Source organism: Halorientalis pallida (assembly GCF_004118325.1).
Lineage (GTDB): Archaea > Halobacteriota > Halobacteria > Halobacteriales > Haloarculaceae > Halorientalis > Halorientalis pallida.
The window spans coordinates 297,642-672,272 of sequence record NZ_RDFA01000002.1 but is presented as its reverse complement, the minus strand read 5'-3'; the positions used below and the strand labels follow the sequence as shown (position 1 = coordinate 672,272).

Here is a 374,631-nt window from a genome sequence, read left to right as displayed (position 1 = left end):
CATCCACACCCTGATTCTCGGGGAGGATCTGACCGGGTTCGCAGCCTACGAGTGACGCGGTAGCGGGGCGAGTTCGGTGCGAACGCGGGCAGCGACCGGGTTCGCAGCCTACGAGTGACGCGGTAGCGGGGCGAGTTCGGTGCGAACGCGGGCAGCGACCGGGTTCGCAGCCTACGAGTGACGCGGTAGCGGGGCGAGTTCGGTGCGAACGCGGGCAGCGACCGGGTTCGCAGCCTACGAGTGACGCGGTAGCGGGGCGAGTTCGGTGCGAACGCGGGCAGCGACCGGGTTCGTACCAGGTGACCGCGCCGCGGCCGCGGATCGACGGCGGTCCACGGACCCACTCCGACCTGGTCGCCGGGACCGGTCACCTGCGAGTACGTGACAGGAAGAAGGCGTTAGCGGAGGGTCCAAATCGATTATGCGAATCGGCGGTGTAGCCCCGTGCGGTGGTTGTGATGGGTGAACAACACTCATAGCAAGCGAGCCTCGTGGACCGTCTGACGGGGACGAAGCTCGGAACGGGCGCGGGGTTGATGACGCTCGCCGGACTGGCCTTCGTCGGCTACGGGGTCGTGTTCTTCTTCCGGACGTTCTTCGGGTCGGGGTTCGAACTCGGGGTCGACACGCTCGGTGGTGTCACGGCGGGCGAACTGGCGGCCGCGAATCCGGCGATCGCCAGCTACATCGACCACCTCCACGTGGCCGTTTCGGGCCTCCTGATCGCCGCCGGCATCGGCGTCGCGGCACTCGCCTGGTACGGCGTCCGGAGCGGTCAGGTCTGGGCCTGGGCGACGGCGATCGTGATGCCGGTCGTGGCACTGGGTTTTGCGCTCCCGATGCACTACTTCGATCTGTTCGCGCACGACTGGGTGTCTCACCTCGGGCCGCTCTACCTCGCGACCGGCGTCTTCCTCGTCGGGGTCGTTCTCTCCGGGCTCGGCCTGCGGGCTCGGCGACCGAATGCCCAACCGCGCTCGTAGGGGAATTTGTCGGTCTCCGACGGGTAACACGGCCTTCCGGTCGTCGCCGAGGCACCGAGGGGCGCCAGCGATCCACCCGTCAGTCGAACCGGCCGGTCTCCGCGCCACACTCGGCACAGATCGTCAGAATAGCGTCGCGGTCGTCGGTGAGTTCGAGATCCTGTTCAGTCTGCCCATCACAGTCGGCACAGTGGCGGAGCATCTCTGTCTCGCCCATGTCCTGTGGCGCGCCCATGGCGAGCGCGACCACGCGCTCGTCGCCGTCGTTGGTCCCGAGTTGCCACTCGCCGGGGGCGAAGCGGACGGCCTCGCCCGCGGTCGCGGTGATTTCGCCGTCGTCCGTGTCGAAGGTGACGGTGCCCTCGGCGATGTAGAACACTTCTTCCTGGTCGCTGTGGCGGTGGTAGCCGAAGCCGAAGCTGTCGCCGGGTGCCAGTTCGTAGTAGTTCAGCGCCATGTCGGTCGTGCCGAGGGCGTCGCCGACTTTGCGCTTGGTTTCGGCCGGCCCCATCCGGTCGTCGAGGTCGTCGACGATTGCTCTGTCCATACGCGGGCTTCTCGGGGCAGGATCAAAAGTCTACGGAGCGTCGTCGGCCGGACGAACGGGCCGGAGGGCAGCGAGGTTGGTGGTCGGACTACCGGACGCTCTACTCGTGACCGTCGATGTCGAGTTCTTCTTCGAGGTTGGCGAGGGCGTCGCTGTCCGCGAGCGATTCCATCTGTTCGCGGAAGTGCGTCTCACACACGCCCACCTTGACGCCGTCTTTCTCGACCGCGATGTCCGCGTCGCGGTCGCAGTAGTGACACCGCATACTACCGTCTAGAACGGCCGCGGCTTTGAACCCTGCGAACTCGTCAGCCGGTCGTCTGACGGTCAGAGTGCGGCGAGCAATCGCTCGGTCGCCGCCCGGTCCAGCCCGGCTCGACCCAACTGCTCGTCGTGGGCGTCGCTCCCGCCGGTCGCGAACAGGTCGTGGGCCTCGATAGCCCGGTCGACCGGCGTCGGATCGGCGTCGTGGGCGTAGGGGTAGTGGCGCTCGACGGCGTCGAGATCGGCCGTCAGGTCGAGCGCAGCGTCGGGGTCCTCGTACCGGAGCGGGTGGGCCAGCCCGACCACGCCGCAGGCCTCGGTCAGAACCTCACGGCCGTGCTCGAAGGTCGGGATGTCCCTGGCGACGTAGCAGGGGCAGTCGTCGCCGATGAGGTGGTCGAACGCGTCCTGGTAGTCGTAGTCGGCGGGACTCTCCTCGACGGCGCGGGCGATGTGCGGGCGGCCCAGTCCCGGCCGCGGTTCCACGCCGAGTGCCACACCGAGTCGGTCCTCGACGCACTCGACGATGGCGCGGCCCCGCGCGGCGCGGTCACGCTGGATCGCTTCGACCAGTTCCGTGAGCGCGGGCGTCGGGTCGACGCCGTAGCCCAGCAGGTCGACCCGCAGGTCTCCCGCGTCGACCCGGAGTTCGATCCCGTGAACCACGGTGATCCCCTCTCGCTCGGTGACGGGCGCGTCGAGTGCGGGCTGCATCCGGTCGTGATCGGTCAGCGCCACGACTTCGACACCAGCCGAGCGGGCCGCCTCCGGCACCGCCTCGAGGGTCAGCGTCCCGTCCGAGCGCGTCGTGTGGACGTGTAAATCCGCGACGACCATGCCGGCGCTGAGTCCCCCGACCGCATCCCGCTTGTGGTCGTGGTCCTTAATGCCACTAGAAGACTCGATAGAGAACGTTTATGAACGACCCTGAAGGATTTGTGCATATGCGACTACTGAGTGGGCTGGACGACCGGATCGGTGCACACGCGTACCCGGCGACAACAGAGGAAGTCATCGAGGAGTACGGGGACATCGAGCTCGAACTGCCCAACGGCGACGAACAGCTGGGGGACGTGCTGGGGCGACTCGAAACGGAGACCTTCGAGACGGCCGAGGACCTGCGGCTGGCGACGCTGTCGGCCGTCAGCAGCAACGCCATCGGGCGGAAGGGATACAGCGACCGCGACCCGTCCTGTCTCGGCGAGGACGGCCACGACCAGGTCTCGTTCTGACACGTCGGGCGTCGTCGACGGCCGCTCTCGACGGTTCGTGAGTCGTCAGTCTCCGTAGCGTCCGAAGAGTCAAACGCCCCTTTGAGTCAACGATACAACCGTTATTTCGGCTACGGGAGTCGTCGGTATGGAACGGACCCGACTCCTCGGGGCGAGTCTCGCGGTCGTCGTCCTCGGCGCCGTCGTAATCGCCGGGGTGCTGGCGCTCGGCGGTGACACCACGCGCCCGCCGGCGGACGCGGTGAACGACAGCGACGACGCGAAGATAGTACAGTTCGAGAGTGAAGCGGCGGTCGCGGCGTACGTCCAGCGCGGCCAGCGGCTCGCGGCGGTGGAGGCACCGTTCCGGGCGCGACGCGTCCAGTTCACGGCCCAGCCGACTCCTGTCCGGGGAGAGCCAACCGTCGACCAGCCCATGCCGGCACGGACCGACGCCGCCGAGAGCGGTGCCGCCTCGGGCAGCGCTGGCGGCGAAAGCGCGCCCGAACGCGTCTCGCACACGAACGTTCAGGTGGCCGGCCTCCAGGAGCCGGACATACTGAAGACCGGCGGACGGCACGTCTACTACGCGCCACAGCCCCGGCGGTTCGAGCCGTGGGAGGAGTCGCGGCGACCGGCGCCTGGCGGTGCCGGGACGCACGTCCTCTCGGCGGATCGGCCCGGGGCACCCGAGGAGATCGGGTCGATCGACGCGAGCGGTCGACTGCTGCAGGTCAACGATACGCTCGTGGCGATCGCGGACGACACGGTGCGGGCCTACGACGTGAGCGATCCAGCCGAACCGACGCAGGTCTGGACCCGTCCGGTCGCGGACGAGGTCGTCACTGCGCGCGAACGCGACGGGCGGCTCTACCTCGTCACGCGATCGTCGGTGTCGGTCGACGATCCCTGTCCAGTGGAACCGCTGGGCAGCGAGGCGGCCATCGCCTGTGACGACATCTATCGCCCGACGCGACAGGTACCGGTCGACGCCACCTACTCGGCGCTCGCGCTCGACGCCGAGAGCGGCGCGGTCGGTGACGCGATCGGCTTCGTCGGCACGCAGGACAACACGGCGGTCTACATGTCCAACCAGTCGCTGTACGTGACCTACACCGAGCGCAGCGAGCGCGGGGCGCTCCGCGTCGACTTCCTCCTGGAGCGACAGTCCGGCCGACTCCCGGCGTGGGCGGTCGACCGGCTCGAAGAGATCGAGAGCTACAACATCTCCGCCACCTCGAAAGAGCGGGAGGCCAACCGCATCCTCGAACAGTACCTCGCCGCCCTCGACCGATCGGAGCGCGAGCGTGTGGCGAGCGAGATCCGCGACGACTACCGGTCGTACCTCGCGGACCACCAGCGCGACCTGCTCACGACGGGCATCGTCGAGGTCGGCGTCGGCGACGCCGACCTCACCGTCGAGACCGTCGGGACGGTGCCGGGTCGACCGCTGAACCAGTTCGCCCTCTCGGAACACGAGGGAACGCTCCGCATCACGACGACGGTGCCGGCCGCTGGCAGCGCGCAGTCGGCCAACGACCTCTACACGCTGGACGCCGACAGTCTGGAGCGACTCGGTGCCGCGAAAGGCATGGGCCTGAACGAGGAGGTGTTCGCCGTCCGGTACGTCGGTGACACCGCCTACGTCGTCACCTTCCGGCGGATCGACCCCTTCCACGTCGTCGACGTGTCGGACCCCAGCGATCCGGACGAGGTCGGCCAGCTGGAACTCCCGGGCTTCTCCTCGTATCTCCACCCGATCGACGAGAACCACGTCCTCGGCATCGGCCAGGAGGACGGCCAGGTCAAGGCCGTGCTGTTCGACGTGTCCGACCCCTCGGACCCGACCATCGACGACGACCAGCTGTTCGGCGCGGGCTGGTCGGCCGTCTCGGACACGCACCACGCGTTCCTGCTCGACCGCCGCCACGAGGTCTTCTTCCTGCCGACCGGACAGGGCGGCAAGGTCGTCGGCTACAGCGACGGCGAGCTCTCGCTGGAGACGACGGTCGACACCGACGGCGCGGCGCTGCGCGCGATGTACGTCGACGACTACATGTACGTCTTCGGCCGCGACGAACTGGTCGTGGTCGACCAAGAACGCTGGAACCGGACGCGAACCGTCGACCTCAACGGCTCGTAGCCGGCCCGAAGAGCCCGATCTCGCCGTTCGTGTCACTACTTCTATTATTGACCGTTACATTCATAGGCAGCTACCGCCTATCGTGGGTGTGAGTAACAATGTCTATGGGAGCCTACGACGAGGAAGAGCACGAGCGCCGTGAGCGGAAAAACAGCGAGGTAGACGCTGACTTCGACGACGAGCGGACGAACTACCACGGCAAGGTCGAGTACGACAGCGGCGAGTCCGCGGAGGACCTGCTCGACCAGTTCAAGGAGATGAACTCGGAGTAGCTGTTTCTGTCCGGACCCGTAAGAGGAGTATCGACGCGCCAGTCACGACGGTGACGGCGACGACGTGCCCGATGACGGCCGTCCGGAGGATGGGAGACGAGGCGAGAAACGGAACCAGCACCAGCTGGAGGATGCCAAAGCCCATGGTCTCTAGGTCGGCCCGCTGGAGCGCCTGGGCCGTTCCCGGGTCGAACCGGTAGCGCACCGAGCGCCACAGCCCCACGACGCTGGCCCACCAGCCGGTCCCGATGCGGTAACAGACGTCCCACAGCACCAGCAGGACCAGGTAGACCACGAGGATCGGCGGATCGGGGCCGAACAGCGTGGTCAACAGTGGCGTCCCGGAGCGTGGGTCGTACACGAACAGGTGCGTGATCAGCGCCACGTAGGCCAGCACCGAGAGGACGACCTCGACGCTGGACCCGAACAGCAGGCGGCGATAGCTCTCGGGGACGGCTTCACCGCGGACGAACCGGCTGATCCGGAGCATCTCGACGCTGCCGGCGCTCGCGACGACGACCGCGACGGTGCCCGCGGCGGCCGCCACCCAGAGGTCGTAGATCGCCGCCAGCACGAGGACTGCGACCTCGAAGACGAGAAACTGGATGACGACGGCCGCGCGCGTCGAGACGTCGATGCCCGGTAGTGCTCCGACGATGCTCTCGTACGTCCAGGTCTCCCCGTATTCGACGTCCATCAGCGCTCCCCCGCGGCGATCGACTTCGGTTCGGGGGTGGCGGCACCGTCGCCGACCGCCCGCCGCACCGCCGTCTCGAACGGTGTCAACTCGATGGGCAGGTACTGCCGGATGCTGTCGTCCTGCACGACGACGGCGTTTTTGAGCCCCAGAATCAACGGGTGGGCGACGGAGCGGGGCACGTCGGTAACGAGGGTCACCCAGTACGCCGAGAGTTTCGGCGTCAGCACTGGCACCGGAACGATCACGGGTCGCCGACCGGTGACGATCTCGGCCGTCCGGGCCATCACCTCCTTGTAGCTCATGACCGCCGGGCCACCGATCTCGACCGTCCGCCCGGCGAGTTCGGGCACGTCGAGGACCTCGACCAGATACGTCACCACGTCGTCGATGGCGATGGGTTGGCAGGGCGTGTCGACCCACTGCGGCGTGACCATCACCGGCAGGCGAACCGCCAACTGCCGGACCATCTCGAAACTGGCGCTCCCGTCGCCGACGATGATCGCCGCCCGCAGACTCGTCAGCGCGAAGTCCGCGTCCGCGAGGATGTGTTCGACTTCCCGCCGTGACTGGAGGTGTTCGGAGAGCCGGTCGCGTTCCTCGCCCAGTCCGCCGAGGTAGAGTACCCGTTCGACGCCGGCGTCGTCGGCCGCCGCGACGAAGTTCGTCGCCGCTCGCCGGTCCCGTTCGGCGTAGTCCGGCCCCGCCCGCATCGAGTGGACCAGGTAGTACGCCGCCTCGGCTCCCCCGAGCGCTTCGTCGAAACTCCCGGGTTCGAGCAGGTTCCCCTCGAAGACCGACAGCCCCTCGGGCTCGTCGTAGGCCTCACGATCCCGGACGAGCACCGACACGTCGTGGTCGGCCCACAGGAGCGAAGGCACGAGGTGGCCGCCGACGAAGCCCGTCACACCGGTCACCAGCACACGCATATCCCACTACCAGGGGTCGGGCGGTCTTAATGGGTCCGCCGAACTCGGCCACCCCTCACCGCTCGCTGGGCGCTTCCCGCCGCCCGGTCACGCTGTCGGCGTCGAGCCGGAAAAAGCGGAACTGTACCTCCTCCGGATCGCGCTCGAAGACGTCGACGAGGGGAATGTCGACACGCTGGAGCCCCTCGGCGGCCGCCGAGCCGATCTCCGGTTCCGTGATCTCTTCGAGCCGCCCCGTCACGACGACGCTGTGCCACTGCCCGCCCCGCTCGCCGTAGGTGACGAACGAGACCGGCGGCTCGTCCTCGACCAGTTCGGCCTTCCGCCCGTCGCCGACGAATCCCAGTCGGAAGTAGACGGTCCCGTCGGTCGCGTCGTAGCCGTACGACACCGGCACCGAGTAGGGCGCCCCCGTCTCGACCGCGAACGACAGCACACCGGTGCCACCGGTCCCCAGGAACTCGTCTCGAGCGTCACCCGCCAGTTCGACCGTGCGAATTGCACTCATGTATCGTCGGTCCACGTGACACCGCAAAAAGCCACCCCGACCCCCCAGATCGGCGACGTATCTACGACTCGCGGAGGTCAGTGACGTTGCTCATCGCCTCGTCCAGCGGTTCCTCGCCGCCGAGCCCCCGCGAGAGCGTCGCCGCGACGGCCTCCCGCGCCTCCGGAATCGGCTCGTGGGTCTCGACGTAGGCCGCCAGCGCGAACGCCTGTTCGCTCGCCCCCGCCAGTTCCATCGCCTCCGTCCGCGAGAGCCTCGCGTCCAACCAGTCACGGACGACCTCGCGACCGGTCGGCCCGAGCGGGGACACCTGCTCGCCGAGCAGGTGCAGCGTCTTCGCGGCCGTCGTCGGCGCCACCTCGGCGACGCTGGCCGCCGTATCGATGGAACGGCCCTCGGCGTACACCTCGACGACGGTCGCCGCCACGGACGGCTCACAGGGGAGTGTGTCGGCGTGATCGGCCAGGCGCTCTGGGAGGTCCGCGTCGGTCTCGTCGACGGTCGCCACGCCGCGGTCCCGCTGCTCCGTGGTCACCTCCACCCCCGCGGCGATGTCCGACAACCCCATAGGCGGTGGTTCTGCCATCTCCCCAATAAACGTTCGTGAAAATGAACGAGCGAGCCCCGTGACGCCGCCGCCTCCCGCCGCCGGCCCGACCAGAGCGTACCGGTTACCGGTACGTTCGTCCGGCCGGTCTCGGGCGGTTCCGGGCCGTTCGGACGTTCTTTAAATAGTGGTCGCGGGCCAACCTTCGACTGTAAGATGGCTACGTCAACGCAGTCCTGTCCGGAGTGTGACGGTCGACTCCGCGAGGGCGAGAGCGAAACGGTGTGTGGCGAATGTGGGCTCGTCGTCGCGGAGGAAACCATCGATCACGGGCCCGAGTGGCGGAGTTTCGCGGACGACGAGACCGAAAAAGAGCGGACCGGCGCGCCGCTGACGCGCTCGCGCCACGACCGTGGTCTCACCACGGAGATCGGCCGGTCGACTCGTCTCAAGGGGCGCAAGCGCCGTCGGTTCGCGCGGTTGCGCCGCCAGCACAACCGGTCCCGCATCAAGTCCAAGGCCGAGCGCAACCGCGTGTACGCCTTCGGCGAGATCCGCCGGCTCGTCAGCGCGCTCGACCTGACCGACCACGTCCGCGATCAGTCCTGCATCCTCTTCGAGTCCGCCCAGAGCGAAGACCTGCTCCGTGGCCGCTCCATCGAGGGATTCACTGCGGCCGTCGTCTACGCGACCTGCCGGACCACCTCGGTCTCGCGGACGCTCGACGAAGTGGTCGAGGCCGCCCGCGCCTCCGAATCCGAACTCACCGCGGCTTACGACGCACTCAATCGCGACCTCGGCCTCCCGACCGGCCCCATCGACCCCGCGGAGTACCTGCCCCGTTTCGCCAGCAGACTCGATCTCCCACAGGCCGTCGAACGCCGGGCCGACACGCTCGTCGACGCCGCCCGGGAGCGCGGGCTGATCTCGGGCCGTGACCCCTCGGGTGTCGCCGCCGGCTGTCTCTATCTCGCCGCGAGAGAACTCGAGTGTGACCTCACGCAGGCCCAGGCAGCCGAGACTGCAGGGGTCACGCCGGTGACGTTGCGGTCGACCTATCAGGACCTGCAGGAGTGACGGATCCGGTCGCAGGGACCCCGGTTACCCCTCGTCGCGCTCCGACCAGTCGTCGAGCGAGCGCTGGGCCGAGTCGGTCGGCGTGTCCCGCGACGTGGAGCCGAACTGCTCGAAGGAGACTTCGTACTCCCGGGGCAGACCGGAGACGTCGACGCGGGCGTAGATCACCGGCGTCTCGCGGGCGGCGTACTCGATCAGTTCCCGCTGGGATCGTTCGAGCGATCCACCCCCGGTCTCGATCTCACAGCGGTACCGCGCCACCGTCCGTCCGGCGATTTCGACCGACAGGGCACAGTCGGGTTGCCAACGCCCAGGCGTCCCGGGTTTCGTCACTGGCGGCGGGGACTCGTCCACGTCGATCGACAGCGACCGTTCCGGGTCGAGTTCCAGATCGTGGCGCACGTACAGCGCCAGCGGGCGGGTCGTCCCGTCGCCCGCCGTGAGCAGGGCTTCGCCCAGCGCGCGGTACTGGCTCGCGTCGACGCCGAACTGCCACCCGTCGTCGGGCGCGGCCGCCGGGATCGTCGCCCTGGTACGACTGCCGCCGACGAGATACGCGTCGGCGTCGGTGTCGTCCTGCGGTGCGACCGCCTGGATCCGGACCGAACTCTCCCCCTGTCGCGTCAGCTCGGCCGCCTGGGCGCGGGCGTCCCCCTCGCCGGCGTACGATAGCCACTCGCCCGCGGTGGCGACCAGCTCCGCGACCGCGGAGTTCCGGTCGATAGCAGAGGGCTTCACCTCGACCCGGAACTCGTCACCAGCCATGCCTGTGGCCGACACGGCCGTCCCGAATTAACCTCCCGGATTCGTCGCCGACCGAAGTGTCGTCCGTACCCCCTCGGCCAGTGCCTCGATACGCGCCGCTGCGGTGCTCTCCGGTGCGACTGCGAGGACCGACCGCCCCCGGTCCTGCGCGTCGGCCAGCGCCACCGATTCCGGGACCGTCGTCACCGGCGCGCCGAGTTCCCGGGCGAGCGCGTCGGCCGTCTCCTGATCGGTGGCCCGGTTCAGCACGATCCGGGCCAACCCGGCGTCCAGTTCCCGCGCGAGCGCCCGGGCCCGAACTGCGTCGGCGACCGCCGACTCGGCCGGCGTCGTCACCAGCACGCAGGCCTCGGCAGCGCAGAGCCCCAGTCCCACGTCCCCGCCAAGTCCCGCGGGACAGTCGACGACCACTCGCCCGTACTCGGCCGCGACCGACTCGACGGCCGCGACCAGCCGGGTCGGCTCGGTTGCCCGCGCGCCCGCCAGCGAGCGCCCGCACGGGAGGATGGCGACGGGTGTTCTCTCCCGGACTGCTTCGACCGGGTCTGCCCGCCCGGCGAGGACGTCGTGGAGGTCGGGGCCGCGAGCGGCCGGCAGGTCCGCCATCCCCAGATCCGCGTCGACGACCACGGCGTCCAGCGCCGCCGCCAGGTTGTACGCCACCGTCGACTTCCCGACGCCGCCCTTCCCGCCGGTGACCGCCAGGATCATCGGACCCGGTCCAGCCGCTCGACCGGCACCGTCGCCGCCTCGGCCCGCTCGGCCAGGTCCGACGCCCGGGTCGCTAGTCGCGACAGCCGCTCGGCGTCCCGGGAGAGCTGTGCCTCCAGGTCGCGAGCGCCGGCGATCCCACCGATATTCCGGAGTGCCTCGGTTGCCTCCGGGAGCCGCGTCGCCGTCGAGAGCCGTTCGGCGGTCTCGATGCGAACCGCGACGGCGTCCAGCGCCGCTCCGCCCGGCGCGTCCTCGGGTTTCGCGTCAGCCGTGTCGCGAGCCACTTTGGCCCCGTCGCCACCGTCGAGCTCCTCCGCGACCGGCGATAGCCCGGTGTCGCCGGACTCGCGCGGGTTCGGTTCGGCATCCCGGGACTCCGGCGATGTCCCACTGGCGGGCGTCGGCACCGCGTCCCGCGGCGGCCGGGGCGCACCGAGCGCCCGGACGACGCCGTCGGCCGTCGACTCGACGGTCGGGACTGCCACTCGCGGCTCGACGCCGCCGTCGTCGGGGTCGACTGGTTCTGTCTCCGCCACTGCCAGCGGCGGATCGGTCGGCGGTGCCGGACTCGCGAAACCCAGGGGCCGAACCTCCTCGGCCGCCAGGACGCACTCGAGCCCGTCCTCGTCCCACCCCTCGGCGGGCACGCCCTGACGACGCGGCGGATAGAGCGGGCCGTCGAGGCGACTCGTCAGTCGGACGCGGCGGGCGTCGCCGGAATTCTCGACGCGACCGGTCACGAGCGTCACGCCGTTCTCGCGCGACGCGGTGCAGGAGAGCGTCACCATGGGACGGACTGGTCCCGGCCTGGCACATAAACTACAGCCGAAGGACCGCGGCGTCCAGCCAATCGGCCGCCGTCGTCGGGTCGGCGAAGTGATCACAGGAGAGGACGACCGGCGCGCACAGGTCGGCGACCCGGGCCGCCGCCAGCGCCGCCGTCACGTCACCAGCCTCGAACGGGTCGGCCGGGGTCGCCCACGGCGCGGCCGCGACCGCGTCCCGGTACTCCTCGGCGATGGCGTCCGCGAGAGCTTCACGGGCCGCCCGCCGGAGGTTCGCCAGTCTGTCTTCCAGTTCCATCCGTCGCTCGCGGGCGTCCCGTGCCGCCCGGGCAGTCTCGGTCGCCGCGTCGTGGCGCTCGCGGGCGGCGATCAGTTCTGTCTGGGCCTCCGTGAGGTCCCGCATGGCCGCCGCCAGTTCGGCTTCCGCCTCGTCGGCCTCGGCGTCGCGCTCGCGGAGTGCCTGCACCCGCCCGCGCAACTCCGCCACCCGCTCGTCGAGGCGCTCGACGTCGTCCGCCCGGTCGGCCACGTCTGCCCGCGCCGGTCGCGTCGACGCCGCTGGGACCGTCACGTCGGCCAGTTCCGACTCGACTTCGGCGATCCGGTCGTCCTGTGGCACCGTGTGGCCCCGAGAACGCGCCGCCGCGGCGAGTACCCCCCGAATCGAGACGGACAGTGCCGGATGCACGTCACCGACCCGCTCGTGTGCGGGACCCGGCTCGGGACACTCGACGGTGACGCCCGCGGCGTCCCCCCGGATGGCCGCGACGACCTCGGTCCGCGACAGGTCCAAGTGGCGGGCGTCGACGACGCGGCCCGAGCGAACCGTCTCTCCGTCGTCGACCCTCATAGCTCGCGGTCTTTCATCGCCGCCGGCTCGGGATGGTCGTCGCCGGTCGCGAACTTCGCGTACGGCGTGCTGGCGTGTTCCCGGTCGGCGTAGGCCCGTGCGGCTTCGCGGACCTCGTCGGGGACCGTCTCGAACTCGTTGAGCGGTTCCGTCCGCTCGACCTGGACGTCGACACCGTACTCCGCCCGGAGCCGGACGGCGAGAAAGGCGCCGAACTCGGTCTCCTCGAACAGCGCCGCGCGGCCGAACCGGCGCACGACTGTCTCCTCGTGGGCCTCACACGCGTTCCGGAGCGTCTGCCGGGCCGCCCGGGAGTAGGTGACCACCAACAGCACAGACGAATCGCCAGCCCAACACGTCAAAAAAGTATCTGAATCGGCCGATGGGTTACCCGACGAGCTCGCGGGTCCGGACGCTAGCGGTTCCGTCCTCGTCGAGTCGCACTTCGGCGTCGAACAGCGAGAGGAGTGTGTCGACGGTCTGCTGATCGTGCGCGTTCGGGTCGATGTGGAAGTGCGACGTGGCACCGACCGAGTACAGCTGGCCGGTCAGCGCGTGGAGGAACTCGTAGGCAGTCTCCAGATCGACGTACTGCAACAGAGCGGTCAGCGAGTCGAAACAGACCGCGATCTGCTCGTCTCGTCCCGAGATGAACTCCCCGACCTTGATGCCGATGCCGGTGAGGTCGCTGGCGTTCGAGATCGTCTGGACGGCCTGCGGGTCGATGTCGGTGTTGCCACCGCCGACCGTCTCGCCGACGACGATCACGCCGAAGTCTGCCGGGTCCGTGTCGTGAGCCGACCGCCAGCGGTCGAGGCAGGCCGCTGCCGGCTTGGTGAACGACACCCACAGGACGCTCACCTCACCGGGCGCGTCCTGTGTGAGCAGGTCGACGCAGGTCCCGTCGGCCCCACTACTCATCGATGGCGCGCCGAACATGACCGTCGTGGCATCTCCGATTCGCTCGTTGATGTCTGACATCTCGGCTGTCACCGGCGCTCTATCACCCTATTTGCGAGACCCTGCTAAAATCCTTCGGGTGTTGTCTACTCGCGTGGCCGTCCGGCCTCGACGTCGGCAACGCGGTCGATACCGACCGTCCCGTCGGAGATCCCATCGAACAGCGACTGGACGCGCTCACGGGCGTCCCGCTCACCGGTCGCCATCACGACCGCGCCCGCTACGCGCTCGGGACTGCTGACCCGATAGGCCGCCAACTCGCCCTCGAACTCCGTCGCGTACGTCCGGAGAATGCCGCGGACGTCCTGCTCCAGCCCTTCCAGGTCCGTCTCACCGTCCTCGAACGACTCGAGGGCGTCTTCGAGGTTCCGTAGCGCCGAGATCCGGTCCATCTTAGGTCGTCCTGAGGTGGTCGTTGCGGGGCTCGTACACTTCGCCTTTCTGTTTGAGCTTGTCGATCTCGTGTTCGGCCTTCGACCGCTCCATCCCGGCTTCCTCGGCGCGTTCGAGCACCCGCTCGACCGGCGCACCCTCGTCGTACTCGTCCTCGATGTCGGCGATCAGCGTCTTCAGGTTCTTGATCCGGTCGCGCTGGCTCTTGGAGGTCCCCGTCTCGATCACGTCCGCGTCGAGTTCGCCCGTCTCCGGGTCCATCCCGATGTCCTCCAGGGTGCGCTGGACGATCTCGATCACCCGCTGGGCGTCGTGGACCTCGACCGTATCGGACAGGCGGATTCGGGCACTGGCCTCCGCCAGTCGCACCAGCGCCTCCAGTTTCCGGGCCGTCACCGGCACCGGCGCGTCCTCGTCGGTCCCCTGGGAGCGCAGGTCGACGTAGAACTCCCGGATCTCGGCTTTGGCCTCCTCCGTCATCGTCGGGAAGACGTTTCGCTTTGCGTAGGCCACGTACTTCCGAAGCAGTTCCGCGTCGATCTCCGGGGCGACCTCGTCGGTGACCCGCGACACTTCCTCCTCGGTGTAGTCCGAGGCACTCGTCTCCCGCCGATGGGTGTTCAACTCCCCCGCGTAGTTGGTCGTCAGGATGTGTTCCGCGAGGTTCCGGTCTTCCTCCTCGTCGGGCTTGTCCGTCACCGTAAAGATCAGGTCGAAGCGTGAGATGAGCGCGGGTTCGAGGTCGATCTGCTCGGCGATCGGCTCGTACTGGTCGAAGCGACCGTACTTCGGGTTGGCCGCACCGAGAAGTGAGCAGCGACTTTTCAGTGTGGCGTTAATTCCTGCCTTGCTGACACTAATGCTCTGCTGTTCGAGGGCTTCGTGCATAGCGGACCTGTCCTCTGAGTTGTGGACCACCATGCCATTGGCAACAAAGTTATGTGTCCCTTCAACAGTCAGGTCGTGCACTTTCGGTTCTCGATTGGTTTCTATGGTGTCGAGCAATTCGGTCGCTTCGTCGCGGGTTTGGGCGATTCGATCCTCGACAGTCTGGCGAACGTCATCGATACGATCCGTTTCAACGACCCCGTTGAACCAGCGAGAGATCGTCGATCCGGCGACACCGAGATCGCGTCCAATATCCTGATACGAAATTCCGTACGTGTCGAGTGCGGAATTCAGATCGTCCCACGTCTCGGTTGCCGGCTCGGCGGACAATAGCTGACGAGCGCGCTGTTCAGCTGTATCGGTGCCACAACCCAGTAGATTTGCGAGTTGCTGTTTCTGCAGACTGATCCGGTCCTCGTTAGCGTTCGTAGACGAAACTGTCTCGGTCGTCTGGACTTTTCGCCACTTCACGTCGCCGTAAACCAGGGATTGCAGTCCGCTCAAATCAGTCTCTGCGACGACAGTGACAAACTCCGAGAGGCGCTCGCGCACACATTCCCGAAGTGCCTCATTGCTCCCCCACAGTCGCGACACTTGCTGCTGGCTATATCGTGTTCCGTCTGCGATCTGCTGTTGGGAGACGTGGTACCGTTCTCGCAGCTCCGTTAGCTGCGACCAGTCGGCGTTTTCGATGCGGTGCCTGTCGGTCTGTGCCTGCTGCTTGCGCTCTCTGAACGATTCCAGAACCGACCGGGCCGCACGGAGGGAGATGTTGGCATCGCCGTTCTCGAAGTTGCAATAGGTCGAATCGACGAGACCACACTCCGACTGGTGGAGGCGGAGCGATTCTCGTATCTTCCCGAGCAGATCACCGATATCCGGGACCACATCGAGAATCGTCTGGTCCCCCGAAACGGTCTCGACCACCTCGTCAAGAGACCGTTGTTTCCTGTCGAGCGTGAAGCCGACGTACTGATCGTACGCGGCGAGCGACTCGGCGTCAGTGATCGCCAGCACGTAGAGGTCCCGGCGCCCGCCCCGTTCGCGTGTCTGAATCTGGCTGGAAATTCCGAACTCCATGAGGAGATGTTTCGTCCCCATGAGGAGTTCGTAACTGGCCGAGTAGATCTTCACGTTCCTGTCGTCGACCGTTCCCTCGCTATCGGCGAGCGCGCGGATGAATGCAGCTTTCGCAGGCCTCCCGGCCGTGGAAACGCCTTCGGGAAGACGTTTCCCCTCATACGTTTCGAGATTCATACCGGCGTCGAGTACCGCATCGGCGTACTCTTTTCCGGGCACTCGAACCGTCTCGACGCCGTCATCACGCTGCTCACTTACCGGTCGAACCGACTGCGTGTCGAAGGCGTCGCGACAGACTCGTTCGAAGTCTACCAGCAGTTCCTCTTCGGCGTTGGTAAACCGAATTCCGTAGACACCCTCATCCCGATTATAGTAGAGGTTTCCATCGCCGGAAAGGTAACCGAGAACGGCAGCAAGTGGCGGGGAAACTTGAGACTTCGTATCCATTGATGGGTCTGCAGCCGTCGCGACACCACCATCTGTCGTCGTTTCGGATAGCTGGCGTGGGACGTAGACCCAATCGTTCGGTTCGATGTCTCCCGCTGGCTTCTCGACTCGCGCCCCGTCCTCGAAGACGAAGAACGGATGATCCTCGGTCGCAGTCAGTCGCTCTCCGCTCTGGAGCGTCACTCGCGTCAGTTCTTCGGGCGCATCGTACTCGTGAATCGCCGTCACCGGTCGGCGGACCAATTGCCCGTCGTCGGTCATCGTCCACGCGTCGAGATCGGGATCTCTGATCGTTCGCCCGTTCGAGAGTTCCTCTATCTGACCGTCTTCGGACGCTTCGCTCGCCAGTTCGCCGATACGACAAATGCGCCCGTCACCGAGGTGAACCAGCGTGTCGCCGGTCACACAGCGCATCTTGTCGAGTTCGTCCACCGCCGCAATGCCCTGATCGGCGAGTACGAGTGCGCCAGCCTCCAGTGTCCACTGCTGACCGTCACCAAAGTCGTCGCGGACAGCCGCCGCCGTCAGACCTGCTGAGGACGACCCCTTACCTGACGTGTAAACGGAACGTGGCGCGATCTCTCGGATATATTGCAACATCTGACTCTTCCCCGTCCCGGGGTCCCCTATAAGTAGCATGTGTAGGTCGCCCCGAATCCGCGATTCGTCGGGGAGGTGCTTCGTGACGCCGGAAAAGAGCTGAAGGATCATCGCCAGTTTGGCCTGGCGGTAGCCGTAGATCGAGGGGGCGATGGAGTCGACCATCTGCTCGTAGATGTCGTCTTCCTCCGAGAGGGCGACGATCTCCTTCTTGTCCTCGTCGGTGATGTCCATGTCCTCGAACTGCTCGTCCTCGATCTCGACGGCCGAGCCGTCCATGTACACGTCGAACATGGGCGACTTCTCCTGCTGGTTGGTCCGCTGATCGAGGTTGAGTTCGCCGCTGACCCGGACGTGGTCGCCGGCGGTCACCCGGCCGGTGATGTCGTCTTCGATGTTCACGTCGATGCTCTGGGGCGTCTCGCCGCCCCGGAGCCCTTCGGGGCTCTCCTGGACGCGGAGTTTCTGGGCGTCGACGAACTCGGACTGGTCGTAGTTGATGCGGAACGGCCCCTGGCGTTCACAGCCCTGGCACTCGTGGGGTTCCTGGAAGTCGCCGGCGGACTGTGGGATGCGGGTGAGCGTGCCACAGCGCTGGCACTCGAAAGCGGCGTTCGTCACCTTCGGGCGCACGTCTGTGGCCTTGCGGACGATGCCGGTGACGGCGATGAGTTTCCCGCGGTGGTCGGCACGGATGTCCCGAATACCCGTCGTCTCGGGCAGGTTCGTGACGCGGACGTGTGCACCCCCGAGTTTCACGTCGACGGGCAGGTCGTACAGCCGCAGTGCCTCCTCGGCGTAGTCCTGTATCTGACCGGGCTTGTTGCGAAAGTCGTCGGCCAGATCCGGATCGAACCGGTAGAGGTCTTCCCAGTCGACGTACAGCGACTTCTGGTCGTTGGGGTACTTCTGGGCGAGTTCGCCGATCTCGTTGCGGTAGTAGTTGCGGTAGAACTCCTCGAAGAGATCGATGATTTCCGTGTCCTCCGCGCGCGCCATCTGTCGTCACCGGGTTGTGCCCACTCGCCTAAGAAGGTTCGCAACGCGGGGTGGAGGTGAACGCCGCCCGGACCGCCGGATCACCGGTCTGCCGCGGCCTGTGCGGCCGAATCGGTCGGATAGGTAGAGTTAACACGACGACCACACATCCCCGAAGTGATGCGCCGTCGTACCCTCCTCGCGACAGTCGGTGCCGGGTTCGCGGCCGGTTGTTCGGAGTCGATCCCGCTGCTCGGTCCCGAAGACACCCCGGCAGAGACCGAGACCGACGACACGCCCCGAGGTCCCGACGCACCGCCCAAATCGCCACCGACGACCGACGAGCCGACCGAGACCGAACCGACCGAGACCGAGCCGACCTAACCGACCGAGACGACGGACGAACCCACCCGGGCCGAACGCGAAGCCGCGGAACTGCTCTCGAAGGCGCGGACGAAACTCGGGAAGGCCCACGCGAACTACGTCGGCTTCGCCGGTCCCGCCGACGCGACCCTCGTCGACGTTACCGTCTCGGCCGACGTCAGCGTCTCTCAGATAACCGATCACGTCGGCGTGGCCCGGGATTCCCTCGGAGAGATGCCACGCCGCGCGGGCGGTGACCATATAACCGCCGCTCGGCGTCTCCGGCGAGTCGCGACGTTCCTCGAGCAGGGCGTGCGCTGTCAGAAAGCGCTCGGCGACGCCTCCGGCGAGTTCGAGTACGTCGTCGGCCGCCTCTTCGCCGACCAGACCGGTATCATCTCGGGCTCGCTCGGCACGATGCGCGAGAATCAGGCGTCGGCCGCCGACCACCTCGATGCCATCGAGAGCGAGACGACCGCCACGGACGCGGCCGCCCTCGACGAACTCGACGGCGAGACCTACTCGGCGAAAGTCGACCAGCTACGGCGAGCGGTCTCGGCCTTCGAGACGCTCCCCGACGCGCTCGCGAAGATCAAGCGCGGCTTCGACGCGTTCAGGCAGGGCGGCGACGCCTACCTCGGCGAACAGTACCTCGACGCCGAGCAGACCCTCGGGACCGTCGGCACCGAACTCGACCCCGCCAGCGAAACCCTGTCGTCGCTGACCGCACCGGCCCCGGTGGCCGACGCCATCGACGACCTGACCCGCGTCTCTGATACCATCTCGGTCGCCGCCGTCGACCTCGAAGCCGCCGCCGAGGCCGGCACCAGAGGCGCGCGGAGCGAGCGCCGGGCCGCGTTCACCGACGTACAGACCCACCTGGAGGATGCGACGGTCGCACCCGACCGCCTCGAAATCGTCCGCCGCCTCCTCCGGCGGTAATCAGGCCGTCTCGACGAACCCGACGAGGTCGTCCGCGCCCACGAACCCGTCCGCCTTCCGTGCAACCGGCTCACCGTCCTCGAACACGACCAGCACCGGGACGCTCTGCACCCGAAACCGGTCGACGAGTGGCGGATCGTCGCGGGGATTCACCACCCCGACCGGGATACCCGTCGCTCGCGCAACGTTACTCAGCACCGGCTCCATGCTCTGACAGATCGCACACCCCTCGGTGTAGAACTCTACCAGTGCACGGTCGTGGTCGGCCACGAACCCGTCCAGTTCGTCGGCATCGGCCAAGTGTACCGGCCGATTCTCCGTCTGTTCGCTCATGCTCTACCGAGGGGTTCGAGCCGTTTAGCCTCCGCGGCCTGCACCTGCCGGCAGTCCGCTCTTTGCTCACGCCGGCCGAGCCCGAGCTATGAGCCCCACCATCTCCGCCGTCGAAACCACCGACGACTTCGTCCACGTCCGCTACCGCGACCCCGACGCGTTCGACGCGATCCGGACCCCCGACTGGGCCGCAAAGGCCGCCAGTTCCGTTGCCGAGGGCAGTGAAGTCCGGACCGGCGACCGCGAGGGCGACGACGACTGGCTCGTCCAGAGCGTTCTGGTTCCCGTCGGCGTGGCCGCGAACGAGGCGAACGCCCGCGAGATCGCCGAGGAAATCGTCGCGAAGATCGAGGCGTGAGTGGTTCGGCGGCGTGGCGTCGGCCCGGTTCGGTGATGACCTCGACACCCCGTTCTCGGCAGGCCAGTGACGACCCCCACGTTGCTTCTGCCGGAGCGTCAACACTGCCAACAAGGGATGTCGCACCAGATCCGTGTCGAGGACCACGTCTACGAGCGACTCAAGGCGAACAAACGCGACGACGAGTCGTTCAGCGATGCGGTCGAGCGACTGATCGGTGGCCGGTCGCTCCGCGAACTCCGCGAGGTGTTCGACGACGAGCAGGTGGCGGAGATGCGCGAGGCCATCGACACGGCCGACGAGCAGGACCGAGACGAGGTTCGCGAGGTCGCGGAACGGTTCGAATGATCGTCGATACGAGTTTCGTGCTGGACGTCATCGACGGCCTCGACGCCGCAGTCTCGAAAGAGAAGAAACTGGAAGCGGCTGGCGTCCCGCTGGTCATCCCGGCGATGACGGTCCTGGAGTTGTACATCGGCGTCGGGAAGGTCGCCAGCACCCAGCAGGAACGACAGCAGGTCGAGGCCATCCTCGACTCCTACCCGCTCGTGGAGACGACCCCCAGCATCGCCCGTCGCGCCGGGCGACTACTCGGTGAACGACTCGCCGATGCAGCCGACGGCGAGGAGCCTGGCATCGGAAAGGGAGACGCGACCATCGCTGCGACTGCGATAGAGCGGGACGAACCCGTTCTCGCCGGTGACGCACACTTCGACACGATCCCCGGTGTCAGTGTCGAACGTATCGTTGATGCAGACTCGTCGTCGCGGGTTCTCGTGAATACGGCGGCGTAGTCAGTGGGGCACTGCAACCGATCTCATTCATATAGCCCAGCCGATTCTCCTGACCGACCGTCTCGGTTACCCCAGACAGTCGATCAAGTTCGGCCGAGTATGCACACGTCCCTCGCCGGCTCGTGTGCATATCGCGGATCGTCGGAATCTCGACGTGCGACCCCTTGGACTCGCACAGCATCCGATTCTTCGCATTTAAACAAGGTCCTCGATGGCGTCCAGAAACTTCTGAAAATCCTTTGCTTCGCATTGGTCTGCGATTTCACGTAGCGTTCCGGTCGCGACCTCGTCATGCATAGGGACGATGACCGTCCGTCTCTCTCCAGTATCCGGATGGATGTAGCGGAGTTTGACGTGACTACCGGACTGGTCCACACGTCTGTATCCCCACTCGTCCAGGGCTTTCACGATTTCTCTCCCGGAGTACGTCCGTCGCGACACAAATAGCGGAAAGAGGGGGCTCCCCAAGAAGGTTCGCAACGCGGGGTGGAAGTGAGCTACGCGAAAGGGTACGTACCGTCAGAAGACTTAATCGTCAAACCAGGGTGCGTCTGGTTCTTGGAAGTCCTCGTTGTCAGGAGCGGGGCGAGAATGAAGATCAAGCGCTTCTGCCAAGTTTGCTAAAGCCTCTGGTTTTGTATCTCCCTGGCTCGCTACTCCCGTTTCTTCATCTCGGGCAACGATGAGGCCGTCACTCTCGAACACAGTGACTGTCCCGCTTTCATCCGGAGCCCGAGGCGTCGTTCCCATGCGTGTACCCACACGACGAGAAAGGTTAGGACTTTCCCCTTGTCGACGTGGTCGACGTGGTCGCCATGGTCATCATGGTTGCTGGGGGAAACGATTTCAGTTATTCTGCCCGGTCTAAGCCTGGAAGTCCCTGTACCCTCACTTTTGCCACATTACTTAGACGTGCGACTGTCGTCTCACTGCCAACAGTCCCACGATGCAAGCCAAATTCGATCTCGACGACGTTGTAGTGAGCCCGCTGTTCGTGCTCTCGTCGGCTATCGCCACGGGACTCATCAGTTTCTAGTTCATGGGCCTCAACTTCGCCAGTACCGCACTCCAGTTCACCAGCGAGGGCTAGAAAGCTTCCAGCGCGGTGAGGAAGTAAGAAGGAACGGAATAGCGAGCGATTTCAGATGAGGTGGTCAACACGCGAAGCGAGTTCGTACTCCTCGGCCCAGTTGATCTGCGGGCGATTCTGCACGTCGTCATCGACACGGAGCGAAATCGACCTGTCGAATTCTTCCGAAGAGACGAGATAGCAGGTCTCGATCTCGGCAGCATAGACTACAAACCAGTCTATCCTTTCTCTGTCTGTGGAGTCGGGATCGAACGTCACACACCCATCTCTCAGCCAGCCAGGTGTCACAGTAATCCGCTGGAACTGGCCATCATCCGGTTCGACGAGTAAGTCGCACTCGTCGAGATTCAGCGAACGAGCGACCGAGAGTTCTTGTCCTTTCAGCTCGGCTGCGACAGTATCGACTATCTGGTCTCGCATTTTGTGGTTACAATCGTCCGGTTGCGGCGGCCAGCGCCCGTCGAATTCGTACTCCTCCGCCCAGTTGATCGTATGGTGAACCTGCTCTGGTTCCTCGACTCTGAGTTTCATCGAGGAATCGAACTCCCGCTCACCGACGACGTGGATCGTCTCCAGTTCCGGGGTGTAGACGAAGAAGTAGTCCACGTCACCTTCGTACTTCTCGTACGAATTGCCAGCCGAATTCGTGTGCTGTGATCGGGTGTGAAAGTCGATTTTGCCGTCGGTTAGCCGGCCAGTTTTGATCTGAACCCTGAGAATCCGGTTTTCCGGTGTTTCGACCAATATGTCGTATCGTTCGTTATCGCCAACCGGTTTGGAAACTGGAATTGCACGGCGTTTCAGTTCAGCAATGACTGTGGCTTCAGTCGCATCACCCCGTAGGTGTGTCTCCATTTGCTGTCCCCTCAGTAACTAATTGTTCGGCGTCTATTATAAAGTTGCGTAATGTTGCAACCATTCGGTCTATAACCATCCGAGAAAATCACTCAAAAAATGTCGCGTGCGTTACTGACTGAGACTGAGCGAAAACGCATCGCCGGCGATGTGGAGAACGAGCAGCGCCGTCACGAATCGATTTCACGAGTCCGACGGCGGATCAGAGAGGAGTTACCCAGAGATGTCGAAATTCTTCGGGAGAACCATCCAACTCTGTTCGCGGAACTGGAATCCGTCGTCTGTGACGAAGAGGACTAAAATCGGGGTTCGTCGGTTGAAAGCGCAGAAAATGGGACCGCCCGGATTTGAACCGGGGGTATGGCGTCCCAAACGCCAAAGGTTACCAAGCTACCCCACGGTCCCATACCCATCAATCGCCGACGCCCGGAGGTAAGCGTTTCGTTGCGGTACGGGCCTGAACGTTTTTGCTACTCGACACCAACCTACGGGACATGAATATCGGCGAGGGCGAGTCACTGGTGGAGTACGACGCGGGGGCGGCGCTGGAGGCGGCGACCGACCGCGCGGGGGACTCCCTGCTGGTCTGTGCGGAGTACACGCCGGAGGACTTTCGACTGGTGTACGTTTCGGACCGACTCCAGGCGGAGTACGACGAGTTGGACGACATCGTCGAGGCGGGGAAGTTGTTCCACCACTACGGCCAGCTGGATTTCGTCGGCGAGGACCAGTTCGCGGAGTTCTATCCGACGCTCTCGGAGACGCAGGCCTTCGTCACGTACACCGACTACGCCGTCATCGGCCGGGTCGTCGGGGCGAACGAGGGATTTTACTTTTCGGTCGAGGGCGGGACGGAGGTCACGCCGCTGGTCGACGCGGTGACCGACGTCGTTCGCTAGACGCCGAAGAAGAAGGCGATTCCGAGAGTGGTGGCGACGGCGAAGACGAGTTGGAGCGGTGCGCCGACGCGGATGTAGTCGGTAAAGCGATAGCCGCCAGGGCCGTAGACGAAGAGGTTGGTCTGGTAGCCGACGGGGGTCATGAACGCCGTCGAGGCGGCGAAGGTCACGGCGAGGACGAAGGAGAAGGCCGAGGCACCCAGTTCGATGGCGACGGTCACCGCGACGGGAACCATGAGCACGACGCTGGCGTTGTTGCTGATGACGTTCGTCAGCAGTGCGGTCACGACGTACAACAGGCCCAGCACGGCGACCGTTGGCAGCGAGGCGGCCGCGAGGACGACCAGATCGGCGATGAGGGCGGCCCCGCCGGTCTGTTCCATGGCGATGCCCAGCGGGATGACACCGGCCAGCAGGAAGATCACGTCCCACTGGACGGCCTCGTACACTTCGGGTGGGCGCAAACAGCCCGTCCCGACCATCGACAGAGAGCCCGCGAGCGCCGCCGTGACGATGGGCAAGAGGCCGATAGCGGCGAGGCCGACCACGGCGGCGACGATCCCCAGCGCGACGGGGATCTTGGACTCTCGGAAGTCGGGGCGTTCGATCTCGCCGACGACGATGAAGTTGCGGTCCCGGTCGAGTCGCTTCAGCGACTCCGGCGACCCCTGGACGAGCAGGGTGTCCCCGACTCGCAGCGGCACGTGGTCCATGCGCTTGCGGAACACATCGCCGCCGCGTCGGAGCGCGAGGACGGTCGCGTCGAACTGCTGTCGGAACTCAGACGTCGCCAGCGTCTCGCCGACCAGCTGGGCACCGGGGGCGACGACGACCTCGACGAGGTTCTGTCGCTCGTTTGCCGCCTCCAGTTCGGCCTCGTCCACGTCGACTTCGGGGAGCAGGTCGAGCCCCTCGGCGTCGCTGACTTCCACGAGGGTATCCCGGTCGGTCCGGATCGCGAACACGTCGCCGGCCCTGATCGTCTTCTGTCCGAGCGGTTCGAGGAAGACCTCGTCGTCGCGGATCAACTGGATCAGGTCCACGTCGAAGTCGAACTCCCCCATGGCCCCCCGGACCGTCCGGCCGACGACCGGTGAATCCTCCCGGACGACGACTTCGGTGAGGTACTCGCCCATCTCGAACTCCTCGGTGAGGTCCTCGTCGGGCTTGATCCGGGCGGGCGTGAGCCAGCGGCCGACGGTCATGAGGTAGGCCGTGCCGACGACAGTCAACACCAGGCCGAGTTCGGTGAACTCGAACATCGAGAACGAGTGCAGATCCAGCGTCGGGTACTGCTGGCCGAGTCGGCCGGCGATCTCGGAGGCCAGGATGTTCGTCGACGTGCCGATCAGCGTCAACATTCCCCCGAACATCGAGGCGTAGGACAGCGGGAGGAGTAGTTTCGAGGGCGAGGTGTTCCCTTCGTGAGCCAGATCGGTCACCATCGGCAACAGGATCGCGACCGCGGCGGTGTTGTTGATGAACCCCGAGATGGGGCTGACGAAGCCGATGGTGGCCCCGAGCTGGCGGGACTCACTGTCACGGGTGATCGCGGCGATCTTGCGGCCGGCGATCTGGATGATGCCCGTGCGCTGGACGCCCGCACTCAGAACGAACATCGCCAGCACGGTGATCGTCGCGGGGTTCGCGAAGCCGGAGATACCGCGTTCGACGGCAGAGATCCCCCGCTCGGGATCGCTGAGGACGATCAGCGGGTCGGCAAAGAGGCCGACGTCGGCGGCGACCACCGAGAGGGGTTCGACGAGCAAGAGCGCGACCATCACCCCGATGGCGGTGATGTCGATGGGCACCGGCTCCGTCGCGAACATGACCAGCGCGACGAAGATCAGCGCGAAGACGAACACCATGCCCGGCGTGATCGGCGCGAGTGCCACGCCCAACTCCTCTCGGGGGAAGTTTGAAAAACCAGAGGGTGTCGGCACGCGGCCGGACCCGGTCGAAGTATCCGTTTGCTGTAACGTATTCTGCCGGGCGCGTTTCGGGACGTGTTTCCGATCCCCGATTCTCTTCTTTTGGAGCGTCTCGCGGACACTGATATGGTTTTCGACGTAGCATACTTGACCGCAGAGCCCCTAGGCAAAACACGAGGAAACCTACGAATTATGACTACTATCACACCGGTCGAGACCGACGCGTCCGAACGCGAGCGCGGGGACTACGAGGAGGTCGCGGTTCCGGTGCTGGTGATCGGGGCCGGCGCGGCGGGCGCACGGACGGCCATCGCGCTGGCCGAGCACGGGATCGACTCGCTCGTGATCGGGAAGCGCGACCACGGTGACGCACACACGGTGTGGGCCGCCGGCGGCATCAACGCCGCGCTCGGGAGTCTCGACCCCGAAGACGACTGGGCGATCCACGCCGCCGACACAATCGACGAGGGCCACCACCTCAACGATCCGACCGCCGTCGAGACGGTGACGCGGGCGATGCCCGACCGCATCCGCGAACTCGACGCGTGGGGCACCGAGTTCGCCCGGACGCCCGACGGGACGATCGACCAGCGATACTTCGGGGCCCAGTCGTTCCGGCGGACCTGCTTCGTCGGCGACCGAACGGGCGAGGCCATCCTCGACACGCTGGTCGGGCGAGCGCAGGAACTGGAGATCCCCTACCGGGAGAACGTCATGGTCACGGAACTCCTGTCGGACGGCGAGCGCGTCTACGGCGCGGCCGCCTACGACATGGAGGACGGCCACGAGATCCTGTTCCGGGCGAGTCACGTCGTCCTCGCCGCAGGCGGGTTCTCGGCGCTGTGGTCGCGTCACTCCTCGCGCGAGGACGAGAACACGGGCGACGGCCCCGCGCTGGCACTGGAAGCGGGCGCGGACCTGCTGGACGTGGAGTTCGTCCAGTTCCACCCGACTGGGATGGTCGCCGACGACGAGTGGGACGACGACTGGAACGGCCGCCTCGTGACCGAAGCGGTCCGCGGCGAGGGTGGCCGCCTCTACAACGCAGACGGAGAGCGGTTCATGGAGCGGTACTCGCCGGACCAGATGGAACTGGACGCCCGCGACGTGGTGGCCCGCGCCATCCAGGCGGAGGTCGACGCTGGCCGCGGCACGGACAACGGCGGCGTCTACCTCGATATCAGCCACCGCGACAGGTCGTTCCTGAAAGAGCGCCTCCCCCGGATGTACGAGCGGTTCCAGTCGCTCGGCGTCGACCTGGCCGCGGAACCGGTCGAAATCGCGCCGACGGCACACTACACCATGGGCGGTGTCGACGTGGACTTCACGACCGGCGAGACGGGCGTCGACCGACTGTACGCGGTGGGCGAAACCACCGCAGGCGTCCACGGTGCCAACCGGCTCGGCGGCAACTCGCTGGCCGAGACCGTCGCGCTGGGGAAGATCGTCGGCGATCACATCGCGACCGCGTACGCACCGCAGCGTACCGACCCGCTCCCCGAGCGCATACGTGCAGCCGCCGAACACGAGTTCGACCGCCTGGCCGCGCTCGCGGCCGCCGACGGCGGCGAAAGTCCGCAGGAGCTGATCGAGGAACTGGGTGAGTTGCTCTGGGACCACGCCGGCATCCGCCGGGACGGCCCCTCGCTCGCCGACGGCCGGGCGGCGCTGGCCGACCTGCGCGAGCGCGCTCGCCACGTCGGCGTCGCGGGCGACCACACCGGCCGCCCCTTCGAGTTCGCCGTCGACCTGGGCTTCATGCTCACGCTCGCGGACGTGATCCTCCGGACCGCCGCCCGGCGGACGGAGTCACGGGGCGCTCACTACCGGACCGACTACCCCGAGCGCGACCCGGACTGGCGGCGGAACGTCCTCGTCACCCGGGACGGCGAGGACCTCCGCCTGTCGACCCGAACGCCGGGGACGCCAAGCGAGCGCGTCCAGCGGGCGCTCGACGAGGGTTACGAACTCGACTACCACCACCTGGAGTGAGGCCGTGATCGGCCCGCCTCACGCGCCCAGCCGATCCCGGATGGCCGCGTAGGTCGCCGCGAACGAGTCGTCGTCCCGGAAACACCCCGCAGCGACCCCGAGCGGGTCCAGCCGCGCGACGCCGTTTGCCCCCTCGACGACGAACTGCAGTCCCTCCTCGCTGTGCTGCCACTCCCCGCCGACGGTTCCCTCGATCACCAGCGCGAAGTAGCCGCCGGCCTCGGTCACGCGGTCGATCTGGAACTGCGAGTCCGGATCGTGGAGGTCGAAGTCCGCGAACGTCGCCGCGTCGTACTCCTGGGCGACGAGCCGGTCGAGACGGTCCAGCGAGTCCGGCGAGAAGTCCAGATCGTAGCCGGGGTAGGTCGCCGCGAACGCCTCGGCGTTCTCCTGTAGTTCCTCGGGCGTCGGCAGGGTCGGCCCCGACTCGGCCGGCCCGCTGTCGCTGATCTCCGCGGCGAGAGCCGCCCGTTCGGCGTCCTCGTCCGGGTCCGACTCGCTGGTCTCCGCATCGGGCGTCGCGTCCGCCGGGTCCCCGTCCTCGGGTCCCGCGTCGCCGTCGACTGGTCGTGCGTCGCCCGATTCGGTCGTCTCGGCGGCGTCGGGTTCGCCGTCGGAATCGGCCGCGGCGGCAGTGGTCTCCGCCGCATCCCCGTCCTCGTCGTCGCGGTCGACGAGTCCTGCGGCGACCGTCTCCGCGATCGCGGTTTCGAGCGGGGATTTTCCCTCCGGATCGACCGTCGGTTCGGTATCGGTCTCTTCGTAGGCGGCCTCGCCGTCTGTGGCTTCGTCGGCGGCGTCGTCGGACTCGGGGTCCGTCCGCTCGTCGGAACTGTTTGCTGTGGACGGGTCGTCGTCCGCCCCGGCGACCACCGACGCGGCCAGCGGATCGGTGTCGTCGTCTTCGTCAGGGTCGTCGCCGGTCGGCCCCGCGTCCGTCTCGGCAGTCTCGGTCACAACACCGCCGTCGACCGACTGCGCGTCGGCCTCAGCTATCCGAGCATTGTCGAGCGAGTCGTCGGTGGTCCCGGCATCCGTCGCGCTCGCCGGGGTGTCTGACTCGGTCCCAGCACCGGCCTCGTTCTCGCCGGTATCGTCGTCGGGTTGCACCGCGGTCAGGTCCTCGTCTTCCCGGTTCGTGGCGGCGGGTGTCTCCGTGCTGGGTGTCACACCGGCCGTCGTCGCCACCGCCGGGACTTCGAGGTTCGCCCGGTCGGTCAGTTCGTTGAATCGTGTGGCGAACACCGACGGCCCGGACAGCGAGTCCGCCGCCACCGAGAACACGGACACTGGGACCGGGGGCGCGCTGGTGTTACCCTCGACGGCTACGACGATGTCGTCGTCCCGGCGGGTCCACTCGGCGTCGAGGCTCCGGACCAGCGTCTCCCCGTAGTAGCTGCCGAGTTGCTTGACCAGTTCCGTGAACATCCCCGAGTCCATGTCCGACGCGCCGAGTTCGGCGTTTTCGAAGCGGCCGTCGTCCCACTCGCTGTCGGCGAGCTCGTCCAGTCGAGCGAGCGACCGCGGCGAGAAGTTCAGGTCGTAGCCGTCCCAGAACGCGGCGAGTTCTTCGGCGTGAGACGCCACGTCGCTCGTGTCGACGGGTTTCGGTTCCGGCTGGTCGGGTTCGTCGTCGTCCTCGGTGAACCGGTCCGCAACCTCGCCGAAGACCGGTTCCTCGGCGAAGGAGTGGCCCGCCAGTTCGAACACGTCGACGGTGGCGGGATCGCCCTCGTACTCGAGCGAGACCGCCCAGCGCTCGCCGTCTTCCACCCACTGGCCGTCACGCTGGCGGACGAGTACCTCACCGAGGTAGCTCCCGGCCTGGATCGTGTAGCGAGTGTGGAGGTCGGCGACGGTGTCGTCCCCCTCGTCGTGCATCACGTCGAGTTTCGCGCCCTGTTTCGCGGCGAAGTCGTCGAGTCTGGAGAGCGAGTCGAGCGAGTAGTCCAATTCGTGGGCGTCCCAGTCGGCGACGGCGTCGGCGGCTTTGTTCCGGAAGGTCGTCGGCGTCGGGTCCCGTCGCTCGGGCGCAGCCGCGTCGGCGTCGTCGGCCGGCTCGTCGTCCCCCGAGACGAGCCCGCGGACGGAGTCGAAAAGCCCCATACTCCGCTGTCCGGTCGCGGCGTGAATATGTGTTACGGGCACCGGACACGTCCGGCGGCTGACCCGTCACTCCTCGTCGCGCAACTCCAGGTCCGCGACGATCCGCGCCGGATCCTTGCCCTTCCTGATGCCGTCGAGCATCAGGAAGGCCTGATCGGGCGCGAGGAAGTGGCGGGTGACCGCCCGCCCCAGCGGCGTCGGTTCCAGCCCGTCGATGAACTCGTACTCCAGGAGTTTCCCCAGCGCGTGTTTGGTCGGCACTTCCCCGACCATCCGGTCGTTGAGCCGCTTGGCTCCCTTGCCGGCGACGGTGACGTTGGCCAGCGTCTCCTCGACGGCGGCGCTCTCGTCGTAGCGGGTGATGACGGGTTCCATCTCCCCCTTGAGGAGTTTGAACGCCACCTCGTCCTCGGTCATCTCCATGCTGTTGTGGTAGACGCCGTCGGGTTCGACCAGCATGTACACCGTCCCCTGGTCGTGGTAGTCAGGCCGCCCCGCCCGGCCGAGCATCTGCTCGAACTCCTGGACGGTGAGCCACTCGATCCCCATGGCCAGCGAGTCGAAGATCACCTGCGAGGCCGGGAAGTCGACACCCGCCGCCAGCGCCGCCGTCGTCACGACCGCCGCCAGGTCCTGGTCGGCGAACTGCGACTCGACTTTCTTGCGACGCTTGTAGTCCAGCCCCGCGTGGTACGGCGCGGAATCGTACCGCAACTTCCGGGAGATCTCGTGACACCGCCGCCGTGAGTTGGTGAAGATTATCGTCTGCCCGCGATAGCCCTTCGAGGACTCCTGGTCGAAGGCTCGCTTGACCAGCTTGTCTTCCACGTCGATCTTCTCCAGCCCGTCCGCGAAGGTAAGGTGGCGCTCGATAGGCACCGGTCGCTCCTCGAACTCGATCAACTGCGCCCGCAGTTTCTCGGCCAACTGGCCGGGGTTGCCGACCGTCGCCGAGAGATAGATGTACTGGGTGTCGGCGGCGGAGTTGTGCGCTTCAGTGTAGTGTTTCAGCCGCGAGACCAGTCCGTCCAGCCGATGGCCCCGCTCTTCCTCGCCGAGCGTGTGGACCTCGTCGATGACGACGGTGCCGATGTTCCCGAGGTCCTTTCCTGTGCGGAGCGCATGGTCGATGCCTTCGTAGGTACCGACGATGATGTCGGCATCCGGGGAGAAGCGGTTGCCGTCGTCGTTGATCCGGCTGGCACCCACCCGAATCGTCACGTCGGCGATATCGCCGTAGCGCTCCTCGAACGACTCGTGTTTCTGGTTGGCCAGTGCGACGAGGGGGACGAGAAACAGCATCTTTCCCTCGCCGTTGAGCACGCGGTCCAGCCCGGCCATCTCGCCGATCAGCGTCTTCCCCGTCGCCGTGGCGCTGACCACGAGTTGATCGCGCCCGTTCAGCACCTCGTTCTCGACGGCCAGGCTCTGGACCGGGAGCAGGTCGTCGAACCGGCCTTCGAGTTTCGACTGGATGCCCGGGTGCAGGGAAAGCGAATCGACGGGCACGGGCTCTACGTCGTCCAGCGTCGCGCTGATCTCGTCGAACTTCGTCAGGTCGGGGTCGAGTCGCCCCTCCAGCAGGTTGGTGATCCGGTCCAGATCCTGCACTTCCAGGAGGAGTTCTTCGAGGCGCTCGCGGGCGCTGGCGCTCATCGACCCCTGCATCGTCACCTGTCGGTCGAGTTCCTCCTTCGCGCAATCGGGACAGATCGACTCGTCGTCGGCCTCGATGGCCGTCTCGCTCGTGATCGGTGAGTAGCGGCCGTCGCGGGCGCAGAACCGACAGGTCCGGACGACCTTGGCGTCCAGTTGGTACCCGTCGAGCATCGCCAGCAATCGCTGGCGACCCGACTGGGAGGTCTGCTGTGAGATGCGGATGCGCGAGGCCCGGCGCGCGATGTCGACGAACTCGTCGGGACTGCGCGGTTCCTCGCTGGTCCCCTCCTTGATCCGGAACCGCCCGGGGCGCGGGCCCGCGTCGGTCTCCTTGAGTTCGAGGACGGCCTGGAACAGCCGCTTGTCGTCCCGTTCGACGACCACCCGGTAGTCGTCGCCGGACTCGTGGAGGAACAGGGTATCGACCTGCGCGACCTGCCGTGACACGCTCCAGTGTACTCGGGTGAGGTATTTCAGTCGCTCGGAAACCGAACAGGTCGCCGGGCCGGTCACTCCACCAGTTCGATCTCGTCGTCGCCGTTTGGTACCGCACAGACGAACGCCCCCTCCTCGTCGCCGTCGTTGCGGTACCAGTGGACGACGCCGGCGGGGATGAACAGCGAGTCACCGGCAGATACCTCGTACGCCTCGCCGTCGATCCCGACGGTGTACTGGCCCGCGAGGACGTGCTGTTCGTGTTCGACCGCGTTCGTGTGTTCTGGAATCTCGCCGCCCGGCGCGATGGTGAACCGCCGGATCGCGAAGTTCGGTGCGCCGTGGTCCTCGTTCAGCAGGACGCCCTTCTCGACGCCCTCGGCGGCGTCGACCGTCTCGTAGGCGATCTCTTCGGCCCGGCGGATCAGGGGAGCAGGGTCGGGGTCGGTATCGGTCACGATCGGGGACACGGCCCGAGCGCGCAAAGCGACGGCGGTGCCCGGGACCGGACGGCGAGTGACACCCGACCTGCAACAACAGTGAGGCCGGTGGGGAGCGAACCTGCCGGAGGAGGGTTCCCGGGATGACCGACACGGAGCGACACTGGCAGCGCCGACGGGACCTCGAAGGCGGGAAGGAACTCGGCGTCTGGCTCCTGACCGACGGGAGGAGCGTCGAGCGGGAGCTGTACGTCGAGTCCCACGAGTACCGCGGTGGTGCCATCGACCTGTACACGTACGCGGACGGCGACTGGATCCACGAAGGGGAGTTCGAGGCGGTCACCGACGCCTTCGCGGCCGCCCGGCGAGCGCTCGAGAAGAGCGACTACCCGCTCGTCGACGCCTGATCACTCGACGATGGGCTCGAAGTACTTCGGGAGCCGCTTGCGCAGGGCGGTGTAGACGCCGGCACCGGCGACGAGCGCCAGGGTCAGCCAGCGGATCGACCCGGAGAAGACGAGGACGACCGGCACCGCGAACGCGGCCGTGACGAGAAAGTCACGCGGCGCGCCGTCGTACGGGACGACGTACCGGGCGCGGAGCCACCGGCCGGCGACGTGGCAGTAGACGGCGTCGGGGTTCGTCCGCTCCCAGGGCCGCAGTTCCTCGCCGGCTCCCAAGGCATCGCTGGCGGAGTGGACGGCCGCCGCGAGAAAGCCCACCGCGACCGCGGCCGACAGCGGCGTCGGTGCGGCCAGCACGAAGCCGGCGGCCAGCGCCGCGGGGACGAACAGCAGTGCGGGGGCGTGGAGCGTCCGGCGGTGCTGGCCAACGAACAGGTCCACGTCGGGCGCGGCACCGCCGATCGCACCCCCGACCGCGGCCGCGGTCCCCAGCGTCGGCTCCACGGTCGCGACGGCGGCCCCGAGCGCGAGCCCGACCACGACGTGTGTCGGTGCCATCATGGCTGTGCGGTTCGGGCCGGGGGTTGGCACGGCGCGGTCATGACTGTTCCGCCGCTCGCGGCAGGTAGCCGGCCACGAGCAGGTAGTCCCGGGCGAACAGCGCCAGCGACGGGGCCAGCAGGACCGCCGCGAGGAGGCCGAGCGGGTCCCGCGGAACGAGCGGGACCAACGCGACGGTGACGAACACCATCTGCAGGCCCGACAGCTGCCGGCGGCGCTCACTCGGCGGCAGGTCGTGAACCGGCTGGCCGCGCCAGCGCCGGAGCCCCCGCCCGGCCTTGAACAGGTACCGGGCCGCCGACAACGACAGGTACCAGACCGGAAGCCGCCCCCAGACGACGGCGACGACCGGCGCGACGAGGAAACCCAGCGTGTCGAACGCCATGTCGAGGCGTTCGCCGAGCCGCGTCCCCCCGCCCGTCCGGCGGGCGATCCGGCCGTCGAGCCAGTCGAGGGCGACGCCGGTGCCGTAACAGAGGCCGGGGAGCCAGGCGATCAGCGCCGTCGGCGAAAGGACGGCGAACCCGGCGACGGCGGCGTAGAGCCACCCGCGGACCAGCGTGACGGCGTCGGCGACCCGCAACGCCGGCCCCGCGGTCGGCACCCGGCCGCGCCGGGAGTGGTAGAACCAGGCCTCGAAGGCGACGATGGGAGCCACGACGAGCGCCCAGGCGGTCGCTCCGGCCGGATCGACCAGCCGTGCCAGCGCGGCCGCGCCCAGCGTCGGCACCAGCACGGTCCCACAGCTGAGGAACAGCCACCGCCGCCGTCGCCGGGCCAGGCGCGTGCGTTCGGTCCCGCTCATCGTGAGAACCCCGGCGCTTCGAGGGTCGCGATCCGCTCGCGTGCCTCGGCGTCCAGCCGTTCGCCGGCCGCCGCGAGGTTCGCGACGAGGTGGGCCGCGTCGTTGCTCGACGGGATCGGCACGACCCCCTCGGTCACGTTCCACGCGAGGACGACCGTAGCGGGCGAGATCCCCCGTTCGGCGGCGATCTCGTCGAGGAGCGGTTCGTCGAGGAGCCCCGGGGCCGACAGCGGCGAGTGAGCGATCACACGGATGCCCCGCTCGTGGCAGAACTCGACGAGGTCCGTCCGGGGCTGGTAGGGATGGCGCTCGACCTGGACGACTGCGGGTTTCACCGATCCCGTCGAAAGCACCGTCTCGACCTGCTCGCGGGTGACGTTACAGAGCCCCAGCGTCCGCGCCCAGCCCCGGTCGTGGACCGCCTCCAGGTTGGCCCACGAGTCGACGAGTGAGCGGTCCACCGTCTCCATCTCGCCCGTCTCGTCTTCGGGGAAGGCGAGCGCCTCCTGCTCGGCGACCGGTCGCTCGGCGAGCCGTTCGAGCGGTCCCTGGTACGCCCACGAGTCGGGCCAGTGCAGGGCGTAGCAGTCGAACGTCTCGATCCCGAGCTCGGCGCGACTTCCGGCACACGCCTCGACGGCGTGGCCGTGGTTGGTGTTCCAGACCTTCCCGAACAGGAAGAGCGAATCCCGCTCCGGCGTCCCGGGTGCGGCCAGCAGGTCACCGATCCGGTGTTCGTTGCCGTACAGTTCCGCGGAGTCCAGCAGGCGGTAGCCGGCGTCCAGCGCCGTCGCGATGGACTCGACCCGGTCGACGTACTCGTCGCCGCCGCGGTAGCGCGAACAGCCGAAACCGATGGGCGGGAGCCGGAGCGACCGACTGGTCGGGTCGGCAGGCCCGTCACTCGCCTCTCCCGGCGGCCGGACGGTCGGTCGCGAGGGCCGGGTCGGCGTCACGCCCGGGTCGGTGACCGGACGGGTACCGTCGGTCGTTCCCGACGCGACGCGTTCGACGGCCTCGCAGACGGCGACGACGTGTGCGCCACGCCGGGCGGTGTCACGTGGTCGTCGCCCGTCGGCCACGGCGGCCGCGAGTCGCTCGACGCCGTCGAGGTAGCTTCCGGCGCGGGTCGGCCACTGTGGGGCCATCGGGGTGTACTCGCGGCCCTGGCGGCCGAAGGTGACGGCACCGGTCTCGGCGTCGAGCGCGCCAGCGTCCCGGAGCCGGAGGGAGCCGTCGTCGCCGTGGAGTTCGACGCCGTAGAACTCCCGGCTCCGGTGGGGCGCGTAGAAACTCGCGGTCAGGCGGACGACCGGCCCGGCGGCGAATTCGAGGATCCCCTCCACGTGTGTCGGTGCGTCGGGCGTCGCGGCCTCGCGAGCCGGCCACACGTCGAGCGCGTCGGCGGTGCGGACCCGCTCGACGGGGCCGAACAGCGCCACGAGGACGGTAAGTGGGTAGACCGCGCCGTCGTACAGCGGTCCGACCGACAGGAAGCCGTCGGGACTATCGTGCCACTCGGTGACCCGACCGACGTGCGCGTAGGCGTAGCCCAGCCCGACCCGGCCGAGTCGGCCGTCGGCGACGGCGCGGCCGGCGAGTCGCTGTGCTGGGCATCGGGGTGCGACCGGCGCACAGCCCAGCGCGCGGTCGCGGTCGGCGGCCAGCGCGAGCAGCTCCGTGGCGGTGTCGGCGTCGAGCGCGAGGGGTTTCTCGCTGTAGACGTGACGGTCGGCGGCCAGCGAGCGCCGCGTCACGGTCGCGTGTGCGCCGTGACTCGTGAGGTTCACGACCACTGGCGCGTCACAGGCGGCGAGTGCGTCCTCCAGATCGGCGAACGCGGCGGCGTCGTGGCGGGCGGCCAGTGCCTCGGCGCGGTCGGGCTCGGTGTCACAGACGCCCGCGAGGGTGAGCGGGCCGTCCGCGAGTCCGGCCGCGTACCGGTCGGCGACGGCCCCCGCACCCACGAACAGGCAGTTCACACCGCTAGACAGGGATTGAGCGTGATAAAATCACGGCCAGGGCGCGGCCAAAGTTGAAGCCACTCGCGCGCCCACTAGGATTATGACAGAGACGGCCACGGGCGGACTCGGGTTCGACACGGCATCGCTGTCGCCGTTGCACTGGATCGCGTTCGGACTCGCGGCGATCACGGGCGTCCTCCACCTCTGGCTCGGGGTGCAGTTCGTCACGTCGCCGGTAGGGATCAGTTTCCTGCTGGCCGGTGTCGGGTTCTTCGCGGGCGCAGCGCTGGTCGCGGTCGACTACCGCCGCCGGCTCGTCTACGCCGTCGGCGTCCCTTTCACCGCCGTCCAGATCGTCGCCTGGTACCTGGTGAACGCGCCGGACTTCTCGCCGCTGGGCTATCTCGACAAGGCGGTCCAGGTCGCGTTCATCGTCGTGCTGGTGGTACTGTACCGACGCGAGGGGTAGCCGGCCGATGCTCGTCGACGACGCGGGCCGCGGCCCGCTCCGGCGGTCGACCCTCCGGGCGATCCAGACGGTCGGTCGCCGGCTGGACTACGGCACACCCGTCTACGACCGCGAGTGGGACCTGCTGATCGTCCTCGACGGCTGTCGACCCGACACGCTAACGACCGTCGGCACGCCGTTCCCGTTCGTCGACGGGATCGACCGGTTCCGGTCGGTCGGCAGCTGCTCCTCAGAGTGGCTGACCCGGACGTTCGGCGCGGAGCGGGCCGACGCCGTCGCCGGGACGGCCATGGTGACTGGCAACACCTGGACCGACCGGTACCTCGACCCCGACGCCTTCGCCGCTCTCGACGAGGTCTGGAAGTACGCCTGGGACGACGGGCTCGGGACGGTGCCCGCCGGCGCGATCACCGATCGGGCGGTCGCGCTGGCCCGGGAGCGGGCCCCCGAGCGCCTGGTCGTCCACTACATGCAACCTCACCACCCGTTCGTCCCCGATCCGATCGCGGACGACGAGGGCATGGCCCGGACCGGCGCGCGGAGCAGTGACGCGAACCCCTGGGTCGCGCTCCGGCGCGGCGACGTGTCGGTCGGGCGCGTACGGCGAGCGTACGAGTCGAACCTCCGGTACGTTCTCGAATCAGTCGAGACCCTCCTCGAGAACGTCGCGGCCGACCGTGCGGTGATCACCGCCGATCACGCCAACCTCTTCGGGGAGTGGGGGCTGTACGGCCACCCGATGCATACTCCGGTGCCGGCGCTGGTGACCGTCCCGTGGGTCGAGACCGAGGGACGGGACGACGGCGCGTACGACCCGACGCTGTCCCCACCGGAGCCGCTGCCGGTTGGGCGAATCTACGGGACCGGGGACGCGGCCGATCGGCTGGCGGCGCTGGGCTACCGCTAGCCTTTCATACGCGCGACGAGGCGTCCGTGCTGGATTTCCGCCACACACAGCTTTTATCAGCTACAGCCCGTGGAAATGTCATGGCGATTCAGCCTCCGTCGACGTTCGGGACCGAGTTCGGGAATGGGATCGACGACCGCCGCTGCCCAATCCGGGCGTGATCGACCGTGGCTGCACGCTCGCTGTACTTCACCGGACCGCGTGAGGTGACGGTTCGCGAGCGGCCGGTCCCCGACCCCGGGCCGGACGAGGTCCGCGTCCGGACCGAGCGCTCGGCGATCAGTCCCGGGACGGAGCTGTTGCTCTACCGGGACGAGGCGCCGGCCGACGTCGAGATCGACGAGACCATCGACGCGCTCGACGGGACCCTCTCGTATCCGCTCCAGTACGGCTACGCGGCCGTCGGCCGCGTCGCCGCGACCGGCGCGAACGTCGACGCCGACTGGGAGGGGCGCCGCGTGTTCGCGTTCCACCCCCACGAGAGTCACTTCCTCGCGACCCCGTCGGAGCTGATCCCGATCGACCAGCCTGCCGAGCGGGCGACGCTGTTGGCCAACGCCGAGGCCGCCGTCAACTTCGTCATGGACGGCCGGCCACGTGTCGGTGACCGGGTCGCCGTCTTCGGCCAGGGGATCGTCGGCCTGCTGACGACCGCCGTCCTGTCGGAGTTCCCGCTTGGCGAACTGGTGACCGTCGACCCCTACGAGCGGCGACGAGAGCTCTCGGAGCGGCTCGGCGCGGACACGGCGGTAGCCGACGCGACAGCCCTGGAGGAGACGGTGGCGACCGACCACGTCGACGGGACAGACGTGACCTTCGAGCTCTCGGGCAACCCGGACGCCCTCGACGACGCCATCGACGCGACGGGCTACGCCGGGCAGGTGATCGTCGGCTCGTGGTACGGCAACAAGCCGGCGACGTTACACCTCGGCGGGGAGTTCCACCGCAGTCACGTCCGGGTCCAGAGCAGTCAGGTGAGCCGTATCGACCCGGACCACACCGGTCGCTGGGACAAGGAGCGACGGCTCTCGCTGGTCCGTGACCTGCTGTCCGAGGTCGAGGTGTCGGCGCTGTTCAGCCACGAGTTCCCAGTCGAGCGGGCCGACGACGCCTACCAACTGCTCGACGACGCGCCCGAGCGGACGCTGGGTGTCGTGTTGACATACGAGTAGCGGGGGACGCGAGCGGAGTGAGCGGCCCCGGACGTGCGAGCGGGCCAAAGGCCCGTGAGCCGCGGGGGACGCGAGCGGAGTGAGCGGCCCCGGACGTGCGAGCGGGCCAAAGGCCCGTGAGCCGCGGGGGACGCGAGCGGAGTGAGCGGCCCGCGAGACCTCACACCGGCGGCGGGAGACTTAGGTGGCGACGGGCCGTGGTACCCGTATGTACACAGTCACGGTGCTGGAGTCGTTCGTCGCACAGCACTTTCTCACTGTACCGGACGCGGGCCCGGAGGGGGAGCCACACTCCCATCACTACGAGGTCGAACTCACCTTCCGGGGACCGGAGCTGAACGAGTTCGACTACCTCGTCGACATCGACGACGTGGAGGCGGCGCTGGACGGGCTCCACGGTCGCTACGCCGACACGATGCTCAACGACCTGCCGGAGTTCGAGGGAACGAATCCGAGCGTCGAGCGGTTCGCCAAGGTGGTCTGGGAGCGGGTGACGGAGGAGGTGACCGACGACACGGTGACGGAGTTGGCGGTGACTATCTGGGAAGACGACCAGGCACACGCGGCGTACGAGGCGTCCGTTCCATGCGCGTCGGCCTGACACTGTACGGAAGTCTCGACGGCCAGTCGGGCGGGTTCCGGTACGACCGGCAACTCGTCGAGGGGCTCCGCGAGGCCGGCGACACCGTCGACGTGATCGAACTCCCGCGCCGCCGGTACGCCCGCGGCCTGCTCGACAACCTCTCGTCGTCCCTGCGCGACCGACTCGCCGTCGACGTGGACGTCATGCTCCAGGACGAACTCGCCCACCCGTCGCTGGTCCGGGCGAACCGCGACCTGCCCTATCCCGTCGTCAGCGTCGTCCACCACCTGCGGGCCAGCGAGGGCCGCCACCTCGCCGGCCTGTACCGGGCCGTCGAGCGTCGCTACCTCGACGGCGTCGACGCCGCCGTCTGCAACAGCACCGCGACCCGGGCCTCCGTAACCGGGACCGGCGGCCCCCCGGAAACTCGGACGGTCGTCGCCCCGCCGGCTGGCGACCGCTTCGATCCCGATATCGACGCTCGGACCATCGAATCGCGGGCCCACGAGGGCCCACTAAGAGTTGCCTTCGTGGGCAATATAGAGCCACGGAAGGGGCTGGACACGCTCGTCGACGGGCTGGCGGAGGTCGAGGAGCCCTGGGAGTTGACGGTCGTCGGGCGAGCGGAGAACCCGACGTACGTCCAGACGGTCGAGAACGGGATCGCTCGGAGCGGTGCGGCCGACCGTATCGACCTGCGCGGGCGGCTTCCGGACGACGACCTCGCGGCCGTCCTCCGGCGGAGTCACGTCCTGGCGATCCCCGCGCGCCACGAGGGGTTCGGCATCGCCTATCTCGAGGGAATGAGCTTCGGCCTGCCGGCGGTCGCGTCGGCCGCGGGCGGCGCGAGCGACCTCGTGACGCCGGGCGAGACCGGTGCGCTGGTCGAGCCCGATACGCCGGGGGGTGTGACGCGAGTGCTAGGTGCGCTCGCCCGTGACCGCGACCGCCTCGCGCGGATGGGCCAGGCGGCGCGGGGGCGATACGAGGCCCACCCCGGCTGGCCCGAGACGACCGCACGGGTCCGGGAGTTCCTCCGGACAGTCGCCGACGACGGGAGGGCCGCCGGATGACGGCCGACGACTTCCAGCAGTACCTGGCGGCGAAACGATCCGTCGACGACCGGAGTCTGGACCGGCGGCTCTGGCGACAGCTCCGGACGAACCTCGCGACGGCGGGCGACGACGAAGGGCCGTTCCGCGTGCTGGAGGTCGGTGCCGGCGTCGGGACGATGATCGAACGCGCCGTCGAGTGGGACCTCTTCCCCGGGGACCGGGACGTGGTCTACACGGCCGTCGATCAGGCGTCCGACAACACCGCGGCGATCCCCGACCGGCTCGCGGCGTGGGCCGCCGACCGACCCGTCGACGTCAGCGAACGCGACGACGGGATCGACCTCGTCTGTCCGGAGCGTACCGTCGCCGTCCGGCCCGTCACTGCCGAGGCCGAGGCCTTCGTCGCCGACACCGACCGGTCCTGGGACCTCTTGCTCGGCCTGGCCGTCCTCGACGTGATCGGCCTGGAGACACTGCCGACGCTCCTGTCGGGACTCGCACCCGAGGGATGCTGGTACTTCCCGATCACGTTCGACGGCGGGACGCGGTTCACGCCGGCCCACCCGGCCGACGACGCCGTCGAGCGCGCGTACCACGGCCACATGGACGCGAAGCCGGGGGGCGACAGCCGCGCGGGCCACCACGCGCTGGCGCGGCTCCGGGAACTGGACGGGGCGACGGTCTCGGGCGTCGCGGGGTCGGACTGGGTCGTCTACCCTGATGCAGGCGGGTATCCAGGAGACGAGGCGTCCTTCCTGCGGTACGTCCTGGAGACTGTCGAGGGGGCACTCGGCGAAGTCGACAGGGGCGAGGCCCTCGACGACGGGACGCTGGACGACTGGCTCCGGACGCGCCGCGAGCAGGTCGCGTCCGGGGACCTCGTCTACGTTACCCACCAGCTGGATCTGCTCGGTCAGTGGACTGGCGGCGAGTGAGGACGCGGCGCTGGGACCGCTCGGTCGAACTGACCGTCTTCCAAAGAACAATACTACTCTACCTCGTACAACGGGTGTCGTGACAAACACGCAGGTTACGCTGATCCAGATCGACAACTACGGACCCTGGACAGTCACGCCGACGCCGCGCCGGGAGGTCGACCTCCAGACGATGCAGTCGCGGCTGTACGCCGACGTGTCACAGCTCGTCGGCAACCGCCAGGGATACGCCTTCTTCGGGCGGTTCGACAACATGGTCGCCGTCACCAACGGGCTGGACGTCGACGACCTCGCGCTGGTCCAGGAGTCCATCGGCAACCGCTATCCGGTCACCGCGAGCGTGAGCGTCGCGGTCGATTCCTCGCCGGTCGACGCGCTGGGCCGCGCCTCGGACCGCCTCCAGGAAGCCGGCAGTGCACAGGACGAGACTCGCCGCGAGATTCTCCGCGGCGAGACGCTGGCCGAGGACGATCGCACGGACGACGACGTCCAGATCGCTCACTTCGACGTGAACGACGCGACCGAGAAGTACACCGACGAACTCAACGAGTTCGACACGTTCATCCGGATCGAACAGGGCTACGCCGAGTTGATGCGCTACATGCGCCAGGCCCACGACTCGCTGTCCTTTTTCGTGGGCGGTGACAACGTCATCGCGGTCTGTTCGGACCTCTCGACGGCGGATTACCGCGACGCCATCGAGCACGTCGACGAGGCCGTCGACGTGGAGCTCAAGGTCGGCGTCGGGCAGTCGGGTGTCGCTCAGGCCGCCGGGATGGCGGCGAAACACGCGCTGGAAGCGTGTCGCGAAGACGGGACGACAGTCGAGTTCGCGGAGCCACAGGCGGTCGCCGCCGACGACGATTAGTCGTCTTCGCTCGGCTCCGCGTCCGCGTCCACTTCCGCGGCCAGCCACGCGGTCGCGGCGTCGACCTGCTCGGGGTCGTCACCGGTCACTTTCAGGCGGTTGTGTCCCGCGTCCCGATCCGGGTAACAGCCGACGGTCACGTCGAACTGCGCGCCCGCGTCGGTCAGCGCGTCCACGAGGTTGGCCTCGGGTTTCTCCGTGTAGAGGAACTGCGACACCGCGTCACCCTCGAACTCGTCTTCGACGTCCTCGAACATCGTTTTCATCTCGTCGGGGATGCCGGGGAGGACGTAGACGTTCTCGATCACACACCCCGGGGCCAACCCGGCGCGGTTGATCAGGGGACGGCTCTCCGCCGGAATCGTCGCTTCGGCTCTCGCGTCGACTTCGAGGTCGGGATAGTCGCCGGCGATGGCTTCCAGAGTCTCCTCGACGTCGGCCAGCGCCAGTTCGTCCACCGCGAGGTCGCGGTCGAAGGCGTCGGCGACGGCCGCCATCGTCACGTCGTCCGGCGTCCCGCCGAGTCCGCCCGTGACGAGGACGGCGTCGTAGGCCTCGCTGTAGGCCCGCACGCGTTCGACGATCTCGTCGCGCTCGTCGGGGACGACGAGGACGCGCCGGACCGACACCCCACGCTCGGCGAGTCTGTCGGCCAGCCACGAGGCGTTCGTGTTCACCGTGTCCCCCGCGAGCAACTCGTCGCCGACCGTGACCAGTGCGACCTGCATTCACTGGAGCGTAGGACCCGTCCCCATTAGAGGTACCGGGGAGAGACAGTCAGACACACAGCCAGGACTAACACCGCCTTACCGGGGACCGGCGTCCGATGCCGGTCGGGGGCGACCGGACCGGCGCGAGCGAAGAGCCGGCGGAGCACTGACGATCCTACCGGCATCGCGGCTTCGGTGGGCGGTTCATAACTACGCGCGTCGGGGCCGTCAGTTCTCACATGGCATCAGAGGAGACAGAGACACAGCACCGCATGGGCGTCGACCGCGACACCTATCGGGAGTTCGTCGAATGGGTCGGCGAGGAACCCGAGGAGGCGAAAATGGAGTATCGCGCCCGCGGCGTCGGCGAGGACGTGATCGCCCGGACGACCGCGACAGTCGGCGAGTGGGAACTCGGCGGCGAGGAGATGGGACAGGACCGCCACCACGAACTGCACTACGGCGTCCCCGAAGAGATCGAAACGGCGGTAGGGAGCGCCGATCCGACGGATCGCATCGAGGCCGTCGAGACGGCGCTGTCCGCGCTGACGGCCTGTATCAACGGGACGGTCCAGTTCAACGCGCTCCGGGAAGGCATGGACGTCCACGAAGTCGAGACCAGCGTCTCCATCACGTTCGATCCGCAGGTCCTGTTCGGCCACGCGGACGCCGACCGAGCGACCGAGATGCTCGGCGATCCGGCGATCGAAGTGGAGATCCACGGTGACGACCTCGACGACGCCGACCGCGAGAAACTGGCGTCCTACTACCGGCGCTCGCCGGTGTTCGACATGTTGACCAGCCCGCACCCGACCGAACCGTCGGTGACCGTCCACGGGGACTGACCCTGGACGGGCCCGACCCGATTTTTCGACCATGGCAACCGAGACCCAGCACCGACCGGACGTACCGACCGACGAACAACGCAGGAGCCTGGCCCAGGCGGTTCGGGGCGACGTACTCACCGCCGACCACGAGCGCTACGACGACGCGCGGGCGGTCTGGAACGGCATGATCGACCGCTATCCGGCCGTGATCGTCCAGTGTACGGGCACCGCCGACGTGGTCGCCGCGCTCGACTTCGCCCGCGAGACCGAGCTCCCGGTCGCCGTCCGGAGCGGCGGCCACAACGTCGCCGGCCGCGCCGTCGTCGACGACGGGCTGGTGATCGACCTCACCCCGATGAGCGGTGTCGCCGTCGACCGGACCCACCGGACGGTGTCGGTCGGCGGCGGCGCGACGCTGGGCGACGTGGACCACGAGACCCAGCTGTTCGGCCTCGCGACCCCCCTCGGTGCGGTCTCCGAGACCGGCGTCGCGGGGCTGACGCTCAACGGCGGCTACGGCCACCTGACCCGCGAGTACGGCCTGGCCGCGGACAACCTCCGCTCGGTCGAGGTCGTCACCGTCGACGGCGAGGTTCACACCGCGAGCGCCGTGCGGAACCCCGACCTGTTCTGGGCGGTTCGGGGCGGTGGCGGCACCGTCGGCGTCGTCACCCGTTTCGAGTTCGACTGCCACGAGGTCGGCCCCGAGGTCGCGACCCTGTTCGTCTGGTTCCACGGCGACGACACCGCCGCAGTGTTCGAGCGGTTCCGCGAGTGGGCCACCGACGCCCCGCGCTCGGCCGGCGTTCTCCCCTTTACCGCGCACGTCCCCGAAGTTCACGAGTTTCCGGAGGCATACTGGGGCGAGCCCGCGGTGGCCCTGCTCGGTTCCGCCAGGGGTGACGCCGAGGCAGGACCTGCCGAGGCGGTGTTCGAGCCGTTGCTGGACGCCGCGACACCCATCGCCGACTTCAGCGGCCCCATGGCCTACGAAGACCTCCAGTCGATGCTCGACGAGGACTACCCCGACGGCCTGCGCTACTACTGGAAGTCGGTCTACCTCACCGATCTCACCGACGCAGTGATCGATCTGCTGGCCGAGTACACCGAGACCGCGCCGTCGCCCCTCTCGACCATCGACGTGTGGCAACTCGGGGGCGCGGTCGCAGACGTTCCGCGGGACGCGACGGCGTTCTGTCACCGCGACAAACCGTTCATGTGCAACTTCGAGGCCAACTGGGAGGACGCCGCCGACGACGACGCGAACGTCACCTGGGCGCGCGAGGGGTTCGCGGCCGTCGCAGCGCTCGAAGAGGCTGCCGGGCGCTACGGCAACTTCCCCGGATTCGACGAGGACCCGGCACGGTTGACGTACGGCGAGAACTACGACCGGCTGGCCCGGCTGAACGCGACCTACGATCCGGAGAACCGCCTCGGCGGACCAGTCTCACCCGTCTAGATCAGGATCCTCCCGACCAGCGGGACGAGCCCGTCGTTCACCAGCGACCCCTGTTTCTCGATGGCCGCCGCCGAGAGCCCGCCGGCCAGGCGGACCGACTGGGTGGCGGCGAACAGCGGGAGCGAGGCCAGCGACGCCGCCGGCACGTCGTTGCGAGCGTGCCCGAACGGCTGGTAGTGGGGGTTCACCCGGTCGAGCGACACCACCCACCGATCCCGGAACTCCCGGATCTGGAGGTGTTCGCCCGGACTGTCCTCGCGATAGACTCGCGTCGCGCCGGCGTGGATCGACCACGGGAAACTCGACGGTCGCAGGTCGACCGACTCGGGCAACTTCGGCTCGACCGCCTTGGAAACGACGACGCGGTGCTCGTGGCCCAGCTGGCGTGCGTGGGCCAGCGCCCCGTCCCACCCCGTCGCCTCGTAGGTCTCCACCATGTGAGAGGGTTGTCACGAATGCAGTAAAACGCTCCGACACTGCGCCGGACGTGCCCGGCAACCTCACAGGAGGGAGAGTTCGGGCTCGTCACCCGACCAGTCGCGCAACAACTGAAACTCCTGTTCGAAGATGTGGATCGTCGACCCGATGTGGGTCTCCGGTTCCATGTGGTAGTGGGCCAGCGCGCCAGCGTTGTGCATCGTCACGTTGAGCACGTGAACGAGTTTGAACACGGAGCGGTTCCCGAACTCGTGGATGACGTTGGAGAGGTTGTCGAAACAGACGGTAGCGTGTCGACACTCTTCGGCGAGTGTCGACGTGTTGTCGGCGATCTGTCGCCCCAGTTTCTCCAGTGAGGTACTCGACAGTTCCGTCACCTCGGCCGGTCCGTCGGTGATCACGGACCGATCGAACAGGTCATCGGGAACCGTCGCGGACGGCGGAACGAGCAACCGCAACCGCTGTGGCCAACCGTCGGCGTGTCGCCGCCACAGGTCGAGGCGCTCGGCAGGGGACTTCGTGATCCAGAGCGCCCCCGTGTTCGGCACGTCCCGCACGGTGAGGAGGTCGGTACACGCCGCCCCTTCGTCGGCCCGGTCGGGCGAATTGTAGACCAGAATGCCACCCCCACTTCTCACGAGGTGGGACTTCACCTGATCGATCAGTGTCCGCTTGTCCCCGGCACTGACGCTGTATTCACAGTGGCGACAACTCCAGTCGAACACACTACCGTAACGCAAGACGGCCATAAAATATATACCCTCGTATCCATCGACGCGCTCGAAACAGCCCACCACCCGGACCCGGACGGGCCGACGCGTCCACGTCGTGCCGGAACCGAGACCCGGCGGTCGGTGGTCACCCCACGCTCGACTCCGGCCGTCGCCGTGACGGGACGTCCACGTCGACCGCAGATCACGAACGCGACACGGCCTGACGGCCCAGAATAGTGTATAAACCTTGTGGCCAGTGTGCTGACTCAGAAACTCTCCGAGAGGGACATGTGGGTCCTGTGTATAGGCGGAAGCGAAACATGTCACCACCACTGCGGAGCGGACACCGGCGCCGCGTCGTACTCGGCGTCGTCGGTCTCGTGTTCGTGACGGCCGGCTGTCTCGGGGCGCCCGGGACGGAAGTCGACGACCCGGACGCCGTCGCGGAACAGGTCGAATCACGATACGAACGGCTGGACGGGTTCCAGGCGACGATGATCCAGCGGGTCGAAGTCGACGACGAGACCGAGACCACGCGAGCGAGCGTCGCCTTCGACAAAGGAGACTCGCTCCGGATCGCGTACGAAACCGGCCCGAAAGCCGGGACAGTCACCGTGATCGAGAACCCCTCGGCGAAGCTATTCGCCGGTGACGCCGAGACCGACGCCGAGGCGAGCGCGCACTTCGGCACGGTCGCCGCCGACCTCGTGCGCGAAAACGAGGTCGTCTTCGAGGGCACCGAGCGAGTCGACGGTCGCCCGACGGCGGTCTTCTCGATCACACCGCCGGAGGACGCCGCCACGACCCAGCCGGAACGCCGCGTCTGGGTCGACGCGAAACAGGTCGTCCCCCGACGGATCGAGTCGACCTGGACCGAAGACGGCCAGCGAGTGAACGAGACGATCCGCTTCGAGAACGTCTCGCTCGGGGTCCCCGCGACCGACGCCGGGACGACCCCGGGAGGTGCGACGGCATGAACCGCGATTCCGGCCCCCTCGACCGTATCGGGGGTCCGGTCGTCGTGTTCGGCGTCGTCGGCCTGCTCGTCGGTGCGGCCCTGGTCCCCTACGCCTGGGGCGCGTCGACGGGGCCCGACGGCACCGTCGCCGTCGTCGAAGTCCACGGGACGATCAACGGCGACACCGCCGCGGCGGCGATGGCCGACCTGCGTGAAGCCCGACAGAACGACTCCATCCAGGCCGTCGTGCTGGACGTCAACAGCCGTGGTGGGCTGGCGTCGGTCAGCGAACAGCTCTATCTGTCGGTGAAACAGACCAGCGAAGATATGCCGGTGATGGTCGCCGTCACCGGCTCGGCGCTGTCCGGCGGCTACTACACCAGCGCACCGGCCGACAGCATCTACGTGACGCCAGCCAGTACCGTCGGCAGCGTCGGCGTGCGAGCGGTCGTCCCGCCACGGGGCGCGCCCGACAACCAGATAACGACCGGCCCCGACAAGACGACGACCGCGACCCAGGCCGAAGCGCGCCGCCGCGTCGAGGCCCTCCGGCGCGCGTTCGTCGGGAGCGTCGTCGCGGAGCGCAACACCAGCCTCTCGGCGTCGGAACTCTCCTACGCCAAGGTGTACTCGGGCTCGCGAGGGACCGAACTCGGGCTGGCCGACGAGGTCGGCGGTCTCGACGCCGCGATCAGCGCGGCCGCCGACGAGGCAGGGCTCTCTGACTACGAGACCGTCCGGATGGAGTCACCGACGGCGAGCCCGCTGAGTCAGATCGGCCTGAACGCCTCCGGCGACGCGACCGTCGACGTCGACACCACCCAGTACTTCATGTTGCACGGACAGTTGGACGTCTCCGACTCTGCGGCCCAGATCGAGGTGACCGTCAATGGCACGAACTGATCTGTTGAAAGGCATCGGCGTGTTCGCGGTCGTCGTCGTGGTGATCGTGGCTGCTACGGTCGCCACCGGCACACTCCTGTCGAACCCGTCGACCGACGGCAGCGTCGACGCACCAGCCTACGACGACCAGTTGCTCCCGACAGCCGTCGACGACGACGGCAGCGTCGGCGCACCCGACGGCGACGGGACCAAGACCGTCGTCATCGACAAGAGCCACGGCAACGCACTCAGCGAGAGCGAGATGCAGCCGTTCGTCGACGCCCTGGTCCGGGACGGCCACGACGTGCGGTTCTACACCGGCGGCACCGGCGGCAGCGGCGGCTTCTCCGGCGGCCTCTCCAGTGGCTCGTCGGGCCTGAACGCCACGCTGCGCTCGGCCGACGCCTTCGTCGTCGCCAACCCCGCCAGCAGCTACACGACCGGCGAGATCAACGGGCTCGACGCCTTCGCCGAGGCCGGCGGCCGCGTCCTCCTGCTGGCCGATCCGGTCGACCCCTCGACCGGTGGCCAGTCCGTCTCGATCCCCAACCCCCTCGGCACGTCGACCGGCAGCACCGTCACGCCCGGCCAGCCGACGAACCTCGCCGCGAACTTCGGCGTCTCCTTCGGCGCGGGCTACCTGTTCGACATGACGGACAACGCCAACAACTTCCAGCGGCTCTACGCCCAGCCCAGCGGCGATAGCTCGCTCACCGAGGGCGTCGACCGCATCGTCCTCGACGACGCCACACCGCTGGCGACGAGCAGTGAGGGCACGGCGGTCGTCGAGAGCCAGGACGCACAGCTCTCCTCTACCCGCCGTGGCGGGACCTACACGGTCGCCGCACAGACCGGTAACGTCGTCACTATCGGCGACACGAACTTCCTCGAACCGGCCAGCGCGACCGTCGCCGACAACGAGGCCTTCCTCACCAACCTCGCCGAGTTCCTCGTCAACGGCGACAAGGAACCCGGCGCCCCGGAAGCCGCGGGCCCGTCGGCCGGCACCGGCACTGGCGGCTTCGGCGGCCCGACCCAGCCTGGCACCACACCGACCGTCCCGAGCAACGGCACCTCGTTCCCGACCGGCAACGGCACCAGTCCGTAACGAGCCCGGTCACTCGCCGGCCGTCTCGACACGAATCTCGGCCCGGTCGAGCAACGCATCGCTCAACCCACTCTTCCTATGTTCGATCAACAGGTGTCGGTACACGTCGGCTTCCGATCCCGCCCTGCCGTCACAGATCGGACACCGGAATCGTCGCTCGCTGTCCACGTCGGTCGACGCCGCGTCGGCCGGTTCGAGTCCCAGATCGAGCAGCTGTGTGCTCACGTACCCCGGCTACCGGACGCACCCTCAAGATCGCTTCTAGGAGGAGTCCTTTCTGCTCAGTGAAATATATAGCACGGGGGTCACCGCACCGTATTCTCGGGCCGCTGCGCCCGCCGACTCCCACTCTCGACGCGCCCCGCACCCTCCGGGAGGGCCACGTGCGGGCCGTACTTCGTCCCCGCCGGCACGTACGACAACAGCCGCGCCTTCGGTATGCTCCCGAAATCGGCCTTCCGGTGGCAATCGATACACAGCGACACGACGTTCTCTTTGTAGTGCGCGTCCGCTTTCGTGAACCCTCGCGCCGCCGCGAACACCCGCACCGGGACGATGTGATGCACGTCGGGATTCCGCCCGATCTCTTCCCTGGTCTTCCCGCAGTGCGTACACTCGTACCCGTCCCGCTCCAGTGCGTTCTTTCTGCTGCGGTTCCAGCCTTGCCCGTAGTTGCCGGTGTCGCCCCCTTCCCAGTTGGGGTGACCCTCGCCGGTGAACGCCTCGGAGAGCCATTTTCTGTGACAGTCTTTGTCACAGGCGACGATTTCACCGGTCACTCTGCCGGGATAGCGTTCGACTGTATCGCCACACACGTCGCATTCGTATTCCTGCTTGCCACCGTTCCACCGAGGATTGTCCACGCCGCTGAAATCCTGTTTCGGCCGCCAGTCTTCGGATTCGACGCAGGTCGGACAGTAGAGCCCCTTCTTTTCCGACGGATAGTATTCGAAGGTTCCGCCGCAGATCTCACACTCAGTTTCGGTCTTCCCACCGCTGTAGTTCGGATTGTTTTCTCCTTCGTTACTCCGGTTTTCGTACCGACAGGAGTCAGAACAGTACTTGCGTTCCCATTCACAGAAGAACCGGGAACCACACTCGTCACACTCTCGGTTCGGAAGCGATTCGCCGTGACTGGATTTGTGGTGAACACGTAATTTATGCAGAGAATAGAATTGTTCGTTGCACTCCGGACAGTTGTGCATATATCAGACTTGATCACCATTGCATAGATGTCTATGGAGCCGAATGAATAGAGCTGTACGTAAGAGAGTCAACCCTTCCGACAACCTAGTTAAGAAATTAGATATGTCAGTCCGGGCACGGGAATCGAACCCGTTTCCCAGCCACCACAAGGCTGGAGGATACCAGTACCCCAGCCCGGACACGCTCGACACGAGATTGTAGGCCGCCTGCTCCTGAAATACGTTACGACTCCCGGGACGCCCTGCAACGGGATGACAGGGCGCTCAGTTGTCGGGGCCGAGTTCGGGCGACTCGTCCATGGTGTCGGGGTTGGTGACGAACACGATCTGTTTCGCGGCCACATCGCTGACATTGTCACCGGGCATCACGCCGATTTCGGAGCCGTCGCCGGATTTGAAGGCCTTCTTGGCCTTGAGGAACGCCTCGGAGACGCGAATCTCGATCACGTCGTCGCTTTTGTCGACGGTGACGACGGGGCCGTCGAGGGCCACACCGCCGCGGGGCACGTTCAATTCGGGTTTCTCGGACCCGTCGTCGAGACAGCCGTCGACGCAGTCCACGTCGTCGGCCGCCGCTACGGGGCCGCTCGCGACGGCGAGCAGGGCGGCGACGGTAGCGATACTGAGCACAACTGTACGGATCGAGTGTCTCATCTCTGACGAAGAAGCTACCAGACGTATTAAACTAGTAGTATTCACGCGAGAGGGGTCGGAATAAGTGGCCCAACACGAAACTGAGTTCCCGGGCGCAGGTCACTCTGTATCGACGAACCGACCGTCGCGGAGCTTCGGCACGACGGAACTGGAGTCGAACGTACAGAGGTCCTCCACTTCGTTCTCGAAGCCCAGACCCTGCAGCCACTCGGCGGTGCCGCTCTCGCGGACCCGTGTGGCGAGGTCGTCGGGTGTGAAGTCGGCCGCCTCGTCGGTGTAGTGGCGGCGGATCAACTCGACGCCAGCGGAGTCCTCGGGCGTGCGGTCGCCCTGTCGGCCGGCGGCGACGAGCCACACGTCGTCCTCGCGCTCGCGCAGGTGGTCGGCCACGGACGCGGCGTTGACCGTGCTGCCGATCAGGACCTCGGCGTCGGCTCCGATGCGGTGGACGGCGCGGGTGCCGTTGGAGGTGAGGATGCCCACCGGGCGGTCCGTGAAGTCCCGCTCGGCGATCAGGGAGGGGAGCGGCGAGCAGTCGAAGCCGTCCACGGGCTGGCCGCCCTGCTCTCCGACGAGGACGGCGTCGTCGGTTTCGGTCTTGAACGCGCGGGCCGCGTCGGGGTCCGCGAAGGGGCGGACGTAGCGAGCGTCCCCTTCCAGCAGGCGGACGATGCTGGTCGAGGAGATGATCACGTCGACGACGACGAAGGTGGCGTCGGGCGCGGGGTCGGGCACGTCCTCCAGGCGGTCGACGGTGTGGACGGCCATCTACAGGGGGCGTTCGCCCTCGATGATCTCGACGGCGTGGTCGGCCATCGTCGGGACGCCGTCTTCCATCATCTGGTAGAGGGTGTTGTCGGAGTTGCCCATCAGGTAGCGGGCGAAGAACATCTCGCCCAGCGCGGCCATCTTGTACACCGCGAGGACACGGTAGAACCGCTGGTTCTCGACGGTGACGCCGGTCTGGTCCTCGTAGCGCTCGACCAGTTCGCCGCGGGTCAGGTAGTCCTCGTCGGCGGTGAAGGAAGGTGCCATCGTCTGCATCAGCGGCGAGAGGTCGTCTTCGGGGTCGGGCCAGAAGAAGAGCAGCCACCCCAGATCACAGAGCGGGTCGCCCAGCGTCGACATCTCCCAGTCGAGGACGCCGCCGATCTCGGGCGGGGTGCCCGGCGCGAAGATCACGTTGTCGAGTTTGTAGTCGCCGTGGACCAGCGCGTGGGCGGACTCGTCGGGGACGTTGTCGTCGAGCCAGTCGCCGATGCGGTGGATCGCCGGGACTTCCCGCTCGGCGGTCGTCTCCTCGAAGGCCCACTCGAACTGCTCGGTCCAGCGGTCGACCTGTCGCTGGGCGAACCCCTCGGGGGTGCCGAAGTCCTCGAGCCCGACCGATTCGACGTCGACGGTGTGGATGGCCGCGAGCGTGTCGACCATCTCCTCGCCCACCTGCCGGCGGGCGTCGGCGTCGGCGAAACGGTCGAGTTCGACGAAGCGAATCACGTCGCCCTCGAGTCGCTCCATGACGTAGAACGGACAGCCCATCACGTCGGTGTCCTCGCTCTCGGCGACGGTCGTCGGGACGGGCACGTCGGTGTCCTGCAGGGCGTGGACGACCTCGTACTCCCGGAGGACGTCGTGGGCGGTGTCGGCGGTCTCGCCCGGCGGCGGCCGGCGGATCACCAGGTCACGGTCGCCCCAGGTGACAAAGAGCGTCTCGTTGGAGAATCCCTGATCGTGTCGTTCCACGTCGAACTGCTCGGTCTCGCCCAGTCGCGCCGCGAGGAAGGTCCGCAGGCGGTCGCGGTCGACGAGATCGGCTTCGTCTGCCATTGCCACCGAGTAGCGTAGTCGGTAGTAAATGCGTTGTCATCCCCCTGGCACTATCGGAGGGGGTTAAATGAGCCTCGGTAGGGCGGCAGTAGTACTAACCCCCTCAGTTTCGCACTGGGAGGGTATGGATCTCACGTATCAGGATTCCGAGCGAGCGCGCGAGGTTGCCGAACGGACACGCGCGTTCGTCGACGAGGAAGTGCTGCCCAGAGAGCGGGAACTGCTAGGGCAACGGGACGCGGCGAGCGACGCCGACCGCCGAGATGAGGGGCGCGAACTGATGGACGACCTGCGGGAGATCGCCCGCGAACGGGACGTGTTCGGCCCGCAGATCCCCGAGGAGTACGGCGGCCTCGGCGTGGAGTTCGCGGACCTGCTCCCCGTCTTCGAGCAGGCCGGGCGCTCGATCTTCGCCATGGGCGCGATGCACGTCGCCGCGCCCGACGAGGGCAACATGGAGATTCTCGAACAGGCGGGCACCGAGGAACAGAAAGAAGAGTACCTCCGGCCGCTGGTGGACGGCGAGGTCTCCTCGGGTTTCTCGATGACCGAGCCGATGGACGGGGCCGGCTCCGACGCCAAGAACCTCAAGACGACCGCACAGAAAGAGGGCGACGAGTGGGTCATCGACGGTCACAAGTGGTGGACGAGTTTCGGGCACAGCCAACCGGACTTCCTGATCGTCGTCGCCCGGACCAACGAGGACGCCCACCCCTACGTCGGGACCTCGGCGTTCATCGTGGACGCGGACGCCGACGGCGTCGAGTACGTCCGTGACATCCCCCACATGGGCGAGTCCGGCATGGGCCACGCCGAGGTCGTCTACGACGGCGTGCGCGTGCACGAAGACCAGATGCTCGGCCCGAAAGACGGGGGGCTCGCCATCGCTCAGCAACGCCTCGGTAAGGCACGGCTGACCCACTGCATGCGCTTCATGGGGATGGCCGATCGATCGCTGGACATCGCCAAGGCCTACATGGACGAGCGCTCGGCCTACGGCGACACACTGAGCGAGAAGCAGGCGCTCCGGTTCGACATCGCCGACGCCGAGATGCGCCTCCACGCCGCCCGGACGATGGTGCGCCACGCCGCCCGGACCATCCAGGCGGACGGCCAGGCCGACACCGAAGTCTCGATGTCGAAGGTGTTCGCCGCCCGAACCGTACAGGACATCGTCGACACCTGCGTGCAGGTGTGTGGGGGCAACGGCATCGGCAAGGACCTCCCGCTGGCGGACTTCTACGAGAACGTCCGCTGTTTCCGCATCGTCGACGGCGCCGACGAGGCCCACATGCGCTCGATCGCCAAGGGTGCCTTCGACGACGACGAGATCGTGCCCGAAGAACTCGAGTACGTCACCCGCTTCGGGGAGCCACAGCGATGAGCGCGCTCGACGAGTTCCGACTCGACGACGAGGTCGTCCTCGTGACGGGGGCGGCGTCGGGCATCGGAAAGGCAATCTCTGAAGCCTGTGCCGACGCCGGCGCGTGGCTAGCGCTGGCCGACAAGGACGTCGAGGGGGTCGAGGCGGTCGCCGACGACCTCGACGCGGAGACGCTGGCGATTCCGGCGGACGTGTCCGACCACGACGAGGTCGTCGCGATGGTCGAGGAGACCGTCGAGGGGTTCGGCGGGCTGGACGTGGCCTTCGCCAACGCCGGCATCGGGCGGCTGGGTCAGACTGTCGACGAGTACGACGTCGACCAGTGGCACGAGGTGATGGACGTGAACCTCGACGGCGTGTTCTACACGATCCGGGAGGCCGCCGCAGTCATGGACGAGGGCGGCCGCATCGTCACCACGGCGTCGGTTCTCAGCCAGATCGCGTCGGATTTCCCCGGCGTCGCCGCGTACGTCGCCTCGAAGGGTGGGGTCGCCCAGTTGACGAAACAGGCCGCCGCGGATCTGGGTCCGCGGGGCATCCGGGTCAACGCTATCGCACCGGGCTGGGTCCACACCGACATCGGCGGCGGAGCCTTCCGGAAGGACTCGGGGATGGACCATCTGCACGAGCAGATGGAGGAGGAGACGATCGTGGGCCGGCTCGGTGAACCGGACGATCTGAAGGGTGTCGCGCTCTTTCTCGCCAGCGAGGCCTCCGCGTACTGCACGGGGAGCGTCCTGACGGTCGACGGCGGCTGGACGACGACCTAACCGACCCGGCTCGGGTCCTCCTCTTCGGCTGGCTCGTTCTGTTCGACCGCCTTCCCGAGGACGATCGGCGTGACGATGGCATCCAGTACGGCGATGCCGTACGCGACCAGCTGCACCGTTCCCTCCAGGAAGAAGTACGCCACGAAGACGACGACGAGCGCACCGCTCAGGCCGATGGCACCGCGGATTCGTCTGTCCGCGAGCGGATTCGTTTCGGACATGTGTACGTCGAGAGAACGGTAGTGTCGTCGACTTCACTCTTTCTCCCCGTTTCAGACCGGGAAGCTGGCCACACCGTTTTTTCGAGAGACTTTTGCGCGTCAGCGGTCAAGTGACGGCCACGCGTGGCCATCACGGACAAGATCTACGTGAAGAACCACCGGCAGATCGCCTCCCAGCTAGAGACGTCCATCCCGAAGGGGGCGTTCTCCGGGGCGACGCTGGACATCCTCTACCAGGGCGACGGGCTGGCCAAGCTCGACGACGCCACCCGCGACCGGGTGCTTGAGTTCGCCGAGGACTTTCTGGACTGTGACTGCGAGGCCAACCCCCACTGTGGCCACCCCGAAGAGAAGTTCGTCGACTACCTGCTGGAGTTGCGCGCTCAGGGACTGGGCCCCGACGCCATCGTCGACGTGATGGGCGACGACTACATGCTCTACGCCTATCCGGGCGACATCCTCTCCTTTCTCGACGACTCCGTGCGGACGCTGGAGGCCGTCGAGGCACTGGCTGACGTAGACGAGAACGGGGAGATGGCCGACCGGGCGCGGCGGCTCCGGCAGGACCTGGTGCGGTAGCTACTCCTCGTCGAGCAATCCGAGATCGTCGACCACCAGGTCCGCGAGGTGGTCGGCGATGTCGGGATCGACCTGTGCGACCTCCTCGCCGTCGTGGAGCTGGTCGTTGTGGCGCTCGATGGCCTCGCCCACGTCGTCCAGCGGCACCCGCGTCGTGGTGCCGCAGTCGTCACAGAAGACCGGAACGGACGGCTGTTCGTCTGACATCGGTGTGTAGTACTCGCCCAGCGGACGCTATAATGGGGTCGGTTCAGGCCTGTTCTGCGTCGCCGTCGTGAACGATCACGAGGCTCTCGTCTTCGAGACGGACGATACGGGCCTGGACGGCGACCGAATCGCCGTCTTTCCGGCGGGCGACGCACTCGCCGGTCCAGCGCCAGTCGTCGGCGACCGTCGGGAGGACCGACGTGGCGATCCGGTCGGCCTCGGTATCGGTGTAGCAGTCCTGCCACGGCCGTCCCTCGATCTCGCCGGGGTCGTAGCCCAGCCGCGTGGCGTAGACACGGTTGGCGAACTCGACGGCGCCGTCGGGGTCGACGATGGCGATGCCTTCCTGCGTGGCCTGTGCCGCCGCCAGGCCCCGCTGGGCCGCGGTCGTGGCGGCCTGGTGGGCCACGAGTCGGCGGAGGCGCTGGCCGAGCAGTTCCAGCGACCGGAGGCCGTTCTTCTCCAGATAGTCGGTCCAGAGCCCGTCGAACGTGGTCGCGGGCACGTCGCGGAGCGACTGGACGGTAAAGAGGACGAACGGAAGCGACGGGTACCGCTCCCGGACGGTCGCGAGCAGGTCGTCGCCGTCCGGCGTGGAGCCGTCGAGGTTGCTGACGACGCAGTCGGCGTCGTCGAGGTGTTCGAGTGCCGCCCCGACGGACCCCACCGTGACGACGTCGAACGTCTCGTCGGCTCCGAGTGTCGAGTCCACCAGCGAGGCGAACTCCGCGTTGTCGTCGGCGTAGAGGACGTCGATCGGTGTGGACGAACGGGATCGCGCCGGATCCGGGAGCCGACCGGGGGCGGGCCCCGCCGCCGTCTCCTCGTGCCAGTGCTCGCTCATTGTTCGACGGGACAGGTGACGTTCGACTGGATCCAGGCGTTCGCGTTCCGGTTGTCCGAGATCATGGCGACGGTAACCGAACCGAGCTCGTACTCCTCGTAGGTGTCGCCGACGCGCTGTCGGAAGTCGTCGTACATGGTATTAGACCTCGTAGACCGTTCCCTCGACGTCGATTCGATCGTCGCCGTGGACGGTCACAGTCGTTCCGTCGTACCTGAACGTGACCGCGAGATTACTGGCGTCGTCCGCACAGAGACGGTCCAACGCTTCGAGATCGACCTCCCAGTACAGCGGCACGTCGAGGTCGGTCGGGTCGACACCGCGCGCGTCCGCGATGGCTTCGATCACCCGCGTGCTCACCCGTTCGGCGGACTTCCGTCGAGAGTGTGCTTCCATACAGTCGGGAAGGTCGGCCGTCAGCATCCGTCTCTCCGACATATGCCGAACCACCGACCCGATCCGGACACTATGTGTATAGCCCCTCCGGACCGACGGCCCTGCTGTCGCTCGGTTCATCGGTGATCGGCCACCGATTGCAGCCGATTCGTCAGGTTCGGTCACTACCTCCGAGGGGTTGCTCTCCACCGGTTACCACTCACCGGCGAGTTCGTGCCATTTCTATTCAATAATCGTGTATATTTTTCAAGCTGCCATACGTAGGGGCACGGGTGCGCGCTCGCGTCCGCGATCGCCCGGTCGATCGGGAGCGACCGGGCCGAGGATGGCACTGGGTTCTGACGGTCACGCTCGTGGCCGTCGGGAGTGCGTGGCTGGCTGTCGCCGGGGGTGCGTGGCTCCGGGCGCTCGCCGGGATAGCCGGCGGTGAGGGTGTCGTTCCGGTACTGTTCGTGGGACTCGCGGTCGACCACGACGCCGATGGCGTCATCGATCACCTGATCGAGCAGGTGCGACGGCTCGAGGACGGCGAGTACGACCTCGACCTGCCGACCGACCGCGACGACAGCGTCGGCCAACTGGCGACCGAACTCGGCGAACTCGCGGAGCGGCTGGCACGCCGGACCGAGCGAGACCCGTCGTTCGACGACGCCCGGCGTGAGCTGTACACCATCACGTCCGATCCCGAACTCGACGACGCGGAGAAACTGTCGCGCGTGCTCGAACTCGGGTGTGATCGCCTCGACGTGGACTGCGGACTGGTCAGCGAGATCGATCCCGAGACGGATCGGTACGAGGTCGCGTGGGCCACCGGCGAGGACACTCTGGAAGTCGGGACGGCCACGGACCTCTCGACGACGTTCTGCCGGAAGACGATCACGTCCGACGGCATTCTCGGGATCTTCGACGCCACACGCGAGGGCTGGGACGACGATCCCGGGTGTCGGGAGCGGGGCGTCCACTGTTACATCGGCGGCAAGATCGAGGTGGGTGGGGAACTCCACGGCACGGTCTGTTTTTTCGATTCCGAGCCCCGTGCGGAGCCTTTTTCCGATGCCGAACGGACGGTCGTCGACCTCCTGGCCCGCTGGATCAGTTCGGCGTTCGAGCGCGACGAGTTCGACCGGCAACTCAGACGGAAGAACCGCGCCGTCGACGCCGCTCCAGTCGGGGTTACCATCGCCACCGTCGAAGATGACGAGACACGCATCGAGTACGTGAACCGGGCCTTCGAGGAGTTGACCGGCTACGAGGCCGATGAAATCCGCGGGCGCTCGTACCGGTTCCTGCGGGACGGGGACACCGCCCCGGAACACGTGGCCGAACTCCGGGCCGCGGTCGAGACCGGAGACTCGACCTCCGTCGAACTCCGGAACTACCGCGAAGACGGTGAGGCGTACTGGAATCGGGTCAGCATCGCACCGATCGACGGCGGCGACCCCGATACAACCCAGTTCGTCGGGTTCCACCAGGACATCACCGAGCGCAAAGAACGCGAACGGGAGCTCGAACGGTACCGCGAACTGGTGAACGCGATGCGTGACTCCGCCTGTATCTACGACGCGGACGGCCGGTTCGAGGTCGTCGGCCAGGCGCTCGCGAACTTCTACGGGACGACTCCCGAGGACCTCGAAGGCGAGCGGAGTCACCTCGTCGAACGGATCAGAGAGGACGCCGACGGCGACCCCTACCAGGAACTGATCGACGGGCAGCGAGACGAGCTTCGCGGGGAGTACGAATCCACGTATCCCGAGGCCGGCCACGCGGTCGTGGAGTACCGGATGACGCGCCTGACCGTCGACGGCGAGTTCGGCGGCGTCGTCGCGGTCGCACGCGACGTGACCGAACGCAAGGAACGCGAGCGTCAGTTCAGAGCGATCGTCGAGAACACGATCGACCCCATCTACATCAAGGACCGCGAGGGGAACTACCAATTCGTCAACGAAGCCAGCACCGAGTTCTTCGGGCTCGCACGGCAAGAGATCCTCGGCAAAGACGACGGGGACTTGTTCGACGCGGCGAGCGCAGCCTCGATCCGCGAGGACGACCGGACCGTCCTCGAGACCGGCGACTCGATCGTCACGGAGCGGTCCGTCGACGTCGACGGCCAGGAGGCCGTCTTCCTCGACAACAAGTACCCGTTCCGCGACGAGGACGGCGAGATCGTCGGCACCATCGGGATCAGCCGGGACATCACCGACCGGAAGGAGAACGAACGGGAACTCGAACGCTACAGGGAGTTCACCGACGGCATCCTCGACACGATCGACGACGTGTTCTACGTCCTCGATCGGGCGGGGAACCTGACACGGTGGAACGAGAGCCTCGCGGACGTGACCGGCTACGACGACGCGGAGATGGCCTCCATGCACGCCATCGACTTCTTCGCCGAGGCGGATCGACCCGATATCGAGGCAGCGATCGACGAGGTGTCCGAAACTGGACGGACGCGCGTGGACGTGGCCCTCCTGACCAGCGACGGGACGAAGATTCCCTACGAGTTCGTGGCGACGACGCTCCAGACGCCCGACGGTGAGCAGTCTATCGCGGGCATCGGCCGGGACGTTAGCGAGCGCGAGGAACGCGAAGCACAGCTCCGGGAGCGGGAACGCGAACTCTCGACGCTAATGGGCAACATCCCGGGGATGGTCTATCGCTGTGCGAACGACCCGAACTGGCCCTTCGAGTTCGTCAGCGAGGGCTGTCGGGCCGTCACGGGCTACGAGCCCGACGAGATCGAGGACGGGGAGGTGAACTGGGGCGAGGACGTCCTCGACGACGACAACGACGAGATCTGGGACGAAGTCCAGCGGGCCGTCGAGAACCGGGACCCCTTCCAGCTCACCTACCGGATCGAGGACGCCGACGGCGACCGACGCTGGCTCTGGGAACAGGGCCGCGGTGTGTTCGACGACGGCGGGACCCTCCAGGCCCTGGAGGGCGTCGTCATGGACGTCACCGACCAGAAACGCCGCGAACTGGCCCTGCAGTCGCTCCACGACGCGGCCCGCCGACTGCTTGGAACAGAGACCGAGCGCGACGTGACCGAACTGGTCCTCGAGGTGGCCGCCGAAGTGGTCGACACCCCAGCCGTCGGGATCTATCTGCTCGACAGCGGGACGAACACGCTCGAACCGACCGCGTTCACCGACTCCTTCGCCGACCTCTACGACGGGCCGCCCGCGGTCGCCGTCGGCGACGCCGACTCCCTGGTGTGGAACACCTTCGTCACCGAGACTCGCACCGTCGTCGAACACGGCGATGCGACCGACGGCACCGGGCTGTTCGACGACGGCGTCCGGAACGGCGTCCTCGTCCCCATCGGCGACCACGGCGTCTTCGTCGCCCTCTCGCAGGACGGCCGGATCGACGCCACCACCCGGCAACTCGTCGAGACGCTCGTGGCGACGACCGAGGCCGCGCTGGACCGCCTGGACAGCGAGGCGACCCTCCGGGAACGCGACGCCGAACTCGAAGCCCAGAACGAACGGCTCCGTCGACAGGTCGGGATCACCGAGATCATCCGCTCGATCGACCAGTCGCTGATCGGCGCGAGCACCCACGAAGAGATCGAGCGTGCCGTCTGCGAGCGACTGGTCACCGACGACACCATCGGCTTCGCCTGGATCGGGACGCTCGACCCAGACGGCGAGTCCGTCACTGCCCGCCAGTGGGCCGGCGAGGGCGAGAGCTACCTCGACGAGATCGCCGCCGGCAGCGCGTCCACCCCGGAACCGGCCTGGCAGGCCGCCCGAACCGAATCCCCCGTCGTCGTCGAGAACGTCGTCGACGATCTCCAGCGCGAAGGGTGGCGCAAGCCCGCACTCGCCCACGGCTTCCACTCTGCCGTCGCCGTCCCCCTCGTCTTCGACGAGTACTCCTACGGCGTCCTCGCCGTCTACGCCACCGAACCCGGCGCGTTCGGCGACCTCGAGCGCACCGTCTTCGCCGAACTCGGGGAGTCCATCGCCAACTCCATCACCGCCGCCAAGACCCGACAGGCGCTCCACGCCGAGACCCTGCTCGAACTCGAACTCCGGTTCGTGGACGCCGACGACCTGCTGGCCCGCATCGCCAGCGAGGCCGACTGTCGCGTCGCGTACGAGGGACTGGCCACCATCCCCGACGACGACGACCGGGTCTTCTTCGTCGCCCACGACACGGACCCCGACGCCGTCCGCGACGTGCTGGACGGCCTCGTCTCCGTGACCGACACGCGCCTGATCAGCGACGCCGACGGCTCCCTGTTCGAGGTGACGACCGCCGCCCCGCTGGTCGCCGCGAAACTCGTCAGCCACGGCGGCCGCCCCCAGTCCATCACCGCCGACCACACCGGCATGGACGTGGTCGTCGACCTCCCGACCGGCACCGACGTCCGCGCGTTCGTCGAGATGCTCCGGGAGGACCACCCAGGCGTCGAACTCGTCGCCCGCCGACACGTCGAGCGCAGTACACACACCAGACGGGAACTCGTCACGACCCTGTTCGAGACTCTCACCGACCGCCAGCGCGAAGTGCTGGAGACCGCCTACCTCGCGGGCTTTTTCGAGCAGCCCCGCGAGACGACCGGCGAGGAACTCGCCGCGATGCTCGGGGTCTCACAGCCCACCGTCAACCGCCACCTCAGACTCGCCCAGCAACGGCTCATGGAACAGCTGTTCTCGACCGAATCGGGAGAGATCGAGTAGAACGGCCGGAATCAGATCGACTCGTCGAAGCTGCTGCCGATGCGGTAGGACGGTTCGTCGTCCTCTTCCTCGTCGCCGTCCAGATCTTCGAGCTGGATGACCTCCTCGCCCTCCTCGTGGGCGTCGAGTTCCTGCCGGAGTTTCGTCACGTAGCGTTTGTGTTCCTCCAGCTGTTCACGGAGGTGTTCGGCCTCCAGTTCCAGCCGCTCGTGCTCGCGGACGAAACTCTTCGGCACCTCGACCTTCGGCGGGAAACTCGTCCCGCCCGTGTCGGTGCTGTCGGTCAACTCGTGTTCCGGGACGACCTCGACCTGGCCGTCGTGGGCAACGAGCAGGTCCACGTAGTCGCGGAAGACGGCCGAGAGCGAGAGATCACGCTCCTCGGCGATCTCGCGGAGCGTCTCGAATTTCTCCTGGCTCACGCGAAAGGAGATCGTCTTGTTCTTGTTGCCCATCGTACGCCCAACTCGTCACTACTCCTACTTGAAGGTTTGTCAGACGCTCGCACGTTCGTCATGGCGCGTGAAAGAAAGGCGAGCGCGTGACGGGGCCCGACGGCCAGTCAGGGCGAGGCTTCGACCTGTTCGTCGTCCGCTTCGAGGCTCTCCAGGGCCTCTGTGGCGGCCCTGCGGTAGTTCTCGACCGACAGGTCGTACTCCTCGCGAGCCATCCGGACGTACTCGTCGACGGCCGCGCCGTCTTCTGTCTCGGCGGCCTGGTACTCCTGGATCCGGTCGATGGTCCGCTCGGCGGTCTCGACGACCCAGCGGTCCCGGGTAGCCTCGCCCACGGTGGTAATGGACTCCGGCCGGACCGAGACGTTCACCTCGCCGTCGTCGGTCTCGTAAGTCCGGGGCTTGCCGACGACGGAGACGTAGGCCGGCGGTTCGAGTTCCCGGAGCATCGAGGCGGCGTCGGGCTGGTACTGCCCGGCGTACATGAAGAACGTGTCGCCGTTGGGGTCGACGACCCGTCCCTGCCAGTACTCGCTGTCCTCGCCCACGTCCTCGGTCTCGGTGAGCGTGCCGACCAGGAAGATTCGGTTGGCCCGCTCGCCCGTGGGGAGCAGCAGGTAGACCGGGGCGCGTTCGTCGTCCGACTCCTTGAACGTGTAGCTCGCGTCGTTGAACTCGCGGGCGAACACGCGCCGTGCGACCTCGCGGGATGGTACTGCTGCCATGTTAGATCGACCTCGCTTTGATCAGCGTCTCTTCTGCATCCACCGGCCCGTCCAGTTCCTCGACCTCGTCGGCCAGAACGTACCGGCTGAAGGTCGGCCCCGTCACCCGGTAGTACCGACCCAGCGTCTCCTTTCGCATCTTGTCGGCCACGACCGTCGTGTCGAGCGCGTCCATGGCCATCTCCTTTGCCTCTTCGAGCGTGATCCCGGTGAAGTCCTCCGTGGCCGCCTTGTCGAAGATCACTTCGTGCACGTCCTCGCCGTCGTCGAGGACCCCCTTGATACGGAGGTCGAACTCGCCTTCGGCCTCGCCGTGCTCGGAACACCGACCGTTCTGGAGGACGCGCGTACAGTCCTCCTCGGGACAGCGCTTGATCAGTCCGGAGCCGCTCTGGATGTCCACCAGCGCGCCCTCGACGGTCGTGTCGTCGTCGCCGACTTCGATCTCCTCGTCGGCGTCCTCGATGACCGTCGTCCGGTTGAGTTTGACCGAGAACCGACCCTGGTACTCGTCGGTCACGACGTTTCGCAGGTGGTAGACCTCGCCGTCTTCCAGTTCCGGCAGGTCCGATTTGGACCACTTCGTGAACTTGATCGTGCCCGTCTCGTCACCGAGCAGGCCGACCTGCGCGACGGCATCGCTGTTTGGCTCCCACAACTCGACGACCTTCGCCGTCAGGTCGACCCACTCCTCGGCCGCGTCCACGTCGCTGACCTGGACCTGCTCGTTGCCGCCACCACCCGACAGCTCCTCGCGGTCCATGCCCGCCTCGTCGAGGTACGTGCTGGTGACGCTGCGCCGGGCCTCGTCGACCGGAACCTTGTACTCCTCGACCAGCGTCTCCAGTCGCTCGTGGACGTCGTCGACCGAGATCTCTAGCTGATCTGAAAACTGCTCGTGTATCTCTTCCGCCTGGGTACGCAAATCTGTCATTGCTCTCACTGCCTCCGCGTCGTTTTCAATGGGAGGCATTCGACGGTTGGTCGGCTTCGTTGATAAAGGCTCGCCCCACCCGGAGTGAAAGTGTAATCGGGATACTGGAGACGGATCGACGAGTCGGAAGGACGGCCGCCGTGTCAGTCCCGGCCCGACCCGACAGATCTATATGAACAGTTGCTCAGATACTCAAGTATGGGACAAGCCGAGCGAATCGAGCGGCTCATCACCGAGGAGTCGGGGGAGTGCTGTGCGGCCGACGTGGCGGAACGACTGGACACGCTCCAGGAGTACCGCTCGTCGGTCGGTGACGACTACGAGACCGACCTCGGTGCGCTGAAGACGCTGGGTAACGACACACGCTACGAGATCGTGCGGCTCCTGGCGGCGGCCGGCCGGGAGCTGTGTGTCTGTGAGATCGATCCCGTGATCGACGTGAGCGACAGCGCGATCAGTCACGCGCTCTCTGACCTCCGGGAGGCCGGACTGGTCACCCGTCGGAAAGACGGGACCTGGCGGTACTACGAGGCGACCGATCGGGCCGAGGCACTGCTCGCCGCGCTGGACGACACGCGAGGTGACCGATGACCGTCCGCGTCGCGTTCGTCTGCGTCCAGAACGCCGGCCGCTCTCAGATGTCGGCAGCGTTCGCGGAACGGGAACGTGCGGAGCGTGGCCTGACCGACGAGGTCGAGATTCTGACTGGTGGGACCCATCCCGCCGACCACGTCCACGAGGAAGTCGTCGAAATCATGGACGAAGCGGGCTTCGACCTCTCGGACCGTGAGCCACGCGAGATTTCGACCGCGGAACTGAACGGATGTGACTACGTCGCGACGATGGGCTGTTCGACACTGGAACTGGACGCCGACGGGCCGGACGTACGCGACTGGGCACTCGACGATCCGGACGGCCAGGACCCCGACGCGGTGCGGGCGATCCGCGACGAGATCGAGGGACGGGTCGGTGACCTCTTCGAGGAGGTCGAGGAGGTGCTCGCCGATGCCTGAGACTGGCGACACGACAGGACTCGACGCGGAGACACAGCGCCAGGTCGTCCGTGAACGGTACGCCGACATCGCGACGGGCGACGGCGACGGCGGCTGCTGTACCGACGATAGCTGCTGTGACGACAGTTCTGTGTCGACCCCTGCGGACGAGACCGCACGGCAGTACGGCTACTCTGCCGACGAGATCGATCGTGTCGACGGGGACGCGAACCTCGGGCTCGGCTGTGGCAACCCCCAGGCGCTGGCCGCCCTCTCGCCGGGCGAGACGGTCCTCGATCTCGGTTCCGGCGCGGGCTTCGACTGTTTCCTCGCCGCCCGGGAAGTCGGCGAGACGGGAGACGTGATCGGCGTCGACATGACCCCCGAGATGGTCGAGAAGGCACGCGAGAACGCCCGCGAAAACGACGCCGGGAACGTCTCCGTCCGCCTCGGCGAGATCGAACACCTTCCCGTGGCCGACGAGCGCGTCGACGTGATCATCTCGAACTGCGTGGTGAATCTCTCGCCGAACAAGGCGCAGGTGTTCCACGAGGCCAATCGGGTTCTGCGTCCGGGTGGCCGCCTCGCCATCTCGGACGTGGTCCAGACGGCACCGATGCCCGAGGGCGTCGAAGCCGACCCGGACTCCGTCGCGTCCTGTGTCGCCGGGGCGTCACGGATCGACCGACTCGAACAGCTGCTCACCGACGCCGGCTTCGAGGCCGTCGAGAGCACGCCGAAATCGGACAGCGACCGCTTCGTCCGCGAGTGGGACGACGACCGCGACGTGAGCGAGTTCCTCGTCTCGGCGTCGATCACCGCCCGGAAACCGGAGGTGACCGATGAGTAACACCGCCCACGACCACGGCCCGGACTGTGAGTGTGAGAGCTGTGGGGACCCGCGGTCGATGGACTTCCTCGACAAGTACCTCACCGTCTGGATCTTCGGCGCGATGGCCGTCGGCGTCGGGCTGGGCTTCGTCGCGCCCTCTGTCACACGCCCGATTCAGGACTTCCACCTCGTCGAGATCGGGCTGGTCGCGATGATGTACCCGCCGCTGGCGAAGGCCGACTACTCCCAGTTGCGCGCGGTCTTCAGCAACTGGCGCGTGCTGAGCCTGAGCCTCGTCCAGAACTGGCTCATCGGCCCGACGCTGATGTTCGGACTGGCAGTCGTCTTCTTCAGCGGCATCGTCCCCGGCCTGCCCGCGCGGCCGGAGTACTTCCTCGGGCTCGTGTTCATCGGAATGGCCCGCTGTATCGCGATGGTGCTGGTCTGGAACGAACTCGCCGAGGGCTCGACCGAGTACGTCACCGGCCTCGTCGCGTTCAACAGCCTCTTTCAGATCGTCACCTACGGGGTCTACGTCTGGTTTTTCGGCCTGTTCCTCCCGCCGTTGCTGGGCATGGACGCGCTGGTCGCCGGCATCCAGACCTTCGACGTGACGCCGATGCAGGTGTTCCAGGCGATCGTGATCTTCCTCGGTATCCCCTTCGCCGGCGGCTTCCTCACCCGCTACGTCGGGACCCGGTGGAAGGGCCAGCAGTGGTACGACGACGAGTTCGTTCCGAAGATCGACCCCCTGACACTGATCGCACTTCTCTTTACGGTCATCGTGATGTTCGCCACGCAGGGCGAGAACATCGTCGCCGCGCCCGGTGACGTCCTCCTGATCGCCGTCCCGCTGACGATCTACTTCGTCCTGATGTTCCTCGTCAGCTTCGGCATGGGCAAAGGGATCGGCGCGGACTACTCGACGACGACGGCCATCGGCTTCACCGCCGCCTCGAACAACTTCGAGCTGGCCATCGCCGTCGCGGTCGCGGTGTTCGGCGTCGGCTCCGGTGTCGCCTTCGCCACCGTCGTCGGCCCGCTGATCGAAGTGCCGGTCCTGCTGGCACTCGTCAACGTCGCGCTGTACTTCCAGCGCCGGTTCGACTGGAGCGGTGCGACGACCGGCAGTCTCGACGCCGCCGCTTCGGAGCCGGCTCCGGAAGACGACTGACAGCGGTCGGGACTCGCCGGTCTTTTTGCCCGTTCCCGACAAGGCAGAGTATGGATTCCGCGAGAATTGTGACGAAGCGTCGGCTCCTGGTGATCGGGGCGATGCTCGGGCTCACGGCCGCGAGCCTCGTGGTTGGGGTCGCGGTCGTGTTACTCCTGAGCGCCACCGTCGTTCTGGGAGTCGGTCTCGAACTCTCCAACACGGGCGCGCTGATCCTCAGCCTGATCGGCATCCAGGGCATCGCGTTCCCGACCGTCGGGTACGTCTATCTCCGCTATCACGGCCGAGCGGTCCTCGAGTTCGTCCCGACGCGGGTCCCCAGCCTCAGAGACGTCGGTGTGATCGTCGGCGGGTGGATCGGTGCCCTCGGGGCGCTGTTGGTCGTCGCGAACCTGGTGCTTGCCGTCTCGGACACCGCACCCGCACAGAACCAGGCCGCACAGACCGTCGCCGAGAATCCCGAGTTCGTCCCCTTCCTGCTCCCCTTCGTCTTCCTGCTGAACGGCCCCGGCGAGGAGTTCCTCTATCGCGGCGTCATCCAGGGCCGGTTCCGCGAGGACTTCTCCGCGCCCGCCGCCATCGTCCTGGCCACGCTGATGTTCGCGCCGATCCACATCTTCTCGTTCGTCGAGGCCTCCCCGCAGGCCGCGCTGCTCACGATCAGCCTGCTCACCGTCCCGAGCCTCGTCTTCGGGGCCGTCTACGAGTACACGGACAACTTCGTCGTCCCGGCGCTGGTCCACGGCCTGTACAACGCGACGCTGTTCGGCGGCATCTACCTGAGCAACGTCGTCGGGTAGCCCGAGCGCCGTCCCTTAGTAGCCGGCCCCCCAACGCCAGGTATGGACGAGGACGGGCGACTGCACCGGTTCGTCGAGAACCTCCGGTCGGCCGGCGATCAGTTCGCCGCGGCGAAACGCGCCTACAGCGACGCCAAGCGGTCCGCGCTGGCCGACCTCCCGCAGGACGAGCGGGGCCGTGCGAAGATCGTCTGTCGCCGCTACGCCGAGAAACGCGCCGTCGCGCTCGACGGCGCCGGCCGCCCCGACTGTTTCGACCCCGACCACACCGACTGCCAGGGCTGTGTCGAGGACGTGCGCGAGGGCGTCGTCGAGACCTGGTAGGCTTTTTCCCCCGAGCGGCCGTCACGCCGGTATGGACCGTCCGCTCGTCGCCGTCGTCCTCGCCGGCGGCACCGGCACGCGGCTCTACCCCGCCAGTCGGAGCCACCGGCCCAAGCAGTTCCAGTCGTTCGGCCGCGAGCAATCACTCCTCGCCGACACCGTCGACCGCGCCGGCTTCGCCGACGAGGTGTACGTCCTCACCCGTCCCGAGTTCGCCGAGTCCGTCCGCGAACACGCGCCACAGGCCGCCGTCCTCACCGAACCTGCGCCGAAGGACACCGGTCCCGCGCTGGTGTACGCCGCCCACCGCATCCGCGACCAGTTGAGCGAGGCCGTCATGGTCACCGTCCCCAGCGACCACCGGATCGACGGCGACTTCGCGGGGACCGCCCGCACCGCCGCCGAGGTCGCCGACAGCACCGGCGGCCTCGTCACCGTCGGCGTCGAACCCACCCGCCCCGCGACGGGCTACGGGTACATCCAGCCCGGCGAAAGGCGGGAGGTCGACCATCGGGAGACCTCCGAACGGGCGAGCGGGGAGCAACGACCCGCGAACCGCGGCGGCTACCACACCGTCGCCTCCTTCACCGAGAAACCCGACCGCGATACCGCCGAGCGGTACGTCGACGACGGCTCCTACTGGAACGCCGGCATCTTCGCCTGGTCGCCCAACGCCTTCCTCGGCGAGGCCCGCAAGTCCTCGCTGGGTCCCCTCGTCGAGGCCATGGACAGCGGCGACCCCGACCGCGGCTTCGCGGCCGTCGACCCCGTCAGCGTCGACTACGCCGTCCTCGAACGCACCGACAAGGCCTACGTCGTCCCCGCGAGCTTCGAGTGGGACGACCTCGGATCCTGGGACGCCGTCGAACGCCTCTTCGAGGCCGACGACGCAGGGAACGTGGTGCTGGGCAACGCCCTGCTGGACGACGCCACGGACACCGTCGTCGCCACCGACGGCCACGTCAGCGCGGTCGGGGTCGCCGATCTGGTGATCGCGAGTTACGGCGACCGCACGCTGGTGATTCCGAAAGACCGCGCCCAGGAAGTGCGCGAAGTGGTCGCGCAGCTGCGCGAGGAGGACCTGTACTAGCTCCGCAGACTCCCGCCGTCGACCGGCACCGCCGCGCCCGTGACGTAGCTCGCCGCCTCGCTGGAGAGCCAGGCGACGGTCTCGCCCAGTTCCTCTGGGTCGCCGATCCGTTCGAGGGGGATCCCGTCCGACCAGTCCGCCAGTCCCTCGTCGTAGCTCCCGTACTCGCCGCGCTCGATGTTCTGCTCGATCAGGTCCTCGATCCGGCCGGTCTCGTGGGCCCCCGGCAGGACCGCGTTGACCCGCACGTCCGGCGCGAACTCGCGAGCCTGGGTCTTCATCAGGCCGATGACCGCCCGGCGGACCGAGTTCGAGAGCACGAGGCCGTCGATGACTTCCTGGACCGACCGGGAGGTGATGTTGACGACGGTCCCCGCGTCGCTGTCGTCTAGGTGCGGGTACGCTTCCCGGGTCGTCCGCACGACGCTCATCACCAGCAGGTCGTACGCCGCGTAGAAGTCCTCGTCGTCCATATCGAGGAAGGGACCGCTCGGCGGGCCGCCCGCGCTCGTGACGACGTGATCCAGCCCGCCGAAGGCCTCGACGGTCTCGCCGACGAACCGCTCGATATCGTCGGCGTCGGTGATGTCGGCTTCGACCGCGAGGACCTCGCCGTCGCCGAGTTCCTGCAGGGACTGCTCGGCCTCGTCGAGACGATCCGGCGACCGGCCACAGATCGCCACGTCCGCGCCTTCGCGGGCGAACGCCTCGGCGCTGGCCAGCCCGAGGCCGCTGCTAGCTGCCGTACACAGTACCGCGTTCCCGTCGAGTTCGAGATCCATGTCCGGGCCGACGAGCGCCGATGGCTAAAAGGCTCACTCCTCGGGGCGCTGGCGCACCCGCACCGCCCCGTCGCTGGTGACACCGACGAACAGCCGCCGCTCGACGTTGCGCCCGACGACCGCGTCGCCCGCCTCGTCGCTGATCCGCTTCATGAGTTCCGGGGCCGTGTGGTTCACTTTGACCCCGACCTCGTCACACTCCGCGAAGACCCGCGCCGGCACGTCGTAGAGGTCCGTCCCCTGCTCGACCGTGATCTGGACCGGCGCGCGCAACGTCTCCGCGAACGCGATCGTCTCCCGGGCCTTCGAGACGTTGTCACGGGCGCTCGACTCGACGCTGGAGACGTTCGCTCGCGACGTCCCCAACAGCTCGGCGATCTCGGCCTGGGCCAGTCCCCGTTCACGCAGTGCCAGTACCTCCGCCTGTCGCCGCGTCAGGACGTTCGCCGCGGGATCGAATCCCGCCCGGTCGAGGATCCCGTCGACGTCGATCTCGTCGTCAGTCATTCGTGTACTCCACGTGTCCGTTGCACAGCGTAACACCGCCCGCGCGAAAAACCCACCGTCCGAACGCCCGACGACGCCCCCGGACTGCGCGCCGGGGAGCTGGATTGTCCACAGTCCTGCCGGTCGCGACCCCCCGGCCCACTCTAGCTACCCCAGAAGTTGTCCCGACTCCCGAGGTGTGGCTTGTCGTCCTCGTCCGCCGCGTCCTCGACCTCGTCGGCCTCGTCGTCGGCTTCGGCTGCCGCCGCGTCGTCGTCCGTCTCCTCCTCGTCTTCGAGTGGGAGCCGCTCGACCTCCTCGGCCTTGGCGTGATTCGAGTGGACGCGCGTAATCTGGACGCGAGACCGTGCCTCCGGCAGGACGCCGTCGACCATCACGATGAACCCGTCCTCGGTGCGGCCGACGCCGGCCCCGCTCTCGTGGATGTCCTCGACCGTCACGACGACTTCCTCGCCCGGCTGAACCGGCTGTTCTTTCAGGTCACGGATCGGCTGGTTGTAGTGGCTGCACCACTCCGCGCCGCCGCGGTCCCCGTAGTGCTGGCACCCCATGCCTTCGATTCGTTCGCTAAAACTGGGGCAGTCGTCCGCCAGTGGACAATCCGGCATACTGAGGCGTACTCACAGCGGAGATTAAACGCTTACGACCCACCATTTTATTTCGTCGGGTGGCGGCACGGCCGCCACCCTCTCTGCTCACGGGCGGCGAAGCCGCCCGTTCGCACGGTATGCGGGAGCTTCGCTCCCGCACTACTCGCAAAAACGTGGGCGAAAAACGGGCGGAACGCGCGCTGACGGCGCTGGTTCCGGTGCTGAGCTGGTAATCCCCGCTACCGCACCGCCGCCGCGAACCGCCCGACTTCGGCGGCGACCTGCACCGGGTCCGAGAAGATCGCCGTGTGCCTCACACCCTCCATCTCGACCAGATCGGCGTCGGTCAGCCGGTCGTCGAGTTCCCACACCGCGTCCCGAAGGTGTGTCGGCCCCCGCTCGCCCGTCAGCAAGAGCGTCGGCTGTGGGAGCGTGAGGTCGTCGGCGAGTCGATACGCCTCGATGGCGTAGTTCTCGCGCACGACCGTCTCCGCGAGGTGGAAGTTGACCCCCTCGGGACAGAACGGGAGCCCCTCGGGATCCTCGACCTCGCCCGAGCCCCGGACGGTCTCCGCCATCGCCTCACGGCGCTCACCCTCCTGCAAGAGTGTGTCCATCCGTGCAGCCAGGTCGTCACCCCGATGCTCGCCAACCAGTATCGCCGGCTCGTAGATGATCGTCCCAGCGAGCCCGCCGTCTCTGACGACCTCCAGCGAGACCAGCTCGCCGAAGAAGTGCCCGAACAGGATCGGCTCGCCGTCGACCGCTTCGACGACCGCCCGCACGTCTGCGACCTCTCTGTCGAGGCTGTACTCGTCCGAATCGCCGCTCTCGCCCCGTCCCCGTCGGTCGGGCGCGACGACCGTGAACTCGTCCGTGAGATGAGGTCCCAGCGCGTCCCAGCTGTGACGTGTCCCGGACCCACCGTGGACCAGCACGAGCGACTGGCCGTCACCAGTTCGTTCGGCTGCGATCTCCGTACCGTCTTTCGATTCGACCGTGAACATGAGCGACTCCCCTCGTTGTGGCGTGGGAGAGAGAACCGCGTCTCTCACCACCTGGAGTGTTTCGGTTCCCTAGCCACTCACGCGAAGAAGTCCCGGATCGGATCGATCTGCTCGGGCGTGTTCAGCGCCGGTGCGTGCCCGCAGTCGATCTCGACCGTCTCGGCGTCGGGCTGAGTCTCGATCATTCGCTCGAACGGCTCTGCGGGAAGAATGTCCGAGTCCGTCCCTCGCAGAACGAGCAGCGGCGCGTCGATGGCTTCCCACACGTCCCACGGGTCGGGCGCCTCGGCGTCTTCGTCGTCCTCGCCCGCGAGGATCCGCGGGTCGTAGTGCGCCGTGACGCGACCGGCGTCGGTCCGCCGCGCCGACGTCACCGCCAGCCGGCGGTACTCGGCATCGGTCATCTCGCTGAACCGCCCCTCGTAGAGGTCCCGGAAGTACTCCTCCAGGGCCGTCACCGTCTCGACCGTCGGCGGTTCCGGGACGTACTCCATGATCCGCCCGAGGGCCTCCGGCGCCGAGTCGGTCTCCGGATTCGGCGGCATGTCGTTGATAACCAGCCGCTCGATCCGATCGGCGAGCGGCCCCCCAGCGAGCGCCATCCCCAGTCCGCCACCCATCGACGTGCCGACGTACCGGAGCGTGTCGAGTTCGAGCGTGTCACACAGGTCCACCAGCGTCTCGACCATCGCCCCGTTGCTGTAGCGCTCGGCGGGGTCGTCGGCCCACTGGCTCAACCCACGCCCCGGCATATCCGGACAGACCACGTGGTAGTCGTCTTCGAGCGCCCGCGCCAGCGGATCGAAGTCCCGGCCGTTCCGGGAGAGCCCGTGGACACACAGAACTGTGGGGTCGGCCCGGTCGCCCCACGCCGAGTAATGGATCTCGATCCCGTCGACGGTGACGAACTCGTCACTTCGTGCCATGACCCCGCTTGGTCGGGCCGGCTCAAAAGTCCCGGTGGCGTGGTGGGCAATCACATCCACGGCCGATGGAGACCGGGGTAGTTTTAGGCCGGGAGTCATCTCCATTGAATACAATGGGCTTTGGAAGCTACGACGAATCCGAGCAGAAGGATCAGAACGTCGAAACCGACGAAGACGAAGCGGTCAACGTCCACGAAGACCACGACACCGGCGACGTCGAGTTCCAGTCCGACAAGTCCACCGACGAACTGGTGGACCAACTGCAGCACATGAAAGACGACTAAATTGTTACTTCGTCGGGTCGCCTGTGGCGACCACTCTCTGCTCACGGGCGGCGAAGCCGCCCGTTCGCACGGAATGAGGCTGGTTCGAGAGAGCTTCGCTCCCTCGTCATCACGAGGGACTACGTCCCTCGAACGACTCTGGTCCCTCACTACTCGCAAAAATCTAGTGTAAAACTATCGTCACGCTCTGCTCTACGAGCCTCGCGTGAGATGGACCGCCTCGCTTCGCTCGGCGGAGACTAACTTCAAAGATCGTCGTGTGCAACGGCTGTTACAGTGGGTATGCGTACTGACCGCTGAAAGTTTTGGCAGCTTTCGTATATTTTCTGAAAGCTATGCAAGCTGCAATGCACATATGTTGCACAGTGTTTTGAGCAGGGGAGGTTATTATCCAGTACGCTGTGTCTCATCCCCAAAGTGTGCCAGGATCGCTTCCGAGGGCCGTTGTGACTGGGAGACCGTTGTAACTGTGTCCCGAATCGACCGCACACCGGCGTGCGGTCAATCCGGAGAGGCCTTACGATGGGCAGTATGAATGGCGGGGAGATTCTCTCCGTAGCGGTCCAGTGTTGCCGCGTTTTCGGTAACAGGATGGCCTGTCATGACTCTGGTTCCGGTTGGTTGTTCAGAATATCGACATCAGTAATTTCGAACCGCGCACCGCCAGCATCGCCCTCCGTGATGGTTACACCCCACCCGTGGGCATTGATAATTGTCCGAACGCTCGAGAGCCCGTACCCAGATCCGTCCTGGGATGTGGAGAAACCGTGGTTGAACACCTGCTTGCGTAGCTCATCAGAGATTCCGGGACCATCGTCCTCAACGTAGAACCCCGTGTTGAGTGGCCCCACGCTGACAGTCACCGTCGCACCGCTGTGTTCGAGGGCGTTCTGGAACAGGTTCTCGAAGAGTTGACCCAGTCTGTTGGAGTCTGCATACACCGACTCGAGTTCCGTCGTTTGCAACGTTGCTTCCGGTGATTGCTTCCCGGTAGCTTCCCATGCAGTTCGGATCACCTCCCCCATGTCGATCCGGTCCGGGTCCGCGACCGCGCTGCCGTGTTTTGCCACTGTAAGTAGGTCATCAACAAGCACTTCCATCCGGGCTGTCGTATCCGCAATCGTGTCAAGATGGGCTATCTCTCCGGTCTCGCGATATAGGCTGAGCCGGGCCTCGATCAGCTGAATCGGGTTGCGCAGGTCGTGAACGAGGATATCGGTGAACTCCTTGAGCCGGTCGTTTTGCCGTTTGAGCCGCTCGGTTTCTTGTCGCTGCGTGGTCGTATCATGACTCACGATAGCATACCCGTCGAACTCGTCGTTGTAGATGGGTGAGAGTGTCAGCGTCGCCCAAAACTCTGACCCATCCGCTCGACACTGGACGGCGGTCGCCTCGTGGGAACTGTTTTTTGCCTTTTGAAGAAGGTCTCCGCGGACACTGTCCGATTCCGTGTCGTCAGCAAAGAGCACGGCCACGGTCCGGCCAAGCATTTCCGAGGAGTCGTATCCATACAGTGCCTGGGCCGGGCCCGGCCATGTGATGATATCGCCCTCTGGGTCAAGCGTGAAGATGGCATGCGTCGAGAGACCCTCGATGAGACGCCGAGGGCCCCCATCGTCTCCTCCCCTTGGTTCATCTCGCTGGTTCTCATCAAGTCTCTCGGACACTGTTAGCAGATTGTTTATTTCAAGGTAGAAGGATACCAGTTACCCATGGTAAACCATGGTGAGTTATCACGTCCAACCTCGGACGGATGCCAAACTGGGCTAGTTTATATTGGGTATCAGCAAGCAGTGATTCGACGCGAGTATCGCTGAAGCCACGGGGCCCATCTCTCCGAGAGGGTGTATTCTGGTCTGATTTGTTTGCTAAACTCACCCTCTGTACCGAACAAGCATCCGGCGCGTTCCGCGCGCCGGTTCACCGGACGCGAGCAGCGCGAGCGTCCGGATAGTTTATCGCCCACCGTCACCGACCGCAGGTTTCGACCCTGTCACGTCTCGACTCCCCGGCTGGACCGTGAACTCCGACAGCAGCGACTGCAGATCCTCGGCCCGGGTCCGCAGCGTCGAGATGGCGGTGTCGACCTCCGAGATCGACGCCGACTGTTCCTGGGCGACCGACGACACCGTATCCGTCTCCTCGGCAGTCTCGCGGCTCAGATCCGTCACTTCGTCGATCATCGCGACTGCTTCCTCCGTGGACGCCGCCTGCTCGTCGACCGTGTCGCTGATCTCCTGGACGCCGCTGTCGGTTTCGGCGGCGTTCGCCGAGACGTCCTCGAACGCCGCCACGGCATCGTTGATCGCATCGATCCCCTCGAGGACGCTCGATTCGGCCTCCTGGGCCTTCTCGACCGCTTCCCGACTCTCCGCCCGGGTGCCCTCGATGAGCCCTTCGATGTCGCCCGCCGCCGATCGCGTCTCCTCCGCGAGGTTCTTCACTTCGTTCGCGACGACGGCGAAGCCCTCGCCGGCGTCCCCGCCGCCGTCCCCGGCGCGGGCCGCCTCGATGTTGGCGTTCAGCGCCAGCATGTTCGTCTGCTCGGCGATGTCGCCGATCAACTCGACGATCTCGCCGATCTCGTCCATCTGCTCGTCCAGCGACTCGACACGCTCGACGGTCGTCTCGATAGCCGCCCGAACGTTCTGGGCCTGCTCGCGAGCGCGGTGGGCAGTCTGCTCGCCCCGGTCCGCCACGTCGGCCGTCGACTGTGAACTCTCGGCGACGGTCTCGGCCGAGGCGGCCACCTCCTCGATGGTCGCCGACAGGTCGGTCATCTCGTCGGCCGTGGCTTCGAGTTTCTCGCGCTGCTGGTCGGTCGCCGTCGTGATCCGCTGGACGGACTCGGTGAGCGACTCCGAAGCGGTCCGTGCCTCGGCGGCCTCCGTGGAGACCTGGTCGCTCTCCGTCGCGACCTCGTCGGCGAACGTCTGGATCTCGTCGACGGTCGACTCGAGTTCGGTGAGCATCTCGTTGAACGCCGTCCCGATCTCGCCCATCGCCTCGTTCTCGTCGTCCACCTCGACGCGGACGCTCAGGTCGCCGTTCGCCGCCCGATCCATCTGACTCCGGTAGCGGTCGGCGACCCGTTCGAGCCGTTCGTTGCGCTCGCGAACCTCGGCCATCTTGTCTTCGGCCTCGGCCCGTGCCTGCTCGGCCTCCTCGCGCTTCCGTTCGATCTCGGCCTGCTTGGCCTCAAGATCGTCGATCTGCTGGGCGCGGTCCCGGGCCTGTGACAACTGTTCGCGCGCCTCCTCGCGGGATCGTTCGGTCGACACCCAGTTCGACAGCAGCGCGAGCGCCAGAAAGAGCACGAAGATCCCGTGGATGAGCCCCCAGACCCACGGGTTGTTGATCGCGGCCGTGTGGTTGTACACGCGGCTGGCCTCGATGGTCCCGAACACGCCATGGGTGAAGACGACGTACCCGAGTCCGAGCGCGAACGGGAGCCAGTCCTCGTAGACGGCGATGACGGCCATCGCGACGAAAAAGTGGAAATGCGCCTCGATGTACCCGCCGGAGAACTGCACGAGGACCGCCGACGAGGCGAGGAGTGCGGTGATCGACAGTGCGGTCCGGACGCGCCGCGAGAACGGGCCGGCCCAGGCCGCCGCCGCGAGCCCGAAGACGATCCCGATCTCCAGCAGAATCAACGGAAGCGGCGTCGCCGGAATGCGCGCCTCCGCGATCGGCGTCGTGCCGCTGTAGATGCCCAGCAGGAACCACAGCGGTAGCTGTAACAACGTCGCGGCGATCACGTTCCGGTGGCGCGCCCGCCACGTCTCCTTGGGAATCGTCGTCCCGTTCGGAATGTACGACACGAACGCCGCGAGCGCGTCCCGGAGACCCTCGTCACCCGACGCACTCGTCCCGGCTGTACCGGCTGCCCCTGACATACCTCTACCTGCACGAATGAGCGTTTGAACCTTTGGCCGGAGAACTCAGCGTTGATAACGATCGTTCAGGGACGCAAACACGATACCACGCTCCGTCCGCCGGTCGCTCGCGTCAGGCAACGGGCGTTCGCTCCACGACCTGCCCGTCGTAGCTCGGATACTGCTCGACGATCTCACCCTCGTCGAGGTCGCCGTCCGCGATCATCTCCTCCAGCAACCACCACGCCACCTCGACGTGGTCGGACTTGACCGTGTAGTACTCTTCGGGGACGCCCAGGGCCTCGAAGCGTTCGGGCTCGGCCCAGGTCTTCCCGTAGACGAGCGTGCCGTCGTCGGTCACCTCGTCGAACGGCCGGCGGATCGTGCGGGCCATCCGCTTGAGTCGCCGGCGGTGCTGGGCAGCGTCTTTGAACACGGAGGTACAGAAGTACACCTTCTCGTGGTCGCCCATGACCTCCAGGATCTCCTCGCGGGAGTTCTCGACGGCGCTCATGTGGCCCTCTTTTCGCTCGTAGCCTTTCTCCTGCATCCGGCGGTAGTTGCCGTCGGACATCTCGAACTCGTTGATGTTACAGAAGTCGGCCGCACCCTCCTCCAGGAAGTCGAGGAACTCCGTCTCGGGGCGGATACCAGGGATCTCGAACGCGGGCGTCAGGCCCTCCTCGCGGGCGATGTAGAGGATCTCTTCCCACTCGGTCCCGTGCAAATCGCCCCACTGCTCGAACGGCGGATGGAAACGAATCTCGTCGAGGCCGGCCTCGCTCAGGCGGCGCATGTTCTCCCGACCGCCCGTGATACCGGTGTAGAGGTGGGTGTGGAAGTCTTCGCCGTACTCGTCTTTCAGCAGGGAGAGATAGCGTGTGGTCCGCGCCATCGCTTCCTGGGGTTCGCCGCCGGTGATCGAGGCACCGAGCGCGTCCATTCGCTCGGCTTCCTCGATCACGTCCTGATCGTCCTCGACGAGCCGCTCGTTGGCGTACACGTCGGTGACGTTCTTGCGGTTCTCCCCCAGCGGGCAGTAGAAACAGTCGCGCTGGTCGCAGTAGCCGTAGACGAAGAGGACGAGCTTGCCGCCCTCGGCGCACTGTTCACAGCCCTTCGAGATCATCGGTTACCCATCTTTTCCCGTCGAAGGGGAAAAGCCGTGCGAAACGCGACGGGTCGACCGAAGACCGATTGTGACCGAGTCACTAACGATGGTATGAGCGAGGGCTCGGCAGAAGACGGGACCGGGGAGAACGGAGCGGCGGACGAGAGTAACCCACCGCGATCCTCGAGCGGGTTGTCCGAGCGGGTCGAGCGCACTGTCGTCTTCTCCGAGCAAGTGATGCAGTGGGTCGAACTCGTCGCCGGATTCGTCCTCGTCGTGCTGTTCGCCATCGGCGTGTTCGACCTCGGGTTGCAGATTTTCATGGAGATCCAGTCGGGCGACATCAGCGACCCGCTCGTCGTCATCGGGTTCATCGACACCGCGCTCCTGCTTTTCATCATCGTCGAGGTGTACAATACGGTGATCGCCTACGCGCGCTCGGACGAGACCGCACGCATCCTCCGGCTGGTCATCTTCACTGGCGTCATCGCGCTGGTCCGGAAGGCCATCGTCTACCGCGCCAGCGAGTACGGGAACAAGACCGACGCGTTGCTGGTCGCTGTCGCCTACGGCATCCTGACCGTCGCGCTGGCCCTCCTGCTGTACGTCAGTTACCAGTACGTCGGCGGCCGCCACGACGAGCCGGCCGAGTACTGATGCCCAAAAGCTGTTAAGCCACAGCGGCGAAGTGACGAGTGATGCTGCTGGTCCTGTGTGTGGACCTCGACGACGACCTCGGGCGCAAGACCGGGATGGACACCCCGGTGATCGGTCGGGACGCCGTCGAAGAGGCCGCCGTGGCGCTCGCGACCGCGGACCCCGAGGACTCCGACGTCAACGTCCTCTTCGAGGGCCTCCACATCCAGACGGAGATCGACGACGAGGACGTCGAGGTCGCCGCAGTGACCGGTGTCGACGGCAAGGACGTGGCGGCAAACCGCAAGGTGGGCGAGGAAGTCGACACGGTGCTGGCGAGCATCTCCGCCAGCGACGACGTGCGCGCCATCGTCGTCACCGACGGCGCACAGGACGAGAGCGTCGTCCCCGTCATCCGGTCGCGGGTCTACATCGACGGCGTCCAGCGCGTCGTCGTCCGCCAGGCACAGGACCTCGAATCGATGTACTACACCATCAAGCAGGTGCTGGACGACCCCGAGACCCGCGGGACCATCCTCGTCCCCCTCGGCATCCTGCTGTTGATCTATCCGCTGGCGATCATCGCCGACCAGCTGGGCCTGCCCGGCGCGGTGTTCGGCATCACGTCGGGCCTGCTCGGCCTCTACATCCTCGGCCGCGGTCTCGGCGTCGAGCGAGCGCTCGATTCCGCCATCGACCGCCTCCGGTCGGTGTTCTACGCCGGCCGCGTGACGCTCATCACCTCCGTAGTCGCCGCCGCACTCCTGCTCATCGGCGGCCTCGAGGGCGTCCAGTCGCTCGAAGCCGCCCAGACCAGCCGCGGGACGCTGGGCGCACTCGAAGTGCTGGCGGCGCTCGTGATCGGCGCCGTCCGCTGGTTCGCCGCCGCCGGCATCACCTCCAGTCTGGGCCGCGTCACCGACGAGTACCTCGCCGGCGAGTTCGAGTGGCACTACCTCAACGCCCCGTTCTACGTCGTCGCAATCTCCGCCGTCCTCTACGGCATGAGCGCCTACTTCCTCGATCTCGTCACCCTGTCCTTCCTCGCGGCGACGCTCACCGGCGGCACCATCCTCGGCCTCGTCAGTACACTCGCCTTCGCCGTCGTCGAGTCACGCGTCCGAAAGAACCGACCGCCAGCCTGAGCCGTCGCCCCGAAATCACCCGGCGGCGTGACCACGGTCGAGTTCGACAGAACGCTTATTCCACCTACGGTCGTAGGCCGTCGTATGTCTAGCCGGGAGATCCGTCTCATCGAAGAAGCCGACGGCCAGTGGTCCGCGGTCGACGTCGAAACCAGCGTCGCCACCCAGGGCGAAACCCGCCAGCAAGCCCTGGAAGTCCTCGACGAAGCCGTCGCCCTCTACACCGACGACGACGGCACGGCCATCGGCGACGAAGTCGCCTACCTCGAAGACCACGGAATCGACCCGGCCGACGTGACAGACCCCCGGGATCTCCCGGACTTCATGCAGTAGGGAGGGCGAGCAAAGCGGCCCCCGAAAAATCGAGCAGTGGAACCGCGAGCAGCGCGGCTCGACGGCAGGAGAGCCGCGGTTATCGGTCTCTCACTGCGTCGCGGCTCACTTCGTTCACCGCTCACGGACAACCACGAACTCCGCCAGATCCTCCAGATACGCCAGCGCCTCGGAGTCCTCGGCGTCGACCGTCGACAGCGACGCCAGCGCCTCGTCGGACATCTCGCGAGCGCGCTCGTTCGCCTCCTCGGGCGTGAGATCGGTCACCTGCACGAGCGACGGGCGGTCCATCTCCGCGTCGTGACCCGTCGGCTTCCCCAGGTCGTCGGCCTCGGCGGTCGCGTCCAGCACGTCGTCGCGCATCTGGAAGGCGATTCCGACACGCTCGGCGTACTGCCCGAACGCCTCGACCGTGTAGGCGTCGGCGTCGGCCGCGATAGCGCCCAACTCGGCGGCAGCGCGGAACAGCGCCCCCGTCTTCCGGCGAGCCAGCTCCATGTACTCGTCCTCGTTTTCCGGTTGGGCGACCAGTTCCGTCGCCTCCCCCTCGCCGAGTTCGACCATCGACTCCGAGACCGCCTGCATCGCCCGTTCGTCGCTGGAAAACAGGGCGAACGCCTCCCCGAGCAGGCCGTCCGAGGCGATGATCGCCGGGCCGAAGCCGAATTCGGACCACGCGCTCGGGACGCCCCGCCGGACCTCCGAGTCGTCGATGATGTCGTCGATCACCAGCGAGGCGTTGTGGACCAGTTCGATGCCCACGGCGAAATCGACCGCATCCGCCGGGTCACCGCCCAGCGTTTCACAGACAAGCACCGTCACCGTCGGGCGGACGCGCTTCCCGCCCGAGAGCGTGACGTGGCCCAACTCGTCGGCCAGCTCCGTCGGCTCGACACCGTCGAGGACCGCCTCCAGCCGCTCCTCGACGCGCGCCCGTCGGCGCTCCAGATACTCCATTACCGCCCGCTTAGGACCAGGGCCCAATGAGGCTGACGAACCGACGTGTCGGCGCCGCCCACCGATCGCTCCCAGTCGGCCTCGCCACGCCCGCTCAGAACGAGTCCACGACCGGAATCCCGTCCGTCTCGAAGTCCGTCATCGCCGCCAGCTTGTCCGAGACGGCTTCGAGTCCCACGGTCTCCGAGACCACCGCGCTCGGATCGATCTTGCCCGTCGCGACCATCCGGAAGATCTCGTCGTACCGCGACACCGGCATCCCGTAGGACCCGAGGAACTCGATCTCCTGCATCACCATCGCGTCTGTCGGCTGGGCGATCGACCCCCGCTCTTCCTCCGTCGTCAGCCCGATCTGGAGGTGCTGGCCCCGGTTCCCGAGACTCAGCACCGAGTTCCGGCTCGTCTCGGCCACGCCGAGGGCGTCGACGCTGACCGCCGCCCCGCCGTCGGTGAGCCCCTTGATCTCTTTGGGGACGCGTTCCGTCTCAGCCGCGTTGATCGTCTCGACCGCCCCCAGCTCTTCGGCCTGGCGTAGCTTGTCGTCTTTCAGGTCGACCGCGACCACGTTCGCCCCCAGCGCGTCCGCGATGTGGACCGCCGAGAGCCCCACGCCACCACAACCGTGGACGGCCACCCAGTCGCCCGCGCCCACGTCGGCGCGGTGAGCCAGCCCGTGGAACGAGGTCATGAACCGACAGCCCAGTCCCGCCATGTCGACCGACGTGACGCCGTCGGGCAACTGGACCGCGTTGAAGTCGGCGAAGGGGACGTGGACCTGCTCGGCGAACGCACCCTGGGCCTGCTCGACGAAGCCCAGCGGAATGCCGTTGTCGCAGGTGTTCGAGTGGCCCGACTGGCACTCCGGACAGGTGCCGTCGCCCAGGCTGAACGGGATCGCGATGTGATCGCCTTCCCGGACCTGTTCGACCCCCTCGCCGACCGCGATTACGGTGCCAGCCGGCTCGTGGCCGAGGATCTGTCCTGCACCGGCATCGATCCCCAGCCAGTCCCAGTCACCCTGCCAGACGTGCCAGTCGCTCCGACAGATCCCGCAGGCTTCCGTCTCGACGACGACCCCGTGGGGGTCCGGTTCCGGCGCGTCCACGTCTTCGATAGCCAGTGGCTCCCCGTGCTCCTCGATGACTGCTGCGCGCATATCGTTAGCATCGTCGAGCGGTCCGGGGATAAGTGTTGACGCCCACGTTTGTGCGCCTCGGGTGGCTCGCACTACTCGCAACCACTCGGCGCACAAACGTGGTCCCCGCGAGCGTAGCGAGCGGGGGCTCGAAGGACGCAACGCGGCTTCCGGTGGCGAAAAAGCGGTCGCTCACTCCGTTCGCGACCGTCAAAAACGAAGTGGACTTTCCGACTTACACGTCCGGTACTTCGCCGCCGAACTCCTCGATGAGGGCCGGCACGACCTCGAAGAGATCGTCTTCGATGCCGTAGTCGGCGAGGTCCCAGATGGGTGCGTTGGGGTCGGTGTTGATCGCGACGATGGTGTCTGCGCCCTTCATTCCGGCGACGTGCTGGACGGCCCCGGAGATCCCGATGGCGATGTACACGTCGGGCGTGACGACCTTCCCGGACTGGCCGACCTGCCGGTTGGCGGGCAGCCAGCCGTTGTCGACGATCGGACGGGACGACGAGAGGGTGGCGTCGGTCGCCTCGACCAGTGCCTCGATCAGCGGGATGTTCGCCTCCTCGTCGATCCCACGGCCGACGGAGATCAGGAAGTCCGCCTCGCTGATGTCGACGTCGCCGCCGGCGACTTCCTCGAAGCCGGTGACGGTGGACTGGATCTCGCTCTCGTCGATGTCGGCGTCGAACGCCTCGACGGCGGCGTCGCCGTCACCTTCGGCCTGAGGCCACTCGGCCGGCCGGATCGTCACGGCGGCGTGAGCTTCCTCGACGTCGATGGTCGTCTCGACCTTGCCACCGTACTGTTCACGAGTGACGGTGAGCCCGTCGTCTTCCGCGAGGTCGACGGCGTCGGTCACCAGGGGCAGACTGAGGCCCTCGGCGACGGCCGGAGCGTAGTCCATCCCGTTGACCGAGTTGGGGGCCAGCAGGTACTGCGGGTCGAGTTCTGCGTAGAGTTCCTCGATGGCCTGCGTGTAGACGTCGTGGTTGAACTCCTCACCGTACTCGACGGTGTGGATGGCGTCGACACCCTCGCGGTTGACCTGGGAAGCGTAGTCGTCGACGTCGCCGCTGATGACGGCCAGGTGCAGGTCGCCGCCGGTCTGGTCGGCCAGGTCGCGGCCGGCCGTGACCATCTCGAGGCTCACGTCGCGCAGTTCACCACGGCGGTGCTCGGTGATAGCGAGAACGTCGCTCATCCCTCGACCACCCCCTTGTCGCGGAGGAATTCGGCCAGCTGCCCGGCCGTCTCCTCGGCGTCACCGTTCCAGACCGTCGCGTCGCCCTCGGACTCGGGCTCGTACAGATCGGTCTGGGCCAGTGGGCTCTCGAGGACGTCGGCGTCGAGGCCGATGTCGTCCAGCGTCTGGACGTCGAGCGGCTTGCTCTGGGCCTGGCGGATGCCGCGCAGGCTCGCGTAGCGGGGCTCGTTGATCCCGGACTGGATCGTCAGCACGGCGGGGCTCTCGACCTCGGTGAGCTCCTCGACGCCGCCCTCCAGTTCGCGGTGGACGTTCGCGACGCCACCCTCGATGTCGAGGTCGAGCTGGTTGACGACCGCGGCCCACTCGAAGCCGATCTTTTCGGCCAGTGTGACGCCCGTCGCGCCGTTGGACTCGTCACCGGCCTGGACACCGGTCAGGACCAGATCGGGGTCTTCCTCTTCGACGACGGCGGCCAGCAGCTCGGCCTTGGCCTCGACGTCGAGGTAGCTCGCGGACTCGATGTCGTCGTCCCACACGCGGACCGCACGGTCGGCACCCTTCGCCAGCGCCATCCGGATGGTCTCCTCGGCGCGCTCCGGACCGATCGTCGCCGTGACGACTTCCACGTCTTCCGCTTCCTCGCTGATCTGGACGGCTTCCTCGACGGCGTAGTCGTCCCATTCGTTGAGGTCGTATTCGAGATACTGCTCGGCGATGTCGTCGCCGGAGATCTCGAACTCGTCCTCGACTTCCGCCACCTCCTTTACCGTTACGAGAATCTTCATGCTCACCCGAACCTGTGGATTACTCACCGTTAAACGTTTCCGAACGCCGGAACCGCGACAAACTGTTCATTCGTCAACCGGACCGCGGTGATCGCGAGAACTGGATCGGTCTATCGGCCGTTTTCCGGCTCCTCGCCGTTCGTGTCCGTGATATCCTCGTCGGGGAACGAGATGAGATTCTCCCGGCCGATCCGGAGTTTGTCGATACGACCCTCGTCGTCCATCGAGGATAGCAACTGGGACACCTTGGCGTTCGACCAGTCCGTCTCTTTTACGATGTTGGCCTGTTTCATGCGCCCGCCGTTCCGTTCGAGCAGGCGCTCGATCCGTTCCTCGTCGCTCAGCAGTTCCTCGTCGATCTCTTCGTCGTCGGCCTCTGCGGCCGTGGCCGCGGTCCCGCCGTCCGTCGTCGACGCAGTGGTCTCTGCCGTCGCCGCAGGCGGATCGTCACCGTCGCCGCCGTCGTCACCACCGCCGGTCGGGGAGGCCGGCGACGGCACGTCGACGCCCCGCGTCGCGAGTAGATACGCGATCACCCCGGCGACGAGCAGGATCGGGAGGCCGACGAGCAACAGCGGGGGGACGCCGCCCGGCTGTGCCCCGGTCGTGGTGTTGGTGGGCGACGTACCGTTCCCGCTCCGTTCGTAGACGACCGACGGCTGGCTGACCTCGAAGGTGCCGTCCTGATCGCCCTCCCAGCGGAGCGACGCGTTGGTCACCGAGTAGCCGGGCGGCGAGGCGCTGAATAGGTCGTAGGAGCGCGGCGGAACGATGGTGAGCGTCTGGTTCGCCCCCAGCGTGGGGAACCACGTGCCGTTGGGCGAGAGGAACACGTCGTCGACGTAGAGGTACGTTCCGGATTTCCGCGCGAACTGTGTCCAGGTGAACTTGAGGACGAGTTGTCCCGTCTCGCCGGTGATGCTGCTCCGGCGGGTCACGTCCGTGATCTGCATGGAGCGTCCGGTGGTGGCGCTGGCCTGCTCGCTGGCCGTTCGGGCCGCTCCGATCGTGTCGAATCCGGCACCACGCTCGAAGTCCTGTGCGATCGATCTGAACGCCACTCGCTTTGCCTCGGTATCGACCGTGTAGTTCCGCCTGATCGTCCACACCGCGTCACCGTCGGACCGGATTCCGACGTAGAAGATCGTTTCGGTCCGGTTTATTCCGGTGTCCTGGGCCTGGAGGGAGGCAGCACCGCTCGAGACCGCTGGCTGGTGAGCCTCGGCCCCGTCGGCGAGCGCCGGGGCCGCCACCGGACCTGCGGTCAGGAGGAGGGCGAGTGAGGCGAGCAGGGCGGCATGTGCCCGCGTCAACATTAGTCTTCTCTGTTCGCGCCTTGGGGAAAACACTTTCCATCAGGTGAGAAAACGTCAGGAGCGGCTCTGAAAGGTCTAAGCGCCGCTCATGCGTCGATAGAAAGATAGCCTGGCCAACAGGAGCCGGGAGAAACGGCGGCTTGAGTCGGTCGGGTTTTTTGTAGTCCCACCTCCATGTGGCAGGTACCCGCCATGCGATATTCACTGCCCGTCCTGATGGTCGTGCTCGTCGTCACCGCGACGGTGACCGTCGGCACGCCCGCCCTCTCTCCTGGAACATCGTCTCCCGTGGTGGACCGGGGCGCGGTCGACGCCGTCGCCCCGATCGCCGACGCGCAGAACGCGAGTAACTATCTCACGCTCCCAGACAGCGGGGCCGAGCGCAGCCAGTTCGGCAACGCGACGCTCGACTTCGGCGCGACGGTCGCGGTCGACAGCGCCAACCTCCAGGAGTCGCTCAGCACACAGACCGCGATCGAGTCGTTCAGAACGGCACCCAACACCTCCGCGAAGACCACCGCCCTCCAGCGGGCCGCCGCGGTTCTCGAGAACCGAACGTCGGCGCTCTTCCAGCGCCAGCAACGCTCCATCCGCCAGTTCAACGACGGCCGTATCTCGACGGAACTGCTGTTCAGGCGACTGGCCGAAACCGACGCGCGCGCTCGGGCGATCTCGTCGAGCGCCGTCGAGATCCAGCGAACTGCCGAAAACACGGGTGGCTACGTCATCCCGTTCGACCTCTCGAGCCGATTCAACAACGTCGAACAGCGGACCACACTGTTGTACACGGATCTGCGGGGCAACATCGGCGCTTCGCTGGCCGGCACGCGTGACTCGCGGCGATACCTGGTGTCGGCCTCGAACAACGCGTTCGTCGTCGCCGGCGGCACACAAGGACAGTTCGTGCGCGAGACGTACATCGACAGCCAGTTCCAGCGCGGCGGCAGCGACCGATTCAACGGCGACCTCGGAGACGCCATCGAGTACGTGTACGATCTGTACCCGTGGGCCGAGGCGAACCAGCGACCCCCGTACTCGGACATCGACACGGTGGTCGGGAGCCTCTACCAGGTCACGATCAACCACAAACACGGCCGCCTCCTGACGTACCTCGACGGCTCGAACGGCGAGATCTTCTTCGAGATCCAGGAGAATCGGCTGTCGACGCTGCCGACCACCGAGACCGCCACCGCCGAGAACGAGAGCGCCGACCTCAGCGTCCGGGCGAACCTGACGTATCCGACCGGCCCGATGGAACTCGCGGTCCGGAACACGGCAGCCGACACACCCGCCGACGCCCGAATCAGCGTCGACGGCCAGTTCGTCGGTCGAACCGGTAGTGACGGCCGTCTCTGGACGGTCCAGTCCGAAGCGACCACGCAAATCGAAGCCGTCGCCGGCGACGACCGCGTCTCGTTCACCGTCACCAACGTGGCCGCCGGACGTTGAAGTAGGAAGCCGGAACCACCGACCAGCGTGTCGACCCGCGCGCTCGGTTCCATCATCGGTGTCGTCCTGTTGCTCGCCGTCGCCGTCCTCACAGCCGCCGCCGTCGGTGTGACCGCCCTCGGCGTCGCGCCGCCCGAGGACGCCCCGACCCGTGCCGCCTTCGAACTCCGTGCCGACGCCGACGCGGACCGGCTCACCCTCGTCCACCGCGGCGGCGACACCGTCGCCGTGTCCGCGCTCCGCGTCCGCGTTCGGATCGACGGCCGCCCGCTCACTCACCAGCCGCCGGTCCCATTCTTCGCCGCTACCGGCTTCGAGTCCGGGCCCACTGGCCCGTTCAACACCGCAGCCGCCGGCGACTGGCAGGCCGGCGAGCGCGCGAACTTCCGGCTGGCCAGCACGAACGAGCCCACGCTGGAACCGGGCTCGCAGGTGACCGTCGAACTCTATCTCGACGGCCAAAAGCTGGCGGAGTTAGAGACGGTCGCGTGACCCCGATCACTCAGGCACCGTCGCGACCGTCGTGATCGCGATTTCGGGATTGTAATCCGGCCCCATCGTATGGTGTTCGAAGTCGACGAAGCCGGCTTCGCGGAACATCCGGTCGGCCTCGCGCTCGTCGTAAAAGAGCATGATCGCGTCGGCGAGTCGCTGGAACACCGACGAGTTGGGGTAGTTGGGACCGACGATCAGCACCTGACCGCCGGGTTTGGCGACGCGGCGACACTCCTCGAGGGCGTCGACGGGGTTGGGCCAGTACTCGATGGAGCCCGACGACCAGACCACGTCGAAGCTGTTCTCGCGGAAGGGCAGTCGCTCGGCGTCACCGAGGTGGAAGTTCACGGGACCGTCGCGCTTGCCGAACTTCTCGTAGGCCTTCTCCAGCTGGTGAGGACTCTGGTCGAGGCCGTACACCGTGTCCACGCGGTCGAGCAGTCCCTCGGTCGCGAAGCCAGTGCCACACCCGATGTCGAGGACCCGGTCGTCGCGCTCGATGTCGAGCAGGTCGATGGCGGCCGTGCGCATCTCCTCGTTCCAGATGAACGGGTTGATCTGGTCGTACACCTTTGAGAGGTACTTGTAGAAGAGCCGCGCCCGGGACTTGTTCTCGAGGACTCCCATTGATTCGGTGGTTGGGGGCTGAGAGTGATAATTCCCCGGATTTCCGGCCGCCGATGGGAGGCGCGGAGCGGCCCGAACGGCCGGGAACGTGTCACATAGCCACGAACGATGGACGTTGTGGCGGCAAACTTCGCAACTACCATATAGCCGCTTCTGTAATCTCCGGATGATTCAAATGCCAAGGCCAGAGGTTCTCGATCGGATCAAAGAGACCGAACAAGAGGCCGACGAGATCGTCGCCGAGGCCCGCGAGGAGGCCGAAACGACGATCGCCGAGGCCCGCGAGGAGGCCGAGGAGATTCGCCAAGAGGCCCGCGAAGAGGCCGAAGAGATGGCCCAACAGCGCCTCGAAGACGCTCGCAGCGAGGTCGAGTCCGAGCGTGAGAAGATCCTCGCGGAAGGTGACCAGGAACGCGAGGAGCTGGAAAAAGAGGCCGAGACGCAGCGCGACGAGGTGATCGAACACGTAACAGATCTGTTCGAGGAGGCGGTGCATGCTCAGACCTGAGCAAATGAGTCGGGTCTCGGTGACCGGCTCCAAACAGGTCATGGAGTCGGTCGTCGAGACCGTGCACGATCTGCGTCTGGTCGATCTCAGCGACTACGACGGCGCGTGGGAGGGCTTCGAGCCCGGGGCCCCCGCCGAAGGCGGCGACGAGGCCTCCGAGAAGCTCGTCACCGTCCGCTCGCTGAAGTCCATCCTCGGTGTCGACGAGGCCGACGCCGGCCCGACGCGGCTGGTGACCGAGGAGGCCCTCGACGACGAACTCGAGGACATCCGCGGGGAGGTCAACGAACTCGACGACCGTCGCGAGGAGTTGCGGGACGAACTCCGGACGGTCGAAGAGCGCATCGACAGCGTCGAGCCGTTCGCGGCGCTGGGCATCGATCTGGACCTCCTGACGGGCTACGACTCGCTGGCCGTCGGCGTGGGCGAGGGCGACGCCGAAACCATCGAGGCCGAACTCGCCGGTGACGACAGCGTCGCCGCCTTCGAGGTGTTCTCGGAGGGCGACGCGGTCGCCGTCTTCGTCTACCCCGAGGCCACCGACCCCGTCGAAGCGGGGGTCGACGCCTCGGTCCAGGACCTGCTCGTCGGAGCCAACTTCCAGGCGTACGACGTGCCCGACGCCGAGGGCAGTCCCGAGGAGTACATCTCCGAGCTGAACCACCGCAAACAGCAACTCGAGTCCAAGCTCGACACGGTCGAGGACGAACTCGAAGACCTCAAACTCGACGTGGCCGGCTTCCTGCTGGCCGCCGAAGAGACACTGGCCATCGAGGCACAGAAGTCGGAAGCACCGCTCTCCTTCGCGACGACCGAGAACGCCTTCGTCGCCGAGGGCTGGCTCCCGACCGACGAGTACGAGCGCCTCGAACGCGCGCTCGCCGACGCCGTCGGGGACCACGTCGAGGTCGAAGAACTCGAACGGGCCGACTACGACGGCGAGGGGCACGCGACCCACTCCGAAGACGTGACCGAGGGGCCGCCCGCGGCCGGCGGCGCGACCGAGACGGACCTCGGCGCGAGCGTCAGTACCGACGCGACCGACGGGGCCGAGTCGCCCGCCGAAGCGGAGGCCGAACAGGAGCAGGAGAAAGAGACCGTCGCGGATGGCGGTAACGTCACGATGGGCAGCGACGCCCCGCCGGTCATCCAGGACAACCCCGGCGCGGCCAAGCCCTTCGAGGCGCTGGTCGAGGTGATCAACCGACCCAAGTACACCGAGTTCGACCCCACAGTTCTCGTCTTCCTGACGTTCCCGGCCTTCTTCGGGTTCATGATCGGTGATCTTGGCTACGGGATCCTCTACATGGGGCTGGGCTACTGGCTCTACAGCAGTTTCGACAGTGACGTGATTCGGAGTCTCGGTGGCGTCGGCATGTGGGCCGGTGCCTTCACCGCGATCTTCGGCATCCTCTACGGTGAGATATTCGGCCTGCACCTGATCTCGTCGTATCTGTGGGAAGGCGCGCTCGGTATGGGCGGGTCACCCCTGCACAAGGGCCTCCAGCCCAAGTACGGAAGCTACGCGATGGGTTGGCTCGTGTTGAGCCTGCTGGCTGGCGTTCTGCACCTGGCCATCGGCTGGGTGCTCGACTTCATCGAGAACCTCGAACACGGCTTCATGGACGCGCTCGGCGAGAGCGGCTCCTGGCTGATGATGATGTTCGGGATGTGGACCTGGATCTTCGCCGGTGCGTTCGGTAGCGCGCCGCCGATCCTGTACGGTTCCGAGAGCGTCTTCGCCGGGAACCCGCTCCCGCTTGGCTTCACCGGCTTCAGCCCGACGGTCGGGCTGGCCGGACTCGCGGTGTTCTTCGTCGGGCTCGGACTCCTGACCTACACCGAACCCATCGAGTTCGTCGAGTTCCTGAACGTGCTGGTCAACGTCCTGTCGTACACGCGACTGGCCGCAGTCCTGCTGGCCAAGGCGGGGATGGCCTTCGTGGTCAACCTCCTGTTCTTCGGCGTGTACGTCACCGACGACGGCGCCTGGCACTTCGGGATCGGCCACTCGCCTGCCCACATGCTCGAACAGGGGACCTATCACGGGCACGAAGTCACGAACGTGATGTTCCCTGGGATGATGCACATGGGCATCGCGGCGCTCGTGGTCGGCCTGCTCGTCCTCGTCGTGGGCCACCTGCTCGTGCTGGCGCTGGGTGTCACCAGCGCCGGCCTGCAGGCGGTGCGTCTCGAGTACGTGGAGTTCTTCGGGAAGTTCTACGAGGGCGGCGGTCGCGCGTACTCGCCGTTCGGCTACGACCGCGAGTACACGACCGAAGACTGACGGATCGCGCATTTTTTGCCGAGAAAGCGTGACGCGGCCGGCCGCGTCCGGTTAGTGTCGGGAACCGTGAGACTGTCTCTCACCGGGTTTTCACGTGCTGACGACGGCATTTGGGAAGTTTTATGAAGCCCGTAGAGCCATATCCGGATGTTCGGAACGAGCGAATCCCGGAACCCAAATCATGATTGAAACACTTACCGCGGTACTGACCGCACTCGGACCGGTTCTGCAGGAAGGTGGCGCACAGACGATCAACCAGGCACCCGCGATCCCCAACAAGGCTGCAGCCGCCCTCGCAGTCGGGCTGGCGGCGTTCGGCGCAGGCTTCGCGGAGCGTGGCATCGGTGCGGCCGCGGTCGGCGCGATCGCCGAGGACGACGACATGTTCGGTCGTGGGCTGATCCTCACGGTCCTGCCCGAGACGCTGGTCATTCTGGCACTGGTCGTCGTCTTCGTCGTCCCGGCGCAGTAACTCTCCCACCCTTCTACCAATGAGTCTTGATACGGTCGTAGAGGACATTCGGGAGGAAGCCCGCGCGCGTGCGGAGGAAATCACATCCGAGGCGGAGGCCGAGGCCGAGGAGATCGTGGCCGAGGCCGAACGCGACGCCGAGGAGATCCGCAACGAGCGCGAGGCAGAAGTAGCATCGACTATCGAACAGGAGCGTGAACAGCGCCTCTCCAGTGCCAAACTCGAGGCCAAGCAGAAACGCCTCGAGGCGCGCCGGACCGTCCTCGGCGAGGTCCGCGACGCCGCCGAAGAGGAGATCGCCGGTATCGACGGGGACGACCGCGAGGAGCTGACCCGCGAACTGCTCGTCGCGGCCACCGAAGAGTTCGACGCCGACGACGAACTCGCGGTCCACGGGCACGCCGACGACGAGGACCTGATCGAGTCCCTGCTCGACGAGGAGGGGCTCGACGGGCGCTTCGCCGGCGAGTACGACTGTCTGGGCGGTGTCGTCGTCGAGAGCGAAGGGTCGCGGATCCGCGTGAACAACACCTTCGACTCGATCCTCGAGGACGTCTGGGAGGAGAACCTCGGCGAGATCAGCGACAGACTGTTCGAGCAATGAGTACGGAACGAACCGCGGGCGGCAGCAACTACGAGTACGTGATCGCGCGAGTCCGCTCGCGCCGCGCCGCGCTGTTCGACGACGACGACTACCGGAAGCTGATCCGAATGGGCCCGGGCGAGATCGCCCGGTTCATGGAAGAAAGCGAGTACGAGAGCGAGATGAACGCCCTGGGTGCGCGTCACTCGGGTGTCGACCTCATCGAGTACGCGCTGAACCGCAACGTCGCCAAGCACTTCGACGACCTGTTGCAGTGGGCCGACGGCCAGCTGTACGGCTACGTGGCTCGCTACCTCCGGAAGTTCGACGTCTGGAACGTCAAGACGATCATCCGGGGGCTGTACGCCGGCACCGACGCCAGCGACGTCGAGACGGACCTGATCCGGGCGGGCGAGTTCGACGATGCCTTCCTGGACCAGTTGCTCAACGCGGGGTCCATCGAGGAACTCGTCGAGTTGCTCGAACCGACCCGCTTCGGCGATCCGCTCGCCGAGGCCTACGCGGTCTACGAGGACGAGGGTGTCCTCGTGCCGCTTGAGAACGCCCTCGACCGGGCCTTCTACGAGGACCTGTTGACGGGCCTGTCGGGCGAGCAGTCCCGGGCGATGGAGCTGTACGTCGAGTTCCTCAGCGCGGAAGTGGACTTCCGGAACCTCCGGAACGCCTTCCGGCTGGCCCGCAGTGGCGCGGATCTGGACCCCTCGGAGTACTACATCGAGGGCGGCAAACTGTTCACCGAGGACGAGATCCGCCAGCTGGCGCGCAACCGCGACCAGCTCGTCGAGTTCGTCCGGTCGAGCAAGTACGGCGAAGACCTCGAAGCGGGGCTGGACTCGCTGGAGGCGGCCGACAGCCTCATCGAGTTCGAGCGCGCCCTGGACGCGGCGCTTTTGGAGTACTCTGGGCGGCTGTCCAACCGGTATCCGCTGTCGATCTGCCCGGTCCTGGCGTACGTCCTCGCCAAGGAGCGTGAGGTCGACAACATCCGCGCCATCGCCCGCGGCCGGGAGGGTGGCCTCTCGACCGACGAGATCGAGAACGAACTGGTGATACTATGAGCCAGGAGATCGCTGTCATCGGGAGTCCGGACTTCACCACCGGCTTCCGGCTGGCCGGCGTCCGCAAGTTCGCGGACGTGCCGGACGACGACAAGGCGGCGGAGCTGGACGACGCGGTGCAGGGGATGCTCACGGACGAGGAAGTCGGCATCCTGGTGATGCACGAGGACGATCTGGAGCATCTCTCGCGAGGCGTCCGTAACGACGTCGAGACCAGCGTCGAACCGGTGCTCGTCACCCTCGGCGGCGAGGGTGCCGGCAGCGGCGGCCTGCGCGAGCAGATCAAACGAGCTATCGGTATCGACCTCATGGAGGAAGACTAACAACGAATGAGTCAAGCGACAGAATCCGACGTCCGCGAAGACGGACAGATCGAGAGCGTAAGTGGTCCCGTCGTGACGGCGACAGACCTCGACGCGAAGATGAACGACGTGGTCTACGTCGGTCACGAGGGACTGATGGGCGAAGTCATCGAGATCGAGGGCAACATCACGACCATCCAGGTCTACGAGGAGACCTCCGCGGTCTCCCCGGGCGAACCCGTCGAGTCGACGGGTGCGCCCCTCAGCGTCGACCTCGGACCGGGGATGCTCGACGCCATCTACGACGGCGTCCAGCGCCCGCTCGACGTGCTCGAAGAGAAGATGGGCAGTGCGTTCCTCGACCGCGGTGTCGACGCACCCGGGATCGACCTGGAGAAGACCTGGGAGTTCAACCCCGAGGTCGAAGAAGGCGACGAGGTCGGCCCCAACGACGTGGTCGGCATCGTCCCCGAGACGCCCAGTATCGACCACAAAGTGATGGTGCCGCCCGACTACGAGGGCGGCGAAGTCGTCGACGTGCAGTCCGGCGACTACAACGTCGAGGAGACGGTCGTCGAACTCGACAACGGCGAGGAGATCCAGATGCGCCAGGAGTGGCCCGTCCGCTCCCAGCGCCCTGCCGACGAGAAGCAGACACCGGACACGCCGCTGGTTTCGGGCCAGCGGATTCTGGACGGCCTCTTCCCGCTCGCGAAGGGTGGGACGGCGGCGATTCCCGGCCCCTTCGGCTCGGGCAAGACCGTCACCCAGCACCAGCTCGCCAAGTGGGCCGACGCGGACATCGTCGTCTACGTCGGCTGTGGCGAGCGTGGCAACGAGATGACGGAAGTGATCGAGGACTTCCCGGAACTGGAGGACCCGACCACCGGGAACGCGCTGATGGACCGGACCTGCCTCATCGCGAACACCTCGAACATGCCCGTCGCCGCCCGTGAATCCTGCGTGTACACGGGCATCACCATCGCGGAGTACTTCCGCGACATGGGCTACGACGTGGCGCTGATGGCCGACTCCACCTCGCGGTGGGCCGAGGCCATGCGGGAGATCTCCTCGCGGCTGGAGGAGATGCCCGGTGAGGAGGGCTACCCGGCCTACCTCGCCGCGCGCCTCAGCGAGTTCTACGAGCGAGCCGGCTACTTCCAGAACATCAACGGCAGCGAGGGTTCCGTGAGCGTCATCGGGGCCGTCTCGCCGCCAGGCGGGGACTTCTCGGAGCCGGTGACCCAGAACACCCTGCGTATCGTCAAGACCTTCTGGGCGCTGGACGCCGACCTCGCCGAGCGCCGGCACTTCCCGGCGATCAACTGGAACGAGTCCTACTCGCTGTACCGGGACCAGCTGGACCCGTGGTTCGAGGACAACGTCGCGGCCGACTGGTCCGAACAGCGCCAGTGGGCCATCGACACGCTGGACGAGGAGGACGAACTCCAGGAGATCGTCCAGCTCGTCGGGAAGGACGCCCTGCCGGAAGACCAGCAGCTCACGCTGGAGGTCGCGCGATACCTGCGTGAAGCCTGGCTCCAGCAGGACGCCTTCCACGACATCGACACCTACTGCGAACCGGAGAAGACATACTCCATCCTCGGCGCGATCAAGACCTTCAACGACGAGGCCTTCGACGCGCTCGAGGCGGGCGTGCCGGTCGAGGAGATCACGGCCGTCGACGCCATCCCCCAGCTCAACCGTATCGGTGTGCAAGACGAGTGGGAGGAGTACGTCGAGGAACTGGAAGACGACATCAGCGAACAGATCAGGGAGCTCTACTAATGCAGAAAGAATACCAGACCATCACGGAGATCAGCGGTCCGCTGGTGTTCGCCGAAGTCGACGAACCCGTCGGGTACGACGAGATCGTCGAGATCGAGACCGGCGACGGACAGACCCGGCGCGGCCAGGTGCTCGAATCGACGAGTGACTTCGTCGCTATCCAGGTGTTCGAGGGAACCGAAGGGATCGACCGCAACTCGTCGGTCCGCTTCCTCGGTGAAACCCTGCAGATGAAGCTGACGGAGGACCTGCTCGGACGCGTTCTGAGTGGGTCGGGCGAACCCATCGACGGCGGACCCGAAATCGAACCGGACGAGGAACGACCGATCGTCGGCGAAGCGATCAACCCCTACTCCCGGGAGTACCCCGAGGAGTTCATCCAGACCGGCGTCTCGGCCATCGACGGGATGAACACGCTGGTCCGGGGGCAGAAGCTCCCGATCTTCTCGGGTTCGGGGCTGCCCCACAACGACCTCGCACTCCAGATCGCCCGGCAGGCGACCGTGCCGGAGGAAGACGAGGGCGACGACGACGAGGGCTCGGAGTTCGCAGTGATCTTCGGCGCGATGGGGATCACACAGGAAGAGGCCAACGAGTTCATGGACGACTTCGAGCGCACCGGTGCGCTGGAACGCTCCGTGGTCTTCATGAACCTCGCGGACGACCCAGCAGTCGAGCGGACGGTCACGCCGCGCCTGGCCCTCACGACGGCGGAGTACCTGGCCTTCGAGAAGGACTACCACGTCCTGGTCATCCTGACGGACATGACCAACTACTGTGAGGCGCTGCGTGAGATCGGCGCCGCACGGGAGGAGGTCCCGGGCCGCCGTGGCTACCCCGGGTACATGTACACGGACCTGGCCCAGCTCTACGAGCGGGCCGGCCGTATCGAGGGCGAGGACGGGTCGGTGACGCAGATCCCGATCCTCACGATGCCCGGCGACGACGACACTCACCCGATCCCGGACCTGACGGGTTACATCACCGAGGGGCAGATCTACGTCGACCGTGACCTGAACAGTCAGGGGATCGAACCGCCGACGTACGTGCTGCCCAGCCTCTCGCGGCTGATGGACGACGGGATCGGCGAGGGTCTCACCCGCGAGGACCACGCCGACGTGTCCGACCAGATGTACGCCGCGTACGCGGAAGGTGAGGACCTCCGTGACCTGGTGAACATCGTCGGTCGCGAGGCGCTGTCGGAACGTGACAACAAGTATCTGGACTTCGCGGACGACTTCGAGACGGAGTTCGTCCAGCAGGGCTTCCGGACCAACCGTTCCATCGACGAGACCCTCGACCTGGGCTGGGAACTGCTCTCCCAGCTCCCCAAGGAAGAGCTCAACCGTATCGACGAGGAGCTCATCGAGGCAAAGTACGTCGAGGACGAAGGCGAGCCCGTCGAAGCCGAGGAGTAACGCCGTCTTTTCCTTTCGTTTCCGTGGCTCCGTGAACCGCGGCTACAGCTCCGACGAGTCGGCGTCGTCCCCGACCGAGCGGGCGCGATACTGCGTGACGGCGTAGAATCCGGCGGCGTAGATGCCGACCGAGAAGATGCCGATCGAGACGATACCGATGGAGAAGACGCCGACGGAGAACACGCCGGCAGCGAAGATGCCGACCGAAGAGATCCCGGTCGAGAGGACGCCGCCGCTGAAGTTCCCCGCCGCGAGGTAGCCGAACGCGGTGTCGCCGGCCGCGAGAACCCCGAAGCCGGCCAGCGTTTCGACACCAGCGACGGTCAGTCCCAGTGCGACGGCCAGGAGGCCGACGACGACGATTCCGGTCACGTCTCCCAGTTCGATATCCGTGCTGAGGCATCTTCGAGGAAGCGTCTTGTGTGTGAACAGTAACTCTCATCCAGTGATAGCTTCTAGACGGGTGGGCTGAGCCGAAGGTGTGGTCGCCGCATCGACGGTTCTGTAAAGAGTTAACCGCCTGGGCCGGTAACCGTCGCCCAATGGCTAAGGACGTCAAACCGACCCGGAAGAACCTCATGGCGATCGAGGACCGGATCGAACTCTCCGAGCGGGGCCACGACACGCTGGAGAAAAAACGCGACGGCCTCATCATGGAGTTCATGGACATCCTGGATCAGGCCCAGGACGTGCGGTCGGACCTCAACGAGAACTACGACGAGGCTCAGCGCAAGATCAACATGGCCCGTGCGATGGAGGGCGACGTGGCCGTTCGGGGCGCGGCTGCCGCGTTGCAGGAACACCCCGAGCTCACCACCGAGTCCAAGAACATCATGGGCGTGGTCGTCCCCCAGATCGAGTCCTCGAAAGTCAGGAAGAGCCTCGACGAGCGGGGGTACGGTGTGCTGGGTACTAGCGCACGGATCGACGAGGCCGCCGAGGCCTACGAGGAACTGCTGGAGACGATCATCCTCGCGGCGGAGGTCGAGACGGCGATGAAGAAGATGCTCGACGAGATCGAGACCACCAAGCGCCGTGTCAACGCCCTGGAGTTCAAGCTCCTGCCCGAACTCAAGTCCAACCAGGAGTACATCGAGCAGAAGCTCGAAGAACAGGAGCGCGAGGAGATCTTCCGGATGAAGAAGATCAAGGCCAAGAAAGAAGAGGAGGAGAAAGCCGAACGCGAGGCCGCCGAGCAGGAAGCCGAGGAAGCCGAGACGGTTACCGCGGACGATTGAACACCGACTCGGGGCCGACGGTCGTCGCGGGATAGCCTTTTCCGCTGGCCGGTCCTTTTGGGGATATGAACTGTCCACACTGTCAGACGCCGCTGTTGCGGTTCCCGGTGGCCGACGAGTGGCGGCCACACCTCCCGGAGGACTCGCCGGGGGCGGCGATCTGTCCGACCTGTCTCGCGCTGGAACCGGACCCGGACCCGCCGTCGACGACGCCGGACTTCGGGGAGATCGGTGAGCCGTTCCCCGAGGGGCCGGCCGCGGTGCCGATGGCGATCGCGATCGGCCTGCTGGACTCGCTGGCGCTCAACCGCTCGGAGATCGCCGAGTTGTTCGCGGCGGTCGAGGAGGCCGGGACCGATCCACTGCTGGTGCTGGATCGCCTCGGGACGACGGGGAGCGTCGACAGCCGCGTCGACCTACACGGCCGACGGCAGCAACTGGAACAGTTGCTGGAGTAGCGCGGTCACTTCTGCGGTCTTCCAGAGACGACCAGTGACGAGCCACGAACTGCGTCCGACCGGGCACCGGTCAGGACAGTTGCGCCGTGCCCACGGCCGAGTCGGTCACGGCGTCGGTACTCACGTTGCCGAAGACGAAGCGGGCACCCGGCGCGGACTCGTCCAACTCGACCGTCCAGCCGTGTGACTCGGCCATCGTCTCGACGATGCTGAGTCCGAGCCCGGTCCCGTCGTCGGTCGTCGTGTACCCGTACTCGAAGAGACTCTCGACGTGTTCGTCGGGGATGCCCGGCCCGTCGTCTTCGACGTAGAACCCGTCGGCAGTGGAGCCGACTGCGACGGTTACGCCCGCGGGCCCGTGTTCGACACTGTCACCGGACTTCTCCGAGTTCCGGTTGCCTGTCGAACCATGTTCGATACTGTTCCGGAACAGGTTCTCCAAGATCGTCAGGAGTTTGCTCCGGTCGGCCTGGAACGTGCGAGTGTCGGCGACGGCGAGGGTGGCACTGTCGGTGTCGACGTTGCTCCAGGCCTCGCGTGCTACGTCGTCGAGCGCGACCGGGTCGGTCTCCTCGACGGTTTTGCCCTCTCGGGCGATCGTCAGGACGTCCGAGATGATGTCGACCATCCGGTCGTGTGTGTTCTGAATTTCGTCGGTATACTGTATGGCTTTCTCGGCGGCGTCGGGATCGGGAATCTCCTCCTCGGCGATGTCCTGTAGCAACTCGGTGTAGCCGTCGGCGACGTTGATGGGATTCCGGAGGTCGTGGGAGATGGTCGAGCCGACCTGATCGAGGCGTTCGTTCTGGGTTTCGAGTTGCCAGCGGGACTGTTCCAGGGCCGTAACGTCTCGGAGGAGCATCGAGAGCCAGTCACTGCCGTCGCCGTCACCACCGACGCGGGAGGTGTTGACCGAGTAGTGTCGCTCCTGTCCGTCGACGGCGAACGAGATCTTGTCGGGGGTAGCGGCGTCCGCCCCCGAGAGATCGACGGTCTCGGCCAGTCGGGGACAGGCCGCCTCGAAGGGGCGGCCGACCTGCTCGCCGAGGTCGGGCCAGAGCCGAACGCTCGCGTCGTTGAAGTCGACGACGCGCCGCTGCTCGTCGAGGACGATCACGGGGTCCCGCAGGTTCTCGACGACGGCACTGCGGGCGATGGGCTGGACGTCGAGCAGATCGAACCGGAACAGTGCGACCGTGTTACAGATCGCGAAGGGGATGATCCCCCACACGACGTAGAGGAAGCCGGGTGCCGGCAAGAGGCCGGTCTCCCCGACGATCTGCATGACGCCGATCGAGAGGATGCCCGCGAGGACGAGGAGCATCTGTCGCCCGCCCCGTCCCGGGGTCGAGAGCAGGCGCTTGACCAGGACGACCTCCCCGTACCACACGAACATGGCGATGGGGACCACCATGAGCAGGGACCCCGGGCCCTCCTGAGCCGCGACGTACGGGGCTGGATCCGTGTACACGAGAACGTCTGCGTAGTAGAGACCGTGGATCGGATTGGTCACCAGCAACACGAGGTGGCTTCCCAGGGCTGCGACGGCCAGCGTCACGCCGACGGGGTGGCGGTGGAAGTCAGAGCGCGAGTACGCGGACGTGAAGGCACCGAAGGCAACGAACGCCCCGACTGCGCTGGTCGAAGCGATGTGGAAGAACGTCGTCATCACCGCCCGGTCGCCCCCGAGCATCTGGAGCGACGTGAACAGGGCGTACCCCGCGAGTCCGAGGAGCGACGCGACGAACCACTTTGCACCACGCTGGCCCCGATGGTTCCGGTAGATCCACACCGAGATACCGATCGTGAGAAGCACCGCCAGTAGCGGAACGGAGATGAAGACGAGCGTAAAAAGCGAGCCCGTACTGGCGGCCATGGTGGAGAACAGCCGTCCGCCCCCTTCACTTCTCCCCCGGCGTTATCAAATCTGGAGCCGTGATCAGACCCCGGTGTCGTACCGGAGGATGCCGGCGACGCCGCCGAAGGCGTTCAGCAACTGCTCGCCTTTCTCGAAGTCGGTGGAGATGAACTTCGTCTCGGTGCCGCGCTGTTCGGCGATCCCCATGAGGTGGTCGATGAGGTCCTCGCGTTCGGCCTCGTCGGCGTCGACGGTCTCGCCACAGCGCGAACAGTCGTGGTCGGACGTGTCTTCCCGACGGTCGACGACTTCGCGTTCCTCGTGGCCGTTGGGACACTCGTAGGAGATCACGTCCCGGCGCATGTCCTCGGAGATGAGCAGACGGTCGACCGCACCCATGACGAGGTTCTCGCGGGTCGCCTCGAACCCGTAGGTCGCGAGATTCCCGTCGTGGAGTTCCTTGAAGAACTCCTCCATCTCCGATTTGTCCTGCATCACCTCGTGTTCGTCGAGGATGTCCTGGGCGGCGTCGACCAGGTCGTAGAGGCCGGACTCGTCGGTGTAGGACACGTCGAACTTCCCCAGCACCATGTCCCCGAGTTCGTGGTGGAGGTAGTCGCCGTCTAGAAATTCGTCTTTGGTCGGGGAGGGACCGCCCACGAGGATGCCGTCCATCTCGTGGCGCCGATCCACGAACAGGTCGTCGGCCATGCCGGCGACTTCCTGGTAGAAGTTGTCGATGGCCTCCAGTCGCAGGCGAGCGAACCGCTGTGCGGACTGGCCACCTTTGCGCTGTTTCCCGGGGACCAGCGACGAAGCGGACTTGACGGGCTCGACGCGTTTGCCCTTGAGCCAGCCGACGTTGGCCTCCCGTCGGTCGAGGACGATGAGCCCGAACAGCCCCTTGTCGCCGAGCATCTCCTCCAGGGGACCGGTGAGGAAATCCGAATCGCAGTGGTAGCGGAACGACTCGATGGGCTGGGGCGGCGACTCCAGCACCTTTGTGACCATGTCGGTGCGGCCGCCGCCGGTGTCGATGGCGCCGGAGAAGATCACCATCCCGTTCTCCGGCGGGTAGACGTCGTAGTAGCGCAGGCGGTCCTTGATGGAGGTCAGGGCGTCCTGCACGGCCGTCCGGGTCTGCTTGGACTTGATGTTGGAGGCCTCGCTGTGTTCCTGGGTGACGTGCTCGACGACGGAGCTGATCTGACGGTCGTCGGGGATGTAGATGGTGACCAGCTGCGTCCCCGAGCCCTCGTACTCCCGCAGGTCCTCGATGACCTTCTTGAACTCGTATTTTTGTTTGTCCGTCTGATCCTGCTCGGAGCTACTCATTACTCCTGTATAGCCGAATGGGCGGTAAGTAACTGTTGACCGGGCGGGCCGGTCACGGGAGTTCGTCACATACCTTCACATGATCACGTATTGAAATGGACCGTGGCGCTTTTCAACCATTGCGGGCGTGTATGCATCTAGCAGACGTCCGGGTGTCGGTGGCGGCGGTTCCGTTGTCCCGGGCGGGGCGCAGCCGTAGGCGAGGGATAAAGCCCGTCAGACGCACGGGTTTATATGTTTCCCTCGTCTGTACCAAGTTAACAGGAAGTATGACGGGATACGTCTACACAATCGCAGGCGGGAAGGGCGGCGTCGGGAAGACCACGACGGCGATCAACGTCGCCGTGTCACTCCAGGACGCCGGCCACGACGTCGTCGTGGTCGACGCCGACCTGGGGATGGCGAATCTGGGGGCGATGCTCGACGTGGACCACTCACCGAGCCTCCACCAGGTACTCGCCGGTAAGGCGGCCGTCAGCGACGCGATCATCGAGGGACCGGGCGGGATCACCGTGGTCCCCGGTGAGCGCAACCTGGAGGCGTTCGCCGACGCCGACCCGGCGAAACTCCGGAAGGTCGTCAAGGCGCTCTCGACCGCCTACGAGATCGTCCTGATCGACACCGGGGCCGGGTTGAGCCACGAGACGACCGTCCCGCTGGGGCTGGCCGACGGCGTCTTGCTCGTCACCACCGCCGACGAGGTGGCCATCGGCGATACGATCAAAACCGCACAGCTGGCCGAGCGGATCGACGGCGACGTGGTCGGCGCGGTGCTGACACGAGCCGACGACGACACCAACGTCTCCGAGGTCGCCGACAAACTCGACATGGAGATGCTCGCGGTCGTCCCCGAGGACCAGGACGCCACCCGGGACGAACCGCTGCTCATCAACGACCCGGACAGCTACGCCGCGGAGGCCTACCGCCGACTCGCCTCCACGCTCGAAGAGATCTACGAAGCCAACACCGAGGGCGGCGTCGACCCCGAACAGGAGTTCGAGCCGAGCGCGACGCCCGACACGGACGAGGACGGGCTCGACGAGGGCGAGGGCGGCGACGGCGAGGACGACGACGAAGACGACGAAGAAGGCGTGTTCGGCCTGTTCAACTGACCGGTCGCGCCCGTCTTCCCCGTCGGGACCGGGCGCCCGTTCTTTCGAAGCGGTACATCTAAACCGTCCCTCCTGCCACGTCTCGGTATGGCAGACGATTCGATCCGACTGAGCTGGGTGCTGATCTTCCTGCTGTTGACGCTCGGTCTCGGTCTCGCGGCGATCCAGTTCGCCGGGGGATCCATCCTTCCGACGTTGCTCCCGGTATAATCACATCGACTCGGGCGCAGCGACGCCGAGCACACCCAGGGCGTTGCCCACCGTGTGGCGTGCAGCGGCGACCAGCGCCAGCCGTGCGTCCCGTCGGTCCCCCTCGGCGTCGAGGACCGGACACTCCCGGTAGAAGGCGTTGAACGCCTCCGCGAACTCCCGCGTGTAGGTCGCGACGACGTGTGGACGGTGGTCGTCGGCGGCGTCCTCGATCACCGCCGGGAACCGTGCGATGGTCGCGAGCAGACGACGCGCTTCCGGCGTCTCGAGCGTGTCGGCCTCGAGGGACGCGGCGTCGGGCAGTTCGTGGCCCGCCTCCCTGGCTTCCCCGAGGATACCACAGGCGCGCGCGTGGACGTACTGTACGTACGGCGCGGACTGGGCCTCGAAGTCCAGCGCTCGGTCCCACTCGAAGGTAATCGCTTTGGCCGGCTGTTTCGAGACGATGTCGTACCGGACCGCACCGATCCCGACCTGGTGGGCGATCCGTTCGACGTCTTCGGAATCGAGGTCGTCGTTCCGGAGGCGGTCTTCCAGGCGGTCCTCGACCTCCTCGCGGGCGCGGTCGATGGCCTCGTCGAGCAGGTCGTCCAGGTCGATCCCGGTCCCCTCGCGGGTGCTCATCTTCCCCTCCGGGAGGTTGACGTAGGAGTACAGCACCTGATCGAGTTGTTCGGTGTCGTGGCCGAGCAGATCGAGGGTGGTCCGGACCTGCTGGGCCTGGAGCTTGTGGTCCTCGCCCAGCACGGTCACGGCGCGGTCGTAGTTCTCGAACTTCCACTCGTGGTGGGCCAGGTCCCGGGTGGCGTAGAGGCTGGTGCCGTCCGAGCGCAGGAAGACGAGGTTCTTGTCGATGTCGGGCAGGTCGAGTTGCCAGGCCTCTTCCTCGTAGATCGCCTCGTCGAGGTCCCGCAGACGGTCGACCAGATCGTCGGTCGACCCGTCCCGCATGAAGCGGGTCTCCTTGACGAACTCGTCGAACTCCGCGGGGAGCCGGGACAGACACTCCCGCATCCCGCCCAGCACGGTGTCGACGACCTCGCTGACGCGCTCGTAGGTTTCTTCGTCGCCTTCTTCGAGGCCCTGCATGATCGACTGGATCTCGGCTTCGGCCGACTCGACCTCCTCCTCGGGTGCCTCCTCGAGGAAGGTGTTGCCCCGGCGGTAGTACCGGACCATGTCGTACTCGGCGCGGTCGCGTTCCGGTTCGGGCAACTCCTCGGGGTCGAATTTCTCGTAGGCCCAGGTGAACACGGCCATCTGACGGCCGGCGTCGTTGACGTAGTAGTGCCGGTCCACGTCGTAGCCGGCGAAATCGAGGACGTTCGCCAGCGCGTCGCCGATGATGGGATTGCGCGCCCGGCCGACGTGGACCGGTCCAGTGGGGTTGGCGCTGGTGTGTTCGACGGCCACCGAGGTACCCCTCGGGTCGAGCCGGCCGTACGTCTCGTCCTGGGCGGCTTCGAGGGTCGCCGCGAAGTAGGCGTCGCTGGGCAGGAAATTGAGGTAGGGGCCCTGGGTTGTCACGGCGCCGACGTAGTCGTAGTCGGCGGGGTCGATCGCCGCGGCGATGTCGGCGGCCACCTCGGGCGGGGCAGCACCGACCTCGCCGGCCAGCCGGAACGCGACGCTGGCGGCGAGGATCGCGTCGACGTCTTCCGGCGGCTCCTCGATCCCGAGGTCGTCGGTGGGGAGATCGAGCGCGTCGAGTGCGGACTCGACGGCGGCTTCGACCTCCCGGCGCGCGGCAAGGAACATACCCACCCGTTTTCGAGCGCCGGGTATAGGCGTAACGAGTCGGAGTCGACTCCGGTCCGACCGTCGGTGGCGGTCCCGAGCGGCCGGCGACTGCGGCTCGCAGCCTCAGTCGCTCGACTGGATGTCGGCGACGATACGTTCGCCCACGCCGACTTCGGGCACCTGGTAGTTGCAGTGACTGTCGACCTGGTCGGTCACGTCCACGTCGACCCAGTTGTCCGGCGGCGAGCCCTTCGAGAACCATCCGCCGCAGTCGATCCCGCTACAGCCGATCCCGTCCCGGAACGTCTGGAGGTCGTAGAACACGCAGATCGTGTTGTCCTCCCGGGAGTGGTAGTTGTACACCGTTCCGGCGGTCGCCTCGACGGCCGCGGCCGAGAAGGCCGCGTCGTCGTCGGCACAGATCTCGTCGTCGTCGACCGACGCGCCGAACAGCGACACCGACGCCACGGGCACGTCGCCGTCGAGGTCGTCGAGCGTCGCCAGCGGCGGCCGGCCACCCAGCGATAGCCCCGCCAGCCTGATCGTCGTCTCCGGGTTGCGTTCGTGGTAGCCACGCAGGAAGTCGGCGAAGCGCCGGCCGTCGCGGTCGGCGTTGTCCTCGCCGGTCGAGAACAGCGTCGTCTCCGCCGCCCACTGCACGGTGACCACCGGCTGGTCGTAGCCGTTCGCCCGGAGCGTCCGCTGGAGCGTATAACCCTGATCGTCCCCGACCTGGCCTTCGCTCGTCCAGCCGATGAAGTAGAACACGATCTCGTCGGGGTCGTCCGGCAGGTTCCGGGTCGTCGGGTCGGACTGCCGCACGTCCACCCGCGGGAAGTCGTCGGGTGCGCTCTCCCAGACGGTCGCACAGTTCGAGAGTTCGAGCGGCGTCGGGTCGGCCGCGGCCGGCTGGACGGCACCGATCCCCAGAGCGCCCGCACCAGCCAGCGTCCCGGTGGCACGGAGCACCGACCGGCGACGCAGGGTCGTTAGTTCGGTATCACTATCGTCCGTCGTTCGTTCATCCCCCATAGCGAATTTATTTACGGAATTGACGAGCTTGTATACACATCTTCACACGTACAGTTGTTTATTAGAAGCGAGTCCCGATCCGGACCGACGCTCGGTGCTGGTGGAAGCGGCGAGGCCGAAACCGTTCACCAGAGGTTCTCGGCGTCGCCCGAGACCGTCGTCGCCGAGGAGCGAACGCCGTCAGTCGCGGCTTCGAGGCGGGCGAGGCCGTCCTCCACGCTGTGGTGGTCGCCGTCGAGCCAGCAGGGGTAGACGCCCGTGAGTCGGCCGCTCCGCCTGATCGTGAGACAGACCACCGGGAACGTGATGTCGCGCTCGCCGTCGCCCGTGGTGCTGTCGGTCAGGTCGGCCGCCTCGACGGAGTCGAGCGTCTCGTGTTCCTGGAAGAAGGGGTGGAGGCGACCGCCGGCCTCGTCGACGGCGGCGCGCAACTCCTCGTAGAGGGTGACCGCTTCGACGGCCGCGCTGCCCTCGGCGGCCGGCACCCGGACGCGGTCCTCCCAGTGCCCCGTCCGGAGTGTCGTTTCGTCGGCCCGGTCGGCGACGGCCTCCAGTCGCTCGGCGAGGCGTTGCTGTCGTCGTTCGGCGACCGACGACGGGTCCGATCGGAACCGCAACGTCACCGTCATCGGCCCCTCGGGAATCGTCGACGCGACGTCGGATTTGCGTGCTGTCATGATATCCGGCACTCCGTCACAGTAGCTCCGACAACTCGATCATCCACTCAAAGGTTCTCCGGGTCCTCAGAGGCGGTTGCGAGCGCTTCGAGGCCGTCCTCCACGCTGTGGTGGTCACCGTCTTTCCAGCAGGGGAACAGACCGGTCAGGTCGCCGTCCCGGCGAACGGTGAGACAGACCACCGGGAACACGATGACCCGATCCGTCGGTGGCCCCGCCGAGAGGAGACCGCCGACGGCCTCCCGGGTCTCGAAGAACGGTTCGAGGCGTGCGTCCGCGCGCTCGGCGGCGGCCTCGAACTCGTCGTACAGTTCGACCGGCCCCTGGTCGCCGTCGTCACTCTCCGAGGGGACGGTCACCCGCGAACTCCACCGTTCGACCCTGAGCTCCGGGACGATGCCGTCGGACGCGAGCGAGCGCAACCGGTTCAACACGGTGCGTTGCCGCCGCGTCGCGGCCGCCGGTGCCGAGGACCGCAGGTGCAGCGTCACCGTACAGTCCGTCTCGACCGCCGTCTCCGGGTCGGTGTCGGTGGTGCGGTCGGTCTCTCCCTGCTCGCCGCCGCGTTCGTTCACGACGTTAGTAGCCATACACAGACTTTGGGAAATAACACTAATAGTCTTTGCCCAATACAATCGTAGACTTCCAGGCTATTTTCTGCTGTGTTTGTACTACCAGTCATGAGTTTGGGAGACAGACGACGATATCCGCGGAAGGGCACCGAAACGGTGTGACACCCGGGTGTTTTTGCCCGCGGGCGCGCAACGGAGTCCCAACATGAGCGACTCCGAGTCCGGTGACGGGGGCCCAAAGCAGGTCTCGAATCCCGACTACCACAGCGAGAACCACACCGCCGCCCAGACCTGTGGGTGGACCAAAAACGCGCTCCGTGGGGAGGGTAAATGTTACAAAAAGATATTCTACGGGATAGAATCACACAGATGTATCCAGATGACGCCGGTCGTGAAGTGCAACGAGCGGTGTGTCTTCTGCTGGCGGGACCACCAGGGTCACGCCTACGAGATGGACGAGGTCGAGTGGGACGACCCCGAGGCCGTCGTCGACGCCAGCATCGAACTCCAGACGAAACTCCTCAGCGGTTTCGGCGGCAACGACGAGGTGCCCCGCGAGGTGTTCGAGGAGGCGATGGAACCCCGTCACGTCGCGATTTCCCTCGACGGCGAACCCACGCTCTACCCCTATCTGCCGGAACTCATCGAGGCGTTTCACGATCGGGACATCACGACCTTCCTCGTCTCGAACGGCACCCGGCCCGAGGTGCTGGCCGAGTGTGACCCGACGCAGCTGTACGTCAGCGTCGACGCCGCCGACCGGGCGACCTTCGACGACACCGTGAAAGCCGTCGAGGACGACGCCTGGGAGCGGTTGATAGACACACTGGACGTGCTGGCCGGGAAGTCGGAGACCCGGACGGTCCTGCGGACGACCTGCATCCAGGGGCTAAACATGCACCACCCGGAGTGGTACGCCTCGATGTTCCAGCGGGCCGACCCGGACTTCGTGGAGCTGAAAGCCTACATGCACGTCGGCCACTCCCGTGGCCGCCTGGACCGCGATTCGATGCCCGACCACGAACGCGTCGTCGAGTTCGCCGAGGACGTGATGGAACACATGCCCCACGACGTGCTCAAGCAGGTCCCCGCCTCCCGGGTCGCCCTGCTCGCGAAAGAGCGCAACACCCTCGTGCCGAAACTGCAGAAAGACAGCGACTTTTGGAAGCGGGATCCGGTTAGCGGGGACTGACGACCTCCCCAGAGAGGAGTGTTTTTGCATCGACCCCACGTGGCCGTGACATGGAGATCGCCATCCTGCTGTTCGAGGGCTTCGACGAGTTGGACGCCATCGGCCCGTTCGAGGTCTTCGAGAACGCCGCGAACGCCGGGGCCGAGTGTACGACGACGCTTCGTGCCCTCGAAGGCACCAGTTCTGTGACGGCGAGTCACGGGCTCGAAGTCGGGGTCGACGGTGTGCTCGACGAGGCGAACCCTGACCTGCTCCTGGTCCCCGGGGGCGGCTGGAACGACCGCGAACGTCCGGGCGCGTACCGGGAGGCCGAACGGGAAGCGATTCCCGAGGCCGTCGCCGCACAGTACGAACGCGGCGGCTCGGTCGCCGGAGTCTGTACGGGCGGGATGCTCCTGGCGCGAGCCGGCGTCCTCGACGGTCGACCCGCAGTCACGCACGCGAGCGCACTCGACGACCTGCGGGCGACTGGAGCCGAAGTCGTCGACGCGCGCGTGGTCGACGACGGCGACGTGCTGACCGCTGGCGGGGTCACCTCGGGACTGGATCTGGCCGTCCACGTCGTCGACCGCGAGTTCGGGTCAGAAATCGCGGCGGCCGTCCGGACCGAGATGGAGTACGAGCCGCAGGGCGGGGTTCACACGACCTGACCCGAACGCCGCCGGAACGACGCCTTTACATCGTTACTCCCGAACAGTGAGTCAGGAAACACTGTTTCCGTTTCTTTGCGTTCCAAAGTCGTTACGCATCCCACATTCGTTACGCTTATGCCCGAGACTGCCTAACGTTGGGGTATGGCACAGGCGACGGATGGGACGGTCGGCTACGACGAACTGGCGACGTTGAAGCTGTTGGCACTCGAAGGCGCACTGGAGGGCCAGCAGAAGGTGTCGTGTTCGGCGCTGGCCGACGACCTCGACGCGTCGAACCAGACTGCCTCCCGGCGACTCCAGCGGCTCGACGACGCCGAGTACGTCGAGCGGGAGATGGTCAGCGACGGGCAGTGGGTCGAGATTACCGGCGAGGGCGAGTCGGCGCTCCGTCGCGAGTACGCCGACTACCGGCGGATCTTCGAGCGTGACGCGGCCATCGAACTCCAGGGGTTCGTCACCAGCGGGATGGGCGAGGGTCGCCACTACATCTCGTTGCCGGGCTACATGGAACAGTTCATCGAGAAACTCGGCTACGAACCGTTCGCCGGCACGCTGAACGTCGACCTGACCGACGAGAGCGTCCGGGCCCGCGCCGGGATGGCATCGCTGGAGCCGGTCACCATCGAGGGCTGGGAGGACGACGAACGCACCTACGGTCCGGCGTTCTGTTACCCCGCCAGCGTCGAGGTGGGCGACTCCATCTACGAACCGGCCCACGTCATCGCCCCCGAGCGGACCCACCACGACGAGGACCAACTGGAAGTGATCGCCCCGGAGAAACTCCGGGAAGCGATCGGACTCGAAGACGAAGACGAGGTCATCATCAATGTCACGGAGCGATAAGATGCACACCGACTCCCGAACCGGCGTCGAAGACGCACTCGCGGCCTTCCGCGACGGCGAGCCAGTCCTGATCCACGACGCCGCCGACCGCGAAGGCGAGACCGACATGGTGTATCCCGCGGCCGCGGTCACACCCGAGGCCGTCGCCCGCATGCGCAACGACGCCGGCGGGCTGATCTGCACCGCGTTGAGCGACGACGTGGCCGAGGCCTTCGACCTGCCCTTCCTGCAGGAGGTCATCGACCACCCCGTCGCCGCCGACCACGACCTCGACTACGACGAACGATCGTCGTTCTCGCTGACGGTGAACCACCGCGACACGTTCACCGGGATCACCGACGAGGACCGGGCCCTGACCATCACCGAACTCGCACGGGCCGCAAGCGACCCCGACACCGCCGACTTCGCCGCGGAGTTCCGCGCGCCCGGCCACGTCCACCTGCTGCGTGCCGCGCCGGACCTGCTCGACGACCGGCTCGGCCACACCGAGCTGGGCGTCGCGCTGGCCGCCAGGACCGAACAGTCGCCCGCCGTCGTCGTCTGTGAGATGCTCGACGACGAGACCGGCGAGGCCCTCCCGCCCGCGGCCGCCCGGGCCTACGGCGAACGCAACGACATCCCCTACGTCGAAGGCAGCGAGATCGTCGACCGGCTGCGCTGACTCTCCTGTCGCCTGTTTTTCCGACTTCGCCAGTTCCCCAGCCGAGAGCACGTCGTTTCTCCAGCAACGTTCGATAAACCAATAACCGCGATATCGAATTGCAGGGTCGGCGGATAGCCACAGAGTACCCGAGAGCGGCGCAACTGCCGCGAAGGAGGGCTCAGCTTCCGTTTCGGGTGGCCAGCGTTCCTGGGGAGCCGAGAGTTGGCCTCTCGGATCGTGCGCTCGTGGCCAGGGCATCGGCTGGAGTGGGCTATCGGTCGGCGTCGAGCCCCTCGGTGGCGATCCGGCGGGCCTTGTCACCCTTCGAGCGGAGCCGTTCGAGGGGTCCTCGCGGCGGGTTCGGCGTGTCCTCGTCTCGGATCAGTTCTGCGAGGGCGTCCAGCGCGTCGTTCCAGGCTTCGGCCCGCATCCGGGGTGCCGTCGCTGGATCGACCCGGTTGAGCAGATCCAGGAGTGCATCGTACGGTGGATCGTCGGGGAAGTCGGTGGCGCTACTGACAGCCATGGGCCACACTCCCGGATCGTCACCCTGCAGTGTTGCGACGACGGATTCGCGGGAGGTCGGACTCCCATACTGCGAACTGGACAGGAGCGACCGGCGTCGCATCGGGCCGTCGTCGGCTTCGGCGGTCGCGTCCACGTTCGCCCGAGCGGCCGCGTCGGCATCGGCCCGTTCTACGGTCAGAGCGATCTGCCTGCGGGTCCGTTCGTTCGGTTCGTCGACGAGTGCCTCTATCAGCGACGGCACGACCGACTCGCCGTCGAGTGTGACGGCCGTGTCGGCCGCCAGTGCGCGAATCAGTGGCTCGTCGTCGGAGCGGACGATGGAGAGCAAATCCCTCCCCGATGGGCCCGTCCCGTCACAGAGTGTCGTGGCGAGCGTAGCGCCGGCGGTTTCGGACGTTTCGGACGCGTCAGTGGGACCGTCCGTGGAACCGACCCGGATCCGCTGGCCGAGGACACGTGCCACTCGGTGGCGTATGCTCTCGACGTCGTCTGTCCGCAGCAGGCCAACGAGGGCAGCGATAGCCGCTCTGTCGCCGGTTGCAGCCAGGAGACCGGCGAGTACCCACCGGTCGGCGGCCGAGAGGTCTACGGCTGCACGGTCGACGACCGCAGGAGGAAGGTCGTCGCGCTCCCGCAGCGCGAAAAACGCGTCACGTCGGTTCAACGGATCGTCCAGTACGGCTGTGCGCAACTCGTCGAGATCGAACGAGCTCGGAGCGGTGAGGAACAGTCGGTCGGTCGCCGGTTCGACCGACGCCAGCTTCCGAACGGTCTCGGCCAGGGAGTCGAGTTCGTCTGCACCGTTGTACTGTCGGAACCGCTCGACATCCCGGAGCCACGACCGGGAGAGGGCGCGGAGGTCGAACCGAAGTCCGTCGACGGGCCACACACCGAGCTTGTGCGTGAGGTACCGCCACTGGAGCCGGACTGTCTCGCCGTCGACAGCCATCGTCAGGGGGTCGACCAGCCCACTCTCGGGATCCGCGACACCGTCGAGCGCATCGCACAACAACTCCCCCAGCGTGACGAGCACTCGCCCGGGCTCCCGGTCGCGCCAGCCGTGACTGTTCCAGATGGGAGTCCCCGGAACCGTCAGGCAGCTCCGGGTCCCGTCGGGTTCGAACTCGACTCGCAGGTCCTCGAATGGCGTGCCGTACGGGTCGGCTGCACCGTCGAGAACCTGGCCGACGACCAGCGAGGCCGCATCGATCCGGACTCGATCCGGTGGTCGGTGGCCCGCACAGGCTCGCATGGGCTCCGGGGAACGGCGGGCGGAACTGGGCCCATCGAGGCTTCCCGAGCCGCCCGGTCAAACGCCGGGACCGAACGCGAGTCGGTCGAATGTGTAGCCGTGTCGCGGTTCCGGGTCCGTTTCCAGGGCCGTCCGCGTGCCGACCAGCACCACCCGGCCACCGTCCGTCCCGACACCGACCGACGCGTCGTTGGCTGTACAGCTCTCCCAGCTCTCGACACCGAAGCCGACCGTACAGCGCCGTCCGTCCGGGTCAAATCCCAGCAAGTCTTCGGGGTCGACGATCGGCACCGTCCCAGTTTCGTGGTCGAAGACCAGTCCCTCCCCAGACGAGCGTACCGTTCCCGGCAGGTACGTGTCACCAGTTCCATGCGAACGTCTCGGTACCGCGTTCACGCGGCCGGGCGGAGTACTCTTCGGTGTCCAGGGGGTGCTGTGAGCGAGGGCTAGAGAGCGCTTTCCCCGAGAAACGGGCGATACCGGCCGTTCCGAAGCCGGTAGGTGGCGCCCTCTTGGTAGCGGGCCCGAGTGATTTCTATATCGCGGTAAGTGGTTTATCACTTACGATGGCTGGGGCGGCCCGACGGTCGGTAAAGATAGCAGGCGTCGTCCGTTCGAGGCCACGAGCGGCCGATATCAGGCCAGGAGAGGCGCACAGACCACACAGCGCCGGCGGGCGCGCCGACCCACGACGGGATGCACGGAGAACTGTGGTGGCCCGGCGGTCACCTCGTGAGCCGTCGGCACGGCACGAAAACTGTTAAGAGCGGATTGGGCCAACCTATGGCCAATGGGATTCGACGAGATGGACGTCGACACGATCTGGCAGGACGGTGAGTTCGTCGACTGGGAGGACGCACAGGTTCACGTTCTCACGCACGGACTCCACTACGGCACCGGGATCTTCGAGGGGGTCCGGTGTTACGACACCGAGAACGGCCCCGCGATCTTCCGCTGGGAGGACCACCTCGAACGGTTCTACCAGTCGGGCAAACCGTACGACATCGACATCCCGTTCAGTCGGGAGGAGTTGACCGAGGCCACCGAGGAGTTGATCCGCCGGCAGGACCTGGAGTCCTGTTACATCCGGCCGGTCGCGTTCTACGGGTACGAGGAACTCGGCCTGAACCCCTCGAACTGCCCGGTCGAGGTCGCCATCGCCGTCTGGCCGTGGGGCGCGTACCTCGGCGAGGAAGCACTCGAAGAGGGCGTCGACGTGTCGATCTCCTCCTGGCGCAAGTACGGCTCCGATCAGATCCCGACCAACGCCAAGACGACCGGGCCGTACGTCAACAGCGTCCTCGCCAACCTGGAGGCGACGGGCAACGGCTACACCGAGGCCATCGTCCTCAACGGCGAGGGCAACGTCGCCGAGGGGCCGGGGGAGAACGTCTTCCTCGTTCGTGACGGCGAACTCTACACCACCGGTCTCGCGGAGTCGATCCTCGACGGCATCACGCGCCAGTCGCTCATCACCATCGCCGAGGACCTGGGCTACACCGTCCACGACGACGCGACGATCTCCCGGGGCGAGTTGTACACCGCCGACGAACTGTTCTTCACGGGGACGGCGGCGGAGGTCACGCCGATCCGGAGCGTCGACGACAACGAAATCGGCAGCGGAACGAAGGGGCCGGTCACCGACGAACTGCAGTCGCGGTTCTTCGAGGTCATCGAGCGCCGGACCGACGACTACGCCGAGTGGTTCGACTACGTCTAGCGGTTCTGGATCATCCGCTCGACGGAGTCGATGACGCCGCTGCGACCGGTCAGCCGGTCCAGTACGCTCCCCATCCGTCGCTGCTCGAAGTACCCAGCGAAGGCCAGGAAGGTCGGCGGCCACAGCCCGACGAACAGGCCCATCTCCTTGTTGTCACGGAGGAAGAACTCGTACCACGACAGGATCACCGACGCGCCGGCGGCGATGACCCACGGATCGGTGCCGGTCTTCTGTGCCACGTCGGTGACTTCCCGTTCGGGAGTGCTCGTTGCCATGCCCGCGAAGGTTGCGTGAGGACGGATTTAGTTACGCACCGCGTTGGACGAGCCACGGAGAGTAAGCCCGGCCCCGGCGGGAGTAAGGTCGGGTTCGGCGCGGGTAAGCCCGGCTTAGTCGTCGTCCGAGCGGCCGTCCCCGTCGCTGGACAGTTCCTCGGTGACGCTGATCGCGACGCTCTCGTCACGCGACTCGCCGAAGCCCGCGCTGAGGATGCGCGTCAGGGCGTCCTCGACGCGTTCGTCGAGTTCTTCGTACTCGTCGGATTCGACCTCGATGACGAACCCCGTCGTGATGTTCGGGGCCGTCGGGAGAAAGAGCACGTCACGACCGTCGGGGGTCGTCTTGCCGGTCTTGAACGCGGTCATGCGCAGGCCGTTCCAGGTCTCGATCTTGACCGGTTTCTGGAGTTCGTCGGTGCCGGAGACGGCGGTTTCGACGGCCATCTTCGAGGCGTTGTAGACCACTCGCAGTCCGGGCAGGCGGTTCATGAGGTTGTCGAGGATGTCCTCGAAGATGTCGCCGAAGGCCGTCCGGCTGAGATAGCCGACCGACAGGACCAGCAGAAAAAAGACGATCAGCGTCGTCAGCACGCGGACCAGTCCCAGCGCCTGCTGTGGCACCCCCAGGCTCGTCAACACCGTCAGATCGATGCCGAAGACGGCCGTCGAACTCGCGATGATCCCGTAGAGGTACGCGATGACGTACAGGGTGACGATGACCGGCAGGAGGACGATGAGTCCGCTCGCGATGTCCCGCTTCCAGGAGGCCATAATGCGGTACGGAGACGTTCTTGTGCCTCCCTTTACTAGTTGACGATTGCCCGTAACGCGAACGTCAGGTTCGCCCGGCGTTCGGCGACGCGCCGGTAGAAATAGGACACCCACTTCTCCCCGTAGGGCACGTACTGACAGACCTCGTGATCGGCGGCCAGCCGTTCCTGTGCGGGTTCGCGTACACCCATCAACATCTGGATCTCGTAGGGCGTCCCGTACTCGTCGTGGAGGCGTTCGGCGGCCGCGATCATCGCCGGATCGTGGCTCCCGACCGCGATGCCGCCCTCGCGCTCGGCGAAGGCCTGTGCCAGCAGTTTCCGGTAGGCGTCGTCGACCCGCTCGCTGGGCAACGCGACCGCCGCCGGCGGGTCGTAGGCCCCCTTGACCAGTCGCACCTTCCCGGGGCAGTCGGCCAGTCGCGAGAGGTCCGCCGGCGTCCGCCTGAGGTTCGCCTGGAGACAGACGCCGACCCCACCGTCGTGAGCGCGTGCCTCGGCCTCGAATGCGTCGAGGGTCGCGTCCGTCGTCGTGTGATCCTCCATGTCGAACCAGACGAACACGCCCGCCGTGTCGGCGTGATCGACGATGCGGGCGCAGTTCTCCCGGAAGACCGACTCGCTCACGTCGAGGCCGATCTGGGAGGGCTTGACCGAGATGCAGGCCCGGAGGTCCGTCCCGGCGATGTCGTCGATGAGCCGGCAGTACGTATCGGCGTCCTCGTCGGCCGGGTCGCGCTCGTCGTAGTGTTCGCCCAGGTGGTTCAGGATGGCCCCGACGCCGCGCTCGTCGAGCCGCCGCGCCCGCTCCAGGGCCGTGGCTTCCGTCTCGCCGGCGACGAACCGACGCGCGATGGGCGGAATCATGCTGGCAAATATTGCCTCCGCGATACTGAGTCTGTCGCTCAGTTCGGGACCCTTAAGGACGGCGCTGACCCAGCATGCCCCACGAATGGACATCGTCGGCGTACTCGCGGTGGCGTTCTGGGCCATGTTGCCCGCGTACGTGCCCAACAACGCCGCGGTACTGGTGGGTGGGGGGCCACCGATAGACGGCGGGCGGACCTGGAGGGGGCGACGACTGCTCGGTGACGGGAAGACTTGGCTGGGGACCGCCGGCGGAATCGCGGCCGGCGCGGCGCTGGCGGGCCTCCTGAACCTCTTGCAGACGACGGTGAACGCGGCCGTCCCGGCACCCCTCCCCTGGTTCACGCCGGTGGCAGCGGTCACGCTCCCGGCCGGCGCGTTGCTGGGCGACATCGGAGCCTCGTTCCTGAAGCGCCGGACGGGCCGCGAACGCGGCGCGGCCTTTCCCGGACTCGATCAACTCGACTTCGTGGTGGGGTCGCTGGGGCTGACGGTCCTGTTCGCGCCGGGGTGGTTCTTCGGGACCTTCACGCTCCCGGTGCTCGCGGTCGTGCTGGTCATCACACCCGTCCTGCACGTCGGGACGAACCTCGTGGCCTACAAGCTCTCGCTGAAGAGCGAGCCGTGGTAGGGGCGAACTGATGTGCTTTTCACGCCAGGCCGACGAGGGGCGGGTATGACCACAGACAGGACGCTCCGGCTGGCGACCCGGGGGTCCGACCTCGCACTCAGACAGGCCGCCACGGTAGAGGAAAGCCTGTCGAGCCGGCGGCAGTCGGTCGAACTCGTCGAGGTCGAGACCACCGGCGACCAGATACAGGACGAACTCATCCACCGCCTCGGCAAGACCGGGGCCTTCGTCCGCAGTCTCGACCAGCAGGTTCTCGACGGCGAGGTCGACGCCGCCGTCCACTCCATGAAGGACGTGCCGACCGAGAGCCCGCCGGACCTCGTCGTCGCCGGCGTCCCCGAGCGCGGCCCGGCCGGCGACGTCCTCCTGACGCCCGACGGCACAGGACTCGCAGAGCTCCCCGAAGGCGCGACCGTCGGCACCGCCAGCCTCCGCCGGGCGGCCGAGCTGCGCGCCGAGCGGCCGGACCTGGAGATCGAGTCGCTCCGGGGCAACGTCGACACGCGCGTCGAGAAGTTGCTGGCGCCCTCGCTCCAGCGCGAACACGAACGGCGACTGGAGCGAGCCGTCGGTGAACAGGACGACGAGGACGTGGACGCCGACGATCTCGACCCCGAGAACCTCTCGGCTGCCGTGCTGGCCGAGATCGAGGACTGGTTCGACGGGCTCCACGAGATCGAACGCCGCGCCACCGAGCGCGACGTCGATGTCGAGTACGACGCCATCGTCCTCGCGGAGGCGGGACTGGACCGGATGGGCCTGCTCCACGCCGTCGAGTTCGAGCGGCTGCCGACCGACACGTTCGTCCCCGCACCCGGACAGGGTGCGCTGGCGGTGACGGCGCTGGACGGCGAGGTAGGGACCGAGATCCACGACCGGCTCGATCACCCGCCGACACGGGTGGCGACGAGCGTCGAGCGAATCGTACTGGACGAACTGGGCGGGGGCTGTGTCGCGCCCATCGGCGTCCACGCCACTGTACAGGGCGCGGTCGTTCACACGGTCGTCCGCGTCCTCAGTCGGGACGGGACCGAGGAAGTGGCCGCGTCACGTGATCTCCCCGTCGAACACCACGCACGGGCCGCCAGCGACCTGGCCGCCGAGCTCCGCGAACAGGGGGCCGCCGACCTGATCGCGCGGGCCAAACGGGAGGAACCCGACGAGCGGAAACGGGAGGACTCTTAATCGGGGGCACGAAAGGCCGCTCATCATGACAGCCGACGCCGACATCGCACCGGGGAAGGTCTACCTCGTCGGGAGCGGGCCCGGCGACCCCGACCTCCTGACGGTCAAGGCGAAACGCCTGCTGGACGAGGCCGACGTGGTCCTCCACGACAAACTCCCCGGCCCCGACATCATCGGGATGATCCCCGAGGAGATCCGCGAGGACGTGGGCAAGCGCGCCCGCGGCGAACGCACCTCCCAGCAGTACACGAACGAACGGTTGGCCGAACTCGCCCACGAAGGGAAGACCGTCGTCCGGCTGAAAGGCGGCGACTCGTTCGTCTTCGGCCGAGGTGGCGAGGAGATGGTGTACCTGGCCGAGCACGGCGTTCCCTTCGAGATCGTGCCCGGTGTGACCGCCGCCATCGCCGGCCCCGGCGTCGCGGGGATCCCGGTCACCCACCGCGACTACGCCTCCTCGGTCTCCTTCGTCACCGGTCACGAGGACCCGACGAAGGAGGACTCGGCAGTCGACTGGGACGCGCTGGCCGCCACCGGCGGGACCATCGTCGTCCTGATGGGCGTCGGAAAGCTCCCCGAGTACACGCGGGAACTCCGGGAAGCCGGCATGGACCCGAGTACACCTGTGGCGCTGGTCGAACGGGGGACCTGGCCCGACCAGCAGGTCGCCACGGGGACGCTGGACACCATCGTCCAGGCCCGCGACGACGCGGGAATCGAACCACCCGCGATCACCGTGATCGGTGACGTGGCCCGCGAGCGCCAGCGCGTCGTCAAGTTCCTCGAAAACGGGGCCGAGGAGTCGTGACCGACCGCCCCCACGTCGCCGTCTTCCGCCCGGACGACGAACGCATCACCGATGCCGTCGAGTTGCTCGACGACCTGAGTGCCGACCCGGTTCCGGACCCGATGCTCGAAGTCGCTCCCACCGGCGCGAGCCCTCGCGCCGACGCCGACTACGCCGTCTTCACCAGCAAGACCGGCGCGGAGTTGATCGCCGAAGCGGGCTGGACCCCCGGCGAGACGACGGTCTGCGCCATCGGTGACCCCACGGCGGCCGCGCTCGAATCGGCGGGCTACACCGTCGATCTGGTGCCCGAGGAGTTCTCCTCGTCCGGACTGGTCGATGCCCTCGAAGGCAGCTGTGACGGCGCGCGGATCGAGATCGCACGGAGCGACCACGGGAGCGCGGTGTTGCTCGACGGGTTGAACGACGCCGGCGCGTACGTCCACGAGACGGTGCTGTACCGGCTCACCCGGCCCGCGGACGCCGGCGAGTCCGCAGAACTGGCAGCCGCCGGCGACCTGGACGCCGCGCTCTTTACCTCCTCGCTGACCGTCGAACACTTCTTGACGGCGGCCGAGGACCGCGGGATTCGGGAGGACGCGGTGGCGGGACTGGCCGAGGCCGTGGTCGCCGTCATCGGCGAGCCGACCGCCGAGACCGCCCGGTCCCACGGGCTCGACGTCGACGTGATCCCCGACCAGGCCGACTTCGAGACACTGGCGCGCGACGCGGTCGCGGCGGCCGGACTGGATTGATTCGCTCGAGAGAATTTTTACTCGCCGGCCGTCAGCGAGACGTCTCGCGCCCGGAAGGCGCGGCCTTCCTCGAAGACGGCCATCATGGGCTCGGCCTCGAACGGGCGGAAGGTGATGTGGTACCCCTGTTGTTCGTTTTCGCCGGTGATCCGGTAGCGGCCGTTCCGGTAGCCGGCGGTCGTGACGCACACGTCGTGGCTCGCCCCCTCCAGTTCGAAGGCGAGGTGGTCGCCGGGCGTGGCGGCGAGCAGGCGGGCGCGGTCGGATTCGAGCGCCAGCACGTCTTCGGCGTGGTAGTCGCGGTAGCCCTCGCCGTCGACGCGGGTCGCCTCGATGTCGTCGGTGGACCGACGGAGGGTGATCCCGTAGTCGGCGGCGGGATTGTGGAGGTGGACGGCCAGGCGGTCGCCGGAGGGCGGGAACCGGGGCGCGGCGAGCCACTCCGTGCGCGTCTCGAAGTCCTCGGGTCGGACACCGTGTGACGCCATCACCGTCTCGTCGGTCGCAGCGTACTCCCGGACGATGCCGGTGGTTTCGCCGACCAGAAACGGGGCCGTCTCGCGGTCGATCCGGACGGCGGCCCAGGTCCCCAGCGTCGCGCTCTCGAACACCGACTCGGGGACGACGGGGTCTGTGTGTGTCGCGGCGGCCGTCCTGGCGGCGCGGACACGTTCCCGGACGAGCGGGTGGCTGTCCGCCCGGGCGCGTTCCCGGAGCGCCTCGTCGACCCAGGGCTGGTCGGTCGCGGCGGCCAGGCGGCAGGCGGCCTGGCGGACGCTGGCCACCTCCGCGGTGACGAGTTCCCGGAGCCGGTCGGACACAACGTCACACAGGCCCGGATAGACGCGTTCCAGCGCCACCAGTGTCCGGAGAATCGACGCCTGCACGGGGTAGTGGTCGTCGAACAGCGCTCGGGTGAGTTCGTCGGCGTGTGGTTCGAGCAGTTCGGGATAGCGCGGCGCCAGCGAGGAGAGGGCCCAGGCGACGTTGCTCCGGACGCTTTTTACGTCGGAGAGCGGCGCGATCAGTGCGGGGACGGCAAAGCGGACGCGCCGCGGGCGTTCGGCGGCCAGTTCCGCCAGCGGTCGTGCGACGCAGGCCCGCACGGCGGTCACCCCGTCGTCGAGGGCCTCGACCAGCGGGTCGGCCACGGGTGCGACGGCGGTCGGTTCGGCGACGCCGACCTCGAAGACCGCGTTGGCCACGTCCCGGCGGACCGACTCCTGCTCGTCGCCGAGCGCGTCGACGAGTCGGGCGAGCGACCCCTGCAACCGCAACGGTTGCTCGGCGGCCGCCTCCCTGATCGTTCGGGCCGCGAGCCGCCGCTCGGTCTCGCTACCCTCGCTCAGCGCCCGTAGCGGGAGGTCGGTCGTCATGCCAATCTGTGGTACGTGGTCCCACTACACGAGCCTAAGTCTTCCGGAAACCGGGTGAAACCGCCTGAAAGCGAGTGGATTCGTGGACGGCAGTTCGGCCCGTGGACCGGAGCTTTAAACCGGAGACCGCGATAAGAAATGCGCGATGGCCGGCCCAGTGCAAGCGCTCGAAGATCGTGCCGTGGCGTGTGCAGACCGTCTGCGTTCCGCCGAGCGGGTGTTGCTCGCCTCACACATCGACGCGGACGGACTGACGAGTGCGGGAATCGCCGCGACGGCCCTCGAACGGGCCGGGATCGAGTTCGAGGTCGTGTTCAAGAAACAGCTCGACGACCACGAGATCGCGACCATCGCGGCCCGCGACGAGGAGACCGTCCTCTTCACCGACTTCGGGAGCGGCCAGCTCGACGCCATCGCCGATCACGAGGCCGCGGGCGACTTCACGCCCGTGATCGCCGATCACCACCAGCCCGCCGAGGCGGACACCGAGTACCATCTCAACCCCCTGCTGGAGGGGCTGGACGGAGCCTCGGAACTCTCCGGCGCGGGCGCGAGCTACGTACTCGCGCGGGCACTGGAGGGCGAGGGCGTCGACAACCGCGACCTGGCCCGGCTGGCGGTCGTCGGCGCGGTCGGCGACATGCAGGCGGTCGGCGGCGAACTGGTCGGTACCAACCGGGCGCTCGTCGCCGAGGGCGTCGAGGCGGGCGTCCTGGAAGAGGGGACCGATCTCGCGTTCTACGGGAAACAGACCCGGCCACTGCCCAAACTGCTCGAATACGCCAGCGAAGTCCGGATTCCGGGCATCTCCAACGACCAGAACGGGGCGATCCGGTTTCTCGACGGACTGGGCCTGGACCTGAAACGCGACGGCGAGTGGCGGCGCTGGGTCGATCTGGACCACGAGGAGCGACAGACCGTCGCCAGCTCGCTCGTCCAACGAGCGCTCAAGAAGGGGGTTCCCGCCGACAAGGTCGACGGCCTCGTCGGGACGACCTACACCCTGCTGGCCGAACCCGAGGGGACGGAGTTGCGCGACGCCAGCGAGTTCTCGACGCTGTTGAACGCGACCGCCCGCTACGAACGGGCCGACGTGGGCTTGGCGGTCTGTCTCGGCGACCGTGCCGACGGGTTAGAGCGGGCGCGCAAACTCCTCCGGAACCACCGTCGGAACCTCTCGGAGGGACTCCAGTGGGTCAAGGAGACGGGCGTCACCCGGGAGGAACACCTGCAGTGGTTCGACGCGGGCGAGGAGATCCGCGAGACCATCGTCGGCATCGTCGCCGGCATGGCCGTCGGCGTCGACGGCGTCGACCGCGACCGTCCCATCGTCGCCCTCGCCCGAAAGAACGACGAGGAGACGAAGGTGTCTGCGCGGGGGACCGGGCGTCTCGTGGCTCAGGGGCTGGATCTCTCGGCGGTGCTGGGCGAGGCCAGCGACGCCGTCGGCGGCGGTGGTGGCGGCCACGACGTGGCCGCCGGTGCGACCGTCCCTGCGGGCACGGAACGGGAGTTCGTCGAACTCGCCGACGAACTCGTCGGCGAGCAGTTGGGGTAGGCTCGGGTCGGCCTTCGGTGGACGGGCCGGGTGGTTGCTTCGGTACCGCCCCGGAGCTTGGAGACTTTTTGTACGTACTGTTCATACTCTGGTCAATGGACGACAGTTCGACTCCGGAAAAGCACGACGAACACGGGGCTGACTGGTATCGAACGCTCGTCGAGGAAGTAAACGATCTTGCAACGGTCGTCGATACCGACGGGACGATAACGTACGTTAGCCCGGCGGTCACGCGGATCCTCGGCTACGAGCCTGACGAACTGGTCGGCCGCGAGGGATACGAGTTCGTCCATCCCGACGACCGAGAACGAAACGTCGAGGCGGTGGAGACCGTTCTCTCGAACCCGTCCGAATCCGAGACTGTCGAGGTCCGGTTCCGGCACGCCGACGGATCGTGGTGCTGGATCGAGGCCACGATGCGGAATCGACTCGACGACGGCGTCGACGGAATACTCCTCAGCAGTCGAGATATCACCGAGCGAAAAGAGTACGAGGCCGACGCTCGGGAACTCGCCGAGGAGTACGAAGCGCTCTTGAACAACGTGGAGGACGCCATCTTTCTTATCGACGTCGTCGAAGTGGACGACGGTATCAGATTCGAGTTCGAGCGTCTCAGCCCCTCCTACGAGCGACAGACCGGCCTGACGACCGACGAGGTGCGGGGCCAAACACCACGAGACGTGTTCGGCGACGAGCAAGGAGCGAAGCTGGAAGCGAACTACCACCGCTGTGTCAACACTGGGAAGCCGATCTCGTACCAGGAAGAACTGCGGGTCGACGAGGGGGCACGCTTCTGGCAAACGAAGCTCGCGCCGGGCGTCACCGACGACGAGATAACGCGCCTCGTCGGGATCACTCGGAACGTGACCGATCGCGTCGAACGGGAGCGACGGTTACGACAGCAGAACGAGCGCCTCGACGAGTTCGCGAGCGTTATTTCACACGACTTGCGCAACCCACTCAACGTCGCACAGAGCCGTGCGACGCTCCTTGCCGAGCAGGCAGAGAGCGAGCATCTCGCTCCACTCCTCGAGTCGCTCGACCGGATGGAAGCGATCGTCGAGGACACGTTGGCGCTCGCTCGCCAGGGTGACACGATAGGCGAGACGGAGCCGATCAGTTTGACGAACCTCGTCGGGAAGTGCTGGGCAGGAGTCGACACGGACGACGCAACTATCGAAATCGTCGACGAGACGACCATCCAGGGCGACCCCGACCGATTGCGGCACGTTTTCGAGAACCTGTTCCGGAACGCCGTGGAGCATGGCTCCACGGGCAATTGGACGTCGTCCGATGACGCTGTCGAACACGGTGGTTCCGACGTGACCGTCCGTGTCGGGAGTCACGGTGAGCAGGGAATCTACGTCGAAGACGACGGTGTGGGGATTCCAGCGGACGAGCGTGAAGACGTGTTCGAGCCGGGGTATTCGTCGGCAAGTGGCGGTACTGGTTTCGGACTGCCCATCGTCAAACGCATCGTGGAAGCCCATGGCTGGGAGTTGTCGCTGACCGACGGGACGGACGGTGGGGTACGATTCGAGTTCGAGATGGCAGAACAGGGAGTAGTGTGAGTGTCCGGACGAGTTCCGATCTCGACGTGCGTCTTCGAGATTCGATATAGCGGTACGCGATTTATCGTGGTGAGGCTCCCCGGCGAACCGACGACGGGGACAAACGACGTATTCGTCGTCGAGACAGCCCAAACTGGATTTATTCGCCGACGAGAGTGGATGGCAGGGACATCGACGCCGTCGCCGAGCGCGCCAGCGAATCGCTCCGCGCGGAGTTCGCCGGAGCGGTCCTGGCGGTCGGTCGCTACAGCAAGAGCGCGGACCAGCAGGCACGGACGGTGTACACCGCCGCCGCCTTCGAGCGGTCACACGGTGAGAACACTTCCGGGAGCGTCCTCGAGGACGCGCTACTGGAGACCATCGACCGCGGTGCCTACGAGACGAGCCACGACGAACGCCTGCCCGCGACCGTCCGGATCTACGAGACGCTCGTCGACGTGGTCGTCCCGCTCGCCGACGGCAAGGGCGTCGTCGTGGCGGTCGACCGGGAGACGGACGGAGAGATGACCGACGTAATCGAGACGGTACGGGACACGATAGAATAGGAGGTGTGGGGAACGGTGGTGGGGGATCGGGAGAATCGATGTCTGGGGATTGCGGGATCGAGTCAGGGTTCGTGCCCGACTCAGAAGAAGTCGAAGAAGCCGTCGTCGTCGTCGCCATCGTCACCGTCGTCACCGGAATCACCGCCGTCGTCGTCGAGGATGGCCGCCGCCAGGTCGGATCCGACGGCCTCGTCGCCGAGGTGTTCGAGGTGTCCGCCGACGCTGTCGGTCACGTCGACGTCGGTGTACGTCTCGTGGCCCGGACAGCCAGCACCATCGGTCCCGAGGGCCGTGTCGCCGAAGCCGCCATAGGCACCGCCGACGGTCGGGTCGTTCTGTGAGTGGTAGTTGCGCACCTCGTCGGCATTGTCGGCGAGCCCGTCGTGCCACTCGCCGCCGGAACACACCTGCGAGCCGTCGGCGGCGGCGCCCAGCGGTGCGATGGTTTCGATGTCGTGGTCGTCGTCGATCTTGTTTGCCGTCCAGCAGACGACCCGACCGCCCAGCGAGTGACCGACCAGCCGGACGTTCCCGCCGCCGGCGTCGTAGAAGTCCGCGATCAGGTCGGCCACGTCCTGTCCGACGCCCTCCGTGTCCGACTCGGCGTCAAAGTAGAGGAAGTTGGTCGCGTCCCACTCGATGGCCACGTTCGCGTCGGCGTCGTAGCCGCCATCGGCCAGCGAGGTCGCCACGTCCTCGGCTTGGCTTTCGACGGTCGTATCGCCGAACCAGCCGTGGACGAACACGAACAGTTCGTCGACGACCGGCAGTTCGTTGTCGGACCCGAAGGGACTGCTCACGTCGATTACCTCGTCGATCTCGACGCTCGTCTGTGCCGACGCCGACCCAGACAGCGCCGTCAGTCCCGCGCCTGCCGCAGCCGTCGTCCCGATACCTCAGAGGACGGATCGCCGGTCGGGTTCGCGTCCGCTTCGATTCGCCTCACGTGTACTGTTGCGGTCTGTCATGCGACGGCCGAACAATGTTGTGTTCGATGGAAACGTATTCTTACAGCCATACACGTATTCTTATAAGTATCGTCCAAAGTGGATTTTCTAGGTCAGCCGACCTGGGACACTCACATGTGGGAAGTCGCCTACGCCATGAGGCCACAGCGCGGGCACTTCGACCGCGGGGAACGGGCACTGTGGAGGGCTGGGGTCTACCAGGAGACGGTGCGGTCGCTGGAGTTTCTCGCGGACGGGACAGTGGTGATCGTCTACGAGATCGGCGGAACCGAACGGGCACTCGAGGAGTGTCTGACCGCGGCCCCGGAGAAGATCGTCGACGCGGCCGTCAGTCAGCGCAGTGAGCCGCTCGTGGCGCAACTGCGCTTCTATTCCGACGAGACGTTCGAGCGACTGCTCTCGGTCCACCAGTCCTTCGGCGTCTCCGTCGACTTCCCGATCCAATACGTCGATCACGAGCCCGCGACCGTCGAACTCGTCGAGACGGGGAGCCAGGAGGCGCTCCGGAACCGGATCGCCACGACCCGCGAGCTGGCGGATGTCCACGTCCAGCACGTCCGCCAGCACGAACCGGCCACGCGACGGCAGTTCCGCGAGCTGACCGACCGTCAGCGCGAGGTGCTGGTCGCCGCCGTCGAGTGTGGCTACTACCGGAATCCCCGGGAGGCGACCCACGCGGAGATCACTGCGGAACTGGGCTGTTCGGCCAGCGTCGTCGGCCAGCACCTCCGCCGGATCGAGCAACGGCTCGTGTCCGCGACCGTCCCCGGACGGCTGGACGACGGTGCGATGCGCGACGCGAACGGGTGAGCCCGTCGCAGGTCGTGGTATGGTAACGGCCACCAGAGCTAAGCCGGTCGAACCCCCAGTAGGGTGTCATGGCCGATTCAGACGCCGACGAGACCACCGAACGGGAGCGCCTCATCTTCGGCGCGGGCTTTGCCTTCGGCGTGATGTTCACCATGTCGATCCTGGCGGTCGTGGTGGCGACGGTCGTCCCGCGGCCGGTCGGGCTGGCGAGCCTGCTCACGTCGACGGTCGTCTTCCCGATCATCGCGGCGGTGTTGCTCGCGGCGGTGGCCGGCTTCGCGCTGTACACCTTCGCGCTCCCCGAGCACGGGTTCGGGCTGGCCGGCGTCACCCTGTTCGGTGAGGCCGACACCGACGGCGAGTGAGGGATGGTTTTAGGGCTGGCTCGCCCAGAGACAGGTATGGCCGAGTTCGACCCCGAGCAGTTCGAGGAAAAGTACGCGAACTACTTCACGGAGCTCCAGCGGGCCTACAAGAACGCCTTCCAGACGATGAACGACCGGTTCGATTCGGAGTTGATCCACGGGATCGACCAGTTCGTCCTCTCGGAGAGCGAACCCTTCTACGAGGGTGAGGGTCAGTTCCGGATCGAGTTGCCCGACGACCCATACGACCGCCTCCAGGGCGTCGTCGTCGGCGAGGAGAAGTTCGAGGAGATCGTGGACCGCTACACTGCGGAGATCGAGACGGAACTCCAGCGCGTGTTCGGGTTCGACACGAGCGAGTAGATGGTCACGTAGCTATTTTTCGGTGGCGCGCCACGGGCCGACATGAACCGACAGCGCGTCTCGTCGGACACCGAGTGGGAGGAACGGGTGGGCTACTCGCGGGCCGTCCGAACGGCGACAGGGTCGTCGTCTCGGGGACGACCGCCACGGACGAAGACGGCGAGCCCGTGGCCGTAGGCGACCCGTACGGGCAGGCGAAACGGGCCCTCGAAATCCTCGAGTCGGCGCTGGCCGAGGCGGGCGCGACCCCCGACGAGGTGGTTCGGACGCGCATCGACGTCACCGACGCCGACGACTGGCAGGCGGTCGGGCGCGCTCACAGGGAGATTTTCGGCGCGGCCAGCCCCGCCGCGAGGATGGTGCAGGTCCAGCAGTTGATCGATCCCGACCTCTGGGTCGAGATCGAGGCCGAAGCCGTCGTCGGGTCGGCCTGACAGTGCAGACGGTGGAATTTATTTATATCTGTCAATATTCGAAACAGGTCAGAGAAACGTCAGTCCGGACGATACCGTTCCACGGCTGGATCGGTCAGTTTCGTGGCCGACGGGTGGCAGTCGCGAGAGAGCTATTGCCGAGCAAACACTACCTCTAGAGCAATACATAACACCCTGGGGGGTTACGTTGGCGACAACACAGTATGTCCGACGGACCGGCGGCCGACGACGTAGCGACGGACGGGGGCCAGGACTCCTGGTTCGCGAACTACTTCGGATTCGCGGAACACGGCACGGACTTGCGGACCGAGATCGTCGCGGGGATCACGACCTTCCTGACGATGAGTTACATCGTCGTCGTGAACCCGGCGATCATGACGCAGTTCCCCGGATCCGACGGCAAACCAGGCATCGCCCTCGAGGGGTACACGCCGGGCGAGGTCCAGCAGATGCTCGCCGTCGTGACGATCCTCGCGGCGGCGGCGGCGATCTTCGTGATGGCCTTCTACGCCAACAGGCCGTTCGGACAGGCACCCGGCCTCGGCCTGAACGCCTTCTTCGCGTTCACGGTCGTGGGCGCGATGGGCATCCCCTGGCAGACCGCACTCGCCGCGGTCGTGACCGAAGGGGTGCTGTTCATCGTCCTGACGGCCGTCGGCGCGCGAAAGTACGTCATCGAGTTGTTCCCCGAACCCGTGAAGTTCGCGGTCGGGACCGGGATCGGACTCTTTCTGGCGATCATCGGATTGGAAGCGATGCAGATCGTCGTGGACGACCCCGCGACGCTCGTGACGCTGGGCCCCATCGCGACCGATCCCGTGGCGATCCTCTCGGTGGTCGGCCTGTTCCTGACGCTGATGCTGTACGTCCGCGGTCTGAAGGGGGCCATCGTCGTGGGCATTCTGGTGACGACGATCATGGGCGCGATCGCGACGCTCGCTGGACTGGTCGCACCGGGCGTCGCCGCCGCCGAATTCGTCCGTAACGGCGGTCTCGACATGAGCCGGATGACCGGCGCGCAGTACGACATCACGCCGCTTCTCGGCGCCTTCGTCGACGGGTTCGCGAACGTCGACGCCTTCGCGTTCTCGCTGGTCGTGTTCACTTTCTTCTTCGTGGACTTCTTCGACACCGCCGGGACGCTGACCGGTGTCTCCCAGATCGCGGGCTTTCTCGACGACGAGGGGGACCTCCCCGAGATCGAGAAGCCGCTGATGGCCGACGCCATCGGGACGACCGTCGGCGGCATCCTCGGCACCTCGACCGTGACGACCTACATCGAGTCCTCGACCGGCGTCGAAGAGGGCGGCCGCACCGGGATGACCGCGCTCGTGGTCGGTCTGCTCTTCCTGGCGGCGCTGATCGTCGTCCCACTGGCGGCGGCGATTCCCCTGTACGCCTCCCACATCGCGCTGGTCGTCGTCGCCCTGCTGATGCTCCAGAACGTCACGGACATCCAGTGGGACAACCTCGCACACGCCGTGCCGGCGGGCATGACCATCCTGATCATGCCGCTGACCTACTCGATCTCCTACGGCATCGCCGCGGGGATCATCAGCTATCCGCTCGTGAAGGCCGCTCAGGGCGAGTGGCGTGACGTCCACGTCGGCCAGTGGCTGCTGGCGGTCGCCTTCGTCGTCTACTTCGCCGTCCGGACCAGCGGGGTCCTGACGACGGTCGCCTGACCCAGCAGTTCGCGAGCCGACAGTTATATTGTTCTAGTCAATCAGTGTGAAAATAACCGGCAGACAACCGCCGGGGAGGACGATGCAACTCCACAAGCCACTCGCCATCGTGTTCGCCGCACTGCTCACGATCACGCTTCTCAGCAGCGGCGCAGTCGCCCAGACGAACGGGGCGGACGCGCCGAGCGACGGCTGTACCGTCGTGATCGACGACGACCGGACGATTCTTGACCTGCTCGGCGGCGGTGACGGGGGCATCGTCGTCACCACGCAGAAGCTCTTCGAGATCGTGATCCAGCTCGTCACCGGAAACTGTCTGTAACGACGGGCGGCAACACGGCCAGCTGTCGGGGAACGCACGAGCACAGCACCGGATCGCGCGCGAGAGCGCGCGATCCGCCTTTTTCGCCCACGTTTTTGCCGCGAGTGGTAGCCGCAGGCCACCCGAGCGGGAAAAAGGTGGGAGACCAAAAGCCTAAGCACGGTGAAAGCGTAATCGGAGACACCATGAGCACCGAAACCGAGGGCGGCGACGACGACCTCCGTGAACAGATCTCGAACTTTCTGCGCCGGAACTTCCCCCAGATCCAGATGCACGGCGGGAGCGCGGCGATCGAGAGCATCGACCGGGAGACGGGCGAGGTCTCCATCCAGCTCGGCGGCGCGTGTTCGGGCTGTGGCATCTCCCCGATGACGATCCAGGCGATCAAGACCCGGATGACCAAGGAGATCCCCGAGATCGAGACGGTCCACGCCAACACCGGCGCGAGCGGCAACGAGGGCATGGCCGGCGGCTCCACCAGCCCGTCGTTCCCGGGCCACGAGTCGAGCAGCGGCGACGACGACGAAGGCCCCGAAGCGCCGTTCTGAAATCAGGACAGTTTTTTCTGTCGCACGACCGCGAAGAGCCACGTCGCCGAGCGGGGAGTATTTATCTCGCCGAACCCTCGTTGAAAGGGTTTCATGACCGATCTTGAGGCGCCGAACGTGGTGTTCGTCGTGCTGGACACGGTTCGGAAGTCGAGTCTCACGCCGTACGGGTGCGAGCGTGAGACCACGCCCACGCTGTCGGCGTTCGCCGAAGTGGCGACGACGTACGAGCAGGCCGTCGCGCCGGCCCCGTGGACGCTCCCGGTCCACGCCTCGATGTTCACGGGACTGTACCCGAGCGAACACGGCGCGACACAGGAGACGCCGTACCTCGAGGGAGCGACCACGCTGGCCGAATCGCTGTCGGCCGCGGGGTACGAGACGGCCTGTTTCTCCGCGAACGCCTGGATCAGCCCCTACACTCGCCTCACGGCCGGGTTCGACCACCAGGACAACTTCTTCCGGCTCATGCCCGGCGACGCCCTCTCGGGGCCGCTGGCCCGACTCTGGACGGCGATGAGCGGCGACGACCGTCTCCGGTCGGTCACGGACTGGCTCGTCGAAGCCGGGAACCGCGTCCACGAACGTCTCGCCGCCAGTGCGAGCGAGGACACGAAGACACCGGCGGTGATCGACCGCACTATCGAGTTCGTCGCGGAGACCGACGGCCCCTTCTTCGCGTTCCTCAATCTGATGGACGCGCATCTGCCGTACCACCCGCCCGCGGCGTACGCCGAGGCGTTCGCCCCGGGGACGGACCCGTCGCGTGTGTGTCAGAACGCCAAGGATTTCAACGCCGGAGCTCGGGAGATCGACGACGCGGAGTGGGCGGAGATCGTCGGACTGTACGAGGCCGAGATCAGACACATGGACGACCAGCTCGGCCGACTGTTCGACTGGCTCCGTGCCACGGGCCACTGGGCGGACACCACGGTCGTCGTCTGTGCCGACCACGGCGAACTCCACGGCGAACACGGCCTCTATGGCCACGAATTCGCCGTCTACGATCCGCTGGTGAACGTCCCGCTCACGATCAAACACCCCGACCTGCCGGCGGGCGGGCGCGACGGGACGACGACGGTCGAGTTGCTCGACCTCTATCACACGGTCCTGTCGGCGGCCGGCGTCGAGGCGGCCCCCGGCGGCGTCGCGGTCGATCCGGCCCGGTCGCTGCTCGCGCCGGAGTACCGGTCGTTCGACGGCCACGAAGCCGAACCCGACGTGCCCGAGCGGGGCCGGTACGCCTTCGTGGAGTACCACCGACCCGTCGTCGAGTTGCGCCAGCTCGAGAGCGTGGCGGCCGACGCCGGGCTCGAAATCCCCGAGCAGTCCCGGTTTTACTCCCGGATGCGGGCGGCACGGCGGCCGGACGCGAAGTACGTTCGCAACGAACGCATCCCGGACGAGGGGTACCGCCTCGATACCGACCCCGGGGAGACGACGAACGTCGCCGGCGCGGACGAGGCGGTCGCGGCCGCGGCGTCGGCGCTGACCGCGTTCGAGGACACAATCGCCGCCGAGTGGGGGACGGTCGAGGCCGACGACGTCCTCGAAGACATGGACCGTGCCACGAGAGACCGGCTCGCGGAACTGGGCTATCTGGACTGACCGGCGGGTCCGTCGGGTTCCGAAAGGCACTCGCCCTGCGCGGCCGCCGACACGACCATGTCACGAACGACGCGCGAGAACGCGCTCGTGCTCGGCGCGATCTCGCAGGCCGTGGGAGCGCTCGGACTGGCGGCCGCAGGTGGCTACCGACTCGTCCGGGGCATCGAGACGCTCCCGCTCGCGCTGCTCGTCGCCGGCGGGTCCCTCGGCGGCGTGCTCGCGCTGGGTGGCGCGCGACTGTTGTACGCCGAGGCGACCGGCCGGCAGTCGCTCACGAGTCCCGAAGGCGTCGCCGCCGGGACCCTCTCGTTGCTCGTCGGGAGCGCGCTACCGCTACTGGTCGTCCTCACCGAACCGCCCTACGGGCTCGCGCTGGCGGCGCTGGGCGTGGTGCCGGCGGTGTACGGGCTCGTCCGGATCAGCACCGGCGTCGGCGAGCCACCGGCATAGTTCCGGCGGGTATTAGTCCCGTGGGCCCGCCACTCCGGACATGCCCAACCAGCAGCTCATCGACGCGCTCAGGGACGCCGACGCCGTGAAGTTCGGCGAGTTCGAGCTGTCCCACGGCGGCACGTCGAACTACTACGTCGACAAGTACGTCTTCGAGACCAACCCCCGGTGTCTGGAACTCGTCGCCGAGGCCTTCGCCGAGCGCGTGGGCGAGTCCAAGCTCGCCGGCGTGGCGCTGGGTGCGGTCCCCCTGGTGGCCGTCACGAGCGTCGAGACCGGCCAGCCCTACGTCATCGCACGCAAACAGGCCAAAGAGTACGGCACCGGCAACCGCATCGAGGGCGAACTCACCGAGGGCGAAGCGGTCGTCGTCCTCGAGGACATCGCCACCACCGGACAGAGCGCCGTCGACGCCGTCGAGGCGCTGCGTGAGGCCGGCGCGGTCGTGGACCGCGTCCTCGTCGTCGTCGACCGGCAGGAGGGCGCGGCCGAGCACCTGGCCGATCACGACATCGAACTGGAATCGCTGTTGACCGCCGACGACCTGCTCGAGGACGCCGAGGGAGTCGACGGCTGAGGGAAGCATGCGCGAGGAACCCCCGGGCCCGGAGGGAGCGGACGGCTTCTTCGACCGGTTCGTCCACCCGTGGCTGGCCCGGGCGGGGGCGCTCGGGTTCGGGCTCTGGGTCGTCGCCTTCCTGCTGGCCGCCGGTGGGCTTGCGGGCAACCGCGTCCCAGGCGACCAGTACGAAGTCTCGCTCTTTCTCTACTCGGGCGTGGTCGGCACGCTCGGCATCGTCGTTCTCGGCGTCTGTACGCTCGTGCTCGCGGTGTTTTTCGTTCGCAGGGAGTGGCGGGCGCGGCGGTGAGTTAGTCGGCGGGTTCGAGGAAGATCGTCACGCCGCCGATCACCAGGCCGGCGAGGCCGGCCGCGAGCGACCACTGCCCGAGCGAACCCTCCAGCGCGGCCGCGAGCAGAACGAGGCCGACCAGTTTGCTCACCCGGTCGAGCCAGCGGAGGCCGCGGGGGGACAGCGGAACCTGCATCTACCCGGCGATGCGGCGCTGTCGGCGTTTGAGGACGGCGTAGACGATCAGCGTGTAGAGGATCGGCACGACGACGGTCATCCCGATCAGGTAGGGGTAGATCGCGTCTGTCGTGGTGCCCAGCACCTGTGCGACCGTCACGCGCATCCCGTCGATCGAGAGGACGATGGTGAGCATGATCGCGCCCACGCCGAGGGCGGTCTGGGCGGGGCGGTCCAGCGGATCGACGGTGAAGTGTTTCGGTTCGTCGGTGTTGTCGATCAGCGGCCAGACGATCATGGTGCCGATGATGACCATCGGGACCACGATCCCGCCGACGAATTCGGATGGGATCATCTTCAGGGAGCCAAAGACCCACATGAAGAACCAGTCGGGGCTCGGGTGGGACGGCGACTCCAGTCCGATGGCGGCGATCCGTTGAACCGGGAAGAAGGCCGCCAAAAAGGAGATGGTCGCGGCCGTGAGCAGGAGGACGACCGTCGACAGCAGGAACTGCTGTGGGAACAGTGGCGACCCGACCACGAACGAGTCGTCGTCGGCCTCGGGCGTGCGGTCGTCGCTCCGGGAGCTGGGCGCGTGTTCGGTGTGTTTCTGCCGCATCAGGACCATCATGTGGAGGCCGATGATCGCCACCAGTAACGCCGGGAGTAAGAAGACGTGCAGGAAGAACATGTGCGGGATCACCTGGTCGGCCTGGCTGGGGAAGGCACCGCCGAAAGCCAGCGCCTGCAGGAAGCCGCCAACCACCGGCACCTCGCCGGTCATGTTGAACCCGATGATGGTCGCGGCCTTGCTGAATCCGTCGAGCGGGAGCGCGTACCCGAAGAAACCCTCGGCGAGGGAGATCAAGAGCAGGACGCTCCCGATGAACCAGTTCGGTTCGTGTGGGTTGCGGTAGGCACCGCTGAAGAAGACCCGGAACATGTGCAGGGCGATGGCGGCGATGAAGATGTACGCCGCCCAGTGATGTGTCATCCGCAGGAACATGCCGAAGGGCGTGTCGTACGTGATCTCCAGCACGCTCGCGAACGCGCCAGGGACCTGCTGTCCGGCCCACTCCGCGGCGTTGCCTTCGTAGGTGACTTCGCGTGCGACCGGTTCGTACATGAGCCCGAGGAAGGAGCCGGTCAGCGCGAGGAAGATAAACGAGAACAGCGCGATTTCGCCGAGCAGGAAGGAGCCGTACTTGTCCTCGGGGAAGGCCTTCCCGAGCACGTCGTGGTTCAGCTCCAGCCGGTCGTCGAGCCAGGTGAACAGGCGGTTGTTCGGGTACTTCTGCGTGGTCTCGATGTCGTGACCGTGGACCGGTTCGCCGCCGGTGGTCCCGTCGTAGCCGCCCGCGTGGCCGCTCCCGTCCGCGGCCGTCGTGTCGGCCGCCGTGTCGTCGATGTCGTCTGGGTCGTCTGGAGTCTCTGGTGTCATCGTCATTGGGGACCGACCGGGCCCTCGAAGGGGCCGGTCGCGAGGAGGAGTTGTCCGTCCGAACCGTCCGGGCCGTCGGTGCTGTTCGTGCCACCGGCGCTACCGGAGCCATCCGAGCCGTCGGTGACACCGATCGGGAGCTGGGCGAGCGGGCTCGGTGCCGGGCCGTTGGTCACCTTCGCGCCCTGCAACGGGTCGAAGACCGACCCGTGGCACGGGCAGTATAACTGGTCACCCTCCGTCCCGCCGACGGAACATCCGAGGTGCGTACACACCTTCGAGTAGGCCGCGTACCCCTCGACGGTGCCGTCGAGGTTCGTGGGCTCCTGATAGCTGTCTCCGGGGAACCGTACGAGCAGGACCGCGGCGCGATCCTTCGTGATCGTCCCACCACCCTCTTTTTCTGGGTAGACGGTCGTCGTCTCCAGTTCGTCGGTTCCGGGTTCGTTCGTCGGGAGCGCGTCCGCGGCCGTGAGGGGGTTGCCCTGGGCGTCGACCAGGCGGACGCCCTCGACGAACAGCGGTTCCGGCGGGACGATCTTCCCGGACTCGCCGAGGCCGGCCAGCGCGGAGACGCTGAACGCACCGATAGCCCCGGCACCGCTGATCCCTGCCAGCATCTTCGCGACCTGTCGGCGTTCGATCTCGATCTCCTCGTGTGGGTCCTCGGCTGACGTGTCCGTTGGCATGTCAGTGATCCCTCCGTTCGGCGACGGTGATCGAAGGGGTGAAGAAGACGGCGTAGACCAGCACCGTGGCCGCCAGCGAGAGGAACAGCATGCCGGCGTAGACCCCGACGAACTGGTTGCGCGCCTGGCCGAGCCCCTCCAGTCCCAGCAGAGCGGCGAAGACGATGGTGCTCCAGGCCAGTCCCGCGAGCGCGATCAGACCCGTCCGATTGGCCGGCGCGGGCCAGTAGTCGACGATCCAGCGGGTGTCGGTCTGCAGATAGGGGGGCACCTTCACGACCGGCTTCCCACCGTCAGAGCGAGGCTCCGACGAGGCCCCGCTCGCGTCGCTCGCGGGGCCGCCGTCCGCCTCGACATCGGATTTCGCTACCGATTCGCGCGTGTGCCCGAGTCGGTCGATGAACCGTGCCGCACCGGACATCCCGGCGACGGTCACCAGCAGGGCGACCCAGGTGACCACCCCGGACTGGTTGGGACCGACTTCGACGGGCGTGGGGAGGAACTTCCCGGTCGGGTCGATCGGTGCCGACTGGTTGACCGGGATGGGGTCCGCACCGTTCCCGAGACCGATACCACTGCCCGGAGTGCCACTGGTGAGCGCGACGTACCACATCGGGAGCAACACCGACGCGATCAACAAGACGATGATCACCGTCTCACGTCTCATCTGCGATCACCGGCGACGGGCCGACGGACAGTCTGGAACGTGTCAGTGTGTACTGTGTGACTCATAAGTAGCGGGGGAATGCCGTGCCATCGACCCACACGCCGTGGCGACGAACCCCGTCCGGAGCCGTCACCGCAGACCGTGCGGGACAGAACATTACTAATTCGAAGGTGTTCGAGTCTGGTTTATGCCTCTTCCGTTCGCGTTCGGCCAGTTGTCGCGAGTTGTTTTCCCGTTGTTCGGGGTTTCCACGGGTGGATTCCGACAGACATACTATCCGGACGACGAGACGTCCGGACGAACGGTTCGGCCCGAACCATGAATCGACGCACCTACCTCCGACGCCTCGGGGCCAGCGGTCTGACGGGGACCGCCTTCGCGGCTCCGGCGGCCGCCACGACACAGGAGAACGAATCCAGTGCCGGGAACCAGACCGCGGCCAACGGGACCGCCGGGAACGGGACCGACGCCGGTGGCCGACCGGCGATGCCCGCCGACGGGGAGACCTACGAGGTCCAGATGATCACCGAGAGCGGGAGCTACTACTTCGACCCCGTCGGGTTGCACGTCCAGCCGGGCGACACCGTCACCTTCGTCAACGCCTCCGGCTCCCACAGCGCGGCCACCTACTCGACGGACAACGACCGCGCCGAGACCCGGCGCATCCCCGAGGGGGCCCGGAGTTTCGACAGCGGCGTCTTCGAGAAGCAGGGCGCGACGTTCAGTTACACCTTCGCCACCGAAGGCACCTACGACTACTACTGTTCGCCCCACAAGTCGCTGGGCATGGTCGGGCGCATCGTCTGTGGCGAACCGGGCGGCCCCGCGACCGAGGGCTCGATCACCGATTCGCCCGGCAGCGGTGTCATGCCCGACAGTCAGAAGATCGTCGAAGAGGGGGCCATCTCCTACCCGTTCGTTCCCGGCGGACTGGAGCCCCTGCCCTGGCAGTTCTGGGCCGGCGCCGGCGTGTTCGGGACGATCTTCGCGTACCTCCTCTCGCGGTACGACCGCGAGTCCGACCGCTACAGCGTCGAGAACGCCGACAACCAGGTCTAAGCGCCCCCGTCCGTCGCCAGGGTGACTGCGGTCGCCGTGTCGCCCGCCTCCTGCTCCGGCGCGACCGCAATCGCGCCTTTCATACCGAGCGCTTCGTGAGGGAGACAGCCGTACATGTGGCTCCCGGACTCGGTGACCGTGTACCCGAAGGACACGTCGTCTCCGGCCTCGGGCGATCCCGAGTCGAACGCGCCGTCCCGAGCGACGACGTTGTGCGCACCGCCGTCACCGGTCCACTCCCAGCGCACCGTCGTTCCGGGGTCGACGAGGGCGGTCGCGGGTTCGAACGCGTAGCCCTGCTCGCCGGCCCCCACGCGGACCGTCACTTCGTTCTGCCCCCGCCTGTCCGTGGGCACGCCGCCGTCGTAGCCGTTCGCGTCGTCGAGGTAGTGACCCTGCTCGTCGTCGGGGACCGCTTCACCCGCCCCCTCGTCGCCGTCGGAGAACGGCTCATCGGTCGTCGGATAGTCCGTCCCGACGACGACACTCCCGAGCATCCCGATGCTCTGGTGGGGCAGGCAGGTGTAGTCGAAGACGCCGTCCTCCTCGAAGGTGTGTTCGTAGTGGACGCCCTCGCCGCCGACCGCCGAACCCGAGTCGAGGGGACCGCTCTCGGCCGAGACGACGTCGTGTGCGCCGCCCTCGCCGGTCCACTCGAACTCGACGGTGGTGCCGCTGTCGACGTGGACCGCCGGCGGGTCGAACGCGAACGCGTCCTCGCCCGCACCGACGGTCACCGTCACCGTCTCCTGTCCGGTCGCGTCCATCACCTCGCCGTCGAACCCGTTCGCGTCGTCGAGCCAGCCGCCGAAGTCGGGCCGGCCGCCAGCCGCTCCTTCGGCCGTCGGCGTCGCCGCCGGTTCGTCCGTCTCCGGCTCCGTGTCCGTCTCGCCACCGCTCCCGGACGCCGAGCGATCGACACAGCCCGCGACGCCGAGGAGGGCACCGGCCGCCGTGACCTGTCCGCACCTGGCAAGCAGGGACCGTCGTGTTGCCATGTCAACAGCTTCCAGAGACCGAAGTAAATCGTTTGTGGACTCCCGGCCGCGGCCAACAGGCCTGTGCGCGGCCCGCACAGCACCGTGGGGCATTTGTGGCTGTGTGTCCTACGGAGGCCGATGGCAAACCTCGAACTCTACGAACTGGAAGGGTGCCCGTACTGTGCGAAGGTCATCAAGAAACTGGACGAACTGGACCTGGACTACGAGTCCCACATGGTTCCGCGCAGCCACAGCGAGCGCACCGAAGTCGAGTCGATCAGTGGTCAGACCGGTGTCCCGGTGCTAGTCGACCCCGACAACGGCGTCGAGGGGATGCCCGAGTCCGACGACATCGTGGAATATCTGGAGAACACGTACGCCTGAATTTTTACTTCGGGGGTCGTCGAGGACGACCCCCACTCGCAAAAATTTAGTACAAAAGCTTCCTCGACGCTCGTTTCGCTCGTGTCGAGTGAACCGCGGCGCTCTGCGCCGCGGACGCTGGCGGTGACCGCCGCCGCACCCCGAACCGTCTAGGCCGGCGTCTCGTCGGCCCGCTCTTTGATGAGGTCCTTGAGGTCTTCGACGTCCCGGATGTTCTCGATCTCCTCGCGTTCGATGAGGGCGGTCCCGTCGACCGATTCTTGCCGGGCACGGTCGACGACGTAGATCGAGGTAGTTCGAGTGACCCGGCCCACGGAGGACATGATCCGCGCACGCTTTTCGGCGGTTTCGGTGAACTCCGAGTGGCCGGTGAGCATACGCTGCTCGCGGTCTCGCTCCTCGCTGATCGTCTTGAACGGTGCGCGGTCGGTCGGGTGCACGTCGAAGCCGACACGGGTGAGGACGGTGACGACCGGTTCGTCGTCGGGATCGACCTCGGGATCGTCCGGCATCGGCTCGTCTTCGCGGACCTGATCGGCACCGTCGATCACGTCGACGGGCGACGTGAGCGGGGCCTCGAACAGTTCTTCGAGCTGTGTGGCGACCTCGACGGAGGCGTCCATGCCGTCCTCGTACTTCGAGACGGTCCGGCGGGAGACGCCGAGTTCCTGGGCGAGTCGGCCCAGCGACCAGTCCCGATCCTCGCGGGCGTCGGCCAGCACCTCGCTGTCGATGTTGACGTACAGGCCGCCGGGCGCGGCGTAGATCAGGGGCGGCACCTCCTCGACGAATAGATCCATCGCGGTGTCGGGCGAGAGGACCGGCACGCCGTGGCGGAAGTAGACGACGCCGGGCTTGAGATCCTCGTCGCGGGTCCGCAATCCGATGACGACGGGCGTCGCTCGCAGGTACTCGCCGAGGCGGCGCATCTCCGCGCCCGTCTTGGCGTCGAAGGCGTCGATGTTGCCGAGGATCTTCACCAGGACCGTGTCCTCACCGCGGCGGGCCGCGACGTCGAAGCTCTTGGGCCGGATCGCACACCGGTCGCTGACGAGAAAGCCCGCGTCCCGCAACATCGCGGTGACGTTGCCGACCAGTGCGGATCGTGACATCAGGGATACTTTAGTAAGGCCTCGCATAAAACGTTTGTGACGGTGGGACACGCCCCGTCCGGCGGTTTTCGAAGTTCTTCGGCGATAGTTTCATATACTGTGATTCGTCCGAAACGCGTTACTCCGGCGGCACGGAAAGGGCGGTCGTGACCATCGTCGGGTTGGACGACACCGATTCCCGGACGCGAGGGATGTGTACGACGTACGCCGCCGCCGTGCTGGCCGAGCGAGTGCGCCGCGCGGGCGGCCACGTCGAGCGTCTGCTCCTGGTTCGGCTGAATCCAGCCGTCGAGTACAAGACGCGGGGGAACGCCGCGCTGGCGGTCCACTGCGACCTCGGCGTCGACGAGGCCTTCGAGTTGGCGACGAGCCTCGTGGACGAGACCGCCGAGACCGGCGACGACCGGACCAACCCGGGCGTCGTGGCGACCGACGACGGCCTCGGCGTAAAGTCGGACTGGCTTCGGGCCCTCCCCCGGCGGGCGATTCGGGAGGTCCTCGACCCCGAGACCGACGTACGCGACCCGCTCGACGCGGGCGGCTACCGCCATCGTGGCTGGGGGAACGGTCGTGGGCTCGTCGGTGCGAGCGCGGCCGCCGGCGCGTGGGCCGGTCTGCGCGAGGGGAGTTCGTGGGCCGTGCGCGAGGAGTGGACCTACGAGTGTCTGACCTACCGCGAGCGCGAGCGCTGGGGGAGCGAGCGCGACGTCGATCCGGAATCGGTCTTTTCGGTGGCCGAGGAGTTCTACCCCGACATCTGGGACACGGTGGACCGCGGCGAGGGGGAGGCAGTCTGTGTCCCGAACACGCCCGGCCCCGTCCTCTACGGCATCCGGGGTGACGACCACGAGAGCGTCGAAGCGGCCGCCGAGGCCATCGAGAGCGAACCCATCGAGCGCCGGGCGACGTTCGTCACGAACCAGGGGACCGACCAGCACCTCCGCACTGTCGAACCGGACGGAATCGCCGAGGATCACGCAATTCGCGTCACCGGCGAGGTCGTCGAGGCTCCGGAGACGCGGGAAGGCGGGCACGTCTTCTTCACGCTCGGGTTTCCGGACGCGGCGGCCGATTCCCTCGCCTGTGCCGCGTTCGAACCGACCAAGCGGTTCCGTGACCGCGTGCGCGCGCTCCGGGTCGGCGACCGCGTGACCGTCTGCGGGGAGGTCTCGGGTGGAACCTGCAAACTGGAGAAGTTCGCCGTTCACGACCTGAACCGGACGGAACTCGTCACGCCGGACTGTCCGGACTGTGGCCGGTCGATGAAGAGCGCCGGCGCGAACGCGGGGTATCGCTGTCGGGACTGCGGGACCAGCGCCGAGGGGAAGGTCGAGCGCGCAGTCGAGCGCGACCTCGAACTCGGATGGTACGAGGTGCCGCCGTGTGCGCGACGGCACGTTGCGAAGCCGTTAGTGAGAGGTGGGTTCGACGGGCCGACGCATCCGGAGCGGTGAGAGATCAGTTCTCGTCAGGAGGACGGTCCGCGGTTCGCCGCCGATACGCATCGAACGCGACGAGGATGATCCCGGCCACGACGCAGGCGGCCCCCGCCATACCCAGCGGAAGCAGGATGAACATCGCAGGGACCCAGAGGAGCCCCATCCCGGGCCCCTCCCGGTGCGTCGTAATCTCGTAGGCACGGCCGTTACGCTGGATAATGTACCGGCCAACGCCATCATCGATATACATGAACTCAGGTGCAGTCTCGCCCTCGCGTTCGACGATGTACTCACCGCGTTCGATAGTTCGGTCGACGACCTCTTGCCCGCGTTCCGAGAGGTTCGCGTAGTGGAGGTGCCCCTCTTTTGAGGCATCGAACGCCGCGGAATCGTTCTGGAGTTCGTGGACGTAGTCGGAATCGAAGACGACGAAGCCGCCGCCGGCCGCGCCGGCGAGCATGACAGCTCCGACGGCCACCAGCCACGTTCCCCGATCCCAGTCCATGCGGGTGCTGTAGGTGTCAGCGGTAAGTACTTTCTGCGGCGGTGCGGCGCGGTCGCGGTCGCGGGGCGGTTGCGGTCGGCACTCCGCGTCGTACCGGACGCGAGCCGCTGGCTCGCGTCCGGCAGTTTTTCCCCAAGTTTTTGCGATGGGGGGTGCGCCACGCGCACCCCCCGACATAAAAAGTGGGTCAGAAAGAGTCGACGTCCGTCCCGACCGAACAGACGTACTCGCCGGTGGCGACCTGCGGGAGGCGACGAGTTCTCCAGAACACGCCCTGGGAGTCGGCGGTGACCTCGGCCTTGGACTGGCCGAACGCGTCGGTGATCTCGAAGAGGGTGTCGTTGCGGGCGACCCTGTCTCCGAGGTCCTTGTGGAAGGTGACGAGCCCGCCGGCGGGTGCGCCGTACTGCTCGAAGCCGCTCGCGCGGGTCTGCGGGTCGGGGACGTGGGTCTCGTCGGTGAAGCCGTAGTACGCGAGGACGTTCTTGACGCCCTGGACGCCGATCTCGATGGAGTGGTCGTCCCAGCCGACACAGCCCCCGAGTTCGGGGTCGATGGTGGGGACGCCGTCGTCGGGGCCGGCGCGGGCGAGCTGGCCGTCGGGGCCTTTCTGATCGAGGATGTAGCCACAGCCGAAGACCTTCGCGAGTTCGAGACACTCGTCGTGGAGGCGGTGGCGCGGGCCACAGCGGACGCGACACTCCTCGATCATCCGGGAGGTCGAGCCCTGGTGGAGGTCCAGCACGAGGTCGGCGCGGGTGGCGGCCTCGAAGGTGGCGGCGGCGATGCGCTCGCTGGAGGTGCCCCGTTCGTCGCCGGGGTACGTCCGGTTCATCTTCGTATCGTCGACCGGGTTGCGGTGTTCGGCGACCTGGAAGGCGTGGTAGTTGACGATGCCGACGAGCAGGATGGTGCCGGCGATGTCGTCGGGGTCGAGCTGGGGGACGAGGCGCTGGATCACGCCGACGCCGTTGAGCTCGTCGCCGTCGCTCGCGGCCTGCACGTAGAGCGTCTTCCCGCTGTCGGCACCGTTGACGACCGCGACCGGCAGTCCGACCTCGGTGCCGTCACGAGTCTCGCCGACGAACAGCCGCCCGGTGTCGATCTCGCCGGGGGCCGCAGTCGCCGTGCCGAGGCTGGTCATTATCACCAACGGGCGGTTGCACGGTCTTAGGCCGTTCGATATGTTCCACGGCCTGCCGGAACCGAACGGGACCGACGCGATTTTGCCTCGGGAGTCGTTAGTGGAGGTGTGACAGACGACGCTGACGCACCCGCGAGCCCGGACGGCGGTCCCGCCAGTGGTGCGAACGGGGCCGCGTCGGAGCCCAGCCCCGAAGAGGGAACGACGGCGGACGTCGAGGCCGAGTGGGAGGACACGCGCCCCGAGCGGCCGGGCGGCGCAGCGGCGATGATCGAGGCGCTGAACGTCCGGGACAACGCCTTTCGCGGGTTCATCTTCGGCTTCGTGTTCACGGCCGCGGTGTTCACGTTCTTCGTCGTGGTGCCCGGCGTCGACCGGTCGCCACTGTACTACGTGGCGCTGGCGTTCGTCCTCGCGACGGGGCTGGGCGCGCTGGTGACGGCGGCGCTGGTGCTACGGGACGCGTACCGGCTCTCGAAGACACTCTAGCCGTCCACGGGTTCGTCACCGGCGAGATCGGCCAGCCGGTCGCTTCCCGAACGGGTCCCCTTTGCGATCAACACGTCGCCGGGGTGCAGTTCAGTCTCCGGGCCGGGCGAGATGACCCAGCTGCCGCCCTCGCGGCCGGTGCGTTCGCTCTCGGTCCGGCCGCGTCGGACGGCGATGACGCGCATCCCGGTCTCGGTCTTGACCATCTTCTCGCCGAGCGTGACGTCCGCGAGGTCGCTGTCCGGGGCGACCGTCAGCCGGACGATCACCTCGTCGGATTCGCGGACGGCCTCGGCGACGACGGGGTGGGTACCCAGGCCGCGGAGGACGCCCTCGCTGATCTCCAGGGCGGCGTCGCTGATGACCTCGGTCGCGCTGGCGAGCTGGACGAGCCCCCGGAGGTCCACGGGGTCGTCGACGCGGCTGGCGGCCTGCAGCGTCCAGGCCTCGAAGCGGGACTGGAGGGCGTCGACCTCGGCTTCCAGTTCTAGCACCTCCTCGGCGACGGCATCCGAGTCGAACAGGACGGCCCCGTAGGCCAGGTCGACCGCGAGTTCGCTCATGTTTTTCATGTGGACGATGGAGTCCACGGCGCGTTCGAGGTCGTCGATCCCCGGTTCGGGCGGTTCGGGCGGGACGTACGCCCGGCCGCTGGCGTCCTCGTAGACCCCGGCGATGCCCTCTTCGGAGCCCCGGAAGATGACCACGTCGTCGGGGTGGAGCGTGGTCTCCGGGCCCGGATTGAAGAGCCACTCGCCCTCGCGCCGGATGGCGATGGCGCGCACGCCGGTCTCGGTTTCGAGGTTGATCCGTTCGAGCGTCCGGTCGGCGAAGGGCGAGTCCGGGACGACGACGGCGCGCACGACCGTCTCGACGGCCTCGGGGAGAGCGGCCCGCATGGCGTCGGGGAGGCCGATGTCTTCGAGGACGATCTTGGCGATGTCGCCGGCGGCGTCGGAGACCTTCTCGGCGGCACCGACGACGCCCAACACCGGCGCGAGCGCCTCGGCGTCTTCGGGGTTGCGGGCGGCCATGAGGAGTCCCATGCGCGCGCGCAACTGGAGCACGTCCATCTTGGCTTCCAGTTCCAGTACCTCCTCGGCCACTTCGTCGGAGCCGAGCAGGACCGCCGAGTACGAGAGGTCGATCAGCAGTTCCGCGGTGTCTTTCATCTCGGCCAGCAGTTCCTTGACGCTGACCGGTTCGTACTCGACGTCGTCGACTGCCATACCCGAGGGTCCTCGTCGCCGAGTGAAAAGCGTTGCCCGGCGACAGCCGGTCCCGAACCACTGTAAAGACGGCAACCGTTGCGGGCGGCGCGCGAGCGCGCCGCGGCGGCTCCCCTGTCGACGAGGGCAGTCCAATTACTCAACGCTAGGCTGTCGTGGTGGATAGTTTTAACATTTCAGCCTGGATTTTATTCGCGCGTCCACCGAGCCGGCGGCGGGCGGCGCTCGTGTGCCGGACAAAAGATAATGCTTTTCCCGGCAGGTAGAGAACGCCGACGTATGTCCGACGAGCTCAAAAAAGGGCTTGAGGGTGTCCTGGTCGCCGAGTCGGAACTGAGTTACATCGACGGTGACGCCGGCGAACTCATCTACCGGGGCTACTCCATCGACGATCTGGCGCGTGACGCGAGCTACGAGGAAGTGCTGTACCTGCTGTGGCACGGCCACCTCCCGAACAGCGAGGAGCTCGCCGAATTTACCGAGGCCATGAGCGCCGAGCGGGAACTACACGACGACGTGCACGACATCGTGCGTTCGCTGGCCGAGGCCGACGAGAACCCGATGGCCGCGCTACGGACGGCCGTCTCCAGTCTCTCGGCACACGACCCCGACGCGGCGGCCGATCCCCAGGATCGGGACGCGAACCTCCAGAAGGGGCGGCGCATCACCGCGAAGATTCCGACGATCATCGCGGCCTTCACGCGGATTCGCGACGGCGAGGAGCCGGTCGCGCCTCGCGAGGACCTCAGCCACGCCGAGAACTTCCTGTACATGCTCAACGGCGAGGAGCCCGACGAGGTGCTCGCCGAGACGTTCGACATGGCACTCGTGCTCCACGTCGATCACGGACTGAACGCCTCGACGTTCTCTTCGATGGTGATCTCTTCGACGCTCGCGGACCTACACTCTGCGATCCCCGGTGGGATCGGCGCGCTCTCGGGCTCGCTGCACGGCGGCGCGAACCAGGACGTGATGGAGGCCCTGCTCGAACTCGACGAGTCCGGCAAGGAACCGGTCGAGTGGGCTAAAGACAAGCTCGAAGCCGGCGAGCGCGTCCCCGGTTTCGGCCACCGCGTCTACAACGTCAAGGACCCCCGGGCCCGCATCCTCTCGGACAAGTCCAAGGCCCTCGGCGAGGCCGCTGGCTCGCTGAAGTGGTTCGAGTACTCCACCTCGATCGAGGACTGGATGAACGAGGAGAAGGGCCTGGCCCCGAACGTCGACTTCTACTCGGCGTCGACGTACTACCAGATGGGCATCCCAGTCGACATCTACACGCCCATCTTCGCGATGAGCCGCGTCGGCGGCTGGATCGCCCACATCCTCGAACAGTACGAGGACAACCGGCTGATCCGCCCGCGCGGTCGCTACATCGGCTCGACCGACGAAGAGTTCGTGCCGGTCGAGGAACGATAGGGAGCCTCGACAGCAGGGAGAGGCTCGGAAACGCGAGCGGGGAGGCACGACCCGCGAGCGATGGTGTCTTTTCACGGCCGATCACGAACGAACCCGACGTGAGCGAGGAGTCCGTTCCCCCTTCGGACTGGCAGGTTCCCGGAATCAGGCTCATACTGACGGTCCCGATACTCGCGGGTCTGTGCTGGATCGTCTGGACGGGTTGTGCGGCCGGTCAGTTCCGCCCCGTCCCGTTCGCAGGCGGTTTGCTGGCGGGAATCCTGACGCCGTTCGTGGTCCGGCGACTGCCCACCGATCGTGAAGGGGGCCCGCGGAACAGCGGTCGACTCGCAGACGGCTGGTGCTGTCGTCTCTGACGAGTGGCGGATCGATAGTCGCCGTCTAGTACGTTCTGGTCCCGCTCGTACCCGCTTGGCTCGGTCACGCGCTCGTCTGGGGACTGTTCGGGTTCGGCGTCGCAGTCGTCGGGTACGTGGCTGGGGCCGCAGTGTGGTCGTCGGTCGGGAGCTAAAGCCAGCCCTCGATCTCGTCGGCCAGCGGACCGCGCCGGTGAATCTCACCGGCGTCGACGTCGACGACGGTACTGCCGCCGCCTGGAGTTCGCCCGCCGTCGAGCAGGACGGCGACGGCCTCGCGGATCTGCTCGCCCAGTTCGTCGAGTTCGCGGACGCTCCCGGTGCCGGAAACGTTGGCACTGGTGGCAGTAATGGGGTGGAAGGCATCCAGCAGTTCGAGCGCCAGCTCGTGGTCGGGGACGCGCACGCCGACTTTTTCGCCGCCGCTGGTCAGCACGTCCGGCACCACGTCTCTGCGGTCGACCAGCACCGTGACGGCCCCGGGCAGGAACTCGTGCATGAACGCACGCTCGTCGGCGGTCGGTGCGGTGTACTCCAGGGCCGTCTCGATGTCGGGCACCGCGAGCGACACGGGCTTGTCGCGGTCCCGGCCCTTGGCCTCGAAGACGCGCTCGACGGTGTCGCCGTCGGTTGCGTCCGCGCCGAGGCCGTAGACGGTTTCGGTGGGGTAGACCACCAGTTCCCCGTCGCGCAGGGCGTCGGCGGCGCGCTCGATGTCTCCGTCGGTCATGGGAGTAGGTGGGCCGCCGACGGGCAAAAGTCGGTCGTTACAGGTCGTCGATGGCGGCCTCGACCTCGTCGTAGTCGGGGAACTCGGGCCACTCGTCGGCGACCCAGGCGTACTGGATCACCCGCTCGGCGTCGAGCAGGAAGACGGCGGGTCGGGGTTCGCTGACGCCGGCCATCCCGTCCAGATCGTGGGCGATGTCGTACTCCTCGGCCACGCCGTTCTGTGGGTCCGAGAACAGGCGGTAGTCGGCGTCCTCGATCCCACGTTCGTCGATGGTCGTCTTGTGTTCGTACGGCGAGGAGATCGAGAGGCCGACGACTTGGAGGTCGCTCTCGCCCTGGCCCCACCCACGATCACGGACCTCGTTCCACATGTAGGTCGTCGGGAAGGCCCCGTCCATAGTGTGAAAGAGCAGGAGGACCGGGCCGTCGGCGGTGAGGTCCGACAGCGCACGGTCCTCCCAGTACTCGTGGTCGACGAGGGGACGCTCGAAGTCGGGAGCCTGGTCGCCTGCTTCGGGGTGATCGGCGTCGGGGAGGTCGACGACCTCGAAGTCGAGTCCCATCGCCATCAGGCGGCACCTCCGGTCTCGTCGGCGTCCCCGTAGGTGCGGTCGAGGTAGTCGACGATGTTGGCGCTTTCCGACATCGTGACGCCCGTGGCCTCGTCGACCATGGCGGGGACGGTTCGCTTGCCCGAGATGCGTTTGACCACGTCCCGGTCGGAGTGCATCGGTTCGACGAACCGGGACCGGTAGTCGAGGTCGTAGGCCTCCAGCTTGCGGACGACGCGTTCACAGAACGGACACGCCTGCAGCCGGTAGAGTGTGATATCCGGGTCGCTCATCGGCGGGTATTGGGACGAGACCCGGGTAAGCCCTTCGGGCCGCTGTGCGGAACTCGCACGGACGCTCGACGGAACCCGTCGGGAATCGAGGGCGAGAGGCGCGAAACCGCGGGATGGCGCGCATTACGGCGATGACAAGTCTTAATCCCGCCGACGGCAAAGTCAGCGGGTAATGGGCGCAGCCTCGGCCGTCGCGCCGCTGTTCGCACCGACGGGACCGCTCACGACGCAGGTACTGGGCGTCCCGTTGCCCGATAGCCTCGTCCCCATCGGCGGAGCCATCGTCGTCTTCCTCCTGCTCGTGCTGTCGGCGTTTTTCTCCTCCTCGGAGATCGCCATGTTCTCGCTGGCGGCCCACCGCGTCGACGCGCTCGTCGAGGACGGCGTTCCCGCGGCGGAGACCCTCGAGAACCTCAAGGCCGATCCCCACCGCCTGCTCGTGACGATCCTGGTCGGGAACAACCTGGTCAACATCGCGATGACCTCGATCACGACTGGGTTGCTGGCGATCTACTTCGACCAGGGCGTCGCCGTCGCCGTCTCGACGTTCGGCATCACGGCGCTGGTCTTGTTGTTCGGGGAGAGCGCCCCCAAGAGTTACGCCGTCGAGAACACAGAGTCGTGGGCGCTGACCATCGCCCGCCCGCTGAAACTGGCCGAACGGGTGCTGTGGCCGCTGATCGTCGTCTTCGACTTCCTCACCCAGCAGGTCAACCGCGTCACCGGCGGACAGACCGCCATCGAGACCTCCTACGTCACCCGCCAAGAGATCCGCGACATCATCGAGACCGGCGAACGCGAGGGCGTGCTCGACGAGGAAGAACGGGAGATGCTCCAGCGCACGCTCCGGTTTAACAACACCATCGCCAAGGAGGTCATGACGCCACGGCTGGACGTGGACGCGATCTCGAAAGACGCCACCGTCGAGGAGGCGATGGAGCAGTGTGTCCAGTCGGGCCACGCCCGCCTCCCGGTCTACGAGGGGAGCCTCGACAATATCATCGGCGTCGTCCACATCCGCGATCTGGTCCGGGACCGCAACTACGGCGGCGTGGCCGACGGGGACCTCGAACTGGAGGACCTGATCGAGCCGACGCTGCACGTCCCCGAGTCCAAGAACGTCGACGACCTGCTGGCCGAGATGCGCGACGAACGCCTCCACATGGTCGTCGTCATCGACGAGTTCGGCACCACCGAGGGACTGGTGACGATGGAGGACCTCACCGAGGAGATCGTCGGCGAGATCCTCGAAGGCGAGGAGGAGGAACCCATCGAGTTCGTCGGCGACGACAGCGCCATCGTCAAAGGCGAGGTCAACATCGAGGAGGTCAACGAAGCGCTCGACATCGACATCCCGGAGGGCGAGGAGTTCGAGACCATCGCGGGCTTCATCTTCAACCTCGCGGGCCGCCTCGTCGAGGAGGGCGAGGAGATCGAGTACGACGGCGTCGCGATCCGCGTCGAACAGGTCGAGAACACCCGCATCATGAAAGCGCGGGTCACCCGTACACAGCGAGACGAGGACGAAGAGGAACCGGAGCCGGAAGACGCCGCGGCCGACGATTAGCCGAGGGCGATCCGCTGGGCCCCACCGGCGCGGGTGGCAGAGCTTATCTTGATTCGTTGCCACAACGACCGGACATGCCCTCCTTCCGGACGAAACGCGGCCGGTGTCACCTCGATGGCGACACGCTGCGCATCGAATCGAGTATCCGCGGGTACGCCCGCCGACTCCGTGAAGGGAATCGTCTCCTGTTCTGGGCGTACGTCGTCGCCATGCTGGTCGCCGTCGGAACGCCGTTCTCGCTGATTCTCTGGGCCGAGTACCAGGATCTCGGACTGGTTCTCGGCGGCGTGGCCCTCGTAGTCGTGCTCGCTCGCGTCGGCAACTACCTCCGCGGGTTCACGGGCGACGAGGAGATTCCCCTCGAGGACGTGGCGCGCGTCACGGCGACGGAGGGGACGAAGGGCCTCACGCGCCCGCGGTTCGTCGTCGAGTACGACCGCAACGGGGACCACAAGAAACGGTACGTTGTGATGCCGTCGCTGTGGCTCGATTACGGCGAGGAGACGTTCGATCGGGCGAAAACGGCGTTCCGCGAGGCCGGACTTCCCGTCGAGGAGAGTTAGCCGCGCAGCTGCGCGAGGGCGGCCCGGAACTGGTCGTCGCCGCGGACGGCGTGGGCGACCAGATCTGCGAGGCCGCCCAGCATGCCCGCCAGGACGACACCGGCCGCGAGGTCGAGGCCAGTCGCCAGCGCGAGAGCGGTGCCGAGCAGGCCGCCGACGACGGCGGCCGCGACGGACTGGCCCGGCGTGTCACAGTACGGGATCACGGCCGACCGTTGGGGCTGTCGGTCAAAGAAGCTGTCTCCCGGTCGGCACCCGGAGCTACTGGAGGGGTCGCTGTTCGATGACGCCCGCCTCCGGCGTGTACCGGACCTGGCGCACGTCGGTCGCGACCCGTTCGCCGTCGACGACGAGGTCGATACCGGCGACGGCGCGGAGTGCGACGCCCCGGAACGAGTCGAAGGTGAGACCGTCCTGCCGCTCGCCAGCAGCCGTGCCGATCAGTTTGGTGTCGTCGTCCACGGTTTTACCCCACGTCGCTTCCGGGGTGAGGTCGTCGGCGGCCAGGTAGCCCGCGATGGCGGTGACACGCCCGGTCCCGGGACCACGCAGGACGAGGCGCCCTCGTCGGGTCGAGATTTCGACGGTCCCGACGTCACGTTCGGAACCGATCTGCCGTTGCGCGAGGTACTGTTCGGGATCTGGGAGCGACTGCTGGAGGACCGACGGCACCGACTGCGAGGTGTCCTCGCCCGCCCCGTCGTCGGGATTCGTCCCGGCCAGGGCGGCGATCTCGGCGGCGTCGAGGGTCCTGTCGTAGGCTCGCACGTCGTCGAGTCGGCCGACGAAGCGCCTGTCGAAGATGTAGGTGCCGGCCCGGTTCTTGGCCCGGGCACCGACGGCGAACACGCCTTCCTGTTCCATCGTGATGTCGATGTCCGGTTCCGTCGCTTCGAGTTGGCCGTCGAGGTAGAGCCGGACCTCGCCCGCGGCCTTGTCGACGACGCCCGCGAGGTGGAACCACTCGCCGACGGGGAAATCGGCAGCGGTCGGGACCGCAGCGTCGGCTCTGACCTTGTTCTTCACCAGGGCGACGCCCGTGCCGTCGGATCGCTGTCGCAGTCCCAGTTGTGCAAACCGTGTGTTGCCGGTCTGTCCGTCGTCGTGGGCACTGAGGATGTCCCGGGCGCGGTCGTTGTTCGTCTCGGTGGCCGGCACGTATACCCACGCCGCCAGCGTACCGTCGTGGTCGGTCTCCCCCCAGACGTAGTCGGTGCGAATGTAGCTGTCGTCGAACGCCCAGGCCTGCGAACCGACGGCGGTGTCGCCCTCACGACGGATCACGCCCTCGTTCCGGAAGCCGCTGGGCAACTGGTCGTCCAGTCTGAACGCGTAGTCCGAAGGACCCCCGGGTTCCTGCCCGGCCGGATCGGCCGGTGTCTGGGCGTCCGAATCGGTCGTGTCGTCGCTACTCGTCCCTGTGTCGTCTCCAGAGTCGTCGGTTCCGGGGTCGTCGCCGCCCGAACACCCGGCCACCCCGGCGGCCACCGCGACCGCCGTGCCCCGCAACAGCGCTCGTCTGGTCCGTCCACCGCTTACATACCGCCGCATTGTCGTGTCGTCCTTGGTTTCGATCATAAAATGTCTTTCTGCACCGACAAGAACTGAACGGCGGCATCGTGGGCGGGTGACGCCCGGTGGTTCCGGATCGGAGCGGGGAACGCTCAGACCAGCAGTACGTCGACGGCGGTGAACGCGCCGTAGCTGAGGGTGAAAGCGAGGACGAGCGAGCCGATCCACGCGAGGACGGTGTAGCCCATCTTCTCGCCGCTGACGCCGCTACCCCCGGCGGCGAAGCCGCTGCCGATGATGGCGCTGACGATGATCTCGTTGAAGGAGACGGGGATGCCGAAGAAGACGGCGGTCTGGGCGATGGCGAACGATGGGATGAGCGCGGCGATGGAGCGGCGCGGGCCCAGCGCCGAGTAGTCCTGTGCGAGCGCCTTGATCATCCGTGGTGCGCCGGTCCACGAGCCGAGCAGGAGGCCGAACCCGCCGCCCAGCAGGACCGCGACGAGGGGGACCGCGAAGGGGTCGAGCAGGGGCAGGAGGGGACCGAGTGCCAGGCCCACCTGGCTGCCGCCGGCCGAGAACGCGACGAGTCCGCCGAGCGCGAGCAGGAAGTGGCGCTGGCCGGCTTCGGGATTCCCGCGGAGGTCCCACCAGAGGACGACGGCGACCAGCGCCGCGGCCGCCAGCGTCGCGCCAGCGTAGACGAGGAGCGGCGAGAACTCGGGGAGTACAGTGGCGGCGACGCCGGTGAGCGACGCGGCCTCGCCGGGCGGACCGAGGACGACGAAGCGGACGTTCGCGAGGATCGCACCGACGAGGCCGGCCAGCAGGGGGACCGCTAGCGACTCGGGCACGCGTTCGTCCCGGAGTGTCTTGGCGGTGCCGTAGGCGATCCCGCCGCCGACGAAGGGGACGGCGACCCACAGCGAGACGATCTCCTGGTACTTGGCCCAGGCGGGGTCGCCGCCCAGCGCCAGGCCGACGCCGACGACCGCACCGGTGACGGTGAAGGCGGTGGCGATTGGATAGCCGGCGAACACGCCGATGGCGACCAGAACCGCCGCGGTGATGAGCGCGACGACGGCCGCAGTCGGAGAGAGCGTCGCGTTCAGGATCAGTTCCCGACCGACCGCCTCGGTGACGTTCGCGCCCTGCAGGACCGCGCCGGCCAGGCCGAGCAGACCGACGATGAAGCCGGCGCGCATCACCGAGATGGCGTTGGCTCCGACCGCCGGAGCGAAGGGCGTCGACCCGGACGACCCGGCGCCGATGGCCCAGGCCATGAACAGACTTGCGGCTCCAGCGACCAGAAACGTCGCGAGCGTCCCTCCAGCGACCATTCGATAGGCGGCTACAGCCGGCAGGCGTAATAACCTGCCGTCATCGGGCGCTCGGCACGGTGTTATGCGACGTTTTTTGCGCCGTAGTTGCCGAATAATTATACGTGATGGCGTGGATAGTGCGTGGTAGGTGGGGGCAGTGGTACTCGAACGACTACGGCGGTTCGCCGGACGGCACGGGGAGTACGAGTGTCAGTGCTGTGGCGCACGGTACGAGGCCCGGCGACAGGTCTGTCCTGACTGCGGCGGGTTCTCCATCGAACGGGACTGGTAGCCCCGGCACAGCGGGTCGTTCCCCGCACTGTTTTGGGCGTCGGTTGAGGGGGGCACGGCGACAACTGCTCCTGTGAGGACTGTCCGAAGACCACGAGTGAGACGAGTCCGTCCGAGACTGGCCCGGGACTACCCCGAAGAGGTGACCGTCGCGATCCTGCCGGACACGGGCGAACGATACCACTCGGCGGGGCTGTTCGACGAAGAAAGCTGAAAAACGCGTTCGGACGGCCGGTTACTCCAGGTCGAACCGGTCCAGCGTCATGACCTCGTGCCAGGTCTCAACGAAGTCCTGGACGAACTGCTCCTCGCCGTCCTCGGACGCGTAGACCTCGGCGATGGCGCGGAGCCGGTCGTTCGACCCGAAGATGAGGTCGAAGCGGGTGGCCTCCCACGCCTGCTCACCCGTCTCGCGGTCGTAGCCCTCGTAGACCTGCCCGGCCTCGTCGGCCTGTTCCCAGTCGTACTGCATGTCGAGCAGGTTCACGAAGAAGTCGTTGTCCAGCGACTCGGTGTCGTCGGTGAGGACGCCGCGGTCGGAGTCGCCGTAGGTCGCACCGAGCGTGCGCATGCCGCCGACCAGCACGGTCATCTCCTCGGGAGTCAGGTCGAGCAGGTCGGCCTTGTCGACCAGCAGTTCCTCCAGTTTCCGGTTGTGTTCGCCGCCGACGTAGTTCCGGAAGCCGTCCGAGTCCAGTTCGAGCGCCTCGAAGGACTCCTCGTCGGTCCACTCCGCCTCGGCGTCGACGCGACCCGGCTCGAAGGGAACCTCGATGTCGTAGCCGGCTTCGCTCGCGGCCTGCTCGATGGCCGCGTTGCCACCCAGCACGATGAGGTCGGCGAGCGAGACGGCCGTCCCGTCCGACCGGGACTCGTTGAACTCCGCCTGGATCTCCTCGTAGGTCTCCAGCGCGGCCGCCAGTTCCTCGGGTTCGTTGACTTCCCAACTGCGCTGGGGTTCCAGTCGGATGCGCGCGCCGTCGGCGCCGCCGCGCTTGTCGCTGTCGCGGTAGGTCGCCGCGGCTGCCCAGGCGGTCTTGACCAGCTGTGAGGTCGAGAGGTCCGAATCGAGGAGTTCCTCCTCGAGCTGTGCGGCGGCGTCCGCGCCGATTGGCTCGAAGTCACGGTCCGGCAGCGGGTCCTGCCAGATCATGGTCTCGTCCGGGACTTCCGGGCCGAGGAACCGCTCGGGCGGGCCCATGTCGCGGTGGATGAGCTTGTACCAGGCCTTCGCGAAGGCGTCGAGGAACTCCATCGGGTCGTTCTGGAACTCCTCGATGACCTCCCGGTAGTCGGGATCTTTCTTGAGGGCGACGTCGGTCGTCAGCATCATCGGGGTCTGGGTGCCGTCGCCGTGGGCCTCGGGTGCGTCTTCGACCGCGTCCTCGTCGACCGGTGTCCACTGGTGGGCGCCACCGGGGCCTTCCTCGACCTCCCACTCGTAGTTGAGCAGGTTGTCGAGGTAGGAGGTGTCCCACATCGTCGGCGTGGAGTTCCAGGGGCCCTCGATGCCGCTGGTGATGGTGTCGTCGCCCTTGCCCTCGCCGTAGTCGCTCTCCCAGCCCAGGCCCATGTCCTCGATGGGTGCGGCCGCGGGCTCGGGACCGACGTGTTCGTCGGGGTCGTCGGCACCGTGGACCTTCCCGAACGTGTGGCCGCCGGCGATGAGTGCGGCCGTCTCCTTGTCGTTCATCGCCATGCGGCCGAACGACTCCCGGATGCGTTCGGCGGACCACTCCGGATCGGGCTCCCCTTCGGGGCCTTCGGGGTTCACGTAGATGAGGCCCATCACCGTCGCGCCAAGGTGGTCCTCCAGCGTGTCCTCCTCGTCGAATCGGTCCCAGGTCTCCATCTCGTCTTCGGGACCCCAGTCGGTGGACGCGTCGGGCTCGAACTCGTCTTCGCGCCCGCCGGCGAAGCCGAAGGTGTCGAAGCCCATCGACTCCATGGCGACGTTCCCGGCCAGGACGATCAGGTCCGCCCACGAGAGGTTCCGGCCGTACTTCTGTTTGACCGGCCAGAGCAGGCGCCGGGCCTTGTCGAGGTTGGCGTTGTCGGGCCAGCTCCCGAGCGGTGCGAACCGCTGGGTGCCGCCCGCGGCCCCGCCGCGACCGTCAGAGGTCCGGTACGTGCCGGCACTGTGCCACGCCATCCGGATGAAAAACGGACCGTAGTGACCGTAGTCGGCCGGCCACCAGTCCTTGGAGTCGGTCATCACCGCCTCGATGTCCTCCTTGACCGCCTCGAAATCGAGGGACTCGAAGGCTTCGGCGTAGTCGAAATCGTCGTCGTACGGCCCTGCGTCACGCGCGTTCTGGTCGAGGGCCGACAGATCGAGCATCTCCGGCCACCAGTCCTGCGGGGACCTGTTCTGCGTCGGGAATGGCGTATCCTCTGTCATAGAGTGGTCTACAGACAAACAGTCGTGTTCCGCGATTACAAAGCTATTGGTTGCGTTCCGCGGTCTTCGTTTTTGTATTCGGAAAATATATTGCTTAAATCCGAAGGGCGGCGGCACCGGGTGGTGTCACGGCGTGGCTGCTCACTCGCCGTCGTCGGGGGCGGGTTCGTTGGACTCGGCGACGAGATCGTCGCTGGGTTCGGGCGGGTCGACGCCCTCGGCGGCGGCGACGGCGTCGGTGTCTTTGGGCGTGTCGACGTGCCAGCGGTCGACCGACTGCTCGTAGTCGGCGAGTTTGTTCGACACCCGGATCTTCAGGTCGTCGTCGTTGACGTTGACCTCGAAAACGTACTCGGGTGCGTCGCCGCGGCCGGCGCGCTGGAGGTTGGCGCTGACGAGTTCGTTGTCGAAGTAGTACGGCGCGATCTGGGTCATCACGTTCTTGTAGACGGCCCCCTCGACGGCCCGGAGGGCTTTCCGCCCGGCCGAGTCGGCGGCGCGGGCCACGTGGCCGATCGACTCGCCCCACTTGTCGACGGCCTCGTCCGGGTCGTCGTCGAGCTTCTCGTAGGACTCGGTGAGTTTCTCGCCGGCCTTCTGGAGGTCCTCGTCGGGGTCTTTGCCGGCTTTCTCGCCCTCGCCCTCACCGACGCTCGCCTGTTCGGCGGTCTTCTCGTTGACGTGGTCGTCGAGTCGTTCGTCGGACTTGGGCCGCCAGTCGTCGAATTCCGCCAGTGCATCCTCCTCGACGGCGTCGACGTCGGGGTCTTCGGCGAGGTCCGTCAGCGCGCGCATGATACGTTCGCCGTGTTCCACCACGTCGACCCAGCGGCCGCGCTGTTTGAACCCCGAGACACTCTCTTCCATCGGTTCCTCGCAGGTAAGGCACGACGGGATATACCTTTTCCCCCCGGCAGGGACGACGTGCTGACAGGGGTTTTTCTGCTCCCCACTGTTACGGCGGTCGCTATGCCATCCGCACTGTTCGTCGTCAGCGAAGAGGGCTACTGGGGCGAGGAATGTGTCGAACCGCTCACCACGCTCACCGACGCGGGGCTCGACATCGAGGTCGCCACCCCGAGCGGGAGCGAGCCGGTGATCGACGAACGCTCGGTCGACCCCGAGGAGGTCGGCGAGGAGACCGCCGAGCACGTCCGCGAGGTGGCCGAGTCCGACGAGCGACTGGCCGACCCGACACCGCTGGCACAGGTCGATCCCAGCGAGTACGGCGCAGTCGTGTTCCCCGGCGGCCACGGCACCGCGTGGGACGTGAATCAGGACCGCCACGCCCGCGCCGCCCTCCGGACGGCGGTCGAGGAGGGCGACAGCAAGGCACTCGTCGTCTGTCACGCCGCCGGCATCATGGCCTTCACCCGCGATTCCGACGGCGAGTTCCTGGTCGAGGGTCGCGACGTGACCGGCTTCCCCAACGCCTGGGAGGAAGGCATCGTCGACGAGAACGACAACATGCCCGACGGGCGAAAGCTCCCCTACTGGGTCGAAGACGAGGTGCGACAGGCGGGTGGGAACTTCGATCCTCACCTCGACGAGGACACCGCCGTCACCGTCGACGGCGACCTCGTGACCGCGCGCGGCCCGCCGTCCTCGCACGCGGCCGCCGTGACGCTGCTCGAAGAGATGGGCGTCGAGCACTGACGGCGGTTGGTCGGCAGCACAGCGGCCGCGATCCGTCCGATTTTATGCTGTCGGCGGTGACACGGCCAGTATGGCCATCGAACGACGCGGCGACGCGCACCTCGTCACGCACGCACTGGCGAAACACACCCTGTCGGACCTGCGCAGCGTCGAGACCGAACAGGTCGCCTTCCGGAAGGGGCTGGTGAAACTCGGCCGTATCTGTGGCTACGAGATCATCGACGGCGCGATGAGTACGGAGTACGTCGAGGTCGAGACACCCCTGACCGACACGATGGGCGAGCGCGTCACTGGCCTCGACGACGTGGTGATCGTCAACGTCCTCCGGGCGGCCACCCCCTTCGTCGAAGGCCTCCTGAAGGCCTTCCCGCACGCGAAACAGGGGGTCATCAGCGCCGGCCGCGACGAGTCGGCGGGGATGGACGAGGACGGCCAGTTCCCCATCGACGTGGACTACGAGAAGATGCCGGAGATCACCGCCGAGGACACCGTCATCGTCGCCGACCCGATGCTGGCGACCGGGTCGACCATGACCGCCGTGCTGGAGCGGGTCACTGCCGCGAGCGACCCAGACAACCTCCTGGTCCTCTCGGCGGTCAGCGCCCCCGCCGGGATCACCCGCGTCGCCGAGCAGTTCCCCGAGGCCGACCTGCTGACCGTCAGCATCGACGACCACCTCGACGACGACGGCTTCATCGTCCCCGGCCTCGGCGACGCCGGCGACCGCGCGTTCCGCACCACCTGACAGGTCAGTGTGTGTGCTGTCGACGCGCGTCGAAACCCCCTCGTTTCACCTGGAAAACCGCACGACTGCAGCCGAACTGTAATCTGCATCCGAACACCAGTTCGGCTACTTATGTGTGGGCCGATTCGGGTCGGAGTGGCACGCGATAGCGTCTCACTCGATGGCCGCGCGGCCGCTGGTGGCGCTCCGGATTCGGTCCCGGAGGGCGGCGGCGTCGGCGACCGGGACGCGCACGTCGAAGGTCACCTCGGCCCGGTAGTCGGCGTCGAACTCGACGCCCGCAGATTCGAGGATCCCGCGGACGGTTCCGGAGTCGTCGTATTCGACCGTTATCGAGAACGACTCGTGGGGACGGCGCTCGGTGATCCCGGCGTCCTCGACGGCGACTTTCACACCCTCGGAGTAGGCGCGGGCCAGGCCGCCGACGCCGAGTTTCGTCCCACCGTAGTAGCGGGTGACGACGGCCACGACGTTCTCCAGTTCTTCGCCCTGGAGGACGTTCAGTGCGGGTTTGCCCGCCGAGCCCGAAGGCTCGTCGGCGTCGGAGGCCCACTCGGTGAGCGGGTCTGTCCGGACACGGTAGGCCGGGACGTTGTGGGTCGCGTCGGCGTACGCCTCGCGAATCTCGGCGACGAAGGCTTCGGCGGCCTCGACGTCGCGAGCGGGGGCGGCGTGGCCGACGAACTCCGAGCCCTTGATCTCGAAGGCGGCCTCGCCGCGGCCGGCGAGGGTCCGGTAGCGCTCCGTCACTGCCGGGGATAGCGGGGCGGGGGTCAAACCCCTTCCGCCGTCGTTTTCCGGACCGAGGCGTGCCGACCTTATTTGTCGATTCGGCACACTGTTGGGGGTATGTCACGGTCGACCGGCGACGAAATGCTCGACGAGATGCTCGGCGGGGGCGTGCCCGAGGGCCGGACGCTGTTGTTCCGCGGTCCGTCCGGCGTGGGGAAGAGCCGCCTCGCGATGCAGTTTCTCGATACCGGGGTCGCCGCGGACGAAGACTGCCTGTACGTGACCACCGACGAGCCACTCGGAGTGGTCCGGGCGTCGCTGGACCCGGCCGAGCGCGTCACGCTGGCGGCCATCCACCGGGACACCAGCGGTGGCGGGGTCCGTTTCGTCACGGCCGACGGTGCCGACACGATCCCCTTCGGCTCGCTGATCGAACGGCTCTCGGACGACGAGTGGGACCGGCTGGTCGTCGACGGGGCCGGCGGGCTGGTCGAACTCGCGCCCGACCGCGAGCGTGGCCGCCACGGCCGCTTTCACCTGCTCGAACGCCTCGACGACCACGAGACGACGGCGGTGTTGACCGCCACCGAGGACGAACCGGAGTCGGTCGCCCGCCTGGCCCACGGCGTCGTCGACTGCTGGCGCGAGGAGATCGAGGGCGACGCCCGACCGTTCTGTCGGGTCGAGAAGCTTCGGAGTCGCGACCACGATACCCGCCGGCACACACTCCACCACGACGAGGACGGTGTCACCGTGGCGTCCCGGGAGTGGGCAACCCACGAGGATCCCTTCCGGACCGGCATCCCGACGCTGGACGACCTCACCGGCGGGTTCGTCCGCAACGGCACCACCCTCTTCGAACACGACGGGACGGCCGACCACTGGCCCTTTACCGCCGCGCTGACCGCCCGCGCCGTCGAACAGGACGCGCCGGTTGTGCTGGTGACCGCACCGGGCACGCTCGTCAACCGGGTCGACGCCCTGCTCTCCGAAGCGGTCGCTCCGGTCACCGAGTTGATGGACCGGAACCTGCTGTACCTGATCGATCCCATCAGCCGCAGTCCGAACGAACCGGTCGTCGCCGGCCTCGACACCGACAACGTCGTCCTGCAGGAGGAGGAGGGCAGTATCCAGGAGGCGTTCCGGACGCTGGTCGCGGAACTGGGCGGCCGGGTCGAGGAGGCCGTGGCGATCATCGAGCACTCGGCGATGGCTCACCTCGTCACCGAAAACGAGTCACGACAGCTCTACTACTGGGCCGACGGCAACCTGATGAACGGCGAGTACGACCTCACGCTGGTGCTGGCCGGCGACCGTGCGGTGGCGGGTGACCGCCTCACCGCCTTCTTCTCGGGCGTCGCCGACCAGGTGATTCGCACCTGGCGCGGGAGCGACGAACTCCAGTACCTCTCGGTCCCGAAATCCCCCGCCGGGACGCCCGGTCACACCCGCGTCGTCGAACCGCTCGAAGACCCGCCGTACGTCCAGTTGCGTTGACTCACTCGCGGCCGCCCCAGACGCGTTTCTCCGGGATTTCGACGGTCACGTCCCGCGTCAGCCGGTACTGACAGGAGAGTCGCGGGTAGCCGAACCGGTCGGCCAGTCGGTCGTGCCAGTGGTCGGGTTCGGTCTCGCCCTCCCGGATCCGCACGCCACAGGTCGCACAGATCCCGCGGCCGCCACAGTTCAACCGCTCGGTGTAGCGAGTGTAGGGAGAGATGCCGGCGTCGCGCAACACGTCCCGGAGGACGGCACCGACGGGCGCGGTGAGTCGGCGGGTCCCGTCGTCGGTCCGGACGGTGACGGTCACGGTCTCGGCGGTGTCGGTCGCGCCGTCGGGGCCGTCACCGTCGAGGGGCGGCGACTGGTCGGTCACTGCAACTCGATCTTGCGCACGTAGTCGAGGTCGCGGATCTCGTTGAGGAGATCGCCGGACAGCGCTTCCTCGGTCACGATGTAGAGTTTGGGATCGACGGCGAACTCGGGATCCTCCGAGACGGTCTGACGCATGGAGATGCCCTCGTCGGCGATCATGCCGGCGATCTCGGCGACGATGCCGGGCTGTTCGGTGTCGTAGACGTCGACGGTCAGGACGTGCAGGTCCAGCACCGGTGCCAGGTCCATCAGACTGGGAATCTGGGAGATGTTCTGGAAGATGCGCCGCAACTGTTCGTCGGCGAGGATGGCGTCGGTCGTGGAGTCGACGACCCGCCGGTCCACGTCGATCTCCCGTGCGATACCGGTGTTGGGGATCTCGATGCCGCCCGAGACGACCCGCCCGTCGTCGTTGACCGAGAAGCCCCGTTCGAGGAGGAGTCGAATCACCGCCTGCTGGGAGGGGCTGCCCTCGAATTTCTCCATGATCTCCGCGAACATACTCATCAAGACGACCGCCGACCATACTATGTCTTGGCATCGGACCGTTCGGGCGACGGCCGAAACCGTGCCCCACGGCTGATAAAGACGCGTCCCGATTCGTGGGAACCGGTACCAGTGGCGGCGACGACGGGGACACGAGATGCAGATAACCGGAGTCACGCAACACCACGTCAGCCACGAACTGGCGGATAGCTTTCGACCGAACTGGATCCCGGGCTACCCGCAGGGGAGCCACGAGGCCGAGGTGTTCGAGATCGAGACCGACGCCGGCATCACGGGCATCAGCGCGAGCCCGAGTTTCGCCGGCGGCCTCGACTACGCCACACCGCTCTCACTCTTCCTGCAGGGCGAGGACCCCCACGACGTCGAGGGGATCGTGCGCAAACTGGAGACGGTCGACCTGATCGGCCCGCGGCCGTGGCACCTCGAACTCGCACTGTGGGATATCGTCGGCAAGGACGCCGGCAAGCCCGTCTACGAGTTGCTCGGCGGGAGCGACGACCCGATCCGGGCCTACGCCAGCACCGGCGAGGTCCAGCCCGCCGACGAGCGCATCGAGTACGTCCAAGACCGCGTCGACGAGGGGTTCGAGGCCGTCAAACTCCGGATCGCAGAGCGATCCGACCTCGACGTGGTGCGGGCGGTCCGGGAGGCGTTCCCAGATCTCACGCTCATGGTCGACGCGAACAAGGGGTGGACCGTCCGCGTGATGGAGGAGGAGACCCAGTGGTCGGTCGCCGAGGCCGAGGCGGTCGCCCGCGAGTTGGCCGACATCGGCGGGATCGAGTGGTTCGAGGAGCCACTGCCCCGCCACGACTACGCGGGATACGCGCGCCTGCGCGACGCCGCCGCGGTTCCCATCGCCGGCGGGGAGTTCAACGCCGGGCCCCAGGAACTGTACGAGTTCCTCGACCACGACGCCGTGGACGTGCTCCAGCCCGACGCGGCGCTGGTGACCGGGATCAAGCGGGCCGTCGAGGTCGCCGGGGCCGCCCGGAACCAGGGCGTGCGGTTCGTCCCGCACACCTGGACCAACGCCATCGGCTTCGCCGCCAACCTGCACGTGATGGCGGCGATCGGGGCCGACTGGTGTGAGTTCCCCCACGATCCGCCGTGGACGCCCGAAGCGTGGTCGGCACCGATCCACGGCGAGTTCGCCGCCGAGGACGGCACCGTCACGCCGCCGAAAGGGCCGGGACTGGGCGTCGAACTGGATCGGGACCTGCTGGAGGGCAAATAATGGGAGTGCTCGACGAGTTCCGGCTGGACGGGTCGGTCGCGCTGGTGACTGGCGCGGCGGGCGGCCTGGGGAGTGCCTTCGCCACCGCGATGGCCGAGGCCGGCGCGGACGTGGTCGTCGCGGACCTGGATCACGACGGCGCGCAGGCGGTCGCCGACGACCTCGAAGCCGACACGGGGGCCGAGACGCTGGCCCTCGAAGTGGACGTGACCGACGAGGCGGCCGTCGAGGGGATGGTCGACGCGGCGCTGGAGCGCTTCGGCCGCCTCGACGCCGCCTTCGCCAACGCGGGCATCGGCGAACTCGAACGGCCGGCCCAGCACTACCAGCTGGCCCAGTGGGACCGCATCGTGGACGTGAATCTCCGGGGGGTGTGGCTCACCGATCTCTACGCCGCCCGTGCGATGGCCGAGCAGGACTCGGGCGGGTCGATCGTCAACACCGCCTCCGTCTACGGGCTGGTCGGCAGCGACGCGATGGGGTACAACCCGGCCTACGCCGCCTCGAAGGGCGGCGTCGTCAACCTCACGCGAACCCTCGGCGCGGAGTGGGCCCCCGAGATCCGCGTCAACGCCATCGCGCCGAGTCACGCCCGGACGAACATCGGCGGCGGCTACCTCGACGAGGACAGCCGCGTCGGGCAGGACATCGCCGACGAGATCGAGGCCGAGACGCCCGTCGACCGGATCGCAGAACCCGAGGAGCTCCAGGGGATGGCCCTGTTCCTCGCCAGCGAGGCCGCCCGCTACTGCACCGGCTACACCTACGCCGTCGACGGCGGCTGGCTGGCCCGGTAAGCGGCGGGGTTCGCGGGATGCGCCGTCAGGACTCGCGCCACTTGTGCCCGCACTCGACGCAGGTGAACAGCCGAACCTCGTAGGAACCGCCCGGCTTCGGCAGCATCTCGTAGTAGGCCCGGTCGCTGTCGCAGTCGGCCGCCGGACAGGGCTCCTGCATCGTCTCGGTTGAGTCCTGGGTCGCGTCGGCCACGTCGGGTGCCCCGTCGTCTTGCTGTCCGTCCTGGGTCGTCATCGCCGCTTCTGCTTGCGAGTCCCGCGGCGCCTCGTTCTCACAGGAGCGACATACCCACGTGTCGCCCTCCGTGTGCATCAGCGAACCACACTCGTCACAGAATCGCATATACGGCGGAGTACACGGGTGTCGGATATATGTATTAATTTCCGATCCGTCGTGAATTTCGGGTACCCGCTCGTGACGAGTTCCTGATGAGACGTGTCCAGACAGTGCGTGGGACGCTTTCTCCGACACGCTGTCGCTCATAAAGACACGGCTCGATTAGCGGGAATCGCTACGGGTCGGGCGGCGAGTCAGCAGGTATGGCACTCGCACTACCGAGTGACGCGGACGAGTGGATCGACGCGTGGGGCGAGCGACTGAACGAGTCCGAGGAGTACAGCGAGGTCGGCGAGGGCTGGGGCGTCGAGTTCAACGGCGACTTCCTCTTTCACATCCGGCCCGACGACACCTACGACGGCGAGGATCTGTACTTCTTCGTCGGTCTGGAAGACGGCGTGTGTACCGACGCATTCCGGACGGACGACCCCGACGGCGTGGACTGGGGCTTCGCATTCCGGGGCGAGTACGGCACCTGGAAGCGGCTGCTCCGGCAGGACCTGGGAGCCATCGACGGGCTGATGAGCGGCGAGTTCGAGCTGGACGGCGACATGCAGCGGACCCTCCAGTACAGCGACGCGGCCGTCGTTATGACAGAGGAGGCCGCCGCCGTCGACACCGAGTTCGAGTACTGAGCCGGGGAACAGACCCATGACAGCAGGTATCGTGAGGGGATACTGATGCGCGCAGTCGAACTCCGGCTGTTGCCCGACGGGCAGGCGTTCCCGGGCGTCGACGCGGCCATCGGGAGCGTCGAGGGGGTCCGCCGGGAGGCGCTGGTCGCCCTGGAGTGGCACAGCGACGGGACCTACGCGCTCCTGTACCGGCTGGCCGGCGACGACGCCGCGGCGCTGGACGCGGTCTTCCGCGACCGCGCGGACGTGTACGACTACGACGTGATCGACGGCGGCGACGGCCAGCTGTTCGCGTTCGTCCACGTCAGCGAGCGCGAGACGCTGAGCGAGTTGCTCGCCATCGCCGAGTCCTACGCCCTCCTGCTCGACCCACCCTTCCGGTACACGGACCGGGGCGTGCGGGTGACGGTGGCGGGCACGGAGGCGGCGCTCCAGGCGGCCTTCGCCGAGGCGATCGACCGGATCGCCGTCGAGATCGAGTGGACCGGCGAGTACACGCCCGACGAACCGGGCTATCTCGGCCGGCTGACCGACCGCCAGCGCGAGGCAGTGCTGGTCGCACACGAGCTGGGCTACTACGAGACGCCGCGAGCCACCTCCTTCGAGGCCGTCGCCGAGGAACTGGGCTGTGCGCCCAGTACCGCGAACGAACTGCTCCGGCGGGCCGAGTCGGTCCTGCTGGACGCCTTGCTGGCGGAGTCCTAGAGTTCGCCTTTCGTGCTCGGCGTGTCGCTCCGGCGGTCGTCGATCCGGGTCGCGTCGTCCAGCGCCCGTGCCAGCGCCTTGAACAGCGCCTCGACCTGGTGGTGGGCGTTCTCCCCGGTGACGGAAGCGTGCAGCGTCAGCCCCGCATTCGTCGCCAGCGAGCGCAGGAAGTGCTGGCCCATGTGGCTGGTGAACTCCCCGACCTGTGCCTGTGCGAACGTACCGTCGAACTCGAAGAACGGGCGGCCCGACACGTCGACGACGACCTCGGCGACGGCCTCGTCGAGGGGGACTTTGCGGTCGGCGTAGCGGCGGATGCCGCGTTTGTCGCCCAGCGCCTCCTCGACGGCCTGGCCGAGGGTGATCGCCACGTCCTCGACGGTGTGGTGGTCGTCGATCTCCAGGTCGCCGTCGCAGTCGACGGTGAGGTCGAACAGGCCGTGCTTGGCGAGGGCTTCCAGCATGTGATCGAAGAAGCCGATCCCGGTATCGACCGTCGCGTCGCCGTCGCCGTCCACGTCGAGGGTCACCTCGATCTCGGTTTCGGCGGTCTCACGGGTCACCGCCGCCGTCCGGTCGCTCATACGTCGAGGGAGACGGGCCGGGCATAAGGTGGTTTCGGGGCGGGGAGCGCGTCGCCACGGGGCGGGGCCGGCGTGTGACGGATCCGACTCGTCGCCGTCAGTGGATCAGGGGAATTATCATGCTCGCAGCCAAGCTATGTGTGATGTCTCAGCGAACGAATGGGTCGTCGGTCCCGGTTTCTCGTCGATCCTTCCTCGCGGCGGGTGGAGCCGCGGCGATCACCACGGCCGGTTGTCTCGGCTCCAGCGGGAGTTCGAGCGTCCTCCGGGTCTCGACCTGGAGCGGGACGAACGAGACGATCTTCAAGAACGTGGTCAAGCCACGCTACGAGGAGGCGACGGGGAACACGCTGGAGGTCGTCGGGAACTGGCAGGGGATCCTCTCGAAGATCCGCCAGTCGCCGGCCGACGATCCGCCGTTCGACGTGACCGTCGGGGTGAGTCGCACACACTACCGGGGCCGTCAGAACGACCTCTGGACGCCGGTTCGCTACGAGAACCTCACGCACAGCGACCAGCTCAAGTCCCGACTGCGCGGGTTTCCGGCGGCCGAGCAGGCCGTGCCGGTCGCCTATGGCGTCCACTGTTACGTCTACGACGAGGATGCCATCGAGTGGACGCCGGAGTCGTGGGCCGACATCCGCTCGGAGGCGGCGACCGGCGTCGCGCTCCCGAGCGATTACTGGCTCAAACTGCTGATGATGGCCGCACTGATCTCGGACGACCAGCCGCTGGCCGAGGAGGTGTACGACCAGTCGACCGAAGACCGGCTGTTCGACATCGTCGACGACGTCCCGGTCGAGACGTTCTACTCGGGGTCCCAGGGGCTGTGGACGGCGTTGAGCCAGGGACTGGCGACCGTCGGGCACAACTTCTTCGCCTACGGGACGGCAAAGGACCGCTCGACGGAGACGCTGAACCTCGGGATCACGGTGCCCGAGCGGACGACGGGCTACGTCGACTACTACCAGATCGTGCGCGGGACCGACGACCGCGAGGCGGCCGAGGAGTTCCTCGATTTCCTCATCAAGCCGGAGACACAGACCGCCTACGCCCAGGAGTTCAACCTGGGGATGGCGAACACCGAGGCCGAGTACCCCGAGTTGACCAGGGAGAACGTGCCGACGACCAACGAGGACCTGCAGACGGTCGCGTTCCAGAACTTCGCCCGCGTTGCCGACTACGCCCCGGAGTGGGAGCAACGGTTCCGGGAACTGGTCCAGAACAGCTGATCACCATGCTCGAACTCGACGGGATCACGACGCGCTACGGTGAGTTGACTGCCGTCGACAACGTGTCACTGCGCGTGGAGACCGGCGAACTGTTCTGCCTGCTCGGGCCGAGCGGGTGTGGCAAGTCGACGATCCTGCGGACGGTCGCGGGCTTCGAGACACCGGCGGCGGGGCGCGTGTCCATCGGCGGCACGGACGTGACCGACCGGCCGCCACACGAGCGGGACTGCTCGATCGTGTTCCAGGACTGGGCGCTGTTCCCCGACAAGAGCGTCCTGGCGAACGTGGCCTTCGGCCTGAAGATGCAGGGCGTCGGCAAAACGGAGCGCCGGGAGCGAGCCAGGGAGCGGCTCGAACTCGTCGAGATCGCGGAGTACGCCGACGCGGCACCGGCGGCGCTGAGCGGCGGACAGAAACAGCGGGTGGCGCTGGCGCGGTCGCTGACGGTCGATCCGGACCTGCTCTTGCTCGACGAGCCACTCTCGAACCTCGACCGACGCCTCCGGGAGACGATGCAACTGGAGCTCACGGACATCCACGATCGGCTGGAGACGACGATGGTGTACGTCACCCACGACCAGAACGAGGCCTTCACGCTGGCCGACCGGATGGGCGTGATGAACGACGGCCGGCTGGTGCAGGTCGGCGAGCCGGCGACGGTGTACGACGACCCCCGGAACCGCTTCGTCGAGTCGTTTCTCGGGTCGACGAACTTCCTGTCCTGTCGCGTCGCCGGCGCGGGCGACCGGCCGATGCTGGAGACGCCGCTGGGCGTCCGGTTTCGGGCACCCATCGACGGGGCCGACCTCGCGGTCGACGAGTCGGTCGTCGTCTCCCTGCGGCCGGAACGGCTCACCGTCGAGCACCCGACCACCGGGTCCAGGTCCGAGCCCACGGCGGTCGAGGACGGCGGTGCGGACACCGTCACCGTGACCGGGACCGTCACCGAGACCATCCACCGGGGATCGGACGTTCGGATCCGACTGTCGGTCGGCGATGCCGACCTGTTCGTCGAGGAACCGGTGGCGACGGGGCTCACGGTCGCGGCCGGCGACCGGCTGGCGCTCCGGTGGTCGCCCGGGGAGGCGGTCTACTTCGACACGGCCGGGGAGCGGTGCCGATGAGCACTCGCGACGGCTGGATTCGGGCACCCACGCTCCCCGCGCGCTGGCGGTCAGCACTCCTGCTGGTGCCGCTGCTCGTCCTCGACGTCGGCGTCTTCCTGGTGCCGATGGGCTATCTGCTCCGGCTCAGTTTCACCGCGCAGACGCCCGACGGCGCGTTTGTCGAGGGGTCCTGGGCGACCGACGGGTACCAGTACGTCTTCGAGACGGGGCTCGTCCACGACGTGTTCGGGTTCACGCTCGGGTTCGGCGTCCTGGTGACGGCGCTGTCGGTCGCGATCGGGACGGCCTACGCCTACGCCGCCTGGCAGGCGACGGGCTGGACCAAGACCGTGCTGTTGAGCGGGGCCGTCCTCTCGCTGTTCACCACGATGGTGGTGAAGCTGTTCGCCGTCGTGCTCGTGTTCTCGCCCCGGGGCGTCGTCAACGACCTGCTGACCGGGCTCGGCGTCGTGGCCGAGCCGCTCCTGTTGATCGACAACCTCACCGGGGCGGTGCTGGCACAGCTGTACATCGTCGTGCCGTACGCGATCCTGTCGGTGTACGCGGTGCTGTCGACGCTCGATCGCGGGCTCGTCGAAGCGGCACTCGACCTCGGGGCGACACGGCAACGAGCCGCGCGGGAGGTCGTCTTGCCTCACGCCCGCCCGGGGATCGCCGTGGCCGGCGTCGTGAGCTTCACCTGGTCGGTCGGCGCGTACGCGGGCCCGCTGTTGCTCGGCTCTGGGAGCGAACAGACCACGGGCGTGTTGATCTCCAGACTGTTGCTCACGCGGTTCGACTGGCCGGCGGCGGCGGCGCTGTCGGTCGTCACTATCGTCGTGGTGTTCGCGGTGTTGCTCGCCGCGCTGTGGCGACTGGGCGGCGACGGAGGGTTGCTCGATGCGTGAGCGGGCCCTGCGGTGGCTGTTTCGGGGAGCCGTCGGGCTGTCGTTCGCGTTCCTGGCGCTCCCGCTGGTGCTGGTGGTGGCGACGGCGTTCGACGCCTCCGGATCGGTGGTCTTTCCCCCAGAGCAGCTGTCACTGGCGTGGTTCCTGCAGTTCCCCGGGGAACCGCTCTGGGTCCGGTCGGTCGCGAACAGCCTCGTGGTGGCGACGGGGACGATGGGCGTCTCGACGGCCGTCGGCACGGCGGCGGCGCTGGCCGTCCGGCGACTCGGAGGCCGTCGCCGGACCGCCGTCGTCGGGCTCGCGGTCCTGCCGTTGCTGGTCCCGGGCGTCGTCATCGGGATCACGATGCTGACGTTTTTCAGCCGGTTCGGCCTCCAGCAGAGCTACCTCGCGCTGGTGATCGCCCACTCGCTGTGGGCGACGCCGCTGACGTTCTCGGTGATGCAGGCGACGTTCAGCCGGTTCGACTGGCGACTCCACGAGGCGGCCCGGGACCTCGGCGCGGGACCGACCAGAGCGTTCGCGACGGTGGTGGTGCCGAACGTCCGGGCGGGTCTGGTCGTCGCCGCGCTCGTCGCGTTCGTCGTGAGCCTCCAGGAGTTCGTCATCGCGCTCTTTCTCACCGGGCCCGACACCCGGACGGTCCCGGTGCAGGCCTGGAACTCGCTCAGACAGGGGCTGGACCCGCTGGTCAGCGTCGTCTCGACGATCCTGATCGTCGCCGTGACGCTGCTGATCGTCGTCGCGGGCGTGCTCGTCGGCCTCGACCGACTGGCCGCCGACACCTGAGCCGATGACAGGCGTCTGACTGAGCTATTTGTGTGCGACCGCTCACCACACTGGTATGCACAAACGCGACGTGCTCGGCGTGCTCGTGGCGGTCACAGGAGTGTTGTTCGTCGACGCCGGTCCGACACTGCCCGTCGCACTCCTTCTGTTCGCGGCCGGCGCGTACCTGCTCGCTGTCCCGCGGTTTGCCGGTCCACGTGGCCGTGTCGACCGTCCCGGCGGTCGACAGGGCCGGACCTGACCGGCGAGCGCGGCAGGCGTCATCGTTTTGCCCCCACAGTGCGGGACTACTGACATGGATCGCCGTCGATTGCTGGTGGCGGTGGGGGCCGCCGCCGGCCTGACGGGGTGTACAGGGGGGTCATCGGACGGGACGCCGACCGACGCTGGAACCGGGAGTGCCGGGACCGACAGCGGGACGCCCGAGTCGATATCGTCGGAGGCCGACGGATATCCCGATCCGTCGGTGATCGACGAGACGCCGCCGGCGCCGGACGTGGACACGTCGTCGTTCGACACCATCGCGTACGACCAGGGGATCGAGGTGCCGCTGGTGCCCATCGACGTGGCCTACGACTGGTACCGCCGGCGAGAGGCACGGTTCGCCGACGCCCGCGGCGAGCGACAGTACGCCACGTCACACGTCACCGGCGCGGTCCTCAGTCCGGCCAGCGGCAGCCAGGACGACCCCGCGACGGCCTGGCCGAAGGGCGACCGGATCGTGACCTACTGTGGCTGTCCGCACCACCTCTCGTCGATGCGAGCGGCCCAGTTCTACCGGAACGGCTACGAGGAAGTGTACGCCATCGACGAGGGGTTCTGGGAGTGGCACCGCCTGGACTACCCGATGGCCGGCGACGACGTCGAGTACCAGCCCTACGGCTACGTGATCGAGGGGGCCGCCGACCCCGCGAGCGCCGGCGAGTACGCCTGGGCCCGGACGGCAGACGGGGGCCAGGAGGAAGCACACCCTATCGGATCGGACGGCACCTACGAACTCGTCTTGCACTTCTCGGACGTCACCGACGAGACGCCGATCACCGTCGAGACACCCGCCTACAGCGTCACGAAGCCCCTCGGCGCGCTGACTGGCGGCGTCGTGACCCGGGACGGTGCCGTCGTTAGCGGGACGCGAGCGTAGCTACTCCACCGCCGCCATCGCCTCTTCGAGCGTGAACTGCCCCTCGTAGAGCGCACTGCCGACGACGACGGCGCTCGCGCCTGCCGTTTTCAGGTCCCGCACGTCCTCGATGGTCGCCACCCCACCGCTGGCGATCACGGGGATGTCGACGGCCTCGACGACGCGCCGGACGGGATCGGTCCGCACACCTTCGAGCTGGCCCTCTACGTCCACGTCGGTGAACAGGATCGCGCCAGCGCCGAGGTCCTCGTAGCGAGTCGCGGCCTCGGCGGGGTCGAGGCCGGTGCCCTCGGTCCAGCCCGAGACGACGACTTCGCCGTCTTTCGCGTCGAGGCTGACCGTCACACTCCCGGGGTGTGCCGCGCCGATCTCCTCGACTATCTCGGGGGTCTCGACGGCGGCGGTCCCCAGAATCACGCGGTCGACGCCCCGGTCCAGCAGGTCGGTGGCGTCGGTGACGGTGCGGATGCCACCGCCCAGTTGCACGTCCACGTCGACCTCGTCGAGGATGGCGTCGACGGCGGGGGCGTTCTCGCGCTCGCCCTCGAACGCGCCGTCGAGGTCGACGAGGTGGAGGGTGCGCGCGCCAGCTTCGATCCAGCGGCGGGTGGCCTCGACGGGATCGCCGTACTCCGTGCCGGTGCCGCGCTCGCCGCCGACGAGCTGGACCACCTGGCCGTCCTGCATGTCCACGGCGGGGACGACCTCGAACTCGGGAAACATACGCTCGACTGGGCGGCCGAGTGCGGAAAACGTGTCGGTCGCGGGGGGCGACGGTGCCGACGTCACTGACGACGGATCGTCGCCGGAAACGCCATCGTTTAATCGACGGCACTCACAGGACCGCACATGGTATCGGCCCTCCTCCTGGTCGGGCTTCTCGTGGCCGTATTCGTCGGATTCAACATCGGAGGGTCCTCCACGGGGGTGGCCTTTGGCCCCGCAGTCGGGGCTGGGACGATCTCGAAGATCGGGGCCGCAGTGCTGATGACGGGCTTCGCGCTCCTCGGGGGCGTCACCGTCGGGACGGAGGTCGTCAAGACGCTCGGCGGGCAGATCGTGCCCCAGAGCGCGTTCACGCTGGGGACGTCGATCGCCGTCCTCTTTTTTATCGGGTTCGCGCTCTTCCTCTCGAACGTCGTGGGTGTGCCGGCCTCCACGTCGATGACGGCAGTGGGCGCCATCGCGGGGCTCGGACTGGCCCAGGGGAACCTCAACTGGGCGGAGATCGGTGAGATCGTCTCCTGGTGGCTGTTCGCCCCCGTCCTCGCGTTCTGGGTCTGTGGCGTCATCGGGCGGTACTTCTACCCGCGGCTGGTCGAGTCGTTCGCCATCTCCCAGTCGGAGGGCTCGCTGCTCGTGCTCGACCGCTCCGGGTCGATGCCGTGGCCCGCGCTGGGGCCGGGGACGACCCGCCGGGAGTTCGTGGGGACGCTGTCGGTGGTCGGCATCGGCTGTTACATGGCGTTCTCGGCGGGGGCCTCGAACGTCGCCAACGCGGTCGCGCCGCTGGTCGGCAGCGGCTCGCTCGGCCTCTACGACGGCGTCCTACTGGGCGGGGCGGCCATCGGGCTGGGCGCGTTCACCATCGCACGGCGAACGATGGACACCGTCGGCAACGACCTGACGGACCTGCCGATCCTGGCGGCGCTGGTCGTCGCCGTCGTCAGTTCCACGCTGGTGACGGTGCTGTCGGCGCTTGGCGTGCCGGCCAGTTTCGTCATCATCGCGACGATGAGCATCGTCGGCCTCGGCTGGGGGCGGGCGACCCGGACGGCGACCATCGGCGACGCGGTCCGGGGCGGGGGCGATCAGCCGGCGGTCTCACCGGGTGCGCTGGCGGCCGAGTCCGACGACGCTCCGACGGTCGGCGGCCAGGGCGGCACGCCGGAAGCGACCGGACACAAGGCCATCGGGGAGGAAGAACCCGAGGACCTGCCGAAGGCGTCGGACCTGTTCGAGCCGGCGACCACCGCGCGAGTGATCCTGCTGCAGAACATCGTCCCGGCCATCGCGACGGTCGCGTCGTACCTGCTCTTCCGGTTCGTACCCGTGTTCTGACCAGGCAGCCGGAAAAATCCGGCATAATTGTTCATCGGGGGAACCCGAAAACAGCAAAGTCTAACAGTCAGGGGGCCGAACGAGAGAGTTGATGCCCACGGTAGAGTACCTTAATTACGAAGTACTGGACGATCACGGTTGGGACATGTACGACAGCGAGACCTTCGACAAGGCCGCTGACGCCGACCTCGACGACGAGGACTACGGCAGCCTGGATGTCAACGAGGGCGAGTACATCCTCGAGGCCGCCGAATCCCAGGGTTACGACTGGCCGTTCTCCTGTCGTGCCGGCGCGTGTGCCAACTGTGCAGCCATCGTCGTCGACGGCGAGATCGACATGGACATGCAGCAGATCCTCAGCGACGAGGAAGTCGAAGAGAAGAACGTCCGCCTGACCTGTATCGGCAGCCCCGACGCCGACGAGGTTCGGATCGTCTACAACGCGAAGCACCTCGACTACCTGCAGAACCGCGTCATCTGACGCGGCTCTCGCCTTTCCGTTTCGAGCCGTTCGCAAACGCTATTGTCTAGCCGTCGCTGGGGCCGGGTGTGGTATCGACTGGCTTCGTGACGGCGTCGGTCCCGGATCTGCTACGGTTAGTAGCCGTGCCAGTGCTCGGCTGGGCCGCCTGGCGGGACGTGAAGACCCGGCGGGTTCCCAACCGGACGTGGCTCCCCCTGCTCGGGGTCGCGTTGCTGGCGCTCGCACTGGAAGCCTGGCAGGTCTGGACGGGGACGACGGTAGGCTACGTCAACCAGCAGGCGTACTTCCTGCGAACGACGATCAGCCTCGGGTTCGTGATCCCGCTGGCCTACGGCTTCTGGTGGATCGGCGGGTTCGGCGGCGCCGACGCGAAGGCGCTGATCACGCTCGCCGTCCTCTTCCCCACCTTTCCGACGTACCTGTTTCCGGACTTCGCGCTGCCGGTGGTAGTCCCGACGCTGGGCGTGTTCGCGATGACGGTCCTCTCGAATACGGTCGTCGTCGGGCTGTTCTACCCGGTCGCGCTCACGTTACGCAACGCGGCCGGGGGTCACGTCGCCAAGGCGATGGTGATCGGCCGCCCGGTCGCCACGGAACGGGTCACCGAGGAGTACGGCCGCCTGCTCCAGACGCCCGACGGCTTCACCCGGCGCGGGCTGGACCTGGACGCGCTCCGGATGTACCTGGCCTGGCGGGGCGCGAGCTTCGCGGCGTTGCGGGCCGACCCCGAGGAGTTCCGCGATCCGGCGAGTATTCCAGCGGAGACGAACCCGCCCGGCGACGGCGCGATCGCGGTGCCCGACGGCGGCCGAGCGAGGCCCGAAGAGGACGCCGGGGCCGACGATCCGTCCGTCGACGCCGACGACGAGGCCCGACCGGACGAGGGAGAGATCACCGATCCCTGGGGAGCCGAGCGGTTCTTCGAGGAGATCGAGGGGAGCGCGTACGGGACGACGCCCGAACAGTTGCGGGAGGGGCTCACGGTCCTCACCGCCGACGACGAGGTGTGGATCACGCCGGGCATCCCGTTCCTCGTGCCGATGTTCCTGGGCCTCCTGCTCGGACTGAGCTACGGGGACGTACTGTACGCGGTGATCGAGGGGCTGGGCGTCTTCTAGAGCCCGAATCGCTGTCGCGTGACGGTCAGATCGAGGTAGATCGTCCGGCGTTTCGGCATGTCGCTCGGCCAGGCACCGCCGGCGGCCGGGTAGTCCGAGTGGTCGAGGACGAAGTAGTAGGGACCGGCCTCGTCGATGGTCTGACGGCCACCGTCGTTTTTCGTACTGGCCTTGTACTCGCCGCCGGTGGTTTCCGTGGCCGTGCGCCCGATGTCGCGGTTGCCGGTCGGTCGTTTCTCCGGATCCTCGCCGTTGGTGTAGGCGTCGTATCGCTGCATCTGCTTCTTGTTGGTGAAAAAGTACACGTCGAAGGGAACCTGCGACCGGGAGATGTACGAGATCGAGCCGCCGGGGTCGGACACGTCTGGAATCTCCCTGATCCAGCCGGTCCCGGGCTGGACGGACACCTCACGACTGACCGTCACGACGACCTCACCACCGCTGCCGAGACAGCCGACGGTCCCGAGGGCAACTCCGACGGCCCCGCGCTGTAGAAACCTCCGGCGTTCCATCGACGAAAGCTCCGTCTCGCAGTGGCTTCAATCCTCACACCCGATTACAGTTTCTGAGAACTCAGAGAGCAAGAATTACCGGGTTTTTCGGCGCGATAATCAGTTCTGAAATCGAGGCGGGCGCGACTTCACAGATGATATCGACGGACGGCGACGGCGACACAAAGCATATCGGTACCACGGTCACAGAGGGACGTATGGACAACGCCGACGTCGAGTTAGCCTTCGGCGAGCAGGATCTGCTCCCGGCGGTCGCCCAGGACGCGACCTCGGGAGAGGTGCTCATGCTCGCCTTCGTCACCCGGGCGGCCGTCGAGCGGACCCGCGAGACCGGGCGGGCCCACTACTACTCGCGCAGTCGCGACGAACTCTGGGAGAAAGGTGCGACCAGCGGCCACATCCAGACTGTGGAGGAGATCCGGGTCGACTGCGACGGCGACTCCCTGCTGTACCTGGTCGAACAGGAGGGCGGCGCCTGTCACACCGGGTATCGCTCGTGTTTCTACCGTACCATCGACGGCGAGGTCGTCGGGGACCGGGTGTTCGACCCCGACGACGTGTACGATGAGTGACGGCGCGGGCCCCGACGACGTGGCGGCCCTGATCGACGACCTCGAATCGGCCCACCGCGCGGCCGAGAACGCACGGGCTCGCGTCGAGGAGCGCGGAGCGGGCGATCTCGAAGCCGTCGCCCAGCAGTACGACCGGCTCCAGGAACTGTTCGACGACTACGAGGAGGAGGCGACCGGGGACGGCGACTTCAGGGTCTTCATCGAGTTCCAGGAGGAGATGGAGAAGTTCGTCGACAGCCTCCCCGCGGACCTTCCCCACCGCGAGTGTTTCGAGGAGGTCGACGACATCATGCAGCAGCGCCGGCTCACGGAGTCGGACTTCGAGCGGGCCCGGACGGCGCTCTCGCCGGCCGCCGACGACGCCGCCCTCCTGGAGGAGCGCGAGGCCACCCGGAGCCGGTACGGGGAACTGCGCACCCGTGCCGAACGTCGCGTGCGAGAGCTCGACGAGCGGATCGCCGACCTCGACGCCCTCGTCGCGATGGGCGAGACCGACCTCGACGCCCCGGTCGAGCGACTGCGCGAGCCCATCGAGTCCTACAACGACGCCGTCGAGTCGGCCTTCCGTGCGTTCAAACGCGAGGCGAGCGCCCGGGACGTGCTGGCGTTCGTCGAGACGACAGCGTCGTTCCCGCTCGTCGACTACCGCCAGCCGCCCGCGAAGCTGACGGACTACATCGAGAGCCACCCGCCGGGGACCGAACCGATCCCCACCCTGCTCGACTACGCCGACTACTCCAAGTCCAAACTCGACCACTACGTCGACGACGCGACGGCGCTGAAGACGGCCATCGGCGCCAGTCAGACCTACCTCCGGCGGCTGGACGGTGGCCCGTTGACCGTCTCGTGGCCGCCGCCGCCCGCCGAGGAACTGCGCTTTCTCGCCCGGGAGCTGATCCAGGTCGCGGGCCGGTTCGCGCCGGAGGATGTGGTCGCGATGGCCCGGACCGTCCGGGCGCTGACCGACCGCGAGGACTACGAGCGGCTCCGCAAGAGCGCGCAGGCTCGCGAGCAACTCGACGACGCGGAGCGCGAACGGCTCCAGTCCGGCGCGGTCCAGGCGGAGCTGGACGCCACGCGGGAGGCACGCGAGGAACTGGCGGCGACGCTCTCGGAACTGCCGGGTTAGTCCCCGTCGCGGGCGGCGACCATGGCTTCGTGCATCCGTTCGACCAGATCGGCCGACCGCGCGGGGTCCTGTGACTCGGCGTAGACGCGGATCACCGGCTCGGTCCCGCTGGGCCGGGCCAACACCCAGCTGTCGCCGTAGTCCAGCCGGTAGCCGTCGGTGGTGTCGAGGGTGGCGTCGGCCTCTCGCGCGACGGCCTCGACGGCGTCGAGCAGGCGGCGGCGCTCGTCGTCGGTCTGGTATTTCACGTCGGTCCGGAGCAACTGGTAATCGTCGTAGGGCGCGATCACCTCGCTCGCCGGTTTCGCCGCCAGGAGTTCGAGGAAGCGCGCCGCGGTGTAGGCCCCGTCCCGGGTGATCCGGTAGTCGGGGAAGAGGATGCCGCCGTTGCCCTCGCCGGCGACGGGGACCGACTCGCCGTCGGCCTGGAGGTCCCGGATGCGCGTGATGATGTTCGTGCTGCCGATGGCCGTCAGCGACAGAGCCGCACCGGCCCGGTCGGCCACGTCCACCAGCCGCTGGGAGACGTTGACCGCCGAGACGGCGGTGTCGCCCGCGTCGAGTTCCGCGGCCGCCAGCGCCGCCAACGCCCCGTCGCCCTCGATGAACTCGCCGTTCTCGTCGAAGAAGATCGCCCGGTCGGCGTCCCCGTCGTGGGCGATCCCTACGTCGGCGTCGGCTGCCCGGACCAGCCGTCCGAGATCGGCCAGGTTCTCCGCGACGGGTTCGGGGTCCCGGCCGGGGAAGTGGCCGTCCGGCTGGGCGTTGACGGTGACCACCTCACAGCCGAGTTCCCGGAAGATCCGGGGGCTGGTGAGCGCGCCCGCACCGTGGCCGGGATCGAGCGCCACCGTCAGGTCGGCGGCGGCGATGCGCTCGCGGTCGACGGCGGCAAGCAGTTGCTCGACGTAGCGGTCCCGGGCGTCGTCGATCCGCTCCTCCCGGCCCGTCTCGTTCCAGGCGACCGCGGCGAAATCCTCGGCGAGCAGGCGCTCCTCGACGCGTTCGAGCGTGCCCCGTGAGAGCTCGATCCCGTCGGCCCCGACGAGCTTCACCCCGTTGTACTGGGGCGGGTTGTGCGAGGCGGTGATCATCACGCCGGGGACGCCGACTCGCTCGCAGTAGGCCTGCAGTCCGGGCGTCGGGACGACACCGAGTCGGTGCACGTCCGACCCGACGCTGGCCAGGCCGCTGGCGGCGGCGTTGCCCAGCATCTCGCCGGTGGTTCGCGTGTCCCGGGCCAGCGCGACGGCGTCGGCGTCCCAGACCGAGCCGGCAGCCTGCGCGATGTTGCAGACGAATTCGGGGTTGAGGTACTCGTTTGCCACCCCGCGGACGCCGCTGGACCCGAAGATTTCCATCACCAGACGCTCCGGACGGCGACCCACTAAACCTTGCCACTTATCGGCGGTCGCGTGCCCGTTCCCAGGCCCGAAGCAGTCCCGCGAGGGTCCGGTTGACCGGCGCGTCGATCCGCTCGGCGACGGCCCCGTTGATCGCGTCGACCTCCGTCCGGCGCTCGGCCAGTACGTCCTGGTACATCGAGGACGTGTTGTCGGCCGTCGCCTCGGCGACCCGCCGGACGGCCGCGACCGCCGCCTCGTCGGAGAGATCGACCCCCGCCGCGCGCGCCGCCCGAGCGGTCTCGCGTGCGGCCGCTGCAGCCACCTCGCTCGCCGGCCCGTCCAGCACCGCGCCGTTCTCGATCCGGGCCAGCGCCGTGGTGGCGTTGATCCCCGCGTTGACCGCCAGTTTCTCCCAGGTTCGGCGGGGCATGTCCGCCGCGACCGTGGTCTCGATGCCCGCCTCGTCGAAGGCCGCACCGACTCGGTCCGCGGCGGCGGACTCGCCGCCCTCACGCGGTCCCAGTACGACCTCGCCGACGCCGGTGCAGGTGACCCGGCCCGGCTCGGTCAGCATCGCCCCGTAGGTACAGGTACCCGCCAGTACCGGGCTGTCGAGGCGATCGCCCAGTCGGGCCTCGTTGTCGAGGCCGTTCTGGAGCGAGAGCACAGTTCCGGGGTCGCAGTCGGCCAGCGCGGCGGCGGCCGCGTCGGTGTCGTAGGCCTTGACTGTCACGACTGCCAGGTCGGGCGATGCATCGGGCGGCACTGCGGTCACGCCGTCGGGGTCGACGTGGCACTCGATCTCGCCATCGACGGTCAGACCCTCGGCGGCGACGGTTCCGGCGTGGGGGGCTCGCCCGACGAGCGTCACGCGATGCTGTCGGGCGAGCAGGCCACCGACGAGCGAGCCGAGGCTCCCGGCCCCGAACACGAGGACGTCCACGGTCGCCGGTCAGTCCTCGGTCCAGTAATAGATGTCCTCTTTGGGCGCGCCACAGGTGGGACAGGCCTCGGGGATGTCCTCGTCGATGTCGCCCATCTCACCACACTCCCAGCAGCGCCACATCAACTCGGCCTCGCCCCACTCGTGACCGGAGGTCACGTGTTCCTCCGAGAAGCCCTCGATACCCTCGTCGAGGGTCACGTAGAACCCGTGTTCGTCGAAGCCCCGGATGCGGCCAAGTTCGTTGCCCTCGTCGTCGTAGACCGTCTGTCCGAACGACGGCGTGGTGCCCTCAGGTGTGTCACTCATACCCATGACGATTCGTCGGGCCGGTGGTTAAATCTAGCCCGGATCACAGTGGGTCGGGGTCGTCGACCGGTCGCGGTGCGGTTGCGGGGCGGATGCGGAGTCACCAGCACGGCACTGGAACGCGCGCTACGGCGCGCGTTCCGCTTTTTTCGCCCACGTTTTTGCGCCGAGTGGTTCGCGCCTGTAGCGCGAACCCGAGGCGGAAAGGGTAGGCTTACATAAAGTCGCCAATCCCGCTCTGTTTGTTGTTGTCGTTCTCGAAGATGCGTTTGATGGACTTTTGCAGAATTTCGAGGCGCTGGGTGGTGTACTCGCGGGTGCCGTACTCCTCGGCGACTTCCAGCGCCGTGTCGATGTACTTGTTCACCGACCCGTGATGGACGGTCAGGGTCATGTCCCCGCCACAGTTCCGGCAGTCACCGGTCAACGGGACGCGTCGGTACTTCTCGCCACAGTCCAGACAGCGGGTCTCCTGCTGGGAGAACGCCCGGAGGTTGCCGATGATGTCGGGCAGGAAGTGGTACTCGATGACCCGTTCGGCCACGTCGGTCTCGTCGACGGCCCGGAGTTTCCGGGAGAGCTCCAGCTGGGCGTTCATCTTCTTCATCATGTCGTCCAGCGTCTTGTACGCCGACAGGTCCGGCCCCAGCGCGATGTTGCTGGTGTCGTGGGTGTGCCGGAAGCCGGTGTACTCCCGGTCGGTGCCGAGGTTCTCCTCGGCGATGGTCATGATGTCCTCGACCGCCTCGGGGTCGGCCATCTCCCGCGTGGCCTCGTAGAACTCCCGGGGGTACTGGTCCATCACGTCCATGTTGTGGGCCTCGTCGTCGATCTCGGTGGGGTCGATCCGCGAGGACATGACCAGGGGCGCGTCCATTTTTCCGCCACGCTTGTCAGGGAGGAATGATTTACTGAAATTCAACATTCCGTCCATCAGAAGCATCACGCAGTCTTCGTCACCGTCGCATTGAGCGACGGAGAGGTCGTTCGCAACGAGTGAGTGGGTCTCCGAGACGGTCAGACAATACACGTGTTCTTCGTTCGACTCTTCGTAGGATACGTCGCTTACCGGGTCGAACACGATATCGTCTCGGCCACCGTCGAACGCGTAGGCTGGGCCCGTTCCCACGTTGGTCTCGGCGACGCGTTCGGCAAGTAGTCGGTCCTTTCGTGAGAGGTGGAATCCGACCCGATCGGCGAACGCGACTGCGTCCCGCCGTGAGATTGTCAGTTCGAAGGTCGGTCGGGAGCGTGAGTCGTCGGTCCGCTCGTAGAACTCGGGGAACTGGTCGCGGAGAAGCCTAGTTTCCGTTTCTCGGACGGTCGCCGTGATCCCCAGTCGGCTCAGGAGTGCCACGAGGTCGTGTCGCAGTTCCGGACTGACGGTCGTCGCCGTGACGCGCGGTGCACCGCCGTCGGTCGAACCGTCTCCGCTGACGTAGCCACTGAGATACGCCTCGACGATGGCGTCCGGTGAATCGAAGACGCATTGTGGGACACGTTTCGTGTGCGCGAGATGTCCAGCGTCGAGGATGGTGTCGAAAAACTCGTGCAGGAGTCGACCCGAGGCCGTTACCTTCGCGTCGTTCTCCTCGTATGGTTCGAGACCGAACTCGGTCGAGAACACGTCATAGAAGAACTCACGGGCTTCGGGTTCGGTCCCACACAGCGTGGTCTGGAAGATGTCGCCCTTCGTGGTCTCCTGCCGGCGCGTGAAGCCCTCCGCCGCGTAGTACCCGAGGAGTGTCGCCACCCGGGTGTCAAGTGTGACCGTGCGGTCTATCTCGGCGCTGTCCCGCTTCAGGCCGAGTTGCACGTCCGACGGGACGAACTCGAATAGGTCCGCGTCACTGTCGAAAAACTGTCTGAGGAGCGAGACCGGAATCGACTCCCTGTAGAGGTAGTTACTGAGGCGTTTCTTCGTGAGTCCAAGGTAGTCCGCTGTACTCTGGAGTGGATAGAACCGGCCATCCCAGCCGTCGGCGAGTCGTCGCTCGAACAGGTCGTACAGCCGGTCCTTGTCCAGCCCCTTGACCATCAGACGGTCGGTGTCGACGGTTTCGGACCGGAGGAACTCCGCGAGGAGGTCGAACTCGATCGTCTCTGACGTGGCGACGCTATCGAGGTGCGACGGCGTCACCATGGTTTCGGTCTCGTCGAGTTCACTCGCCGAGACGGACACGATACGACCGATCTCGCCGTCGAATACGTGGACCTCGTGGTCCGGTGTCAGCCGAAGCGTTCGGCCGGATTCGGTCTCAACTCTGACGAGGTGGTCCGGAGCAGGGTGCTTGCTCAGCGCTTCCACGGGTCGAGCGTCCTGTGACCCATCGTCTGCCAGTGCCGGGACCCGGAGTGTTCCGTCGAGGTCGTCGAGGCGGTCGACGAGCGTCCCGAAGTCGTCAGTCTCCGCTCGTTCCGGGTCGAGATACGTCTCGACGAGCGACTCGATGGACTCGTGGTGCCACGTGTCATCCTCGTCCTCGTACCAGACTTTCGTCTCGGGATGGAAGCAATTCCGGCGTTTCGCGGCGTGGAAGTACGGATGGGCGTACCCGACTGCGGCTGACGTAAATCCGACAATTCGGCCAACTGTCGCCGCGCTCGTGTGCGGTGCCATCCCGAACACCAGCTCCCCGACGAGTTCCTGGCGGTCGTCGAGGTCGTAGAAGGGGTCCAGCCCATAGTAGGATTCCAGCAGGTCGTCGACGAAGTCGGCCGTCTTGAGCATGTGTTCGGCCGCGCCGTTCGAGAGGACGATGTCCTGGACTTTGAGTTCCACGAGTTGATCGTCGTGGCGCAGGGGTTCGCCCTGCATGTCCTCCTCGTAGCCGAGTTCGCGGAACTGGTCTGCGGTCACGTCGAGTTCGGCGGGGCGAACGGCGGTCACGGGCAGGTCGGTCATGTCGTAGCGGACCGTGCCGTCCTTGAACGCCGAGACGCCGTGTTTCGATCTGAGGATCCCCTTCTCGATCGGTTCGGGGGTCTTGGTCTTCGAGGAGAGCCCCTTGACGCCTTTGACGATGTCGAAGGCGTTCTCGCGCAGGCCCACGCTGTCGAGGGCGTCGCGGAACTGCTCGCGGACGTTGATCGTCTCGTACTGGACGGGCGAGGCCAGCGACTCACAGCGGTGGCACTCGGCCCGGCCCGAGGGGTCGGGTTCGACCTCGATGTCACAGTCCCGGCAGACGTAGACGGCGTCGGTGACACCGTTGCAGTCGGGACAGCGGGCGTGGTAGGTGCGGGTGCCACAGTCGGTACACTCCCGGCGACCGACCTGTACCTCGATCTCGCCCTGGGTGCCCTCGACGGCGTCACCGGCGTCGGCGGCTTTGGACACGTCCCGCTGGTTCCCGCCGGCCTCGCCGATGGGAAAGAGGGTGTGGACCGCCGGCGAGAGTTCGCGGGACTCGGACTTCTCGGGTCGCCCCATCCGGTTGCCGATGCGGGTCGGGGCCCGTTCCCGGATCTCGAAGGGCGCGACGGCGTTGACTGCGCGGATGGCGTTGTCGCCGCCGTCGTACTCACGGGCCGTGGCGGGGAGGTCCTCGGGGGCCCACTCTCGCTCCAGGCGCTCCGTGAGGCCCAGCGAGACGACGAGGGCCTTCCAGTCGGGGACGACCAGTCGGTCCTCGTGCTGGTGGTGTTCGACGAGGAGGCTCTCGAGGACGCCCGAGACGTCCTCGGGATCGTCGGCTCGGGGGACGATCAGGTCGCCCTCGGCGGGATCGCCGTCGCTGGTATCCGAGACGACGGCGCCATCAGTGTTCGCGATCTCCCCGTCGGCCACGGCCGCCGCCAGCCGCTCGAACTCGTCGACCGAGATGTCGTGCCAGCAGTAGGTGTAGTTCGGATGGATCGGGGCGTCGTACTCCATCGCCCACTGGATGGCCTCGTCGGCGCTGGGATCGGACAGATCGACGCGCACCGAGTCGCGCATGGCCTGGACGTCGGCGGCCGAGGCTTCGAGGTCCTGCTCCCACCACTCGACGGTGTAGCTGGCTGGAGCCAGGGGGTGATTGTTCTCGACGAACTCGCCGTAGTTGACCAGATACTCCCCCAGATCGAGGATGGCCTCGACGCCGTTGCGGACCGCCAGCGCCTCTCCGGGGTCGTCGATGCGGCGCACGTCGCCGTTGGCCAGCCGAACCGTTGGCCCCTCGATGGTGTCGACGGGGACGACGCCCGCCGCCTTGCCGGGGCGCTCGGTCTTGATCTGGGTCCCGGTCGCGAGGAAGTCGTCGACCAGGTGCATCGTGGCGGGGTGAACGCCCGCGGTCGCGAACCCGTGATTGCGCGCCCGGCCGTAGCGCAGGCGAAATCCACCGGGTTCGCTCGGGTGGGTGAACACCGGTCGACCGGCGATCAGGTCCCGCAGGAACTTCTCGGAGGGGTCGACGCGGGGCGGTCCCGCCGGTTCGTCGGTCGCGTCCTCGGCCGCGTCGTCGGCCTCGCCGTCGCTCGCCTCGGCCTCCTCGCCGTCCTCGCCCTCGTCGTCGCCGTCGTCCTTGCCGATCGTGCCGTCGATGAGGTCCTGGAGCCAGGGCCACTCGACTTCCTCTAAGTTGCGGGTGTAGCGCTGGATCTTCGGGGCTTTCAGGGCGATCCCCTCGGCGAAGACCAGACACATCCCGCCGCGAGCGGAGTTGGTGTCGATCCGTTCGAGGTCGCGATAGCCCGAGACCTCGTCGTCGCCGGTGGCCTCCCCGTCCAGCATGATCGGCATGTGCTCGGCGATGAACTTGCTCTCTTTCTCCTTGGGTGAGTACTGCAGGCCCGTCTCCTGGTCGTAGAGGTCGACCTCCTCGGCGTAGCGACCGATCTCGTCCTTGCGAGCTTTGAACTCGTCCATGCCGAGCAACGAGCGGGCGTAGTCGGCGACCAGCACGGACAGGGCCTGTGCGGTCCCACCCGCAGAGCGGATCGGGCCGGCGTAGTAGACGTTGACGAACTCCGTCCCGTCGTCGTTCTCGAGGACCTCGACGCGGTCGATGCCCTCGATCGGGGCGGCGACGACACCCTCGGTCAGGAGGGCGACCGCCGTCCGCACTGCGCCCTCGATCTTGCCGGCGTCGGTGTCGTAGTCGCCGACGGAGCCGTCCACGAAGTCCTCGACGAGTTCGAGCGCGGCCTCCTCTCGGCTCATCTCACCTTCGAGGTCCCGCACCCGTTCGGCCACACCGTCGATGCCGAGGATATTCTCGACGCGGTCGGCCATGTCCCGCGCCGTGGGAATCTCCACGTCTTTCGTGGGGTCGCCGCCGCGCTCGCGGGCCGCCTGTGCCACCTCGAAGGCGTCGTCGAGGTCGGCTTCCAGCCGCTCGAAATAGCGGTCGTCTGCCTCTCGCATTAGAGCGGCCAGAGGTCCAGATCGGTTGTCTCGTCGTGCTCCCGGTCCAGTTTCGTGTCGAACTCGCGGACGTACAGTTCGCCCGCGAACGTCGTCGCCTCGTCGAGGTGGCCAGCCACGACCGAGCCGTCCTCGCGCGAGAGCGTCATGTGCGTGTGGGCGAAGCGCTCGCCCTCCAGCCAGGAGACGTTCCCGACGGCGGGCACGACCTCGAACGGTTCGTCGAACTCGACGGTCTGGTACTCCTGGTCGTCCTGGTCGTAGAACAGAAGCGTCGCGTCCTGCACCGCACCCAGGCCGATGAAGAAGGCCGCGTCGATGCCCTCCTCGTCGGCGAAGGCCTCGATCTGACTGCGCCAGCCGACGCCGTGGTCGAGCCGGGCAACGTACTCCCGGGCACCCTCGACTTCACGATAATCCATGTCGTCTCACAGGACGGGACGGGTCAAAAATCTTCGTCGTTCGCGGCGACCGCCCCGCCGCTGTGACTGGTCGGTGCTGGCAGTCGAGAAGCGAGCGCGGTGTGGCCTCAACACCACTCGTCGAGCGAGGCGGCCGCTGTAAGTGGGATGGACGCCCAGGCGTCGTCCTGACACGGGTACGCAATGATGAACTGATCGACCTCGCCGCTGTCGACCGAGCCCATCGCTTCGCAGTCTGCGACCGATTCCCTGGCAGCGCCATCCTGTGCCATGCATGAGAGTCTTACACACGACAATAAAAAAGTGCCGGAATTTAATGGTGTCCTTTTTCAGTGTGGTCGATTCTGCTGGCCCGGGCGAGTGGGCCGACTCGTTCGGGACTGGTTTCGGGGCCGACGCCCGGGTGTGATTGGGCGGGGTGTCGCGGGCGCGGGCGGGGCCAATGTGAAGGCCTTTGTAGGTGCAGGCAGGATTTGGACCCAATATGAAGGTCGCAGACGCCATGACGCCCCGTTCGGCGGTCGTCACGGTCGAGTTGCCAGGGACGCGTGACGACGTCCTCGAGTATCTGCAGGAACGGGCGTTCTCGTCGGTCCCCGTGATCAAGGAGGGAGACGACGGCGAGGAGTTCCGGGGGCTGGTCTCCCGGGACGCACTGATCGAACAGCCCGACGAGGACCAGCTCGCGCTCCTGGTCGAGGAGGTCCCCACGACAACCCAGGACGCCGACCTCACCGAGGTCGCGGAGCTGATGGTCACCGAGGACGCGCGCCGTGTGCCCGTCGTCGACGGCCGACTCGAAGGCATCGTCACCGTCACCGACGTGATCCACGCCATCGCCGAGGGCGAGGTCGACGGCGACACCGAGGTCGGCGACCTCGCGACCCGGGAGATCAACTGCGTCTACGTCGAGACGCCCCTGCCCGTGGCCGAGCGGGAACTCTCCCACGCGGGCGTCCCCTACGCGGTCGTCCTCGACGAGGACGGCGACATGGACGGCATCATCACCGAGGTCGACATCCTCGACGTGGCCCGCGTCGTCGAGGGCGAGGCCGACACCGGCGAGTCCATCGCCGACGACGACGACGACTGGAAGTGGGAGTCGGTCAAGGCCGTCGGCAACAGCTACATGCCGACCCGCAACGTCGAGATCCCCGCCAAACCCGTCCGGGAGTTCATGAGCGACGGCCTGGTCACCGTCTCGAAGCGCCGGACCGCCCAGGACGCCGCCCAGTTGATGATCGACAACGACATCGAGCAGATCCCGCTCGTCTCCGGTGACGTCCTCGCCGGCGTCGTCCAGGACGTGGACTTGCTTCGCGCACTCTACCGATGACCGACGACACCGCAACCGACCGACTCACGGAACTGGCCAAGCGACGGGGCTTTTTCTTCCAGTCCAGCGAGGCTTACGGCGGCGTCTCCGGCTTCTACGTCTACGGTCCCGAAGGCGCGACCCTGAAGGAGAACCTCGAAGACGCCTGGCGCGACCGGTTCGTCCGCCGCGAGGGCCACATGGAGATCGAAGCCCCCAACGTCATGCCCGAACCCGTCTTCGAGGCCTCGGGCCACCTCGACGGCTTCGACGACATGATCGTCGAGTGCCCCGAGTGCGGGGCCTCCCACCGCGCGGATCACATCGTCGAGGACAACACCGACATCGAGGAGGCCGAGTCCATCGCCATCGCGGAGATCGAGGAGATCATCGCCGAGAACGACCTGGTCTGTCCGTCCTGTGGCACCGACCTCGCCGGCGAACCCGTCGACGACTTCAACCTCATGTTCGAGACGAACATCGGCCCGGGCAGTTCCTCGCCGGGCTATCTCCGTCCCGAGACCGCTCAGGGTATCTTCGTGGAGTTCCCGCGACTGAAGGAGTACGCCCGCGGACAACTCCCCTTCGGCGTCGCCCAGATCGGCGCGGCCTACCGCAACGAGATCAGCCCGCGAAAAGGGCTGGTCCGCCTCCGGGAGTTCGCGCAGGCCGAACTCGAACACTTCGTCGATCCCGAAACCGACGAACCGGACCTGGAGTCGGTCGAAGACGTGGAAGTCACGCTGTACTCGGAAGCCCGCCAGGACGACGACGACGGCGCACCAGTCGAGATGACTGTCGGCGAGGCCGTCGAAGAGGGCGTCGTCGGGAGCGACTGGGTGGGTTACTACCTGGGCGTCGCCCAGGGCTGGTACGAGCGCATCGGCGTCGACATGGATCGATTCCGGTTCCGCCAGCATCGCTCGGGCGAACTCGCCCACTACGCCGCGGACTGCTGGGACGCGGAAGCCGAGATCGGTGGTGACTGGATCGAGATCACCGGCTTCGCCTACCGCGGCGACTACGACCTCACCAAGCACGGGGAGTACGCCGACGACGACTTCACGATCTTCAGGCAGTACGACGACCCGATCACCGTCGAGCGCGCCACGGTCGAACCGGACATGAGCTACCTCGGTCCCGAATTCGGCGGTGACGCCGCCGCCGTGGGCGACGCCCTCGAAGCCCTCGCGGAACGGGACCGCTCGGCGTTCGAAGACGACGAGGTGACCGTCGACGTGGACGGCGCGGAGTACACCGTCCCGGTCGAGAAGACCGGCTTCGCCGTCGAGGAGGTCACCGAGGCCGGCGAACACGTCACGCCACACGTCGTCGAGCCATCCTTCGGTGTCGACCGGCTGGTCTATACCGTGCTGGCCCACAGCCTGACGCAGGACGACGCGGGCGAGGGAAGCGAGGCTTCAGCCTCGGACACGAGCGGTGATAGCGAGGCGCGAAGCGCCTCGGACCATTCGAGCGGGCAAAGCCCGCGAGAAGAAGCCGCGAGCAGTGACGACGAGGACGACGAGCGCACCGTCCTGACCCTCCCGCCGGAACTCGCGCCGACGACGGTGGCGGTGTTCCCGCTGATGGACAAGGACGGGCTGGGTGAGCGAGCCGGGGAGATCGCCGAACGGCTCCGCCGGGCCGGTTTCGAGGTCGCCGAGGACGCCTCCGGCTCCATCGGTCGGCGCTACCGCCGGCAGGACGAAGTGGGGACGCCCTACTGCGTGACCGTCGACTACGACACGCTGGAGGACGGGACGGTGACGATCCGCGACCGGGACACGACGGCGCAGGCCCGCGTTCCGGTCGACGAGCTGGCTGGCGTCGTCGCGGACCTGCGGGCCGGCGAGACGACCGTCGGCGCCCTCTGATGGCCAACGAGGTCGCACGCCGACTCGTTCACGCGAGTGGCGCGGGGGTGCCCGGGCTCTACCTGCTGGACCTGCTCACCTGGCCACAGTTGCGCTACCTGCTGGTCGGTGGGCTGGCGCTCACCGTCGTCCTCGAGGTGGCCCGCCTGGGCTTTGGCTTCGAGTGGGTCGTCTACGACGTGCTGACCAGGGAGTACGAACAGGACAATCCGGCGGGGTACGCGCTGTACGTGTTCAGCGGGTCGACGACCGGCCTCCTGTTCGGACCGACGATCGCCGTCCCCGCCATCCTGATGCTCACGCTCGGGGATCCGGTCTCGGGCCTGCTCAGCGCGGACGAACTCCGGTCGATCAAGCGACCGCGCGTCCTCGGCGCCATGTTTCTGGTCTGTACTGGGCTGGCGCTCCCGTTCGTCCCGCCGGTGGCGGCGGTGCTCGGGGGACTGGCGGCGATGCTGGCCGACGGCGTCAAACCCGTGATTCGAGGCTACGTGATCGACGACAACTTGACCATCCCGCTGGTCGCTGCAGGGGCGATGACCGTCGGCCTGGCCCTCGGACCGGTGCTCTGACCGTCACGCGACCTGCACGCCGTCGATCAGGACTCGCGTGCCGGGGTCGGGGGTGTCACCGTTCTCCCGAGCCTCACCCTCACCGGGATCGGTAATCCCGACTTCCCAGCCGTGGGCCTTGGCGATCTGCTCGACGATAGCCAGCCCGAAGCCACTACCCTCCTCGGCGGTGGAGTAGCCGGACTCGAACACCGTCTCGTACTCGTCGTCGGGAATCCCCGGGCCGTCGTCCTCGACGTACAGGCCGACGATCCGTGCGTCGTCGTCGGTGTCGTCCGCCGCCGTGGTTCCGACCGTCACCGTCACGGCCGAGTCGGTGTGCCGAGTCGAATTGTGAAAGAGGTTCTCCAGGAGTTGCTGGAGACGGCTCTCGTCGGCCCGGATCGTCGGTGTCTCGGCGATTTCGAGGGTGGCGTCGTCGCCGCCGGCCATCTCCCAGGCCGCCCGGGCGGTGGCTTCCAGGTCGACCGGTTCGGTCTCGGCCACACGCTGGCCCTGCTGGGCCATCGTGAGCATGTCGCTGATGATGACGTCCATCCGGTCGAGGGCGCGGCCCAGGCGGTCGAGGTGTTCGGGCACGTCCTCGCGACGGTCGGGGTCGTCGAAGTCCTCGGCGGCCAGGTCCCGCGTCGTCTTGGCCACGTTCAGCGGGTTCTTCAGGTCGTGGGAGACGACGCTGCGGATGACCTCGAGCTGGTCGTTCTGTCGTTTCAGCTCCTGCTCGTGTTCGCGGAGTTCGGTGATCTCCCGGGAGTTGACGACGAAGCCCTGGACGTCGGGGTCGTCCAGCAGGTTGCGGCCCCGGGATTCGAGGACGGGCCAGGAGCCGTCGGGGTGTTTGAACCGGAACTCGACGGTCGGCTGTTTGTCGGGGTCTTTGACCGTCTCGAAGAACTTCTCCATGGCCTCGTCGCGGTCCTCGGGGTGCGCGTAGTCGAAGATGTACTCGCCGACCATCTCGGCCGGTTCGTAGCCGAGGATGTGTTCCGCGGAGGGAGAGAGGTACTCGAAGCGGGCGTCCGGGCTGATGATCGAGATGACGTCCGTCGAGTGTTCGATGAGCTTGCTGAACCGCTTCTGGGTCTGCTCGACGGCCTTCTTCGCGCGGTACTGGTCGACGAGGTTGACGATCCGGTTGGCCAGTACCGTGTACTGGCCCTCGTCGGGTTCCTTCTGGAGGTAGTCGGTGACGCCGGCCGAGATCGCCTTGCTCGCGATCTCCTCGCCGCCCTTGCCGGTGAAGAGGATGAAGGGGAGATCGGGGTAGTCGGTGCGGACGGCTTCCAGAAACTCCAGGCCGTCGGTCCGGGGCATCTCGTAGTCGCTGACGATACAGCCCACGTCGGCCTCCTGGAGGTACTCCAGGCCCTCCTCGGCGCTGGTCCGGGTGGTCACGTCGATGTCCCGGCGTTCGAGCATCGTCTTCGACAGCGACAGCATGTCGGGGTCGTCGTCGACGTGGAGGATCGAGACCTGGCCGTCGCTCCCCTCGTCGGTCCCGTCGGTGGTGATCGCGGCGTCGGCCAGTGGTCCGGGTGAGAGTCCGGCCGATGAATCCTCAGTCATGCGCCTCCAGTATCGCCTCGAAGTACGGCACCATCACGTCCATCGCTTGCTGCCAGTGTCGATCAGTGTGCATGTCGTGGAGTTCGACGGCCAGGGCGTACCGGGCCGCCTCCGGGCCGAACCCGGACTGGCCGTATCGTGGTTTGTGCGGGTACTCCTCGTCGCTCATCGCCGCACGGAGTTCGATCACCTGGGCCCGCTGGATCGGCGTCCAGTAGTCCCGGCCGGTCTTGTGGTTGCGCCAGGCCGTCGTCGATAGCTCGGCGTAGCGTGGGTTCATCCCCAGGATAGAGGCCCGTTCGCGGAACTTCTCGCGGACGGGCTCCCAGTCGGCCTCGATCAGGTCGTCGTCGTCGATCTCGCCGTCGGCCATGTGGTCGACCTCGACGTCGTCTTTGGCCCACAGGGCCGCGACGTAGGCCGTCGCCGCGTGCGTGGCGGTCTCGGTGTCGACGTGTTGAAACTGGAGCGCGTCGACGGTGGCGAAGGCTTCGACAGCCTCGTCTCGTCGTTTCCGGTCGTGGGCCTGGAACCCCAGACAGACCTGTTCGGCCATGTGCTGGGCCGTCTCCTGCTCGGTCCAGTCCCGGTTCTCGGGCTCACGCATCGGTTCTCACTCCGGATTCCCCCACTGTCCGTGACGGGTGGCGACGGCGCGTCGCTGCCGGGTCGAGACCGCACCGGACAGCCCAGACGGCCGACAGCCCGACAGAGACGCCCGCCGCTCCCGGTTTCCGGACATTCGTGTACGCTATCTCGTTGCTCCAGCCATTAATATCTCGGCGTGTTTCGAAGTTCGATTCGCTGGACTGTTCCTCGGGCCGACGGACTACCGGCCGTCCGCGTCGTCGCCGCGGAGCGTCATGCAGACACTCTCCAGGTGGGCGATCAGTTCGTCGTCGGGCCCGGTCACGTCACACTCGACGAGGCCGACCGTCCGGCCGTCGTGCGTGATCGTCGCTTCCGCCATCAGGCGCTGATCCCACACCGGCCGCAGGAACTTCACGTCGAGTTCCAGCGTCGTGAACGACTCGTCGGGCCCGAGCGTACTCGCGTAGGCGTACCCCATCGCAGCGTCGCCCAGATCACAGAGGACACCCCCGTGAAGCGTCCCCATCGGGTTGGCGTGTTCCGGCCCGGGCTGGAGCGAGAGGACCGCCCGCCCCGGCTCCGCGTCCTCGAGTTCGAACCCCAACAGTCGCCCGATTGGCGGCCCGAAGTCGGCCAGCGCCGCCATCGTCGCGGCCTGGCCCTCACCCATCGGTGGCTCGCCACCCTCGTCGGTGAACTGCGCGATAGAGCGCTGCAACTCCGCGTGGTCGGCCGCCAGCGTCTCCAGCGTCTCCGCCACAGCCTCGTCGTCGCCGCCCAGTCGCTCGTACACGTCGCCCGGCAGGGCGACCGTCGTCTCCCGGCGTTGGTCTGCCATACCCTCCGGTTCACACCAGGGGGTGCTAAGCTGTGTGTTCGTGGACGGACGCGTCGGTGCGACGCCGACGGCCAGCAATCGAGCGCGCTTCACTTCCACCCCGGTACGCGAACGCTTAACCGGCGGTAGCGGGTATCCCGGGTAATGGCAGCGACCGACGAGGTCGGACACGTCGAGCACCCCCTGTTGACCGAGGGACTGCTGGAGGACCGGCAGTACCAGGTCACACTCGCCGACGCGGCCCTGGCGGACCACACCCTGGTCTGTCTCCCGACGGGCCTGGGCAAGACCACGGTGAGCCTGCTGGTCACCGCAGACCGCCTCCACGACGCCGGCGGGAAGGCGCTCTTTCTCGCGCCGACGAAACCCCTCGTGACCCAGCACGCCGAGTTCTACCGCGAAGCGCTGGAGATTCCCGACGAGGAGATCGTCGTCTTCACCGGCGAGGTCAGGCCCGACGACCGGTCTGACCTCTGGGACGACGCCCGCATCGTCATCGCCACTCCCCAGGTCGTCGAGAACGACCTGGTGGGGAATCGGATCTCCCTGTCCGACGTGACCCACCTGACCTTCGACGAGTGTCACCGCGCCAGCGGCGACTACGCTTACAACTACATCGCCGAGCGCTACCACGACGACGCAACGGATCCGCTAGTGACGGCGATGAGCGCCTCCCCCGGCGGCGACGAGGAGGCGATCCTCCAGGTCTGTGAGAACCTCGGACTCCGGGAAGTGGAGGTGATGACCGAGGACGACGCAGACGTGGCCGAGTACACCCACGACACCGATCTCACCTGGGAGCGCGTCGAGTTGCCCGACGAAGTGATCGAGATCCGGGACGCGCTCAACGACGTGATCTCGGACCGGCTGGGCAAACTCAAGGAACTCGGGGTGAGCAACAAGACCAGCCCGGACCTCTCGGAGAAGGAACTCGTCCGCATCCAGGCGAAGCTCCGGGAGCTGATGAACAACGACCAGTCGGAGGGGTACAAGGGGATGAGTCTCCACGCCGAGATCCGGAAGCTCAACACGGCGGTCAACTACGTCGAGACCCAGAGCGTGGAGTCGCTCCGCAGATATTTCGAGCGGCTGAAACAGGCCGCCCGCGCCTCCGGGGCCTCGAAGGCCGACCAGCGGCTGGTATCCGATCCCAAAGTCCGCGAGGCGATGCGTCGGGCGGAGAACTACGACGACCTCCACCCCAAGTTCAGGCAGGCCCGCATCCTCCTGGCGCAGACGCTCGGGCTCGACGGCGGGGAGCGCGTCATCGTCTTCACCGAATCGCGGGACACCGCCGAGACGCTCGTCGAGTTCCTGGGCAGTCACTTCGAGACCCGGAAGTTCGTCGGGCAGAGCGACACCGAGGGCAGCGACGGGATGACCCAGACCGAGCAACAGGAGACCCTGGACGCCTTCCGGGCCGGCGAGTTCGAGGTGCTCGTCTCGACCTCGGTCGCCGAGGAGGGACTGGACGTGCCCGAGGTCGACCTCGTACTCTTCTACGAACCCGTCCCCACCGCGATCCGGTCGATCCAGCGGAAGGGCCGGACCGGCCGTCAGACCGAGGGGCGCGTGATCGTCCTACTGGCCGAGGACACCCGTGACGAGGCCTACTTCTGGAAGTCGCGCAACGACGAGAAGCGCATGGAACAGGAGTTGCGCGATCTCAAATCCGTCGCCGGCGAGATCGAGTCCGAACTCCACGGGACGAAACTCGACGACTACGCCGACGCCGGTGGCGAGACTGACACGTCCGCCGGTGGAGACGAAACGGAGGGGTCGAGCGACGCGGGCGACGCCGCAGGGGAAACGGCGGGCGACGAGGGGAGTGCTCGGGCGACGGCGGGGCAGACGAGCGGCCAGTCGGGCCTCTCGGCATTCGCGGCGGACGGGACCGATCGGTCGGTCGACGGAGACGAAACCGAGGGGTTCAGTGGAAGCGGCGGCGACGAAGCATCGGCCGGTGGAGACGAAACTGGGGGGTCCGGGGGCGGTGGGGGGGACGGTGACGGCACCGACGAAGGTGTCGTCGCGGAAGCCGCGCCGGACGGCGAGACGATCGAGATCGTGGCCGACCAGCGGGAACTCGATTCGACCATCGCGCGGGACCTCTCGACGCGCGAGGGGATCGAGACACGCCTGGAGACGCTGGCGGTCGGCGACTACGTCCTCTCGGATCGAGTCGTCGTCGAACGCAAGACGGTGGGTGACTTCCTCGACACGCTCACCGGCGGGGACCGCTCGATGTTCGAGCAGGTCGGCGACGCAACCCGTCACTACGCCCGCCCGGTCGTGATCGTCGAGGGCGCGGACCTCTACGGCGAGCGCAACGTCCACCCCAACGCGATCCGGGGGGCGCTGTCCTCGCTCGTCGTGGACTTCGGCGCGAGCGTCCTCCGGACGACCGACGAGGACGACACGGCCGACCTCATGGAGGTGATCGCCACACGCGAGCAGGAACAGTCGGACCGCGAGGTGAGCATCCACGGGGAGAAACAGTCGAAGACCCTGTCGGAACAACAGGAGTACGTCGTCGCCTCCATCGCGGAGGTCGGCCCCGTCACCGCGCGGTCGCTCCTGTCTCACTTCGGCACCGTCGAAGGTGTGATGATCGCCAACGAAGAGGACCTCCAGGAAGTCGAGGGCGTCGGCGCGGTGACCGCCGAGCGCATCCGGGAGATCGTCGGGAGCGACTACGAGGGCTAAGTTAACGGTCCGCGCGTTTGACCGCCGCGAGCGCGTCGGCCGCCTCCGCGACGGCCGCGAGGTAGGCCCGGGTCCGTTCGAGGTCGTCGCTGGCCTCGGCCTGCCGGGTCAGGCGGACGATGGTTCCCTCGAGCGACTCGCGTGCGCCCGCGAGCGTGCCCGAACTACCACCGGCCGGTGACGGGGTCGGCGCAGTGGCCTGCGCAGTGTTTGCGGACTGGCCCTCCGTTTCGACTGCGTCCGCGACTGACGGGTCCATGCTCGACGTCCAGTCGGCGGGCTGGTTCGACGCGTCGGTGGTCTCCGTGTGGCCGGCCAGTTCGGGGGTGGCGCTGGCCCCGGTGTCGGCCCGGCCGTTCGCCGCGTGCTGGGGTGTCCGGGCGTCGCTGGCGGTGGCTGGCTCGTCGGGGGCGCTGGCCTGGTCGGGGGCGGCTCGGTCGCCGGCCGCGTCGGCGGTCGCTCCGTCTGCGGACTGAGCCTCGGTTGGCTGGCCCGTCTCGGCTGGCTGGTCGGCGTCGTCCGGCTGTTCGCCGTCGCTCCGCTGGTCGTCGGCTTCGCTGATGACCTCCTGGCAGGTCGAACAGAACTCCTGGCCCTCGTAGCGGAAGATGGGGTCGCCACAGGTGCCACAGTGGGCGTTGGTCATCGTCGCGCCCTTCAGGAGGAGGTCGCTCATGCGCTCTGTCGCTTCGCGGTCGTCCTCGTCGCGCCCGTACTTTTCGCGCAACTTCTCGCGTTCGGCTTCCTTGTCGAAGTCGCTCATACACGGGTAGAGACGGCCAGGCGGAAAATGGCTTGCGGGGTCGACCGAAGTGGGTTTGACCGACGGGCAGCGTGATCAACCGGATGGCGGCGCTGGGAGGAACAAAAAGAAGAGTTTAATTCGCCGGGGCTGGGATTTCCAGCCGATATGACGAAAGTTAGCATAGTGGGCGCGGCGGGCACCGTCGGTGCCGCAGCGGGGTACAACATCGCCCTGCGCGACATCGCGGACGAACTCGTCTACGTCGACATTCCGGACCAGGAGGACGTCACCATCGGGCAGGCTGCGGACACGAACCACGGGGTCGCCTACGACTCCAACACGACGATCCGGCAGGGAACCTACGAGGACACCGCCGGCTCTGACGTCGTCGTCATCACCGCGGGGCTGCCCCGGTCACCCGGACAGACGCGGATCGACCTGGCCGACGACAACGCCCCGATCATGGACGACATCATCAGCCAGCTCGAGGAGCACTCCGACGATTTCGTCTCGATCACCACCTCGAACCCGGTCGACCTGCTCAACCGCCACCAGTACGAGGTCGGTGACCGCGACCGGCACAAGGTGATCGGCTTCGGCGGCCGACTCGACTCCGCCCGGTTCCGCTACGTCCTCTCCGAGCGCTTCGACGAGCCCGTCCAGAACGTCGAGGCCACGATCCTGGGCGAACATGGCGACGCCCAGGTCCCCGTGTTCTCGAAGGTCCGGGTCAACGGCACCGACCCCGAGTTCTCCGACGACGAGCAGGAGACGATCCTCGAAGAGCTCCAGGAGAGCGCCATGGACGTCATCGAGCGCAAGGGCGCGACCGAGTGGGGTCCCGCCACGGGCGTCGCGCACATGGTCGAGGCCATCGTCAACGACACGGGCGAAGTGCTCCCCGCCTCTATCAAGCTCGACGGCGAGTACGGCTACGAGGACACCGGCTTCGGCGTCCCCTGCAAGCTCGGCGCCAACGGCGTCGAAGAGGTCGTCGACTGGGAGCTGACCGATGGCGAGCAGGAACTGCTCGACGAGGCCGCCGACAAGCTCTCCGAGCAGTACGAGAAGATCTCCTGAGCGGACGGATTCCGTCGACTACCGGCCCGAAATTCGCCGTTCTTTTCGCCGGCACCGATCGGTGGCTACCGCGACGGTCGCTCAACGGTCGGTGTGTGGACTGGCGTCGTCGCGGTACCGCGCACCGAGGGCGGTGCGCGCACGCCCCGCGAGAGCCGGTTCTGAAACCCGTTCCCCGACGTCCTCTCCCACGAGGGCGGCCCACTCGTCGACGTGGGAGTCGTCTCGGTGTCGCATGGTACTCAGGGGGAAGAATATTCGGCCATTTATATAATCGTTGCGCCGGTCGGGGACCGACGTCAGTCGCTGCCGTCGTCGGTCTCGGCCCGGGACGGGACGTAGGACCGGCCGACGAACCCGCCGAACAGCAGTTCACGGACCGACAGCATCTGCTCGCGGCCGCGTTCGCGGGCGGCTTCGACCCGTCGCTCGGTCGTCTGGAAGTAGTTCACGACGGTCACGAGCAAGACACCGCCGACCGTGTTTCCGAGGAGGACCGGGAACACGAACCCGTAGAGACCGGGAACGAGCGGCACCTGCCCGCCGAACACGAGGTACATGACCTCGGTGAAGGAGACGACGACGTGGAAGCGGTTCGCGAACGGGATCGCCAGGAACGCGAGGTACACGAGGACGAGCCGGGAGATGGAGTCACGGACCGAGTAGTCCAGACAGACGACGCCGGCGACGATCAGGCCCGCGAAGCCGGCCTTGAAGAAGAGATCCCAGAACGGCGTCTCGATCCCTTTCATGGCGAGGCGGTGGCCGCGACTGCGGTCTGGTCGGACAGCACACCCGTCGACGCGAGCACCAGCGCCCCGAGGGCACCGCCGGCGAAGTTGCCTCCAGTACGAGTCCCCACGTCCGCAACAGCGCCGGCAGGCTCGCGAGCCGTTCTAGCACGAGCGCGACGGGAGGGAGCGTGTTCTCGGGTACAGCTGGTAGCCCCCGAGGATGATGTAGACGAATCCGAGCGGATACAGCAGCGCGCTGAGGATCGGGTCGCCGTCCGTGCTCGCGGTGAGGCTGGCGTCCACGAGGTACGTGATCGCGAACCCCGCCGCGAGGGCGCCGAAGGACAGTTCCCACTTGCCGGTGCCGATCTCCTCGTCGGCCGCCACGATGATCCGCTGGAACACCTCGTCGGAGTCGAACCGGTCGCGCACGACCGCACCCGCCGCGGGCGCGCCGTGCCGAGAGCGTTCGACCGCCTCGCGAACCGACGCCTCTCGGTCCCGGTCGTCGTCGCTCACAGGGCATCCCTCCCGAAGCGCTCGGCCAGCAGGTAGAGTCCGTAGATCAGCCCACCGAACAGGACCAGTTCGATGACGTACAGTTCGACCAGTTCGAGCGCCGAGAGTTCACCGAGTGCGACCGCGCCGCTGAACTGGAGAAACGAGAGGGTGAACCCGATGAACAGCACCGGGAGAAAGAGCAGAATGAGACCGTAGACGAACAGCTTGTATCGGTCGAGATTGTCGGGCATCGGTCGGCGATGCGAAGGGCGAGAGGAAAAAAACCGATGGCTCCAATCCGGAATCAGTCGGTCGTGTCGTCCCGGAACCGGTCAGTCGTGCCAGTTTTCGGGCACCTGGATCGTGTACCGGCCGTCCTCCTGCAGGGCGATGATGTACTCTTCGCGGTCGTACAGTTCCATCAGGTTGAGTTCGTACTGGCCGGGGCTCAGGACCTTGATACTCTCGAACTGGTCGTTGAGTTCCTCACGGAGTTCGCTGAGGTCCGGGCGGTCCTCGCTGGGTTCGCTGGCGACGCGGCCGCCGGCGTCGCCGGTCGGGACGGGCGTGGCGCTCGCGCCGGTCGGGTCGGTTCCGAGATCCTCGCTCGTGGCGGCGTCGTCGGTCGCGGGCGGTTCGGTGCCCGTGGACGGTTCACTGCCAGTGGGAATCTCGTCCGGACTGACGACTTCGCTCCGGGCGTCGGCCTGTGCGGCGTCCTCACGGGACGCCGGGGTGTCGGGCGGCGTTCGGTCCGGCGCGGGGGCCGGCTCCGACGGGATCGAGTCGGCCGGGGCAGGGTCACGGCTCGACGGATCGTCCTCGGGTGCGCCCGCGGACTGTGACCCCGAACTGCCCACCAGGTCACGAACGGTCGCGGCCGCGTTCCCGACGGTGCGGGCGACGGAGCTGTCGGGCGTCGGTGGGTCCGGTGGTTCGGCCGACGGCTCCGGTTCCGCGGGCACGTCCTCGGTCGAGGGGTGGAACTGAAACTTGTTCCCACCACAGTCCGGACAGCCCGACAGCATCTCCTTGGAGCCGTCGTCGAACACCTGGCCGCAGCTCGTACACTGGTGGGGCATTATTTCCGTGAGACCAGGGCGCTGATCAGCGTCTCGTCTTTGTGCAGCGTCTCGATCTGGTTGGCCGGCCCGATCACGGTCAGCTTCTTCGTCTCGTCTTTGCCCATCAGCCGATTGAGCAGTCCGGAGTCCGTACTCCCGGATTGGGGGTAGGTCTCGATCTCGATCCCGTTGAACTCGTCGGGACTGATCTCGGTCATCGTGACCTCGATGAGCCGGGACTCCTCGTCGGGCGAGAGTCCCTCCTCGAGGATGACGATGTTGCCCTCGTGCACGCCGTCGAGGATCATCCGGATCTTCTCCATGGAGGTCATGTTCTCCATGCGCTCGCCGCTGATGAGGTCGATCTGCACGCCGTCGTCGTCTGCCTTTTTTACTTCCGGCATGAGATCACCCGAAGTACTCCGCGATCTTGTCGTAGACCTCGTCCATGTTGTCGCCTTCCAGCGCCGACAGCGGCAGCGTCTCGTGCTGTGGGAACGCGTTCTCGATGCGGCGGACGTTCGAGTCCTCGAGGTCGGTCTTGTTCGCGAGGATCAGAACGGGGAGGTCCTGACTCTCGATGATGCCGACCAGCATCGTGTTCACCTGTGTGAAGGGGTCTTCTGTCGAGTCCAGCACGTAGAGGACGCCGTCGACGTCCTCGCGCAGCCAGTGCATGGCCTCGGCGACGCCTTCCGTGGCCTCGCGGGAGCGACGGACGGCGTCGTCTTTCTCCATGTCGTGTTCGAGGAATTCGGTGTAATCGACTTTCGTCGTGACACCGGGCGTGTCGACCACGTCGATGGTGACCGACTTGCCGTTGCGCTCGATCTCGACGTTCTCCTTCCTGCGTGCGCGGCGTGTTTCGTGTGGAATGTGACTCTCCGGGCCGATAGCGTCACCTGTCCAGTCGCGAGCGATGCGGTTCGCCAGCGTCGTCTTCCCGGCGTTTGGTGGACCGTAGATACCGATTCGCTTCGGGTCCTGCGCCGAGAACAACGACGAAATACTGTCTCGGATGTCCGTGATCAGTCCCATCCTGGGCCTCCCGCTCTCTCCGTGAGAGAGCTTCTGCGGGTACTTCCCGACCGAATTTACTTAAGTGTACGTCAGACATACATAAATATTCCGATACTTCTCGGTAGGACGGGTTCGACTCCGTTCGAGAGTGCCCGAACGAAACGGAGGGCCGGAACCGGAACGGGTGGTTCGGAACGGCGGAACCCAGCGAGCGGGCGGAGCCGGAAGGAAGACGAAGGTGCCGATCGGGAGCGACGGCTGGGTGGACCCGAAACGGTACGGGGTGATGTCGGTGGGCGGGTATGTGAACGAAGACCACGGCAGTCGACACCACGATTCGGACGGGAGAGAGGTCGAGTTCGGCGGGAACGAGAGCCCCCCACCCCTTCGTTTCAGGTGGAACGGCAGGAACGACGGGGTAGGGGTGAGAGACGGATCGCGGTCGGGAACAGCCGACACCACGCGGGAGCGCGCCTCTAGCCCTAGTTTCCACTAGTCTAGCCGGTTTCCCTAGCACTAGCCCCACAACATACTAGCTCCACTAGAACAAAGGGTGTTTCGAAGTTCTACGGGTTTGGTTTGTGGAGTGGTAAGTTAAGCGTTTCCCTCTCTAGATAGGGGGGTCCCCCCACCCCTTCCCGCACCGTTCCACCCGAAACGAAGGGGTGGGGGGGTTCCCACCCACCCCATCCTTTCCTGTCGAACCCCTTCCCTCACTCACGATCCCCGGATCCCGTCTCGATCCGTTCTCCTCGCTGGTCGCGGTTCGGTCCGGTCACTGGGTGGGATTCGTTCCGACCTCGTCCTGCCAGCGGATCGGTCACTGAACCTTCCACAGCTGGCCGTCTCCCGTCGAATACCCCACCCCGTCGTCGAACCCCCTCCCTTCGTGTCCGCACCGCGCCGATCCGGGTTCCCGTCGATCCGGCACGATTTCTCAGGCAGTCCGTGTACGTACCACACGAGGCGTTCGCACTGTCTCGCGCGCGTCTGCAACAAGTGGCCCGAGTGGACCGAATTCGTTCGAACGTGCTCACTTCGCGGTAACTCTCGTCCGGGTCGCGGCCCGATGCCGACCGCGAGCCGAGCAACACCCCCGCCTCACGGCAACACCCCCGCCTCACGGCACCACCCCCGCTTCACCCGAAACACAGGTGTTTCTCCGACTCGTCACGCCTGTGTCGCTCCCGCCGGTTGCCGAAACCGGCGACTATCCGGTCTGATACCGCCTGCAATATATCCATACTGCCACCTCCGGACCCCTCAACAATCGAAATATTTAATAGGTCGTCAACCACGGGTTCTTGTGGTTCAACTGGACGTCCCCGAAGAGCCCGATTTCCGCGTAGAACGGATCTTCGACGACTCGCGGGCTGTTTCTGGGACGCGAGGTGTCTCTCTCCACCCGAAACAGAGGGGTACGTTTATGACAGGACGCGGGAACGAATCCGACGGACCGGACACGGGAGCGGGGAAGTCAGACGGGCGGGACGGGCCCGGTGAGCAGGCGCCGCTCGACGATACGTCCGACGAGGGCCGACCCAGTGTCGACGTCGAGGCGACCGACGCCGACTCGTCGCTGGACGATGTAGTACTCGACGACGTCGACGAGGACGACGACCTCGACGAGGCCTCGCGCGGGCTGTTCGACGACCTGCTCAGCGGCGCGCCCATCTTCGAGAACAAGGAGGTGTTGCGACCCTCCTACACGCCCCGCGAGCTTCCCCACCGACAGGAACAGATCAACAACATGGCGACGATCCTCGTCTCGGCACTCCGTGGGGACACGCCCTCGAACATCCTCATCTACGGAAAGACCGGGACCGGCAAGACCGCGAGCGCGAAGTTCGTCAGCGAGGAACTCGAGACGACCTCCCAGAAGTACGAGGTGCCCTGTGAGGTCCAGTACATCAACTGCGAGGTCACCGACACCCAGTACCGGGTCCTCGCACAGCTGGCCAACAAGTTCATCGACAAGAACCGCGAGGTGATCGCCGACCGTATCGCCGAACTGGAAGGGCTCCGCGACCGGGCCGAAGACGACGCCTCCGTGCTGGAATCGACCGACGGGAGCGCACTCGAAACAGGGGTGTCGGTGGGGTCGGGCCCCGGCATCGACGAGGTCGAGACCCTGGAGGAACTGGACGCCCTGATCGAGGACCTGGACGAGGACCGCGCGGAGTTCGAGGAGGTCCCCATGACCGGCTGGCCGACCGACCGTGTGTACAACAGTTTCTTCGAGGCCGTCGATTACCACGAACGCGTGGTCGTCATCATGCTCGACGAGATCGACAAACTCGTCGAGAAGAGCGGCGACGACACCCTCTACAATCTCTCGCGGATGAACTCGGAACTCGACAACTCCCGGGTGTCGATCATGGGCATCAGTAACGACCTGAAGTTCACCGACTTCCTCGACCCCCGCGTCAAGTCGAGTCTCGGCGAGGAAGAGATCGTCTTCCCGCCCTACGACGCCAACCAGCTCCGGGACATCCTCCAGCACCGCGCCGACGACGCCTTCGAGGAGGGTGCGCTGTCCGACGACGTGATCCCGCTGTGTGCGGCCTTCGCCGCACAGGAACACGGGGACGCACGCCGCGCGCTCGACCTCCTGCGGACCGCGGGCGAACTCGCCGAGCGCGGACAGACCGAGCGCGTCGAGGAGGACCACGTCCGGCGCGCCCAGGAGAAGATCGAACTGGATCGGGTGGTCGAGGTCGTCCGCACGCTGCCCACGCAGTCGAAACTGGTCCTGTTCGCGATCATCCTGCTCGAGAAGAACGGCGTCCACAACATCAACACCGGCGAGGTGTACAACATCTACAAGCGCCTCTGTGACGAGATCGACGCGGACACGCTCACCCAGCGCCGCGTGACGGACCTCATCTCGGAGCTTGACATGCTGGGCATCGTCAACGCCGTCGTCGTCTCGAAGGGCCGGTACGGCCGCACGAAAGAGATCAGTCTCTCGGTGCCCATCGACGAGACCGAGGCGGTCCTGCTCTCGGATTCACGCCTGGGCGATATCGAGGACGTACAGCCGTTCGTGCAGGCGCGGTTCGACAACTGAGCGGGAAAAATCGGCTCTTCTAGGTCGCCGCCGCGACGGCGTCGGCGGTCCCGACGGGACTCGTCTGGAAGTTGAGGCGGAGCCAGCCGAGGCCGGGCATGCGGAACTCGGCGGTGCCGATCACCCACTCGGGTCTGACGGGCTTGGAGACGCCCTGCACCTGGTCGTACTGCTCGTTCGACGCGGGGTTGTCCCCGCGGGTGATGAACGCGTCGTGTTTCGCGGGACAGTGCTTGAGGTCGGCACACGAATCGACGTCCTTGGGCAGGTGTTCGGCCTCGGCCTTGTCGTACCAGTTCTCGCCCTCTTCGACGAAGAACTGGGCCCGGTGGATCACCGGTGTCGCTTGCTCGCTCCCGTCGGGTTCGTAGACGATCACGTCGCCCGGCCTGTTGAACTTCCGATAGTCGCTCCCGTTGCTGCTGTAGACGGTGGCGACGCCGGTGTCTTCGATGGCGTCGTCGCTGGGGAACCGCTCTTCTTCCATCACGAACACGAGGTCCCCGACGCCGATGTTCGGTTGCATGCTCCCACTCTCGATGGCGACCATCGGCGGCCAGACGCCGCTGATGGCGAACAGGAGGACGCCGATGCCAACGACGGCCAGGACGCTCGTGGCGAAATCGTCGAGGAACGATCCGCCGCGGTCCTCGTCGTCCGGCGGGTTCGGTCCCCGCCGTCCCCCCTCGTCGCTGCGCTCGGTCATTGCTACCCGGTTGTGCCGAACCACGCTTCAACTTTCTGCCTCTCGGTGATTGCCGGAGAGTGTCGGGTCCGATACGTTTTAGCTTCGTCACCCGTTCTGTGGATCCGTGCCGCTGGAGACGCCCGCCCGCATCGTCAACGAACTCGCCCAGCGCGGGTACAACGCCGACCGCGAGGCCGTCACCCTGCTCGCGAACGCCGACGACCCACCCCGCGCCATCGAGCGCGCGCTCGACGCCGTGCCCGACGACGCGATCAAGCTCTCGGCCGACCACGTCGCGTCGGTGCTGGCCGAATCCGACGGTCGCCACGACCGCTCGACGGCCGCGGCGACCGCGGGCGACTCCGCAACGGAAACGACGGCCACAGAACCCGGAGGCCCCGCGAACCCCACCGAAACGGGGGCAACGTCGGCCGATACCACGGGGCCCAACCCCTCTGTTTCGAGTGGAACGAACCCCACGACGTCACCCGAATCCGGGGCCGCCGTTCCACCTGAAACAGGGGGGTCTGCGGACGCGGCGGGGGCGGGCGGGTCCGCCACCGCCACGGAGACCGACCGGCGGACGACGACCGAGCCAGTCGCGACAGGCGAACGGTCCATCGATACGTCCCTGCAGGAAGTCGAGATCGACGGCGATATGACCGGCCAGTCGACCGGAACCGGCGAGTACAGCGACTTCGTGGCCGTGTTCCGGGACCGTTACGAACGGCTCAGCCGGCAGTTGCGCGGTCGGATCAACCACCGCCCGACGAACACGCTCTCCTCGATGGCCGGCGGGAGCGAGGCGGCCATCGTGGGGATGGTCTCGGACATCCGCTCGACGGCCAGCGGGCACTGGCTGGTCGAACTCGAAGACACGAACGGGGTCTATCCCTGTCTCGTGATGAAAGACCGGGATACGGCCGAGCAGGTCGACGAGTTGCTCCACGACGAGGTGATCGCCGTCGAGGGGACCCTCTCGGACGACAACAGCGACGGCGACGGCATCCTCTTCGTCGACGACCTCTACTTCCCGGAGATTCCCCGGACGCACCAGCCCTCGACGGCCGACCGCGAGGTCAGCGCCGCCCTGGTCAGCGACGTCCACGTCGGCAGTCAGGAGTTCATGGCCGACGCCTGGACGCGCTTCGCCGACTGGCTCCACACCGAGGAGGCCGAACGGGTCGAGTACCTGCTGCTCGCCGGCGACATGGTCGAGGGCGTCGGCGTCTACCCCGACCAGGACGAGGAACTGGACGTCGTGGACATCTACGACCAGTACCGGGAGTTCTCGGAGTTTCTGAAGGAAGTGCCCGGGGACATGGAGATCGTCATGATCCCGGGCAACCACGACGCCGTCCGCCTCGCGGAGCCACAACCGGGCTTCGACGAGGAACTCCGGGACATCATGTCGGCCCACGACTGCCGGATCACGTCCAATCCCTCGACGGTGACCGTCGAAGGCGTCTCGGTCCTCATGTACCACGGCGTCTCGCTGGACGAGGTGATCGCGGAGTTGCCCGACGAGAAGGCCAACTACGACGAACCCCACAAGGCGATGTACCAGTTGCTGAAGAAACGCCACGTCGCGCCCCAGTTCGGCGGGCACACGCGGCTGGCCCCCGAAGAGCGGGACTACCTTGTGATCGAGGAGACACCCGACGTGTTCCACGCCGGTCACGTCCACAAGTTCGGCTACGGCAAGTACCACAACGTCCTCACGATAAACAGCGGGTGCTGGCAGGCACAGACTGCGTTTCAGGAGAGCGTCAACATCGACCCCGACTGCGCGATGGCACCCATCGTCGACCTCGATACACTCGACCTGACGATCCGAAAGTTCGCCTGACGACGGCGTCTCCGCTCCCAGTCATCCGTCCAGTCGGTACTTGACGGTCGGCGTGCCCTCGAAGAGGGGCCCCGATCCCACGCGGTTGAAGCCGGCGTCGTCAGCGGCGGACTGGACTACCTCGTCGGGTTCGGGGACGAGCAACTCGACGGCCATGCCCTCGCCGCGGGCGAACCGGACGGGTTCTTCGAGCAGACGGTCACAGACCGCGGGTTTACCCTCCAGTTGCGTGACGTGGATGGTCTGGGCGCGGGCGTCGTAGCTGACGAAGCCGACGATGTCGTCGTCGCCTTCGGCCACCCGGACCGTCCGGTCGTGGACGAGGTTACGCATCACGTCGGTCGGGGCGTCGGTCAGTTCCGACAGCCGGCCGGCATCGGCCTCCACGGCGTCACGGACGTCCATGTTCGAGCATGGCACTCTCACGGGAAAATAGTTGCTCCACCCCGGGCCTCGAATCCCGGCGTTGGGCCCGTCCTCGTCGCTAATGAACACAGTTATCCCGGGGGCTGGTTAACGCTGGCACATGAGCGACGCATACACGCCAGTGACGGTGATTCCATGCGCGTAGTCGCGAAGTTCGGCGGCACGAGCCTGGGGAACGGTGACCGGGTCAACCGGGCCGCGGACTCGATCACGGCCGCCGTCGAGGCCGGTCACGAGGTCGCCGTCGTCGCGAGCGCGATGGGGTCGACGACGGACTTCCTGCTCGAGGAGATCCAGTACGAGGCCGACGAGGCCGACAGGGCAGAGATCGTCAGCATGGGCGAGCGTACCTCCGTCCGAATGCTGAAGGGTGCGCTCTCTTCGCGGGGCGTCAACGCCGTCTTTCTCGAACCGGGCCGCGACGACTGGCCGGTCATCACCGACGAACACGGCGAGGTCGACGTGGCCGAGACGACCCGTCGGGCGAAAGCGCTGGCCGAACAGATGCACAACGACGACGTCGTTCCCGTGATTACGGGCTTTCTCGCCGAGGACCACGCGGGCAACGTGACGACGCTGGGCCGTGGCGGCTCCGACACCAGCGCCGTCATGCTCGGCAAGTACATGAACGCCGACGAGGTCGTCATCGTCACCGACGTGGAAGGCGTCATGACCGGCGATCCCCGTGTCGTCGAGGGCGCGCGCAACGTCGGCGAGATCACCGTCGACGAACTCCGCAACCTCTCCTTCCGCGGTGCCGAGGTCGTCGCCCCGAGCGCCCTGACCTACAAGGGCGAGGACATGAGCGTCCGGGTCGTCCACTACCAGCACGGCGACATCATGACCGGCGGCACCTCTATCGAGGGCCAGTTCGAGAACCTCATCGACATGCAGGAGGACCGCATGGCCTGTCTCACCGTCGCCGGCCGCGCGGTCCGGAACGAACCGGGTATCCTCTCGAAGCTGTCGACGGCGCTGTCCGACGCCGGCATCAACGTCGACGCCGTCTCCTCGGGGATGGATTCGATCACGTTCTACATCGACGAGGAACACGCCGAGGAAGCCGAGACGCTGCTGCACGACGAAGTCGTCGAGTCCAGCACGCTCTCGTCGGTCACCGTCGACGACCCCTACGCTGTGATCCGGGTCACCGGCGGCGAACTCCAGACCGAACCCGGCATCGTCAACCAGATCGTCGCGCCCCTCGCGAACGAGCACATCAACGTTCAGGACGTGATCACCAGCGCCACCTCCGTCGCCGTCTTCGTCGACTGGGAGAACGGCGAGGAAGCGCTGTCCCACATCCAGACCGTCTTCGACGACTGACCGCCCCGCACTACTCCTGTCGGGTAGTCTGTCACTCGAACTGACACCAAAAGACATTCATACACGCTGAATAGTTTCTCGCGTATCCGCCCTGAACGAAACGCGCAATCGGGTGGGATGAACAGATGACTACGACACGACAACACGTGGCCGCCCTGGCCCTCTGCGCGCTCGCGCTGGCGAGCGTCGCGACAGTCGCCACAGCGCCGGCCGCGGCCCAGACCGACGGCGGAGTATCGAACACGACCGACGCGACCAGCGCCGTGAACGCGACCGGAGACGTGACCCTGAACGCGTCGTTCGCGGCCGCGACGTGGCCCTCCAGCGACGTGACGGTGCCCGAGACGCACAACCCGCTGACGCTGACCGCGAACCGGTCGAACTACACCGTGACGGTCCGCAGTGAAGAACTCGACTCTTCGACCCTGGCCGACGTGTTCGCGGACGAACTGGCGACCGACGACCCGGCCGTCGCCGACTTCGGCGAGACCGAGGGCGGCGTGTTTCGGATGCGCGTGCTGGACCGGAACGCGACGATCCTGGCGAACTTCACGACCGCCGTGACCCAGACCTACACCCTCGAGTTCGACGCGGGGAACGCGACGGCGACCGCGACGACCGAGATCGTCCGCTGTGAGTGTCTCGGCGCCGGTTTCCTCGACCAGAGTGGTGAGGGCGCGACGTTCACGACCGGACAGTCGGGCGTCGTCACGCTCCCGATCGGCCTCAAAAACGTCGACACGGCCCAGTTCCACATCGACGGCGACGACGTCGACATCGCCGCCACCGTCGTGGACGGCAACGACGACGACCACGTGGCCCTCGCGCTGAACACGCACCTCCTGGGTCGCAACGCGCCGTTCGACGACCACGCGCTCCCGTACTGGACCGAGCGCGGACTGTGGATCACCGACGACGCGGACGGCGTCGAGTCGGTTGACGTCCGGGAAGCGCCGGGCGGCGACTACCCGCTCCCAGTCGGGGAGTACGACCTGACGATCCGCGCCGACACCGAGACGCTCGCGACCTCGACGCTGACGGTCACGGACGGCTCTGTCGCGGGCCTCCAGGCCCGGACCGGCTCCGCCGACACGCTCGCGAACGCGACGGCCGCCAGCCTCCGGACCGCCGCCGCGGACGGGACGCTCGCCGCGAACGGGACCGTCTCGAACGGGTCGGCGCTGGTCTACGAGATCGAGAGCGCGAGCCTGTTCGGCCCGCTCTGGACTGCGGCGAGCGGGTACGGCGGCGCGGATCGGTACGCGCAGGCGTTCCTCGACACCGTCACCGACCGGAACGCCGCCACGGTCCCCGGCGACGTGGTCACCTTCGACGTCGACGGGCCGTCGAACGCACGCGTCGACCTGCTGAACACGTCCCGCGACGGCGGGCTGATCGTCGTGCCCGACCGGGCCAACGACACGCTGTACGTCGGCCTCCGAGCGGATCGGATGGCCGTCACCAACGGCACGGCCCTGGGCAGCGGTGAGACGTTCACGGCCAACTTCGGCGTCTACGACCAGACCGCCAGCGAAGCGGTGCAGTTCGCCGACGGCGCGGACGACGAGCCCGGGACGCCGGAGCCACCGTCCCCGGAACCGCCCGCCACGCCCGAGCAGGGGACCAGTCCGTCGCCGGACACGGGTGACACGCCGTCGCCCGAGACCGCGGCACCCCCCGCTGACGACCCGACCGCACAGTCGCCCGACGCGACGACGACCGCCGACGGTCCCGGCTTCGGCGTCACTGGCGTCGTCCTCGCGGTGCTGGCGCTGTGTGCGTTCGCGGTCCGCCGACGTGATTGAGCGGCTCCCGGCCTCACCGCCCCTTCTGCAATCGCTTGCCGATCTTCGCGGGCAGGTCGGCTTCGTCGACGGCCTCGACGACGGCGTCGATGTCGTACTCGACGCGGTGTTCCTCGACGGTCATCGTGTCGAGGTCGAGGATCGAGTAGGCCGCCCGCGGGTCCTCGTCGCGGGGTTGGCCGACGCTGCCGGGGTTCATGACGATTCCCTCGTCGAAGACTTCGTGGGCCTGGACGTGGGTGTGGCCCATGATCAGCACGTCTTCGTCCTCGAGCATCGCGGGCTTGAACAGGCCGGGGTAGGTGTAGCGGTCGGGGTCGTCGGGGTGGCCGTGGACGATCTTCACGCGTCCGTCGTGTTCCAGGCGGTCGTCGGGGAGGCTCCGGAGCCACTCGATCTGTCCGGCCGAACAGTGCTCGCTGGCGTACCTGACGCCGGCGTCGGCCATGCTGTTGAAGCCGAAGCCGGTCTCGGTGGCCACCGCACGGTCGTGGTTGCCCTTGACCGTCGGGGCCCCCAGTTCTCGAACGCGGTCGACGCACTCGGCGGGCCAGGGGCCGTAGCCGACCACGTCGCCGGCACAGAGGTACCCGTCGACCGGTGGCACGTCGTCGAGGACCGCCTCGAAGGCCACGAGATTCGCGTGAATGTCGGAGACGACGGCGAGGCGCATACGGAGTCGGAGTCACTGGAGCCGGTTAAGTGCTGGCCGAAACGGCGGGCCGCGTCGAGGTATTAAGCCACCGAACGTTGAATGGGGCGCGTGAATCGCAGCAAAGGCTCGCTTCTCGGACTGGTCACGGCACTGGGTGCCCTCTCCCTGTTGTTGATCCTGCCTTTCCTCCAGTTCGTCCTCGGTGCCGTCCTCGTCGCGTTCGTCCTCTATCCCCTCCAACGCCGGCTGGAAACCGTCGTCCCGTCCAGAGTCGCCGCGTTCGCACTGCTGGGGCTCGCCGTCGTGGGCTTTCTCGCGCCCCTCGTCGCGATCTTCGCGACCATCGCCGACGAGGCCTGGCGGATCTTCGGAAGCTTCGAGGCGGACGCGGTCCCGGTCTCGGAACTGGAGGCCAGGATCGCCGCCGCGACCGGGCGCGAAGTCGACCTCGGGGGCACGATCGCCACCTCGGGGCAGGACATCGCGCGAGCCCTCTTCGAGCGGTCGCCGGCGGCGCTGGGGACGATCACGCACTTCGTCATCGGCGTCGCTCTCGCGCTCTTTCTCGTCTACTACCTGCTGAAGGACGGTGCCGACCTCGTGGCCTGGCTCCACCGGACCGTCCCGTTACCGGCGTCGATCCGGCGCGACCTCGCGTCGGAACTCGACGGCATGATCTGGGCCGTCCTGTACGGGCACGTCTTCGTCGCGCTGGTCCAGGGACTGATCGCGGGCCTCGGACTCTTCGTGGTCGGCATCCCCAACGCGGCGTTCTGGACGGCAGTCATGATCGTCCTCGCCATGGTCCCGCTCGTCGGTGCGATCCCGGTCTGGGGCGGGGCCGTGGTCTCCCTCCTGGTCGCCGGGCGACCCACGTTCGCTCTCGGACTGTTCGTCTACAGCGCCGTGGTCGTGGGGCTCACCGACGATTACCTCCGCCCGCTCGCCGTCGACCGCTACGCCCGTCTCAACCCCGCCGTCATTCTGGTCGGCGTCCTCGGGGGCGCGTACGCGTTCGGCGTGATGGGGTTGTTCTTCGGCCCCATCGTGCTCGGCGGACTGAAGGCCACGCTGACGGTCGTTTCCGAGAACTGGCACGAACTCGAGACGGCGGACCGCTGACCGCGAGTCCGGCGTCTCTCACTCCCCGTTCTCGATAGCCGTCTCGATGCCGTCCTCGTCTCTGGTGACCCCCGCGGCACAGACGGCGTGTTCGAACTCGTGGTCGTACACTTCGCCGGCGATCTCCGCGGATGTCTCGCCGTCGAGGTCGAAGGCGGTCGGACTGTCTTCCTCGTAGGTGGCGACCAGCGTGGGCTCGGTGACCTGTTCGACCAGCAGGGCGTCCTTGCGGACGGTGCCGATGTAGCTCTCGCCGCCGACCACGCCGGCGATCCGCGGTGTGTCGTAGTCGTCTTTCTCGTAGTCCAGCGCGAGCAGGGACTCCGCCAGCGCGTCGCGGGCGGGGTAGCCCAGGCCGATCTTCTCCGTGATGGGGTCGACGTGGCTGCCGTTGCCGACGACGACTGTGCCGTCGACTTCGCGGACGCAGTTGTACGAGATGTAGGGGTTGTCCGTCTCGGGGGCGTCGTCGGTCGGGCCGACGGTCAGGGTGGTTCCGCCCTCGCGGGCGACGATCCGGCGGTTCGGGAACGATCGGGAGGAGACCCGATACGCCGCCCGGTCCGGTGCGACGACGACGAATCTACCGACGTACATACTCCGTTCTCCCGCGCTCGCCGGAAAGTAGGTGTCGATCCCCGACGGGCCTCAGGCGTAGGAGTAGAAGAGGCCCACGACGGTCCCGAACGCCAGGTGGCCGACGAGGCTCATCGCGTCGAGGTTCGGCAGCGGCGGGGCCATCGGGAACCCGACGGCGGTCAACCAGAGCGGCATCACGACAGCCGCGGCGACGATCCAGAGGACGGCCCCGTAGAGCAGCCCTGCACCGACCAGCTGGAGCGGCGTGTCGGTGTCTTTCGACAGCGGCGTCAGCGTCACCAGCGCGGCGAACCCCACGCCGAAGACGGCGCTGAGCGACATGTGGACGAGCCATCCCGCGAGGCCGCCGCTCAGTCCGAACAGCGCCGGGATGCCTGCCTCGATCACCGGCGGCGTCAACACCGAAAACAGGACCCCCATCACCGCGCCGCCGACGAGTCCGGCGATCACACCCGAGACCCACTCTGGGCGGTATTCGTAACCGACACGACGCTCTACTGCAGTTTCGGCTTTCTGTGCCATATGGACACGTACCACCACTGTGGATTTATACTACGCCTATCGTTCACAACTCCGGAGTTGTGGTAAGGTGATCCATCCGCACGTGCGCGGGGCGCGCCCGAGCGGAAAGCGATGGCTGAACGGGTGGGTCGTCGGGTCGGGGTGGCGTAACTGCGCCTTACCGGACGGGCTCCGGACAAAGTACATGACGCTCGACTTCCTACTTCCGGACGTGTCAGAGGGATACGCGCCGGAGGAGGTTCCGCTCTACCGGGACCTGGACACCCGAGACGAGCAGTACGAGCGGGCACAGAACAGTGCCGAGCCGTTCTTCGCGGTCGAGCAGTACGAGGAGGGCTACGCGATCACCTACGACCTCCTCCCGGCGGGCTTCCAGCTCGCCGAGCCGGCCCGCCGGGAACTGGACGAACGGCTCACCCGCGCCGTCGAGGAGATCGTCGGCGACGCCGATCGACCGACGACGGAAGTGAGCCGCACGGTCGGGGACTCGCTGGGTAACGTCTCGTTTTTCGGCCGCGAGGACAGCGCCCGCGAGGTCGCGGCGGTGATCTCGACCATCGTCCTCGACGAGAACAACTGGGTCACCGGCCAGCCACCGGACGCGACTGGCCCCGATCCTCGCCGGAACGACTGAGCCGCCGCGCCCGGTAACACCGGTGTCACCCGCTAACACCGGCGTCCGCGATTCTTTATGCACCTGGCGCGGGAAGAACTGGGCGAGACCAATGTCCCAGAAAGCGGACTACGCCGACGAGACCGAAATCGACGAATCGCTCGACCGACTCCCCGACGACGAGACCGTCGAGGAGACCGTCCAGAGCCTCGAAGCAAACGGGTTCGAGGTCGTCGTGGTCGACTCCGCCGAGGACGCACTGGAGACGCTACAGGGCCACATCCCCGACGGCGCGTCGGTGATGAACGGCCACTCCACGACACTCGAAGAGATCGGCTTCGACGAGTACCTGACCGAGGGCGACCACGAGTGGGAGGCCCTGCCCAACGAGATCTGGAGCATCGACGACGACGCCGAACGGCAGGCCGCCCGCCGGGAGGCCCAGACCGCCGACCACTTCCTCGGGAGCGTCAACGCCATCGCGAAGACTGGCGAACTCGTCGCGGCCGACCGCTCGGGGAGTCGCATCGGTGCCTACCCCTTCGCCGCCGCCAACGTCACCATCGTCAGCGGCGTCAACAAGATCGTCGAGGACCTCGACGCGGCGCTCGACCGACTGGAATCGGTCGCCTATCCCCTGGAGAACGAGCGCGCCAAGGAGGCTTACGGCGTCGAGAGCGCCGTCGCCAAACAGCTGATCTTCCGACAGGAACTCGACGAGGGTCGCACGACGGTCGTCCTGATCCGCGACCAGCTCGGGTACTGATCGCCACTTCGTCCCGCTCCATCCTGCCCACCCCGGCGTCCCGCCCACCACTGTTTCAGGACCGTACCGCATCCGCCAGCACGGCCCACGCCAGTCCCGCGAGCGCGATGTCGCGGATCATCACGTCCGCGAAGAGCCCGCCCCGCGTGAGTGCGACGATCGCCAGATAGCCCGTGGTGACCGTCAGCGAGACGGCGGCGATGGTGGCCCCGACCGCGACGAACCGGTCGGCCAGCAGGCCCAGTCCGACCGCGATCTCCGGCGGGCCGTTGAGGAGCATGAACAGCCGCGGCGAGACGACGAGCCACGGCGCGAGCCAGTCGACGACGTAGACCGCCCACGCCTCGGGCGCGAGGAGTTTGTGGACGCCGGCGACCACGAGCATCGCGCCCAGTCCCGCGCGGGCCAGCGTCGGAGCCGGCGGGAGCAGGGTCGCGAGCCGCGTCCGGAGCCGGCTCGGTGACAGCGACATACCCGTGGTTGGACCCCGACACGGAAAACCGTGGAGTCTCGCGACGAAGCGGTTTTGCCTTCGCGGGCGCTCCTCCCCGTATGGACGAAGCCGCCGTCGCCGACCTCATCGAATCGGAACTGCCCGACGCCACCGCCGAGGTCACCACGCCACGGGACCCCGACGACGACAAACACTACGCCGTCACCGTCGTCTCGCCTGCCTTCGAGGGCGAGACGCTGGTCGACCAGCACCAGCTCGTCCACGACGCGCTGGGCGAGCACCTCACGCGGGACATCCACGCCATCGAACTGGAGACCTACACGCCCGACGAGTACGGGGGCTGAGTGTTGAGGGACTGCGACCGGCTAGCACAATCCCTTTACTCGTCGCCGTCCTGCTAGCCACCATGAGCTTCGATCCGGAACCCGACCTGTCGCCCGAGGAAGTCCGCGAACGTGTCGACGAGACCATCGAAGAGAACGAGGTCGCGCTGTTCATGAAGGGCACGGAACTCATGCCCCAGTGTGGCTACTCCCGAAAGGCGCTGAACCTGCTCCAGCAACACCGCGACGACGTGGAAACGGTGAACGTACTCGACGCGCTGGACGAACACCGCGAGGCCCTGGAGCGCCACAGCGGCCGCGAGACGATCCCGCAGACGTTCGTCGACGGCGAGTTCGTGGGCGGCAGCGACATCCTCGAACAACTGCACGAGCGCGGCGAACTCGAGGACACCCTGTCGGCGTAGTCAGGATTCCACTGTGGGAGGTTCCTCAAGCGGTTCGCGCTCCTCCCGTCGCTCGAAGGCGGCCTCGACGTACGGCTCCGGTTCGGCCGCTTTCTCGGCGACGTGTTCGGCGTCTCGCTCGTGGAACTCGCCCACCACCTCGTCGGCGAACAGTTCCAGCGACTCACAGATGTGTTCGTGGCGATTGTCCCCCCTTCCTGGACGAAGATGACCTGATCGACGCCCGCGTCTTCGAGGTCACGGAGGTGCTCGCGAATCCGGTCGGGGGTGCCGATCGCGCCGTCACCCTGCTGGCCCTCGAGGATGGCTTCCGCACCGACCTCCTGGAACTGCTCCCAGATGTTCGTCTCGCCGGGGCGCTGGTCGCCCGCACCGTAGTAGTGGGCCAGCGCGTACTGGAAGAAGGCGAATCCCTCCGCGCCGCGCTCCCGGGCCGCCTGTTCGTTCTCGTGGCAGGAAAAGCCCGTCACGATGGCGAGGTTCGGGTTGACGGTGTGGCCGATGGGCGTACACTCCGCCTTGAGCGTCTCGTAGTACAGATCGACCCACTCGCTGGCCTTCTCCGGGGAGGCGAAGTCGAAACTCAGGACGCCGAGTCCCAGTCGGGCGGCCTGTTCGATCGTCGAGCGGCCCGAACAGGCGACCCACAGCGGTGCATGAGGGTCCTGGACGGGCTTGGGGACGACGTTACGCGGGGGCATCTCGAAGCCCTCGCCGTCGTGGCCCGGGTACGGCTCCATCGTCATCATGTCGGTGACCTCGGCGACCGTCTCCTGCCACGGCGCCTCCTTCTCGTTGCGGTCGATGCCGAACCCGTCGAGTTCCACGTTCGAGGACGACTCGCCGGTGCCGAACTCGACGCGCCCGTCCGAGACCAGATCGAGCGTGGCGACCTGCTCGGCGACGCGGGCGGGGTGGGTGTACTCGGGTGGCATGAGCTTGATCCCGTGGCCCAGCCGAATGTCCTCGGTGCGCTGGGCGGCGGCCGCGAGGAACACTTCCGGGGCCGAGGAGTGGCAGCACTCCTCCAGAAAGTGGTGTTTGACCTCCCAGACGTAGTCGTACCCCAACTCGTCGGCCAGTTCGATCTGGTCGAGTGCATCCTCGTAGAGGGCCTGTTCGTCGCCGTCGTGCCAGGGTCGTGGGAGCTGGTGTTCGTAGAAGATCCCGAATTTCATGATCTCGAACCTCTGGAGCCGGCTGGAGCCCTCGCTCCACCGCCCCTTCTGTGGTGTGATAGCAGTTCACGTTCACCGCTCTCATCGTCGACGAGACCGACGCCATGCTCGACCGGTGGGCCAGTCGCGACGAGATCGACCTGCTCGAACAGATGGAACGGGTGACGCTGTCGATCATCGGGACGGCGATGTTCAGCGCCGACGTGGAACGCCACGCCGCGGACATCCGAGCGGCGCTGCAGGTCCTGCGCCGGGGCTTCCAGCGCGAGGTCGGCGTCGTGCCGACCTTCCCGGAGTGGATCCCATCGCCGCACAACCGACGGATGCAGGGCGCTATCGACGACATCGACGCCGTCGTGCACGAGTTGATCGACGCCCGCCGCGGCCGGGCCGACGAGTACGACGACCTGCTATCGAAACTGTTGACCGCCCGCACCGACGAGGGTGCGCGGATGGACGACGAGCAGATCCGGGACGAACTCGTCACCGTCCTGCTGGCCGGCCACGAGACGACGGCGGCGGCGCTGACCTGGACCTGGTACCTGCTGGCGAACAATCCCGGCGTCCACGAACGGCTCCACGACCACGCCGCCGACGCCGATCCGACCGAGACGGTGGGCTCCTCCGCGGGCGCGGCCGACGACGCGTCGTTCGTCAAACAGTGTGTCCAGGAGGCCATGCGGATCTACCCGCCGGTGCCCGTCATCACCCGGGAGGCCATCGACCCCGACGAGATCGACGGCTACGAGATTCCCGCGGGTGCGGAGGTCGTCCTCAGCCAGTTCGTCGTCCACCGCGACCCCGACCTCTGGGAAGACCCGCTGGCCTACCGCCCCGAGCGGTTCGCCCCCGGCGAGCGCGAGGCCCAGCCGACCTACAGCTTCTTCCCCTTCGGCGGCGGCCAGCGCATCTGTATCGGCCGGCTGTTCGCGCTCGCGGAGGCCCAGTTGATCCTCGCCCGCGTCGTCTCCGAGGTTCGACTGACCCTGCGTTCGCCGACCCACGACACGCCCGCCGTCGACTCTGCCGTCACGATGGTCCCCGACGAACCCGTGGAGATGGCCGTGACCGACTGGTGACCAGCGTCAGTGCAGGGTGCCCTCGCGCACGTCGTCGTCGTAGGCGAACAGCGCGTAGCCGACCTCGGCCGCGCCGTAGCCGGTCTCTGCGGCGATCTCGCGGATCGGGTCGAGCATTGTCACGTAGTCGGCGGCGTCGAAGGTCTCCTTGCGGCCGTCGAGGTAGTCGAGCCGATCCAGCGTCGCCCAGACGCGGGTGTCGACGACCGCGTGGCGCTCCGGGTCGAGCGCGGCCAGCACGCAGGAGGCCGTCGCCGTCTTGAACCCCGACAGCCCGGTCAACAGCTGGACCTTCGAGAAGTCGCCCTCGACCGCGAGGACGTTGGCGGTCACCTCCCGACACCGCGATTCGGGATTCTTCTCGACGTGGTAGGCGCTACGCGTCGAGGACTCGTAGGCGATGTCGTACAGCTGGTCGCGGGTGAGATGGCCCTGTTCACGGTAGCTGTCGCCGAACGCCGCCAGTCGCTCCGGCAGGACACCCTGGGTCTGTTCGTAGTAGTCCAGATACTCGTCGATCAGCGCCGTCAGATCCATGCGAGACAGTGTGGTCGGGGAACAGTGGCGTGTTTCGGTTCCGGCCGGCCACGCCGTTCGTCTGCGATTCTCCCTGCGGTCGAATCGTGCGCGTTACATCTCGACTTCGTTCCCGCAATCCGGACAGGTCAACTCCACGCCGTCGGCGGTGACCTCGGCGACGTGGTACTCCGCGCCGCACTCCTGGCAGGGGAGTGCCGTCCGTGTCTCGCCGTCCTCCTGTGGTGCGCCCATCGCGACCGCGCGGACCCGCTCGTCGCCGTCGTTACGCCCCTCCTGGTACTCGCCGGGGGCGAAACGGACGATCTCGTTCTCGCCGACCTCGACCGCGTCGTCTTTCGTCTGGAAGGTCGCAGTGCCTTCCATCACCAGGAAGACCTCCTCCTGGTTCATGTGGGTGTGCAGGCCGCCGGAAAAGGAGTCGCCGGGCTCGAGTTCGTAGTAGTTCAGCGCCATGTCCGCGAGGTTCAGCGGCGCGGTGGCGTGTTTCTGCACGGCCGCGACCCGTGGGTGGTTCTCCATGTCCTCCAGTGAAACGTGGTCCATCGCGAGGAAAGCCACGAACGGAGCCGACATATTCCTTGCCCCGACACGTCGCCTACTCGACGGCTCGAATCAGTCCCAGGAGGTCGTCTCGGTAGTTTCCGGGGTCGATCTGGGGTCGGCCGTCCTCGGGGAGCGTGTCGAGCAGATCGGCGAGGCCGCGCGTTGGATACGCGCCGCCGGCGATCCGGAACGAACCGCCCCGGGACCAGACGGCGATCCATCCTTCCACGTCCAGTCGCCCTCCGTCCAGCGGGTAGGCCGCCGTCACTTTCGTCAGCGTGGCCCGGTCGCCGGTGTCGGTGCGGACGCGCTGCCGGCGGCCGCGCTCGACGCTCTCGAACCCGCGGGTCCGGAGGTCGTCCAGGAACGACTCGCGGGACTCGCGGACGATCGGGCCGCGCATCGACGCCGGGCCGATCCCGGGAGCCAGCGGTGGACGGAAGGAGAGTGCGGTGGCGAAGAAGAAGCGACAGAACCCGCCTGTATCGTCGTCGGCCACGTCGACGAGCGTCCCCTCGCCGCCGGGATCGAGGTGGTCGCCGACGCCGGCTCGTTCCAGCGCCGTCCGGAGGTCGGCGTCGTCGTACACCAGCGTGTGGCCCCTGACAGTCGCCGTCGGGGTCCGGAAGACGGTGTCCTCGCTGCGACTCCGCAACTCCCACGGCCCACGCTCCAGCGTGGCCGCGTCGACCGTCGGGAACTGGTCTGCCATGGACGACTGGTAGGGCTACTGCCGGTTCCCGGTTTCGGTCGGCCCGCCGTCCGCGGTCGGATTGATATGCGAGCGACCCGTAGCCTTCCGTATGGACGGCGCAGATCGGTTCATGTTCTACGGGTTGTTGCTCGTGTTCGCGCTCATTGTCGCCGGACTGGTGCTAGCCCTGTTGTTCGGCTGACTGTCACGTTCTCGCCCGAATCCGCACGCTTTTCGGGCTCACGGGTCTACGACGGCTGTGTCTACCCTTCGTTCCGTCGCGCCCTTCCTGCTGCTGGCGACGTTGTGGGGCTTCTCGTTTCCGGCTATCACTGTCGGCCTCGACGCACTGCCGCCGGTGTTGTTCGCGGCGTTTCGCTACGACGTAGCCGCCGTCATCCTGCTCGGCGTCGTGGCGGTCCGCGCCGCCGGTCGGTCCTGGGTCCCGTCGACTCGCGACGACTACGTGGCGGTCGCCGGCGGCGGGCTGTTCCTGATCGCGGGGAACGCCTTTCTCTTTCTCGGGCAACAGACCGTTCCCAGCGGCGTCGCGGCGATCATCCAGGGGCTGGTCCCCATCGCCACGGTGCTGTGGGCGCTGGCGCTGCTCCCCGAGGAACGCGTCTCCGCTGTCGGGGCCGTCGGCATCGTCGTCGGCTTCCTGGGCGTAGCACTGGTGATCCGTCCGGATCCGGCGAACCTGCTGACGGCCGATCTCGTGGGGAAGCTCCTGATCTGCGTGCAGGTCTCCCTCGTCGCGCTGGGGGGTGTCGTCGTCCAGCGGGCCGACCCCGACATCGGCGGCACGACGCTGGCCGGCTGGTCGATGGCCGTCGGTGGCGTCGTCCTCCACGTCGCCAGCTTCGGCGTCGGCGAATCGCTGATGATCCCCGCCGGACTCGCGCTGGCGGCTGTCGCGTACCTCGGCGTGTTCGCGACTGCCATCGCCTTCTTCCTGTACTTCCGGTTGCTGGCCCGCTACGGGGCCACGGAGACGAGTCTGGTCGGGTACGTCGTTCCAGTGGTCGCGACGCTGGCGGGCGTGGTCCTGCTGGACGAGCGGATCACTGCCACTTCACTCGTCGGCTTCGCCGTGATCTTCGTCGGCTTCCTCCTGTTGAAGCGGTCGGCGATCCGGCAGTTGCTGGCCTAGCCCGCCGTGTCGCCGTCGCTCGCGTCGTCGCCGGACTCTGCGGCGGCCTCCAGCACGGTCTGTCGGTCGGGGAAGTACGCCGGCGCGTCCCGCTCCTGCTCGAATTCGAGGACGCGTTTCAGCGCGGCCCGGCCGTCGTCGGCCTCGTCGAGGTCGGTGGCCAGTTCCGTGTAGCCGACCGCGAGTTCCTGAAAGGCGGCCATCCGGGCCTGTTTGGCCGCGGCGACGGTCTGTCGCTGTTCGAGGTCGGCCTCGACGTCCTCGATGGCGTCGAGGTCGGCACCGTCGCCGGAGCCGGGCGTGACGGTCCCCTCGACGGTGTCAGCGTGTTCGCCGAGACGCTCCCGGAGGTCGGCCATCTCCGCGTCCAGTTCCGAGAGCAGGTCGTCGAGTTCGCCCTCCATGGTCTCGACCTGTCCCCACAGCAGTCGCGCCTGGGTCTCGCAGTACTCGACGAACGCCGCGACCGTCAACTCCGCGTCGCCCTCGGCCATACCCACCCATTCGACTGCCGGCCGAAGTCAGTTTCCCACCACAGAGGGGAAGGTCCATTTCCGTCGAGTCCCTCCGACCGGTATGGGAGAACGGCTCCGGGGGGAGGTCCTCCACGTCGTCGCCCCGACGGAACTCGACGACTACGACCTCGACGACGACGTTCGCAACATCGCCGAGTCGCGCTACCTACTGGTCTGCTGGAAGGGCGGCTCGCCCTCCATCTTCCAGCGCCTGAAGCTGATCCTCGCACGCTCGACGCTCGAACCCGTGACGCTGGTCACCGACGACGCCGTCGAGGAAGGACAGATCATCACCGCGACCGTCGAGGAGACCGACACCGCGGGCGTCTACGACGTGATCGAAGTCGAGGACGACTAGAGCCGGTCGATCACGTCCGCGGCGAACCGCTGGAGATCGGCCTCGGGGCTCTCACCGGCCGGCGACACGAGGACGTGATCGACGCCCAGCTCCTCCAGCCGCCGGAAGTACTCCCGGAACCACGCCGTCCCCGCACGGAACCCCTGGTGGACGTGTTCCGGGCCGGCCTCGGGATCGTCGGCCAGGTCCGACCGGACCGCCATCGCGTACGGTTTCTCGCCCGCCGCTTCGCGCCAGTCGTCGAGGTAGGACTCCAGCGTCGATTCGGGTAAGTGATAAAAGAGCCAGCCGTCGCCGTGCTCGGCGATCCACTCCAGTTCTTGCCGGGCGTGGCCCGTCGGCAGGAGTGGCAGGGACTCCGTGGTCGGCTCCGGTACGAGGTCGAGTTCGCCGTCGAGGTCGCCCCAGCGACCCTCGACCTGGGGGAAGTCCTCGCGCCAGACGGTCCGCAGGAGGTCGACGGACTCGCGGAAGCGTGCGCCCCGTTCCTCGCGGTCCACGCCGAAGGCGTCGAACTCGGGGTCGCGGTCGCCAGTGGCGATCCCGAGGACGAGCCGCCCGTCGGAGAGGCGGTCGACCGTGGCGGCGCTTTTCGCGACGTGCAACGGATGCCGAAGCGGGAGGACGACGCTGGCGGTCCCGAGCGCGACCTCGTCGGTCCGGGCGGCGACCTGGCTCAGCCACGGCCAGGTGTCGAACGTCTGACCGGCGTCACCGAAGCGGGGCCAGTACAGCGGCACGTCGCGGGCCCACAGCGCGTCGAAGCCGACCGATTCGGCGTGGGCCGCGAGTTCGAGTTCCCGCTCGACCGGCGGACGGGACGTGCGGTTGTCCGTGAGCGGGAAACCAGTCCCGAAGGTCAGGCCGTCGCCGTCGAACAGCCGCCGATACCCGGCGTTCTCGTGGTCCGCCATCACTGTCCGCGCTCGGGGCCCGAGGGACATGGGGGCTGTGGTTCAGAGGTAGCGCGTGACGACCTCGGCCGTCCCGCGATCCAGCGCCGTCACGGCCGCGTTCAGAACCGCCCCCGTGTCGAGGATGTGCCACCGGTCACGGTACGCGGCCAGCAGCGGCCGCTCGCCGTAATCGCTGGCAGCCTCGCCGGGCGGGACCGGCTGGACGCCCTCCACGTAGACGAACTCGGTGCCGTCGAGCGTGACCGTCAGCGGCGTGGCGACCAGCCCCGACGGGAGGTCCGATCGCGCGACGAGCGTCGCGCAGTGGTTGCGTGGCATCACCAGCCCCGTCCGGAAGTCGAACGCCGGTCGCGAGAGCAGCGCCGACAGGAGGACCGCCTTGTCGTCGCAGTCGCCCTCGCCGTCGACGAGCGTCTCCGCGGGGTGGCGCACGTACTCCCGATGGCCGGTCGAGGCCGCGTCGGTGGCGTACGGGAGCGACGCGGTCAGTGACTGCGCCGCGCGGACGCCGGCGGCCGGCGAGCCGGCCCGATCCAGCAGGCGGGCCGCCAGGTCGTCGAGGACGTCGGCCGTCTGTGCCGCGGCGGCGGCGTCGGGAACTGTCGGGTCCCGGTCACGCGCCGCCCGGTAGGCCGCCGCCGGCACGCCGTACGGCACGCTCGTCACTTCGTGGTCGAACGTGATCTCGACCGAGCCCCGGATCGCGCGGTCGTCCTCGGTCGAGGACTGGCCGAGGACACGGCCGATACAGCCACCCAGACCGGCGAGGGCGGTAGCACCGACCGCACCCAGCAGTCGTCGGCGCGTGGGGTCGGACGCGTTCGATCCGTCTCGCCGTCCGTCGTCTCGCCGCGACGTTCGTGGAGCCATGGTGGGGGCTGTCGGGTATTCGACAGGCGGCACGGAACGCGAAAAACGACTGCTATGACCCGTACATCGAGAGACGTTGACGAACTGGTCCCTCCCGTGGACCCGAGCGCACCGGTTTCGTTAACCGAAGTGTTCAACTGGGTAGACGGGCGAGAGGAAGGAAATGACACGGAGCCAGTCACGCACGGGGGGACGGCTGTGAGTACCGACACGGAAGACGTGGATCTCGTCGACGCGGCGGTCGTCGAGAACCTCGGACGGGTCGCGCTGTTCGCGGCGCTGATGGGCGCGTTCGCCTACGTCAGCTTCCCGAACCCGTTCTCGCCCGCACCGGTCACGCTCCAGGTGCTTGGCGTCTTCCTCGCGGGCATCTTCCTCGGCCCGGTCTGGGGTGGCGTGTCCATCGGGCTCTACCTCGCCGCCGGCGCGCTCGGCGCGCCGGTGTTCAGCGGCGGGAGCGCGGGCCTGGCCCCACTGGTCGGCTCGACGGCGGGTTACCTCTGGTCGTACCCGATCGGTGCGTTCGTCGTCGGCGCGATCGTCCACGGCGGGCTCTCGGTCGGTGACCCCCGCGAGGCCGGGCTGATACACCTCGTCGGGTCGATGGTCGCCGGTACGGCCGTCGTCTACGCGATGGGCGTCGCGGGGCTGATGCTCGTGCTCGGTCTCGGGCCGGTCGCGGCGTTCATGGCGGGCGCGGCGGCGTTCATCCCCGCCGAGGCGTTCAAGATCGCCGCCGCCGTCGGGATCGTCCGCAGCGACGCCTTCGTCGCCGAATGATCGAGACCCGGGATCTGGTCGCCAGCCGCGGCGAGACGCGGGTGCTCGACGGTCTCGACCTCACAATCGAGGACGGCGAGTTCGTCCTGCTGGTCGGGCCGAACGGGGCCGGCAAGACCACGCTCGTCCGGCAGTTCAACGGGCTGGAAGAGCCCGATGCCGGCGAGGTACTCGTCGACGGCCGACCAGTCCAAGAGGACCTGGTGGCCGCCCGCACTGCCGTCGGGATGGTGTTCCAGGACCCCCGCGACCAGTTCGTCGCGGCGACGGTTCGCGCCGACGTGGCGTTCGGCCCCGAGAACCTCGGTCTCACCCACGACGAGATCGACCGCCGGGTCGCCGACGCCCTGGAGACGGTCGGCATGGACGGCCGCGGTGACGAGCGGATCGACCGGCTCTCGGGCGGCGAGCAGGCCCGGGTCGCCATCGCCGGCGCGCTCGCGATGGCCCCCGACCACCTCGTACTGGACGAACCGCTCGCCAGCCTCGACCTGCCGGCCCGCCGCGCGGTCCGTGATCGGCTCGAACGGCTCCACGACGACGGCACCGGTATCGTCCTCGTCACCCACGACCTCCGGGACGTGGCCGAGCTGGCCGACCGGATCGTCGTGCTATCGGACGGCAGGGTGGCCCTCGATGGCGACCCCGACGCCGTCCGTGACCGGCTGGAAGCGTTCGACGTGCGCCCATGCTGAGCTACGAACCAGGAGCGACGGTCGCTCACGCGCTGGACCCGCGGACGAAACTCGCCTTCCAGGCGGGCTTCGCCGTCGCGGCGTTCGCGTACACGACCCCCCACGGCCTCGCGGTCCTGTCGGTCCTGGCGCTGGCCCCACTCGCGGCGGCCCGGCGCTCCGCGCTGGCGGCGGCCTGGGACCTCCGGTTTGCCTTTCCGATCCTGCTGGCCGCACCGCTGTTCGAGGGGGTGGTGCTCGGGCCGCCCTGGTTCTCGCTCGCGCAGGCGCGGTTCCCGGCGCTGGCCAGCTACCGCGTCGTCCTCCTCCTGTTCGTCAGCGCCGCGTACGTCTACACCACGTCCGCCCGGGACTCGCGGGCGGCGATCCAGTGGCTCGTCCCCGGCCGGCCAGGCCGCTTTCTCGGCCTCGGTGTCGCCGTCGTCTTCCGGTTCCTGCCGGTACTGGTGGCGGACCTGCAGCGTGCCCGCGCGGCGATGCGGGCGCGACTCGGGACCGAACGCCCGCTCGCCGAGCGTATCCGGATCGTCACTACCGCGGGACTCCGCCGGGTCGACGCCCGCGCGGATGCCCTCTCGCTCGCGCTCCAGGCCCGCTGTGTCGCCTGGAACCCCACGCTCCCTCGCCTGGCGCTCGGTCGTCGGGACGTACCCGTCCTCGCGCTGGCGCTGGCGCTGACGCTGTCCCCGTTGCTGTGAACGCACACTGCGAACCGCAATGTTCAGGACCGTTCACCGGTGAGCGGTGGTGTGTCCCGGACGGCCCAGTACGCCGGCTACGTCGCGCTCGTCGTGACGCCGCTGGTCCTGCTCGCCAGCGCGGTCGCCGCACCGCCCGCGCTCACGACCGGGCGCGTCACGCTAGGTGGCGGCGTCGTCCTCGTCGGCGGGCTGGCCGCCGTCACCGAACGCGAGCGCGCACTCGACGCCTCGACGCCCTCCGGCTTCGACCGCCGCGACGCCCGCGACGCGGCCGCCGTGGTCGTCGGCGCTATCGCCGCCTACCTCCTGAGCGTCCACGCCGGCCTCGGGGCCGTCGTCGGCTCGGCCGCGGTTGGCCTCGCTGCTGGCCTCGCCCCCACGGACGGTGACGTTGCGGCCTACTGTGGTTCCTTCGTGGGAATGGCCTCCCCGGCGGTGTTCCCGGGCATCGGCCCCATCGCGCTCGCGGCGGGTGTCTCCGGTCTCGCGTTCGTCGCGGCCCGTGACGCCTTCGGCGGCGTCGGCGGCAAACTCGGCACGCTCGCGCTCTTTGGCTGTGCCACGACGGTCGCGCTGACTGGCTTCGACTACGCCGGCGGGGCTGCGCTCCCCTGGTCGACGGCTCCGGAGATCGTCGCCGTCGCGGTCGTCGGTGCCGTCGTGACCGTCGTCCTGAGCGTCCGCCTCGACCTCGGGGCCGTCGTCGGCTCGGCGGCCGTCGGGCTGGTCGCCGGCCTCACCTTCCCCGCACTCTTGCCGGCCGTGGGGTCGACGCTCGCGACCGTCGCGTTCTGTGCCTCCTTCGTCGGGATGTCCTCGACGGAGCGGCTGGCCGACGAGCGACAGGTCGCGGTCGCCGGTGTCCTCTGTGGCCTGGTGTTCGTGTTCGTCTCGCCGGCGCTGGTCGGTGCCGGTGGCAAACTCGGCACCGTCGCCTTCGTCTCCGCAGTCAGCACTGTCGGGCTGAACGAACTGTACGAGAGAACGCACCTGCGTGTACGGTAGATTTCAGAGCAACTGCAAAAGTACGCTCCCCGCCAGCACGAGGACGAGCAGGTAGACGAGTAACACGACCGCGTTGCGCCGCGGTGCCCCGGGTGCCATGCCTGGGGGTCTCCGCCCCGCGGTCCCGGCGCTCGGGGACATCAGGCTGGCCCGTCCGTGGTCGTCGACGCGCCACTGTCGCTCTCGGCTCCCGTGCCGCTAGCGCCGCCGTCACTCCCACTCCCACCGTCGGTCCCGGTCGAGCTACCGTCCGACCCGCCCGAACCGTCGCCAGCGCCGGCGTCACTCCCGGAACTGTCGTCCGACCCGCCCGTGTCACCGGCCCCGCCGTCGCTCGAACCCGTGTCCGTGTCGGACCCGGTGTCACCGTCCGTGCTCCCGTCGTCGGCCGCGTCGCCGCTGATTCCGGTTTCACTGGATCCATCGGTCGCGTCGCCGTCGGTGGCTCCGGACTCGCCGTCCGATCCGGTGGCGTCCGTGGCGTCGGTCGTCCCCTCACCCCCGTCCGTCGATTCGTCGGTCGACTGATCGCCGTCAGTCGAGTCCCCGTCGGTGGTGTCCGTGGCGTCGTCCGAACCGTCGGACTGATCGCCGTCGGTCGTCGTTCCGTCGTCGGTCCCGCCGTCGGTGGCGTCGTCACCACCGTCCTCGGGTGCCTCCGGCACGGGGTCGGGATCGGTCCCGTCGTCGGTCCCGCCGTCGGTCGCGGGCGGTGTCTCCGTGCCGTCACCGCTCCCGGTCGACTCGTCGTCGGTCCCGTCCCCGTCACCGTCGGGTTCGCTCCCCTCTGTGCCGTCGTCCAGCGAGAACGGCTGGACGGGTTCGTCGGCCGTCCGCACTCCGAACTCCTCGGGGCTCTCGCGCACGTCGAAGCGGTCGGCGTCGACGTCGGCGCCGAAGGTCGCGTTGAACCCTTCCTCGTCGGCGAGGAGGCCCGCGGAACCGCCGAAGCCGGCGGTCGCGGCCGCGAAGACCACGACCGCGGCGACGAAGGTCACGAGCGTCGCGTGGCTCATCGCTCTCCCTCCGGTCGGTCGCCGGCGTCCTCGACGGCGTTCGCGACACCGTCGTCGGTCCCGCCGTCAGACCGTCGCTCTGACGAGTTGTCGCTCGACTCACTCGCGACACCACCGTCCGTTTCCGGCATCGGCCAGTCCGCCCGACCCGCGTCGGGTTCGGCGGTCGCTTTCCGGGCACTCCGGGCGCTGTACCACGCGTGGCCGGTCACCCAACTGGTGAACAGCAGGCCGAGCAGGCCGGCCGTCAGCGCGCCGACCGAGATCGGATCGGGTGCGTCGAACAGCTGGACCTCCGCGGAGACGTTCAGCGCGGCGTAGACGGTCAGCGCCAGCGACGCGAGGACGCTCAGCTTCAGGTCCGCGACGGCGACCGTCACCGACGCCGACCCCGACGACTCGCCGGCCGTCGCCGTCGCTCCCGACCGCCGGTCCCGTTCCTCGCCCGCTGTCTGTGTCATGGTGTTCTCCTCGGCCGCGCCGTCGTTCACCGCCCGTTCGCCGTCCGCGGCCGACTCGGCCGCGACGGTCGGTTCCGGGTCGCTCCCATCGCCCTCGTCGCCGCCGTCGTCCGTCTCGTCGCGGGCCCGCGCCCACGAGAGCAGCTCGTTGCCGAGCAACAGCACCAGCGGCACCAGCACGAGGCTGCTGTAGCCCACCGGCGTGTTCGCCCAGAGGACGACGTGTCCGATCAACGGAATCGTGAGCACGACCTTTCCGAGGACGTTCTCCGGCGGCACGGGCCGCGCGTCGCGGTTCTCGTTCGCGTCGCCCTTCGTCACCCACTGCCCGTTCTCCTCGGCGACGATCCGGTGTGTCACCGGCACGTCGCCGTCCTCTTCGAAGGTCACGATGTCGCCCACCCCGACCGAGGCCGAGGCGTCGACGATGACCACGTCACCGGGCGCGATGTCCGGCTCCATGCTTCCCGAGAGGATGACGAAGCCGTGGTCCGCGCCGATCACCTGCGGGACGGCGAACACCACGAAGGGCACGACGAGGGCGAGCAGCACGAGCGTCCCGAGGACGGCTCCGACCTGCCGGGCCGACGGGCCCAGCTGGGCCGCGGATCGCTCGCTCATCGTCCCCTCCCTTTACCGCGGTCCCGGTCGTCGCCGCTGTTGGCGGACTCGGCCAGGTCCTCGGGGCAGTCACGCCCGACTTCGGGCGCGCACACCTTCACGAGGACGTAGCTGATCCCGTAGCCCCTGCCGTTGCTCAGGTTTCCGGGCGTGTAGACCAGTCCGTCGGTGTTGCCGTCGAGGGAATCGGTCGTCGTCCCGTAGGTGTCGGCCCGGCGGACGTAGACTTCCTCGTTGCGGCCGCCCTTGACCCGGGCCTCACAGAGCGGCGGAGCGACCCCGCCGTCTGTGGCGACCAGTTCGAAGGCGACGCCGTCGTCGCCGTCCGTGTCGGTCACGTACAGGCCGTAGTCGACGATGCCTTCGGTGAACTCGTAGGTCTCTCCGACCGTGAACCCGCCGTCGTCGATCTCGACTTTCCCGATAGCCCAGCAGCAGTCACAGACGTAGCCCGGAGGGCACGCCGTCTCGCCGACTGCCGGGAACGGGTTCGCCGTCTGGTCCGCGTTGCGACACTGCGTCGCCGCGACGTACAGCGGGAGGCTGGTCGTCCCCTCGCCGACGTAGAGCCCGAGGTCGTACTCGACGAGGACGAACAGCTCGTCGGTGAGACAGCCGTTCTCGTCGGTCGCGTTCGCCGGGTCGAGCCGGACGCCGGCGCGGAACTGGTCCGCCACCTCGCGGAGCGAGCCCGCGGCGATAGTGGTGTCGACGGTGCCCTCGGCGGTGGCGTAGGACAGTCGGAGTTCGAGGAACTCCGCGAGCGGGTCGGGTTCCGGACACGCCGTCCGCAACCAGAGGCTCGCGGGGTTGTTGACGCCGCCCTCGGGCTGGGGCAGCGCGAAGCGCACGAGCAGACTCCCGCGGGGTTCGTCGTCGTCCAGCGTCTCGACGGGCACGTCGATGCGCGGCCCGTCGACGACGCCGTCGGGGTCCGACGGGTCGATCCCACCGACCGCGCCGGGACCATCCACGAGCCAGTACTCGACCTGCAGATCGACCAGTCCGGTCGTGAAGCTGTTCCGCCCGGTCTCGGTGTCGCCCAGTAGTGCGGCCGTCCCGGTCCCAGTGAGGGCGCCGGCACCGCCGGCGGCTACAGAGGCGAGCACGTGCCGCCGCGTCAGGCTCATTGCCCCTCCGCGGTGAACGGGCTCTCCCCGCCGGCCGGCACCGCACCGAACGCCACGTCGAAGGTCGCGCTGTCGCCCTGCGAACGGTTCGTCGCCGCGTCGTACGGGAACGTCCACGCGAGCGCGATACAGCGGCTCGCCCCCGGGTCGAGTCCCGTGAGCGCGAGCAGGCCCGTCGTCGACCCAGCGTCGCTGGCCGACCCGAACGCCTCGCGCATCGGCCCTCGTTCCACGAGCGGCCCTTCGAGGGCTTCGTCGAACTGTTTGGTCCCGTCACAGGAGCCAAGCGGCGAGCCGTCTTTCCAGACCTCGACGAGGAGCTCCTCGTCGAGTTCGCCGTCGTCGACGGTCGTGTCGCCGGCCGCCGACTCCGGGCCGTTGATGCCGTATTCGTCGTCGCCCGTCACGGTGGCGCGGAGCCACACGTCGAGCGGTTCCGGGACGAAATCCGCGTCGTCGACCGCTTCGAGGCCGACGACGAGGACGCCCTCGTCGCCCGGCATGATCGACCCCACCGAGAGGACCGGGCCCGACGCGTCCGTCACGTACGTCGCCTCGGTCACGTAGGCCGGAGCCGTCTCGGGGTCGAGCGTCTCGTCGAATCCCGAATCGGCCGTTCCGTTCTGGGTCTCCTGGAAGTCGCCGTTGTACCGCTCGTACCAGGCCACCCTGACCCGCCGGTCGTCGAGGTCCGCGGTCGCCGCGTACGTGTAGTGGGTATACTCCGGCCGTCCGCGGCCGTGCAGCACGCCACCGGCACCGAGCGTCCCGATGCCGATGGTCCCCAACAGTTTCCGTCGTGTCAGTTGCATTGTGATATCTCCACGTCGTAGTCGTCTATGCTCTCGTAGTCACCTGCCGCCATAGGTATGGACTCGTGGCCGACCGATACGGTCTCCCTGTGGACCCATTACCCGGTCCTCGACCGCCGGTACGGTGCCCGTACACCCGCGTTCACGCGGCTGCCGTCGTCAGTTCCAAAACCGATCGACGGCGGCCGCGTGAACGATTCGTGAACGGTCGGCCCCGTCCGCTCAGGCGCTCACCGGCCCGCTCCCGTCGTTGTTGCGCTCCTGTTCGGTGTAGAAGCCCAGGTCGAACGACACCGTGTCGCCCTGAACCTCGTTGCCGACCTCGAAGGGCAGTTCCCACGACAGCGCGACGCAGTACATCAGGTCGTTGCCCTCGAAGGCATCACGGTCCTCGTCGGTGTCGTCGTCGTTCAGTTCGTCGTACAGCGTCAGGACGTTCCCGTCGAGCGGGACGCCATCGTCCGCGGACAGTTCCGCGAGGACGTTGGCCAGCGTGTCCTGCATGATGATCTTCTCGGCGACGAACTGGCTGGCCAGCACCCCGAACACGGTCGGGATGGTGGTCGGGTCGTCCACGTCGAAGAAGTACTGCGGATCGTTGCCAGCACTTCCGGCCGCGCCCGCCACCGCCTGGAGGACGCCGTCGTTGGCGCTGCCGACCGAGACAGTGTAGACGTCGGTCGCCGGCGCGGGCGAGGCGGCGCGTGCGTCGGCCGCTGCGCCCTGGGGCGAGCTGAACTGCGTCGAGCCCTGCCCGTTGAACGATTCGCCGTCCGAGAGGACGACGTTCGCCGCACGAACGGCCGAGCGTCCGTTGTTCGCCAACTCGGCCTGGGCGTCGTCGACACCCTCACCGATGTAGGTACCCGTGGCGATGCCGCTGCCGGCCGCCGGGTCCGGGTTGCCGTCCCCGTCGAAGGGGGTCGACCCCGCGCCACCGCTCACCACGTTGGCGAGTTTCTGACGCAGGCCGGACAGCGCCGCATCCACGTTCGAGAGATTCGACGTGAGCGGTTCGAGGATACCCGTCCGCGGCACGGAGTCGTCGCCCCCCTCGCCGTCGAAGTAGGCCACACCCACCTGTACGTCGGCGTTCTGCGTGTCCAGGTACGCGACGAACTCCCGGGCGGCGAGTTCGACGAGGTCGATCTTCGTCGTCTCGCTGTAGGTCGTCCCGTCGATGGTGATGTCGTCCTCGTTGACGACGCCGCCGAAGCGACGGTACAGCATCGACCCAGAGAAGTCCAGGGTCAGCATGACGTCGCTGGGCTCGGCCGCGTCGTGGACGTTGTCACAGTCGGCATCGTACCACAGCGTCGCCTCGATGGCGTCGGCCAGGTCGCCGCCGTCCGGCGTGTCCACTGCGAGTTCGGGGTCGGTGTCGACGCCCTCGCTCTCACCGACGGTGTCGGCCTGCATCCAGACGTAGCCCGGGTTGTCACAGAGGTGGAGGCTGAACGTGACCTCGCCGCTGTCGCCGGGTTTCACGTCGCCCAGCTGGACGAGTGTCTCCATCTCCGCGCCGGTCGTCGGGTCGGTCCCGAACGACGCCTCGTCGATGGGCGGAACGTTGTCACAGTCAAGCATCGGGAGATTGCGGCCGTTGCTGTCGGGGTCGGTGTCGTCGAGGAAGTCGCTGTATTTCAGCTGACTGCCCTCGCCGTCGGAGATCGACTGCTCGCCGTCTCCGTCGTGGTCGGGGTGCGCGTTGACGAACGTCGTCTCGCCGTTCATCGTGTAGTGCTGTTGCCAGTCGACCAGCAGGTCGAGTTCGCCGGCAACGAGTCGGTTGTTGGTGAAGCTCTCGCGGTCCGAAAAGAACGCGGAGGTGCCGAGGCCGGCGCCGGCCGAGGCGAGGCCGACAGCTCCGAGGCCCGCCAGCAGTTTTCGTCGGCTGAGGTCGTATAGTTGTTTGTCTTCTGTCATGGTGCGTGTTTGTATCTGTAAAACGCCGTGTTCGGGACGTTCAGTCGCTCAGTGAGATCCCGAACGGCGCGTCGTTGTTGCGGCTCTGTTCTGCCTCGACGCCGATGTCGAAGGAGACGGAGTCGGACTGGACCTGGTTGCCGACCTCGAAGGGCAGTTCCCACTCGAAGCCGAGACACTGGGTGGTCACGCCGGGGTACGGCTGGACGCCGTCTTCCTGGCGGTTGCCGTCGAGCAGGACGCCCTCGGCCAGGTCGGCGAACACGTCGGTCATCGACCCTTCGAGGATCTTCTGCTCGCCCGCGAGGACGATCTGTGCGATCTCGGCGTAGACGGTGTCGAGGTCGGCCGGATCGGGCGCGATGAACGCGTCGTCCGGGCTGGACGCCAGCGACTGGAGCAGGCTCGTGTTCGCGTTGCCCAGCGCGATGGTGAAGATGCGGATCCCCGCGTTCTGTGCCGTAGTGGCGGCCGACTGGGCCGCGCTGGCACTGGAGTTGCCGTCGCTCAGCAGGATCATGACCTTCGAGGCCCCCGGCGTCGCGTTGGTGCCGTTGAGGAGTTCGTCCGCACCCTCGTCGATCCCGGCAGCGATGGAGGTCGAGCCACCCGCCGTGTAGTTGTTGATGGCGTTTTTGACGTCCTGGTAGTTCGTCGTCAGCTCCTGGTCGGTCTGTGCCGAGCCGCTGAACGAGATGGCCGCCGCCTCGTCGGGCGAGGACAGGTTGTCGACGAAGTCGTTCGCCGCGGTCTTCAGCGCCGACAGCGCCGTGCCCTGCATCGATCCGGACACGTCGCTCACCAGCGCGACTTCCAGCTCCTGTTGCTGGCCGGTGCCGGTGGGCTCGTAGACGTTGTCACAGTCCTCGTCGTACCAGACACAGACCTGGATCTCGTCGGCGAGTTCGCCGATACCGTCCGAGTCGACTCCTTCGTCAGCGATCTCGGGGTCGTTCTGGTCGTTCTCCGCGTTCTCGACGATGTCCCCGATCAGTCGGAGGTACGCCGGGTTGTCACAGATGTGGAGGCTGATCGTCACTTCGCCGGAGTCTCCGGGTTTGATGTCCTCCAGGGAGAACACCGGGATCTCGTCGCCGTTGACGAGGAACTCGTCGGCTTCCGCCGAACAGAACGCGAAGTCGTCGCCCTGGACGTAGTTCTCCCACTCCTGGAGGTCGCCCGGGCTGGGCGCCTGGTCGAGCAGGTAGCGGCCGGGGTCGTCCGCGATGACCTCGGCGTCCGGGTAGCCCATCGCCTGGACCGCGGCGAGACGGCCCTCGCCGCCCTGGTAGGTCGCCTTGTAGTCGAGTTTCAGATCGAGCGTCCCCGCCGTGAGGCTGTTCCCGAGGAACGATTCGCCGTCGCTGAAGAACGCCGAGGTACCGAGGCCTGCGCCAGCCGAGGCGAGACCGATACCACCGAGTCCAGCGAGCACTTTCCGCCGGCTGAGGTCGTAGAGTTGGTTGTCGTCACTCATGGCTCAGTTCCCGGCCGTGTTCGCGAACGGGGTGTCGTTGTTGCGGACCTGTTCGGTCTCGAAGACGAGATCGAACGAGATGCCGTCGCCCTGGATCTCGTTGCCCACCTCGAAGGGCAGTTCGAGCAGGAGGCAGAACTCGTAGGTGTCGGCCACTTCGGGGTCGCTCCCGTCGGCGTCACTGCTGACGATCATCGGGTCGCCGTTGTCGTCTTTGACGATGTACCCGCCCGAGAGGACGGCGTCGGCCTCGACTGCGTTGGTGTAGTGGGCGTCGGAGCCCGCCACGCCGTCTTCGTCGGGTTCGGCGTAGTCGATGGTCAGGAGGTCGCTGGCGTTGTTGAAGACGGGGTCGAGCGTCGAGAGCCCCGCTTTGTCGCCGCTGGTGTCGTCGTAGCTCTGCCAGACGGTGGTCAGCAGGGCCTCCCCCAGGTCGGCGTCGTTGTCCGCGTCGCCCTCTTCGACCTGTTCGGGTTCGGGGTTCACACCGCCGGACTGCGCGAAGTTCTCCGTCGCGACCTGCACGTAACCGGGGTTGGTGCCGACGCTGATCTCGAAGCAGATGATCGCCCAGTCGCCGGGCTTGATGTCGTCGACCTGCAGGCCCACGACCGGGTCCGCGCTGTCGGCGACGACCGAGACGTCGAGCCCGCCCTGGTCGACCCAGTAGTCGTTCGCGGCCACCACGTCGGCCGTGACGCTCATGTCGAGTGTCCCCGCGGTGAGGCTGTTCCCGACGAACGATTCGGTGTCGCTGAAGTACGCGGAGGTACCGAGTCCGGCACCCACGGAGGCGAGACCCACGGCACCGAGGCCAGCGAGCATTTTGCGGCGTGAGAGGTCGTACAGTTTCGGGTTGTCGTCTGTCATGTTTGTTTCCACCCCGGCCCGGTCGCGTCCCACCCAGGACCGACCGGCTCGGGTTACCACCCTCCAGGCGGGACGGGGTATTACTTATGCAGTGATTCAGCCGTTTCGAGGCCTCAAACGGCCGTTTGTACGGTCTCGATACCGGTTTTCGAGCCGCGAATAGGGCGACCGTATCGCTCCCGACCGGCCGCGTAGTGTCACCGTACCGGTCGGTCCGGAGCCCGTACCGACCCGTAACAGTTCGCTGTCGTCTCGGTACGTCGACTATACGTAAGATCCGGGGTGTCTTCCGTGGAAGCAAGCATGTTCTCGCTCTCGCCCGCGTCGATCCCGGAGTCGGACGTCCACCACCTGTTGAGCAACGCGCGTCGGCGCGAGACACTAGCGGCGCTGTGGCGCCGGCCCGAGGAAGTGACACTGCGGGAACTGTCGGAACTGATCGCGGCCGCCGAGGCTGGCGTCACGCCCGCGCCGCGGCCGCTGCGCGAGAGCGTCTACAACACGCTCCACCAGACGCACCTCCCGAAACTGCAGGCGTTCGGCCTCGTCGAGTACGACTCCGACCGGAAGCTCGTCCGCCCGCGGCCCGAGAGCCGGTACCTCCACCGCTACATGGACACTGTCAACGGTATCGGTGTCACCTGGGGGGAGTACTACCGTGCGCTCGGCATCGGCGGCCTCTGTTCGGTCGTCGCGTCGCTGGCGGACGTGCCGCCGTTCGGCGCAGTCGACCCGCTCGTGTTCGCCAGCGGCTCGCTCGCCGTGTTCGCACTGTCGACGGGCTATCAGTTGCTCGGCGGTCGCGGCGGCCGCCTCCGCCGACTGGTGAGTAGCCTCCGGTGACAGACGGACGCAAACCGGACCACTGGTTACTATTCTGTCGTCATACGGCCGCAAACCCCCACAATCGAGGCAAAATAGGCGCTGAACACGCTAGTGTTTTATCCTGCGTGACTATTACGATACTACGGGTGGGTTAATGGCAACTACGCGGGCAACAGAATCGGCGACGATCGAAGAGGGCTCTCTGTCGACGGAGACGATATTCGAGACCTTGAGCAACAAGCGACGGCGCTACACCTTGCACTACCTGAAACGACTCGGCGAACCCGTGACGATCAGGGATCTCTCCGAACAGCTCGCCGCCTGGGAGAACGGCGTCGAGCGCGACCAGGTCAAGCCCAAAGAGCGCAAGCGGCTGTACACCGCCTTACACCAGACCCATCTCCCGAAGATGGATCGGCTGGGCGTCGTGGAGTACGACAACGACCGCGGCGTCGTGGCGCTGACCGAGGCCATCGACCAGTTCGACATCTACTTCGACCTGGTCGCCGCCGACGAGATCCCCTGGAGCCAGTTCTACCTCGCCCTGGGGAGCGTCGCGACCGCGCTGGTCGCCATCGCGGCGCTGGGCATCCAGCCGTTCGCCACCCTCGGCGGGTTCGGCTACGCCCTCGCCGTCACGCTGTTGTTCACCGCCGTCGCCGGCTACCACACCCTCCGGGATCGCCGCCGGGTCGTCGGCTCCGCCGACGTCCCCCCGGAGACGACGATTCCGCCCGTCGACGAGGTCGAGACGCCGACCGGCGAACTCGACGACTGACCGACCGCTGTCTTCCCGCCCGACGGTGCCGTCGCTCGTCCTGTACTGTCTCGCCGCCGATTTCACAAAAATAGTCCCTCCGTCTCGTTCTGAATCCTCGATCAGGCCACGTCGGCCGCGGTCGCGTCCACAGCCGCCTCGGAGACGTCGTCGCCGTCCTCGCGGTCCGTCTCCTCGGCCTCGGCGGCCGCGCGGAGTTCGTCCTCGATCTCCTGTCGCCCCTTCTTGAACTCGCCGAGTGCCTGGCCCGAGGACCGTGCCAGCGCGGGCAGTTTGTTCGCACCGAACAGCAACACGGCGATGCCGAGGATGATGAGCAACTCCGGGCCGCCGGGGACCCCCACGAACAGTTGGATTGTGTCCATGCCACTACTGGGGGGTGCTGAGGGCATCAGTATGACAGCCGTACGTGACGGTCGACTGAACAGTTCTGGACCTACCTGTAACAGCGCGAGAGTCCCGCCGTTCCCGCGAAGGACGAGCGTTCCGACGCTCTGTCGGAACCGAGGACTGAGCAGGGCGGGCGTGAAGCGCGTAAACTCCGGCGAGAAACCGCCGCGTTACTGCTGGTCTTGAGTCTCCAACATGTCGAGTCCGGCCTCTAACACCTCTGCATACGCTTCCGAGAGGTCCAACTCGTTCGCTTCTGCGTAGTCTTTGACGCGGCCACCGAGCGTGTGTGAAATGTCGATGTTGGGGCGCATGACGAAAGGACTCGAAGACTAAACACACAAACATCTGCTGTCCTGAAGCGTACCGACACGTTCGCCGTGCGCCCACTCTCCAACACTGGTGAGCAACTACTACGGGACCTGTTGGACGCTTTCGCCGCTCTCGAAGGGAGATACAAAGGCGTGCTTGGTGCGTCCACCACCCAACAGGTGATACGCAAAAACGGCGAATCGTGGCGGGCGTTCTTCGACACGAAAAACAAGTACCACGACGAGTCGGATACGCCGGTCACGGAACACCCAGAACCGCCGGGATTCAGTGGCAACGAGGATGATGGGCGGCAACTCACGACCGTCATTCGCAAAGATGCCTATACCGTCGAATGGGGCGACCGCTCTCGGCTTGAGATACTGGTCGGAAGCGAGCCGAAAGACCGATACGACCATACCGGGCGTCTCCGACTGGAAATCGCTGGCGACCCGAATTGGCCCGACTACGAAAAACAGAGCCGGTGGACCTGTGGTACGACGAGACAGACAGCACTTTCCGAGCTTCACAACCCGTGACTGTTTCTGATGATGCACGGGAGACTCCACTGGCCGACGAGACGGCCGTCACCAGAAATCGGAGATTTCTGGTTGCCCATCAGACGTAGTTAGACGACCGCTCTGGACATTGGTGCGAACGATCTCGTCGCCTGTACCACCACGACCGGCGAGCAATATCTGTACGAGGGTCGTGAGTTGTTCCAGCGATTCCGCGAACCGACACGAGAAATCGCCCGGTTGCAGTCGTAACTCGAGGACGGCCGATACAGTAGTAAGCGTATCCGGCGGCTGTACCGGAAGCGAACCCGTCGCCGCGACCACGCCCAAGAAGCACTGTGTCGTGACCTGCTCGAACGGCTGTACGCCGAGGGCGTGGACACGATGTATCTCGGTGGTCTGACCGACGTACTCGAAACGCACTGGTCGGTCGAAACCAACGCCAAGACCCACAACTTCTGAGCGTTCAAGAAGTTCACCGAGCGACTGGCGTGTACCGCCGAGGAATATGGTATCTCGGCCGAAGTGCGGTCGGAAGCGTGGACCAGCCAAGAGTGTCCCCAGTCCGGTTCGACAGACCGAACGACACGGCATCAGGACACGCTCACCTGTCCGTGTGGGTGAAGGGCACGCCGATCTCACAGCGTCAGCGACGTTCCTGAAGCGTCATCAGAACTCGGAGAGCTCTGATTGGCGAACGAGACGCTTAGCGTCTCGTCAACGGCACACAGAACAGGCAGTCAGGCCGATGGCACGGCCCGTGTCCTCGGAAATCACAGATTTCCGGGATGCCGAAAACGCCCAGCGTTTTCGAGCACGGTTCGAGTGGGACGACCACAACTGGTCGGAGTCTCCACACTCTCACCGTCCCAAACAACAGCGCACAGACCCGAGTACCGTCCACCGTGACGGGAACGTTGCCTCCGGAGAGTCGTAAACCGGCTGAGACTCCCACGGAGGAAACCGCGCCGTCGTCGGGCTACGCCCGACTGCGTGTGGGAGCTTTGCTCCCTCTCCGTTTACGGCGCGGAGGACGTCACGAGAACTCGAAGGATTCGATGCAGTGTTGACACCGGTCGGCGTCGATCGGCAGGTGCTCGGTCTCGTCCTCCCGGTCGTCGTCGTCCGGCGAGTACTGACAGTCGGTCTTGTGCCACTTCCCGCTCGATGACTGGACGTATTCCATGTGAACTACTCGTTGCTTTCGACGTGGTCGCTGTCCCACTCGTCGCGAGCCTGGAAGTTCCGGCGGCCGTGGTCGATATCCCCCTGGTAGTCGCCGTCGAGTTCGCGTTCGACTTCCAGCCCCTTCGGGCCGTCCAGCCCCGAAGCGGCGACGAGACAGTCCCGCTGGAAGCCAGTGAAATCGTGCATGGTTGTATGCTGACAATCGTCGTCATAATTAGATTGGCGGTCGGTTCGACTGGCTGGACCGTGCCGTCCCGGTGTCGGTTCCGCGTCGACGCCGTCGATCACGGCTTGTCGGTCCCGTGCACCCACTCCAGTGCGGCCTGGAGTCCCTCCTCGTCCCGAATCTCGCGGAACCGGGTCGCCGTCTCGCTCTCCATCGTGAGCGTCCCCAGCGACTCCTCCAGGCGGCCGTATCGCCGATAGCCCTGTGTCTCCTGGACGTCGTTGACCATGTCCTTGACCAGCGCGAGCGCGGCGCCCGGCGTCTTGCGGATGTGTTCGATCTCCTCGTCGACGGCCGATCCCAGGTCGCCGTCTGGGACGACGCGGTTGACCAGTCCCATCCGCCGGGCCTCGTCGGCGGCCACGGTCTTGCCGGTGTAGAGCAACTCGCGGGCGTGTTTCAGCGAGTCAGTGACGAACGGGAGGACGAACTTCGGCGGCGGTTCGCCGAAGTGCATGTCCGGATAGCCGAACTCCGAGCGTTCGGTCGCGAACGTCAGGTCACAGGCCAGCGCCAGGTTGCACCCGCCGGCCAGCGCGGGGCCGTCGACGGCCGCGATCACGGGCAGTCGCGAGGAGAAGATCGCCTCCAGGTGAGTCCGCTGGTCCCGGATACGGTCGTCGACCGACCGTTCGGGCTCGTCCGCACCGATGTCGTACCCCGCCGAGAACGCTTTTCCGTAGCCGGCGACGACGACGACCCGCACGTCCCCGTCTGCTTCGGCCCGGTCGAGGGCGTCCTCGAACTCGTCGAGCAGCCGCTCGTTCAGCGCGTTCATCGCGTCGGGGCGGTCGAGTCGGACGTGCGCCGTCGCCTCCTCGCGTTCGTACTCGATCGTGCTGTACGATGTCACGGTGGGGATGTCACACGGCGAACTGATAACTCTACCTGCGACAGGGGCCGCGAACTGTCGGTCGAGGCGGACCCGTCCTGCCATTTTGGCCGTCGTTCCGACCGCAGTACGTAAGTCACGTCGGTCCCTATACACGTTGAATGGAGCCGAGTTCGTATCGCGGAGCGATACACGACGTCTTCGCCGATACGGGCCGTGAGACCGACGAGAAAATCGCCAGTGCGCTCGACTTCGGGACCGAGTATCTGGACCTCTCGTTCGGCTTTCTCACGCGCATCGAAGACGGAACACAGGAGATCGTGCAGGCGACGGGTGACCACGAGTTGCTCCAGCCGGGCGAGACGTGTCCGCTCGACCAGGCCTACTGCCGGCGGACGCTCGAAACTGATGGGCCGCTGGCCGTGGGCGACGCGTCCGCCTCGCCGGCGATCACGGACACCGCCGTCCAGAGCTTCGGGCTCGGAACATATCTGGGCGTGAAAGTCGTCGTCGACGACGCCGTCTACGGCACGATCTGTTTCGCCGATCGGAACGACCGCGACGAGCCCTTCTCCGAGGCCGAGGAACTGTTCATCGAACTGGTCGCGAAGCTGATCGGCCAGGCCATCGAACGCCGGCAGTACGAGCGGGAACTCGAGGAGCGCAGTGCCCGCCTCGAACGGGAGAAACGCCGCTTCGAGGGGATCGCGGAGACGAGTTTCGACGTGCTCTTTCGGATCGACCGCGACGGGGCCTTCAGCTACGTCTCGGCCGCCGCCGAACGCGTGCTGGGGTACGAGCCGGCGACGCTGGTCGACACCCCGTTCCCCGAGTTTCTCGCCCCGTCGGCGGTCGAGCCGGCCATGGAGGCCTACTCGCAGGCGCTCGGCGGCGAGACGGTCGAAGCGCTCGAACTGGAGTTTCTGGACGCCGACGACGAGGTCGTCGTTCTGGAGATCAACGGCACGCCGATCACCGAGGACGGCGCGGTCGTCGGCGTGCAGGGCGTCGGCCGTGACGTGACCGCACGCCGGGAGCGCGAGCGGGAGCTCCGGATCAAGAACCGCGCCATGGACGAGGCCGACATCGGCATCTCCATCGCCGACGCCCGCGAGGGCGACAACCCGCTGGTCTACGTCAACGACGGGTTCCAGCGGCTGACCGGCTACGACGAGGCCGAGCTGATGGGGCGGAACTGTCGGTTCCTCCAGGGCGAGGCGACCGATCCCGAGACCGTCGCGACGCTGGCCGAGCGGATCGACGCCCACGAACCGGTGACCGTCGAGATACTCAACTACCGGGCCGACGGTACCCCGTTCTGGAACCGGATCCGGATCAACCCCATCGAGAACGGCGCCGGCGAGGTCACCCACTACCTGGGCTTTCAGGACGACGTGACGGAACGCAAACGCACCGAACGCCTCGTCGAGTTGCTCAACCGCGTCCTCCGGCACAACCTGCGCAACGACATGAACGCGCTCCTCCTGTTCGGGGACCAACTCCAGGAGGGGACCGTCCCCGACACCGAGGCCATGGGCGGGCGCATCCGGGCGACCGCCGACCGACTCACGGCGCTGAGCGAGCAGGCGCGCCGCCTCGAACGGTACGCCCGCCAGGACCGGGCCCCGCGACGGCTCGATCCGGCGACGGTCCTCGACGACGTGGCGGCGGCCGCCCGCTCCGGGTACCCGGACGCGACGGTCGAGGTGTCCGTCCGGACCGATCGCGGGATCTGTGCCGGGGCGGAACTCGAACGGGCCATATCCGAACTCGTCGAGAACGCGCTGAAACACGACCCCGAACCCGAGCCCCGGGTCGCGGTTGACGCCGTCGACGACGGCGAGTGGATCGAGTGCACCGTCACCGACGACGGGCCGGAAATCAGCGAGCAGGAGACCGTCATGATCGCCGAGGGGAAGGAGACGGCCCTCGAACACGGGTCCGGACTCGGGCTCTGGCTCGTCAACTGGATCGTGACTCGCTACGGCGGCTCCTTCCAGATCCGACCCCGCGAGAACGGAGACGGCAACGTCGCGACCGTGCGGCTCCCCGCCATCGACGACGACCAGTCCGTCGACGCCGTCGCCCGCCGCCCGACGGTCCTGTTCCGTTGAGCCGCCGTCCGCGCGCCACCGTCTTCGCCGGCCCGACACCGCCGACCCACAGGTACTAGCGGGTGGGGCCACTAGTCCAGTCGTGACCGAGCAGGCATACCGCTGTGTCCACTGCCTCGACCGCGAGGTGACCCGTACCTTCGACGTGTCCCACCTCTCACGGACCTGCGAGACCTGCGGCGAGTTCGCACGGTTCGTCAACGCGGCCGTTCTGAAGCAGTTCGAGCAGTTCGAGGCCGACCCGCCCGCGGACCTCGACTGGGACCGACTCGACCGCATGAAGAAGCTGTTCGTCGCCGAGCGGCTCGTCCGTCACGGCCACACGCTCGACGACTTCGAGATCGAAGCCACCGACGGGGCCGACGCGCCAGACGAGGACTGATCGCATCCTCGCAGGTCCACGCCGCGACGCGCCCACTCACGGCGACTCGCGACCGCGCTCCACCGCCGCGCCGAGTGCACGGGTCGCCGCCGCGGGGTCGTCGGCGGCCGTGATCGCGGAGATGACCGCCACGCCGTCGGCCCCGGCCTCGATCACCGCCGCGGCGTTGTCCGGGTTCACGCCACCGATCCCGACGAACGGCAGTTCGACCGCCTCGGCCACCGCCCGGATCCGGTCCAGGCCGATCTCCGTCCCCTCGGGGTCGGTGTCCTTCGAGTCCGTCGGGTAGACCGCACCGACGCCGAGGTAGTCCGCGCCCGCTCGCTCGGCCTCGCGGGCGGCCTCGGGCGTCGAGACCGACCGGCCGACGATCGCGTCCGCACCCAACTGGTCGCGGGCCACCGAGATCGGCAGGTCCGCGTCGCCGAGATGCACGCCGTCGGCGTCGACCGCCGCCGCGAGGTCGACCCGGTCGTTGACGATCAGCGCCACGTCCGCTTCCCGCGTCAGTTCCCGCAGTTCCAGCCCGAGGTCGTAGCGGTCTCGGGCACCCATCTCCTTCTCGCGCAACTGCACCACGTCGACCCCACCGTCGATGGCCGCTTCGACGATTTCGACCGTCGAGCGACCCGCCGAGATCGCCTCGGCCGTCACGAGGTACGTATCGAGGTCCATGGCTGTGTACTCGGTGGGCCGGCGACATGTGGATTGGGTTCGGTGGCGGGCGGGCGCTGCAATACGATGACGGAGCCAGCGGGGATCGGGTGGGCACCGAAGATGACTGCATTCACGCGCTCAGGGCGGCCGCACAGTTGCTCGACGAATCGCCAACGAAAGCACAGTACGAAGCGCTCGGGCTCACGCCGTCGGCGTCGACGATCCTTCGGCAGTGCGGCGGGTGGAACGACGCCAAGCGGTCGGCCGGACTGGAGACGAACTATTCGCGAGGGTCACGAGTCGAGTCGAAACCCGACGGCGTGGCACTGCCCGAGGGGATGGAGTGGGAGGAGTTGAGCCAGGACCAGCGCTGGCACTACAGGAACCGGGAGTGGAATACCGAGCGGTCGCTGGAGCGAAAGAAACGCCACCGAGCCTGGCTGTTCGAACTGAAACGAGAGGCTGGTTGCGACCGGTGCAGCGAGACCGACGCTGTCTGTCTCGATTTCCACCACCGCGAGGGTGTACAGAAGCGAGCGTCAGTCTCGCAGATGGTCACCGTCGGGTACGCACTCGATTCGCTGAAAGCCGAGATAGAGACGTGTGATATCGTCTGTGGAAACTGTCACCGGAAGGCACATTCTGGGTCTGAATCCGATGTCGGCCGACCAGCGACCGTCGAGGAACCGTTCGGGGTAGCGGAGACAGCGCCACCGGACAGGACGGGACGCCCCTCGCGTGAAAGACACCGTGATTGGGCGCGGAGATACAAGCGTAGTCGTACCTGCACCGAGTGTGGTGAATCTGATCCTTGCTGTCTCGAATTCCATCATCCGGATTCGGCCGCGAAGGATCGAGCGGTAAGTCAACTGAGCACGGACGGCTGTACCGACGAGGAACTGCTCGCAGCGATCGAGAAGTGTGTGGTTCTCTGCAGAAACTGTCACCGAAGGGTACACTATGCCGCTCCGGAGTACGTCGACGAGACCTACGTCGAAGACGGGATCGTTCGTAGAGACTCACGCTGAAACGGCCGGGCGTGAACCGGGCCGTCGCCACGCGATTTGGTGACACTCCTGTGTTTAGATCTACTCCGCAACACTCATAAGCGCTAACGGACAAAAGTGGATTGTCGAGGAAGCCCACCCGTGCCGGGCAGAAGACATGTCAGAAAAAGTCCATTAGGGTAGTGGCCAATCCTGAAGCCTTCTGGGGGCTTCGACCCTGGTTCGAATCCAGGATGGACTACTTCTTCGCGACCAACTCCTGAGAGAGCGACAGCACCGTCGTCCGAGGCGGTTGTGGGCTCTCATCCCGTCGCAATATTCCCGCGAATCGACGGGCTTTGAAGCGGGAATCCACTCCGTACGGACATGAGCGCGTTCGTCGGCGCCGTGATGGCGATGTCGCTCGGTATCGTCCCGTACTACCTCTACCGGGGGTGGAAACACGGGGACTCGTTGCTGTCGGAGACCAGTGCCTACGGAGTCGCTCGCGCGGAGTCACGGGAGGGGTCACACCTCGATCTGGCGCTGGGTGAAACCGACGACGAGGTACAGTGTCTGCGCTGTGGGACCGAAAACGAACCGACGTTCTCCTTCTGCCGGCGGTGTGAGACGCCGCTGTGCTGATCAGTCGTCGGCCGGCCGTTCGTTGGCCGGCGGGTCTTCGGCCGGTCGGTCCTGGCGCGCTGGGCCGTCCTCGCCGGCCCGTCGCCAGGTGGTCGGGTCGTACAGGCGCTGGATTTCGCCGCCCTGCTGACGGATGGCGACGGCGGTGGTGAACAGGAAGGCACCCGCCAGCACGGTGCCGACGAGGGCGAGGCCGTCCCCGAGCGGTCGGCCGGGGAGCGAGAGCGCGACGGCGTGGTCGGCGACGGCGACGACGGCGAGCGCGAGCAGGGCGGGCGTGAACTGGCGGGTGAACGCGGCGATGCTGGTCCCCTCCTCGGTGCGGACGGTGCCGACGGCGTGGTAGAGGGTGTAGGCGGTGGCGAGCAGCAGGCCGACGACTTCGAGGCCGGCGACGGCGGTGGGGCTCGCGAACAGGTAGGTCAGCCACCAGGCGGCGACGAACCCGGCGACGACGGTCGGCCCGACCCACTGGAGGGTCTGGTCGCTGAGCAGTGACGGGCCGCCGACCGAGCGGTGGATGGCCCGGACGCCGATGGCGGCGAAGAGGAACACGAACAGGGTCGCGCCCCGGCGGAAGGTGCCGGCGGAGGTGACGCCGGCGGTTTCGGCGATGCCCGCGAGGCCGTAGACGGCGGCCGCGCCGATGCCGACGGCGAGGTAGCGCCACCGCTCGCGGTAGGGGCCGGCCAGGATCTGCCGCGCGTACTGCCTGAGATACCAGAGCAGACAGCCGGCGGCGGCCACGACGGTCAGATAACCGAGATACCGTGCGACCGAGAGCGTCGCCGCCGGATCGGTCTGTGCGGGGGTCATATCGAGATTCAGGGACTGGACAGCTATCAACGAGTCGTTTGTTCCCAGTTTCCGACAACGAAAGGCGAAACGAAGGGGTGTCGTCGGCCCGGCTGTGGTTCGTCGCCCGGTCGGCTACAGCGAGACGGTCGCGAGGTCGGATTCCAGGTCGTCGACGTGCTCGTTGTAGGCGTCGACGAAGCCCGAGAACTGGGGTGCGTACTCCCGGAGGTCGGGTGCGGCCGGCGGGGCGTACTGTGAGAGCAGGTAGATCCCGCCCTCGCCGCCGACGCGGAGGTAGGACGTGCCGTCCTCGTCCCACTTGAGTTCCCAGCGGGTGCCGTCGACGCGGGTGGCGAAGGTGCCGTAGTCGCCGCCCTCGTACCGGCGGAGGGCGTGGGCGATGGCGTCACAGGTGTCGCGGATCGCGCCGACGATGCGGTCGCGTTCGCCGACGACGCCGTCGACGGGTGCGGGGTCGGGGAACTCGGTCGGCGAATCGTCGAGGACGCCCTCCAGGCTCGCGACGTGTTCGTCGAACGCGGCGACGAAGGCGTCGTAGTCGTCCAGCGCGGTCGCCAGCGGTTCGGGTTCGGGCGGTTGTTTCGTCGAGACGACGTAGACCTCGCTCCCCGATTTCGGGTCGAACCGGAGATATTCCAGATCGCCGGCCTCGTACTTGACCGTCCACGCGCCGCCGTCGGTGTCGAAGGTTCGCTGGCCGTAGTCGCCGCCCTGGAGGCGCGCGAGGGCGTAGGCGATCTGTCCTGCGTGGTCGCGGACTGCTACCACCACTTCGTCGCGGCGGTCGGCCACTGCCTCGGCGTCCGTCATATCGATGTCGGGCCAGCCGGTCATCACCGGCCGGAGGGGACCGGCGGGCATAACGGCTGTGTTCCCGGCGCTCACAGGTCGCTCTTCTTGCGGTACCAGACCCGTTCGCCGACGGGTGAGGCGTCGGCGGGGACGTCGAGTCGGGAGACGCACAGGTCCCGGACGGCGAGGGTGACGAGCAGGTCCACGGTGGTGCCGCCGTCGTCGACGGTGACGACGCAGTGGCCGTCCCGCTCGTCGAGGGCGGTGATCCGACCGGTCGCCCACCGGTCGTGGTCGTGGGTCGGCTCGCGGGCGTGGATCCGATCGTGGTTCACAACTGCCGTTGGGGCCGCTGGCCCAAGAGTGTCGCTCTCAGTAGTCGCCCAGCACGCCGAGGCGTCGCGCCCGGCGGGTCGCGCGCTGGAAGAGCAGGTAGCCCAGGCCGAGGTAGCCGACGGCGGTGCCGACCAGCACGAGGAGATCGACCAGCGGGAACTCCCAGAGGCGGGTACCGTCGATCATGGCCCGCTGGAGGAGCGCGCTCCCCTGGGCCAGCGGCAGGAACCGCGTCCAGCCGAGATCGAAGGCGGGCGCGGAGATCAGGACGATGAAGCCGAACTGTAGCAGGTTGAGCCAGTTACCGATGCGTTTGTAGAGGACGGAGATGCCCCCTGCGGCGAAGCCCAGGCCCAGCACGGAGGTGATGCTCAGGACGGCGACGACGACGGTCGTCAGGAGGTTCAACTGGAGGCTCGTCCCCGTAATCACGAGCATGATCCCGAGGATCACCGACGAGATGAGGAAGGTCCGGACGACCTTCGCGACGCCCTTGAGCAGAGCGACGGGCGCGAAGCCGAAAGGGGTCATGATGTGCCGTTCCAGAGTGCCCCACTGGACCTCGCTGCCGATGTCGTTGGAGATCGAGGAGTACGCGCCGACCGAGAGCGTCCACAGGAAGTAGCCGACGACGATGCCCTCGATGGAGTCGGTCAGCGCCTGGCCGGCGAGCATTCGCCCGCCGTAAAACAGCAGGGCGAAAAAGACGATCGAGAACACGAGGCCGCCGGCGGCGTTGGCGGGATAGCGGACGAAGATCAGGTACTCCCGGTAGAGGACCGCCTTCGACAGATCGAGGTAGCCGGCGGGGCGGCTCTCGGTAGGTGCGTCGCTCACCGGGGGTCACCGCCGTTGTGCCGTGGATCGCGTTCGCCGGTCAACTCGACGAACACCTCCTCCAGATCGGGTTCGACCGTCGCGACGCTGGCGAGGGTCACGTCCCGCTCCCGGAGCAGGGCGGTCAGGTCGTAGAACCCGTCGCTGTCGGTCGCGACCTCGACCGTCGTGGTTCCCTCCCGGGCCGTCGCGTCGGTCACGTCGAACCGCTGGCGGACGGCCGACAGCGTGTCGGCGTCGAGGTCGGGGCTGGTGAGTCGGAAGGCGCTGGTCTCGAAGCCCTGTCGGAGGTTCGTGACGGTGTCGTCGGCCACGATCCGGCCGTCGTTCATGATGATCACGCGGTCGCAGACGGCTTCGATCACGTCCATGTCGTGACTGCTGATGACGGCGGTCAGGCCGCGCTCCTCGACGATCCGGCGGAGTTCCCGGCGCAGGGTCAGCGAACTCTCCACGTCCAGTCCCAGCGTGGGCTCGTCGAGAAAGACCACGTCGGCGTCGCTGGCGAGGACGCTGGCCAGCGACACCTTCTGTTTCATCCCCCGGGAGAGGTTCCGGACGGGCTCGTCGGCCTTCGCCGCGAGGTCGAACTGGTCGAGCAGGCGGTCGTGGCGGTCGGCCACGGAGTCCGGGGCGACGCCGCCGATGGTGGCGAAGTACCGCAGGTTCTCCCGGACGGTGAGCCGCCAGTAGTCGTTGCGCGCGCCCTCCAGCATCGCGTCGACGTGGGCGTAGGCCTGCCGGGGGTTCTCGGCCACGTCGATCCCCTGGATCCGGACGGTGCCCGCGTCGGGCAACACCATCCCCAGGATCGACTTGATCGTCGTCGTCTTCCCGGCACCGTTGGGGCCGAGCAGGCCGACGACCGAACCCGGTTCGATCCGGAGGGACACGTCGTCGACCGCCGTCACGGCGTCGTCGTCGCTCCCGAACCGCTTGCTGAGTCCCTCGACGGCGATGGCCGCAGGCTCGGCCGACCGGTCGGCCGGGCGCTCGACGTCCGTGTCTGTCGGCGACCTCGTCGCGGCGGCGTACTGGTCGCTCGTCACGGATCGGTCTACGTGCTTGACGATCAAAAGGGATCGTTCCCCGGCGACTCCGTCGGCCCCACGACCCGGACGCCATCGGTCTGCCAGCAGCCGTGGAACCGACCGCTGGCCTGCAGGGAGACCTCGAACTCGTACGTGACCGTCCGGCCGCCGTGGCCGGTCACGGTCACCCGCTGTGTGGCGTAGTTGCCGTCGCGCTCGACCGGGCCCGTCGCCTCGTCGTCGAAATCGACCAGCGGGCGGTACCGGTGGGACCGGACCATCGTGGTGAACCGTTCCAGCGGCCCCGTCGCCCGACGGTTGGCCGGCGACGCGAAGTTGTACGCCGTCATGATCCCGGCGTCGTGGCGCGGTTCGTCGTTCGATCCCAGCGCGTCGAGCTGGATCCCGATGGCGTCACCCGGGCCGTACGACGGGTCCGGCGTCGGCAGGTCGGAGACCGGGTACCCGTCGCTCGCTCCATTCGACTCAGTCACGACCAGAGTACGGGCCGAACGACAATGAGCGACACGGTACGGTCACCGACGGCGGCCGATGCACGCTGGACGCCGGTCAGACGGCCGTCGTCGCGGTCGTCGGTGCCGGCGGTACTCGTTCTCACACCGCCGCCCAGGCGCCGTCGACCGACCGAACGGTGCAGGCCCACCGTGTGGTAGTGAGTCACTAACGTAATGAAAGACCATGAGGTTTAATATCCTGGGTGCCACAGTACGGTGTACGGACGGAAGTCCGTGAGTACCACAATGACAGATCGACAGCGGACAGACGCCGACGGTCGACCAGCCCCGATGGTTCCGGAGACGCCCACGCGACGCGTCCAGCCCGACGGCGGGCGCGCGACGACGGCATCGAACGGCAAAGTGGTACTCGCGGAGCGTGACGCGCCCGTCGTCCCGGACCTCTCCTGAAGCGTCCACCGATTTTCACTCCCGCTCACCCAGTCCCGGGAGCGCCGCCAGCGGGTTCCCGACTCCGAGGAGAAGACAGGTGAGCAGGCCGACGTAGGTCACCAGTCCCCACGTCAGCGCCCCGAGGAGCCACGGGGCGGCCCACAGCGCGACGACACCGAGCCCGGCCACCGCACCGACGCCGGCCAGCGCGACCGCGGGCCGCGCCCACAGCGCGAGCAGTCGCTCGGGATAGCGGAGGAAAGCCGCCTCGACGGCGAGCGCGCCGCCGACGCCGACGACGGGGGCCCGCGGATCGAGGAACGGGTCGCCGCCGGTCAGCGTTCCGGCGACGAGTAGCGCCGCCAGCACACCGCTGGCGAGCAGTCCGTCGCGCACGAGCGGAGTACTCCCGGCGGACCCATCGGTCACTGTTCGGTCATCGGCGTCGAACACCGCAGACAGAGCGTGTGGCCGGCGACCCAGTTCACGTCCGTCGACTCACAGGCCGGACAGCGGTAGTTCGCGTTGCCGTACTCGGTGGTGCCCCGGGGTGCGGCCAGGTGGCCGTCGGCGACGACGCGCTCGAGGAGTTCCGGGAATCGCTGGCGCTTGTACCGCGCCCGGTGGCCGAGGAACTGTCCGGGGTTCGAGGGGTCCGGGCCGTGGAGGTCCTCCCACGCGATGGCGATCTCGCCGTCGGCTACGCTCCGGGCCGCCTGCTGGAGCGGCGCGGCGGCGGCCTCGAACAGCGGCGTCGTCCCCCAGCGCTGGGGACTGTCCACCGTCTCGGCCGCCGCTTCGTAGGCCTCGGCGGCCTCGCCGTAGGCCGTGGCGGCGTCGTCCAGCCCGCCGGCGACCCGACAGTCCGCGACGAACTCGTCGAGACAGGCCCGCTGGACGGGCCGGTCGAACGCTCGGTCCAGATCGCGGGCGACCGCCACCCCCTCCACACCGCGGTGAGTCGCCCGCGAGGGCCGGTCCGCCACGCGATAGGCCACCGCGGCGATCACGAACGACCCGAGCCCCTTCCCGACCCAGCCGTTCTCGTCGGCCTCGAACGGATTCTGTCCCTCCCGTGGTGCCGCCAGGCGCGCCCACGCGGCTCGCGTGAACGCGTCACCAGCCTCTTCGTACTCCCGCTCGGCGAGCGCAGCGACGGCCCGTGCCCGGTGGTCGTCGGCAGTCGACATACCCCACCCAGGGGCTGGGTCGGCACAAACGTTGTGTGCGACGATAGCGGTCCCAGTCTTCAAGTCGGGACTCCCCGAAGGCCAGCCATGGCAACCGCGGCGCTGACGGAACCGCACGTCCTCGCGGGCGCGAAGGCGCGCCTGTTCCCCGAGGACGGCACCGACGCCTACGCCGTCGTCGACACCCAGTTCGCCCAGGACCGCTGGATCGACGACCGCCGCATCGATCCCGACGTGCAGGACCTGCTCGCCCCGTTCAACCACGTCCGGGTGGGCTCGGGGTATCCGGACCTGGTGGGTGTGCCTTCGCTCGAAAACGACCTGCTGGCGGTCGACCGCGTGGCCGACCACCCGCCTCTGCTAGCCGTCGAGGCCAAGGGTCGGACGGCGTCGGGGACCGCCGACGTGGAGCGGGGGATCATCCAGGCCTACGACCGGCTCGACGAGGCCAACGTCGCCATGGTCGCCGCGCCGGCGGGCTCGATCCCGCAGTCGGCGCGGACGCTGGCCCGCGAGGTGAACGTCGGGATCCTGGTCGTCGACGAGGACGGTGCGGTCACACCCGCGGTCCGACCCCGGGTCGTGGGCGCGCGACCGACCGGCGAGGCCGACGCCATCCGCTTCCAGGCCAGCGCCCAGGGCGTCGCCGACCGGAACTTCGGGCTGAACCACCCGAAGAACTACCTCGCCTACCCGCTGGCGCTGGTCCACGAGGGGAACACCGAGACGGTGCTGGCCGACCGGGTCGTCGGCGCGACCGACGCGGCCCGGGCCGGCGCGGTCTTCCTCGACCTGCTCGACGACCGCCCCGACGGGCCGCGGCTGACGCCGCTCGGCGAGGAAGTCGTCCGCTTCGGTCTCCGGGAGTACGGCGACGTCGACGCCGCGCTCGACCAGTTCCGCGAGTGGAAACGCTCGCGGAAACGGTTCTGTGACCTCGCGCCGCGGTGGGGCCAGCTCACCCGTCGCGTGGTGTACCAGTATCCCGCGACGCAACTGCTGGTCGGACGGCTCCAGCGGCTGGCCGACGACGGCGAGCCCGAGCCGTCGCTGGTCGACCTGGTGGAGTACTGCCACGAGACCCACCCGACGTTCACCGTCGAGCTGTTCCTCCGGGGGACCGACGACGTGCGCCAGCGCGTCCTCACTGGCGAGGGCGACCTCCGGCGGGACGCGCTGACCGACGGCGGGGTGTACCACTCGCCGACGGTGTTCCAGTTGAAGACGATGCTGTACCACGCCGGTATCGTCACCTCGACCGGCGTCGAGCCCTCGAACCTCGATCCCGAGGGCGACGCGTGGGCGCTCCGGGAACCGCTCTCGCGGTTCCGGTCGCTGTCGGGCAACTAATGTGGCCCCGAGCCGATTCGACCGTATGTGCAGTTCCTACACGGGTGACCTCGACCCGGCCGTCTTCGAGGAGATGGTCGAGGCGGTCGGCGTCGGCGTCGCGATCTACGACGCGGAGGGGGTGTTCCGGTACGTCAACGCCGCGTACGCGGACCTGCTGGAGACGCCCCGGGACGACCTCGTGGGCGAGCCCGTCTGGTCGGTCGCGACCGAACTCGAAGCCGACCGGTTCGACGACTACTGGGACTCCTTCGCCGAGGGCGAGACCCGGACCGCCGACACCGAACACGCGGTGGGGGAGCGGACGGTGCCGGTCTCGACGGTGACGACCCGCCGTCGGATCGACAGCACGCCGTACAACTTCGGGACGATCCGCGACCGGTCGGCGCTCCGGGCCCGCGAGCGCGAACTCGAGGAGCGAAACGAGCGTCTGGACACGTTCGCCGGCATCGTCGCCCACGACCTCCGCAATCCGCTGAACGTCGCTCACTCCTACCTCGAACTCCTGCGGGCCGACGGCGACAGCGACGAACTGGAGATGATCGACAGCGCCCTCTCCCGGATGGAGATCCTCATCGAGGACCTCCTGACGCTGGCCCGGGAGGGCGAGATGGTCGGGGAGGCCGAGCCAGTCTCGCTCGACGCGATCGCTCGCGACGCCTGGTCGACCGTCGAGACCGGCGACGCCACCCTTACCGTCGCGACCGACGGCGACGTCGTCGCCGACCCGCGCCGGCTCCGACAGCTCTTCGAGAACCTCTTTCGCAACTCCGTCGAACACGGCGACGGTCCGGTTTCGGTCCGGGTCGACATCACCGACGACGGCTTCGTCGTCGCGGACGACGGCCCCGGACTGCCGGACGGGGACCCCGACTGGCTGTTCGAACCGGGCGAATCCGGCGACGCGGACGGCTCCGGGATCGGACTGGCCATCGTCGCCGAGATCGCGACGGCTCACGGCTGGTCGGTCACGGCGGCCGACCGCGACGGGGACGGTACGGGCGCACAGTTCGCGTTCGAGGGCGTCGAGTTCGGCGACTGAGGTCACCGCGGGAGCGTGATCGCGACGGTCGTCCCGTCCTCGTTCTCTTCGAGCGTCAGATCACCGCTGTGTTTGTCGACGACCCAGCGCACGAGCCAGAGGCCGAGCCCCTGGGTGTGCTGGAGCTGGGTGATCTCCTGCTCGCCGGCGACCACGTCCCACTCGGATTCGGGGAGGCCGGGGCCGTCGTCGCTGACCCGGATCGTGACGGTGTCGGGCTCCGGGCCGTCCGCGAGTTCGATGCCGACGCTGGTGTCGCCGCCGGTTCCGTGCTCGATAGCGTTGTCCACGAGTTCCTCGACGCCGACCAGCAGGTGGTGGCTGAACGTCACGGTGCCGTCGGTCGCAGTCGTGAGCGACACGTCGGTCTCGGGGTAGCCGCCGAGGACGTCCTCGCGGATCCGGTCACCGGCTTCCGCGACGGGGATCGTCGCCACTTCGTCGCCGTCCATCCGGAGGACGCGCTGGATCGTCCGGGCGGTGTCGGAGGCGTCGACCAGCGACGAACTCGCCTCGAAGATCCGCTGGGCGAACTCGTCGATCCGGCCGGTGGTGTCGGTCTGCAGCATGGTTTCGGCGTACCCCTGGATGACGGTGGTCTCGTTGCGGAGGTTGTGCCGGAGCAGGCGGTGGAGGACCTGGAGGTGGGTCTCGCGCTGGGCCAGGTCGGTCACGTCGGTCAGGAGGACGAAGGCCCGTCTGCCGTCGGAACTCTCGTACGGCACCGTCTTCAGGATGTACTGCTTGCGCTCGGTGCCCGTCTGGGTGGTCACCTCGGTCTCGACGCTCGCGCCCGGTGTCGCGACGGGGGCCATGGCCTCGGCGATCCCGTCGGGCAGGGCCGCTCGCACGTCCGCGAGCGGGCGGTCGGTGAGGTAGCGTTCGGTCTCGTCACAGAGCGCGGCGAAGGCGGCGTTGGCCCGGCTGACGACCGCGCCGTCCTCGCCGAACTCCACGTCGGCGACCGGGTCCGACAGCGTCTCGAACAGTTCGGTGAACCGCTGGCGGTTACGCGAGGCGGCCTGCTGGGCCGAACGCAACGCCGAGAGGTCCCTGACCGTGCCGACGACGCCGTCCCCGTAGGGGCTGGAGAAACAGGCCGTCCGGATCCGGCTGGGGAGGCGCTCGCCGTCCCGGCTCCGGAGATCGGTCTCCACGTCGGTCGGCCGGTCCAGGTCGGCGATCTCGGCGGCGATCTCCTCGGGGACGAACTCCCCGATGTCGTGCCCGGCCACCGTCTCGCGGTCGTAGCCGACCGCGGCGGCGAACTGGTCGGTGGCGAGCGTGATCGTCCCGTCCCCATCGAGCGTGAACAGCTTGTCCTCGGCGGCCTCGACGACGGCCTCGTACCGTCTGAGCTCCTCCTCGCGGGTGACCATCTCGAAGGCCGCGGCGGCGGTCTCGGCGAGCAGTTCCACCAGCCGGAGTTCGTCGTCGGTGAACACCTCGTCGTCGCGGGAGCCGAAGCTGAGCGTGCGTCGGTCGCCCAGCGGACAGTAGCCCCCAACCTCGATGCCACCGCGGTCCCGGTCGTCGAACTCACGCAGATCCTCCCGGACGACCAGCCGCTGCTCGGTGTAGGCGGTCCCCACCGGTCTCTCGTCGGGGTCGTAGACGGGTCGCTCGCCCATCACGCCGGCCAGTCCGTCGGAGGTGGCCACGGGGACCAACTCGTCGGTCTCGGTGTCGTGTTCCCGGACCGCGGCGAGATCGAAGTCGAAGACATCGCGGATGGTGTCGACGACGAGTTGGGCCACCTCGTCGGTCGTGGTCGCGGCCATCATGTCCTGCGTGCTCGCGAGGATGCCGCTGAGGATGTCCTGGCGGCGGCGCTGGCGGCTGATGTCCCGCAGAGTGCCGACGGTGCCGGTGAACTCGCCGTCCTCCGACAGGGGGCGCAGGGTCATCCGGTCGGTCGCCGGGATGCGCTCGTCGTCCCTCGTGACCAGCTCCACGTCGAGTTTGGCGATGGGCATCTCCTCGTCGTCGCCCTGTTTCCGGAGCAGGTCCCGGAGGGCGTCTTCGGCCTCCGTGACGGTCTCGTCGTCCTTGATGATGTGGACCGACGACCCGATCAGGTCCTCGCGGTCGTAGCCCGTCATCTCACAGAGGGCGTCGTTGACGAAGGTGAAGTGGCCCGCCGGATCGAGGATGTAGACGGCGTCACCGACGGTCTTCACGAGGTGTTCGTAGCGGGCCTGCTCGGTCTCGCGCTGTTTGCGCTCGGTGATCTCCCGGCCGTACAGCGACAGGCCCTCCGCCGAGGGGTAGGCCGTCGTCTCGAACCACTGGTCCGTCTCGGCGGTCTGGAACTCCGTCGTGACGGTCACGCCCTCGTCCATCGCCCGTTCGAGTGGCGGCCGTAACTCCGCGGCCACGTCCGGCGAGAGGTGGTCCCAGACGAGATTCCCGCGAACGTCCCCGTCCACGTCCTGCAGGACCGTCGCCATGGCGTTGTTCAGGTAGGTGATCCGGAACTCGTCGTCCAGCGCCAGCACACCGTCGCTGATCCGCTGGAGCGCCTGTTCCGGCACCGCCTGCTCGTCGTCGACCGACCGCGGGGGCTCGTCGAGTCGGTGGTTGAGTTTCGCCTCCAGCATCTCCCAGCCGTCCGCTGGTTCCCAGTTGAACACGGCCGTGGAGCCGCGTTCGATCCCCGCCGTCACCACGTCCGCCGTCGTCGTAACCCAGATGGCGGGTTCCTCGGACAGCCCACCGCGATCCGGCACCGTATCGGTGAACACCAGGGTCAACCGCCCGTCCACCGGCTCGGGGGCCTGCTCCTCGAGCGAGCCGAACTGCTCGACCGACAGCGACGACAACGACCGGAGCCCGCGCCGCAACTCATCGGCCGCCACCGGATACCGATCGTCGTAGTAGACGACCGCCTCCGGAAGTATTTCACGTGATGCTGACTCCGGCACCGTCATTATCGGATACTAGGGCCCGAGATACATCAGCGTTCGCCGCCGTTACCACAATTGATACCAAATTCGGGTGGCGTCGGTGCCGCGGTCGCCGGGGCAGGCGGCACGAGCGTGGGGTGTCAGCGGTCCGCCGCGGTGAGTGCGATGCCGCCCAGAACCACGGTCCCGCCGGCGACCGTGAGCCACGACCCGGCGATGATCGAGCTGGCCCGGGACCGCCACGCCGAACACGGGACGCCGTTCGAGATCAAGATGCTGACGGGCGTCCGCGAGCGCGCACAGTTCGACCTCGCCGAGGAGTGTGAGGTCTACCAGTACATCCCCTACGGGAGCAAGTGGTTCTCCTATTTCTACCGGCGCATCCGCGAACGGAAGGAGAACGCCCTGTTCGCACTGCGGGCGATCGTCGGCCGGTGACCCGTCAGGGATCGAGGAGCTTGGCTTCGGCCTTCCGGAGGTGTCCGCCTACGGGCTGGCAGGAGCCATCGTCTCGGAGGACTACCGTCAGATCAACTACTACCGCGACCACGCAGAACTCGGCCTGTCCTACGGCAACCTCCCCTGTATCGGCGCGGAGGTGCAGCTGCCCTTCGGCGGCGTCAAGAAGTCCGGCAACGGCTACCCCTCGGCACGGGAGATCATCGAGGCCGTCACCGACCGTACCGCGTGGACGCTGAACAACTCGAAAGACATCCAGATGGCACAGGGCCTCTCCGCGGCCATCACCACCGGGGACGATGCCTGAGGTCACCGACCCCGCGCACGTCTGCCCGACGTGCCGGACCACCGTCGAGCGCCGCAACGGGATCGAAACCTGCCGGTAGTGTGGCTGGACGCCGCCGCAGGGCGCGGACTGACCGCGGCAGATAGCTTTTTGTATTCTCCAGATAATCTCTGGGTATGACTGACAGCGCCGCCAGGGAGCGACGCGACGCCGACCCCCTCGCAGACGCGGGCGAGCGGACGCTTCACGTCGGTCGGGATCGGCCGATCCGCATCAGTACGGGCCATCGAATCCTGCACCACGACGGGAAGTGTTCGCGGCCACACGGCCACAACTACGAGATCAGCGTCGCCGTCACCGGCGAGTTGACCGAGGAGGGGTGGGTCGTCGACAAGGGTGATATTACCGAGATAATCGACGAGTGGGATCATCGCTTCCTCGTCGAGCGAGGTGATCCGCTGGTCGAGGCCTTCGAGACCAGCGGCGACGGCGACGCGCTGGTCGTCCTGGAGCACCCGCCGACGGCCGAGGTGATGAGCGTGGTCCTCGAACGCCGACTCGAATCGCGCCTCCCCGACACGGTGTCGGCGGTGGCCGTCGAGGTGGCCGAGACCGGCGAACTCTGTGCGAGTCACTGATGCCGGTCGACGCCGATCCCGGGGATCTGACCGGCGACGACGAGGCCGACCCACCCGCCGACGACGCCCTCCCGATCAACGAACTGTTCCACTCGTTGCAGGGCGAAGGCCGCCTCGCGGGTGTCCCCTCGGTGTTCGTCCGCACCAGCGGCTGTAACCTGCGGTGCTGGTTCTGTGACTCCTATCACACCTCCTGGGAGCCGTCCCACGCCTGGCTCGACCTCGACGAGATCGTGGCGGAAGTCGAGGCGTTCGCGGCCGAGCACGTCGTCCTCACGGGCGGCGAACCGCTCCTCCACGACGAGTCGGTGGCCCTGCTCGACCGGCTCGACGCGGCGGGCTATCACACCACCGTCGAGACTAACGGGACGATCTACCGCGACGCCCCCATCGACCTCGCCAGCGTCAGCCCGAAACTGGCCAGCAGTACCCCATCGGCCGACCTGGTAGGGGGCAACGGTGAGACACCGCGCCCGGACGGCGAACCGGTCGATTCAGCGGCCGCCGAGCGCCACGAGAGCGACCGCCTCGATCTGGACGCGCTGGCCCGCCTCGTCGAGACCTACGACACCCAGTTGAAGTTCGTCGTCACCGGGCCCGACGACATGCCCGAGATCGACCGACTCGTCGAACGCGTCCGCGACGCCACGAGCGCCACCGTCGCCGACACCGACGTGCTGTTGATGCCCGAGGGAACGACCCGGAAGACACTGGACGGAACGCGCGAGACCGTGGCCGACCTGGCGCTGGATCGGGGCTACCGCTACACCCCCCGGCTCCACGTCGACCTCTGGAACGACGCGCCCGGCACCTGATCGACGACCGAACTCCACACCGACCCATGACCGAAGACACGCCAGCCGACGACGCATCGACCGCCGACGTATCGACCGCCGACGACGCCGACAGCCGCGCCGTGATCCTCGTCTCCGGCGGCATGGACAGCGCCACCGCCGTCTACGAGGCCGTCGACCGCGGCTACGAGCCCTACCTCTTGCACACCTCCTACGGCCAGGAGACCGAGGCCAAGGAACGCGAGTGCGCCGAGGCGCTGGCTGCCGAGATAGAGGCCGCGGACTTCCTCCACGTCGAGACGGGCCACCTCGCGGCCATCGGCGCGTCCAGTCTGACCGACGACGAGATCGAGGTCGACGACGCCGAACCCGACAGCGACGAGATCCCGACCTCCTACGTCCCGTTCCGGAACGCGAACCTGCTGTCGATGGCCGTCTCCTACGCCGAAGCCACCGACTGCGAGGCCGTGTTCATCGGCGCCCACAGCGAGGACTTCTCGGGCTACCCCGACTGCCGGCCCGCCTTCTTCGACGCGTTCCAGTCCGTGATCGACGCGGGCACGAAACCCGAGACGGCGATCGAACTCGTCGCGCCGTTCGTCGAGTGGTCGAAGACCGACATCGCCGAGCGCGGGCTGGAACTCGGCGTCCCCTACGACCTGACCTGGAGCTGTTACCGCGACGATGCGCCGGCCTGTGGCACCTGTGACGCCTGTGCCTTCCGGCTGGAGGCGTTCCAGAACTGCGGCGTCCGGGACCCCGTCGACTACGCCGAGCGCCCCGAGTACGCCGACTGAGCGGACGGTGACAGTATCGCGCGGTCGTCCCGCAAGCGAGCGGTAACTACAACGCTCGTTTGTTACTTGAGGAGATTTATGAGAACATCTATCGATACTTCGGGTGATGGCGCCCTCCCCCCGCCCCGCACTGCGTGCCCTCCCGCTGTCCGCGGTCGATCTCGCCGTCGCCGCCGCCTGCTACGAGTTCGTCAGCCCCGCGATCGGCGTCTTGCTCGGCGTCGTCGGCGTGCTCGTCCTCGGCGTCGTCCTCGTCCGACTCTACCGAGCGGCTTCCCAGCGCGCCCCTGCCCGGCACTGAGTCAGCCCGTGCCGGCCGTCACGTTCCCGCCCGGCCCGGTCTGTGAGACGACGTATCGCCGCCCGGCCATCGGTTCCAGCAGCGCGTCAACCGGCGCTCTGTCGTCGGTCAGGACGGGCACGTCGCCGGTCTCGACCTCGGCCTGGTAGTCGGCCAGTTCCGTCGAGAGTCCGATGCCGATGTCCCGGCGCTCGTCACGCGCTTCGAGCTGAGCCTGGCTGACCCGCTCGTCGGACTTGGTCGCGACCACCTCGATGTTCTGGACCACCGAGCCGCCACTCGTCGGGAAGCTGTACACCTGCGGGTACACCTGGTCCATCGTCCTGTACTCCGCCCGGTAGAACTGCGAGGCCGGCCCCGTCGGCGCGGAGATCAGGTTCGCCAGCAGGATGCCGTCCTCGTCCAGCCGATCCGCGGTCAACTGCATGAACTCCCGCGTGGTGAGCTGGAAGGGCACCTTGTCCTTCTTGTACGCGTCCAGCACGATCAGGTCGTAGGTGCGGTCGGTGGTCCGGAGGAACTCCCGGCCCTCGGCGTTGTAAATGTTCAGCCGCGGCCTCTCCTCGACGCCGAAGTACGACTCGGCGACGCGGATCACCTCGGGGTCGATCTCGACCACGTCGACGGTGACGTCGTAGTCGTCGACGAACCGCTTGGGACCGGTGAACCCGCCCCCGCCGATGAAGAGGACCCGGTCGATGTCGCCCGACTGGTGGGGGGCCTCGGTACTCTCGTTGGTCCAGTCGGTCAACAGGAAGGGGACGTGGAAGTAGCGGGTGTACTCGAAGACGTGGCGGTTCCGGTCGTCGAGGTCCATCGCGCTGTGGGGCTGGCCGTCCAGATAGAGCGTCCGGGTTCCCCCGAGGTCCGCGACGACGAGTTCCTGATAGGGCGTCTGGGTCTGGTAGACCGTCTCCCCGCGGACGGAGTAGCCCGCCGAGGGCACCGCGACCGCGCCGACGAGCAGGACACCGACGACGAGCGTCGCCAGCACGGTCCGCCGCGGGAACGTCGGCGCGAGGATCACCAGCGACGTGCTCACGAGCAAGAGGCCGAAGACCAGCCCGATCAGCGACACCGACAGCGTGGGGATCAACAGGAAGGTCGCGCCGAACGCGCCGACGATGCTCCCGATGGTCCCGACCGCGTAGACGTGACCCGAAGCGGCCCCCGTGCTCTCCTTCTTCGAGAGTTCCGCCCCGTAGGGGCTGATGAAGCCCAGCAGGTAGGTGGGCGGCCCGAACAGGATCGTGACCGCGGGCAGGGAGGCAAAGCGCGGCGGCAGCGGGAACCCCGAGAGCCCGGCCAGCAACATGTCCCCCGCAAGGATGAGGACGGCGACGAACCCGCCCGTCGCGAGCAACACCCGGACCAGCCGTTCTTCCGTCGCGCGTCGACTGGCCCGCTTGCCGCCCTGGTAGTAGCCCAGGGACAGCGCCGCCAGGAACACGCCGATGATCGACCCCCAGGTGTAGATACTGCTCCCGAACTGCGGGGCGACCATCCGGCCCGCCAGGATCTCCAGGCCCATGCTGACGACGCCCGAGACGAACACTGCCAGTTCCGGACTAGACACACCGCCCGAGAACCGCTGCCGGATGGCACTCATTCTCCACTGCTATGTACGGCAGCGTCTAAAGTGGCGTGGAGGGTCCACTGGTTCGCCGGGAGTTCCGCGGGTGGAGTGAGTGGGGCCGGTGGGACGCACTCCTGGCTCGTTCAGAGATACGTCTGCAGTCGCTGCACTGCACGATCCAGCGGCCTCTCACGGACACGACAGACGTAGTCGGTCGCCAGTGTGGGCGCTAGCGACACCACTGCGTGCGGAACAATCGCGCTGTCTCGCGGTGCCTGCCGGTGCCGGAAGTCGTCTTCGGCCAATGGTATCCGTTCGTCGTACCACGTCCGCGTCGTCAACCCCATCACGACGTACTGCTCGCCGTCGAACGGGTGGGTTTCGTTGTTGACGACGACCCAAGGGCGCGTCGCGTCTGCATCGGACTCGAATGGATCGGGGGCGAGAATCGCGTTGCCACGCCGTAAATTGTCGAAATCCGGTGTCTCGCTCACGTCTCTTCCTCGGCGGCGTCGAGCCATTCGTCGCGACTCTCTGGTCCGAGCTCGTCGTCGAGAAACGCCGCCGTCGACTGGAAGACGGCCGCGTTCCGGACCGCTTCGAGGTCACCGATTGCCCAGTAGGGCTCCTTGTGTTGGACGAGACCACGGTCTTCCAGCCGGCTCAATACCGGGTGAATCGAGTTCTCGGCGACACCGGTTTCGCCGGCTATCTCGGCCGCCTTGAACGCCTGGTCACGGTGCTGGAGGAGAAAACGGAGCACGCGCTCGGCGTTGGTCACACGCCGATCTTCGGGGTCAAACTCGTCGAACTCGTCGATGCTGATCGGCATCGCTCTCGACGGAAATTATGCGGCTACAGTAATAAATGTACGTCTGTATGCTATGTATTCTGGTCGCTCACTCTCCCGGCGACCCATGGTCCGCTAGCACCCGTCGGTACACCAGGTAGCGGTGGACGCCGTAGACGCAGGTCACGAGTCCCGTGGCGGTGATGACCTGTGCGTAGTACCCGCCGCCGCGGAAGGCGAGCAGGTACGCGCCAAGCGCCAGCGCGAACAGGCCGATCCGGAACACCGCCACCAGCCCGAGATAACCGCTTTCGACGGCGGCGACGACCTCGCGGTCGCGGCTGTAGGACCGCTCCGAACGAGTGTCCGGGCGGGCTCTGCGCCCGATCTCTTCGGGTACTGGCTCCGAGTAAGCCGGGAACGGATCGACGTACTCGGGGAAGGGCGGGTCGGGTTCGTCCGGCCAGGTCTCACCGAACATACCCTGTGTAGCGTTTCTGTGGGTATAGGTGTCACCCTGCCGACGCCGGCGTCCGGAACAGGCCCCGGGCTAGCAGGCCGGCACTGACCAGCAGACAGGCCGCGAGGCCGGCGAAGGCGACGGTGTAGTCGGCCGCGGCCGCGACCGAGCCCATGTAGACCGGGCCCAGGGCCCCGACGCCGAGGAAGAGGGCGCGTGCAGCCCCGAGGTCGCCGCCGGTGTTGTCGGCGGGCGCGGCGTCCAGCAACACGGCGTCGGCCACGGGAAAGAGCGCCTTGTAGCCCAGCGCGAACAGCGCGATGGCACCGATCACGACCCACAGCCGCGACGCCACGACGACGCCGGCGAGCGCCGCGACGGCGAGTGTGAGGCCGGTGACCCCGACCGCCCGGCGTGGCACCCGGTCGGAAACCAGCCCGGCGAGGGGTTTCGCCCAAACCCCGACGAGGAAGACGACGGCGAACAGCGCCGCCGCCAGCGACTCGCTCATCCCCTTGCCCTGGGCGAGGTAGGTCGGCAGGAAGTTGACCCACGCGCCGACCACGAAGAAAAACAGGGCGAAGGCGATCAGCGCCTCCCGCTGGGCGGTGGTCGTCGAGAGCCGCCTGATCGTCTCCCGGAGTCCGAGGTCCATCCGCCCGAGATCGTAGGGGTCGCGGTTCCAGCGGACGTAGATGACCCCGAGGACGAACAGCGCGGCGGCCACCGGGAGGAAGGGCGCGCGCCACGAGAGTCCCGGCACCGTGGGGACGAACCCGCCGACGGGACCGAGGTCGGCGGCCGCGCTCCCGGTGACGATCAGCGCCGCCACCGAGGCGAGGACGCCGCCCGCGTCGGTGCCGGCGGCGTACAGCCCGAGCGCCTGGCCGCGGCGCTCGACGAACAGGTCCGACAGCAAGGCTCGCGAGGGAACCGCGTACAGTCCCTTCCCGATCCCGAGCAGGAGCGCGCCGCCGACGAACAGCAGGGGCGAGACGGCACCCGCGAACAGCAGGAAGGCGGCGGTCAGTGCCGCGAGGCCGGGGACGATCAGCGCCGCCCGCGAGAACCGGTCCGAGAGCCGGCCGCTGGGGTACTGGGTGACCGCGTAGACGGCCTGGAAGCCGCCGAGGACGATCCCGGCGGTGACGGTGGTGATGCCCAGGTCGTCGATGATCGCGGGCAGGAGCGGCGAGAGCAGGAAGCGGCCGAGCTGGAGGACCGCCCAGGCGAGCGCGAGGCTGCCGAGCATCCGGCCGCCGTAGCCCGCCACGAGTGACTCGTCACGCGTCGTCACGCCTCCCCGTCCGATCCCGACGTGCTTGGGTGACACGACTTCGGAGCGCCACGACTCAGTGTGACACACCTGCGTTCGGACCCGCTCCCGAGCGGGTCCCACCGGCGTGTGAGTCTTTGCTCTCCCGGCCGAACGGTCGGTATGGACGAGAACCGAGCGACCGTACTGGTGGCCGGAGCGAGCGGTGGAACCGGACGGGAGATCCTGCGGGTGCTGGACGGCCGTGACCCGACGATCCGGGCGCTGACCCGCGACGAGGCGAAGACCGACCGACTCCGAGCGCTCGGGGCCGACGAGGTGGTCGTCGGCGACCTGCTCGCGGGAACCGGACTGGACGCGGCCGTCGAGGGCGTCGACGTCGTGCTCTCGGCGGTCGGATCGACGCCGAGTGCCGTGCTGACGGCCGACGAGTTCGTCGACGGGGCGGGCACTATCGCGTTGCTGGAGGCGGCTGTCGACGCGGGGGCCGAGGCGTTCGTCATGGAGTCGGCGCTGGGGGTCGGCGGCGAGGGCGGGAGCGTACTGGCGCGTGTCTTCGACGCGGCCATCGGCCCGATCCAGGACGCCAAGGCCCGCGCCGAGGCCGCGATCCGGGAGGCGGACGTGCGCCACACGATCCTCCGACCGGGCGTGCTGACGAACGGCCGACGGACCGACGACGTGACCGTCGCGCCGGCGGAGACGGGCCTGTGGGGTGCCGTCTCCCGGGCCGACGTGGCGCGGCTGATGGCCGCGGCTCCCTACACCGGGGCGGCCGCCGACCGGACGCTCGAGGTCGTCGCGACACCCTCTCACCGGGAGGTAGGGCTGGCTATCGACTGGCGACTCCCGCGGGTGGCGACCGAGGAGATCACCGTCGAGGTAGCCGAGGACTGAGACGGTCGGCAGGACAGTCGGTTCTCGGCCGACGGACGAGTGGCCGGTCGGCGGTTCCGAAAGAAGGGGACGGACGCGTGGTTCGATCTAGAGCCGGTCGGCGATGATGTTCTTCTGGATCTCGCTGGTGCCCTCGTAGATCTTGGTGATCCGGGCGTCACGGTAGTAGCGCTCGACGGGGTGGTCGGTGACGTAGCCGGCACCGCCGTGGACCTGGATGGCCTCGTCGGCCACGTCGACGGCGTGTTCGGAGGCGAAGAGTTTCGCCATGCTGGCGAACTTCGCGGCGGTCTGGTCGCGGCCGGCCTCCACGGTACTCGCGGCGCGGTAGGTCAGCGAGCGGGCGGCCTCGACGTTGGTCGCCATCTCGGCGAGCTTGTGCTGGATGGCCTGGAACCCGTCGATGCTCTGACCGAACTGCTCGCGCTCGCTCGCGTAGTCGATCGCGGCGTCCAAGGCTCCCTCCGCGGCCCCGACGGCCTGGGCGGCGACGCTGGTCCGGCCGGAGGCGAAGAAGTCCATGAGCTGGTAGAAGCCCTTGTCGACCTCGCCGATGACGTTGGCTTCCGGCACGCGCACGTCGTCCAGCATGACCTCCGCGAGGTCCGAGGCGCGGATCCCGAGCTTGTTGTCGATCTTCTCGGTCTGGACGCCATCCGTGTCCATCGGGACGAGGAAGGCGGTGATGCCGCCGTGGCCCTCGCCGGGGGTGGTCTTGGTCATGCAGACACCGACGTCGGCGACGGTGCCGTTGGTGATCCACATCTTGCTGCCGTTGATGACGTACTCGTCGCCGTCTTTCTCGGCGGTAGTCTCGATGCCCGCCACGTTCGAGCCGTGTGCGGGCTCGGAGATCATCGAACAGGAGGCCATGTCACCGGCCGCAACGGCCGGCAGGTACTCCTCTTTCATCCACTCGTCGCCGTACTCGATGATCATGTCCGTCCCGAAGCCGGCGGACCCGACGGCACTCCCGATGCCGGGGTCGGCCCGCCACAGCTCTTCGGTGACGATGACCGACGACAGCAGGTCCATCCCGGCACCGCCGTACTCCATGGGAATGTTCGGTGCGACGAAGTCGGACTCGGCGGCCTTCCGCCGGATCTCCTCCGGATACTCCTTGTTCTGGTCGTGCTCTTTCGCGACCGGCTTGATCTCCTCCTCGCCGAACTCCCGAACGGCCTTTCTGATCGCGCGGTGTTCGTCCGATAGCTGGAACGACATACTCCACTATAGTGGCTGTCCTGTAAAATATATTCCGGGAACAGATTACGGTGTTAAGCACTCACTCGGAAAGCAACCTGTGTGTAAACAAACCCCTCTTCAGGGCGACGGAATTTCCGGGTAGGACTGACGCTGGCCGGTCGAGTTGCGGGCCAGTACCCGAGCCGTGGCCCCGCGGCGGCCGTCGCGCCGTTCGGTCCGCTCGTCGTAGTGGACGACGGTGAGGTCCAGGCAGGCCCGCAGGAGTTCGTTGGCGGCGAAGCGGTACCGCTCCGTGCTGGGGCCCCGGTCCACTGCGTCCGTGGTCCGGAGGTGGTGCTGGACGAACAGGTAGCCGCCGGGTTCCAGCGCGGCCTCGATGTCGGCGAGGCGGTCGAGCGCCCGGTAGAAACTGACCGTGACCACGGCGTACCGCGATTCGGGGAACGCGTGGCTCGCCACGTCCGTCTGGACGAGTTCGAGGCGGTCGGCGACGCCCCGCTCGCGGGCGTTCTCGCGGGTGATCTCCAGACCCGCCCGTGACTGGTCGAGCGCGTCGACGCGGTACCCCTCGTCCGCGAGGAAGACGGCGTTGCGGCCGGTGCCGGTCGCCACGTCCAGTGCGCGGCCCTCGGGGAAGGCGTCGACGGCGCGTTCGAGCAACGGATCGGGCTCGGGGTCCTGCGGGTACTCGCCCGCGCGGAACCGTTCGTCCCAGCTTGGCATGACCGGAGCCACGACCGCCCGGAAGGTCAATGCCGGGGATCAGTAGTCCAGCGCGAACGCCACCAGGTCGGCCATCCCGAATTTCCCGCCGGCGTCGTGCGCGGGCAGTTCCGGCTCCCAGCCGGGCTGCACAGTGCGGAACGAGCCGGGGTCGGAGGTGATCAGGCCGATCAGCACTTCGGCGACGATCCGACTGCCGACGGTGCCGAACCGTGTGCCGCCGGTCTGCTCGCGGGCCAGCGCCTCGTCGAAGCCGATGTCCTCGTTGTCGAGGACGGTCACGTCCATCGCGCTGGCGACCGACTGCCCGGACGGCAGACCGAGCCGTCGCCCCCGGACGATGTTCCGGGAGGCCAGCGACCGCTCGAACGGCGGTCTGGTCTCCGCGACGAACGGCAGGTCGAGCAGGTCCGGGGACAGTTTCGAGGGGGGAACATCCGCCCGAACCGCCCCTGTCCGGGGTGGGCCGGGTCCCGCGGGACGGTCGACATCCCGCGGTGTTCGACCGTGGCGTGGTGGCGCATCGAGGTCGTCCCGCTTCCGCTCCCGACCGAGACTGTCACGGAGTCGACCTCGGTCGACGACCTCGACGCGAGCGTCATCGCCTCCTCGTGGCGGGTGTCCTCGCCGCGGCGAAAGCGGAGGTGAATCTCCGGGTCGTCCTCGCTCGCCCCACCCGCGTCGTCGAGGTCGACCGTCACCGCGTACTCGCCGTCGCCGTTCGTCGTGTCGGCTCCGAGGAAGTCGTCGGTACCGGGGTCCGCGTCGACGACCTGCACTTCGACCCCGCCGACCGGCCCGTCCGGCGGCGAGACGACCTGCCCCTGTCTCGTGTGTTGCGATTCCATACCGAAACGACAGCGCCGTTTTTCTCACATTCATCGATTACTAAACAATAAAAGAGTTCACCCGTTCAACCTATCGTCAGCGCGAAACCGGCCCGTCTCGCCGCGAACACCGGGGATTTGCGCTGGCACCGTGTTCGGTCCGTGATGACGGACGATCTCTTTACGTCGCTGACGCTGTCGGAAACGACGCTACCGAATCGCGTGATGGTCTCGCCGATGTGCCAGTACTCCTGTGACGACCGCGACGGCCTCGCGACGGACTGGCACTTTCAGCACCTGGCCAGCCGCGCCGTCGGCGGCGCGGGGGTCGTGATGACAGAAGCCACCGCCGTCGAGCCCCGTGGCCGGATCTCCCCGGAGGACCTGGGCATCTGGAGCGAGGAGCACACCGACGCGCTCGAAGGGAGCACCGAGTTCGTCCGCGAGCAGGGGAGCGTCCCCGCGATCCAGCTGGCCCACGCCGGGCGGAAGGCCGCGACGGCCCGCCCCTGGGAGGGTGGGGACCCGCTCCAGCCCGACGACGGCGGCTGGGAGACCGTCGCCCCGACCGACGAGCCCTACCCCTACGAGGAGGACGCGCCGCCGACGCGCGCGATGACCGAGGCCGACCTCGACGACGTGCGGGAGTCCTTCGCCGACGCGGCCCGCCGCGCGCTGGACGCCGGCTTCGAGATCGCCGAGGTCCACGCCGCCCACGGTTATCTCCTCCACGAGTTCCTCTCGCCCGTCACGAACACCCGCGAGGACGACTACGGGGGCGATTTCGAGTCCCGCATCCGGTTCCCCCTCGAAGTCGTCGAGGCCGTCCGCGAGGTATGGCCCGCCGAGAACCCCCTCTTCGTCCGTATCTCCGCGACCGACTGGCTCCCGGACCGAGAGTCCTGGACCGTCGACCAGTCGATCCGTTTCGCCGAACGGGTCAGCGAGGCCGGCGTCGACCTGCTCGACGTATCCTGTGGGGGCATCCACCCCGACCAGCAGGTCCCATCGGGTGGCCCGGGCTACCAGATCCGCTACGGCCGCCGGGTCAGGGAGGGCTGTGACGCGGCCCCCGAAGAGCTGCAGATCGGGGCCGTCGGCGGCATCACGACACCTGAACAGGCCGATTCCCTCGTGCGAAATAGCCGGGCCGATCTCGCGATCGTCGGCCGCGAGCATCTGCGTGATCCCTACTTCACGCTCCACGCCGCGCAAAAACTGGGGCGGGAGGACGAGGTGGACGTGCCCCCGCAGTACTACCGGGCGAACATCTACTAGTAGACATGGTAAAACTGAAATCGAACGCTCTGGAGCCGAAATGTCCAAAATACGCCACATCTGTCTGAATCCGATATTGCGGATAGGTCTCTGTGAGGGGACTGAGTTCAGGTGAGCGATGACCTGTCGTATGATGTTCTATCGAGACTCCGTCAGAATCAGTCTACTGGATATAGAAGTCGGGCTTTGTTCTGACAGGTGAATGAGTGCCATCTGACTCTGCCCTGTTGTATCGACGCAACCGACGTGAAAACGATGCCTGCTCATCGGAGGTCGTGACAGTTTCCGTACGACGCCCGAAGCGCTGCCAATCTGAAGGACATCAACGACAGAGGCCAAGCCCGTATCGACGAATGCGGTGCGAACATTCAGCCGAACTAATCGCCGCTGGACGAGACGTCTAACCACCGCACTAAATTCGAACGAGTTAGGAAATCGGTGAACGACTCCGGCCTCGGGTGTACTCACTCCCGAACCCACATCGATGAACGAACGCAGTCGTTCCGCAGGCTGTGACTTCGTCTCGTCGTCGCCACCACCAACTACCAACGCGGAGACAATCCGGGGAGTTCCGCGATCATGGCAGCAAATTCTGCCTGCGGCCTGAAACCCTTTTTCACAAAAAAGGATAATTGGCATGATGGGCTCTGATCAGTCGGTAATGGAGACAATTCGGAGGATAAAATCAGTTATCAGGCAGGATGCTCCATTTCACGATAGAGTCCGTGATGTACTGCATATCGGGAACCAGTACCTCGGCCTCGAACAAGGATATCTATCTCGCGTCAATGACCAGACCGACAAAATAACTGTAGTCGCTTCTGCTGAACCCACAGATCGGGCTTCTGACCTCGGAAAAAAATCCGAATTTATCGACAGGCATTGCTGGCGGACGGTGAAAGAAGATGGCATCGTCGCACTTCATAATGTGTTGGAGACAGACTTTGCTCAAGAGACATCCGAAGACCTTCAGCCCGGCTGCTACATTGGTACGCCGATCAAAGTAAACAAAGGGCTGTATGGCACACTGGGTTTCGTTGGCGTGGAACCACGACCCGAACCATTTAGCGACGCAGATTTTCTGTTCGTCACGCTCACCGCGCAAGTTTTCGAACGTGAACTTGTTCACCGACAGTTTGATTCGGAACTTACAAGAGAAACGAACCGCGCCAAAATCCTCAACAGAGTTCTCCGACACAACCTACGAAACGATATGTCTGTGATTCGGGGCCACGTACAGTTGATGGCCGAGCAACTGGAGGACGACCGACCGGGCGCGACCGCATTCCAGCATATCGATGAACTGCTCGAGTTGTGTCAGAAGGCCCGTGAGCTTGATGTTATCGTTAACGCCGAGTCGGAATACGAACTAACAGATATCACCACCTTGGTTGAGGATACTGCCGACACCGTCGCTGAGTCGTATCCAGACGCCACTATTGAACTGCAAGCAGACGAGCCAGTGAGAGCGGAGGTGATGCCGAGCCTCAAGCGCGGACTAAGAGAGCTGATCGAAAACGCGGCCAAGCACGGAGGGAACTCACCGAGTGTCACACTAACGATTGATGACACCGACAGCACGGTATCGATCCAAATTGCTGACACTGGGCCGGGACTCCCTGACATCGAAGCAGATGTCCTCAGCCACGGCGAAGAGCTGCCGCTCTCGCACGGGAGGGGGTTGGGACTCTGGATTACTTATTGGATTGTCACCAGTCATGATGGGAGAATTGAGCCGAGTGTTTCCGCTGAGGGAACGACCCTAACTGTAAGCCTTCCACGGACTGCGGGCACGGGGAGTAAACAAGGGATACTAAAACTCCAACGAGCCAGAGACAGGTACGAAGCAGCGTTTGAAGAGGCCCCCGATGCGATGGTGTTTCTCAACGATGACGCACGAATACTCGATGCGAATGCCGAGACGGCATCTGTACTAGGGATGTCTCGAAAGAACCTTCTGGGCCGTTCAGTTCGGGAATTCTACCAGGGGCCGGAAGAATTCGATACGCTCTGGTCTGAGATTATGGATAGCGGGAAATCCCGTGATACAATCGTTATTGAATCCACAGACGGAAATGAATACGTCTTGGAGTACTCGTCAAAGACTGAAATACTCCCTGATCAACACTTCCTGATAAATCGAATCGTCGAAACTCGTTCACAGTCCTAACACATTGAAGACGTGTCCGAATCGACTTTTAATACCTGGAGTTTGTTGATATGTGGACGTGACGAAATCTATTCGTAGTGCGGGAACAATTCTACACACCTATTATTCAGAGGCAAAGTGAGACAGTTGAGGTGTGCTCACGAAGATTGCCCGGTTCACGAAGACAGTTGTCTCGTTTGCTCAAAAAGTGGTTGTTGGAGATCCTACTCCAGCGTATCAACCGGGAAAAGACGGATATGCCGACTGAGTACTTCTCGCAATTCAGGGTCTGATGGAGCATCTCGGTCACGATTACCGGAAGCCGATGGATGTTCTTCCGGAGATACCGGTACTCCCGGCAAACCTCATTCCAGGCTCGTCATCACCGCCAACTTCCAAAGGGGCGGGCAAAAGAGCTGTCAACACGGGCTAATCTCATTCCTCGAGAGATTCTGACTGAAGTAACTATATTATCCCCAGACAATTATACTAGCATATCTGAAATGTGCCCCCGCAGTACTACCGGGCCTTCTAGAGTTCCGAACCGCTCGGCGCGTCCGGGAGTTCGACCTTCTCGTACTCGATGCCGAGTTCGTCCAGGGCCGCCTCCACGTCCTCCTCACGGGCGAAGTCAGCGCCGGCCTCCTCCCGGATGCGCTGGGCGGTCGCCAGCACCTCACCGTAGCGCTCGTCGGGGATGGAGAACTTGTCCGTCGAGAGTTCCAGCAGAAAGCCGTTGTGGTCGCGGGTGTACAGCGAGTGGAAGATACCGCGGTCGAACTCGTTGTAGTGGCGGTCGGCCGCCTCCAGGGCCTCGCGGATCTCGACGAACCGCTCGGGGTCGATCGAGAGCGCGAGGTGGTGGACGCCCCCGACGCCGCCGCGGGGCGGTTGCCGGTTCGACGGGCGGTCGCCGACGAAGAAAGTGATGATGCGGCCGTCGCCGGTGTCGAAAAACAGGTGCGTCGACGAGGGATCGTCGAGGTTGGGCTGGCGCAAGACCAGCGGCATGCCAAGGAGGTCGCGGTAGAAGGCGATGGTGTCCTCCTCGTTGCTCCCGACAAGCGTGATGTGATCGGTGCCAGTGGTGTGGATCGGACTGTCCGGGAGGTCCGCGGTCACTTCGGGGGTATCGTCTGTCATGGCACGCCGTAGGGGCGGGGTTCGCTTGGGCCTGTCGGCGGTCCCAGAGTGCCAGCGTCCGGATGCTGGACCCGAACACTCAACAGGGAGACGCTCGTCGCCATGTGTCATGGCTGGCACAAACCGGCAGTGGATTCTGGAGAGCCGACCGACAGGTGAACCGACGATGGACAACTTCGACCTCCGAGAATCGGAGATTCCCGAACCGGACCACGGCGAGGTCCTCGTGGAGTCGCGCTATCTCTCGGTCGACCCGTACATGCGCGGCCGGATGCGCGACGCCGAGTCCTACGCCGAACCGTGGGACGTGGGCGACGTGATGCAGGCCGGCGTCGTCGGCGACGTGGTCGAATCCAACCACCCGGAGTTCGAGGAAGGCGACGTGGCCACGGGCAACCTGCGCTGGGCCGAGTACGCCGTGGCCGACGGGGACGACCTCCAGCCCGTCGACCCGGACCTCGCGCCCGTCTCGACGGCGCTGGGCGTGCTGGGAATGCCCGGCCGGACGGCCTACTTCGGGACGCTCGAAGTCGCCGAGCCCGAACCCGGCGACACCGTGCTGGTCTCGGGTGCGGCGGGCGCAGTGGGATCGGTCGTCGGTCAGATCAGCAAGCTCGCGGGCGCTCGCGTGGTCGGCATCGCCGGCGCGGACGAGAAGATCGACTGGCTCACCGAGGAACTGGGCTTCGACGCCGGCATCAACTACAAGGAGGCCGACAACCTCTACGCCGCGGTCGGGGAGGCCTGTCCCGACGGGGTCGACGCCTACTTCGACAACGTCGGCGGCGAGATCACCGACGCCGCCTTCGCCCACCTGAACGTCCGGGCCCGCGTCGCCGTCTGTGGTCAGATCTCCCTGTACAACGCCACCGAACGCCCGATGGGACCCCGGAAGCTGGCGGGCCTGATCGAGACCCGCGCCCGCGTCGAGGGCCTGCTCGTCCGGGACTGGGCGGGCCGGTTCGGCGAGGCGACCGAACAGCTGGCCGAGTGGGTCCAGACCGGCGACGTGCAGTACCGCGAGACCGTCACCGAGGGCTTCGAGAACATGCCCGAGGCGTTCCTGGGGCTGTTCGACGGCGTCAACATCGGCAAGCAACTCGTCGAAGTCGAGTAACGGGCTTCAGGCGGTGTCGTACCGGACCGAGCCGTCGGTGACCGTCGCCACCGTCCAGGCCCGGCCCAGATGCGTACTCTCGCGGAGATGGTGTTCGGGCACGAGCGGCAGCGGCACAGGTCGATAGCCGTGAGCCTTCATCGCGGCGACCCCGGTGAACGTCCCGATCTCGCGCTCGTGATCGAAGACGTGCATCTGTCTGTCTTCACCGCGGCTGTACCGGTAGGGAAACGCGGCCGGGTCGGGCCCGGGACAGCGGAGCGAGTCGACCGACTCGAGGGCCGCCCGGACCGTGCCGTCGGCCGCACAGACGAGTCGCGTGGCGTCGGACTCGTCCGCGCCGGGTCCCGCTGTGGGCTCTTCCCGCCAGGTCACGGCCTCGTCGGCCCGGACGCACGCGTAGCTGTCGTCGGTCAACATGATCCGGTCGGGGACCGTGTAGAACGTCCGGCGGCCGTCCGTGTCGGCCCGGCACAGGAACGGATCGGTCAGGAGCTCTCGGACCGCCGCGGCGGTCTCCGGGGCCGCGACGAACAGCGTCGCCTGCCCGTCGCGGGCCGCGGCCGCGAGGCGGGCGACCGCAGTCAGCGCGAGCGTGTCACCGCCGAGTGCCGACCGGCCGCCGACGCCGCTCCGGCCGGCGAGTGGCTCGACGGCCAGCGGCCGGTCCGTGACGGCGTCGGGTGCCGAACCGTCGACGGCGACGGCGGCGGGACCGTCCCCGGACAGGCGCGTCACCTCGAACCCGCGGTCGCGGAGGTCCGCCAGGACCGGCTCGGGGTCGGGTCGTGGTGTGTGTACCATCGTCGACGGTTAGGGCTGGACCGACATGAACACACGGGGCGACTGCGCACAGACGCCGCGTACCTGGTGGAATCGCCGCCTGCCGGGCGAACAGGTATTTAGTGCTCGCGACCCTAGACCCGTCGATGTCGACCCCTCCGTCGTCGACGCCAGCGTCCTTGCCAGCGGAACTCCCGGACCCCGAATCGCTGTCCGAGACCTTCCACGTCTACGACGTCGAGATAGCCGACGGCGACGCCCGCTACTACGGGGAACCCCTGGACGCTCAGGACACCGTGGTGCAGAAACTCGCCCCGCGCTTCCGTGAACGGGGTTACCGCCTCCGACTGGCCCGCGAGACCGGCGAACACGTCCTGGTGGCGACCGAACGGTCCACGGAGGTCGAGGGTATCCCCTGGACCAACGTCGCACTGTTCGGCCTCACGGTCGCGACCACTCTCTTCGCGGGCGCTCGATGGTACGGGTTCTCCCTCGACGGCAGTCCCACCGCGTTGCTCGGGGCCTGGCCGTTCGCCCTCTCGGTGCTCACCGTGCTGGCGGTCCACGAGTTCGGCCACTACGCGCTGAGTCGCTACCACGGCGTCGAGGTGTCCCTGCCGTACTTCATCCCCATCCCGAACGTCCTCGGGACGCTGGGCGCGGTGATCCGGATGCGCGACCACATCCCGAGCCGTCGCGCACTCTTCGACATCGGTGTCGCCGGCCCGCTGGCCGGCCTCGCCGCGACTGTCGTCGTCACCGCGATCGGCGTCTCCCTGCCGCCAGTGGACGTGGGGGCCGCCGCCGGCACCTCCTTCGCCCAGCAGTACCAGCTCGGCTATCCGCCGCTGATCCAGGGTATCGCCATGTTGCTCGGCGAACAGCTCTACTACAGCGATCCCTCACTGATCGCCAACCCCGTCGTCATCGGCGGCTGGGTCGGCGCGTTCGTCACCTTCCTAAACCTGCTCCCCGTGGGGCAACTCGACGGCGCGCACGTCCTCCGGGCGCTGATCGGGGACCGCCTCGACACCGCCCAGTTGCTGGTGCCCGTCGGCCTGCTTGGGCTCGCGGCGTACGTCTACGTCTTCGAGAACGCGGGGATCGTCGCCGGCCTCTGGGGTTTCTGGGCGCTCCTGTCCCTGCTGTTCACGAGGGTCGGCGGCGCCGAGCCACTCGACTCGACGCCGGTCGATCCCCGCCGTCGGGCCGTCGCGGCCGCGACGCTCGCGCTGGCCGTCCTGACGTTCACGCCGATCCCCATCGTCTTCACCGGCTTCTGAACGCTACTGGACGAGCCCCGACCCGATGGCGACGAGCGGGACCAAAATTGCGAGGTAGGCCGCCGCCGAGAGCGCCCAGTCGAGCCGGGTCCGCTCCACCCGGGCGCGTGTCAGCCCGCGGGACTGTGGGAGGACGACCACGACGAAGAAGCCGACCATCGCGAGGTACATGACCGCCGTCGTGAACAGGTACGTACTCGTCGAGGGCCCGAGCAGTCCCTCACCGAACAGGAGGAGGGTGACGAACAGCGGGCCGCTGGCCCCGCCGGCCAGGTAGTGGACGACCGCAGCCAGCCGCGGGTGGGCGTCGGCGGGCCGACGGTCGGTGAGGACGCCCGCGGCGACCAGCGGCGGCGTCATGCCCTCCGGGAGGCGTGCCATCACGCCGTCCATCCCGAGCGTGGCGATTGCCCCCGCCACGACGCCGACGACGAGTCGAAGCGGTACCGAGAGCGACGGTGTGGCGACCAGCGGTTCCATACCCGTCCCTCGGGCTCGCGACCACTTCGGCGTTCCCGTTCGGGAGCGAAGCCCCCAAGCCGTCGCAGGCCCTGACACGCGTATGCGTCTGTTCTGGCACCGCCGCGACCTGCGCACCCGTGACAACGTCGGCCTGGCCGCCGCCGCGAACGACACCGTGGTCCCCGTCTTCGTCGTCGACGAGGACCTGTTCGACGCCGTCGGGGGCCGCCAGCGGGCCTTCTTCCTGCGCGGCGTCGAGCGACTGCGCGAGCGCTACCGCGACCTGGGGAGCGACCTGGTCGTTCGGACCGGGGATCCCGAGTCGGTCCTCCCCGGCGTCGCCGCCGAGTTCGACGCCGACGGCGTGACCTGGAACGAACACTACCGGGCGGCCCGCCGGAACCGGACCCGGCGGGCCCGCGCGGCGCTCGACACCGACACCGCCGAACACACGGACCACGTGCTGGTCGATCCCGGCCGTCTGGACCGGACCTACCCGAACCACAGCCAGTTCCACGACGACTGGCAGGCGGTCCCCAAACACGACCCCGCTCCGGAGCCCGACCCGGCCGACCTGGCCGACGTGCGCGACGACGGTGCGATTCCGACGGCCGGCCCGGACATCGACCTCCCGACGGCCGGCTACGACGCCGCCCGCGAGCGGTACGACGCCTTCCTCCAGGCGGGCATCTACAGCTACAGCGACACCCGCGACGACCTCGCCGCGGCCGTCGACCGGCCGACACAGGCCGTCTCGCGCATGTCGCCGTACCTCGCCGCCGGGATGATCGGGATTCGAGAGGTGTGGCGCGACGCCACCGAGATCTACGACGCCGTCGACGGGCCCGACCGACGCAACGTCTCGAAGTACCGCTACGAACTCTCCTGGCGCGAGCAGAACTACCACCTGCTGTACTACAACCCGGACCTGCCCGTCGAGAACTACAAGTCGATACCCAACGCCATCGAGTGGCGCGACGACCCCGAGGATTTCGCGGCCTGGAAAGCCGGCGAGACCGGCTATCCCCTCGTCGACGCCGGGATGCGGCAGTTGAACCAGGAGGGGTACGTCCACAACCGACCCCGGCAGGTCGTCGCCTCCTTCCTGAGCAAGCACCTGCTGATCGACTGGCGCAAGGGTGCGCGCTACTTCACCCAGCAACTGGTGGACCACGACCCGGCCTCGAACCACGGCAACTGGCAGTGGACCGCCGGCACCGGCACCGACTCCGTCGACGTGCGCATCTTCGATCCGGTGAGTCAGATGGCAAAATACGACGACGGCGCCGACTTCGTGCAAGCCTACGTCCCCGAACTGCAGGACGTGCCGGCGACGAAGGTGGTCGACTGGCCGACCCTGTCCCAGAAAGAACGCGACGAACTGGCGCCGGACTACCCCGATCCCATCGTCGGCCGCAACGAAGGGTACGAGCGCGCCCAGCGCACCTTCGAGCGGGCGCTGGGCAAGCGGTAACTAGTCGTCGCCGGCGGGAACCGCCCGGTCGCTGGTGACCATATCCGCGGCCTTCTCCGCGATGGCGATGGTCGGCGCGTTCGTGTTCCCGCTACTGATCGTCGGCATCACCGACGCGTCGACGACGCGGAGGCCGTCGACGCCGTGGACGCGCAGGTGGTCGTCGACGACGGCCATGTCGTCGTCGCCCATCTTGCAGGTGCCGACGGGGTGGTAGACGGTGTGGGCCGTCTCGCGGACGTGTTCCTCGATCTCGGCGTCGGTCTGGACGTCCTCGCCGGGCCAGACCTCCTCCCCGCGGAACTCGTCGAGTGGCTCGGCCTGTGCGATCTCTCGCGACCGCTTGACGCCCTCGACCATCACCTCGAGGTCGCGGTCCTCGCTGAAGTACTGGGGATCGATCACCGGATCGTCGAACGGGTCCGCCGAGTCCAGTGTGATCCGGCCGCGACTCTCCGGGCGGACCTGTGTCGCACCGATGGAAAAGCCCATGCCCTCCTCGGGGTTGGCGAACCCGTGTTCCATGTAGTAGACGGGGGCGAAGTGGAACTGGAGGTTCGGCGCGTCCAGATCCGGCTCGGTTCGGACGAACCCGCCGCTCTCGGCGATGTTGGTCGTCGCGGCGGGCTCGGGCGGGCCGCTGGTGCGCTCGTAGACGGTGAAGGCGAAGAGGTGATCCTGCAGGTTCCGCCCGACGCCGGGCAGGTCGACCTGCACGTCGATGCCGTGGTCGGCCAGGTGGTCGGCGGGCCCGATCCCCGAGCACATGAGCAACTGCGGGGAGTTGACCGCGCCGGCGCTCAGGATCACTTCGCCGTCGGCGGCGGCCTCGTGGCGGTCGCCGTCCTGTTCGTAGACGACGCCCGTCGCCCGGTCGCCCTCGACGGTGACCGCGGTGACCTGTGCGCCCGTCTCGACGGTCAGGTTGTCACGCTCCAGCGCCGGCTTGACGTAGGCGGCGGCCGCGCTACACCGTACCCCGTCTTTCTGCGTGACGTGGTAGTAGCCGACGCCCGCCTGGTCGGCACCGTTGAAGTCGTCGTTCCGCGGGATGCCGACGGACTCGGCCGCCTCGATCAGCGCCGCCGAGGTGGGGTGGGGGTCCATTTGACCGGTGACGTTCAGCGGGCCGCCCTCGCCGTGGAACTCGTCCGCGCCGGGCTCGAAGTGTTCGGCGCGCTCGAAGTACTCCAGCATGTCGTCGTACCCCCAACCCTCGTTGCCCTGCTCGGCCCAGGTGTCGTAGTCGAGTTCGTTGCCCCGGATGTAGATCATCGCGTTGATCGAACTCGACCCGCCCAGTACCTTCCCGCGAGGCCAGTACAGCTCCCGGTCGTCCAGTCCCGACTGTGGCTCGGTGTAGTACTCCCAGTCCACGTCGCTTTTGAACAGCTCCCCGAACAACGCGGGGACGTGGATCTCGTCTTTCTCGTCCGGCGTCCCGGCTTCCAGCAACAGGACGTCGGCGTTCCCGTCGGCCGAGAGACGGTGTGCCATCGCGCAACCGGCCGACCCGGCGCCGACCACGATATAGTCGTGGGTGTGGGTGGTTCCCATGACACGTACACGGATGATTATCTATTAAAGATTGCTGGTACCAATCCCCAATCCGAGCGCTCTGCGTTGGCGTCGGTGTGGATACCAGACGGGTCACGGCCGACCCCAAGGAGTAATGTGGCAACCCGCCGGAATTTCGGGTATGACTGCGGCGAGACAGCGAGCGATGGTGGTGGGGGCGTCCTCGGGGATCGGTGAGGCGCTTGCGCGGGAACTCGCGGACGCGGGCTACGACGTGGGCCTGACCGCCCGCCGGCGGGAACTGCTGGAGGACCTGGGACGGGTCCTCCCGACGAAAGCGTACGTGGCGCGCACGGACGTGACCGAGACCGAGGCGGCCCGCGAGACCTTCCAGGAGGTCTGTGACGCGATGGGCGGGGTCGACGTGGTCGTCCTCAACGCCGGCGTCGCGTTCGAGAACCCCGATCTGGAGTGGGAACCCGAGCGGGACACCGTCGACACGAACGTCCGCGGGTTCACCGCGCTGGCGACCGCCGCGATGGACCGCTTCGAGGACCAGGGCCACGGCCACCTCGTCGGCGTCTCTTCCGTCGCGGCCCGCTTCGGCAACGGCGAAGCGCCCGCCTACGGCGCCTCGAAGGCCTTCGTCTCGAACTATCTGGAGGGTCTGCGCTACCGGACGGGCCGCCTCGACGCCGACGTGGACGTGACGACCGTCGAACCCGGCTACGTCGACACGGACCTCGCGGGCGGTGACTTCTGGAAGGCAGACCGGGAGACCGCCGCCGAACAGATTCGCCGCGCCATCGAGAAGAAGCGCCGCCACGCGTACATCACTCGTCGTTGGGTGCTGATCGCGAAACTCATCGACTACATGCCCGACGTGCTGAAACGTCGGCTGTTCCGCTGAGCGGATCGAGCGCCGACGTCGCTCAATCGAGCGCGTACCCGATGTCCTCGGTCAACTCCACGTCGCTCTTCCTGAAGGTGCCCGTCCCGCGGGCCAGTTCGTTGCCATCGTCGTCGGTGGCCACCGCGCCCGCGATCAACTGGCTGGGGTTGTCGTTGAGGACTTCGCCCTCGGCGTGGATCGCGCCGGTCGAGACGGGCCGTTCGAGATAGAGGTTGAAATCGGTGGTCAGCACGAACACGTCCTCGACCAGCGAGTTGGCCGCGAAGAAGGCCGCGTCGTCGAGCGCTTTGAAATAGAGCGACCCGTGGACCGCGCCGAGGGCGTGGTGATACTCCTCGTCGACTGGGATCTCGAGTGTTGCCTCGCCCTCCCGGATCGACAGTTCGCCGGGCACGTGGTCGTTGACGTTCGAGCCGTGGTACATCGCCTCCAGTTTCCGGTAGTGGTCCGACACGGCCCGTCACAGACGCGGGGACGGCAAAAACGGTCTGGTCGGCCGCTCCCTCCGAACCGCGCTGGCTCAGGGCAACTCCTCGCGCATCCGCGCCACGTCGTCGCCGTCGTGGCCACAGAAGACAGCGGCGTCGGTCCGGCGCTGGAGGTCTTTCAGGAACTGGAGGCTGTCGAACCAGTCGCGTTTGCTCCACATCAAGGCCCCGCCCATCGGTTGCTCGTCGTGGAAGTTTGCCCGGGTGTAGGCCTCGTCGCCGGTGAACAGGGCCGTGCCGAACCCGTCGAGGTCGAGTCGCGTCCCCAGCAAGCCGGGCGTGTGGCCCGGGAGGTGGAGCAGTTCCAGATCCGCGAAGAGTTCCGTCCGCTCGCGGTGGACGATCTCCCAGTTCAGGTCGTGATCGAAGTCCCCGCGGACGTAGGCCGTCGAGCCCTCGTCGGTCTCTGTGCTGTAGTAGGCGTATTTCAACTCGTCTTCGTGGACGTAGATCGGCACGTCGGTGCCGGCGAAGTTGTGGAGGCCGCCGGCGTGGTCCAGGTGGAGGTGGGTCTGGACCACGGCGTCGATGCCGTCGAGGGCGTAGCCCGCTTCGTCCAGCGCGTCGGGGAGCGCGTGCTCGTCGGCGTCGTAGTGCTCGAAGGCGTCGTACAGGGCGGTGGGCCAGTGGCCGTCGCCGGCTTCGGGGTGGGAGCCGGTGTCCCACAGGACGGTGGCCTCGGGGTGGTCGATCACCAGGTTGTACACCGGGCCCTCGCCCATCATCGTGTCGGGGTTGGGTTCGGTCGCGGTGCCGACCGAGAAGTTCTCGATGATGTGGTTCACGTCCGTCCGGAGCGTGCCCCGGTCGACGACCGCCACGGTCGCGTCTACCATGTCCGTGAGTGCGACCGCGGTGTGTTAAAATTTCGTCCCGTCGGCTTACCGAAGTGACGACACGTTCCGGGGAAACGTGTATCACGGTGCCGTCTGAATCGGTACTGGTTACCAACCTATGTCACGTGGCACCCGTCTCGACGCCTACCACTTCTACGAGGACGACTGGGACAGTTACGAACAGTTGCGGGAGGCCTTCGAGTGGGAGGTCCCCGAGCAGTTCAACATGGCGACGTACGTCTGTGATCGCTGGGCCACCGACAAGCGTCGCGTGGCCCTGTTCGGCGAACACGAGTCACGCGGCGACTCGACACCCAGTGACGCGACGGGCGTCTCCGCGGGCGACCGCGAGACCTACACCTTCTGTCAGTTCCAGAATATCACCAACCGCCTGGCGAACTACCTGCGTGAGCAGGGGGTCGAACGCGGCGACCGCGTCGGCGTGAACGCGCCCCAGCGACCGGAGACCGTGTTCGCCCACGTCGCGGCCTGGAAACTCGGCGCAGTCTCGGTGCCGCTGTCGACGCTGTTCGGTCCCGACGCCGTCGAGTACCGCCTCGACGACTGCGACGCCGTCGCCGCCGTGGTCGACGCGTCGAACCTCGACACCGTCCGGGAGGCCCGCGAGTCTCTGCCCGCGCTGGAGACGGTCGTGACCGTCGGCGACGCCGACCCGCAGGCCGACGAGGTCACGTTCCAGGACGCCCTGGCCGACCAGCCCCGGACGTTCGAGACGGTCGCGACCGACGCCGAGGACGACGCGATCATCATCTACACGTCGGGAACGACCGGCGATCCGAAGGGCGTCCGCCACGCCCACCGGATGTTGCTCGGCCACCTCCCGCTGTTCGTCACGACGATGCTGAACATGGAACTGCGCGAGGGCGACGTGTTCTGGACGCCGGCCGAGTGGGCCTGGATCGCCTCGCTGTTCGACGTGGTGGTGCCCGCACTCTACTACGGCCAGCCGGTCGTGGCCTACAACGGCGGCCAGTTCGACCCGGAGACGGCCTTCGAGGTGATCGAGCGCTACGGCGTCTCGAACTTCTTCGCGCCGCCGACGGCCCTCCGGATGATGATGCAGGTCGAGGACACCGAGCGGTTCGACGTGGCGAGTCTGAGAACCATCGCCAGCGGTGGCGAGTCACTCGGCGAGAGCATCGTCGAGTGGGCCGGGGCGACCTTCGGCGGGACGACCGTCCACGAGGGGTACGGACAGACGGAGGCCAACCTGCTCGTCGGCGGCTGTACCGCCCTCACGGAGTTCCGGGAGGGGTACATGGGGCGGCCCGGCCCCGGGCACGAGCTGGCCATCGTCGACCCCGAGACGGCCGAGCCGACCGTCGACCGCGGCGAGGTCGGCGAGATCGCCGTCCGGTACGAGGGCAACCCGGTCTGTTTCGTGGAGTACTGGAACAAACCCGAGAAGACGGCCGGCAAAGTCCGGAACGGCTGGCTGCTCACCGAGGACCTCGGGCGGATGGACGACGACGGCTACGTCCAGTTCAAGAGCCGGAAAGACGACGTGATCATCTCGGCGGGCTACCGGATCGGGCCGGAAGAGGTCGAAGACAGCGTCGCCGGGCACCCGGCCGCCGCCGACGCCGCCGTCATCGGCGTCCCCGACGACGAGCGCGGGACGGTCCCGAAGGCGTTCGTCGTCCTCGCCGACGGCCACGACCCGACCGACGAGACCCGGGAGTCGCTCCGCCAGCACGTCCGGGATCGACTGGCCAAGTACGAGTATCCGCGAGACATCGAGTTCGTGGACGACCTCCCGAAGACCGCGACGGGAAAGGTCAGACGCGCGTCCCTGCGCGACCGGTCGGGGCTGGACTGACGGCGGTCAGCCGTCGAACCGCGTGAGCGCGTCGAGTTCCTCCGCGGGCACGTCCTCGAAGGCCTCGCGCGCGACGGTGCGCTTGTGGACCTCGTCGGCCCCGTCGACGATGCGGAACTGCCGGACGCTCTCGTAGAAGTCCGCGACGGGTAGGTCCTTGGCGATGCCGTTCCCGCCGAGGAACTGCAGGGCGGTGTCGATGGCCTCCTGGGTGGCGTTGGCCGTGAACACCTTCGCCATCGAGACTTCGACACGGGCCTCGTGACCGTCGGCGATCCGGTCGGCGGCCTGCCGGACGAGCGACCGGGCGGCCGCGAGGTTGGTCTCCTGCTCGGCGATGACCATCCGCGGGTGCTGTTTCTCGGCCAACTTGGAGCCAAAAGCGTCGCGTTCGCTCATGTAGGCCTTGGTCACGTCCAGCGCCCGCTCGGCCATCCCGGAGTAGCGCATACAGTGGGTCAGCCGGGCGGGACCGAGCCGTTCCTGAACGTGCTGGAACCCTTTGCCCGCCTCGCCGAGCAGGTGCTCTTCGGGGACGCGCACGTCGTTGTACTTGATCTCGGCGTGGCCCATCCCGTGCACGTCGCTGCCGACGTGGGGGATGTTCCGGACGACCTCGACGCCGTCGGCGTCCTTGGGCACCAGAAAGACCGAACAGCCCTCGTACGGGTGGGCCTCCTGGTCCGTGCGAGCGAACACGAGCAGTACGTCGGCTTTGATCCCCTTGCTGGTCCACCACTTGTGGCCGTCGATGACCCACTCGTCGCCGTCCTTCTCCGCGGTGGTCTGCAGCATCTTCGGGTCGGAGCCGCCGCCCTGCATGGGCTCGGTCATCGAGAAGCCGGAGGCGATCTCGCCCGCGACGAGCGGTTTCAGGTACTCCTCTTTCTGGAGCTCGGAGCCGTGGAGTTCCAGCAGGTGCATGTTCCCCTCGTCGGGGGCGTCGACCCGCATCGCGATCTGCCCCAGCGTCGACCGCCCGGCCTCCTCGAAGGTCGGCAAGGTGTCACGGAAGTCGTAGCCCATGCCGCCGTACTCCTCGTCGATCTGTGGCGCGTAGACACCGTACTCGCGAGCGGCCTCGCGGAGTTCCTCGATGGTGCTGTCCGACACCGACATCCCGCCCGACAGTTCCCGCTCTTTCGGGAGGACGACCTCCTCCATCAGGTCGTGTGCGCGCTCCGCCAGTTCCTCGGCCGCCTCGGAGTCGTTGAACGTGAGCATCTTCCCGAGAGATTCCGGCCCAGACATCATAAATCCCGTGCCGAGATCTCACAATGTTAGAATATGAGGTGCGAAACTCGCACGTTGTTAGCGACCGCACCCGGGTTGCGGGCGGAAGCGCTTAGGGGATCGGCTTCGAGGGGTCGGGCGTGACGAGTGGAAACCGGACGGCACGCGAGGACCCGACGACGCGGGTGGGCCTGCTGTCGCGGGCGGCCGAGTACGCCGCGACGGTGGCCATCGACCTCGACGTGGCCGATCTGGAGTGGGCAATCTCCGAACGCGCCCGCCGGCGGGCCGGCTGTTGCCGGTACGATCCCGACAGCGGCGAGATCACCGTCGTCCTGACCTGGGACGCCTATCGGGAGTTCGGCTGGGACGAGTTCGTCGGGACGATCAGGCACGAACTCGTCCACGCCTGGGAGTTCCAGCGGTTCGGCGAGTCCGGCCACGGTGATCGCTTCTACCGCAAGGCCGACGAGATCGACGCACCCCGACACTGCCGGTCGTTCACCGACGGCCGGATCGAACTGGTCTGCACCGCTGCGGACTGTGACTGGCGACCCGAGCGCCACCGCGCTTCTCGGCCCGTCCGGGAACCCGACGCGGGCTACCAGTGTGGTGAGTGCGGGGGCGAGTACGTCGTCCGCCACCGCGCGTCGGGTCGGACATGGCGGACGGCGGAGGGCTACGAGCGCGCTCGCGAGTCGCTGGGCGACGACTGGTGAACAGCTGGCTGAGAACCCCTCACACAATAGCCCTCCGGAGCCTACGGGGGTCCGTTTCGCCTGCCGCTGGGGGGGCGGTCCGGATGCGGCGCAGTCGGGCGGTTCTCGACCCGAAGCGAGCGGGTTCGGCCGGCTGGAGCCTCGGATCGCCCCCTCCTGACCCCGGTGGCTCACCGTCGCTGTAGGGGGACGACTTATCCGGCCGATGCCCCTACATCCGCCCATGGCAAGTGTTCGGATCGGTTCGGCGTTCGGCATCCCGATTCGCCTGGGCGGGTCGTTTCTGCTCGTTCTCCCGGTGCTGGTCTTCCTGATCGGTTCGCAGGTCGGCACGACCGCGGAGGTACTCGGCGAGTCGCTGGGGACCACTATCGACGCGGCGGCCCTCAGCGGGGGGTCGCTCCCCTGGGTGCTGGGGCTGGCCGCCGCGCTCGGACTGTTCGGCGGCGTCCTGGTCCACGAGTTCGGCCACGCGCTCGTGGCCCAGCGGTACGGCGTCCACGTCGACTCGATCACCCTCTGGTTTCTCGGCGGGCTGGCCCAGCTCGAGGAGTTTCCCGAGGACTGGAAACAGGAGTTCAACATCGCCGTCGCCGGTCCCGTCGTCAGCGTCGGCGTCGGCGCGGTCTGTTACGCGGCCTTCCTCGCGTTCCCGGTCGGCCAGCCCGCGCCACGGTTCGTCTTCGGCTACCTGGCCATCCTGAACGTCTTCCTGGCCGCGTTCAACCTCCTGCCCGGGTTCCCCATGGACGGCGGGCGCATCCTGCGAGCGGTCCTCTCGCGCAACCGTTCGCGGCTGGACGCCACGCGCATCGCCGCCGGCGTCGGGAAGGGCTTCGCTGTCCTGCTCGGTCTGGGCGGTATCCTGCTCGGCCAGCTGTTCTGGATCGCCATCGCCTTCTTCATCTACATCGGCGCGACCGGCGAGACCCGCCAGCTGATCCTCGAAGCCGCCTTCGAGGGACTGTCCGTCGCCGACGTGATGACGCCCGCGAGCGACCTCTCGACGGTCACGCCCCAGACCAGCGTCGCGGACCTGGTCGACCTGATGGTCAGCGAACGTCACACCGGCTACCCCGTCGTCACCGAGTCCGGCGATCTCCGGGGGATCGTGACCCTCTCGGACGTCCAGCAGGTCGATCCCGTCGAGCGCGACGCGATGCGCGTCGAGGACGTGATGACGAGCGATCTGCGGACGGTCACGCCCGAGACGGAGGCCGAAGACGCCGTGTCGACGATCCTGGGACAGAACGTCGGCCGCCTGCTGGTCGTCGACGAGACCGGCGACCTGGCCGGGCTGGTCTCCCGGACCGACCTGATGACCGTCTTCCAGATCCTCCAGGAGAGTCGGTCGGCGGCGCTGGGCAAGCCGGCCGGGGAGCCGCCCCTCCAGCGGTAGTTCCGGAACCGCTCGCACACGACGCGCAACCGAACAGTCTTGTGGGTCGCGGTTCCAGAAGGCACAACGGCGAATTTCGATGTCCCAGCGCTACAATCCCTCACAGGTCACGGAGTACTGGCAACACGTCTGGGAGGAGGAAGGGGTCTACGACTGTCCCGACGACGCCGCGGACCCCAGCTACGTCCTCGGGATGTTTCCCTACACCTCCGGGGCGCTCCACATGGGCCACGTCCGAAACTACGCGATCACCGACGCCTACGCCCGCTACCGGCGGATGTGCGGCGACGACGTGCTCCATCCGATGGGCTGGGACGCCTTCGGTCTCCCCGCCGAGAACGCCGCCTTCGAGCGCGACACCGACCCCGAGTCCTGGACCCGAACCTGCATCGAGCGGATGCGCGACGAACTCGAACGGATGGGCTTTGGCTACGACTGGTCCCGGGAGATCACGACCTGTGACCCCGAGTACTACCGCTGGAACCAGTGGCTGTTCACGAAGTTCTACGAGGAGGGCCTCGTCGACTACGAGGCCGCCGCCGTCAACTGGTGTCCCGACTGTGAGACGGTGCTGGCCGACGCGCAGGTGAACGAGGTCGAGACCGAGTCCGGAACGACGGAGGTCTGCTGGCGCTGTGAGACGCCCGTCGGCCGCCGGGAACTCGACCAGTGGTTCCTCTCGATCACCGACTACGCCGCCGAACTCCACGCCGGCCTCGACGATCTGGAGGGGTGGCCCGAGGGCGTCCGGGACATCCAGCGCAACTGGATCGGCCGCCAGGAGGGGGCCCGCGTCACGTTCGACGTAGCCGCCCCGAGCGGTGGGGACGACGAGACGGTCGACGTGTTCACCACCCGGCTGGACACGCTCTTCGGCGCGACGTATCTGTCGCTCTCGCCGGGCCACGACCTCGCCGCCGAGATCGCTGCCGACGACGAGGCCGTCGCCGCGTACGTCGACGAGGTCCGGGCGGCCGACCCCGGCGAAGCGGGAATGTCCGGCGTCGACACCGGGCTGACCGCGACCCACCCGCTGACCGGCGCGGAGATTCCGGTTTACGTCGCGGCCTACGTGCTAGACGACGTGGGCACGGGCGCGGTCATGGGCGTGCCCGCACACAACGAGCGCGACCACGCCTTCGCCACCGAGCAGGATCTGCCCGTCGAGCAGGTGATCGAGCCCGTCGGGGACGCCACGGCCGACCTGCCCGCCGAACCGTACACTGGGGACGGGATGCTCACCGAGAGCGGCGAGTACGACGGGCTGGCCAGCGCGGCCGCCCGCGAGCAGTTGCAGGCCCACGACGCCGTCGAGAGCGACGTGACCTACCGGCTCCGTGACTGGCTCATCTCCCGCCAGCGCTACTGGGGGACGCCCATCCCCATCGTCCACTGTCGAGAGTGTGGTCCGGTGCCAGTGCCCGAGGAGAACCTCCCCGTGGAACTGCCGGAGTACGTCCAGACGACGGGCAACCCCCTCGCGGCGAACGACGAGTTCGTCGAGACGACCTGTCCGGAGTGTGGCGGACCCGCCGAGCGCGAGACCGACACGATGGACACCTTCGTCGACTCCTCGTGGTACTTCCTGCGGTACCTCTCACCCGACCTCGACGAGGCCCCCTTCGACACCGAGCTGGCCGACGAGTGGCTCCCCGTGGACGTGTACGTCGGCGGCGAGGAACACGCCATCCTCCACCTGCTGTACATCCGCTTCTTTACCCGGGCGCTGGCCGACCTCGGCCTGCTCGACACCCGCGAACCCGTCGAGCGGCTGGTCAACCAGGGCACGGTCCTGAAAGACGGCACGAAGATGTCCAAGTCGAAGGGCAACGCTATCGCGCCCCACGAGTACGGTGCGGAGACGACCCGACTGTTCGTCCTCTCGGCCGCCCACCCTCGCCAGGACTTCGAGTGGACCGTCAAGAACGTCAAGACGGCCTACGAGTTCCAGCAGGAACTGTACGGGATGGTGGCGGCGTTCACGGAGAGTGTGGCGCGAAGCGCCACGGACCGGTCGAGCGGTGAGGGAACCGAACCGCGAGACGGGGAGATCGAGACGCGGACCGAGAGCCAGCCACACGACGCCTACCTCGAACGCGAGATCGACCGGACCATCGCGGCGGTGACGACCGAGTACGACCGCTTCCGGTTCCACCAGGTGGTGGGCGAACTCCGCCGGTTCGCCCGCCTGCTCCGTCGGTACCGGGACTACGAGTCGCCCTACCGGTACGCCTACAGCCGCGCGCTCCGGGCGCTCGCGGCCATGGTCGCACCCATCGCGCCGTACCTGGGCGAGGAACTGTGGCACCTGCTCGGCGAGGAAGGACTGGCCGCGGGGGCCGACTGGCCGACCGCGCTCCACGACGTCGAGGACTATCGGATCGAGCGGGAACTCGTCCGGAACACGCTCGACGACGTGCGCGACATCACGGACGTGGTCGACATCGAGGATCCCGACGGGATCGAGATCGTCGTCGCCCAGGACTGGAAGTACCGAGCCTACGAAATCGCCCGCGAGGCCGCCGACGACACTGCCGTCGTCGGGCAGGTCATGGACGACGAGACCGTCCGCGACCACGGCGATGCGGCCGCGGACTTCGCCGCGTCGCTGGGCGAGCGCAGTGCCGAACTCGAACCGACGATGGCCCCGGACCGCGAGCGCGAGATCCTGGACCAGGCGGCCTGGCTCTTCGAGGACGAGTTCGGGGCCGCGGTGACGGTCCGGCAGGCCGCGGACGGCGACGACCTCGCGGCCAAGGCCGAACCCAACCGGCCGGCGATCCACATCAACTGAGCGGGGCGTAGCGCCGCCGTCGACCGCGGCTCGCGGCCTCGACACGACCGATACGCATTTGTGACAGCTTTCCGACCCTCCCTGTAGGATGGCAGTCTCGGTTCGCGGTACGGTTCGTGGCATGGGGACACGGGCGAATCCGGCGTTCGCGGTCGGGGCGGTGGTCGTCCCGGTCGCGCTTCTGATCTACGCAGTGACACTCGGCACGATCCAGCAGCACACCTACGTGCACGTGATGGCTGGCGTGCTGTGGACGGGGATCGACCTGTTCATGGCCGCCGTGCTTGGGCCGGTGCTGGGCGGGCTGGCGGTCGAGGAGCGGGCGAACGTCTTCCAGCGGTTCACCCCGAAGATGACCTTCCTGATGCCGTCGCTGGCGCTGGTGACCATCGCCGGCGGGATCACGCTGGCGCTCCGTGGCGGCTGGGTGTTTCCCCACGCACACGCCTGGCTCGCGCTGTTGACGGCCGCGACGCTGGTGCCAGCGCTCGCGCTGATCGGCTGGCAGTTCGACGCGTTCACCGACTGGCGGTGGCTCGTCGCCTTCGGCGTCGCGCTCGCGGGTAGCGGTGTCTACCTGGCGACGACGCTGCCGGATTTCGGGATGACGAGTCCGGTGTTCGCCGCCGCGCTGGGGATCGTCGCCGTCCTCAGCGTGCTGGGCTTCGGCGTCCTGATGCCCGGCGAGGTCAAGATGTATCTGGAGATGCGTTCGCCCGATCCAGATACGGACGTCATCAGCCGGATCGGGATGCGCAACGCGAAACTGAGCGCGATCCAGGGCGGTTTCCAGCTCGCGATCGTCGCGGTGATGGTCTACCTCCGCTGGGGCGGATTCTAGGGTTTTACACGTCTCGGACCCCCTGACGGGTCATGGATCGCGAACGAACCCGTCGTGCCGTGCTGGGCGCGCTGCTGGCGGGCGGGGTCGCCGGAGCCGCCGGGACGCCGATCCGGCGCTACCTCGACCGCTTCGCGCCGTTCAGCGGCGCCCTCTGGGACACCGCGGGCGACGAGCTCCCGGAGGCCGTCGAGAGCCCCTACGGCGCGGCGACGGTGCGGTACGACGATCACGGCGTGCCCCACGTGTCGGCCGACGACGAGCGGGCGCTGTACTTCGCGGTCGGCTACGTCCAGGGGGCCGACCGACTCTTCCAGATGGACCTCCAGCGCCGGCAGATGCGCGGCGAACTCTCGGCGGTCGTCGGCGAGGCCACCCTCGACTCCGACCGCTTCCACGTCGCCATGGACTTCGCCGGCGCGGCCGAGACGACCTGGAACCGTCTGGAGGGGTCCGAGACCGGCGACCTCGTCGAGGCCTACACCGAGGGGGTCAACCGTCACGTCGGGGGTGACCGCCCGCTCCCCGCCGAGTACGACCTGCTCGGGTTCGAGCCCCGGCTCTGGAAGCCGGCCGACGCCATGCTCGCCGAGAAACAGATCGGCTGGACGCTGACGGGGAGTTTCCGGACGCTCCGGCGCGAGACCGTGCGGGCCGCGGGTATCGAGGGGCTGTACCCGAGCCGGCTCGACCACGACGCGGCGATCCTGGGCCACGAGGCGGGCGACGCCGCCGAGTCCAGGGCCCAGCGGACGACCGCTCCGTCCGGGACCGACCAACAGCGCGCGACCCACCCGGACCTGGAGAGCTGGCTCTCGGGGTTCGAGTCGCCGCCCGGCGTCGGGTCGAACTCGTGGGTGGTGTCGGGCGAGCACACTGCCTCGGGCGCGCCGTTACTGGCCAACGACCCGCATCTCTCGCTGATGGCCCCGCCCGTGTGGTACGAGATGGGACTGGACGGCCCGGAGACGACGGTTCGGGGTGTCACCTTCCCGGGTGTCCCCTTCGTCGTCATCGGGGAGAACGACGGCGGCGCGTGGGGGTTCACCAACGCCGGCGCGGACGTGATCGACTGCTACGAGTACGAGACCCGCGACGGCCAGTACCGTTACGGCGACGAGTGGCGCGACTTCGAGACCGAGGAGCGGACGATCGAAGTCGCCGACGGGGACGACCGGACCGTCACCGTCCGCAAGACCGTCCACGGACCCGTCCTCTCGGCCGAGGCCGACGGCGACGAACTCCGGACGGAGGTGGGCGTCGCCTGGACCGGCCTCGGTGCCACCCGCACGACCGAGGCCGTCCGCGACCTCAACCGGAGCGACGGGCTCGAGGACGCGCTCGCGGCGCTGGAGCGGTTCGACCTGCCGACACAGAACTGCGTCTACGCCGACCGCGAGGGCAACACCCACTACCGGGTCGTCGGCAAGGTCCCCATCCGGCGGACCGACGGCGAGCAGGTACCCGGCGATCGGGTCTTCGACGGCTCGGCGAAGGAGGGTGAGTGGGCCGGCTACACCCCCTACGGCGAGACCGACTGGACGGGTGAGGGGTTCGTCCCGTTCGCGGAGATGCCCCACGCCGACCAGCCCGGCTACCTGGGGACGGCCAACCAGCGCGTCGTCGACGACGCCGACTACCCCTACTACGTCGCGGAGAGCTACGGCGACCCCTTCCGTGGGATTCGGCTCTGGGATCGCCTCGACCGACGAATCGGGAGCGACGAGCCAGCCGATCCCGCGTTCATGCGGGACCTCCAGCGGGATACGTACGACGCCCGGGCCGCGCAGTTCGTCCCGGTCATGCAGGAAGCAGCGTCGGCCGTCGACGGCGACGCCGCGGCGTTGCTCGCCGACCTCGACGGCTGGGACTACCGGATGGACCGTGACTCCCGGGCGGCGCTGGTGTTCGCCCGCTTCGTCGATCACTACCGGGACGTGGTGTTCGAGCCGCGACTCGCCGAGGCCCTGGGCGACCGCCGCGACGTGTCCGAGTACTACGGCGGCGACTGGGTGTTGCTCGGCCTCGACCCCGACTCGGCGTGGTTCCCGGACGGCCGAGACGCGGCCATCGCCGAGGCGCTCGCCCGGACCGCGACGGAACTCGACGAACACGGCTGGGCGACCTACGGCGACTACAACACGACCGCCGTCGACCACCCGTTCGACCGGCCGTGGCTGAACTACCCCCGATACCCAACGGACGGCTCGCCGGCCTCGCTGAACAACTTCCGCCACGAGGAGTCGGTCGGCAGTAGCTGGCGGATGATCTGCCCGATGGACAAGTCGGCGGCCGGGTCACGGGGTGCCTTCCCCGGCGGCAACGACGGCTCGGTCTTCTCCGAACACTACCACGACCAGTTGCGCGCCTGGGCCGACGGCGAGTACAAGTCGATCCCGCTCGGGACGAACGGCGAAATCGCCGTGCGGTTCGAGGAGGGCGAACGATGAGCGGGCAGTCGGCCACACCCGGTGACCGCCTCGACGCACTCCGGGCGGCCCCGCGCCGTCGCCGACTCGCGACCGTGGGAGCCGCCGTCGTCGGACTGGTGGTGGTCCCGTTCCACTGGCTCGGGTTCGTCCTCGGCGGGGCACTGGTCGCGCTCACCCAGCCCTCGCTGGGCCGCGGCCTGCTCGCCGGCCTCGGGTTCGGCGTCCTCTCGTGGCTCGTCTTCGCCCTCTGGATCTCGGGCACGGGCAACCTCGGGCTCTACCTCGGGATGGGGCAGGTCTTGGCGGTCAGTACCGCCATCCCGCTCGTCGGGAGTCTGCTGGGCGCGCTGGCCCGAGGCGTCCGCTAGCTATCACGTGTCACTACTATTATAAGTCGACCGCCGACCTACTGCTGGTATGGCATTCGACGACGTTACCCTATTCGAGCTGCACTTCGACGGCGCGACCATCGGCACCCCCGTCCGCGACGAACCGGTCGAGGAGGTACACGTGACCGACCCCGAGCGCATGATCGAGGACGAAGACGAGATGATGGACGACGCGACGGAGCGCTCGTCGCCGTCCCGCGGGCGACGCGTGATCGGGGTCGCGGCCGTCGTGGCCGCCGCCGTGGCCGTTCGCGCGATGTACCGACGCCGAGCGGGCCGCGACGAGGGTGCCGCGGTGGCAGTCGAGTCCGTCGACCACGACGAACCCGAGGCCGAACCCGTCGAGCAGTAGGGAACTCGGGGGACCCACGCGCCGCCCGGTTCGTTTCACGGGCCAGTACGATGCGACTACTTTTATTCGCGGCTCCGCTATTCCGGACAGGTTGTGCGATGTCGGACGTCCGCTTCCGTCGAGCCAGGCCGGATGACGCCGAGGAGATCCTCGCGATCAAGCGGGCCGCGATCGAGGACCTCGAACACTGGCAGTACAGTCCCGAACAGGTCGACGCCTGGAAACCGAAGGACAGCTACCTCGACACGTTCGAGGAGGCTATCGACGACGACCGCTTCATCGTCCACGTCGGGGAACGCGACGGCGACATCGTCGGGTACGGGGCGCTGAACGTCCCCGACGACCGCATCGACGCGGTCTACGTCCACCCCGACCACCACGGCCACGGCGTCGCGACCGCACTGGTCAAGCAACTCGAACTCTCCGCGCAGTTTCAGGGCATCGAGACCATCGACATCGTCGCGGCGCGCAACGCCGTCCCCTTCTACGAGTCGGTCGGCTACTGGCAACTCGACGACGAGGTGACCACTATCGAGGACGTGGACGTGGTGTTCGTCCGAATGCGTAAACACCTCGACGACGACGCGGAGGCGTTCGACGCCGGCGACCACGAACTCGCCGATGCGGAGGCGTTCGACGCCGACCGCGACCCCGGCGACGCGGCCGACGACGATACACCCGAGAGACCGGTCGAGGGGCCGTCCGTCCCGCGGCCCGCCGACTCCGAAGCCCCCGAGTGGTTCCAGCTCGACGAGTGGCTCGACGACACCGGCGACGTGGACGTATTGTTCGAGTCGACCGGAGAATCCGACGGTTAACCCTCTCTTTCGACTGGAACCGTCGCCACCCTTCGTCCCGCTCGCGGCGACTGTTCGTGCAGTCGAAACGAAGGGGTGTTGTAGTGGCGGTGACAGGTACGCGACTGGACAGTCCTCACTGCTCGACGGCCGGTGCAAACACGTCGTCGTGGAGGCGGTCGGCGACGGTGTCGGTGAGTGTCCGGAGGTTGACGGCGTCCTCGCGGTTGTACGACACCAGCCGTTCGAGTGCGCCGTCGCGGCCGCGCTGGTGTTCCCGCCAGAGGCGGACGGCGTCTTCCCCGGAGATGTCCGGGCGGTCGCGTTCGACGCCGATCTCGTTCTCGATCACCTTGAGCCCGCCCGTGAGGCCGATCTGCCTGCAGGGGTACATCAGATCGAGGTGGGGGTGATCGAGCGAGAGGTCGAATGAGGTCTCGAGGAAGGGCACGTCGAAGCGTTTCCCGTTGAACGTCACGAGCATGGCGGCGTCGGCAAACTGGGCTCGCAGGGCGTCGGCGGTGAGATCGTCGCCCCGGACCAGGGTGGTGGTCTCGCCGTCCTGGTGGAAACTCACCGTCGTCACTTCGTCGCGGTGCTGTGAGAGTCCGGTCGTCTCGATGTCGAAAAAGCACGCGTCGGAGCGGAAGTTCTCGTAGAGGCGCCACTGCTCGCCGCTGGGGAACTGCTCGCCGAAGTAGCGGGCGTCGTCGTCGGCCAGTCGGTCGCGGGCGGTGTCGATGAACGACTGGATCCGGTCGGCCGTGGTCTCCCCGACGACGGAGCCGTCGAACTCGTCCCAGTGGGTGACGCCGGCCTCCCAGAGCCGGCGCTCGGTCGTCTCGCCGACGCCCCGGACCGGGATGAAGCTGTTCTCGATTCGCACACCGACAGGGGTGAGCCGGGCGAACAAAACGCTGTCGCCTGCCGGTCCGAGACGATTTATAGTGGTCGCGCACGCAGTTGGGGGTATGACAACTTTCCTCGTCGCCACCGCGTCGGTCCACACGACCGCGGCCGCCTGTGACTACCTCGGGGACCGCGCTACCGCCGACGACACCGTGCTCGTCGTGAGCGCCACCGAACCCGACAGCGACCCCCGCGATGCGGGCGACGCGACCAACGTCGCCCGCACGCGACTCGTGGATCCGACCGTCGAGACGATCACCGAGGACGGCCGCCCCAGCGACGTGATCCAGTCGCTGGTCGCCGAGCACGACGTCGACGAGGTCCTGATCGGCCCACGCCGCGGCGACCCCGACGCCGCTCCCGGGCTGGGCGGCACCGCCGCCGACCTGCTGGTGAGCCTGGACGTGCCCGTCGTCGTCGTGCCCCTGCCGGACCTGTCCTGAGACCCCCGTTCTTTTCACCGAGGCCGGCACAGGGGGGCGTATGTCCGGTTCCGAGCTCGCGGCACAGGTCAGGGAGGCACTCACGGTCGACGCCGAGGCGTTCCAGACCCGCGCCGAGCGGGAGGCCGAGGAACTGATCGAGGAGGTGTACGACGGCACCTTCGACAACTCCCAGGCCATCATCGGGCTGGAGCAGGAACTGTACGCCGTCGACGACCGGACCGACGCCCTGATGCGGGTCCCTCGCCAGCTCCTGGACCGCATCGGCTTCGAGAAGGAACTCGGCCTGCACAACGCCGAGATCCAGACCACGCCCGTCCCGCTCTCCCGGTACGGGCTGGAGGAACAGGAGGCCGAACTCCAGGCCCACGTCGACGCCGCCCAGCAGGCGGTCGGGCGCGAGAACATCCGCCTCGTCAGCGACGGGATGTGGACCGTCCCGCCCAACGGGGAGACGGCGACGAGCTATCTCTGTGACAGCATCGAAGCCGAGGGGATACGGATCGCGACCAACATGTCCGACGCGGTGCGGTACCACACGATGGCCAACACCGACTACCCTTCCGGGCTCCGGATCGACGCGCCACACGTCACCCTCGAAGCGGACACGGTGATGCCCGAGAGCCTCATCACCTCGATCCAGCCCCACTACCAGGTCCCCCACGCGCCGGATCTGCCCGAACACTTCACCTACGCCCTGCGCGTGGCCGGCCCGCTCGCGGCGCTCGGTGCCAACTCTCCGTTCTTCCCGCCGGAGATGTACGACGACGTGCCCGCGGGACAGATCCTCGCCGACGCCTGGATGGAACACCGCATCACCGTCTTCGAGGACGTGTTGAACCCCCAGACCGGTGACGGCGACCCCAAGGTCTGCTTCCCGCCCGACTTCGACACCGTCGAGGACGCAATCCACGACATCGCGGGGGACCGCACCATCGTCCCGATGGACGTGCCCGACGGCCAGCGCTTCGACGACCGCTTCCGGCACTTCCGGCACAAACACGGCTCCTACTGGCGGTGGGTCCGGCCGGTGTTCGACGGCGGGTCCCGCACCGCGGCCAACGCCCGCATCGAGTTCCGCCCCCTCTCGGGCCAGCCCACCATCCGCGACGCCGTCGCCTTTCAGGCACTCTTCGCCGGCCTCATGGAGAGTCTCCCCCGCCGGGAACACCCCGTTCAAAATCTCGACTGGCAGACCGCCAAGGCCAACTTCTACGCCGCCGTCTGTGACGGCCTCCAGGCCGAGTTCACCTGGCTCACCGCCGATGCCTCCGAGACCGACGCGATCGACGAGATCTACGGCGAGATATTCGAGTACGCCCGTGACGGCCTCGAACTCCGCGGGCTCTCGACCGAGGAAGCCCGCCGGTACATCCGCCCGCTCCGGGAACGGGTCGACCGCCGGACGACGCCCGCCCGCTGGAAACACGGTCTCGTCGAACGCCAGGTCGAACGCGGCGTGCCACTCACCGAAGCCATCTGGGGCATGCAGGCCCGTTACGTCGAAAAGCAGACCCAGACACTCGTCGAGGGCACCTTCGCCGACTGGCTCGACGACTGATCGCCGTCCGAGAAGCAAACACACATCCGGCGGCCGACCGAACACACGACGATGCCGAACCTCAGTCGATTGCTCAGAGCCGCGGCCGCACTGCACCTGCTGTCGGGTATCGCCCACCTCGTCGCCCCGGACACGCTCACCGGCATCGTCCAGTCGGTCTACGACGAAGTCCTCGCGGTCGACTTCCAGCCACGCGAGGCGACGACGACCCGCGTGCGACTGCTGGGCGTCGCCTCCATCGCCTTCGCCGGCCTCTGCTACTGGCTCTCGACCGCCGACTCGACGTGATCGACCGCCGCGGTCGCCGACGCGACCGCCTCCACCCCCTCGATCTCGTGGGTGTCGATACCCGCCACGGGTCTCCCGAAATCCAGCGCGTGCCCGATCTCCGAGAGCGTCCCCGTCGACCCGTCGATGGCGATGGCCGCCTCGCCGTTCAGGACGACGAGGACGTTCCGGGCGTTGCCCATGCCCGTCGCGATGGCGGTGTCGACGTACTCGTTGGCCGCCGCCCGATCCGGACCGGGGACGATGCCGATAGTGTCGCCGCCAGCCTCGTCGGCCCCCTCGCAGACGGCTCCCATCACCCCGCCGAGGCCGCCACAGACGACGGTGTGGCCCCGCTCTGCGAGTTCGCGGCCGACCCGTCGTGCCACGTCGGCCGTCTCGCGGTCGATCACGCCGCCGCCGATGACGCTGACGCGCACCTCACCACTCCATGCCGCCGTTGACGGCCAGGACCTGGCCGGTCATGTAACTGGACTCCGGACTAGCGAGGAAGCGAACGATCCCCGCGATGTCGTCGACCGTCGCGAACCGGTTCAGGGGAATCCGGTCGAGGATCTTCTGCTGGACCCGCTCCGGTACGTCTTCGAGCATGTCCGTCTCGACGAACCCGGGGGCGACGCAGTTGGCCGTCGAACCCGTCGAGGCCAGTTCCAGCGCCAGCGTCCGGGTGAAGCCAAAGAGGCCGGACTTGGTGGTCGCGTAGTTGGCCTGACCGTAGTTGCCCTGCTGGCCGACGACCGACGAGATGTTGACGAGTCGGCCCGTCTCCGAGGCCTTGATGTCCTCGAACAGACAGTGCGTGCAGTTGAACACGCCACCGAGGTTCACGTCCACGACCGTCTCCCAGTCTTCTTTGGTCATGTTCTCGAACTTCTTGTCGATGGTGATGCCGGCGTTGTTGACCAGCACGTCCACCGGTCCGAACGCGTCGTGGATGCGGTCACACATCGACGCCACGTCGTCGTAGTCGGCCACGTCGCCCTGTACGGCGATGGCCGTCCCGCCCTCGCTCTCGATGGTGTCGACGGCCTCGCTGGCCGCCGCTTCCGAGGAGCGGTAGTTGACGACGACGTCGGCACCGTGACGACCCAGTTCCTCCGCGATGCCGCGGCCGATACCGCGTGAACTCCCAGTGACCAAGCAGGTCTGTCCGTCGAGCATACGCCACGTTCGGTCCCCGGGACCAAAAAGGATGTTCGCGCGCAGTCGCGTCAGTTGCCGTCGTGGGTATCAGGCGACCTGGTCGATCCAGTCCTGGGCGCGGGACGCCGAGACCTCGGCGGCCTCGGCCACGGTGTCGGCGTCGGCTTCGGCAAGGTCGGCGACCGTCTCGATGCCAGCGCCCTGGAGGCGCTCGGCGTAGGTCGGGCCGATGCCGGAGACCGTCTCGACGCCGTCGGCCCCCTCGTCGCCGGTGAGGGTGGCCTGTTCGCCGTCCTCGCTCTCGGTCGCCTCGACCTCGATCTCGTTGTCGTCGGCCGCCGGTTCGTCGGCCTCCGGTTCCTCCTCGGCCTCGACGGCCGCGTCGGCACCGTCGCCGATCTCGATCTCGGTGGCCTCCTCGTCGCTCTCCACGTTCTCGCTTTGCTCGTGGAACCACTCGGCGGCGCGGGGCCAGACGTCCTCGTGGGAGGAGCCCGACACCGACAGGCCGATGTGGCCGGTCGGGTACTCGATGGTTTCGATGTCGTCGGAGCCGACCACGTCGTTGAACGGCTTGCTCGCCGCCGCCGGGATGAGGTGGTCGTACTCGCCCATGAGCTGGAGCAGCGGCATGTCGATGTTCTCGACGTCGACGTGTTTCCCGTCCAGATAGAGTTCGTTCTCGTAGAGCTTGTTGTCCTGGTAGATGTCGCCCAGGAACTGCTCGTAGGCCGCGCCGGCGAGGTCGATCCCCTCACCGAGCCACCGCTCCATCCGGGCGAAGTTCTCGACGAAGGCCTCGTTCTCGAGGTTGTCGTACAGCCGGACGTACTTCGAGACGTAGTTGTCGACGGGGTCCATCAGGGCGAAGCCCACGTCGAGCATGCCCGCGGGAACGTTGCCGAACACGTCGGTCACGTCCTCGGGGTCGTAGTACTCCTCGCTGCCCCAGTCTTCGAGGACGCCACCGGTCTCGTCGAAGTAGAGGCCGGCGGCCATCAGGGCCATCGCGTTGACCTTCTCGGGGTGGAGCGCGGCGTACATCGCCGTCATGGTGCCGCCCATGCAGTAGCCCAGGATGTTGATCTTCTCGTTGCCCGTGCGCTCGGCGACCTCCTCGACGCAGTTGTGGATGTACCGGTTGACGTAGTCGTCGAGCGTGAGGAACTGGTCCATCCGCGAGGGCTCGTTCCAGTCGATGAGGTACACGTCGTGGCCCGCCTCCAGCAGGCGGCGCACGACCGACCGCTCGGCCTGGAGGTCGAGGATGTACGGCTTGTTGATCAGCGCGTAGACGACGAGGATCGGCACGTCACACTGCTCCTCCTCGGGCACCTCGATACCGGCGTCCTCGGGCTTGTAGTGGAGCAGTTCCAGCTTGTTCTCGGTGTAGACGACCTCGCTGGGGGTCTCGCCGACCTCGATCTTCGCCAGTGGGCCAGCTCGCTCGGGGGTGACACTCGCCTTCTCTAGCCCGTCGGCCATCGCCTCGAACCCCTCGCGCTGGGCGTCCAGTGCGTTCGCGAACGGGTTGATCATAGTTCCTCGAGGATCTCGTCGAGCTTCTGCTCGACGGCGTGCTGGCGTCGTTCCAGTTCCACGAGGCGCTCGCCGACCTCCATCACGTCGTCGCGGGTCGGGAGGCCCAGCTGCTGGATCGTGTCCTGGGTGACCTCGTCGGCCTCCTCCTGCATGTCCATCATCGCCTCGACCAGCTGGCCGTTGGCGGCGGCGAACGCGGAGGTGCCCATGACTTCCTTGAATGCCTCGTTGGCCGACTGTAGCCAGATGTCACGGACCTCTGAGGGCTCGACGTCCTCGCCCTGTGCCGCGTCGGTCGTGCGCTCGAACATCTTCTCGGACGCGTCCATCCAGACCTCGTAGGCCCGGTTGTACCCCTCGAAACCCTCGGCCATCTCGTCTTCCTCGGGCATCGAGCCCTCGACGGCCTCGGCCCAGGACTCCATGAAGGCCGCCTGGGCTTTCATGTTCTGTTCCATGGAGTCGGCGACCGCGTCGTTCATCTCCTCTACCATCTCGTTCCAGTCTTCCATCGGGTCGTTGGTTGTGTCGCTCATGGTGGTACCGTTTGTAGCCGACAACAAAAATCGGGTTGGTCGTTCGCGCCGGTCAGGCCTCGAGGGACTCCTGGGCCTGCTCCTGCACTTCCTGGACCTGGTCCTGGACCTGCTCGACCTGGTCCTGCATCTGCTCGACCTGGTCTTCGACCTGCTCGGCGGCTTCGATCGACTGGCCCTCGAGGTCCTCGTGGGCGTCCAGAACCATCTCGATCTGTTCGTCCATCGCGTCGAGGTAGTCCGCGGTCAGCTCGTCGTAAGCGTCGAGGCCCTCGCGGGTCTCCTCCTCGATGTTCCCGAACAGTTCGGCGTGGTTCTCGAGCAGGAACTCGAACTGTTCGTCGACGGCCTCGCGGATCTCCTCGACGGAGCCGGCCGCACCGGGCATGGTGCTCTCGATCGCGTCGAGGTAGCTGTGGAAGGCGGTCTTCGACAGTTCGACGGTGCGGCGCTGGGCCGACTCCTGGCTGCCCAGGCTGTCGACGAAGGCCTCGCTGACGGTCTGCTGGAACTCGACGCCCTGCTCGACCGCGTTCTGTCCCTGCTTGATCGCCTGGCGCTGCATCTCGAACGTCGTGGTGATGGGGGTAGTGTATTCTGCCATAGTGGGTTCACTCCTGGGAACGCTTGCGCTTGACCGGCACGACGACAGTCTGGACGATGTCGCCCTCCTCGATGTCGAGCGCCTCGCGCTCGGCGTCGGGAATGCTGATGCGTCCGCCGCTCTGGACGCGGGTCTTGAACGTCGCCATCTGACTCATCGCGCCCAACTGGGGAACGCCAACGCCCGACGTGCTGGCACCGAGCAGCTGCTGGATAAACTCCTGTTGCTGCTCCATCGCCTGCTCGCTGGCCTGCTGGAACCCCTTCATCATCGAGGGGGGCCACATGAAGCCGTCCTCGCTGTCGTGTTGCTCGGTCATCCCTTCACCCCTCTCTAACCCACTCGACACCATAAGGGTTATGCTTCTCACCATCCACTACCATCTATTGGTAGCAAATGGTAGAAACTGAACCAGCGGGGGCCGACCGACGGCCCTCTCCGACCACGGTGAGCCCGCGCGATTCGCACAGAGCGGCCTCTAGATGCCGTTCTGGAGCGGACGAATCATGTGAACCACCACGTTTTAATACAGCCACTTCCAACAACTGGTGCCAATGAGCTCCAACCCGCATCGGAGCGCGTTGCTGGACACGTGGACGGAGACCTCGTCGCACGTTTTCAACAGCGTCCTCGAGGCGAACAGAGCGGCGTTCGCGGCCTTCGGTGTCAACTCCGACGAGGACACCGACGAGGACCCGACGCTGCCGCCGCGAGAGCGGATCGAACCCGACGAAGACCTCCCCGAGTGGACCATCGACCGGACAGAGGACGACCGGACCGAGCTCGGCGTCGGGGACCGCATCGAGTTCACCAAGACCATCTCCGAGGACGACGTTACCTCGTTCGCGGCTGCCAGCGGCGACACCAACCCGCTGCACCTCGACGACGAGTACGCCTCCGAGACCCGCTTCCGGGGCCGGATCGCCCACGGGACGCTCGTCGGCGGCCTCATCAGCGCCGCCCTCGCCCGCGTGCCCGGACTGGTCGTCTACCTCTCGCAGGATCTCGAATTCCACAACCCGGTCCGCATCGGTGATCGCCTCACCGCCGAGATCGAGATCGTCGAGGACCTGGGCAACGACCAGTTCCGGCTGACCACGCAGGTCAAGCAGGGCGAGGAAGTCGTCATCGACGGCGAAGCCGTCATCCTGGTCGACGAACAGCCCGAGTAACCACCAGCACGCGCGCTCCCCTTTCTGCCTGCACCGCGGCAGGAGCCCTCCCTCGCTATCACTCCGGTTGATTCACTGACATTTGGGGTCTGCCCCGCAATCTTTCCAGTCGCTGGTGACCACCGCATCTCGGTTACCAACGTTCGGCATCCGCAGTTTCGACCCCTAGCTCGCCAGGAAGTCCGCCAGCACGCGGTTGAACGTGGCCGGGCGTTCCCGGGGCGGCCAGTGACCGCAGTCTTCGAGGACGTGGAGGCGGCTGTCCGGGAGTCGGTCGTGGGCACGCTCGGACCACGTCGTCGGCAAGAGCGTGTCGTCGTCGCCGTGGACGAGCAGCGTCGGGACGTCCAGCTCTGAGAGGTCGTCCACGTAGCAGGTCCGGAACCCGCAGGCGCGGAACTCACTGCGCTGCCAGCTCCGGAGGGTGCGACCGCAGGCGTCGTCCTGCAGGATCTCGTGGATCTCCGTGACGAACTCCTCTGAGGCCTGGGTCATGTACCCGCGGAGGGTGTCCCGGACGGTCCCCTCGTTGACGCCCATCGTGTTCCAGACGAACTGGTCGACGACGGGCATCCGCAGAGCGACCGACGTCATCGGTCGCCAGCCGGCGTCGGCCCCCAGCCCGTAGCTGTCGACCAGCGCCAGCCGTTCGACCGCCGCCTCCAGCGCGTAGCCCAGGGCGATGGCACCCCCCATCGAGATCCCGGCGACCCTGGGCCGGTCGAGATCGAGTTCGTCGACGAGTCCCGACAGCACGTCGACGTAGTAGTCGGTCGTGTACCGGATGTTCGGCTTGTCGCTGTCGCCGTGGCCCGGCAGGTCCGGCGCGATCACGCGGTGGTCCGCCGCGAGGTGTGGGATCGCGTGTTTCCAGGAGATGTGTTTCGCGTCGAGACCGACGCCGTGTAACAACACCAGCGGTCGGCCGTCGCCCGTGTCTCTGTACTGGACGGTCGTCGTCGTCTCCCGACCCGACCCGTCTTCGGCCGTCACCTCGAACGCTCGTTGCCCGCCGGCGCCAGCGTCACTGCTCGAACTCGCCATTCATCCGTACGTCGGTGTCACAGACCTTGTGTCTTCGGCATCTCACGACGCGTCGAGCGACCGGTCCCACGGCGGCGAGCCGGTGAGGTTCGTCTCCACGAGCCCGACGACGAGCAGGCTCCCGCCGGCGAACGCGAGGGCCGCCACCCGTCCGGCCGGCGACAGGCCCACCGTTCCGAGCCCGAGGACGGTCACACCCAGGCACCCGCCCAGGATACAGACCGTCACGCCCGTCGCCCGCAGCCACCCGTCGCCGCGGCCCACCGCCGCCGTGACCGTGACGTGGCCGGCCAGGACCGCCCCACCGAGCAAGCCGACGAGCGAACCGGCGGCGTACCCGGCCGCCAGCGTCGCACCGCCGACGCCACGACGGACCAGTGGCGCCCGCCCACTCCGGCCGGCCGCGCCGACGACGACCCACGCGAGAATCGTCCCGAACGACGCCAGCACGCCCGCGACGCCCGGATTCTCGCCCGCCGCCGTCAGCATCGCGACCGCCCCGAGACTCGACAGCAGGGGCCCGACCGCCACCGCCAGCCAGTCGGCCGCCAGCCCCTCGCGGTCGTCCAGCCGCTGGGTCACCGCGATCCAGGCGACGAGCAATCCCGCACTGATCGCCATCCCCGCGATGATCGCGACGCCCAGCACGCCGTCGCCGGTCCCCGGCGCGGCCGCCGCGGCCCGGTCCACTGTCGCGTGGCTCCCGAGCACGACGACACACAGTACGACCGTCGCAACCCGCCACCGCTCGCTCATACGTAGGGTGTGTGCCCGGACGGCTCGCGTTCGCGTCCGATACCCCCCGTTTCAGCTCCGCCCGAGCCAATGTTATCGTATAGCATGCCAACAGGTAGTTACGCCGTGGTACCGGCATGAATCACCGACTCTCCGCCGGCGCTCGACCGCGTCCTCCACTGCGCGCCCCCGGGCGGACCGAGCGAGGCCGGTCGTTTCAACCTTCCGAACAGACAGATTACTTCTCGACGGCGAGCAGTGCGACCCGTTCACCGACCAGCGCCGGCAGGCCGGCGTCGGTGGCCGCGAGTTCCCGGTCGGACACGTCGAAGAAGTCCCGGACGCGCTCCGCGTCGTACCCGTCGAGCGTCTCGGCCGGGGCCAGCAGGTCCGCCACCGCCGCGGCCGCGCCGGCTTCGTCCGCACTCTCACCCATACCGTGGACGACGACCGCGACCGGACACTCTCCCTCGGCGACCCCCATTTCGAGTGCCCGCGAGATCTGTCGGCGGCCGGCCGCGTACAGCAGGATCTCGACGGCGTGGTCGTTCGCGATGGCCTCGCCGCGTTCCCGGGCCCGGTCGGCACACGCGACCGCGCGTTCGAGGTGGTCACGGCCGACGACGTACCGGGCGTCGAACGCCTGCACCGCGCAGTCGTGGTCCTCACCGATCTCGCCCAGTTCCGCGACGAACCCCTCGATATCTTCGACCGTCGCCGTGCCCTCGACCACCTGCATCAGAAATCACCCAGGCTGGACTGGTCTTCCGGGTCGTCGGCCGCCGTCGCCCCATCTCCGTCGTCGCTTTCCCCTGCAGTCGCGTCGATCCCGTCGATCTCGGCCGGCTCGACGCCGTCCATCGACGGGTTCTCCCGGCCGGCGTTTTCGAGCACGTTCTCGGCGGTCTTCTCCCGGCCCCGGAGCGCCCCGAGGACGACCGCCTTGTCGGCCTCCCGCAGGTCGGCGCGGGTCCGGATGCCGGCGTCGTAGAGTCGCCGGGCCCGTTTCCGCCCGACGCCGCGAACGCCCGCCAGGTCGACGAGTTCGCTCCGCACGCCGTGTTCGACCCGGGTGCGCGCCTCCCGCACCGCCGGCACGCAGTTCAGGCCGAGTTCGCCCGCCAGCGACTCCGCGGCCCCCAGCAACCACTGGGTGGTCTCGACTTTCCCGCGGATGTCCCCCGGGCCGACGCCGTAGCGGTCGGTAATCTCGCTCTCGTCGATCTCGCTGGCCCAGTCCTCGAGCAGGCGGGCGGTCTTCAGCGCCGACAGCCAGTCCTCGAAGCGGTCGTCCTCGTACTCGCTGGGCATCGGGCCCAGGAACTCCGTCTCGCGCTCGAAGGCCAGTTGCGTGTATTCGTCCTCGTCGCCGCTCCGGAGATACAGTTCGTACATGTCCGGCGTACGCGCGACGAGGTGATAGAGGCCGAGCGCCGACGGCGGCTCACGTGGTCCGTCGTCGCCGTCGTCGTTGGCCGCGAGTTCGCTCGCCCGGGTGAAGCCGGCGGGTTCCTCGTCGCCCGTCTCGCCCGCCGTACGGCTCGACTCCGTCCGTCCGCCCGAGCGTTCCCAGTCGCGCAGCCCGTCGATGATCTCGGCGGCGCTCATCGGATCGAGGTAGAGCCGCGAGACGGTGTGGCCCAGACCGGTGGCCTGCAACTGGTCGCCATCACGCTCCAGAAAGTCGTTCACTTCCAGATAGTCGAGCATCCGGTCGGTGACCCGCTCCAGTTCGTTCCGGTCGGCGTTCTGGGTAGCGTGGAGGGTCCGTTCCAGAAACTCCAGCAGTCCCTCCCGGGAACTGGCGAACCCGGAGGCCACAGTCGCGAGCAGGTGCGTGCGGAGCGCGGGCTCGGCGGCGAGTTTCGACCGCACCGGCTCGGGGTCGGCCCAGACGTACCGTTCGAACAGTTCGTCCAGTTCGTCGTGGCTGTTGGCCAGCAGGACGGCCTCGCCGTAGGGGTCGAGGCCGGGTCGCCCGGCCCGCCCCATCATCTGGTGGACCTCGAGCACCGAGAGCGGAGCCATCCCGCCCGTCGAGCCGTCGTAGCGCCGCCAGTCCCGGACGACGACCCGCCGGGAGGGCGTGTTGACGCCCGCCGCCAGCGTCGGCGTCGCACAGACGACCTTCAGGAGGCGGTCGCGGAACGCGTCTTCGATCAGCGAGCGGTGGTCGCTGGCGAGGCCGGCGTGGTGGAACGCCGCACCCCCTTCGACGGCGTCGGCCAGGTCGTCGCTCGTTTCGGTGTCGCTCACGTCACGAATCTCGGCGGCGATCTCGGCGAGCGTCTCGCGCTCGTCGGCGTCGAGGAAGTCTCGCGTCGTCGAGGACAGGCGACGGGCGGCGGCTTCGGCGTTGCGACGGGAGTTGACGAACACCAGCGTCGACCCGTCGTCGGCGAGCGTATCCCGGACGATGGCGGCCGTCTCGCTCTCGCCGTTGCGGACTTCGAGCCGCTGTTGACTGCCGTCTTCGAGGTGGAGCGCCTGCCCGTAGTGGACCCCCTTCTGGAGTTCGATGGGCCGCCAGTTCGAGTCGACGAGTTCGGCGTCGAGCCAGTCGGCCAGTTCGTCGGCGTTGCCGATGGTGGCCGACAGCGCGACGGTCTGGAGGCCGGCGTTCAACTGCCGGAGCTTGGCGAGCGTGACTTCCAGCGTGGGGCCGCGCTGGCCGTCGTCGACGAGGTGGACCTCGTCGGTGACGACACAGGACAGGTCCTCGATCCAGGCGGCGTCGTTGCGTACCAGCGAGTCGACCTTCTCGCTGGTCGCGACGATGATGTCCTTGTCCGCGAGCCACCCGCCGTCCGAATCGTAGTTGCCGGTCGAGACGCCCACCTCGACCCCGTACCGCTCGAACTGTTCGAACTCCTCGGCTTTCTCGCTGGCCAGCGCTCTGAGGGGGACGATGTAGAGCGCTTTGCCGCTCTCCCCGCCGGCCACCGCCGACAGCATCGCCAGCTCGGCGACGAGTGTCTTCCCGCTGGCGGTCGGCACGCTGGCGACGAGGTTCGCGCCCTCGGTGACGCCCGCCTCGACGGCCTCGGCCTGTGGGGGGTACAGCGCCTCGATGCCCTCGTCCTCTAGATGTCCGGGCAGCCAGTCGGGAACCCCCGGAATCGCCGCGACGTCCATTACTGCCGTCTTTGCGCGTCCCCGGGTTTAAATTGTCGTCTAGGCGCCCGGTGAACGTGACGAACGCCCAGTATCGAGCGCTTACTCGCCCCGTGGTTTCATGCCGGTGGAACCGTAGGATTCCCTATGGATTCCCTGAAGGTCGACGTGCGGAAGCTCCACCTGTTCAACGGGTTGGCCAAAGAGGGGGCCGAAACCGTCGCCGATCACCTCCAGCAGATGAGCGGTCTCGAGACCACCGCCTCGGTCTCGAAGCTGAACTTCCTCGATTTCGACGACGTCGGCACGCACCTGCGCACCGAGACCCACACCGACTCGCACGTCGGCATCTACACCGAACTCGAAGACGCGCCCCACGGCTATCTCCTCTTTCTGGTCTCCCGGGCCGAGTCCAAGCGCCTGGCCAACGCCATGCTCGGCCAGGGAGCCGAGGCCGAAGCCGACGGCAGCGGCTTCTCCGACATGCAGAAGTCCGCAATCCAGGAGGTCGGCAACATCATGACCTCCGCGTTCATCGACGGCTGGGCGAACGTGCTCGGGACGACCATCGCCCACTCGCCGCCCCACTTCGCCTACGGCGACAGCGATACGATGCTCGGCGAGATCACGGAGTGGCCCGACACCGACATCGTGTTCGTCATCGACTCGGAGATCACCGCCGCCGACGTCGACTTCTCGCTGACCTGCTACACCTTCCCCGAACTGAAACCGCTCGTCGACCTGATCCACGACATCGACGTCGACTCGATCGCCGACGCCGAGACCGCTCCCTCCGATTTCTCCGAACTCGTCTAGCTCGGGGTCGCCGGTGGCTCCCGCGTCGTCCCGTCGTCGAGCCGTGCGACCCGCGCGTGCAGCGGCGGGTGCGCCGCGAAGGGACCGGCGTGGGGCCCGGGCGTCGTCAGCAGGACGCGCTGGACGGCCAGTTCCGAAAGCGCCGCCGCCAGCGCCGGACCGAGCCCTTGCCGGGCGGCGTAGGCGTCGGCCGCGTACTCCGTGCGCCGGACGACGGCGAAGGCTCCGACCGCACCCGCGGCGGCCAGCCCGACCCCCGCCAACAGCGCCGTCGTCCCGCCGAACTCCAGCGCGATCAAAAGCGGGACGGCCGCCGCCAGGAACGCCCCGAACCGGAGCGGGACGTGGCCGCACTCGTGGTGCCCGACCTCGTGGGCGACGACCGCCGCCAGTTCCCGCTCGCCGAGGTTCGAAAACAGCGACTCGGCGGCGAAGACGTACCGCTGGCCCGGCAGGACGCCCGCCGCCATGGCCACCCCGAACCGCGTCCGGTCGTCGACCACTCGGAGCCGACAGTCCGCGGGGACGTCTGCCATCTCGCGTTCGCGCTCCGTCGCCGGCCGGTCCCGGACGGTGAAGCTGACCGCGTACGGTGAGAGGACCGTCCCGAGACCGCCGAGGACGACGGCGACTGCGAGCCGGCCGACCGTCGAATCGGCGGCCGTGACGACCGCTGTCGCCGCCGCCAGCGCCAGCACGGTCGCGACGAACCGGCTGGTGAACCACCCCGTCACGTCCCGGTAGGTCAGGTCGAGCCGGCGCGACAGCCGACGGTGCCGGAGCGTCCCGAGTTGCACCGCCAGCAACCCCAGCAGGACCGGCCCGAGCAGGAGCGCGGCGGCGGCGAGGACGCCGACGAGGCCGGCGGGGAGCGTCGGCCCGACGCGTCGGATCGTCGCCGCGGCCAGCGGCAGGGTCCCGATCGTCACCGCGAGCCCCAGCGTTGCGAGCGTGGCAACGACGTAGCCGACTTCTCGAAGCGTGCGGAGCCGTCCGGCCGTGCTTGCGGGGCCAGCCGTGATCCGGTGGACGTAGCCGGCCGCCGTCCGCACGGCCAGGAAAACGACTGCCGCCAGCCAGCAGTGGGCGACGACCGTGATCGGGGGGGAGGGCATCGACCCGGACTGCGTTCCTGTCAGTGAAAAAGGTTGGCTGCGCCGTCGTCACACTCAAGCCTGCGTCGGCCGAACGCTCGGCCATGCGCGTCGAATTCGACCGCGACACCTGTATCGGGATGTTCCAGTGTACCGCCGAGTGGGACGGGTTCGAGGAGGACAACGACGCCGGCAAGGCCATTCTGGTCGACGGCGAGGAAGTCGACGAGGACCTGTTCGCCCGGGAGGTCCCCGAGGACGCCGAACTGGACGCGAAGTTCGCCGCCCGCTCCTGTCCCGTCGACGCCATCGCGGTCTACGACGACGACGGCGAGCAGATCATTCCCTGAGATCGGTTTCGGCTTGCCCGAAACCTGTCCTCGCCGGTCGCGAACCCGTCGCCGATGACGGATTTCACCGTCCGGCAGTACTGTTCGGGGAATCGCCGCGCCGTCAGAACGCTCCACGAGCGCGCGACGATCGACGCCGGAACGTACGACCCGGACGTCGAGGACACGGCCCTCGACGACGTCGAGGGGACGTATCTCGACGCTGGCGGGGAGTTCTTCGTCGGTGTCCACGGCGAGCAGCTAGTGGCGATGGGTGCGCTCCGCCCCGTCGACGAGTGGTACGTCGACCAGTTCGAGTCGATACGCCACCCGGCGGGTGTGCTCACCCGGATGCGCGTCGACCCCCCACCAGCGCCAGGGGTACGGCCAGCGATTGCTGGCCGAACTGACGCGCCGCGCCCGGGAACTCGGCTACCGGGATCTCCTGCTCGACACCGACCCGGACCAGACGGCGCCACAGGCGTTCTACCAGGCCAACGGGTTCCAGCGCACGGGAACCGTCGACGTGGAGGGGTTCGACGACCTGACGCTCGTCCTGTACCGGACGCGGCTGGACTCGTCCGCGGCCCGTGTGGTGCTGTCACGGCTTCCGCGGTCGAAAGCCACAGGGGGCTCCGGTTCGTGGTGGGTGTAGATGGGCATCCGCGACGCCGTGCGCGCCGCGTTGTTGCGGTTCCCCGCGTTGCTGGCCCGGTTCGGAGTGGTCGACCGCGAGAAGGGGACCGAGGCGTTCGACCTGGCCGTGCCGGTGATGGTCACCGGCGGGCTCCGCATCCTCCTGCGGATCGCGGACTTCCTGATGGTCGGCATCGCCATCGGCGACACGGCCATCGCCGCGCTCGAACTGGGCTTTCAGTACTACTTTCTCGGATTTGGCCTGTCGCTGGCGCTCTCTTCGGGCACGATCAGCGTCGTCTCCCGGTTGCAGGGCAGCGGCGAGTCCGCCCGCGCGGACCTGGCGGTCAAGCAGTCGCTGTGGCTTTCCCTCTCGATCTCGATCCCGCTGACTGCCCTGACCTGGGTGTACGCGGGGCCGATGCTGGACGTGCTGACCGACGACCCCCGGACCATCGAACTCGGGGCGGTCTACCTCCAGATCGTCATGCTGTCGCTTTCCTTCCGGTTCTGGAGCATGATCGCCGCGCGGGCGCTGGCCGGCAGTGCCGACACGCGGACGCCGATGTACGTCCGGCTGCTGACACTGCCGACGAACGTCGTCCTCAACGCCGTCCTCATCTTCGGGTGGGGTCCGTTCCCGGAACTCGGCGTGGCGGGCGCGGCGTGGGGGACGGCCGCCGCCAACACGCTCGCCGCGACGGTCTTTCTCGGCCTGCTCTCATCGGGGCGGTACGCCGTGCGGCTCCCCCTCCGCGGGCCGCAACTGGACCTCTCGCTGTGCCGGGAGATCGTCCGCGTCGGCCTGCCGCTGGCCGGCATGCGCCTGCTCCAGACGTTCGGCCGATTCCCCTTCCTGTTCGTGCTGGGCGTGCTGGGGACGCCCGTCGTGGCGGCCTACGCCATCGGCCGCCGGGTGATGTTGCTGGCGCTGATGCCCGCCTGGGGGTACGCGACGGCCGCCAGCACGCTCGTCGGGCAGTCCGTCGGCGCGGGCGAGGACGCCGACGCGACCGCCTACGGCTGGCAGACCATGCGCATCGCGCTGGTGACGCAACTGCTGTTCGGCGGGGTGCTGGTCGCCTTCGCCCGCCCCATCGCGCTCGCCTTTGGCACCGCCTACCCCGACCTGGCGGTGCAGTTCGTCCGCGTGTTCGGGGTGATCGTCGCCGGCTTCTCGATCTCGCGGACGATGCGGGGCAGCTTGCGCGGCGCGGGCGACACGCGCTGGCCACTGTACGGCACCTTCGCGGGGTCGTATCTGGTCCGGTTGCCCGTCGCGGCGCTGGCGCTGCCGGCGGGCTACGCGATTTCGGTCGCCGGGTTCTCCATCGCCCCCGGGCTGGGCTGGGGCCTGCCGGCGATCTTCGTCGCGCTGATCGCCGACTTCTACGTGAAAGCGGCGGTCAACACCGCGCGCTTCTGGACGGGGAAGTGGCAGGGCGTCGCCCGGAGCGCGGACGTGGGGGCGACCGGGGACGACTGACGGGATCGCCGGGAGCGAAGCGACCGGCGGCTCGACGGACGAACGGAGTGAGCGGGATGCCGACCGGAGGGAAGCCGCCGAACGGGTGAGCGGGCGAACCGTGCCCGGCACGAACTGAAGGTTTTAAACCGTAGCTGACGGTACTCGCGGGTATGAGTCAGGCAACCAAGATCGTCCTGTTGACGCTCGCCCTCACGGCCGTGCTCGCCGTCGCACAGATTCTCGGCGCCGCGCTGGCGTAGATGTTCGAGACGCGTGCGCTCGACGGTGCCCTCGCGGCAGTCCGGGAGGCCCACGCCCCGGACGCGCTCGTCCTGGGGACCGAACGGGACTTCGAGACGCTCGACCCGGCCGTCGCCGAGGAACTCGGCCTGCTGGTCGACGGCCTCGATCCCGTCTCCTTCCCCGACGAGTGGCTTCCGGCCGACGTGCCCGACCCGCTCGCCCAGTACGCCGGCAGTGACTTCACGGTCGGCCTGCCCGGCGACGGCGGCGTCACCTGGACCCGACAGACCGACCCCCCGGTCGTGTTCGTCAAGCCGCGGCTGGCCACCTCGCCCGATGCGTTCGTGGACTTCCTGCTCGCCGAGGCGCTGGTCGAGGTCGGCCTCGACCTGCCCGAATCCTTCCTCGTCTTCTTCGGGGAGCGCTACCGGGAGCTAGCGACTGCGGTGCCGCTCGACCCCGCGGGCGTCTACCAGCTGGCCGCGGCGCTGTACGTCGCGTACTGTGGCCTGCACACCCGCGAGGTCTTCGCCGACTGGGACGGCGACTTCCCCGACCTGTTCGACGCGTGGGTCGACGCCGGCCAGCGCCTCGAACCGCGACTGGGCGACCTCTCGACGGAAGTCGCCCGGGGTCAGACGGAGTTCCCGGCCGCCGCGGAACTGGCCTGTAGCGCGATCAAACACGCCGTGGACGACCGGATCGAGATCCCGGCACCCTTCGCCGCACTGGAGACGAGCGCCTACGCACAGACTGGCTCCGAGTACGCCGTCGAGTGGGCGCGGAAAACGTTCGAGCAGTTGGACCGCTGACTTTTATTCCGGGGCGACTGAGGTGCGAGTATGGTCGCCCTCGCTAGTGGTTTCCTCCCCCTCCTGGCCGGATCGGTTTTCGGATTGGTCGGCGTCCTTGTCCCGCTGCTCGTGATCCTCCTGCTGTTCTCGCTCCTGTTCGAGAGTTTGATTGACTCTCCCCGTGGTCCGCCGGTCCCCGATACGTTCTCTCGAAACGGCACTTTGGGACCGTCTATTCTGCCACGTCCGGTATGGCAGACGACTCGGTCCGATTGAGCTCCGTCGTCAGAACTCGCTGGTCACGGTGCCGTCCGCCGAGAGTTCGACGACGCCGTCGAACAGGTCGCGGTAGCCGTCGACGATCTCCTCGTCGTGGACCTCCGGCGAGAGGTGAAAGAGCCCGACGGCGCCGTGCTCCCCGAGCAGGTCGAGCAGGTCCTCGACGGCTTCGCGGGTGCGGTCGTCGTCGGCGTAGTAGGCCATCTCGGTGATGGAGTCGACGGTGATCCGGAGCTTGCCGTCGTGGGATTCGATCCACTCGCGGGCGTCTTCGACGATGCCGTCGAGGTCGTCGGGCGAGGAGACGTAGCGGACGTTGTCCGAACGGCGTCGCGTGTAGCCCCGTTCGATCGAGAGGGTATCGAGGATGGTGGCGCGGGTCTCGTCGACTTCGTAGTACTCCAGTTTCTGCTCGACCTCGCGGGCGGTGGTGCGGGTCGAGATGATGAGCATGTGGTCGGTGTCGGTGGCGAGGAATTCGGTGTCGATACGGTCGGTTTCGCCGGTGCTCGGGTGCAAGAGGAGTACGCCCGTCCCCCCGGAGATGGTGTCCGGCGTGTTCTCGATGGCGAGTTCGTAGTCCATGCGGGCAACACGGAGAGGGTCGGCGTTAAATTTGCGGGTCCGGGTGCGGGTCAGAACACGCTGTCGGCGGTGGCCGCGCCGACGACGCTGAAGATTGCACCGACGCTGATCGCTTTCGCGGTTACCAGCGCCTGTTCGAGGTGACCGAGGTCGGGGAGGAACGTCTGTGGCGCGGTGAAGGCGACCGCGAGGACGAGGACGCTCCCGAAGGCGACGCCCATCAGCGAGACGAACCGGACCGGAATGCCGCCCACTTCCTGCTCGCGCTCGGGGTCGCGGTCCTCGTCGGCCTTGTACAGCGCGCCGTAGCCGATGCCGAAGACGATGGCGACCGTGACGAGTGCGTGGAGCGCGCTCATGTTCCGCGCCAGGCTCCACACCTCCTCGGTGACGACGAACGGACCGGCCAGCAGGAACCCCCCGACCAACTGCTGGGCAGTGTCGGCGACCCGGTACCGGCGTCGTCGGCGTCCCATACCCCGAAGCGGACGCCCAGTCCGAAAAGCGTCTCGGCTCGCCCGGACCGAACCCGTTATGTCCGCGCCGCCGCTTCGCCCGGCAATGAGCGTCCGCGAAGAGTTCGACCGGTGGGCCAGCGAGGGCCGCGACAAGGGGATGGAGGAACGCCACTGGCACACCGCGAAACACGCGCTGGCGCGGATGCCGGTCGAACCCGGCGACACCGTCCTCGACCTGGGCTGTGGGAGCGGCTACGCCGGCCGTGCGCTCCGGGAGACCGCCGACGCGGGCCGGGTCTACGGCCTCGACGCCGCCCCCGAGATGGCGAGCAACGCCCGGTCTTACACCGACGATTCGCAGGTCACGTACCTCGTGAGCGACTTCGAGCACCTCCCCTTCGCCGACGACTCCGTCGACCACTGCTTCTCGATGGAAGCGTTCTACTACGCGAGCGACCCGCACGTGGCGCTCTCGGAACTGGCACGCGTCCTCCGGCCCGGCGGCACGTTCTACTGCGCCGTGAACTTCTACGAGGAGAACGTCCACTCCCACCACTGGCCCGAGATGGTCGGCGTCGAGATGACCCGCTGGTCCGAACGGGAGTACCGCCAGGCCTTCCGCGACGCGGGCCTACACGTCGCCGGCCAGGATCGCATCCCGGACCGGGAGATCACGATCCCACCGGCCGACGAATTTCCAACCGAAAACTGGGCGTCACGGGCTGACATGATCGAGCGCTACCGTACCTACGGCACGCTCCTGACGGTCGGCGTCGCTCCCTGACTCCTGCCGCGAACCCCTCTGTTTCACCTGCAAGTGCCGACTATTGAGGTGTGATACCGCTTGTCGTGCAGTGGTTTCGGCCGGTCGACGTGTTCTGGGATGAAAGTTTAGTCGGCGGGGTGGGAAGGGAGTGGCATGGCGGTAGATCGGCGTCGACGTCGCGTGTTGCTGGGGGCCTTCGTCGTACTGGCGATCCTGGCGACGGCCGTCCTGTCGGAGGTGCTCGCGACGGTGTTTTTCGCGGTGACGGTGGCGTACGTCCTCTATCCCGTGCGCCAGCTGGTCCGCCACCGTGGGTGGGGGCGACGGGTGTCGGCCGGCGTGGCGACGCTGGTGGGCTTTCTCGCGGTCGTGATCGCGGCGCTCCCGATCGTCGGCGCGCTGTACGCTCGCAGGCTGACGTTCGTCACGTTCGTCAGCGACCTCCCGCCCGAGATCCCCGTCTCGGCGTTCGGCGTCGAGTTCGTCGTCGACGTGAGCGTGGTGCGCACGCGAGCCCAGACCGTGCTGACGGACGTGGCGGTCGACCTGGCCGCGGCCGCGCCCGTCATCGCGCTGAAGACGGCACTGTTCGTCCTGCTCGTGTACGCGCTGCTGTGGCGGCCCCACGAGATCCGGGCGACGACCTTCGAACTCGTCCCCTCGGTCTACCACGACATCGTGGAGGGGTTCCACCGCCGGGTGCGGGACACGCTGTACGCGATCTACGTCCTGCAGGCCGCGACGGCCTTCGGCACCTTCCTGATCGCGTACGTCGTCTTCGCGGTGCTGGGCTACGAATCGACGCTCGTCCTCGCGGTCCTGGCCGGCATCCTCCAGTTCATCCCGATCGTCGGCCCGAGCGTGCTGGTGATCGTGCTTGGAATCTACCAGGTGACGCTGGGCAATCCCGGCGCGGCGGTGCTGGTCGTCGCCTTCGGACTGGTGCTGGTCGGGTTCTTCCCGGACGCGCTCATCCGCCCGCGACTGGCGACCTACACCGCCGGGATGCCCGGGAGCCTCTACTTCGTCGGGTTCACCGGCGGCGTCCTCACCGTCGGGATCGTCGGCTTCATCGCCGGGCCCCTGGCCGTCGCCGTCCTGCTGGAGGCCGGCCAGCAACTCTCGACGGAGATGGGCGTCGAACCCGCACCGCCGGACGACTAGCTCCCGGTTTCGAGTGGCCGTCCCTCCTCCTCCCACTCGGTGAGGCTCCCCTCGTAGAACTGCAGGTCCGGGTATCCGAGGTGCCGGAGGACGGTGTAGGTGTGGCTGATCCGCCGGGCGGTGTTACAGTAGAGGACGATCCGCTTCTCGGGCGTGATACCGCGTGCTTCGAGGACTTCCTCCATCTCCGCCCGTGATTTCAGGCCCCGGGTCTCGTCGTCGACGAGTTCCCGCCAGTCGAGCCGGACCGCGCCGGGGATGTGGCCTTCCTCGTACTCCCAGTCCTCGCGGGTGTCGACGACGACGGCGTCGGGATCGTCGGCGGCCGCGGCGACCGCGTCGGCGTCGATCAGTGGCGTCTCGATCGCGGTCGGGTCGGTGGCCTCGTAGGTCGCCGGGTCGACGGCGGTCGCCTCGCTCGTCGTCTCGCGCTCGCGCTGCCAGGCCGAGAAGTCCCCGTCCAGCAGGTGGAGTTTCGCGGGGTCGTGCCCGTACAGTTCGGCGGTCACGAGCAGGCGCGCGGCGAAGACGCCGTGGTGGTCGTCGTAGGCGACGACGTGGTCCTCGTCGGTGATCCCGGCCTCACCCATGAGATCGGCGAAGCCCTCGCCGCCGGGGAGCATCCCAGCCTCGCCGGTCTCGCCGTCAACGGCGTGTTCGCCGGCCCGGAACGAGTCGAACGGAACGTTCACCGCGCCAGGGACGTGGCCGATGCCGTCGAACTCCCAGGCGTCTCGGACGTCGACGAGGGTGACCTCGTCGCGTCGGTCGGCCACCCACGCCGCTGGAACCACTACCTCGCTCATACTCCCTGATACGCGAGCGGCCGTTTCAAGGCTTCTCTCTCGCTCTCTCTCAGATAGGGGCAATACTAACCGCCACTCTCTCACACCGGCCGGCCGCCGACGTTGCCGGTGGGCGGTTGGCCGCTCCGCACGTCTCGCGGCGTGTGACTCCTTCGCACTGTCTGCGGGGGTCGAAGGGGTAAATACTGCCGGCAGGGGGGAGGAGGGGCCGAATGTGCCGTGAGGTGCAGTACTATATGAGTCGTGGGCGTACAGGGGGACGCATATGAGCGATTACGCCAAAGACGTTCTCGTCTCTGCGGACTGGGTCGAGGACCATCTCGAGGAGTTCGAGAGCGACGATCCCGAGCATCGACTCGCGGAGGTCGACGTAGACACGGAACTGTACGAGGAGGAGGGCCACGCCCCCGGTGCCATCGGCTTCAACTGGGAGACGGACCTGCAGGACCAGACCACACGTGACATCCTCTCGAAGGAGGACTTCGAGGACCTGCTGGGCAGTCACGGCATCACGGAGGACTCGACGGTCGTCCTCTACGGTGACAACTCCAACTGGTTCGCGGCCTACACCTACTGGCAGTTCAAGTACTACGGCCACGACGACGTGCGTCTGATGGACGGCGGCCGCGACTACTGGGTCGAGAACGACTACCCGCTCACCGACGAGGAGCCGGACTTCTCCGCGCAGGACTACGAGGCCTCCGGCCCGCGCGAGTCCATCCGCGCCTACCGCGAGGACGTCGAGAACGCCATCGACCGCGGCGTGCCCCTCGTGGACGTTCGCTCGCCCGAGGAGTTCTCCGGCGAGATCCTCGCACCCCCGGGCCTGCAGGAGACCGCCCAGCGCGGCGGCCACATCCCCGGTGCCAGCAACATCTCGTGGGCCGCCGTCACGAACGACGACGGCACGTTCAAGGACGCCGACGAGATCGAGGCACTCTACGCCGAGGAAGGCATCGACGGCGACAGCACGACCGTCGCCTACTGCCGGATCGGCGAGCGCTCCTCGGTCGCCTGGTTCGCGCTCCACGAACTGCTCGGTTACGAGGACACCATCAACTACGACGGGTCCTGGACCGAGTGGGGCAACCTGGTCGGCGCACCCATCGAGAAGGGCGACTGACGGTAACACAGAGCGTCGGACGGGACGGTCTCGTCCTGCGACGATCTCCGACTTTTGCGATCCGTCTCAGAGGAAGACGGCGATCCCGAGCCCGACCGCGGCGACGACACCGAGGACGGCGGTGACGAGTTTGCCGAGCTGTCGCGTCCCGATGACCCACGCCAGCCCGGCTTTGACCAGCGTGTTCGCGGAGGCGGCGATGACGATGCCGGTCGTGGCGACTCCCGGTTCGACCGCCCCCTCGGCCGCGAGTTTGCTCAGCGTGAGCGTCATCGCGTCCACGTCGGCCAGGCCGGAGACGAACGCCGTCGCGTAGATGCCGGAGGTTCCCAGCCACGCGTTCGCGTAGTCCGAGACGAAGAGGACGGCGGCGAACAGCGCGCCGAAAAACAGGGCCGTCCGCAACTGGAACGGGTTCTCGATGTCGGCGTCGACGGTCGTCTCGACGGCCGAGCGCCAGTAGACCACGACGGCCACGACCGCGCCGACGGCGGTCATCGCGCCCAGCGGGACGGCGACGAACGGCAGGAGTGCGGGGTTGACGACCGCGACCTCGACGAGCGCGCGCGGGAACATCACGACCGCGGCGACCACCGTCGAGAACGCACACAGCTGGTACAGGCCGGGCGAGTCCCGGGTCTGTTCGGCCATCGAGACCGTCGTCGCCGTCGAGGAGACGAACCCGCCGAGGATACCCGTGAGCGCGATGCCGCGCTCGGTCCCGACGACGCGGCTCAACACGTACGCGACGAAGCTGAGGCCGGTGACGAACACGACCATCAGCCAGACGAAGCGGGGGTTGAGCCCGAACAGGGCGTCTAACTCTCGGTCGGGCAGGACCGGCAGGACGACGAACACGACGAGGACGAACTTCACCATCGCGCGCTGTTCGGCGTCGTCGATGCGGTCCGCGAACCGGTGGAGGTCCCCTTTCGCCGAGAGCAGGGCGGTGACGACCCCGCCGACGACGATGGTGACGACGGCCCCCTGACCGGAGTGGGTGGCGAGTGCGCCCAGCAGGACCGTCAGCAACGCCGCGGTCAGCGTGGTGAGGCCGACGTCCCCTTCGATCCACACCTTGGCCCCGTACGCGACGGTCAGCGGCACGGTGATGGCGGCGACGGCGACGGGGAGCACGCTCGGATAGAACGCGCCGACCAGCGCCCCGTACAGGGCGAACAGCGGGAAGGTGCGACTGCCGGCGAAGCTCCCGCCGGACTCGCTCTGCTCGCGCTCCAGCCCGATCAGGGCCCCCACGCCGAAGGCGATACCCAGCCGGAGGACGAGCGTCGGCAGCGACTCGACGGGTGGCACGGCCATCTCCCTGCCGACTATTCTCGACACCGAGGTGAAAGTTCTGGATGCGCCGCGGGAACGCCCGGTCGACATCCCTGCCAGTGTCGATGCTTACAAGCGCCCGCCTGCCGAACCGGGGCCCATGAACGCGGCAGACTTCCTCGACGGCGTCCGCCAGGCACAGCAGACCGAACTCTCCAGACTCGGCTCCTCGAAGTCGCTGTACGCGGACACCGAGGGCGAGATGGAGGAAGACGCAGTGCTTGCGGCCGTCGCCGACACCTTCCACCACGCGGCGGCTACCTTCGAGACGTGGGCCGACGAGGCAGACGGCGCTGCCGCCGATCTCTTCGCCGACGCCGCCGATCTGACCGGCGAGCAGTACGGCACCGTCGCCGGCGAACGCGGCGACCACGAGGCCGGCGCGCCGTCCCCGCTCGCCGAGTCCATGCAGGACCTCGACACCACGCCCGAGCGCGTCGCCGGCGTCCTCGGCTGGGCGCTGGTCGTCGAGAACAAGATCTCCCAGGCCGTCGGCTTCTTCGTCGGCCAGGCCGCCCCACAGACCGCCAGCACCTTCCGTGACGTGCGCGACGCCGTCGACTCGCTCGTCGACGACGCCGCCGACACCCTCGTCGACGTGTGTGCGACCGATGCGGACGAAGACCTGGCCCACGAGGCCGCCGTCGACACCATCCAGGCCGCCTACGACGACTACTTCGACACCCTCGAAGACTTGGGCGTGAATCCGAAACCGGTCTGCTGAACCCCCACCTTTTTCCCGTCGTTCGAGAGAGCGAAGCTCTCTCGTGATGACGAAAGACGCCTTCGGCGTCTTTCGAACCACTCGGGTGGCCTGCGGCCACCATCTGCTCACGGGCGCTTCGCGCCCGTTCGCATGGTATGCGGGAGCTCCGCTCCCGCACTACTCGCGGCAAAAACGTGGTTCCCGTGAGCCGAAGGCGAACGGGAGTCCACGAAAACCGGAGGTTTTCGGTATGCCACGAGAGCGTCGCTCTCGTGAGCACTCGAAAGACGCTGCGCGTCTTTCGGTGGCGAAAAAGGCGCGAGCGGCGGCGCCGCTCGCGAGGAACCGCGCGCCACAGGCGCGCGGATGCTGGTGCCCGACCGCACGGCGACCGCCTGACCGCCACACCTCTCTGCCAGACACTCCCAAACAATGTTGCACTTCTGCTCCGTAGGATGAACGCTGGCTGTCTCTGGACTACGAATACTTAACAACCAGCGGATCGGATCGGGGCGTGTGCGCATCTGGTCGGACCCGACGAAGCGGCGCTGGATCGCCTGGACAGCGCTCGCGGCGGCCTACGCCCTGGTCAGCGTCCACCGGCTCTCGACGGCGGTGCTGGCCGAGCAGTTGGCGACGGCCTTTTCGACGACGGGCGCGGCGCTTGGCACCCTGCACGCCTCGTTTTTCTACATCTACGCGGCGATGCAACTCCCCGCGGGCTTCGTGGCGGATAGGGTCGGAAGCCGCCGTGCCGTCACCGCCGGCACCGTCGTGATGAGCGTCGGCGCGCTCGCCTTCTCGGTCGCGGACTCCTATCCGGTGGCCTTCCTCGCCCGGGCACTGATCGGGCTCGGCGGGAGCCTCCTCTTTATCGCCATCCTGCGCTTCTGTGCGAACTGGTACCGACCGACCGAGTTCGCCCGCATGAGCGGGCTGACCATCGCCGCCGCGGGCTTCGGCGGCGTCCTCGCGACCACGCCGCTGGCGGTCGTCGTCGCGGCGACCGACTGGCGGACGACACTGTTCGGGCTCGGCCTCGCCGGCTTCGTGCTGGCGACCGTCGCCTACCTGCTCGCCCGGGACTCGCCGGCCGACGCCGGCCTCGCAGAGATCGAGGGCGTCCCGCTGGCGAAAACGCCCTCGCTGTCGGCGGTGGCCAGCAATGCCGCGGGCGTCCTCCGCGAACGGGAGACCTGGCTCGTCGGCACCGTCCTGTTCTGTGGCACCGGCGTCAACATCACCGTCTTCGGGCTCTGGGGCGTTCCCTACGTCGTCCAGACCTACGAGGGCGTCTCCGTCACCGGCGCGTCGGTGTACACGCTGGCCGGGAGCGCTGGTCTCCTACTCGGCCCGCCGCTGGTCGGCTGGCTCTCGGACCGTCTGGGCCGCCGACTGGGACTGATGGTCACCGCCCAGGCCGCCTTTACCGGGTCCTTTGCCCTGCTGGCGATCACCGGTCAGCCACCCCTGCCTGTCGTCGCCCTCGCGTTCTTCGCCGCGGGCTTTCTGGCCGGCGGGTACGCGCTGGGCTACACCGTGATCAAGGAGCGCCACGAGAGCGGGGCCAGCGGTGTCGCCACCGGGACGGTCAACACCCTGGGTTTCACCGGCGCGGCGCTGTTCCCGACGCTGATGGGCCTCATCCTGGACGCTTACAGAACTGGTGAGACGATCAACGGCGCGCAGGTCTACTCGACGCTGGGCTACCGGATCGCGTTCGGACTGGCGGCCGCCGCCGGCCTCGTGGCGTTGCTGGCCTCGATCACCCTCTATCGGTCTCAGGAGAACCAGTAACTGGCCACGCGGTCGAGCCAGTCGTCGGCGGCGTCCCTGACTTCCCGAGCTTCGTCGCCGGTCGCCGCCTCCAGCGTCGAGCGAATCCGCGGGTCGGGGCGTTCGTCCGGCCGCCGGGCCGTCACCGCCAGCCGTCCGAGCGCCGTGACGACCGCCCGGCGGACGCTGGGGTCGTGCTCGGCGCGGAACTGCGCGACCAGGCGGTCGACGGCGCGCTCCCGGCCACGGTGACCGAGGTGTGTCGCCGCCTCCCGACGCGCGGCCGGGTCGTCGCTGTCGAGCTGAGACAGGTACGCCTCGTAGGATCGACCCGTCGGCGACATCCCGGTGACGTGGACGACCGGGTCGGCGAGTTCGAGGAAGTCGCCCACGTAGAGCCGCCGGTCGACCGAACTCGTGTCGAACCGGACCGTCCCCGATCCCACGTCGAGCAACGCCTCCGTCCCTGCCTCGTCGACGGTGACGACGATGCCGTAGAAGGTGACGGCGTCGCCGCCCGACCGGGCAGCGATCCCGGCCTCGCCCGTGGGACGGGATTCCACGGCGGGCACCTCCGCGGAGAGCTCCATCTCCCGCTCGGTGCCCACGGCGTCGGGTGTCACCACTGTCTGAGGGTCGTAGACGGCGATCGTCGCACCGTCGCCGACCTGCAGGCGGACGTGACGGCTACGTCGCGGCCGACGGCGAACCGTTCCCGGTTCGATCGCCTCGATCTGGACGGGGAGGGCGGCGTCCATGTCACGGCGCATGGAACCCACTCAAAAAACTTCTGCCCCCGTTTCCGACCGTGACCCACACGAAACCACCGCCCTGCGAACGGTGTTTCAGTCGACGAGACAGTTTCTTGAACCGACACAACGTTTTTTGAACTGGTACTGGAGGGTGAGGTGATGGGCGTCTGGTCTGATCCCGTTCGGCGGCGCTGGATCGTGTGGACGGCACTGGCGACGGCGTTCCTCCTGGTGAACGTCCACCGGCTCTCGACGGCGGTCCTCTCGGCTGACCTCATGCGAGCGTTCGACACCACCGGGACCGCCCTCGGCACCCTACACTCGGCGTTTTTCTACGTCTACGCCCCGATGCAGGTGATCGCGGGTGTGCTCGCCGACCGCCTGGGCATCCGCCGGACCGCGACCGCCGGCACCGTCGTGATGAGCCTCGGCGGCCTCGCCTTCGGCCTCGCCGACTCCTACGCCGTCGCCTTCCTCGCGCGCCTCTGTATCGGGCTCGGCGGAAGCGTCGTCTTCATCGCCATCCTGCGCTTCTGTGCCAACTGGTTCCGCCCCGGCGAGTTCGCCACGATGAACGGCCTCACCGTCGGCGTCGCCGGACTGGGCGGCATCCTCGCGACGACGCCGCTGGCGGTCACCGTCGCCGCGCTCGGCGTCCGGACGACCCTGCTGGGCATCGGCGTCGTCGGCCTGCTGATCGCCACCATCGTCTGGGTGCTGGCCCGTGACACCCCAGAGGACGCGGGCCTCCGGTCGCTGGACAACGTGCCGTCCGCGCCGACGCTCTCCCTGCGCGAGGTCGGCCGGAACGTCCGGACCGTCTTCGGCCAGCGCGAGACCTGGCTGGCCGGCCTCGCCCTCTTCACGTCGACCGGCCTCAACATCACCGTCCTCGGGCTGTGGGGCGTTCCCTACGTCTCGCAGGTGTACGACGTGTCGATCACCACCGCGTCGACGCTGACCCTGCTCGGGAGCGTCGGCCTGCTCGTCGGCCCACCCGTGGCCGGCCGCATCTCGGACGGTCTGGGCCGCCGCACGGAGTTGATGGTCGTCGGTGCGGTCCTCTACACCGCGACCTTTGCCACGCTCTCGATCGTCGGCAAGCCGCCGTTCGCGGTCGTCGGCCTCATGTTCTTCGTCGTCAGCTTCCTCGCCGGCGGGTACGCGCTGGGCTACACCGTCGTGAAGAACCGCCACGGTGCGGGGGCCTCCGGCGTCGCCACCGGCGCGGTCAACGCCGTCGCCTTCTCGGGTGCCGCGGTCTTCCCGACCGCCATGGGCGCGATCCTGGACGCCTACTGGACCGGCGAGACCCTCGCCGGCGCGCGCGTCTACACCATGTTCGGCTACCGGGTCATGTTCGCGCTCGCCGCCGTCAGCGGCCTCGTCTCGCTCGCCTGCGTGAGTTACCTCCACCTCCGGACCGGTGGGTCGGGGACGGCTGCCGAGGGCGGGGCTGTGGAGGGGTAGTCACCGTTCGCTCGCGGTCTTCACGAGCGAGCGCCTGAAGTACCACCAGCCCAACTACCCGAACAATGAGCGACACCTCCGGCAGCCCCCTCTCGCCCGACCGTCCGGACGCTGACCGGGCGTTCCGCGTCGACGCGCCGTTCGACCCCGCGGGCGACCAGCCCGAGGCCATCGAACGACTGGCCGACGGCTTCCGCCAGGGCATGGACACACAGACCCTGCTGGGCGTCACCGGCTCGGGCAAGACCAACACCGTGTCGTGGGTGATCGAAGAGATCCAGAAGCCGACCCTCGTGATCGCCCACAACAAGACGCTGGCGGCCCAGCTGTACGAGGAGTTCCGGGAACTGTTCCCGGACAACGCCGTCGAGTACTTCGTCAGCTACTACGACTACTACCAGCCCGAGGCCTACGTCGAGCAGACGGACACCTTCATCGACAAGGACGCCTCCATCAACGACGAGATCGACCGCCTGCGCCACTCCGCGACCCGTTCGCTCCTGACGCGGGACGACGTGATCGTCGTCGCCTCCGTCTCGGCCATCTACGGTCTCGGTGACCCACGCAACTACGTCGACATGTCCCTCGAACTCAGGCAGGGGCAGACGATCGAACGCGACGAGCTGCTGGGCCGGCTGGTCGACCTCAACTACGAGCGCAACGACGTGGACTTCACGCAGGGGACCTTCCGTGTGCGGGGCGATACCCTGGAAATCTACCCGATGTACGGTCGCTACGCCGTCCGCGTGGAGTTCTGGGGCGACGAGATCGACCGGCTGGTGAAGATCGACCCGCTGGAAGGCGAGGTCAAGAGCCAGGACCCCGCCGTCCTGCTCCACCCGGCGGAACACTACTCGATCCCCGAACAGCGTCTCGAAGATGCCATCGCGGAGATCGAGGAGCTGATGGACCAGCGCGTGCGCTACTTCGAGCGCAACGGCGACGCCGTCGCCGCCCAGCGCATCGAGGAACGCACCACCTTCGATCTGGAGATGCTGAGAGAGACCGGCTACTGCTCGGGCATCGAGAACTACTCCGTCCACCTCTCGGACCGTGAATCGGGGGAAGCACCCTACACCCTGCTGGACTACTTCCCCGACGATTTCCTGACGGTGATCGACGAGTCCCACCAGACGGTCCCGCAGATTCGCGGGCAGTACGAGGGGGACAAATCGCGCAAGGAGAGCCTGGTCGAGAACGGCTTTCGCCTGCCGACCGCGTTCGACAACCGCCCGCTGACCTTCGACGAGTTCGAGGACACGACCGGCAGGACGCTGTTCGTGAGCGCGACGCCGGGCGACTACGAGCGCGAGCAAAGCGAGCAGGTGGTCGAACAGATCGTCCGGCCGACCCACCTCGTCGACCCGGCCGTCGAGATCGCCGACGCGACCGGGCAGGTCGACGACCTGATGGACCGGATCGACGACCGCGTCGAACGGGACGAGCGCGTCCTCGTGACGACGCTCACCAAGCGCATGGCCGAGGACCTCACCGAGTACCTCGAAGAGGCCGGCGTCGACGTGGCGTACATGCACGACGAGACCGACACGCTCGAACGCCACGAGTTGATCCGCTCGCTGCGCCTGGGCGAGATCGACGTGCTCGTCGGCATCAACCTCCTCCGGGAGGGACTGGACATCCCCGAGGTCTCGCTGGTCGCGATCCTCGACGCCGACCAGGAGGGCTTCCTCAGGAGCGAGACGACGCTCGTCCAGACGATGGGGCGGGCCGCGCGAAACGTCAACGGCGAGGTGGTGCTGTACGCCGACGACGTGAGTTCGGCCATGGAGTCGGCCATCGAGGAGACCAGCCGTCGCCGCGAGATTCAACAGGAGTACAACGACGAACACGGCTTCGAGCCGACGACCATCGACAAACCCGTCGGCGAGACCAACCTCCCCGGTGCCAAGACCGACACCGGCGGCGTCTCCGGGATGGCCCCCGACGACGAGGACGAGGCCCAGCAGTTGATCGCCGACCTGCAGGAGCGGATGGCCGAGGCCGCCGACAATCTGGAGTTCGAACTCGCGGCGGACATCCGTGACCGCATCCGTGAACTCCGTCAGGAGTACGAGCTACAGGACGCCGAGGAGGGTGTCGTCCCGGAACCGGCCGAGGAGTTCTGAGCCGGCGGCTGCCGGGGACGGAGTCGCGACTCACGAACGACCGAACGGAAAAAACCGCAAACCGTGACTGCGCCGTGTGGCTATCTCCGAGCCTCGACCCGCATCTCGACGTAGCGGCGCGACCACTCCCGGCTGAACCGCGCCAGCTTCTCGCGGAGACCGGTCGCCGGGGGCTCCGCTGTCGGGGGGAGAGACTCCGAGTCCATACGGCGCTGCTCGTTCGCGGACTGCTCGGCCTCCTCTAGAAGTCCCTCCTTAAGGCTCATTACACACACTAGTTTATTCGGGTCTGTAATAAATATTCGGGGACCACACCCGACGGTGGACGTGTCGGCAGCTATTGCCGTCGATGGTGGCAACGAAATCAACGGTTCGGCACTGTCGACGGAAAAATTGCCGCTTGTGTCCGGTTCTCGTGGCTCACGGTCCGAGCAAACGACAAGGCCTTTGTAAGGCAATTCCCAAACCGGGAGTCAAGACTCAATGACCGCCTCGTCAAGGTCCAGTCGGTTCCAGAAGACGTTCCTGCGGTACCAGCATTTCTTCGTGTTCGCAGCCCCGATCATCTTCGTGCCCCTCGTGCTTCTGTTCGCCCCGACCACGGGGAGCGGCACGGAGTACTGGCTCCGGTTCTGGTGGCTGTTCCCGTTTTTCCTGCTGGGAGCGACCACCGTCAATACCGTCGGCATCAGCGGGTCGGCACTTTTCGTGCCGTTTTTCATCTTCCTGTACCCGCTGCTTGCGGGCGTCCTCGCGCCCGACGCGCTCCTAGAGCCGCCGCTCACCACCGAGACGCTCGTGAAGGTCAGCCTCATCAGCGAGTCGTTCGGCCTGTCCAGTTCGGCCATCGCGTTCGTCCGGCACGGACTCGTCGACCGGCGACTGGCACTCACCCTCGTCGGCGGCAGTATCCCCTTCGTCGTCGCCGGCGCACTCCTGTCGTTCTTCATCCCCGGGTGGCTGTTCCACGCGGCGCTGGGTGCGGCTCTCCTGACGGCCGCGTATCTCATGTTCAAGGCCGACCTCAGTCACGACGAACCGTCCAGTGACGAGACGGAGGTCACGACGGACGGCGGGCCCGACCGGGATCTGCCCGACGACGCGAATAAACTCGGACCCGCCGGTGTCGACGCCGACGACGAGGGACAGATCACGCGAGTCGACACACAGGGAGACACCTACGAGTACACGTGGTCGGGCTACCTCGAACGTTTCGCCAACTACAGCGTCGGTGGCACGTTCCAGGGGCTGGCCGGGTTCGGTATCGGTGAACTCGGGATCATCTCCCAGCTCCGGACGAAGGTCCCGACCAAGGTGGCGATCGGAACCAACCACATCGTCGTCGCGGTCACGGCGGTGCTGGCGTCGCTCGTCCACGTCTTCGCCGGGACCGTCGTCCCCGGTATCCACGCGCTGAGCATCGCGGAGACGCCCTGGAACATGGTCGTGTTCACCGTCCCCGCGACGGTTACCGGCGGGCAGATCGCCCCCTACGTCTCCAGCGCGCTCGACACGCGAACGCTACAGAAGGGTGTTGGCGTCCTCTTCGCCGTCATCTCGATCGCGCTCTTCCTGATGTCCGGCGGCTTCTGATCCCCGCTGCTTTTGCCCGCGGCCCGACACGGCGTCAGTATGTACCAGCACATTCTCCTCCCGACCGACGGCAGCGAAGGCGTCGCGGCCGCGGCCGACCACGCCGCGGCCGTCGCCGAACGGTTCGACGCCACGGTCCACGTCCTCTCGGTCGCCGACACGCGCAACCGCTTCGAGAGCCCCAGCAGCGGGCTCTCGTCGAAAGTCTGGGACGAAGCCGAACACGATCGCGCCGAGGCCGCCGTGGAGGCAGCCGTCGACGCGCTTCCGGACGACGTGCCCGTCGAGACCCACGTCGCCGAGGGCGTCCCGAAGACCGAGATTCTCGACGCTATCGACCGTCTCCCCGTCGACATCGTCGTGATGGGCACCCACGGCCGCACCGGGATCGACCACTACCTCATCGGGAGCGTGGCCGAGAAAGTCGTCCGCAAATCCCCGATTCCGGTGCTGACCGTCCGACTCGACGAGGACTGACCTCAGAACTCGGACGCCCGCACGCCCTCGACCGTCACCTCGTCGTCCACCGCGACCTCGGTGTCCCGCGACGCCTCGGGGACCACCGTGTTCAGCATGAGCCGATAGGGGTGGTCGAACCGCTCGGAGGCCGTCCACTCCGGGAGCGTCGCCTCCCGGCGCTCGACGAACCGCTCGCGGAAGTCCGCCATCTCTTCACCCGTGTCCGGGTCCCGCGTCGGGACGACACACCGCTGGCACGGGTTGACGCCGTGGAACCGGCAGTTCCCGACCGTGAACGCCACGACCTCGCCGTGGTCGGCGAACAGCCGATCCTCCCAGAACGGCTCTGTACTTCCGATCTCGACGTTGGCCCGCAACCGCCGCCGGACGTTCTCCGGCGGGAGGTCGAACCAGTCCGCGACCGCCCGCACGGTCCCCGTGCTGATCACCGTCGGCCCGTGTAACTCCTCGTCGTCCGGATAGCCGCCCGCGTCGTCACGTTCGACGGTGACTGGTTCCCCGAAGAAGTCGGTGAGCCACTCGCCACAGGCTGCCCGGCCCGCCTCGTCGCGGAGCCCGAAGGTGTGGCGCTCGTCGTCGCCGTGCCGACCGACCGTCAGTTCGTGGATCGCAGGGTCGAACGACGACCGGAGTCGGTGGATCTGCGCGGTGGCTTTCCCGTTGACGTACTCGCCGTCGGCGTCGAACAGGGCGTACTCGCGGTCGAGTTCGAGCGCGCCCCGCGGACCGACGGTGGCGCTGTCGAGTGCCAGCCCGTCCAGCGATTTGACGGGAAAGACCGTGATGCGCGAGAGCGTGGGCATCGTGTCGAGCGATTCGTGGTCCCCAGGCTCAATAGTTGCGATCCCGAACGCACGACGGCACAGGGGCCGAATCGGTGGCCGTTCGGTCAGTCGTCACCGTCGGCGGCCGCGTCGGCAGTCTCGGCCTCGGCGGTCCCCGTCGGTCGCTCTGCGTCCGTATCGAGTTCCTCGAGGGTCTCCGCGATGTCGTCGAGGCCGAGCATCTCGCGGGTCTCGGCGTCGAACTCCAGACTCTCGAGGGTCCCCTCGCCGCCGGTCTGCACGTCGCTCCCGGTGAGGTGCTTGCCGTAGCGTCCGACCAGGGAGGACAGTTCCTGGGGCAGGACGTACGTCGTCGACGGGTTCTGACCGATGCTCGACAGCGTCTCCATTCCCTTGTCGACGATCGCGCGCTCGCCCATGGACTCGGCGGACCGCGCACGGAGCACCGTGGAGATGGCGTCACCCTGGGCTTCGAGGATCTGACTCTGCTTCTCGCCCTGGGCCCGGATGATGTCGGACTGTTTGTCCCCCTGGGCGCGCTCGATGGCCGACCGCCGTTCCCCCTGTGCTTCGAGGATCATGGCGCGCCGGCGACGCTCGGCGGCGGTCTGTTGCTCCATCGCGTTCTCCACGTCGGCGGAGGGTTTCACCTCGCGGACCTCGACGGACTCGACGCGGACCCCCCACTCGTCGGTCGGGTCGTCCAGTTCACGCCGGATGGCCGCGTTGATCTCGTTGCGTTTGCTCAGCGTGTCGTCCAGTTCCATGTCGCCGAGCACTGCCCGGAGCGTCGTCTGGGCGAGGTTCGAGACCGCCCGGTTGTAGTCTTCGACCTCCAGAAACGCCTTCTTGGCGTCCATCACCTTCACGTAGATGACGGCGTCGGCGGTCACGGGCGAGTTGTCGCGGGTGATCGCCTCCTGCTGGGGCACGTCCAGCGTCTGGGTCCGCATGTCGAAACTGTAGGTCGTCGAGACGAACGGCGGCACGAAGTTGATCCCCGGTTCGAGCGTCCGCCGGTAACTCCCCAGCACCGTCAGCACCTGCTTCTCGTAGGCCTGCACGATGGCGACCGCGCTGTTGATCGCCACGATGGCGATGGTCAACAGGAGGATTCCCACGAGTTCCGTCCCACCGATCACGTCGAAGACGAAGAGGACGACGGCGAAGACCGCGAGCGTGGCCGCGAGTCCGCGCGGCGAGGCCGGCGACCCCCCGCTCGCGCTCGCTCGCCCGAGCTTGTACGCGAGACTCTCCCGGCCCCCGTCTGTCATAACTGTGCTTTCGACGCCCTGCGGGTTAACTGTTGGTGGACGTCGCGATCCGTCCGGCTCGCGGTTCCACCGTTCGCCCGGTCGGGGACGCGAGCGAAGCGTGCGTCTTCTGTCAATCGTCCGCGGTTTCACCCGCGCCGTCGAGCTCCGGGTTCGGGCCGCCCTCGAAGACGAAGCCGGTCTCGGTCTCCGCGTCGGGCACCGAGCCGTCGCTGTCGAGCGTGATCACGTCCTCGTCGGAGTCGTTGTCGAAGACGAACCCGCCCGCGTCGCCCGCGTCGCCCTCGTGCTCGTCGAACGTGAACGCCGCGCCCGTGCCGGCCGAGTCGTCGGGATCGAACGCGCTCTCGCCGAACACGTCGCGTGCTTCCGAACTGGGCTCGTCGGCCGTCACCGACCCGGTGCCGGCCGGCTGAGGCAACCCGTCGTCGTCCGATCCGGGCCCACCGTAGTGTCGGTAGACGACCGCGCCGGTGCCGGCCGCCAGGACGAGGAGCAACGCCGACCCGGCCGCGACCGGGATGCCGTCGCCGCCCGCCCCGTCCTCACCGGCCGGATCGGCGGCCGCTTCCGCGTCGCCCTCCTCCTGCACGCTGGGATCACGGGGCGCGTAATCGTACGGGTCCGGGACGCCGTCACCGTCCGAGTCCGCGAACTGCACGCTGCTGTCGTTCGGTGCGTGATCCCGTGCGTTGACGACGCCGTCGCCGTCCGAGTCGAACAACGTCGAATCCGGTCCGCCCAGCGGCGTCGACGAGTCGGTCGCGGCCTCCCCGGTGCCGGCGGACTGTGAGCCGCTCCCGCCCGACGCGCCCCCCTCACTGGTCAGCCCGAGCCGTTCGCGCACGTCCGGCGGGAAACACTCGACGTACTCCGCCGGGACCATCGTCCGGAACTGCGCGGCCGACATCTTCTCGAGCGTCTCGTTCACGTCCTCCCGGATGGTTTCGGCCGGCGGACAGTCCACACCGCCGTCCGTCCCCGTCCCGGTCCCGGTGTTGCCCCCCGATCCGGCCGCGGTGTCGGTGCCCGTCGACACCGCGGACGCGTTCGTGCCACCGTTCAGCGTCGCCTTCACGTCCGCTGGCAGACAGTCCTCGTACTCCTCGGGGATCTGTGCGCGGACCGTGGCGGGCGACGACCCCGCCAGCGCCGTCTCGACCGACTCGCGGATCTCCTCGTCCGACGGGCAGTCGACGCCGCTCGTGCCGTCGCCGGCCGTATCGTTGGCCGTGTCGTCGGTGCCGGTCCCGCTCCCGTCGTCGTCCCCGATGTTCAGGTCGTCTCTGACGTCTGCGGGGAGACAGTCGATCTCCTCGTCGGTGAACTCCGCCCGCACCTCGGCCTTGGAGTTCTCGGCCAGGGCCGCGTTGACCTCGATCCGAATCACGTCGGCTGGCGGACAGCCATCGGTGCTGTCGGACCCCTCCGTCGAGCTGGTGTCGTCGGTCGAATTCGTCGCCTCGGTCGAGTTCGTGTCCGCAGTCGAGTCGGTCCCGTCAGTCTCGTTCCCGTCGCTCCCCGACGCCGAATCGTCAGTCTCGTTCCCGAGATCCAGCGCCGCCAGCACGTCCTCGGGGAGGCATCTGACAGCATCGGACGGAATGGTCGACCGGACCTCCTCGATGCTGCGAGTTTCCAGTCCGTCGAACACCTCTCGCCTGAGCGCGTCGGCCGGTGGACAGCCCGGGGCGACCGCGTCCGAGCCGTTGGTCGCGTTCCAGTCGGTGTCGTTCGACTGCGCGGCGACCGCCGTGCCGGCCGGTCCAGCGTTCCAGAGCGCGAGCCCCCCGAGGGCGGCGACGCAGAGGAGGACGACGACCGCGCCGATCTGCGGCCAGGCTCGTCCGTCGTCAGGTCGCATCTCTCGGTCCCCTTCCCGACCGACCGCGCGCGTGCTGTCGGCGTTCCCGCCGTGTCCCCCCGGACTGACACCCCCACGCCGCCCGGCCGGCCGTCTCGACCCGCCGCCGGTCCCCGAGCGCCGGAGCATCCGTAACGCTCGCGCCGTTCGCTCCCCGCCCCATGTTCGTATTTATATCATGCTACAACTCCTTAGAATTTCCGCACCGAAGTACGAACGAAACGAACCCTGCAGGCAGCCGAATCGACGCGCCCCGTCATGATGTGCTACCATCATGTCGGCGGCTCGACTGCAGTCACAGACGCGAGGCGATGGTCTCGGCGGTCTTCTCGCCGACGCCGTCGACCTGCCGGAGCTGGTCGGGGTCGGCATCGCGGACGTTCTCGACGCTCCCGAACCGCCGGAGGAGTCGCCGGCGGGTCTCGGGGCCGACGCCAGGCACGTCGTCCAGCGCCGTCGACACGTCGTCGCGCAGGGACTGGTGGTACTGGACGGCGAAGCGGTGGGCCTCGTCGCGGACCCGCTGACACAGGTGGAGGTGGGGCGCGTCGTCGTCCCAGTCGTACGTTCCGGAGGCCGTGACCACCAGTTCCTCTTCCTTGGCGAGTGCGATGGCGGGCCGGTCCCACCCCGTCTCCGCGAGGGCGTCGCGGGCCGCGCCCAGTTGCCCGTCGCCGCCGTCGATCAACAGCAGGTCGGGGTCGGGGCGGTCGTCGCGGCCCTCGACGGCGCGCTCGGCCCGCCAGCGCACCAGCGCCCGCATGTTCGCGTAGTCGTCGTTGCGCTCCTCGAGTTTCCGCCGCCGGTAGTCGCTCTTCTCCGGGCTCCCGTCGACGAAGGTGACGTCGCTCCCGACGACGGCGCTGCCCTGCGCGTGGCTCACGTCGAACCCCTCGATGCGCTCGACGGGCGTGTCCAGCCCCAGCGCCTCGGCCAGCGCCGCCCCCTCGTCGCCCCGGGCACCGACGCCCCGGCGGGCGTTCTTCAGCGCCAGGTCGACCAGTTTGGCCTCCCGACCCGCGCCGGGTACCCTGAGGTCGACCCCTTCGGCGGCGAGCCAGGCGTCGAGTTCGGGGTCGTCGGGTCGCTCGGACAGCAGGATGGCGTCGGGCAACTCCCGCTCGGCGTAGTACTGCGGGACGAACGCCGCGAACACCGCCCCGATCCGGGTTTCGCCGCCGTCGCCGTCCGGTGCGGCCAGCGTATGCCGTTCCCGCTCGACGAGTTGCCCGTCGGCGGCGTGGAGGCGCGCGACGGTCGCCTCGTCGCCCTCGACGGTCGCGCCCAGCACGTCCACCGCGCGCTCCCGGTCGCTCCCGCCGGCGCTGACGGCCTCGCCACCCTCTCCGTGGAACGCCTCGACGGCTTCCAGCCGGTCCCGGAGGTTCGCGGCGCGCTCGAACGCTTCCGCCTGGGCGGCTCGCTCCATCTCGCGCCCGATGGGGTCGGCCAGCACACCCGTCTCGCCCTCGAAGAACCGCCGGACGCTCACCACGTCCTCTGTGTACGCTTCGCGTCCGATCTCGCCGGTACAGGGCGCGGTACAGAGCCCGACCTCGTAGTCCAGACACGGCCGGTCGCGGTTGGCGTACTTGTGGTCGGAACACCCGCGCAGACCGTAGGTCTCCCGCAGGGCCTTGACGACCGTCTCCACCCGGCCCTTGTCGGTGAACGGGCCGTAGACGGTCGCGTCGTCGTCCGGATCGCGGGTGATCTCGATCCGGGGCCTGTCGTGAGCGGTCAACTGCACCAGCGGGTAGGACTTGTCGTCTTTCAGCCGGACGTTGTACCGTGGCTGGTGGCGCTTGATGAGGTTGGCCTCCAGCAGGAGTGCCTGTGTCTCCGTGTCGGTGACGGCCACGTCCAGGTCGGTGGCCCGTTCGACCATCCGGCGGATGCGTTCGCTCCGCGGGTCCGTGTACGAGCGCACTCGGTCACGCAGGTCGACGGCCTTCCCGACGTACAGCACGGTCCCCGAGTCGGTGAGAAACCGGTACGTCCCCGGCTCGCGGGGCAGGTCGGCCGCACGCGCCCGGACCTCGCTCGGGTCCATCTCGGAGGCCGTACGGCCCCGCGGGGTATGTGGATTACTCTTCGTCGTCGAAGTCCAGACTCTCCTCGGCGGTCGCGTCCGGGTTCGCCCCCTCGTCCGGGTCGTCGCCGCTCTCGGGACCGTCGTCGTCCGCGGGGGCGTCGACGGCCGGTCGGGCGACCGTCCGGCCCGTAGCCTCCGTGTCGGCGGTCAGCGAGTCCCGGATGGTCCCGAGCGTCCCGCGGTCGGGCGCGTCCCGTTCGCCGCCCGCGTCCGTCGGTTCGCCCGCCGCCCCGTCTGCGAGGTGTCGCTGGAGTCGCGCGACTGCGTCACCCCGCGCCGACGCCGGAACGTGCAGGTCGGCACCGCCGGCGACCGTCAGCCGGATCGTCTTCGTTCGGCTCTCGACGTACATCCCCAACGCGCCAAGCGCCACCGCGAGCGCCAGCAGACCGCCCACCAGTAACACCTGGTCGAGCAGCCCGAGCAGTCGCGACACCTGCTGTAACACGGTGAGCATGCCGCCCATGCCGACCCGGCTGGCACCCTGCCCGCCGATGCCACCGAGATCGAGGAGGCTCCCGAAGTCGACGGTCAGGCCGAGCGCGACGCCCGCGACCCCGGCCAGGGCGGCCCTGGCGACGTAGCCGAGCCAGCCCGTGTCGCTCGTCGTGTCGGTGACGACACCCTCGACGTTGGGTCGCTCGACCGACCGGAAGTTCGCCCCGTCGCTCTCGGGTGTGAACGCGAACACGCGCTGGGTGGTGACGACGACACCGCTGGTCCCGATCGGCACGGCCGTTTCGATCGTCTCGCCGTGGCGGAGCCGCTCGCTCGCCCGTTCCTCCCAGCGCGCCATCGGCTCCGGGTTGGCGAGGCGTTCACATGAATCTGACGCGCGACTCGACCGCGGAGCCGCGATGAGTGGATACAAGCCGACCGGCCCACAACGCGTCGCCATGACCGACGGCACCGAACGGGTCTGGCTCGTCGAGCGCGAGTACAGCGACAAGGGACTGCTCACGCTCGTCTACGCCACGCCCGACGGCGAGCGCTACATGCAGAGCAACCGCTCATCGAACATGCTCCAGGGCAGCGGCGTCACCGCCGCCAAGGAGGCCACCGCCGACCAGCTGAAACCGGTCGAGGACCTCGACCTGCGCGAGCGCTACGCCAGCGAGGCCGCTCGCGTCGCCGAGAACAACGACCCCGACGACGAAATCTGATGCCCGACGATACCGTCCGCGTCTGGCTCGTCGCCCGCGAGTACGAACACGAGGACATGGTGACGCTCGTCTACGCGACGTCCGACGGCGAACGGGCCGTCTTCCAGCAGCGCTCGACGCGGATGCTGTTCGACTCGACGGTTACGGCGGGCCTCGACGTCGAGCCCGACCGGCTGGAAGCCGTCGATCCAGAGGACCGCGACCGCTACGCGAACGAGGCCGACCGGATGGCCGAGCGACACGACCCGGACGACGAGGTCTGACGCCGCTCGGGCGCGTCCGTCGATGGACGGCTGGACCCGCCGCCGGCGACGCGGCGACGGGTCGTCACCTCGGCGCTCTCGCTACGGCGGTTCGCGCGGCCAGTGCCCCGGATCGTACTCGATCGGGTTGGCCGGGTAGCCCGGCCGGATGGTCGGCCGCCAGGGATTGCGCTGGGTGCCGATCTCACCGAGGGTTTCGGGAACCTCCAGCCCGACCGCAGCGAACGGACGGTTCTGCTCGTAGGCCGCCTGGACTTTCTCCGGGAACCGTTCGGACAGATGCGCGACGTACCGCTGCTCCTCGGCCGTGAGGTAGCGTCCGGTGTCCGGGTCGCGCTCGTACTCCGTCGCCTGCTGTCCCGATAGCACGGGGAGCGGCGACTGCCAGAGGTCACGCTGCGTGCCTGGTTCACCGAGGGTCGACGGGACGTCGAGCCCGACCGCCGAGAACGGGAGGTTCTGTGCGTAGGCCTGTTCGACCTGCTGGGGGTGTCGCAGTGCGAGCATCGTCACGGCCTGGTGTTCCTCGGGCGTGAGAAACCGGCCGGTCACGGGGTCGCGTCCGTACTGCAGAAACCGCTGGTTGCCCAGCACTGGGCCCTGCGGAAATTGCCGTCGCGGCTGTGGCTGTGGCACCTGTGGCCGCGGCTGTGGCGGCTGGGGTTCCTGGGGTGGCTGTGGCTCCGCCGGTTGTGGCTGTTGTGGAGCCCGTGGCTGCGACGAGGGGGGCTGGACGAACTCCGGCCACGGCCGTGGGAACGGCGGCCGCGGAAACTCGGGCCACGGGACCGGAAACGGTGGCCGTGGAAAGTCCGGCCACGGCTGAAACGCCTGCGGTCCGGGCTCCGGGGTCTGGGGTCGTCGCCGTGGGAACTCCGGTTGCTCCGGGCGCGACTGCGGGTCCGGCTGTTCGGGCAACTGCTGTGGCTGGGGGGGTTGAAACGATTGCTGGCTCATAGGTATCACGGCCTCGCGGCGGTGGCCGCGTTCGGGCGTTCTCCGAACCAACCGATAAACCCGCGCGACCGTCCCACCGACGCGGCACGGGAAAGGTCGGGTTTTCTCGGCGAAGGGATGGATTTCCGATGGTCGTGCCAACACCGGCAACCGCTCACTCGACGTAGTCCCGGTGGGCCTGCGCCAGGTCGACGTTGCTCGGCAAGTAGTTCAGCGCGGGCCCCACGCTCCATATCGACGTGGTAACCAGCTCGTCGGCCGACTGTAGCTCTTCCCGTCGGGCGTCGTTCTCCATCCCGTCGAAGGGCGCCACGGACTCGACGGCGACAGGAATGACGAGCGTGACGTACGCCTGTTCCTCGCCGTCCGGTTGGAGACCGTTGTCGATGGTGCGCTCGTCAGCGGGGTGAACGTACGCCGAGCCGCCGTCGAACCGTAGCGACGGCCGACCGAGTGCGCTGGTCGCACCGAGGGTCAGAAGCCCGTCGACACCGGCGGCGAGGAGGTCGCGTCTGGTGAGTGTCCGGAGGGCGCCGAATCTGGAGGACACACTCGCGAGTACAGGGCCCGCGAAAAAGTCACTTGGGCTACAGCACGTCCCGCTCTTCCAGCAGGGCCAGGAACTGGTCCTCGTCGATCTCCGGTACGTCCTCGGCGTCGGCGTCCTCGCGTTTGTTCGTGCCCGGATTCTCGCCGACCACCAGATAGTCCGTGTTGCCCGAGACGCTGCTGGTGGCCGATCCGCCGTGGTTTTCGACGAGTTCCTGGGCCTCCGACCGGGTGAACTCGTCGAGCGACCCGGTGCACACGAACGTCAGCCCGTCCAGTTCGTCGCCGCCGTCGACCTCGACCGGCTGGGGGTCGACGCCCCGGTCGCGCAACTGTTCGATCACCTCGCGGTTGTGTTCCGAGGCGAAGAACTCCCGGATCTCCCGGGCGACGGTCGGGCCCACGTCGTCGACGGTCTGCAGTTCGTCGGCGTCGGCATCCATCACGGCGTCGAGGTCCCCGAACTCGCGGGCCAGCGATTTGGCGGTGCTGGGGCCGACCTCGGGGACGCCGATGGCCGCCAGGAAGTCCGGGAGCGGCGGCTCCCGGGCGGCCTCGATCTCGGCCAGCAGGTTCTCGGCGCTCGTCTCGCCCCACCCCTCCAGATCGGCCAGTGCCGCCCGGTCGAGGGCGTAGAGGTCGGGCAGCCCCTCGACCAGCCCGGCGTCCATGAGCTGGTCGATGCGTTCGGGGCCCAGCCCCTCGATGTCTAGCCCTGCGCGGCTGGCGTAGTGTTCGATGGCCCGTTCGAGTTGGGCGGGACAGGCCAGCCCGCCGGTGCAGTAGGCCATGGGCCCGTCGCGCTCGACGGCGCTGTCACAGGCCGGGCAGTGATCCGGGAACGAGAAGTGGCTCTCGGTGCGGTCCTCGACGACTGCCGACACGTCCGGGATCACGTCGCCGGCGCGTTTGACCCGCACCGAGTCACCGACGCCCACGCCCAGCCGCTCGATCTCCTCCGGGTTGTGGAGACTGGCCCGCGAGACCGTCACGCCGGAGACCTCGACGGGGTCCAGCAGAGCGACGGGTGTCAACCGCCCCGTCCGGCCGACCTGGACGACGATGTCGGTGACCCGGGTCACCTCTTCGCGGGCGGGGAACTTGTACGCGAAGGCCCACCGCGGGTGGCGGCTGGTCGCGCCGAGGATGTCTCGGGCCTCGCGGCCGTCGACCTTGACGACGACGCCGTCGATCTCGTAGGGCAACTCCTCGCGCCCGTCGAGCATCGCGTCCCGGTAGTCGATGGCCGCCTCGACGTCGTCGACGACCTCGACTTCCTCGGCCACCCGGAGGCCCCACTCCTGGAACGCCTCGAGGTCGGCCTGCTGGCTGTCCGTGCGTTCGCTGGCGTCCAGTACGCCGAAGAAGTACACCGAGAGCGGTCGCTCGGCCGTGATCGAGGGGTCGAGTTGCCGGAGCGTGCCCGCGGCGGCGTTGCGCGGGTTGGCGAAGGCGTCCTCGCCGCGCTCGACCCGTTCCTTGTTGTACTCCCGGAATGCCTCCTTGGGCATGTACACCTCACCCCGCACGGCGAGGAACTCGGGGTAGTCCCCGCGGAGTCGCTGGGGCACGCTCGGGATCGTGCGGACGTTCTCGGTCACGTCGTCGCCCTCTACGCCGTCGCCGCGGGTCGCCGCGCGCTGGTACTGGCCGTCCTCGTAGACGATCTCGACCGAGAGCCCGTCGAATTTGGGCTCACAGACGTACTGCAGGTCTTTCCCCCAGTCGCTGTCTGCCAGCCCGTCCCTGACTCGCTCGTCGAACTCTCTCACCTCGTCGGCCTCGCCGCTCTGATCGATCGAGAGCATCGGCGCCACGTGTTCGACCGACTCGAGTTCGTCGACGGGTTCGCCGCCGACCCGCCGGGTCGGGCTGTCCTCGGTTTCGAGGTCCAAGGCGTCTTCGAGGTCCTGCAACCGCGAGAAGAGCGCGTCGTAGGTGCGGTCGCCGATCACGGGATCGGTCTCCACGTAGTAGCGGTAGTCGTGATAGCGGATCGCCTCGCGCAACTGCCGGGCCTGCTCGCGGGCTCGGCTCCCGTCGATAGTAGCGACCGGCGCGAAGTCGGTGTCCGGGTCCGTGACGTAGGGGTTGTCCGCCGGTGCGTCCGCGTCCATACCGGCCCCTGTATCGGGCCCGTATAGAGTCCCGTGGTCTCCCGTCAGAGCCCGGCCACGTCCTCGATGGCGTCGGTGAGTTCCTCGGTGCTCTCGGAACCGTTCTGGACGGCTAGGTGGACCCACCAGCAGGTTTTTCCAAACAGCAGCACAACTGTCCTGTATGAGCCTCACGACGGACGATTTCGAGGATTTCATGCGTTCGGACCCGGGGGACGACGAGACGGTGCCGCTCGGTGATGCACTCGAGGAACTGGCGGTCGACATCGAAGTCGATTCCGTCGAGGCGGTCCGGGACGTTCGCGAGCGGCTATGAAGATACTTCTCGATACGAACGTCCTCGTGGCCGCAGTGACGAACGACACCGAGCGGTCCGATCTGGCTATCGAACTCCTCAGGGAGCCGACGACCCGTACGTCTCGGTGCTGAATCTGATGGAACTCCGGAGTGTCCTCTCGAAGAAAAAACAGTTCGAACGGAATCGAATCGACCGGATCGAGAACCGGATTACCGCTCGGACGACGGTCACGTTTCCGGACGCATCGGATATGCTCGAAGCGAACCGACTCCAGTCGGAAACACTCCTCTACCCGATGGACGCGCTCGTCCTCGCAGCAGCCGAGGCCGTCGACGCGACGCTGGTCTCGTTCGACAGTGAACTACTCGATCACGGTGCAAAACAGCCGGCTGACGTAGTGTAACGCTCTTCTCCCGTCAGAGCCCGGCCACGTCTTCGATGGCGTCGGTGAGCTCTTTGATGCTCTCGACGGTGTGTTCGCCCATGTGGCCGATGCGGAAGCTCTCCTCGCTGATATCGCCGTAGCCGCTGGAGAAGACCATGTCGTACTCCTCGGAGACGGCCTCGACGGTCTCGGCGACGTTGATGTCGCGCGTGTTCTCGACGCAGGTGACAGTTTGGGACTCGTAGCCCTCCTCGGGGAAGAGGCCGAAGTGTTCGCGGGCCCACTCGCGGGTGTACTCGGCCATCTCGCGGTGGCGCTGGTCGCGGGCCTCGTGGCCCTCCTCGAGCATGTGTTTCATCTGCTTGCGGTAGGCGAGCATGATCGGGATCGCCGGCGTGGAGTGGGTCTGCCCCTTCCGGTCGTAGTAGTCCAGACAGCGCTGGAAGCCGCCGTACCACGACGCGGACTCCTTGTCGAGTTCCCGCTCGTAGGCCGCGTCGCTGACGGTACAGACCGCCAGGCCGGGCGGCATGGCGAAGGCCTTCTGCGTGGAGGTGAAGATGCAGTCGATGTTGTGGGCCTCGATGTCGATCCGGTCGCCGCCGAGACAGGAGATGGCGTCGACGACGAAGTAGGTGTCCGGGTAGTCACCCAGCAGGTCGCCGATCTCCTCGACGGGGTTGCGGACGCCCGTCGAGGTCTCGTTCATGACGACGCCGACGGCGTCGTAGCCTTCGTCGCTCGATTCGAGGGCGTCGCGGACGTCCTCGGGCTTGACCGCCTTCCCCCAGTCGTACTCGATGCGGTCGACCTCCTTGCCGAGGCGCTCGGCCACGTTGGCCTGGCGCTCGCTGAAACTGCCGGAGGTCGGCACCAGCATGCGGTCCTCGACGAGGTTGAGCGTCGTGGCCTCCCAGAACTCGGTCCCCGAGGCCGTGAGGACGATCACGTCGTCGTCGGTGCCGAGGAACTCCTTGGTGTCCTCCACGATGGTCGTGTAGAGGTCCGTCATCCGGTCCATGCGGTGGCCGAACATCGGTTCCGCCATCGCCTCGATCACGTCGTCGCGGACCTCCGTCGGACCCGGGAGATACAGCGTCTTGTCGGGACAGTCGCCCGTGTATTCCTGTTTCTTGGTCACCGAAACCACCTGATACTGCCTACTCCTCGGCCGGGGGGCATGGTAGTTTTGATACCGTCGCGTTCACTCCGTCAGTCGTTCGGCCAGCGGATCGAGGTGGCCCCGCCCGACGACGGCCACCACGTCGCCCTCGGCGCGCAGGTCGGCGAGGCGGGCGGCCATACAGCGGTCACGCACGTCGTCGCGCACCCGGATCGGTTCGGGCGGATCGGCACACCGCAACAGCGTCAGGCTCCGGGTCAACTGCGAGCGCTCGTCGGCGGCTTGTGTCTCCGGAGGGTCGGCCAGCGTCGTCCCGTGCGTCACTGGGTCGTCGACCTCCAGGCGGAGGCCGGTCGTCGTGGCGACCGCCGCGCCGAGCCGACAGGCCGCGGCACTCCGGACGACGCCCAGGACGCTCCCGACCACGCGCGAGAGCGTCGCGGGCTCGGGACGTTCGGCGAGGACTCGGCGGGCGAGCGTCCACAGGAACGTGCCGTCGACGCCGTCGATACCGACGACGTGGGCGTCCTCGGCGGCGGCGATGGCGGCGCTGACCTCGCCGCCCATGGCCGGGAGGTCGCGGCCGTCGGCGGCGTAGCCCTCGAACAGCGGGAGAGCCAGCGGGGCGACTTCGACCGCGAGAACCGCTGGGTCGAGCGCGTCGACGAGTTCGCCGACCCGATAGCGACTCGCGGGGTGGTCGTGGACGACACCCACGAGCGTGACGGCGTGGGCGTCGTCGCCCGGCAGGTACCGGACGTGGTCGGTGTGCAGGCGGGGATCGTCACCGGTGTCGACAGGTAACTCGGCGGACATCGCGACTGCACTGACACTCCCGCTGACCCGAAATCAATCTTCCCGTTTCGCGCGCGACCCCCAGGCGGCGGCCGTTCCGTGCCGACGGACCGTAAATTCCAAATAGGAAATGCAAGAACAGAACGACGAACGCTCCCGGCGTGACACGTCGTGGGAGCCCTCCAACACCGATGGTCCGAAAACGTACACTCGTGATGGCGCTACTCGCCGTCCTCGCCGGGACCGGAATCGCGGTGGCGTCCGGCGCGGTCGATTCGAGCCAGTGCGAACCGGTCGATAAGACGGAGAACGTCACGAAAGAGCGGCTCCAGAACCGGACGAACGCCTCAGACTACGAGGAGTCCCGGAACAACGTCAGCGAGGACGACGGCTTCGTCCTCACCGGCCGGAAACTGGCCGAGCTGGCGATCGACGAGATCCTGGAAGAGGAACCCTGCGGAAACGAAACCGCGCCGAACGGCTCGACGACCCCGACCAGCCCGACCGGCAACGTGACCGCCACGCCCACGGAATCGGACGCCTGACCACCCCGCCTTCTCATCCCGCCACACCGACGCTCCGCCACCGGAGATACCTGTTCCTGTGTGACATCAACACTCACAGAAATATTGCCGTAACTCTCGGTTATAGATGGCTAGAGATATATGAGTGTGGTACATGACCGACGACACGCGACGGTTCGGGACGCGGTGTGTCCACGCCGGCCAGGCGGAGCCGGATCCGGCGACAGGGGCACGCGCGCCGCCGATCTATCAGACCACGTCCTACGTCTTCGAGGACGCGGACCACGCGGCGGACCTGTTCGCGCTGGAGGGCGAGGGCAACATCTACTCGCGGTTTCACAACCCGACGGTCCGGATGCTGGAGGAGCGTCTTGCTTCGCTGGAGAACGGTGTCGACGCCGTCGCCACGGGTGCCGGGATGGCGGCGCTGGACGCCGCCACGTCGGTGCTGGCCGAGGCCGGTGACAACGTCGTCTCTGCCTCCTCTATCTACGGCGGCACCCACACCTATCTCTCCCACAACGCCCGCCGGCGCGGCGTCGAAGCGCGCTTCGTGGATACCCTCGATTACGCGGCTTACGACGACGCCATCGACGAGTCGACCGCCTACGTCCACTGCGAGACCATCGGCAACCCCGCCCTCGTCACGCCGGACTTCGACGAGTTGGCCGCCGTCTGCGAGGCCAACGACGTGCCGCTGTTCGTCGACAACACGTTCGGGACGCCCGCGCTCTGTACGCCCCTGGATCACGGCGCGGACATCGTCTGGGAGTCGACGACGAAGTGGATCCACGGGTCGGGCACGACCGTCGGCGGTGTCCTCGTCGACGGCGGATCCTTCCCCTGGGGCGAGTTCCCCGAGCGCTTCCCCGAGATCGGCGCGCCCAACCCCGCGTTCGACGGGACGACGTTCAGCGACCGCTTCGGCGACCGCGCGTTCGCCGCCGCCGCCCGCTACCGGGCCCTCCGGACGCTCGGCGACGGGCAGAAACCCTTCGACGCCTGGCAGACCCTCCAGGGCTCGGAGACACTCGACGTTCGGATGGAGCGCCACTGCGAGAACGCGATGGCCGTCGCGGAACACCTCTCCGACCACCCCGAGGTCTCCTGGGTCACCTACCCCGGCCTGGAGAGCCACGAGACCCACGGCAACGCCAGCGAGTATCTGGAGGGCGGCTACGGCGGCATGATCGCCTTCGGACTGGCGGACGGGTACGAGGCCGGCCGCGACGTGTGCGAGGCCGTCGAAATCGGTCAGTTCCTCGCCAACGTCGGCGACGCCAAGACGCTGATCGTCCACCCCGCCAGCACCACGCACGCCCAGTTGAGCGAGGCGGAACAGCGCGCCAGCGGCGTCACGCCCGACCTCCTGCGGCTCTCGGTCGGCATCGAGGACGTCGAAGACATCACGGCCGATCTCGACCGAGCTATCGAGACGGCCACGAGGGCGTAGCATGGAGGTCGAACGCGACACGGTCGCCGTCGGCGAGTTCGAGTTCGAGTGCGGGGAGTCGATCCCCGAACTGGAGATCGCCTACGAGGCCTACGGCGAGTTCACCGGCGAGAACGCGGTGCTGGTCTGTCACGCCCTGACCGGCAGTTCACACGTCGCCGGCCACCGTACCGAAGGGACCAGCGGCCAGGCCCGCGCGTGGTGGGACGACATCGTCGGCCCGGGGAAGGCCATCGACACCACCGAGTACTACGTGGTCTGTGCCAACGTCCCCGGCTCCTGTTACGGGACGACCGGCCCGGCCAGCGAGAACCCCGAGACCGGCGAGCCCTACGGCACCGACTTCCCAGCCGTCACGGTCGGCGACTGGACCGAGGCCCAGCGCCGCCTGCTGGACGAACTCGGGATTCCACACCTCCACGCCGTCGTCGGCGGCAGCGTCGGCGGCATGAACGCCCTGGACTGGGTGAAACGCCACCCCGACCACGTCGAGCGCGTCGTCCCCATCGCCGCCGCTGCCCGATTGGACCCACAGTGTCTCGCCCTCGATGCGGTCGCCCGCCGGGCCATCACCACCGACGACGACTGGCAGGGTGGGGAGTACTACGGCACCGACGCGAAACCCACGGACGGACTCGCCCTGGCCCGACAGATCGGCCACATCATGTACCTCTCGAAGGCCTCCATGGACCAGAAGTTCGGCCGCCGTGCGGCGGGCCGGGACGCCATGCGGACCTTCCCCGTCGACCCCGCGGGGACGTTCTTCCCCTACCGGGACGTGGAGTCCTATCTGGACTACCAGGCCGAGAAGTTCGTCGAGCGGTTCGACGCCAACGCCTACCTCTATCTCACCCGGTCGATGGACAACTACGACCTCGCCGCCGGTTTCGAGGACGACGCCGACGCCATCAGCGCCTTCGAGGGCGAGGCCCTGCTGATGTCCTTCACCGGCGACTGGCACTTCACGACCGAACAGTCCGAACAGGTCGCCGAGGCCTTCCGGGAGGTCGGTGGCCCCGTCGCCCACCACGTCATCGAGTCCGATCACGGTCACGACGCCTTCCTCGTCGAACCCGAGAAGGTCGGCCCGCCGCTGTCGGACTTCCTCGAAGAGGGCGTCGACGGGACGGCGATCACCGACACCGCCGAGGACGACGAGACCGAGAGTCAGTTCGCGCCCGTCCACACGAGTCTGTTCTCGTGATCGGGCGAGTTTCTCTCCCACTCACCGCGCGTAGACGGCGGCGGCCACGCCCACCAGAAACGCCGCGACGTAGGCCGGCTGCGCGACCGCCACGGCCGGCACGGCCGAGAGTACCGTCGCCGCCTGCGCGGGATCGGTCAGCGCCGCCCCGCTCCGGGCGCTGGCCGCCACGAGGACGATCACGGCGGCCCCGAGGGCGGCGACGAACCCGGCGACGGCCAGCGGGTTGTCACTGAGTCGTTCCAGCACGACACTACCGGTCCGACCGACGCGACCACTCATCGCCCACCGGTTCCCACCGGAGCAACATGAACCCATCCACACCGGGGAGACGACTCTCGTCTCGAACGTATTCGGCGGCTGTCACCCCGAGTGGACAGCTATTTCTCCGGGGCGTGAGAATCCTTCCCTCAACCATGACGCACGACGACGATCAGATCGAGACGAAGTCGCTTCACGTCGGCCAGGAAGAGCCCGATCCGGCGACAGGGGCGCGCGCACCGCCGATCTACCAGACCACGAGCTACGTCTTCGAGGACGCCGAGGACGCCGCCGACCAGTTCGCGCTGGCGAAACCGGGCTACATCTACTCGCGGCTGATGAACCCGACCGTCGAGACCCTGCAGGAACGCCTCGCCGCGCTGGAGGGTGGCGTCGGCGCGGTCGCCACGTCCTCGGGGATGGCGGCGCTCAACCTCACGGACTTCGTGCTGGCCGACGCCGGCGACAACATCGTCACCGCCTCTTCGCTGTACGGCGGGACCTACACCTACTACACCCACACGCTCCCTCGGCAGGGCGTCGAGGCACGCTTCGTCGACACCCTGGACTACGAGGCCTACGAGGAGGCCATCGACGAGAACACGAAGTACGTCCACTGTGAGACCATCGGGAACCCCGCCCTGGTCACACCGGACTTCGACCGCCTCGCGGAGATCGCCGACGACCACGGCGTCCCGCTGTTCGTGGACAACACGTTCGCGACGCCGTATCTCTGCAACCCCATCGAACACGGCGCGAACCTCGTCTGGAACTCCACGACGAAGTGGATCCACGGCCACGGGTCGACCGTCGGGGGCGTCGTCGTCGACGGGGGCAACTTCGACTGGAGCGCCCACGCCGACGACTACCCGGAGATCGCGAAGGACAACCCCGCCTACCACGGCGTCAACTTCGCCGAGGCGATGGGCGAGCAGGCGTTCACCTACACCGCCATCGCGCGCGGTCTGCGCGACCTGGGCAACCAGCAGTCGCCGTTCGACGCCTGGCAGACCCTGCAGGGCGTCGAGACGCTCCCTCAGCGTATGAGCGCCCACTGTGAGAACGCCATGGCCGTCGCGGAGTTCCTGCAGGATCATCCCGAAGTCTCCTGGGTCACCTACCCCGGCCTCGACGACCACGAGACCCACGACAACGCCTCGAAGTACCTCGACGGCGGCTACGGCGGCATGATCACGTTCGGGCTGGAGGAGGGCTACGACGCCGCTCGCGGCACCGTCGAGTCCACCGAGGTCGCCAGCCTGCTGGCCAACGTCGGGGACGCCAAGACGCTGATCATCCATCCCGCCAGCACGACCCACCAGCAACTCACCGACGAGGAGAAGGAAGCCGCGGGCGTCACCGACGACCTGATCCGCCTCTCCGTGGGCCTGGAGGGCGTCGAGGACATCGAGGCCGACCTCGACCAGGCCATCGCGCAGTCGACCTAGAAGACGTTGAACAGCCTGCTGGTCAGCGCAGCCTGCCGGTAGGCCAGTTTCTGGAACGCGGCCGGTTGTCGGACTGCCTCGTCGAGAACCAGATCCGGCATCGACCGGCGTGACTGCTCGAAGAGGAACGTCGTCTCCACGTCGGCCGCCACGTCACCGAGCAATTGCAGCATCGTCAGAGTCTGTGGCCCCAGCGGGCCGTCGGTCTCGACGGCCAGGTCGCCGCCCAGGACCGCCGACGTGGCCGGCCGGCCGTCGATGATCGCCTGCCAGACGTTCCACTCGGCTTCCAGCACCGCGTTGACCTCGCGTTCGTCTCGACTCTCGAGAATCTCCACCTCGGGACACTTGCCGCTCTCCAGCCCGATGTAACAGAAGATGTCCCCGTCGACGACGCAGGTTCCGAGTTGATCGAGGAGGCCCTGTGACACCGGCGGGAAATGCTCCCGGACTCCGTCGTCGATCAGTTCGGGTGCTTCGTCGAGCGTCACGTCGTCGAGGTCGTCTTTGACCTTCTCCGGGACGCCCTCGAACACCAGTTCCGGCAGGTCACCGATCCGCGTCTCCGAAAGCGGCAGATCCTCCACGACGATCAGCACGTCTCCGTTCGATCCCACGCCCCAGCCGACACCGACGTCGTCCAGCGCGGCACTCTCGTTGATCTCGCGCTGATACGCATCGAGCCACTGTGACGTGGGAAACAGACTCACGCTCAAGACACTCCCCGTATTCACCGCCTACATAAAAGAGCAACGGCTAATATGACGTAAATTGAAGTAGGGATACGTGTGAAACGATGCCGGCGACGTATCACTGTGCTGGTCGGTCGGCCGCCGAGACCGGCTGTTAGAGGACGCCTTCGGCTTCGAGCAGGCCGTGGAGTTCGGCCATCGAGAGGACGATGGTGTCACACGCGGGCTCCACTGCGGGCTTGGGATCGAACCCGACCGACAGGCCCGCGACTTCCAGCATCGGCATGTCGTTGGCCCCGTCGCCGACGGCGATGGTGTCGGCCACGTCGACGCCGACCGTCCCGGCCAGGTCCTCGAGGGCGTCGTCTTTGGTCCCCTCGATGAGCGGGCCCTCGACTGCCCCCGTCAGCGCGCCGTCCTCGATCGGAAGCCGGTTGGCGACGATGGAGTCGACGGTCACGTCGGCCTTCTCCAGGGCGCGCTCGACACCGCGCTCGAACCCGCCGGTCAGGATGGCGGTGTGGACGCCGACCTCGTTGAGGTTCTCGATGACCATGGCGGCGTCCGCCCGGAGGACGACCTGATCGAAGGCGGCCTCGGCCTTCTCCTGGGAGAGCCCGTCCAGCAGCTCACACCGACTGCGGAGACTCTCGGCGTAGCCGATCTCGTCGTTCATCGCCCGCTGGGTGATCTCCTCCATCTGGTCGGCGACCCCACACTGCTCCCCCAGCAGCACGGTCATCTCCGAGTCCGAGAGCGTCCCGTCGAAGTCGAACGCGACGAGTGTCATATCCCTCCGTTCGCCGCCGGGGGCTTCAAGGGCGGTGGTTTCCGTCGGTCGCCCGCCCGCCAGTCCAGACTCGTCGCTGCAGAAACGTCCCCTGCGCTTATGTCCGCGCGTGACCACGTACGCGGCATGGCCGACACCCCGCCGGACGACCTCGACGCCCCCGTAGACGAGATGGCGGAGATCGACGACGGCGAACTCGACGACGTGGGCGACCAGGTTCGGGACCTCATCGACGACCTGCAAGACGAGTCCGACGCCTCCCTCCGCTCGGCGATTCGGTACACCGCCGACGACTACGACGTGCTCTTTCTCCGTGAAGACGTGGCCGAGACCCTCTCTATTCCCGAACGCGAAGAGCGTGCCGAGACCCTCATCATGAAGGGGCTGAGCGATCCGCCACAGGAGGGCGCGCTGTTCGATTTCGGAACGCTCGACGCGACGATGCGGTTCTACGACAACGTCCTCGTGGCCCACTTCCCCTACCGGGAGTGGTCGGGGATCGTATTCACGTTCGACCGGACCGAGGCGCCGCTGGTCGATCTGGTCAACCAACACCTGGAGTAGCCGCTAGAACGCCGTCCACGTCCGCGGGCCGAAGTCCCCGCCTCTGACTTTGAGTTCCGGGCCGCTCCCTTCTTCACGCACTTCGACCAGCGCGTCGAACACCTGTGTGAGTACGTCCAGTGACTCGGTGTTGCGCGCGGTCGTGTCGAGCGTGAACGCGCCGGCGAAGCCCGAGGACTCGATGCGACCGGTCAGGACGTGGGCGAACTGGTAGACCCGGCGGAGGTCCGCGTACATCAGCATCGTCGACAGCGAGTGCAGGCCGACGCGGGCCTCGCGGTCGGCGTGGTAGAACTCCCGCAGGAAGCCCGATGCGGCGATCCCGACGCCCGTGAGGTCGCCGGCGCTGGTGACGTACTTCACGGTGTCGCTGTCCCGGTGCTGGGTGAACCCGCGGCTCCGGGAGACACAGTCGACCGACCGGAGCGTCCAGTCGTCGGCGTCACGGCCCGTCAGAAAGTTCTCCCGGAACCGGTCGGCGCCGCGCTTGGTCGTGACGAGGAGGGCGGCCCCGTCCGGACTGGCCCCCACCAAGTCGAACAACAGCCGGCGCTTGCCCGTCATCGCTGGTCCGGCGATCAGCACGCTCTCCCCGGTCGGGAGCGCCCCCGGGTCGAGCGGCGTCTCGGTCCCGTCGCTCACACCACCGCCCAGGGTCGCCCGCTATATCAAGCCTCCCACAGCGTCGGGACGTGACCGGCGGTTCGGCCGCCTGCGCTCGGGAGATCGTGCGGACGAATCCCACGCGAGCCGGGCGCTCGCTCCCGATACGCCGCGAGCCGATGAAGAAAGGGTTATGCCGGCAGGCTGGAATGGATCGAGCATGAAGGTACTCGTCACGGACCCGATCGCGGACGCGGGGATCCAACGCCTGCGCGCCGCGGGCCACGACGTGGAGACGGCCTACGACGTGGAGGGTGAGGCACTGCTCGACGCCGTCGCCGACGCGAACGCGCTGATCGTCCGCTCGGGCACGGAGGTCACCGACGAAGTGCTCGACGCCGCGACCGATCTCGTCATCGTCGGCCGCGCCGGCATCGGCGTGGACAACATCGACATCGACGCCGCGACCGAACACGGCGTCATCGTCGCCAACGCCCCCGAAGGCAACGTCCGCGCCGCCGCCGAACACACGGTCGCCATGACCTTTGCCACCGCCCGCTCGATCCCGCAGGCGCACGACCGCCTCCGGGGGGGCGAGTGGGCCAAAGGCGAGTTCCTCGGGACGGAACTCAACGGCAAGACCCTCGGTATCGTCGGCCTCGGCCGCGTCGGCCAGGAAGTCGCCAAGCGCCTGGGCGGTCTGGGCATGAACCTCGTCGCGTTCGACCCCTACATCTCCGAGGAACGGGCCGACCAGCTCGGTGCCGACCTCGCGGACGACCTGGAGGGGTGTCTCGACCAGGCGGATCTCATCACGATCCACACGCCGCTGACGCCCGAGACCGAGAACATGATCGGCGCGGACGAACTCGCCACGCTCGGCGGCGGCTACGTCGTCAACTGCGCCCGCGGCGGCATCATCGACGAGCCTGCACTGGCCGAAGCCGTCGAGGACGGACCGCTGAAAGGGGCCGCAATCGACGTGTTCGCCGAGGAGCCCGTCGACCCGGACAACCCCCTGCTCGACGTGGACGACGTGATCGTCACGCCCCACCTCGGTGCGAGTACGGAGGCCGCCCAGGAGAACGTCGCGACCGCGACGGCCGACCAGGTGCTGGCCGCGTTCCGCGGCGAACCCGTCATGAACGCGCTGAACGCCCCGTCGATGGACGAGTCGGCGTTCCCCCGTGTGCGACCGTACATCGACCTCGCCGAAACCGCCGGCAAGATCGCCGTCCAGCTGTTCGACGACCGCGTCGAGGAAGTCGAGATCTCCTACGAGGGTGACATCGCCGAGGAGGAACTCGACCTCGTGACGGCGAGCGCCCTCAAGGGCTGTTTCGAGCCACTGGAGTGGCAGGTCAACGCCGTCAACGCGCCCCGGATCGCCGACGAACGGGGGATCGACGTGACCGAGACCAAGAGCCGCTCCTCCGAGGACTTCCAGAGCCTCGTCACCGTGACCGTCCGCAACAGCGACGACGAGGTCAGCGTCTGTGGCACCCAGTTCGCCGGCGAGGACCCGCGCATCGTCCGGATCGACGGCTACCGGGTCGACGCCATCCCGCACGGCCACATGCTCGTCGCGCGCAACGACGACGTGCCCGGCGTCATCGGCTTCATCGGCTCGACACTCGGCGACCACGACGTCAACATCGCGGCGATGTTCAACGCCCGCGAGACCATCGGCGGCGAAGCGCTCTCGGTCTACAACCTCGACGACCCGCCGAGCGACGAGGTGCTCTCGGCCATCCTCGACGACGAGCGACTCATCGACGTGAGCTACATCAGCCTCAACGGCGCGGCCGAAGACGACGAGCAACGGTAACCGACGACCCCCCGTCCGATCTTCCCGCTGCCCTCGTTCACCTCGTCTACCCTGCGATTTCGTTCGAAGGTGATCACTGACGGAAAATAATATCTCTCTGCTTATCTGTCTCCGGTGCCAACTATTCGTCACTCACCCACCCGGCCCGGACTGCGGTCTCCAGGTTCGGTGCAGTAGATTCACGGCCCCCACCAGTGATATCACCCGCGTCGCTCCCCCCGGTAGCCGTCGCACTCTCTCTGCCAGCGGTGCCGCTGCAACTCCCGGTCGTGTCGCCGAACCCTGCAATCACGTTCCTCGCGCTCCTGTTCGGCGCGATCTGGACGCTGGCGAACTTCTACGCCTTCTACCCGCTCGTCCAGTCCGGCGTCGAAGTACTCGTCGAGCGACTGCGCGGCCCGCCCGCCGATCCCGAGGCCGACCCGGATCCGCTCTCCGACGGCGGCCGACCCACGGTCGACGTGTTGCTGGCGGCTTACGACGAGGCGGACGTGATCGAGCAGGCGATCACGTCGGTCCTCGACGCGGCGTATCCCGACGACCACCGCACGCTGACGGTCCTGCTCGAACCGGGCGACGACCCGACCCGTGCGGTCGTCGACCGCCTCCGCGAGTCCTACACCTTCGACGTGCTGACCGTCCCGGCGTCGTACCCGGGCGACCCCAACAAACCGCGCGCGCTCAACTACGGGTTCGAACACACGGACGGCGACATCGTGGGGGTCGTCGACGCCGAGGACATCGTCGCCGACGGCCTCTTCGAGGAGGTGGCCACGGCGGTCGGGGACGGCGCGGACTTCGCGCAGGGCCGTCTCGACATGGCCAACGAGGACGACGGCTGGCTCAACCTGCTCTTTCGCGCCGAGTACGGCTACTGGTACAACGTCGTGACGCCGGCGTTCGCGCGCGTCGACTACCCCATCCCGATGGCCGGGACGACCTGTTTCTTTCGCCGGTCGATCCTCGCCACCGCGAGCGAAAAGCGACTGGCCCAGCGGGGCGACCCCTGGACCGACGACGAGTGGGCCTGGATCGACGCCCACGGCCTCGACGGCGTCCGGCCGTGGGATCCCCGGAACGTCACCGAGGACTTCGAACTCGGGCTGTTCCTCTGGGAACTGGACTACGAGTTCGCCTATCTCGACGCGGTGACCACCGAGGAGTCGCCGCCGACGCTCGCGGGCTGGCTCGACCAGCGGACCCGCTGGAAGAAAGGCAAGGTGTACACCCTGCTCGACCGGCGCGAACACCCACCCGCCGACCGCCGGGACCGCGCCCACGTCTACTGGCAGTCGCTGCTCCCCCATCTCGGGCCGCTCAACGTCGCCGGCCTGGTCGTCCTGTTTCTGATCGCGAACCTCGCGACCTATCGCCCGTCGACGCTGGTCGGGGCGGTCCTGAGTCTCGGGGGTGCGTTCGCGGTCGTCACGGCCGTCCTGTTCGCCGGCGGCTACTGGACGGCCTCGGACGCAGCGCTCCCGACCCGGCTCAGACGCGCGCTCCTCTCGATCGTCACGCTCCCGCTGTACTGGTTCGTCCAGTGGGGGGCCGACATCCGCGCGCTGGTCCGCGTCTACGGCGGTGACCTCCAGTGGGAACATACGGAACATTTCGGCCGTGGAACGGGCGATACTGACGGGCGCGACCCCGACGCTCTCGGCCGACGGACGGGTCGGCTGACCCTGCCCCGGTACCAGCGCCTTCTCGCGCTCGCGGCCGTCCTCGTCGCCGCCGGCATCCTCCGGGTGTTCGTCCTCGGCGGCTGGAGCCTCTGGACCGACGAGGTCTACTCCGTCGCAGTCCGCGGTGGCCTCCCCCTCGCGGACCTGCTCATCCTGCCCAACGATCCGCATCCGCCGTTGTACTACCTCCTCCTCCACTGGTGGATGGATCTGTTCGGCACCGGACGGGTCGCCGTTCGGTCCCTGTCGGTCGTGGCCGGCCTCGGCGCGACCGCCGGGGTCTACCTGCTCGGGACGGAACTGTTCGACGACCGGACCGGCCTGCTCGCGGCGGCACTGGTCGCCGTCTCGGCCTTCCACGTCCACTTCTCGCGGGTCACCCGGATGTACGCGCTGTTCGTCATGCTGACGGCGCTGTCGTGGTACTACTACGCCCGGTTGCGTGACGACTCCCGGGCCAGCGCGGTCGGCTACGTCCTGCTTACGACGCTGCTGGTCTACACGCACGTGTACGGCCTGTTCGTCGTGCTCGCCCAGCACGTCTACACCGCGCTCTCGGAGGTCGACGGGGGCATCGGCCGTCGCCGCTGGGTGCGGGTCTCGGCCGCACTCGGCCTGCTCTCGACGCCCTGGGCCGCGCTCCTCGGACTTCGCGTCGTCGCCATCGTCACCGGCACCGGCGGGGCCAACATCGAGTGGATCCCCGAACCGTCGTCGGTGTTGCTGACCCAGACGGCCATCTCGTTCGTCGGGTTTCCGGACTTCTACCCGTTGACCGCGGGGACGGTGGGGCTCTACCTGCTGGCTGCAGTCCTCCTGTTCGTCTACGTCGGGCAGTTGCTGGCGTCGGTCGTCCGCGTGGGGTCGGACGGGCTCACCCTCGAAGACCCGAGTTCCGTCGGGCAACTCGCCGCGCTGCTGTTCGTGCCGACGCTGGTCCCGATCCTCGTCTCGCTGGTCGTCCCGATCTACGTCCCCCGGTACGCGGCCCCGGCCAGCGTCGCCTTCGTCGTGCTGGCCGCCCGCGGCCTCCGGAACGTGCCCGTCCGCCGGGTCCGGGCCGGCCTGCTGGCGGTCGTGCTGGTGAGTTCGCTCGTCTTCGTCGGCGTCTACTACACCGCGGACTCCGCGGAACCGTGGTCACAGGTCGCCGGCACCATCACGGCCAACGCCGACGCCGACGACGTGGTCGTCCACCAGCCCGACAGCGGGTATGCACAGCGGTACTACGCCGAGGCGGCTCTCACGACCACCACGATCCCGCAAGCGAGTCGCCTCGGCGTCGACGACCTCCAGTACCTCCGGGACCTGTCGACGCGCCACGGGACCGTCTATCTCGTCCAGTACTACGGGAGTCGTGACGCCGCCGTCCGGTATCTCGACGCCTGTCACGACGGATCGAGCTCGAACCGCCGCGGCGTCATCACGGTCCGGGAGTACTCGCGGGACACCGGGTGTCCCGACCCGGCCGCGTTCCTCGACGGCGACCAGCCTGCCTGAGCGTCAGAACAGTCGCGACAGGGCGGCACGGAGCCGCGCGCCCACGCTCGTCTCGGGCTCGTCGCTCTCGAACTCGATCTCGACGGCCCCGTCGTCGACGTGTGTGCGTGGGTTCTCTGCTTCCAGAATCTCCTCGTAGCGGTCGATCACCGCGTCCAGTTCGCGCTCTTTCCGGGCGACCTGTCGTTCCAGCAGGGCGACCCGCGTCCGCAGAATCTCACGTTCGGTCGCGCGTAAGCGCGCGGTGTCGGCGCGCGGGAACCGACCGGCGGCGGGACGCGCCCCGAGAGCGGGCGGCGGCGCGGCCGGCGTCCCGTCCTCGGCCCGTTTCTCGGCCGATCCCCCGGGGGCGGCGTGTGTCGTGTCGGAAGTCATCTCGCGGACGTACAACTGTGTCATCGACTCACGTAAAGACCAGTCAGACGCCCGGCACACGGACGGCCGACGCCGCGCAGCCTTGCGGTTTTGACAGTCGCGACTCGGAAACCAGGATCACGGCTCGACCCTGGTGCCACGGGACAGCAGGACGGACGACTAGTGGCCTGCCTGTCCCACCGTGGTTCGCGGGAAGCCGAGTACCGGGGCGACTCCGGGTCCGGGAACTGCCGTCGCGACCGACCGAAGCGAGGGCGCGGGTCGGTGGGAGTTACTCGGCCTCGTGGACCTCGTGAATTTCGTCCGCCGTGAGGCCGTGGGCCTCCTCGTGGACCTTCTCGCCTGCCTCCTTGCTCGGGCCCTCGAAGAGACAGAACACGGCTCCCTGCTCTTCGTCCACCCACGACTGCTTGTATTCGACCCCGTGTTCGTCCTGTACCTCGACGTCTCGCTCGTGCGCCTCGACGACCTCCTCGACGCTCGCGTCGACGTCCCTGTGTACGTCCATGAACAGAGGCATGGCAACCAATAACATGTGGCGTGCGATGTTAGCCGTTACTTCCTGGTTCTTTCCGGTCGGCTACACACCTCCCAGAACTCACCTGTTCGGGGGGTGACAGTGCCCGGGCAGTGCGTCCGTCAAAATCGGTCTCACTCGCCTGCTGCAGATACTCGCCGGATCCAGCAGAACGTGACCCGCGCTACCGGAGTCCGGGCCGCTCACCCGTGAGCAGGTCAGCGGACGTACCCCAGCACCTTCCCGAGCAGGCCGTCGCCGCCGAGGCTGACGCGCTTGCCCTGGAGGTGTTTGAGAACCTTGTCCGTGTCGTTGGGGACGGGTTCGGGGTCGGCACCGGCTTCGGCGGCGGCCTCGGGGTCCTTGAGGAGGTGGCCGGTGGTCAGACAGACCACGTCCTCGCCGGGGTCGATCTCGCCGGAGAGGCGGAGTTTCCGCAGGCCAGCGACGGAGGCGGCGGAGGCGGGTTCGACGCCGATGCCCTGTTCGGCGAGGTCGCGCTGGGCCTCGGTGATGCGCTCGTCGGAGACGGCGACGGCCGTCCCGCCCGTGTTGCGGATGCCGGGCAGGGCCTTCGGCGCGTTGACCGGGTTACCGATGCGGATGGCGGTCGCCCGCGTCTCGACGTCGTCCCAGCGCTTGGTGTCTTCCAGGTCGTTCTCGATGGCCTCGACCATCGGCGCGGCCCCCTCGGCCTGCACGCCGGTGAGTTTGGGCACGTCACCGGGCGCGAGCGCACCGCTCTGGACGAGTTCGCGGAAGGCCTTGTACAGCGCCGCGGTGTTGCCGGCGTTCCCGACGGGGAGGACGATCCGGTCGGGGAACCGGCCCTCGTCCTCGTAGAACCGTTCGAGGATCTCGAAGCCGATGGTCTTCTGCCCCTCCAGACGGAAGGGGTTCAGCGAGTTCAGCAGGTAGGCCTCGCCCCGACTCGCCAGGTCCTGCACGATGTCGAGACAGGCGTCGAAGTTGCCGTCGACTTCGAGGATGCGCGCGCCGTGGAGACTCGCCTGGGCCACCTTCCCGGCGGCGACCTTCCCCGAGGGCAACAGGACGAGCGTTTCGAGGTTGGCGCGGGCCCCGTATGCCGACAGCGCGGCGCTGGTGTTGCCCGTCGAGGCACAGGCCAGGCGGTCCACACCGACCGCCTGGGCGACGCGGACACCGACGGTCATCCCGCGGTCCTTGAACGAGCCCGTCGGGTTCATCCCCTCGTGTTTGATCCGGAGGTTGCGGACGCCGATGTCCTCCTCCAGGTCCGGGACGCGGTGCAGGGGTGTGTCGCCCTCGGGGAGCGTGACGCCCTCCTCGAAGGGCAGGGCCGCGTTGTAACGCCAGACGCCCCGGCCCTCGAAGTCGTCGAAGGTGGGCGAATCGGCGTAGCGGACCTCCAGCAGGCCGTCACAGTCGTCGCAGGTGTAGCGCACGTCGTCGAAGGGGGCGAACGTCTCGCCGCACTCGATACAGGTCAGCCAGACGCCGTCGTCGGCGTCTTCGGGCACCGTCTGCGAGCCGCCGAGTTGGAGATCGAGGGTTGCCATTACCTGACACGACGGCGCGCCGGCGCAAAAGTGGGGTGGTTTCGCTCCGGGACTCGCGGGGCCGTCAGGCCCCTTCCTCGCCGAACTCGTCGATCCGCTCGTGGACGTACGCACACCACTCGTCGAGGGTCTCGTGCATCAACTCACGGGCCTCCGGTACCGGCGTCGCGGTGTACTGGTAGACGTGGCCGCCGTCGTCCAGCAGTCGTCGGTTGCGACTGGCCAGCCCCTTCTCCCGGAGCGTCGACAGCGACCGGTTGACGTTGCTTCGGTCCCGGTCCAGTACGTCCGCCAGTTCCGCGACGGTACTCTCGGGGCGCTCGGCGAGCTCCAGATACGTCCGCGCCTCGTGGCGCTGGACGTCGAACACACAGGTCAGCACGTCCTCGAACCCCGGCTCGTCGTCGAGCATCAGTTCGCGAAACCGGTCCGGTTGCGGGTCGACCGTTGGCATCACTCCCGAGTTGGGTGGCCCGCCGAATAAAACGAGGAGTTACTCCAGACTCACTGCCCGACGGCACTCAGTTTCCGGCCAGTCCGTCCGCCTGCAACCTCACCCGGCCGCCCGTCGCCCCCGCCCCTTCCTCGACCGCCACGTCACAGCCGAACCGCGCCAGCAACTCGACTCCGGACGCCACGTGGTCGGTGACCGCCGGTACGGTCACCGCACCGCCCACTACCGCCAGGAACGGCAACAGCTGATCCGACAGATGGCGGTCCACCGCGGCTCCGGTTCTCTCGAAGGCATCGAGTGCGTCGACCGGCTCGCCGCCGACTTCCTCGGCCGGCTTGCCCTTCTCGCCGAGCGCGTCCAGCCCCGCGATGCCGGTCCCGTAGTCGGCCCGGACGGTGCAGACCGATCCCGGCGAGTCGCTCTCGACGTAGCCGACCAGCCGCTCCTGGACCGTCCGCCCCGCACCGTCCAGCCGGTCGATCGCGGCGTCGGCCTGACGCTCTGCCACGTCGGCGTCGGCCAGGTCCGCACTCGCCAGCGAGTACACCCGAAGGCCGTCCGGGTCGCCCCGCTCGGTCAGTGCCAGCGGGTCCGGATCGGCCGGCCCGAGCGTGAGCGTCGCCCGTCCGCCGCCGACGGGGTAGAAGCCGCGGCGGGTGGCGTCGACGGCGACCGGAACCCCCAGTCGGCGCAGGAGCGGGAGCTTGACGCGCCGGTAGGTCGTGAGCGGCGGCGACCACGCAACGTCTGTCCCGCCGGTCGCGTGCAGCCGAATCGGGGCGTCCGCCGCCAGCGCCAGCGGCAGTACAGTGTCGAACACGAGCGTGACGCTCCCGGCGGTTCCGACCGCGACCGACGCCGAGCCACCCGGCCGCCCACCGGGCTCGAAGGTGACCGTCTCCGATCCGCGGTCGGTCCCGGCGACGGTCGCGTCACAGACTTCTGCCACCGCTTCGGCCGCTGCGACGTGTTGTGGTTTCAGCCCCGGATCCGGCCGGTCACCGCGGACGTTCTCGACGTGGACGGCCCGGTCGGTCAGGGCCGACAGCGCGAGTGCGGTCCGGAGGAACCCCCCGCCGGCGTCCCCGCCGTCCAGTTCGAGCATGCCTGCAGTAGCGCGCCATCGAGCAAAAACGCCCCGTTACCACACCCGAAGACGTGACCGCCCTGGAATGTACAATCGAGTGACACGAACTGCCGGGGTCGAGGGGACTCGCTCGACCGGAACCGGTGCCACACGGCTCGTAATCCGCGGTGGTTTCAAATAATAGTACTCGAAAACAACCGGTGAAGATGTCTCAGGGGGCTGATGATGCGGGGGAGTGGCAGTGTCTGCTGGAGAACCTGCCGGTGATGTACGTCCACACGCGAGCCGAGGACGGGCAGGCGGTGATCGACGTGTGTAACGAGCGGTTCGTCGAGACGTTGGGCTACGACCGCGAGTCGCTGGAAGGGCGGCCGCTCGCGGACGTGTACACGCCCGAGTCGGCGGCGGCGCTCGAGGCCGGCGAGCCACGGTCGTCGGCCGGCGACGACCCGGTCACGGAGCGGCGGAAACTGGTCTGTGCCGACGGCACCGTCGTCCACACGCTCGTGCGCGCGGTGCCGTGGACGGACGGCGACGACGTCGTCGGCACCCGGTTTCTGTTCGTCGACATCACGATGCGCGAGCAGCGCCGCCGCCAGGCGACGGTCCTCAACCGCCTGCTCCGGCACAACCTCCGCAACGACATGACCGTCGTGTTGAGCCACGCCCGCCTGCTCGCAGACGCCCTCGACGAGACCGAACGGGAGTCCGCGCGGAAGGTCCGCGACATCGCCGAACGCTGGGATCGCCTCGTCGAGAAAGTCCAGCGCATCCGGCAGGTCCTCTCCCCCGAGGACGACTGGCGACCGACCGACCTCGCGACCGTCCTCGAACGCGTCGAGAGCGACCTCAACAAACGACACCCCGACGCCCACGTCCACATGCTCCGCCCCTCGGAGGGCGCGGCCACGATCCGCCCGGAGGTCGAACTCGCCCTGACCGAACTCTGTGAGAACGCCATCCAGCACGCCGACGCCGACGACCCCGACGTCGTCGTCACCGTCGGCGTCCCGCCGAACGAACCCTGGGTCAAACTCACCGTCACCGACGACGGCCCGCCCATCCCCGAGAGCGAACTGCTGGCGCTGCGCGACGACGAGACCACTCCGCTCGTCCACGGCACCGGTCTCGGGCTGTGGATGGTCCGGCTGGCCGTCGAACGCGTCGGCGGCCACGTCGCCGTCGTCGAGAACGACGACGAGGGTACCGCCGTCACCATCCGCTATCCGTCGCAGTGATCTGACCGCGAAACCTACTCGCTCGCCCGCTCAGTCGTCGTCTTCGGTCGTGGTCTTGTCCACGTCCAGCTCGCCGAAGTAGATGTCCGCACCGTCCTGTGCCACCTTCTCGGCCAGGACGGCGCACTTGATCCGCATCGGTGAGATGTCGACGCCGAGCATGTCGACCACGTCGTCGCGGTCCAGTTCCTGAAGGTCCTCGACCGTCATCCCCTGGAGTTTCTCGGAGAGCATCGACGCCGAGGCCTGCGAGATCGCACAGCCGTCGCCCTGGAAGGTGACGTACTCGATCTCCTCTTCGTCGTCGTCGAGTTTCACCTGCATCTCGATGGTGTCGCCACACATCGGGTTCTCGCCGACGTGCGTGAACGTCGGCTCCTCGAGTTCCCCGTAGTTGCGCGGGCTCTTGTAGTGATCGAGGATCTGCTGCCGGTACATATCTGAGCCGCCGACCATTGTTGGAGACAAATAGACGAGTGCGACGCAAAAGGCTTCCGAGCCACCTTTTTACTGCGTCGGGTGGCGCGCTCTGCGCGCCACCACTCCTTGCAAAAAGCTGGACCAAAAACGGGCGCGAGCGGCTCCGCCGCTCGCGTGAACCGCGCTCACTACGTTCGCGCGGATGCTCGCGTGCTGCCAACCGCCAGCGCAATCAGCACGTCGCCATCCCGCGCTGGCGGTATTGCACGCCGACCCCCGCCAGGTCAACTGTTTTTGCCGCCCCCCTCGTAGCCGACCGCATGGCACTCCAACTCCCGCTGGCCCTGCTGGGTCTGACCGAACTGCTCGCCCCGCGCAAAGTCGTCGACTTCTGGATGGACCTGGCCGTCACCGACGACAGCGAGATCGAACTCCGTCCCTGGGTCTACACCGCCGCCCGCATCGAAGGCATCCTCATCCTCCTGTGGGTCGTCTCGCGACGCGGCGGTGACGACGCGGACGACTGACGCCCGCCGCCTGCCCTCGCTCCGGGATAGTTACGCGTAAACACGCCCAGATACATCCCCAGCCATGAACCGCGCAGACTTCCGTCGTGGCGTTCGCGACGTGGCTCCCCTCCTGCTCGGCGTCGCCCCATTCGGTCTCGTCGCCGGCATCGCGGCCGCGAACGCCGGGCTCGATCTCACACAGGCCGTCGGGATGTCGGTGATCGTCTTCGCCGGTGCCTCCCAGCTGGCCGCGCTCGACCTCATCGGCCGTGATGCACCGCTCTCGGTCGTCGTCCTCACCGCCGTCGTCATCAACCTCCGCATGTTGATGTACTCGGCCTCCATCGCGCCCCACTTCCGGACGTTCGCCGCCCGGGTCAAGGCCGGCCTGGCCTACCTGCTGACCGACCAGGCCTACGCCCTCTCCATCGCCAGCTACCGCGGCGAGCGGTCGGTCGACCGGGTCGCCTACTACCTCGGCGTCGCCGTCACGCTGTGGACCGTCTGGCAACTCACCACTGCCGCCGGTGTCCTCCTCGGCACCGGCGTTCCGGATGCCTGGGGCCTGGAGTTCGCCGTCCCGCTCGTCTTCCTGGCGCTGCTGGTCCCCGCGATGGAGGACGGCCCGACCACCGTCGCGGGCCTCGTGGGCGGTACCGTCGCCGTCGTCGGTGCCGGCCTCCCGCTCAACCTCGGCCTGCTCGTCGGCGCGTCGGTCGGGATCGCCGCCGGCGTCCGCTCCGAACGATCCATGGAGGTGAACGCGACCGATGGCCACTAGCTACGCCGACCCGCTGGTGTGGGGCGTCGTCCTCGTCATCGGCGTCCTGACCTACGCCATCCGCCTCTCCTTTATCGGGCTCTTCGGCTATCTCGACGAGATTCCACCGCGACTCGAACGCCCGCTCCGGTACGTCCCCGCCGCGGTCCTCGCGGCGCTGGTCCTCCCGGCGTTCGTCACGCTCGACGCCAGCGGCCTCGCGGTCGACAAACTCGTCGCCGGTGGCCTCGCCGCCGTCGTCGCCTGGCGCACGGAGAACGTCTTCGCCACTATGGCCGCCGGGATGGGGACGCTCTGGCTGGTCCGGTTCGTCCTCCTCCCGACCGTGTAGTCACTCGGACAGTCGTGACCAGAGACTCGTCTCAGTTCTCGGTTCCTCGTGCGCAGCCTCGTAGTGCTGCCGAACTTCCTCGCGGTCCATTCCGTGTGCCCGGAGCGTCTCGAGGACCTGATCTATCGGGGCCGCCAGCAGGCCGAGGACGGCCGGTGTCGGCCCCTGTACCGTTGGCCCGGTGCGGTGGGGGACCCACTCGCCGTCGGGATCGCCGTCCCGGATCGTCCACGTGGTCAGGTCGAGTCGCCGATCCGCTCCCGATTGTCGCTCGGTCCGGACGTGGTACCCCATGTGCACGACGACGCTGCCGGCCACGCCGGACTCGACCAGCGCGTACAGCGAGACGAGTTCCCAGAGCGAGGTCTCCAGTGCCCACTCCTCGCCGTCCGGGAGCGCGACCCTGACCACGACCCCTTCCCGGTCCTGCAGGAGCGTCTCACGGACGCCGCTGTCGTCCATCCATTCAGGCGTGTAACAATCTGCAGTGGCGCGGACTTCGCCGGCCGCGTAGCGTCCGGGCATGCGTCGGTCTCCCTGCCGCCGGGAGTCAGGCGAACAACTCCCGCGCGTCCGCCAGCGCCTCGACCAGTTTGTCCACTTCCTCCCGCGTGTTGTAGATGTAGAACGACGCGCGTGCGGACGCCGGGGCACCGAGTTTGTCGTGGAGTGGCTGGGTGCAGTGGTCACCGGCCCGGACGGCGACGGCGAACTCGTTGAGGATCTCGGAAGTGTCGTGGGCGTGGACGGCATCGAGGTTGAACGCGACGAGGCCACCGCGGTCGTCTCCGGGCGGGCCGTAGATCTCGATGTCCTCGAACTCCGAGAGCCGGTCGTAGGCGTACTCGGCCAGTTGCTCCTCGTGAGCCTGCACCCGGTCCATCCCGATGTCCTCGAGGTAGTCGATGGCCTCGGCCAGCGCGATCCCCTGGCAGATGTTGGGTGTGCCGGCCTCGAACTTCCAGGGGAGTTCGTTCCAGGTCGACTCCTCGAAGGTGACCTTCCGGATCATGTCCCCGCCGTAGAGGTACGGCTGCATCGCGTCCAGAATCGGCTCTTTCCCGTAGAGGACACCGATTCCAGTCGGCCCACACATCTTGTGCCCCGAGAAGGCGAGGAAGTCGGCGTCGATCTCGCCCACGTCGACCGGGCGGGTGGGAACCGACTGTGCACCGTCGACGAACATGTACGCGTCGTGGTCGTGGGCGAGGTCCGCGAGGTCGGCGACAGGATTGATCGTCCCCAGCGTGTTCGAGATGTGGACGACGCTGACCATCTCGGTGTCGTCGGTGATCAGTTCACGGGCGTGGTCCATGTCGAGGTAGCCCTCGTCGTCGACGCGGACGAACTTCACCGTCGCACCGGTCCGTTTGGCCACCTGTTGCCAGGTGACAAGCGAAGCGTGGTGTTCCATCTCGGTGAGGACGACCTCGTCGCCGGGACCGAGTTCGTTCAGCCCCCAGGCGTAGGCCACGAGATTCATCGACTCGGTGGTGTTCTTGGTGAAGACGATCTCCTCGCGACTCTCCGCGCCGATGAACTCCGCCACGCGGTCGTGGGCCTCCTCGTAGGCGATCGAGGCCTCCTGACTCAACTGGTGGATGCCACGGTGGACGTTCGAGTTGTACGTGCGGTAGTACTCGACGATGGCGTCGACCACCTGGTCGGGTGTCTGACTCGTCGCCGCGTTGTCGAGATAGACCAGCGGTGTCCCGTCGAACTCCCGTTCGAGGATCGGGAAGTCCGCCCGGATATCCTCGACGGCAAGCGGCGCTGATTCAGTGGTTCCCATTACCAGTATGGAGGGGTTCCGGACCCAACACTCCTTCGGTCCGCCCAGCCGTCCCTAGCCGCCGACGGTTACACGAGTCCGCCTGCGACGACGCCAGCCCTTCCGAATCGCGGCCACACCGGCCACCGGTGAGCTACCGAGCACCTCCAGCACGCCGGGCCGGTTACACGTAATAAACAGTCTTAACGTTTCTGTACGTTTCTGCCGCCGAACCGATCCGTACCGCTTAGTCCTCGCTGGCCAACTGTGACGCATGCCGAATTCGATCACACAGAACATCGCGTACGAGGCACGGGACGGTGTCGGCATGTGGATCATCGACGACCTGGCGGCGACGCTCGAATCCGGTGAACTGGACGACGGCGAAGCACACTTCAGAGAACACGCCGGGGACGACGCCATGACCGGGTGCGTCGTGGTCCTCGAAGGGACCGAGTCCGTCGGCAGTGACGTCCTCGAACACGTCAACAAACAGTGGACCGCCCTCGGCGAGGAGACTGGGCTGACCCGGACGGCGTACGTGGCACCCGGAATCGCACGGCTCGCCATCGCCAACAAGAACGAGGCCCGTGAGATGGACGCCAAAGGCTTCACCGACGTGGATACGGCGGTCGAGTGGGCCAGCGAGGCGTAGCGCCGTCGCGGCCAGTCACTCCAGCGCGGACTCGAATTCTCGGATCGATTGCCGCCACTCGTCGGGCAGCGGCGCCGGCGTCCCGTCCTCGCCCATGTGGACCTGCGTGGTCTCGCCGGTCGCGGCGAGCGTGCCAGCCTTCCCGAGTTCGTAGGCCAGCGTCAGGCTCGACTCGCCCATCTCGGCGGCCCGGACGGCGACCTCGACGCCGCTTCCGTCGTAGGTCACCGGCGCGTGGTAGTCCAGTTCGAGGTTGGCCAGCACGAAGTTGCGGGTCCCGAGGTCCTCGTCGTCGAACGCGCGTTCGAGGTACTCGCCCCGCGCTTCCTCCATGTAGGTCGCGAAGACGGCGTTGTTGACGTGATCCCAGGGGTCGATATCGCGGTACCGAATCGGCACCGTCGTCGTAAACGCGAACTCGCTCATCGCCCGAATCGAGTCCGCCCCGACCCCTCTCCCTTACGATCCGGGACGGCCGTGTGAACCGCTGACGCTCCCCGTCACGACAGCAGCGACTCGTCGACCTCGACACCCAGGCCCGGCCCCTCGGGCGGGGTGACCACGCCGTCCTCGTGGTCGACGGTCGCTTCCAGCAGGAAGTCCCGCACGTCGGGCGTCCACGGCGGTTCCATCGGGAACTCACACCACGGGGAATCGTTGGCGACCATGACGTGGAGGTTGGCGACGAACCCGATCCCGTTGGTCCAGGTGTGGGGCACGTATTCGAGGCCGTGCTGGCGGGCCATCGCGGCCACCTCGTCGGCGCGCTTGATCCCCGTCGCCAGCGCGGCGTCCGGTTGCAGGATATCGAGCGACCCCTGTCTCACGAACTCCCGGAAGTGGTGGATGCCGTCGTTGAACTCCCCGCCGGCGATGGGCACGTCCACCGCCTCGCGCAGGCGGGCGTACCCCTCGTAGTCGTGGCGCGGAAGCGGTTCCTCCAGCCAGCGGACGTTCCCGACCTCCTCCAGCCCGCGGGCGAACGCCAGGGCCTCCCGGAACGACCACTGGCGTTCGTCCGCCATCACCCGTACCGCCCACCCCTTGTTCGCGTCGACCATCAGCGGCAGCTCGGGGTAGGCGTCCCGTACTTTCCGGACGATCTCGATGTGGTCGGGCTCGGTCACGCGGAGCTTGACCGCGCCGACGCCGTCCGCGATCACGTCTTCCACGTAGTCGATGCGCTCCGCGGCCGGCACCACTTCGCCCGTCGACGCGTAGACGGGAATCTCGCTCGCCGTGCCCCCGAGCAGTTCGTAGATCGGCTTGCCGGCGTCCTTGCCGATCAGGTCCCACATGGCGATCTCGACGCCCCACGGCCGCGGACCGACGAGGTTGATGCTGTCCAGCTTGCGGAGGATCCCCTCCACGTCGTGGGGATCCTCGCCCAGCAGGAAGTAGGAGAGCGGTTCCGAGAAGTCCATCCCGCCGGCGAAACTCGGCATCGCGCCGTAGCCAGTCAGCCCGGTGTCGGTCTCGATCTCGAACAACTCGACTTCGTGAGTCCCCTGCGGGTAGCCGGGAATCCACGTCGGTTCGAAACTCCCCGCTGCCTGGTGTTCCAGGTGGTACTGATCGACGCCAGTGATCTGCATACGAGGTGGGCCACTCGGGAACTGTAAAAGCGTTCAGTCGGAGCGGTGGGGGACCCGAAGTGGGGTGTGGACGGAACCGGTGCTCACATCCGCAGCAACTGGGCGTGGCGCGTGTCCTCGATGTCGAGGACGTTGGCCTCCTCGACGAAGCCGTGTTCGATGGCGACTTCCACCGATCGCGTCCCGACGATGTTGGCGACGGCACAGCGGGCGAGGCTCTCGACCACGGCGTCCTCGTCGACTTCCTCGCCGTCGTAGAAGTCGGTCTCGACGGTGAGCGAGACCTGGCCGTTCTCGAAGGTCTCCCCGAGGACGTCGGGGTCACAGACCGACACGAGCAGGCCCTCGTCGGTTTCGCGCTCGTTGAGGATCATTCGAGTTGCTGTTGTTGTTGCTGGTCGACGAGGTCGGCTTCGGCGTCTTCACGCATCTCCTCGGCCTCTTCGGCGATCTCTTCGGCCCTGTCGAACTCGCCCATCTCTTCGAGTGCGCGGGCTTTCTCCTCCAGGATCATTGTGTTGCGGTGGCCCAGCCGGATCGCGTTGTCGAAGGCGTTCAGCGCGTCCTCGGCGAGGCCCCGCTCCAGCAGGAAGAAGCCGCGGTTGTACCAGGCTTCGGCGAAGCGCTCGTCGATCTCGACGGCGCGTTCGGCGTGTTCCAGGGCCTCTTCGGTGCGGCCGAACTCCCAGAGCGCGTACGCGAGGTTCGTCTCGGCGGTCGCGGCGTGTTCGCTCGACCCGTCGACGTCGATGGCCTCCTGGTACGCGCCGATGGCCATGTCGTACTCTTCGAGTTCGGCGTGGGCCGCGCCCTTGTTGACCCAGGCCTCCTGTTCGATGCGGTCGTCCTCGGCGAACTGTGCGACCCGCTCGAAGGCGTCGGCGGCCTGCTCGAAGCGGTTGATCTGCATGTAGGATAGCGCCACGTCGAGCAACTCCTCGGCGTCGACTTGCTCGCTCGCGAGGTTGCGCTCGTCGAGCATGTCCGTGAGCGCCCGGGAGTCGATGGGGTCGACCTTGTCCGGGTCCACGTCGAGTTCCGGGGGGTCGAGGTCGAACTCGTCGTAGGGGTCCTCGAACCCCTGCCCCTCCGAGAACTCGTAGTCGTCGGGCTCTCTGTCTGTCATACCGACCGGTTGGACGGGCACGCGGTTAAGAGCTACGTCCACGGGACAGGCGCGAAAATACGGTGTTCGATCTGCCTGCTCGCGGCTCGCCCGCTCGCTCGTTCGGTGGCCTCCCTGCAGTCGGCACCTGGCTCACGGCTCGTCTCTCTCACGCACTCCGTCCGTTCGAGCCGAGGTCGAAGACCTCGCGCCCGCCGTTCGCCAGTTCGGCGAGACTCACTCCGCTCGTCTCGCCTAGTCGTCCGCCGGCGCTTCCGTCTCCTCGGTCGGCCCGAGCGGTTCCTTTGGCTTGATCGGGTCGCCCGACTCCAGCCCCTGGTCGGCCAGCGCCATGCTGCCCAGCACCTCGATGATGAGGCGGTTGGCCAGCCCCGAGGTGACCCCGCCGTTGTAGGAGTTGCTGTCGCTGGTGTCGTAGGCCGGCGAGACCTCGACGATGTCGAACCCGAAGTCGTCGGGGTCCAGCGCCTTGACGACCTCCCGGATCATGTAGATGGCCTCGCGGGGGATCAGCCCGCCGGGCTCGGGTTCGCCCGTGCCGGGTGCGTAGGCGGGCTCCATCACGTCCACGTCGAAGGAGACCCACACGGCGTCGGTGCCGTCCTGTGCGCGCTGGACGGCGTCGGTCACGATGTCGTCGAGGTCCATGTTGCCGACCTCCATCGCGGTGTACCACTTCATGCCGGCCTCGCGCATCTCCTCGTAGGTGTCGGGGCCGGGCCAGAACCCGCGCGGGCCGATCAGCGTGTAGTTCTCGCCGGCCATCAGGTCGTCGTCGAACACGCGCTTGACCCACGCGCCGTGGTCGTACTCGAAGCCGGTCAGCCCCTCGTCACCGGTGTCGGCGTGACAGTCGAAGTGGATCAGCCCGACGTCGTCGTAGCCGTTGGCCTCGGCCCAGCCTTTGATGTCCGGGTAGCTGATGGAGTGGTCGCCGCCGATGACGATGGGCGTCGCCTGCTCGCTGATCTCGTAGACGGCGTCCTCGATGTTCAGCTGGCTCTGACGGGTGTCTCCCGGCGAGACCGCCGCGTCGCCCGTGTCCGCCACGCTGAACTGATCGAAGGGGTCGACGCCCGTCTCGATGTTGAAGTGCTGGTACGGCGGCGAGGGAACCGTGGAGGCGGCCCGCACCGCGCGGGGGCCGTACCGGGTGCCCGGCCGGATCGTCGTCGCCGTGTCCAGCGGGGCACCGACGATCCCCACGTCCACGTCCTCGTCCTCGAGGTTCTCGCGGTCCACCTCGGGGAGTTTGAGGAAGGTGGGGATGCCCGAGAAGATGGGTTCGTTCGCCTCGTCGTACGCCTCGCCGTAGATGTCGCGGCCTGATCTGTCGTCGGTCATGGTTTGTGTATCTGAGTGCTCGAAAGCGAATCGCGTGTCGCGTTTTCGTCGACGTTTCTGTGTGATCGGCCAGTATTCAAAAGCGTTCCCTGAGACGTGTAATACCGTCCCCCATGTACCGCTGGGTCCAGTGGTTGTCACTGGGTCCTAAAGGTCCTAGAGGTAGCCGTCGCTGGCGGGGTGTGTGGCGGCGAAGCGAGCGGTGGAGAATCGTGCCGCGGGGGTGCGCCGAGCAGTCACTCGGCGGTGACCAGGTCGGGGTCCTCGCGGAAGGCGAGATGGGTCGCGACGGCGAGGGTGTCCCGGGTGTGGCGGGCGCTCCGTTCGAGCATGTCGACGGCCCGCTGGAGGACGAGCAGCGGTTCGGGCCGACGGTCCCGGAGGTAGGCGTTGACTTCGGCCACGTGGTCGTCGACGCGTCCCAGTGCCGTCCGGGCTTCGCAGGTCGTGCCGTAGTCCGGCGTGACGACCGCGGTCCGAGTAGCCTCGGCGGCTGTGTCGAGGGCGTCGGCGAGCGCGTCGGCGTGGGCGGCGGTCTCCTCGTCGACTGCCGACACGTCGTGGTCGCGGACCAGCGCGGCGATCTCGGTGGCGGCGTCGGCCATCAGCACGATGTCCTGGACCGCCGACCGGTAGCCGATCAGGGGAAAGCCCGTGTCGAGGCCGACCGCCCGGTTCAGCCGCGGGTTGCGGTAGGTCGCGAAGACGATCCGGAGGAACAGGTAGAACAGTTTCCGGACCTGTGACTGCCGGTCGATCGCCCGTTCGGCTGCCGCGCCGTCGCCGTCCTTCAGAGCGGTCAGGGCGTCACGGCGCATCGTGGCCTCCGTCCGGTACAGCCGGCCAAGCAGAGTGCCGAGCTCGAAGTCCGTCGGCGCGATGGAACACCGGACCGTGATCTCCGTCTCGCGTTCCTCGACGATGCCCAGCCCCATGAGCCGGCGCTCGGCGCTGAGGACGGCGTCACGCTGTGGCCCGGTGAGGGGATCGGCTCCGGCGATGCTGATGAGTTGCCGGCCGAGGACGTACTGGGTCTCGATCGCCCGTTCCAGCGCGTCGGCGCCCAGCGAATCCGCGTCGATCGTCGCTTCCTCGTCGGCGATAGTCGGGTCCTCGGGGACCAGCAACAGCGACCCACCGCTCTCGTCGCGCTGCATGATGAGTTCGTCCCCTTTCTCGATCCCGTGGTGGCGAACCCAGTCGGCCGGCACCGTCACACCGAGTGTCGACGAGCCCAACTGCTGGACCTTCCGCTTCATCCGAATGGGGTCCCGGTTCACACCCACTCACTCCGTCGTCGAACGGACAGACTCGGTCGATGATCGTCCATCTATTCTCGATTTCGTGTTTTGGTCCGCGGCATAAGCGATTACTGGTTAAGGAAAGCATACCAAAAAGGCAAATCAGTCGACGAACGTGTTATTCGTCACTGTCGTCGCCGCCGGCGACGATGGTCCGGTGGCCCTCCTCGTCGAGCGACCGGCTCCCGTAGCTATCGCGGGTGGCGTAGCCGACGGTGACGAACACGACGAGGCCCACGGCGGCGGCGATGAACGTCGGCAGACCGTCGAACGACGCGGTGAAGATGTCGTTGGGGATGTACAGTAGCGTGTTCTCGTAGGCGTAGGTCGTCGGGACGAGGACGAAAAGCACCAGGCGGGTGACCGACCCGGCGACCATCGAAGAGAGTGCGGCGGGCGTGTTCGACAGACTCGGCCAGTAGAGGCCGAACACGAGCGGCACCAGCGCTCCGGCGAGCATGATGTCGAACGCCAGCACGAGCAACATCCCGGTCGCGGAGACGCGCAGCGCGAAGAAGATCCCTAGCAACGTGATCGGGACGGCCATCAGCCGCGTCACTTTCAGCAGTTTGTCGCTCTCGCCGCTGAAGAACCCGCTGGAGCCGCCATCGGTCGCCGTCGCGGCACCCGAACTGCGTTCCTCGTCGATCCGGATACCGACGATGTTGCGGGCCATCACCGAGGAGGTGCCCAGGATGGCACCGTCACTGGTCGAGAACGAGGCGGCGACGATGCCCGCGATGACGACGGCCGCGAGCCACGGCGGGACGGCGTTCTGCAGGAGGACGTACAGCACTGCCTGACTCCCGGGTTCGATCCCCAGACTCGCGAGGATCGAACTCGAGGACAGCGCGACGATGGAGAAGGGGATGCCGATGATCAGCGTGCCGGCCGCGCCGATGAAACAGGCCCGCTGAGCCGTCTCGGGGCTGTCGGCGGCGAATACCCGTTCCATGAAGTCGATTGCGACGATGTCACCCAGCCCCAGCGCGACGATGGTCGCGAGGTTGATGTACGCGCCCTGGCTCGGGTCGGTGAGTTGCCCCAGTGCCATCGGCCCCATCCCGTCGGGGATGGTGATGCCGTACTGGGTCGCGACGAAGACGATCAGGCCGATGGAGCCGAAGAAGGCCACGAACGCCTGGATCACGTCGGTGTACGCGACCGCGAACAGGCCGCCCGCGATGGTGTAGGCGAACACGATGGCGGCGATCAACACGACGCCGACGGCGTAGCTGGTGCCGACGAACGTCTGGAAGAGGTACCCGCCGGCCACGAGGTTCCCGGCCAGCAGGAAGGCGTAACTGATGACCATGATGAAACTCGCCATCATCTCGACGGTGCGGCCGTACTTTCGCCGGAAGAAGTCCGGTAACGTCGTGAGGTTCATCCGGTTCATCGGCTTGGCGAAAAAGAGGCCGGTGATGAACAGACACAGTGCCAGTCCGATGGGCAGTGCCGCGCCGGCCCAGAACCCGGCGGCGGCCACCAGGTCGGTGTTCCCCAGCGTCGCGTTCGCGTCCAGCGACTGGGCCATCAACGTCGCCGCCGCCAGCGGGAGAATCAACCCCCGGCCCGCGACGATGTAGTTGATGCTGTCGCCCTCGATCTTCCGGGAGACGTACAGTCCGACCGCCAGCATCACCGCGATGGCCCCGCCGACCCCGTAGAGGATGACGCTCATGCGATCACCCCCCGTCTCACGGTGCCCGTTTCGTCACCGAATCCCGTTCGAAATCGAATTGCTCCAATCGTACCGCCGAAGTGCGCCACGTTTAGGCTCATTTTCGCTACAAAACTTAGGGTCTGATCACAACTGAAAGGCTTTCCCATATGATTGTATATCGAATCCCGTACTGATGCAACGACTCCCGTCGTCCAGTGTGAATAGCTGGACGTACGAACAGATAGGGTGGGTGCTGTCCCGACAGGAGAAATATAAGGTGTGTTAGGCCAGTCGCGGGAGCGGATGCCACTCGCCAGGTCCGGCTTCGGCGCGGCCGACGGGGAGTTCCCGCCAGCGGAGCAGGCCCCGCTGGAACAACCGGTAACTGTGGGGGTCGCCGCGGGGAGCGAACACGACGAGGGCGTACCGTTCGGGGATCTTCCGGCGGTCGACGTCGGTCAGGCCCGAGGGGGTCGACGCCGACGTGTGGGAGTGATAGCAGATTCTGGGTTGGGGCGGTGCGCGTTCGTCCACGGTCGCGACGAACCGCCGTTCGGGCGTGGCCGCCTCGTTCGGCAGGGGGACGTGTTCGGTCGCGTGGAGGCACCCGCCGCGGCGCTCACAGGCCAGGAACCCGCCGGCCTCGCGCGGGTGTTCGGCCGCGACGTGGTCGTCGACGGCGCGAACGAGACCCTGTGGGATCGTCACGCGTCTGATACGGGTGAGCGCTACCACGAAGTCGTCCTCGCCTCCACTTGGCGCGGGTCACTTAGGACGATTTCGTTCGTGTCACGCGCCGAGTCGGGCCCGAACGTTCAACTCGCCGTCGCCACTGAATCCCGTATGGGCAAGCGACTGTTCGTCAGCGTCGACCTCGACGGCCTCGGCGACGCCGTCGCGGACGTCCAGAATCCGTTCGCGGACGCCTCGGGGCTGAACTTCACCGATCCGGCACAGGCACACGTCACCCTCTTCTTCCTCGGCGATACCGACCCCGACCGCCTCGACGACGTTACGGCCGCACTGGACGCCGCCGTCGCCGAGGCGGACGTCGACCCCTTCACCGCCGCGTTCGGGGGCCTCGGCGTGTTCCCCTCGCTGGAGTACATCAGCGTCGTCTGGATCGGCCTCGAGTCCGGCGGTGACCGGTTGACGGCACTCCACGAGGCGGTCGCGCCGCGCCTGATCGAACTGGGCTTCGAACCGCCGGACCACGAGTTCACACCCCACGTCACGCTCGCCCGTATGGAACACGCCGGCGGGAAAGAACTGGTTCAGAAAGCCGTCCGCGAACGCGATCCGACCACCGGCCGCCTCCGGGTCGAGGAAATCCGCCTCACGGAGAGCGTCCTCACCGACACGGGACCCGAGTACGAGACGGTCGACCGGTTCGCGCTGTGACGCCACACGTGCGGCCAGTGCTCCCACATCTCGAAATATAAAGAATACGTCAGAAACGACGTGTGTGTAGATATCTTATCATTCGGACGTTAGACCAACTGTCTAGCTATCGGAGGATATAATGGCCGGGGAAAGAATTTATACGTACTCTCCTGGCCTCAAGACGATGCTCAGTAGGCGAACAGAAGTCCCCACCGTTGCTCGCGGCGTCGTCCGCCGCGATCACACCCGACGACTGGCCGCATTCGGGCAACTACAGTTGGAATCTGACAATATATTTCTATCTGACACAAACCGTCGAACGACCGGCGGCAGAGCCGCCCGTCAGGGGTGGCTGTAGCCATGGTCGACGACGACGCTGCGGACGTGGGGCTCGGCCGACGGGACTACCTCAAGGCCGCGGGGCTGGCGACGCTGGGGGCCGCCGGGACGGCCGGGTGCGTCGGCGACGACGACGACGCGCCCGAACGGCCGCGGAAACAGCGGTTCGGGTACGGCGGCGTTCCCGTCGGGGCCGGATCGGTCGTCGCCGTCGGTGCTGCGACGGCCGAGCAGGAACCTAACGACGTCCGCATCGACGCGACGCTGGTGGCGAAAAACACCGCCGTGACGGGGACGCTGGCGGCCGGCGAAGTCGACTGGTACGCCGTTGGCGTGACCGCCGACGAACCGTTGACCGTCGAGTACGCGACCGCGGACGAGACGGGCGTCTCCCTCGTCGCGATCTACGACGACGGTGGGAACTTCCTGGATCAGGTCTACGCCAGTTCGGCGACGCCCGTGGAACTCGCCGAGACCGCCGCGACCGACGGCACCTACTACGTTCAGGTTGTCGACATCGAGGACGGTGGCGGGTCCTACACCGTGACGATCAACTCGCCGATAGCCTCGACCACAGAGACGCCGACGACCACCACCCCGTCCGATTCGTACGGGACACAGGGATACGGCGAGTACGGCTACGGCGGAACGGTCTGACGCCGTACTCCGGCCCACTCGTGCCGGCTCCACCTTCGGGCGGCGACGAACCCACAGCTGTACGATTTTCGACGCTACACGTGCCCACGGCTACCGAATCCAGAACGAGAGAAGATGCAGGAACGCCAGTGTGCCACCCCTGAGTGGCTGCCGCCGTGACGCCGTCGCGCCGGTAAGTCGATCAGTCCGCGCCGAATCCCAGCGCGGGGCCACCCGGCAGCAGTCGCGTGAGCGAACACGTTCCGTCCTCGGTCGGCGTCAGCTCCAGCCGCGCCGTCGCGCCCGGCGAGAGCGTCTTCGCGCGCTCCCGGAGCAGTTCGTCGGCGTAGTCGACCACCTCGACCGTCTCGCCGGTCGTCGGCTTCGTGACCGTCATGGTGCCGCGTTCGTCCATCGCCGATACGATAGTGACCGTTTCTCCACTCCCAGTCGCCTTCGTCGTTGACATCGAGTAGTGAAATGCGAAATCAGAATATAAACGTTGGGTATTAGGCGATGGAAACGCGTGCATGTCTACCGAATACTCGAAAGCCCCTACGAGTGTATAAGGATCACCCCGACACGCGCTCCGTCACCCGTTTAGGTCGGCCAAAAACAATCAGCTTCGTGATAATTCTTAAGCCGTCGACGTTCGAAGCTAGCGTATGGGACCGCTCGCGAATCTGACGCTGGTGTTCGTCGCGGGGCTGGTGACGGCCCTGGCCACGGGGCTGGGTGCGCTCCCGTTCTTTTTCATCTCGGAGGTGAGCGACCGGTTGCAGGTCGGCCTCTGGGGGCTGGCTTCCGGCATCATGATTTCGGCGTCGACGTTCGGGCTGATCCTCGAAGGGATGGCCGAAGCCGACGGGCAGAGCGACTACCTGCTGATCGTCGCCGGGCTGGCGGCGGGTGTCGCGCTCGTCGTGGTCGCCAACCGGGTCATCTCCGATCACCATTTCGACCCCAAGCAGTACGAGGAGGCGGACTTCCAGAAACTCGTGTTGATCCTGGGCATTCTGACGGTCCACAGCTTCCCCGAAGGCGTCGCCGTCGGCGTCTCCTTCGCGGAGTTGAACCTCGAAGGCGGGTTCGCGTTCGGCCCCTTCGTCGTTCCGCTGTTGGCTGTGTTCATGACCGTCGCTATCTCCATCCACAACGTTCCGGAGGGGCTGGCGATCTCCATCCCGCTCCGGTCGATGGACGTGCCCAACTGGAAGATGGTCTGGTGGGCGGTCTTCTCCAGTCTCCCCCAGCCCATCGGCGCAGTGCTGGCCTTCTACTTCGTGCGGATTGCCCGGGAGTTCCTGCCGGCCGGGTTCGGCTTCGCCGCGGGCGCGATGATCTATCTCGTCCTCTCGGAGTTCGTTCCCGAGGCTCTGGAGATGGGGAGCGGACTTCCGGGCCGTGGCTACCGGGAACTGGTCTCCGGCCTCGTTCTCGGGTTCGCCGTGATGGTGCCGCTGGCGTTTCTGTAAGCATCCGCGGCGAACGTAGTGAGCCGCGGTTCACGCGACCGAGCGAAGCGAGGGCGCGCCCTTTTCCCCCACGTTTTTCCGCCTCGGGTGGGTGCGGTGCGAAAGAACACAAATTTAAGCGGCGGCGGGGTAGAAGCGGGCACTATGGGTAAGAAGTCGAAGGCCAAGAAAAAGCGCCTCGCAAAGAAGGACCGTCAGAACAGCCGAATTCCGGCGTGGGTCATGCTCAAGACCGACCGCGAGGTCCAGCGCAACCCCCAGCGTCGTAGCTGGCGTAACAGCGACACCGACGAATAATGAGCGCGAGTGATTTCGAGGAGCGGGTCATCACCGTCCCGCTCCGAGACCTGAACGCGGAACCGAAACACGAACGCGCCGGCAAAGCGATGACGCTGATCCGCGAACACCTCGCCCAGCACTTCAGCGTCGAGGGTGACGCGGTTCGGCTGGACCCCTCGATCAACGAAGAGATCTGGGACCGCGGTCAGAAAAAGCCCCCGAGCAAGCTACGAGTGCGGGCCGCCCGCTTCGAGGAAGAGGGCGAGGCCGTCGTCGAAGCAGAGACGGCATAGCTTTGCTCCGCGCGGCCTTCGCCGGTTCGGCGTACGTCGGCGTCTTCGCCCGGGCCACCGACGACTGTCTGCTGGTCCGTCCCGACGTCGACGACGACCTCCGCGATGATCTCGCCGACGAACTCGCGGTCCCGGCCGTCCCGACGACGGTCGGCGGTTCGGGCACCGTCGGTGCGCTGGCGACCGGCAACGAGAACGGCCTGCTGGTCAGCGGCCGCGCTACCGACCGCGAACACGAGACTATCGAAGACGTCGTCTCCCTCTCGGTCACGGAACTCCCGGGCCGGATCACCGCCGCCGGTAACGTCGTCCTGGCCAACGACGCCGGCGCGTACGTCCACCCGGACCTCTCCCGTGAGGCCGTCCAGACCGTCAAAGACGCGCTGGACGTGCCCGTCGAACGCGGCACGCTGGCGGGCGTCCGGACGGTGGGGACCGCCGCCGTCGCCACGAACCGCGGCGTCCTCTGTCACCCCAAGACCACCGACGAGGAACTGGACTTCCTCGAGGACTTGCTCGACGTGCCCGCCGACATCGGGACGATCAACTACGGCGGCCCGCTCGTCGGGTCGGGCCTGCTCGCCAACGAGAACGGTTACGTCGTCGGCGAGGACACCACGGGCCCGGAACTGGGCCGGATCGAGGACGCGCTGGGATACATCTGACTCGCTCAGAACCGCTGTTTTTCGACGCTCTCGCGGATCTCGCGGGCCCGTTCCATCTGTTCGCGGTTGGCCGTGGCGATGGTCTCGATGTCGGCCGCGATCTCGTCGGCCTGATCGACGGCTTCGTCGATCATGCTGGCGACCTCCTCGGTCGAGGCGGCCTGGTCGTCGGTGGCGTCGGCCACCTCCTGGATCCCCTGTGAGGCCTCGCTGATCGCCTGGACGATGTCTTCTAGCCGAGCCATCGCGTCCTCGACCTGGCCGTTCACTTCGCTGATCCGCTCGGTCGTCGACGTCAGGTTCGCGACCGTCTCGTCGGTGTCGGCCTGGATCCCGTCGATGAGCTGTTCGATCTCCGCGGCGTTTTGCTGGGACTCCTCGGCCAGCTGTTTCACCTCGTCGGCGACGACGGCGAACCCTTCGCCCGCTTCACCGGCGCGGGCGGCCTCGATGGAGGCGTTCAGCGCCAGGATGTTCGTCTGGTCGGCGATGTCGTTGATGACTTCGACGATATCGTTGATCTCGGTGATCCGGTCCTGGAGGTGGTCGACGTCGTCGGCGACGTCGTCGGCCGAGTCTTCGACCTCCTCCAGTAAGGAGACGGCCTCCTGGGCCGACGCCTGCCCCTCGCGGGCGATCTCCTCGGCCTCGGAACTCGTGGCGTCGACCTGCGAGGCGCTGGCGGCGACCTCTTCGACGCTGGCCGAGAGGTTCGAGATCTCGCTCGCCAGTTGCGTCATCGTCTCGCTCTGGTCGGCGGCAGCGGTCGTGATGTCGGTCGACCGGTCGGTCACCGTCTCGGCCTCCTCGCGGAGCTCCTCGACGTCGTTGGCGACGCTGCCGGCCAGCGACTGGAACTGCTCGGCCATATCGTTGAGCGCGTCGACGACCGACAGTAGTTCCCCGTCGACGACACCCTCGTGTTCGAAGGCGGCGCGAGCGTCGTAGTCGCCGCCCTGAATCGCCTCGATGGTCGACTGCAGTTCGACCAGCAGGTCGGTCGTCCGCTCGCGCCGAACGGTATCGGCCGTCCGATCCTGGACCATCTCCACGACGCCCACGAGGTCGCCGTCGCCGGACTGCGTCCGGCTGTCAGAGGGACCCTGTCCCTCGCTGTCCTCGTACAGCGGCGCGGCGCTGAACGAGATGTGTCGCTCCGCACCGTCCGCGTCGGTCATCGTACTCCGGTCGCGGTACAGCGGGAACTCGTAGTCGTCGACCCGGGGCACGTCGTAGACTTCGTCGGCCGACTCGGGCGCGTCGAGGACCTTGTCCGCGAGGGTCTTGGCCCGCCGGCCGTCGTGGTAGAACGCCTCGCTCGCCATGTCGGCCTCGTAGGCTTCTCGGGCGGGGACGCCGGTCAACTCCTCGGCCCCGCGGTTCCAGACGACCACGTCGCCCGTCTCGTCCAGCACGAACAGACAGGTCCCGACGTGATCGAACAGTTCCCGCGCGGCCAGCGGGACCGGCGGTTCCGCCGCGGCGTCCGAACCCGTCGTCCCTGTCTCCGCGTCGAGGCTCGCCTCGCCGTCGGCCGGTGTGGTCCCGCCGTCGGCCGCGGTCACCGGTCCGGCCACGTCGACGCCCGTCTCGAGCGATTCGAACAAGCCGTCCAGTGTGTCCGACAGCGACGCTTCCACGCGGTCGATGGCCGCCTCGTCCTCCAGCTCGGCTCTGAGTTCCGCGAACGCCGCCGTCACCGCCGTGTCGACCGCGACACTGTGATCCGCGACGACGTCGCCGGTCGCTGCGGCGTCGTAGGCGTCCGCGAGTTCCGCCGGGTCCGCCTCGGACGGTGCGGCCAACACACCGCCGAGATCCGATCCCGTCGTCGACTCCTGTGCGAGTCGATCCGACAGTGTCGACACGTACCGCTGCCGAAACGTGGACCCGTCGCCCGTCGACCCAGTGAGGTCGGTACGACCGAGCAATCGCCGCAACCTATCACCTGACATGAATCAAGTATCGAATATCCGCTCTTCTTCTCCTTATGAATGGCGAGCCAGTTATCACTCAGAATAACTGTGGTCGTGATGTCACAATATCGGGATGTCAGCAGTCGGGGACCGGGGCCGACGTCCGGCGTCGAGAGCCTGCGAGATTCTG

400 protein-coding genes, 2 tRNA genes and 8 pseudogenes are annotated in these 374,631 nt (G+C 67.4%); 198 read left to right on the top strand and 212 right to left on the bottom strand.

Features of this window, described 5'->3' with window-relative positions; all coding sequences use genetic code 11:
- The first annotated feature begins 491 nt into the window (after positions 1-491).
- Complete coding sequence (locus EAF64_RS08670) at positions 492-983, top strand: hypothetical protein (protein ID WP_129068570.1); 492 nt, start codon at positions 492-494, stop codon at positions 981-983.
- Between the two features lie 79 nt (positions 984-1,062).
- Here the strand turns inward: EAF64_RS08670 and EAF64_RS08665 are convergent, their stop codons facing one another.
- The 3 genes from EAF64_RS08665 to EAF64_RS08660 form a co-directional block, all read right to left on the bottom strand.
- On the bottom strand, positions 1,063-1,530 hold the full coding sequence (locus EAF64_RS08665) for a cupin domain-containing protein (protein WP_129068569.1): 468 nt from the start codon (positions 1,528-1,530) through the stop codon (positions 1,063-1,065).
- A gap of 100 nt (positions 1,531-1,630) precedes the next feature.
- The gene (locus tag EAF64_RS20920; protein WP_175452767.1) at positions 1,631-1,795 is read right to left on the bottom strand and encodes a DUF6757 family protein; all 165 of its coding nucleotides are present in this window, start codon (positions 1,793-1,795) and stop codon (positions 1,631-1,633) included.
- A gap of 62 nt (positions 1,796-1,857) precedes the next feature.
- On the bottom strand, positions 1,858-2,631 hold the full coding sequence (locus EAF64_RS08660; protein WP_129068568.1) for a PHP domain-containing protein: 774 nt from the start codon (positions 2,629-2,631) through the stop codon (positions 1,858-1,860).
- A gap of 107 nt (positions 2,632-2,738) precedes the next feature.
- Between EAF64_RS08660 and EAF64_RS08655 the strand changes: the two genes are divergently transcribed.
- From EAF64_RS08655 to EAF64_RS20915, 3 genes are all read left to right on the top strand, one after another.
- Positions 2,739-3,026: a DUF5789 family protein gene (locus EAF64_RS08655; RefSeq protein ID WP_129068567.1), complete on the top strand. Its 288-nt coding sequence runs from the start codon at positions 2,739-2,741 to the stop codon at positions 3,024-3,026.
- Positions 3,027-3,153: 127 nt separating this feature from the next.
- Positions 3,154-5,148: a beta-propeller domain-containing protein gene (locus EAF64_RS08650; protein ID WP_129068566.1), complete on the top strand. Its 1,995-nt coding sequence runs from the start codon at positions 3,154-3,156 to the stop codon at positions 5,146-5,148.
- Between the two features lie 98 nt (positions 5,149-5,246).
- A complete protein-coding gene (locus EAF64_RS20915; RefSeq protein WP_172824889.1) occupies positions 5,247-5,420 on the top strand; it encodes a DUF5786 family protein in 174 nt (57 codons plus the stop codon).
- Here the strand turns inward: EAF64_RS20915 and EAF64_RS08645 are convergent.
- The 4 genes from EAF64_RS08645 to EAF64_RS08630 all read right to left on the bottom strand — a co-directional run bounded on the left by EAF64_RS08645 (position 5,398) and on the right by EAF64_RS08630 (position 8,122).
- Positions 5,398-6,117 carry a DUF7530 family protein gene (locus EAF64_RS08645; protein WP_129068565.1) on the bottom strand — a complete coding sequence of 240 codons (720 nt, stop codon included), beginning with the start codon at positions 6,115-6,117 and terminating at the stop codon, positions 5,398-5,400. The two genes, EAF64_RS20915 and EAF64_RS08645, sit on opposite strands and share 23 nt — an antisense overlap.
- A complete protein-coding gene (locus EAF64_RS08640) occupies positions 6,117-7,046 on the bottom strand; it encodes an NAD(P)H-binding protein (protein ID WP_129068564.1) in 930 nt (309 codons plus the stop codon). Before EAF64_RS08640 ends, EAF64_RS08645 begins: the two co-directional genes overlap by 1 nt.
- A 55-nt stretch (positions 7,047-7,101) precedes the next feature.
- On the bottom strand, positions 7,102-7,554 hold the full coding sequence (locus EAF64_RS08635; RefSeq protein ID WP_129068563.1) for a pyridoxamine 5'-phosphate oxidase family protein: 453 nt from the start codon (positions 7,552-7,554) through the stop codon (positions 7,102-7,104).
- Positions 7,555-7,615: 61 nt separating this feature from the next.
- Positions 7,616-8,122 carry a DUF7858 family protein gene (locus EAF64_RS08630; protein WP_129068562.1) on the bottom strand — a complete coding sequence of 169 codons (507 nt, stop codon included), beginning with the start codon at positions 8,120-8,122 and terminating at the stop codon, positions 7,616-7,618.
- A 195-nt stretch (positions 8,123-8,317) separates the two neighbouring features.
- Between EAF64_RS08630 and EAF64_RS08625 the strand changes: the two genes are divergently transcribed.
- Entirely contained in the window at positions 8,318-9,178 is an 861-nt protein-coding gene (locus EAF64_RS08625; protein WP_129068561.1) for a transcription initiation factor IIB, read from the top strand.
- Positions 9,179-9,202: 24 nt separating this feature from the next.
- On the opposite strand, the gene EAF64_RS08620 is transcribed toward EAF64_RS08625, so the two are convergent.
- The 8 genes from EAF64_RS08620 to EAF64_RS08585 all read right to left on the bottom strand — a co-directional run bounded on the left by EAF64_RS08620 (position 9,203) and on the right by EAF64_RS08585 (position 17,659).
- Positions 9,203-9,943 (bottom strand): hypothetical protein, encoded by a 741-nt coding sequence (locus EAF64_RS08620; protein WP_129068560.1) that lies wholly within the window; start codon positions 9,941-9,943, stop codon positions 9,203-9,205.
- Positions 9,944-9,970: 27 nt separating this feature from the next.
- The gene (locus EAF64_RS08615) at positions 9,971-10,654 is read right to left on the bottom strand and encodes a MinD/ParA family ATP-binding protein (RefSeq protein ID WP_129068559.1); all 684 of its coding nucleotides are present in this window, start codon (positions 10,652-10,654) and stop codon (positions 9,971-9,973) included.
- Positions 10,651-11,445: a DUF7857 domain-containing protein gene (locus tag EAF64_RS08610; protein ID WP_129068558.1), complete on the bottom strand. Its 795-nt coding sequence runs from the start codon at positions 11,443-11,445 to the stop codon at positions 10,651-10,653. Before EAF64_RS08610 ends, EAF64_RS08615 begins: the two co-directional genes overlap by 4 nt.
- Positions 11,446-11,476: 31 nt before the next feature.
- Complete coding sequence (locus EAF64_RS08605; RefSeq protein ID WP_129068557.1) at positions 11,477-12,292, bottom strand: DUF7856 family protein; 816 nt, start codon at positions 12,290-12,292, stop codon at positions 11,477-11,479.
- Positions 12,289-12,627, bottom strand: coding sequence for a DUF7855 family protein (locus EAF64_RS08600; RefSeq protein ID WP_129068556.1), 339 nt, complete (start codon positions 12,625-12,627; stop codon positions 12,289-12,291). The genes EAF64_RS08605 and EAF64_RS08600 overlap by 4 nt, the downstream gene beginning before the upstream one ends.
- Positions 12,628-12,679: 52 nt before the next feature.
- Complete coding sequence (locus EAF64_RS08595; RefSeq protein ID WP_129068555.1) at positions 12,680-13,273, bottom strand: DUF7504 family protein; 594 nt, start codon at positions 13,271-13,273, stop codon at positions 12,680-12,682.
- 65 nt (positions 13,274-13,338) lie between these two features.
- Complete coding sequence (locus EAF64_RS08590) at positions 13,339-13,644, bottom strand: DUF7854 family protein (protein WP_129068554.1); 306 nt, start codon at positions 13,642-13,644, stop codon at positions 13,339-13,341.
- A 1-nt stretch (position 13,645) separates the two neighbouring features.
- The gene (locus EAF64_RS08585; RefSeq protein ID WP_129068553.1) at positions 13,646-17,659 is read right to left on the bottom strand and encodes an LAGLIDADG family homing endonuclease; all 4,014 of its coding nucleotides are present in this window, start codon (positions 17,657-17,659) and stop codon (positions 13,646-13,648) included.
- 159 nt (positions 17,660-17,818) lie between these two features.
- Between EAF64_RS08585 and EAF64_RS08580 the strand changes: the two genes are divergently transcribed.
- Positions 17,819-18,022: a hypothetical protein gene (locus tag EAF64_RS08580; RefSeq protein WP_129068552.1), complete on the top strand. Its 204-nt coding sequence runs from the start codon at positions 17,819-17,821 to the stop codon at positions 18,020-18,022.
- A gap of 213 nt (positions 18,023-18,235) precedes the next feature.
- The gene (locus EAF64_RS08575; protein ID WP_129068551.1) at positions 18,236-18,943 is read left to right on the top strand and encodes a hypothetical protein; all 708 of its coding nucleotides are present in this window, start codon (positions 18,236-18,238) and stop codon (positions 18,941-18,943) included.
- Here the strand turns inward: EAF64_RS08575 and EAF64_RS08570 are convergent, their stop codons facing one another.
- Positions 18,944-19,276 (bottom strand): thioredoxin family protein, encoded by a 333-nt coding sequence (locus EAF64_RS08570; protein ID WP_129068550.1) that lies wholly within the window; start codon positions 19,274-19,276, stop codon positions 18,944-18,946.
- 88 nt (positions 19,277-19,364) lie between these two features.
- Between EAF64_RS08570 and EAF64_RS08565 the strand changes: the two genes are divergently transcribed.
- The 3 genes from EAF64_RS08565 (at position 19,365) to EAF64_RS08555 (ending at position 20,428) form a co-directional block, all read left to right on the top strand.
- Positions 19,365-19,634, top strand: a complete 270-nt coding sequence (locus tag EAF64_RS08565; protein ID WP_129068549.1) for a hypothetical protein — start codon at positions 19,365-19,367, stop codon at positions 19,632-19,634.
- 117 nt (positions 19,635-19,751) lie between these two features.
- On the top strand, positions 19,752-19,982 hold the full coding sequence (locus EAF64_RS08560) for an antitoxin VapB family protein (protein WP_129068548.1): 231 nt from the start codon (positions 19,752-19,754) through the stop codon (positions 19,980-19,982).
- On the top strand, positions 19,979-20,428 hold the full coding sequence (locus EAF64_RS08555) for a PIN domain-containing protein (protein ID WP_129068547.1): 450 nt from the start codon (positions 19,979-19,981) through the stop codon (positions 20,426-20,428). The genes EAF64_RS08560 and EAF64_RS08555 overlap by 4 nt, the downstream gene beginning before the upstream one ends.
- Before the next feature lie 195 nt (positions 20,429-20,623).
- Here EAF64_RS08555 and EAF64_RS08550 read toward each other — a convergent pair whose 3' ends face one another.
- The 4 genes from EAF64_RS08550 to EAF64_RS08530 form a co-directional block, all read right to left on the bottom strand.
- Positions 20,624-20,869, bottom strand: a complete 246-nt coding sequence (locus EAF64_RS08550; RefSeq protein WP_129068546.1) for a type II toxin-antitoxin system HicA family toxin — start codon at positions 20,867-20,869, stop codon at positions 20,624-20,626.
- An 87-nt stretch (positions 20,870-20,956) separates the two neighbouring features.
- Positions 20,957-21,178: a type II toxin-antitoxin system HicB family antitoxin gene (locus EAF64_RS21795; RefSeq protein ID WP_129068545.1), complete on the bottom strand. Its 222-nt coding sequence runs from the start codon at positions 21,176-21,178 to the stop codon at positions 20,957-20,959.
- Between the two features lie 391 nt (positions 21,179-21,569).
- On the bottom strand, positions 21,570-22,373 hold the full coding sequence (locus tag EAF64_RS08540) for a group I intron-associated PD-(D/E)XK endonuclease (protein WP_129068544.1): 804 nt from the start codon (positions 22,371-22,373) through the stop codon (positions 21,570-21,572).
- Positions 22,374-22,705: 332 nt separating this feature from the next.
- Positions 22,706-22,778, bottom strand: a tRNA-Pro gene (locus EAF64_RS08530).
- An 89-nt stretch (positions 22,779-22,867) separates the two neighbouring features.
- Here EAF64_RS08530 and EAF64_RS08525 point away from each other — a divergent pair.
- Positions 22,868-23,272: a hypothetical protein gene (locus tag EAF64_RS08525; protein WP_129068542.1), complete on the top strand. Its 405-nt coding sequence runs from the start codon at positions 22,868-22,870 to the stop codon at positions 23,270-23,272.
- Here EAF64_RS08525 and EAF64_RS08520 read toward each other — a convergent pair.
- The gene (locus EAF64_RS08520) at positions 23,269-25,140 is read right to left on the bottom strand and encodes an SLC13 family permease (RefSeq protein WP_129068594.1); all 1,872 of its coding nucleotides are present in this window, start codon (positions 25,138-25,140) and stop codon (positions 23,269-23,271) included. The two genes, EAF64_RS08525 and EAF64_RS08520, sit on opposite strands and share 4 nt — an antisense overlap.
- A gap of 255 nt (positions 25,141-25,395) precedes the next feature.
- On the opposite strand from EAF64_RS08520, the gene EAF64_RS08515 reads away from it, so the two are divergent.
- The gene (locus EAF64_RS08515) at positions 25,396-27,195 is read left to right on the top strand and encodes an L-aspartate oxidase (protein ID WP_193767621.1); all 1,800 of its coding nucleotides are present in this window, start codon (positions 25,396-25,398) and stop codon (positions 27,193-27,195) included.
- A gap of 18 nt (positions 27,196-27,213) precedes the next feature.
- On the opposite strand, the gene EAF64_RS08510 is transcribed toward EAF64_RS08515, so the two are convergent.
- The 3 genes from EAF64_RS08510 to EAF64_RS08500 form a co-directional block, all read right to left on the bottom strand.
- Positions 27,214-29,301, bottom strand: a complete 2,088-nt coding sequence (locus tag EAF64_RS08510; protein ID WP_129068540.1) for a hypothetical protein — start codon at positions 29,299-29,301, stop codon at positions 27,214-27,216.
- A gap of 66 nt (positions 29,302-29,367) precedes the next feature.
- Positions 29,368-31,407 carry a DEAD/DEAH box helicase gene (locus EAF64_RS21530; protein ID WP_129068539.1) on the bottom strand — a complete coding sequence of 680 codons (2,040 nt, stop codon included), beginning with the start codon at positions 31,405-31,407 and terminating at the stop codon, positions 29,368-29,370.
- A 62-nt stretch (positions 31,408-31,469) separates the two neighbouring features.
- On the bottom strand, positions 31,470-31,853 hold the full coding sequence (locus EAF64_RS08500) for a cupin domain-containing protein (RefSeq protein WP_129068538.1): 384 nt from the start codon (positions 31,851-31,853) through the stop codon (positions 31,470-31,472).
- A 125-nt stretch (positions 31,854-31,978) separates the two neighbouring features.
- On the opposite strand from EAF64_RS08500, the gene EAF64_RS08495 reads away from it, so the two are divergent.
- Positions 31,979-32,242, top strand: coding sequence for a hypothetical protein (locus EAF64_RS08495; protein WP_129068537.1), 264 nt, complete (start codon positions 31,979-31,981; stop codon positions 32,240-32,242).
- On the opposite strand, the gene EAF64_RS08490 is transcribed toward EAF64_RS08495, so the two are convergent.
- The 3 genes from EAF64_RS08490 to EAF64_RS08480 are packed head-to-tail and all read right to left on the bottom strand — an operon-like array spanning position 32,243 to position 35,587.
- Positions 32,243-32,800, bottom strand: a complete 558-nt coding sequence (locus EAF64_RS08490) for a metal-dependent hydrolase (RefSeq protein WP_129068536.1) — start codon at positions 32,798-32,800, stop codon at positions 32,243-32,245.
- Between the two features lie 37 nt (positions 32,801-32,837).
- Complete coding sequence (locus tag EAF64_RS08485) at positions 32,838-33,605, bottom strand: CDP-alcohol phosphatidyltransferase family protein (RefSeq protein ID WP_129068535.1); 768 nt, start codon at positions 33,603-33,605, stop codon at positions 32,838-32,840.
- Entirely contained in the window at positions 33,602-35,587 is a 1,986-nt protein-coding gene (locus EAF64_RS08480) for an aldo/keto reductase (protein WP_129068534.1), read from the bottom strand. The genes EAF64_RS08485 and EAF64_RS08480 overlap by 4 nt, the downstream gene beginning before the upstream one ends.
- Before the next feature lie 82 nt (positions 35,588-35,669).
- Between EAF64_RS08480 and EAF64_RS08475 the strand changes: the two genes are divergently transcribed.
- The 7 genes from EAF64_RS08475 to EAF64_RS08445 all read left to right on the top strand — a co-directional run bounded on the left by EAF64_RS08475 (position 35,670) and on the right by EAF64_RS08445 (position 41,558).
- Complete coding sequence (locus EAF64_RS08475; protein ID WP_129068533.1) at positions 35,670-36,038, top strand: DUF7475 family protein; 369 nt, start codon at positions 35,670-35,672, stop codon at positions 36,036-36,038.
- Positions 36,039-36,045: 7 nt separating this feature from the next.
- Positions 36,046-36,945, top strand: a complete 900-nt coding sequence (locus EAF64_RS08470) for a hypothetical protein (protein ID WP_129068532.1) — start codon at positions 36,046-36,048, stop codon at positions 36,943-36,945.
- A gap of 167 nt (positions 36,946-37,112) precedes the next feature.
- Positions 37,113-38,117, top strand: coding sequence for a zinc-dependent alcohol dehydrogenase (locus tag EAF64_RS08465; RefSeq protein WP_129068531.1), 1,005 nt, complete (start codon positions 37,113-37,115; stop codon positions 38,115-38,117).
- Between the two features lie 208 nt (positions 38,118-38,325).
- A complete protein-coding gene (locus tag EAF64_RS08460; protein WP_129068530.1) occupies positions 38,326-38,718 on the top strand; it encodes a 6-pyruvoyl trahydropterin synthase family protein in 393 nt (130 codons plus the stop codon).
- Positions 38,703-39,773 (top strand): glycosyltransferase family 4 protein, encoded by a 1,071-nt coding sequence (locus EAF64_RS08455; RefSeq protein ID WP_129068529.1) that lies wholly within the window; start codon positions 38,703-38,705, stop codon positions 39,771-39,773. The genes EAF64_RS08460 and EAF64_RS08455 overlap by 16 nt, the downstream gene beginning before the upstream one ends.
- Complete coding sequence (locus EAF64_RS08450; protein WP_129068528.1) at positions 39,770-40,690, top strand: hypothetical protein; 921 nt, start codon at positions 39,770-39,772, stop codon at positions 40,688-40,690. Before EAF64_RS08455 ends, EAF64_RS08450 begins: the two co-directional genes overlap by 4 nt.
- 79 nt (positions 40,691-40,769) lie before the next feature.
- The gene (locus EAF64_RS08445; RefSeq protein WP_129068527.1) at positions 40,770-41,558 is read left to right on the top strand and encodes a GTP cyclohydrolase III; all 789 of its coding nucleotides are present in this window, start codon (positions 40,770-40,772) and stop codon (positions 41,556-41,558) included.
- Here the strand turns inward: EAF64_RS08445 and EAF64_RS08440 are convergent.
- Positions 41,555-42,286 carry a competence/damage-inducible protein A gene (locus tag EAF64_RS08440; RefSeq protein WP_129068526.1) on the bottom strand — a complete coding sequence of 244 codons (732 nt, stop codon included), beginning with the start codon at positions 42,284-42,286 and terminating at the stop codon, positions 41,555-41,557. The genes EAF64_RS08445 and EAF64_RS08440 overlap by 4 nt on opposite strands.
- 221 nt (positions 42,287-42,507) lie before the next feature.
- Here EAF64_RS08440 and EAF64_RS08435 point away from each other — a divergent pair, with 221 nt between their 5' ends.
- Both EAF64_RS08435 and EAF64_RS08430 read left to right on the top strand, forming a co-directional pair.
- Positions 42,508-43,113, top strand: a complete 606-nt coding sequence (locus EAF64_RS08435; protein ID WP_129068525.1) for an OsmC family protein — start codon at positions 42,508-42,510, stop codon at positions 43,111-43,113.
- A 31-nt stretch (positions 43,114-43,144) separates the two neighbouring features.
- Entirely contained in the window at positions 43,145-44,554 is a 1,410-nt protein-coding gene (locus tag EAF64_RS08430) for an FAD-binding oxidoreductase (RefSeq protein ID WP_129068524.1), read from the top strand.
- On the opposite strand, the gene EAF64_RS08425 is transcribed toward EAF64_RS08430, so the two are convergent.
- Both EAF64_RS08425 and EAF64_RS08420 read right to left on the bottom strand, forming a co-directional pair.
- Positions 44,551-44,991: a hypothetical protein gene (locus tag EAF64_RS08425; RefSeq protein WP_129068523.1), complete on the bottom strand. Its 441-nt coding sequence runs from the start codon at positions 44,989-44,991 to the stop codon at positions 44,551-44,553. The genes EAF64_RS08430 and EAF64_RS08425 overlap by 4 nt on opposite strands.
- A 63-nt stretch (positions 44,992-45,054) precedes the next feature.
- A complete protein-coding gene (locus tag EAF64_RS08420; protein ID WP_129068522.1) occupies positions 45,055-45,717 on the bottom strand; it encodes a DUF7504 family protein in 663 nt (220 codons plus the stop codon).
- Between the two features lie 308 nt (positions 45,718-46,025).
- Between EAF64_RS08420 and EAF64_RS08415 the strand changes: the two genes are divergently transcribed.
- From EAF64_RS08415 to EAF64_RS08405, 3 genes are read left to right on the top strand one after another with little or no spacing between them, the layout of a single operon-like run.
- Positions 46,026-46,682, top strand: a complete 657-nt coding sequence (locus EAF64_RS08415; RefSeq protein ID WP_129068521.1) for a LolA family protein — start codon at positions 46,026-46,028, stop codon at positions 46,680-46,682.
- The gene (locus EAF64_RS08410) at positions 46,679-47,566 is read left to right on the top strand and encodes a S49 family peptidase (protein WP_129068520.1); all 888 of its coding nucleotides are present in this window, start codon (positions 46,679-46,681) and stop codon (positions 47,564-47,566) included. Before EAF64_RS08415 ends, EAF64_RS08410 begins: the two co-directional genes overlap by 4 nt.
- Complete coding sequence (locus EAF64_RS08405; RefSeq protein ID WP_129068519.1) at positions 47,553-48,653, top strand: DUF4350 domain-containing protein; 1,101 nt, start codon at positions 47,553-47,555, stop codon at positions 48,651-48,653. Before EAF64_RS08410 ends, EAF64_RS08405 begins: the two co-directional genes overlap by 14 nt.
- A gap of 9 nt (positions 48,654-48,662) precedes the next feature.
- Here the strand turns inward: EAF64_RS08405 and EAF64_RS08400 are convergent, their stop codons facing one another.
- From EAF64_RS08400 to EAF64_RS08380, 5 genes are all read right to left on the bottom strand, one after another.
- Positions 48,663-48,878, bottom strand: a complete 216-nt coding sequence (locus EAF64_RS08400; protein WP_129068518.1) for a hypothetical protein — start codon at positions 48,876-48,878, stop codon at positions 48,663-48,665.
- 80 nt (positions 48,879-48,958) lie between these two features.
- Positions 48,959-49,432, bottom strand: coding sequence for an HNH endonuclease (locus tag EAF64_RS21340; protein ID WP_227738913.1), 474 nt, complete (start codon positions 49,430-49,432; stop codon positions 48,959-48,961).
- A 690-nt stretch (positions 49,433-50,122) separates the two neighbouring features.
- The gene (locus EAF64_RS08390; RefSeq protein WP_129068516.1) at positions 50,123-50,512 is read right to left on the bottom strand and encodes a hypothetical protein; all 390 of its coding nucleotides are present in this window, start codon (positions 50,510-50,512) and stop codon (positions 50,123-50,125) included.
- A gap of 99 nt (positions 50,513-50,611) precedes the next feature.
- Positions 50,612-51,280, bottom strand: coding sequence for a 2-phosphosulfolactate phosphatase (locus tag EAF64_RS08385; RefSeq protein WP_129068515.1), 669 nt, complete (start codon positions 51,278-51,280; stop codon positions 50,612-50,614).
- Positions 51,281-52,339, bottom strand: coding sequence for a phosphotransferase family protein (locus EAF64_RS08380; RefSeq protein WP_129068514.1), 1,059 nt, complete (start codon positions 52,337-52,339; stop codon positions 51,281-51,283). It abuts the gene before it with no gap.
- A gap of 124 nt (positions 52,340-52,463) precedes the next feature.
- On the opposite strand from EAF64_RS08380, the gene EAF64_RS08375 reads away from it, so the two are divergent.
- Entirely contained in the window at positions 52,464-53,723 is a 1,260-nt protein-coding gene (locus EAF64_RS08375) for an acyl-CoA dehydrogenase family protein (protein ID WP_129068513.1), read from the top strand.
- Positions 53,720-54,493 (top strand): SDR family NAD(P)-dependent oxidoreductase, encoded by a 774-nt coding sequence (locus tag EAF64_RS08370; RefSeq protein WP_129068512.1) that lies wholly within the window; start codon positions 53,720-53,722, stop codon positions 54,491-54,493. The genes EAF64_RS08375 and EAF64_RS08370 overlap by 4 nt, the downstream gene beginning before the upstream one ends.
- On the opposite strand, the gene EAF64_RS08365 is transcribed toward EAF64_RS08370, so the two are convergent.
- Positions 54,490-54,714 carry a hypothetical protein gene (locus tag EAF64_RS08365; protein WP_129068511.1) on the bottom strand — a complete coding sequence of 75 codons (225 nt, stop codon included), beginning with the start codon at positions 54,712-54,714 and terminating at the stop codon, positions 54,490-54,492. The two genes, EAF64_RS08370 and EAF64_RS08365, sit on opposite strands and share 4 nt — an antisense overlap.
- 123 nt (positions 54,715-54,837) lie before the next feature.
- On the opposite strand from EAF64_RS08365, the gene EAF64_RS08360 reads away from it, so the two are divergent.
- Positions 54,838-55,293: a DUF5814 domain-containing protein gene (locus EAF64_RS08360; RefSeq protein WP_129068510.1), complete on the top strand. Its 456-nt coding sequence runs from the start codon at positions 54,838-54,840 to the stop codon at positions 55,291-55,293.
- Here EAF64_RS08360 and EAF64_RS08355 read toward each other — a convergent pair whose 3' ends face one another.
- From EAF64_RS08355 to EAF64_RS08345, 4 genes are read right to left on the bottom strand one after another with little or no spacing between them, the layout of a single operon-like run.
- Positions 55,294-55,500 carry a hypothetical protein gene (locus EAF64_RS08355; protein WP_129068509.1) on the bottom strand — a complete coding sequence of 69 codons (207 nt, stop codon included), beginning with the start codon at positions 55,498-55,500 and terminating at the stop codon, positions 55,294-55,296. It lies immediately after the preceding gene.
- Between the two features lie 43 nt (positions 55,501-55,543).
- Positions 55,544-56,344: a PAS domain-containing protein gene (locus EAF64_RS08350; protein ID WP_129068508.1), complete on the bottom strand. Its 801-nt coding sequence runs from the start codon at positions 56,342-56,344 to the stop codon at positions 55,544-55,546.
- Entirely contained in the window at positions 56,341-56,481 is a 141-nt protein-coding gene (locus EAF64_RS20910; RefSeq protein ID WP_193767620.1) for a hypothetical protein, read from the bottom strand. Before EAF64_RS20910 ends, EAF64_RS08350 begins: the two co-directional genes overlap by 4 nt.
- Before the next feature lie 4 nt (positions 56,482-56,485).
- Positions 56,486-56,782: a HalOD1 output domain-containing protein gene (locus EAF64_RS08345; RefSeq protein WP_227738912.1), complete on the bottom strand. Its 297-nt coding sequence runs from the start codon at positions 56,780-56,782 to the stop codon at positions 56,486-56,488.
- Positions 56,783-57,012: 230 nt separating this feature from the next.
- Here EAF64_RS08345 and EAF64_RS08340 point away from each other — a divergent pair, with 230 nt between their 5' ends.
- Positions 57,013-61,428: a PAS domain S-box protein gene (locus tag EAF64_RS08340; RefSeq protein ID WP_129068507.1), complete on the top strand. Its 4,416-nt coding sequence runs from the start codon at positions 57,013-57,015 to the stop codon at positions 61,426-61,428.
- A gap of 11 nt (positions 61,429-61,439) precedes the next feature.
- On the opposite strand, the gene EAF64_RS08335 is transcribed toward EAF64_RS08340, so the two are convergent.
- The 3 genes from EAF64_RS08335 to EAF64_RS08325 form a co-directional block, all read right to left on the bottom strand.
- Positions 61,440-61,883 (bottom strand): CopG family transcriptional regulator, encoded by a 444-nt coding sequence (locus EAF64_RS08335; protein ID WP_129068506.1) that lies wholly within the window; start codon positions 61,881-61,883, stop codon positions 61,440-61,442.
- 107 nt (positions 61,884-61,990) lie between these two features.
- Positions 61,991-62,608, bottom strand: coding sequence for an RPA family protein (locus EAF64_RS08330; RefSeq protein ID WP_129068505.1), 618 nt, complete (start codon positions 62,606-62,608; stop codon positions 61,991-61,993).
- Between the two features lies 1 nt (position 62,609).
- Positions 62,610-63,542 carry a replication factor A gene (locus tag EAF64_RS08325; RefSeq protein WP_129068504.1) on the bottom strand — a complete coding sequence of 311 codons (933 nt, stop codon included), beginning with the start codon at positions 63,540-63,542 and terminating at the stop codon, positions 62,610-62,612.
- Positions 63,543-63,740: 198 nt separating this feature from the next.
- Between EAF64_RS08325 and EAF64_RS08320 the strand changes: the two genes are divergently transcribed.
- Genes EAF64_RS08320 through EAF64_RS08290 form a run of 7 tightly spaced genes read left to right on the top strand, consistent with a single transcriptional unit; the run spans position 63,741 to position 68,754 of the window.
- The gene (locus EAF64_RS08320; RefSeq protein WP_129068503.1) at positions 63,741-64,133 is read left to right on the top strand and encodes an ArsR/SmtB family transcription factor; all 393 of its coding nucleotides are present in this window, start codon (positions 63,741-63,743) and stop codon (positions 64,131-64,133) included.
- Positions 64,130-64,555 carry a low molecular weight phosphatase family protein gene (locus EAF64_RS08315; protein WP_129068502.1) on the top strand — a complete coding sequence of 142 codons (426 nt, stop codon included), beginning with the start codon at positions 64,130-64,132 and terminating at the stop codon, positions 64,553-64,555. Before EAF64_RS08320 ends, EAF64_RS08315 begins: the two co-directional genes overlap by 4 nt.
- On the top strand, positions 64,548-65,384 hold the full coding sequence (arsM, locus tag EAF64_RS08310; RefSeq protein WP_129068501.1) for an arsenite methyltransferase: 837 nt from the start codon (positions 64,548-64,550) through the stop codon (positions 65,382-65,384). The genes EAF64_RS08315 and arsM overlap by 8 nt, the downstream gene beginning before the upstream one ends.
- On the top strand, positions 65,377-66,540 hold the full coding sequence (gene arsB, locus EAF64_RS08305; RefSeq protein WP_129068500.1) for an ACR3 family arsenite efflux transporter: 1,164 nt from the start codon (positions 65,377-65,379) through the stop codon (positions 66,538-66,540). Before arsM ends, arsB begins: the two co-directional genes overlap by 8 nt.
- A gap of 50 nt (positions 66,541-66,590) precedes the next feature.
- Entirely contained in the window at positions 66,591-67,340 is a 750-nt protein-coding gene (locus EAF64_RS08300; protein WP_129068499.1) for a CPBP family intramembrane glutamic endopeptidase, read from the top strand.
- A 42-nt stretch (positions 67,341-67,382) separates the two neighbouring features.
- A complete protein-coding gene (locus tag EAF64_RS08295) occupies positions 67,383-67,664 on the top strand; it encodes a DUF7091 family protein (protein WP_129068498.1) in 282 nt (93 codons plus the stop codon).
- Between the two features lie 31 nt (positions 67,665-67,695).
- Entirely contained in the window at positions 67,696-68,754 is a 1,059-nt protein-coding gene (locus EAF64_RS08290) for a mannose-1-phosphate guanylyltransferase (protein WP_129068497.1), read from the top strand.
- Here EAF64_RS08290 and EAF64_RS08285 read toward each other — a convergent pair.
- From EAF64_RS08285 to EAF64_RS08265, 5 genes are all read right to left on the bottom strand, one after another.
- Entirely contained in the window at positions 68,751-69,536 is a 786-nt protein-coding gene (locus EAF64_RS08285; RefSeq protein ID WP_129068496.1) for an SDR family oxidoreductase, read from the bottom strand. The two genes, EAF64_RS08290 and EAF64_RS08285, sit on opposite strands and share 4 nt — an antisense overlap.
- A gap of 33 nt (positions 69,537-69,569) precedes the next feature.
- Positions 69,570-70,043: a Tfx family DNA-binding protein gene (locus EAF64_RS08280; RefSeq protein ID WP_129068495.1), complete on the bottom strand. Its 474-nt coding sequence runs from the start codon at positions 70,041-70,043 to the stop codon at positions 69,570-69,572.
- Between the two features lie 143 nt (positions 70,044-70,186).
- Entirely contained in the window at positions 70,187-70,651 is a 465-nt protein-coding gene (locus tag EAF64_RS08275; protein WP_129068494.1) for a TRAM domain-containing protein, read from the bottom strand.
- Between the two features lie 221 nt (positions 70,652-70,872).
- A complete protein-coding gene (locus tag EAF64_RS08270) occupies positions 70,873-71,640 on the bottom strand; it encodes an alpha/beta fold hydrolase (protein ID WP_129068493.1) in 768 nt (255 codons plus the stop codon).
- A 77-nt stretch (positions 71,641-71,717) separates the two neighbouring features.
- On the bottom strand, positions 71,718-72,566 hold the full coding sequence (locus EAF64_RS08265; RefSeq protein ID WP_193767619.1) for an alpha/beta fold hydrolase: 849 nt from the start codon (positions 72,564-72,566) through the stop codon (positions 71,718-71,720).
- Between the two features lie 113 nt (positions 72,567-72,679).
- On the opposite strand from EAF64_RS08265, the gene EAF64_RS08260 reads away from it, so the two are divergent.
- Positions 72,680-72,850, top strand: coding sequence for a DUF5786 family protein (locus tag EAF64_RS08260; protein WP_129068491.1), 171 nt, complete (start codon positions 72,680-72,682; stop codon positions 72,848-72,850).
- A gap of 599 nt (positions 72,851-73,449) precedes the next feature.
- Here the strand turns inward: EAF64_RS08260 and EAF64_RS08255 are convergent.
- From EAF64_RS08255 to EAF64_RS08245, 3 genes are all read right to left on the bottom strand, one after another.
- Complete coding sequence (locus EAF64_RS08255; protein WP_129068490.1) at positions 73,450-74,517, bottom strand: ATP-binding protein; 1,068 nt, start codon at positions 74,515-74,517, stop codon at positions 73,450-73,452.
- Between the two features lie 288 nt (positions 74,518-74,805).
- Positions 74,806-76,749: a methyl-accepting chemotaxis protein gene (locus EAF64_RS08250; protein WP_129068489.1), complete on the bottom strand. Its 1,944-nt coding sequence runs from the start codon at positions 76,747-76,749 to the stop codon at positions 74,806-74,808.
- 112 nt (positions 76,750-76,861) lie between these two features.
- On the bottom strand, positions 76,862-77,857 hold the full coding sequence (locus EAF64_RS08245; RefSeq protein ID WP_129068488.1) for a radical SAM protein: 996 nt from the start codon (positions 77,855-77,857) through the stop codon (positions 76,862-76,864).
- A gap of 93 nt (positions 77,858-77,950) precedes the next feature.
- On the opposite strand from EAF64_RS08245, the gene EAF64_RS08240 reads away from it, so the two are divergent.
- The 3 genes from EAF64_RS08240 (at position 77,951) to EAF64_RS08230 (ending at position 79,953) form a co-directional block, all read left to right on the top strand.
- The gene (locus EAF64_RS08240; protein WP_129068487.1) at positions 77,951-78,496 is read left to right on the top strand and encodes a phosphate-starvation-inducible PsiE family protein; all 546 of its coding nucleotides are present in this window, start codon (positions 77,951-77,953) and stop codon (positions 78,494-78,496) included.
- Positions 78,497-78,537: 41 nt separating this feature from the next.
- Entirely contained in the window at positions 78,538-79,620 is a 1,083-nt protein-coding gene (locus EAF64_RS08235) for a DUF373 family protein (RefSeq protein WP_129068486.1), read from the top strand.
- A gap of 84 nt (positions 79,621-79,704) precedes the next feature.
- The gene (locus tag EAF64_RS08230; protein ID WP_129068485.1) at positions 79,705-79,953 is read left to right on the top strand and encodes a type II toxin-antitoxin system HicB family antitoxin; all 249 of its coding nucleotides are present in this window, start codon (positions 79,705-79,707) and stop codon (positions 79,951-79,953) included.
- 114 nt (positions 79,954-80,067) lie between these two features.
- Here EAF64_RS08230 and EAF64_RS08225 read toward each other — a convergent pair whose 3' ends face one another.
- The 5 genes from EAF64_RS08225 to EAF64_RS08205 all read right to left on the bottom strand — a co-directional run bounded on the left by EAF64_RS08225 (position 80,068) and on the right by EAF64_RS08205 (position 85,359).
- Positions 80,068-80,910, bottom strand: coding sequence for a polyprenyl synthetase family protein (locus tag EAF64_RS08225; RefSeq protein ID WP_129068484.1), 843 nt, complete (start codon positions 80,908-80,910; stop codon positions 80,068-80,070).
- Between the two features lie 94 nt (positions 80,911-81,004).
- On the bottom strand, positions 81,005-82,066 hold the full coding sequence (locus tag EAF64_RS08220) for a zinc-dependent alcohol dehydrogenase family protein (RefSeq protein WP_129068483.1): 1,062 nt from the start codon (positions 82,064-82,066) through the stop codon (positions 81,005-81,007).
- A gap of 214 nt (positions 82,067-82,280) precedes the next feature.
- Positions 82,281-83,252 carry an electron transfer flavoprotein subunit alpha/FixB family protein gene (locus EAF64_RS08215; protein ID WP_129068482.1) on the bottom strand — a complete coding sequence of 324 codons (972 nt, stop codon included), beginning with the start codon at positions 83,250-83,252 and terminating at the stop codon, positions 82,281-82,283.
- A complete protein-coding gene (locus EAF64_RS08210; RefSeq protein ID WP_129068481.1) occupies positions 83,249-84,043 on the bottom strand; it encodes an electron transfer flavoprotein subunit beta/FixA family protein in 795 nt (264 codons plus the stop codon). Before EAF64_RS08210 ends, EAF64_RS08215 begins: the two co-directional genes overlap by 4 nt.
- A gap of 110 nt (positions 84,044-84,153) precedes the next feature.
- Positions 84,154-85,359 carry a helix-turn-helix transcriptional regulator gene (locus tag EAF64_RS08205; protein WP_129068480.1) on the bottom strand — a complete coding sequence of 402 codons (1,206 nt, stop codon included), beginning with the start codon at positions 85,357-85,359 and terminating at the stop codon, positions 84,154-84,156.
- Between the two features lie 192 nt (positions 85,360-85,551).
- Between EAF64_RS08205 and EAF64_RS08200 the strand changes: the two genes are divergently transcribed.
- Positions 85,552-86,808, top strand: a complete 1,257-nt coding sequence (locus EAF64_RS08200) for a DUF7096 domain-containing protein (protein WP_129068479.1) — start codon at positions 85,552-85,554, stop codon at positions 86,806-86,808.
- A gap of 27 nt (positions 86,809-86,835) precedes the next feature.
- Positions 86,836-87,300: a type IV pilin gene (locus EAF64_RS08195; RefSeq protein WP_129068478.1), complete on the top strand. Its 465-nt coding sequence runs from the start codon at positions 86,836-86,838 to the stop codon at positions 87,298-87,300.
- A gap of 6 nt (positions 87,301-87,306) precedes the next feature.
- On the opposite strand, the gene EAF64_RS08190 is transcribed toward EAF64_RS08195, so the two are convergent.
- Positions 87,307-87,930 carry a methyltransferase domain-containing protein gene (locus EAF64_RS08190; RefSeq protein ID WP_129068477.1) on the bottom strand — a complete coding sequence of 208 codons (624 nt, stop codon included), beginning with the start codon at positions 87,928-87,930 and terminating at the stop codon, positions 87,307-87,309.
- A 175-nt stretch (positions 87,931-88,105) separates the two neighbouring features.
- Here EAF64_RS08190 and ahaH point away from each other — a divergent pair, with 175 nt between their 5' ends.
- The 8 genes from ahaH (at position 88,106) to EAF64_RS08150 (ending at position 96,367) form a co-directional block, all read left to right on the top strand.
- Complete coding sequence (ahaH, locus tag EAF64_RS08185) at positions 88,106-88,438, top strand: ATP synthase archaeal subunit H (RefSeq protein WP_129068476.1); 333 nt, start codon at positions 88,106-88,108, stop codon at positions 88,436-88,438.
- A complete protein-coding gene (locus tag EAF64_RS08180; RefSeq protein WP_129068475.1) occupies positions 88,425-90,725 on the top strand; it encodes a V-type ATP synthase subunit I in 2,301 nt (766 codons plus the stop codon). Before ahaH ends, EAF64_RS08180 begins: the two co-directional genes overlap by 14 nt.
- A gap of 181 nt (positions 90,726-90,906) precedes the next feature.
- Entirely contained in the window at positions 90,907-91,197 is a 291-nt protein-coding gene (locus EAF64_RS08175) for a F0F1 ATP synthase subunit C (protein ID WP_129068474.1), read from the top strand.
- Between the two features lie 19 nt (positions 91,198-91,216).
- Positions 91,217-91,801: a V-type ATP synthase subunit E gene (locus EAF64_RS08170; protein ID WP_129068473.1), complete on the top strand. Its 585-nt coding sequence runs from the start codon at positions 91,217-91,219 to the stop codon at positions 91,799-91,801.
- Positions 91,798-92,859, top strand: coding sequence for a V-type ATP synthase subunit C (locus tag EAF64_RS08165; RefSeq protein ID WP_129068472.1), 1,062 nt, complete (start codon positions 91,798-91,800; stop codon positions 92,857-92,859). The genes EAF64_RS08170 and EAF64_RS08165 overlap by 4 nt, the downstream gene beginning before the upstream one ends.
- Positions 92,856-93,182, top strand: coding sequence for a V-type ATP synthase subunit F (locus tag EAF64_RS08160; RefSeq protein ID WP_129068471.1), 327 nt, complete (start codon positions 92,856-92,858; stop codon positions 93,180-93,182). Before EAF64_RS08165 ends, EAF64_RS08160 begins: the two co-directional genes overlap by 4 nt.
- A gap of 6 nt (positions 93,183-93,188) precedes the next feature.
- Positions 93,189-94,949: an ATP synthase subunit A gene (locus EAF64_RS08155; protein ID WP_129068470.1), complete on the top strand. Its 1,761-nt coding sequence runs from the start codon at positions 93,189-93,191 to the stop codon at positions 94,947-94,949.
- Positions 94,949-96,367 (top strand): ATP synthase subunit B, encoded by a 1,419-nt coding sequence (locus tag EAF64_RS08150; protein WP_129068469.1) that lies wholly within the window; start codon positions 94,949-94,951, stop codon positions 96,365-96,367. The genes EAF64_RS08155 and EAF64_RS08150 overlap by 1 nt, the downstream gene beginning before the upstream one ends.
- 42 nt (positions 96,368-96,409) lie before the next feature.
- Here the strand turns inward: EAF64_RS08150 and EAF64_RS08145 are convergent, their stop codons facing one another.
- Positions 96,410-96,739 carry a hypothetical protein gene (locus EAF64_RS08145; protein WP_227738911.1) on the bottom strand — a complete coding sequence of 110 codons (330 nt, stop codon included), beginning with the start codon at positions 96,737-96,739 and terminating at the stop codon, positions 96,410-96,412.
- Positions 96,740-96,909: 170 nt separating this feature from the next.
- Here EAF64_RS08145 and EAF64_RS08140 point away from each other — a divergent pair, with 170 nt between their 5' ends.
- The gene (locus tag EAF64_RS08140) at positions 96,910-97,605 is read left to right on the top strand and encodes a V-type ATP synthase subunit D (RefSeq protein WP_129068467.1); all 696 of its coding nucleotides are present in this window, start codon (positions 96,910-96,912) and stop codon (positions 97,603-97,605) included.
- A gap of 65 nt (positions 97,606-97,670) precedes the next feature.
- A complete protein-coding gene (locus EAF64_RS08135) occupies positions 97,671-98,063 on the top strand; it encodes a DUF6276 family protein (protein WP_129068466.1) in 393 nt (130 codons plus the stop codon).
- Between the two features lie 70 nt (positions 98,064-98,133).
- On the opposite strand, the gene EAF64_RS08130 is transcribed toward EAF64_RS08135, so the two are convergent.
- Together EAF64_RS08130 and prf1 are read right to left on the bottom strand one after the other, a co-directional pair.
- Positions 98,134-99,939, bottom strand: coding sequence for a sensor histidine kinase (locus EAF64_RS08130; RefSeq protein ID WP_129068465.1), 1,806 nt, complete (start codon positions 99,937-99,939; stop codon positions 98,134-98,136).
- A 63-nt stretch (positions 99,940-100,002) separates the two neighbouring features.
- On the bottom strand, positions 100,003-101,256 hold the full coding sequence (gene prf1 / locus EAF64_RS08125) for a peptide chain release factor aRF-1 (RefSeq protein ID WP_129068464.1): 1,254 nt from the start codon (positions 101,254-101,256) through the stop codon (positions 100,003-100,005).
- A 269-nt stretch (positions 101,257-101,525) separates the two neighbouring features.
- On the opposite strand from prf1, the gene EAF64_RS08120 reads away from it, so the two are divergent.
- Positions 101,526-102,368, top strand: coding sequence for a MinD/ParA family ATP-binding protein (locus EAF64_RS08120; protein WP_129068463.1), 843 nt, complete (start codon positions 101,526-101,528; stop codon positions 102,366-102,368).
- Between the two features lie 87 nt (positions 102,369-102,455).
- Positions 102,456-102,578, top strand: a complete 123-nt coding sequence (locus tag EAF64_RS21600) for a hypothetical protein (protein ID WP_267899427.1) — start codon at positions 102,456-102,458, stop codon at positions 102,576-102,578.
- On the opposite strand, the gene argS is transcribed toward EAF64_RS21600, so the two are convergent.
- The 4 genes from argS to EAF64_RS08100 form a co-directional block, all read right to left on the bottom strand.
- Positions 102,579-104,336: an arginine--tRNA ligase gene (gene argS, locus EAF64_RS08115; RefSeq protein ID WP_129068462.1), complete on the bottom strand. Its 1,758-nt coding sequence runs from the start codon at positions 104,334-104,336 to the stop codon at positions 102,579-102,581.
- A 105-nt stretch (positions 104,337-104,441) separates the two neighbouring features.
- Positions 104,442-105,350: an alpha/beta hydrolase gene (locus tag EAF64_RS08110; protein ID WP_129068461.1), complete on the bottom strand. Its 909-nt coding sequence runs from the start codon at positions 105,348-105,350 to the stop codon at positions 104,442-104,444.
- 125 nt (positions 105,351-105,475) lie between these two features.
- Positions 105,476-106,027: an HTH domain-containing protein gene (locus tag EAF64_RS08105; RefSeq protein ID WP_129068460.1), complete on the bottom strand. Its 552-nt coding sequence runs from the start codon at positions 106,025-106,027 to the stop codon at positions 105,476-105,478.
- 47 nt (positions 106,028-106,074) lie between these two features.
- On the bottom strand, positions 106,075-106,617 hold the full coding sequence (locus EAF64_RS08100) for an HTH domain-containing protein (protein ID WP_129068459.1): 543 nt from the start codon (positions 106,615-106,617) through the stop codon (positions 106,075-106,077).
- 187 nt (positions 106,618-106,804) lie between these two features.
- On the opposite strand from EAF64_RS08100, the gene twy1 reads away from it, so the two are divergent.
- From twy1 to ribB, 4 genes are all read left to right on the top strand, one after another.
- The gene (twy1, locus tag EAF64_RS08095; protein ID WP_129068458.1) at positions 106,805-107,791 is read left to right on the top strand and encodes a 4-demethylwyosine synthase TYW1; all 987 of its coding nucleotides are present in this window, start codon (positions 106,805-106,807) and stop codon (positions 107,789-107,791) included.
- 50 nt (positions 107,792-107,841) lie between these two features.
- Positions 107,842-108,441: a DJ-1/PfpI family protein gene (locus EAF64_RS08090; protein ID WP_129068457.1), complete on the top strand. Its 600-nt coding sequence runs from the start codon at positions 107,842-107,844 to the stop codon at positions 108,439-108,441.
- A 144-nt stretch (positions 108,442-108,585) separates the two neighbouring features.
- On the top strand, positions 108,586-109,287 hold the full coding sequence (locus EAF64_RS08085) for a DUF120 domain-containing protein (RefSeq protein ID WP_129068456.1): 702 nt from the start codon (positions 108,586-108,588) through the stop codon (positions 109,285-109,287).
- Positions 109,271-109,948 carry a 3,4-dihydroxy-2-butanone-4-phosphate synthase gene (ribB, locus tag EAF64_RS08080; RefSeq protein ID WP_129068455.1) on the top strand — a complete coding sequence of 226 codons (678 nt, stop codon included), beginning with the start codon at positions 109,271-109,273 and terminating at the stop codon, positions 109,946-109,948. The genes EAF64_RS08085 and ribB overlap by 17 nt, the downstream gene beginning before the upstream one ends.
- Before the next feature lie 253 nt (positions 109,949-110,201).
- Here the strand turns inward: ribB and EAF64_RS08075 are convergent, their stop codons facing one another.
- Both EAF64_RS08075 and EAF64_RS08070 read right to left on the bottom strand, forming a co-directional pair.
- A complete protein-coding gene (locus EAF64_RS08075; RefSeq protein WP_129068454.1) occupies positions 110,202-111,710 on the bottom strand; it encodes a hypothetical protein in 1,509 nt (502 codons plus the stop codon).
- A 57-nt stretch (positions 111,711-111,767) separates the two neighbouring features.
- A complete protein-coding gene (locus EAF64_RS08070) occupies positions 111,768-112,001 on the bottom strand; it encodes a hypothetical protein (protein WP_153188281.1) in 234 nt (77 codons plus the stop codon).
- Between the two features lie 499 nt (positions 112,002-112,500).
- Here EAF64_RS08070 and EAF64_RS08065 point away from each other — a divergent pair, with 499 nt between their 5' ends.
- Positions 112,501-113,430, top strand: a complete 930-nt coding sequence (locus tag EAF64_RS08065; RefSeq protein ID WP_129068452.1) for a branched-chain amino acid transaminase — start codon at positions 112,501-112,503, stop codon at positions 113,428-113,430.
- Here the strand turns inward: EAF64_RS08065 and EAF64_RS08060 are convergent.
- The 3 genes from EAF64_RS08060 to EAF64_RS08050 form a co-directional block, all read right to left on the bottom strand.
- On the bottom strand, positions 113,427-113,705 hold the full coding sequence (locus tag EAF64_RS08060; RefSeq protein WP_129068451.1) for a hypothetical protein: 279 nt from the start codon (positions 113,703-113,705) through the stop codon (positions 113,427-113,429). The two genes, EAF64_RS08065 and EAF64_RS08060, sit on opposite strands and share 4 nt — an antisense overlap.
- 114 nt (positions 113,706-113,819) lie before the next feature.
- Complete coding sequence (locus EAF64_RS08055) at positions 113,820-114,479, bottom strand: DUF502 domain-containing protein (RefSeq protein ID WP_129068450.1); 660 nt, start codon at positions 114,477-114,479, stop codon at positions 113,820-113,822.
- A gap of 35 nt (positions 114,480-114,514) precedes the next feature.
- Positions 114,515-115,345, bottom strand: a complete 831-nt coding sequence (locus EAF64_RS08050) for a proline dehydrogenase family protein (protein ID WP_129068449.1) — start codon at positions 115,343-115,345, stop codon at positions 114,515-114,517.
- An 85-nt stretch (positions 115,346-115,430) separates the two neighbouring features.
- Between EAF64_RS08050 and EAF64_RS08045 the strand changes: the two genes are divergently transcribed.
- The 4 genes from EAF64_RS08045 to EAF64_RS08030 are packed head-to-tail and all read left to right on the top strand — an operon-like array spanning position 115,431 to position 118,703.
- The gene (locus tag EAF64_RS08045; RefSeq protein WP_129068448.1) at positions 115,431-115,976 is read left to right on the top strand and encodes a CDP-2,3-bis-(O-geranylgeranyl)-sn-glycerol synthase; all 546 of its coding nucleotides are present in this window, start codon (positions 115,431-115,433) and stop codon (positions 115,974-115,976) included.
- Positions 115,977-116,021: 45 nt separating this feature from the next.
- The gene (gene hemC, locus EAF64_RS08040) at positions 116,022-117,161 is read left to right on the top strand and encodes a hydroxymethylbilane synthase (RefSeq protein ID WP_129068447.1); all 1,140 of its coding nucleotides are present in this window, start codon (positions 116,022-116,024) and stop codon (positions 117,159-117,161) included.
- Between the two features lie 25 nt (positions 117,162-117,186).
- Positions 117,187-117,969 carry a uroporphyrinogen-III C-methyltransferase gene (cobA, locus tag EAF64_RS08035; RefSeq protein ID WP_129068446.1) on the top strand — a complete coding sequence of 261 codons (783 nt, stop codon included), beginning with the start codon at positions 117,187-117,189 and terminating at the stop codon, positions 117,967-117,969.
- Positions 117,966-118,703: a uroporphyrinogen-III synthase gene (locus EAF64_RS08030; RefSeq protein ID WP_129068445.1), complete on the top strand. Its 738-nt coding sequence runs from the start codon at positions 117,966-117,968 to the stop codon at positions 118,701-118,703. The genes cobA and EAF64_RS08030 overlap by 4 nt, the downstream gene beginning before the upstream one ends.
- Positions 118,704-118,720: 17 nt before the next feature.
- On the opposite strand, the gene EAF64_RS08025 is transcribed toward EAF64_RS08030, so the two are convergent.
- The gene (locus tag EAF64_RS08025; RefSeq protein WP_129068444.1) at positions 118,721-120,079 is read right to left on the bottom strand and encodes a HEAT repeat domain-containing protein; all 1,359 of its coding nucleotides are present in this window, start codon (positions 120,077-120,079) and stop codon (positions 118,721-118,723) included.
- Between the two features lie 145 nt (positions 120,080-120,224).
- On the opposite strand from EAF64_RS08025, the gene EAF64_RS08020 reads away from it, so the two are divergent.
- From EAF64_RS08020 to EAF64_RS08010, 3 genes are all read left to right on the top strand, one after another.
- On the top strand, positions 120,225-121,637 hold the full coding sequence (locus tag EAF64_RS08020) for a single-stranded-DNA-specific exonuclease RecJ (protein WP_129068443.1): 1,413 nt from the start codon (positions 120,225-120,227) through the stop codon (positions 121,635-121,637).
- A gap of 95 nt (positions 121,638-121,732) precedes the next feature.
- Positions 121,733-123,208 carry a PAS domain S-box protein gene (locus tag EAF64_RS08015; RefSeq protein WP_129068442.1) on the top strand — a complete coding sequence of 492 codons (1,476 nt, stop codon included), beginning with the start codon at positions 121,733-121,735 and terminating at the stop codon, positions 123,206-123,208.
- Between the two features lie 155 nt (positions 123,209-123,363).
- Positions 123,364-123,753: a hypothetical protein gene (locus tag EAF64_RS08010; RefSeq protein ID WP_129068441.1), complete on the top strand. Its 390-nt coding sequence runs from the start codon at positions 123,364-123,366 to the stop codon at positions 123,751-123,753.
- Between the two features lie 80 nt (positions 123,754-123,833).
- On the opposite strand, the gene EAF64_RS08005 is transcribed toward EAF64_RS08010, so the two are convergent.
- Positions 123,834-124,553: a hypothetical protein gene (locus EAF64_RS08005; RefSeq protein ID WP_227738910.1), complete on the bottom strand. Its 720-nt coding sequence runs from the start codon at positions 124,551-124,553 to the stop codon at positions 123,834-123,836.
- A 282-nt stretch (positions 124,554-124,835) separates the two neighbouring features.
- On the opposite strand from EAF64_RS08005, the gene EAF64_RS08000 reads away from it, so the two are divergent.
- The 11 genes and pseudogenes from EAF64_RS08000 (at position 124,836) to EAF64_RS07950 (ending at position 132,175) form a co-directional block, all read left to right on the top strand.
- Positions 124,836-125,531, top strand: coding sequence for a helix-turn-helix domain-containing protein (locus tag EAF64_RS08000; protein ID WP_129068440.1), 696 nt, complete (start codon positions 124,836-124,838; stop codon positions 125,529-125,531).
- 68 nt (positions 125,532-125,599) lie between these two features.
- Positions 125,600-125,896 (top strand): hypothetical protein, encoded by a 297-nt coding sequence (locus EAF64_RS07995; RefSeq protein WP_129068439.1) that lies wholly within the window; start codon positions 125,600-125,602, stop codon positions 125,894-125,896.
- Between the two features lie 36 nt (positions 125,897-125,932).
- Positions 125,933-126,259, top strand: coding sequence for a DUF5783 family protein (locus EAF64_RS07990; RefSeq protein WP_129068438.1), 327 nt, complete (start codon positions 125,933-125,935; stop codon positions 126,257-126,259).
- A 42-nt stretch (positions 126,260-126,301) separates the two neighbouring features.
- Positions 126,302-126,693 (top strand): annotated as a pseudogene (locus tag EAF64_RS07985) (RidA family protein).
- A 203-nt stretch (positions 126,694-126,896) separates the two neighbouring features.
- Positions 126,897-128,378 carry an NCS2 family permease gene (locus tag EAF64_RS07980; protein WP_129068437.1) on the top strand — a complete coding sequence of 494 codons (1,482 nt, stop codon included), beginning with the start codon at positions 126,897-126,899 and terminating at the stop codon, positions 128,376-128,378.
- An 82-nt stretch (positions 128,379-128,460) separates the two neighbouring features.
- Positions 128,461-128,700, top strand: coding sequence for a hypothetical protein (locus tag EAF64_RS07975; RefSeq protein WP_129068436.1), 240 nt, complete (start codon positions 128,461-128,463; stop codon positions 128,698-128,700).
- 185 nt (positions 128,701-128,885) lie between these two features.
- The gene (locus EAF64_RS07970) at positions 128,886-129,248 is read left to right on the top strand and encodes a NifU family protein (protein WP_129068435.1); all 363 of its coding nucleotides are present in this window, start codon (positions 128,886-128,888) and stop codon (positions 129,246-129,248) included.
- A gap of 93 nt (positions 129,249-129,341) precedes the next feature.
- Complete coding sequence (locus EAF64_RS07965) at positions 129,342-130,856, top strand: sulfatase (protein ID WP_129068434.1); 1,515 nt, start codon at positions 129,342-129,344, stop codon at positions 130,854-130,856.
- Between the two features lie 57 nt (positions 130,857-130,913).
- Positions 130,914-131,306, top strand: a complete 393-nt coding sequence (locus tag EAF64_RS07960) for a hypothetical protein (RefSeq protein ID WP_129068433.1) — start codon at positions 130,914-130,916, stop codon at positions 131,304-131,306.
- Between the two features lie 40 nt (positions 131,307-131,346).
- Positions 131,347-131,883: an orotate phosphoribosyltransferase gene (pyrE, locus tag EAF64_RS07955; RefSeq protein ID WP_129068432.1), complete on the top strand. Its 537-nt coding sequence runs from the start codon at positions 131,347-131,349 to the stop codon at positions 131,881-131,883.
- A gap of 7 nt (positions 131,884-131,890) precedes the next feature.
- Entirely contained in the window at positions 131,891-132,175 is a 285-nt protein-coding gene (locus tag EAF64_RS07950; RefSeq protein WP_129068431.1) for a hypothetical protein, read from the top strand.
- Between the two features lies 1 nt (position 132,176).
- Here the strand turns inward: EAF64_RS07950 and EAF64_RS20905 are convergent, their stop codons facing one another.
- Genes EAF64_RS20905 through EAF64_RS07935 form a run of 4 tightly spaced genes read right to left on the bottom strand, consistent with a single transcriptional unit; the run spans position 132,177 to position 135,131 of the window.
- Positions 132,177-132,353, bottom strand: coding sequence for a hypothetical protein (locus EAF64_RS20905; RefSeq protein WP_193767618.1), 177 nt, complete (start codon positions 132,351-132,353; stop codon positions 132,177-132,179).
- The gene (locus tag EAF64_RS07945) at positions 132,354-133,781 is read right to left on the bottom strand and encodes a cytochrome b (protein ID WP_227738909.1); all 1,428 of its coding nucleotides are present in this window, start codon (positions 133,779-133,781) and stop codon (positions 132,354-132,356) included.
- Positions 133,778-134,464, bottom strand: a complete 687-nt coding sequence (locus EAF64_RS07940) for a QcrA and Rieske domain-containing protein (RefSeq protein ID WP_129068430.1) — start codon at positions 134,462-134,464, stop codon at positions 133,778-133,780. The genes EAF64_RS07945 and EAF64_RS07940 overlap by 4 nt, the downstream gene beginning before the upstream one ends.
- A 1-nt stretch (position 134,465) precedes the next feature.
- Positions 134,466-135,131 carry a hypothetical protein gene (locus EAF64_RS07935; RefSeq protein WP_129068429.1) on the bottom strand — a complete coding sequence of 222 codons (666 nt, stop codon included), beginning with the start codon at positions 135,129-135,131 and terminating at the stop codon, positions 134,466-134,468.
- Between the two features lie 318 nt (positions 135,132-135,449).
- Between EAF64_RS07935 and EAF64_RS07930 the strand changes: the two genes are divergently transcribed.
- The gene (locus tag EAF64_RS07930; protein ID WP_129068428.1) at positions 135,450-136,190 is read left to right on the top strand and encodes a plastocyanin/azurin family copper-binding protein; all 741 of its coding nucleotides are present in this window, start codon (positions 135,450-135,452) and stop codon (positions 136,188-136,190) included.
- Here the strand turns inward: EAF64_RS07930 and EAF64_RS20900 are convergent.
- Positions 136,187-137,188, bottom strand: coding sequence for a halocyanin domain-containing protein (locus EAF64_RS20900; RefSeq protein ID WP_193767617.1), 1,002 nt, complete (start codon positions 137,186-137,188; stop codon positions 136,187-136,189). The genes EAF64_RS07930 and EAF64_RS20900 overlap by 4 nt on opposite strands.
- Positions 137,189-137,308: 120 nt before the next feature.
- On the opposite strand from EAF64_RS20900, the gene EAF64_RS07920 reads away from it, so the two are divergent.
- Positions 137,309-137,554 (top strand): glutathione S-transferase N-terminal domain-containing protein, encoded by a 246-nt coding sequence (locus EAF64_RS07920; protein WP_129068427.1) that lies wholly within the window; start codon positions 137,309-137,311, stop codon positions 137,552-137,554.
- Between the two features lie 149 nt (positions 137,555-137,703).
- On the opposite strand, the gene EAF64_RS07915 is transcribed toward EAF64_RS07920, so the two are convergent.
- On the bottom strand, positions 137,704-138,666 hold the full coding sequence (locus EAF64_RS07915; RefSeq protein ID WP_129068426.1) for a transcriptional regulator: 963 nt from the start codon (positions 138,664-138,666) through the stop codon (positions 137,704-137,706).
- 146 nt (positions 138,667-138,812) lie between these two features.
- On the opposite strand from EAF64_RS07915, the gene EAF64_RS07910 reads away from it, so the two are divergent.
- Positions 138,813-140,120 carry a tRNA(Ile)(2)-agmatinylcytidine synthase gene (locus tag EAF64_RS07910; RefSeq protein ID WP_129068425.1) on the top strand — a complete coding sequence of 436 codons (1,308 nt, stop codon included), beginning with the start codon at positions 138,813-138,815 and terminating at the stop codon, positions 140,118-140,120.
- A 4-nt stretch (positions 140,121-140,124) separates the two neighbouring features.
- Here the strand turns inward: EAF64_RS07910 and EAF64_RS07905 are convergent, their stop codons facing one another.
- Positions 140,125-140,610 carry a hypothetical protein gene (locus EAF64_RS07905; RefSeq protein ID WP_129068424.1) on the bottom strand — a complete coding sequence of 162 codons (486 nt, stop codon included), beginning with the start codon at positions 140,608-140,610 and terminating at the stop codon, positions 140,125-140,127.
- Positions 140,611-140,797: 187 nt separating this feature from the next.
- The gene (locus tag EAF64_RS07900; RefSeq protein ID WP_129068423.1) at positions 140,798-141,754 is read right to left on the bottom strand and encodes a succinylglutamate desuccinylase/aspartoacylase family protein; all 957 of its coding nucleotides are present in this window, start codon (positions 141,752-141,754) and stop codon (positions 140,798-140,800) included.
- A gap of 108 nt (positions 141,755-141,862) precedes the next feature.
- On the opposite strand from EAF64_RS07900, the gene EAF64_RS21335 reads away from it, so the two are divergent.
- On the top strand, positions 141,863-142,243 hold the full coding sequence (locus EAF64_RS21335) for a DUF7536 family protein (protein ID WP_227738908.1): 381 nt from the start codon (positions 141,863-141,865) through the stop codon (positions 142,241-142,243).
- Here EAF64_RS21335 and EAF64_RS07890 read toward each other — a convergent pair.
- A complete protein-coding gene (locus EAF64_RS07890) occupies positions 142,240-143,472 on the bottom strand; it encodes a potassium channel family protein (RefSeq protein WP_129068422.1) in 1,233 nt (410 codons plus the stop codon). The genes EAF64_RS21335 and EAF64_RS07890 overlap by 4 nt on opposite strands.
- A 279-nt stretch (positions 143,473-143,751) precedes the next feature.
- Here EAF64_RS07890 and citZ point away from each other — a divergent pair, with 279 nt between their 5' ends.
- On the top strand, positions 143,752-144,888 hold the full coding sequence (citZ, locus tag EAF64_RS07885; RefSeq protein ID WP_129068421.1) for a citrate synthase: 1,137 nt from the start codon (positions 143,752-143,754) through the stop codon (positions 144,886-144,888).
- A gap of 507 nt (positions 144,889-145,395) precedes the next feature.
- On the opposite strand, the gene EAF64_RS07880 is transcribed toward citZ, so the two are convergent.
- Genes EAF64_RS07880 through EAF64_RS07870 form a run of 3 tightly spaced genes read right to left on the bottom strand, consistent with a single transcriptional unit; the run spans position 145,396 to position 146,820 of the window.
- Entirely contained in the window at positions 145,396-145,974 is a 579-nt protein-coding gene (locus EAF64_RS07880) for an L-threonylcarbamoyladenylate synthase (RefSeq protein ID WP_129068420.1), read from the bottom strand.
- 37 nt (positions 145,975-146,011) lie between these two features.
- Positions 146,012-146,539, bottom strand: a complete 528-nt coding sequence (locus EAF64_RS07875) for a redoxin domain-containing protein (protein WP_129068590.1) — start codon at positions 146,537-146,539, stop codon at positions 146,012-146,014.
- Positions 146,540-146,544: 5 nt separating this feature from the next.
- Positions 146,545-146,820, bottom strand: a complete 276-nt coding sequence (locus EAF64_RS07870) for a glutathione S-transferase N-terminal domain-containing protein (protein ID WP_129068419.1) — start codon at positions 146,818-146,820, stop codon at positions 146,545-146,547.
- 172 nt (positions 146,821-146,992) lie between these two features.
- On the opposite strand from EAF64_RS07870, the gene EAF64_RS07865 reads away from it, so the two are divergent.
- Positions 146,993-148,387, top strand: coding sequence for a hemolysin family protein (locus EAF64_RS07865; RefSeq protein WP_129068418.1), 1,395 nt, complete (start codon positions 146,993-146,995; stop codon positions 148,385-148,387).
- A 74-nt stretch (positions 148,388-148,461) separates the two neighbouring features.
- On the top strand, positions 148,462-148,950 hold the full coding sequence (locus tag EAF64_RS07860; RefSeq protein ID WP_129068417.1) for a hypothetical protein: 489 nt from the start codon (positions 148,462-148,464) through the stop codon (positions 148,948-148,950).
- Here the strand turns inward: EAF64_RS07860 and EAF64_RS07855 are convergent.
- The 3 genes from EAF64_RS07855 to EAF64_RS07845 all read right to left on the bottom strand — a co-directional run bounded on the left by EAF64_RS07855 (position 148,947) and on the right by EAF64_RS07845 (position 151,802).
- Entirely contained in the window at positions 148,947-149,156 is a 210-nt protein-coding gene (locus tag EAF64_RS07855) for a hypothetical protein (RefSeq protein WP_129068416.1), read from the bottom strand. The two genes, EAF64_RS07860 and EAF64_RS07855, sit on opposite strands and share 4 nt — an antisense overlap.
- 55 nt (positions 149,157-149,211) lie before the next feature.
- Entirely contained in the window at positions 149,212-150,528 is a 1,317-nt protein-coding gene (locus tag EAF64_RS07850) for a LamG domain-containing protein (RefSeq protein WP_129068415.1), read from the bottom strand.
- An 86-nt stretch (positions 150,529-150,614) separates the two neighbouring features.
- On the bottom strand, positions 150,615-151,802 hold the full coding sequence (locus EAF64_RS07845; RefSeq protein WP_129068414.1) for an inorganic phosphate transporter: 1,188 nt from the start codon (positions 151,800-151,802) through the stop codon (positions 150,615-150,617).
- Positions 151,803-151,932: 130 nt separating this feature from the next.
- Between EAF64_RS07845 and EAF64_RS20895 the strand changes: the two genes are divergently transcribed.
- Positions 151,933-152,076, top strand: a complete 144-nt coding sequence (locus EAF64_RS20895; RefSeq protein ID WP_193767616.1) for a hypothetical protein — start codon at positions 151,933-151,935, stop codon at positions 152,074-152,076.
- A 234-nt stretch (positions 152,077-152,310) separates the two neighbouring features.
- Here EAF64_RS20895 and katG read toward each other — a convergent pair whose 3' ends face one another.
- Together katG and EAF64_RS07835 are read right to left on the bottom strand one after the other, a co-directional pair.
- Positions 152,311-154,476 (bottom strand): catalase/peroxidase HPI, encoded by a 2,166-nt coding sequence (katG, locus tag EAF64_RS07840; RefSeq protein ID WP_129068413.1) that lies wholly within the window; start codon positions 154,474-154,476, stop codon positions 152,311-152,313.
- A 141-nt stretch (positions 154,477-154,617) separates the two neighbouring features.
- Positions 154,618-155,343, bottom strand: a complete 726-nt coding sequence (locus EAF64_RS07835; RefSeq protein WP_129068412.1) for a DUF5828 family protein — start codon at positions 155,341-155,343, stop codon at positions 154,618-154,620.
- Positions 155,344-155,445: 102 nt separating this feature from the next.
- Here EAF64_RS07835 and EAF64_RS07830 point away from each other — a divergent pair, with 102 nt between their 5' ends.
- Positions 155,446-156,132, top strand: coding sequence for a type 1 glutamine amidotransferase domain-containing protein (locus EAF64_RS07830; RefSeq protein ID WP_129068411.1), 687 nt, complete (start codon positions 155,446-155,448; stop codon positions 156,130-156,132).
- Between the two features lie 70 nt (positions 156,133-156,202).
- Positions 156,203-156,877, top strand: coding sequence for a uracil phosphoribosyltransferase (upp, locus tag EAF64_RS07825; protein ID WP_129068410.1), 675 nt, complete (start codon positions 156,203-156,205; stop codon positions 156,875-156,877).
- Between the two features lie 153 nt (positions 156,878-157,030).
- On the opposite strand, the gene EAF64_RS07820 is transcribed toward upp, so the two are convergent.
- On the bottom strand, positions 157,031-157,627 hold the full coding sequence (locus EAF64_RS07820) for an IMPACT family protein (RefSeq protein ID WP_129068409.1): 597 nt from the start codon (positions 157,625-157,627) through the stop codon (positions 157,031-157,033).
- Positions 157,628-157,726: 99 nt separating this feature from the next.
- On the opposite strand from EAF64_RS07820, the gene EAF64_RS07815 reads away from it, so the two are divergent.
- Positions 157,727-159,106: an RAD55 family ATPase gene (locus EAF64_RS07815; RefSeq protein WP_129068408.1), complete on the top strand. Its 1,380-nt coding sequence runs from the start codon at positions 157,727-157,729 to the stop codon at positions 159,104-159,106.
- A gap of 1 nt (position 159,107) precedes the next feature.
- Here the strand turns inward: EAF64_RS07815 and EAF64_RS07810 are convergent, their stop codons facing one another.
- Complete coding sequence (locus EAF64_RS07810; protein ID WP_227738917.1) at positions 159,108-159,419, bottom strand: 2Fe-2S iron-sulfur cluster-binding protein; 312 nt, start codon at positions 159,417-159,419, stop codon at positions 159,108-159,110.
- A gap of 62 nt (positions 159,420-159,481) precedes the next feature.
- Positions 159,482-159,985, bottom strand: coding sequence for an amino acid-binding protein (locus EAF64_RS07805; protein ID WP_129068589.1), 504 nt, complete (start codon positions 159,983-159,985; stop codon positions 159,482-159,484).
- Positions 159,986-160,127: 142 nt separating this feature from the next.
- Between EAF64_RS07805 and EAF64_RS07800 the strand changes: the two genes are divergently transcribed.
- Both EAF64_RS07800 and EAF64_RS07795 read left to right on the top strand, forming a co-directional pair.
- Positions 160,128-161,228, top strand: a complete 1,101-nt coding sequence (locus EAF64_RS07800; RefSeq protein ID WP_129068406.1) for a mandelate racemase/muconate lactonizing enzyme family protein — start codon at positions 160,128-160,130, stop codon at positions 161,226-161,228.
- Positions 161,228-162,025: an SDR family NAD(P)-dependent oxidoreductase gene (locus tag EAF64_RS07795; RefSeq protein ID WP_129068405.1), complete on the top strand. Its 798-nt coding sequence runs from the start codon at positions 161,228-161,230 to the stop codon at positions 162,023-162,025. The genes EAF64_RS07800 and EAF64_RS07795 overlap by 1 nt, the downstream gene beginning before the upstream one ends.
- Positions 162,026-162,050: 25 nt before the next feature.
- On the opposite strand, the gene EAF64_RS07790 is transcribed toward EAF64_RS07795, so the two are convergent.
- Complete coding sequence (locus EAF64_RS07790; protein ID WP_129068404.1) at positions 162,051-162,368, bottom strand: RPA12/RPB9/RPC11 RNA polymerase family protein; 318 nt, start codon at positions 162,366-162,368, stop codon at positions 162,051-162,053.
- A gap of 197 nt (positions 162,369-162,565) precedes the next feature.
- Here EAF64_RS07790 and EAF64_RS07785 point away from each other — a divergent pair, with 197 nt between their 5' ends.
- Complete coding sequence (locus EAF64_RS07785; protein ID WP_129068403.1) at positions 162,566-162,997, top strand: SCP2 sterol-binding domain-containing protein; 432 nt, start codon at positions 162,566-162,568, stop codon at positions 162,995-162,997.
- 45 nt (positions 162,998-163,042) lie between these two features.
- Positions 163,043-163,702, top strand: coding sequence for a helix-turn-helix domain-containing protein (locus EAF64_RS07780; protein ID WP_129068402.1), 660 nt, complete (start codon positions 163,043-163,045; stop codon positions 163,700-163,702).
- On the opposite strand, the gene hisB is transcribed toward EAF64_RS07780, so the two are convergent.
- The gene (gene hisB, locus EAF64_RS07775) at positions 163,699-164,286 is read right to left on the bottom strand and encodes an imidazoleglycerol-phosphate dehydratase HisB (protein ID WP_129068401.1); all 588 of its coding nucleotides are present in this window, start codon (positions 164,284-164,286) and stop codon (positions 163,699-163,701) included. The two genes, EAF64_RS07780 and hisB, sit on opposite strands and share 4 nt — an antisense overlap.
- Positions 164,287-164,429: 143 nt before the next feature.
- Here hisB and EAF64_RS07770 point away from each other — a divergent pair, with 143 nt between their 5' ends.
- The 6 genes from EAF64_RS07770 to EAF64_RS07745 are packed head-to-tail and all read left to right on the top strand — an operon-like array spanning position 164,430 to position 169,463.
- Entirely contained in the window at positions 164,430-165,518 is a 1,089-nt protein-coding gene (locus EAF64_RS07770; RefSeq protein WP_193767615.1) for an extracellular solute-binding protein, read from the top strand.
- Positions 165,518-166,642 (top strand): ABC transporter ATP-binding protein, encoded by a 1,125-nt coding sequence (locus EAF64_RS07765; RefSeq protein WP_129068588.1) that lies wholly within the window; start codon positions 165,518-165,520, stop codon positions 166,640-166,642. Before EAF64_RS07770 ends, EAF64_RS07765 begins: the two co-directional genes overlap by 1 nt.
- Positions 166,639-167,532, top strand: a complete 894-nt coding sequence (locus EAF64_RS07760; RefSeq protein ID WP_129068399.1) for an ABC transporter permease — start codon at positions 166,639-166,641, stop codon at positions 167,530-167,532. The genes EAF64_RS07765 and EAF64_RS07760 overlap by 4 nt, the downstream gene beginning before the upstream one ends.
- Positions 167,525-168,322, top strand: a complete 798-nt coding sequence (locus EAF64_RS07755) for an ABC transporter permease (protein WP_129068398.1) — start codon at positions 167,525-167,527, stop codon at positions 168,320-168,322. Before EAF64_RS07760 ends, EAF64_RS07755 begins: the two co-directional genes overlap by 8 nt.
- Before the next feature lie 55 nt (positions 168,323-168,377).
- On the top strand, positions 168,378-168,563 hold the full coding sequence (locus EAF64_RS07750) for a hypothetical protein (protein WP_129068397.1): 186 nt from the start codon (positions 168,378-168,380) through the stop codon (positions 168,561-168,563).
- Between the two features lie 54 nt (positions 168,564-168,617).
- Positions 168,618-169,463 (top strand): rhodanese-like domain-containing protein, encoded by an 846-nt coding sequence (locus EAF64_RS07745; protein ID WP_129068396.1) that lies wholly within the window; start codon positions 168,618-168,620, stop codon positions 169,461-169,463.
- Here EAF64_RS07745 and hisA read toward each other — a convergent pair whose 3' ends face one another.
- Positions 169,464-170,186, bottom strand: coding sequence for a 1-(5-phosphoribosyl)-5-[(5-phosphoribosylamino)methylideneamino]imidazole-4-carboxamide isomerase (hisA, locus tag EAF64_RS07740; protein WP_129068395.1), 723 nt, complete (start codon positions 170,184-170,186; stop codon positions 169,464-169,466). It lies immediately after the preceding gene.
- A gap of 126 nt (positions 170,187-170,312) precedes the next feature.
- Here hisA and EAF64_RS07735 point away from each other — a divergent pair, with 126 nt between their 5' ends.
- The 3 genes from EAF64_RS07735 (at position 170,313) to EAF64_RS07725 (ending at position 173,126) form a co-directional block, all read left to right on the top strand.
- Entirely contained in the window at positions 170,313-171,524 is a 1,212-nt protein-coding gene (locus tag EAF64_RS07735; protein WP_129068394.1) for an inorganic phosphate transporter, read from the top strand.
- Positions 171,525-171,615: 91 nt separating this feature from the next.
- Positions 171,616-172,005, top strand: a complete 390-nt coding sequence (gene fer / locus EAF64_RS07730; RefSeq protein ID WP_129068393.1) for a ferredoxin Fer — start codon at positions 171,616-171,618, stop codon at positions 172,003-172,005.
- Positions 172,006-172,073: 68 nt separating this feature from the next.
- On the top strand, positions 172,074-173,126 hold the full coding sequence (locus EAF64_RS07725) for a prepilin peptidase (RefSeq protein ID WP_394345750.1): 1,053 nt from the start codon (positions 172,074-172,076) through the stop codon (positions 173,124-173,126).
- Here the strand turns inward: EAF64_RS07725 and EAF64_RS07720 are convergent.
- A complete protein-coding gene (locus EAF64_RS07720) occupies positions 173,123-173,638 on the bottom strand; it encodes a twin-arginine translocation signal domain-containing protein (protein WP_129068392.1) in 516 nt (171 codons plus the stop codon). The two genes, EAF64_RS07725 and EAF64_RS07720, sit on opposite strands and share 4 nt — an antisense overlap.
- A gap of 197 nt (positions 173,639-173,835) precedes the next feature.
- Between EAF64_RS07720 and hisI the strand changes: the two genes are divergently transcribed.
- Both hisI and EAF64_RS07710 read left to right on the top strand, forming a co-directional pair.
- Positions 173,836-174,210: a phosphoribosyl-AMP cyclohydrolase gene (hisI, locus tag EAF64_RS07715; protein ID WP_129068391.1), complete on the top strand. Its 375-nt coding sequence runs from the start codon at positions 173,836-173,838 to the stop codon at positions 174,208-174,210.
- On the top strand, positions 174,203-175,339 hold the full coding sequence (locus EAF64_RS07710) for a DUF7118 family protein (RefSeq protein ID WP_129068390.1): 1,137 nt from the start codon (positions 174,203-174,205) through the stop codon (positions 175,337-175,339). Before hisI ends, EAF64_RS07710 begins: the two co-directional genes overlap by 8 nt.
- Here EAF64_RS07710 and glmM read toward each other — a convergent pair.
- From glmM to EAF64_RS20890, 6 genes are all read right to left on the bottom strand, one after another.
- Positions 175,336-176,700 (bottom strand): phosphoglucosamine mutase, encoded by a 1,365-nt coding sequence (gene glmM, locus EAF64_RS07705; protein ID WP_129068389.1) that lies wholly within the window; start codon positions 176,698-176,700, stop codon positions 175,336-175,338. The two genes, EAF64_RS07710 and glmM, sit on opposite strands and share 4 nt — an antisense overlap.
- A gap of 40 nt (positions 176,701-176,740) precedes the next feature.
- Positions 176,741-177,628 (bottom strand): ketopantoate reductase family protein, encoded by an 888-nt coding sequence (locus tag EAF64_RS07700; protein WP_129068388.1) that lies wholly within the window; start codon positions 177,626-177,628, stop codon positions 176,741-176,743.
- A gap of 9 nt (positions 177,629-177,637) precedes the next feature.
- A complete protein-coding gene (locus tag EAF64_RS07695) occupies positions 177,638-177,937 on the bottom strand; it encodes a DUF7130 family rubredoxin-like protein (protein WP_129068387.1) in 300 nt (99 codons plus the stop codon).
- Positions 177,938-178,151: 214 nt separating this feature from the next.
- Positions 178,152-183,287, bottom strand: a complete 5,136-nt coding sequence (polC, locus tag EAF64_RS07690; protein ID WP_129068386.1) for a DNA polymerase II large subunit — start codon at positions 183,285-183,287, stop codon at positions 178,152-178,154.
- Complete coding sequence (locus tag EAF64_RS07685) at positions 183,287-183,709, bottom strand: PPC domain-containing DNA-binding protein (protein ID WP_129068385.1); 423 nt, start codon at positions 183,707-183,709, stop codon at positions 183,287-183,289. The genes polC and EAF64_RS07685 overlap by 1 nt, the downstream gene beginning before the upstream one ends.
- A 107-nt stretch (positions 183,710-183,816) precedes the next feature.
- Positions 183,817-183,981 carry a DUF7556 family protein gene (locus EAF64_RS20890; RefSeq protein ID WP_193767614.1) on the bottom strand — a complete coding sequence of 55 codons (165 nt, stop codon included), beginning with the start codon at positions 183,979-183,981 and terminating at the stop codon, positions 183,817-183,819.
- Positions 183,982-184,193: 212 nt separating this feature from the next.
- Here EAF64_RS20890 and EAF64_RS07680 point away from each other — a divergent pair, with 212 nt between their 5' ends.
- The 3 genes from EAF64_RS07680 to EAF64_RS07670 are packed head-to-tail and all read left to right on the top strand — an operon-like array spanning position 184,194 to position 187,473.
- The gene (locus tag EAF64_RS07680) at positions 184,194-185,045 is read left to right on the top strand and encodes a CBS domain-containing protein (RefSeq protein WP_129068384.1); all 852 of its coding nucleotides are present in this window, start codon (positions 184,194-184,196) and stop codon (positions 185,043-185,045) included.
- The gene (gene glyS / locus EAF64_RS07675) at positions 185,042-186,901 is read left to right on the top strand and encodes a glycine--tRNA ligase (RefSeq protein WP_129068383.1); all 1,860 of its coding nucleotides are present in this window, start codon (positions 185,042-185,044) and stop codon (positions 186,899-186,901) included. The genes EAF64_RS07680 and glyS overlap by 4 nt, the downstream gene beginning before the upstream one ends.
- Entirely contained in the window at positions 186,901-187,473 is a 573-nt protein-coding gene (locus EAF64_RS07670) for a dolichol kinase (RefSeq protein WP_129068382.1), read from the top strand. The genes glyS and EAF64_RS07670 overlap by 1 nt, the downstream gene beginning before the upstream one ends.
- Before the next feature lie 3 nt (positions 187,474-187,476).
- On the opposite strand, the gene EAF64_RS07665 is transcribed toward EAF64_RS07670, so the two are convergent.
- From EAF64_RS07665 to EAF64_RS07655, 3 genes are all read right to left on the bottom strand, one after another.
- Entirely contained in the window at positions 187,477-189,039 is a 1,563-nt protein-coding gene (locus tag EAF64_RS07665; protein ID WP_129068381.1) for a hybrid sensor histidine kinase/response regulator, read from the bottom strand.
- Positions 189,032-189,646 (bottom strand): hypothetical protein, encoded by a 615-nt coding sequence (locus EAF64_RS07660; protein WP_129068380.1) that lies wholly within the window; start codon positions 189,644-189,646, stop codon positions 189,032-189,034. Before EAF64_RS07660 ends, EAF64_RS07665 begins: the two co-directional genes overlap by 8 nt.
- A 222-nt stretch (positions 189,647-189,868) precedes the next feature.
- Complete coding sequence (locus tag EAF64_RS07655; protein ID WP_129068379.1) at positions 189,869-190,468, bottom strand: PaaI family thioesterase; 600 nt, start codon at positions 190,466-190,468, stop codon at positions 189,869-189,871.
- Between the two features lie 144 nt (positions 190,469-190,612).
- On the opposite strand from EAF64_RS07655, the gene EAF64_RS07650 reads away from it, so the two are divergent.
- The gene (locus EAF64_RS07650) at positions 190,613-193,174 is read left to right on the top strand and encodes a DEAD/DEAH box helicase (RefSeq protein WP_129068378.1); all 2,562 of its coding nucleotides are present in this window, start codon (positions 190,613-190,615) and stop codon (positions 193,172-193,174) included.
- A gap of 1 nt (position 193,175) precedes the next feature.
- Here EAF64_RS07650 and EAF64_RS07645 read toward each other — a convergent pair whose 3' ends face one another.
- Positions 193,176-193,937, bottom strand: a complete 762-nt coding sequence (locus EAF64_RS07645) for an Sjogren's syndrome/scleroderma autoantigen 1 family protein (RefSeq protein ID WP_129068377.1) — start codon at positions 193,935-193,937, stop codon at positions 193,176-193,178.
- A gap of 147 nt (positions 193,938-194,084) precedes the next feature.
- Here EAF64_RS07645 and mdh point away from each other — a divergent pair, with 147 nt between their 5' ends.
- Entirely contained in the window at positions 194,085-194,999 is a 915-nt protein-coding gene (gene mdh / locus EAF64_RS07640; protein WP_129068376.1) for a malate dehydrogenase, read from the top strand.
- A gap of 81 nt (positions 195,000-195,080) precedes the next feature.
- Here mdh and EAF64_RS20885 read toward each other — a convergent pair whose 3' ends face one another.
- The 6 genes and pseudogenes from EAF64_RS20885 to EAF64_RS07615 form a co-directional block, all read right to left on the bottom strand.
- Positions 195,081-195,236: a hypothetical protein gene (locus tag EAF64_RS20885; RefSeq protein WP_193767613.1), complete on the bottom strand. Its 156-nt coding sequence runs from the start codon at positions 195,234-195,236 to the stop codon at positions 195,081-195,083.
- A 95-nt stretch (positions 195,237-195,331) separates the two neighbouring features.
- Positions 195,332-196,252 (bottom strand): annotated as a pseudogene (locus tag EAF64_RS21725) (formate/nitrite transporter family protein); the annotation flags it as partial.
- Positions 196,249-196,485 (bottom strand): hypothetical protein, encoded by a 237-nt coding sequence (locus EAF64_RS07630; RefSeq protein ID WP_129068375.1) that lies wholly within the window; start codon positions 196,483-196,485, stop codon positions 196,249-196,251. The pseudogene EAF64_RS21725 and the gene EAF64_RS07630, both read right to left, overlap by 4 nt.
- A gap of 81 nt (positions 196,486-196,566) precedes the next feature.
- A complete protein-coding gene (locus EAF64_RS07625) occupies positions 196,567-197,316 on the bottom strand; it encodes an OapC/ArvC family zinc-ribbon domain-containing protein (RefSeq protein ID WP_129068374.1) in 750 nt (249 codons plus the stop codon).
- Entirely contained in the window at positions 197,316-197,702 is a 387-nt protein-coding gene (locus EAF64_RS07620; protein ID WP_129068373.1) for a DUF2073 domain-containing protein, read from the bottom strand. Before EAF64_RS07620 ends, EAF64_RS07625 begins: the two co-directional genes overlap by 1 nt.
- A 4-nt stretch (positions 197,703-197,706) precedes the next feature.
- Positions 197,707-198,336, bottom strand: coding sequence for an Era-like GTP-binding protein (locus tag EAF64_RS07615; RefSeq protein WP_092663780.1), 630 nt, complete (start codon positions 198,334-198,336; stop codon positions 197,707-197,709).
- A 1,408-nt stretch (positions 198,337-199,744) separates the two neighbouring features.
- Between EAF64_RS07615 and EAF64_RS07610 the strand changes: the two genes are divergently transcribed.
- A complete protein-coding gene (locus EAF64_RS07610; protein ID WP_129068372.1) occupies positions 199,745-201,388 on the top strand; it encodes a Cdc6/Cdc18 family protein in 1,644 nt (547 codons plus the stop codon).
- 19 nt (positions 201,389-201,407) lie between these two features.
- Here EAF64_RS07610 and EAF64_RS07605 read toward each other — a convergent pair whose 3' ends face one another.
- Complete coding sequence (locus tag EAF64_RS07605) at positions 201,408-202,094, bottom strand: S26 family signal peptidase (protein ID WP_129068371.1); 687 nt, start codon at positions 202,092-202,094, stop codon at positions 201,408-201,410.
- A 106-nt stretch (positions 202,095-202,200) separates the two neighbouring features.
- On the opposite strand from EAF64_RS07605, the gene EAF64_RS07600 reads away from it, so the two are divergent.
- Positions 202,201-203,925 carry a DNA-directed DNA polymerase II small subunit gene (locus EAF64_RS07600; RefSeq protein WP_129068370.1) on the top strand — a complete coding sequence of 575 codons (1,725 nt, stop codon included), beginning with the start codon at positions 202,201-202,203 and terminating at the stop codon, positions 203,923-203,925.
- A gap of 21 nt (positions 203,926-203,946) precedes the next feature.
- Here the strand turns inward: EAF64_RS07600 and EAF64_RS07595 are convergent, their stop codons facing one another.
- On the bottom strand, positions 203,947-204,330 hold the full coding sequence (locus EAF64_RS07595) for a hypothetical protein (RefSeq protein ID WP_129068369.1): 384 nt from the start codon (positions 204,328-204,330) through the stop codon (positions 203,947-203,949).
- Positions 204,331-204,486: 156 nt separating this feature from the next.
- Between EAF64_RS07595 and EAF64_RS07590 the strand changes: the two genes are divergently transcribed.
- Together EAF64_RS07590 and EAF64_RS07585 are read left to right on the top strand one after the other, a co-directional pair.
- On the top strand, positions 204,487-205,677 hold the full coding sequence (locus EAF64_RS07590; protein ID WP_129068368.1) for an aspartate kinase: 1,191 nt from the start codon (positions 204,487-204,489) through the stop codon (positions 205,675-205,677).
- Between the two features lie 125 nt (positions 205,678-205,802).
- The gene (locus tag EAF64_RS07585) at positions 205,803-207,482 is read left to right on the top strand and encodes a hypothetical protein (protein WP_129068367.1); all 1,680 of its coding nucleotides are present in this window, start codon (positions 205,803-205,805) and stop codon (positions 207,480-207,482) included.
- Between the two features lie 13 nt (positions 207,483-207,495).
- Here EAF64_RS07585 and EAF64_RS07580 read toward each other — a convergent pair whose 3' ends face one another.
- Positions 207,496-208,155, bottom strand: a complete 660-nt coding sequence (locus EAF64_RS07580) for a metallophosphoesterase family protein (RefSeq protein WP_129068366.1) — start codon at positions 208,153-208,155, stop codon at positions 207,496-207,498.
- Between the two features lie 90 nt (positions 208,156-208,245).
- Between EAF64_RS07580 and EAF64_RS07575 the strand changes: the two genes are divergently transcribed.
- The gene (locus EAF64_RS07575; protein WP_227738906.1) at positions 208,246-209,259 is read left to right on the top strand and encodes an AI-2E family transporter; all 1,014 of its coding nucleotides are present in this window, start codon (positions 208,246-208,248) and stop codon (positions 209,257-209,259) included.
- A gap of 18 nt (positions 209,260-209,277) precedes the next feature.
- Here EAF64_RS07575 and EAF64_RS07570 read toward each other — a convergent pair whose 3' ends face one another.
- Entirely contained in the window at positions 209,278-209,856 is a 579-nt protein-coding gene (locus tag EAF64_RS07570) for an IMP cyclohydrolase (protein WP_129068364.1), read from the bottom strand.
- A 51-nt stretch (positions 209,857-209,907) separates the two neighbouring features.
- On the bottom strand, positions 209,908-210,381 hold the full coding sequence (locus tag EAF64_RS07565) for a histidine kinase (protein ID WP_129068363.1): 474 nt from the start codon (positions 210,379-210,381) through the stop codon (positions 209,908-209,910).
- A 184-nt stretch (positions 210,382-210,565) separates the two neighbouring features.
- Between EAF64_RS07565 and EAF64_RS07560 the strand changes: the two genes are divergently transcribed.
- On the top strand, positions 210,566-211,015 hold the full coding sequence (locus tag EAF64_RS07560; protein WP_129068362.1) for a hypothetical protein: 450 nt from the start codon (positions 210,566-210,568) through the stop codon (positions 211,013-211,015).
- 91 nt (positions 211,016-211,106) lie between these two features.
- The gene (locus EAF64_RS07555; RefSeq protein WP_129068361.1) at positions 211,107-211,760 is read left to right on the top strand and encodes a lactate utilization protein; all 654 of its coding nucleotides are present in this window, start codon (positions 211,107-211,109) and stop codon (positions 211,758-211,760) included.
- A gap of 55 nt (positions 211,761-211,815) precedes the next feature.
- On the opposite strand, the gene EAF64_RS07550 is transcribed toward EAF64_RS07555, so the two are convergent.
- A complete protein-coding gene (locus EAF64_RS07550; protein ID WP_129068360.1) occupies positions 211,816-212,232 on the bottom strand; it encodes a DoxX family membrane protein in 417 nt (138 codons plus the stop codon).
- Positions 212,233-212,312: 80 nt separating this feature from the next.
- Between EAF64_RS07550 and EAF64_RS07545 the strand changes: the two genes are divergently transcribed.
- Both EAF64_RS07545 and EAF64_RS07540 read left to right on the top strand, forming a co-directional pair.
- Complete coding sequence (locus tag EAF64_RS07545) at positions 212,313-212,558, top strand: BolA/IbaG family iron-sulfur metabolism protein (protein WP_129068359.1); 246 nt, start codon at positions 212,313-212,315, stop codon at positions 212,556-212,558.
- Between the two features lie 62 nt (positions 212,559-212,620).
- The gene (locus EAF64_RS07540) at positions 212,621-212,962 is read left to right on the top strand and encodes a glutaredoxin family protein (protein ID WP_129068358.1); all 342 of its coding nucleotides are present in this window, start codon (positions 212,621-212,623) and stop codon (positions 212,960-212,962) included.
- Between the two features lie 224 nt (positions 212,963-213,186).
- On the opposite strand, the pseudogene EAF64_RS07535 reads toward EAF64_RS07540, so the two are convergent.
- Positions 213,187-214,140: pseudogene (locus tag EAF64_RS07535) on the bottom strand (LLM class flavin-dependent oxidoreductase); the annotation flags it as partial.
- A gap of 83 nt (positions 214,141-214,223) precedes the next feature.
- Between EAF64_RS07535 and EAF64_RS07530 the strand changes: the two are divergent.
- Positions 214,224-215,219 carry a cytochrome P450 gene (locus EAF64_RS07530; protein ID WP_227738916.1) on the top strand — a complete coding sequence of 332 codons (996 nt, stop codon included), beginning with the start codon at positions 214,224-214,226 and terminating at the stop codon, positions 215,217-215,219.
- Between the two features lie 6 nt (positions 215,220-215,225).
- Here EAF64_RS07530 and EAF64_RS07525 read toward each other — a convergent pair whose 3' ends face one another.
- The 3 genes from EAF64_RS07525 to EAF64_RS07515 all read right to left on the bottom strand — a co-directional run bounded on the left by EAF64_RS07525 (position 215,226) and on the right by EAF64_RS07515 (position 217,014).
- A complete protein-coding gene (locus EAF64_RS07525; RefSeq protein WP_129068356.1) occupies positions 215,226-215,756 on the bottom strand; it encodes a hypothetical protein in 531 nt (176 codons plus the stop codon).
- Between the two features lie 93 nt (positions 215,757-215,849).
- A complete protein-coding gene (locus EAF64_RS07520; protein WP_129068355.1) occupies positions 215,850-216,302 on the bottom strand; it encodes a cupin domain-containing protein in 453 nt (150 codons plus the stop codon).
- A gap of 52 nt (positions 216,303-216,354) precedes the next feature.
- Positions 216,355-217,014: a hypothetical protein gene (locus EAF64_RS07515; protein ID WP_129068354.1), complete on the bottom strand. Its 660-nt coding sequence runs from the start codon at positions 217,012-217,014 to the stop codon at positions 216,355-216,357.
- Between the two features lie 241 nt (positions 217,015-217,255).
- Here EAF64_RS07515 and EAF64_RS07510 point away from each other — a divergent pair, with 241 nt between their 5' ends.
- Positions 217,256-218,149, top strand: coding sequence for a DMT family transporter (locus tag EAF64_RS07510; RefSeq protein ID WP_129068353.1), 894 nt, complete (start codon positions 217,256-217,258; stop codon positions 218,147-218,149).
- Here EAF64_RS07510 and EAF64_RS07505 read toward each other — a convergent pair.
- On the bottom strand, positions 218,146-218,643 hold the full coding sequence (locus tag EAF64_RS07505) for a hypothetical protein (RefSeq protein WP_129068352.1): 498 nt from the start codon (positions 218,641-218,643) through the stop codon (positions 218,146-218,148). The genes EAF64_RS07510 and EAF64_RS07505 overlap by 4 nt on opposite strands.
- Positions 218,644-218,725: 82 nt before the next feature.
- Here EAF64_RS07505 and EAF64_RS07500 point away from each other — a divergent pair, with 82 nt between their 5' ends.
- The gene (locus EAF64_RS07500; protein ID WP_129068351.1) at positions 218,726-219,022 is read left to right on the top strand and encodes a DUF7526 family protein; all 297 of its coding nucleotides are present in this window, start codon (positions 218,726-218,728) and stop codon (positions 219,020-219,022) included.
- Here the strand turns inward: EAF64_RS07500 and EAF64_RS07495 are convergent.
- The gene (locus EAF64_RS07495; RefSeq protein WP_129068586.1) at positions 219,019-219,939 is read right to left on the bottom strand and encodes a TIGR03571 family LLM class oxidoreductase; all 921 of its coding nucleotides are present in this window, start codon (positions 219,937-219,939) and stop codon (positions 219,019-219,021) included. The genes EAF64_RS07500 and EAF64_RS07495 overlap by 4 nt on opposite strands.
- 39 nt (positions 219,940-219,978) lie before the next feature.
- Positions 219,979-220,809, bottom strand: a complete 831-nt coding sequence (locus EAF64_RS07490; protein WP_129068350.1) for a hypothetical protein — start codon at positions 220,807-220,809, stop codon at positions 219,979-219,981.
- A gap of 198 nt (positions 220,810-221,007) precedes the next feature.
- Here EAF64_RS07490 and EAF64_RS07485 point away from each other — a divergent pair, with 198 nt between their 5' ends.
- Genes EAF64_RS07485 through EAF64_RS07470 form a run of 4 tightly spaced genes read left to right on the top strand, consistent with a single transcriptional unit; the run spans position 221,008 to position 223,990 of the window.
- Positions 221,008-221,589 (top strand): biotin transporter BioY, encoded by a 582-nt coding sequence (locus tag EAF64_RS07485; RefSeq protein WP_129068349.1) that lies wholly within the window; start codon positions 221,008-221,010, stop codon positions 221,587-221,589.
- The gene (locus EAF64_RS07480) at positions 221,586-222,284 is read left to right on the top strand and encodes an energy-coupling factor ABC transporter ATP-binding protein (RefSeq protein ID WP_129068348.1); all 699 of its coding nucleotides are present in this window, start codon (positions 221,586-221,588) and stop codon (positions 222,282-222,284) included. Before EAF64_RS07485 ends, EAF64_RS07480 begins: the two co-directional genes overlap by 4 nt.
- Positions 222,278-222,982, top strand: coding sequence for an energy-coupling factor transporter transmembrane component T family protein (locus EAF64_RS07475; RefSeq protein ID WP_129068347.1), 705 nt, complete (start codon positions 222,278-222,280; stop codon positions 222,980-222,982). Before EAF64_RS07480 ends, EAF64_RS07475 begins: the two co-directional genes overlap by 7 nt.
- Before the next feature lie 51 nt (positions 222,983-223,033).
- Positions 223,034-223,990, top strand: a complete 957-nt coding sequence (locus EAF64_RS07470) for a hypothetical protein (RefSeq protein WP_129068346.1) — start codon at positions 223,034-223,036, stop codon at positions 223,988-223,990.
- Between the two features lie 140 nt (positions 223,991-224,130).
- Here the strand turns inward: EAF64_RS07470 and EAF64_RS07465 are convergent, their stop codons facing one another.
- From EAF64_RS07465 to EAF64_RS07435, 7 genes are all read right to left on the bottom strand, one after another.
- On the bottom strand, positions 224,131-225,006 hold the full coding sequence (locus tag EAF64_RS07465) for a hypothetical protein (RefSeq protein WP_129068345.1): 876 nt from the start codon (positions 225,004-225,006) through the stop codon (positions 224,131-224,133).
- A complete protein-coding gene (locus tag EAF64_RS07460; protein WP_129068344.1) occupies positions 225,003-226,088 on the bottom strand; it encodes a signal peptidase I in 1,086 nt (361 codons plus the stop codon). The genes EAF64_RS07465 and EAF64_RS07460 overlap by 4 nt, the downstream gene beginning before the upstream one ends.
- Positions 226,085-227,218 (bottom strand): hypothetical protein, encoded by a 1,134-nt coding sequence (locus tag EAF64_RS07455; protein WP_129068343.1) that lies wholly within the window; start codon positions 227,216-227,218, stop codon positions 226,085-226,087. The genes EAF64_RS07460 and EAF64_RS07455 overlap by 4 nt, the downstream gene beginning before the upstream one ends.
- Entirely contained in the window at positions 227,215-228,030 is an 816-nt protein-coding gene (locus tag EAF64_RS07450; RefSeq protein ID WP_129068342.1) for a hypothetical protein, read from the bottom strand. Before EAF64_RS07450 ends, EAF64_RS07455 begins: the two co-directional genes overlap by 4 nt.
- Positions 228,031-228,252: 222 nt before the next feature.
- A complete protein-coding gene (locus tag EAF64_RS07445; RefSeq protein WP_129068341.1) occupies positions 228,253-229,956 on the bottom strand; it encodes a SipW-dependent-type signal peptide-containing protein in 1,704 nt (567 codons plus the stop codon).
- A 40-nt stretch (positions 229,957-229,996) separates the two neighbouring features.
- Entirely contained in the window at positions 229,997-231,433 is a 1,437-nt protein-coding gene (locus EAF64_RS07440) for a vWA domain-containing protein (protein WP_129068340.1), read from the bottom strand.
- Between the two features lie 3 nt (positions 231,434-231,436).
- Positions 231,437-232,303 (bottom strand): SipW-dependent-type signal peptide-containing protein, encoded by an 867-nt coding sequence (locus tag EAF64_RS07435; protein WP_129068339.1) that lies wholly within the window; start codon positions 232,301-232,303, stop codon positions 231,437-231,439.
- A 303-nt stretch (positions 232,304-232,606) separates the two neighbouring features.
- Between EAF64_RS07435 and EAF64_RS07430 the strand changes: the two genes are divergently transcribed.
- On the top strand, positions 232,607-233,146 hold the full coding sequence (locus EAF64_RS07430) for a DUF7344 domain-containing protein (protein ID WP_129068338.1): 540 nt from the start codon (positions 232,607-232,609) through the stop codon (positions 233,144-233,146).
- A 136-nt stretch (positions 233,147-233,282) separates the two neighbouring features.
- Complete coding sequence (locus EAF64_RS07425; RefSeq protein ID WP_129068337.1) at positions 233,283-233,906, top strand: DUF7344 domain-containing protein; 624 nt, start codon at positions 233,283-233,285, stop codon at positions 233,904-233,906.
- 101 nt (positions 233,907-234,007) lie between these two features.
- Here EAF64_RS07425 and EAF64_RS07420 read toward each other — a convergent pair whose 3' ends face one another.
- Positions 234,008-234,271 carry a Sec-independent protein translocase subunit TatA/TatB gene (locus EAF64_RS07420; protein ID WP_129068336.1) on the bottom strand — a complete coding sequence of 88 codons (264 nt, stop codon included), beginning with the start codon at positions 234,269-234,271 and terminating at the stop codon, positions 234,008-234,010.
- A 195-nt stretch (positions 234,272-234,466) separates the two neighbouring features.
- Entirely contained in the window at positions 234,467-234,610 is a 144-nt protein-coding gene (locus EAF64_RS20880; protein WP_193767611.1) for a hypothetical protein, read from the bottom strand.
- A 42-nt stretch (positions 234,611-234,652) separates the two neighbouring features.
- On the opposite strand from EAF64_RS20880, the pseudogene EAF64_RS07415 reads away from it, so the two are divergent.
- Positions 234,653-236,060: pseudogene (locus EAF64_RS07415) on the top strand (RNA-guided endonuclease TnpB family protein).
- Positions 236,061-236,159: 99 nt separating this feature from the next.
- Here the strand turns inward: EAF64_RS07415 and EAF64_RS20875 are convergent.
- The 3 genes from EAF64_RS20875 to EAF64_RS07405 form a co-directional block, all read right to left on the bottom strand.
- Positions 236,160-236,309 (bottom strand): hypothetical protein, encoded by a 150-nt coding sequence (locus tag EAF64_RS20875; protein WP_193767610.1) that lies wholly within the window; start codon positions 236,307-236,309, stop codon positions 236,160-236,162.
- Positions 236,310-236,314: 5 nt separating this feature from the next.
- Entirely contained in the window at positions 236,315-236,497 is a 183-nt protein-coding gene (locus tag EAF64_RS07410; RefSeq protein ID WP_129068335.1) for a hypothetical protein, read from the bottom strand.
- A 98-nt stretch (positions 236,498-236,595) separates the two neighbouring features.
- Positions 236,596-237,390 (bottom strand): enoyl-CoA hydratase/isomerase family protein, encoded by a 795-nt coding sequence (locus EAF64_RS07405; protein ID WP_129068334.1) that lies wholly within the window; start codon positions 237,388-237,390, stop codon positions 236,596-236,598.
- Between the two features lie 140 nt (positions 237,391-237,530).
- Between EAF64_RS07405 and EAF64_RS07400 the strand changes: the two genes are divergently transcribed.
- Both EAF64_RS07400 and EAF64_RS07395 read left to right on the top strand, forming a co-directional pair.
- A complete protein-coding gene (locus tag EAF64_RS07400) occupies positions 237,531-239,483 on the top strand; it encodes a PAS domain S-box protein (protein ID WP_129068333.1) in 1,953 nt (650 codons plus the stop codon).
- 82 nt (positions 239,484-239,565) lie between these two features.
- Positions 239,566-239,865, top strand: a complete 300-nt coding sequence (locus EAF64_RS07395) for a hypothetical protein (RefSeq protein ID WP_129068332.1) — start codon at positions 239,566-239,568, stop codon at positions 239,863-239,865.
- Positions 239,866-239,901: 36 nt separating this feature from the next.
- On the opposite strand, the gene thiE is transcribed toward EAF64_RS07395, so the two are convergent.
- Positions 239,902-240,540: a thiamine phosphate synthase gene (gene thiE, locus EAF64_RS07390; protein WP_129068331.1), complete on the bottom strand. Its 639-nt coding sequence runs from the start codon at positions 240,538-240,540 to the stop codon at positions 239,902-239,904.
- 26 nt (positions 240,541-240,566) lie between these two features.
- Between thiE and EAF64_RS21330 the strand changes: the two are divergent.
- The 4 genes and pseudogenes from EAF64_RS21330 to EAF64_RS07375 form a co-directional block, all read left to right on the top strand.
- Positions 240,567-240,785 (top strand): annotated as a pseudogene (locus EAF64_RS21330) (homing endonuclease associated repeat-containing protein); the annotation flags it as partial.
- A gap of 57 nt (positions 240,786-240,842) precedes the next feature.
- Entirely contained in the window at positions 240,843-241,550 is a 708-nt protein-coding gene (locus tag EAF64_RS07385; protein WP_227738919.1) for a hypothetical protein, read from the top strand.
- 147 nt (positions 241,551-241,697) lie between these two features.
- Positions 241,698-241,770, top strand: a tRNA-Gln gene (locus EAF64_RS07380).
- A 125-nt stretch (positions 241,771-241,895) separates the two neighbouring features.
- Positions 241,896-242,153, top strand: a complete 258-nt coding sequence (locus EAF64_RS07375) for a DUF7577 domain-containing protein (protein WP_129068330.1) — start codon at positions 241,896-241,898, stop codon at positions 242,151-242,153.
- Here the strand turns inward: EAF64_RS07375 and EAF64_RS07370 are convergent, their stop codons facing one another.
- The 6 genes from EAF64_RS07370 to EAF64_RS07345 all read right to left on the bottom strand — a co-directional run bounded on the left by EAF64_RS07370 (position 242,154) and on the right by EAF64_RS07345 (position 246,462).
- Positions 242,154-242,969, bottom strand: a complete 816-nt coding sequence (locus tag EAF64_RS07370; RefSeq protein ID WP_129068329.1) for a hypothetical protein — start codon at positions 242,967-242,969, stop codon at positions 242,154-242,156.
- 114 nt (positions 242,970-243,083) lie between these two features.
- On the bottom strand, positions 243,084-243,806 hold the full coding sequence (locus EAF64_RS07365; protein WP_193767609.1) for a hypothetical protein: 723 nt from the start codon (positions 243,804-243,806) through the stop codon (positions 243,084-243,086).
- 47 nt (positions 243,807-243,853) lie between these two features.
- Positions 243,854-244,099, bottom strand: coding sequence for a DUF7861 family protein (locus EAF64_RS07360; RefSeq protein ID WP_129068328.1), 246 nt, complete (start codon positions 244,097-244,099; stop codon positions 243,854-243,856).
- 37 nt (positions 244,100-244,136) lie between these two features.
- Positions 244,137-244,937, bottom strand: coding sequence for an ABC transporter permease (locus tag EAF64_RS07355; protein ID WP_129068327.1), 801 nt, complete (start codon positions 244,935-244,937; stop codon positions 244,137-244,139).
- Complete coding sequence (locus EAF64_RS07350; protein WP_394345751.1) at positions 244,934-245,896, bottom strand: ABC transporter ATP-binding protein; 963 nt, start codon at positions 245,894-245,896, stop codon at positions 244,934-244,936. Before EAF64_RS07350 ends, EAF64_RS07355 begins: the two co-directional genes overlap by 4 nt.
- A gap of 113 nt (positions 245,897-246,009) precedes the next feature.
- Complete coding sequence (locus EAF64_RS07345) at positions 246,010-246,462, bottom strand: DUF4864 domain-containing protein (protein WP_129068325.1); 453 nt, start codon at positions 246,460-246,462, stop codon at positions 246,010-246,012.
- 267 nt (positions 246,463-246,729) lie between these two features.
- Here EAF64_RS07345 and EAF64_RS20870 point away from each other — a divergent pair, with 267 nt between their 5' ends.
- On the top strand, positions 246,730-246,894 hold the full coding sequence (locus EAF64_RS20870; RefSeq protein WP_193767608.1) for a hypothetical protein: 165 nt from the start codon (positions 246,730-246,732) through the stop codon (positions 246,892-246,894).
- Positions 246,895-246,909: 15 nt separating this feature from the next.
- On the opposite strand, the gene EAF64_RS07340 is transcribed toward EAF64_RS20870, so the two are convergent.
- Positions 246,910-247,272 (bottom strand): hypothetical protein, encoded by a 363-nt coding sequence (locus EAF64_RS07340; protein ID WP_227738904.1) that lies wholly within the window; start codon positions 247,270-247,272, stop codon positions 246,910-246,912.
- 29 nt (positions 247,273-247,301) lie between these two features.
- Positions 247,302-248,066, bottom strand: a complete 765-nt coding sequence (locus EAF64_RS07335) for a hypothetical protein (RefSeq protein WP_129068323.1) — start codon at positions 248,064-248,066, stop codon at positions 247,302-247,304.
- An 87-nt stretch (positions 248,067-248,153) separates the two neighbouring features.
- Between EAF64_RS07335 and EAF64_RS07330 the strand changes: the two genes are divergently transcribed.
- Together EAF64_RS07330 and EAF64_RS07325 are read left to right on the top strand one after the other, a co-directional pair.
- Positions 248,154-249,416 (top strand): hypothetical protein, encoded by a 1,263-nt coding sequence (locus EAF64_RS07330; RefSeq protein ID WP_129068322.1) that lies wholly within the window; start codon positions 248,154-248,156, stop codon positions 249,414-249,416.
- 25 nt (positions 249,417-249,441) lie between these two features.
- Positions 249,442-250,458: a PAS domain-containing sensor histidine kinase gene (locus EAF64_RS07325; protein ID WP_129068321.1), complete on the top strand. Its 1,017-nt coding sequence runs from the start codon at positions 249,442-249,444 to the stop codon at positions 250,456-250,458.
- A 2-nt stretch (positions 250,459-250,460) separates the two neighbouring features.
- Here EAF64_RS07325 and EAF64_RS07320 read toward each other — a convergent pair whose 3' ends face one another.
- Positions 250,461-253,388 (bottom strand): PAS domain-containing protein, encoded by a 2,928-nt coding sequence (locus EAF64_RS07320; RefSeq protein ID WP_129068320.1) that lies wholly within the window; start codon positions 253,386-253,388, stop codon positions 250,461-250,463.
- A gap of 168 nt (positions 253,389-253,556) precedes the next feature.
- Here EAF64_RS07320 and EAF64_RS07315 point away from each other — a divergent pair.
- The 6 genes and pseudogenes from EAF64_RS07315 to EAF64_RS20865 form a co-directional block, all read left to right on the top strand.
- Positions 253,557-253,802 (top strand): annotated as a pseudogene (locus tag EAF64_RS07315) (proline dehydrogenase family protein); the annotation flags it as partial.
- 49 nt (positions 253,803-253,851) lie between these two features.
- A pseudogene (locus EAF64_RS07310) lies at positions 253,852-254,130 on the top strand (aldehyde dehydrogenase family protein); the annotation flags it as partial.
- 155 nt (positions 254,131-254,285) lie between these two features.
- Positions 254,286-254,747 carry a 6-pyruvoyl trahydropterin synthase family protein gene (locus EAF64_RS07305; RefSeq protein ID WP_129068319.1) on the top strand — a complete coding sequence of 154 codons (462 nt, stop codon included), beginning with the start codon at positions 254,286-254,288 and terminating at the stop codon, positions 254,745-254,747.
- A complete protein-coding gene (locus tag EAF64_RS07300; RefSeq protein ID WP_129068318.1) occupies positions 254,747-255,562 on the top strand; it encodes a 7-carboxy-7-deazaguanine synthase QueE in 816 nt (271 codons plus the stop codon). Before EAF64_RS07305 ends, EAF64_RS07300 begins: the two co-directional genes overlap by 1 nt.
- A gap of 26 nt (positions 255,563-255,588) precedes the next feature.
- Positions 255,589-256,338 (top strand): 7-cyano-7-deazaguanine synthase QueC, encoded by a 750-nt coding sequence (queC, locus tag EAF64_RS07295; protein ID WP_129068317.1) that lies wholly within the window; start codon positions 255,589-255,591, stop codon positions 256,336-256,338.
- Between the two features lie 106 nt (positions 256,339-256,444).
- The gene (locus tag EAF64_RS20865; RefSeq protein WP_193767607.1) at positions 256,445-256,639 is read left to right on the top strand and encodes a hypothetical protein; all 195 of its coding nucleotides are present in this window, start codon (positions 256,445-256,447) and stop codon (positions 256,637-256,639) included.
- Between the two features lies 1 nt (position 256,640).
- On the opposite strand, the gene EAF64_RS07290 is transcribed toward EAF64_RS20865, so the two are convergent.
- The 5 genes from EAF64_RS07290 to EAF64_RS07270 all read right to left on the bottom strand — a co-directional run bounded on the left by EAF64_RS07290 (position 256,641) and on the right by EAF64_RS07270 (position 260,717).
- Positions 256,641-258,248: a spermidine synthase gene (locus EAF64_RS07290; RefSeq protein ID WP_129068316.1), complete on the bottom strand. Its 1,608-nt coding sequence runs from the start codon at positions 258,246-258,248 to the stop codon at positions 256,641-256,643.
- Positions 258,249-258,358: 110 nt separating this feature from the next.
- Positions 258,359-258,709 carry a type II toxin-antitoxin system PemK/MazF family toxin gene (locus EAF64_RS07285; RefSeq protein WP_129068315.1) on the bottom strand — a complete coding sequence of 117 codons (351 nt, stop codon included), beginning with the start codon at positions 258,707-258,709 and terminating at the stop codon, positions 258,359-258,361.
- Positions 258,706-259,047, bottom strand: a complete 342-nt coding sequence (locus tag EAF64_RS07280) for a helix-turn-helix domain-containing protein (RefSeq protein ID WP_129068314.1) — start codon at positions 259,045-259,047, stop codon at positions 258,706-258,708. The genes EAF64_RS07285 and EAF64_RS07280 overlap by 4 nt, the downstream gene beginning before the upstream one ends.
- A gap of 67 nt (positions 259,048-259,114) precedes the next feature.
- The gene (locus EAF64_RS07275; RefSeq protein ID WP_129068313.1) at positions 259,115-259,486 is read right to left on the bottom strand and encodes a DUF7322 domain-containing protein; all 372 of its coding nucleotides are present in this window, start codon (positions 259,484-259,486) and stop codon (positions 259,115-259,117) included.
- A gap of 31 nt (positions 259,487-259,517) precedes the next feature.
- Positions 259,518-260,717: an MFS transporter gene (locus EAF64_RS07270; protein ID WP_129068584.1), complete on the bottom strand. Its 1,200-nt coding sequence runs from the start codon at positions 260,715-260,717 to the stop codon at positions 259,518-259,520.
- A 186-nt stretch (positions 260,718-260,903) separates the two neighbouring features.
- Here EAF64_RS07270 and EAF64_RS07265 point away from each other — a divergent pair, with 186 nt between their 5' ends.
- Entirely contained in the window at positions 260,904-261,638 is a 735-nt protein-coding gene (locus tag EAF64_RS07265; RefSeq protein ID WP_129068312.1) for an NAD(P)H-binding protein, read from the top strand.
- Positions 261,639-261,725: 87 nt separating this feature from the next.
- Here EAF64_RS07265 and EAF64_RS07260 read toward each other — a convergent pair whose 3' ends face one another.
- From EAF64_RS07260 to EAF64_RS20860, 4 genes are all read right to left on the bottom strand, one after another.
- Positions 261,726-262,862 carry an acyl-CoA dehydrogenase family protein gene (locus tag EAF64_RS07260; RefSeq protein WP_129068311.1) on the bottom strand — a complete coding sequence of 379 codons (1,137 nt, stop codon included), beginning with the start codon at positions 262,860-262,862 and terminating at the stop codon, positions 261,726-261,728.
- A gap of 99 nt (positions 262,863-262,961) precedes the next feature.
- The gene (locus EAF64_RS07255; RefSeq protein WP_129068310.1) at positions 262,962-263,567 is read right to left on the bottom strand and encodes a class I SAM-dependent methyltransferase; all 606 of its coding nucleotides are present in this window, start codon (positions 263,565-263,567) and stop codon (positions 262,962-262,964) included.
- Positions 263,568-263,606: 39 nt separating this feature from the next.
- Complete coding sequence (locus tag EAF64_RS07250; protein ID WP_129068309.1) at positions 263,607-263,855, bottom strand: hypothetical protein; 249 nt, start codon at positions 263,853-263,855, stop codon at positions 263,607-263,609.
- Complete coding sequence (locus EAF64_RS20860) at positions 263,846-264,415, bottom strand: hypothetical protein (protein WP_193767606.1); 570 nt, start codon at positions 264,413-264,415, stop codon at positions 263,846-263,848. Before EAF64_RS20860 ends, EAF64_RS07250 begins: the two co-directional genes overlap by 10 nt.
- Positions 264,416-264,559: 144 nt before the next feature.
- Here EAF64_RS20860 and EAF64_RS07240 point away from each other — a divergent pair, with 144 nt between their 5' ends.
- Positions 264,560-265,672, top strand: coding sequence for an NADH:flavin oxidoreductase/NADH oxidase (locus EAF64_RS07240; RefSeq protein WP_129068308.1), 1,113 nt, complete (start codon positions 264,560-264,562; stop codon positions 265,670-265,672).
- A gap of 640 nt (positions 265,673-266,312) precedes the next feature.
- Complete coding sequence (locus tag EAF64_RS07235; RefSeq protein ID WP_193767605.1) at positions 266,313-267,842, top strand: ATP-binding protein; 1,530 nt, start codon at positions 266,313-266,315, stop codon at positions 267,840-267,842.
- Positions 267,843-268,352: 510 nt separating this feature from the next.
- On the opposite strand, the gene EAF64_RS07225 is transcribed toward EAF64_RS07235, so the two are convergent.
- The gene (locus EAF64_RS07225) at positions 268,353-268,964 is read right to left on the bottom strand and encodes a VOC family protein (protein ID WP_129068306.1); all 612 of its coding nucleotides are present in this window, start codon (positions 268,962-268,964) and stop codon (positions 268,353-268,355) included.
- A gap of 109 nt (positions 268,965-269,073) precedes the next feature.
- Here EAF64_RS07225 and EAF64_RS07220 point away from each other — a divergent pair, with 109 nt between their 5' ends.
- Positions 269,074-270,081: an NADP-dependent oxidoreductase gene (locus EAF64_RS07220; protein ID WP_129068305.1), complete on the top strand. Its 1,008-nt coding sequence runs from the start codon at positions 269,074-269,076 to the stop codon at positions 270,079-270,081.
- A 6-nt stretch (positions 270,082-270,087) separates the two neighbouring features.
- On the opposite strand, the gene EAF64_RS07215 is transcribed toward EAF64_RS07220, so the two are convergent.
- A complete protein-coding gene (locus EAF64_RS07215; protein WP_129068304.1) occupies positions 270,088-270,885 on the bottom strand; it encodes a hypothetical protein in 798 nt (265 codons plus the stop codon).
- Between the two features lie 125 nt (positions 270,886-271,010).
- Between EAF64_RS07215 and EAF64_RS07210 the strand changes: the two genes are divergently transcribed.
- Positions 271,011-272,147, top strand: coding sequence for a site-2 protease family protein (locus EAF64_RS07210; protein ID WP_129068303.1), 1,137 nt, complete (start codon positions 271,011-271,013; stop codon positions 272,145-272,147).
- Positions 272,148-272,150: 3 nt separating this feature from the next.
- Here EAF64_RS07210 and EAF64_RS07205 read toward each other — a convergent pair whose 3' ends face one another.
- The gene (locus EAF64_RS07205; protein WP_129068302.1) at positions 272,151-272,627 is read right to left on the bottom strand and encodes a hypothetical protein; all 477 of its coding nucleotides are present in this window, start codon (positions 272,625-272,627) and stop codon (positions 272,151-272,153) included.
- 82 nt (positions 272,628-272,709) lie between these two features.
- Here EAF64_RS07205 and EAF64_RS07200 point away from each other — a divergent pair, with 82 nt between their 5' ends.
- A complete protein-coding gene (locus tag EAF64_RS07200; RefSeq protein WP_129068301.1) occupies positions 272,710-274,083 on the top strand; it encodes a cryptochrome/photolyase family protein in 1,374 nt (457 codons plus the stop codon).
- Here EAF64_RS07200 and EAF64_RS07195 read toward each other — a convergent pair whose 3' ends face one another.
- Positions 274,084-275,640, bottom strand: a complete 1,557-nt coding sequence (locus EAF64_RS07195) for a GMC family oxidoreductase (protein ID WP_193767604.1) — start codon at positions 275,638-275,640, stop codon at positions 274,084-274,086.
- 142 nt (positions 275,641-275,782) lie between these two features.
- Between EAF64_RS07195 and EAF64_RS07190 the strand changes: the two genes are divergently transcribed.
- A complete protein-coding gene (locus EAF64_RS07190; RefSeq protein WP_129068300.1) occupies positions 275,783-276,511 on the top strand; it encodes an SDR family NAD(P)-dependent oxidoreductase in 729 nt (242 codons plus the stop codon).
- Positions 276,512-276,533: 22 nt separating this feature from the next.
- Here EAF64_RS07190 and EAF64_RS07185 read toward each other — a convergent pair whose 3' ends face one another.
- Both EAF64_RS07185 and EAF64_RS07180 read right to left on the bottom strand, forming a co-directional pair.
- The gene (locus tag EAF64_RS07185; protein ID WP_227738902.1) at positions 276,534-276,968 is read right to left on the bottom strand and encodes a PaaI family thioesterase; all 435 of its coding nucleotides are present in this window, start codon (positions 276,966-276,968) and stop codon (positions 276,534-276,536) included.
- Positions 276,969-277,034: 66 nt separating this feature from the next.
- The gene (locus EAF64_RS07180; protein WP_129068299.1) at positions 277,035-277,838 is read right to left on the bottom strand and encodes an N-acyl homoserine lactonase family protein; all 804 of its coding nucleotides are present in this window, start codon (positions 277,836-277,838) and stop codon (positions 277,035-277,037) included.
- Positions 277,839-277,956: 118 nt separating this feature from the next.
- On the opposite strand from EAF64_RS07180, the gene EAF64_RS07175 reads away from it, so the two are divergent.
- The gene (locus EAF64_RS07175; RefSeq protein WP_129068298.1) at positions 277,957-279,678 is read left to right on the top strand and encodes an acyl-CoA synthetase; all 1,722 of its coding nucleotides are present in this window, start codon (positions 277,957-277,959) and stop codon (positions 279,676-279,678) included.
- Between the two features lie 6 nt (positions 279,679-279,684).
- Here the strand turns inward: EAF64_RS07175 and EAF64_RS07170 are convergent, their stop codons facing one another.
- Positions 279,685-280,902 carry an acyl-CoA dehydrogenase family protein gene (locus EAF64_RS07170; RefSeq protein WP_129068297.1) on the bottom strand — a complete coding sequence of 406 codons (1,218 nt, stop codon included), beginning with the start codon at positions 280,900-280,902 and terminating at the stop codon, positions 279,685-279,687.
- Between the two features lie 149 nt (positions 280,903-281,051).
- Here EAF64_RS07170 and EAF64_RS07165 point away from each other — a divergent pair, with 149 nt between their 5' ends.
- The 8 genes from EAF64_RS07165 to EAF64_RS07130 all read left to right on the top strand — a co-directional run bounded on the left by EAF64_RS07165 (position 281,052) and on the right by EAF64_RS07130 (position 290,655).
- Positions 281,052-281,630, top strand: coding sequence for a SprT-like domain-containing protein (locus EAF64_RS07165; RefSeq protein ID WP_129068296.1), 579 nt, complete (start codon positions 281,052-281,054; stop codon positions 281,628-281,630).
- A 223-nt stretch (positions 281,631-281,853) separates the two neighbouring features.
- Entirely contained in the window at positions 281,854-283,029 is a 1,176-nt protein-coding gene (locus tag EAF64_RS07160; RefSeq protein WP_129068295.1) for a CBS domain-containing protein, read from the top strand.
- A 79-nt stretch (positions 283,030-283,108) separates the two neighbouring features.
- On the top strand, positions 283,109-285,823 hold the full coding sequence (gene leuS, locus EAF64_RS07155) for a leucine--tRNA ligase (protein ID WP_129068294.1): 2,715 nt from the start codon (positions 283,109-283,111) through the stop codon (positions 285,821-285,823).
- Positions 285,824-285,944: 121 nt separating this feature from the next.
- Complete coding sequence (locus EAF64_RS07150; RefSeq protein WP_129068581.1) at positions 285,945-286,664, top strand: hypothetical protein; 720 nt, start codon at positions 285,945-285,947, stop codon at positions 286,662-286,664.
- A 32-nt stretch (positions 286,665-286,696) separates the two neighbouring features.
- Positions 286,697-289,114: a penicillin acylase family protein gene (locus tag EAF64_RS07145; protein WP_129068293.1), complete on the top strand. Its 2,418-nt coding sequence runs from the start codon at positions 286,697-286,699 to the stop codon at positions 289,112-289,114.
- Entirely contained in the window at positions 289,111-289,464 is a 354-nt protein-coding gene (locus EAF64_RS07140; RefSeq protein ID WP_129068292.1) for a hypothetical protein, read from the top strand. Before EAF64_RS07145 ends, EAF64_RS07140 begins: the two co-directional genes overlap by 4 nt.
- A 49-nt stretch (positions 289,465-289,513) precedes the next feature.
- Positions 289,514-289,837 (top strand): hypothetical protein, encoded by a 324-nt coding sequence (locus tag EAF64_RS07135; RefSeq protein ID WP_129068291.1) that lies wholly within the window; start codon positions 289,514-289,516, stop codon positions 289,835-289,837.
- A 98-nt stretch (positions 289,838-289,935) separates the two neighbouring features.
- Positions 289,936-290,655: a GNAT family N-acetyltransferase gene (locus tag EAF64_RS07130; protein ID WP_193767603.1), complete on the top strand. Its 720-nt coding sequence runs from the start codon at positions 289,936-289,938 to the stop codon at positions 290,653-290,655.
- Positions 290,656-290,770: 115 nt separating this feature from the next.
- Here EAF64_RS07130 and EAF64_RS07125 read toward each other — a convergent pair whose 3' ends face one another.
- Positions 290,771-291,520, bottom strand: a complete 750-nt coding sequence (locus EAF64_RS07125) for a ribonuclease H-like domain-containing protein (RefSeq protein ID WP_129068289.1) — start codon at positions 291,518-291,520, stop codon at positions 290,771-290,773.
- An 85-nt stretch (positions 291,521-291,605) separates the two neighbouring features.
- On the opposite strand from EAF64_RS07125, the gene EAF64_RS07120 reads away from it, so the two are divergent.
- From EAF64_RS07120 to EAF64_RS07110, 3 genes are read left to right on the top strand one after another with little or no spacing between them, the layout of a single operon-like run.
- Positions 291,606-291,986 (top strand): universal stress protein, encoded by a 381-nt coding sequence (locus EAF64_RS07120; protein ID WP_129068288.1) that lies wholly within the window; start codon positions 291,606-291,608, stop codon positions 291,984-291,986.
- 40 nt (positions 291,987-292,026) lie between these two features.
- Entirely contained in the window at positions 292,027-293,547 is a 1,521-nt protein-coding gene (locus EAF64_RS07115) for a hypothetical protein (RefSeq protein WP_129068287.1), read from the top strand.
- A 51-nt stretch (positions 293,548-293,598) separates the two neighbouring features.
- Entirely contained in the window at positions 293,599-293,835 is a 237-nt protein-coding gene (locus tag EAF64_RS07110) for a hypothetical protein (RefSeq protein WP_129068286.1), read from the top strand.
- Here EAF64_RS07110 and EAF64_RS07105 read toward each other — a convergent pair.
- The 6 genes from EAF64_RS07105 to EAF64_RS07080 all read right to left on the bottom strand — a co-directional run bounded on the left by EAF64_RS07105 (position 293,805) and on the right by EAF64_RS07080 (position 297,979).
- Positions 293,805-294,254 (bottom strand): TIGR00725 family protein, encoded by a 450-nt coding sequence (locus tag EAF64_RS07105; RefSeq protein WP_129068285.1) that lies wholly within the window; start codon positions 294,252-294,254, stop codon positions 293,805-293,807. The genes EAF64_RS07110 and EAF64_RS07105 overlap by 31 nt on opposite strands.
- 1 nt (position 294,255) lies before the next feature.
- The gene (locus EAF64_RS07100) at positions 294,256-294,996 is read right to left on the bottom strand and encodes a beta-ketoacyl-ACP reductase (RefSeq protein ID WP_129068284.1); all 741 of its coding nucleotides are present in this window, start codon (positions 294,994-294,996) and stop codon (positions 294,256-294,258) included.
- 69 nt (positions 294,997-295,065) lie between these two features.
- Positions 295,066-296,517, bottom strand: coding sequence for a class III poly(R)-hydroxyalkanoic acid synthase subunit PhaC (gene phaC, locus EAF64_RS07095; RefSeq protein ID WP_129068283.1), 1,452 nt, complete (start codon positions 296,515-296,517; stop codon positions 295,066-295,068).
- A complete protein-coding gene (locus tag EAF64_RS07090) occupies positions 296,514-297,056 on the bottom strand; it encodes a poly(R)-hydroxyalkanoic acid synthase subunit PhaE (RefSeq protein ID WP_129068282.1) in 543 nt (180 codons plus the stop codon). The genes phaC and EAF64_RS07090 overlap by 4 nt, the downstream gene beginning before the upstream one ends.
- A 52-nt stretch (positions 297,057-297,108) precedes the next feature.
- Positions 297,109-297,660, bottom strand: a complete 552-nt coding sequence (locus tag EAF64_RS07085; protein WP_129068281.1) for a hypothetical protein — start codon at positions 297,658-297,660, stop codon at positions 297,109-297,111.
- A 7-nt stretch (positions 297,661-297,667) separates the two neighbouring features.
- Positions 297,668-297,979, bottom strand: coding sequence for an AbrB/MazE/SpoVT family DNA-binding domain-containing protein (locus EAF64_RS07080; protein WP_129068280.1), 312 nt, complete (start codon positions 297,977-297,979; stop codon positions 297,668-297,670).
- A gap of 235 nt (positions 297,980-298,214) precedes the next feature.
- On the opposite strand from EAF64_RS07080, the gene EAF64_RS07075 reads away from it, so the two are divergent.
- Positions 298,215-298,832 (top strand): MaoC family dehydratase, encoded by a 618-nt coding sequence (locus tag EAF64_RS07075; RefSeq protein ID WP_129068279.1) that lies wholly within the window; start codon positions 298,215-298,217, stop codon positions 298,830-298,832.
- A 165-nt stretch (positions 298,833-298,997) separates the two neighbouring features.
- On the opposite strand, the gene EAF64_RS07070 is transcribed toward EAF64_RS07075, so the two are convergent.
- The 4 genes from EAF64_RS07070 to EAF64_RS07055 form a co-directional block, all read right to left on the bottom strand.
- Positions 298,998-299,876 carry an alpha/beta fold hydrolase gene (locus EAF64_RS07070; protein ID WP_129068278.1) on the bottom strand — a complete coding sequence of 293 codons (879 nt, stop codon included), beginning with the start codon at positions 299,874-299,876 and terminating at the stop codon, positions 298,998-299,000.
- Between the two features lie 42 nt (positions 299,877-299,918).
- Positions 299,919-300,632, bottom strand: coding sequence for a hypothetical protein (locus EAF64_RS07065; protein WP_129068277.1), 714 nt, complete (start codon positions 300,630-300,632; stop codon positions 299,919-299,921).
- A 217-nt stretch (positions 300,633-300,849) separates the two neighbouring features.
- Positions 300,850-301,350, bottom strand: coding sequence for a KEOPS complex subunit Cgi121 (gene cgi121, locus EAF64_RS07060; protein WP_129068276.1), 501 nt, complete (start codon positions 301,348-301,350; stop codon positions 300,850-300,852).
- Positions 301,350-303,746 (bottom strand): ATP-dependent DNA helicase, encoded by a 2,397-nt coding sequence (locus tag EAF64_RS07055; RefSeq protein ID WP_129068275.1) that lies wholly within the window; start codon positions 303,744-303,746, stop codon positions 301,350-301,352. Before EAF64_RS07055 ends, cgi121 begins: the two co-directional genes overlap by 1 nt.
- Positions 303,747-303,872: 126 nt before the next feature.
- Between EAF64_RS07055 and EAF64_RS07050 the strand changes: the two genes are divergently transcribed.
- Positions 303,873-304,541, top strand: a complete 669-nt coding sequence (locus EAF64_RS07050; RefSeq protein WP_129068274.1) for a chemotaxis protein CheC — start codon at positions 303,873-303,875, stop codon at positions 304,539-304,541.
- On the opposite strand, the gene EAF64_RS07045 is transcribed toward EAF64_RS07050, so the two are convergent.
- Positions 304,538-305,656 carry a M48 family metallopeptidase gene (locus EAF64_RS07045; protein WP_129068273.1) on the bottom strand — a complete coding sequence of 373 codons (1,119 nt, stop codon included), beginning with the start codon at positions 305,654-305,656 and terminating at the stop codon, positions 304,538-304,540. The genes EAF64_RS07050 and EAF64_RS07045 overlap by 4 nt on opposite strands.
- A gap of 83 nt (positions 305,657-305,739) precedes the next feature.
- Between EAF64_RS07045 and EAF64_RS07040 the strand changes: the two genes are divergently transcribed.
- The 4 genes from EAF64_RS07040 to EAF64_RS07025 all read left to right on the top strand — a co-directional run bounded on the left by EAF64_RS07040 (position 305,740) and on the right by EAF64_RS07025 (position 309,123).
- A complete protein-coding gene (locus tag EAF64_RS07040; protein WP_129068272.1) occupies positions 305,740-305,985 on the top strand; it encodes a ferredoxin in 246 nt (81 codons plus the stop codon).
- A 316-nt stretch (positions 305,986-306,301) separates the two neighbouring features.
- Positions 306,302-306,619 carry a GNAT family N-acetyltransferase gene (locus EAF64_RS07035; RefSeq protein WP_193767602.1) on the top strand — a complete coding sequence of 106 codons (318 nt, stop codon included), beginning with the start codon at positions 306,302-306,304 and terminating at the stop codon, positions 306,617-306,619.
- A complete protein-coding gene (locus EAF64_RS07030; protein ID WP_129068270.1) occupies positions 306,620-308,086 on the top strand; it encodes an MATE family efflux transporter in 1,467 nt (488 codons plus the stop codon). It abuts the gene before it with no gap.
- Positions 308,087-308,328: 242 nt separating this feature from the next.
- Positions 308,329-309,123, top strand: a complete 795-nt coding sequence (locus EAF64_RS07025) for a DUF7089 family protein (protein ID WP_129068269.1) — start codon at positions 308,329-308,331, stop codon at positions 309,121-309,123.
- Between the two features lie 267 nt (positions 309,124-309,390).
- Here the strand turns inward: EAF64_RS07025 and EAF64_RS07020 are convergent, their stop codons facing one another.
- Together EAF64_RS07020 and EAF64_RS07015 are read right to left on the bottom strand one after the other, a co-directional pair.
- Positions 309,391-309,969, bottom strand: a complete 579-nt coding sequence (locus EAF64_RS07020; protein ID WP_129068268.1) for a DUF7090 family protein — start codon at positions 309,967-309,969, stop codon at positions 309,391-309,393.
- Between the two features lie 50 nt (positions 309,970-310,019).
- Positions 310,020-310,445: a DUF2391 family protein gene (locus EAF64_RS07015; RefSeq protein WP_129068267.1), complete on the bottom strand. Its 426-nt coding sequence runs from the start codon at positions 310,443-310,445 to the stop codon at positions 310,020-310,022.
- Between the two features lie 85 nt (positions 310,446-310,530).
- Here EAF64_RS07015 and EAF64_RS07010 point away from each other — a divergent pair, with 85 nt between their 5' ends.
- Both EAF64_RS07010 and EAF64_RS07005 read left to right on the top strand, forming a co-directional pair.
- The gene (locus EAF64_RS07010; protein ID WP_129068266.1) at positions 310,531-311,211 is read left to right on the top strand and encodes a class I SAM-dependent methyltransferase; all 681 of its coding nucleotides are present in this window, start codon (positions 310,531-310,533) and stop codon (positions 311,209-311,211) included.
- A gap of 135 nt (positions 311,212-311,346) precedes the next feature.
- Positions 311,347-312,357: an AI-2E family transporter gene (locus tag EAF64_RS07005; protein WP_129068265.1), complete on the top strand. Its 1,011-nt coding sequence runs from the start codon at positions 311,347-311,349 to the stop codon at positions 312,355-312,357.
- Here EAF64_RS07005 and EAF64_RS07000 read toward each other — a convergent pair.
- Entirely contained in the window at positions 312,354-313,163 is an 810-nt protein-coding gene (locus tag EAF64_RS07000) for a sulfurtransferase (RefSeq protein ID WP_129068264.1), read from the bottom strand. The genes EAF64_RS07005 and EAF64_RS07000 overlap by 4 nt on opposite strands.
- A 265-nt stretch (positions 313,164-313,428) precedes the next feature.
- Here EAF64_RS07000 and EAF64_RS06995 point away from each other — a divergent pair, with 265 nt between their 5' ends.
- Positions 313,429-314,286, top strand: coding sequence for a sulfurtransferase (locus tag EAF64_RS06995; RefSeq protein WP_129068263.1), 858 nt, complete (start codon positions 313,429-313,431; stop codon positions 314,284-314,286).
- A 66-nt stretch (positions 314,287-314,352) separates the two neighbouring features.
- Here the strand turns inward: EAF64_RS06995 and EAF64_RS06990 are convergent, their stop codons facing one another.
- Positions 314,353-315,606 (bottom strand): MgtC/SapB family protein, encoded by a 1,254-nt coding sequence (locus tag EAF64_RS06990; protein ID WP_129068262.1) that lies wholly within the window; start codon positions 315,604-315,606, stop codon positions 314,353-314,355.
- Positions 315,607-315,724: 118 nt separating this feature from the next.
- Between EAF64_RS06990 and EAF64_RS06985 the strand changes: the two genes are divergently transcribed.
- Both EAF64_RS06985 and EAF64_RS06980 read left to right on the top strand, forming a co-directional pair.
- Complete coding sequence (locus tag EAF64_RS06985) at positions 315,725-316,348, top strand: rubrerythrin family protein (protein WP_129068261.1); 624 nt, start codon at positions 315,725-315,727, stop codon at positions 316,346-316,348.
- A gap of 498 nt (positions 316,349-316,846) precedes the next feature.
- Entirely contained in the window at positions 316,847-318,127 is a 1,281-nt protein-coding gene (locus tag EAF64_RS06980; RefSeq protein ID WP_129068260.1) for an MFS transporter, read from the top strand.
- Here EAF64_RS06980 and EAF64_RS06975 read toward each other — a convergent pair.
- Positions 318,112-318,864 carry a HEAT repeat domain-containing protein gene (locus EAF64_RS06975; protein ID WP_193767601.1) on the bottom strand — a complete coding sequence of 251 codons (753 nt, stop codon included), beginning with the start codon at positions 318,862-318,864 and terminating at the stop codon, positions 318,112-318,114. The genes EAF64_RS06980 and EAF64_RS06975 overlap by 16 nt on opposite strands.
- Before the next feature lie 153 nt (positions 318,865-319,017).
- Between EAF64_RS06975 and EAF64_RS06970 the strand changes: the two genes are divergently transcribed.
- Positions 319,018-320,328 (top strand): MFS transporter, encoded by a 1,311-nt coding sequence (locus tag EAF64_RS06970; RefSeq protein WP_129068258.1) that lies wholly within the window; start codon positions 319,018-319,020, stop codon positions 320,326-320,328.
- Positions 320,329-320,393: 65 nt separating this feature from the next.
- Complete coding sequence (gene uvrB / locus EAF64_RS06965; protein ID WP_129068257.1) at positions 320,394-322,454, top strand: excinuclease ABC subunit UvrB; 2,061 nt, start codon at positions 320,394-320,396, stop codon at positions 322,452-322,454.
- A gap of 80 nt (positions 322,455-322,534) precedes the next feature.
- Here uvrB and EAF64_RS06960 read toward each other — a convergent pair whose 3' ends face one another.
- Positions 322,535-322,720, bottom strand: a complete 186-nt coding sequence (locus EAF64_RS06960; protein WP_129068256.1) for a hypothetical protein — start codon at positions 322,718-322,720, stop codon at positions 322,535-322,537.
- A 217-nt stretch (positions 322,721-322,937) separates the two neighbouring features.
- Between EAF64_RS06960 and EAF64_RS06955 the strand changes: the two genes are divergently transcribed.
- Positions 322,938-324,047 carry a sulfite exporter TauE/SafE family protein gene (locus tag EAF64_RS06955; RefSeq protein ID WP_129068255.1) on the top strand — a complete coding sequence of 370 codons (1,110 nt, stop codon included), beginning with the start codon at positions 322,938-322,940 and terminating at the stop codon, positions 324,045-324,047.
- Between the two features lie 39 nt (positions 324,048-324,086).
- Positions 324,087-324,524 (top strand): universal stress protein, encoded by a 438-nt coding sequence (locus EAF64_RS06950; RefSeq protein WP_129068254.1) that lies wholly within the window; start codon positions 324,087-324,089, stop codon positions 324,522-324,524.
- A 2-nt stretch (positions 324,525-324,526) separates the two neighbouring features.
- Here EAF64_RS06950 and EAF64_RS06945 read toward each other — a convergent pair whose 3' ends face one another.
- From EAF64_RS06945 to EAF64_RS06925, 5 genes are all read right to left on the bottom strand, one after another.
- Positions 324,527-325,330 (bottom strand): MOSC domain-containing protein, encoded by an 804-nt coding sequence (locus EAF64_RS06945; RefSeq protein ID WP_129068253.1) that lies wholly within the window; start codon positions 325,328-325,330, stop codon positions 324,527-324,529.
- An 86-nt stretch (positions 325,331-325,416) separates the two neighbouring features.
- Positions 325,417-326,586: an SPFH domain-containing protein gene (locus tag EAF64_RS06940; protein WP_129068252.1), complete on the bottom strand. Its 1,170-nt coding sequence runs from the start codon at positions 326,584-326,586 to the stop codon at positions 325,417-325,419.
- 112 nt (positions 326,587-326,698) lie between these two features.
- Positions 326,699-328,450: a hypothetical protein gene (locus EAF64_RS06935; protein WP_129068251.1), complete on the bottom strand. Its 1,752-nt coding sequence runs from the start codon at positions 328,448-328,450 to the stop codon at positions 326,699-326,701.
- 295 nt (positions 328,451-328,745) lie between these two features.
- Positions 328,746-330,503 (bottom strand): excinuclease ABC subunit C, encoded by a 1,758-nt coding sequence (locus tag EAF64_RS06930; protein ID WP_129068250.1) that lies wholly within the window; start codon positions 330,501-330,503, stop codon positions 328,746-328,748.
- A gap of 34 nt (positions 330,504-330,537) precedes the next feature.
- Complete coding sequence (locus EAF64_RS06925) at positions 330,538-331,341, bottom strand: hypothetical protein (RefSeq protein WP_129068249.1); 804 nt, start codon at positions 331,339-331,341, stop codon at positions 330,538-330,540.
- A gap of 100 nt (positions 331,342-331,441) precedes the next feature.
- Between EAF64_RS06925 and EAF64_RS06920 the strand changes: the two genes are divergently transcribed.
- Together EAF64_RS06920 and EAF64_RS06915 are read left to right on the top strand one after the other, a co-directional pair.
- Positions 331,442-331,708 (top strand): hypothetical protein, encoded by a 267-nt coding sequence (locus EAF64_RS06920; RefSeq protein ID WP_129068580.1) that lies wholly within the window; start codon positions 331,442-331,444, stop codon positions 331,706-331,708.
- Entirely contained in the window at positions 331,708-331,971 is a 264-nt protein-coding gene (locus EAF64_RS06915; RefSeq protein WP_129068248.1) for a hypothetical protein, read from the top strand. Before EAF64_RS06920 ends, EAF64_RS06915 begins: the two co-directional genes overlap by 1 nt.
- A gap of 81 nt (positions 331,972-332,052) precedes the next feature.
- Here the strand turns inward: EAF64_RS06915 and EAF64_RS06910 are convergent, their stop codons facing one another.
- The 3 genes from EAF64_RS06910 to ligA all read right to left on the bottom strand — a co-directional run bounded on the left by EAF64_RS06910 (position 332,053) and on the right by ligA (position 335,594).
- Positions 332,053-332,523, bottom strand: coding sequence for a hypothetical protein (locus EAF64_RS06910; protein WP_129068247.1), 471 nt, complete (start codon positions 332,521-332,523; stop codon positions 332,053-332,055).
- 559 nt (positions 332,524-333,082) lie between these two features.
- Positions 333,083-333,478, bottom strand: coding sequence for a hypothetical protein (locus EAF64_RS06905; RefSeq protein ID WP_129068246.1), 396 nt, complete (start codon positions 333,476-333,478; stop codon positions 333,083-333,085).
- A 37-nt stretch (positions 333,479-333,515) separates the two neighbouring features.
- Complete coding sequence (ligA, locus tag EAF64_RS06900; protein ID WP_129068245.1) at positions 333,516-335,594, bottom strand: NAD-dependent DNA ligase LigA; 2,079 nt, start codon at positions 335,592-335,594, stop codon at positions 333,516-333,518.
- A 163-nt stretch (positions 335,595-335,757) separates the two neighbouring features.
- Here ligA and EAF64_RS20855 point away from each other — a divergent pair, with 163 nt between their 5' ends.
- Positions 335,758-335,910, top strand: a complete 153-nt coding sequence (locus EAF64_RS20855; RefSeq protein ID WP_193767600.1) for a hypothetical protein — start codon at positions 335,758-335,760, stop codon at positions 335,908-335,910.
- Positions 335,907-336,295: pseudogene (locus EAF64_RS06895) on the top strand (type II toxin-antitoxin system VapC family toxin). Before EAF64_RS20855 ends, EAF64_RS06895 begins: the two are co-directional and overlap by 4 nt.
- A gap of 13 nt (positions 336,296-336,308) precedes the next feature.
- Here the strand turns inward: EAF64_RS06895 and EAF64_RS06890 are convergent.
- Both EAF64_RS06890 and EAF64_RS06885 read right to left on the bottom strand, forming a co-directional pair.
- Positions 336,309-337,418: a pyridoxal-phosphate-dependent aminotransferase family protein gene (locus EAF64_RS06890; protein WP_129068244.1), complete on the bottom strand. Its 1,110-nt coding sequence runs from the start codon at positions 337,416-337,418 to the stop codon at positions 336,309-336,311.
- Between the two features lie 63 nt (positions 337,419-337,481).
- Entirely contained in the window at positions 337,482-338,216 is a 735-nt protein-coding gene (locus EAF64_RS06885) for a hypothetical protein (RefSeq protein ID WP_129068243.1), read from the bottom strand.
- 170 nt (positions 338,217-338,386) lie between these two features.
- Here EAF64_RS06885 and EAF64_RS06880 point away from each other — a divergent pair, with 170 nt between their 5' ends.
- The 3 genes from EAF64_RS06880 (at position 338,387) to metX (ending at position 341,376) form a co-directional block, all read left to right on the top strand.
- Entirely contained in the window at positions 338,387-338,740 is a 354-nt protein-coding gene (locus EAF64_RS06880; protein ID WP_129068242.1) for a hypothetical protein, read from the top strand.
- Positions 338,741-338,873: 133 nt separating this feature from the next.
- On the top strand, positions 338,874-340,172 hold the full coding sequence (locus tag EAF64_RS06875; RefSeq protein WP_129068241.1) for an O-acetylhomoserine aminocarboxypropyltransferase/cysteine synthase family protein: 1,299 nt from the start codon (positions 338,874-338,876) through the stop codon (positions 340,170-340,172).
- Between the two features lies 1 nt (position 340,173).
- On the top strand, positions 340,174-341,376 hold the full coding sequence (metX, locus tag EAF64_RS06870; protein ID WP_129068240.1) for a homoserine O-acetyltransferase MetX: 1,203 nt from the start codon (positions 340,174-340,176) through the stop codon (positions 341,374-341,376).
- 21 nt (positions 341,377-341,397) lie between these two features.
- Here metX and EAF64_RS06865 read toward each other — a convergent pair whose 3' ends face one another.
- The gene (locus EAF64_RS06865) at positions 341,398-341,658 is read right to left on the bottom strand and encodes a hypothetical protein (protein ID WP_129068239.1); all 261 of its coding nucleotides are present in this window, start codon (positions 341,656-341,658) and stop codon (positions 341,398-341,400) included.
- Positions 341,659-341,792: 134 nt separating this feature from the next.
- On the opposite strand from EAF64_RS06865, the gene EAF64_RS06860 reads away from it, so the two are divergent.
- Positions 341,793-343,085: an O-acetylhomoserine aminocarboxypropyltransferase/cysteine synthase family protein gene (locus EAF64_RS06860; RefSeq protein ID WP_129068238.1), complete on the top strand. Its 1,293-nt coding sequence runs from the start codon at positions 341,793-341,795 to the stop codon at positions 343,083-343,085.
- Here the strand turns inward: EAF64_RS06860 and EAF64_RS06855 are convergent.
- Positions 343,082-343,795 carry a sterol carrier protein gene (locus EAF64_RS06855; protein WP_129068237.1) on the bottom strand — a complete coding sequence of 238 codons (714 nt, stop codon included), beginning with the start codon at positions 343,793-343,795 and terminating at the stop codon, positions 343,082-343,084. The two genes, EAF64_RS06860 and EAF64_RS06855, sit on opposite strands and share 4 nt — an antisense overlap.
- 136 nt (positions 343,796-343,931) lie before the next feature.
- Complete coding sequence (gene serB, locus EAF64_RS06850) at positions 343,932-344,567, bottom strand: phosphoserine phosphatase SerB (RefSeq protein ID WP_129068236.1); 636 nt, start codon at positions 344,565-344,567, stop codon at positions 343,932-343,934.
- A 126-nt stretch (positions 344,568-344,693) separates the two neighbouring features.
- On the opposite strand from serB, the gene EAF64_RS06845 reads away from it, so the two are divergent.
- Entirely contained in the window at positions 344,694-345,131 is a 438-nt protein-coding gene (locus EAF64_RS06845; protein WP_129068235.1) for a hypothetical protein, read from the top strand.
- A 3-nt stretch (positions 345,132-345,134) separates the two neighbouring features.
- Here the strand turns inward: EAF64_RS06845 and EAF64_RS06840 are convergent, their stop codons facing one another.
- Positions 345,135-345,773: a DUF7504 family protein gene (locus tag EAF64_RS06840; RefSeq protein ID WP_129068234.1), complete on the bottom strand. Its 639-nt coding sequence runs from the start codon at positions 345,771-345,773 to the stop codon at positions 345,135-345,137.
- A 181-nt stretch (positions 345,774-345,954) separates the two neighbouring features.
- Between EAF64_RS06840 and serA the strand changes: the two genes are divergently transcribed.
- Both serA and EAF64_RS06830 read left to right on the top strand, forming a co-directional pair.
- Entirely contained in the window at positions 345,955-347,562 is a 1,608-nt protein-coding gene (serA, locus tag EAF64_RS06835; RefSeq protein ID WP_129068233.1) for a phosphoglycerate dehydrogenase, read from the top strand.
- A gap of 248 nt (positions 347,563-347,810) precedes the next feature.
- Entirely contained in the window at positions 347,811-350,744 is a 2,934-nt protein-coding gene (locus tag EAF64_RS06830; protein ID WP_129068232.1) for a glycosyltransferase, read from the top strand.
- Positions 350,745-350,747: 3 nt separating this feature from the next.
- On the opposite strand, the gene EAF64_RS06825 is transcribed toward EAF64_RS06830, so the two are convergent.
- From EAF64_RS06825 to rtcA, 5 genes are all read right to left on the bottom strand, one after another.
- Positions 350,748-351,143: a hypothetical protein gene (locus EAF64_RS06825; protein ID WP_129068231.1), complete on the bottom strand. Its 396-nt coding sequence runs from the start codon at positions 351,141-351,143 to the stop codon at positions 350,748-350,750.
- Positions 351,144-351,390: 247 nt separating this feature from the next.
- Positions 351,391-351,627, bottom strand: a complete 237-nt coding sequence (locus EAF64_RS06820; protein WP_227738900.1) for a DUF4242 domain-containing protein — start codon at positions 351,625-351,627, stop codon at positions 351,391-351,393.
- Between the two features lie 227 nt (positions 351,628-351,854).
- Positions 351,855-353,177, bottom strand: coding sequence for a threonine synthase (gene thrC / locus EAF64_RS06815; protein ID WP_129068229.1), 1,323 nt, complete (start codon positions 353,175-353,177; stop codon positions 351,855-351,857).
- 64 nt (positions 353,178-353,241) lie between these two features.
- Complete coding sequence (locus EAF64_RS06810; RefSeq protein ID WP_129068228.1) at positions 353,242-353,631, bottom strand: helix-turn-helix domain-containing protein; 390 nt, start codon at positions 353,629-353,631, stop codon at positions 353,242-353,244.
- A 67-nt stretch (positions 353,632-353,698) separates the two neighbouring features.
- Entirely contained in the window at positions 353,699-354,736 is a 1,038-nt protein-coding gene (rtcA, locus tag EAF64_RS06805) for an RNA 3'-terminal phosphate cyclase (protein WP_129068227.1), read from the bottom strand.
- Positions 354,737-354,924: 188 nt separating this feature from the next.
- Here rtcA and EAF64_RS06800 point away from each other — a divergent pair, with 188 nt between their 5' ends.
- Entirely contained in the window at positions 354,925-355,956 is a 1,032-nt protein-coding gene (locus EAF64_RS06800; protein ID WP_129068226.1) for a PAS domain-containing sensor histidine kinase, read from the top strand.
- Positions 355,957-355,986: 30 nt separating this feature from the next.
- On the opposite strand, the gene sufU is transcribed toward EAF64_RS06800, so the two are convergent.
- Entirely contained in the window at positions 355,987-356,412 is a 426-nt protein-coding gene (sufU, locus tag EAF64_RS06795) for a Fe-S cluster assembly sulfur transfer protein SufU (protein ID WP_129068225.1), read from the bottom strand.
- A gap of 284 nt (positions 356,413-356,696) precedes the next feature.
- Here sufU and EAF64_RS06790 point away from each other — a divergent pair, with 284 nt between their 5' ends.
- From EAF64_RS06790 to EAF64_RS06780, 3 genes are all read left to right on the top strand, one after another.
- A complete protein-coding gene (locus tag EAF64_RS06790) occupies positions 356,697-356,903 on the top strand; it encodes a hypothetical protein (protein ID WP_129068224.1) in 207 nt (68 codons plus the stop codon).
- 64 nt (positions 356,904-356,967) lie between these two features.
- Entirely contained in the window at positions 356,968-357,666 is a 699-nt protein-coding gene (locus EAF64_RS06785; RefSeq protein WP_129068223.1) for an AzlC family ABC transporter permease, read from the top strand.
- Entirely contained in the window at positions 357,656-357,997 is a 342-nt protein-coding gene (locus EAF64_RS06780) for an AzlD domain-containing protein (RefSeq protein ID WP_129068222.1), read from the top strand. The genes EAF64_RS06785 and EAF64_RS06780 overlap by 11 nt, the downstream gene beginning before the upstream one ends.
- Here EAF64_RS06780 and EAF64_RS06775 read toward each other — a convergent pair whose 3' ends face one another.
- Together EAF64_RS06775 and EAF64_RS06770 are read right to left on the bottom strand one after the other, a co-directional pair.
- Positions 357,998-358,522 carry a hypothetical protein gene (locus EAF64_RS06775; protein WP_129068221.1) on the bottom strand — a complete coding sequence of 175 codons (525 nt, stop codon included), beginning with the start codon at positions 358,520-358,522 and terminating at the stop codon, positions 357,998-358,000. It abuts the gene before it with no gap.
- A 25-nt stretch (positions 358,523-358,547) separates the two neighbouring features.
- The gene (locus EAF64_RS06770; protein ID WP_129068220.1) at positions 358,548-359,789 is read right to left on the bottom strand and encodes an aminotransferase class V-fold PLP-dependent enzyme; all 1,242 of its coding nucleotides are present in this window, start codon (positions 359,787-359,789) and stop codon (positions 358,548-358,550) included.
- A gap of 253 nt (positions 359,790-360,042) precedes the next feature.
- Here EAF64_RS06770 and EAF64_RS06765 point away from each other — a divergent pair, with 253 nt between their 5' ends.
- Entirely contained in the window at positions 360,043-360,423 is a 381-nt protein-coding gene (locus EAF64_RS06765; protein WP_129068219.1) for a hypothetical protein, read from the top strand.
- A gap of 15 nt (positions 360,424-360,438) precedes the next feature.
- On the opposite strand, the gene EAF64_RS06760 is transcribed toward EAF64_RS06765, so the two are convergent.
- From EAF64_RS06760 to EAF64_RS06725, 8 genes are all read right to left on the bottom strand, one after another.
- The gene (locus EAF64_RS06760; protein ID WP_129068218.1) at positions 360,439-360,849 is read right to left on the bottom strand and encodes an acyl-CoA thioesterase; all 411 of its coding nucleotides are present in this window, start codon (positions 360,847-360,849) and stop codon (positions 360,439-360,441) included.
- 74 nt (positions 360,850-360,923) lie between these two features.
- Positions 360,924-362,018, bottom strand: a complete 1,095-nt coding sequence (locus EAF64_RS06755) for a mandelate racemase/muconate lactonizing enzyme family protein (RefSeq protein WP_129068217.1) — start codon at positions 362,016-362,018, stop codon at positions 360,924-360,926.
- A gap of 83 nt (positions 362,019-362,101) precedes the next feature.
- On the bottom strand, positions 362,102-362,392 hold the full coding sequence (locus EAF64_RS06750) for a DUF424 domain-containing protein (RefSeq protein ID WP_129068216.1): 291 nt from the start codon (positions 362,390-362,392) through the stop codon (positions 362,102-362,104).
- Entirely contained in the window at positions 362,389-363,144 is a 756-nt protein-coding gene (locus EAF64_RS06745; protein ID WP_129068215.1) for a tetratricopeptide repeat protein, read from the bottom strand. The genes EAF64_RS06750 and EAF64_RS06745 overlap by 4 nt, the downstream gene beginning before the upstream one ends.
- Positions 363,145-363,378: 234 nt before the next feature.
- Positions 363,379-364,488 carry an agmatinase family protein gene (locus EAF64_RS06740; protein ID WP_129068214.1) on the bottom strand — a complete coding sequence of 370 codons (1,110 nt, stop codon included), beginning with the start codon at positions 364,486-364,488 and terminating at the stop codon, positions 363,379-363,381.
- A gap of 236 nt (positions 364,489-364,724) precedes the next feature.
- Positions 364,725-365,747, bottom strand: a complete 1,023-nt coding sequence (locus EAF64_RS06735) for a phosphate signaling complex PhoU family protein (RefSeq protein WP_129068579.1) — start codon at positions 365,745-365,747, stop codon at positions 364,725-364,727.
- A gap of 160 nt (positions 365,748-365,907) precedes the next feature.
- Positions 365,908-367,473, bottom strand: a complete 1,566-nt coding sequence (locus tag EAF64_RS06730) for a sodium:solute symporter family protein (protein WP_129068213.1) — start codon at positions 367,471-367,473, stop codon at positions 365,908-365,910.
- A gap of 264 nt (positions 367,474-367,737) precedes the next feature.
- The gene (locus tag EAF64_RS06725) at positions 367,738-368,190 is read right to left on the bottom strand and encodes a Mov34/MPN/PAD-1 family protein (RefSeq protein WP_227738898.1); all 453 of its coding nucleotides are present in this window, start codon (positions 368,188-368,190) and stop codon (positions 367,738-367,740) included.
- A gap of 108 nt (positions 368,191-368,298) precedes the next feature.
- Here EAF64_RS06725 and thpR point away from each other — a divergent pair, with 108 nt between their 5' ends.
- Both thpR and EAF64_RS06715 read left to right on the top strand, forming a co-directional pair.
- Positions 368,299-368,856: an RNA 2',3'-cyclic phosphodiesterase gene (gene thpR / locus EAF64_RS06720; protein WP_129068212.1), complete on the top strand. Its 558-nt coding sequence runs from the start codon at positions 368,299-368,301 to the stop codon at positions 368,854-368,856.
- A gap of 342 nt (positions 368,857-369,198) precedes the next feature.
- Positions 369,199-369,834: a hypothetical protein gene (locus EAF64_RS06715; protein WP_129068211.1), complete on the top strand. Its 636-nt coding sequence runs from the start codon at positions 369,199-369,201 to the stop codon at positions 369,832-369,834.
- Positions 369,835-370,015: 181 nt separating this feature from the next.
- On the opposite strand, the gene EAF64_RS06710 is transcribed toward EAF64_RS06715, so the two are convergent.
- On the bottom strand, positions 370,016-370,282 hold the full coding sequence (locus EAF64_RS06710; RefSeq protein ID WP_129068210.1) for a hypothetical protein: 267 nt from the start codon (positions 370,280-370,282) through the stop codon (positions 370,016-370,018).
- Between the two features lie 196 nt (positions 370,283-370,478).
- Here EAF64_RS06710 and EAF64_RS06705 point away from each other — a divergent pair, with 196 nt between their 5' ends.
- The 4 genes from EAF64_RS06705 to EAF64_RS06690 all read left to right on the top strand — a co-directional run bounded on the left by EAF64_RS06705 (position 370,479) and on the right by EAF64_RS06690 (position 372,525).
- Positions 370,479-371,288, top strand: coding sequence for a ZIP family metal transporter (locus tag EAF64_RS06705; RefSeq protein ID WP_129068209.1), 810 nt, complete (start codon positions 370,479-370,481; stop codon positions 371,286-371,288).
- 144 nt (positions 371,289-371,432) lie between these two features.
- Positions 371,433-371,585, top strand: coding sequence for a 50S ribosomal protein L39e (locus EAF64_RS06700; protein ID WP_077206110.1), 153 nt, complete (start codon positions 371,433-371,435; stop codon positions 371,583-371,585).
- Complete coding sequence (locus tag EAF64_RS06695) at positions 371,585-371,860, top strand: 50S ribosomal protein L31e (protein ID WP_129068208.1); 276 nt, start codon at positions 371,585-371,587, stop codon at positions 371,858-371,860. The genes EAF64_RS06700 and EAF64_RS06695 overlap by 1 nt, the downstream gene beginning before the upstream one ends.
- 2 nt (positions 371,861-371,862) lie before the next feature.
- Positions 371,863-372,525, top strand: a complete 663-nt coding sequence (locus EAF64_RS06690; RefSeq protein WP_129068207.1) for a translation initiation factor IF-6 — start codon at positions 371,863-371,865, stop codon at positions 372,523-372,525.
- Between the two features lie 5 nt (positions 372,526-372,530).
- Here the strand turns inward: EAF64_RS06690 and EAF64_RS06685 are convergent, their stop codons facing one another.
- Positions 372,531-374,480: a methyl-accepting chemotaxis protein gene (locus EAF64_RS06685; protein ID WP_129068206.1), complete on the bottom strand. Its 1,950-nt coding sequence runs from the start codon at positions 374,478-374,480 to the stop codon at positions 372,531-372,533.
- Positions 374,481-374,631: the final 151 nt, after the last annotated feature.

Excerpts from the sequence above, each read along its gene's own strand:
- EAF64_RS08665 (WP_129068569.1), bottom strand. The coding sequence starts at position 1,530 with ATGGACAGAGCAATCGTCGACGACCTCGACGACCGGATGGGGCCGGCC.
- EAF64_RS20920 (WP_175452767.1), bottom strand. The coding sequence starts at position 1,795 with ATGCGGTGTCACTACTGCGACCGCGACGCGGACATCGCGGTCGAGAAA.
- EAF64_RS08660 (WP_129068568.1), bottom strand. The coding sequence starts at position 2,631 with ATGGTCGTCGCGGATTTACACGTCCACACGACGCGCTCGGACGGGACG.
- EAF64_RS08655 (WP_129068567.1), top strand. The coding sequence starts at position 2,739 with ATGCGACTACTGAGTGGGCTGGACGACCGGATCGGTGCACACGCGTAC.
- EAF64_RS08650 (WP_129068566.1), top strand. The coding sequence starts at position 3,154 with ATGGAACGGACCCGACTCCTCGGGGCGAGTCTCGCGGTCGTCGTCCTC.
- EAF64_RS20915 (WP_172824889.1), top strand. The coding sequence starts at position 5,247 with ATGTCTATGGGAGCCTACGACGAGGAAGAGCACGAGCGCCGTGAGCGG.
- EAF64_RS08645 (WP_129068565.1), bottom strand. The coding sequence starts at position 6,117 with ATGGACGTCGAATACGGGGAGACCTGGACGTACGAGAGCATCGTCGGA.
- EAF64_RS08640 (WP_129068564.1), bottom strand. The coding sequence starts at position 7,046 with ATGCGTGTGCTGGTGACCGGTGTGACGGGCTTCGTCGGCGGCCACCTC.
- EAF64_RS08635 (WP_129068563.1), bottom strand. The coding sequence starts at position 7,554 with ATGAGTGCAATTCGCACGGTCGAACTGGCGGGTGACGCTCGAGACGAG.
- EAF64_RS08630 (WP_129068562.1), bottom strand. The coding sequence starts at position 8,122 with ATGGGGTTGTCGGACATCGCCGCGGGGGTGGAGGTGACCACGGAGCAG.
- EAF64_RS08625 (WP_129068561.1), top strand. The coding sequence starts at position 8,318 with ATGGCTACGTCAACGCAGTCCTGTCCGGAGTGTGACGGTCGACTCCGC.
- EAF64_RS08620 (WP_129068560.1), bottom strand. The coding sequence starts at position 9,943 with ATGGCTGGTGACGAGTTCCGGGTCGAGGTGAAGCCCTCTGCTATCGAC.
- EAF64_RS08615 (WP_129068559.1), bottom strand. The coding sequence starts at position 10,654 with ATGATCCTGGCGGTCACCGGCGGGAAGGGCGGCGTCGGGAAGTCGACG.
- EAF64_RS08610 (WP_129068558.1), bottom strand. The coding sequence starts at position 11,445 with ATGGTGACGCTCTCCTGCACCGCGTCGCGCGAGAACGGCGTGACGCTC.
- EAF64_RS08605 (WP_129068557.1), bottom strand. The coding sequence starts at position 12,292 with ATGAGGGTCGACGACGGAGAGACGGTTCGCTCGGGCCGCGTCGTCGAC.
- EAF64_RS08595 (WP_129068555.1), bottom strand. The coding sequence starts at position 13,273 with ATGTCAGACATCAACGAGCGAATCGGAGATGCCACGACGGTCATGTTC.
- EAF64_RS08590 (WP_129068554.1), bottom strand. The coding sequence starts at position 13,644 with ATGGACCGGATCTCGGCGCTACGGAACCTCGAAGACGCCCTCGAGTCG.
- EAF64_RS08585 (WP_129068553.1), bottom strand. The coding sequence starts at position 17,659 with ATGGCGCGCGCGGAGGACACGGAAATCATCGATCTCTTCGAGGAGTTC.
- EAF64_RS08580 (WP_129068552.1), top strand. The coding sequence starts at position 17,819 with ATGCGCCGTCGTACCCTCCTCGCGACAGTCGGTGCCGGGTTCGCGGCC.
- EAF64_RS08575 (WP_129068551.1), top strand. The coding sequence starts at position 18,236 with ATGCCACGCCGCGCGGGCGGTGACCATATAACCGCCGCTCGGCGTCTC.
- EAF64_RS08570 (WP_129068550.1), bottom strand. The coding sequence starts at position 19,276 with ATGAGCGAACAGACGGAGAATCGGCCGGTACACTTGGCCGATGCCGAC.
- EAF64_RS08565 (WP_129068549.1), top strand. The coding sequence starts at position 19,365 with ATGAGCCCCACCATCTCCGCCGTCGAAACCACCGACGACTTCGTCCAC.
- EAF64_RS08560 (WP_129068548.1), top strand. The coding sequence starts at position 19,752 with ATGTCGCACCAGATCCGTGTCGAGGACCACGTCTACGAGCGACTCAAG.
- EAF64_RS08555 (WP_129068547.1), top strand. The coding sequence starts at position 19,979 with ATGATCGTCGATACGAGTTTCGTGCTGGACGTCATCGACGGCCTCGAC.
- EAF64_RS21795 (WP_129068545.1), bottom strand. The coding sequence starts at position 21,178 with ATGGGAACGACGCCTCGGGCTCCGGATGAAAGCGGGACAGTCACTGTG.
- EAF64_RS08540 (WP_129068544.1), bottom strand. The coding sequence starts at position 22,373 with ATGGAGACACACCTACGGGGTGATGCGACTGAAGCCACAGTCATTGCT.
- EAF64_RS08525 (WP_129068542.1), top strand. The coding sequence starts at position 22,868 with ATGAATATCGGCGAGGGCGAGTCACTGGTGGAGTACGACGCGGGGGCG.
- EAF64_RS08520 (WP_129068594.1), bottom strand. The coding sequence starts at position 25,140 with ATGGTGTTCGTCTTCGCGCTGATCTTCGTCGCGCTGGTCATGTTCGCG.
- EAF64_RS08515 (WP_193767621.1), top strand. The coding sequence starts at position 25,396 with ATGACTACTATCACACCGGTCGAGACCGACGCGTCCGAACGCGAGCGC.
- EAF64_RS08510 (WP_129068540.1), bottom strand. The coding sequence starts at position 29,301 with ATGGGGCTTTTCGACTCCGTCCGCGGGCTCGTCTCGGGGGACGACGAG.
- EAF64_RS08495 (WP_129068537.1), top strand. The coding sequence starts at position 31,979 with ATGACCGACACGGAGCGACACTGGCAGCGCCGACGGGACCTCGAAGGC.
- EAF64_RS08490 (WP_129068536.1), bottom strand. The coding sequence starts at position 32,800 with ATGATGGCACCGACACACGTCGTGGTCGGGCTCGCGCTCGGGGCCGCC.
- EAF64_RS08485 (WP_129068535.1), bottom strand. The coding sequence starts at position 33,605 with ATGAGCGGGACCGAACGCACGCGCCTGGCCCGGCGACGGCGGCGGTGG.
- EAF64_RS08475 (WP_129068533.1), top strand. The coding sequence starts at position 35,670 with ATGACAGAGACGGCCACGGGCGGACTCGGGTTCGACACGGCATCGCTG.
- EAF64_RS08470 (WP_129068532.1), top strand. The coding sequence starts at position 36,046 with ATGCTCGTCGACGACGCGGGCCGCGGCCCGCTCCGGCGGTCGACCCTC.
- EAF64_RS08460 (WP_129068530.1), top strand. The coding sequence starts at position 38,326 with ATGTACACAGTCACGGTGCTGGAGTCGTTCGTCGCACAGCACTTTCTC.
- EAF64_RS08455 (WP_129068529.1), top strand. The coding sequence starts at position 38,703 with ATGCGCGTCGGCCTGACACTGTACGGAAGTCTCGACGGCCAGTCGGGC.
- EAF64_RS08450 (WP_129068528.1), top strand. The coding sequence starts at position 39,770 with ATGACGGCCGACGACTTCCAGCAGTACCTGGCGGCGAAACGATCCGTC.
- EAF64_RS08440 (WP_129068526.1), bottom strand. The coding sequence starts at position 42,286 with ATGCAGGTCGCACTGGTCACGGTCGGCGACGAGTTGCTCGCGGGGGAC.
- EAF64_RS08435 (WP_129068525.1), top strand. The coding sequence starts at position 42,508 with ATGGCATCAGAGGAGACAGAGACACAGCACCGCATGGGCGTCGACCGC.
- EAF64_RS08430 (WP_129068524.1), top strand. The coding sequence starts at position 43,145 with ATGGCAACCGAGACCCAGCACCGACCGGACGTACCGACCGACGAACAA.
- EAF64_RS08425 (WP_129068523.1), bottom strand. The coding sequence starts at position 44,991 with ATGGTGGAGACCTACGAGGCGACGGGGTGGGACGGGGCGCTGGCCCAC.
- EAF64_RS08415 (WP_129068521.1), top strand. The coding sequence starts at position 46,026 with ATGTCACCACCACTGCGGAGCGGACACCGGCGCCGCGTCGTACTCGGC.
- EAF64_RS08410 (WP_129068520.1), top strand. The coding sequence starts at position 46,679 with ATGAACCGCGATTCCGGCCCCCTCGACCGTATCGGGGGTCCGGTCGTC.
- EAF64_RS08405 (WP_129068519.1), top strand. The coding sequence starts at position 47,553 with ATGGCACGAACTGATCTGTTGAAAGGCATCGGCGTGTTCGCGGTCGTC.
- EAF64_RS08390 (WP_129068516.1), bottom strand. The coding sequence starts at position 50,512 with ATGAGACACTCGATCCGTACAGTTGTGCTCAGTATCGCTACCGTCGCC.
- EAF64_RS08385 (WP_129068515.1), bottom strand. The coding sequence starts at position 51,280 with ATGGCCGTCCACACCGTCGACCGCCTGGAGGACGTGCCCGACCCCGCG.
- EAF64_RS08380 (WP_129068514.1), bottom strand. The coding sequence starts at position 52,339 with ATGGCAGACGAAGCCGATCTCGTCGACCGCGACCGCCTGCGGACCTTC.
- EAF64_RS08375 (WP_129068513.1), top strand. The coding sequence starts at position 52,464 with ATGGATCTCACGTATCAGGATTCCGAGCGAGCGCGCGAGGTTGCCGAA.
- EAF64_RS08370 (WP_129068512.1), top strand. The coding sequence starts at position 53,720 with ATGAGCGCGCTCGACGAGTTCCGACTCGACGACGAGGTCGTCCTCGTG.
- EAF64_RS08365 (WP_129068511.1), bottom strand. The coding sequence starts at position 54,714 with ATGTCCGAAACGAATCCGCTCGCGGACAGACGAATCCGCGGTGCCATC.
- EAF64_RS08355 (WP_129068509.1), bottom strand. The coding sequence starts at position 55,500 with ATGTCAGACGAACAGCCGTCCGTTCCGGTCTTCTGTGACGACTGCGGC.
- EAF64_RS08350 (WP_129068508.1), bottom strand. The coding sequence starts at position 56,344 with ATGAGCGAGCACTGGCACGAGGAGACGGCGGCGGGGCCCGCCCCCGGT.
- EAF64_RS20910 (WP_193767620.1), bottom strand. The coding sequence starts at position 56,481 with ATGTACGACGACTTCCGACAGCGCGTCGGCGACACCTACGAGGAGTAC.
- EAF64_RS08345 (WP_227738912.1), bottom strand. The coding sequence starts at position 56,782 with ATGTCGGAGAGACGGATGCTGACGGCCGACCTTCCCGACTGTATGGAA.
- EAF64_RS08335 (WP_129068506.1), bottom strand. The coding sequence starts at position 61,883 with ATGGGCAACAAGAACAAGACGATCTCCTTTCGCGTGAGCCAGGAGAAA.
- EAF64_RS08330 (WP_129068505.1), bottom strand. The coding sequence starts at position 62,608 with ATGGCAGCAGTACCATCCCGCGAGGTCGCACGGCGCGTGTTCGCCCGC.
- EAF64_RS08325 (WP_129068504.1), bottom strand. The coding sequence starts at position 63,542 with ATGACAGATTTGCGTACCCAGGCGGAAGAGATACACGAGCAGTTTTCA.
- EAF64_RS08320 (WP_129068503.1), top strand. The coding sequence starts at position 63,741 with ATGGGACAAGCCGAGCGAATCGAGCGGCTCATCACCGAGGAGTCGGGG.
- EAF64_RS08315 (WP_129068502.1), top strand. The coding sequence starts at position 64,130 with ATGACCGTCCGCGTCGCGTTCGTCTGCGTCCAGAACGCCGGCCGCTCT.
- arsM (WP_129068501.1), top strand. The coding sequence starts at position 64,548 with ATGCCTGAGACTGGCGACACGACAGGACTCGACGCGGAGACACAGCGC.
- arsB (WP_129068500.1), top strand. The coding sequence starts at position 65,377 with ATGAGTAACACCGCCCACGACCACGGCCCGGACTGTGAGTGTGAGAGC.
- EAF64_RS08300 (WP_129068499.1), top strand. The coding sequence starts at position 66,591 with ATGGATTCCGCGAGAATTGTGACGAAGCGTCGGCTCCTGGTGATCGGG.
- EAF64_RS08295 (WP_129068498.1), top strand. The coding sequence starts at position 67,383 with ATGGACGAGGACGGGCGACTGCACCGGTTCGTCGAGAACCTCCGGTCG.
- EAF64_RS08290 (WP_129068497.1), top strand. The coding sequence starts at position 67,696 with ATGGACCGTCCGCTCGTCGCCGTCGTCCTCGCCGGCGGCACCGGCACG.
- EAF64_RS08285 (WP_129068496.1), bottom strand. The coding sequence starts at position 69,536 with ATGGATCTCGAACTCGACGGGAACGCGGTACTGTGTACGGCAGCTAGC.
- EAF64_RS08280 (WP_129068495.1), bottom strand. The coding sequence starts at position 70,043 with ATGACTGACGACGAGATCGACGTCGACGGGATCCTCGACCGGGCGGGA.
- EAF64_RS08275 (WP_129068494.1), bottom strand. The coding sequence starts at position 70,651 with ATGCCGGATTGTCCACTGGCGGACGACTGCCCCAGTTTTAGCGAACGA.
- EAF64_RS08270 (WP_129068493.1), bottom strand. The coding sequence starts at position 71,640 with ATGTTCACGGTCGAATCGAAAGACGGTACGGAGATCGCAGCCGAACGA.
- EAF64_RS08265 (WP_193767619.1), bottom strand. The coding sequence starts at position 72,566 with ATGGCACGAAGTGACGAGTTCGTCACCGTCGACGGGATCGAGATCCAT.
- EAF64_RS08260 (WP_129068491.1), top strand. The coding sequence starts at position 72,680 with ATGGGCTTTGGAAGCTACGACGAATCCGAGCAGAAGGATCAGAACGTC.
- EAF64_RS08250 (WP_129068489.1), bottom strand. The coding sequence starts at position 76,749 with ATGTCAGGGGCAGCCGGTACAGCCGGGACGAGTGCGTCGGGTGACGAG.
- EAF64_RS08245 (WP_129068488.1), bottom strand. The coding sequence starts at position 77,857 with ATGATCTCGAAGGGCTGTGAACAGTGCGCCGAGGGCGGCAAGCTCGTC.
- EAF64_RS08240 (WP_129068487.1), top strand. The coding sequence starts at position 77,951 with ATGAGCGAGGGCTCGGCAGAAGACGGGACCGGGGAGAACGGAGCGGCG.
- EAF64_RS08235 (WP_129068486.1), top strand. The coding sequence starts at position 78,538 with ATGCTGCTGGTCCTGTGTGTGGACCTCGACGACGACCTCGGGCGCAAG.
- EAF64_RS08230 (WP_129068485.1), top strand. The coding sequence starts at position 79,705 with ATGTCTAGCCGGGAGATCCGTCTCATCGAAGAAGCCGACGGCCAGTGG.
- EAF64_RS08225 (WP_129068484.1), bottom strand. The coding sequence starts at position 80,910 with ATGGAGTATCTGGAGCGCCGACGGGCGCGCGTCGAGGAGCGGCTGGAG.
- EAF64_RS08220 (WP_129068483.1), bottom strand. The coding sequence starts at position 82,066 with ATGCGCGCAGCAGTCATCGAGGAGCACGGGGAGCCACTGGCTATCGAA.
- EAF64_RS08215 (WP_129068482.1), bottom strand. The coding sequence starts at position 83,252 with ATGAGCGACGTTCTCGCTATCACCGAGCACCGCCGTGGTGAACTGCGC.
- EAF64_RS08210 (WP_129068481.1), bottom strand. The coding sequence starts at position 84,043 with ATGAAGATTCTCGTAACGGTAAAGGAGGTGGCGGAAGTCGAGGACGAG.
- EAF64_RS08205 (WP_129068480.1), bottom strand. The coding sequence starts at position 85,359 with ATGTTGACGCGGGCACATGCCGCCCTGCTCGCCTCACTCGCCCTCCTC.
- EAF64_RS08200 (WP_129068479.1), top strand. The coding sequence starts at position 85,552 with ATGCGATATTCACTGCCCGTCCTGATGGTCGTGCTCGTCGTCACCGCG.
- EAF64_RS08190 (WP_129068477.1), bottom strand. The coding sequence starts at position 87,930 with ATGGGAGTCCTCGAGAACAAGTCCCGGGCGCGGCTCTTCTACAAGTAC.
- ahaH (WP_129068476.1), top strand. The coding sequence starts at position 88,106 with ATGCCAAGGCCAGAGGTTCTCGATCGGATCAAAGAGACCGAACAAGAG.
- EAF64_RS08180 (WP_129068475.1), top strand. The coding sequence starts at position 88,425 with ATGCTCAGACCTGAGCAAATGAGTCGGGTCTCGGTGACCGGCTCCAAA.
- EAF64_RS08175 (WP_129068474.1), top strand. The coding sequence starts at position 90,907 with ATGATTGAAACACTTACCGCGGTACTGACCGCACTCGGACCGGTTCTG.
- EAF64_RS08170 (WP_129068473.1), top strand. The coding sequence starts at position 91,217 with ATGAGTCTTGATACGGTCGTAGAGGACATTCGGGAGGAAGCCCGCGCG.
- EAF64_RS08165 (WP_129068472.1), top strand. The coding sequence starts at position 91,798 with ATGAGTACGGAACGAACCGCGGGCGGCAGCAACTACGAGTACGTGATC.
- EAF64_RS08160 (WP_129068471.1), top strand. The coding sequence starts at position 92,856 with ATGAGCCAGGAGATCGCTGTCATCGGGAGTCCGGACTTCACCACCGGC.
- EAF64_RS08155 (WP_129068470.1), top strand. The coding sequence starts at position 93,189 with ATGAGTCAAGCGACAGAATCCGACGTCCGCGAAGACGGACAGATCGAG.
- EAF64_RS08150 (WP_129068469.1), top strand. The coding sequence starts at position 94,949 with ATGCAGAAAGAATACCAGACCATCACGGAGATCAGCGGTCCGCTGGTG.
- EAF64_RS08140 (WP_129068467.1), top strand. The coding sequence starts at position 96,910 with ATGGCTAAGGACGTCAAACCGACCCGGAAGAACCTCATGGCGATCGAG.
- EAF64_RS08135 (WP_129068466.1), top strand. The coding sequence starts at position 97,671 with ATGAACTGTCCACACTGTCAGACGCCGCTGTTGCGGTTCCCGGTGGCC.
- EAF64_RS08130 (WP_129068465.1), bottom strand. The coding sequence starts at position 99,939 with ATGGCCGCCAGTACGGGCTCGCTTTTTACGCTCGTCTTCATCTCCGTT.
- prf1 (WP_129068464.1), bottom strand. The coding sequence starts at position 101,256 with ATGAGTAGCTCCGAGCAGGATCAGACGGACAAACAAAAATACGAGTTC.
- EAF64_RS08120 (WP_129068463.1), top strand. The coding sequence starts at position 101,526 with ATGACGGGATACGTCTACACAATCGCAGGCGGGAAGGGCGGCGTCGGG.
- EAF64_RS21600 (WP_267899427.1), top strand. The coding sequence starts at position 102,456 with ATGGCAGACGATTCGATCCGACTGAGCTGGGTGCTGATCTTCCTGCTG.
- argS (WP_129068462.1), bottom strand. The coding sequence starts at position 104,336 with ATGTTCCTTGCCGCGCGCCGGGAGGTCGAAGCCGCCGTCGAGTCCGCA.
- EAF64_RS08110 (WP_129068461.1), bottom strand. The coding sequence starts at position 105,350 with ATGGGGGATGAACGAACGACGGACGATAGTGATACCGAACTAACGACC.
- EAF64_RS08105 (WP_129068460.1), bottom strand. The coding sequence starts at position 106,027 with ATGACAGCACGCAAATCCGACGTCGCGTCGACGATTCCCGAGGGGCCG.
- EAF64_RS08100 (WP_129068459.1), bottom strand. The coding sequence starts at position 106,617 with ATGGCTACTAACGTCGTGAACGAACGCGGCGGCGAGCAGGGAGAGACC.
- twy1 (WP_129068458.1), top strand. The coding sequence starts at position 106,805 with ATGAGCGACTCCGAGTCCGGTGACGGGGGCCCAAAGCAGGTCTCGAAT.
- EAF64_RS08090 (WP_129068457.1), top strand. The coding sequence starts at position 107,842 with ATGGAGATCGCCATCCTGCTGTTCGAGGGCTTCGACGAGTTGGACGCC.
- EAF64_RS08085 (WP_129068456.1), top strand. The coding sequence starts at position 108,586 with ATGGCACAGGCGACGGATGGGACGGTCGGCTACGACGAACTGGCGACG.
- ribB (WP_129068455.1), top strand. The coding sequence starts at position 109,271 with ATGTCACGGAGCGATAAGATGCACACCGACTCCCGAACCGGCGTCGAA.
- EAF64_RS08075 (WP_129068454.1), bottom strand. The coding sequence starts at position 111,710 with ATGCGAGCCTGTGCGGGCCACCGACCACCGGATCGAGTCCGGATCGAT.
- EAF64_RS08065 (WP_129068452.1), top strand. The coding sequence starts at position 112,501 with ATGGGATTCGACGAGATGGACGTCGACACGATCTGGCAGGACGGTGAG.
- EAF64_RS08060 (WP_129068451.1), bottom strand. The coding sequence starts at position 113,705 with ATGGCAACGAGCACTCCCGAACGGGAAGTCACCGACGTGGCACAGAAG.
- EAF64_RS08055 (WP_129068450.1), bottom strand. The coding sequence starts at position 114,479 with ATGGCCTCCTGGAAGCGGGACATCGCGAGCGGACTCATCGTCCTCCTG.
- EAF64_RS08050 (WP_129068449.1), bottom strand. The coding sequence starts at position 115,345 with ATGATTCCGCCCATCGCGCGTCGGTTCGTCGCCGGCGAGACGGAAGCC.
- EAF64_RS08045 (WP_129068448.1), top strand. The coding sequence starts at position 115,431 with ATGGACATCGTCGGCGTACTCGCGGTGGCGTTCTGGGCCATGTTGCCC.
- hemC (WP_129068447.1), top strand. The coding sequence starts at position 116,022 with ATGACCACAGACAGGACGCTCCGGCTGGCGACCCGGGGGTCCGACCTC.
- cobA (WP_129068446.1), top strand. The coding sequence starts at position 117,187 with ATGACAGCCGACGCCGACATCGCACCGGGGAAGGTCTACCTCGTCGGG.
- EAF64_RS08025 (WP_129068444.1), bottom strand. The coding sequence starts at position 120,079 with ATGACGACCGACCTCCCGCTACGGGCGCTGAGCGAGGGTAGCGAGACC.
- EAF64_RS08020 (WP_129068443.1), top strand. The coding sequence starts at position 120,225 with ATGGCCGGCCCAGTGCAAGCGCTCGAAGATCGTGCCGTGGCGTGTGCA.
- EAF64_RS08015 (WP_129068442.1), top strand. The coding sequence starts at position 121,733 with ATGGACGACAGTTCGACTCCGGAAAAGCACGACGAACACGGGGCTGAC.
- EAF64_RS08000 (WP_129068440.1), top strand. The coding sequence starts at position 124,836 with ATGTGGGAAGTCGCCTACGCCATGAGGCCACAGCGCGGGCACTTCGAC.
- EAF64_RS07995 (WP_129068439.1), top strand. The coding sequence starts at position 125,600 with ATGGCCGATTCAGACGCCGACGAGACCACCGAACGGGAGCGCCTCATC.
- EAF64_RS07990 (WP_129068438.1), top strand. The coding sequence starts at position 125,933 with ATGGCCGAGTTCGACCCCGAGCAGTTCGAGGAAAAGTACGCGAACTAC.
- EAF64_RS07980 (WP_129068437.1), top strand. The coding sequence starts at position 126,897 with ATGTCCGACGGACCGGCGGCCGACGACGTAGCGACGGACGGGGGCCAG.
- EAF64_RS07975 (WP_129068436.1), top strand. The coding sequence starts at position 128,461 with ATGCAACTCCACAAGCCACTCGCCATCGTGTTCGCCGCACTGCTCACG.
- EAF64_RS07970 (WP_129068435.1), top strand. The coding sequence starts at position 128,886 with ATGAGCACCGAAACCGAGGGCGGCGACGACGACCTCCGTGAACAGATC.
- EAF64_RS07965 (WP_129068434.1), top strand. The coding sequence starts at position 129,342 with ATGACCGATCTTGAGGCGCCGAACGTGGTGTTCGTCGTGCTGGACACG.
- EAF64_RS07960 (WP_129068433.1), top strand. The coding sequence starts at position 130,914 with ATGTCACGAACGACGCGCGAGAACGCGCTCGTGCTCGGCGCGATCTCG.
- pyrE (WP_129068432.1), top strand. The coding sequence starts at position 131,347 with ATGCCCAACCAGCAGCTCATCGACGCGCTCAGGGACGCCGACGCCGTG.
- EAF64_RS07950 (WP_129068431.1), top strand. The coding sequence starts at position 131,891 with ATGCGCGAGGAACCCCCGGGCCCGGAGGGAGCGGACGGCTTCTTCGAC.
- EAF64_RS20905 (WP_193767618.1), bottom strand. The coding sequence starts at position 132,353 with ATGCAGGTTCCGCTGTCCCCCCGCGGCCTCCGCTGGCTCGACCGGGTG.
- EAF64_RS07945 (WP_227738909.1), bottom strand. The coding sequence starts at position 133,781 with ATGACGATGACACCAGAGACTCCAGACGACCCAGACGACATCGACGAC.
- EAF64_RS07940 (WP_129068430.1), bottom strand. The coding sequence starts at position 134,464 with ATGCCAACGGACACGTCAGCCGAGGACCCACACGAGGAGATCGAGATC.
- EAF64_RS07935 (WP_129068429.1), bottom strand. The coding sequence starts at position 135,131 with ATGAGACGTGAGACGGTGATCATCGTCTTGTTGATCGCGTCGGTGTTG.
- EAF64_RS07930 (WP_129068428.1), top strand. The coding sequence starts at position 135,450 with ATGAATCGACGCACCTACCTCCGACGCCTCGGGGCCAGCGGTCTGACG.
- EAF64_RS20900 (WP_193767617.1), bottom strand. The coding sequence starts at position 137,188 with ATGGCAACACGACGGTCCCTGCTTGCCAGGTGCGGACAGGTCACGGCG.
- EAF64_RS07920 (WP_129068427.1), top strand. The coding sequence starts at position 137,309 with ATGGCAAACCTCGAACTCTACGAACTGGAAGGGTGCCCGTACTGTGCG.
- EAF64_RS07915 (WP_129068426.1), bottom strand. The coding sequence starts at position 138,666 with ATGTCACGATCCGCACTGGTCGGCAACGTCACCGCGATGTTGCGGGAC.
- EAF64_RS07905 (WP_129068424.1), bottom strand. The coding sequence starts at position 140,610 with ATGGACTGGGATCGGGGAACGTGGCTGGTGGCCGTCGGAGCTGTCATG.
- EAF64_RS07900 (WP_129068423.1), bottom strand. The coding sequence starts at position 141,754 with ATGACCAGCCTCGGCACGGCGACTGCGGCCCCCGGCGAGATCGACACC.
- EAF64_RS07890 (WP_129068422.1), bottom strand. The coding sequence starts at position 143,472 with ATGGCAGTCGACGACGTCGAGTACGAACCGGTCAGCGTCAAGGAACTG.
- citZ (WP_129068421.1), top strand. The coding sequence starts at position 143,752 with ATGTCCGACGAGCTCAAAAAAGGGCTTGAGGGTGTCCTGGTCGCCGAG.
- EAF64_RS07880 (WP_129068420.1), bottom strand. The coding sequence starts at position 145,974 with ATGACCGACGGAGACATCGAGCGCGCCGCCGACGCCCTGCGCGACGGG.
- EAF64_RS07875 (WP_129068590.1), bottom strand. The coding sequence starts at position 146,539 with ATGGGACTCGACTTCGAGGTCGTCGACCTCCCCGACGCCGATCACCCC.
- EAF64_RS07870 (WP_129068419.1), bottom strand. The coding sequence starts at position 146,820 with ATGAGCGACCCGGATATCACACTCTACCGGCTGCAGGCGTGTCCGTTC.
- EAF64_RS07865 (WP_129068418.1), top strand. The coding sequence starts at position 146,993 with ATGGGCGCAGCCTCGGCCGTCGCGCCGCTGTTCGCACCGACGGGACCG.
- EAF64_RS07860 (WP_129068417.1), top strand. The coding sequence starts at position 148,462 with ATGCCCTCCTTCCGGACGAAACGCGGCCGGTGTCACCTCGATGGCGAC.
- EAF64_RS07850 (WP_129068415.1), bottom strand. The coding sequence starts at position 150,528 with ATGATCGAAACCAAGGACGACACGACAATGCGGCGGTATGTAAGCGGT.
- EAF64_RS07845 (WP_129068414.1), bottom strand. The coding sequence starts at position 151,802 with ATGGTCGCTGGAGGGACGCTCGCGACGTTTCTGGTCGCTGGAGCCGCA.
- katG (WP_129068413.1), bottom strand. The coding sequence starts at position 154,476 with ATGACAGAGGATACGCCATTCCCGACGCAGAACAGGTCCCCGCAGGAC.
- EAF64_RS07835 (WP_129068412.1), bottom strand. The coding sequence starts at position 155,343 with ATGGAAGAGAGTGTCTCGGGGTTCAAACAGCGCGGCCGCTGGGTCGAC.
- EAF64_RS07830 (WP_129068411.1), top strand. The coding sequence starts at position 155,446 with ATGCCATCCGCACTGTTCGTCGTCAGCGAAGAGGGCTACTGGGGCGAG.
- upp (WP_129068410.1), top strand. The coding sequence starts at position 156,203 with ATGGCCATCGAACGACGCGGCGACGCGCACCTCGTCACGCACGCACTG.
- EAF64_RS07815 (WP_129068408.1), top strand. The coding sequence starts at position 157,727 with ATGTCACGGTCGACCGGCGACGAAATGCTCGACGAGATGCTCGGCGGG.
- EAF64_RS07805 (WP_129068589.1), bottom strand. The coding sequence starts at position 159,985 with ATGTTCGCGGAGATCATGGAGAAATTCGAGGGCAGCCCCTCCCAGCAG.
- EAF64_RS07800 (WP_129068406.1), top strand. The coding sequence starts at position 160,128 with ATGCAGATAACCGGAGTCACGCAACACCACGTCAGCCACGAACTGGCG.
- EAF64_RS07795 (WP_129068405.1), top strand. The coding sequence starts at position 161,228 with ATGGGAGTGCTCGACGAGTTCCGGCTGGACGGGTCGGTCGCGCTGGTG.
- EAF64_RS07790 (WP_129068404.1), bottom strand. The coding sequence starts at position 162,368 with ATGCGATTCTGTGACGAGTGTGGTTCGCTGATGCACACGGAGGGCGAC.
- EAF64_RS07785 (WP_129068403.1), top strand. The coding sequence starts at position 162,566 with ATGGCACTCGCACTACCGAGTGACGCGGACGAGTGGATCGACGCGTGG.
- EAF64_RS07780 (WP_129068402.1), top strand. The coding sequence starts at position 163,043 with ATGCGCGCAGTCGAACTCCGGCTGTTGCCCGACGGGCAGGCGTTCCCG.
- hisB (WP_129068401.1), bottom strand. The coding sequence starts at position 164,286 with ATGAGCGACCGGACGGCGGCGGTGACCCGTGAGACCGCCGAAACCGAG.
- EAF64_RS07770 (WP_193767615.1), top strand. The coding sequence starts at position 164,430 with ATGTCTCAGCGAACGAATGGGTCGTCGGTCCCGGTTTCTCGTCGATCC.
- EAF64_RS07760 (WP_129068399.1), top strand. The coding sequence starts at position 166,639 with ATGAGCACTCGCGACGGCTGGATTCGGGCACCCACGCTCCCCGCGCGC.
- EAF64_RS07755 (WP_129068398.1), top strand. The coding sequence starts at position 167,525 with ATGCGTGAGCGGGCCCTGCGGTGGCTGTTTCGGGGAGCCGTCGGGCTG.
- EAF64_RS07750 (WP_129068397.1), top strand. The coding sequence starts at position 168,378 with ATGCACAAACGCGACGTGCTCGGCGTGCTCGTGGCGGTCACAGGAGTG.
- EAF64_RS07745 (WP_129068396.1), top strand. The coding sequence starts at position 168,618 with ATGGATCGCCGTCGATTGCTGGTGGCGGTGGGGGCCGCCGCCGGCCTG.
- hisA (WP_129068395.1), bottom strand. The coding sequence starts at position 170,186 with ATGTTTCCCGAGTTCGAGGTCGTCCCCGCCGTGGACATGCAGGACGGC.
- EAF64_RS07735 (WP_129068394.1), top strand. The coding sequence starts at position 170,313 with ATGGTATCGGCCCTCCTCCTGGTCGGGCTTCTCGTGGCCGTATTCGTC.
- fer (WP_129068393.1), top strand. The coding sequence starts at position 171,616 with ATGCCCACGGTAGAGTACCTTAATTACGAAGTACTGGACGATCACGGT.
- EAF64_RS07720 (WP_129068392.1), bottom strand. The coding sequence starts at position 173,638 with ATGGAACGCCGGAGGTTTCTACAGCGCGGGGCCGTCGGAGTTGCCCTC.
- hisI (WP_129068391.1), top strand. The coding sequence starts at position 173,836 with ATGGACAACGCCGACGTCGAGTTAGCCTTCGGCGAGCAGGATCTGCTC.
- EAF64_RS07710 (WP_129068390.1), top strand. The coding sequence starts at position 174,203 with ATGAGTGACGGCGCGGGCCCCGACGACGTGGCGGCCCTGATCGACGAC.
- glmM (WP_129068389.1), bottom strand. The coding sequence starts at position 176,700 with ATGGAAATCTTCGGGTCCAGCGGCGTCCGCGGGGTGGCAAACGAGTAC.
- EAF64_RS07695 (WP_129068387.1), bottom strand. The coding sequence starts at position 177,937 with ATGAGTGACACACCTGAGGGCACCACGCCGTCGTTCGGACAGACGGTC.
- polC (WP_129068386.1), bottom strand. The coding sequence starts at position 183,287 with ATGCGAGAGGCAGACGACCGCTATTTCGAGCGGCTGGAAGCCGACCTC.
- EAF64_RS07685 (WP_129068385.1), bottom strand. The coding sequence starts at position 183,709 with ATGGATTATCGTGAAGTCGAGGGTGCCCGGGAGTACGTTGCCCGGCTC.
- EAF64_RS20890 (WP_193767614.1), bottom strand. The coding sequence starts at position 183,981 with ATGGCACAGGATGGCGCTGCCAGGGAATCGGTCGCAGACTGCGAAGCG.
- EAF64_RS07680 (WP_129068384.1), top strand. The coding sequence starts at position 184,194 with ATGAAGGTCGCAGACGCCATGACGCCCCGTTCGGCGGTCGTCACGGTC.
- glyS (WP_129068383.1), top strand. The coding sequence starts at position 185,042 with ATGACCGACGACACCGCAACCGACCGACTCACGGAACTGGCCAAGCGA.
- EAF64_RS07670 (WP_129068382.1), top strand. The coding sequence starts at position 186,901 with ATGGCCAACGAGGTCGCACGCCGACTCGTTCACGCGAGTGGCGCGGGG.
- EAF64_RS07665 (WP_129068381.1), bottom strand. The coding sequence starts at position 189,039 with ATGACTGAGGATTCATCGGCCGGACTCTCACCCGGACCACTGGCCGAC.
- EAF64_RS07660 (WP_129068380.1), bottom strand. The coding sequence starts at position 189,646 with ATGCGTGAGCCCGAGAACCGGGACTGGACCGAGCAGGAGACGGCCCAG.
- EAF64_RS07655 (WP_129068379.1), bottom strand. The coding sequence starts at position 190,468 with ATGGCAGACCAACGCCGGGAGACGACGGTCGCCCTGCCGGGCGACGTG.
- EAF64_RS07650 (WP_129068378.1), top strand. The coding sequence starts at position 190,613 with ATGGCAGCGACCGACGAGGTCGGACACGTCGAGCACCCCCTGTTGACC.
- EAF64_RS07645 (WP_129068377.1), bottom strand. The coding sequence starts at position 193,937 with ATGAGCGACTTCGACAAGGAAGCCGAACGCGAGAAGTTGCGCGAAAAG.
- mdh (WP_129068376.1), top strand. The coding sequence starts at position 194,085 with ATGACGAAAGTTAGCATAGTGGGCGCGGCGGGCACCGTCGGTGCCGCA.
- EAF64_RS20885 (WP_193767613.1), bottom strand. The coding sequence starts at position 195,236 with ATGCGACACCGAGACGACTCCCACGTCGACGAGTGGGCCGCCCTCGTG.
- EAF64_RS07630 (WP_129068375.1), bottom strand. The coding sequence starts at position 196,485 with ATGCCCGACAATCTCGACCGATACAAGCTGTTCGTCTACGGTCTCATT.
- EAF64_RS07625 (WP_129068374.1), bottom strand. The coding sequence starts at position 197,316 with ATGCCCCACCAGTGTACGAGCTGCGGCCAGGTGTTCGACGACGGCTCC.
- EAF64_RS07620 (WP_129068373.1), bottom strand. The coding sequence starts at position 197,702 with ATGCCGGAAGTAAAAAAGGCAGACGACGACGGCGTGCAGATCGACCTC.
- EAF64_RS07615 (WP_092663780.1), bottom strand. The coding sequence starts at position 198,336 with ATGGGACTGATCACGGACATCCGAGACAGTATTTCGTCGTTGTTCTCG.
- EAF64_RS07610 (WP_129068372.1), top strand. The coding sequence starts at position 199,745 with ATGACAGGACGCGGGAACGAATCCGACGGACCGGACACGGGAGCGGGG.
- EAF64_RS07605 (WP_129068371.1), bottom strand. The coding sequence starts at position 202,094 with ATGACCGAGCGCAGCGACGAGGGGGGACGGCGGGGACCGAACCCGCCG.
- EAF64_RS07595 (WP_129068369.1), bottom strand. The coding sequence starts at position 204,330 with ATGGACGTCCGTGACGCCGTGGAGGCCGATGCCGGCCGGCTGTCGGAA.
- EAF64_RS07590 (WP_129068368.1), top strand. The coding sequence starts at position 204,487 with ATGCGCGTAGTCGCGAAGTTCGGCGGCACGAGCCTGGGGAACGGTGAC.
- EAF64_RS07585 (WP_129068367.1), top strand. The coding sequence starts at position 205,803 with ATGACTACGACACGACAACACGTGGCCGCCCTGGCCCTCTGCGCGCTC.
- EAF64_RS07580 (WP_129068366.1), bottom strand. The coding sequence starts at position 208,155 with ATGCGCCTCGCCGTCGTCTCCGACATTCACGCGAATCTCGTGGCCTTC.
- EAF64_RS07570 (WP_129068364.1), bottom strand. The coding sequence starts at position 209,856 with ATGTACGTCGGTAGATTCGTCGTCGTCGCACCGGACCGGGCGGCGTAT.
- EAF64_RS07565 (WP_129068363.1), bottom strand. The coding sequence starts at position 210,381 with ATGGCACAGAAAGCCGAAACTGCAGTAGAGCGTCGTGTCGGTTACGAA.
- EAF64_RS07560 (WP_129068362.1), top strand. The coding sequence starts at position 210,566 with ATGACGCTCGACTTCCTACTTCCGGACGTGTCAGAGGGATACGCGCCG.
- EAF64_RS07555 (WP_129068361.1), top strand. The coding sequence starts at position 211,107 with ATGTCCCAGAAAGCGGACTACGCCGACGAGACCGAAATCGACGAATCG.
- EAF64_RS07550 (WP_129068360.1), bottom strand. The coding sequence starts at position 212,232 with ATGTCGCTGTCACCGAGCCGGCTCCGGACGCGGCTCGCGACCCTGCTC.
- EAF64_RS07545 (WP_129068359.1), top strand. The coding sequence starts at position 212,313 with ATGGACGAAGCCGCCGTCGCCGACCTCATCGAATCGGAACTGCCCGAC.
- EAF64_RS07540 (WP_129068358.1), top strand. The coding sequence starts at position 212,621 with ATGAGCTTCGATCCGGAACCCGACCTGTCGCCCGAGGAAGTCCGCGAA.
- EAF64_RS07525 (WP_129068356.1), bottom strand. The coding sequence starts at position 215,756 with ATGGATCTGACGGCGCTGATCGACGAGTATCTGGACTACTACGAACAG.
- EAF64_RS07520 (WP_129068355.1), bottom strand. The coding sequence starts at position 216,302 with ATGGACCACGTTTCACTGGAGGACATGGAGAACCACCCACGGGTCGCG.
- EAF64_RS07515 (WP_129068354.1), bottom strand. The coding sequence starts at position 217,014 with ATGGCAGACCAGTTCCCGACGGTCGACGCGGCCACGCTGGAGCGTGGG.
- EAF64_RS07505 (WP_129068352.1), bottom strand. The coding sequence starts at position 218,643 with ATGGCCGAGGGCGACGCGGAGTTGACGGTCGCGGCGTTCGTCGAGTAC.
- EAF64_RS07500 (WP_129068351.1), top strand. The coding sequence starts at position 218,726 with ATGGGAGAACGGCTCCGGGGGGAGGTCCTCCACGTCGTCGCCCCGACG.
- EAF64_RS07490 (WP_129068350.1), bottom strand. The coding sequence starts at position 220,809 with ATGGCTCCACGAACGTCGCGGCGAGACGACGGACGGCGAGACGGATCG.
- EAF64_RS07480 (WP_129068348.1), top strand. The coding sequence starts at position 221,586 with ATGATCGAGACCCGGGATCTGGTCGCCAGCCGCGGCGAGACGCGGGTG.
- EAF64_RS07475 (WP_129068347.1), top strand. The coding sequence starts at position 222,278 with ATGCTGAGCTACGAACCAGGAGCGACGGTCGCTCACGCGCTGGACCCG.
- EAF64_RS07465 (WP_129068345.1), bottom strand. The coding sequence starts at position 225,006 with ATGAGCCACGCGACGCTCGTGACCTTCGTCGCCGCGGTCGTGGTCTTC.
- EAF64_RS07460 (WP_129068344.1), bottom strand. The coding sequence starts at position 226,088 with ATGAGCGAGCGATCCGCGGCCCAGCTGGGCCCGTCGGCCCGGCAGGTC.
- EAF64_RS07455 (WP_129068343.1), bottom strand. The coding sequence starts at position 227,218 with ATGAGCCTGACGCGGCGGCACGTGCTCGCCTCTGTAGCCGCCGGCGGT.
- EAF64_RS07450 (WP_129068342.1), bottom strand. The coding sequence starts at position 228,030 with ATGCAACTGACACGACGGAAACTGTTGGGGACCATCGGCATCGGGACG.
- EAF64_RS07445 (WP_129068341.1), bottom strand. The coding sequence starts at position 229,956 with ATGACAGAAGACAAACAACTATACGACCTCAGCCGACGAAAACTGCTG.
- EAF64_RS07440 (WP_129068340.1), bottom strand. The coding sequence starts at position 231,433 with ATGAGTGACGACAACCAACTCTACGACCTCAGCCGGCGGAAAGTGCTC.
- EAF64_RS07435 (WP_129068339.1), bottom strand. The coding sequence starts at position 232,303 with ATGACAGACGACAACCCGAAACTGTACGACCTCTCACGCCGCAAAATG.
- EAF64_RS07430 (WP_129068338.1), top strand. The coding sequence starts at position 232,607 with ATGTTCTCGCTCTCGCCCGCGTCGATCCCGGAGTCGGACGTCCACCAC.
- EAF64_RS07425 (WP_129068337.1), top strand. The coding sequence starts at position 233,283 with ATGGCAACTACGCGGGCAACAGAATCGGCGACGATCGAAGAGGGCTCT.
- EAF64_RS07420 (WP_129068336.1), bottom strand. The coding sequence starts at position 234,271 with ATGGACACAATCCAACTGTTCGTGGGGGTCCCCGGCGGCCCGGAGTTG.
- EAF64_RS20880 (WP_193767611.1), bottom strand. The coding sequence starts at position 234,610 with ATGCGCCCCAACATCGACATTTCACACACGCTCGGTGGCCGCGTCAAA.
- EAF64_RS20875 (WP_193767610.1), bottom strand. The coding sequence starts at position 236,309 with ATGGAATACGTCCAGTCATCGAGCGGGAAGTGGCACAAGACCGACTGT.
- EAF64_RS07410 (WP_129068335.1), bottom strand. The coding sequence starts at position 236,497 with ATGCACGATTTCACTGGCTTCCAGCGGGACTGTCTCGTCGCCGCTTCG.
- EAF64_RS07400 (WP_129068333.1), top strand. The coding sequence starts at position 237,531 with ATGGAGCCGAGTTCGTATCGCGGAGCGATACACGACGTCTTCGCCGAT.
- thiE (WP_129068331.1), bottom strand. The coding sequence starts at position 240,540 with ATGGACCTCGATACGTACCTCGTGACGGCCGAGGCGATCTCGGCGGGT.
- EAF64_RS07375 (WP_129068330.1), top strand. The coding sequence starts at position 241,896 with ATGAGCGCGTTCGTCGGCGCCGTGATGGCGATGTCGCTCGGTATCGTC.
- EAF64_RS07370 (WP_129068329.1), bottom strand. The coding sequence starts at position 242,969 with ATGACCCCCGCACAGACCGATCCGGCGGCGACGCTCTCGGTCGCACGG.
- EAF64_RS07365 (WP_193767609.1), bottom strand. The coding sequence starts at position 243,806 with ATGACCGGCTGGCCCGACATCGATATGACGGACGCCGAGGCAGTGGCC.
- EAF64_RS20870 (WP_193767608.1), top strand. The coding sequence starts at position 246,730 with ATGACAGATCGACAGCGGACAGACGCCGACGGTCGACCAGCCCCGATG.
- EAF64_RS07335 (WP_129068323.1), bottom strand. The coding sequence starts at position 248,066 with ATGTCGACTGCCGACGACCACCGGGCACGGGCCGTCGCTGCGCTCGCC.
- EAF64_RS07330 (WP_129068322.1), top strand. The coding sequence starts at position 248,154 with ATGGCAACCGCGGCGCTGACGGAACCGCACGTCCTCGCGGGCGCGAAG.
- EAF64_RS07325 (WP_129068321.1), top strand. The coding sequence starts at position 249,442 with ATGTGCAGTTCCTACACGGGTGACCTCGACCCGGCCGTCTTCGAGGAG.
- EAF64_RS07320 (WP_129068320.1), bottom strand. The coding sequence starts at position 253,388 with ATGACGGTGCCGGAGTCAGCATCACGTGAAATACTTCCGGAGGCGGTC.
- EAF64_RS07305 (WP_129068319.1), top strand. The coding sequence starts at position 254,286 with ATGACTGACAGCGCCGCCAGGGAGCGACGCGACGCCGACCCCCTCGCA.
- EAF64_RS07300 (WP_129068318.1), top strand. The coding sequence starts at position 254,747 with ATGCCGGTCGACGCCGATCCCGGGGATCTGACCGGCGACGACGAGGCC.
- queC (WP_129068317.1), top strand. The coding sequence starts at position 255,589 with ATGACCGAAGACACGCCAGCCGACGACGCATCGACCGCCGACGTATCG.
- EAF64_RS20865 (WP_193767607.1), top strand. The coding sequence starts at position 256,445 with ATGGCGCCCTCCCCCCGCCCCGCACTGCGTGCCCTCCCGCTGTCCGCG.
- EAF64_RS07290 (WP_129068316.1), bottom strand. The coding sequence starts at position 258,248 with ATGAGTGCCATCCGGCAGCGGTTCTCGGGCGGTGTGTCTAGTCCGGAA.
- EAF64_RS07280 (WP_129068314.1), bottom strand. The coding sequence starts at position 259,047 with ATGCCGATCAGCATCGACGAGTTCGACGAGTTTGACCCCGAAGATCGG.
- EAF64_RS07275 (WP_129068313.1), bottom strand. The coding sequence starts at position 259,486 with ATGTTCGGTGAGACCTGGCCGGACGAACCCGACCCGCCCTTCCCCGAG.
- EAF64_RS07270 (WP_129068584.1), bottom strand. The coding sequence starts at position 260,717 with ATGCTCGGCAGCCTCGCGCTCGCCTGGGCGGTCCTCCAGCTCGGCCGC.
- EAF64_RS07265 (WP_129068312.1), top strand. The coding sequence starts at position 260,904 with ATGGACGAGAACCGAGCGACCGTACTGGTGGCCGGAGCGAGCGGTGGA.
- EAF64_RS07260 (WP_129068311.1), bottom strand. The coding sequence starts at position 262,862 with ATGTCGTTCCAGCTATCGGACGAACACCGCGCGATCAGAAAGGCCGTT.
- EAF64_RS07255 (WP_129068310.1), bottom strand. The coding sequence starts at position 263,567 with ATGCCAAGCTGGGACGAACGGTTCCGCGCGGGCGAGTACCCGCAGGAC.
- EAF64_RS07250 (WP_129068309.1), bottom strand. The coding sequence starts at position 263,855 with ATGGACGTGACCGTCCTCGACAACGAGGACATCGGCTTCGACGAGGCG.
- EAF64_RS20860 (WP_193767606.1), bottom strand. The coding sequence starts at position 264,415 with ATGGAATCGCAACACACGAGACAGGGGCAGGTCGTCTCGCCGCCGGAC.
- EAF64_RS07240 (WP_129068308.1), top strand. The coding sequence starts at position 264,560 with ATGACGGACGATCTCTTTACGTCGCTGACGCTGTCGGAAACGACGCTA.
- EAF64_RS07235 (WP_193767605.1), top strand. The coding sequence starts at position 266,313 with ATGGGCTCTGATCAGTCGGTAATGGAGACAATTCGGAGGATAAAATCA.
- EAF64_RS07225 (WP_129068306.1), bottom strand. The coding sequence starts at position 268,964 with ATGACAGACGATACCCCCGAAGTGACCGCGGACCTCCCGGACAGTCCG.
- EAF64_RS07220 (WP_129068305.1), top strand. The coding sequence starts at position 269,074 with ATGGCTGGCACAAACCGGCAGTGGATTCTGGAGAGCCGACCGACAGGT.
- EAF64_RS07215 (WP_129068304.1), bottom strand. The coding sequence starts at position 270,885 with ATGGTACACACACCACGACCCGACCCCGAGCCGGTCCTGGCGGACCTC.
- EAF64_RS07210 (WP_129068303.1), top strand. The coding sequence starts at position 271,011 with ATGTCGACCCCTCCGTCGTCGACGCCAGCGTCCTTGCCAGCGGAACTC.
- EAF64_RS07205 (WP_129068302.1), bottom strand. The coding sequence starts at position 272,627 with ATGGAACCGCTGGTCGCCACACCGTCGCTCTCGGTACCGCTTCGACTC.
- EAF64_RS07200 (WP_129068301.1), top strand. The coding sequence starts at position 272,710 with ATGCGTCTGTTCTGGCACCGCCGCGACCTGCGCACCCGTGACAACGTC.
- EAF64_RS07195 (WP_193767604.1), bottom strand. The coding sequence starts at position 275,640 with ATGGGAACCACCCACACCCACGACTATATCGTGGTCGGCGCCGGGTCG.
- EAF64_RS07190 (WP_129068300.1), top strand. The coding sequence starts at position 275,783 with ATGACTGCGGCGAGACAGCGAGCGATGGTGGTGGGGGCGTCCTCGGGG.
- EAF64_RS07180 (WP_129068299.1), bottom strand. The coding sequence starts at position 277,838 with ATGGTAGACGCGACCGTGGCGGTCGTCGACCGGGGCACGCTCCGGACG.
- EAF64_RS07175 (WP_129068298.1), top strand. The coding sequence starts at position 277,957 with ATGTCACGTGGCACCCGTCTCGACGCCTACCACTTCTACGAGGACGAC.
- EAF64_RS07170 (WP_129068297.1), bottom strand. The coding sequence starts at position 280,902 with ATGCTCACGTTCAACGACTCCGAGGCGGCCGAGGAACTGGCGGAGCGC.
- EAF64_RS07160 (WP_129068295.1), top strand. The coding sequence starts at position 281,854 with ATGGCAAGTGTTCGGATCGGTTCGGCGTTCGGCATCCCGATTCGCCTG.
- leuS (WP_129068294.1), top strand. The coding sequence starts at position 283,109 with ATGTCCCAGCGCTACAATCCCTCACAGGTCACGGAGTACTGGCAACAC.
- EAF64_RS07150 (WP_129068581.1), top strand. The coding sequence starts at position 285,945 with ATGGGGACACGGGCGAATCCGGCGTTCGCGGTCGGGGCGGTGGTCGTC.
- EAF64_RS07145 (WP_129068293.1), top strand. The coding sequence starts at position 286,697 with ATGGATCGCGAACGAACCCGTCGTGCCGTGCTGGGCGCGCTGCTGGCG.
- EAF64_RS07140 (WP_129068292.1), top strand. The coding sequence starts at position 289,111 with ATGAGCGGGCAGTCGGCCACACCCGGTGACCGCCTCGACGCACTCCGG.
- EAF64_RS07135 (WP_129068291.1), top strand. The coding sequence starts at position 289,514 with ATGGCATTCGACGACGTTACCCTATTCGAGCTGCACTTCGACGGCGCG.
- EAF64_RS07130 (WP_193767603.1), top strand. The coding sequence starts at position 289,936 with ATGTCGGACGTCCGCTTCCGTCGAGCCAGGCCGGATGACGCCGAGGAG.
- EAF64_RS07120 (WP_129068288.1), top strand. The coding sequence starts at position 291,606 with ATGACAACTTTCCTCGTCGCCACCGCGTCGGTCCACACGACCGCGGCC.
- EAF64_RS07115 (WP_129068287.1), top strand. The coding sequence starts at position 292,027 with ATGTCCGGTTCCGAGCTCGCGGCACAGGTCAGGGAGGCACTCACGGTC.
- EAF64_RS07110 (WP_129068286.1), top strand. The coding sequence starts at position 293,599 with ATGCCGAACCTCAGTCGATTGCTCAGAGCCGCGGCCGCACTGCACCTG.
- EAF64_RS07100 (WP_129068284.1), bottom strand. The coding sequence starts at position 294,996 with ATGCTCGACGGACAGACCTGCTTGGTCACTGGGAGTTCACGCGGTATC.
- phaC (WP_129068283.1), bottom strand. The coding sequence starts at position 296,517 with ATGATCAACCCGTTCGCGAACGCACTGGACGCCCAGCGCGAGGGGTTC.
- EAF64_RS07090 (WP_129068282.1), bottom strand. The coding sequence starts at position 297,056 with ATGAGCGACACAACCAACGACCCGATGGAAGACTGGAACGAGATGGTA.
- EAF64_RS07085 (WP_129068281.1), bottom strand. The coding sequence starts at position 297,660 with ATGGCAGAATACACTACCCCCATCACCACGACGTTCGAGATGCAGCGC.
- EAF64_RS07080 (WP_129068280.1), bottom strand. The coding sequence starts at position 297,979 with ATGACCGAGCAACACGACAGCGAGGACGGCTTCATGTGGCCCCCCTCG.
- EAF64_RS07075 (WP_129068279.1), top strand. The coding sequence starts at position 298,215 with ATGAGCTCCAACCCGCATCGGAGCGCGTTGCTGGACACGTGGACGGAG.
- EAF64_RS07070 (WP_129068278.1), bottom strand. The coding sequence starts at position 299,876 with ATGGCGAGTTCGAGCAGTGACGCTGGCGCCGGCGGGCAACGAGCGTTC.
- EAF64_RS07065 (WP_129068277.1), bottom strand. The coding sequence starts at position 300,632 with ATGAGCGAGCGGTGGCGGGTTGCGACGGTCGTACTGTGTGTCGTCGTG.
- cgi121 (WP_129068276.1), bottom strand. The coding sequence starts at position 301,350 with ATGCAGGTGGTCGAGGGCACGGCGACGGTCGAAGATATCGAGGGGTTC.
- EAF64_RS07055 (WP_129068275.1), bottom strand. The coding sequence starts at position 303,746 with ATGGACGTCGCGGCGATTCCGGGGGTTCCCGACTGGCTGCCCGGACAT.
- EAF64_RS07050 (WP_129068274.1), top strand. The coding sequence starts at position 303,873 with ATGGATTCCCTGAAGGTCGACGTGCGGAAGCTCCACCTGTTCAACGGG.
- EAF64_RS07045 (WP_129068273.1), bottom strand. The coding sequence starts at position 305,656 with ATGCCCTCCCCCCCGATCACGGTCGTCGCCCACTGCTGGCTGGCGGCA.
- EAF64_RS07040 (WP_129068272.1), top strand. The coding sequence starts at position 305,740 with ATGCGCGTCGAATTCGACCGCGACACCTGTATCGGGATGTTCCAGTGT.
- EAF64_RS07030 (WP_129068270.1), top strand. The coding sequence starts at position 306,620 with ATGGGCATCCGCGACGCCGTGCGCGCCGCGTTGTTGCGGTTCCCCGCG.
- EAF64_RS07025 (WP_129068269.1), top strand. The coding sequence starts at position 308,329 with ATGTTCGAGACGCGTGCGCTCGACGGTGCCCTCGCGGCAGTCCGGGAG.
- EAF64_RS07020 (WP_129068268.1), bottom strand. The coding sequence starts at position 309,969 with ATGGACTACGAACTCGCCATCGAGAACACGCCGGACACCATCTCCGGG.
- EAF64_RS07015 (WP_129068267.1), bottom strand. The coding sequence starts at position 310,445 with ATGGGACGCCGACGACGCCGGTACCGGGTCGCCGACACTGCCCAGCAG.
- EAF64_RS07010 (WP_129068266.1), top strand. The coding sequence starts at position 310,531 with ATGAGCGTCCGCGAAGAGTTCGACCGGTGGGCCAGCGAGGGCCGCGAC.
- EAF64_RS07005 (WP_129068265.1), top strand. The coding sequence starts at position 311,347 with ATGGCGGTAGATCGGCGTCGACGTCGCGTGTTGCTGGGGGCCTTCGTC.
- EAF64_RS07000 (WP_129068264.1), bottom strand. The coding sequence starts at position 313,163 with ATGAGCGAGGTAGTGGTTCCAGCGGCGTGGGTGGCCGACCGACGCGAC.
- EAF64_RS06995 (WP_129068263.1), top strand. The coding sequence starts at position 313,429 with ATGAGCGATTACGCCAAAGACGTTCTCGTCTCTGCGGACTGGGTCGAG.
- EAF64_RS06990 (WP_129068262.1), bottom strand. The coding sequence starts at position 315,606 with ATGGCCGTGCCACCCGTCGAGTCGCTGCCGACGCTCGTCCTCCGGCTG.
- EAF64_RS06985 (WP_129068261.1), top strand. The coding sequence starts at position 315,725 with ATGAACGCGGCAGACTTCCTCGACGGCGTCCGCCAGGCACAGCAGACC.
- EAF64_RS06975 (WP_193767601.1), bottom strand. The coding sequence starts at position 318,864 with ATGGACGCCGCCCTCCCCGTCCAGATCGAGGCGATCGAACCGGGAACG.
- EAF64_RS06970 (WP_129068258.1), top strand. The coding sequence starts at position 319,018 with ATGGGCGTCTGGTCTGATCCCGTTCGGCGGCGCTGGATCGTGTGGACG.
- uvrB (WP_129068257.1), top strand. The coding sequence starts at position 320,394 with ATGAGCGACACCTCCGGCAGCCCCCTCTCGCCCGACCGTCCGGACGCT.
- EAF64_RS06960 (WP_129068256.1), bottom strand. The coding sequence starts at position 322,720 with ATGAGCCTTAAGGAGGGACTTCTAGAGGAGGCCGAGCAGTCCGCGAAC.
- EAF64_RS06955 (WP_129068255.1), top strand. The coding sequence starts at position 322,938 with ATGACCGCCTCGTCAAGGTCCAGTCGGTTCCAGAAGACGTTCCTGCGG.
- EAF64_RS06950 (WP_129068254.1), top strand. The coding sequence starts at position 324,087 with ATGTACCAGCACATTCTCCTCCCGACCGACGGCAGCGAAGGCGTCGCG.
- EAF64_RS06945 (WP_129068253.1), bottom strand. The coding sequence starts at position 325,330 with ATGCCCACGCTCTCGCGCATCACGGTCTTTCCCGTCAAATCGCTGGAC.
- EAF64_RS06940 (WP_129068252.1), bottom strand. The coding sequence starts at position 326,586 with ATGACAGACGGGGGCCGGGAGAGTCTCGCGTACAAGCTCGGGCGAGCG.
- EAF64_RS06935 (WP_129068251.1), bottom strand. The coding sequence starts at position 328,450 with ATGCGACCTGACGACGGACGAGCCTGGCCGCAGATCGGCGCGGTCGTC.
- EAF64_RS06930 (WP_129068250.1), bottom strand. The coding sequence starts at position 330,503 with ATGGACCCGAGCGAGGTCCGGGCGCGTGCGGCCGACCTGCCCCGCGAG.
- EAF64_RS06925 (WP_129068249.1), bottom strand. The coding sequence starts at position 331,341 with ATGGCGCGCTGGGAGGAACGGGCGAGCGAGCGGCTCCGCCACGGCGAG.
- EAF64_RS06920 (WP_129068580.1), top strand. The coding sequence starts at position 331,442 with ATGACCGACGGCACCGAACGGGTCTGGCTCGTCGAGCGCGAGTACAGC.
- EAF64_RS06915 (WP_129068248.1), top strand. The coding sequence starts at position 331,708 with ATGCCCGACGATACCGTCCGCGTCTGGCTCGTCGCCCGCGAGTACGAA.
- ligA (WP_129068245.1), bottom strand. The coding sequence starts at position 335,594 with ATGGACGCGGACGCACCGGCGGACAACCCCTACGTCACGGACCCGGAC.
- EAF64_RS20855 (WP_193767600.1), top strand. The coding sequence starts at position 335,758 with ATGAGCCTCACGACGGACGATTTCGAGGATTTCATGCGTTCGGACCCG.
- EAF64_RS06885 (WP_129068243.1), bottom strand. The coding sequence starts at position 338,216 with ATGTCCGCCGAGTTACCTGTCGACACCGGTGACGATCCCCGCCTGCAC.
- EAF64_RS06880 (WP_129068242.1), top strand. The coding sequence starts at position 338,387 with ATGGTCCGAAAACGTACACTCGTGATGGCGCTACTCGCCGTCCTCGCC.
- EAF64_RS06875 (WP_129068241.1), top strand. The coding sequence starts at position 338,874 with ATGACCGACGACACGCGACGGTTCGGGACGCGGTGTGTCCACGCCGGC.
- metX (WP_129068240.1), top strand. The coding sequence starts at position 340,174 with ATGGAGGTCGAACGCGACACGGTCGCCGTCGGCGAGTTCGAGTTCGAG.
- EAF64_RS06865 (WP_129068239.1), bottom strand. The coding sequence starts at position 341,658 with ATGAGTGGTCGCGTCGGTCGGACCGGTAGTGTCGTGCTGGAACGACTC.
- EAF64_RS06860 (WP_129068238.1), top strand. The coding sequence starts at position 341,793 with ATGACGCACGACGACGATCAGATCGAGACGAAGTCGCTTCACGTCGGC.
- serB (WP_129068236.1), bottom strand. The coding sequence starts at position 344,567 with ATGACACTCGTCGCGTTCGACTTCGACGGGACGCTCTCGGACTCGGAG.
- EAF64_RS06845 (WP_129068235.1), top strand. The coding sequence starts at position 344,694 with ATGGCCGACACCCCGCCGGACGACCTCGACGCCCCCGTAGACGAGATG.
- serA (WP_129068233.1), top strand. The coding sequence starts at position 345,955 with ATGAAGGTACTCGTCACGGACCCGATCGCGGACGCGGGGATCCAACGC.
- EAF64_RS06825 (WP_129068231.1), bottom strand. The coding sequence starts at position 351,143 with ATGACACAGTTGTACGTCCGCGAGATGACTTCCGACACGACACACGCC.
- EAF64_RS06820 (WP_227738900.1), bottom strand. The coding sequence starts at position 351,627 with ATGGACGTACACAGGGACGTCGACGCGAGCGTCGAGGAGGTCGTCGAG.
- thrC (WP_129068229.1), bottom strand. The coding sequence starts at position 353,177 with ATGGCAACCCTCGATCTCCAACTCGGCGGCTCGCAGACGGTGCCCGAA.
- EAF64_RS06810 (WP_129068228.1), bottom strand. The coding sequence starts at position 353,631 with ATGCCAACGGTCGACCCGCAACCGGACCGGTTTCGCGAACTGATGCTC.
- rtcA (WP_129068227.1), bottom strand. The coding sequence starts at position 354,736 with ATGCTCGAACTGGACGGCGGGGACGCCGGCGGGGGGTTCCTCCGGACC.
- EAF64_RS06800 (WP_129068226.1), top strand. The coding sequence starts at position 354,925 with ATGTCTCAGGGGGCTGATGATGCGGGGGAGTGGCAGTGTCTGCTGGAG.
- sufU (WP_129068225.1), bottom strand. The coding sequence starts at position 356,412 with ATGGTCGGCGGCTCAGATATGTACCGGCAGCAGATCCTCGATCACTAC.
- EAF64_RS06790 (WP_129068224.1), top strand. The coding sequence starts at position 356,697 with ATGGCACTCCAACTCCCGCTGGCCCTGCTGGGTCTGACCGAACTGCTC.
- EAF64_RS06785 (WP_129068223.1), top strand. The coding sequence starts at position 356,968 with ATGAACCGCGCAGACTTCCGTCGTGGCGTTCGCGACGTGGCTCCCCTC.
- EAF64_RS06780 (WP_129068222.1), top strand. The coding sequence starts at position 357,656 with ATGGCCACTAGCTACGCCGACCCGCTGGTGTGGGGCGTCGTCCTCGTC.
- EAF64_RS06775 (WP_129068221.1), bottom strand. The coding sequence starts at position 358,522 with ATGCCCGGACGCTACGCGGCCGGCGAAGTCCGCGCCACTGCAGATTGT.
- EAF64_RS06770 (WP_129068220.1), bottom strand. The coding sequence starts at position 359,789 with ATGGGAACCACTGAATCAGCGCCGCTTGCCGTCGAGGATATCCGGGCG.
- EAF64_RS06765 (WP_129068219.1), top strand. The coding sequence starts at position 360,043 with ATGCCGAATTCGATCACACAGAACATCGCGTACGAGGCACGGGACGGT.
- EAF64_RS06760 (WP_129068218.1), bottom strand. The coding sequence starts at position 360,849 with ATGAGCGAGTTCGCGTTTACGACGACGGTGCCGATTCGGTACCGCGAT.
- EAF64_RS06755 (WP_129068217.1), bottom strand. The coding sequence starts at position 362,018 with ATGCAGATCACTGGCGTCGATCAGTACCACCTGGAACACCAGGCAGCG.
- EAF64_RS06750 (WP_129068216.1), bottom strand. The coding sequence starts at position 362,392 with ATGATCCTCAACGAGCGCGAAACCGACGAGGGCCTGCTCGTGTCGGTC.
- EAF64_RS06745 (WP_129068215.1), bottom strand. The coding sequence starts at position 363,144 with ATGACAGACAGAGAGCCCGACGACTACGAGTTCTCGGAGGGGCAGGGG.
- EAF64_RS06740 (WP_129068214.1), bottom strand. The coding sequence starts at position 364,488 with ATGACCGACGACAGATCAGGCCGCGACATCTACGGCGAGGCGTACGAC.
- EAF64_RS06735 (WP_129068579.1), bottom strand. The coding sequence starts at position 365,747 with ATGAAGCGGAAGGTCCAGCAGTTGGGCTCGTCGACACTCGGTGTGACG.
- EAF64_RS06730 (WP_129068213.1), bottom strand. The coding sequence starts at position 367,473 with ATGAGCGTCATCCTCTACGGGGTCGGCGGGGCCATCGCGGTGATGCTG.
- thpR (WP_129068212.1), top strand. The coding sequence starts at position 368,299 with ATGGGCAAGCGACTGTTCGTCAGCGTCGACCTCGACGGCCTCGGCGAC.
- EAF64_RS06715 (WP_129068211.1), top strand. The coding sequence starts at position 369,199 with ATGGTCGACGACGACGCTGCGGACGTGGGGCTCGGCCGACGGGACTAC.
- EAF64_RS06710 (WP_129068210.1), bottom strand. The coding sequence starts at position 370,282 with ATGTCAACGACGAAGGCGACTGGGAGTGGAGAAACGGTCACTATCGTA.
- EAF64_RS06705 (WP_129068209.1), top strand. The coding sequence starts at position 370,479 with ATGGGACCGCTCGCGAATCTGACGCTGGTGTTCGTCGCGGGGCTGGTG.
- EAF64_RS06700 (WP_077206110.1), top strand. The coding sequence starts at position 371,433 with ATGGGTAAGAAGTCGAAGGCCAAGAAAAAGCGCCTCGCAAAGAAGGAC.
- EAF64_RS06695 (WP_129068208.1), top strand. The coding sequence starts at position 371,585 with ATGAGCGCGAGTGATTTCGAGGAGCGGGTCATCACCGTCCCGCTCCGA.
- EAF64_RS06685 (WP_129068206.1), bottom strand. The coding sequence starts at position 374,480 with ATGTCAGGTGATAGGTTGCGGCGATTGCTCGGTCGTACCGACCTCACT.